Raw genomic sequence first — 451,269 nt, 5'->3', positions numbered from 1 at the left:
GTCGAAGCTCAGGTTCAGGAAGGTGAAGGGGTTGTACTGCAGGCTGAAGGTGCGGCTGTGGGCCAGGCTGTGCTGCTCGCGAATCGGGTTGGCGACCAGGTCCGGAAGCTCGGGATTGCCCTGGCCGGGCAGGACGGTCGGACGGTCCTGGCTCCCCGAGAAGTTGCGGCTGGCATTGCCGGACCAGGAGAGGCTCTGGGGCAGGTAGTTGAAGCGCAGGTCGCCCAGCAGCCCCACAAGCGGCAGGTCGTCGAGGAACCAGAACGGCCGCACCGTGCGCGGACGCCGGATGTTCAGCCGATAGCTCAGCGCGGTATTCCAGCGCCAGGAATTCTGAAAGCGCAGGGTGGGGCTCCGGGCCTGGGTTTCGGCAAAGGCATAGCTGAAGCTGAGCCCGTCCACCAGCGTGCGCATCAGCCAGGAGCGGGAGCCCTGCTTCTGGATGCGGAAGCTGTAGGAGCGCGTGAACGAATGCGTCTGCACACGCTCGATGACGTCCTGACGTTGCAGCTCCCGCTCGCGGCGAGAGAGCGTGGTATCCCGTTCGATCTGGTTGAGCACTTCCTCGACGCGCACGTCGCCGCGGGCCGGGTCGAAGCGGGGCGTGGAGGTACTGGACTGCAGTTGCAGCGAGAAGGGGATCGACCAGCCGTAGCGACGGGGGAGCAGACGGTCCAGGTTGAAGTCGGTGGCGATGCTCCAGCTCTGCTGGTTCGTCTGTTCGCGCTCGCCCAGCGTGCTCGAAAGCGAGCCGAAGCCGTCGGTCTGCATGCGGAAGTTGGCCCGGACGCGGCCCAGATCGGCCAGCTTCAGGTTCACGTTGGCCACAGCCGCGTAGCCGTTCTTCTCGTCGTAGCCCGAGACGCGCAGTTCGTTGAGCCAGACCACCACCTCTTCGAGCCGGTCGCGCGGGTCGGCACTACCCGGCGGTGCCGGATTGCGCACGCCGACGATGATCATCGTGATCCGCCCCAGCGAAGGGTTGCCCTTGACGGCCAGGCGCGTGCCCGGCGGCGCGAATTCATCCGCGTCGGGCACGCCCGGGGCCGTGGGGCGTCCGTCAATTTCGTTCCAGAAGACACTGTCGGCCGGGAAGCCTGCCGCATCGCGGGCGATTTTCAGCTCGTTGAGCGCGCCCAGCAGGATGTTGACCGAGTTCAGGTCGATGACCCGGTCGCCCCAGCGCTGGAAGGTCTGCCACAGCTCGTCGCTGTTGCCCGAGGTGACCGAACTGGGCATGAGCGGCTGTTCGTACTCGTAGTAGTCGCCGCTGGCGTTCGAGCCCAGCCGCACGAAGAGCCGCACCTTCTGACGGGCGGCTTCGGGGTCCTGCTGGGCCAGTGCTTCGAGCGGCGTGCCGTCGCCCAGGCGGCCGTGCAGGTGGACGAACATGCGCAGGTTCGAGTACTTGAGCAGATCCAGCCCCTGGGTGAAGGTCTTGTAGATGCCGCGCTGGTGGCCGGGGAAGAGGTTCTCGACGCGCAGCACCAGGGCCTGTTCGCGGGCATTGCGCACGACGCCGCTGGCCGTCCGCACCTGGCTGATGATGGCCCCGTTGGGCGTGCGGTAGATGTCGGGATTTTCTTCGTTGTTGACGCTGGAAATGCTGACGCGCGTGTTCGTGAAGAGCGTGTCCGAGGGCGTCTGCTCCTCGACGGCCACCTCTTCGGCCTTGCGCCACTGGCTACCCACCAGTTCGAACGTGGCGAAGCGCAGCGTGATGGGCACGCGGTGGCCCGTGGTCCATACCCGGATCGACTCGATCAGCGAGAAATCCTGAATATTTCCCACGCGGCGCGTGTAGTTGCGCACCGGGATGCGCACCTGATACCAGGTCTCACCCTTGCTGTTGGTGATAGCGCCGACGATGTAGTCGTCCTCGCGGTCCGGCCGGGCCAGCGAGTCGAGCACGGCTTTGCTGAGCGGTATTTCGTACTCGAAGTAGCTGTTGTCCGTATCTATCGAAGCGTTGAAGTTCAGGTCTTCGGTGTCGGGGATGCGGGAGTTGCCGCGCCGTACGGAGGCGTTCGTGGCGAGCTGATTCTGGGTTTCGTAGGCGTTCAGCTCCAGGCCGGGGAAGTAGTGGGCAAAGCGCTCCTGGAGCGGGACGCCGTTCGGGTAGAGTTCGGGCGGGAACAGCTCCGGGTCGCTAAAGAAGGCTTCGTTGTCGAAGCTCTGATAGTCGTCGCCGGAGGGGTCGCGTAGCGCGCGGGCACGTTCGGCCCGGTAACGGGGATCCGGGTTGTTGGGATCGAGGGCTTCGAGGAAGCGCCGGAAGTGGAAGGCCTCCGTGTAGATCTCCGGATAGGCCGAAGGATCATAGGAGGCGAGTCCGTCGAGGCCCAGGTCTTCGGTGCGGCGCAGGCTCAGGTCCAGGTCCACCGAGTTGTTCTGGATGCTGGTCGGATAGCGGCTCCACTGGTCGCCCCGGAAGCCGGAAGTCGGATCGGTCATCGACAGGCCGTCCTCCGCATTGAGCTTGCCGTTGGGAATCACATCCTCGGAGATGGAGCCCAGATCGATGTACAGTTTAGCATCGGGGCCGGCGTCGCGCTCGGGGTTTTCGGGGAAGGGGCGGAAGATGAATTCGATAAACTCGATGTTTTTGAGATTGAAATCCGTGTAGCCTTCGGGCAGGCGTTGCATCATGCCGCCCCAGACCTCCTCGGGATGGCTGAGGAAGTCTTCCAGCTCGGTCGTGTAGTTGTAGGGGCCGCGGCGGTAGGGGTTGAAGTACACGTCGAGCGTGGGCAGCGTCTGGTTCAGCTCGCCGCGGACGTCCCGGTTGGGGAAGACGTCGGTGATGAGCACGGGACGGACGGCCTCCGGGTCGTAGACCGGCGCGCGGCGGGCCAGGTCGGCCACCAGCACCTCGCTGAGCTGATACCAGGCGAAGACGCCGCGCCAGGTGGTGCGCAGCGAGTCGTACAGGCTTCCGACAAAGCCGGCCGGGTAGCGGGCGATCGAATCGGGGGGCGAGGCCAGTCGCCAGCTTCCGGGCTGCTTGAGCGAGAAGGTGGTTTCGAAGCCCTCGAAGTCGTCGATGTAGGAGATGCCCTTCAGCTCGTCGGCCGGGAAGTCGCGGTTGTTGTCGCGCAGCTCGCGGCGCGTGCGCTCGAAGGCCAGCGTCTCGCCGTGACCGGGCCGGAGCTGAGCGAACTCGCCGGAAAAAGACACCTCGCTGGGCTCTTTGGTCTGGATCAGGGGCAGCGCGTCGAGTGCATACGTGAGCCAGCGCGGCTGGGCCGTAAACGAGCCGTCGACACCCCAGATCATGTTACTGATGGGCTCTTCGCCCAGGCGGAACTTGTCGACGGGCGATTTCTGGCTCAGGCGCATCATGGTGGCGCCCAGCGCCAGGTTTTCGCCCAGCGTGTAGTCGGCCCGCAGGCCCAGCAGCGTCTTTTTCTGCAGATTGAACAGCGCGTTCTGTTCGTAGGAGATCTGAATTTCCCGGCCGGGTGTGAGGTAGGCCGGGTTGATGATACGCACCGTGCCGCTCTGGTAATCGACGACGAAGTCGACGCCTTCCTGCAGCGGGGTGCCGCCCGAGGTGACGCGCACGGAGCCTTCGACCAGTCCGGCGTAGGCCTGCAGGTCGTAGAAGTCCTGCACGGCGCTCTTGTAGGAGCCCTGGATGCGATAGACGTTGTGCTGCGTGTTGCGGCGGGCGTTTTCCTTTTTCTGGGTGTAGAGATCGCGGAAGACGTAGCGGTCTTCGAGGGCCGCTTTCTGATCGTCGGGCAGCTCGGTGGCTTCGATGAGCTGTTCGAGGCGCTTACCGAAGGGCTCCAGGAAGGGGAAGATGAGCAGGCCCTCGCCGGGGTCGATCGTGATGCTGGTCAGAAAGTCGAACCGGTTGTCGGGCACGGGCGCCTGATCCTGGTTGAGGCGGTCCAGGCCGAGCAGTTGCAGCAGCGTGCGCTGAGCGCCCAGCTCGGTCAGGAACTTCTGGGCGGTCTTGCCGGGCGGCTGGTAGTAGATCTCCAGTTCGAAATCCTCGGGGTTGATGCCGCGACCGGGCAGGCGGTAGAGGTTGCGCAGCTCCAGGTACCAGACGGCCGGGTTGTAGCCGGTGGTGGGCGAAGGCTGGCGAAGCTGGCTCGGCCGTAGCAGCTTGAGCACGAGGCGGTCTTCGTCCTGGCCGCCGCCGGCGCCGCCCGTCTCCGACGAGAAGTCGCCCACCTGATAGATGCGGCCGCCCGCCCGGTAGCGGAAGGCGACGGCCAGCGCCTCGTTTTCCTGCAGGCGTTGCGTGAGCGAGATGTAGCCGAGCACTTCGTCGTAGGTGTAGTCGCGGCCGGGCTCCAGGCGTTTGAAGCGGCCGATCTGGAAGTCGTCTTCGCTCAGGCCGCGCTGGTCCTTCAGGTAGGCCGCCGCGTTGGCCTGGCCGTTGCGCAGGTAGGTATCGACTTCGCCGCCGGGCGTGTCGTCGTAGCGGTCGTTGCGGTTGTCAGGCAGAGCGCCGGCATCGTCGCGCGTGTAGGCATCGGCCAGCGTCAGCAACTCCTCGGGCTCGCCCAGATCGACGATGGCCACCACCTGGCGCACGTTCTCGTCGTCGCGCACCGGATAGACCAGCTTCCAGACCTCGATCTCGGTGATGCGCTCGAAGCCGTTGGCCACGCGGATGTTTGGGGGATCGGAGAGTGCGTCCTCCCAGCGGTTGCGGAAGTAGTAGGCCAGGAAAAAGTGGCGGCCGTCGTCGTAGTCGGTGGGCTGCAGGTCGAACGTGGTGGTCTGCGCGCCGCCGCTGATCGTCAGCGAGTTGGACTGACCTTCCTGCTGGCTGGCCACGGTGGTCAGCTGCAGGCCGCCGAGCTGGAATTGTGCCTTGATGCCGAACAGGCTCTGGCCGCCCCGGATGAGCTGGGAGGGGGTCTGCAGCATGACGTTGCCGGCCTCGATGCGCTGGATGATCTCGTCTTCGTAGCCGGTGTACTCAAGGCGAAGCTGGTTCTGGTAGTCGAACTGGTTGTTCGTGTCCCAGTTGACGTTGACGCGGAGTTTGTCGCCGATGGTGCCGGTGATGCCCAGTCGCAGGTCCTGCTTGAAGTCCGGGTCGAGCTGGGCGGCGCGGCCAGAAAAGGCCACCTGCTGGTCGCTTTTGCGGTAGTTGAAGCCGGCATTGATGTTGGCCTGGCCGTTGACGCGCAGGTCCACCTCGGGGCGGCCGAAGATCGTGGTGAAGGCGCTCTGTCGGCCACCGGGCAGCGCGATGCTCACGCCCAGACCGCCCCGGCGCCGCTGGCTGGCCTGGCGTTGCCGCTGGGTCTGGACGGTGCCCCAGTTCTGGCGCAGCGCCTGGCGCAGCCGTAGTTGTCGATAGTGCTCGAAGTCGAGTGTGACGGGCACGCGCACGTCGGTCTGGCCGAGGCGCTCGTGGATGTGATAGACCAGACGGGTCGAGTCGAGCGTGACCTCACGCTTCCAGGTGCTCGGACGTAGTGCCGTCAGCGAAGCGGTGCGTGGCCAGAGTCGAGCGTAAGGGAGATCGCGTGTGCGGCGCGGCAGCAGGCGGTCGGCGCGCGGCGTGTGCAGCGTGTCGATGCGGGACGAGTCGGCCTGCAGGCTATCGGGCAGCGTCTGGGCATGCAGCGCCCAGGTGCCGGTCGGCGTGTGCAGTCCGGGCAGCAGCAACCCACCCACCAGCAACAGTACCAACCCGCTCCAGAATTTCCCGGCACGCAGCGCTTCGCTCATGACCAACCGGACTGGGTGCGTTCTTTCCGGACGTTCGCCCACCTTGCCTTCCCCGCGGGGAAGGGCACAGGCCGGTTATGGAAGGATGCTTCGATGTGGTAGCGCTCGCGCGATACGACTCCAGCGGGTTGGGCTTGCGTGCATGCTGGCAATCAAAAAGCAGACCACAGGTAAAGCTACGACGACGACGGGGTTTCGGGCAAGGGGGCGCCGGATTCCAGCAGCAAATCCAGCAGGTGAATCAGGTAGCGCCGGAGCTGGCGACGATCCACGATGTCGTCCAGAAAGCCGTGCTCCCGCAGAAACTCGGCGCTCTGGAAGCCGGGCGGCAGGTCCTGGCCCACCGCCTGACGGATGACGCGCGGGCCGGCAAAGCCGATCAGAGCGCCGGGCTCGGCCAGGTTGATGTCGCCCAGCATGGCGAACGAAGCCGTCACGCCGCCCGTGGTGGGGTTTGTCATCAGAGAGATATAAGGAAGCCGTGCTTCATCGAGCCGGGTGAGCAGCGCGGCCGTCTTGGCCATCTGCATCAGGCTGAGGATGCCTTCCATCATGCGGGCGCCGCCGCTCTGGGAGATGATCAGGAGCGGGATCCGTTCGGTGTAGGCCGTCTTGATGGCGCGGGCGACAACCTCGCCCACGACTGAACCCATCGAGCCCCCGATGAAGCGGAAGTCCAGCGCAGCCGCCGAGATGCGGTGGCCGCCCACCGTGCCGGTGGCCCGTTGCGCCGCCTCGTTGAGGCCGGTCTGGCGCCGGGCTTCTTCGAGGCGCACGGTGTACGGCTTGCGATCGACGAACTCCAGCGGGTCGGCCGAGGTCAGGTGCTGGTCGTGCAGCGTGAAGCGTCCTTCGTCGAAGATGAGCCGGAAGTAGTCCAGGCTCGTCATGGGAAAATGATGCCCGCACTTCGGGCACACGCGGGCATGCTCGGCCAACTCACGCCGGTGCAGGATGTGGGAGCACTCGGGACACTTTTCCCACTGGCCTTCCGGAACGTCGATCTGCTCGTCGCGGGAGGTCAGAATGCCCTGCGTCTTGCGCTTGAACCAGGCCATGTTGCTGCAAAACTCGTTGGGGAGGGTCTGTAGCATACAAAAATTCAGGAGGAAAGGGAAGCGGCCGGCGCGCGGCGGTGCGGCTTTGCCACAAAATCCTTCAGGTAGAAGGGCTCGAAGCTCGCCACATCCTCGAAGCGTCCGGACCGGTAGCGTTCCAGTCCGAGCCGCCCCACCCAGAAGGCCCGCAGGTTGTGCTGCAGGGGATCGAGCAGCCGGAGCGAAGCGGGCGGCTCGGTCAGGTGCGCTGCCACGCGTGCCGTGCCTTCGCCCACCAGCCAGAGGTGGCCGCCGTCGTCCGGCCGTGGCAGCCAGTCGGGCACCGAGGCCGCTTCCAGCGCAGCGGGTTCGGCCAGCAACTCCAGCGTGGCATCAGACGTGATCCGGTAGGCGGCCGTGTACACCTCGGTACGGCGCGAGTTCAGCAGCGGGACGACGACGTCGCCGGCCGCAGCGTAGGGCGTGACCGAGGCAGCCAGTGCCTCCAGCGTGGGTACCCCGATCAGCCGGGCACCGGTCGCTTCGGCCAGTCCTTTGGCCGTGCTGACGCCCACGCGGAGGCCCGTGTAGGAGCCCGGCCCCATGGAGACGGCCACGGCGTCCAGATCGGCAGCCTGCAGCGCGCACCGCTCCAGGGCATTGGCAATCAGCGGAGCCAACTGCTCGGAATGGACACGTCCGCGCTGCAGGATGGCCTCGAAGCAGAGCGCTTCGCCCGCAAACAGGGCCACCCCGCACACGTCCGTGGCCGTTTCCAGAGCAAGCAGTAGGGGTTTCATGCAGCGGTCGGCTTGACTATTTCGGATTCGCTTGTATCTTAAACAAAACCCGAAAGGGACAGTTCTTTTCCGAAAACAGCCGGGGTTTTGCGGGGCGTTCATGAAAGCGCTTCGGCCCGGTTCCAAACCAGCAGGAGGTGCCTATGAAGGTCTACGAAGCCACGCACATTCGTAACGTTGCGCTGGTCGGACACCAGGGGAGCGGTAAAACAATGCTGGCCGAGGCGATGCTCTACACGGCCGGCGTCATCTCGCGCATGGGGTCGATCGAAGAGGGCAACACGGTCAGCGACTACCACCCCAGCGAGAAGGAGCGCGGCATGTCGGTCTTCACGTCGCTGCTGCATGTGCCCTGGCAGGACCATAAAATCAATGTGCTCGACACGCCGGGCTACCCGGACTTCGTCGGAGAAGTACTGGCCGCGCTCCGGGTGGCGGATCTGGCCATCTACGTGATGAACGCTGTCGAAGGCGTCCAGGTGGGCACGGAGCTGGCCTGGGAGTACGGTCTCAAGCAGGAGATTCCGTCGATGTTCGTGGTCAACCACCTGGACCGGGCCGAGTCCGATTTCCGTACGCTGGTAGCGCAGATCAAGGAACGGTTCGGGCGCGGGGCCACGGTGGTGCAAATTCCGGCCGGGACGGGCACGCGCACGATCATCGACGTGCTGCACATGAAGCAGCTCACCTACCCGAAAGGCAGCCTCACGCCGGAGGAAAACGAGATCGATCCGGCCTTCCGCGAGGAGGCGGAAGAGCTCCATACGGCGCTCATCGAAGACATTGCGGAAAACGATGAGGGCCTGATGGAGCTCTACTTCGAGAAGGGCACGCTTACCGAAGACGAAATGCGCAAGGGGCTCCGGGCGGCCATGATCCGCCGACAGCTCTTCCCGATCTTCGTGGTGAGCGCCACCGAGGTGATCGGCATCTCGCGGCTGCTGAGTTTTCTGGTCAACGTGGCACCCTCGCCCGCCGACATGCCACCCGCGAAGCTGGTGGACGGCGGCACGCTGGCGCCCGATCCGTCGGGGCCGCCGGTGGCCTTCATCTTCCGCACGATGGCCGAGCAGCATGTGGGCGATTTCTCCTACTTCCGCGTCTACTCGGGCACGCTGGAGCAGGGGATGGACCTGGAAAACGCCCAGACCGGCACCATGGAGCGGCTGGGTACGCTCTATGCCATGAACGGGCGTGAGCGGGAGGCCGTCCCGCGCATGGTGGCCGGCGATCTGGGCGCCACGGTCAAGCTCCGCGACACGCACACGAACAACACGCTCCGGCCCAAAGGGACGTCCTACGTGCTGCCGCCCATCGAATTCCCCGAGCCGCGCTACGCGGTGGCCGTGCGCCCGCTCCGCGAGGGCGACGAAGACAAGATGATGCAGGGGCTGCACCAGCTCGTCGAGGAGGATCCCTCGCTGAAGATCATTCAGGATCCGCTGTTGCGCCAGATCGTGCTGGCCGGACAGGGCGAGATGCACCTGGAGATCGCCCGTTTCCGGCTCAAGAACCGCTTTGGCGTGGAGGTGGAGTTCGTCAAGCCGAAGGTAGCCTACCGGGAGACGATCCAGACGAGCGCCCGCACCTCCTACCGCCACAAGAAGCAGACGGGCGGTGCCGGACAGTTCGCCGACATTTCCATCCACATCGAGCCGTTGACCGAACCGTTCCAGCCGCCCTCGGACATCACCGTGCGCGGCGAGGTGACCGTCGAGACGAACTGGGGCGCGCGCGTGCACTTCGTCGATGCGATCGTGGGAGGCGTCATCGACATGAAGCGGTTCTTCGGCGCCATCCAGAAAGGCGTGCTGGAGGCCATGCAGAACGGTCCGATCGCGGGCTATCCGGTGGGCGACGTGCGCGTGATCATCTACCACGGCGGTATGCACCCGGTCGACTCCAACGAGGCGGCCTTCAAGACGGCCGCCCGCATGGCCTTCCGCGAGGCGTTCAAGAAAGCGCAACCCGTGCTGCTGGAGCCCATCGACGAGGTGGAGGTGATCGTGCCCGACGCCTTCACCGGTGACGTGATGGGCGATCTGAACACGCGCCGCGCCCGCATTCAGGGGATCGAGACGGAAGGCGTCTTCCAGAAGATCAAGGCCTACGTGCCCGAGGCCGAGCTGTACCGCTACGCCACGACGCTGCGCTCGCTCACGCAGGGACGCGGTATCCATCGGGCCCGCTTCAGCCACTACGAGCCCATGCCGCGCCACGTGCAGGAGAAAGTCGTGGCCGAGGCCGAGGCCATGCAGGAGGCCTGAGTCTTGCGATCCATAAACGAAAAGCGCCCCGATTCGCCGTCGGGGCGCTTTTTTCGTGGTGGCGCGGGAGGGATTCGAACCCTCGACCTCCGGGTTATGAATCCGACGCTCTAACCGACTGAGCTACCGCGCCAGACGCCTTTACTTGAAATTACGGCGGGCACCAACGTTCCCGCAAGCGTCCTTGCCAATGAGCAAGGCGGGCACTTTGTTTCGGCCCGTCCCGTTAATAGCGTGCAAAACGACAGGCCCATGACCTGGGATCGCATCATCGGACAGGAACGCGTCGTCGAGGCGTTGCGGCGGGCGCTGGCGCAGCAGCGCGTGGCCCACGCCTATCTGTTCTACGGCCCCGACGGGACGGGCAAGCGGGCGGCTGCATTGACCTTCGCGCAGGCGCTGCAGTGCGAGCAGGGTGGGAGCGATCCGTGCGGCCAGTGCGTGCCCTGTACCAAGGTGCAGCGCCTGATTCACCCGGACGTTCAGGTGATGCTGCCGCATCCCAGCGACGCCGACCCGGACGACCTCTACGAACGTCTGCAACGACTGGCCGCCGAGCCCTACGCCACCGTGGATTACATTCGCCGGCCCGTGCTGGACGACCCGACGCGGGCGTCCAACAAGCAGGCGTTCTATTCCGTGGCCCGTATCAACGAATCGCTCCGGCGCAGCGTCAGCTTCAAACCATTGGAAGGCCGCTACAAAGTCGCCATCCTGATCGATGCCGACCGGATGCGGGTCGAGGCGGCCAACGCTTTCCTGAAGCTGCTGGAAGAACCGGGCCCGCAGACGGTGTTCATCCTGACCACGTCTCGTCCCGATCATCTGCTGCCCACCGTTCGCTCGCGCTGCCAGCACCTCCGGTTCGATCCACTGCCGGCCGAGGCGATCGCACAGGCCCTTGTGGAGCGAGAGGGGGTGGACGAAGCGCGGGCCATGGTGCTGGCGCGCATGGCCGACGGCTCCTACAGCCGGGCGCTCGACCTGCTCGAAAACGAGGTGCTGCAGGCCGACCGTGAGCAGGCGCTGGCCTTCCTGCGCCAGGCCTACCGCTTCCACAGCGAGGCGCTGGTCGATCTGGTGGAACAGTTGAGCGCGCTGGGACGCGAGCGCCTCAAGGGATTGCTACAGCTCATGCTGGGCTGGGTGCGCGACCTGGTGTTGTTTCGGACGCTCGGCGACGGAGCCGAGCTGGTCAACCTGGACCAGCAGGAGGCCATCCGGCGCTTCTGCCAGAACCTGCCCGAAGCCGACCTGGAGGGTATGGCACGACTGCTCGAAGAAGCGCTCGAGTTGATCGAGCGGAACGTGCAGCCGTTTCTGGTGCTGAGCGTGCTGGCCGCGGCGTTGCGCGACGCCATGCACGGCCGGGCACCGGAGCGCCTCGTGCCGGCGCTGGACGACCCGCTGGCGCTCGGACTGGCCTGAGCCGCGGAACCTTGAGGTCCGCGCGGGTCTATCAGAGACACGCTGGCTTCGAAAAATCTGCCTGATCATAGACCATGGCCTGTGGTAGTGCGTGCGTGCAGGGAGGGGGATGCGGCGGCGGGTGCGCCTCCGGCAACGGCTGCCCCTCGCTGCACGTGTTCGACTGGCTGAGTCACCTCAGCGGCCCCTATCCGACCTACGACATCGTGGAGGTCCGCTTCAAAGGCCGCCGCAAAGGACTTTACCGCAACGTGGATCGACTGGACCTTCAGGCAGGGGACTACGTGATCGTGGAAGCGGATCGGGGCGTGCACTTCGGGATCGTCCACCTGACCGGCGAGCTCGTCCGCCTGCGCGTGCGTGCCAAGGGGCTCGACGACGATGCCGAGTTCCCGCGCATCGTGCGTCTGGCCACGCTCGACGACATCGACCGCTGGGAAGCCAACAAACAGCAGGAGATCGAGGCGTTCTACATCGCCCGCGAGGCCATCGAACGGCTGGGGCTTCCCATGAAGCTGGTCGATGCCGAATGGCAATTCGATCACAAGAAGATCACCTTCTACTTCACGGCCGATCATCGCGTGGACTTCCGACAACTGGTGCGCGAGCTGGCCCGTACGTTTCGCACGCGCGTCGAGCTGCGTCAGATCGGCGCTCGCGACGAGGCGGCCCGCATCGGGGGCATCGGCTCCTGTGGTCGTGAACTCTGCTGTTCCACCTGGCTGCAGGAGTTCAAGCCGGTGGCCACCCAGACGGCCAAGATTCAGAACCTGCCGCTGAACCCGGCCCGCCTGAGCGGCCAGTGCGGCCGGCTGAAGTGCTGCCTGAACTACGAACTGGAACAGTACATGGCCGCGCTGAAAGACTTTCCACCGGTGGACACGCCGGTCGAGACCGAGCGCGGTCGGGGGACGGTCCAGAAGCTGGACATCTTCAAACGGCGCGTCTGGATTCAGTACGAAGACGGAAGCTGGGAAGATATGGCCCTTGAGGACGTGCAGCCGTATCTTCGGCCCAGAACCACCACGGGCAAATCCTGAAGGAACGGTGCGTTCGGGCAAAACCCGACTGCTGATCGTTGCGCTCTGGCTGCTTGGCGCGAAGGTAGGGTGGGCCCAGGACGGCCTGTGGCTGGCCCACGTGGACAGTCTGTGGCAACAGGGGGCTTTCGAGGAGGCGCTGGCGCTGCTGGACGACAGTCTGCAACGCAACCCGAACGCCGCCGAACTGCTCTGGCGTCGGTCGCGCGTGCGCGTCGAACTCGGCCTGCGCGCTCGCGATAAAGAGCGCCGGCGCGAATTGTACCGGCTGGGGCTGAAGGATGCCCGCGCCGCCATTGCCGCCGACTCGCTCAACAGCCGCGCCTACGTGGCGGCCGCCATCGCCGCCGGACGGCTGGCGCTGGTCTCCGGTCCGCGGGACAAGGTGGAGCGTGCCCGCCAGATCCGCGCCTATATCGACCGCGCACTCGCGCTCGATCCGAACGACGACATCGCCTACCACCTGCGCGGTCGCTGGCACTACGAAGTCGCCACGCTCAACTTTTTCGAGCGCACGCTGGTCCGCCTGATCTACGGTGGGCTTCCGGATGCCTCGCTGGAGGAAGCGGCCGAGGACTTCCGGCGGGCGCTGGCCCTCCGCGAGCGCGTGGTACACCACCTGGAGCTGGGCCGTACGCTGCTGCGACTGGGCGATCGCGAAGGGGCCGTTCATGAACTGGAAAGGGCCCTGGCCCTACCGCCCACCGAACCCGACGACACGACCTACCAGGAGGAAGCCCGTCGTCTGCTGGCACGCATCCGCTGAACGTTTGCCAGAGCGTATATCGTTCGTAGTTCGGCACGGAGCGAAGCGAAGTGCCGTTTCAAAAAAGCGTCATTCCGGCTGACGCTTCTCCGGCTCGCTACAAACGCACGTTCGTGGTCAAATACGACCGGGGAGGAGCGTTTGGGATAGGGGCGCCCTCCGGCGTCCGATGAGCCGGGCGGACGCAAAGGTCCGTCCCTGTCGGAGATGTTGGTGGTAAGGTGCGCCTGTGTGTCCGCCCGTCATTTCCTTCGGCAAACAGCGGGACAACCTTTCCCGCCTTCGTGTGTTCTTTATCCGGTGTGTGTCTTCTGAAAACCAGCCATAGACGAGCATAGATGGCGTACTCTGCGGAAATCAGCCGGACCTCGCCGACGGCCATTCTGTTTTTGCTGGATCAGTCGGCTTCGATGCAGGAGCCGTTCGGCGGGGCCGAGCAGCGGGGCGATGCCGCGCCGAGCAAGGCGCGGGTGCTGGCCGACGTGGTCAACCGTCTGCTGCAGAATCTGATTCTGCGCTGCGCCAAGGAAGACGGCGTGCGCGACTACTTCTACGTGGGGGTGATCGGCTACGGCGAACGTGTGCAGCCGTTGATTCGTCCCGCCGAGGAGTACCGGGTGGCGGGCGACCTGGTGCCGATCAGCCACCTGGCCGAGCGGCCACTTCGCCTGGAAGAGCGCCTGAAGAAAGTGCCGGACGGTAAAGGCGGCTTCGTGGAGCAACGCGTCAAATTTCCGGTCTGGTTCGATCCCCATGCGAAAAACGGCACGCCCATGTGCCAGGCGCTCGACCTGGCCGCCTCGATGGTGCGGACCTGGATCGACCTGCACCCGCATTCCTTCCCGCCCATCGTGATCAACATCACCGATGGGGAGGCCACCGACGGCGATCCGCTGCGCTACGCGCAACAGCTCCGGAGCTTTGCCACCGACGACGGCGAGACGCTGCTTTTCAACGTGCATCTCTCGTCGTCCGAGGAGCCGGCCGTCGAGCTGCCTTCCAGCGTCGATGAGTTGCCGCGCGACGAGTACGCGGTGCTGCTGTTCCAGATGTCGAGCCTGCTGCCCTTTACGATGCGGGCGGCGGCCGAACAGGAGGGCTACCGCGTGACGATGGACACACGCGGCTTCGTGTTCAATGCCGATCCGGTGGCGCTGGTGCGCTTTCTGGAGATCGGCACGCGTCCGAGCACGCTGCGCTGAGCCGGCCATGCGCGCGCCGCTGGTGCGTACGTTCTGGCTGCCGCGGGACGGCGCCGCACCCACCGCGTGCGAAGATGCCTTCGCCGTGCGGCCCGGCTGGCCGTTTGCGGCGGCCGTGGCGGATGGGGCTACCGAGTCGGCCTTTTCGGGCGCCTGGGCGCGCCACCTGGTGCAGTGCTTCTGCCGCGATCTGCCCGCCACATCCGAGGCGCTGCAGCACCGGCTTGCGGACTGGCGCGCCGCCTGGCAACCCGAGGTGCCTGAGACGCTCCCCTGGTACGTGGCGGCCAAGCTGGAAGAAGGCGCCCACGCCGCGCTGCTGGGACTCGTGGTGCAACCGGACGGCACCTGGCGGGCCGTGGCCGTTGGCGATGCCGTGCTGCTTCACCTGCGCGGAACCCGGCTGCTTGCGGCCTGGCCGATCGACGACCCGAGCCGGTTTCACCACCGCCCGGTGCTACTCGGTAGCCGGGATGATGGCATGCCACCTCCTGTTGAAGTCACTGAAGCGCAATGGCTTCCGGGCGATGCGTTCGTGCTGGCCACCGATGCGCTGGGTGCCTGGCTGCTGGGCGACGATCCGACGCTGCCGCTGCGTCTGACGACCGGCGAACTGGCCCGACACGTTACGGCGGCCCGCCGCCGTCGCGCCCTGCGCAACGACGACGTGGCCGCCGTGGTGGTGCACTGTCCCCGGTAGGCGGACGCTCAGTGGAACTGCTGCGCCTCGGTGGAACCGGCCAGGGCCACCGTGCTGGCCTGCTCCCCGGTGATCACCGTCCGCACGGCGTCGAAGTAGCCGGTGCCCACCTCACGCTGATGCCGCACGGCCGTGAAGCCCTTCTCCATGGCGGCAAACTCCTTCTCCTGCAGGCGCACGTAGGCCGGCATGCCCTCGCGTGCGTAGTCGTAGGCCAGCTCGAACATGGCATAGTTGAGCGTGTGGAAGCCGGCCAGCGTGATGAACTGGAACTTGTAGCCCATTGCGGCCAGCTCCCGCTGGAAGCGGGCGATGGTGGCCTCGTCGAGGTGCTTTTTCCAGTTGAACGACGGCGAGCAGTTGTAGGCCAGCAGTTTACCGGGGTATTCGCGGTGAATGGCCTCGGCGAAGCGCCGGGCTTCGTCCAGGTCGGGCGTGGAGGTCTCGCACCAGATCATGTCGGCGTAGGGCGCATAGGCCAGGGCACGGGCGATGGCCTGGTCGAGACCGGCACGGACGCGGAAGAAGCCTTCGGGCGTGCGTTCGCCGGTGAGGAAGGGGCGATCCCGCTCGTCGATGTCGCTGGTGAGCAGCGTGGCGGCGTTGGCGTCGGTGCGGGCGATGATGATGGTGGGCACGCCCATGACGTCGGCGGCCAGGCGGGCGGCAATCAGCGTCTGGATGAACTGGCCGGTGGGGACGAGCACCTTGCCGCCCAGGTGGCCGCATTTCTTTTCGGAGGCGAGCTGGTCTTCGAAGTGGACCCCGGCGGCGCCGGCTTCGATGAGCGCCTTGGTCAGCTCGAAGGCATGGAGCGGACCGCCGAAGCCGGCCTCGGCGTCGGCCACGATGGGCACAAGCCAGTCGATCGAATCGTCGCCTTCGGCATGGTGAATCTGGTCGGCGCGCAGCAGCGTGTTGTTGATGCGGCGCACGAGGGCCGGGACGCTGTTGGAAGGATAGAGGCTCTGGTCGGGGTACATCTGACCGGCCAGATTGGCGTCGGCGGCCACCTGCCAGCCGCTGACATAGATGGCCTTGAGGCCGGCTTTGACCTGTTGCATGGCCTGGTTGCCGGTCAGGGCGCCGAGCGCGGCCACGTAGGGTTCGGTGTGGAACAGTTCCCAGAGGCGACGGGCGCCGCGGTCGGCCAGCGTATAGGCGATTTCGACCGAACCGCGGAGGCGAAGCACATCTTCGGCGGAGTAGGGGCGGTGGATGCCCTGCCAGCGGGGATTAGACCGCCATTCGGCTTCGAGACGGGCAGCTCTGGCTGCAGTGATGGAGGCACGCATGGCGACTGCGAGGTTGGTTGATAATTGGAAGCGTCTGGTGATACCATACGTTCAGCGAACTGACATGTCAATAGCGAAATTTCGCTAACACAGAAATTTCACAAAAGGGACTTTCGCCCGACTTGTTCGTTAACTGGGCGGTCCTGACACTGCACGCGAGCTGTCTCATGGAACTCAACGCCGACCTGGTACGCTTCGTCCTTGGCCTGAAACTCAAAGCGCTCCGCCAGCAACGCGGCCTGACGCTCCAGGATGTGGCCTCGCGGGCCGGACTCTCCGTCTCCTACCTGAGCGAGATCGAAAAGGGCAAAAAATTTCCGAAACCTGACAAACTCATCGACCTGGCTTCGGTCTTTTCCGTCTCCTACGAGGAACTGATCTCACCCCGCCTCGACGAGCGGCTCGATCCGCTGGCCGTGGTCTTTTCGTCTGCTTTCGTGCAGGAGTTTCCCTTCGAGCTGTTTGGCCTGACGCCTGAAGATCTCTTCCAGCTCTTTACGGACCAGCCCACGAAGGCCGGGGCGCTCGTGCGCACCTTCCTGGAGATCGGGAAGATGTACGACGTGCAGGTAGAGCACTTCCTGTTTGCCGCGCTGCGCTCCTACCAGCAACTGCACAACAACTACTTCCCGGAGCTGGAAGAGGCCGCGCGCGCGTTTCGGACAGAGTATGACCTGCCCGCCGGCGAGCCGATTCCGCCCGAACGCCTGCGTCGGATCCTGGAAGAAGACTACGGCTACCGGATCGACACGGAGACGCTTCCGCGTCATCCCGTGCTGCACGGTTTTCGCTCCGTCTTTGCCGAAGGGCCGCAGCCGGTACTGTTCGTCAACGGCCGGTTGCTGCCGGCGCAGCAGGCCTTCATCCTGGCCCGTGAGCTGGGCTATCGGTTTCTGGACCTGAAGGAGCGGGCGATCACCTCGTCCTGGCTGCGCGTCGAGTCGTTCGACCAGGTGCTCAACAACTTCCGGGCTTCCTACTTCGCCGGTGCGCTGCTGCTCGACGAAGCCACGCTCTGCGCCGATCTGCGCACCTTCCTGAGCTACCCGCACTGGGACGGGGCCGTGCTCCGGGCCTTTCTGAAACGCTACGGCGCCACGCCCGAAATGCTCTGCTACCGGCTGACCGAACTGCTCCCGCAGCACTTCGGCCTGCGGGAGCTCTTTTTCCTGCGGCTGTTCCATCGGCCGGGCACCGACCGCTTCCAGCTCACGAAGGTCTTCAACCTGTCGCGGGTGCCGGTGCCGCACGGGATCGGACTGGGCGAGCACTACTGCCGCCGCTGGGTGGCCATTCAACTGCTGCGTCGGCTGGCCGCGCAGACGCCCCCGCCGGACCCGGGAGGCGATCCGCTGGTGGCAGCGGCCCGCATGCATTTCATCAACGAAGACGCCACGTTCTTTACCGTTGCGCTGGCGCGTCCGCTGGTGCTCACGCCCGAGCAGAATGCCTGTGTGGCGATCGGCTTTCTGCTGGACGCGCATTGCCGCGAGCAGGTACATTTTGCGCAGGACCCGGCGCTGCCGGATCTGGAGGTCAACCTGACCTGCGAGCGTTGCCCGCTGGCCGACTGTGCCGAGCGGGCGGCCGAGCCCGAGGTGTACCGGGCCCAGGAAGCGCAGCGGGAACGAGAAGCCGCGCTGGAAGCATTACTTGAAGCGGTACGCAACGGACGGTTGCCCTGACGCCATGCCGGCATTCCCCACACCCGGTCAGTACCGCGAGGCGGTGCAGTTTCCGGAGACGGCCTTCACCGATCCGGAGCTGCAACAGGCCACGCCCGAGGTGGACGCGCTGGGACTGCCCCGGGCGATCAGCGGGGCCTTTGCGACCGTGTTCGTGCTGCAGGGGCGTGCGCGACGGTGGGCCGTGCGCTGCTTCCACGCTCCGGTGCCGGACCTGGCCGAGCGTTACCGGGCGCTGGCCCGACATCTGGAGCGCCACCCGTCGCTTCCTTTCGTGGACTTTGCGTTTCAGGAAGCCGGCATTCGGGTGGACGAGCAGACCTGGCCGCTCTTGAAAATGGACTGGGCCGAGGGTGTGCCGCTCAACCGCTTCGTGGCCGAACACCTGGACGCGCCGGAGGTGCTCGCGCGCCTGGTCGAGGCCTGGGTGGCGCTTGTGGCCCGGCTGGAGGCGGCCGAGATGGCCCACGGCGACCTGCAGCACGGCAACGTGCTCGTCGCGCAGGAATCGGACGAATTGAAGCTCACGCTGGTCGATTACGACGCGGTGTACGTGCCGGCGCTGCGCGGTCGCAAAAGCCCCGAACTCGGCCATCGCAACTACCAGCACCCGGATCGAAGCGAGGCGGACTTCGGGCCCTGGATCGATCGCTTTCCGGCGCTGGTCATCTACACGGCGCTGCAGGCATTGCAGCACCGACCGGAACTGGGACGTCGCTACCCGCTCGACGAAGCGCTGCTGTTCCGGGCGGGCGACTTTTACGCACCGGACCGCTCGCCGCTGTTTCAGGAGCTGGCCGGGCTGGAGCCGATCCGGCCGCTGGTGACGCTGCTTCGACAGGCCTGTCACCTGGAGCCCGAGCAGGTGCCCTCGCTGGCCGAGGTGCACGAGGGCGCGGTAAAGACCGGGTCCGTCCGTCCTCGGCGGCGCAGGCCGCGTCGGCGGCCATCCGAGGCACGCAGTCGTTTCGAACGGGCCTGGCTTCCGGGCGTGCTGGGCACGGGGGCGCTCGGAGCGGGCCTGACGCTTGCGGTCGGGCTCACCGCGGGCACCATCGTGTGGGGGATCGGGGGACTGGCGGCGCTGGGGCTGGCGCTGATGCATTACCGACGGCTTCCGATCGTGCGACGTCGGCGGCGGCTCCGGCGCGAACTGGCCTTCTTCGACCGCCTGCTGGAGCGGCTGCACCGGCAGCTCGACCGGATCGACGTGGAGCGCCGTACGTTTCTCACGCAACAGCAGACGCTCCGGATGCGGCGGCTGGAGGAATTGCGCGAGGAGGCGCTGTATGATCGGCTGAAGTATCATTTCATCGACGAGGCCGCGCAGTTCGAAGGGCTGTCGCACAAGGTGGTGATCCGGCTCAAGGCGGCCGGCATTCGCAACGCCTATCAGGCCACGCCCGAGCGGGTGGCCCGTGCCCGTCAGCTCAGCGACGAGACGCGCGCCCGTGTCAACCTCTGGCGGGCCGGACTGGTCGCTCGCTACCGGGACGAACTGCCCGATCGGCTTTCGCCCGCCGAAGAACTGCGTCTGGAGCGCTACGTGCGCCAGCGGCTGGCCCGCTTCGAGGAAGAGCGGCAGCGGCTGCTCGAGCGCATGCAGGTGCAGCAGACAGAACGGGAGCAGGTGTCCCAACGGCTGGCCGCCCTTCCTCCGCTGACGTTCGCCCATTATCTGGCCTACCTGCTGCGGTTGCGCCCTTTGCCCTCACCCGAGTCGGCACCGACGCCCCCGGTGCCACCGCCGCCTTCCGTCGTCCATACCCCGCCGCCCGCTGCTTCCGTAGCGCTCGACGAAGATCGGCCCTGGTGGGAGCAGATGGGATAGCGATACCAGGGAGCAAAGGCGTCTGCGCACCAGGCTGTGAGGGAAAGCGGGTTATCTGAACGACACCCTGACCGCGAACGGGTGGCGGCTTTGCCGACTAAACGACCATTTCGGAGAAATGGCTATGAATTGAGCAAATCGTCCAGGTCTTCCAGGTCGTCCAGGTTCTCCAGAATGTCTTCGGTGTGCGGGCGCACCAGGGCCAGAATGGCGCTGTGGGGGACGATCACGTAGTTGCGGTTTTCGTAGGTCAGTTCGATGGCATCCTTTTTCAGAAAGAAAGCGTAATCGCCGGGCTGGGCCTGCAGCGGCAGGTAGCGGACGGCCTCCTTGTGCGAGGCCCAGGGTTCGCTTTCGGAGTATTCCGGGTTGGGCATCAAATAGCCCGGCCCCACCTTGACGACGCGGCCTGTGCCCACGCGCTCGCGTTCCACCACGGTGGCCGGCAGGTACAGGCCGGTCTGCGTCTGGCGTTCCCCTTCGTCCGGCTCGATCAGCACGCGATCGCCGACGATGATCAGTTCCCCCCGAAACTTGTGCATGGTGCCTGCTGTGACGGCTGCTTCGTAAACGCCCCTCTGATACTCAATCGGCCGGCGGGACGTTTCGCGAAGCCGGGGTAGGGTGGGGCAACTGATGGCGCAGATGGCGCCAGAGAAACGCGCCGGCACCGACGGCCACGGCCAGCAGCAACAGGCCCAGCCCGGCCGAACCCACCAGGAGCTGGCCGATGCCGAACAGCGTGCTGTAGACGAGCACGACGCCGGCCAGCCAGTCGAGGGCCAGCGTGCCCAGCGAAGTATCGGGGTAGATGTCGGGATGGCGGGCGGCGATGGGACGCCAGCCGGGTCCGGCGGGACGCACCCGGCGATAGAAGGCGTCGAGCGTGGCCGTGTCGGTCGGTGGTGTGAAGAGCGTGACGGTCACCCAGGCCAGCGTCGTGTAGGCGACAACGGCGAACAGGTTGGTGGGGAAGGGATCCAGCAGCCCCGGCACGGGCACCCCCAGCAGGGCCAGCCCGGCCAGAAATAGCGGTACGAGCGTGGCCGTCAGTTCGCTCCAGGCGTTGACGCGCCACCAGTACCAGCGCAGGATCAGCACAAGGCCCAGCCCACCCGAGGCGGTCAGAATCAGGCTCCAGGCGCCGCTGATGGATTCGAGCTGGGTGGTGACCAGCACGCTGACGACGGCCAACAGGAAGGTCAGCACGCGCCCGACGCGCACGTAGTGCTTTTCGTCGGCGTCGGGGCGCACAAAGCGGCGCCAGCCGTCGTTGACCAGGTACGAGACGCCCCAGTTGAGCTGGGTCGAGACCGTGCTCATGAAGGCGGCCAGAAAGGCGGCAAACAGCAGGCCCAGCAGGCCCGGGGGCAGCGTGTCGCGCATGACGAGCACGTAGGCGGCGCGGGGGTTTTCGTCCGGAAAGAGCAGCAGCGCCACCAGAGCGGTCAGGATCCAGGGCCAGGGCCGCAGGCAGTAGTGGGCGATGTTGAACCAGAGCACGGAGAACACGGCGTGTCGCTCGTCCTTCGCTCCCAGCATGCGCTGGGCGATGTAACCGCCGCCGCCCGGCTCGGCGCCCGGATACCAGCTCGCCCACCACTGCACGCCCACGTAGGCCGCAAAGGCGGCAGCCGAGAGCGCCAGCACGCCCGCGCCCTGCGCCGCCTCGCCGATGGTGGGCAGCATGCGGAAGGTGGTCTCCGGAAGGCGGGCTTTCAGTCCGGCCAGACCGCCCACTTCGGGCAAGTCCAGCGCAAAGAAGGCCAGCAGCGTGGTGCCCACCATGGCCAGCACGAACTGAAACAGGTCGGTGACGGCCACCCCCCACAGCCCGGAAATCAGCGAGTAGACGCCCACCAGCAGGACCAGCAGTCCGACGAGCACCAGCGAGGCGCTCATTTTGATGCCCAGCAATGTGAACGACGCGCGGCCGAAGAGCGTCAGCCCCGGAAACAGCACGTCGATCACCGTTTCCATGGCGAGCGACACCCAGCCGATGATGATCACGTTCATCAGCAGGCCGAAGTAGACGGCCTTGATGCCGCGCAGCCAGGCAGCGGCCGGTCCGCTGTAGCGCAGTTCGACGAACTCGACGTCGGTCAGCACGCCGCTGCGCCGCCAGAGCCGGGCGAAGAAAAACACGGTGAGCACGCCACCCAACGCGAAATTCCACCAGAGCCAGTTGCCCGCGATGCCGTTGTAGGCTACCAGCTCCGAGACGGCCAGCGGCGTGTCGGCCGCGAACGTGGTGGCCACCATGCTGGTGCCCGCCAGCCACCAGGGCATGCTGCGGCCGGAGAGGAAAAACTCCGACGTGTCTTTTCCGGCGCGGCGATAGTAATACAGCGCGATTCCCAGCGAAAAGACGAAATAGGCGGCGATCAGCACGCCGTCGAGCCACGTCAGGTGCATGGGCGAGCCGGATTGGTTTACGGCTGAAGGTCTTGCCCGGAAATCTACGGCCCGAGGCGCTGAATGAGAAGACCGGCGGGCATTTTGGAAACGGTTCCTCCTATGTCGTGGAGGATTTGCCGGGACTGGAAGAAGTAACCAGGTGCAGGCGCTTGCGGTAGGCGGGCTTTTCGGCCTGCAGCCGGCGCTGGCGCAGCTTGCGCAGCGTCTCGCGCACGCGGTAGAGCAGGTAGTCGTCTTCAAAAGGCACCACGATGATGCCCTGCACGTCCAGTTCGGCCGCTTCCAGCACGAGTTCGTCGGTGGGCATGTCCAGAAAGATCAGCGCGGCCGTATCTTCATGGCCTTCCATCTGGCGCACGCGGCGCAGCAATTCCAGACCGGAAGGGTCCTTCACGGTGGGACCGATGAGCAGCAGATCGAAAACCTGTTTCTGCAGCAGCCGGAGCGCTTCGGTGCTGCTCGTCGCTTCGGTGACATCTTCGATGCCGCCCAGCCGCAGCAGGTTGCTGATGCGGCAACGAAGCTGGGAGGGTTCGATCAGCAGCAGTTTCATAGGGCGCGTCGGTTATGCTGGAGCGGGTTGGGGAGGCTCAGATGTTGCACGTGCTGGTCCAGGAATTCCTGCTGCTCCTGCAGGTGGGCCAACAGGCTTTGGGGAGTCCAGTCACTCAGTTTGTAACGCTTTAGCAGCAGTTGCCAGGCCGGATGCTCCAGGCACTGCTCCGGACTCAGCGGGTGCGTGAAGGCGTAGCCCATGGTGCGGGCGACCAGGTCGGCCACGGCCACGGCCGGCGTGATCATGTAGGCCTCGCTGGTAGCGGGCGTCTGGTGGGGCGCGTGGTGGTAGCGGATCACATCGACGAGCACATCGGGAAAGTTCAGCTTGCGCGCCACGTATTCGCCGGCCTCGGTGTGGTCGCAACCGAACAGAAGCTGCTCCAGGTGGCGCTCGTCGCTGGCCTGCACTTCGTTTTGCAGGCGTTGCTGCTCGTAGAAGCCGACGGCTTCATGGGGAAAGTTATAGATCAGAATGATTTTGCCGAAATCATGCAGCAGGCCGGCCGTGAAGCCCACGCCCGTCTGGCCGCTCAGGCGGGGCAACACCGTCTCGAGCAGGTGGCGGGCCAGAAAGGCGGTGGCCTGGCAGTGCTGGGCCAGTCGGTTGAAGCAGGCCATGGCCGAACCGGGCAGCGTGGTGCGCAGCCGCAGCATGTGCATGCCCACGATGATGCCGGCCACACTGACCGGCCCCAGCAGCACCACGGCGCGTTCGACGCTGCTGACCGTGCGGCGCAGCCCGTAGTAGGCCGAGTTGACGATCTGCAGCAGGCGGGCCACTACGACGGGGTCACGCTCCACCAGCCGGGTGATCGGCTTCACTTCGAGCTGATCGGGCCGGTTGAGCAATTTCATGGCTTCCACCAGTGTCTGGGGAAGCGGTGGACAGCGCAGTTCCAGTCGGCTCAGGGTCGGACGCGCCGCGTGCATCGGTTCGGTGGGTTATGGTTCGACATCCAGCGAGAGCGCGCCCAGGCGGGCCAGTCGGCGCGCCTCTTCGACGGCACCGGTCTGCAGGCAGAGCGCTACCAGGCGTCGGCGAAAGCGTTCGCTCTCCGGGTAGCGCTGGTAGGCCTGGCGGTAGAGCATGCAGGCTTCCTGTTTCCAGCCCTGCTGGACGAACGTCTGCAGCAGCGTATCGACGGCCTGCTCGTCGGGTTGCTGTTCGAGCAGGTGGCGGGCCATGGCCAGTGCCTCGGCGGGACGCTCCCGGTAGAAAGCCAGGCGCAGCAGGTCGGCCTGCAGCGCTGGCGGCATCTCGGTAACCTTCGGGAAAGCGGCACGCACGTGCGTGCTGACGACTTTCCACCGGCGCAGCCGCCAGGCCAGCGCTGCCATGCCCAGATGCCATTCCGTGTCGGAAAGCGGCTCGTCCCAGGAAGCCATGGCCGGCCGTCCCCGCAGGTGCTCCAGCAGATCGTAGGCCATTTCGTAGCGTCGCTGCACTTCGCAGACGTGCACGAGCAGGCGCGTGGCCATCCACTGGGTGGGCAGGGCGGCCAGCGAGAGCCGCAGCATGCGCTCGGCCGCTTCGTAGTGGCGAAGCTGCATGCGCGCGGCCCCCAGCGCATTGAGGAGTGCCGCACGCGCTTCGGGAGCCGCCATCTCGGGCAGGGCCAGCAGGGGAGCGGCCTGGGTCAGCACGCGTCGGGATTCCCGGCGGCGGACGGCTTCCCAGAGCGCACGTAGCCGCTCACCGAGCTGCTCCGTCCGCTCAAATGCGGGCAGCGGCAGGCGAAAGTTTTCCAGAAACGATCCGTGCATCATGGCGCCAGATAGTTCAGCAGGCTGGTTTGCAGCAGGCGGGAGGTTACCTGGAGGGTGGCTTCGAGACTGAGCTGATTGCGCTGCAGTTTGACGGCGATTTCGGCAAAGTCGGCGTCTTCCAGATCGCTTCGCTGCGATTCGAGGCGCAGGCGGGCGTCCTGCAGTTCCGTCTCGGCCATCGACAGACGGCGGGAGGTTTCGCCCACCTGCGCGATACGATCGAGCAGGTGATCGCGCGCGGCTTCCACCCGGGCCATGGCGTTCTGAATCTGCGTCGTGTCGTCGGCCCGGAGTGCATCGATCAGGTCCTGCCAGGCCTCGGTGATGGTGAAGTCCGTGACGCTGTCGCCGTTTTCGTCCACTTCCCAGACATCGTTGCCCGTCAGATTGATGGCGATCTGGAGACCGGGTGCAATTTCCAGCAGGCGCGTCTGGTCGTTGCCGTTATAGACGACGGTGCCGCCGCTGAGCTGGAAGGGTTGCGTGGTGGTGCGGGTGCCGGCGAACAGGTATTCGCCGTTGTGGCGGGCGTTGAGCTGGTCGAGCACGGCCTGCAGGCGCTGTTCGAGCACGTCGGCCGTGGTGGCGCGGTCGGCCGTCGAGGCCGTATCGGTGGCCATGCGCACGCCTTCTTCGTAGGCGCTGTTGAAGAGATCGACGAGCGTCGAGAGAGCGTCTTCGGTGGCGGTCAGCCAGGCCCGTCCGATGGTCAGCGTGCGCTCGTGCTGGTCGTAGCGCTGGGCCAGCCGGCGCAGCGCCTGACTCCGGGTGTAGGCGCCCGGGTCGTCGGAGGGACGGTTGACGCGGCGGCCGGTCGCCATCTGCTCCTGCAGCCGGGCCAGCTCCAGCCGGCGCTCCTGAATCTGGCGCTCGGCCAGGGCCTGATAGAGGCTCTGCTGGCGGGTAAAGGCAACGTTGAGCGGATCCATGGCCGACTACTTCAGAGGTTCAGCAGCGTGTCCATCATGCTCCGGGCGGTGTCCAGCACGCGCGCGGTGGCCGCGTAAGCCTGCTGGAAACGGATCATGTTGGTCAGCTCTTCGTCGAGCGAGACGCCCATGACGCCCTGCTGGAGCGCGTCCAGGTGGTCGATGGTCGCCCGCGAGCGCTCCAGGCGGCCCGTAGCGTCTTTCGCGGCCGCGCCGATGCTTCCGGCCAGGTTGATCGCGTAGGTTTCGGCCGTTTCGGTGCCGCCGTTGAAGAGCAGGGCGTCGCGCAGTCCGGCAATCTGGAGGGCGATGCTGTTGTCGCCCGGGGCGGTGGGGTCGCCCGAGGCGGCGATGGCGCGGCTGTCGGCCAGTACGTCGGCCGACAGGGCGATCGTGGAAGCCGTGGTTCCGGCCGGATCGAAGAAGGCGCGGCCGGTCAGGCCGTCGAGGCCGTAGCCGCTTGCATGGCGGCTGTTGACCTCGTTGACCAGCGTGGCGGCCAGCGTGTCGAGCCGCTGACGCACGTCGGGGATCGTCTGCGTCAGCATACGCAACTGGGCACCGATGCGGCCGTCCTGCCCCTCGGGTGCCCGGAAGGCGATGCCCGTGTTGCCGAAGGTCAGCGAGGGCGTGCCGCCGCTCAGGTCCAGCGTCAGCGGCATGACCCGGTCGCCCTGCACGAGCGCCATGCCATTGACGGTGAGCTGATAGGAACCGTCTTCCAGGGCGTGGACCTGGACAGGGAGCAGCTCGGCCAGCTCATGGACGAGCTGGTCGCGGCGGTCTTCGGCCACCAGATCCGGATTGCCTTTCTGGCGGGCGGCCTGGATCGTGGCGTTGAGCGAGGCCAGCTCTTCGAGCAGGCTGTTGGCCTGATCGACGGCGTCGCGCAGCGTTTCGGTGGTCTGGGTGGTGAGCGTGTCCAGATCGCGGGCCAGCCGGTGGAATGTGTCGATGAGCGTCTGAGCCTGGCCGCGCAGCGCTTCGCGGACGCCCGTGTCGGTGGGGTTGTCGGCCAGGTCGCTCCAGCGGTTCCAGAAATCGTTCAGCAGAGCGGCCAGACCGGTGTCGTCGTCGGCGGCCAGCAGGCTTTCCAGTACCTGGTAGATGCGCGTTTCTTCGTCGGAGGCGCCCAGGCTGGCGCGGGCGTCCCAGGCGGCCACGTCGAGCAGGTGATCGCGCAGGCGTTCGTAGGTGGCCACCGAAACGCCCATCCCGGTGGCCGAGCGGGGCGGAAGGGCCGTGTAAAGGCCCGTATCCCGGATGTTGACGGCCTGTAATGTCACGCGCCGGCGCGCGTAGCCCTCGGTGTTGGCATTGGCTACGTTCTGCCCGACGGTGTTCATCGCCGCCTGGATCGTCTGGAACGAGCGGCGCGTCAGGCTGAACAGTTGATTCAGGCTCATTGCTTACCCCAGGCGATTGACGACGGATCGTTGCGGGCTGGCCTGCCGGGTCTGTCCGGTGGGGGTGTACACGCGGCTGGCGGGCTGGTCCAACGCCTGCAGCAATTCCAGCAGCTCCTGTCCTATTTGTATCGCGTATTTCAGCGAAAACTCAAGCGATTCGCAGCGCTGGCGTGTCTGCTGGAGCTGCCCCTGGAGCCGCTGCTGCAATCCGCGAAGCGTATGGGCGGCCGCCTGCGTTTCCGGGCGGGCTTCGAGGGCGGCCAGCAGCTGCTCGGTCGAGGCCGTCAGCTCCAGCTTCAACATGCGGCGCAGCAGGCGTCCCTTGCCGGCGCGCTTCTGCTGAAGGCGTTCGAGCCGGGTGACCAGCTCGCTGGTCTGCATGGCCGCCTGTTCCAGCGCTTCGTGGTCGTGGCGTCGCAGGGCTTCGAGCTGAGCTTCGAAGCTCTGTTCGAGTTGGCCCAGCAGGTGCAATTCTTCTTCGATCGCTTCGATAAACTGCTGCAGGATGTTGGACGGGACGCTCATGGGTTCGTCTCCGATTCGTTCGCGGAAAGGTGTCCGGCCTGCCGCCACTGGCGCAGGAGCAGTTCGGCGATGCCCAGTCGGCCCTGCTCGGCCAGGTGGCGGGCCAGTACGTCGGTCAGCACGTCGCGCTGCGTGTCGCGGTAGGAGCCCAGCCAGCCGGGTGCTTCGTCGCCGCTCAGCGACGCGCGGAAGAGGTCGCGCGTCATCGCCTGCACAAACTGGCGCAGCAGGATCTCTTCAAACTGGCGGGCGGCCTCTTCGGGCGTATGCGGCCGGCGCACGCCCAGCAGGGCGGCGCTGCCGGTGGGTCCCGGCGATGGTTGAATTTGCTCGATCATGGCTTACAGAATGACCAGTTCTCCCTGGAGGGCTCCGGCGCGTTCGATGGCCTGAAAGATGGCGATGATGTCGCGGGCGGTCAGCCCCAGCTCGTTGAGGGCGGCGGCCAGCTGGGCGACGTCGGCGTTGGGACCCAGCACCACCGAGCGGGCCACTTCTTCCTGCACGTCGATGGTGGCACGTGCGCCGGTGACCGTTTCGCCCTGGCTGAAGGGGGGCGGCTGGGCCACGAACGGCTCGGCCTGGGTGGAAATGACCAGGCTGCCGTAGGTGATCATCACTTCGCTGATGCGCACGTTGCCACCGGCCACGATGGTGCCCGTGCGTTCGTTGATGACGACCCGCGCCGGGATGTCCACGTCGATGGTCAACGGCTCCAGTTCGGCCAGCAGTTGCGCGGGGTTGTTGACGCCGTTGGGGAGGTTGACGCGCACCAGTCCGGCGTGCACCACCTCGGCCGTGTTCGGGTAGCGGCCGTTAATGGCTTCGGCAATGCGCGTGGCGTTTACGAAGTCGGGCCGTTTGAGCACCAGGCCCAGTTGCGGCCCGCCGAGCGTGACCGGCGGGGCGGCCGTCACCACGGCACCGCCCGGCACGCGGCCCGTGTTCGTGTGGTTGATCTGGACCGAAGAACCGAAACTGGAGGCGAGCACGGCGCCGGTCGATACGGGCCCCTGCGCGATGGCATACACCTGCCCGGTGGTGGGATCCTGCAGGGGGGTCTGGAGCAGGACGCCGCCGGAGAGCGAGCGGGCGTCGCCCAGCGCCGAGACGGTCACATCCAGGCGCGTGCCCGGCGCCGCAAACGGATCCAGCGTGGCCGTCACCATGACGGCGGCGGCATTCCGGGCCTGCAGCAGGTTGGGATCGACGGTGATCCCGAAGCGGCGCAGCATGTTGGCGATGCTCTGCACCGTGTAGGGCGAGCCGCGCTGGCCGCGGGCCCGGTCGCCCGTGCGGTCCAGTCCCACCACCAGCCCGTAGCCGATGAGCTGGATCGGCGCGGCGCCTTCCACCGTGATTAGATCCTTCAGGCGTGCCTGTCCGGCGTCCTGACCCCGGGCGGGCAGGAGCGGCAGCAGCAACAGCAACAGTCCGAGCAAAATCAGCCGACGCATGGCACTTTCCGCTCGTTTACTGAACCCCGAGGGCAATGGCGGCACCGATCAGCGCCAGGGCGCCCAGACGCGTCAGGAAGCCCGGACGGAAGAACTTGCGCGGCAGGCCGCTCTGTCGGTACTCGATATGCGCGTTGGCAATCTGGTAGGAAAACACCGTGTTGTCGTAGCGCACGTCGTAGGGCCGCACCGTGCCGGAAATGCGCATCAGGTGCGTGACGCCGTTGATGTTGAGTTTGCGTTCGCCCCGGATGAGCAGGTTGCCCGTGGTGGAGTCGATGCCCACGACAAGCGCCGTGACGGTGCCCTCGAGCAGGTCGCGCTGGAGCGTTTCGTTGTTGGCCTTGCTCTCGCGCGAAAACGTTGCGTCGGCGCTGAACTTGCCGCCCAGCGTGCCGCTGACGGCGCCGGCGCCGCCGATTTTGGCATTGGCCAGATGTTCGAAGTTGCTCTCGCGCTGGGCGGCGGTGCGCTCGGCCAGGATGATCGTGATGACGTCGCCCGGACGCACCGCGCGGAAGTCGGCATACAGGGACGACTGGGCCACGGCCGAGAGGCCGGGCAGCAGCAGACTCAATGCAAGCAAAAGGGCACGCATGGGTCAATGCGGTTCGTATGGTTGCAGGGTGGCGATCCATTCCACCAGTCCGGGAGCCACGATGCGGCCTCGATAGGTGGCCCGCGTCTGGGGCGCGTACAGTTCGATCACGTCGCCCACGAAGCCGGCCGCGCGGGCCTGGCAGCGCAGGCGCAACAGAATGCCGCCCCGGCGATAGTGCATCCAGACGGTTTCGCCGGTCTGGACGGCATAGGGCGGGCGCAGATCGTCGGCGCGCAGGACCTGTCCGGCCGCTACGGAGCGCACGGCCAGCAGCGGCCCCTGCCGCTGGAGCTGGCGAAGCCGGGTCGGGGTCAGCGGAGGTGTCCGGAGCCGGGTGGTTTCCTGCCAGATGATCTCCAGGGCGCCTGGATTGACCGGCTCGTCGCGGCGGAGCGCCTGGCGGGCGACGATGACCGAGTCGTACCGGGCCACGTAGAACAGGGCCCAGCCCGCCTTGCGCCATGCGCCGCGGGGGTCAGGCGTCCAGATCTCGACCTGCAGGGAGCCCGTGGGATCGTCGACGGCCGGCGGCAGACGCAACTGAATCCGATCGGATTCGGCGGCCTGATAGCGCACCAGGCGCGGCTCCAGATGGCCGACCAGCGCGGGAAACGCATCGGCCAGCAGCGAATCGATCGCGTGCCGGAGCCGCACGTCCACCGGCTCGGCGGCCGGACGCAGGCCGAGCACCTGCAACAGCCCGATGATCCACAGCAGCCGCATCATCAGCGCTTCATCTGGCTGGCCGTCTGGAGCATTTCTTCCGTGGTGGTAACCATCTTCGAGTTGATCTCGTAGGCCCGCTGGGCCGTGATCAGGTTGACCATCTCCTGCACGACGTCCACGTTGGCCGCTTCCAGAAAGCCCTGCTTGACCGTGCCGAAGCCCTCCTCACCGGGTGCCCCCAGGATCGGAAAGCCGCTGGCTTCGGTCTGCTCGTAGAGGTTGCCACCGATGGCCCGCAGGCCGGCCGGGTTCGGGAAGCGGGCCAGCTCGAGCCGGCCGATCTCCACGCTTTCCGTCTCGCCCTGCAGCCGGACCGACACGACGCCATCCTGGCTGATGTGAATCTCGATGGTATCGGGGGGCACGCTCAGCTCGGGCTCGAGCGGAAGGCCGGTCTGCGTGACGAATGTGCCGTCGGCGTTCAGCGTGAAGGTGCCGTCGCGCGTGTAAACGATGGTGCCGTCTGGCCGCCGAATCTGGAAGAAGCCGTCGCCGTTGATGGCCAGGTCCAGTGCGTTGCCGGTTTCCACCAGGCTGCCCTGCGTGAACTGGCGCACGGTGGCCACGACGGCCACACCGCTGCCCAGTTGCAGCGAGGCCGGTGGCGTGAGCCCCTCGGCTTCTTCCTGGCCGGGCGTCTGGACGGTCTGGTAGAGCAGGTCCTGAAAGACCACGCGGGCGTTTTTGAAGCCCGTCGTGTTGGCGTTGGCCAGGTTGTGGGCGATGTTATCGACGTTGGTCTGCTGGGCGTTCATGCCCAGCGCGGCGGTGCGGAGGGCCCGAAGCATAAGTGCACGACGGATGGTTTAGAACTTTCCGAGATCCCGGGTAATCTGTCCGAGCAGCTGATCGGTGGTCTGGATGACCTTCTGCTGCGTCTCGAAGCGGTGAAAGTGCTCGATCATCTCGGTCATGGCGAGCACCGGATTTACGTTGCTGCTTTCCAGGAAGCCAGGGCGCAGATGGGGTGTTTCGACCGGAAGGGGCTCCTGGTCGGTGGCGGCAAAGCGGGCGCCTTCGACGCGCTGCAGCGCTTCGGGGCGGGCGAAGCGCACGATGCGCAGGCGGGCGACCTCGCGTTCGTCGGCGCGCAGCACGCCGTCCTGACTGATCGAAAGCGTGCGGTTGCGCTCGTGGGGCAGGAGCTGGATCGGACCGTCTTCGCCTTCCACAAGCAGGCCGTCGATCGTGCGCAGGTAACCTTCCCCGTCCAGTCGAAACTGGCCGGCGCGCGTGTAGAAGGTGGCCCCGGTCGCCGCATCGGTGACCACGAAGAAACCGTCGCCTTCGATGGCCACGTCCAGCGGGCTGCCCGTGTGCTCGAGCGCCCCCTGGGTCAGGTCGTTCCACTGCGTGAGGCGCCGGTCGCTTCTCGGCGAGCGTTCGGCGTCGAGCCGTTCGTTGAGCGCCTCCACGAAGAAGCGCTCCTGTTTATAGCCGGCCGTGTTGACGTTGGCCAGGTTGTTGGCGAGACGTTCCTGCTGGCGGATCGCCTCGGTCATCGACGCCGCGGCATTCTGCAGGCGTAACAGCATGGGCAGGGCAGGATGGCTGAATGAACCCGAGGAGGCCTCCGGCAAAAGCATTGCCAGTGTTGCAGGTGCGGAAACGCGCGGATTTGCCGGGCGTGATTCGTCCGGAAAAGGCATAATTTTCCAGCGAGACGGGCAACTTTTCCTTGAGTTTGCTACCAGACGGGCGATACTATGCGGATTGTACGGCCGGTGACGGTCTGGTTTTACGGGATGCTGGCGCTGGTGCTGGGCGGTCTGGCCGCGCTGGTCGGATTGCGGGCCGGGGTCGGTGCCTGGCCGGGCGGGGTGGTGGCGCTGGGGGTGCTGGCCGTGGGGGCCCGAAAGCCGCTCCGGCGCTGGCGTCTGGCCCGTCGTCCTTTTCCCGAAGCCTGGCGCCGATGGCTCGAGGCGCACGTGCCCTTCTACCGGGCGCTGGATGTGGCGGGGCGCCGTCGTTTCGAGCGCGATGTGCAGTTCTTCCTCGCCGAGCAGCGGTTCGAGGGGGTGGGCGTCGAGGTGACCGACGAACTCCGGCTGGCCGTGGCGGCCGGAGCGGCGCTGTTGCTGCACGGACGGCCCGACTGGGAGTGGCCCGCGCGCCGCACCATTCTGTTCTATGCGGATCGGTTCGACGCGGACTATTTCGAAGACGAGGCGGGCGAATTCGACGGGATGGCACATGCCCAGGGGCCGATCATCCTGTCGGCGAAAGCCGTCGAGGAAGGCTGGGCCGTGCCCAACGATGGCAGCAACGTGGTGCTGCACGAGCTGGCGCACGTGTTCGATTTTGGCGACCTGGACGCCGACGGTATGCCGACGCTGCTGGATCCGGCCTCGGCCGAGGCCTGGCGGCGGCTGATCCGACAGGAAATGGTGAAGGTCCGGCAGGGACGCTCCCTGCTCCGGCGCTATGCCGCCACGAACGCGGCCGAATTTTTTGCCGTGGCGGTGGAAAACTTTTTCGAGCGCCCGGAGCTGCTGGCCCATCGCCATCCCGAGCTTTTTGCCGCATTACAGGCCTTTTTCAACCTGGACCCGCGTCATCCGGGCGCTTCCGACGCCGGGAAGAGCGGTGATGGCAATCCATTTGTTTCAGAGCAGTTGTGAACGCACGGTCCATCACCGCCAGAATCTGCGATGCGCGAAGACCTAAAGACCCGACTCCTGGAAGGAGAGGACCTGTTTCTGAAAGGGGCCTATCCCCAGGCCTTACAGACGTTCGAGGCCGTTCTGGAAGAGGATCCGAGCAACCCTTATGCGTTGAACGATGCCGGGTTGGCCTACGCCGAACTGGGGCAGCTGGACCGGGCCGTCGAATGCTTCGAGCGGGCGTTGCAGGCCGATCCCGGCCATGAAAACGCGTTTTTCAACCTGATCGATCAGCTGCTGCGCTACAACCAGTTCGATCTGGCGGTCGAGACGTTTCTGCGCTACCAGGAGGCCATTCCCGACAGCGAGCAGAAACGCAAATACGAAAAAGACCTGGCGCGGGCGGCCCGAAAGCAGTGGGAAGCCACGCTGAACGCCAATCCCGGCATCTATCTGGGCGAGCCGACCGAACCTGGCGAGCAAGTGCTCAAGGTGGCGTTCGTATGCGGGCCACATACGAAGTTCATCTTCGACATCGAAGAGCGACTGGCCCGCCGCCACCACGTGCGCGTGTATCATTTCACACAGCGACTGGATCTGTTGAAGATCCAGGAAGCGCTGGACTGGGCCGATGTGGTGTGGTTCGAATGGTGCGACCAGATCCTCGTAGAGGCCAGCCGGCACCTGGAAAAACGCGCGGCCGTCGTTTGCCGGCTGCACCGGTACGAAGTGTTTACGCCCTGGCCGGGCCAGGTAAACTGGGCGTTTGTGGATCGCCTGATCTTTGTGGCGCCACACATGCAACGCCTTTTCTGGCAATATTTCCCCGGGGCCGCCAGTCAGGTAGAAAGTACGGTTATTTTCAACGGGGTAGATCTGGACCGATTTACGTTCAGAGAACGTGGACCGGGATTCAATCTGGCCTATGTGGGCTACATCAATCCCCGTAAAAATCCTGTCCTGTTGCTTCAGTGCCTTCACCGGTTGGTTCAAAAAGACAAACGCTATCGTCTCTTTGTAGCCGGAGTGCATCAGGATCCGTGCTTTGAAGTCTACTGGAATCACATGATCCAGACGCTGGGCCTGCAGGATCATGTGATCATGGAGGGATGGGTGAACGACATCGATGCCTGGCTGGAGGATAAGAATTTTCTGATTTCCACCAGTGTACATGAAGGGTGCCCGTACAACGTGCTGGAAGCCGCCGCCTGTGGCATCAAGCCGGTGGTTCACCATTTTCATGGAGCAGAAAAACTATTTCCTGAAACGTGGCTGTTTCGCAATGTTGAGGAGTTTGTAAACATTGTACAATCCCCTGATTACGATAGCAGAGCATATCGAAACTGGATTATAGACCATTTCGATCAGACAGATCAGATAGATGCAATTGACCGTTTGATTGCATCCATTAAACCGGTATCGGTTAGCCTTAGTGGCCGGTCTTCAGACAGCGCAGCACTGCATGAACGCGATGGATGGATTGATCCTTCGACGTGGCAGGCTTATCTGAAAGGTGAAAAGTTTGATAACGGACTGCAACTTGTTATTGCACATCCCGATGCGCCGCTGGTGTACAGGCAGGAGCTGCTGAAGGATCTGGTGAAGGGACAGGCCATTCTGGACGTCGGCTGTGCCGACCATGCGCCTTTGATCGAACAGAAGCTGCAGCAGGGACGCTGGCTGCATGCCGAACTGGCCCGCGTGGCCCGTCGGTGTGTCGGACTGGACGTGGATGAAGAGGCCATTGCCGTGGCGCAACGGCTGGGGTATCCGATCTACCGGCACAATGTGCTGACCGACCCGGTACCGGATGAGGTAAAGGCCGAGCACTGGGACTACATGGTACTGGGTGAGGTGCTGGAGCATATCGATAATCCGGTCGCTTTCCTGCAACAGATCCATGAAAAATACCGGGGCCTGGTAGATCGCCTGATTCTTACCGTACCGAATGCACTGAAATTGCTGAACCAACAGGCCGCCCGGCAGCATCTGGAAATTATCAATTCCGACCACAGGTTCTGGTTTACGCCGTACACACTCAGCAAGGTGGTCAGTGAAGCCGGGTTTGAGGTGGAGCGGTTCTGCTTTGCCCAAGGACCCGGTCCGCTGGACGGTCGAACAAGAGAGCTGTTGCAGCGCTGCCCGGCCCTTCGCGATCACATCGTGCTGATTGCGGCTTTCTGACTTGACGAATTGCAGGCGGGTTCGGTTATTTGAAGCGGGTAGTGTATCCGAATCCGCTGAAAGCAGTTGTCTATGGCCGAACTCACCCCCCGCTGGTTGCTGGTGACGCTGGTGCTGCTGTTTGTGCTGATGGTGGCGTTCTTCGTGTTTCTGGCCTATGTGCTGGGGCCGGAGGCGCGACTGGACGCCGCCGGTAGCGCAGCCCTGCTGCTCGTACTACCGGGAACCGGACGCTCCGGCTTGCGTGCCGCCTGAGGGTTGGCTATACTCCCATGAGCCAATCCGGTAGCACGTAAGTCAGGGGCACGATGACTTCCGTTCAGGTCGGCATCTGGGGCGCTTCGCGGAGCGTGGGGCAGCGGTTGAGCCAGTTGCTCCGCGAAGCAGGGGAGGTTACGGTCGCGCTGCATCCCGGCACTTTTCCTTCGGCTCCTGAGACGCTTCCGCATCTGCTCATCCTGTTCGGCTATCCCGAGGTTCTCCGTGAGCAGGTCGAAGCCGTGCGCGCGACGGCCGGCGGTGAACAGGTGGTGCTGGTGGCCGCCCTGGCCGATCGCACTACGCCCGAATCGCTCGACGGCCTGCTTCGTGCGGGCGTGGACGATCTGCTGGACCTCGGCGCGCCTGCTCCGCTGCTCAAAGCCCGGCTGCGGCTGCTGGTGCGGCGGGCACGGGCCCGCCAGCGACGGTGGGACATCGAGCGCGAGCTGCAGGTGCGAGTCGGTCAGCAGGCTGTCGTGGCCGAACTGGGCCGCCGGGCACTGGCCAACATGCCGCTTCCGCTTCTTCTTGAATATGCCACCGAACGCGTGGCGGCGGCACTGGGCGTCGAACTGGCCAAGGTGCTGCGTCTGCTACCCGACGGCCGGGAATTTCTCCTGGTGGCCGGCTATGGCTGGCAGGATGGACTGGTGGGGACGTTTCGCGTGCCGGCCGGCACCGACTCGCAGGCCGGCTACACGCTTCGCGCCGGTGGCCCCGTCGTCGTAGAGGATTTTGCCCGGGAAAACCGCTTCGCCTGCCCGGAGTTGCTCCGACGCCACGGCGTGCAGGCCGGGCTGAGCGTGCCGATCTTTGTAGGGGGCCACTCGTGGGGCGTACTGGGAGCCCATACCTGTCGCCCGCGCACTTTTTCGCACGACGACGTGCACTTTCTGCAGGCGGTGGCGCACGTGCTGGCCACGGCCATCGAACGCCGGGAGCGTGAGGAGGCGCTGCGCGAAAGCGAGGCCCGCTACCGCGCCATCGTGGAAACGGCGGTCGATGCCATCATCACGATCGACGAAACCGGCCGTATTCTGCTGTTCAATCCGGCCGCCGAACGCCTCTTCGGCTACCGGGCCGAGGAGGTCATCGGCCGCAACATCTCGATCCTGATGCCTTCGCCCTACCGGGAGCAGCACGACCGCTACATCCGCAATTACCTGGAAACCGGCCGCCGCCGCATCATCGGCCGGGGACGCGAGGTGACGGGGCTCCGCAAAGACGGTACGACGTTTCCGATGTACCTGGCCGTCAGCGAGGTGCGTCTGCCCGATCGGCGGCTGTTCACCGGAATCGTGCGCGATCTGTCCGAGACGCGGCGCTTAGAGCAGGAAATCCTGCGCATCAGCGACGAGGAACGGCGCAGCATCGGCCAGGACCTGCACGACGGACTCGGCCAGATGCTGACCGGCATGGCGTTGATCAGTCAGAGCCTGGCCCGGCGTCTGGCCGCGCAGGGACGCCCCGAAGCCCGCGAGCTCGAAGAACTGACTGAGCTGATCCGCCAGGCCGACCGGCAGGCCCGTACGCTGGCGCGCGGCCTGATTCCCGTCGAGCTGGAAGCCAACGGTCTGCAGGCCGCCCTTTACCGGCTGACCCGTCAGACCGAGGAGCTTTTCGGCATACGCTGTCGCTTTGAGGCCGAAAAGGATGTGCCGGTGGCCGACAACATGGTGGCCACGCACCTGTATCGCATCGCGCAGGAGGCGCTCAACAACGCCGTGCGGCATGGCCGGGCGCAGACCATCACCGTCACGCTGGCGGCCGACGACGAAGCGCTCCACCTGTGGGTGCGCGACGACGGCGTGGGCATTCCGGAAAAACTGCCCGAAACGGCCGGCATGGGCCTGCGCATCATGCACTACCGAGCACGGCTGCTGGGCGGCCATTTGGAAGTGCGTCGGCGGGAGGAGGGAGGCACCGAAGTGCACGCGGCCGTCCCGCTGACCGGACGCGTGCTCCCGGCCGATGCGTCGCAGGTGCTTCCGGAAACCGAAGTGATCCCCTGAAGGCGTCATGAAAAAACGGATCCTGATCGTCGACGATCATCCGCTCGTGCGCAAAGGGCTGGCGCTGACGCTTGAGGCCGAACCCGATCTGGAGGTATGCGGACAGGCCGCTTCGGCCGAGGAGGCGCTCGGAATGCTGGATGAAGTCCGGCCCGATCTGGCCATCGTGGACATCTCGCTGCCGGGCATGAGCGGGCTGGAGCTGATCAAACACCTGCATGCCTGGAATCCGGATTTGCCCGTGCTGGTCATTTCGCGACATGACGAAGCACTCTATGCAGAGCGGGCCATTCGGGCCGGCGCGCGCGGCTACGTGATGAAGATCGAGGCGGTCGATGTGATCGTCAAAGCCGTGCGGCGCGTGCTGGCCGGAGGGCTCTACGTGAGCCAGGAGGTCAGCGAGCGGCTGCTGATGAGCATGACCGGCCACAGGCGCACGACCGGCCAGTCGCCCATGGAACTGCTCAGCGACCGGGAGCTGGAAGTGTTCGAGCTGACGGGACGCGGACTCAGCACGCGGGAGATCGCCGAGCGACTGCATCTTTCGGTCAAAACCGTCGAATCCTATCGGGCACGCATCAAGGCCAAGCTGGGGCTTCGGACGGCGGCCGAGCTCATGCGGCACGCGGTCCAGTGGGTCGAAAACGAGCGTTCGGGCTGAAGGGCCCCTTGAACCGAAAAGGTATGGTTGGTAACATATCGGTTCCTACCGGCACACAGAGGTGTATTTATGCCAGACGCTCCGGAAACGCAGTCCACCTACGATCTGGAGGCGCTGAAGCGTGGCGATCCGGCCGCTTTTGAGGCGCTCGTGCGTGCAGAAAGCCCGCGTCTGTTTCGCTTCCTGCTGCGTTTTCTGGAGAATGAAGAGGATGCCCACAACGTAATGCAGGAAGCGTTCCTACAGGCCTTTCGACGCATCGACACCTTCCGGGGGGACGCGCGGTTGACCACCTGGCTTTACGGCATTGCGCTGAACCAGGCCCGTGTGCTGCTACGCAAGAACCGGCGCTACGAGGCCATGGACGAGGCCGACCTGGACCGGTTGCAGCCAACCTTTTCGCGAGGGATGTACGCGCAGCGCCATCGGCCCTGGCCGCCGGACGTGCTGGCCGAACGAGAAGACCTGCGGCGACTGGTCCGGGAGGCCATCGACCAGTTGCCGGACAGCTACCGGGAAATCATCCTGTTGCGCGACATTGAGGAACTCTCTACTGAGGAAGTGGCCCGACTGTTGAACCTGAGCGAAGGGGCCGTGCGCGTGCGACTTCATCGAGCCCGACAGGCATTGCGGGCCCTGCTCAGTCCGCATATTGAGAAAGGTGACGTATGAAGCAGTGGCTGAAAAAATGGCTGGGCCGTAAGCGGCTCACCTGTGAAGAGGTGAACCGTTTCCTGGCGGCCTATCTGGACGGCGCACTGGATGCGCGGACGCGGGCGGCCTTCGAGGCGCACCTCCAGGCCTGCGCCGACTGTCAGGCCTACCTGGACCAGTATCGCAAGACGATCGAACTGACCCGCCGGGCCGCCGAGGTGCCTGAACCCCCGCAGGAACTCATCGAGCACACGCTGGCCTTTCTCCGCGAGCGCCTTTCGCAGAAATAAAAAACGCCTCCCGCTGCGGGGAGGCGTCGTAACCGCTCGGGCGCTTATCCTCGCTGGTCGATAGGGACGTACGGCCGGTGCGTGGGACCCTGGTAGATCTGGCGCGGCCGGTAAATGCGCGTGTGCGGGTCTTCGCGCATCTCCTTCCACTGGGCGATCCAGCCGGGCAGGCGGCCCATCGCGAACAGCACCGTGTACATGTTCGTCGGGATGCCCATGGCCCGGTACAGGATGCCGCTGTAGAAGTCGATGTTCGGGTACAGCTTGCGCTCGATGAAATATTCGTCTTTGAGCGCCGCCTCTTCCAGCTTCTGGGCGATCTCCAGCAGCGGGTCGTTGATGCCCATTTCGTTGAAGACCTGATCGACGAGCTTTTTGATCAGCCGCGCCCGCGGGTCGAAGTTCTTGTAAACGCGGTGACCGAAGCCCATCAGCCGGAAGGGATCGTTCGGATCCTTGGCCTTTTCGATGTACTTCTGGTAGTTGCCGCCGTCCTCGCGGATCGCCTCCAGCATCTGGATGACGGCCTGGTTGGCGCCGCCGTGCAGCGGACCGGACAGCGCGCTGATGCCCGCCGAGATGGAGGCGAACAGGTCGGCGCCACTGCTCCCCACCATGCGCACGGTCGAGGTGCTGCAGTTCTGCTCATGGTCGGCGTGCAGGATGAGCAGCACGTCCAGAACCTTCTCGAAGAGCGGCGGCACCTCGTAGGGCTCCGAGGGCACGGCGAACATCATGTGCAGGAAGTCCGCCGTGTAGCTCAGGTCGTTGCGCGGATAGATGTAGGGCTGGCCGATGGATTTCTTGTAGGAGAAGGCGGCAATCGTCTTCAGCTTGGCCAGCAGTCGGATCATGTTGAGTTCGGTGACCTCCGGATCCGTCGAATCTGGATAGTAGGTCGAAAGCGAGGCCACCATGGCCGAGAGCACGCTCATCGGGTGCGCGCTGGGCGGGTAGCCCTCGAAGAACTTCTTCATGTCCTCGTGGAGCAGGCTGTGGTGCGTCAACCGGTCCTGGAACTGCTCCAGTTGCGCGCGTGTGGGCAGCTCGCCGTAGATGAGCAGGTAGCTCACCTCGACGAACGACGAGTGCTCCACCAGATCTTCGATGGCATACCCCCGGTAGCGCAGCACCCCGGCCTCGCCGTCGATGAACGTGATGCTGCTCTGGCACGAACCCGTATTCGCCAGACCAGGATCGTAGGTGATGTAGCCCGTCTGAGCCCGGAGTTTACGGATATCGATAGCCCGCTCGCCCTCGGTGCCTACAATGACGGGCAGTTCGACGGTCGTATCGTCAAGGATAAGTTTGGCGGTCGGCATGGTCGGCTCCGATTTCCTGTGAAAAATTTTCAGGACAAAAAGGGCTTCTGCCTTAGCGAAGTTACGCTTTGAGCCTCGGATCTACCAGCCTTCTTCGTTAGAAGCGTACGAAAAAATCATAGAATGAGGCCGCTCGAAGCGCCTATTTTTGAAGAAAAGCTGAAGTCAAACGGCATATCGCATCATGTTCGACTGGGTGACCAGTCCCGAAGCCTGGGCGGCGCTGGCCACGCTGACCGCGCTGGAGATCGTGCTGGGCATCGACAACATCGTGTTCATCTCGATCCTGTCCGGCCGTCTTCCTCGGCATCAGCAGCGCAAGGCCCGGCTGCTCGGACTCGGGCTGGCCATGGCCGGGCGTATTGCATTGCTGCTCAGCATCGCCTGGATCATGCGACTGACTGCGCCGCTGTTTGCGCTGCTGGGGCGGACGTTTTCCGGGCGCGATCTGATCCTGCTGGCGGGTGGGCTGTTTCTGATCGGTAAAAGCACGCACGAAATCCATCACCGACTGGAAGGGGTTGACGAGGAAGCAGTCGATCGGGCGGCCGGAACGGCGTCTTTCGCGGGCGTCATCACGCAGATTCTGCTGCTGGACCTGGTCTTTTCGCTGGATTCGGTGATCACGGCCGTGGGCATGGCCCGGCACGTGCCGGTCATGGTGGTGGCCATCGTGCTGGCCGTGCTCGTCATGATGGTGCTGGCCGAAGGGATTGCCCGGTTCATCGAGCGGCATCCGACAATCAAGATGCTGGCGCTGAGCTTCCTGCTGCTGATCGGGGTGATGCTGGTGGCCGAAGGCTTCGGACAGCACATCCCGCGCGGGTACATCTACAGCGCTATGGCCTTTTCGCTGTTCGTGGAGTTGCTGAACATCAAGGCCGGAGCACGTCGGGCGCAGCCCGTTCGCCTGCACCAACCGGGTTTGCGAAAAGCGCTGGAGAAAAGCGACAGCAAAAAATAAGCGGGACGCCGTGCGCGACGTCCCGCTTTCTGGTGGAGCCAGCCGGATTCGAACCGGCGACCTCCACAATGCCATTGTGGCGCTCTACCAACTGAGCTATGGCCCCACGTTGCGATCGCTGGAACGCCATCTTACGAAAAAAGCTCCGGCCGCGTCAACGTCCGTCGCGCTCCTGCGCCGTTTTTTCACGGCTTCCGATGCAAAGCGCTTTCAGCGATTTAATGCGTCTTTAAAACGGAAAGCGCCGGGGCTCATTGTAAATTCCACGACTAAACTGTTCAGAATTTAACGGTACGACGATGACGGTAGCGCGTCCCGTTCGGGTGCATAAGTTCGGGGGTACATCGGTAGCCACGGCCGACCGCATCCGGCGCGTGGTACAGCTCGTGCAGGCCGAGCCGGAAACGGCTCGGCGCGTCGTGGTGGTCTCGGCGCTGGGTGGCGTGACCGACCAGCTGCTGGGCTGCATCGACGCGGCACTGGCCCGCACCGGCGCCCACCGCACGACGATCGAGGCGCTTCGCCAGCGGCATCAGGAGGTGCTGGAAGCGCTCGTACTCCCGGAAGAACGAACGGCGCTCGAAGCCCAGCTCAACGCGCACTGGCAGGCGCTGACCGAACTGCTCGACGGCCTGTACCTGCTGCGCGAGTGTACGCCCCGAACGCGGGACGCGATCATCAGCTTCGGCGAGCGGCTCTCGGCGCCGCTGGTGGCGGCCGCCTTCCGGGCAGCCGGCAGCGAGGCCATCGCGCTCGAAGCTACCGAGCTGATCCGCACGGACGACACCTTCGGCGAAGCCAACGTCGATTTTGTCACGACCAACCGACTGATCCGCGAGCGGTTTGCCGCCATCCCCGAAGATCAGATCGTGGTGGTCACCGGCTTTATCGGGTCCACACCGGAAGGCGTGACCACCACGCTGGGACGTTCGGGCAGCGACTACACGGCCACCATTCTGGGAGCGGCCCTGGACGCCGAACTGGTGGTGATCTGGACCGATGTCGATGGCGTAATGTCGGCCGATCCCCGCCTGGTACCCGAGGCGTTTGTGCTGCCGCACCTGAGCTACCGGGAAGCGGCCGAGATGGCCTATTTTGGCGCCAAGGTGCTGCACCCGCGCACCATGGAGCCGCTGCAGGCGAAAGGAATTCCGCTGCGCATTCGCAACACGCTGAATCCGGCGGCCCCTGGCACGCTGATCACGGCCGAGGCCCCGCCGCCGCCATGGTACGTCCGGGCTGTGACGGCCATTCGGGACGTGGCCGTGCTCATGCTCGAAGGGTCCGGTATGCTGGGTGCACCGGGACTTACGGGACGGGCATTCCAGGCGCTGGCCGAGCATAAAATCAACGTATTGCTGGTCTCGCAGGCTTCGAGCGAGCAGAGTCTCTGCCTGGGGGTGCGGGCCGCCGATGCCGAGACGGCGCTGGACGTGCTCCGGCGCACGTTCGCCTTCGAACTGGAGACCGGTCGCATCCGGCGCATCTACCTTGTGCCCGAATGCGCGACGGTTTCCGTGGTGGGCGATCGCATGCGCCACCAGCCGGGACTGGCCGGACGCATGTTCTCGGCGCTCGGGCAGGCCAACGTGAACGTGCTGGCGATCGCGCAGGGGGCCGCCGAGACGAACATCTCGGCCGTCATCGCCCAGCGGGATGCCCAGCGGGCCGTGCAGGCCCTGCACGAGACGTTCATCCTGCGCACGATGCGCGCCCATCTGTTTCTGATCGGGACCGGCGTGATCGGAGGGACGCTGCTGGACATGCTGGCCCGCCAGATTCCACAATTGAAAGAAGAAGAAGGGCTTGAACTCCGACTGGCCGGTCTGGCAACCGCCGAACGCATGCTCTGGCAGCCGGCCGGCATTCCCTGGAACGAAGCGCGCGAGCGGCTGCGTGCCGAAGGGGAGCCCATGGACCTGGACCGGCTGGTGCAACTCCTGACCACCGAGCGGCCGCGTCGCCTCGTGGTGGTCGATGCAACAGCTTCCGAAGCGGTGGCTCGCCGGTACCCGGACCTGCTCACGGCCGGTGTGGCGGTCGTCACGCCAAACAAACGGGCCAATACGCTGTCGTACGAATTCTACCGACGCCTGCGTGAGATTGCCCGCGAGCGCCGCGTGCCCTACCGCTACGAGACCACGGTCGGGGCCGGACTTCCGGTCATCGCCACGCTGCAGGATCTGCTGCTGGCCGGCGACAGCGTGCGACGGATCGAAGGGGTCTTTTCGGGCACACTGGCCTATCTGTTCAACCAGATGGCCGAAGGGGTGCCTTTCTCCGAAGCGGTGCGGGCAGCCCGCGCGGCCGGTTATACCGAGCCCGATCCGCGCGACGACCTCTCGGGCGAAGACGTGGCACGCAAGCTGCTCATTCTGGCACGAGAGGCGGGCCTGCCCGTCGAGCGCAGCGACGTGGAAGTGCAGCCGCTGGTGCCGGACGAGCTGCGCGAGGTGCCCCTGGAGGAATTTCTGGCGCGGCTGTGCGAACAGGATGCCTACTGGCGCGAGCGCGTCGAAGAAGCCCGGCGCGAAGGACGCCGCCTGCACTACATCGGGCGGATCGAAGACGGCCGCCTGGCCGTCGGCGTGCAGGCCGTCGGACCCGACTCGCCCTTCTACAACCTGCAGGGCACCGACAACCTGATCGCCTTCACGACGGCCTACTATTGCCGCACGCCACTGGTGGTGCGTGGGCCGGGTGCCGGCCCGGAGGTTACGGCGGCCGGGATCGTGTCGGACCTGCGGCGCGCGCTGGAGCAGATGCGCTAAGCGCCGGCCGGTGGCAGGCCAGCATGGCGGGCGGCAATTTCGGCCAGCGCGGCCCAGTCGGCTTCCTGCAGCCCGGTGGCGAGTGCTTCGACAAAGTGGTTTCCCACCAGAGAGGCCAGCGGCATAGGAACCTGCAGCGCATGGGCCGCCTGGCGGGCCAGACGCACGTCCTTCAGGCCCAGCGGCAGGGCAAAGCCCGGCGGCGTGTAGCGCTGTGAAGCGATCAGCTGGCCGTAGTTGTGGTAGATGGGGGAGCCGAACAGCGCGTCGATGATCTCGAAGAACTGCTGCGGCGCCAGTCCGGCCTTGCGCGTGAGCGCAAACGCTTCGCCCAGCGCTTCCAGCATAGAAGCCAGCAGAAAATTGCCAGCCAGCTTTACCAGATGGGCCTGCGCCGGCTCCGTTCCGACCACAAATAGCTGACTCCCCAGCACCTCGAGGATCGGGCGGCAGCGTTCGATTGCTTCGGTCGGACCGGCAGCCACGATCCGAAGCCGGGCAGCCGCAGCTGCATCGGGGCGTCCGAAGACGGGCGCACCGACAAAAAACTGGCCGCGTTCCTGGTGCCGACGGGTCAGCTGCGCTGAAAGTTCATGGCTGATGGTGCTCATGGCTACATGGATCCCGCCGGCCGGCAGATGCGCCAGCAGGCCGTCAGGCCCTTCCACGACAGCTTCCAGCGCCGCATCGTCGGCCACCATGGTCAGCACCAGACCGGTGGTTCGAGCGGCTTCGCCCGGTGTGGAGACGGACCGCGCGCCCTCGCTTACCAGCGCTTCGGCTTTTTCCGGCGTGCGGTTGTAAACGACGACCTCGTAGCCGGCTTTCAGCAAATTGCGGGCGATGGGCTGTCCCATACGCCCCAGTCCGATCACAGCGACGGTGGGCATAGTGCTCCTGGTGTTTTTTGACGGTTCAATCCGTACGAACGAGCACGACGAGTGCGCTCAGGAAGGCCGTGTACAGCGCGCCGCCCAGCCAGAGCGCCTCCAGCATGAAGGCGGTGCGGGTGCCGGCCGCAAGCGCCAGCAAGGCCACAAACAGGCCGTTGTGCACCAGTGCCAGCACCAGGCCGCCCAGAAAGGCCTGGCCGAGCGTCGGTCGGAAGGCCTCCGGCTCTTGCAGGGCGAACAGGCCGATCAGAAAGCCCATCAGGCTTTTGGCCAGGGCGTGCAGCCCCCAGCTGTCGAGCAGTGCGTCCAGCAAAAAGCCGCTGAGAAAGCCTCCGATCAGGCCCGCGCGACGCCCGTAGGTCAGTCCGAGGTAAGCCACAAACAGCAGGACCGCATCCGGGTAGGCGCCCCAGAGGCGCAGCCGGTTCAGCACCAGCCACTGCAGCACCACCACGAGTACGCCCAGCAGGGTCGTGCGCAGGATGCGGACGAGTTGTGTGGAAGAAAGCAAGAGCGTCGGCATGATTCAGGGAGCGGTGTGCAGCGTACGGACCATTTCGTCGAGCGTGCGCACGATCCGGGAAGGCGATGTGGTGAAGTTGTTCGCCATCAGGGCAAAAGCCAGCGTGCGGCCGTCGCGGGTGGTCAGGTACCCGCTCAGCGTGCGCACGTGCAGCAGCGAACCGGTTTTGGCCCGGACCGGAACGCCGTGCAGCCTGTCTTCCAGCGTCGACCTGCGCGTGCCGCCCTGCGGAAGCGAGGCCACGAAGGCGTCGCGGCTCGGATGGTGCTGCATGGCCACCAGCAACTGGCCCAGCACGGCCGGCGGGACCAGGTTCTTGCGGGAAAGCCCCGAGCCGTCCCGGATGGTCAGTCCGCGGGTATCGATGCCCTGACGCTGCAGGAAGGCGCGGATGCGTCGGGCGGCTCCTTCGGCCGAGCCGTCCGGACTGAGCGTCCGGAAGACCTGCTCCGCATAGAAATTGTGGCTCCGGTGGTTGATGACGCGCACGATCTCGGCCAGCGGGGGCGAAAAGTGTACGAGCAGGGCCTGGCGGCGGTCGTAGCGGGGCGGTGCCGGTAGTTCGTCCACATCGAACAACTCGGCCGCCACGGTGATACCCGCCTGCTCCAGGTAATGGCGGAAAGCCGCCAGCGCGTAGCGGGTCGGATTGGCGACGGGCAGTTCGATCGTACCCCGGTACGTGGCCGGGACCGAACCGGTCAGCCGCACCTGCTCGGAGGCGAACGCCCGCTCGATCCGGATGGCCTCGCCGTAACGTCGGGCGGCCGTATAGGCCCGGTTCTCGATGGTCAGATAGTCGAAGGGCTCCTGCGTGAACGCCAGCGGTGCGCCCGGCCGCGTGGCCTGCATGCGCAGCCGTACGATGTTGTCGTGGTACGACAGGCCGCCGACGGCAAAACCCAGCCCCAGGTTGATCTGCGTGGTCACGTAGTCGATGTCCCAGCCGTCCGCGTAGGGGCGGTCGTCGAAGCGGTTGTCGTCGCCGATGAGGCGGCCTTCGATGCGGCGAATGCCCATGCGGGCCAGCTCCTGCGCCCAGGTTCGGAGCGGGTCGGGGCCCGGCCAGGAGGGGCTACCGAAGGTGGGATCGCCCGAGCCGCGCAGGATCAGATCGCCGCGCAGCGTGGCGCCGTCCACCTGACCGACGAAGTACAGGACGGTCTGATAGCGGTAGTCCGGTCCCAGCAGATCCAGGGCGGCCGCCGTGGTGAGCAGTTTGTGCGTGGAGGCCGGAAGCAACCCCTGCTCGGCGTTCTGCGCCACCAGCACCTGGTCGCTTTTCACGTCGGCGACGTACAGGCCCCAGAAAGCCTGTTCGGTGGACAGGTGGGCGCGAACGTCTTCCAGGCGGGCTTCGAGGGAGGCCGGCGCGTGCAGGCCGGTCGTGCTCAGGGCCACCAGCAGGGCGACGTACAGCAGGTGAACAAAACGCATGACCGCCGGACGGTTGACAAATACATCGCAGGGTGGAACCTGAACGGACGCCTTCAGGTTCGCCGAGCAGCAAACCGGAAAAAAGCAGGATGGCTCGTCCACGCACCGCTACCCGAACCGGCACACGCCCGGCCGCTTCGAGCAGCCGGCCCATGGTTTTCGCGCGCCGGAACTATCACCTGCTGTTGATCGGCGTTGCGCTGGTCGTGGTGGGTTTTGCCATCATGGCCATCGAGCACGAGCTGGACGGCTTCTGGTCGCGCAACGTCGCGCCGATCATCATCGTGGCCGGCTATCTGGAAGTGATCTGGGCCATTCTCTGGCGGCCGCGCGCGTCGAAGCGCGATCAGTAAAGCAGATAGGGCCGGCGTCGTTGCCGGAACGCTTCTACTTCTTTTTCCCAGCTTGCCACGATCGCTTCAGGAGCGGCCCCGTTTCGGAGCCATTCATAAAGCTGATCGGTGCCGGCCAGTCGGGCCAGCCAGTCCGGTCGTTGAATGAACGGGTCGCGGAAGGCCGGCGGCGCCTGGTGATAGAACGCATGCAGCAGGTGGATCCCGGTGACGACCGGCCGGAACGTCCGGCGGTCGGTGATGTGCAGGCGCACGCCGTGCAGCGGCCGGCCTTCGTAGCGGGGATGCGGGGCGCCCGGGCGTGATTGCGGCGTGAACGTGACGGGCTCGAAGTGCACGCCGGGCAGCCCGCGGGCATTGAGCGTGTCGGCCAGCGCCTGCGCGTTGGCCCAGGGCGTCCCCACCTGCAGAAACGGCGCGTCGGTGCCGCGGCCCTCGCTGCCATCGACCGCCTCGAAGAAGACGGTACCCGGATAGGCCAGCGCTGCTTCGAACGTGGGCAGGTTGGGGCTGGGCGGCCGCCAGGGCAGACCGGTATCGGGCCACTGCATGGAGCGGCGCCATCCTTCCAGCGGCACGACGATCAGCTCCAGGTGCTCCAGGCCCGGTAGCAGGCGCTCACCCTGGATCATGCGGGCCAGTTCGCCGATCGTCATCCCGTAAACCAGCGGAATCGGGTAGAGTCCCACGAACGACGCCTGTTCCGGCTCCAGCACGAAGCCGGAGAGCAGCTCGCCTCCGAGCGGGTTGGGGCGGTCCAGCACGATGAAGGGGATACCGGCTTCGGCGGCGGCCTGCATGGCCAGCCCCAGCGTCGAGATGTACGTGTAGCAGCGGGCGCCCACGTCCTGCAGGTCGAACACGAGCACATCAAGCCCGGCCAGCATCTCCGGGGTCGGTTTGCGCGTGGCGCCGTAGAGGCTGTAGACCGGAAGCCCCGTGCGCACGTCGCGGCCGTCCCGAATCTCCTCGCCCGCGGCGGCCGTGCCCCGCAGGCCATGCTCCGGGGCAAACAGCGCCACCAGGTGCACCTCGGGCTCGGCCATCAGCCGGTCGATCAGGTGCATCGTGTCGAGGCGGGCCGTGTGGTTCACGATCAGCCCGACGCGCTTGCCCTGCAATAGATCGAAATGGCGGGCCGCCAGCACATCGGCGCCCGTCCGCACGCGCCCGGAAGGCACCGAAGTGAAGCAGCCCGCCAGCACCAGCAGACTCAGGAGCAGCCCGTTAGCCGCGATCCACCAGCTCGATCGACGGGAAGAAAAAGTTGATTTCGATGCGGGCATTTTCGACCGAGTCGGAGCCGTGCACGATGTTCTGGCCTTTGGATTCGGCAAATTCGCGCCGGATGGTGCCTTCGGCCGCCTCGGCCGGGTCGGTCGCGCCGATGAGCGCCCGGAAGTCCGCCACGGCGTTTTCTTTCTCCAGCACCATCGGCACGCAGGGACCGCTCGACATGAACGTCGTCAGTTCGTCGAAGAACGGCCGGCCCCGGTGCACCGCGTAGAAGCCTTCGGCTTCCTTTTTGGTCAGGTGCACCATTTTCATGGCACGAATGCGAAAGCCGGCCGCTTCGATCCGGCGAATCACCTCACCGATGAGGCCCCGTCGCACGCAGTCGGGCTTGAGAATCGCCAGTGTCTGTTCCATGGTCAGACATTCAGGTCTGGTTCTTGAGGAAAAGGTGCGCCCAAAGATACAGGGAAAGCGATGGTTTCAAAGGAAATTGCCGGTGAAAAAACGCGTTCAAGCCCGCGCCGTCGTTTTCTGTCGTTAATTTGAAAGATCACGAGACTGCAAAGCGCATGCTTCAACCAGGAAAACCCCGTCATCAGCAGCTCAGCGACTGGCTGCGGGAGCAGATCGAGCAGGGCGTTTACAAGCCCCAGGATCGGCTGCCGTCCGAGCACGAGTTGAGCCGCCGTTTCGGCGTGAGCCGGATCACGGTGCGTCGGGCGCTGCAGACGCTGGAGCACGAAGGGCTGATCTATCGCTGTCAGGGCGTCGGCTCTTTTGTGAAACAACCCTCGCACATTCAGCAGGGACTGGTACGTTTGACCGACTTTGCCGAAGATATGGCCCGGGCCGGGCTCCAGGCCCGCTCGCAGGTCGTGCATTTTGCGCCGGAGCCGGCCTCGGCCGAGGTGGCCAGCCGTCTGGGTGTGGCCGAAGGGGCCATGGTGGTGCGGCTGGACCGCCTGCGGCTGGGCAACGACGAACCCCTTGCGTTCGATCGTACCTGGCTGACGCCGTTCTACGCGCAGTTTCTGGAGGGCAGAGATCTGGAGCACGAAACGATCTACCGCATTCTGGAAGCGCTGGGCATCCCGATCGTGCGCGGCTACTATCGCATCGCAGCGGTCAACGCCGAGGCCGACGTGGCCCGGCTGCTCCAGGTGCCCGAGGGAACGGCACTGCTCCGCATCGACCGCACTTCGTGCACCAGCGGCAATAAGGTGGTGTACTTCCAGCAGCGCTTTTACCGGAGCGATCGGATCATTTACGAACTGGTGCTGGAGCGCGACAGCCGGCGCCGCATTCCGCCAGAAGAAGGGATGCCTTTGCGTGAATTTGAACCGGTCTTTTTAAAACCGCTCGGCTCCTGAGCTTGCTTTTGTCATCAATTTTTGAGTAATTGAAAGCAGGCCCGGGGCTTCATCAGCAGGCGGCGGTCATGGTCTATTCGCTTCCGATTCTACCCGCCGAGGCCGTGAACCAGGCGGAAGACCCCGCCCGGGTTCCGGAAGACTTCGGCCTCACGTACGATCCGGCGCGCTCGGAAGCGGACGTGCTCACCGATGGCTTTGGCCGGCGCCACACCTATCTGCGCATTTCGCTCATCGAACACTGCAACCTGCGCTGCCGCTACTGCATGCCCGAAGAGGGATTGGACTGGACGCCGCCCGAGCATCTGCTGACCGACGAGGAAATCATCCGGCTGGCCCGTCTGTTTGTGTCGCAGGGCGTGACGAAGATCCGGCTGACCGGGGGCGAGCCGCTGCTGCGCAAAGGGATCGAGCGTATCGTGGCCGAGCTGGCCCGCCTTCCGGGGCTCCGGGCGCTGGCCATGACCACGAACGGTCTGCTGCTCCCCAAAAAACTCGACCGCCTGCAGGCGGCCGGTCTGACCCAGCTCAACATCAGCCTCGACACGCTGCGGCCCGAGCGCTTCGAAATCCTCACGCGCCGCAAAGGCTTCGAGCAGGTGCTGCGCGCCATCGATCTGGCCATTGCGCGGGGCTACCGCCCGCTCAAGGTGAACTGCGTCGTGCTCCGGGGCTTCAACGACGACGAGCTGCTGGACTTTGCCGCCTGGACGAAAGACCGGCCCGTCGAGGTGCGCTTCATCGAGTTCATGCCCTTCGACGGCAACGGCTGGAACGACGCGCAGCTCGTACCGGCCGCCGAGATGCGCGCCCGCATCGAAGCCCGCTATCCACTCGAACCCATCGCATTCGATCCGCACGGAACGGCGAGGCTGTTCCGCATTCCCGGCCACCAGGGGCGCCTGGGCTTCATCGCGTCGATGACCGAGCCTTTCTGCGAGGGGTGCAACCGGCTGCGCATTACGGCCGACGGTAGCCTGAAGGTGTGCCTGTTCGGTCGGGCTGAGGTCAGCCTGCGCGATGCCATGCGCCGGGGCGCCAGCGACGAAGAGCTGCTGGCGCTGATCAGCGCGGCCGTCGGACGCAAGCACGCCCGCCATGCCGGCATGTACAACCTGGCGCGCATGCGCAATCGGCCGATGATCACCATCGGCGGCTGAAACTTTTCACGTGATTGCTGCTTCCTAACGGCTTAAGTTCGGCGCGATCCGGTCGATCCCCCCGATGAAGGCGAAGCTACGTAACGTTGCCAAGGGGGATGATGTCCGTTTCTGCTGCATCGCCGACACCGGAACGAGCCCGCTCGGGCACATCGCGGCCGTCTCATTCGGGCACGTGTTACTGGTACCATATCCGTTTCTCCGACGACGAGGTGCGTCGGCGTCGGGTCGAGGTCTTTCTGCATCGATTCGAGCGCTTCTATCACACGCTGGGACGGCCAGAAGGCATGGTGCTGTACCGGAGGCCCGGCACGCACGACTATTACTTCTCCTGTGGACCTTTCGAATATGCCGGACGCATCTACCGGGAATTCCCCGCCGAGCGGCTGGATCATCCGCCGGAGGGGGAACTGGAGCTGGTCTTCGGCCAGCAGCCCTGTTGAGCAAAGGCACCCGCGCATAGTTTGCGCCAGATCGCCATAGTATCTGCGAGGCCGGTTTCCTTTCTTTGCGGCAACGAAAACCTGGTCGCGTTGCCGCCATGCGAAAGTATCTGTTCTGTCTGGCGCTTTTCGCTCTGAGTAGCAGTCCGACGCTGCGCGCGCAGCCTTTCTTCGTGGAGCGCTCCGAGCCGGCTTCGGGAACGGCCAGGGTACCGCTGGAGGCGGAAGTCCGGTTCTATTTCAACGATGCGGTTTCGCAGCAGACCGACTTCAACACGGCCTTTCTGTTTGAGCCCCGGCGGGCCGTGCGCATTCGCCGGGTGGATCTGATACCGGAGACGCCCAACCGGACCGATTGCCCTTCGGTCGGTGCCGGCCAGACGTGCCCGAATCTGGTCGTCTATACCGTTACGCACGAGGCGGAGACAGACTACACCTGGCTGGTGTTTGCCGTGCAGAATGCGAAGGATCGCTCCATGACGGCGCCGTACGTGCTGCGCTACACGACGGCTGCCACGATCGGGTCGCTGCAGGTGGCGGGTACGATCGCAACGCCGGCGGCCAAGCGGGCGTGGCCGTCCACCGCGCAGGCGCGTACGCTGCGGACGTTGCTGGCGCAGGCCAAAGCCACGGGACTGGGCCGTCCGGTCTTTGAGGCCGAAACGCCCGCCGTGCAGGACGAGCGCGATTTCACGGTGGTCTTTCTGCTCCGGAGCTTCACGCAGACCGTGGCCGCCTGGGATGTGGCGGCGGCAACCGTCGTGGCCGGTAGCTCGGGCACCTATCAGGTCGAGTACGTCCGCCCCGGCACCTACTGGCCGGTCGCCGTGCGCTACCGAAATCTTGCGCAGCTTGAGATCGAAGCGCTGGGCTACTACGATGCCGATGGCGACGGCGCGCCCGATCCGGTCACGCTGAAAGACACCGACGCTACCGGTATTACGCTGGAAATGCACGCCTTTACGCTGGCTACGGCCCGCGAGCGGCTGGCGCTGGCCCGCGATTCGGCGCAGGCGCGGGCTGCCGATGCCTACCTGATCGGCCTGGTGGCCGCCAACAGTCCTCGCCGCTCCGGAAGAGCCTACACGTGGATCTACGAGTTCTACACGCCCGCGCAGTCGCGGCGCATCCAGGTGCGCGTCGATCCGCTGGGAGCCACGACGTCGGTGTTGAGCGGCGAAGGGCTGGGCACCATTCCGGCGGTGCCCGAGCCGTTCATCGACAGCGACCAGGCGGTGAGCACGCTGCTCGACCGTGGCGCGCAGGCGCTGGCCGATTCCATCCAGGCCGATCCCACGTTTGCCCTGATTTTCGACCCGAACACTCCCGTGCGCAGCCTGGTCGTGCAGCTCATGGGCGGTGGCTACTACACCGATCAGGAGCCGTCGCCGGACTCCAGCTACTGGTACGTCCGGCTGACGGCGATTACCTCGACGCAGACGCGCACCTACGAAGGGCTGGTCAACATGGTCAGCGGACACCCCCGCGTGCTGACCGAAACTGCGGGGTTATCAGAGGCCCCGGGGCCTACCGTACAGCTGCTGCCGCCTTATCCCAATCCCGCCCGCGCGTCGGTGACGATCCCGCTGCAGCTCGCCCGAACGGCCCGCGTGCGACTGAGCATCTACGACCTGCTGGGCCGTGAGGTGGCGCGGCTGGTCGAAGGACAACAGATCGCGGGCAGGTATTCGTTTGTCTGGGTGCCGCCTTCACACCTGGCCAGCGGTATGTACCTGGTTCGGATGGAAGTCTTCGCGAACGAAGGGCATCGACTGGTGCGTCATCGGTGGGTGATGTTGAACCGCTGAAACCAACTGGAAGAGATAGGTGCCTGATACTCTTTAATTTCCGGATATTCCAGTGCATGTACATGGAATCCCCTGATTCCGCCTCTTTCCCCATACTGAAAGCACGGGCGCACACTACGGTGCGCCCCTACCAGGCAAACGACAACGTTTCTACCATACCATGTAGGGGCGGACCGCTGTGTCCGCCCTGTCTGTTTGTTAGATCATGCTGGGCAAATGGGGCGCCATCATGCACCAGAGAATCAGCGATCCCCTATTAGAAAAGAGATGCAACGTCTCACTTTATGGCAACTGTTTGATAAATTGCTTCTGGATTTCGGAAAGCAAAGGAATGAACCTGATGAGACCGTACGTTTGCTTCCTGACCGCGGCACTGCTTCTGGCGCCGACGCTGCAGGCGCAGGAGATCGTCTATCCCGAAACGCCCCGCATGCCGGTAGTGGACGACTACCACGGCGTGCCGGTACCCGATCCATACCGCTGGCTGGAAGACCTGGATGGCGAGCAGAGCCGCCGCTGGATCGAAGCGCAGAATGCGCTGACATTTGCCTACCTCGACAGCATTCCGCAGCGTGACTGGATTCGTCAGCGGCTGACGGAACTCTGGAACTATCCCCGCTACGGGCTTCCGCAGACAGAAGGCAGCCGGTACTTCTTTTTCAAAAACGACGGTCTGCAGAACCAGTCGGTGCTTTACGTGCAGGAAGGACGCGAAGGGACGCCGCGTGTGCTGATCGATCCCAACACCTTTTCCGAAGACGGCACGGTAGCGCTGACGACGCTGGCCATCAGTCGCGACGGCCGTTACGTCGTCTACGGGCTCAGCGAGGCCGGCTCCGACTGGCGTACGTTTCGCATTCGGGACGTGGAAACAGGGGAGGACTTTCCCGAAACACTTCGCTGGATCAAGTTCAGCGGGGCCGCCTGGGCACCGGATCACAGCGGATTTTTCTACAGCCGCTATCCTGAGCCGACCGACGACACGCTGGCGGCGGCCAACCGCAACCAGCAACTGTACTTCCACCGGCTGGGAACGGATCAATCTGAGGACGTGCTGATCTACGAGCGGCCCGACGATCCGGAGCTGGGTTTCGGCGCCGAGGTGACGCACGACGGGCGTTACCTGATCATCAACGTCTGGAAGGGGACCGACACGCGCAATCGCGTCTATTACAAAGACCTTACGCAGCCGGACGGGCCGGTGGTGCGGCTGCTGGACGACTTCGACGCCAGCTACGAGTTCGTGGGCAACACGGGCACGACGTTTTACTTCCTGACCAACCTGGATGCCCCCAACGGTCGCCTGATCGCCATCGATATCACCCGCCCGGAACGGGCCAACTGGCGTACGCTCATCCCGGAAAGCGAAGCGGTCCTTCAGTCCGTGACGCTGGCCGGTGGGCGCCTTGTCGTGCAGGTTCTGGAAGACGTGAAAGCGCGGCTGACAGTGCATGCACTCGACGGCACGCCGCTGGATACGATCGCATTGCCTACGATTGGGAGCGTCTCGGGCGTGAGCGGCCGTCCGGACGACCCCGAGCTGTTTTTCAGCTTTACCAGCTTTATCTATCCGACCACAATCTTCCAGCACGATCTGGAAACCGGCACTACCGAAGTGTTCCATGCGCCGGAAATCGACTTCGACGCGAGCCGCTACGAGGTACGCCAGGTTTTCTATCGAAGCAAAGATGGCACGCGCGTGCCGATGTTTCTGGTGCACCGCAAAGGGCTGGTGCGCGACGGTTCGCATCCCGTCTATCTGTACGGCTACGGCGGGTTCAATATCAGCCTGACGCCTTCGTTCAATCCGAGCAATCTGGTCTGGCTGGAGCTGGGCGGCATCTACGCGGTGGCCAATCTGAGAGGTGGCGGCGAGTACGGTGAGGCCTGGCACCGGGCCGGTATGCTGGAAAACAAGCAGAACGTGTTTGACGATTTCATCGCGGCGGCCGAGTATCTGATCCGGGAAGGCTACACGTCGCCGAAGCGTCTGGCGATCGGCGGGGCCAGCAACGGGGGCCTGCTGACCGGCGCGGTGCTCACGCAGCGGCCGGAGCTGTTCGGTGCCGTGATTGTGCAGGTGGGGGTGCTGGACATGCTCCGCTATCACCGGTTCACGATCGGCTGGGCCTGGGTGCCGGAGTACGGCTCACCGGACAACCCGGAGCACTTCCGCTTTCTGTATGCCTACTCGCCGCTGCACAATGTGCGGTTGCATCGCTGCTATCCGCCCACACTCATTATGACCGCCGATCATGACGACCGCGTCGTGCCGGCCCATTCGTACAAGTTTGCCGCCACGCTGCAGCGGGCGCAGGGGTGCACCAACCCTATCCTGTTGCGGGTCGAGACGCGGGCCGGGCACGGCGGCGGCATCCCCACGCAGAAACGCATCGAAATGGAAGCAGACAAATGGGCCTTCCTGGTGCGGGCGCTGGACATTCCGTTTGAGGCCGAGCCGAAGACGGATGGCCGTTAGTCATGCGCCTCACGTTTCGGCCACGGTGCGGGCGGCGCGGGCCAGGGCGGGCAGCGCCCGGCCGAGCTCGGCATAGCGGGGGTCGCGGCTCAGGCCCCGGACGTAGCGGGCGTAGAGCTGGGCCACGATGACCGTGACGCGGTAGAGGCCGAGCACGTGGTAAAAGCGCACGTCGGGAAGCGGGCGGCCGGTTCGCGCCGCGTAACGGGCCACCAGTTCGTCCCGTGTGGGGAAGCGTTCGTCCAGCGGCATGGTGGTGAGCGCGCGAAAGACAGGCGGATCGTCCGGCCGCACCCAGTAGGCCAGCAGCGCACCCAGATCGCTCAGCGGATCGCCCAGCGTGCACATGTCCCAGTCGAAGACGGCCACCAGGCGGCCCGGATCGGACGGGTCGAACATCACGTTGTCGAGCTTGTAGTCGTTGTGCACCAGCGTTGCCTCGGACCGGGCGGGGCGGTTGGCCCGCAGCCACTCGTAGACGGCCGCCAGGTCGGGCAGATCCATCGTACAGGCGGCTTCCCAGCGCTTCCACCAGCCTTCGATCTGGCGCTCGATAAACCCCTCGGGGCGGCCCAGGTCGGCCAGTCCGATGGCCCGGAAGTCCACGGCATGCAGGTCGGCCAGCGCATCGACGAGCGCCAGAGCCATCCGGCGTGGTGCCTCGGGGTGCGTCCGAAAAGCCTCGGGCAGCTCAGTGCGCACGACGACCCCGTGCCGTCGCTCCATCACGAAAAACGGCGTGCCCACGATCTCGGGATCGTCGCAGAACAGAAAGGCACGGGGTGCCGGCGGATAGGCCCGCCAGAGGCGCGAGAGCACCGTGTATTCGCGCCGCATGTCGTGTCCACCGCGGGGCAGCGGACCGGGCGGCGAGCGTCGGAGCACATACTGATGGGTGCCGTAGTCAAGCAGGTAGGTCAGATTGGCCGCGCCGCCCGTGAACTGCCACACGCGCAGCGGCCGTTCGGTGCCGGGCAGCTTGCCGCGCAGAAAGGCGGCCAGCCGGGCTTCGTCGAAGCGGGCTTCAGGACGGACTTCGGCCAGTTCGGGCATGCCCTTCATGCGCACTGACAGTTTTTTGGGTGCCAAGCGGTATGTCGCCAGGTGTCACGTCAGTCTGCATTCGAGGTTTGCTGAGGGCGCGTTTGTAGAAGTCTTCCGAAAAATAGTGTCGAAGAAGTTCGCGATTTTGACCTGTAAACCTTTGTAGCATTTTGGTGAGGTTTATAGCCTGCTGTTTGAAGCACGACCAGCGCGCTTGTAGTCAGGCACGGAGCGAAGCGTAGTGCCGTCTCAGGTGACGCTACGTCGGCTGACGCCTTCGTGGCTTACTACGAACGCCTTTATGCTGGTAGTCGGGCACAGAACGAAAGCACCGTGCCGTCTGGGTGCGCCATTTGCGCGAGGTTGCTGTCCTAAAACAATGTCCCTACCGGGCGTCCAGGGACGGCTCGTCCAGCGCCAGCATTCGGTTGTCCGCGGGGAGTGTGCCCGTGGGGAGCAGGTTGACGCCGTGTCGGGCAAAACGGCGGGCCGCAGCGGCCGGGCGCTCGTCGCCGTGCGTCTGGCTCCAGGCGGCCTGGCGCACCAGCAGCGCCAGCGCCGTGCTCCGGCCGAGCGTGAGCGCAAAGCGGCGGGCATCGGCCTGAAGGCGCACAGGGTCGCTGGCGGTTTCGGCCAGCCAGGCGTCGGCCGCCTGCAGGGCGGCCCGGGCTTCGTGGGCCAGAGGCACCAGTGCGTCGGGCAGGTCCTGCAGCCAGACGTCGAAGGCGCGGTGCAGGGCCTGCAGGCCGCCGGTGTCTTCGAGCGCGCGCAGCACGTCGAGCGCCAGTACGTTCGTGGTGCCTTCCCAGATGGGCAGCACCTGGGCGTCGCGCAGCAGCACGGGCAGCCCCGTATCTTCGACGTAGCCGGCGCCGCCGAAGGCTTCGAGCACTTCGCTGAGGACGGCCACGGCCTGGCGCGCCGTGGTCAGCTTGGCCACCGGCGTCAGCAGTCGCAATAGTGCGCGCTCGTCGTCGGAAGCCTCGTCCGTTTCGACGCGGCCCATAAGTTCGGCCACGCAGAAAGCCAGGTGAAAGGCGGCGGCCGTTTCGGCCTGGAGTCCGGCCAGCGTGTCGAGGTGCAGCGGGTGCTCGGCCAGCGGCCGGCCAAAGGCGACGCGTCGCCGGGCATAGTCGCGGGCCAGCAGGAGGCCGCGCTGCATGAGGGCGGCGGCCGTGATGGCGTTCCAGGTGCGCGTGACGTTCAGCATGGGGGCGATGGTCCGCGTGCCGTGAGTCATTCCCGCCACCGGCTCGGCCGGCAGCCCTTCCAGCAACACTTCGGCGGTGGGAAGCTTGCGCGTGCCCAGCTTGTCCTTCAGGCGCAGGATCTGAAACCCCCGGGGACGGCCCCGTTCGTCCCGGAGTTCTGCATAAAACAGCGCCAGGCCCCGACCGCCGGGGGGATTGCCCTCGGGGCGGGCCAGGATGAGCGCCATCTGCGACGTGATGGCCGACACGAACCACTTGCGGCCGTAGAGGCGCCAGGTGCCGTCCGCTTCGCGGCGGGCCACGGTCTGGCTGCTGCCGACGTCCGAGCCGCCGGTCAGCTCGGTCATCCACTGGCCACTGGTCCAGAACGTGGCGGGGTCGCGGCTGGTCAGGTGGGGCAGCGCCCGCTCGATCAGGCGCCGGTTGCCGCTGTCGAGCAGCGTGCGGGCGGCGCCGTCGGTCATGGCGAGCGGGCAGGCGTAGATGTCGGTTGAGGGAGCGAACAGGTACACTTTGGCAAATTGATGGATGCGTGAAAACGCACCGTGCGCCTGCTCGTAGGCCGTGGCCACCAGGCCGAAGCGAACCGCCAGCGGTTCGGCTTCCTGCCAGACGCGCGTCAGCCGCACTTCGTCGATGCGCTCGCCCCAGGCGCTCCAGGGAATGTGGACGGGCTCGCTGGCGCGGTCTTCAAGCTGCAGGCGGTAGAGCGGACCGCCGGCCAGCGCGCCCAGTTCCTGCAGCTCCGGCTCGATCTCGCGCAGCACGTCGGCGGGGAGCGTGCGCGCCAGATAGCCGCGCAGCGGGCTGTCGGCCTCGTAGGTGTTGTCCAGCCGGGGCGGTTCCTGCACGAACATGGCGGGTAGTCGGTCAGCGTTCCACGTAGCGGCGCAGCTCCAGGCGGGCCACCAGGTCGCGGTGCACCTCGTCCGGGCCGTCGTAGATGCGGGCGGCCCGTTCGTGGCGGTACCAGAAGGCAAGGATCGTGTCGTCGGTCATGCCCAGCGCGCCGTGCACCTGCAGCGCCCGATCGAGCACCCGCTGCAGCACCCCCGCCACGTAGAACTTGAGCAGCGAGATGTCGGCGCGGGCCGCGTGGGATCCGGCCTGTTCGATCTTTTCGGCCGTGGCCAGCACCAGATGGCGGGCGGCTTCGATCTCGGCCCGGCTGTCGGCAATGGCGTGGCGAACCACCTGCTGGTCGGCCAGCACATGACCGGGCGCCAGTTCGCGACGCAGGGCATGACGGCACATCAGCTCCAGCGCCCGCTCGCAGATGCCGATCCAGCGCATGGCATGATGGATTCGTCCGGGACCCAGCCGCTCCTGAGCCAGCGCGAAGCCGGCTCCTTCGGGGCCCAGCCGGTAGTGCATCGGGACGCGGCACCGCTCGAAGCGTACTTCGGAATGGCTCATCCATCCTTCGCCGAGTTCGCCCATGACCGGCAGCCGGCGCACGTGCAGAAAGCCCGGCGTGTCGGTGGGGACGATCAGCAGGCTGGCCCGTTCGTGCGGCCGCTCGGCTTCGGGATTGGTCACGGCCATGACGATGGCAAAGGCGGCCCCGTCGGCGCCCGTGACGAACCACTTGTGGCCGTCGAGCACGTAGTGGTCTCCTTCGCGGCGGGCCGTCGTGCTGAGCCAGACCGGATTGGAGCCGGCGTGCTCCGGCTCGGTCATCGCAAAGCAGCTCCGGATTTTGCCCTGCACCAGCGGAAGCAGAAAGCGCTCCTGCTGCTCCGGCGTGCCGTGTGCCAGCAGCAGCTCCATGTTGCCGATGTCGGGCGCCTGGCAGTTGAACAGGTAATGGCCCAGCGGCGTGCGACCCAGACGCTCGCTCAGGTGGGCGAATTCGGTGAGCGACAGTCCCATGCCGCCCAACCGTCGGGGCAGCGGCGGACACCACCAGCCGCGCGCTTTCACCTCGGCCCGGAGGGCCTCCAGTTCGTCGGTGAGCGCGTGCAATCCTTCCCGCAGCAGCCGTCGTTCCAGCGGATAAACGCGGCTTTCGAGGAACGACTGCACCTCGACAAGCAGGGGACCGGGTAGCGCTTGCGTGCTCATGGCAGGGGCATGGGTGGGTAGCCGATCAGGAGACCGCCGTCGATCGGGAGCGCGGCACCCGTCATGTAGTCGGACGCGCTCGAAGCCAGAAACAGCGCCAGGCCGACGAGTTCTTCGGGCTCGGCCATGCGGCGCTGGGGAATCTGTTGGACGATGGCGTCGTGCAGGGCGGGCGTCTCCCAGAGCACCCGGCTGAAGCGCGTGCGGATGAAGCCGGGCACGATCGCATTGACCTGGATGTTGTCCGAGGCCAGCTCGGCCGCCAGCACTTCGGTCAGCATGAGCACGGCCGCCTTCGTGACGCAATAGACGCCCATGCCCGGCTGCGGCCGCACCCCGGCGATCGAGGCGACGTTGATGATCTTACCGCCGCCCCGCCGCTTCATGTGCGGATGGCAGGCGCGGGCCGTGTAGAAATAGCCCTTGACGTTCACCTCGAAGGTTTTGTCCCAGTGGGAGGGTTCGGCCGTCAGGATGGGGCCAAAGTGCGGGTTGGTGGCGGCGTTGTTGACCAGGATGTCGATGCCACCGAACGCTTCGACGGCGCGGGCCACCAGCACCTCCACCTCGTCCGGGTGGCCGGTATGCGTGGGGACGGCCAGGGCTTCGCCGCCCCGCTGTCGGATCGCTTCGGCCGCCGTCTCGAGGCCTTCCGGCTTGCGGGCGGCCAGCACCACGCGGGCACCGGCGGCCGCGTAGGCCTCGGCAATGGCCCGGCCGATGCCCCGGCTGGCGCCGGTGATGAGGGCCACCTTGCCGCGCAGGTCGGCGGTAAATGGCGGACGCGGTTCGCTCATGAGGATTTTCCGGGTTGTTGCGCGATCTCAGGCCAGCGGTCGGCCCAGGGACGGGCCGCTTCGTAGCAGGCCGCCGCACGCAGCACGGTGGTTTCGGCAAAGCGGCGACCGACGATCTGAAGTCCGACGGGCAGACCGTCGCGGGTGAAGCCGGCGGGCACACTGGCGGCCGGATGGCCGGTCAGGTTGAACGGAAACGTAAAGAACGGCTCCAGCGGGCTTTCCACCGGTTGTCCGGCGATTTCCGTGGGGCCGAACTCACCGGAACGATGCGGGGGTGCGGCCATGACGGGCAGCAGCCAGAGATCGTACCGCTGCAGGAAGGCTTCCACGCGGTCGTAGAGCTGCAGACGGGCGAATTCGGCGCGGGCCACGTCGCGGGCTGAAAGCTGGTCGGCGTAGGGTAGAAAGACGGCCAGCATGGGGTCGAGCTGCTCGACGAAGCCCGGCGGCAGGTCGCGTTCGAGCTGGGCCACCATGCGGGGCACAATGATGCCCAGAAACGCCTCGGCGGGGAAGTCCAGGCCGGCCGAGGCTTCTTCAACGTGGCAGCCCAGGTCTTCGAAGGTGCGCGCGGCCGCCTCGCAGAGCGCCTGCACTTCGGGATCGACGCGACCGTAGCCGGGCGTGGGACTCCAGGCCACGCGGAGGCCCCGGACGTCGCCCTCGCAGGCCGCCAGAAACGACGGCACCGGACCCGGCAGGCTGTAGGGGTCGCGCGGGTCCGGTCCGGCCATAAGGTCCAGCAGCGCCGCCGCGTCGCGCACGCTCCGGGCGATCGGCCCCTCGTGGTTCAGCGTGGCCCAGCTATCCTGACGCGGCCAGAAGGGGACGCGCCCGAACTGGGGCTTGAGACCGAACACCCCGCAGCAGGAGGCCGGTACGCGAATCGAGCCGCCGCCGTCGTTGCCGTGGGCGATCGGTCCGAGCCCGGCGGCCACCTGGGCGGCCGCTCCGCCCGAGGAGCCGCCCGGGCTGTGGTCGAGCTTCCAGGGGTTGCGCGTGGCGCCGAAGAGGCGGTTTTCGGTGTCGAACTTGCCGCCGAACTCCGGCGTGTTCGTTTTGCCGAGGATGGGCAGCCCGGCCCGCCGCAGGCGCTCGACGAGCACGGCATCGACGTCCGGCACGTGGTCGCGCAGCAGCGCCGAGCCGTAGGTGGTGCGCAGGCCCTTCGTTTCGGTCAGGTCCTTGATGGTAACGGGCACGCCCGCCAGCGGTCCGAGCGTCTCGCCGCGATCCAGTCGTTCGTCCACCGCGCGGGCGGCGGCCAGCGCCCCGTCGGCGTCGAGCGTTACGATGGCGTTAATCGTGGGGTTCAGCGCTTCGATGCGCTCCAGAAAGTGTGTGACCACCTCGACGGCCCGCACTTCCCGACGGGCGATCAGTCGGCCCAGTTCGAGCGCCGTCAGCTTCCAGAGTTCCATTGTCAGTTGCCGGTGAACACAGGGGGACGTTTTTCGAGGAAGGCCTGAATGCCCTCGCGGTGGTCGTGGCTCTGGATGCACTGCTGCTGGAGCAGCGCCTCGTAGGCGATCGCTTCGCGGAGCGTGGCCGTGAGTGCGTGGTGCAGCGCCGTCTTGGTCAGGCCCAGCGCCAGCGTGGGGCGGGCGGCCAGTTCGCGGGCCCAGCGCCGTGCTTCTTCTTGCAGGCGGTCGGCCGGCACGATGCGGTTGGCCAGCCCCCATGAGAGGCAGCGACCGGCCGGAATGCGCTGGCCTTCGGCAGCCATCTCGAAAGCCCGTGCGTAGCCCACCAGCCGTACCAGCAGGAACGTGGCACCCATGTCGGGTACCAGCCCGATGTTGCTGAAGGCCAGCATCAGGCTGGCGTCGTCGGCCATGATGCGCAGGTCGCAGGCCAGCGCCAGCGAGCAGCCGGCCCCGGCCGCCGTGCCGTTGATGGCCCCGATGATCGGCTTTTCGATGGAGGTCATCAGCTCGACGATGGGGCCATAGACCTGCAGCAGGTGGCGGCGGACGAAGGCCGGGGAGGGGATCTCCTGAAACGAACTCAGGTCGGCTCCTGAGCAGAAGTCCGGTCCGGCGCCGGTCAGCACCACGGCCCGGATGTCGGGATCGTCCCGCACGCGCAGCAACGCTTCGTGCAGCGCTTTTTCCAGCGTGCGGTTGAGCGCATTGCGCCGTTCGGGTCGGTTCAGCGTCAACACGGCCACCGGCCCGTCGTATTCAAAGAGCAGTTCTTCGTGGACGGCTTCCTGCATGATCGTTTCGGGGATTGCGAGAATGAACGCTCGTTCAATATACTATGGACAAGTTGTGAAATAAAGTCCAGGGGCATCATGGAGTTTGTAACCGGCGGGTCGCTGAAAGGGAAGGTGCTGTTCATCACCGGCGCCAGCCGCGGTATCGGTAAGGCGATTGCGCTACGGGCGGCGCGCGACGGCGCGCGTATCGTAATTGCGGCCAAGACCGTCGAACCGCATCCGAAGCTACCGGGCACGATCTACACGGCGGCCGAGGAGGTACGGGCGGCCGGAGGCGAGGCGTTGCCGATCCCGGTCGATGTGCGCTTCGAGGATCAGATTCAGCAGGCCGTGGAGCAGGCCGTGGCCCATTTCGGGGGGATCGACATGCTCGTCAACAATGCCAGCGCGATCTACCTGGCCGGTACGCTCGAAACGCCCATGAAGCGCTTTGACCTGATGCACCAGGTGAACGTGCGCGCCACGTTTGCCTGCTCGCAGGCCTGTCTGCCGCACCTGATGAAGGCCGAGAATCCGCACATTCTGGTGCTGTCGCCGCCGCTGAAGCTGGAGCCGCGCTGGTTTGCGCCGCACCTGGCCTACACGCTCTCGAAGTACGGCATGTCGATGTGCGTGCTGGGCATGGCCGAGGAATTCCGGGAGGCGGGCGTGGCCGTCAATGCGCTCTGGCCGCGCACGACGATCGCGACGGCGGCCGTGCGCAACCTGCTGGGCGGTGAGGAGATGGTGCGGCGCTCCCGCAAGCCCGAGATCGTGGCCGATGCGGCGCACGTGATCCTGACGCAGCCCAGTCGCCGGTGCACCGGAAATTTCTTTATCGACGAAGACGTACTGCGTCAGGTGGGTGTCACGGACTTCACCCCCTACGCGGTCGATCCGTCCGTGGGCGAATTGATGCCCGATCTTTTTGTCTGAACGGTCGCCGATCCCTTCCGAATGGGTTTGCACAAGCGTGAACATGCGTTTATTTTATAGTGAAGCTTTGCTAAAGGAATCGCTTTCAATCAGTGAAAAAATCCGCCATGCATATTTACCGCAGCCCGTTTCCCGATGTGGAGATTCCGGAAATCCCGCTTCCGGAGATGGTCTTTCAGCGGGTAGATGAGCACCCGGATAAGCCGGCGCTCATCGAGGGAATGACCGGGCACACGCTCACCTACGCGCAGCTCCGGGAGCAGGCGCGGGCTTTTGCCGCCGGACTGGCCGCCCGGGGCTTTCGCAAGGGCGACGTGCTGGCCCTCTACAGCCCCAATCTGCCGGAGTATGCCGTGGTCTTCTACGGGGTGGCGATGGCCGGTGGTATCACGACGACGGTCAATCCGCTCTACACGGTCGATGAACTGGCGCACCAGTTGGAAGACGCCGGGGCGCGATTTCTGGTGACGTTCCCGCTGTTTCTGGAAAATGCCCGGGCGGCAGCCGAACGCACCGGTGTGGAGGAGGTGATCGTCATCGGGGAGGCCGACGGGGCCACGCCGCTGGCCGAGCTGCTGCAGCACGGGACCGAACCGCCGGCCGTGGACATCAACCCGCGCGAAGATCTGGTGGTGCTGCCGTATTCGAGCGGCACCACGGGGCGTCCCAAAGGCGTCATGCTCACGCACTACAACATCGTGGCGAATATTGCCCAGACGATGGCCGTCGAGCAGTTCGAGGACGACGAGGTGCTCATCGGCATTCTGCCGTTTTACCACATCTACGGCATGACGGTCATCATGAGCATGGCGCTGCATGCCGGGGCCACGGTGGTGACCATGCCGCGCTTCGATCTGGAGCAGTTTCTGGAGTTGCTCCAGCGCTATCGAATCACCACAGCCTTTCTGGTGCCGCCGATCATCCTGGCGCTGGCCAAGCACCCGCTGGTGGATCAGTACGATCTCTCCAGTCTCCGCTATGTCAACTCCGGCGCGGCACCATTGCCCGAGCCGGTGGCCCGTCAGTGTGCCGAGCGCCTGAACGTGACGGTGCGCCAGGGCTACGGCATGACCGAGACAAGTCCGGTGACGCACTTCACGCCGCGCGGCTTTCCGATCAAGCTCTCGTCGGTGGGCGTGGCCGTACCGAACACGGAATTCCGGATCGTCGATGTGGCCACGCACGAAGACGTGCCGGAGGGCGAGACGGGCGAGCTGTGGATCCGCGGGCCTCAGGTCATGAAGGGCTACTGGAAGAACCCGCAGGCCACGCGCGACACGCTTGACGAGGAAGGCTGGCTGCATACGGGCGACGTGGCCCGTGTGGATCAGGACGGCTATCTGTACATCGTCGATCGCGTCAAAGAGCTGATCAAGTACAAGGGGTATCAGGTGGCTCCCGCCGAGCTGGAGGAGATTCTGCAGGGGCATCCGGCCGTGGCCGACGTGGCCGTCGTGCCGAGTCCTGACGAAGAGGCGGGCGAGGTGCCCAAGGCCTATGTGGTGCTCAAGCCCGGCATGCAGGCCACGGCGGAAGAACTGATGGCCTACGTGGCCGAGCGGGTGGCACCGTACAAGAAGATCCGGCGCGTGGAGTTCGTCGATCAGATTCCCAAGACACTTTCGGGTAAGATTCTGCGGCGGGAACTGGTCAAGCGCGAACGGGAGATCGCCGGATTGTCGTGAAAAATTTTTCCTGAAAAACCAGATCAGGACGATTCATAAACGCCGGAAGTGAACACCGTTAACCAACCTGTGAAAACGACCATGCCCCACATGCTCACGCGTCTCTGGTTGCTGGCCGCGCTGGTGCTCCTTCCCGGTCTGGCGGCCGCGCAATCGATGGCCACGCTGCAGGGCCGGGTGACCGACGCCGAAAGCGGTGATCCGTTGCCCGGCGCCAACGTGGTGCTTTATCGGCCCGGGGAGACGGCGGCTTTTCGGGGAGCTGCAACCGATCTGGAAGGCCGCTATCGGCTGGAAAACCTGCCGGCCGGTACCTACGAGGTGGTAGCCCGCTTCGTCGGCTACGCCGATGCCCGGCGTACGGTCACGCTGACGGCCGGTGCCACGGTAACGGTCGATCTGGCGCTGGCGCCGGTCGAACTCGGCCTGAACCCCGTGGTGGTGACGGCCTCGCGCCGTCAGGAAAAAGTGCTGGAGTCGCCCGCGTCGATCTCGGTGCTCGACGCGCGCGATCTGGAGCAGACGGCCACGCATGCGACGGCCGCCGCGCTGCGCTACACGCCGGGCGTGGACATTTCACAGTCCAGCCTGAATCGTTTCCAGGTATCGCTGCGTGGCTTCAACTCGGTATTCGTGGCCAAAACCTATGCGCTGGTCGATTACCGACAGGCCACCACGCCAAGCCTGGCCATCAATGAGTTTTCGTCGATGCCCATCGCGCCGATCGACCTGGCCCGGATCGAAGTCGTGCGGGGTCCCAACTCGGCACTCTACGGGGCCGGCGTGGAGCAGGGTGTGATTCACTTCATCACGAAAGATCCGCTGACCTATCCGGGCACGTCGGTGATGCTCGGCGGCGGCGAGCGCTCGATCATCCAGGGCGCGCTGCGCCATGCGGGCGTTATCAACGACCGACTGGGCTACAAGATCGTGGGCTACTACAGCCAGGGTGAGGACTGGAAACTGGACCCGAATGATCCACACGATCGTGAATTGCTCGAGGCCATTCACCCGCGCTGGGGGGGGCGCGATTACGATACCTGGCAGGGATACGTCTATGGCACGCTGCAGTACCGGCTGGGGCCGCAGACCACGCTGACGGCAAGCGGCGGCTATTCCTCGATCAAACAGATGGTTCTGGCCAATACCGGCGAGAACGCCACGGACAACTTTGCCAACTACTTCGGCCAGCTCCGGCTGCAGGCCGGCGGGTTCTTCGGACAGGTATTCTACACGCAGAATGACGACGGCAACACGCACTTTGTGCGGACGCCCGTCGAGGTCTATGAAAAGTCGTTTCTGATGGCCGCCCAGGCGCAGTACAGCTTCAGCGTGCTGGACGACCGCCAGAGCTTCATCGTAGGAGCCGATTACCGGCGAACGGTGCCCCGCACGGGCGGTACGATCCACGGTCGCTTCGAGGGACGCGACGAGACGAACGAGATCGGCGGCTACGTTCAGTCCGAGACGCGTCTGACCGAGCAGCTCGACGTGGTGCTGGCCGGGCGGCTGGACTACGACGATGTGATTCAGAAAACGCAGTTTTCGCCGCGCGTGGCACTTGTCTTCAAGCCTTCACCCACGCACAGCTTCCGCACCACCTACAACCGGGCCTTCACGACGCCGCCCGGGGTGAACCTCTTCCTGGATCTGTTCATCGAAGACCGCGGGCCGTTCGGCGTGCGCGGGGTAGGGGCCGTCGATGGCTGGACCTTCCCGAGCCAGGTGCAGACTTCCAGCTTCATTCCCGGCATTCGCGCCTGGCCCGGCGTGGGCATTCCGCTGGCCGTGGCTTACCAGGCGGTGACGGCCGGACTGGCCGCGCAGGGCGTGTTGCCCGGTCCGCTGGTGGCCTATCTCCAGAGCAAGGCCAAGGCCAGCCAGATTAAGGGCTTTTCGTCTGGATTGATGGTGAACACGTCAGGCGAGGTGCTTACGAGCCTGGAGAACGTCCCGGCCGCCCGCCAGACGATCACGAACTCCTACGAACTGGGCTACAAGGGGTTGTTCGCCAACCAGTTGCTGGTAACGATCGACCTGTACTACACGCGCAAGAAAAACTTCATCAGCGAGTTGCAGCCCTTTACGCCGCTGGTGGTGGCACCCGGCGTGGCAGGCGATCTGGCAACAGCCGTGGCAAATGCTTTTACGGATGAAGAGTTGCAACCTTACGGTCTGAATCGGCAGGCGCTGGCGAACATTTACCGTCAGGCGGCGGCAAGTCTGGCGGCTAACCCGATCGGTCTGATCGAACCGACGGAAAACTTCGATCCGAATCGCAAGCCCGAGTTGCTGCTCTCCTACGTGAACTTCGGGGATGTGGACTACTACGGAGCCGATGTGGCCGTGCAGTGGACGCCCAATGCGCGCTGGGCGCTGTTCGGGAATTTCTCGTGGGTGAGCGACAACTTCTTCGACGACGAGGAGCTGGGCGAGCCGGGCACCGGCCGGGAGATCTCGATGAATGCGCCGCGTTACAAGATGGCCGGCGGGGTCGAATACACGGATCCGTCCGGGCTGTCGGTCAACCTGGCCGGGCGCTATGTGGACAAGTTCGAGGTGCGTTCGGGAATTTTCAGGGGCACCGTCGATAGCTACTTCCTGCTCGATCTGGGGCTGGGCTACGATCTGCGTCGGCTCACGCCCGGCCTGCGCATCGACGTGCTGGCCCAGAACGTGCTGAACAACGAGCACCGCGAGTACATCGGCGCCCCCAAGATGGGGCGGCTGATCACCACCCGCCTGACCTACACGGTGGGCGGCCGCTGAACCACAACACCATCCGGCCGGGTTCGGGATTGCCCGAACCCGGCCGGCAACGGGGACAAACGGGAAGAGCAGCGATGGAACGAAGTCGGCGCGAAGCGGAACTCTACCGGGCGGCGGCCCGGGTATTCCGACGTAAGGGGCTGCAGCAGACGCGGTTGCAGGATGTGGCCGACGAGCTGGGCGTGCCCCGGGGCGCGCTGTACTACTACGTGGCCAGCAGAGACGACCTGGTGCGGGCGGTCGTCGAGACGCCGCTCCGACGTCTGCTGGAACAGGCCCGCGAGATTGCCGCGGGCAACGATTCGCCCGCGGCAAAGCTGACCCGCCTTATCGCGCAGCACCTGCAAAGCCTGGCCGCCGAGCAGGAGAGCTGGCTGCTGTTGCAGTGCGAAGGCCGGGAAGCGCTGCAGGAGGTGCTTGCGATCGACCTGCAGGAGCTGCTCCGGCAGTACGAAACCTGCTGGAACGAGGTGATTGTCGAGGGCATCGAGCAGGGCGTTTTTGTGGCGACTACCGAGCCGGACACGGCGGCGCGGGCGTGTCTCGGACTGGTGCAGGGCGTCTACTGCTGGCAGCGCCTGACCGGCGAGGAAGCCCCGGAGGCTGTGGCCGCCTGGCTGACGCCGCTGGTCCTGCAGAGCCTGCAGGGGGCCGGCCGCAGCGTGTCGGCCTCGCTCAACACGTGAGGGCTATGACCGGACCGCTGCGTTCGCTTCGTGTGCTGGACTTCACCACGCTACTGCCCGGGCCGTACGCGACGCTGCTGCTGGCCGACCTGGGCGCCGACGTGGTGCGCATCGAGTCGCCCGACCGGCCCGACCTGATGCGCCTGGCGCCCCCTTACGACGACTCCGGCACGTCGGCCGGCTACGCCTGGGTCCATCGTTCCAAGCGCTCGGTGACGCTCGACCTGAAGCACCCGCAGGCGGCCAACGTAGTGCGCCGGCTTGTCCGGCACTACGACATCGTGGTGGAAGGCTTCCGGCCGGGCGTCATGCAGCGGCTGGGGCTGGACTACGAAACGCTGGCGGCCGAAAATCCGGCACTGATTTACTGCGCCGTCACCGGCTACGGGCAGACGGGACCCTACCGCGAACGGGCCGGGCACGACCTGAACTATCAGGCGCTCTCCGGTCTGCTGAGCCACAGCGGCCGCCGCGAAGTGGGGCCGGCACCTTCCGGCGTGCCGCTGGCCGACGTGGCCGGGGGGCTTTTTGCCGCGCTGGCCATCCTGGCGGCCGTCGTGCACCGACAGCGCACCGGAGAGGGCCAGTACCTGGACCTGGCGCTGCTCGACACGACGATTGCTTTCAACGGACTGGCCGTCAGCGGCCTGCTGGGCGCCGGACATCGTCCCGGCTACGAGACCGAGCCGCTCAACGGCGGCAGCTTCTACGACTGCTACCGCACACGCGACGGCCGCTATCTGGCCGTGGCCGGTCTGGAGCCGAAATTCTGGGAAGGCTTCTGTGAGGCGATCGGCCGGCCGGACCTGGCACCCTACGGCTACAACGTGTGGGATGCGGCCGTCCAGCAGCGGCTCAAGAAAGAAATCCAGCAGGTGATCGCTTCGCGGACGCTGGCCGAATGGCAGGCGGTCTTTGCCGAACGCGACGTTTGCGTCGAGCCCGTGCTGACGCTCGACGAGATGGCACAGCACCCGCAGGTGCAGGCGCGTGGACTGATCGTCGAAGTGCCGCGGCCGGATGCGCCGCCGCAGCGACAGGTGGGCTTTCCCGTGCAGTTTTCGCGTACGCCGCCGGCCTACCGGCATACCGGCCCGCCGCTGGGCGCGCATACCCGCAAGGTGCTGCAGGAAGCAGGGTTTACCCCGGAAGAAATCGAGGCACTGGCCGCCGAAGGGGCGTTCGGCACCGATTTTTCCAGCCCTGATTGAAAAAAAATCTTTCACCAAACCCGAAAACAGCCATGCCGAAGTACACCAGCATTCCTGAAGTGCTCGAATCCTACAAGGAGCGGTTTCTCCCCGACCAGGCCGCAGGTGTCGAGGGTGTTGTGCAGCTCAACCTGACCGGCGAGGGCGGGGGCGAGTACTACATGGTGATCAAGGACGGCACGCTGGAAATCAAAGAAGGCAAACACGAAAATCCGACGGTCACCGTCACCACCTCCGCCGAGAACTGGCTCAAGATCAACAACGGCGAGGCCAACCCCATGTCGCTCATGATGATGGGCAAGCTCAAGGTGAGCGGCTCGCTCCCGATGGCCATGAAATTCCAGTCCCTTTTCCGGATGGGATAAGCTCCGGAAAGCAGCGCATGCCCCGAAGTTCGGGGCGAATGAGCAGGCCCGGTCTGCAGGGGCGCACCCTGTGTGCGCCCCGCCTTTTCCGGGAAACGCTTAACCGCTCGCCTTCCGCGGACAGGTGGAAAAGCCGAGCGCCGCGTACAGCGGACAGCTTCCGGCCAGGCCGGTTACCAGCAGAATAAGCGCCACAATGCCCAGAATGACGGCCAGCGCACCGCTGAGCTGTCCGGTGATCAGCAGCACCCCGATCACCAGCGCGATCACGACGCGGAGGACCCGGTCGATGGTGCCGACGTTGCGTTTCATGGCAGGTGGTGTCTGTTCTGTAATGACAACCTGTAACAAGGTACAGGAAGTGCCTGAAATGGTGCGTAATAAACTGGTAACGGATGGCAAAAATCGATCGGTCGGGCGTAATACGTTGCGTTAAAGCCAGAGGTTATTGAAAGGGAACGATGAGGCGCACGCGTGCAGGATCGGCGGATACCGTAGCCATTTCCAGGATTCGACTCCAGGCGACGGATGCGTTGAAGCAGCGGCTGGCGCAGGGGCCGGTAATCGTGCAGCGACAGGGAAAGGCCGTGGCCGTCCTGCTCGATCCGGCCAGGTGGCAGGAACTGGCCGACCGACTGGAGTCGGACGCCGCGCCCCGGACGAACAACCGGGCCCGAAAACGCTGAGCCGGCCGATTACACGTGCCGCTCGGCGTGATAGGAGGAGCGGACCAGGGGGCCGCTTTCGACGTGGCCGATCCCCTTGGCTTCGCCCATTTCTTTGTACCAGCGGAACACGTCCGGGTGCACGAACTCCTCGACGGGCAGGTGCATGCGCGTGGGTTGCAGGTACTGGCCGATCGTCATGATGTCGAGTCGAATCCGCGCGAAGTCGTCCATCACGGCCAGCACTTCTTCCTTTGTCTCGCCCAGCCCCACCATGATCCCGCTCTTGGTGCGGAGGCCGGCCTGCTTGGCCCGCCATAGCAGTTCCAGCGAGCGTTCGTAGCGGGCCTGAGGCCGCACGCGGCGATAGAGGCGCGGCACCGTCTCGACGTTGTGATTGAGGATGTCCGGGCGCTCGTCAAGCACCAGCTGCAGGGCGTCCCAGTTGCCCTGAAAGTCCGGAATCAGCACTTCGACGGTCACGCCCGGGTTGAGCGCCCGGATCTGGCGGATCGTTTCGGCGAACAGCGAGGCGCCGCCGTCTTCCAGATCGTCGCGGTCCACCGAGGTAACCACGGCGTGTCGGATGCCCATCAGACGCACCGCTTCGGCCACGCGACGCGGCTCATCCCAGTCCAGTGGATCCGGGCGGCCGGTCTTGACCGCGCAGAAGCCGCACGAGCGCGTGCAGACGTTCCCGAGGATCATGAACGTGGCGGTGCCGGCCGTCCAGCATTCGCCCATGTTCGGGCAGCGGGCGCTCTGGCAGACCGTGTGCAGCCGGTGCGTTTCGACAATGTCCAGCACGCGCCGGTAGGTGGGGCCGTAAGGCAGCTTGGCCCGGAGCCAGGCGGGACGCCGCCCCCGCTCGTTCGTCACCGGCGGCGGATCCACCACGGGCAGTTCGAAGAAACCGCCGTCCCCCTCAGGAAAGAGGGGCTCCTTGGGCACGCGCTTCAGTTCGATCTCGCCCGGAAGGTAGCGACGACGCGGCGACTCGGTGTGCTGCTGGGCCATGGTCTGTATTTCCGGAAAAGTGCAACCCATCCAAATCGGGGAAAGGCTACCCGACAGCCATCGAAATGATCCCGTGAGCGCGTGGCCCGGGCCCGATGCCGCTTTCGTTGATCTTTCAAGTTTTCCCGGCTTTACGCGCCCGTCTGGATGTTTCGGTTTTCGTATTTTGCAAAAAACAACGTCGTGGAAAACGGAAGGGAGTGCCTTATGGAGCATGTGACCATGCAGCAGATTACTCCGGAAATGGTGCGGCCCATCCTGGCCCGCCACCTGCTGACCGACGGGTTGCCGATCGTGCTCGACATGGAGCGGAGTCAGGGGGTGCATCTGTACGATCAGCTTACCGGCCGTGAGTTGATCGACTTTTTCGGCTTCTTCGCCTCGAGCGCGGTCGGGATGAACCATCCCAAAATGCTCGGCGACGAGGACTTCAAGAAGCGCCTGATGGAGGCCGCCCTGAACAAGGTGACGAACTCGGACATCTACACAGTGCACATGGCCCGATTCGTCCAGACCTTCGAGCGGGTGGGCATTCCGGATTACCTGCCTTATGCCTTTTTCATCGACGGCGGCGCGCTGGCCGTGGAGAATGCGCTCAAGGCGGCCTTCGACTGGAAAGTCCGCAAAAACTTCCGGAAGGGCTACCGCCGCGAAGTGGGCCACCGGGTGCTGCACTTCGACCAGGCGTTCCACGGGCGCACCGGCTATACGCTTTCGCTGACGAACACCTTCGATCCGCGCAAGACCCAGTATTTCCCGAAGTTCGACTGGCCGCGCGCCATCAATCCGAAGCTCACGTTCCCGCTCACCGAGGAAAACCTGGAGCGCACGATCAAGCTGGAGCAACTGGCCATCCGTCAGGCCAAGCAGTACTTTTACGAATACAAGGACGACATCGCCTGCATCATCATCGAGCCCATTCAGGCCGAAGGCGGCGACAACCACTTCCGGCCCGAGTTTCTGAAGGCGCTCCGGGAGCTGGCCGACGAAAACGACGCGCTGCTGATCTTCGACGAAGTGCAGACAGGCGTTGGCATCACAGGCGCCTTCTGGGCGCACCAGGCGCTCGGCGTGCAGCCCGACATCATTGCCTTTGGCAAAAAGACCCAGGTGTGCGGCATTCTGGCCGGGCGGCGGCTGGACGAAGTGGAAGACAACGTCTTCCATGTGTCGAGCCGGCTGAACTCCACCTGGGGCGGCAACCTGGCTGACATGGTCCGCTTCGATCGGATTCTGGAAATCATCGAAGAAGATCGGCTCGTGGAAAATGCCGCCCGCGTGGGCGCCTACCTGCTGCGTCGGCTGGAGGAGATGGCCGAGGCGCTGCCGTTCATGACCAACGTGCGCGGGCGTGGGCTCATGTGTGCCTTCGATCTGCCCACCCCGGCCTTCCGGGATGCCGTGCGCCAGCGGAGCCTGGAAGAGGGCGTTCTGGTGCTGGGCTGTGGCGAGCGCTCGATCCGCTTCCGTCCGCCGCTGATCATCACGGAAGCCGAGATCGACGAAGGGCTTCGTCGGTTGCGTCGGGCACTGGAGTACGTGGCCCGTCAGCAGCCGACTTCCTGAACGCATGCAATCCACACCACTGGAAAAGGCCGGTCCCGGACGGGGCCGGCCTTTTCCGGTGTTCCGCACCACCAGGAGTTCGTTACAATAGTCGTAGTAGGTCTTCTCGGGATAACTCGCAGTCGCGAAGGATTTTTGAGAGCAGACCTGGACCAATAATTTCCCCACGATGGACGGGGACGACCTTGCAGCGTCCGTCGGGGGTGTCGTAAAAAACGGTGACTCCCTTTGATGCGTACGACCTCGAACCCCGCCTTGCGCAGGGCCGCAATCAGTTCGTTACCCTTGAGGCGGGGCTGTCGCGTCATATCCGGATCTGCTGGACGCCGACAAATTCACCACCGGTCGGTTCCATTTCTTCCTCGACTTCCAGGCACAACTCGATGGCTTCTCGAATGCGCTTCATCAGGGTATCCAGCGATCTGGCCTGGGTGTGGCAGCCGCGCAGTTCGGGGACGCTGGCCACGTAATAGCCTGCGGCGTCGCGCTCGATGATTACGGTAAACGTGCGGCCCTGATGTTTCTGCTTGCGTTTTTTTTTTCGGAGCTCATTGGTAATATGTGATCGCTGATTTACTGGAACATGATAGCGCAACATCCCATGTGTCCGTGCTTTCAGCCCAGAATAAGCGGCGCCAACCGCCAACGCCAACGTCCTGAACGTCGGTGCCAGCAACCCGCAGGAGCAACCCTCCCCCTGGCCCCCTCCCTGGCAGGGCTTACCTTTACCCACAAATCAGGAGGGGTGAAAGGCAAGCCAGGCGGCGGCAATATCGCTGAGACGTTGCCAGCCACGCCAGAGCACCGTGACACCCGGAGGACCATCGTTTTTGCGAGCTAAAAAGCCGCCCAGCCGCGCAATCCATAAGACCACCTGACCCACCGTGGGCGGCCGGGCCGGCACCTGGTGGGTCTTGTGGTGGAAGGCATACAGGGCCTGCCACTCATGTGCGGCCAAAACCAGCGTGCAGGGCGCCTCCGGCGCATGACGCGCCAGCAGCGTCATCCAAAAAAGACGCCAGGCGATGATGCTCAAAAGGGCCAGATAGGGCAACAAACGCTCCACACTGGCCAACTGAGCTTTCTCCACACCGCATCCCGATTTGAGCACCTTGTGATAGACTTCAATCTGCCAGCGCAGGCCGTACCACCGGATCCGCTCCACGGCGTCGGCAAAACTATCTACGGGCACCGTGGTCAAAAGAAGCCAGCACAAAGGGGAGCTGACATCCCGGGGCGGAGCCTCCTCTTGCACCAGCACCGCATAGAGCGGCATGTCGCCCATCGTTTTGCGCAGGTGCTGGGGGGCTTTCAAGCTCACAGGCGCAAAGCGCACCGTGACCAGGGCCTGGCGTTTCGGCTTCCCTTTGCGGGCCGGGACAAGCACCTGCAGCTGACCGCACACCGCCTGCCGGCCCATCACCTCCCAGAGCCGCCCCACTTCAGGCTCACAGACCGAACGGTTCTGGGCGGCCCGCACCAGCAGCTCGGTCTCCAGGGTGCGGGCTTGGTCAAACAGCGCAAAAAGGTCCGACTCGCTGTCGCCGATGGTGATAAGCTGCGCCTCGGGGGGAACAACGGCCCGGCTCTGGCGCAGGGCCTTGAGCCACTTGGCGCTTTCTTTGGCTTCGAGCGGCAGCTTGCGTCGTGCTTCCGCGCTGCGCCGGGGGCGCTTAGGCGGACGCGCCCAGATCGCCTGGCTGGTCAATCCGAGCGGAAGACCCTGCTCGCTCATGAGCAGCGCGGTGTGCATGACCAGGCCCGAGAGCTTCTGCTGCGCGGTGCCGATGGGCCCCAGGCCTTTCGTCGCAGGGTGATGGGTATAGTTCAGGTACGTCGTATCCTGAAGGGCAAAGAGCAGTTGGTGCCCCCGGGCGCGTTCTCGCGTGCGGCGATAATGGGGCGCGCGGATCTTTTCGGCGGTCGTTTTGGCATTCGCAAAGAGCCGGTAGGCGGCCTTGGTGTCGGCCCAAGCGGCACAGGCCTGATTGATCGATCCCGAAGGCCTGGCCGCCAGTTGGGCGCCTGTTGTGAGCAGTCGCCGCTCCAGACGCTTATCGCCCAGCGCAACGTCGTGTAACTCATGCACAAGCCAGGCGGACAGCTCATCAAGCTCAGGGTTTTCCGTATCCATTTGGGGCTCCTCTTTGATTGCTTCGCTGGGGTAAAAGGTTATCTTAAGTATCCTCCTGCTAATCCCACGGCACTTGTGGGTAAAGATAAGCTTTCAGGGGGAGCTGTCGCGAAGCGACTGAGGGGGTCATGGGATGCCGCACACATGCACCATGATGCCCGGAAAATCATATAACTTCCAGGTTGAGCAGGCCGATGACCTGGTTCAAGCACGTCTTTTCTGGCTCAATGTACCATGGTTTGCAGGAGTTCCTGCTCTGGAGAAATGCCCGCCATGGTGCTGACCTGGGCGTGCTGATGCAACAGAAAACGGCGTCGCCCCGGAAGGCGACGCCGTCAGGATAAATCCGAATTGCCGTGCGCCGACAACCTCAGACGATGGCCGGTGCGGCGGCCGCTTCGTCTTCCTGGGCTTCGGTGACCAGGCGTGTCACGTCGGCAATGGCGTCGCCGGGCTTGAGCTGGATCAGCCGGACGCCCTGGGTGTGCCGGCCCATGCGGCTGATGTCGGCCACGTGGATGCGGATCATCAGGCCGTTCTGGGTGATGATCATCAGATCGTCGGTGTCCTGCACGGCCTTGATGGCGATGAGTCGGCCCGTGCGCGGCGTGATCTTCATGGTCCAGACGCCCTTGCCACCGCGCCGGTGGACGGGATACTCTTCCAGCGGGGTGCGCTTGCCGTAGCCGTTGGCGCTGATCGAAAGGATGCAGGGCGAGGCTTCAGGGGCGACGGCCACCATGCCCACGACCTGCTCGCCGGGCTCCAGCGCAATGCCCCGCACGCCGCGCGTGTTGCGGCCCATCGGCCGCACGTCCGCTTCGTCGAAGCGCACAACGCGCCCGCCCGAAGAGGCCAGCAGCACGTGCGCCCGGCCGTCGGTCAGCACCGCTTCGATCAGCTCGTCGCCTTCGGCAAAGGCGATGGCGATGATGCCGTCGGCCCGCGGACGGCTGAAGGCTTCCAGTTCCGTTTTCTTGACCAGGCCCTGGCGCGTGGCCATCAGCACGTAGTGCGTGCGCAGGAATTCCGGATTTTCGAAGTCTTCCTTGCGGATGTTCAGCACGGTGCGCACGCGATCGTCGGGCGCGATCTGGATCAGGTTGCGGATGGAGCGGCCGAGGCTGGTGCGGCTACCCTCCGGGATGTCGTAGACGCGCAGCCAGTAGCAACGGCCGTGGTCCGTGAAAAAGAGCAGATAGTCGTGGTTCTTGCAGGCGAACAGGTGCTCGATGTAGTCATCTTCCCGCATGCCGCTGGCCTTCATGCCCACGCCACCGCGGCCCTGCTGCCGGTAGATGTGCGCCGGCGTGCGTTTGATCAGGCCCTGGTGCGACAGCGTGACCACCACCTGCTCGTCTTCGATCAGGTCCTCGATGGCAAAGTCGCCGCCGCCCGCATAGTCGATCTCCGTACGCCGTGCGTCGGCGTACTTCTGCTTCAGCTCGAGCAGCTCTTCCCGGATGATCTGCCAGCGCAGCGGCTCGCTGGCCAGGATGCTGCGCAGGCGCTCGATTTCCTGCAGCAGCGCCCGGTATTCTTCTTCGAGTTTCTGGCGTTCGAGGCCAGTCAGGCGACTCAGCCGCAGGGCGAGGATCGCGTTGGCCTGCGCCTCGGTGAGCGTGAAATGCGAGGTCTGTTCGACGGGCAACCCCAGCCGCTCGCGCTGCTCCGGCGTGAGCCGTTCAGGCAGTACGCCTTCCATGAGGCGCTGGCGCGCTTCGTCCGGGTCGGCCGAATAGCGGATGATGTTGATGACGAGGTCGAGGTGATCGAGCGCGATCTTGAGCCCTTCCAGGATGTGGGCGCGCTCCTCGGCCTTGCGCAGCTCGAAGCGGGTGCGCCGCGTTACGACCTCGTGCCGGTGATCCAGGTAATGGCGCATCAGTTCTTTGAGCGTGAGCGTGCGCGGGCGGCCGTTCACCAGCGCCACCATGTTCACGCCGAAGGTCTGCTGGCAGGGCGTGTACTTGTAGAGCTGGTTCTGAATCACCAGCGGCACGGCATCTTTGCGCAGCTCCAGCACGACGCGCAGGCCTTCGCGGTCGCTTTCGTCCCGGATGTCCGTGATGCCGTCGATGCGGCGCTCCCGCACCAGATGCGCGATCTTCTCAATCAGGCTGCTTTTGTTGACCTGATAGGGGATTTCCGTGATGACGAGCGCCATGCGGCCGGGCCGGATCTCCTCTTCGTGGATGCGTGCGCGGATCAGGATGCGGCCGCGGCCGGTGGCGTAGGCTTCCCTGACGCCGCTGTAGCCGTAGATGATGCCGCCCGTGGGGAAGTCCGGTGCCGGAAGATGCTTCAGCAGCTCGTCCAGCGAGATGTCCGGGTTGTCGATCATGGCCACGAGCGCATCGACGGCCTCGCCCAGGTTGTGCGGTGGGATCTTGGTCGCCATGCCCACGGCGATGCCGTCGGCGCCGTTGACGATCAGGTTGGGCAGGGCGGCCGGCAGCACGACGGGCTCTTTCAGCGAGCCGTCGAAGTTATCCTGAAAATCGACGGTGTCCTTGTCGATGTCCCGCAGCATTTCCTCGGCCAGGCGCGTCAGCCGTGCTTCCGTGTAGCGCATGGCGGCGGGACTGTCGCCGTCGATCGAGCCGAAGTTGCCCTGGCCATCGACCAGCGGATAGCGCATGGCGAAGTCCTGCGCCATGCGCACCATCGTGTCGTAGACGGCCGCGTCGCCGTGCGGGTGGTACTTACCGAGCACCTCGCCGACGATACGGGCGCTTTTCTTGTAAGGGGCGCTGGAGGTCAGGCCGAGTTCGTACATGCCGTAGAGCACGCGGCGATGAACCGGCTTGAGCCCGTCGCGTACGTCCGGCAACGCCCGGCCCACAATCACCGACATGGAATAGTCGATGTAGGAGGATTTCATTTCCTCCTCAATATTGACAGGAATAATGCGAGGTTTTTCTGCTTCCATTTCTGCTGAATATGATTGATGCCGAACCGATTGAGAACGATGCGATCGCAGCGGACATTTTCCGCCGGGGAACATCCCAAAATAGGAAAAAAGACCCGGTGAAGCGAACGCGCAAGATGAAAAAAGTTCTCATTTTTTGAGACGGGAAAGTTCTGGCAAATTTGCATTTGCGTGAAATGGAGACAGGCTTCACAGAGACGCGGGTGCCGCCGGACATTCTGGGGCACCGAGGAGCCAGGGGATTGCGCCCGGAGAACACCTGGCCGGCTTTTGCCCGGGCCATTGAGCTGGGGGTGGATGCGCTGGAGATGGATGTGGTGATTGCGGGCGACGGCACGGTGGTCGTATCGCACGAGCCCTGGTTTTCCGCCACGCTGTGCCGGGAGCCGTCCGGCCGTCCCGTGCGACCGTTCCGGCGCTACAACCTGTACCGGATGACCTACGCGGAGATCGCCCGCTTTGACTGCGGCAGCCGTCGGCATCCGCGTTTTCCGCAGCAGGAGCCGGTGCCCGCTCCCAAACCCCGGCTGGAAGATGTGCTGCGGCGGGCCGAGGTGTACGCGGCCGAACTGGGCCGCCCACCGGTGCGCTACAGCATCGAGATCAAGTCGCGGCCGGAGTGGGAGGGGAAGTATCAGCCCGATCCGGAGACGTTCGTGCGGCGGGTGCAGGCCGTCGTGGCAGCCTGCGGCGTGACGGCGCGAACCACCCTGATGTCGTTCGACGTGCGCGTGCTGCAGGTGGCGCGGCGACTGTTTCCGGAGCTGGCGCTGTCGCTGCTGGTGGAGCACCACGATCGCCGGCCGCTGGCAGACCAGCTGGCGCGGCTGGGGTTCGTGCCGGAGGTGTACGGCCCCGACTATCGCCTGATCACGGCAAAGCTGGTGGCCGAGGTCCACGCCCGCGGCATGCGCCTGATTCCCTGGACCGTCAACCGCGTGCGCGACATGCAGCGCCTTTTGCGTCTGGGCGTGGACGGCCTGATCACGGACTATCCGGACCGCGCCCTCGCTTTGCTGCGCGAAGCATAACGTCGGCTGCGTCCTGATGGAAAGAAGCCGGGATCGGATGGCGTTCCCCTGCACGGGCCGAACCCGATCCGGTGCTGGGAGGCGTTCGGGCTTTCAGTCGGGGACGGGGCGCAGGGGATGCCGCGCGCCATGATGCCCGGGAACTCGCATCACTCCGCCTGGGCCAGCGAAAAGCCGCGCTGCCCGTCGAACGTGTACAGGTGCTCGGTCTTGATGAACTCCAGGCCGGCTTCGTGAATGCGGCGCAGCAGCTCCAGAATCTGTGCAGGCGTGACCGTGCCGCCTTCTTCGGCCGCCACGAAGCGGCAGCGCCAGTGATCCGTGCAGAACGTCTCGGGCAGGCCGCCGGGATAGACCTTCACGCCCCGGTTGGTGATCACGCGCAGGCGGAAGGCGTCGCCGGCCAGGGCTTCGAGCTTTCGCCCCAGCACGTTCGGATCACGTCCGGCCTCGTCCCAGTCGATGAACACATCCACGCCCACGAGCTGCTTGGGCTGACGTGGCGTAGGCCGAATCTCCACGGCAACGCCCGGCTTGCGGAAGTGCACCGGCTTCAGATGCTGCGGCTCCTGACCCAGCCGGGCGATGACAGCCTCGGCGAAGGCCTGGGTGCCGACTTTCTTTTTGCTTTTGCCCGGACGGTAGATGTCGGCCGTGTGGATGCCGTCCTCGATCGTGCGCAGCCAGGCGTTTTCGATCCGGGCGGCGATGTCGGCCAGCCCCAGATGCACGAGCATCATGACGGCGGCGTTGAGCAGGCCGGACGGGTTGGCGATGTCCTTGCCGGCAATGTCGGGCGCCGAGCCGTGGATGGCCTCAAACATGGCCGCGTGCGTACCCACGTTGGCCGAACCGCCCAGTCCCACTGATCCGGCTACCTGCGCGGCGATGTCCGACAGAATGTCGCCGTACAGGTTCAGCGTGACGATCACGTCGAGCGTTTCCGGTCGGGCGGCCACAAGCGCCGCGCCGATGTCGATGATGCGGTGCTCGGATTCAATGTCCGGATACTCGGCGGCAATCTCATCGAAGATTTTGTGGAACAGGCCGTCGGTCAGCTTCAGGATGTTGTCCTTCGACATGCAGGTGACCTTCCGACGGCCGTAGGCGCGAGCATATTCGAAGGCGTAGCGGATGATCCCCTCGCTGCCCGGGCGCGTGACCAGCTTGAGCGCCTGCACCACCTCGGTGGTCTGTCGGTGCTCGATGGCCGCGTACAGGTCCTCTTCGTTTTCGCGGACGATCACCAGGTCGATGTCGGGGTAGGGCGTCTCGACGTAAGGGTGCAGCGACTTGGTGGGACGGATGTTGGCAAAAAGCCCCAGCGCCTTGCGGATCGTCACGTTCAGGCTCTTGTAGCCGCCACCCTGCGGCGTGGTGATCGGCGCCTTCAGGAAGACCCGGTTGCGGCGCAACACCTCCCAGGCTTCGTCCGGGATGCCGGACGTAATGCCCTGGCGATAGACCTTTTCACCGATTTCAATGACGTCGTATTCCAGCGGAGCGCCGGCCGCTTCGAGCACGGCCAGCGTGGCCCGCATGATTTCCGGACCGATCCCGTCTCCGTAGGCAATCGTGACCCGGTATTTTTCCTGTGGCTGGCTCATGAGTGCTTAACCAGTTGTTTTCCTGTTGTGAAAAGGCTCCCGGAAACTACAACGCACGCTGGACGGCCACGTTTGCCTCGCGTGAATTCTGAAGCGAACGGCTGTTAAAAACGAACGGAGTCGGGCGAAGGAGCGGGATTCTCCTGGCGTTCCAGTTCCTGCAGGCGTTGCTGGACTTCGGGGCGGGCAAGCAACCGCGCCAGATAGTACGTACCGCCGAAGGCCAGTGCCAGCGAGGCCAGCAGCACCAGCACCACCAGCAGGCGCGAGGCTCGGGGGCTCAGCTTGCGTCCCTGACGGCGGCGTGCCAGCTCGTCGGGCAGGCGGTCGAGCAGCGCCCGGAGTCCGTCTTCATAGACGACCTGCCGGGCTTCGTCCAGCGGCATCCAGCGCCGGGTGCGCTCGTGCCGCTCGGGCCAGTCGTCCAGTTCTTCTTCGACCGTCATCAGATAGACTTCCACCCAGCGCTGATCGCCGGGGCGGCCGTGCAGGTAGCGGCCCAGCAGCTCCGGGTCGATGCGTCCGCGGATGCCGGCCTCCTCATAGGCTTCCTGGCGGGCCGCTTCGATGGGCGTCTGGTGTCGTTTGACGTTGCCCTTGGGCAGGATCCAGCGGCCCACCGTGCGCGAGGTGATCAGCAGCACTTCGATCCGACCGTTCTGCTGGCGCACGGGCAGGACGCCCGCCTGCACTTTTTGCTTCTTGCCCATGGCTCAGGGGGTGCTCAGGTTCAGCCCGAAGCGAACGCTGCGGCCGGCGGCGGGTTCGAAATAGCGGCCGCCACCCGCGTTGACCACGACGGAGCCCACGTAGCGCCGGTCCAGCACGTTCTGCACGGAGACGAACGGCTGCACGTCGAATCCGGGCAACAGCGAGCGGGCCAGTCCCAGCGTGACGTCCAGCGTGACGTAGCCATCCACACGCACGGTGTTGGCATCGTCGGCATAGCAGGGACCCACGGCCGTGCCGGTCGTCTCCAGCCAGAGCGGTCCTCTCCGGTATTGCAGCGTGAGCGCGAGGTGCTGTTCGGGCAGGCCGGGCAGGCGCTTGTCCCGGAGCTCGGTTTCCTCGAACCGATAGCGGGCGCCCGTGTAGGCCAGCCGTGCCTGCAGCGCCGGCGTCAGCTGCGCCTGCAGCCAGAGTTCGATCCCGTACTGGCGGGTGCGGCCGGCGTTGCGGTAGAAGGTGCGGCCATCGCCTTCGAGCTGGAAGGGGATGATGCGGCCGCGTACCCACTGGTAGAACAGGGTCAGATCGGCCTGGACGGCACTTCCCCGGCGACGTCCGCCCAGCTCGATGCCGTAGAGATATTGCGGCTCCAGCTCGGGATTGAAGCCGCCCCGGCCGTCCGGACGGTTGACCAGTTCGGTCGTGGTGGGCGACTCGAAGGCCGTGCCCAGCGTGGCAAAAAGCTGCGTGCCGGGCATTATCTGGTAGGTCAGTCCCAGCGTGGGCGTCCAGACGCTGAACGTGCGGCGGCCGGACTGGTCGCCGTTGGTGAGCAGGTAGTCGGTCAGGGCGAAGTGCAGGTAGCTCAGGCGCAGGCCGGCGAGCGCCTGCAGGCGCGGCGTGAAGGCATAGCGCGCCAGACCGAAGAGCGCCAGTTCACCGACGCGCTCGCGCTGGTCAAGCAGGCGCGGCGTGCCGGGGCGACCGTTGTTGTTGGGGAAGTTCTGGCGGTCGTCGTCCTGCAGCGTGACGTCGAGTCCAAGGCCGGTGCGCCAGCGGCCGCGCTCCTGCGTCCAGGTCGTGCGCATTCCGGCGGCCTGGCGTTGCAGGCGGATGTAGGCAAAGGGCAGGGGGTTGTCCAGATGGCGCACCAGCGCGAAGGTGGTGAACGTCAGCCAGCCTGCAGGCAACCGGTGGACGAAGGTCGCGCCGAGCTGGCCCTGCCGGCTTTCTTTGCCGGCATGGGTGGCCACGTAGCGGGCACTGGCCTGGCGTGGATCGCGGGCCAGTTCGTCGGCCGTCAGGGCGCCCGGATGCCGGGCATCCAGCCAGGCACCGGCCAGCGTGACCCGCAGACGCGAGCGGGCGTCCAGCCGAACACCGGCCTGCAGGCCGAAACGGCTCAGGCGGGTCTGGCTATGGGCCCGGTAGCCTTCCTGCTCCAGGTGCGAGGCGTGGAAGGCCAGCGCGTGCGGACCGGCGCGCAGCACGGCCTCGCCGCCCAGACGACGCAGGCCGTAGCTGCCTCCCAGCAGACGAACGCGCAGACCGGGCCGGATCGGCTCGGGCCAGGTCGAGAGCACCAGTGCCCCGGCGCTGCCGTTGCCCCAGAACAGCGCGGCCGGGCCGCGCAGCAGCTCGGCACGGCGGATGAAAGCCGGATCGACCGGGTCGAGCACCGCCTGCCCGTCGGGCATGGTCAGCGGAATGCCGTCGAGCACGACCTGCACGCCACGCACGCCGAAGGCGGCCTGCCAGCCGGCACTGCGCACGAGCAGCCGCTCGCCCAGCGCATAGTTCTGGCGATCGTTGAGCCAGAGGCCGGGCAGGTCGTGCAACGTTTCGGTCAGCGTCAGGGCCGGACGGAATTGCACCTCGGGCGGCCGGCGCTCCAGCGTGAGCAGGGGAAGCGCCTCGCCCCAGGGGGCCGTAAACCCGCGCGTGGCTTCGACCAGCACGGGCGGCAACTGAAAGACGGTGAGGCTGTCCTGCTGCGTGCGGAAGCGCGGCAGCGGACGCTCCTGCGCCAGGGTAGTCTGGAGCCAGAGATTCAGGCCCAGCGCGAGCCAGAACAGAACACGTCGCATACTACCAGCCGATCCGGTGACGGGTGGGACGTTCGACCGTCCGAGTGGGGGTAGCGCTCCAGCCGACCGCGACCACGGGGCGCGTTGCGCCTGAAGCGGCCGGAGTGGTCACCTCAGGTGAAGCGGCAGGCGTGCGGGCCGGTGGAGGCGAGAAGTCGTCGGGCGCCTCCGAAGACGAACCGGCGGCCAGCAGAGGCCCGGCTTCGTAAAGGTGCAGTTCGGTGCCCGGGTAATAAAAGGCCAGAATATCCCGGTACGAATAACCCTGACGGGACATTTCGAGCGCGCCGTACTGACTGAGCCCCACGCCGTGCCCGAAGCCTTTGCCTTCGAAATGATAGGTATCGCCCTGGCGTCGGGCTGTGAAGTAGGTGCTGCGCAGCGTATGGCGACCGAAGTGCGCGTTGACCAGCAACCGGAACTCGTTGGCGCGGATCGTCAGCGGATCGCCCCGCTCGCGGAGCAGTTCGATCGTGGCCACGCGGCCGTCCGGGCTGTGCGTGCCGATGCGAAAACCGGTGATGCGGGTACCATATTTCTGCGAAAGGATTTCCAGCAGGCGCTGTCGGGGGACGGAAGCCTCCCAGTGTTGAAAGGGGGCGTTGCGGTCATACGGATCCGGCCGCCCGCGCAGGTAGGGGAGCGGTACCCCGTCCCACACGTCTTCGTTGTTGGCGGTGTGGCCGCCGCTGGCGGCAAAATAGACCGCTTCGATCAATTCCCCCTGATAGGTCAGCACCTCACCGCGCGTCTGCTCGACGGCCTCGCGGATAAGGGGCGTGACCCGATCGATCCCCTCGTACATCTGGTGGGCGGCGTGATCCAGCAGCGTGTCGCTCGTCTGCAGGCGACGCAGCGTGTAGGTACGGATGGCCACGGACAGCGCCTTGGTGCTTTCCAGGTCGTCGAAGTGGTGCTCGCGGGCCAGCACGCCCGCCACGTAGTCTTCGAGGGCGACGTGATTGAGGACCTGCAGGCCGGAAGGATCGGGGGCAATCTGGATCCAGCCGGGGTAGGTGAACGGGCCGGACGTCTGGCCAGGGCGTCGGGCGGTCAGGCGCAGGTGCCCGCCTTCCTCCGGGTAGATGCGGATCCAGCGGGCAAAGATCGTCCCCTCAGACGTGCGCAGGCGTAGCTCGTTGCCCCGGCGATCCACCAGCAGCATGGCGCCGGCGGGCAGACGCAGCAGGGGGCGCGCGAAATCTTCCGCATAGATCCGGGCCGCGGTGGTGGACTCGACGGCCAGTACGTCGGGCTGAAACCCGGTGAACAGTTGCACACGAAGCGTATCGACCGGTTGGGCGGCCGGCGTCCGCACCACGCCGATCAGAAGCAGCAGGATGGGGAGGCGTCGTAGCATGGCTCAGAGTACAAGCCGTTCTTTGAGCAGTTTGGACCGTTCGCGGCTGGCGATCACCTCGTGGTCTCCGGTCAGTTTCAGTTTGTAGCGGCCGCTGAACCAGGGAATCAGCTCCCGGATGTGCCGGAGCTGGACGATCGCCGAGCGATGCACCCGCATGAAATCGTGCGGATTCAGGCGGGCTTCCAGTTGATCCAGCGTGTAGCTGACCACGTGCTGGCGCAACCGCGGCGGCGCTCCGGACTCTTCCTCCAGCACATACAGCCGCGTAATGCCGTCATGAATTTCGGCGGAGACCAGTCGGGTGACGGGAATGAGCAGGATGCGATCCCGGTAGCTAACCGACAGTTGTTCGAGATACGACGTTGCGGGTCCGGGGGCGGGCGCTGCCTGTTGCTGTTGCGATTCGAGCCAGTCCAGGAGTCTGGACAGACGTTCTTCCTGCTCCCGGAGCTGGGCGGTGGTCTGCAGTTGCTCGACGCGGGCGACGGCTTCCAGCAGGCGCTCCTGGTTGATCGGCTTGAGCAGGTAGTCGATGGCGTGCGCCTCGAACGCTTTCAGCGCGTAGTCGTCGTAGGCCGTCGTAAAGACGACGAACGGCCGCCGATTCGGATCGATGCGTTCGAGTACTTCGAAGCCGTCCAGCTCCGGCATGCGTACGTCGAGCAGCAACAGATCGAACGTCTGCTGCTGTAGTTTTTCGAGGGCCTCGACGCCGTCGTTCGCCTCCTCGATGACCGCCACGCGGCCGGAAGTCCGCAGCGGCTCGAGCAGTTTGCGCAATCGGCGTCGGGCCGGTGGTTCGTCGTCCACGATCAGGATGCGAAGCATGGCATTTGGGGGAATTTAATTCACGGGCGAAGTCGGTTCGGGCTGAGGAACCGGCGGGAGCAGCAGGCGCACGCGGGTGCCCTGTCCCGGTGCGCTTTCGAAACGAAGCAGATCGCGGCGCCCGTAGAGTTGTTCCAGCCGGGCCATGACGTTGCGCAGGCCCAGTCCGAAAAAGGGCAGGGGGCCTTCTCCGGGCTGTCCGTTCTGCTCCCAGAGCCACGGGATGCCTGCGCCGGTGTCGGCCACCAGGATTTCAACCAGCCCATCTTCGAGGCGCCGGGCCCGGATCTGAACGGCACCGCCGGTGCGTAGTTTCTCCAGGCCATGTTTGACGGCGTTTTCGGCCAGCGTCTGCACCGAAAACGCCGGAACGGGGAACGTGCTCAGTTCAGCAGGCCATTCGATGGCGACCGAAAGCTTCTCCCCGAAGCGTGCCCGTTCGATTTCCAGATAGTGCCTCACGAGCTGCAGCTCTTCGTCCAGCGAGACGAACGACCGGCCGCCCGTGTTCAGCGTGTGGCGAAAGATTGCGGCCAGGTGCTCGACCACGGCTTCGGCCTTTTCCGGGTGCTCGTTGATCAGCGCGGCGATGGTGTTGAGCGCATTGAACAGAAAATGGGGGTTGATCTGGGCGCGCAGCGCCACCAGTTGCGCTTCGGCATTCTGACGGATCAGGGCCCGCTCGCGCTCGACCAGATAGAGGCGTTCGATGGCCAGCGCCAGCTGGCCGCCGAGCATACGCAGCAGGTCCAGGTCTTCCAGGTTGTAAAATTCGTGGCGATTGCGTCGAGGGCCCAGGGCAAGCAGGCCCAGCGGGCGATGCTTGGCAAGGATAGGGACGAGCAGGGCCACATGCCGGCTTTCGAGAAGGGCCTGCAGTTCCTGCGGCAGATGGGCTTCGCTCAGTTCGGGATTACGGGCCCAGATGCGTCCTTCTTCCCGAAAATGCGGCCAGATCGCTTCCACGATGCGTTCGGTCAGATACGGAGGCTCCGGGTGGTAGGCGGCCGAAAACCAGGGCAACGATTCGTCCGGACGGAAAAAGATGCGCACGGAGCGCACCCGAAACGCCTCGGCCACGACCTCGACGGTCCGTCGCGCCAGCGCCTCGAAGCTGAAAAGCTGGGTCATCTGCTCCTGGAAATGGCTGAGCAGCTGGCGCGTGCGCTGGCGCTCCGTCGAAAAGAAAGCGGGCAGTTCGCGGCGGAGCCAGCGGGCCAGCCGCTCGAACAGCACGAGCAGGAGCACGACATACAGGCCGCCCACCACCTGCCAGGGGGTGTTCATCCGGGCCAGCAGGGGTTCCATCAGCGACATGCCGCCGACGAAGGCCAGAAAGATGGCGCCCAGCACGGTCCCGTACACGAGCGTGCGCTCCAGCACCAGATCCACCTTGCCCAGCTTGAGCGTGGCCAGCGAGACCAGCCCGATCGGGGCAAGTGCAAGGAGCTGGGCACCGACGATGACCCAGCCCACCATGCTGTCGGTGACCAGCCCAAAAAGCGGCACGACGTCCAGCACCGAAAGCCCCAGCAGCACCGAGAAGGCCAGCGTCAGCCAGCTGCCCGAACGATTCCAGCTTTCGGAAGTGGTGCTTCGGCCGGTGCCAAGCAGCAGGATCAGGCCGGCGGCCAGCCCCACGTAGCAGCAGACGTAGAACAGAATCGGCGCAATCAGGGCTTCCAGTGTGAACGGCAATGCACCGGGGTGGAAGGTCGTCAGCACCACGGCAGCGGCCAGGACCAGCGGTGGCACGTGCCCGATGCGATGGTAGAAGGCCGGGCGATGCAGGCGCAGGTCATGGACAATCTGCCGGAGCAGCAGCGCCGGAAAGCCGATCCAGCCGACCAGACCGGTAAACGTCATCAGTTGAAACACCCGGTCCTGCAGGCCGCCGGGATAAGGCGGCCCCAGAAAGGTCACCTGCAGCAGTCGGCCCAGGTTGCTGAAGAACCAGAGCGCCGAAACGCAGATGAGCAGCAGCGAAAAGCGGGCGCGGCGGCCGTGGCGGGCCAGCGGAAACAGCAGCAGCAGCGCCAGCACGTGCACAAAGGCACCCAGCGCAAACCCCCAGAGCGAAAACTGCCAGAGCGTGGGCGAGAGGGGATAGAGAAACGTGGGGTAGCGCGTAAAGCGCACGCGCACTTCCAGGTAGTTGCCGTCCCGAAACAGCGCGTAGGTGTGCACGCTGCCGGGCGGCTGGCCGTCGATGGCCTGTTTGAGATCTTCCAGGTTGAAAAATTGCTGGAAGTCCAGCAGGTAGAATACGTCGCCTTCCTGGATGCCGGCGCGGGCGGCCGGGCCACCGGGGAAGACGTAGCCGGCCACGATGCGCCCCTCTTCCGACACCCAGTGCACCCAGTCGAAACCACCGGGTGGCGCTTCGGGCATCTGACCCGTCAGCCGGACCACCTCCCAGCTGTCATGAAGGATCCGGCCGACCGGCCACAGCGCCACCAGTGTCACCAGTGGCAGCAGGCTCAGGCCCAGACGACGGCGGAAAGACGACACGTCGGTTCGGCGGGTGGGTGCCAGGAAGATCGATGCTACAAGTTACAAAGATTCGAGCGCAGGGCAACCCGTTCCGTCTCCGGCATTTGAAGCGCCTGTCAAAGGTGCGCCGAATTTCGATCCTGCGCCGGGTCTGTGCGTTCGCGCAAAACCTGCCATCAGCCGGACGCAGCGTTATGGTTGCCCTGATCGACACGCACGTTCATCTGTATCTGGAAGCGTTCGACGAAGATCGCGACGAGGTGGTGGCCAGCGCCCGGGAGGCCGGCGTGGTGGCCATGGTCCTGCCGGCCATCGACGTACCGTCGGTGCACCGGGCGCTGGCGCTCTGCGACCGCTATCCGGGCGTGTACGCCATGGCGGCGCTGCACCCCTCGGAAACGCGCACGGCCACCGAAGCCGACTTCAAGGAGATCGTGCGTCTCTGTGACGACCCGCGGGTGGTGGCCGTGGGTGAAAGTGGTCTGGACTATTACTGGGATCGCTCTTTCGATGAACGTCAGCAGTTTTTCTTCCGGAAGCACATCCGCCTGGCCATCGAAAAAGATCTGCCGCTGATTCTGCACAACCGGGAAGCTTCGGAAGATCTGGTGCGCATCCTCAGGGAGGAGCGGGCGGCCAGTGCCCATCCAGAGCGATTGCGCGGCATTTTTCACTGCTTTACCGGGCCGGCCTGGGTGGCCGAGGCGGCCGCCGAGCTGGGTTTTCTGCTGGGCATCGGCGGGATTCTGACCTTCAAAAAAAGCGGGCTGGCCGAGCTGGTGCGCACGCTACCGCTGGAGCAGATGGTGCTCGAAACGGATGCCCCGTTTCTGGCACCGGTGCCGCATCGCGGCAGGCGCAACGAGCCGGCCTATGTGCGCCACGTGGCCGAGAAGCTGGCCGAAGTCAAGGGCGTGCCGCTGGAAGAAGTGACGCGGGTTACCACGGAAAATGCCCGGCGGCTTTTCCGGCTGCCGGCGGACTGAGGCGGCACACCAGAAAAAAAGCCCCGGTGGCCTGCACCACCGGGGCCTGCACACTCCATCTATGTCAAAGTAAGTGCGCAGCGGCCGGACCGCACGAACGCGCGCTTACTGCTTGTCCTTGTCGTCCTCGTCGATCACCTCATAGTCGGCCTCGCGGACGCCACCGGAGCCGGCCTGCGCCGAGGCACCGTCGGACGTCTGCGCACCGGCCGCCTGCTGGGCCCGGTAGAGGTCCTGGCTGGCCTCGTTCCAGGCCTGGTTGAGCTGGGCGATCGCCGAGTCGAGCTCGTCGAAGTTGCGCGCCTTGTGCACCTCCTTCAGGCGCTCGAGCGCCGACTCGATCTTCGCCCGCTTGTCGGCCGGCAGCTTGTCGCCGTACTCGCGCAGGTTCTTTTCGGTCATGTAAATGAGCGAGTCGGCCTGGTTGAGCTTTTCGACCTGTTCGCGCCGCTTCCGGTCCTCGGCCGCATGCCGGCGCGCCTCCTCGCGCATCCGCTCGATTTCCTCCGGCGTCAGACCGCTGGAGGCTTCGATGCGGATCGACTGCTCCTTGCCGGTGGCCTTGTCGCGCGCCGACACATGCAGGATGCCGTTGGCGTCGATGTCGAAGGTCACCTCGATCTGCGGCACACCACGCGGAGCGGGTGGGATGCCATCGAGGATGAACCGCCCGAGGCTCCGGTTGTCGGCCGCCATCTCGCGGTTGCCCTGCAGGACGTGGATCTCGACCGAGGTCTGGTTGTCCGACGCGGTCGTGAAGATCTCGCTCTTGCGCGTCGGAATCGTCGTGTTGGCCGGAATCAGCACGGTCATCACGCCGCCGAGCGTCTCGATACCCAGGTTCAGCGGCGTCACGTCCAGCAGGAGCACATCCTGCACTTCGCCCGAGAGGACGCCGGCCTGGATGGCCGCACCGATGGCCACCACCTCGTCGGGGTTGACCGACTTGTTGGCCTTCTTGCCGAAGAACTCCTCGACGGTCCGCTGCACCAGCGGAATCCGCGTCGAACCACCGACGAGGATGACCTCGTCAATGTCCTCCTTGCGAAGCTTGGCGTCTTTGAGGGCCTGCTCCATGGGCGGGATCGTACGCGCCACCAAGTCTTCGATCAGCTGCTCGAACTTGGCGCGCGTGATCTCCATGACCAGGTGCTTGGGCCCTTCGGCCGTCGCCGTGATGAACGGCAGGTTGATCGTGGTCTTCATGGCGCTGGACAGCTCGATCTTGGCCTTTTCGGCCGCTTCTTTGAGCCGCTGCAGCGCCATGGGATCTTTCCGCAGGTCGATGCCTTCCTGCTTCTGGAATTCGTCGGCGATGTAGTCAATGAGCCGCTGGTCGAAGTTGTCTCCGCCCAGGTGCGTGTCGCCGTTCGTGGCCTTCACCTCAAAGACGCCATCGCCCAGCTCCAGAATCGAGATATCGTAGGTCCCGCCACCGAGGTCGTAGACGGCGATCTTGAGCTCTTTGTCCTTTTTGTCCAGCCCGTAGGCCAGGGCCGCAGCGGTCGGCTCGTTGAGAATCCGACGCACCTTCAGGCCGGCGATCTCACCGGCTTCCTTCGTGGCCTTCCGCTGCGCGTCGTTGAAGTAAGCCGGCACCGTAATGACCGCCTCGGTCACCGGCTCGCCCAGGTATTCCTCGGCCGTCTGCTTCAGCTTCTGCAGAATCATGGCCGAGATCTCCTGCGGCGTGTAGAGGCGCTTTTCGCCGCCGACCTCGACCTCGACGCGGACCGTGTTGTTCTCGCCCCGAACGACCTTGTAGGGCACCATCGAGATTTCCTCGGTCACCTCGTCGTAGAAGCGCCCCATGAAGCGCTTGATCGAGAAAATCGTGTTCTTCGGGTTCGTAATGGCCTGTCGCTTGGCCGGGGCGCCGACGAGACGCTCACCATCCGGTGTAAAGGCCACCACCGATGGCGTCACCCGCGAGCCCTCCGGGTTGATGATCACCTTGGGCTCGCCGCCTTCCATGACGGCCACCACCGAGTTCGTCGTGCCCAGGTCGATGCCGATAATCTTGCCCATCGTTCACTACTATGGTTTTAAAGGTCCGACAAATTGCACCACTCAGATGCCGTGCCGGCCTTTGCTCAAGAACAGTGCCGGGCCAACGGGTGCGTCAGAATGTCATCCGGGCACGTGTCTTCGGTAAAGCTGCATGAACCTGAGGCCGGGGTGAACGTTCGTGCACGAACCGATTTTCGCGTCGGGTTTGTATCTTAAGGCGAGCAGAGATCGGGATTCGCTGTCATTATGCGCCATCTGCCAAATGCCCTGACCATTGCCCGTATTGCGCTGACGCCGGTCCTGCTGGTGCTGCTGCTCGGTGGGACCTTCACCGGTCAGCTGGTCGCGCTGGGGCTTTTTGTGGCTGCTGCCATTTCGGACTACCTGGACGGCAAGCTGGCCCGTAGTTTTCGGGCTCGCTCGCGGCTGGGCCAGTTCCTGGATCCTTTTGCCGACAAGGTGCTCGTGCTGGGCACGTTTGTTTGTCTGGCCATTCTGCTGCCCGAACAGGTGCCCTGGTGGGCCGTCGGGATTATCGCCGCCCGCGATCTGCTGGTAACCGGGTTGCGCACCTGGGCCGAAGCACGTGGCCGGAGCCTGCGCACGCTCCCGCTGGCGAAAACCAAGACCACCGTGCAGCTGGTCTTTCTGATCGGGATGCTGCTGTTGCTGGTGCTGCGCCGGCTTCCGGGCTCAGTAGGCCATTATGCGGAGCAGATCCTGGAGGGACCTCTGCCGTTATGGCTGCTTGTAGGCCTGGTGGCGCTGACGGTGCTGACCGGACTCTGGTACGTGCAGGGGATGTGGAAACAGACCATCGTGTATCGCCATGACACCTGAAGAGGCCCTTTCCCGACAGGTAGCGGCGGCGCTGCTGACGATCGGCGCCGTGTCGTTTTCGCCGGATCGGCCCTTCACCTGGGCTTCCGGCCTGAAAGCACCCATGTATTGCGACAACCGCCTGCTCATCAGCTATCCGCATCTTCGGCGCACCATTACCGAAGGGTTTCGCCAGATCATCGAGTTCTGGGAGCTGGAGCCCGACGTGATTGCCGGCACGGCCACGGCCGGCATCCCGCATGCCGCCTGGCTGGCCGACCGGCTGGAGCTGCCCATGGTGTACGTGCGCGCCCGGCCGAAAGCGCACGGACAGGGCCGTCAGATCGAGGGGCGTCTGGAGCCGGGGCAACAGGTGGTGTTGATCGAAGACCTGATCTCCACGGGCGGCTCGTCGATCGCGGCCGCCGAAGCGCTCATGGCGGCCGATGCCCATGTGCTTGCCGTGCTTGCCATCTTCACCTACGGCTTCCCCGAGGCCGAAATGCGCTTCGCTCAGGCCGAAATCCCCCTGCATACGCTGACGAACCTGTCCGTTTTGCTGGAAGTAGCCCGGGAGCACGGGCTGCTCGACGAACATGCGGTGACTGTCCTGGAGGACTGGCGGGCCGATCCGTACGGTTGGTCGGAAGCGCACGCTGAATAGATCGATGAAAGCCATCTTGCTGACCATCGGGGATGAGTTGCTTGCGGGCACCACGGTCAACACGAACGCGGCCTGGCTGGGTGCCGAATTGACAGCGCAAGGCGTTGCCGTGGTGCGTATCGAGGCGGTCGGCGACGATCCGGAGGCCATCTGCCGGGCCCTCCGTCTGGCACGTGCCGAGGCTGAGGTGGTGATCGTATGCGGGGGGCTGGGCCCCACGCACGACGACCGAACACGCGAGGCGTTGGCCGATTGCCTGGGGCGCCCCCTGCAGTTACGTCCGGAGCTGCTGGCACAGATCGAAGCCCACTTCAAGCGCCGGGGACGTGCCATGCCCGAGCGCAACCGGATGCAGGCGCTCGTGCCCGAGGGTTTCGAGCCGATTCCCAATCCGGTGGGTACGGCTCCGGGCCTGTGGTTGGAGGACGAAGCGGGCATCGTGGCGGTGCTGCCCGGCGTGCCGCACGAGCTGCAACGAATGATGCGCGAGGTGGTGCTGCCGCGTCTGATGCAGCGGCCCGGGCGCCCGGTGGTGCTGCACCGCACGCTGATCACGACCGGCATCGGCGAGTCGGACCTGCAGCAGCGCCTGGCCGGAGTGGAATCGCTGCTCGATGAACATACACGGCTGGCCTACCTGCCCGGACCCTACGGCGTGCGCCTGCGCCTGACCGTGGAAGCTCCGACGGCCGAAGCAGCCCGGGAGCGGCTGGCGGCGCTGGAATCGTTTATCTTGGAGCGGATCGGGGAGCGCTTCGTGGGCTTCGACGAAGAGACGCTGGAGGTCGTGGTGGGGCGATTGCTTCGGGAGCTGGGAGCTACCGTGGCCGTGGCCGAGAGCTGCACGGGCGGCCATCTGGCCGACTGCATTACCAGCGTCAGCGGCGCCTCCACGTACTTCCGGGGCGGGGTGGTGGCCTACGACAACGCGGTAAAAGTGGAAGTGCTGGGCGTTGACCCCGAGGTGCTGGCCCGCGAGGGAGCCGTCAGCGAAATCGTGGCCATTCAGATGGCGCAGGGCGTGCGCGAGCGGCTCGGTGCCCAGGTGGCACTCTCGACCACGGGAATTGCCGGACCCACCGGCGGGACCCCGGACAAACCGGTCGGTACCGTATGGATCGGCCTGGCTGATACGCACACGGCGTTTGCGCGATGCTACTACCTGCCGGACGAACGGCGACGCTTCAAGCAACGGGCAACGGCCGCCGCCCTGGATCTTTTACGCCTTCATTTGCTTCAACAAAAGGTCACGAAGACCGCTTCGCAGTACGGGTGACAGACCGGTGTCGCTCCGGTTGCAGATCTTGGCAAGTGGTCGAAATTTTTCTACTTTAACAACAACCATCTGAACAAGCGCAACAATCATGGCGACGCAGGATTCGGCAAAGGCGAAGGCACTGGAGCTGGCGGTCAAGCACATTGAAAAACAGTACGGCAAGGGCGCCATCATGCGCCTGGGCGATGCGCCGGCCATTTCGGTGGACGTGATCCCCACCGGGTCGCTGGCGCTGGACGCGGCGCTCGGTGTGGGCGGGGTGCCCCGGGGACGGATCATCGAGATCTACGGGCCGGAGTCGTCCGGTAAGACGACGCTGGCGCTGCACATCATGGCCGAGGCGCAGAAGCTGGGCGGTGCCTGCGCGTTTATCGACGCCGAGCACGCCTTCGATGCCCGCTATGCGGCCAATCTGGGCGTTGACCTGGACAACCTGCTGGTGGCGCAGCCGGACACGGGCGAGCAGGCGCTGAACATCTGCGATACGCTCGTGCGTAGCGGGGCGCTCGACGTGATCGTGGTCGACTCGGTGGCGGCGCTCGTGCCGCAGGCCGAGATTCAGGGCGACATGGGCGACAGCCACGTCGGGCTGCAGGCCCGTCTGATGAGCCAGGCGCTGCGTAAGCTCACCGGCACGATCAACCGCACGCGCACCGTACTCATCTTCATCAACCAGTTGCGCCAGAAGATCGGGGTGATGTATGGCAACCCCGAGACGACCACGGGCGGACTGGCCCTGAAGTTCTACGCCTCGGTGCGCATGGACATCCGCCGCATCGGCGCGATCAAAGAGGGCTCCGAGGTGGTGGGTAACCGTACGAAGGTGAAAATCGTCAAGAACAAGGTCGCCCCGCCGTTCCGTGAGGCCGAGTTCGACATCATCTACGGCGAGGGCATTTCGGTGCTGGGCGAGCTGGTCGATCTGGCCGTCGAATACAACATCATCCAGAAGAGCGGCTCCTGGTACGCGTACGGCGAGGAGCGTATCGGCCAGGGGCGCGAGGCGGCCAAGGCCTGGCTGAAGGAACGTCCGGAACTCCAGGAGGAGATCCGTCGCCAGGTCAAAGAGGCAATGGGTGTGCAGCCGCCGCGCAGCCGGGCCGAGATGGACGAGGTCTATCTGGAAGAATGAAGCGGCGTGGCCTGTGGTCGGGCCTGATGCTGGCCGTCCTGATCACGGCCGGCGTCCGGGCGCAGACGGCCTGCGATCGTCCGGCGCTGGAGCTGCGGTTGCTCTGCGCCGCGTACCGCTGGGATGGGCCCGTCGCTTCGGCTTACTTCGAGACGGTCGATGCCACGGCCTACCCGATGTTTGCCGGGCTGACGGCGATGGCGTGGGGCGGGGTGCTGGCGGGTCAGGTGGAGCGGCCGGCCGCCGAGCGTGTGACGCTGGCCACGGCGGCCACGACCGTGCTGGTTTTCGGGCTGAAGGCGCTGATCCGTCGCGACCGTCCGTTTGACGCCTGGGACGACATTGCGCCCCGTGGCGATCCGCCTTCGTCCCATGCGTTTCCGTCGGGGCATGCGGCGCTGGCCTTTACGCTGGCGACGGCCTGGAGCCTGGAAGTGCCCCGGGTCTATGTGGTCGTGCCGGCTTACGTCTGGGCGACCAGCGTGGCGGTCGGGCGCGTCTGGAAGGGGGTGCACTATCCCACCGATGTGCTGGCCGGAGCGGTGCTGGGGGCTGGCGTGGCCTGGACCGTACATCGAATCTGGCGCTGAAATACCGGAAAGGCCGCCCGCGAAGTCGGACGGCCTTTCCGGTAACCTCCCCCCGTGTCGTTACAGCCCGTCTCCGGTCGTTGCGGCTACGGCCTGCTTCGAGGCTGCGGCGCTTTCCTGCCGGATGCGGAAGCGTTCGATGAGCTGGCGCATCTGCTGCACGTGCTGGTTCAGCACGTTGGCCGTGGCGGCCAGCTCCGAGGTGGCCCGCGAGACTTCGTTGGCCACCGACGAAATCTCTTCGACGCTCTGCGAAATCTGACTGCTCGTAGCCGACTGCTGCTCGCTGGCCGAGGCGATCTGGTTGATCATCAGCACCATCTGATCGATGGCCTGAAGGATTTCGCCGAAGGCGTGCGAGGCCTCGTCGGCCAGTTTCAGACCGGCTTCGACTTCGGCGTTGCCTTTCGTCATCGAATCGACGACCTCATCCGTATTCTGCTGAATCCGGATGATCATCTGTTCGATTTCCTTGGTGGCGCTGGTGGTGCGCTCGGCCAGCTTGCGCACTTCGTCGGCCACCACGGCAAAGCCGCGGCCCTGCTCGCCGGCGCGGGCTGCTTCGATGGCGGCGTTCAGCGCCAGCAGGTTCGTCTGGTCCGCGATGCTGCTGATGACCTGAATGATTTCGCCGATCTGCGCACTGGACTCGCCGAGGGCTGTGACCTTCTGCGTGGAATCTTTGACGATGGAAGCAATGCGATGCATGCCCTCGGTGGTTTTGCGGAAGATCTCTTCGCCGCTGGCGGCCAGGTCCGAGGCCCGCTGCGCCATACGGTTGGCCTCGTGCGCGCTTTTCGAGGAGGAGGCGATCGTCTGCGTCATCTCCTCGATGGCCGTGGCCACTTCCATGGTCTGCTGGGCCTGGCTGCTGGCGCCGGCCGACATTTCCTCGGCCGAGGTCGAAACGTTGTGGGCGACTTCGGCCAGCGCGTTGCCGGTGGTGTAGATCTCGCGCACGAGCGCCGTCAGGTCTTCGATCATCTGGTTGATCTGGCGCATGAGGGCGCCCACCTCGTCATTGTCGGGCACCTCCAGCCGGTGGGTGAGGTCGCCCCGCGTGACGGCGGCAATGACCTGCGAGATCTGCCGGAAGCGTTCCTGCAGGCGCTGGCTGGTTTCTTCGGCCTGGCGGCGCAGCGCTTCGGCTTGACTACGGGCGGCTTCGGCGGCTTCCTGCTGCTCGCGCAGCGCCTCCATGTTGCGCTGGCTGGCCTCGACCATGGCGTTGAAGGAGGCCGCCAGCTGGCCGATTTCGTCCTGCTGTTCGATGTGGACGCGTGCGCTCAGATCGCCCCGTTCGACGGCCTGCGCGGCCTGACGCAGCTGATCGACCGGACGCACGACGGTGCGCTGGACGACCACCAGGATGATCCAGGCTACCAGCGTGATGAAAGCCGCGATCAGCATCGACAGCCAGAAGCCGGTGCGCTGCTGCGCCTGTACGGCCTCGGCGGGCACGGCCACCAGCACACGTCCGAGGTGCTGGCCGTCGCCCAGCGTGACGGGCGCCTGAGCCACCAGGATCGGAACGCCCGCCCGCGTTTCGCTCCAGCGCAGACGTGCTTCGGCCGTCGTATCGGAGGGCGGCACCGTGTCTTCCGGACGCAACGTCTCCAGATTCTGCGCGGCTACGGCACTGTCTTCCTGATTGAAGAAGGCGCCCGCGATGGCGTAGCCCGAGGCCGTCGTCTGCTCCAGCGCCTGATGGAGGCCTTCTTCATCCTGCATGAGCAGGGCCAGGCTGTTCTGGCTGGCCAGCGTCTGGGCCAGGAGATGCCCGCGCTGGGCGAACTCCTTTTTGGTTACATGAAGGCTGTACTGACCGTATATAAAGAAGGCCACAAAGGTCAGCGCTGCCAGCCCGCCCAGCAGCAATAAAAACCGCTGGCGCAGACGCATTCGGGTCAGCAGCGCCCGGAGTGAATGGGTCCGCAGCTGTTCCATGACCGATTGTCGCTTCTGGTGGAACTTGTCAGTTCATGGCCAGGAAGGCCGTGCGATCCTGGTACTTGGCCGGGATCGTGATGCCCATCGCCTCGGCCACCGCCTTGTTCACCACCAGCCGGATCCCTTCGGCATCTTTGCGCCAGGTAACGCAGGCGCCTTCTTTCAGCCAGGTCTCCGAAGGCGCAAAGACCGGCATGCCCGCCTGCGTGGCGTTTTTGATCAGGAAGCTTCGGGCCGCCGCCTGACCGAGCAGTCCCGTTTCTTCCAGCACCCAGAGCGCTTCGACCTGATGATCCCGAAGCAACGTCCGAAATTGCGGCGCTACCTCTTGCAGGCTGGCCACCTCACCCACGACCACTTTGATACCGGTGGCTGCCGAGGCGCGCTGCAATTGCGGCAACACCTCGTCGCGGTTGGCCGCGTTTTTGTCCCAGATCACGCCGATGCGGGCAATACCGGGCTTCAGTTCCTTGATCAGAAAGAGCTGCTGAATGGGCGTGACTTCCGTTTCCGTTTCAGGAAACAGGGTGAAGGCGGAGGTCAACAGCAGCGAAAGCACCGTAAACAGTCGCAGGGTATGCATGGCACTTAAACGGTTGGTTAGGGCACACGGGGGTTTCCGTCTCCCGTAGAATCGGCCGTTGCGCGGAAGACTTAAGTCAGGACCGGCGAAAAACGAACGGCGAAAAAGCAAAAAAAGCGCCCGGTCGTAAATGACCGGGCGCCTTCGTGGTAGCGGGGGCGGGATTCGAACCCGCGACCTTCGGGTTATGAGCCCGACGAGCTACCAGCTGCTCCACCCCGCGGTGTTGAGCCGAGGCCTTTAACGTGGGCAGCGCCGACGAGGTTTCCCTAAATCTCTGGGGCGAGGCCGCACGATTCGCACGACTTTCAAAGAGCGTGTTTCTAATTTCTGCCTGTACGTAGACAAGGAAAACAAAAACTGTAAAACCCATGTCGCTGCTGTATCCCTTTCGCGCGGTGCGGCCAGTGCCGGAGAAGGCCGCCGAGGTGGCCTCGCCGCCTTATGACGTGATCAGCACGGAAGAGGCCCGGCAACTGGCCGCCGGCAAGCCCTGGAGCTTTCTGCATGTGATCCGACCCGAAATCGATCTGCCGGAGGGTACCGATGAGCACGACGACGCCGTCTACGCCAAGGGTGCCGAAAACCTGCGGCGGTTTCGGGAAAGCCCTGTATTCGTGCAGGACCCGGAGCCGGCACTCTACGTCTACCGGCAGCAGATGGGCAACCACGTGCAGACCGGCGTCTTTGGCTGCGTGCCGGTAGCGGCCTACGAAGACGGACGGATCGTGCGTCACGAAAAGACCCGCCCCGACAAGGAGGCCGACCGTACCCGGCACATCCTGGAGCAGCGGGCGCACGCCGAGCCCGTCATGCTGACCTATCCGGACCAGCCGGCCATCGATGAACTGGTGGCGCTTATCACAGAGGAGGCTCCGCTCTATGATTTTGTGGCGGACGACGGCGTGCGCCATACGGTCTGGAAGGCCGAGGATCCGTCCGAGCTGCTGGAGGCGTTCCGTGCGGTGGAGCGCCTCTACGTGGCCGACGGCCATCACCGGTGTGCGGCGGCGGCCCGGGCGGCCGCCGTGCTGCGCGAGCAGGAGCCGCCACGAGAGGGGCTGGCCGAGTACGAAATCTTCCCGGCCGTGCTCTTTCCCATGAGCCAGCTTCAGATTCTGCCGTACCACCGGGTGGTGCGGCGGCTGCCCATGTCGCCGGAGGAGTTTCTGCAGGCACTGGAGGCGCGCATGAAGGTGGAACGGAACGTAGCGGATTCCACGCCACCGGCTAAAGGCACCGTCACGCTGTACCTGGACGGTAGCTGGCACCAGGTGGAGCTGCCGCCCACGCAACGTGGCACCGTGGCCGATCAGTTAGATGTGGCCCGACTCAACGAGCATATTCTGGAGCCTGTTCTGGGCATTACCGATCCGCGTACCGATCCCAATCTGGACTTTGTGGGAGGGATTCGAGGGTTGCACGCGTTGAAGGAAATGGTCGACCGCGGCGAGGCGGCGCTGGCGATTGCCATGTACCCGACCAGCATCGAAGAGCTGATAGCCGTCTCCGATGCCGGGCTGCTGATGCCGCCCAAGTCGACCTGGTTCGAGCCCAAGTTGCGCAGCGGGTTGCTCATCCACGTATTTGACTGAAAACGGAGGAAACAGCCATGCAGGTACTTCTGGCCGACAAACTGGAAAATCGCTGTCTGGAAGCGCTTCGGGAGTTGGGGCTTACCGTGCACAACCGCCCCGAGTTGAAAGAAGCGGCTTTATCGGAAGCGCTTTCTGCTTTAAATCCGGAGATTCTGGTCGTGCGCTCCACGCGCGTGACGGCCGAGATGATGGCGGCCGCGCCGGCGCTGGAACTGATCATCCGGGCCGGTGCCGGCTACGATACGATCGACGTGGGCGCGGCCTCCGATCGCGGGATCTTCGTAGCCAACTGCCCCGGCAAGAACGCGGTGGCCGTGGCCGAACTCACCTTCGGACTGATCCTGGCCCTGGATCGCTTCATTCCGGAAAACGTGCTGGACGCCCGCGAGTGCCGCTGGAACAAGGCCGCCTACAGCAAAGGACGAGGGCTCAAGGGCCGGACGCTGGGCGTGATCGGGCTGGGGCATATCGGCCGTGAGGTCGTTCGCCGCGCCCATGCCTTCGAAATGCCCGTGGTGGCCTGGAGCCGCTCGCTGACCGACGAGCTGGCCCGTGAGCTGGGCGTCGTCCGCAAAAACAGCCCGCTGGAGGTGGCGGCCGAGGCCGACATCGTGACGATGCACCTGGCCGCCGCGCCGGAGACGCGGCATCTGGCCAACCGGGCCTTCTTCGAGGCCATGAAGCCGGGCGCCTACTTCATCAACACCAGTCGGAGTTCGCTGGTCGACGAAGAAGCCCTGGCGTGGGCCCTGGAGCATCGTGGCATCCGGGCCGCGCTCGACGTGATGGAAGGCGAGCCCGCCGCCAAGTCGGGTTCGTTTGCGCATCCGCTGGCCGGTCATCCGCAGGTGTACTTCACACATCACATCGGCGCTTCGACGCAGCAGGCGCAGGAAGCGATCGCCGACGAGGTCGTTCGTATCATCAAGACCTATCTGGAAACGGGCCACGCACCCAACTGCGTCAATCTCGAAGTGCATTCGCCGGCCACGCACCTGCTGACCGTGCGTCACCTGGACAAGGTCGGCGTGCTGGCTTCGGTGCTCGACGAGGTGCGCCGCGCCAACTGGAACGTGCAGGAAATGGAAAATCTGATCTTTGCCGGTGCGCGGGCGGCCTGCGCGCGCATCCGGTTCGACGGACGTCCCGACGAGGCCGTCGTGCAGCGCATTGCGGCACTCCCGGACGTCCTGGCCGTTTCACTGATCCCCCTGGAAACCACAAAACCGGAGTGACAACCATGACGCAGCCTGAAGCCCTTCAGACCCCGGTCTATCGCACGGCAAGCGGTCGGGTCTACAACTTCTCGGCCGGCCCGGCCGTGCTGCCCGAGCCCGTTCTGCTGGAAGTCAAAGAGGAACTGCCCATTTACCGTAATCTGGGCACCTCCATTCTGGAGATCAGCCATCGCTCGCCCGAGTACGCGGAGATCGACGCCTCGGCCAAGGCATTGCTGCGCAAGCTACTGGGGCTGGGCGAGGAGTGGCACGTGCTCTTTCTGCAGGGCGGCGCTTCGCTGCAGTTTCACCAGGTGCCGCTGAACTTCCTGCCAAAAGACGGGTCGGCCGACTACCTGATTACCGGCTCCTGGGCCAAAAAAGCCTACAAAGAGGCCAAATTCCTGGGCAATGCCCGGGTGGCCGCCAGCAGCGAAGACCGCAACTTCAGCTACATTCCGGATCCGTCCACCTGGGATCTGGATCCGAAGGCGGCCTACCTGCACTTCACCTCAAACAATACGATCTATGGCACGCAGTTTCAGACGGAACCTGAAGCCGAAGTGCCGCTGGTGTGCGACGCTTCGAGCGACTTTCTGAGCCGGCGCATCACGCCGGAGCGCTACGGGTTGATCTACGCCGGTGCGCAGAAAAACGTGGGACCGGCGGGCGTGACCGTGGTGCTTATTCGCGACGATTTCCTGCAGCGACGTAACCAGCCACTGCCCACCATGCTCGACTACGGCACGCACGCCGGCAAAATCTTTAACACGCCGCCGGTCTTTGCCGTCTATATCGTCGAGAAAGTGCTGCGCTGGCTGGAAGGGCTGGGCGGGCTGCCGGCCATCGAGGCCATCAACGACCGCAAGGCGGCCTTGCTCTACGAACGCATCGATCGGACCGACTTCTATCGTGGGACGGCCGAACCGGGCGCGCGCTCGAAGATGAACGTGACGTTCCGGCTGCCCACTGAAGAACTGGAACAGCGTTTTGTAGCAGAAGCCAAACAGGCCGGTCTCATCGGACTGAAGGGCCATCGCTCGGTGGGTGGATTGCGGGCCTCGATTTACAACGCCTGTCCGATCGAGGCCGTCGAAGCACTCGTATCGTTCATGGACTATTTTGAGCAAAGATACGGTTGATTTTGTGTGATACATTCATCAACCGTCGAAAAGGCATTGCCGCACGCCTTTTTTCGGTGTTTATTACAACGATCCGAAAAAGGCGTGCGGCCTTCTGTTTTCGGTCATAAATTTTTAACCAACCAGCCGTCCGACATCTTATGGCTTTGCAGATTGGCGTTCCGGCCGAAACGGCCACCGGTGAACGGCGGGTCGCGCTGGTGCCCGATGTCGTAAAGCGCCTCACGCAGCAGGGAATGAGCGTGCGGGTGGAGAAAGGAGCGGGGACCGGCGCGTTCATTACCGACGCGGAATTCGAAGCAGCCGGAGCCCAGATCGTGACCCGGGAGGAAGCCTGGGCGTCCGATCTGGTGGTGCACGTGCAGCCGCCCTCGGAAGCGGAGATCGCGCTGTTGCGTTCGGGCAGCGTGTACATCGGGTTTCTGAGCCCGCTCGATCACCCGGAGATCGTTGAAAAACTGGCCCGGCAGGGGGTAACGGCGCTGGCCATGGAACTGGTGCCGCGCATTTCGCGGGCGCAGAAGATGGACGCGCTCTCGGCGATGGCAGCCGTGGCCGGCTACAAAGCGGTGCTCATTGCGGCCAACCTGCTGCCCAAGTTCTTCCCGCTGCTGACCACGGCGGCCGGAACGGTGCGGCCGGCCAGTGTGCTCGTGCTGGGGGCCGGGGTGGCCGGCCTGCAGGCCATCGCCACGGCGCGGCGGCTGGGCGCGCGTGTGTCGGCCTACGACATCCGCGACGCCGTCAAGGAGGAAGTGCAGAGCCTGGGCGCCACATTTCTGGAGTTGCCCTTCGAAGTGCCTGATGCCCAGGACGTGTCAGGTTATGCGAAGGCGCTGGCCGAGGAAAAGCAGCGGCAGCAGGCGCAGTTGCTGGTGCCGCACATCGGGCGCTCGGACGTGGTGATTTCCACGGCGCAGGTGCCGGGCCGCCGGGCGCCGGTACTGATCACCGAGGAGGCGGTGGCGGCCATGCAGCCCGGTACGGTCATCATCGACCTGGCGGCGCCCAGCGGAGGCAACTGTGTGCTGACAAAGCCCGGAGAAACCGTCGTGCACAACGGCGTGCAGATCGTCGGTCCGCTGAACCTGCCCGCCGAAATGCCGGTACATGCCAGCCAGATGTACGCGCGGACGTTGCTGGCCATGATCCAGAAATTTACCACACCCGAAGGCTTCAAGCCCGACTTTGAAGACGAGATTTTCAAAGGAGCCTGCGTAACCTACAACGGCGAGGTGGTCAACGAGCGCGTGCGGGCGCTGCTGGCCGCCTGAAGCGGGGTTTTACAACGGAGTCAAAACACGACAACAGCCATGCTGGACAATCTGATCATTTTCGTACTGGCCGCCTTTGTGGGGTTCGAAGTCATCAGCAAGGTGCCGCAGACGCTGCACACGCCGCTCATGTCTGGCTCGAACGCCATCAGCGGCATCACGATCGTCGGGGCGCTGGTGGTGGCCGGTATGGTGGGCGGCACCTGGTCGAAATGGCTGGGCTTTGTTGCGCTGATCGCCGCGACGATCAACGTGGTGGGCGGCTTTCTGGTGACCGACCGGATGTTGCAGATGTTCAAGGCGCGCGAGCAGCGAGCGCCCGCTCAGGCGGAGAAGGCCGAAGCGGCCACGGTTTCCTGAACGGATCCTGAAGACTGCGATCGACCGGAGCACCCATGAAGACCACACTGATCGACCTGACGTATCTGATCGCGGCGGCCCTGTTCATCTTCGGGCTCAAGCGGCTGCAGTCGCCCCAAACGGCCCGCACTGGCAATCAGCTGGCCGCTTTTGGCATGTTGCTGGCCGTCGTGGCGACGTTGTTTCTGCACAAAATTGTAACACCCGTCGAGATGATCGCCGGGCTGGTCATTGGCGGTGCGATCGGAGCCGTGCTGGCCCGGCGCGTCGAGATGACGGCCATGCCCGAGCTGGTGGCCGCCTTCAACGGGTTCGGCGGACTGGCCTCGGCGCTGGTGGCCACGGCCGAAGTGGCCCGCTACCTGATCCCCGAAAATTCTGGCATGGCGCTGGCCGCGCTGCTACCGGCCGTGGAGCAGGTGCCTTTCGACGTGGTGCAGGCCATTACGATCGTGCTCAGCGTGCTGATCGGTCTGGTTACCTTCTCCGGGAGCTTCGTGGCCTTCGGCAAGCTGGGCGGCTACATCACGGGCAATCCGGTCATCTTTCCGGGCATGCGACTGCTGACGCTACTGGTGGCGCTGGGCAGCCTGGTGTCGATGGGCTTTGTGGTGGCGGGGGCCGACGCCTTCCCGACGGTCGCCGATCCGGTCGTGTGGGGCGTCGTGGCGCTCTCCGGGCTGGCTCTTGTGCTGGGCGTGCTGCTGGTGATCCCGATCGGCGGTGCCGACATGCCCGTCGTCGTCTCGCTGCTCAACTCCTACTCGGGGCTGGCCGCGGCGGCCACCGGCTTCGTGCTGGACAACACGGCGCTGATCGTCAGCGGGGCGCTGGTGGGCGCTTCCGGGTTGATCCTGACCCGGATCATGTGCGAGGCCATGAACCGTTCGCTGCTGAATGTGCTGCTGGGCGGCTTCGGCGGCGAGGCGGGGGACGGTGCCGCAGTGGCATCGGCCGAAGGCAAGACCGTCCACGAAGCAACCCTCGAAGACGCCGCCATCCTGCTGGCCTATGCCAACAAGGTGATCATCGTACCCGGCTACGGGATGGCCGTGGCCCAGGCGCAGCACCAGGTGCGCGAGCTGGCCGACCTGCTGCAGGAACGGGGCGTGGAGGTCAAGTATGCCATTCACCCCGTCGCCGGTCGCATGCCCGGACACATGAACGTGCTGCTGGCCGAGGCCAACGTGCCCTACGACCAGCTCTACGAAATGGACGAGATCAACGACGAGTTCGCCACGGCCGACGTGGCGCTGGTCATCGGTGCCAACGACGTGGTGAACCCGGCCGCCCGCTACGACAGAAACAGCCCGATCTACGGCATGCCGATCCTGAACGTCGATCAGGCCAAGACCGTGCTCGTGCTCAAGCGCAGCCTGCGGCCGGGCTACTCGGGCATCGAGAACGAACTGTTCTACCTGCCCAACACGCGCATGCTCTTTGGCGATGCCAAGGAGTCGCTGATTAAGTTGATCAACGAAATCAAAAACCTGTAGGCAGATTCTCGACTGGAGATAAAACAAAAAGGCCGGGCCTGCAAGCCCGGCCTTTTTGTGTTCACGGCAGACCTCTGTCACAGCCCAGCTTCAGCCGCCGGGGCATCAATCAATTCGGTTATCCACCAGGTGGGCAGCGCGAAGGCAGCCCGGTGCACGTCGGGATTGTAGTAGCGACCCGTTAGCAGGCGCTGGGGCTCGCGCACGGAATGGCCATCCTTGGTGCAGGCTACGAAGGCCATTTGCGCCCCCACGTAGGTGAAGATCGTGGCCTGATAGACTTCGACGCGGGGGAACACCTGCCGCAGGCGGGCTACGCCATCCCGCACGACCGGGCCGTCAAACAACGGCATGCACAGGTGACGGGCAAACACGCCGCCCGGCTTCAGACAGGCCCAGGCGTTGCGGATGAATTCCGGCGTGAAGAGCACCTCGCCCGGGCCGACCGGATCGGTGGAGTCCACCAGAATGGCATCGAACGGCCGCTGGCGTGCGGCTTCCTCGGCCACGTACTGCGCCGCGTCGCCGATGATCAGCGTAACCCGCGGATCGTCGTAGTTGCCGTTGAAGCCCAGGTATTCCTTGCAACGCTCGATGACCACCTGGTCGATTTCTACCATGACGACGCGCCGGATCCAGTCGTGACGCAGCACCTCGCGCAGTGTGCCGCCGTCGCCTCCGCCGATGATCAACACCGAAGCGTCGTTCATGCTGGCCGGCAACGCACCCAGCAGCGGGACGTGCGTGAGCATTTCATGATAGATGAACTCATCGCCCTGCGTGGTCTGCAGATTGCCGTCCAGCACCAGCACGCGCCCGAAGAAGGGGTGCTCATAGATTTCCAGTAGCTGATAGGGCGTCTGCTCTCGATGGAGCAGCCGCATGCGAAGGCCCAGCGTTATATCGTCCGTACCTGTTTCGTACCACCAGATTGGCTCGTTCTCCGAAGCAACTCCAAATTCTGCCATCCCTGTTACATGTTGCGTCACATAAGCAGAAACCGCATAGCCTACCGCTGCATAAGCCTTCGGGTTTCTGCCAGTGGAACCTTTTCCGCGGGATTGAACATTCGAGCCACCAAAAACGAAGAGCTATGGCCGAGCAGCAGGTTCTGGACGTGCCTGCCATCCGGGAGCGACTGGCCTGGATTCAGGAGCGGATCGAACGCGCCTGCCGGCGGGCCGGACGCAGCCCCGACGAGGTGACGCTCATCGGCGTGACCAAGACGTTTCCCGTTTCGGTCGTACAGGCTGCCTACGAAGCTGGATTGCGTCACTTCGGCGAAAACCGGGTGCAGGAGCTGGTGGCCAAGGCGGCCGTGCTGCCCGGACGCATCGAAGGAGGCGACGTTACCTGGCACATGATCGGCCACCTGCAGCGCAACAAGGCAAAAGACGTGGTGGCCCATGCCGACTGGCTGCACAGCCTGGACAATCTGCGGCTGGCCGAAACGCTGGAACGCCGGGCGGCCATGGCCGATCGCGTGCTGCCGTGCTTCGTGGAGGTGAACGTCTCGGGCGAACCGACCAAATTCGGACTCGAACCCGACGCCGTCCATGACTTTCTGGACGCGCTGGCGCCTTTCGAGCATCTGGAAATCGTGGGACTCATGACGCTGGCGGCTCCCGCCGAAGATCCGGAAACGGTGCGCCCCCAGTTTCGATTGCTGCGCCGGCTGGCCGAAACCTACAACCGCCACAACAACCCGCGCGTGCAGCTGCGCTACCTGTCGATGGGCATGAGCGGCGACTTCGAGGTGGCCATTGAAGAAGGAGCCACCCATGTGCGGATCGGAAGTGCGCTGTTCGGACCACGCCTGGAGCCATGAGGTGCGAAATGGTGCTTTTTTTCCTATCTTTGACTGAACGCTGACGCATCCGGTATGCCCTCATGAAACTCACGCCGCTGGACATCCGCAAGCAGGAATTTACGCGCGCTTTTCGTGGCTACGAAGTAGAAGAAGTACAGGCGTTTCTGCAGACCGTCTCGGAGCAGTGGCAGCAGCTGCTGGATGAACAGCGCCGGCAGGCCGAACGCATCCGCGAGCTGGAAGAAAAGCTGGAACACTACCGGCGGATCGAAGAAGCGCTGCAGCAGGCGCTGGAGACGGCCCGCGAGAACGCCCGCCAGACGATAGAGCAGGCCGAGCGAAAAGCACGGCTTATTCTGGAAGAAGCCCGGACCCGGGCCGAAGAGATCCGCTGGCAGGCCGAGCAGGAGCGCCGCCAGTTGCAGCAGCGCATCGCCGAGCTGGTGGAGCGGCGCGACGAACTGATAGCCCGGCTGCGCGCCTTCCTGCGGGCGGAAATGGAGGTGCTGACCAAATTCGAAGAACGGGCACAGGCCGCGGAGTCGGAAGCACCGGCCGTTTCCGAGTCCGTTTCGGTGTCGGCGCCCGCCGAGGTGCAACCCGAAGCTCCCGTCGAGCCGGAGCCTTCAGCCGCTCCGGAGATGTCTGCAGTGGCGCCTGAAGAGGGCACACCGCAGGAAGCAGTGCAGGACATGGAAAGCGAGCCGGAGCCTGAAGCGCCGCCCATGGTGCCGCGCTTCACCACGTTTCAGTCGGAACCCGAAGCGATGGAAACGGAGCCGACCGCGTCTGAAACTGCTGTTCCTCCGGAACCACCGGAGCCGTCCACGCCGTCGGAGCCCCCCATTGAGCGTAAGGGGTGGACGGTGCGGAGCATTGTGGGCACGCCGCCGGCTTCACAGACGCCGGTCGAACCACAGGAGAGTCCACCAAAGGCTGAGCAGACGAACGAGGAATTTGAAAAAATCCGTCGTATCCTGAGAGACCTGGACTGAAAGAAAAGCCATGCAGGAGTCGCTGTTCGACATCGAAACGTACCGCCGTCAGGTCGAAGAGGCGGCCGTCTACATCCGTGAGCGCACGCAACTGCGGCCGCGGCTGGGTATCATCCTGGGAACCGGGCTGGGTGAGCTGGCCCGCGAGATCGAAGCCGAAACCACGCTTTCCTACGACAACATCCCGCACTTTCCGCTCTCGACGGTCGAGTCGCACCACGGTCGGCTGATCGTCGGCCACCTGAGCGGCGTTCCGGTCTATGCCCTGCAGGGACGCTTTCACCTGTACGAAGGGTACACGCCCCGTCAGGTCACCTTTCCGGTGCGCGTGCTGGCCACGCTGGGCATCGATACACTCTTCATTTCGAATGCGGCCGGCGGCATGAACCCGCTGTTTCGTCGGGGCGACCTGATGCTGATCACCGACCACATCAACTTGCAGGGCCAGAATCCGCTGGTCGGCCCCAACGTCGACGAATGGGGCCCGCGCTTCCCCGACATGAGCGAGCCCTACGATCCGGAATTGCGCCGGCTGGCCGAAGAAAAGGCGCTGGAACTGGGCATCAAGCTGCAGCAGGGCGTGTACGTGGCCGTGCTGGGGCCGAACCTGGAGACGAAGGCGGAATACCGGTTCCTGCGGCTCATCGGCGCCGACGCCGTGGGCATGAGCACGGTGCCCGAGGTGATCGTGGCCCGGCACATGAATCTGCGCGTGATGGCCATCTCGGTCATCACGGACGAATGCTTCCCGGACGCGCTCGAGCCCCTGTCGCTCGAAGCGGTGCTGGCCGCCGCCGCCGAGGCCGAACCCCGTCTGACCCGGCTGATGAAAGCCGTGGTGGAAGCCGTAGGCCAGCAGGCGGCCGCCCCTTCAACCTGAAGTATCGCCGTGTCCGATGCTGCCGTGGGAGGGTGAAATCTGGGACGAGGAGCGCTGGGAAGCCTACCTGAAGGCGCGGCGACGTCAGATCGACCGCCTGCTGGAAGATTATTTCATGTTTACCCGCTACGATCCCTACCCCGAAGGTGCGTCTTCCGATCAGGTGCGTGCCTGGAAGACGCGCCTTCGGGCTTTTCTGGAAGAACGTGGCTGGAGCGCCGAGGCCATCGACGGGCTGCTGCGGGCCCGCGAAGAACGCTTCTTTTTCGAAGGAGAAGCCTTCTCCGGGGAAGAGGAGGAGACGTTGCTGCCCGAAGCAGAAGCCTGCCGGACGTTGATGGCCCGGGCGCGTCAGCTGGCCGAAGCCGTGCAGGAATGGGCCAACCGGCTGCCCGGCACGCACAAAACCAGTGCACTGGTACACTTCTGCGCCAGCCTGGCCCAGATTCCGCTGGAACTGGCCGAAGGACACCTGCTGGGCTACGAACGCGAAACGCTCGGCGGCAACATCGTGTGCGCACGCCACGCGCTGAATACGGCCAACCGGGCGCTGGAGGCGCTCGCTGAACTGCGCACGGCGCCTTACATGACGACCGAGCGATACCACAGGCTCTACGAAGACGTCTACGAACTGCGTAACGCGCTGGCCCTGCACGTGCAACGCCTGCGCGCCCGCTTTCAGGTGGGGCTGGACTGATCCACCGGGAGCGGCGCCGTCTCCGGCTGCCAGCCCAGCCGCAGCGACAGATCCCGGGTGGTCTCCAGCACGACCGGAGCCAGTTCGGCCAGGCGACGCTCCGGAAGCCGCACGGCCGGCGCCGACAGGCTGAGCGCGGCCACCACACGACCCGTCGCGTCGCGCACCGGTGCGGCCAGACAGCGCACGCCGATCTCTCGCTCTTCCCGGTCAACCGCGTAACCCAGCCGGCGCACCCGCTCCAGTTCCTGCAGCACGGCATCCACCCGGGTCAGCGTGTGTGGCGTAAAGGCCGCCAGCGGTTCGGGTCCCAGCAACTGCCGCACCTCTTCTTCCGAACGCCAGGCCAGCAACACCTTCCCGACGCCCGTGCAGTGCAACGGCACGCGGGCACCCAACTGCGTGAACATGCGCAGCATCTGACGGCTTTCGACCTGCTGAATGTAAACGGCCTCGGCCCCGTCGAGCACCGCCAGGTTGACCGTCTCGTTGACGCGGGCCACCAGCCGCTGCATGGCCTCCAGCGCCAGCGACGAAAGGCTGTTCGGATGACAGAAAGCCTGGCCGATCTGGTAGGCCCGTAGTCCGATGCGCCAGAGGCCGGAGAGCTCGTCCCAGTCGACAAAGTGCCGCCGCCGCAACGTCTCCAGTAGCCGATAGGTGGTGCTCGGCGTCAGTTCGGTGCGTCGCGCCAGTTCGGACAGCGAGAGCGCTTCGCCGCTGCCCAGCTCTTCGAGCAGGCGCAGCCCGCGTTCCAGCGCCCGCACCCCGGTCGGCTCACCGGTGCGGGCACGTCCGGGTTTTCGCGTGGCCATGATCGATCCGGGTTTGTTTTTCGTTCAATGGAAATTAATTTCGTATATTGACAAAGTCAAGAGGAAGTTGTAAGTTTGGTGCAGCGCAACCGGCAACCATTTCTGGAGGGACCCATGCAAGGCATCGAGATTCGAGGCGCGCGGCTGCCCGAAGCCGAACAGGTGCTGACTCCTGAAGCGCTGGACTTCGTGGCCGGGCTGCACCGCGAGTTCAATGCGGTGCGCAAGGGATTGCTGGCCCGCCGCGCGGAGATCTGGGCACGGCTGCTCGAAGGAGAACGCCCCGATTTTCTGCCGCACACGCGGCACATCCGCGAGGGCGACTGGAAGGTGGCGCCCTGTCCGGACGATCTGCAGGATCGGCGTGTGGAGATCACCGGGCCGGTAGATCGCAAGATGATGATCAACGCGCTGAACTCCGGGGCACGGGTCTTCATGGCCGACTTCGAGGACGCGCTCTCGCCCACCTGGGAAAACGTGGTGCGCGGTCAGAAGAACCTGATCGATGCCGTACGCCGCACGCTGGAGTATACCTCGCCGGAAGGGAAGGAATACCGGCTGGGGGAGAAGCTGGCCACGCTGCTGGTGCGGCCGCGTGGGTGGCATCTGGAAGAGCGGCACGTATGGATCGACGGCGAGCCCGTCAGCGCCTCACTGTTCGACTTTGGCCTGTACTTCTTCCACAATGCCCGAGAACTCCTGGAGCGGGGAAGTGGACCGTATTTCTATCTGCCGAAGCTGGAAAGCCATCTGGAAGCGCGGCTCTGGAACGAGGTGTTCAATTTTGCGCAGGATTACCTGGGCATCCCGCGCGGGACAATCCGGGCCACCGTGCTGATCGAGACGATCCTGGCCGCGCTGGAAATGGAGGAAATTCTCTACGAGCTGCGGGATCATGCCGCCGGACTGAACGCCGGGCGCTGGGATTACATCTTCAGTTGTATCAAAAAATTCCATGCGACGGCGCCCATCTTCCCGGATCGGGCGCAGGTGACGATGACCGTACCGTTCATGTATGCCTACACGGAACTGCTGGTGAAAACCTGCCACCGGCGCGGGGCCCATGCCATCGGCGGCATGGCCGCCTTCATTCCCTCGCGGCGGGACCCTGCGGTCAACGAGCGCGCGCTGGCCGAAGTGCGCAAAGACAAGGAGCGGGAGGCCGGACAGGGCTTCGACGGCACCTGGGTGGCCCATCCCGATCTGGTGCCAGTGGCCGAGGAGGTGTTCAACCGCTACCTGGGCGATCGGCCGCACCAGAAAGACCGGTTGCGTGAAGATGTGCAGGTGACGGCCGACGATCTGCTGGACTTCCGGGTGCCGGGCGGGCGCATTACCGAAGGCGGCCTGCGCAACAACGTAAGCGTGGCGTTGCAGTATCTGAACCAGTGGTTCTCGGGCAACGGGGCGGCCGCGATCTTCAATCTGATGGAAGACGCGGCCACGGCCGAGATCGCCCGCGCGCAGCTCTGGCAGTGGGTCCACCGCGAGGCGCGTCTGGACGACGGCCGGCCCATCACGCCCGAACTGTACGCGCAGGTGCGTGAGGAAGAGCTGGCGAAACTGGGCGGGCGCGACACGGCCCATTACCGCGAGGCGGCCGAGGTGCTCGACTACCTGGTGCTGTCCGATTCCTTCATCGAATTCCTGACGTTTCCTGCCTACGAACGTCTGCTGCAACTGGAAATGGTGCCGGGCTGATCGCGGCCGTGGTGCTTGCGCCCCTTGACGGAATGGGCTTGATGTAATGAAAAAAACCCCGTGCGTTCCTGCGCACGGGGTTGCTTTTTTCGGTGAGCGGACTGGCCTACACCTCGGCGCCGATCTCGGCAAGGCGGACGCCCTCCAGGCCCATCGCCTCGTAGGTGGCGCCGGCAAAGGCCGGGATCGTCTCGGCGATCTCCTGCATGATGTACTTCGGGCCCTTGTAGCGGAGCGGATGGCCCAGCCGTTCGGCTACCTCGGGCAGGATTTCCCAGCTGGGCTTGCAGTCCACCTGGTGCTTTTCGTTGTACCAGCGGTCGTAGGGCGTACCGTGCTGGTCCAGGCGGCTTTTGCCGATTTCCTGCATCAACACGCGGTTGACCGTGCGGATGGCTTTGGCCGGGCGCACGCGCTGGGCATGCCCATCGCAGTTGACGTAGGTCCCGACAGTCTCGACCACCGTGGCGGCCGGGAGCGCCACGTCGGCCACGGCCAGCGTCTGGTTGGTCGTGTTGTAGTAGTGCAGGATGACGGGAATGTCGGCCAGCGCCTCGGCCGTGAAGAGCCCGGAGCCGACCGGATCGTCTTCGAGCACGTACACCGCCTGGATGTCGCCGCTTTCGAGGCGGTTCCGCACAAGGGCTTCGTCGACGGGCAGGATACCCAGTCGCTGGCAACCCTGGGCGTTGGGCGTGCGGTCGTCGGTGCGGAGCCAGCCGTCGCCATGGCCGGGCTCGATGTGGGGAATGTAAACGGGCGTGTCGGCGCCCAGTGCCTCGGCCAGCCGCTTGAGCAGGTAGTTGTCCTCGACGGTCGCGTAGGCCGAGCCCAGGAACAGGATGCGGCGGCCGTCGATGCCCGCAAGCAGCTCGGCCGCTCGGTCGTAGGCTTCTTCCCAGCGCACGCGCACGAGCCGACCGTCGCGACGCACCTCGGGGCCGTCCGGGCGGTTTTCGTTGAAGCGATGGTAGTCGAGCCGGTCTTCGTCGGGGAGCCAGTAGCCGTTGACGGCCGCGTTGGCGCGCGCCGTGATCTCGACGATCAGGTTGTCGCGCACCCAGTAGTAGCAGTTGGAGCCTTTTGCGTTCGTGATCGTGATCGAGGGCGTGGCGCTCATCTCCCAGGGACGCGCCTTGAAGCGGGCGTCGATGGACGTCAGCGCGCCCACCGGGCACAGGTCGATCACGTTCATGGAGTAGGGATCATCGAACTCCACGCCGGGCGGTGTGATCGGGTAGTTCCTGACCCCGCGCTCGATGATGGTGAGCTGGTGGCTTTTGGAGATTTCGTCGGTGAAACGCACGCAGCGCGTGCAGTTGATGCACCGCTCGGCGTCGAGCATGACGCGGGGGCCCAGCTTCACCCGCTTGGGCTTGTGCACCTTGAGAAACTCGAAGCGGGAGCCTTCGGGCCCGTACTTGTAGGCCTGAATCTGGAGCGGACATTTGCCGGCCTGATCGCAGATCGGGCAGTCGAGCGGGTGGTTGATCAATAGAAACTCCAGGTTGTCGCGCTGGGCGCGCGCCACCTTCTCGCTGGTGCGATGCGTTTTGACGACCATCCCGTCGGCCATGTCGAGCGAGCAGCTCGTCTGGAGCTTGGGCATGAACTGGATGACGGGCTGGCCGTTTTCGTCGAGCTTCGGTTTGCCGGTCTCCCGGTCGATGACCGGCATGCCCACTTCCACCAGGCACTGGCGACAGTTGGCCGGAATCGACAGCGCCGGGTGGTAGCAGAAATGGGGCAGCTCGATGCCGTGGTCCAGGCAGAACTGCAGCAGCTTGGGCCGCCCTTCGAATTCGTAAACCGTACCGTCTATGGTAATCCGGGGCATGGTCGTTCAGGTTTGTTCGATCAGATGATGGAGCGCCGGACGGTAGTCTTTATAAACGATCAGGTCATAGACAAAGTGGTTGAGCATTCGGTAGGCGTACAGGAAGTAGCCCAGTCGGGCATAGCGGAAGCCCCAGTACGGGGCGGAAAGCGACAGAAACGAGGTCGGAAACAGCACATAGTCGGGGAGCGCAAGGCGAAAGATCGCCGCCACCAGCAACAGCACGATGGCCAGAAAGCCGAAAATCATGCCCGCCATGGCCCAGGCCCGGTAGCGGTGCAGTTGATTCATGCGCCGCTCGACGAAGTCCGGATCCAGAAACTTGGGCAACTCATCCATCGGCATGCGCAGCCCCACTTCCCCGAGGTCGGGCAGCAGAGCCCGCACCGTTTCCTCGAAGAGCAGGTCGTCCAGCGACGGTGGGTAGGAGGAATGCCGCATGGGTTTACCGGGTTGGTGCCAGGTCGATGCCCGTCGGGACCAGGCTCGGCTTGCACTTGGCCTCGAACTCTTCGCGGAAGCGAAGGATGGTGTAGCGTACAGGCCAGGCGGCGGCGTCGGCCAGGGCGCAGACCGTGCGGCCTTCCATCTGGTCGCACAGGTCCAGCAGCAGGTCCAGGTCGCGCAGGCGGCCTTCGCCCTCGTCGATGCGCGTGAGGATGTTTTCGAGCCAGCCGGTGCCTTCACGGCAGGGGGTGCACTGGCCGCAGCTTTCATGCGCGTAGAAGTGCGCCACGCGCCGCAGCCACGAAACCATATCGGTGTCTTCGTCGAGCACGAGCAGGCCGGCCGTGCCCATCATCGAACCGGCCTCGCGCAGCGACTCGGCGTCCATCGTCACGCCGTCGATCATGTCGGCGCGCAGGGGCGGCGTGGAGCTTCCGCCCGGGATGACGGCCTTGAGCTTTTTGCCTCCGCGGATGCCACCGGCTACCTCGTAGATCAGATCGGTGATCAACATACCAGTGGGATATTCGTAGACGCCGGGGCGGTTGACGTGGCCCGAGATACCATAGAGCACCGGGCCGGGGTGGTTGGGCGCGCCGATAGAGGCAAACCATTCACCACCGTTGCGCAGAATGAGCGGGACGTTCGCCAGCGTTTCCACGTTGTTGATCGTGGTGGGGTAGCCCCACAGGCCCCGCTGGGCCGGAAACGGCGGCTTGATGCGCGGGTAGGCCCGCTTGCCTTCGACCGACTCCATCAGGCTGGACTCCTCGCCGCAGATGTAGGCACCGGCTCCCTTGTGGATCACAATGTCGGCCGAGAAGTCCGTGCCCATAATGTTCTTCCCCACGTAGCCTTTGGCGTAGAGCTTTTCCAGCTCCCGCTCCATGTGCTCGATCCACCGGGCATATTCGCCGCGCACATACAGGTAGCACGTGCGCACCGACATGGCGTAGCAGGCAATCAGAATCCCCTCGAAAATCTGGTGGGGATTGAACTCCATGAGCTGGCGGTCCTTGAACGTGCCCGGCTCGCTTTCGTCGCCGTTGCAGCACAGGAAGCGGGGCCGATCGTCCACCGGGGGCATGAAGCTCCACTTCAGCCCGGTGGGGAAGCTGGCGCCGCCCCGTCCGCGCAGCTTGCTTTTTTTGACTTCTTCGATGACCGACTTGGGATCCCAGCGGTCGGAGGTCAGCACTTCGCGCAGGGTCTGGTACCCTCCGTGCTCCTCGTAGACTTCCAGCCGGTGCAGATCCCGAATGGGTGGGAGCAGCACCCGCTTGTGATTCCGCCAGTCTCCGGCTTTACTCTGGGCTCCGTTCGTAGCCATATGCACAGCAGGTTAAGCGCGAGATTCAGGAAACAACCGGGCAACTTCAAGGGAAGCCCCGGGCCGCGCCAGGGGCACAATCTGTTCGTGCGGTGCCAGCACCATGCGCTGCTGGTAGGCGTCGCCTTCAGGTCGGCGATGGACTTCAAGCACACCGTCGAGGAGGTTGACGATCCAGTATTCGGGAATGCCGGCACGGGCGTAGAGCGCGGCCTTGCGCGTGCGGTCGAACTGCAGCGAGGCATCGGCCACCTCCACCACCAGCACCGCCGTCGAAGGATGCGCCTCGACGTAGTCGTCGATGGTACCTTCGACGACGGCTACGTCGGGCTCAGGCTCACTGTAGGGACCAAGCGCCAGCGGACCCTGAACCCGCACAACGTAACCGGGACCAAAAATCGTGCGCAGTGCTTCTTCCGTTTTAAGCACCGCGGTAAAATGACGGGCGCTTTGCGGGCTCATTTTCTGGAGGATTTCGCCGTCGATGAGTTCGAGGCGGGCGTCGGGATCGATGAGCCCGACTTCGGCCAGTTTTTCGAAGGCCTCACGCGTCCAGCGATATGTCTGCACCGCCTCCATCATCGTCAGGGCAACAGTTCGGCCACCGCGATTTCTACCTCCGGTCGGGCCAGCGGCCGCACATGGTCCTGGGTGCGTAGCACGTGGCGCTGCTGGTAGGCGTCGCCTTCGGGTCGGCGATAGACCTCGAGCACGCCGTCGAGCAGATTGACGATCCAGTATTCGGGAATGCCGGCGCGGGCGTAGAGCGCGGCCTTGCGCGTGCGGTCGAACTGCAGTGAGGCATCGGCCACCTCCACCACCAGCACCGCCGACGAGGGGTGTTCGTCGCGATACCGACGCGGCGCACCCTCGACGACGGCCACGTCGGGTTCGGGCTCGCTGTAGGGACCCAGCGCCAGCGGCAACTGCACGCGGATCGTGTAGACTGGTGGGGTAAAGATCGAGCGCAATGCCTCGGCGACCAGCAGGACGGCCGTGGCATGCTGGCTGGATTGCGGGCTCATTTTCTGGAGGATTTCGCCGTCGATGAGTTCGAGGCGGGCGTCGGGTTCAATGAGCCCGACTTCGGCCAGTTTTTCGAAGGCCTCGCGCGTCCAGCGATATGTCTGCACCACCTCCATCATCGTCAGGGCAACAGTTCGGCCACCGCGATTTCTACCTCCGGTCGGGCCAGCGGCCGCACACGGTCCTGGGCGCGTAGCACCATGCGCTGCTGGTAGGCGTCGCCTTCGGGTCGGCGATAGACCTCGAGCACGCCGTCGAGCAGGTTGACGATCCAGTATTCGGGAATGCCGGCGCGGGCGTAGAGCGCGGCCTTGCGCGTGCGGTCGAACTGCAGTGAGGCATCGGCCACCTCCACCACCAGCACCGCCGAAGAAGGATGCGCCTCGACGTAGTCGTCGAGGGTGCCTTCGACGACGGCTACGTCGGGCTCAGGCTCACTGTAGGGATCCAGCGCCAGCGGCAACTGTACACGCACGTCGTATCGATCCAGCGGAAAAACGCTCCGAAGCGCTTCTTCAATCCGGCGGATGGCCGCAGCGTGGCGACTCGATTGCGGGCTCATTTTCTGGAGGATTTCGCCGTCGATGAGTTCGAGGCGGGCGTCGGGATCGATGAGCCCGACTTCGGCCAGTTTTTCGAAGGCCTCGCGCGTCCAGCGATATGTCTGCACCACCTCCATACGGCTCAGCGCGTGTGGTGGGCGACCGGCGGGGTCCGGTACGACTCGACGGCTTCGGCGTCCGAGCGCCGGTTGCCGCCCAGCTCCGCCTCGTCCTGGGGCAGCGTGAGCGAAACGAAGGGCGGCAGTTTGCCCTGTTTCAGATCCTCCAGCAGTTGATCGACCTTTTCCGGCGTCAGGTTGTGCACGTACGGCCCGTTGGATACCTGCAAGACCGGTGCCGAGCCGCAAGCCCCCAGGCATTCCACCTCCTGCAGCGTGAACAGGCCGTCCGGCGTGGTTTCGCCTTTGTGGATGCCCAGCTTTTCTTCGAGGTAGTGCAGGATGTCGTAGCCGCCGCACACCTGGCAGGTAAAGCAGGTGCAGACGTCCAGCACGTACTTGCCTTTCCTTTCCTTGTAGTACTGGGTGTAGAAGGTAGCCACGCCGTAAACCTGGGCATAGGGAATGCCCAGTTCGTCGGCTACCAGCTGGAGCACCTCCGGCGGCAGAAAGCCGAATTTTTCCTGGGCCAGCCAGAGCGTTTTCATCACGGCCCCGGCCGGCTCCAGATACTGCTCCTTGAAGCGGACAATCTGGGCCTTTTCCTCTTCCGTGAAGAAAAGCTGGTCGGCCGGAATTTGGGGTTCGGGATGCAACTCCGGCAGTGGTACGACTGGTTTTTTGATAAAGTCAGCCATCGGGCTTCCCGGTTGGTCGTTACTTGTCGGCTTCGCCCATGACCGGGTCGACGGTCCCGATCAGGATCACCATGTCGCCGATCATGGCGCCTTCCATCATGTATTCGAGGCCCTGCAGGTTCGAAAAGCTGGGTGCTTTGATGCGCACGCGCCACGGCTTGCCCGTGCCATCCGAGATGATATAGAAGCCCAGCTCGCCTTTGGGGGCCTCGATTGCGTGGTAGCTGTGGGCGCCCTTGGGCGGGCAGACGCCCACGTCGGTATAGAGGAAGTCGTGAATCATGCCCTCCATGGAGTAGTAAACCTCCTCCTTGGAGGGGTAGGCCAGCTTGGCGTTGTCGTTGCGGATGGGCCCTTCGGGCAGCCGCTCCAGGCACTGGCGGATGATCCGCACGCTCTCCTTCATTTCTTCCATCCGCACGAAGTACCGGGCCAGGCTGTCGCCTTCGGTGCGAATGGGGATGTTGAAGTCCACCTCGTCGTACTTCAGATAGGGCTCGAAGCGACGAATGTCGTAATCGACGCCGCTTCCGCGCAGGTTGGGGCCCGTAACGCCCAGTTCGATGGCTTCTTCGGCGGTCAGGACGCCAATGCCTTCGTTACGGTCGATCCAGATCTTGTTGCGGTTGATGATCTTTTCCCAGCCGGCCAGTTCTTCGGGAAATTCTTCCACAAAGCGGCGGATCATGGCGATGGCCGTCGGCGACAGGTCCGAGGCCACGCCGCCGATGCGGCTGTGCGAGACGGTGAAGCGGGCCCCGCACACTTCGTCGAAGATGCTGTAGATCTCCTCACGGTATTTGAAGGCCCAGAGGAAGACCGACACGGCGCCGGCATCCATCAGACCCACGCCCAGCCAGAGCAGGTGGCTGGAGATGCGGGCCAGCTCGCACATGATCATGCGGATCCACTGGGCCCGCTCGGGCACCTCGATGCCGGCCACTTTCTCGACGGCAAGGCACCAGGCCACGTTGTTGGAGTAGGGCGACAGGTAGTCCATGCGGTCGGTGTAGGGCATGAACTCCTGGTAGGTCTTGTGCTCGGCCACCTTTTCCAGGCCCCGGTGCAGGTAGCCCAGGTCGAGCACGCACTTTTCCATGACCTCGCCGTCGAGCTTGACGATGCACCGGAGCACGCCGTGCGTGGCCGGATGCTGGGGCCCGATGTTGAGGATCATCTCATGCTCGAGCGGGTCGGGCTCCCCGTCGCCGCCCGGCGGGCGATGCCGTTCTTCCAGCCAGGCGTGCTTGGTTTCCAGCCGGCGATAGATGGCCTCGTTGTGGCGGGGCCAGAAGTTGAACAGGCCGTGACGGTCGGGTCCTACAAGGCTTGGCGCCGTGCTCATGGTCGTCGCTTACTCAATGCTCGGAGACTTCCTCGTCTTCGGCCGGAGGCTCCTCGAAGCCCGGCGGCGGTACGTAGCCGTGCGCCCGTGGGAATGGGTCGCGCGTCAGCGGACCCCCCGGCGTCTGGGGCGGCAGGGGCAGAGAGCCCGGGATGCCCAGCAGCGGAAATTCTTTGCGGAGCGGATGGTACTCGAAGTCCTCCGGCATGTACATCCGCCGCAGGTCCGGGTGCCCTTCGAAGCGAATGCCGAACATGTCGTAGCATTCGCGCTCGTTCCAGTTGGCCGCCCGGTAGACGGACGTCACCGAAGGCACCACCGGGTTGTCTTCCTCGACGCGCACCTTCAGACGGATGCGCTTGCGCCGCTCGATAGAAACCAGGTTGTAGAACACCTCGAAGCGCCCCTCGTCGGTGAAGCGGTCGATGCCGCCCAGGTCGGCCAGGTAGTTGAAGCCCTGTTCCTCCTTCAGGAAACGGCACACCTCGACGATCTTGTCGGCGCGGACGCGCACTGTATGCTCGCCCGCGTACAGCTCCACTTCTTCGATCACGTCGCCAAAGCGCTCCTTCAGGGCTTCCACCACCTCGGGCACGTAGGTGCTCGCCTTGGCGTGGGGGTTCAGTTCATCCCCACGGGGCGGATCGACGGGCGTGAAGTAGAACTTCAGCGCCTCGGGCGTTTTCGGACGTTCGTTTCCGGTCTGTTCGGCCATGGCAGTTTCAGGTCGACTTCAGCGGCCGGTGCAATACTTCGCGTGCCACCGGCTCGTCTCCTTCCGGCGACAGGACGTGCGGCCGCGCCGGTGGGGCGGGCGGACGCGGCTCGCCTTTCGCGTAATCCAGCGCCACCGAATACTCATTACGAATCTTCTCCTGAATATCCATCAGCGCGTGCAGGACGGCCTCCGGACGGGGCGGGCAGCCCGGAATGTAGACGTCGACCGGCAGGAAGTTGTCGACGCCCTGCACCACGCCGTAGCAGCGGTGCATGCCGCCCGTCGACGCACAGGCACCCATGGCAATGCACCACTTCGGATCGGGCATCTGGTCCCAGATCCGGCGAATGGCGTGGGCCATCTTGTAGGTGCACCAGCCCGCCACGATCATCAGGTCGGCCTGACGGGGCGAAAAGCGCATGGCCTCGCTCCCGAAGCGGGCCACGTCGTACTTGGGCCCCGCAAAGGCCATCATCTCGATGGCGCAGCAGGCCAGGCCCATCGGCATGGGCATGAGCGAATTGGAGCGCGCCCAGTTCAGCAGCACGTCCAGCCGCGTTGTCAGAAACCCTTCACGAAGATCCAGCATGGGACAACTTGGTCGGTTTCAAGGCCTGGTCCGGACGGGTTTAATGAGCCAGGGCACGGGCTGTTTCGGAGGTCCCTTTCAGTCGAACTCCAGCCCGCCCTTTTTGATGTCGTAGAGCAGGCCGACGGCCAGAATGATCAGGAAAAACACAACGACCGCCAGCACGCCCAGACCCGCACCGGCCTCCAGAAAATCCCGGTAACTGACGGCCCACGGGTACAGGAAAACGATCTCCACGTCGAACACGATGAAGATCATGGCCACCAGATAGAACTTCACCGTGTAGCGCTCGCGGGCCGTCCCCACCGGGTCCATGCCGCTTTCGTAGGGCATGCGCTTGATGGGGTTGGGACGGTGCGGCCCCAGGATTTCGGCCAGCTTGAGTAGTGAAAAGGCCAGCCCGGCGGCCAGCACGATCATGATAAACAGCGGAAGAAAATCGGTCAGCATGGCGGTCTCTGCATGTCCGAGTGCACCCTTAAACATTCCAAAGTACCGAAGCACAAGGGAATCCGTCAACGTTTGTCGGATTCTTTAAAAATTGCACTTATTCCAGCCCGACGCGCCGGAAGATTTCATCCACGTGGCGCAGGTGGTATTCCGGGTTGAAGGCCTCGTCGATTTCTTCCGGCGAGAGGTACTTCGTAATGGCCGGGTGCTGACGCACGATCTCGTAGAACGGCCGCTCTTCGTCCCAGGCCTGCATGGCGGCCGGTTGCACCAGGTCGTAGGCCGCCTCACGGCTCAGGCCTTTGTCGATCAGCATCAGCAGCAGGCGCTGGCTGTTGTAGAGCCCGAAGGTCAGCTCCATGTTGCGCCGCATGCGTTGCGGATAGACCTTCAGGGTGTCGATCACACCGGCGTAGCGGTGCAGCGCGTAGTGCACGAGCGTGGTGGCGTCGGGCAGGATGACACGCTCGACGGACGAATGCGAGATGTCGCGCTCGTGCCAGAGCGCCACGTTTTCGTAGGCCGAGATCATGTAGCCGCGCAGCAGCCGGGCCACACCCGTGATGTTTTCGGAGGCGATCGGGTTGCGCTTGTGCGGCATGGCCGACGACCCCTTCTGGCCTTTGCCGAAGGCTTCTTCCACCTCGCGCACCTCGCTACGCTGCAGGTGCCGGATCTCGACGGCCAGCTGCTCCAGTGTGGCGCCGATCAGCGCAAGCACCGACAGATAGTGGGCATGGCGGTCGCGGGCCAGCACCTGCGTGGAGATGGGCGCCGGCTTCAGGCCCAGCTTTTCGCAGGTGATGCGTTCGACTTCGGGCGGGATGTGGGCGAACGTCCCCACGGCGCCCGAGAGCTTGCCGACGCGCATCTCCTCGGCGGCCGCCACGAAACGCGCCCGGTTGCGCTGCATCATGTCGTAAAAAAGCGCCAGCTTGAGCCCGAACGTGGTCGGCTCGGCGTGCACGCCGTGCGTGCGGCCGATCATCAGCGTGTACTTGTGCTCGCGGGCCCGCCGCGCCAGAACCTCCAGAAAGTGATCCAGCGCCTCCAGAATCAGTTCGTTGGCCTTTTTTAGGCGGTAGGACCAGGCCGTATCGACCACGTCGGACGAGGTGAGGCCGTAGTGAATCCAGCGGCGCTCTTCGCCCAGCGACTCGCTCACGGCCCGCGTGAAGGCCACCACGTCGTGCCGCGTGATCTTTTCCAGTTCGTGAATACGCCGGATGTCGAAACGGGCGTTCCGGCGCAGCTTTTCCACATCTTCTTTCGGAATGACGCCGATCTCGGCCCAGGCCTCGCAGGCGGCCAGTTCCACTTCGAGCCACGACTGGTACTGGGCCTCCTCGCTCCAGAGCTGCGCCATTTCGGGGCGCGTATAGCGGGCAATCATGGTCGGCAGGTTTCCTTGCGTGCAACTTTCGCGACGCCGAAAGTTAGGGACAAACGGAGCGGTGCAGGACGAAAAAAGCTCAAAGGCTGCTTCGCTTGCTGCGCAGATATTTGTAGAGCAGACGACGGGCCCGGAAGATGTGTGCTTTGACGGTACCGAGCGGCAGGTTCAGTTCCTCGGCGATCTCCTCGTAGGATTTTTCCTGCTGGTGGCGCATCACGATGACGCGCCGGTACTTTTCGGGCAGGGCGTTGATGGCTTCCTGCAGCAGCATGCGCCGCTGATCTTCCACGATGTGCCGGTCGGGGAAGTAGGTGGTGTCGGCCAGTTCACGTTCGAGCGTGCCTTCTTTTGTCTGGATGGGTTCGTCCAGCGAGAGCGTGCGGAGCTTTTTGCGGCGGAGGTAGTCGATGGCGTGGTTGGTGGCGATTTTGTAGAGCCAGGTCGAGAAGGCGTACTCGGTGGAGTAGGTGGACAGGGCCGTGAAGGCTTTGATGAAGGTCTCCTGCACGAGGTCGTCCAGGTCGCGCGGGTCGCGGACGATCCGGGCAATGTGGCGGTGCAGCGCCGGACGGTACTTGTCCATCAGGGCCTGATAGGCTGCCTCGTTGCCCTGCAGCGCCTCGGCCACAAAGGCCCGGTCCTGTTCGCTCGAAGCCGAAGGCGGCGAAGACATGCGCACGTCTGCTGTCCTGGTTCTTTGCGCTGCAAGATAGGAACAATCCGCGTCGAAAAAAACAGGCCCGCGCCGGATCGACGCGGGCCTGCCGAACCGCAACGGCCGCGAAATCACTTTACGAAGAGAATTTCACGGTAGGTGGGCATGGGCCAGTACTCGTGCGGCACGACGCGCTCGAGCCGGTCGGCCACCTCGCGCACGGCCTGCATGGCCGGCAGCACGTTGTAGCACTTGTGGCGCGCGTTCTCCTCGAGCGTTTCGCCGCGCTTCTGGTTTTCGGCGATCAGCACATCGAGGCGCTGGCGCAGCTCGTTGATGAGCGTGGCCACTTCTTCAGCCGTTTCGCGCACACCGGCCACGTTCAGGCCCAGATCCTTGGCCTCGTCGAGCGTCTCGGCCAGCTCGCGCAGGTAGCGGAGCGCGGCCGGCAGGATCATCGTGCGCGCGATGTATTCGGCCGTCTCGGCTTCGATGTTGATCGTCTTGGCGTACTGGTCGAGCAGGATCTCGTAGCGGCTTTCGAGCTCGCGGCGGCTGAGTACGCCGTGGCGCTCGAAGAGCTGGACGTTCTTCTCGTCGAGCAGGTGCGCGAGCGCCTCCACCGTGTTGGGCAGGTTGAGCAGGCCGCGCCGCTCGGCCTCGGCGTGCCACTCGGGCGAGTAGTTGTCGCCGTTGAAGATGATCGGCTTCGATTCGCGGATGACCTCACGGAGCACCTCGGCGACAGCCTCCTCGAAGGCCTGTTTCGTGCGCTTGCCCCGGGCCTTGAGTTTTTCTTCGAGCATCGTGGCCATCTCATCGAGCGTGTCGGCCACGATGGTGTTGAGCACCGTGTTCGGGAAGGAGATCGACTGGGAGGCGCCGACGGCCCGGAACTCGAACTTGTTGCCGGTGAAGGCGAACGGCGAGGTACGGTTGCGGTCGCCGGCGTGGCGCGGCAGCGGCGGCAGCACCGGTACGCCCAGACCCAGCAGGCCGCCCTGCTTGCTCCCGCGGACGCCGCCGTTTTCGAGCTGGTTGAAGATGTCCTCGAGTTGCTCGCCGAGGAAGACGCTCATGATGGCCGGCGGCGCTTCGTTGGCGCCCAGCCGGTGGTCGTTGCCGGCCGTGGCCACCGAAATGCGGAGCAGGTCCTGATATTTGTGGACGGCCCGCACGACGGCCGCGCAGAAGAACAGGAACTGCATGTTGTCGTGCGGATTGTCGCCCGGGTCGAGCAGGTTCATGCCCGTGTCGGTGGCCATGGACCAGTTGTTGTGTTTGCCCGAGCCGTTGACGCCGGCGAACGGCTTTTCGTGCAGCAGGCAGACCAGCCCGTAGCGACGCGCCACGTTCTTGAGCGTCTGCATGACGAGTTGCTGGTGGTCGGCCGCCAGGTTGGCATTCTCGAACAGCGGCGCGATCTCGTACTGGCTCGGAGCCACCTCGTTGTGGCGCGTCTTGACCGGCACGCCCAGCTTGTAGAGTTCCTTCTCCACCTCCAGCATGAAAGCCAGCACGCGTTCGGGGATGGAGCCGAAGTAGTGGTCCTCCATCTCCTGGCCGCGCGGCGGCTTGGCACCGAAGAGCGTGCGGCCGCAGGTGGTCAGGTCCGGCCGACGGTAGTAGAATTCCTCGTCGATCAGGAAGTACTCCTGTTCGCTGCCGACGGTGGGGTAGACCTTGTGGACGTTCTTGACGCCGAAGAGCTGGAGCACACGCCGGGCCTGCTTGTCGAGCGCGTGCATCGAGCGCAGTAGCGGGATCTTGTGGTCGAGCGCCTCACCGGTCCACGAGGCGAAGGCCGTCGGGATGGCCAGGTAGGCCCCGTTGGGATTCTCCATGATGAAGGCCGGCGAGGTGGGATCCCAGGCCGTGTAGCCGCGGGCCTCGAACGTGGCGCGCAGGCCACCGCTGGGAAAGCTGGAGGCGTCCGGCTCGCCCTGGATCAGATCCCGCCCCGAAAACACGGCAATGGCACCGCCCCCTTTGTTCGGCGTGATGAAGCTTTCGTGCTTCTCGGCGGTCATGCCGGTCAGGGGCTGGAACCAGTGTGTGAAATGCGTGGCACCCTTTTCGATGGCCCATTCCTTCATGGCCAGCGCCACGGTGTCGGCGATCTCCGGCGAGAGCGGCTCCCCTTTTTCAATGGTGGCCACCAGGCTCTCGTAGACCTTCTTGGGGAGCCGGTTTTTCATCTCCTCCAGCGAGAAGACGTTCTCGCCGAAGATGCGCTCGATGTCCATGGGCTGGGGCTTCTGCTCGCGCGTGCCGTTGAGCGTCAGGCGCGTCTTGGTCGCCGCAAGGACGTTGTAATCCAGCAACAGCTTGTTCATGGGCGGCTGGTTGGTTTTAGGTGGGGTTCAGGAGGTTTCAAATTCTTCCACAGGAACCAGTTCGGTGGGCGTCACCGGCAGCCGGCGTGTTTCCTTGAAGGTGCTCAGCACGATGCTGGTAACCGTGCCGTGCACCCCGGGCCACGACTGAATGCGGGAGAGGAGGCGTTCGAGCGTGGTCGTGTTGCGCGTGCGGACTTTCAGGATGTGCGAGCCTTCGCCCGTGATGGAATGGACCTCCAGCACTTCGTCCAGCGCACAGGCGCGGCGGATGAACTCCGGATAGTACTCGGAGCCGTCCACGATTACCCGGATGAAGGCCGTGATGTCGAAGTGCAGGCGTTTGTGGTCCAGCACGGCATGGTAGCCGGTGATGACCCCGCGTTCTTCAAGCTTGCGCATGCGCTCGCTGACCGAGGGAACCGACAGGCCCACCTCTTCGGCGATGCGGTTGCGCTTCATGCGTCCATGCTCTTGGAGCAGTTCCAGAATCCGGACGTCGATCTCATCGATGCGTTCTACCGCGCTCATGGTTCAATCTGTCAGGTTGATGGTTAATTTAGTGAAATAAGTTTGGTAAGTGGGCTGCTTGTCTTAAAAAATTATGTTGAATGAAAGGGGTTCCAGGGAAATCCGGAGAAAAGATAAGATCTTTGAAGAAGCTCGAGATGCGGTGCTTAAAAAATTAGAAGGGGTGGTTCTTGGGATCCTGAAGGCGGGCAATGCGGTTGCTTTGCGCTGAAAGTCGGGCCCGTAGCTCAGCGGTTAGAGCAGCGGACTCATAATCCGACGGTCGCAGGTTCGAATCCTGCCGGGCCCACCAGAACAGAAAAAGGCCCTCGGCAGGGCCTTTTTCTGTTAAGCTGACTGTTGTTTCAGGATTTGGCCGTTTCCTGGAGTTTCTTGAGCGTTTCGTACACCTCGCGATCGTGGCGGGCCGGATCGACCTTCTCGAAAATGTGGGCAATGCGGCCTTCCGGATCGATCAGAAACGTGACGCGCTTCGCGTACAGCCCGCCCATGCCCAGCACGCCATAGGCCTTCGCGATCTTCTTGTCGTGGTCGCTGATCAGGTCGAAGGGTAGCTTGTACTCGGCCTTGAAGCGCTCCTGGGTTTCCAGATCGTCGAGGCTCACGCCCAGAATGACGACACCCAGCGACTGGATCTTGTCGTAGGCGTCGCGCAACGTGCAGGCCTCCGTCGTGCAGCCCGGCGTGAACGACTTGGGATAGAAGTAAAGCACCACCCAGTGGCCGCGCAGGTCGCTCAGGCGAATCGTCTTGCCACCGGTGGCCTGGGCCTCGAAGTCGGGAGCCGGATCGCCCACCCTGGGCATGTCGTCTTTGCCGAAACCGAAAAGCAGCAGCATGCTCAGCAGTACCGGAATCATGGTGGTAGGGAATGGTGGTTGCCGGGGAACGCTTTTCAGAAAAGCGCTTGTGCAGCGAGAGTTTCCGTTGTGCAAGCAAAAAAAACAGGGGCACGGCGATGCCATACCCCTGCAGGAACGATTGTTTACGGGATTCAGAACCGATTGACATGGGCTTGCTGGTCCTGCAATACGCGAATCAGTTCGACACGGGCCAGCTGCTCCTGCCGTCGCGTACCGTTGTCATGCAGGTAGGCGATGGCCGTGGGCGTCCCGATGCTGATCAGAGCCGCACAGGCCAGCGTCCGGTTAACTTCGCTGGGGGCCTGGTCATAGGCAGTCATGACCGCCGGCAGCAGGTAGTCCATAGGTAGGTGTTCTCGATAGAAAACCATAAGGTAAATCAGGTTCTCGAGGCCCATGCGTTGAACTTCCATGTCGGCGCTGCCGACGTTGCCACAGCCTGAATGGCCACGCGGTGCCACCAGTCCGGGTCGTTGTCCGCAAAGCGGTCCTGGGCCACGGTTGTTGCAGTTAGCGTGAAGGTGCCGATCAGGAAGATCAGCGCGGGTCCAGATAAGCGTTTCCACATAATACGTCTCCGTTTAGTGAGAAAAATACCGGAGACCCACCGCACAAGCTGGATCTTTCAAGGTCTGCAGGTGGCTACACAAAAGGTTGTACTTTTTGTAGACAGAATTTTTCATTGCCCGTTGAGTTCTTTCAACCAGCGGTCACGGGCCTCCTGCTGTTCCGACTTGGTGGCATGGCCGTGTACGTAGGCGCGGGCTTCGTCGGCGTCGAAGCTGAGCAGCGCGGCCAGGGCCAGAACGCGGCGGTCACCTACCGATTGCTCGTAGAGGCGAACCACGGCGTTGAAGAGCCGGGTCGTCGGCGCCGTATCGTGGCGCCATCGGGCCAGATCGAGGGCCTGTTCAAGTCCCCATCGTTGCAGATGGGCATCCGGTGCGTTGAGGGCCATCAGGACCATGTAGGTCTGGCAGGGCGTCTCTGTGGTGTCGTTGGGCGTCGGGGCCGGATCGGCACGCGCGGTGGTCGGGAGGCCGACCAGCAGCCAGGCGGCCAGTAGTAGATAAAGTTTGCTCATGGGGTGTCTCTTTTTGGTCATATTGGTCAATGGATAAGCAAAGCCTACGGGAGCCTGCTACGTAAGTTGCCGGAAGTGTGTGAATACGCCACGTGGTCAAGCGGAAAGGCGCTACAAGCGTTAAATTAAGCGGTGTAAAAGCAAGACGGGATCGTGGCCGATCTGAATATCCTGTCCACCGAGGTGCGCTACCTGGCCGGCGTGGGACCCCGTCGGGCCGAAGCGCTGGCCCGTGTGGGCGTGCGCACCGTCCGGGATCTACTGCATTACTTCCCGCGGCGCTATCTGGACCGCACGACAATCGTGCCGCTTCGGCGGCTGGACGAGCGCATGGGGTCCGTGACGGTGGTCGGAACCGTGCGCGTGGCGGGTGTGGTGGAGGGCAAAGGCCGCAAACGGTTCGAGCTGATCCTGGAGGACGAGAGCGGCGGCCGCCTGAAGTGCGTCTGGTTCAACCGCCTGAACTGGGTGGCGAAGGCCTTCAAGCCGGGCGATCGGGTGGCCTTTCATGGTAAGGTGCAGCGCTTCGGCTACACGTTCTCGATGACGCATCCGGACTTCGATCGGCTCGACGGCGAGGGGGCCGCGCTGGCCACCGGCCGCATCATCGCTCTGTATCCAGGCGGTGCCGCGCTGGAAAAAGTCGGGCTCACCAGCCGCACGTTCCGACGCATCCTGTACACGTTCTTCAAGCAGCACGGGCTGAAGCTTCCGGAGATCCTTCCCGAATGGATCCGCACGCGCTACGGGCTGATGGACGGTCGCGTGGCGCTTCGGGCCGTGCACTTCCCGCGGAGCCAGGCGGAGCTGGCCCAGGCCCGTGAGCGGCTCAAGTTCGAGGAGCTGTTCTTCATCCAGCTCATGCTGGCACGCACGAAGCAGATCCGCCAGGCCGTGGCCGGACCCCGCTTCGGACCGCCCGGCGAGCGGTTTCATTGCTTCCTGAATGAAATCCTTCCCTTCGAGCTGACAAACGCCCAGAAGCGGGCTCTGGAGGACATCATCCGCGACACCACCTCGGGCCTGCAGATGAACCGGCTCATCCAGGGCGACGTGGGGAGCGGCAAGACCGTGGTCGCCATGGCGGCCATCCTGCACGCGGTGGACAACGGCTACCAGAGCGCCTTCATGGTGCCCACCGAAATCCTGGCCGAGCAGCACTACGCGAACATGCGCCGCTACCTGGAGCCGCTGGGCGTCGAGGTGCGGCTGCTGCTGGGCGGGCAACGCAAGTCGCTTCGTGAAGAAATTCTGGCCGATCTGGCCGAAGGTCGGGCGCACGTGGCCGTGGGCACGCACGCGGTGATTCAGGAGACCGTGCAGTTCCATCGGCTGGGACTGGCCATCGTGGACGAGCAGCACCGCTTCGGCGTGGTGCAGCGGGCCGAGCTGTTCAACAAGGGCGAGAACCCGCACATGCTGCTCATGACGGCCACGCCGATCCCGCGTTCGCTGGCCATGACGCTCTACGGCGACCTGGACGTGTCGATCATCGACGAGCGGCCGGCCGGACGCAAACCCGTCATCACATGGATCCGCTCCGAAAAACGCCGGGGCGAGGTGTACGCCTTTCTCCGCGAACAACTCCGCCAGGGACGTCAGGCCTATGTGGTCTATCCGCTCGTCGAGGAGAGCGAAAAAATGGACCTCCAGGACGCCGAGAACGGCTACCGACGGCTCAAGGAGCTGTTTCGGCCCTACCGCGTGGACCTGATCCATGGCCGCATGCTGCCCTACGAGAAGGAGGAGGCCATGGAGCGGTTCAAAAACGGTGAGACCGACATCCTGGTGGCCACAACGGTGATCGAGGTGGGGGTCGATGTGCCAAACGCAACGGTGATGATCATCGAGCACGCCGAGCGGTTCGGGCTGAGCCAGCTGCACCAGCTCCGGGGACGGGTCGGGCGCGGGGCCGAGCAGAGCTACTGCATCCTGATGGTGGACCACCGGCGCACGGCCGAAGCCGAAGAACGTCTCCGGGTGATGGCCGAGACGGACGACGGCTTCAAGATCAGCGAGATGGATCTGAAGCTACGCGGGGCGGGCGACTTTTTCGGCACGCGCCAGAGCGGACTGCCGGATCTGAAGATCGCCGACATCACCCAGGACCAGCCGATCCTGATCAAAGCGCGTGAGGCCGCCTTCGAGCTGATCCGTCGCGACCCCAGCCTTGAGGCGCCCGAGCACGCCATGCTCCGCGCCTACTACGACCGCTTCTACGCCACGCGCTCGCTGGGTTTTGCGCGGGTGGGTTGAAGCTACGGCGTTGGTGTGACCTGCAGGGTAACCTGTTGGGGATGGGTGACCCGTCGGGAAGCGTTCAGCAGCTCCAGGGCCACCAGATTGCCGGCTGCATCAAAGTCCAGGATGACGCCCGGTGCGGCTTCGTCGCTTTCGGCCACGGTCGCTTCGGTGAAAACGATCGTCAGCGTGTCGGTCTGGCGGTCGTAGATGATGTTCATGGTATCATTTCCAGTATTTTTTTTTCACCTTACTGGTCCAGTACGCTGTCACAACAACTGGCGGTTTTTGATCCACATCAACAAAAACTCTGAGCAAACAAATAGGTCCGTGGAGGCTCCCCACGAACAAACCTTGTCTGATAGACCATACGAAACGGGCGTACCGGGATCACCTGTTCAGGGGCGGTAAGCACTCGGGCAATCTCTGTCTTAGAGATGCCGCGCCGCTCCATTTCAAGGCGAGCATGCTCCGACAGTTGAAACTCGGTGATTGGTCCAGGGAAGGAGAATTCCATTTCCGAAAAGATTTGCTCAATCCGACCGGATGCGCATGAGGCCTTCCTGGACGACGGCGGCCACGAGCGTGCCGTCGCGTCGGAAGAACAGGCCGCGGTTCAGTCCCCGGGCGTGGGCCGCCACCGGGCTTTCCATGGCGAACAGCAGCCATTCGTCGGCGCGGAACGGCCGGTAGAACCACATGGCATGATCCAGGCTGGCGGCCTGCACGTGCGGTTGCAGGAACGACAGGCCGTGCGGCAGCATGGCCGTGCCCATGAGCCCGAAATCCGACGCGTAGGCGAGCACGCTCTGATGCAGTGCAAGGTCTTTGTCGGGAAGCCGGCCGGCCGCGCGGATCCAGGCATGGCGCCGCGGTGGACGCTTTTCGGGAAACAGCAGGTTGACGGGCTCGACCGGACGGATCTCGATGGGGCGTTCGTGCAGCAGAAACGGCCGGAGCACTTCGGGCACCTGCTCGGCGAGCCGGCGCCGCAGCTCGGCTTCGGAGATCAACTCTTCCGGCGGGGGCACCTCGGGCATGGGATCCTGGTGTTCCACGCCGGGCTCTTCGATCTGAAACGAAGCGGACAGGTTGAAAATCGGGCGGCCGTGCTGAATGGCCGTCACGCGGCGCGTGGTGAAGCTCCGTCCGTCGCGCAGCCGCTCGACCAGATAGACGATGGGGGCGTTCGGGTCGCCGGGCAGGATGAAATAGGCGTGGAGCGAATGCGCCCGGCGTTCGGGCGGTACCGTGTAGGCGGCCGCCCGCAGGGCCTGGCCGAGCACCTGACCCCCGAACACGGTGGGGCTCCCGATGTCGCGGCTCGGTCCGCGGAAGATGTTCTCTTCGATGCGTTCCAGATTCAGCAGGTGCAGCAGGTGATCGACCGGTTCGCTCATGGCAGGCAAAGCACTTCAGTGGACGTAACTGCCGGCGTTCACGTCGATCGTGCAGCCGGTGGCGTGGTCGGCCAGTCCGCTGGCCAGTAGCACCACGATGGGCGCCAGATCTTCGGGCTCGGTCAGCCGCTCCAGCGCAATGTCGCCCAGGGCAATTTCGGGGCCGTAGCGGTCGATGAAGTCCTGCGCCATGTCGGTGCGCGTGAAGCCAGGGGCCACCACGAAGGCGCGGATGCCGGCGCGGCCCAGCTTCGGGCTTCGGGCGATCGAGCGCGTCAGCGCCACCAGACCGCCTTTGGAGGCGGCGTAGGCCATGTATTCGGGCGTGTCGCCCCGGAAGGCTGCCCGCGAGGCGATGTTGATAATGCGGCCGCCGCCCTGCTTCAGAAACTGCTGAATGGCCAGGCGGCAGAGCAGCTCCGGCGCTCGGAGGTTGACGGCCATCGTGCGCTCCCAGGCGTCCTGCCAGGTCTCGACGGACGCGTCCAGTTCAGCCCCGATCGCCACGCCGGCATTGTTGACGAGCACGTCCAGGCGGCCGTAGGCGGCCAGCACGTCGTCGAACAGGCGATGGCAGGCGGCCACGTCGGCCAGATCGGCCCCGAAGGCACGGGCGCCGTGGCCCAGGCGGGCGGCCAGCGCTTCGGCCGCCTCGCGGTTTCGGTGGTAGTGCACGGCCACCGTCGCGCCGGCCTGCGCCAGCCCCTCGGCCAGTGCCCGGCCGATACCCCGGCTGGCGCCCGTCACGAGCGCCACGCGCCCGCTCAGATCGATCTCCAGCGCCATGATCGGTCACGTTTCGGGTTGCGTGTCGGCGCAATCTACAAGCGCGCGGGCTTTTTCTCCAGCCGTCGGTGTCGTACTTTTCTGAAAAGTGAAGGCAACCATGGCCCGGCGATTCCTGCTGGTCGGACTGCTGCTGATCGGGCTCGGCGGGTGCAATCCGTTCGCGCCCGCGCTGGAGGAGGGCGATCCGTTCGCCGTGCTCATGGGCGATCCACGCACGATCGAAGGCTTTTTCCAGAATTTCAAAGCCGCCTACGAGTTGCGTGACATCAGCCTGTACGAGCCGTTGATCGACTCGGCCTTCGTGTTCGTCTTCTACGACTACGATGCGCAGGTCGAGCGCCAGTGGGGGTTTTCGCAGGAGCTGGAGGCCACGCGGCGACTGTTTCTGGCCACCAGTGCCATTCAACTGCAGTGGAATCAGGTGCTGCTGCAGGAAGTCTTCGACAACGGCCGGCAGGCCCGCGTAGTGCGCTCGTTCAATCTGCTGGTCACGCTGGAACAGGGGAGCCTGTTTCGGAGCAGCGGCAACGTCAACTTTCTGCTGGTGCGCCCCGATACGCTCTCGCCCTGGCGACTGCGCCGCTGGCGCGACGAAAGCGAACTGTAGCTACCGGTAACCGAAACGGGCTTTTCCGTCTGATACAATTTCCGGCTATCGGGGACAGCTCCTTCCTCAGGCCGAAAACACTGCGGTATGCCCTTATCAGGCAAATGACAGCATTTTCGCCAGACCGCTGTGTCTTCCCCTACGCGGCCCATGGGATATTGTGCCATCATGCAATGCATGCCCATGGTCAAAGACGGGCAAAAGGGGACCGACAAAATGAGGGTCGGCACTGCGCCGGAAGCGCACAAAACAAAAGGCCCCGCCACTTTTCCGGCGGGGCCCTTCGTGAATGCGTTTGGTGCCGGGTTCGATCAGAACGCCAGCGTCAGATCGAGGAAAAGCACGCGGCCGGGCTCCGGAATGCGCTGGCCGGTGAAGGGATTTTTCGCGTTCAGATGGTCGGCGTAGGCCACGTCGGTCAGGTTCTGCACGCCGAACTGAAGCCGTCCCTGCCGGAGCACCCGGAGGCCTGCCTTCAGGTCCAGCGTGGTGTAGCCGTCGGTGGGTACTTCGCCGCGGCTGGTGGCCACGCGATCCTGGCGGGCTACCCGGTGCAGGGTGGCCTCGGCGAAGAAGCGGGCGGACGGCTCGTAGCGCAGGCCGATGTCCACGCGAGGGGGTGCCACGCCAAAGGCGGGCTCGTCGCGCGTCTCGTCCTGCCCCCACAGGTAGCTGCCCGTGGTGGTGAGCGTCAGCGCGTAGGGTAGCCGCACGGCCAGCGTGGCCTCGCCGCCGTAGAAGGTAGCCGTGCCGTTCACGTAGCGAAAGACGGTGGGCGGGCTCAGCGGCAACCGTTTGGGCAGGTCGGTAGGCTCGATGGTGATGTAGTGGTCGAGACGGCGGGCAAACAGATTCAGCGACAGGCTCCAGCCCGGATGGGCGGTTTCCAGCCAGAGGTCGGCCTGCGTACTGCGCTCGGGCCGGAGCGCCGGGTTGCCGACGAATTCGGCGCTCATCTGGGCCTTGCTCGACGGCAGCCGGTCCGAGTAGCGCTCGGTGGCGTCGGCCGTGCGTACGGCCGAGCCCACGCCGACGGCCACGCTCCAGCGCGGATGGGGCAGCCAGTTCACCGTCAGCGCCCCGCTCAGGTTGGCCTCGCGGGCCGTCAGGTCGGTGGAGACGTTTTCGAGGAAGAAAGCACTGGCCGTGTCGGCGCGCGCATCCACCAGGTCGAGCCGGGCCGTGGCAGCCACCTGCCAGCGGGCGGCCGGGCTGTGGGCCAGGCGGGCGAACAGACCGACGTCCGTGATGCGTGCTTTCGGCCAGACCAGGTCCTCGAAAAGCAGCATGCCCGTGTCGCGCCGGCGAATCCATCGCATGGCGTTTCGATAGGTGTGGTAGCCATCGGCGCCGATTTCCAGTTCGTCGGCAAAGCCGGGCGCCAGGCTGAGCGCCAGCCGCCCGCCGACGACGTCGATCCCCGAATTGATCTGCACGTCGAGGGCGAAGGGCGGCATGCGATCGGGGTTGGGTTCGGCCGTCGGCTTGCCGTCGTTGTCCATGCCGTGATCGACGGCGTTGTAATAAGCCTGTACGTCCAACCCGCGCACGGGGCCCTCGGAGAACGTGCGCTGAAAGCTGGCCGAGAGCGTGTAGGCGTCGAAGTAGTCGGCGTTCAGGATAAGGCCGGGGTAGTCCAGATCGCGCTGGGCCTGGTAGCCGGCGGCTACGACGAACCGGACGTCGGGCCGTGGCAGGTAGCCGAGCTTCACCCGCACCTCGCGCGAGCGGAAGTCGGCCGGAACCGTCGAGCCGTCGCCGGCCCGGTAGTCGGCGCCCTGCCGCCAGGCCGTTTGCGCCAGCAGGCCGAAGGCGCCCTGTCGGTAGCCGAGCTGCAGCCCGTTTTCGAAGGCGTTCAGGTTCGTGTCGTAACCGGCGTGCAGGCGCCCCTGCATGCGTCCGGGCGCGAGCGTGCGGAGGCCGCGCGTCTCGACGCGGATGGCGCTCAGGTTACCGGCACCCCAGGTCAGCGCATAGGGCCCTTTGACCACCTCCATCGACTGGATGACCGTGGGGTCGAAGTGGCTCATGGGCGAGTCCATGCGGGCCGGGCCGGCCGGGAAGAGCCGCGAGCCGTCCAGATAGACGCCCACCTCGGTCTCCCTAAGGCCACGGACGACCGGGTCGAGCCCGAGCGGCCCGCGTCGCACGGCCGCCAGACCCGGAAGCGCCCGGAGCAGCTCGCCGGCATCCCGCGGATTAGCCTCGCGCACGGCAGCCTCCTGAAGCTGCGCCGTGGGCGAGAGGTCCGGCCGCAGGGCCGTCACCTGAATGCCTTCCAGCTCGAAACTGACGGGCCGAAGCAGGATCGGCACAAACACGGTATCGCCCGCCACCAGCTCGACCGGTCGCCGCGTCGTCTCGTATCCGACAAACCGCACCGAGACCGTGTAGCGGCCGGGCGACAGGTGCAGCGTGAACAGACCTGCCGCGTTGGTAACGGTGGCGTGGGCGGTGCTGTCGATCAGCACGTGCGCGCCGGGAAGCGGCGTGCGCGTCTCGGCGTCGAGCACCTGGCCGGTCAACACCGCCTGCGCCCGCGCCGACAGCGAAAGTCCGAAAATCAGAAGCAGCGTAAAGCGAACGTTGCGCATGGTTCATCCTCCAGCGGTTGGTGAAACGGAAGCCTGAAAGAGGGCGTCCCGAGGCCTGCTTCGGCAGCGGCCTCAGGCAAGGGGCTTCCGCCGCGGAGGATGGAAAATGTCGGTGACGGGTCGAAGTGGAGGCGGCGCGGTATCCGACAGCGCCGTCGGCGTCGCAAAGGCCGGTGGGATCATCACCGGCGCCGAGGGCAACGGACCGTACGGCATAGCCGATGGGCTGCTCGGCGTCGCGCTGTCATCGTGGCAGCGTTGCCAGAGGGGCGTGCCCTCGTGTCCATGACAGGTGCAGCGTTGACCCTGGTGCGGACAGGCCATGTGGTGGCAGACCGGGCCGTGCTCGTGGGCGTGCGGCGCCCGTAATGCCGCCCAGGGAAAGACCGGCATCAGGAGCGCCACGCTCAACAGGAGCGCCGGCAGACGGGATGTGGACGACCGCGCCCTCATGGCCGAACAAATTGATACAAAAAGGAGCAAAAAATCTGTTTTGAAGGCAAGCCCACTCCGCTAACTCCCGGTGAAAAGCCCGTGCAACTTCGGTCAACGGCACTTCCGAAGGAGTTGTCTCGTATCACATCCGCGATCATCGAACCTGACCATCGAGACCATGACCGAGCAGGCATTGTCCTACGTCGATACGCATTTTTCGCGCTTTGTCGAAGAATTGAAAGACCTGCTGCGCATTCCGTCGATCAGTACCGATCCGGACTACGCGCCCGAGGTGCGACGGGCGGCCGACTGGCTGGCCGAGCATTTCCAGAAGCTGGGCTTCCCGAAAGTAGAAGTCTTTGAGACCGAGGGCCATCCCATCGTCTATGCCGAGTACACGGTGGACGCGACGCGGCCGACCGTGCTCGTCTACGGTCACTACGACGTGCAGCCGCCCGATCCGCTGGAACTGTGGACCTCGCCGCCCTTCGAGCCGGAGATCCGGGACGGCAACCTCTACGCGCGGGGCGCCTGCGACGACAAAGGCCAGCTTTTCATGCATGTGAAGGCGGCCGAGGCCTACCTGAAGACGGCCGGCACGCTCCCCGTGAACCTGAAATTCCTGCTGGAAGGGGAGGAGGAGTCAGGTTCGGTGCACCTGGCACCTTTCATCGAAGCGCATCGCGAGCTGCTGGCGGCCGACGTCGTGGTCATTTCCGACACGGCCATGTTCGCGCCGGGGGTGCCCTCAATCACCTACGGGCTACGCGGGCTGGCCTACGTGGAGGTGGAACTGACCGGTCCGGCCCGCGACCTGCACTCGGGCGTCTATGGCGGGGCCGTCGAAAATCCGATCAACGTGCTGGCGCGGCTGATCGCCGGGCTCCACGACGAAGACCACCGGATCACGATCCCGGGCTTTTACGACGACGTGCGGCCCCTGACCGAGGAGGAACGGCGTACGTTTCGGGAGCTGCCCTTCGACGAAAAGGCCTGGATGGAGGAAATCGGCGTGTCGGCCGTCCGCACCGAGAAGGGGTACACGATCCTGGAGGCGATCACGGCACGGCCGACGCTGGACGTGAACGGCATCTGGGGCGGCTACCAGGGTAAGGGTGCCAAAACCGTGCTGCCTGCAAAGGCCGGGGCCAAGATCTCCATGCGGCTGGTACCCGATCAGGACCCGGACGACATCGTCGAGAAAACCCGCCGCTACTTCGAACAGAAGACGCCGCCCACCTGCAAGCTACGCTTTACGTCGCTGCACGGCGGCCATCCCGTGCTGGTCGATACGCGCCATCCGGCCATGCAGGCGGCCGCCGAGGCCATGGCCCGCGTGTTCGGACGCCGGCCCTACTTCACCCGCGAGGGCGGCTCCATCCCCGTCGTGGCCGACTTCAAACGGCTGCTGGGGCTCGACAGCGTGCTCATGGGCTTCGGGTTGAATTCGGACGCGATCCATTCGCCCGACGAGCACTTCGGGCTGGACCGCTTCCGACAGGGCATCGAAAGCATCGTGCATTTTCTGGAACGGTACGGTCAGCGGCCAACGTGAAGCGCGTTCGAACAGGGAAACAAAAAATTTCGAGCGCCGGTTTGGACGTTCAGCCTGAAACGATTTGAACGGGAGCTGCTTCGTTGCATGCGATTAATGGTAAGGCACGAGCTCAGATGATTTTCGTCGCGCTGGGTGATACCGAGGCGATCGGGGCCAACTGCTATTTTGTGAAGCTGGACGGGACGGGACTTGTGCTCGACGTGGGGGTCGATCCGAACGAGGAAGGACCCGAGAGCCTGCCGCGCTTCGAGCTGATCCACCGCAACCCGGACTGGTACATCGATCACGCCATCGTCACGCACGCGCATCACGACCACATCGGGGCGTTGCCGGTCCTGCTGCGTGAGTTTCCGCACGTGCTGGTGCACATGACGCGCGTCACGCGCCAGCTTGCCGATCTGCTGCTGCCCGCCTCGGCCCGCCTGCAACGTCGCCGCCTGCAGGAAGGCCGCTCGAGCTACGGTCCGCTTTTCGACGAAAAGCAACTGGAGGGCTACAGCTACCTCTACCTGACGCACGAGCCGGGACAGGACTTCAGTGTGACGGGCCTGCGAGGGCGCTCGCCCGTGCGCGCTCGCTTCTACCATGCCGGCCATGTGCTGGGCGCGGCCGGCGTGTTGCTGACGCACGAAGAAGACGGCCGCCGCCAGCGCATCTTCTACACGAGCGACACGAACATGCGGGCACAGGCCATCATCCCGGGGGGCGACTACCCGGAGGAGCCGGTCGATGTGCTCATTCTGGAATCGACGGCCGGAGCCGATCCCGAGGCCGAACGCACCACGCGCCGCCTGGAGGAAGAACGCTTCGGCGAGGCGGTGCGGCGTGTGCTGGATCGGGGCGGCAGCGTACTGGTGCCGGCCTTTGCGCTCGGGCGTGCCCAGGAAGTGCTGGCCGTGATCGACCGACTCAAGCGGGAAAAGGTATTGCCCGCCGACGTGCCCGTCTATACGGCCGGGACCATGCGGGCCATTGCCGACCTGTATGATCGGACGCGCTTCGTCACACCCCGGCTCGATCCGTCGTTCGAGGTGTTCCGCGTCGAGCAGCGGCGGCTGCCCCGGCGCCTGGAGGCCGTGCGGCAGGCGCTGGCCGAGCCGGCCATCTACGTGCTCAGCAGCGGGATGATGTTCGAACGGTCGCTCTCGAACCGAATGGCGCAACTGCTGGTGGAAGACGAGCGGCACGCGATCTTTCTGGTAGGATTCGCCCGGGAAGACTCGCCGGCCGGGCGACTGCTGGCCGCCGCCGAAGCCGGCGCCGAAGAGATCGTGCTCGACGAGCAACGCGGTCCGCAACCGCTTCGCTGCGAGGTGGCACGCTTCCGCTTCAGCGGCCACAGCCATCGCCGCGACCTGCTGCGGCTGGTCGAGCGCCTGCAGCCCCGCCATGTGATCCTGGTGCACGGCGACGAAGACGCGCGTGAATGGATGGCCGACAACATTCAGTTTTTCTACCCGGACGTAAACGTATGGCTGCCCCGTTCCGGCGAACCGCTGGAGCTATGAGGTAGCCGGTTCGTTGCACTCAGGAAGTTCCGCCTATGGAAACGCTGGTTCGCCCCACCCGCCCCATCCTCTCGACCGAACGCCTGGAAGAATTTGCCGCCCGGCTGCGTCCACGTCTTCGCGGATCGCTCTGCATGGATCCGATGACGCGGGCGCTTTACGCGACCGACGCCAGCATCTATCGGATGGAGCCGGTCGGTGTGCTGCTGCCCGCGCATGCCGACGACGTGCAGGCCGCGCTGGAGCTGGCGCAGGAATTCGGCATTCCGGTGCTGCCGCGCGGCGGCGGTTCGTCGCTGGCCGGCCAGGCCGTCAACGAAGCGCTGGTGATCGACTTCACGCCACGCCTGCACCGCATTCTGGAAATCAATGCGGAAGAACGGTGGGTTCGGGTGGAGCCGGGGTGCCCGCTGGAGCAGCTCAACAAGGCGCTGCAGCCCTATGGCCTGATGGTGGGGCCTGATCCTGCCAGCGGGGGGCGTGCCACCCTGGGCGGCATGCTCGCCAACAATTCGACCGGTGCCCACTCCATTCTGTACGGCAACATGATCCGGCACGTGCACGCGGTCGAGGCACTGCTGGCCGACGGGACGCCCGTGCACTTCGAGCCACTTTCGGCCGACGCCTGGGCCGAGCGCACGCGCCGCGACGGACCCGAAGGCCGGCTCTATCGCGAGCTGGACGCCCTGCTTCGCGAAAAAGGCGACGTCATCGCCCGCGACACGCCGCGCCACTGGCGCCGCAACAGCGGCTACCGACTCGAATACCTGCTGGACCCGGCCGAGCGTAACCTGGCGCAACTGCTCTGCGGAAGCGAGGGCACGCTGGCCGTCGTGACCGAACTGACCGTGAAACTGGTGCCGCGTCCGAAGCGGACGGCGCTGGGCGTGGTCCACTTCCACACGCGCGACGAGGCGCTGCGTGCCGTAACGACCATCCTGGAGACCGAGCCGTCGGCCGTCGAGCTGTTCGACGGCGTGGCCATCGAAGCCACGCGCCACGCGCCGGGCTATGCGCCGCTGCTGGCCACGTTCATTCAGGGAGATCCGGGCGCCGTGCTCATCACCGAATACTTCGGCGAGAGCGAGGCGGAGCTGGTGCATCGCCTGGACGTGCTGGAAGCGACGCTCCGGCGGGCCGGCCAGGGCTATGCCGTGGTGCGGGCCCTTCAGCCCGAGCACATCCGGAACGTCTGGAATGTCCGCAGCGAAGGGGTGGGGCTGGTGATGGGGGTCAAAGGCGACCACAAGCCGATCCCGATCATCGAAGACGCCGCCGTGCCCGTCGAACACCTGGCTGACTACGTGGCCGACCTGGAACGGCTGCTTCAGGAGACGAACACCCGCGCTGTCTTCTACGCGCACGCTTCGGCGGGCTGCCTGCACATCCGCCCCTTCATCAACACGAAGGACGCCCGCGAGGTGGAAAAAATGCGCGACATCGCCGTCGGCTCCATGGAGCTGGTCAAAAAGTACGGCGGTGTGCTTTCGTCCGAGCACGGCGACGGCATCGCGCGGGGCGCGCTCAACGAGGCGTTTCTGGGACCGGAACTCTGCGACGTCTATCGACGGCTCAAGCAGATCTTCGACCCGGACGGTCTGCTCAATCCGGGCCGGGTGATCGACACGCCCCCGCTGACGGAAAACCTGCGCATGGGGCCCACCTATCACACCATCGAACTGATCGAGGAACTGGACTGGTCGGAAGAAGGGGGCTTTGCGCGGGCCGTCGAGCAGTGCAACGGCAACGGCGCCTGCCGTAAGCTGGAAAGCGGCGTCATGTGCCCGAGCTACATGGTCACGCGCGACGAGCGGCACACGACGCGCGGACGGGCCAATGCGCTGCGTTCGGTGATGTCCGGGGCGCTTCCCGTCGAAGAACTGACGGGCGAGGCGCTCTACGAAGTGATGGACCTGTGCGTGCAGTGCAAGGGCTGCAAGACCGAGTGCCCGTCGAACGTGGATATGGCCCGGATCAAGGCGGAGTGGCTGGCCAAGTACTGGGAGGCGAACGGCGTGCCGCTGCGCGTGCGGCTGTTCGCCCACCAGCCCCGGCTGGCCCGGTGGATCGGAGGCGGCTGGAAGGCCCAGCTGGCCAACTTCGGCCTGCGCAACCCGCTCGTGCGCTGGGTGATGGACCGAGCGCTGGGCATCAGCGCCCGGCGGCGTCTGCCGGCTTTTGCCGTCGAGCCGTTCACGCACTGGTTCCGCAGGCAACAGCGCACGCTCGAGGGGCCGACCGTCGTGCTCTTTGCCGACACGTTCAACAACTACCATCATCCCGAAGTCGCCCGGGCGGCCACCGAGTTCTTCTGGAAGCTGGGCCTTCAGGTGGTGGTGCCCGATGAACGGGCCTGCTGCGGCCGGCCGCTCATCTCCAAGGGATTGCTCAGCGAGGCGCAGCAGCAGGTGCTCGACGCCGTCGAACGCCTGCATCCCTACGTCGAGCAGGGCTGGCCGATTGTCGGGCTCGAGCCGAGCTGCATTCTGACGTTTCGTGACGAGCTGCTCGCCCTGCTGCCGGGCGATCCGCGGGCCCGCGCGCTGGCGCGCAGCGTGTTCACCTTCGAGGAGTACGTGGCCCGGCTGGCCGACGAAGGTCGGCTCGACGGGGTGCGCTGGACCGAGACGCCGCGGCGGGTACTGCTGCATGGCCACTGCCACCAGAAGGCGCTGGTCGGGACCCAGGCGGCCGCGCGGGTGCTGTCGCTGCCGGGCTACACGGTCGAAGTGCTCGATACGAGCTGCTGCGGCATGGCCGGCGCTTTCGGGTACGAAAAGGAACACGTGGACATTTCGCTGAAGATGGCCGAGCGGCGGCTGGCGCCAGCCGTGCGGGCGGCCGACGACGGCACGCTCATTGCAGCACCGGGCACTTCGTGCCGCGCGCAGATTCAGGATACGACGGGGCGGCGGGCGCTGCACCCGGCGGAAATCCTGCTCGAGGCGCTGGCCTGAACGCACCGCGTTCGACCCGGAGAAATTTTTCGGCAAGATTTTCTTCGGAAGCGCTTTCGAATTCAACAACTTCCTCCTATATTTTCACTGCACCTACCAAACGAGCCAGAGACAGCCATGCAACTGACCGAAGCACCTGTAGAAGAACGGACCTATTCCTTCTGGGAACAGGTCAACCGCATGTTCGATCGGGCAGCCGCCTACACGAAGCATCCCAAAGGGCTGCTCGATCAGATCAAGGCCTGCAACAGCGTCTACCGGATGGAATTCCCCGTCAAGCGGGACGACGGCTCGATCGAAGTGATTCGCGCCTATCGGGCCGAGCACAGCCACCACAAGCTACCCACGAAAGGAGGCATCCGGTACGCGCCGAACGTCACTGAAGACGAGGTGATGGCGCTGGCCGCCCTGATGACCTACAAGTGTGCCATCGTGGACGTGCCGTTTGGCGGGGCCAAAGGCGGCGTCAAAATCGACCGGCGCCAGTATAGCGAGGCCGAACTGGAGCGGATCACCCGCCGCTACACCTACGAACTGCTCAAAAAGAACTTCATCGGTCCCGGCGTGGATGTGCCCGCGCCGGACTACGGGACCGGCCCCCGCGAGATGGCCTGGATTCTGGATACGTACAATTCGTTCTCTTCCAATCCGCTCGAAGCGCTGGCCTGTGTGACCGGCAAGCCGGTCGGTCAGGGCGGTGTGCGCGGTCGCAAGGAGGCCACCGGTCGCGGCGTGTTCTTCGGCGTGCGGGAGGCCTGCAGCGTGGAAGAGGACATGAAAGCGCTGGGGCTCCAGACGGGCCTGGGCGGCAAAACGGTGGTCGTGCAGGGACTGGGTAACGTGGGCTACCACGCGGCCAAATTCCTGCAGGAAGGCGGGGCCGTGCTGGTGGGCCTGGCCGAAATCGAAGGGGCCATCTACAACCCGGACGGCCTCGACCTGGAAGCCGTCATGGAGCACCGGCGGCGCACCGGCTCGATTCTGAACTTCCCGGGCGCGAAAAACCTGGAGCGTTCTCAGGATGCGCTGGAGCTTCCCTGCGACATCCTTGTGCCGGCCGCGCTGGAAAATCAGATTACGGTGGAAAACGCTCCGCACATCCAGGCCAGGATCATCGCCGAGGCGGCCAACGGACCGGTAACCATCGAGGCCGAGGAGATTCTGCTGAAAAAAGGCGTGCTGATCATTCCGGACGTGTACCTCAATGCCGGGGGCGTGACGGTTTCTTACTTCGAATGGCTACGCAACCTGTACCACGTGCGGTTTGGCCGTCTCAGCAAGCGCTTCGAGGAACGCACCTTCAGTCGCATCCTGGAGGTCATCGAAGACCTGACCGGTAAGAAAGTGCCGGTTGAGCTCGTGCAGGAGGTGGCGCACGGAGCCGACGAGGAAGATCTGGTCAACTCCGGTCTGGAGGAGACCATGATCAATGCCTACCAGGAGATTCTGGCTATCCGGCGCGAGCACGGCGTAGACCTTCGCACGGCTGCCTTCATCGACGCGATCAACAAGGTGGCCCAGTCGTATCTGGAGCTGGGCATTTTCCCGTGATAGGCGATCGGCGAAAAGAAAGCGGGGCGACCGGACAGCCGGTCGCCCCGCTTTTTGTTGCGAAGCAGGTTAGCGAACCGACACCTCGGGCCACATGCGGGCCAGCGGCGTACCGTGCAGCAGCCGGAGCCGGTCCAGCGTGGGCCGGTAGGCCTCCAGCATCCGGGCGGCCGGCGAAGCGGTCAGATTACGCCAGGTCTGCACGGCTTTTGCCTCCAGCTGCTCGGCCAGCCGCTCGGCAAACGTCCGGGGACGCGGCAGCACGCGAATCCGATAGGTGCCCGGCGCCAGGCCGGCTTTTTCGGCGGCAATGGCAATGGCCCGGTCCAGGCCGCCCAGCACGTCCACCAGACCGATCCGGTGGGCCGCCTCGCCGCTCCAGACACGTCCCCCGCCGATGGCATCGACCGAATCGACTGGAAGCCCGCGGGCCTGCGATACCTTTTGCAGAAACGTGCGATAGGTCGCCAGGATGGTCTGCTGCAGGCGTTCCACCTCGTAGGGCTCCGGGGGCACCAGTCCCGAGAACATGTCGGCGTACGGGCTGGTGCGCAGCAGGTCGTAGGTGATCCCGATCTTGTTTTCGAACAGGCCGCCCGCATTGAACAGAATGCCGATCACCCCGATCGAACCCGTGATGGTCAGCGGATCGGCCACGATCGTATCGGCGGCCGTGCTGATCCAGTAGCCGCCGGAGGCGGCCACATCGCCCATCGAGACGATGACGGGCTTTTCTTCGGCCGTGCGCCGGATGGCCTGCCACATGGCTTCCGAGGCGGCCGCCGAGCCGCCCGGCGAGTTGATGCGCAGCACTACGGCCTTCACGCGTTCATTCTGGCGCGCCTCCTCCATTGCGGCGATCAGCGTTTCGCTCCCGAGCATGCGGCCGCCCAGGAAGGGGACCGGCACCGGCTCCTGCTGACTTTTGCCGGGCACGATCGTCCCCACGGCATAGACCACGGCGATTTCGCCTTCGTTACCGGTGGGCAGGCCGGCCTCGCGGTCAGGCACGCGCGCGTACTGGCGAAGCGAGACGCGGCGTAGCTTTTCGTCCGGCCCATAGCCCAGGTGCGTCTTCAGCATGCGCTCGATCTGGCCGGCGTCGCGGAGCCCGTCGAGCAACCCGGCCTGCACGGCCTCCTCGGCGGAAAGCAGCAGCTGCTCGGTCGCCAGCCGGTTCACGTCCTCCACCGAAAGCCCGCGGGCCTCGGCCACCGTCTCCAGGAAGCGCCGGTTGTAGGCGTCGAGCAGCGCCTGCAATTGCAGGCGGTTTTCTTCGGAGAGATGTTCACGCACGAACGGTTCCCCGGCACTCTTGAAGGCACCGGCCCGCACCACCCGGGCTTCGACCTCCAGCTTGTCGAGCAGGCGCTTGTAGAATTCGGCCGTCAGATAGAAGCCGTTGAATTCGAAGAACGACTCCGGTCCGGCAAACACGCTGTCGGCCGCGCTGGCCAGGAAATAGGTGGCCTCATCCATGCCGAAGTCCTCGCACGAGGCGATAAGCAGCTTGCCGCTGGACCTGAACTCGACGAGCGCCGCGCGGACTTCTTCCAGCGAGGCCCAGGAGAGTTGCGGGTTCTGCAGACGAAGCCAGACGGCTTCGATGCGCCGGTCGGCCGCTGCTTTCTTCAGGGCGTGTGTCAGGTCGTGCAGGCCGTAGGGGGGCTCCTCCAGTAGCAGGCGGCTGAGCGGATCGGGCGAGACGACTTCCGGAATGGGACCGCTCAGGCGCACGACCAGCACCGAGCCCGAGCGAATGGACGGCGGCTGTTCGACGGCCGTCGCCAGCCCCATCAGAAACAGAAACAGAAAGAGAAAAATCAGCCCGATGGCGATCAGCGTGCCGAGAATGCTGGCCAGCAGCGAGGAAAGAAACCGCATGGCAGACTTCAAGCCGTTGGTAGAAAAATATTGTCTGAAAGATACGATGCCGGTTGCTACGAAAGGGCGGCGGGTAAAGTTACGGGATTGGTGGAAGTGTCTGAAGCCGAAAACCACATGGGAAACCGCCTTTGTGGCAAGGCGGTTGGAATTACGGCCATTTACGTCGGATAGCGGTCAACTTCCGTGGAAAACAACATGCGAGGATCGGTGCGGCTTGGACAGGTGCGGCGGCGGAAGCCACCTTATCGGGTGGTGCGGAAGGATAATCCGGCCGCGCCGCTGAACGAGCGGGAGCGGCAGATTCTCCGGCTGGTGGTCGAGAGCTTTATCGACACGGCCGGTCCGGTGGGCTCGCACTTTCTGGCCCGGCGGTATCCGATCGGCCTGAGCCCGGCCTCCATTCGCAACACGATGAGCGATCTGGAGGAGATGGGCTACCTGGACCATCCCTACACGTCGGCCGGTCGGGTGCCCACGGACCTGGGCTACCGGACCTTCGTCGATGCGTTGATGGACGTACCCGAGCTGGCTCCGGACGAACGCCGGTTGCTTCAGCAGAAGGTGCGGGAGATCGGCAACGATCCGGAGGAGCTGTGGCGGGAGAGCACGCGCCTGCTCGGCCAGCTTTCCCGGCTGCTGGGCGTGGTGCTGACGCCCCGGCTCTCGACCGGCGTGCTGGAGCGGCTCGAAGTGGTGCCGCTTTCGTCCACCCGGGCCATGTTTGTGCTCAGCGTGCGGGGCGGCCTGGTGCGTACGATCCTCGTGGAACTGACTTCGGAGCTGAGCCGGCGTGATCTGGAGCTGGTGGTGGCCCTCCTGAATGAACGCCTGGCCGGCCTCACGCTGGCCGCGATCCGACAGAGTTGCCATCAGCGTCTGCGTGATCTGGAAGATCGGACCGGGCTGGTACAGCTGGTACTGGACGAAGCGCCTACGCTTTTCAGCGAACCCAGTGAAGGACGCGTACGCTTCGGCGGCACCCAGTACATTATGGGCCAGCCGGAATTTCAGCGGCCGGAAGAGCTCCGCAACCTCTTTCTGCTGCTGGAAGACGAGGAGGAACTGGTACGGCTGCTGGAGGGAACCGACACTTCCGATGACGTTGAAGTAGGCCGCGCCCAGGTGTCGATCGGACGTGAAAATCAGGACGAAAAGGTGGAAAGATTCTCGATCGTCACGGCACGCTATCGCCTGGGCGATGCTGTGGGAACCATCGGAGTGATCGGGCCTACCCGTATGGACTACCGGCGCGTGCTGGCGCTGGTGCAGGAGATGGCCCGGCTCCTCAGCCGTCCGATCGATGAAACCGTGAACTGAATCCGTGGGGAGCGAAACGAAGCGACGACGACCATGGCGGAGGAAATGAAAACCACACCGAACGCGGAACAGGTAAACGAAACGGAAAACGTGCCGACGCCCGAAGCGGAAGCTACCGCTTCGGAGACGCCGGCCGAGGAGGAAAACGATCTGGTAGCCCGTATTGAACAACTGGAGGCCGAACTGGCGCAGGTGCAGGACAAGTTCCTGCGCACGGCGGCCGAATTGCAGAACTATCGCCGGCGCGTCGAGCAGGAAAAGCGGCAACTGCTGGAAATGGGCAAAGCGCTGGCGATTCGCCCGCTGCTGGAGGTACTGGACGATCTGGAGCGCTCGCTGGAGGCGGCGCGCCAGGCCGAGGCGCAGGATCCGGGCGCTGCCTATCACAAGCTGCGTGAAGGCGTCGAACTGGTCCATCAGAAATTTCTCACCGAGCTGGCCCGCCTGGGGGTGGAGCCCATCGAAGCGGTGGGTCAGCCCTTCGATCCTGCGCTGCACGAAGCCATGATGCAGCAGCCGGCACCGGAGGGCGTGACGCCCGGTACGGTCTTGCAGGAAGTGCAGAAAGGCTACCGGATGGGCGAACGCGTGCTCCGGCACAGCCGGGTTGTTGTGGCGGCTCCGCCCGACGGAAACAGCCAGGCCTGAACGGAAGGCCCTGATCTATGCGTGACTACTACGAGGTGCTCGGGGTGGACCGCAACGCCACCCAGGAAGAAATCAAGCGAGCTTATCGCAAACTGGCGCTCCAGTACCACCCCGACCGCAATCCCGGCGACAAAGAGGCGGAGGCGCGCTTTAAAGAGATCGCCGAAGCCTACGAGGTCCTTTCGGATCCCGAGAAACGGCGGCGCTACGACCGCTACGGCCATGCCGGTGTGCGAGGCAACGGCATGCCGGAAGGTGGACCTTTTGAGGACCTGAACGACATCTTCAGCGCCTTCCACGACATTTTCGGCGCCTCGGGCTCCGTTTTCGAGGAGGTGTTCGGCGGGGGGCGTCGCCGCACCCGCCGGGAAGCGCACGGCCGCGCCGGCGGCGACGTCCACGTCAAGGTGCAGCTAACGCTGGAGGAGATCGCCGAGGGCACGGAAAAAGAAGTTACCGTCCGCAAATACGTGCCCTGCGCCACCTGCGACGGCACCGGTGCCGAAGGCGGGACGGCCGGCTATACGACCTGCCCCACCTGTCGAGGAGCAGGCGAGCTGCGGCAGGTGTCGCGCTCCATTTTCGGCCAGTTCATCAACATCCAGACGTGCCCGCACTGCGGCGGGGCCGGACGCATTCTGCGCAACCGGTGTCCGGACTGCGGCGGGAGCGGCCGCCGCATGAGCGAGGAGACGATCCGGGTGACGATCCCGCCCGGCGCGCTCGAAGGCCACTACCTGACCATCCGGGGAGCCGGTCATGCAGGCGTCAAAGGCGGACCGCCCGGTGACCTGATTGTCGAGATCGAAGAGCTCCCGCATGAACACTTCGTGCGGGAAGGGCTGGACATCTACTACGACCTGGTCATCTCCTTCCCGGACGCCGCGCTGGGCACGGAGGTCGAAGTGCCCACCCTGCGGGGCCGGGCCCGGCTGCAGATCGATCCGGGCATTCAGTCCGGAAAAATTCTGCGCATGCGCGGCCGCGGCCTTCCGGAGTTGAACGGGCCGGGGCGGGGCGACCAGTTCGTCCGCGTTCATGTGTGGACGCCCACGGAGCTGACCGACGAAGAACGGCAGATTCTGGAACGCCTCCGGCACTCGCCATCCTTCCGGCCTCGCCTTGAAGAAGGGCGCCGCTCCTTCTTCAGTCGCTTCAAGGATGCCTTCCGTTGATGCCTCACGTGACCGCACCAGCTCTCGGAGAAGCCCTGCGACAGGTGATGCGGCGGGTGCCGTCGCCCGTGACCGTGGTCACGGCGGCCGCTCGCGGTGAAATGCGGGGCATTACGATCGGCTCGTTTACCAGCGTTTCGCTGAATCCGCCACTCATTTCGTTCAATGTGGCGCGGCAGGCACGTATGCACCCCCTGTTGCTTGAAGCCCGTCATTTTGCCGTGCACATTCTGGGGACCGAGCAGGTGGCGCTCGGCCAGCGCTTTGCCGAGCCCGGTCTGAGCGGTGCGGAGCAGTTCGAAGGGCTGGCTTACCGGTTGCACCCCGAGGGCACTCCGGTGCTGGAAGGCGTGCTGGCCGTGCTGCATTGCCGCCCGTACCGTACGCTGGAGGCCGGCGACCACACGATTTTTGTCGGTGAGGTTATCGAAATTGAGACGCTTACCGATGGCCCCCCGCTGCTTTACTACAACCGGGCCTACCGGGCCGTCGGCAAGGAGCTGGCCTCTGGGGAAGCACTCAACAGCGCCGCGCCGAACAGCGCGAAGTCGTAGCGCACCGGATCGTCCGGACAGAAGCGGCGACAGACGGCCGTCAGCTCCTGCACCGCTTTCCAGTCGTTGGTTTTACGCCGGAGCAGTCCCCAGGCCCGCGCCTGGCGTCCGACGTGCACGTCCAACGGCAGCACCAGTTGTGCCGGACGTACCGCGCGCCACAGCCCCAGATCGACCGGCCCGGGCCGCACCATCCAGCGAAAGTAAAGCGCCAGCCGTTTGCAGGCGCTACCCGTGGAAGGGCAGGGCAGGTGCTTGCGCAGGCGGGGGGGAGTGCCCGGCAGCCCGCAGAGCGCCCGGCTCAACGCCTCGATGGCCGGACCGATGTCGGGTGCGTCGGCCGGCAGGTGCGCGGCCACGAAGTGTTCGATCGTGTCGTAGCGGGTCAGCAGGGCCTGCAGGTTGCGCGTCAGCCACAGGGCATCTTCCGGCTGAAAGGTGCGATGTCGAAACGTGCGCAGCCGCTCCGCATCGCGCTCGGGGTCGAAAAAACGCACGAAGCGGTAGGGCCGGTAGTCCATGCGCGCGCACAGTTCTTCCAGCTTTTGCAGGATGATCGACCGACGCCCCCAGGCCAGCAACGCGGCGTACAGCCCGATCACCTCCTGATCGCGCGCGTCGTCAAAGGCGTGCGGAATGGCGATCGGATCGGTGGCGATGAAGTCCGGCTGCTCGTAGTGCGCAACCAATGCGTCCAGCATCTGGCGATCGACGGTCATACGCTGGGGGGCAATTCGGGCAACTGGTGCAGTTCGGCAAAGAGCGTGGCGGCGCGGCGCAGATCGACGTTGCCGCCGCTGAGGATCAGTCCGACCCGCCGACCCGCGACGGCCACCCGGTTTTCGAGCAGGGCGGCCAGCGGCAGCGCTCCGGTGGGCTCGACCACCAGCTTGAGCCGCTCCCAGAGCACGTACATGGCCTGCAGGATGGCCGTTTCCGAGACGGTCACCATGTCGTCCACATATTGCCGCACCAGCGGGAAGGTGACCTCACCCAGCGAGGGTGTGCGGGCGCCGTCGGCGATGGTGTCCGGGTTGTGCACGCGGTGCAGGCGGCCGGTGCGGAACGAGCGCGTGGCATCGTCGGCCCGCTCGGGCTCGACGCCGATCACGCGGCACCGGGGCGCCAGCGCCCGAACGCTGAGCGCCGAGCCCGAAAGCAGACCGCCGCCCCCACAGGGCACCAGCAGCACGTCGAGCGACTTTACTTCTTCCAGCAGCTCCCGGGCCGCCGTGCCCTGTCCGGCCACGATCTGCGGATGGTCGTAGGGCGGAATGATCGTCAGCCCGCGTTCGGCAGCCAGTCGCCGCCCCAGTTCTTCACGCGTGATCTGCTCCGGATCGTACAGCACAATCTCGGCGCCGTAGCCGGCCGTGGCCGCCCGCTTGACTTCCGGGGCATTCTGCGGCATGACCACCGTCACCCGCACACCGAGCAGGCGTCCGGCCAGCGCCAGCGCCTGGGCGTGGTTGCCCGAGGAGTAGGTGAGCACACCCCGACGGCGTTCGGCCTCCGGAAGCGTGGCCAATGCATTGTAGGCACCGCGGAATTTGAAAGAGCCGGCGCGCTGAAAATGCTCGCACTTGAAAAACAGCGTGGCTCCTGTCAGGCGATCGAGCGTGCGGCTGCGCATGACCGGCGTGCGGTGGGCGACACCTTCCAGGCGCCGGGCCGCCGCCTCGACATCGGCATAGGTGGGTAGCAGGGTTATCATAAAGATTTATGTTAGAAAGCGCTTTTGTCTAAAAAAGTATGTTGATAACAAGTTTTTAATTTAATAAAATTGGAATCGTGATTGCAGCGGCTAATTAAAACAGAAAACGCCATGAAGCATCTCCGCCACAGCCTGTTGCTTGGAACCCTTTTGCTGGCCACCATGGTCCGGGCCCAGGAGGTTCAACTGGGCGCCGACGTGGTCAGCCGGTACATCTGGCGCGGCACGGACTTCGGTGAGTCGATGAGCGTGCAGCCGGGACTGAGCCTTTCGGTGGGCGCGCTGACGGTGGGTACGTGGGCCTCCTACGCGATCTCGGCCCCGGGCGCCGGTGCCAACGAGCACGACCTTTACCTGAGCCTGAGCTTCGGGGCCGTTTCGATCGGCGTAACGGACTATTACTTCCCGGCGCCGGGAGGACCCAAGTTCTTTGATTTCGATGACAACGGGGAAGGCGCGCATTACCTGGAGCCGTTTCTCCAGATCAGTGGGCCGGAAACTGCGCCGTTTACGCTGTTTGCTGGCTTTTTTGCCTATAACGATCCGGACAACTCGATCTACCTGGAAGGGCAGTTTCCGTTTGTGGTCAACGGGGTGGAGATGGGGCTGACCGTAGGTGTGGTGGCCGGCGAGAGCGGATTCTACAACACGGGCGGCGTGTCGCTGGTCAATCTGGGCCTCTCGGCCTCGCGTACCATCCAGATCACCGAGTCGTTCGGATTGCCGGTTTTCGTGCGGTACATCCTGAATCCGAATCCACGCGTGGAGCGCTCCTATCTGGTGTTCGGCTTCAGCCTCTGAGCGGCGCTGCGGGGGAGAAAAAAGGCGCCCCGGTTACCGGCTGGCCGGGGCGCCTTTTGCCTTTCAGTTGCCGGGCGATTGCGCCGTGTTTTCCCCGGAAGTTTGCTCGGCGGGAGGCAGCTCCTGCGGCGGTGGGGGACGCCGCTCGATGATCACGTCCACGTCGCTGACCAGGGCGGCAATGGCGCCGACCGCGGCCAGCGTCGGCGCAAACAAGACGGCGGCCGCCGCACCGCCGACTCCCACCGAGAGCGGAAATTCCAGCAGGACGCGATCGTCCTTTTTCAGAATGACGCGCCGGGCATTTCCTTCCTCGATGATTTCGCGGATGCGATCCAGCAACTGTCCGCCCTTGACCTTGAACGTCTCAAAATGCTGTCTGGGCTCGGCCATGGCTCCTCCCTGAGATCGACGAAATGGGTTGCGTTCGTCGATCCTTACGACAGGGGGCGCCTCCGGTTGCAGCGTAGACGGGAAAGATTTGCAACGCCTCAGTTTGTCGTAGCGTAGCTTCGAAACTCGAACCAGAGCAGCATGGCCGCATCCGTCTCTCCGAAAGGACAGCCCGCCTTCCGGTAGGCCGTCCAGACCCGGTGGTACAGCGCCAGCACATAGCGCTGAAGCACCGGCGGCAGTTCGGCAACGGCTTCGTGGTCGAAGGTAAACGACATGGGACGACCGGGCACCTGTTTCATAGCAAGGCATGGTTGCGGGTTCGTCTAACAGGGGGATCGACCGAAACCGCGCCGAGTTAAGCCCGGCGAAGGGATTGCGCCTTTTCTACCTATATGAATGCGCCGGAAGTTACTCCGAGAAGGGGGTTTTTCTTTAAGCCGCCCGGAGCGTTTCGGAAGTAACACGGACGGAAGCACTGCGGTATGTTACGTACAGTCAGGTTTCCAAATCAACGGAGGAAGTATGCAGCCGGCCTTTCTGGAAGTTCGTCCAATTCCTTCGGTACGGGCGGAGCCCGTCTCCCTTGTGGTGGACCGTGAGGGAATCATTCGCTCGGTGAGCCCCGGCCACAGCAGCTGGCTGGGGCCGGGACGGCATCGACTGCTGGGGCATCCCTGGTGGGGACTGGTGCATCGTCATGATCTGGAGCTGGCGCTGCATTATGTGCAGTGCGTGCAGGATGGGGTAGCGGGACCGCGTGTCTGGCGGGTGCGTGTGCGCACCGGGACGGGCACGTGGCGCTGGGCGCAGATGATGGCCATGCGGCAGCATGACGGGTTCATCCGCCTGTGGCTGAATCCGTTAGAAGCGGCCGGCTGAGCTATGACCGTCAGGTGTCGTTGCATCGGGCTGCTGGCGTGCGGTCTGCTGGTGGCGACCGGCGCCCATGCGCAGCCGACCTGTGCCTTTCGGACCGGCCGCAACGCCACGCTCCTGCTGCCGGCCGATGCGTTGCAGGGACTTGATCTCCGGCCGGGCGATCTGTTGCTGGCCTTCACACCCGAGGGGCGATGTGCCGGACAGATCCGCTGGGAGGGGCACAGCACGGCGCTGACGCTCTGGGCCGACGATCCCATGACGCCGGAAAAAGACGGTTATGCCGTGGGCGACAGCCTGCGGCTCATGCGCTGGCGCCCCGGCACGCCGTTGTTGCCGCTGCAACTCATCCTGGCAACCGATCGCGCCTACTGGATCTCCATCAACCGTTACGTGCCGGACGGCCTCTATCGGGCACGCCACCTCGCGCCGGGTTCGTAAAGCGGAAACCTCCTTCTTCTCTGGCGAATACCAGCAGCACTGCTGCAGGAACCCGGCCTTTGTCCCATGGAATCGCTGGATCCGGCCATTCGTACCGTCTGGCGCATCAAGCTGCTGCTCTGGACGCTGCTGGTGCTGATTCCCGTCGTTTTCTATGAAGTAACCCATCTGTTTGCGCCGGATCGGTGGTTGCCCCCGGGTTCTCTGCTGGGGCTGGTGCTGGTCGGGGGCGGTGTGATGAGCTGGTGGTTGCCCCGGCTGCGCTATCGCTACTGGCGCTACGCGCTGGGTCCCGAAGAACTGGTGCTGGAGCGGGGGGTGCTGGTGCGCGTGCGCACGATCGTGCCGCTGCGGCGCGTGCAGCATCTGGACATTGCCCAGGACCTGATCGAGCGCGAATTCGGGCTGGCCCGCATCGTGCTGCACACGGCCGGTACCCGGCACAGCGCCGTCGTGCTACCCGGCCTGCGCCAGGAACAGGCCGAGGCGCTGCGGGATGCGATCAAGCGGTACCCGCTGGAGGAAACGCTCTGATGGAACGTTCGCCTGCGTCCGAACCATCCTCCAAAGCCCCGCAATTCCGCCGGCTGCACCCGTTGACGTTGCTGGTGCGCCTGCTGATGAGTCTGCCGGCCCTCCTCATTCTGCTGCTGCCGGCGCTTCGGGGCCAGACGATCGATCAGGGGACGCTGATCACCCTGATGCTGTACGGCCTGCTCGCCTTTCCGTTGATTCTGGCACATTACCTGCGCTTTCGCTATGCGCTGACGCCGCGCGAACTGCTCATCGAAAGCGGCGTGCTGACGCACCGGCGACGCAGCATTCCGATCGATCGCATTCAGAACATTCAGATCGAGCGGACGCTGCTGGCGCGGTTGCTGGGGCTGGCCCGCGTGCGCATCGAGACGGCCGGGAGCGCCGAAACCGAAGGGGAGATCGCTTTCGTCAGCCTGGCCGAAGCGCAGCGGCTGAAAGAACAGGTGCGGGCGTTTCGGAGCGGTCCGGTGACGGAGCAACCGGTGCAACCGGCACGCACGCTGCTGTTTGCCATGACGCCCGCGCAGCTACTGCGCTCCGGGGCATTTCACTTTTCGCTGGTGTACCTGGCCGGTATGTTTTCCGGCATGGAGTACCTGGACCTGACGCCCGAGGACCTGATCGACTGGGTGGTGCGCGGGCGGCTGCACTGGGTGCAGGAGGCCTTCGAGCAGGCGCCGCTGCTGGCCACCATGGCCACGCTTCTGCTGGCGGCGCTGCTGGGCTGGGTGGCCGGGATCGTGGTGCATGTGGTGCGCTTCTACGGCTTTCAGCTCTGGCAGGAAGGGGAACGCTTCTACCGGCGCAGCGGTCTGTTTACCGTGGCGGAAAGCGCGCTGCCCCGGCGACGGATTCAGGCCCTGGTCATCCGGACCAATCCGCTCATGCAGCACTTCGGATGGTATGCGCTGGAGGCGCAGCTGATCGGGCTGGACCGCGAAACGCAGGGCGTACAGACGCTGGTGCCTTTCGGGCGGCTGTCCGAGATCCAGCAAATTGCCGCCCATGTGTGGCCGATCGCGCTTCCTGCGAGCTGGCAGCGCGTCTCGCCGCGCATGATCCGCCGCGCCACCGTGCGTTACCTGCTGATCGGGGCAGGAGTGCTTCTGGGACTGGGGTGGATCTGGCCCGAAGTGCGCTGGCTGCTGCTGGGGCTACCCACAGGGGCGCCGTTGCTGGCCTGGCTGCAGTATCGCCGTCATGGCTACGCGGTGGAAGCGTCCTACCTGTTCGTGCGGCAGGGTGTTTTCCGGCACCGCATCTGGTGCCTGCCCTATCAGAAAATGCAGGTCTTTTCGCTGTCGCGCTCGCTGTTTCAGCGCCGGCTGGGACTGGCCAGTCTGCAGGTGGATATGGCCGGCGCGCCGGCTATCGGAGGCCCGCAAATCCGAGACCTTCCCGAGAAAGAAGCTGAAAAGCTTCTGCAGTTTGTCTACGAGCAGTTTCAGACGCATTGCCGGATGCAATCGCCGGCATCGTAACCGCAGGGGCTATTCGGGGGCAAAACGGCAGGTGCCGCGTACAAGCCCGGAAAGCAACGAGTTGACGTATGCATCCACTGCTGCTGCCGGGCACGGTCTGGCTCGACACCGCCCGACCGGACGAAGAAAACCGCCGGAGTCTGCTGTTCATGCGGCCGGTCCGGGTACTGCAGGCCGACACCCCGGAGCAGGTGCCGGCGCTGCTGCGGGCACTCGACGGGGCCGTTGCGGCCGGTTACTACGTGGCCGGCTACATGGCCTACGAGGCCGGCTATGCGCTGGCGCCCATGCCGCTCCAGGTGCCGGACGAAACCGGGCCGCTTGCCTGGTTTGGCGTCTATGAAATGCCGCACGTGCTGGCACCGGCGGCTACGGCCGCGCTGGCAGGGGAGACCGGCGATTATGCGGTGCGGGATCTGCACCTGGCGCTTTCGCGCGAGGCCTATCGCGAGCGCGTGCAGCACATCCGCGCACTGATCCGGGAAGGCGAGGTCTATCAGATCAACTTCACGCTGCCGCTGCGTTTCCGCTTCGAGGGCGATCCGATCGCGTTTTACCTGGCCCTGCGGCGCCAGCAACCGGTCCCCTACGCCGCCTTTGTCAACACGGGCGAGCGGTTGGTGCTGAGCCTGTCGCCGGAGCTTTTCTTCCGGCGCAACGGCGAACAGATCTATACGCGCCCGATGAAAGGCACGGCGCGGCGTTCGTCGCTCCCGGAGGAAGATGCCCGGCTGGCCGAGGCGTTGCGCACCGACGAAAAGAACCGGGCGGAAAACCTGATGATCGTCGATCTGCTGCGCAACGACCTGTCGGTCTGCTGCGAGCCGGGATCGGTGGCGGTCTCCGAGCTTTTCCGCGTCGAAGCCTATCCGACGGTCTGGCAGATGACCTCGACGGTGACGGGACGGCTTCGGCCCGGGGTGGGCTATGCCGAGCTGTTCCGGGCGCTGTTTCCGTCGGGGTCCGTGACCGGCGCGCCCAAGCTCCGGGCCATGCAGCACATCGCGCGTCTGGAGCCGACGCCGCGCGGCGTCTACTGCGGGGCGATCGGCTACGCGGCGCCGGATGGCGAGGCGGTGTTCAACGTGGCCATTCGCACGCTGGAGCTGGCCGGAGCAGAGGGGCGAATGGGCGTGGGCAGCGGGATCGTCTGGGACTCCGATCCGGATGCGGAATACGAGGAGTGCTGGTTGAAGGGGCAGTTTCTGCGGGCGGCCGCCGAGCCGTTTGCGCTGATCGAGTCGATGCGCTGCGAACAGGGACGCATTCCGCTGCTGGAACTGCACCTGGAACGTCTGCGCCGGTCCGCCGCGCATTTCGGGTTTTCGCTGGACGAAGGGCGGGTGCGGGCTCAGCTGGAGCAGGTGCAACAGGCGCTGGACCCTGCGAAGGTGTGGCGGCTGCGTCTGACGCTGGAGGTGTCGGGGCAGACGCAGCTGACCACCGCCGAGCTGGAACCGGAGCCGGATCGGCCCTGGCGGCTCTGCGTGGCGCGGGAGCGGCTGGACCCTTCCGATCCGCTGCGCTATCACAAGACGACGCGCCGCGCCCATTATGAAGCGGCCTATCTGCAGGCGAAGGCGGCCGGTTTCGACGAAGTGTTGTTTTTGAACACGCGGGATGAAGTCTGCGAGGGCTCACGCACCAATCTGTTCGTGCAGCTCGACGGGCGGCTCTACACGCCGCCGGTTTCGTGCGGGCTGCTGCCCGGCGTCTATCGGCAGCACGTGCTGCGCACGCGTCCAGACGTCGAAGAACGGGTGCTAACGCTGGCCGATCTGCGCCGGGCCGAGGCGCTCTACGTATGCAACGCCGTGCGTGGCTGGCGACCGGCCGTGCTGGCGGTGCCCGAACCAGTGCTCACGACCCTCTGAAATCTATGGAAGGCGAAACCGTCAGCCTGGATCACCTGGAAGAACTGCTCGACGACAGCCCGCCGTTCAACGTGCTCTCGGGCGCCGAGCGACGTCAGCTTTTCGACGAAGCGCTGCTGGCCTTCTACGAGCCCGGCACGGAAATCCTGGCGCAGGGTGTGGTGCCCGCGCATCCCCGCTATCTGTATCTGGTGGTTTCCGGAGCGGTGCAGCTGACGGACACCGAAAGCGGGCGGCTGATCGACCGCTGCGACGAGGGGGCCGTGTTCGGGCACTACGCATTGCTGCGCGAAGGACCGCTGCCCTACGAGGCGCGGGCCATCGAGCCCACCCAGTGCGTGCTGATTCCGGAGGCGGCCTTTTTCCGGGTGTATCGTTCCAATCGTGCCTTTGCCGCTTTTTTTGACAATGATCTGGCCGCGTTTTCCGCACGGCTACGTCGCGAGCAGGCCGATGCGGTGGGGGCGTCGCTGCTCCTGAACACGCCGTTGCGAACGCTGGTCCGGCGTCCACCTGTCGGATGTGCGCCCGAAACACCGGTGCAGGAAGCCGCCCGGATCATGCGGGCCGAGCGGATCGGTTCCATTCTGGTGATGGATGCCGATCGGCGTCCTGTGGGTATTCTGACCAACAGCGACCTGCGCGACAAGGTGGTAGCCGAAGGGCGCCTGCCCGACATGCCCGTCGAGGCGCTGATGAGTGCGCCGCCGGTAACGATTGCCGCCGACGCCCCCATTCTGGAGGGGCTGGTGCTGATGGCGCGGCACGGGTTTCATCACCTGGTGCTCACTGAAGACGGCACGGCCGCCAGCCCGGTGGTGGGCGTCATCTCCGGGCAGGACATTGCGCACGCCCGCGGGCACGACCCGGTGGCTACCATCAAGCGCATCGAGCAGGCCGACTCGCTGACCGTGCTGGCAGCGCTGCGTGAGGAGACGTTCGTGCTGTTGCGCCAGCTCCGGCACCAGGGCGTTCCGGCCGTCGATCTGCTGCGCATCAGCACGGAGCTGAGCGACCGGGTGGCGGTGCGCGTGCTGGAGCTTGTCGAAGCGCAACTGCGGGAAGAACGGCCCGACCAGACGCCGGAGCTGCCGTGGGTCTGGATGGCGCTGGGCAGCGAAGGGCGCCGGGAAATGAGTTTCAAGGCGGATCAGGACAACGCGCTCATCTATGCGGATCCGCACGACGAAACGCGGGCACGTCGGGCCGAGGAGTGGTTCGGCGAGCTGGCGCGCCGGGCCAACGACGCGCTGGAGCAGGTGGGCTTCCCGCGCTGTCCGGCCGACATGATGGCCTCCAATCCCCGATGGCGGCAGGCGCTCAGGGGATGGAAGCGCACGTTCCGGCGCTGGATCTTTGAACCTGACGAAAAGGCGCTGTTGCACGCTTCGATCTTTTTCGACCTGCGGGCCCTCTACGGCGCCGGTGAGCTGGTCGAGCAGCTCAAGGACGATCTGCAACAGGCGCTGCAGGAAGAACGTGGCTTTCTGCCGTTCATGATGCGCAATGCGCTGCGCAACCGGCCGCCGCTTTCGTTTTTCCGACGTTTTGTGCTGGATCGTTCCGGCGAGCAGCGCCCCGGCTTCGACATCAAGCTGCGCGGGCTGATGCCCATCGTCGATCTGGCCCGAATTCTGGCGCTGGAAGCCGGTTACCTGCGCACGACCGGAACGCTCGACCGACTCCAGGCGGCCGCCGAGCGGATCCCCGAGGTTCGCCAGACCTGCCAGAATCTGCAGGAAGCCTATCGCCTGCTGACCGAGGTGCGGCTGGATCATCAGCTGCGCCAGATCGAAGGGGGGCAGCCGCCCGATAACCACATCGTGCCCGAGCAGCTCAGCGGCGTGCAGCGCAAAATGCTCAAAATCGTCTTTTCGATGATTCAGGAGGCGCAGGAAGCGCTTGCCATGCGCTACGGGGCCCACATGATTCGCATGTGAGCCTTGATTTTTTGCCGTTAAAACCGGTTATTGGCGCCGTTCCGTGTTCATTCTGTAACGCAACGGACAGAACGCACGCCTATGGCCACACCGGGTGCAGAGCGGGGCCAGTGGGGCTCCCGCGTGGGCTTCATTCTGGCGGCCGCCGGCTCGGCCGTCGGGCTCGGCAACATCTGGCGCTTCCCCTATGTCACCGGTCAGAGCGGCGGGGCCGCATTTGTTGTGATTTATCTGGCCTGCGTGGCGCTGGTCTGCCTGCCCTATCTGTTTGCCGAGCTGGTGCTGGGACGACACACGCAGAAAAATCCGCTGGGCGCCATCCGGACCATCCGCCCCGGCTCGCCCTGGGTGCTCGTGGGCGGCCTGTGCGTGCTGACCGGCGTCTTCATCCTGAGCTACTATGCGGTCATTGCGGGCTGGACGTTCGGCTACATCTTCAAAAACCTGCTGTTTGCACACCTGGACTTCGGGCACTTCATCGCCAGCCCGTGGATCGTCATTCCACTGTTTGCGCTATTTCTGGGGCTGACGATGCTGGTGGTTTTCGGCGGGGTGGAGGAAGGGATCGAGCGCTGGTCGAAGGTGCTCATGCCGCTGCTGATTGGATTGATGATCGTCCTGATCGTGCGCTCGGTGACGTTGCCCGGCGCCGAAAAGGGCCTGGCATTCTACCTGAAGCCGGATTTTTCCAAGGTGACGGGCGAGGTGGTCGTGGCGGCGCTCGGGCAGGCGTTTTTCTCGCTGAGCCTGGGCATGGGCGCCATGATCACCTATGGTTCTTACCTGTCGCGGCATGAAGACGTGGTAGTGGCCGGCTCCTACGTGGCGCTTTTCGACACACTCATCGCACTGATGGCCGGTTTTATGATCTTTCCGGCCGTTTTTGCCACGGGACACGATCCGGCCAGTGGCCCGGCGCTGGTCTTCATCGTGCTGCCCGAGATCTTCCAGGCGCTGCCGCTGGGGAATCTGATCGGGGCCCTGTTTTTCCTGCTGCTGTCGATTGCCGCGCTGACGTCCACCGTTTCGCTGCTGGAAGTGGTGGTCGCCTACTTTGTGGACGAGCGGCGCTGGAGCCGGAAGAAGTCGGTCTGGACGGTAGGCGCGCTCACGTTCCTGATCGGATTGCCCTCGGCGCTGTCCCAGGGCACCGTGGCGGGACTGAGCAACATGGACTGGTTGTTCGGGGCGGACGGCCTGCTCGGACAGCACGACTTCCTGAGCATCATGGACGCCATCTGGGGCAACCTGGCACTGGCGCTGGGGGCGTTGCTGATCAGTATCTTCGTGGGGTGGGTCTGGGGCGCCGATCGGGCGGCCGAAGAGTTGCGGCAGGGCAGTCGGGTAGGACCCGGACTGGTGCGCGTGTGGCAGTTTTTCATCCGATACGTCTGCCCGGTGGTGATCTTCATCATTCTGCTGAACGTCTTCCGGGGCTATCTGGGTTGAGGCGGCACGGTGCTTGTTGCCACGTTGCGGACAGGTCGGGTGGAACCCGGAGGCGGGTTCGTCGTCAATCCCTTGCCTTCGATCATTTTTGTGCTAAATTGTAAAGAAACCTGAGCGTTGAACCAACCGGGGCCTGACGCCCCTACGGCCTTGGAAGCAGACGCACCGCCATCTCGTGCTGTTTTTTACCTGCTGACGTTTCCTTTTGAGCTGACCTCAGAGCCGGCAGCGCTCGTCACGGCAGGCGTTTTCTTTGTGTTGTTCTTGTTGATTTCGGCGCTGCTGTCCGGTTCGGAAGCGGCGCTGCTGTCGCTGCGGACGGTCGGGTTTACGTCCGGTGAGGCGACCGATCCGGCCGTTCGCCGGTTGCAGGAGCTGCTGGCCCGTCCCCGTCATCTGATCGTGACGCTCCAGCTGCTCAACACGCTGGCGAACGTGGGCGCGGCCCTGATGGCCGTGGTGCTGGCAGCGCGGCTGGCGTGGCAGGTCCACTGGCCGCCGGCGCTCGTGCTCCTGACGGAGTTGCTGGTTGTGGCGCTCGTGCTGCTGGTGGTGGGGGAGATCACACCGCGCCTGCTGGCCGGACGCTACGCCGAGCCGTTCGCCCGACGCATGGCCGCCGTGGTCTGGCTGCTGCAACGCGCGCTCTATCCGGTGGCCGATGCGCTGGTGCGGCTGAGCGCGCACGTGCAGCGACGGCTCCGCGCTCTGGAGCGTCCGCTTTCGCCGGATGAGCTGAAAGCGCTGGAGGTGGCGCAGGACGGCATGCTCGGCGAGGACGAACGCGAGCTGCTGGCCGCCATCCTGGAGTTCGGTGAAACCACGGTGCGGGAGATCATGGTGAGCCGGCTCGACATTGTCGCCATTCCCGAGACGGCCACCTTTGGCGAGGTGCTCGAGTGCATCCGCACCAGCGGCCACTCGCGCCTTCCGCTCTACGCCGAACACCTCGACAACATTCTGGGCATCGTCTATGCCAAGGACCTGCTTCCGTATCTGGGACGGGCTGAGCTGGACCGGCCGCTGAACTGGCGGGAGATCGCCCGGCCGGCCATGTTCGTGCCGCTCAGCAAGCGGCTGGACGATCTGCTGCGCGACTTCCAGCGGCGCAAAACGCACATGGCCATCGTGGTGGACGAGTACGGCGGGACGGCCGGCCTGGTGACGCTGGAAGACGTGCTGGAAGAGATCGTGGGCGACATCCGTGACGAGCACGACGAAAGCGAGCCGGTCCTTTACGAGCAGCTCGACGAATACACCTACCGGGTTGATGCCCGGATGAACCTGGACGATCTGGCTGAGCTGCTGGGCATCGAGCTGGACACGGAGTCGTTCGATTTCGAAACGCTCGGTGGTCTGATCTTCCACCTGCTCGGCGTGATTCCGGAGCCGGGCGACGAAGTGCAGTATGGCCCGCTGCACCTGCGCGTGGAGACGGTCGACAACCACCGGATCGGCCAGGTGCTGGTGCGGGTTGAACCGACGCCGGTAGCCGTCCGCAAGAACGGAGCCGAGTCATGACGTGGCTGCTGGTAGCCATCAGTCTGGGTTGCTGCCTGCAGGCGTCCGAGACGTCGGTGAATGCCGAACGAGACCTGCTTCCGGGGCCTGTTCCTGAGGACAGGGAAACGGCGAAAGTCGATCCGTGGCTGGGCTACGACAAGGTGCAGCATGTAACGTTTTCTTTTCTCTGGACGCTCAGCAGTCAGTATGCCCTGGAGCAGAAGGCAGGCTGGCGTCCGGGTCGGGCCTGGCCGCTGGCGGCCGGTACGTCGGCCGCGGTGGGGCTGGCCAAGGAACTGTACGACTGGAAAGTGGGTCCAAGTCGGCGCTTCAGCTATCGTGATCTGGTGGCGGACGGTCTGGGCATTGCCCTGGCCGTCGGTTTTATTTTCCTGTAAACCCTCCCCGCGGTAAACCAGGCGATCGGGCCTCCGAGGTCATGCGTGAAATCAAAGAGTACTGCGGTATTTTTGGCGTTTACAATGCCCCCAACGCGGCGCGTCTGATCTACTACGGCCTGCATGCGCTCCAGCACCGGGGACAGGAATCGGCCGGCATTGTGACGTCCACCTACGACGAGGTGCGCCAGCGTCCCGTCATGCCGGTACACAAGGGCTTCGGGCTGGTGCTCGACGTGTTCGACGATCCGTCCATTTTCGAGACCAAGCTGCTGGGGCGGGCGGGGATCGGGCACAACCGGTATTCGACGAGCGGCTCGGCCACCAATCCGGCCAACATCCAGCCGTTCGTCGTGCACTACCGCGACGGCAACATTGCGCTGGCACATAACGGCAACCTCTCGAACGCGCGCGAGCTGCGCCAGGCCTTCAGCGAACGGGGCACCCTTTTTCTCACCACCAGCGATAGCGAGCTCATCCTGCACCTGATCGCCCAGAGCCGTCGCCAGCGCCAGATCGATCAGATCATCGACGCGCTCACGCAACTCGAAGGGGCTTTTTCGCTGCTGATCCTGACCGACTCCAGCCTGATTGCCGTGCGCGATCCGAACGGTTTCCGGCCGCTGGCGCTGGGACGGTTGCGCAACGAGGACGGCTCCTGGGCCTACTGCGTGGCCAGCGAAACCTGCGCGTTTGACCTGATCGGTGCCGAGTATGTGCGCGACATCGAGCCCGGCGAGATCCTGGTCATCGATCAGAAGGGCTGCGAGACGGGTCAGTTCGAGCGTTACTTCCTGCCGCGCCGCTATCGCATCAGCCAGTGCATTTTCGAGTATGTTTACTTTGCCCGGCCCGACTCGAAAGTCTTTGGCGAGATGGTCGACAAGGTGCGACGCAAGCTGGGCAAGCAGCTTGCGCACGAGGCACCGGTGCCGGAGGTCGGTCCGGACGAAAAGCCGCCGATCGTGATCTCGGTCCCGGACTCCTCCAATACGATCGCGCTGGGCTACACCACCGAATGCCAGAAGCTGGGCTACCGTTGCCGCTACGAGATCGGTCTGATCCGCAACCACTACGTCGGACGCACCTTTATCGCGCCGGGCCAGGACCGACGCGAAATGCGCGTCCGGTGCAAGTTCAACACGGTCGAAGGCGTACTGCGCGATCGTATCGTAGTGGTGGTGGACGATTCCATCGTGCGCGGCACGACCTCGCGTTTTCTGGTCAACATGATCCGACAGGCGGGGGCGCGCGAAGTGCATCTCCGGATCGCCTCGCCACCGGTGATCAGCCCGTGCTTCTACGGGATGGACTTCCCGAGCGCCGAGGAGCTGCTGGCCAACAAGTTTGCCAGCATCGAGGAGATGCGCCAGTGGCTGGGGGTGGATTCGCTGGCCTACCTGTCGGTCGAGGGACTGATGAAAGCCGTTCGCTCGGCCCATCCCAACGGACTGGACTACTGCAACGCCTGCTTCACGGCCGACTACCCGGTGCCCGTCGAGATGGGCGTGACGAAGGAGGAGAACGAGTGGTAGTTCAATAGCCGGCCGCGCCGCCTTCACCACGCGGATCGACGCCCGCCAGGTAGACCCGGGTCACGCCGGGCACGGGCGCCAGCTCATCCGGTCCATAGACTACCTGGATGGCGTGTGCCCGACCGCTGGTGCCGTCGCGCTCGACGACCTTCCAGCCCCGTCGCTTCAGGTTTTCGACCACATCGCGCGGCAGGCCCCGGCGTTCGTAGTAGAGCACATCGGGTAGCCACTGGTGATGAATACGCGGGGCCAGCACGGCCTGCTGGATGTTCATCCCGTGGTCGATCACGTTCAGCACGAGCTGGAAGACCGTCGTGATGATGGTCGATCCGCCCGGCGTTCCCAGCACCAGAAAGAGCCGGCCTTCCGGATCTTCGACGATGGTGGGGGTCATGGACGAGAGCATACGCTTGCCCGGTGCGATGGCGTTGGCCTCGGAGCCCACCAGCCCGAACATGTTGGGCACGCCGGGCGCCGCGCTGAAGTCGTCCATTTCGTTGTTCAGGAAAAACCCGGCGCCATCGACCACCACGAGCGAGCCGTAGGCGCCGTTGATCGTGGTGGTCACGCTGACCGCGTTGCCCTCGTCGTCGACCACCGAATAGTGCGTGGTTTCCTGCGACTCGAAGGCCCACGGATCGCCGTGCGTGACGCGCTGGCTGGTATCGGCCCGGTAGGGGTTGAAGTCGGCCATGCGCTGGCGCATGTACTCCTTGCGGAGCAGTCCCTGCACGGGGATCTTCACAAAATCGGGATCGCCCAGCCACTGCGCGCGGTCGGCGTAGACGCGACGCATGGCCTCGGCCATCAGGTGGATGGTGGCGCTGCTGCCGAAGCCCATCTCCGCAATGTCGTAGGGCTCGACGGCGTTGAGAAGTTGAATCAGGCCGATTCCGCCGGAGGAGGGCGGTCCCATCGAAATGATCCGATACCCCCGGTAGGTGCCGACGACCGGGGGACGTTCGATGGCCCGGTAGGAGGCCAGGTCTTCGTGCGTGATCAGGCCGCCACCCCGCTGCATTTCGGCCACGATCAGGTCGGCCGTTTCGCCCCGGTAGAAATCGTCGGCCCCGTACTGCTGAATGCGTCGGAGCGTGCGGGCCAGGTCCTTCTGCACGAACAACTCGCCCTCCCGGAAGGGTGTGTCTTTTACGAAATATTTCCGGGTAGAGGGATAGCGTGAAAAGGCTTCGCGGAAGGCGTTGAAGCGGGCGGCCTGTTCGCGGGTGAGGCGGAAGCCTTCTTCGGCCAGGCGGATGGCCGGTTCCAGCACCTCAGTGCGGGAAAGGCGGCCGTATTTCTCATGGGCCATGAGCAATCCGGCCACCGAGCCGGGCACGCCGGAGGCCAGGTAGCCCTGCTGGCTGCGTTCGGGCACGAACTGCCCGTTTTCGTCCAGAAACATGTCGCGGGTGGCCGCCCGGGGAGCCGTCTCGCGGAAATCGATCGTGGTGGTGCGGCCGTCGGCAAAGCGGATCACCATGAAGCCGCCACCTCCGATGTTGCCGGCCACCGGATGCACCACGGCCAATGCAAAGCCGGTGGCAACCGCTGCGTCGATCGCATTGCCGCCGCGTCGGAGCATCTCCAGTCCGGCCTCGGAAGCCTCCGGACGCGCCGAAACCACCAGCCCGTGATAGGCCCGGTAGGGGCGGGGGATGTCGCCTACCTGTGCCCGGGCTACCTGGACCAGCAGGATCAGCGCAAGCGGCCAGCACCAGTGATTTTTCTTTGCACGAAAATAACAGAAGTCGCGGGTAATTTGGGATCTAACGTTACCTCTGGATGAGTCAAAACGTAACCACTGCGCCAGAAGCGCAAGATAAAAGCGCTTTTGTTTCCTTTTGAACCGGTGAAATTTCATGGCGAACCCCGGTATATTCCTTGCCCCGCCTTGCTCTGCCATGTGTGATTAAAAAACAGGAAGTTATGCGGTACCGTATCGACCAGGCCATCCGGTTTCTGACGATCAGTGCCGGGCTCGTGGGCCTGCTGGTGTATGCGGTCTTCCACCTGCTGTGAGTGCAGGCGAGGTCGCTGGCTTTTCTGGAACGCCCGTCAGTGGGTAGCCGGGTGCAGCTCGAGACCCGGCTGCCGATGGAGGAATTCTTGATAGAGCCTGAGCTGGCGGTTGTCCATCGGAATCAGATATCCGTCGATAAACACGTACCGCACCTGCGTTTTTGGTTCAAACGGATCGCCGTCGGATACAAACAGGTTGGCTTTTTTGCCCACTTCCAGCGAGCCGATCAAATCGTCCACCCCGAAGATTTCGGCCGGGTTGATGGTGACGGCGCGGAGCGCGGCCTCGCGTCCCAGTCCATAGGCGGCCGCAAAGCCGGCATGATAGGGCAGATTGCGCACGTTCTCGGCTTCGCCCGTGCGGATGGCGATCTTGACCCCGGCTGCGTGTAGCAGCCCCGCGTTGGCGTAGGCTTTGTCGTAGCGGTCGGATTCACGGGTGGGCAGTGAGAGTACGGGACCGACCAGACAGGGAATGCCGGCCTCGGCGATCTTGTCGGCCACGCGCCAGCCCTCGGCCACGCCGCTGAAGACCACGCGCTTCAGGCCCCGTTTTTTGACCCACTGGATGGCTTCCAGAATATCGGGTGCCAGATCCACTTTGATCATGAGCGGCATTTCGCCCCGGATGACCGGCAGCAGCGGCTGCATTTCCGGCACGTAAAGCGGCTTCGGGTTCTTCTCCGGGTTGGCACGGTAGGCCGAGTCGATCCGGGCGTAGCGTTCGGCGCGGTCCCAGACCTCGTTCAGCTTGTCCATCGCCTCGCGGAAGGCTTTTTCGATGTCTTCCGGCTTGCGCCGATCCCAGGGGCCGCGCCGGCCTTTGGACGGGAAGTCGAGCACCATCAGGCGCACGCCGCCCACGTGCATCTGCTCGGGCGTATAGCCGAACAGGTTGATCAGAGCAGCCTTGCCCGGAAGCAGTCCGCCCTCGGGCTCGGTGATGACCGTGGTGACGCCGTTGACGCGGTTGACGGGAATGAGCACCGAATTCGGGTTGACGGCCGTCAACGCATCCACCTGAGGCGTCAGATCACCCAGCTCGCGGTAATCGCGCGTTTCCGGCAGCGAGCCGATTTCGATCAGCCCCAGATGGGTGCCGCTGTCGATAAAGCCGGGATAGATCTCCAGCCCGGTGCAGTCGATGACTTCCGCTTCGGGCGGGATTTCCACGTCCGTGCCGATGGCTACGATGCGGTCCTCGCGGATGATCAGCGTGCCGCGCTCGATGACGCCCTGGGTGACAGTGACGATGCGGGCGTTTGTCAGGGCGAAGACGCCCCGGCGAGCTTTCGGTACGTCGGTAGCCTGTGCGGCCGGCAGGCTCAGCAGCCAGCCGATGATCCAGAGCAAAAGCAAGCGTTTCATTGCCACTCGGACTGTAGCGTTTCGGTGAGAAACTCGATCAGATCGATGCCTTCCAGACAGCGATGGCCATGCTGGTGGTCGCCCCAGCGGATGGCCAGCTCCACGGGACGCTCGGGATCCACGCGGAGGCGCATATCGTCGGGATCGCGGTCGGCATCGAAGCGGACGATTCCGTCCACGATGGTTTTCTTGCAGACCGCGTAGATCGAAAGCGGGTGGGCGCTGAAGATGGCCAGATCGGCGTCCTTGCCCACCTCGATGGAGCCGACGCGATCTTCGATACCAAGCTGGCGGGCCGGATTGATCGTGATGAGGGCCAGCGCCTCATCCTCGGTCAGTCCGCCGTACTTCATGGTCTTGGCCGCCTCGTGGTACAGGTGTCGGTTCAGTTCCGGTGAGTCCGAATTGATCGAGGTGATCACGCCGTTACGGGTCAGGATGGCCGCGTTGTAGGCCGTGGAGTAGTACACCTCGAACTTGTAGGCCCACCAGTCCGAAAAGACCGAAGCCATGGCGCCGAAGGCGGCCAGTTCGGGCGCCACCTTGAAGGCCTCGTTGGCGTGTTGAAAGACCACGCGCTGGATGCCGAAGTCCTTCAGCACGCGCATCAGCATGAGGATTTCGTCGGCGCGGTAGGAATGGCAGTGAATGAGGATGTTACCGCGGAGAATGTCGGCCAGCACCTCCAGGCGTTCGTTGTAGGGAGGGGGCACAGCGCGCGGGTTGCGTTTGCGTTCCTGCTCGTAGCGGTCCCAGGCCTCCATGTAGCGCCGGGCCTTATGAAAGGCGTCCCGGATGATGAACTCCACGCCCATGCGGGACAGGGGTGGAACGTTGTGGCCGCGTCCGTGCACGCGCGTGGGGTTTTCGCCCAGGGCGAATTTGATGGTCCGGGGAGCGCCTTCCATGCGGAGGGCGTCCGGGTCGGTCTCGCCGTAGCGATGCTTGATCGTTTCGTTCTGGCCGCCGATGACGTTGGCCGAGCCGTGCATGACGTGCGAGATGGTCACGCCGCCGGCCAGCGCCCGGTAGAGGCGGATGTCGTAGGGATCCAGCACATCGCCTACGCTGACTTCGGCCGTTACCGGGTTGGTGGCCTCGTTCACGTTGGAGATGGCGATGTGCGAGTGGGCGTCGATGATGCCCGGCATGACGTACATACCGGTCGCATCGATCACCTCGACACCATCGGGCACTTTCAGATTTTGTCCGATGGCCGCAATCTTGCCGTTGCGAATCAGGATGTCCGTGTTTTCCAGGGTGCCGTTGGTGACGGTCAGTACCGTCCCGTTGCGGATGAACAGGTCGCCTTTCCGCTGGGCATGGGCCGTTGTGATCAGGCCCAGCAGCAGACAGCAGGCAAGCAGATACACGCGAAACATAGCCACAGGCAGGGGTTAGCGTTCAGGTCCGGAAGTACGGGTGCAGCGCATGGGCAGGGCGCCGACGCCGGGCACGTCGATGGTGCCCTCGGCCGCATTGCCGCTGAGCGTCAGCCGCGCATTGACGCGCCCGTAGGCGTTGGTTGTGACACTGAAGGAAAGCTGCGAACCCTCCAGCGTCAGGTTTTCCAGCGGGAGTTCCTGAGGGATGGCGCTACTGGAAAGCGTGCCGGATTGTCCCTCGATGCGCAGCGTCGTGTCGACGGAGCCTTCCGGCGAATCCACCGTGCAGGACCAGGTGCCGTCGGCGCGGGCCGGTGTGGCACCTTCCTCGCGCGCACGCGGACGCCGGGCCGGTTCCTTGATCTCGAACAGCTCGCCGGCCACGAACACGTAGCGGATGCGCGTCTTTTCGTCGAAAAGCGGTCCGGTCGTTACGACCAGGTTGGCCAGCTTGCCGGCCTCGACTGTGCCGGTGGCGCGATCGATCCCGAGCAGGCGGGCCGCGTCGATGGTCAATGCCGCCAGCGCCGCCTCCTCGGGCAACCCGTATTTGATCATGGTGCGCAGGTTGCGCAGGATTTTGTCAGGATCAGCATCGCGCGTACTGAAGCCAAAGCGCAGGCCGGCTTCGTGCAGAAGCGCGGCTGTTTTGTAATATTTGATGCGCTCTTTTGCCTGACGCGCCTTCAGATTTTCGATTTCCGCCGGCACATCACGATAGCTGGATACGTGCAAATACGTATGATACCGAGCAGCCAGCGAATCGTCCGATAGCTTGCCGAGTTTGCTGGTGTCATTCGGGGCTTCAGGCAGGTCCAGCGTTAGAAATAGCGGAATATTTGCCTGTTTGAGTTTTTCCAGCACGTCGAAGCTCTGGGCAAGTCCGGCCAGTCGGAGCGGAAAGTCGAGCTGTTGTTGCAGGGCCAGCACCCGGTGAATGTCCAGGGCATCTTCGGTGTAGAAGAAAACCGGCTGTCGTTTTTCCAGCACCGGGAAGAAGGCGGCGTGGACCGGATCGTAGGGAGGAGGCTCCAGGCCGCGCGGATCGCTGGCGTAGAGCGTGGTGTGTTGCCGGCGGCGGGCTGCTTCGCGGTAGAGCTGACGGAAGCGGGCCAGTACGGCCATGTCGGTGGCCGGATAGACGCCCTGGGCCGGTTCGAGCTGGGCAAACAGCGACACCTCGCCCCGGTAGACCATTTCGGCCGGAGTCTGGCCGCGCAGAAAGATCAGGGCGCCCTGTCCCGGCAGCATGCGGCCGCGGGGCACGACGTGGGCCATGGTGAAGCCCACGCGGCGCAGCTTTTCCACGGAGGCGTCATCGGGCTTCAGCAACGTGCGCACATCGCGCTCCGGCGTCAGTCCGGCCAGTTCGGGAGGCGGATCGCCCGGATTCTGCACGCGACGGCGCTCTTCCTGCTGGTTTTCGTCGCGGCGTGGTGCCGGCACGCCTGCGTGGGAGAGGCCGTCAATGAAACCGGCGTAGACCACCAGCGAATCACCTTCCAGCACCCAGGCGTCGGTGGGCACCGGCACGTCCGGGCCGACCGCCTCGATCACCCCGTTGCGGAGCACGACCGTGCCCCGGGGAATTTCCCGTCCCGGCGCGACTACAATGCGGGCGTTGGTGATGGCGTAGGTCCGGGTGATGGTCGGGATGTCATTTCGGGTGGAGGCCTGTTGCCCGGGGGGCTGTTGTGCGCTTAGTTCAAGCGGAAGCGCTACCAGAAGAAAACCGGTCAGAACAAAACAGCGGAGTCGCATGGGCCGTGCTTCAATACGTGGACAACAACTGACGGAATATAACATGCGCCTGCAGTTCTGTCCAGCGGCGGCGCGTGTCGGCTATGAAAAACCTGAGCTGTTCATGCATGTGGATGTGCTATTGGTAACTTTTGTATAGCGCGCTGCAACAGAGAGGTCTCTGCAGGATACATTATTAAACTGCGATACATAATTCAGAAAGAAACTCTATCAAGATGTGTATCGTTAACCTTGTTGCTTAACTTCATGCTATAACCCACCACTTAACAGGAGATACGTCATGTATAGCACGAAAGGAATTGAAGCCGTTGCGACCATTACGGAACTTCGGTCGAAGACGTCGGAGCTGGTTGAGCATGCCAAAAATATTGAGCGGGGTATTCTGATTCAGAAGAACAACGAACCCTACGCGGTGCTCATCAGCTACGATCTGTACCTGAAGCTGCTGGGTGAGCAGGCGGAGCCCGTGCAGACGACGCGCCGTCGCCGCAGTCGGAAGAAGGAGAGCACGAACGGCAGCGAAGGGCAGCAGCAATAATCAGCGCATTTGCAGCAGCTGCTTGAGCGTCTCCACGCGCGCAACCATGGCTTCCCGGTCCATGTTGCGCAAGGATTCGGGAAGCAGGGTGCGGCTGGTGCATTCCAGTGCGGCAACCAGCGTCTGAAGTTCGATCTCCAGGGGGTAGGTGGGCGGCAGAAAGTCGTCCACCACCTCCTGGAGCAATTCCGGTGTTACTCGGTCCAGTCCCTGAGCGGCCGCCCGGAATTTTGCACGGGTCAGCAGGGCTTCCAGCTCGGCGCCGCTGAACGATCGCTCGCCGTTTCGCAGCACGTCCGGCACTTCGTCCAGCGATAGCTCGATGCCCGTACGTCGAAGCATCACCTGAAGCAGCTCATCGCGTTCTTCCTGCGTGTCGGGATAGAACAGCGCGATGTGCTCTTCGGCGCGGCCCTGGCGTTTCAAATCGACCGGCATCAGATCGGGGCGGGCCGTCAGCAGAAAGAACAGGATACGTCCCCGGTGGGCCGGGTTGCTCATGAACGAGGCAATCTGGGCAAATACGCGTTTCGAGACGCCCGAGTCGCCCTCGGCCTCCCGGTGACCCAGCGCCGCGTCGGCCTCGTCGATCATGACGGCCACCGGCGTCATGGCTTCCAGCAGGTTCAGGATTTTTTCCAGGTTGCCTTCAGTCACGCCCTGCCACTGAGAACGAAAGTTCTTGAGGCGGACCATGGGGATGCCGATCTCTCCGGCAAAGCAGGTGATCAGGAACGTCTTGCCGGTGCCGACCGGACCGGTCACCAGGTAACCCATGGGCAGTACGTCGTAGCGCCCCTGGCGCAGCGCTTCGGCGGCGGCCCGCAGCAGCGCTTTGGCCTGCCGGTGCCCCGCCACCATGTCCAGGTTGTAGTTGGTCTCGATGAATTCCAGCAGGCCGTAGGCCTCGGCTTCGATAAAGGCCTTTTTGGTGGCCGACAGACGCTCGAAGGTCAGCCGCGTGTGGTTTTCCAGTACGTCGGCGAGGATGGTCCGCAGCTGCACCAGGTTCAGCCCGGCCGTATGATGGGCCAGCACGGCCGGCGACATCTCGGAGCGCGCGCGGAACGCCTCGGCCTGATCACCCAGATACGCTTCGATGAACCGGCGCCGCTCGGCTTCGTCGGGCAGCGGAATCCGAATGGCTGCCGTATAGGGATTCTGCACGAGCTGGCGGTGCAGATCGGTCAGATTCTCCGTGATCAGGCAGACCGTGAAGTCGCTTTTCAGAAACAGCGGATCGTGGGACCACTTGAGCAGGAACACCAGCGCATCGCGATCTTCGCTGCTGGAGAAAGCGCCTTCGGCCATGGGGACGATCGTCTCGGCGTAGTCGATCACGCAGGCGATGCGTCGGCCTTCGGCCAGGCGCAGGCGGAAATAGCGTTCCAGCAGCGAAAAGACGCGCACCGGATCGCGTGGAATCTGGCGCGTGTAGTTCGTGCCGTGCAGGTGGTCGAAGCCTTCCAGCGCCCGGAGAAAATCCTGACGCATGTCCGGACGGGCGAACTGCAGCCCGGCCGAGCGGTCGTAGAAGAGCACCAGATCGCGCGGCGCGAACAGATCGTCCCGCAGAAAATCCCGCAGGGGCACGTAGCGTACCTGACCGGCCTCGACCAGCGGGACCAGATCCCGCACGTTGCCATGCAGAATGAACTGATTGAAGGTCTTCGTGAAATAGCGGCGGGCCAGCTCGCGCACCCAGTCGGGGTAAGCGACCGATGCGTCGGCGGATGTTGTGCTCGGCAGGGCCATCGATAACAGGGCTTGCGCGTTTTGAAAACTGGTACGCCGATTTCTTTTCAGAGATGCAAAAAATAAAAGCCCGGACGAAGCTTCGTCCGGGCCCCTTGCGTGCGGTGGAGGCTGCTCAGGCGATGGTGACTTCCGGATTCAGGTACACATCCTGGATGGCGTGCAGCAGCTCGACGCCTTCCTTCATGGGACGCTGGAACGCCTTGCGGCCGGAGATCAGGCCCATCCCGCCGGCCCGCTTGTTGATGACGGCCGTACGCACGGCATCCCGCAGGTCGTCTTTGCCCTTCGAGGCACCGCCCGAGTTGATCAGACCGCAGCGCCCCATGTAGCAGTTGGCCACCTGATAGCGCGTCAGGTCGATCGGATGGTCGGTGCTCAGCTCCGTGTAAATGCGCTCGTCCAGCTTGCCGTAGCTGCTGCTGCCCGTGTTGAGCGCCTTGTAGCCGCCGTTATGGGTGGGCAGCTTCTGCTTGATGATGTCGGCCTCAATCGTCACACCCAGGTGGTTGGCCTGGCCGGTCAGATCGGCCGCCGTCTCATGGTTGACACCGTTGACTTTGAAGGCATTATTGCGAAGATAGCACCACAGGATCGTCACCATGCCCAGCTCGTGGGCGTAGGAGAACGCTTCACTGATCTCCTGCAACTGCCGCCGCGACTCCGGCGAGCCCCAGTAGATGGTGGCACCGACGCCCACGCAGCCCATGTTCCAGGCGTCCTTGACGCGGGCAAACAGGACCTGATCGTACGTGTTCGGGTAGGAGAGCAGCTCGTTGTGATTGAGCTTGAGAATGAACGGAATCTTGTGGGCATACTTGCGGGCGACGGCGCCCAGCACGCCGAACGTTGTGGCCACCGCGTTGCAGCCGCCCTCGATGGCCAGCTTGACGATGTTTTCGGGATCGAAATAGATCGGATTCGGCGCGAAGCTGGCACCGGCGCTGTGCTCAATGCCCTGGTCGACCGGCAGGATGGACAGATAGCCCGTTCCGGCCAGACGCCCCGTGTTGAACAGTTCCTGCATGGCGCGCAGCACCCGCGGATTGCGATCTGAGTCCTTCCAGACGCGATCAACAAAATCCGGACCCGGCAGGTGCAGCAACTCTTTGGGAATCGTGGTACACTTGTGTTCGAGCAGGTACTCGGCTTCGTCGCCCAGGAGTTCGGCGATGCGCGAAATGGTAACCTCGGCCATGATCTTTTTCCGGTTTGGTTTAAGATCTTGAAGATTAGCTCAAACATAATACGCCCGGAGAGATAAAAACGATTCTGTGGAAGCGCTTTTTTACAAATCCATTATGAAGGAAGGCGCTTCCAGAGGAAGCTCAATCCAGACGTACCGCCTCGGGCAGACGCTCCGGGCATTCGAGCGCTTCTGGCAACCAGGAAGCCAGCAGCGGGGCATAGAGCAGTCCCCGCGAACCCAGCGCCGCAAACAGCCACAGGTGCCGTCGGCCGGGCAGGGGACTGAGCACGGGCAACGGACGATACGGACGAATCACGCGCACGCCCGTCAGGGCCGCAATGACAGTGCTTCCGGAGATTTCCGGCACCCAGCGGGCGGCTTCTTCCAGCAGCCAGCGCGTCTGCGCCTCGGAAGGCGCCAGGTCCGTGAACGTCGGCTCGTAGGTACTTCCCACGAAAATCTGATCGCCGTAAGGCGCCAGGTGCACGTTGGCCAGCACCAGCGGTAGGGTGTCGAGTGAAGGAGGTCGCTGCAGGCAGATCACCTGGCCCTTGACGGCCTGAAATGGCAGCCGGGCCAGCTCGGGATGCGCCTGGTAGCCGTAGCCGGGCGCCAGGATCGCATAGTCGAACCGGTGCACTGCGCCCCGATCGGTATGCAGACGCACGCCGTCGGGCTCCTCTTTCCAGTCCACGACGCGGACCGGTCGATGTACCGGCACGCCGCTTCGTTCCAGCAGCACTTCGATGAGCCGTGCAGCCGAAACGGCCCCGCCCTGCGGAATCCAGAGCGCACCATAAGGGGCCTGCACCTGGGGGAAGCGTTCCTTCGCCTCCTCGGGTGCCAGCCACTGCACAAAGCGCGGATAGGTGCGGGCGGCCTCCCGGAAGTCCTGCGCCTGCTTTTCGGAAAAGGCCACGCGCAGCAGCCCGCGTCGGACGGGCACCCGGTCGCCCACGGCGGCCAGCAGCCGCTCCAGCGCTTCCAGCGCCGCGTCATGCTGCCAGTTGGGGCGCGCCCGACGCGTCATCAGCGGATGAAACAAGCCCCCGGCCGCCCGAAAGGCCTGGTCGGCCGCCTCGGTGGCCTCGAACACCTCTACGTGAGCGTGTCGGTGCAACGCGAACGCCGCGCAGGCACCGGCCAGACCGGCCCCGACGATGGCAATCCTGGATGAAGGTTGCATGATTTTCCTGTAGCGATCGAACCCTTCCCGAAGGGGACGTTTTAGCTTTAAAGCGTCCTCAGTCCGCAAAAACACACCTTAACGCCATGAACACACGGCCGGTTTGCATTGTCGGCGGCGGCGTGATCGGGCTGGCGCTGGGCTGGGAGCTGGCCCGTGCCGGCAAGCGGGTGCTACTGCTCGAGCGGGATCGGGTCGGACGCGCCGCTTCGTGGGTGTCGGCCGGCATGCTGGCGCCCGATGCCGAAATTCAGTTCGAAGAACCCGAGCTCTACCAGTTCAGCAAAGAAAGCCTGCGACGCTGGCCGGACTATGCGCAGGCGCTGGAAGCCGCCAGCGGCGTTTCGGTGGACCTGCGTACCGAAGGGGCACTCATGGTCGCGCCCGATCGCGACAGCGCCGAAGCCTATCGCCGCATCTATCGTTTCGCAAAAGAACAGGGGCTGAACGTCGAGTGGCTCACGGGCGACGAGGCACTGGAGCTGGAACCGTTCCTGGCGCCGCGGCTGGTCGGTGCCATTCACGCGCCGGAGACCTATCAGGTGGACAACCGGCGGCTGATCGAGGCGCTGCGTGTGGCACTGGAGAAGGCCGGTGGCGAGATTCGTGAGCAGGTGGCCGTCGTGGCCGTCGAGCCCGACGAGACGCGGCCGGCCGTGCGCACGGCCGAGGGTGAGCGCATCGAAGCCGAAACGGTGGTCATTGCGGCGGGTGCCTGGTCCGGACAGATCGAGGGGCTGGGCTGGAAGCCGCCCATGCGTCCCATCAAGGGCCAGGTGATTCTGCTCACGATGGAGCCGCCGTTTGGCCTGCGCTACGTGGTGCGCGGCCCTGATGCCTACCTGGTGCCCAAAAGCGACGGTCGCCTGATCGTGGGGGCCACCATGGAAGAGATGGGCTTCGACACGCGCGTGACGGCCGGCGGACTCTACAAGCTGCTCGAAGGGGCCTGGGAACTGGTGCCCGGCATTTACGATCTGCCCGTGCAGGAGATCGGGGCCGGGTTGCGTCCGGGCACGCGCGACAATCGGCCCATTCTGGGCTACGGGGCTCCCGGCATCGTGCTGGCTACCGGGCACTACCGCCATGGCATTCTGCTGACGCCCATCACGGCGCAGGAGGTGGCCCGCCTGATCCTTACCGGAGAAACTTCCCCGTGGCTGGCTCCGTTTTCACCCGAGCGATTCCTGACGGCTTCGACCCCTTCGTAAAACGATGGCCGAAACTACCCGGACCCTGGCAATTGTGCTGAACGGCGAGCCCTACGAGGTGCCCGCCGGCACCACGGTGGCCGAGCTGTTGCGCCGCCTGGAGATCGATCCGGAAACGGCGCGCGGCATTGCCGTGGCGGTGAACGAGGAGGTCGTGCGCCGTTCGCAATGGGCCGAACTCCGGCTCCAGGCAGGCGATCGCGTGGAAGTGGTAACGGCCCGTCAGGGCGGATAAAAACGCACACGAGAGGCTATGAGCACGCAGGTGGTTGACGGCAAGGGCTGGCAGGTGCAGGTGGACGACGAGCCGCTGCGCATCGGGCCGCTGGAGCTGCACACGCGGCTGCTGATGGGCTCGAGCGGCTATCCGAACGTGCAGACCATGCTCGATGCGCTGGAAGCGGCCGGGGCCGAGCTGGTGACGGTGGCCATCCGGCGTATCAACCTGAAGGATCGCTCCGAGGAGAGTCTGCTGGCGCTGCTCGAACGGCACGGCTACCGGGTGCTGCCTAACACGGCCGGCTGCTACACGGCCCGCGAAGCCGTGCTCGTGGCGCAACTGGCCCGCGAGGCGCTCGAAACGAACCTGATCAAGCTGGAGGTCATCGGCGACGACGAAACGCTGCTGCCCGACGTGGAGCAGCTCCTGAAAGCTGCCCGGGAGTTGATCAACGATGGCTTCGTAGTGCTGGCCTACACGAACGACGATCCGATCACCTGCCGCAAGCTGGCCGATCTGGGTTGTGCGGCCGTGATGCCGCTGGCCTCGCCGATCGGTAGCGGCATGGGGCTGGTCAATCCCTACAACCTGCACCTGATCCGGGAAATGATCGACGACGTGCCGCTCATCGTGGATGCCGGGATCGGGACGGCCAGCGACGCGGCAATGGCCATGGAGCTGGGCTACGACGGGGTGCTGGTCAACTCGGCCATCTCGCAGGCGGAGCATCCGGTGCTAATGGCCCGTGCCGTCCGCCACGCGGTCGAGGCCGGCCGACTGGCCTTCAGGGCCGGACGCATGCCGCGGCGCTTCTACGCACGGCCGTCCTCGCCGATGGAAGGGCGCGTCGGACACTGAGGCATGCTGCCCCGTCTGCTGCTGATCGCCGATCGCTTTACCGATCCGCATCGGACCAGGGTAGTGCACCGGGCAGTAACCGCCGGCGTGCCCTGGGTGCAGCTCCGTGACCACCGGGTCGATCCCGACACGTTCGCCCGTGCGGCCGAAGCGCTCGTGCCGGTCCTGCAGGCCGAAAATCCAGACCTGCTGCTCTCGGTCAACACGCACCTGGAAGTGGCGCAGCGTCTGGGGCTGGGACTGCACGTCGGACGGCGCGGTCCCTCGGTGGCCGAAGCCCGGCGGCGACTCGGGTCCGGGACGTTGCTGGGCTACTCGGCGCATGATCTGGACGCGGCCCGCCGGGCTGCCGATGAAGGGGCCGATTATCTGCTCTTCAGCCCGGTTTTTCCCACGGCCAGCAAGCCCGGCGTACCGGCAGTCGGTCTGGAGGCGCTGGCGGCGGTCTGTCGAGCGGTTCCCATTCCCATACTGGCGCTGGGCGGCATCACGCCCGAGCACGTCTCGGCCTGCCTGCAGCAGGGTGCCCACGGCGTGGCCGTCGTCTCGGCCATTCTGGACGCTTCGGATCCTGAAGGGGCCGTTCGGCAGTTTTTAGCACGTACCGAAAACGCATTGTACCATCGATAAACGGCCATGAACCGACAAATTCCACCGGTGGCGCTGACGATCGCCGGAAGCGACTCGGGCGGGGGCGCCGGCATCCAGGCCGACATCAAGGCGATGCAGGCCAACGGCGTTTTTGCCGCCTCGGTCATCACGGCCGTGACGGCGCAGAACACGCGGGTCGTGACGGCCGCCTTCGAGCTACCGCTGGAGTTGATCGAAGCGCAGATCGACGCGGTCTTTGAAGACCTGCCGGTTGCGGCCGTCAAGACGGGCATGCTTTCGTCGGCGGCCATCATCGAACTGGTGGCGCGTAAGGCCGAACAATGGCAGATGCGACCGCTCGTGGTCGATCCGGTGATGATTTCCAAAAGTGGCTATCCGCTGCTGAAGCCCGACGCCGTTGCCACGTTGCGCGAGGCGCTGTTGCCGCTCGCCACGCTGGTGACGCCCAATGCGCACGAGGCCGCTCATCTGACCGGCCTGAAGATCGAAACGGTCGAAGATCTCTACGAGGCGGCCCGGCGCATCAAAGCCATGGGGCCGCAGGCCGTGCTGGTGAAGGGCGGGCACCTGAGCCGTGAGGCCGTGGCGGTCGATGTGCTTTTCGACGGCGAGCGCTTCGAGGAATTCCGCGCGCCCCGGATCGACACGCCGCACACGCACGGTACCGGCTGCACCTACGCTTCGGCCATCGCCGCCAACCTGGCGCGGGGATTTTCGCTGGTCGAGGCCGTGCGTCGCGCCAAGCAGTACGTGACCGAGACGATCCGCCATGCATTGCCCATCGGCGGCGGCCACGGCCCCACGCACCACTTCTATTTTCTGGAATCCTTCAAAGGATTTCCCATCGGCGCCGAAGAACCCGAAAAAACGGCCGGCGTATAAGCGGATGCTTTCCAAGGTTGGCGCTTGCGTCCGAAACGACGCATCCTTATCTTAGCCAGCCGCAGTAAGCGTGCCCGTAGCTCAGCTGGATAGAGCGTCTGACTACGGATCAGAAGGTCGGGGGTTCGAATCCTCCCGGGCACGCCACCTGGCCCGCACCTTCCACGGTGCGGGCTTTTCTGTTAGAAACCAGTGAGCCTGCGTGGAGAGCCTTTCACTCCGAGCGCTGTGGGGGCGCGTACGGGAGTTGCTGGCCCGTCTGGAGCAGCAACCCGGTTTTGAACCGCGGCCCGGCCAGCGCCAGATGGCCGAGACGGTCGTCCGGGCGATCGCCGAGGGGCTGCCCGCCGTAATCGAGGCCGGAACCGGCACGGGGAAGACGTTCGGCTACCTGATTCCGGCGCTCTGCGCGGAGGCGCGGGTGCTCGTTTCCACCAGCACGAAGGCCCTTCAGGAACAGCTCGTCCACAAAGATCTGCCGCTGCTGGGTGGGCTGCTGGATCGGCCGGTCTCCTGGGCCCTGCTCAAGGGACGACAGAACTATCTGTGCCGGCTGAAAATGGAGGCCGGCACCCAGGAGGAGCGACCGGTTTTCGAGACGCGCGACGAAGCCGAGGCGTTTCGGCGTCTGCTGGAATGGGCGCGCCGCTCGGATACCGATGGCGATCTGGAGCAATTTCCGGGGCGTGTGACGCCCGCGTTGCGGGAGCTGGTCACCATGGACGCGGACGGCTGCGGCGGCCGACAGTGTCCGTTCTACGATGCCTGTTTTCTGATGGAAGCCCGACGCCGGGCCGAGCGGGCCGACGTGGTGGTGGTCAACCATGCGCTATTGTTGCAGGACCTGATGCTGCGGGCGCGAAGCGGCGGGGCGCTCTACCTGCTACCTGAGGCGGAAGTGCTGGTGATCGACGAGGCGCATCGGCTCGAGGAAATGGCGCTGGGGGCGTTGAGCGTTTACATCTCGCCCTATCGGGTGGAGCGCCTGCGGCGGCAGGCGCTTCGGCTGCCCGGGATCGATCACCGCACGCGGGCCGAACTGGAAGCGCTGGGTCTGGTGGCCGACGAGCTGAAGCGCCAGGCCGACGCGGCGCTGACGGGACGTCCGGCCGCGCCGCTGACCGAAGCGCTGAGTGTGGTGCTGCTGAACCTGCGTGACCGGGCCGGCGTGCTGGAGGACCTCGTTGGACAGATGATGCGCCTGCAGCTCCAGCGCTTCGGCGGAAGCACGCAGCAGGAGTTGCAAGCTCGGTACGAGGCGGTGCTGCGCGGGTTGCAGCGGCTGGCGGCCGATGCCGGTGTGATCACCGAACGCTGGCGTGCGCAGGCGGCCGAGCACGTGCTCTACGTGCAGCGCGAGCGCCGCCAGCCGGTCGTGATCTGCCAGCCGCTGGATGCCGGCGGCACGCTTCAGCAGGTGCTGTTCGAGGCGTTTCCCACGGTCGTCTGTACGAGTGCCACGCTGACCACGCTGGCGCGGCCGCTCCGTCGACGCGCGGCGGCGGGCGAGGCGTCCGACGGACCGTTCGCCTACTTCCGACGCCGCACCGGCTTTCCGGAAGAAGGTCTGGAGCTGATCGTGCCGGCGCCGTTCGACTACCGACGGCAGGCGTTGCTGTACCTGCCACCCGATCCGATCCGGCTGGATCCCACGCGGATTCGAGACGCCCGAACGCAGCAGGCTTACGAAGAGGCGCTCATCGGCGAAGTGCAGGCGCTGGTGGCTGCCTCGCGGGGACGGGCGCTGGTGCTGACCACCAGCCTTCGCATGATGGAGCGCCTGGCCGAAGCGCTGCAGGACTGCGGCTATCCGGTACTGGTGCAGGGGAGTGCGCCGCGTGCCCGACTGGTGCGCCAGCTCAAAGCGCAGGCCTCGGTGCTGGTGGCCACGCGCGCCTTCTGGGAGGGGGTCGATGTGCCCGGCGAAGCGCTCTCGCTGGTGGTCATCGATCGGTTGCCGTTTCCGGGGCGAGAAGATCCCTACTGGCAGGCCCGCTACGAACAGGCGGGCGACGACTGGTTCGAGCTGGAGGCACTTCCCCAGGCGCTGCTGACGCTCAAGCAGGGCTTCGGGCGACTGATCCGCACACGCACCGATCGGGGCGTGGTGGCGCTGCTGGACGGCCGGCTTCAGACCAAGTACTATGGCCGCTGGATCCTTGACGCATTGCCGCCGGCCCGCCGCGTGCAGACCCTCGACGAAGTGGTGCGCTTTCTGGCTTGACGCTTCAGTTAAGCGGCGACAGCCCCCCAGATCACCTGTGCATCAGGCGAAGGGATCTCGGCGGAGAAAGCCGACATCCGGGACGGAGCGATGGACAGGGCTCGTAAAAAAATAACCACAAGCCCCTCAAATTAAAGGCTTGCGGCTAATCTCTGGTGGAGACAAGGGGATTCGAACCCCTGACCTCTGCGGTGCGATCGCAGCGCTCTACCAACTGAGCTATGTCCCCACGTTGCCTGCGTGCGCAAGCGGTCCAATCAACGAGCGTTTCTGTCTTGCTGTTCCATAAGCTGGCAAACTACCGTCCGGATTTGCCGGCTTTAATGCGTTCGTTTACAGGTTTTTCACGGCCTTGCCCGGTGACGTTTCGGCTTTCTGAAAACAAAAAGCTGGCCTCCACCGTACATTTTCTCCCTTCAGACCGGCGTGGGTGGGGTGGTGGCGAAGGCCGGTCATAACTGTAACAGGCAACGGAATCAATTGGCGAGGGTCACATGAGTCAGGCTTCGGAAAAACCCCGCGATCTGCTCGGCACGCGCGACACGTTCGACACCGGACACGGCACTGCCTACATCTACCGGCTCGATCGGCTGGAAAAACTGGGCTTTTCGGGACTGGATCGCCTGCCGTTCTCGATCAAGGTCCTGCTGGAAGGACTGCTGCGCACCTGCGACGGCTATCTGGTGACGCAGGAGGACGTGGAGCGGCTGGCTCGCTACAATCCGAAGGCGCCGGCCGCCGAAGAGATCCCGTTCATGCCGGCGCGGGTGCTGTTGCAGGACTTCACGGGCGTGCCGGCCGTGGTGGACCTGGCCGCCATGCGCTCGGCCATGGCCCGGCTGGGCGGCGACCCGGAAGTGATCAACCCGCGGGTGCCGGTGCATCTGGTGATCGACCACTCCGTGCAGGTCGATTATTTCGGCACGCCGGAAGCGCTCCGGCTCAATGCCGAACTGGAGTTCAAGCGCAATCGGGAGCGTTACGAATTTCTGCGCTGGGGCCAGCAGGCTTTTGAGAACTTTTCGGTCATCCCGCCGGCCAGTGGCATCTGCCACCAGGTCAACCTGGAGTACATCTCGCGGGTGGTCTGGAGCCGGCCGGAGGACGACGGCGTGCCGGTCGCCTATCCCGACAGCCTGGTCGGCACCGACAGCCACACGACCATGGTCAACGGCCTGGGCGTGCTGGGCTGGGGCGTCGGGGGCATCGAGGCCGAGGCGGTCATGCTGGGCCAGCCCATCTACATGCTCATGCCGGAGGTGATCGGCTTCCGGCTTACCGGCGAGCTCCCCGAAGGCGCCACGGCCACCGACCTGGTGCTGACCGTCACGCAGATTTTGCGTCAGTACGGCGTCGTGGGCCGCTTCGTGGAATTCTTCGGACCGGGTCTGAGTAAGCTTTCGGTGCCCGACCGCGCCACGATCGCCAATATGGCGCCTGAGTACGGTGCCACAATGGGCTTCTTCCCGGTCGACCAGGAAACGCTCGATTACCTGCGGCGCACCGGCCGCCCGCAGGAGCTGATCGACCTGGTCGAGCGCTATACAAAAGAGCAGGGGCTGTTCCGTACGGACGAAACGCCCGATCCGGAATTCCTGGACGTCATCGAGCTGGATCTGGGCACCGTGGTGCCCAGTGTGGCCGGCCCGAAGCGGCCGCAGGACCGCATCGACGTGCCCGCACTCAAGCAGGCCTTCCGGACGGCCTTCACGGCGCCGGTCGGACCCAAGGGCTTCGGCCGCAAGCCGGAAGAATTCGAGCAGACGGCCACCTACCGGGACGAGCAGGGGAACGAAGTGCAGCTCCGCCATGGTGACGTGGTGATCGCGGCCATTACGAGCTGCACGAACACGAGCAACCCCTCGGTGATGCTGGGGGCCGGTCTGCTGGCGAAAAAAGCCGTCGAAAAAGGATTGAAGGTGCCGCCTTACGTCAAGACCAGCCTGGCACCCGGCTCCAAGGTGGTGACCGACTACCTGATCGAGTCGGGGCTGTTGCCCTACCTCGAAAAGCTGGGCTTTGACGTGGTCGGATACGGCTGCACGACCTGCATCGGCAACTCGGGACCGCTTCCCGAGCCGGTGGCCCGGGCGATCAAAGAGGGCAATCTGGTGGTGGCCGGCGTGCTTTCGGGCAACCGGAACTTTGAAGGGCGCATTCACCCGCTCGTGCAGGCGAACTTCCTGGCCTCGCCGCCGCTGGTGATCGCCTATGCGCTGGCTGGCACCGTGAACATCGACTTGATGAACGAGCCGCTGGGCAAAGATGCCGACGGCAACGATGTGTACCTGAAAGACATCTGGCCCAGCAGCCGGGAGATCCTGGATCTGATCAACGAGGCCATCAAGCCCGAGATGTTCCGGAAGGAATACGAGGGCATCGAAACCTCGAACGAGATGTGGAATCAGATCCGGGTCTCAGGCGGCGCGCTCTACGAGTGGGATCCGAACTCGACCTACATCCAGGAGCCGCCGTTCTTCGAGAACCTGACGCCCGACGTGCCGGAAATCCAGCCGATTCTGGGGGCGCGTGTGCTGGTGCGGGCCGGCGACTCGACCACGACCGACCACATCTCGCCGGCCGGTTCCATTCCGCCCGACAGCCCGGCCGGCCGCTATCTGATCGAACGAGGCGTCAAGCCCATCGACTTCAACTCGTACGGTTCGCGGCGCGGCAACCACGAGGTGATGATGCGCGGCACGTTCGCGAACATCCGCTTCAAGAACCTGCTCGTGCCGGGCACCGAGGGCGGCATCACGCGCTACTTCCCGACCGGCGAGATCATGCCGATCTACGATGCCGCCATGCGCTACAAGGAGCAGGGTATCCCGCTGATCGTCATCGGCGGCAAGGATTACGGCATGGGCTCCAGCCGCGACTGGGCCGCCAAGGGAACGGCGCTGCTCGGCGTGCGGGCCGTACTGGCCGAGAGCTTCGAGCGCATCCACCGCTCGAACCTGATCGGCATGGGTGTGCTTCCGCTCCAGTTCAGGGAAGGCGAAAACGCCGAGTCGCTGGGGCTGGACGGCTCGGAGGTTTACGACATTCCGGTGACCAACGACGTCAAACCGCGCCAGACGCTGACCGTCACGGCCACGAAGGCCGACGGCTCGAAGGTGACCTTCGAGGTGCTGGTGCGGCTCGACACGCCCGTTGAGGTCGAGTACTACCGCAACGGTGGCATTCTGCACTACGTGCTGCGCGACTTCCTGCGCAGCCAGCCCGAGCGCGTCGAGGCGTAGTCCGCCGCGCGAATTATCCGGATTAGAAAAGCAGGTCCCCGGGCGGGGGCCTGCTTTTTTTTGAACGGCTGTCAGGGTAGGCGCAGGTTCATCTGTATTCCATATAGAATTGTTGAAAGCTTGGATTTTTATGCAACAGCCTGACTGGACACTGCTGGCCCGTTACCTGGAGGGAACGACTACGCCAGAAGAGCGCGCGCGTGTGGAGGCCTGGTGTGCGGCCGACCCTGCGCATCGTGCCCTGCTGAAGCGTCTGGAGGTGATCTGGCGGACGCCGCCTGCTCGGCCAGGGGCCTGGGATGCCGAAGCTGCCTGGCTGCAAGTCGCACGTCAGGTGCGTGCAGCAGGGACGGGGCGGCCACCACGCAGGTCGCGGCGTCGCAAGCTTCCTTATGGAGTGCGTGTTGCGCTGGTCCTGGTGCTGTTGCTGATTCCGCTGGGGGTGTTGCTCTGGCGGATGACCTCGCCCGCGCCGTCCCGGGTCGCCGAAGTGGTTACCTGGGATTCGTGGCGGACGACCACCGGCGAGCAGAAGATTCTGCGGCTGGCGGACGGCACGCGGATCTGGATGGCGCCCGAAAGTCAGGTAGATGTGCAACAACCGTATATGCAGCATCGCACGTTGAGGGTGCGGGGGGAAGTTTACGTGGAAGTGGCCGAGGCGTCCGGCGTGTGTCTGCTGGCCGGGCCGGTAACCATTCGGGATATTGGCACCCGATTTCTGGTCCGCGCCGATCATCCGGAGGCGTTGGTGCAGGTAGTGGTCGAGGAAGGATTGGTAGCGATGCAGGCGGCTGCAAGGGCCGACTCACTGGTGGTTGCGGCGGGTATGCTTGGGCGATACGATGCGCAGCAATCGCGGCTGCGGGTTCTTCGTCTGTCCGACCAGGATTTGCGCGCGTATTTCTCCTGGATGCAGGGGACGCTGGTGTTTCAGACGGCCTCGCTCGAGGAGGTGCAGCGCCAGCTATTACGCTGGTTCGGCGTACACTTCGTTTTTCCGCCCACGCATCGACAGGCCCATCTAACCGCGAGTTTTCAGCTCAGGCAACCCATTGCGGAAATAGCCGAGGCAATAGGGCTGGCGCTTCACCTGCGGCCACTTGCCCGGGGAGATTCGATCATCTTTCAACCGACCCAACCAGAGTAAACCATGAAGGAGATGCTACGAGGTCTGTTTTTGATCGGCGTGCTGGCCGTTCAGACTACGGTAGCGGCCGAGCGTCCGCAGCCGGTGAGGCATTTCGCGCCGCTGCACTGGTACGCGTACAGTGACAGCGTCGAGAAAATCAACGAGCGGCTGGTTTCGCTCGAGGCACAGAGTCTGTCGCTGCGGCAGGCGCTGGCGCGTCTGGTGGCGCAGGTGGGCGGGCGTCTGACTTACGATTCGGCACAGGTGCCGGATCGTCAGGTCCGGGTTTCGCTGCAGGCGGTACCGCTGGAGGTGGCGCTGGACAGCCTGCTGGTCGGGACGAACCTGACGGTGTGGGCTTCGCCCAGCGGACAACTGGTGCTGGTTCCGACGCCCCGGGCTCCGGAAAAGGCGCCGGCTCCTCAGCACACCGTGCAGGGGCAGGTGCTCGATGCGGAAACGGACGACCCGCTTCCCGGCGTCAACGTGGTGGTCAAGGGAACCATGATCGGGACGACGACCGATCTGGACGGCTACTATGCACTGGAAGCGCCTTCGCCTGAAGACACGCTGGTCTTTTCGTTCGTGGGTTACCGGAGCGCGGAAGTACCCATCGACGGACGGACGCGTATCGATGTGCGGCTTCTTCCGGCGGTGGAGGAACTGGAAGAAATTGTCGTGATCGGCTATGGCACCCAGCAACGTGTGCGTGTGACCGGTTCGGTTACTTCGCTCCAGATGGAGGAGGTGGCCGAGCTCCCGACGTTCAGCTTTGAGAATGCGATTCTGGGACGCCTGCCGGGGGTGCAGATTCAGGAAACCAGTGGAGAGCCCGGCGCCGCTCCGACCGTTCGCATCCGTGGGACGCGATCCATTACGGCCGGCAACGATCCGCTTTACGTGATCGATGGTTTTCCGGTCTCGAGCAATCCCGCCCTGCAGGGATCGATCGCGCTGCGCGACGAACTCTATCAGCCACCCCCCATCAATCCACTGGCTGGCCTGAATCCGGACGACATTGCTTCGGTCGAAGTGCTCAAGGATGCGTCAGCGGCGGCGATTTACGGTTCGCGGGGAGCCAATGGCGTCATTCTGATCACAACGCGGAAGGGTCAGCGTGATGGAAGCATTCAGGTGCGCTACAATGGCTACGTCGGGCTCCAGGAGGTCGCGCGCAAACCCGATCTGATGAATGCACGCGAACTGATCGAATACACGATCGATGCGCGCAATAACAATTATCGCGAAAAATACGGTCAGGACCCGCCCAATCCGCGGACCAATGAAGGCCGACCCAACGACGACTTCGTGTTGATTCCGGAAAAGTACGTGAACTGGGACGGCACGGATACAGACTGGCTGGATCTGATCTTTCGCACGGCCCCGACCGTCAGCCAGCATCTTTCGGTCTCGGGTGGGGTGGATAAGCTGGGCTATTATGTGGCGGGTAGCTATCTGATGCAGGAAGGCCTGATCGACGGCACCAACGACCTGACCCGCTACAGCCTGCGCGTCAACCTCGACGCCGATCCGCACGAGCGCTTGCATCTCAATCTGAATCTCAATACCGCCTTCACGCGCACCAATCGCCTGCCGGCCAATGCGCCGTACTTTGCCCGGCCCCCCGGCATTATCTATTCCGCCATGGTGCATTCGCCCGTCATCAAGCCATACAACGAGGATGGCTCCATCAATCAGCTGGACAATCAGTCGTATCTGGGTGGAGGCACGACATCTGCCAGCAATCCGCTGGCCATCATTGCGGCGGTAACGGACGTGCTGGACAACCATCGGACTTTCGGGACGCTGAGCGCTGACTACACGCTGCGTCCGGGACTGGTCTATCGCGTGAATCTCGGGGTTGATCTGAACAATTATCAACGAACGTTTTACCGGGCCAACTCGCTGCTCTACCGCACGGCGCGCACGGGCGAACCCTTTGGTCAGGCCAACGCTTCACAGAGCTTGAACTGGCTCATCGAGCACACGCTTTCGTACGAGGTGAGCCTGAACGACGCGCACTATCTGTCGGCAGTGGCCGGCTACACGGCCCAGAAGGAGACGATCGACCTGTCGCAGGTGGAAGCCCGTAACTTCCCGGACGACAAGGTGAAAACCATCAGCGGCGGGCAGGTCACGGGAGGAAGCGGCGTACAGGAGGCCTGGTCGCTGGTGTCGATGCTGGCGCGCCTCAGCTACAGCTATCGCGACCGCTATCTGCTGACGGCTTCGATTCGCTCGGATCGGTCTTCCCGCTTCGGCCGGAATCGCCAGACCGGTGTGTTTCCGTCCGTGTCGGTAGGCTGGCGCATCCAGGAAGAGCCTTTCATGCAGCCGGTGCGCGGATTTTTGAGCGAACTGAAGTTGCGGACCAGCTACGGGGTGACGGGCAACTTCCAGATTCCCAACTATGCGTCGATCAGCCTGCTGGACCAGGCCAACTACGTGGTAGGCAATCAGGTGGTGCTGGGGGCGGCCCCGGCCACGCTGGGTGACGAAAACCTGACCTGGGAAACTACCCGCCAGTTCAACCTCGGCCTGGATGTAGGGCTGCTGGCCGATCGGATCTACTTCACGGCGGAGTTCTACAACAGCATCACCGAAGACCTGCTGCTCTACGTCAACGTGCCGACGGCGCTGGGGTACGAGTCGGCCCTGACGAATATCGGCAAGGTTCGGAATCGGGGCTTCGAATTTTCCCTCACGTCCCGGAATCTGGTGGGGGCGTTCACCTGGGAGACCGACTTCAATCTCAGCGTGAACCGTAACAAAGTGCTGGCGCTGGGGCCAGATGATGCGCCTATCTATACGCTCAACATTGCCGGATTGCGCTACGTCACCCAGGTAGGGGCGCCGATCGGTAGCTATTATGGTTTCGTGGTGGAGGGCATCTATCAGTCAGAAGAGGAAATTGCGCAGGCCCCGGTCGATAGGCTGGCACCCAACCCGGGCCCCGGTGACTTTCGCTTCAAGGACATCGATGGGGATGGCGACGTGGACAACGACGATCGCACCGTCATCGGAAGCTACTTCCCCGACTATACCTTTGGCATCACCAACCGGTTCGGGTACAAAAACTTCGACCTGGCCATTTTTATCCAGGGCGTGCAGGGCAACGAGATTCTCAACCTGACCAGCCGCCACCTGAAAAATGGCGAGGCCAATTTCAACAGCTATGCCATCTTTAACGAGCGGTGGCGTTCGCCAGAAAATCCCGGCAATGGCAAAGTGCCGCGTGCCGATCGGCAGAGCGATTTGCATGGCAACAACAACCGCCCCTCCACTTTCCAGGTCGAGGACGGCTCGTACGTGCGGCTGCGTAGCGTGACGCTGGGCTACACGCTGCCGGAGCGGTTGCTGGGACGTCACCTTTCACAGGCCCGCATTTATCTGAGCGCCACCAACCTGTTCACCTGGACCAACTATCTGGGCTTCAACCCGGAGGTGAGCATGCGGGCCGAGAGTGCGTTGACGCCTGGTCTGGACTACGGTACCTATCCGCTGGCCCGAACCTACACGCTGGGAGTCAGCCTGACTTTCTAATGCTGCTTGCCATTAAACCTGTAGGAATCATGCGACCGATTCATTTTGTTGCGCTGTTACTGCTGGTCGGCGGCCTGAGCGCCTGCGGCGAGGATTTCACGATGCTGGCGCCTCCCTCGCAGAAGAATGCGGCCGACTTTTACCAGACGCCCGAGGATTTCCAGCAGGCGATCTTCGGGGTCTACGATGCGCTGCAGCAGCGCGGAACGTTCAATATGGGCTACTGGATCGCCGGCGAGATGCGCTCCGACAACACGGATGCGGGCGACGACGTGACCGGGTTGGCCGCACAGCTGGCCGCGCTCGACACGTTCGATGAGTTGCCCACGAACGACTATGCGCTGGCGATCTGGGCCGATTCGTACCGGGGAGTGGCCCGCGCCAACGTGATCCTGGCGCGTCTGCCAGCGGCCGATCTGCCCGCCGATCTGAAGGCCCTGTATGAAGGGGAGGCCCTCTTCCTGCGCTCGCTCTTTTATTACTATCTGGCGCAGATCTTCTGCAACATTCCCCTGATCCTCGACGAAACGACCTCGCCCGACCAGCCGGTGAATCAGGTGCCGGCCAGCGAGGTCTATGCGCAGCTCATGCAAGACCTGACACGCGCCGAAGAACTGTTGCCGGTGCGCTATCCGCAGGGACAGGAAGGGCGTGCTACGAAAGGAGCAGCCGCCACGCTGCTGGCCAAGGTCTATCTGATCGTGGGCGACCGGGGGCGTGCCGCTACCGTGCTGCGCCGCATCATCGACAACTATGGCTACCAGCTGGTGCCTGATTATGCGGATCTCTGGGGACCTGAAAACGAAAACAATCCCGAGTCCATTTTCGAGGTGCAGTACAAAGCGGGTGGATTCGGAGAAGGCAGCCCGTTCGTGGATCAGTTCGTTCCCTGGAGTACGGCAACCAGTGGACAGACAGGCAACCGCCCGACGCTCGACATGCAGCAGGCGTATGAGGAAGGAGATCTGCGTTTCATGATTTCCATGGATACCAGCTATGTGGATGCCGACGGCGAAACACAACAGGCGCGGTACATCAAAAAGTACATCAGCCAGCCCTTTGCACTCTTCGACGCCGAAAACAACTTCATCGTCTTTCGCTATGCGGATGTGCTGTTGATGCTTGCCGAAGCGCTGGGTGAAAGCCCGGAGGCCTACGCCCTGATCAACCAGGTACGGCAGCGGGCCGGACTTCCGCCTATCGGACCGGATACGCCCGGAACCTTCGAAGAGAAGCTGCTGCACGAACGTCGCGTCGAGCTGGCTTTCGAAAACCACCGCTGGTTCGATCTGCTCCGCTTCGGGCGGGCCATGGACGTCATGCAGGCGAAAGGATTCCGGCCCAAACAGTGCTTCCCCATCCCGCAGCGTGAAATTGACGTCTCGCACGGCGTGCTTCAGCAGAATCCCGAACACGAATAACCCGGAGGAGGATCGTCGACATGGTACGCTATGCTCGTTGGGGCCTGGTGGCCCTGCTGTTTGGTGCCCAGGTGGCCTGGAGTCAGCCCGAAGTGCCCGTAGAACAGTGGCAGGGAAAAACCATCCTGCTCATCGGAGCCCACCCCGATGACGACTCCTATGCGCACGGGACGCTGGCCCGGCTGGCCGCGCAGGGTAACGAAGTGTATGTGCTGTTGCTGACGATGGGTAACGTGGGCACCAAGGATACCACGCTTTCCCGCACGCAACTGGCCCGGATTCGCAAGCAGGAGGAGATCAATGCGCTGGCTGTGCTCGGGATTCCGGCCGATCACTACATTAACCTGGGCTATGACGATGGACGGCTCGAATATTATGCGACCAACCATCGGGAAGAACTCATTCGACGGGTCGTGTACTACATCCGTAAACTGAAGCCCGATGTGCTGTTCGCATTCGATCCGGGCAAGGGCGAGCAGCGCTGGCACAAGTCGGACCACCGAGCGGCGTCGCTTCTGGCCGTCGATGCGGCACGTGCCGCCGAGTGGCCTCTCCTGTTCGAAAGCCATCTCATCTACGACGGCCTGGAGGCCCACTGGATTCAGGAATACCTCTTTTTCGACAACGAGCCCGAGGACCAGAACGTGTGCGTGGACATCCACGATTACGTCGAACGGAAGGTGCGGGCGGGCACGCAGTATATCAGCCAGTTCAGCTCGGCCTGGTACAAGTACACCGAGACCCTTTCGCCGGAAGCCTTTCAGGAAATGGAGCAGCGCATCCGGCGACGCATCCGCTATCAGGACGGGCGCGCCGTAGAGTGCTTCCGCTACTACCGGGGCATTCCAGATGGAATCGGACGATGACAGGAGCTTGCTGATATGCCTCGCTTTTTCGGTTCTGTAACAGGCTGGTTGTTCTGGTTTGTGCTATTCGCATGGGCCGGAGAACTGGCCCAGGCACAATCCGCAGCGCATCTGACGCTCCACCTGGAGGAGCCGCGGCCTGGCGCACCCGTGCTGGTGGGGTTGCCTTTTCCACGGGGTGCGCTCTACAGCCCGGACCATGTCCGCCTGGAAGATATGGCCGGACGCGAAGTCCCCTCGCAGGTGACCGAGGTCACCACCTGGGAGCCGGCCGACAGCAGCCTCAAGTGGATCTGGGTCTTTTTCTTTGCGGGAAGCGAGGCGCAGTACCGGCTGGTGTACGGGCCGGAAGTCCGACGCACGCTGCTTTTTACGCCGCGTGTGACCGTGGTCAACAATCAGCGGGAAGGAGGCGGGGCCGAAGTGACGACCGGTCCGCTGCGCTTCGTGGTGGCGAAAGGTTCGGGCGGTTTTCTGAAAGAAGTCTGGCTCGACGCCGAGGGCGACGGCTTCGAAGAAGACGATCGGATCGCCACGGGCCCCGAAGGGCGCGGCTCGTTTCTGGATCTGCTCGACGATCTGGGGCCGGACAGCTCCGAGGCGGTCATCCTTCGCATCACGAAGGCACGGGGGACCGGCCCGCTCCATGCCGTGCTGAAGATCGAAGGCGAATACCGCTACCACCGGCCGGACAACAACCCGTCGCCGTTCGTTACCTACCTGCACGCCTATGCCGGGCAGTCCTACGTGCGCCTGCTGCACACGATCACCTATACGGGCAATCCGGACAAACACCGGCGTCTTCCCGGCCAGTATGCGCTGATTGCCACGTCGGCCGACAGCATCCTGGACGAGCAGCAGCTCCGGGGCGATCCGGGCTGGACGCAGCCGGACGACCGGATTGCCGGGGCCGGGCTGGCGCTTGTGCCGCACGTGGGCGAGCCACTGCGCTGCGTGACCGGCTACTTCGAAGGACCCTGGTGGCAACGCGGCCCGGAGCAACTGCAGGAGAGCACGCCCGCCCCGGTGTGCCGTGTGCTGCAGAACGGACCGGACCCTACGCGCATGCCGCCGCTTCCCAACAGCACACCGGACCTGCGCCTGGAAGGATTTACGGCACAGCTCAGCGGTCTGGACCGTTCGGTGGCGCGTGCGGCGGGGTGGCTGGACCTGCGCGGCCCGCGTGGCGGCATCGCCTGGGGCATCCGCTTTTTCTTCGAGGAGTACCCGAAGGCGCTCGAAGGCTCGACAGCGCGCCTGACCGCTTATCTGTGGCCGCCGACGGTCGAACCCATGCAGTTTGCCCGCTGGTCGGCCGAAGAGTTCGATGGGGAGATGCTGGGCAACTTCGCCCAGGGGCTGACCAAGACGACCGAGCTGGTGCTGTTTTTCCATGGCCTCACGGTACCTGCCGATTCCGTGCGGCAGGTGCTTGGCTACGTGCTCGATCCACCCGTGGCGCATGCCGATCCTTCCTGGTATGCCGGAAGTCTGGTGTACGGCCGCTTTGCGCCGGCGTCTGAACGCTTTCCGGAATTCGAACGCGGTCTGACCTATAAGTTCGCCTGGTGGCGCTTCAACCAGCACTGGGAGCCCTGGTACGGCATGTTCGACTTCGGCGACGGCCTGACCTATTACTTCCGGGACGACTGGTTCATGTGGAACAACAACGAGCCGGCCGTGGACTTCATGTGGTGGCTGCATTTTATGCGGACGGGTTCCCGCGCGGCCTATCTGACGGCCGAGGCGGCCAGCCGCCATACGATGGACGTGGACAACGTCCACTGGCCGGCCGATCCGGTCTATCACGGCGAGACGAACAGCGCTCTGGACTACTGGCGCTATCGAAAGCAGCCGAAGGGCACGCCGTACCTGGGCATTGGACGACGTCATGCCCGCCAGCACTGGACGGCGCTGCTCAGCGCGCATGTGTGGCTCCCCGGATGGCTGGCGGCCTATTACCTGGCCGGTTACCATCGAGGGCTGGACGTGGCGCGGCTGACCGGCGAGACCTACCTGAAGCGCATCTGGGGCGAGCACGACCTGCGGGGGCGGCGGCTGTATCTGTCGGTCTGGAACCTGGCCGAACTCTGGGACGCCACCAAAGACCCCCGGTACGAGGCCGAGCTGCGCGATCGCGTGCGGCTCATGCTGCAGCTGCAGGAGGAGCAGGGAGGCAATCTGGTGGTGGATCGCTACGGCTACGCTCAGGTGTACGCCTCGCACGGGCTCTACCGCTACTGGCAGCTGACGGGCGATTCCCGGGTGCGACAGGCGCTCATCCGGCACGCTCGCTACGTGCGCGACGTGCCGCCGCTCAACCACGAGATGGAGTCGTACCTTTCGAGCATTCACAGCCTGCTGGTGGGCTACGAGTTTACCGGCGAGAAAAGCTTTCTGGAGGAAGCCCTGCGGCGGGCCGAGGTGCTCAAGACCGATGCGTTGCCGGAGGATGCGTTTGCGCGCATGACCCAGCGGCAACTGGCCGAGGCGCTCGAAGCGGTCAGCCACCTGCCCGAGAGCACAACCGGGCGGCCGGCCATCTGGAAGATCACCAACGGCCTGCGTGTCTTTGGCTGGACGCATGCCTATAATGTGCCCTGGTTGTTATACTGGCTGGAGCATACCCCGACACAACCATGACACGCAGGCAGCGTCTGGGACTGGTGCTGGGACCGCTGGTTTTTCTGAGTTTCTGGCTGGGGCCGAAACCGGCGGCGCTTTCCCCGGAGGCCTGGCATGCCGGAGCCGTCAGTCTCTGGATGGCCGTCTGGTGGATTACGGAGGCCCTTCCGATTCCGGCCACGGCGCTTTTGCCGATCGTGCTGTTTCCGGTGCTGGGCGTGCGTTCGATTGGCGAAGCGACGGCCCCCTATGCCCATCCCATCATCTTTCTGTTTATGGGAGGATTCCTCCTGGCACAGGCCATGCAGCGCTGGCGGTTGCACCGACGGCTGGCGCTGCACATCATCCGGCGCATTGGAACGCGGCCGGTCCGGCTGGTGCTGGGCTTTCTGCTGGCCGGGGCGTTTCTGAGCCTGTGGGTCAGCAACACGGCCACGGCGCTGATGATGTTGCCGATTGCGCTCTCGGTGCTGGAACTGCTGGAGGAGCGGGTGGCCGGGCAGCCGGCGCTTCGGGCCTTTGAGGCGGCGCTGGTGCTTGGCATTGCCTACGGCTGCAACATCGGCGGCATGGGCACGCTCATCGGGACGCCGCCCAATGCGCTGCTGGCGGGCTTCCTGAGCGAGACCTACGGTTATGAGCTGAGCTTTGCGGCCTGGCTGCCGCTGGGACTGCCGATCGTGGCGATAGGTCTGTTGCTGACCTACCTGTTGCTGATCTTTGTTCTGTTCCCGGAAGGACGGCGGCTTCGGGTCGAAGCCATAGGGCTGATTCAGGCGGAACTGTCGGCACTGGGACCTGTGCAGCCGGCCGAGCGCCGCGTGGCCTGGGTCTTTGCCGTGACGGCGCTGCTGTGGATCGTGCGTCCGCTGCTGAGCCGATGGGTGCCGGGGCTTTCGGATGCGGGCATCGCCATAGGGGCGGCGCTGATGCTGTTTCTGCTACCAGCCGGGCAGGGGCGGCGGTTGCTCGACTGGGAGTCGGCCCGACATCTGCCCTGGGGCATCCTGCTGCTCTTTGGCGGTGGCCTCAGCATGGCCGACGCGATCACCGATACGGGGCTGGCGCGCTGGATCGGCCAGCAGGTGGGTGGGCTGGCCGGATGGCCGCCGCTTTTGATCGTGCTGCTGGCGACCGGCACCATCGTCTTTCTGACCGAAATCACCAGCAATACGGCGGTAGCCGCCGCTTTTCTACCGGTGCTGGCCTCGGCAGCCGTGGGACTGGGGCAAAATCCCCTGCTGCTGGCGATTCCGGCTACGCTGGGCGCCAGCTGTGCGTTCATGTTGCCCGTGGCTACCCCGCCCAACGCCGTGGTGTACAGCACCGGGCGAATTACCATGGCAGAGATGGCGCGTGCAGGCTTCTGGTTGAATCTGTTGTTTATTCTGCTCCTGACTGCTCTGGCTTTCCTCCTGCTCCCGTTCACGCTGGGAGTAGAGGTGGGGCGCCTCCCGACATGGGCTCAACCCTGAATGTTATAACGCAACAACACAGAGAGAATGCTGGTTGAGATTTTTACGGACTACGAGGCATTGAGCGAACGCGCCTACGAGCTCGTCGCCACGCTCATCCGCCGCAAACCCAACTGCGTACTGGGCTTCGCCACCGGCAGCACACCGCTGGGCCTCTACCGCCGCCTCGTCGAAGGCTACCGCCGCGGCCAGCTCGACTTCTCCAAGGTCGTCACCTTCAACCTCGACGAATACGTGGGCCTGCCGCCCTCCCACCCCCAGAGCTATCACTACTTCATGTGGGAAAACCTCTTCAAACACATCAACATCAACCCCTCGAACGTGCACCTTCCCAACGGGATGGTCGACGACGTCGAGGCGCACTGCGACTGGTACGAGGAGCAGATCCGGCGCGCGGGCGGCATCGACCTGCAGATTCTGGGTATCGGTCCCAACGGCCACCTGGCCTTCAACGAGCCGGGCTCGTCGCTGGGCTCACGCACACGCATCAAGACGCTCTCGCGGGCCACGCTTAAGGCCAACGCGCGCTTTTTCGGGAGTGAAGAGGCGGTGCCCCGCCATGCGATCACGATAGGCATCGGAACGATCATGGAGGCACGGCGGCTGTTGCTGCTGGCCAGCGGACGGGCCAAAGCGCGCGCGGTGCGGGCGATGCTCGAAGGGCCGATTTCGGCGATGGTGCCGGCCACGATCGTGCAACTGCACCGCTACGCGCACGTGCTGCTCGACGAAGAGGCGGCCTCGGAGCTGGAGTACAACCACCACGACGGCATCTCGGAACCCTTCGACGTGCACTGAGCCATGCGACAGCGCAGCTACGCCCTGGTGGGCCTGATTCTCTTTACGTTTTTCGTCATTTCGTTTCTGACGAACATCATCGGACCGCTCATTCCCGAGATCATCGACGACTTCGGGCTGAGCCTGACGCTGGCGGCGCTGTTGCCGTTTGCGTTTTTCATCGCCTACGGCGTGTTTTCCATTCCGGCGGGGTTTCTGATCGAGCGCGTGGGTGAAAAGCCTGTGCTGGTGGGGGCTTTCGGCGTGGCCTACCTGGGTGCGCAATTGCTGGCGCTGTTTCCGAACTATCTGGTGGCCGTCGGCTCGCTGTTTCTGATTGGCTCGGGCATGGCCTTTCTGCAGGTGGCGATCAACCCGCTGCTGCGCGTGGCCGGCGGCGAGGAGCACTTTGCCTTCAACTCGACGCTGGGGCAGCTCTGCTTCGGCCTGGCCTCGTTTCTGAGCCCGCTGGTCTATTCGTATCTGGTGCTGAACCTGAGCCGTCCGGAGCCGCCCGAAGCGTTCTGGCTGGCGCTGCTGGATCGGCTGGTGCCGCCCGAGCTGCCCTGGATTTCGCTGTACTGGCTTTTTGCGGTCGTCTCGCTGGGGATGGTAGGTGTGATGGCGCTGGTGCGACTTCCGCGCGTGGAGCGCACGGCCGAAGAACAGGCCGGCACGCTGGCGATCTACCGGGAGCTTTTGCGCAAACCGATCGTCTGGCTGTTTTTCCTGGGCATTTTTGCCTACGTGGGCTCGGAGCAGGGCGTGGCCAACTGGATTTCGGAGTTTCTGGCGCGCTACCACGGCTACGATCCGCAGACAGTCGGCGCACGAGCGGTCTCCTCGTTCTGGGGTTTGATGACGGTCGGGACGCTGTTGGGGCTGGTGCTGCTGAAGTTGCTCGACAGCCGGATCGTGTTGCGGCTTTTCACGCTGGCGGCGCTGGTTTGCCTGACGGCCGCGCTCTTTGGTCCGGGTCCGGTGGCCCGCTGGGCGTTTCCGCTGATCGGATTGTTCGCGTCGGTGATGTGGCCGGTGGTGTTTTCGCTGGCGCTGAACTCGGTGGAGGCGCACCACGGGGCGTTTTCGGGCATTCTGGTGACGGGCATTGCCGGAGGCGCCATCGTGCCTCTGATCATCGGGACGCTGGGCGACCTGCTAGGCTTGCGGGGTGGGCTGTGCTTCCTGTACCTGACGTTCGGCTACATCCTGAGCGTGAGCTTCTGGGCACGCCCGCTCATCCCCAACAAGACGATCTGGCAAAAAGACGAGACGATCCTGTGAAGGCTATCCGGCAAACACATAACCATGTAGCAATGCTTTCCGGAGGTCGGGGAAAGGTGCCTGGACCTTGTTGTAACGAAACGGGTTGAGCGCGACGTGTATGCCGCTGGAGCCTGCACATAGCCGCTATCGGTTCTTTCGCCAGTTTTTCTTGCAGTACTATGCCGAACTGTGTGATTTTGCGCAACGATTTCTGCAGGATCCGGATGAGGTGGAAGATCTGGTACAGGGCGCTTTTGTGCGGGCCTGGGAACGAGAGATCGACTGGGACGACACCGAGCGGGCGCGCCTGTATCTTTATCGATCCGTTCGCAATGCGGCCTTGAATTACCTGGCCCATCAGAAAATGAAACGCCGCCGGTTGGAACAATTCCATGAGCAGGCTGCACGTTGGAGTCCTTCGCCGGAACAGGCCGTTCAGGCCGCAGAACTGACAGCGGCCATTGAACGGGCCCTGGCGCAGCTACCGGAGACACGACGCACCATTTTTCTACTGAGTCGCTATCACGGGCTGTCGTACCGGGAGATCGCAGAGGTGATGGGGATCTCGGTAAAAACCGTTGAGACGCAGATGGGACGTGCGCTCCGGTTTCTCTCGCAGTATCTGCAGCCATTGACCTGAAGCCAGGTCAGGCTGCCCGACCTGATAGCACGGAGGCGCAGACGGTGGGGCTTTGGAGATACGCGCTGAAGATTTCCAGCAGCCGATCAGCTTCGGCGGGGGTGTAGGCGGGGGAGCGGGCAATGTAGAGCAGGTCGAAGGGGCCCTCGGTGTTGCGATAGGTCGGGCCGGGCACTTCGCGGTAGGGTACCGACGGCTCCCAGGCCAGCGGTTCGTCTGGCCAGCGCTGCTGCAACGCTTCGGGGGGACGCGGGCCATACCAGGGAAGCTGAACGCTGCCCTCGCCGCGGGCGTCCAGCTGCACGATGCGTTCGGGAAGGTCCGGGTAGCGCCCCGGATGATAGACGTAGGTCAGACGGCTGATCCAGCGGCAGGCGATGGCAAAGAGCAAATAGTTGCCGGGGCCCAGCCCTTCGCGGCCGCCCACGCGCGGAAAGGCACGTTTGGCCGGCGGCAGACTCAACAGTTCGGTCACCACATAGGGCACGCTTGCATCCCCGAAGCCCAGGTCGGCGTGCGCGTCGATGTGCACCACCTCGAAAGGCGGTTGCAGCAACCCCTCCTGAATGCGCCGCCGCCAGTCGAAAAAGATCTCGTGGTGCTCGTCCACGATCAATCCCGGCAGCGGCCGGTCGCGCCGCAGACCGCAGCGGTTTTCCAGAAAGTTGCGCACCGCTTCGGGCGACCAGGGCCGCAGTTCAGGATCGACCGGTCGCCCGAAACCGGGCCAGAATTGCACCTTGTTGAGAAAGAAGTCCAGGTCGATGTCCAGAATCCGTACCGCCATGGGAATGACTCCGGATGCATCGGCCCTGCAAGCTGCTTAATTTTACGAAAGATACCGACGGGTTTCCAACCATGTTGCAGGGCTTTCGGAATCTCCGGCGCAGGATTTTGCGTTTCGTTACACCGAACCTGAAAATAAAGGGCCGAGCATAAGCCATGCGCTACGATCTGATCGGCAAACGCGTGCGGGTGCATCTGTACACGCGCGAAGGCTGGCTGCTGGGGAGCATCGAAGGCCGCGTGGCCGACGTGGCGGCCGACGTGCCGGTCGGGAAGGACGCCTACGGCAACGAGATCAAGAAGGACCTGGCCTACGTGGTGGACATCACCACGGGCGACCCGAACGTGCCCTATCGGAACAGCGCCGGGGAGGAAAACGAAGGCTGGTTTGCCATTCAGGACCTGGAGGTGATCGAGGAGGACAAACCCAAACTGTTTGTGAACTGAAACCAGCGTAATTCAGGACACAACCGGGCGCCTGAGCGGATGCCCGTTTTTTTGTTTCAAGCAGGCTCGGCCGCAAGGAATCCGCTTCGCTGCAGACCGGCCCATACCTCTTCGGGCGAGGCGGGGATCTTGTGGCAGGCGTTCAGCACATCCTCGGCCCGTGCCGCGTAGAACCCGTCCCGTTCCGCGCAGAGGCCGGCCACGTCGAACGGCTCCAGTGCCGCCCGCACGTCGGCATCGTCGGGCTCCTGCCCCCGCTCGATGGCCGTCAGCAGCCGATCCTGCACCCGGCAGAAGCCGGCGTGGTCGGTGAGAAGAAACCCCGGAATGCCGGTTTCTTTTTCGAGCCGGATGCGCGTTTCGCGGAAGCTGGCCGCCGCGAAATACAGCTTGGAGAGCAGCGTGAATCGGTCCGGGCGGTCCAGCACGCGCCATAGCGCGCCCAGCAGACGGGCCGTCTGGTCGAGTTCGTGCAGCGTCTGCCGCCGATAGTCCTGCAGGGCGTCGGCGGGTGGCATGGCCCGGTATCGGGTGAGCAGTTCGGCCAGGCGCCACACGCCCAGCAATGTCAGCGGATTGCCGGTGGAAAGCAGCGGATCGAGGATGCCCGCACCACTCGGAAGCATGGCCCAGCCCGGCCCGGCCAGCTCTCGAAAAAACAGCGGCCGTTCGGGCACCATGCGCAGTGGATAGAGCGGGGTGGCACGGGCGAACAGGGCCCGGAGCGAAGGGTAGCGGGCGAGCACGTGCCGCCAGCAGGTGTCGGGATCATGGGCGGGCAGGCGATCGGCCTGGAGCGAAAGGCCGGCGCTGGTGATCCCATGGTCGAAGTGCAGCACCCAGGCCCAGCCTTCTTCGAACAGGTGGTGGACGGCCGCATCGTCGGGCCGATAGGGCCAGCGATCCCGCCGGTCGTCGAGCCAGACGTCGGCGCGGGCCATGTTGCGGAAATGGGCGAAAATGGCCACGCGCTCCGGAAGGTAGGGATGAGGCTCAGGGCGATGGCCCAGGCGCCGGGCCAGCCAGGCGGCCGGACCGGTGGCGTCCACCACGAAGCGGGCGTCCAGCGTGTACGGGCCGCCGGGTGTTTCGAGGCGGAGACGCACGCCGGAAGCCTCCACTTCGGCCGCCACGGGTACGGCGGGCTCCAGGTAATGGACGCCGGCGCGGAGCGCCAGCGCCGTCAGGTGGGCGTCGAAGGCGGGCCGGTACCAGTGCGTGTCGGCGATGGCGTCGTGTGGTGAGGCGGCCACCAGCAGGTAGGCAGGGTGGTCGCCCAGCTGCGGCGTCCAGGTGCGTCCGGGCCGGTGCCAGAAGAACGTGAAGCCACGCTTTTTGCCCACCGGCAATTCGGGATGCTTGGCTTTCCAGCGGCCGTATTTGGTAAGCGGTAGCAGTTCGGGCAGATCGAATGCCTGCGCGATCTGCTCCAGGTACAGGTTCGCCAGCGGCGTCGAGGATTCACCGATGGCAAAGCGCGGGCGACCTTTTTCAATTAGCGCTACCGAAAGGCCACGGCGGCGCAGGAGCAGCGCCAGCAGCGCGCCACCGAAGCCGGCGCCCAGGATGGCCACATCGCAGCGGTCGTTCATGGCGCGGTGCAGTTCGGACAGCGGACGGCAGCTTCCCAGGTCTGCGTCCGATTCATGCGTTCGAAGCGTTCCTGCTGGAGCCGGGCGCAGTCCGGGCACGGATAAAAGCGCGCCAGGTCCCAGGTATCCAGCAGCCGCACCGGAGCCGGTTGCGCAAACAGAAAGGCGGCGGCCGCTTCGATGTCCTCGGGCGAGGGGGGCGTAAAGCGTCCGGCCTCCTGGAGCCGCTCCATGATGCCGTTGCCCGTGCGGGTCGGGATGAGCACGATGGTCTGGATGTCCCGGTCCACGGCCCATTGCACGGTGCGGCAGGTCCAGTCGAGGGCGGCTGCGTCCGGTAGAAACGGCGGCCGGAGCAGGATGAACGCCCGGATGAGCAGCGCGTGCTCGTGCAGCCAGGCCACGGCGCGCTCCAGGTCGGCCACGGTCAGGCGTTTGTTGAGCGCATCGAGCACGCCCGGATGAACGCACTCGACACCGATGGCCACCTCGAGCCGGCCGTCGAGCAGGTCCCGGAACTGGAGCGTCCGACGGCCCAGCAGGGCCGGATGCGACTCGACGATCACGCGCCGATAGCCGCGCAGCCGTTCGGCAATGCCCCGGTAGGCCGCCGGCGGAATCGCCAGTCGATCGAAGAAGCTTCCGCTGTTGTAGAGCTTGACGGCGTCGGCTTCGGGCAGACGCTCCAGGGCGTGGTCGAGCTGGCGCAGGATCTGGTCGGCCGTGACCGGCGCCGTGGTGGTGTGGCGCCACAGGTCGCACATGGTGCACGTCCACGGGCATTCCCGGTTGGTCAGAAAAACCACGTTGACGCGCTCCAGGCGGCCGTCGGGCGCCCGCTCCTGTTCGTGGTGGAAGCCGTAGGGACGCTCCGGATCGACCGGGGCTCGGGGCGGCCGTAGCCGTCGGATCAACCGCGTGCGGGCCAGCGGCGAGAGCGTTTCCCAGCGCGTCAGTTCGTTCATGATACGAACAGGTCCTCCACCATGCGCCGGAGCTGGCGCTCGGGCGGAATCAGTTCGCGCAGGCGCGCTTCGGGCAGGGCACCATGTTGGAAGCGGCGCTTCTCGAACACGGGCATCTCGAAGCCGGTGACGGCTCGGACGCCGTGATAGACCACCTCGCCTTTGAGCCGATAGAGCCTTTCCTTGTCGTAGCCGGTCAGCTCGGCAAAGGGAATCTTTTCGGCCACTTCGATCACGTTCGGGCGCGTGTAGGGGCTGAAGCCCTCAAAGCCGAAGTGCCGGTTGATGGCGAAGGTGCGCGTGTAGGCGCGGCTGAGGCCGCCCGTGTAGGTGATCGAGTGCTTGAATTTGTCCACGCCCCAGCCCTCGTGGTAGAGCAGATGATTGTTGATGATGCTGTAGACGGTCAGCTCCGGATTGTGCTCGATGGGATAATCGCGGAGGTTTTCGTCGCCGCCCTCGCCGTCGAGCAGGTACTTCCAGTTCGGGTAGCGCCGGCGCAGGGCGCGGGCCAGCGCATAGTGCATGGCGGCCGACTCGATGTCGAGCGGCTTGTAGTCTTCGACGATGCGCACCACCTCCCGGATGTCAATCAGCTCCGGACCCGCCTCTACCGGCTCCCAGAACAGCTCCAGTCCGAGTTGTTGCAGAAACGCAAAGGCCTGATTGCGGTCGGGGCCGTCACCCAGGTCCAGCGTGAAGGCCTTGAGTCGGCCGGGATTCATGCCCAGCTCCAGCAGCGTATGGTAGGTGACCAGGAAGACCGAACCGCTATCGATACCGCCCGAAAACGTCACGCCGATGGGCTCGTCTTCGGGAATGCTCAGCAACCAGCGCCGGATTTCCTCCTGGAGCGCGCCGATGTAGTAGCGTCCGATGGTGGGAATGTCGGGGGGCAGCGTTTCGGTGGGGATTTCGAAGAAGCGCGTGTAGGCAGGCGCCGGATCCGGGCAGCCGATCAGTTCCAGCGTGACCACGTAGTGGGCGGGCACCATGCGCGTGTAGCTCGGATGAAACTGATCGGCAAAACCGACCGATTGCAGCCAGCGGTGAATTTCCTCAATGCGATGGGCCACGACCAGCGCGGGGCCGTCCTCACGCTTGGCCAGAAAGTAGCGCATGGGACGGTCCATCGAGCGGGCCAGGCGTACCGTCTTGCCGTCGCGGGCCACCAGTGCGAACGAGCCTTCGATGGCCCGCACCGCCTTCGGGTCGCCCGAGCGCACACGTGCGCGGGCCTCCTCGACACTCATGTTCAGAATGTGATTCAGCGCCGGATCGGTCAGATCGATCACGTCTTCGATGTACCGGGGACGAATCATCGTCGGAGAGGGTTGTTGGTCGGTGGAAAAAGGAGCAACTTCGTCGAAATGGTACAACCTTCCCGCCCGAAACGCAAGCCCAGGCCATGACTCCGGTGCCACTCGTGCCTTTATTGTGCCGTCCATGAAAAGGGATGTTTTTCGGGCTTGCGGGTTAACCGGTGTCTTTGTAGGCTATGCTCGTCAAACCATTTGATCAAACGCTGACCGGTCATGAAGCATCTTGTTACGACGCTGCTCTTCGGGCTGGTTTTTGCCGCGGCCGTGCGGGCGCAATCGTCCCGCGTGGATTCGTTGCTGGCGGCCATGACGCTGGCCGAAAAAATCTCGTTGCTGCACGGGGCGATCGACCCGACCGGCGAGGCGGGCGCCGGGTATGTGCCCGGTGTGCCTCGCCTGGGCATTCCTGCGATGCGGCTGACCGACGGCCCGGCCGGCATTCGCACACGCCATCCGGCCACGGCGCTTCCGGCCCCGGTCGCGCTGGCTGCTTCGTTCGATCCCGAGCTGGCCTATCGCTACGGCCACGTGATGGGCATCGAAGGCCGGGCACGCCGGCATGAGGTGCTGCTTTCCCCCATGGTCAACATCGTGCGCGTGCCCGAGGCGGGCCGCAATTTCGAGACGTTCAGCGAAGACCCGCTGCTTTCGGCCGAGATGGTGGCCGCCGAGGTGCGGGGGATCCAGGACGCCGGCATGATGGCCACGGTCAAGCACTACGTGGCCAACAACTTTGAAAACGATCGAATGCGGGTGAACGTGGTGGTGGACGAGCGCACGCTCAGGGAAATCTACCTGCCGGGCTTCGAGGCGGCCATCAAAGCAGGCGCGGCGGCCGTCATGTGCGCCTACAACCGGGTGAACGGCCCCTACGTCTGCGACAATGAAATGCTGCTCACGGACATCCTGCGCGACGAGTGGGGCTTCGAGGGCTGGGTAATGACGGACTGGTTCGCCGGGCACAGCCTGGAATCGCTCGTGCGCGGGCTGGATCAGGAAATGCCGGGCTACACGATTCCGTTCAGCTTGCTCGACATGCCGCTGGCACCGGCCGTCTTCGCCGATTCACTCCTGGCAGCCGTCGAGTCCGGGCGGATCGACGAGGCCTATGTGGACCGGGCGGTGCGGCGCATTCTGGTGCAGATGGAGCAGTTCGGGTTGCTGGATGGCGAATCGACTCCGCCGGAGATCGACATCGAAGCGCATGCGGCCGTCGCGCGCGAGGTGGCCGAAGCCGGAGCCGTGCTGCTCCGCAACGAAAACCAGACGCTGCCGCTGAGCGAACGTGATCTGCAGCACCTGGTCGTGATCGGCCCCACGGCTACGCGGCCGCTTATCGGCGGTGGAGGGAGCTCCCGCGTGCGGCCTTTCCGCACCACGTCCACGCTGGCGGCGCTGCAGGAACTGGCCGGACCACAGGCCCAAATTCGCTACGTGCCGGGCATCGACCTCGACGGTGTGCCGGTGCCCACCTCGGCCCTCCGGACGCCCGACGGACAGCCGGGACTCCTCCGCCAGGGCGCCGACGGCGCAACGCAGGTCGATTCCCTGATCGACTTTACCGGCGAGCGGGCGCTGCCGGCCGGATCGCAGTGGACCTGGACCGGCACGCTGACGGCACCGACCGCCGGTGTCTATGAACTCAAACTGCAGACGGCCGGGGGCGTCGGCACGCTGTCGATCGACGGCCAGCCGGTGTTGCGTACGGGCATGTTCTTCAGCGATGCCAGCCTGATCCCGACGGCCGACAGCCTGGAAAACGCCACCTATCGGATCGAACTGCAGGCCGGGCAGCAGCTCTCGCTGACGGTGCAGATCTCGGGCCAGGTGCCGTCGCTGCCGTTCCTGCCGGCCGGACAGAATCCGGTGCAGGTGCGGCTGGCCTGGGTGACGCCAGAGCGGCGGGCGGCTTTTCTGGAGGAAGCGGCAGAGGCCGCCCGCGCGGCGCACGCGGCGATCGTGTTCGTCTATGAGGAAGGGACCGAAGGGCGTGACCGGGAGACGCTGGCGCTGCACCCGGACCAGGACGCGCTGGTCGAGGCCGTGGCAGCGGCCAATCCGCGAACGACGGTGGTGATGAACGTAGGGGCGCCCACGCTGATGCCCTGGGCCGAGCGCGTTGGTGCGATCCTGCTGATGTGGTATCCGGGCCAGGAAGGCGGATGGGCCACGGCCGACGTGCTGCTCGGCCGCGCCAATCCGGCAGGACGGTTGCCCGTCACGTTCCCGCGTCGCGCCGAAGATGCGCCGACGGCTTCGCCGGAGCGCTACCCGGGCGTGGATCTGACGGCGCGCTACGATGAGGGCATCTTCGTAGGGTACCGCTGGTACGACGCGCAGCAGATCGAACCGCTATTCCCCTTCGGCCACGGACTTTCCTACACGACCTTCGCCTACGAGAACCTGCGCGTCGAGCCCGACGGCGACGGCTTCGTCGTGCGCTTCGTGGTGCGCAACACGGGTGATCGGGCCGGTAGCGACGTGCCGCAGGTTTATCTGGGGCCGCCGGAAAATCCCCCCGTGCCCATGGCCGTGCGCCAGTTGGTGGGCTTCCGGCGCGTGACGCTCGCGCCCGGCGAGGCGCAGGAAGTGGCCGTGCGCATCGACGGCCGCGCGCTTTCGTACTGGTCGGTCGAAGACCATGCCTGGGTGAAGGCCATCGGGCGCCGGCCGCTTTACGTGGGCGCTTCCTCCCGCGACCTGCGGTTGCAGACGGAAATCGACGTGCAGTAGGACGAAATCCGAAAAAGAAAAAGGCGACGCGTCGAAATTGCGCGTCGCCTTTTTCTTTTCAGGCTGCCCGGGGAGGACTCGAACCTCCAACCCCCTGATCCAGAGTCAGGTGCTCTGCCAGTTAAGCTACCGGGCAGTAGCAAAGCACTGCCATACAATGCAATGGCGGGGGATCAGGTTCCGACGCGATGGGCCACCTTCATACAGTTTTGGCCGAGTCTGTCTCGTAACGAATCGGTTGCCGGAAAGGAGGAACCTTGAACCCGGGGTGTCGTGTGCAGCGCCGCGCGGGATAAACCGAGCGGGCCATGGATGCCACGCTGTGGACGTTGCTTACGTTGCTGGCGCTGGCCACGGTGCTGGCGCTGGTCCGGACTCGGCGGCGCGATCGCTGCCTGCGCGACTTCGACGGCTTTACCGTGACGCTGGCCGAGCAGGGCGGCGATCTGGTGTGGGGACGGGTCTGCGTCTATCCCACCGGCATCGAGATCGAATACGAGACGCCCGTCGTAGCACCGGCCGGCCATCTGGAACGCTCCTTCATCTTCTACCGGGATCAATTTGAGGCGATGGAGGCGCTCTACCGGTATGCCGAAGGGCTGACGCCCGAGGCGCAGCGGCGCCGGGAGGCCATCATCGCCCGAACCGTCAATCCCGGCCTCTGGCGGCGCATCGGACGCCAGCTGCGCAACTGGATGGGCATGGTGCGCGATGCGTTGCTGGAAGGAATTGGCCTGATCATCGGCGCGGTCAGGGCGCGGCGTCCCGGCGCGGCCGTCCTGAGCGGCTCGCCGGAGGCGCAGGTGCGGGCACTCTCCAGCGAGGTGATCGGACAGGTGGGCAATGCGTTCGATCCGCTGCTGGAAGCCCACCTGTTCCGCCAGGTGGTGGTCGAAGTCAACCGACAGGGACGCACGGTCAGCTACTGTGGCTGGTTGAAGGACTACACCAGCCAGTTTCTGGAGATCGTCGATGCCTACGCGCAGCCTTACGATGCCGCCCCGCTGCCGCTGGCGCCCTACCGACCGGGCGAGGCGCGCCTCGACGGTCTGCAGATCCGGCTCGAAGGTCGTCGGCTGAGCGTGCACCACGAAGGCCGCCAGATGCTTTTTGTGCAGAAGATCGAGGCGGGCGACTGGCAGCAGCCGATGGGCTGTGTGATTCCGCCGGGCTTCACGGCCGATCTGCTCCTGCCCCCCGAAATCGATCCGACGCAGGTGCGCGTGTGGCTCTGCAGCGTCGAGCGCGTGGACATGGTGATTCCGCGCAGCCATGCCATCGTGCGCCATGCTGCCGACGGCTCCGACGCCTACCTGCCGGCATTGGCTCGCAGCGTAATGGCCCGGTTGCAGGCCGATCGCAAACCGGAATCGTCCGAAATCACCACCGCACCGACGTCGTGACGCAGATCCTCAAAGTGTTCTACGAGGAGCCGGCCGCGCTGGAACCGGACGCGTTCGTCTGGCCGGCGCCGCCCGACACCCCCCGCTACTATCGCCTTTATCTGGCCGGAACGGATCTGGATACGCTGCGCATCGGGCTGACGGCCCTGCGCCCGGAAGCCTTTCTCCCGGCGCTCCTTTCGCTATTGCAGCGCTGGCCGCATTGGTGGCAGGTGACCCCGTCGGGATCGGTACGGCCGCTTGCGGCCGAGACGCTGTCGACGGTGCTCGAGGCGCCCGCCGAAACGGCGGCGCTGGTAGGCGTTACCTCGGAGCTGTTGCCGGTCGATCCGGCGCCGCTGGCCACGGCGGACGATCAGGGCCGGCTTCCACTCCTGCGCCGCCTGCTGGAGGCCGGCTGTCTGGTGGCACTGCGCGAGCCGGCCCATCACGGGTACGACTGGCACCTGTTTGCCCCGGAGCCGCTGCTGGAGCGACTGGAGGCGGCATTGCGGGCGCATCCTGTGCCGGGCGTGCGGCGTTTCCTGGTGCCGTATCAGAAGGCGCGCACCGAAGAACGTTTCTATTTCGAACAATGGATGCTGGATGGGCCCTCGCGGCCGGACTACATCCGGGAGATCTGACGGCACACACCGAGGCCGAGCGCTTCATGGTGCGCTGCCTGGAGCTGGCCTTTCGTGGCGCCGGCCGCGTCAGCCCGAATCCCATGGTGGGGGCCGTGCTGGTGGATCCCGACGGGCAGGTGCTGGCCGAAGGCTGGCATGACCGTTACGGGGGACCGCATGCCGAGCGGGTGGCCATCGAGGAAGCGTTGCGGTGCCACGGTCCCGAAGCACTGCGCCGGGCCACGCTGTACGTGAATCTGGAGCCCTGCGCCCATTACGGCAAAACGCCACCCTGCGCCGATTTTATCATCACGCACGGGATTCCCCGCGTGGTCGTGGGCATGGTCGATCCGTTTCCGCAGGTGGCCGGACAGGGCATTGCCCGGCTGCGGGCGCACGGGGTACAGGTGGAAGTGGGTGTGCTGGAGGCGGCCTGCCGTCGGTTCAACGAGGCGTTCGTGCACCATGTGGAGACCGGGCGGCCGCTGGTCACGCTCAAGATGGCACAGACGCTCGACGGCTTTGTCGCCACACGTACGGGTCAGTCGCGCTGGATCTCGGGGGAACGGGCACGGAAGCTGGTGCATCGCTGGCGGGCCGTGCTCGACGGCGTGCTGGTGGGCAGTGGTACGGCGGCCGCCGACGATCCGGCGCTGACCGTGCGGCACGTCGAAGGACGCCAGCCGGTGCGGATCGTGCTGGACCGGACCGGCGGTCTGCCGCCGACGCTTCGGCTCTTTACCGACGAACAGGCGGCCCGCACGCTGGCCATCGTCGGACCCGGCGCGCGACCGGCCTATGCCGCTTCGCTGCTGCAAGCAGGCGGCCGCGTCTGGACGCTCCCGCTTCGGGATGGGCACCTCGATCTGGAGGCCCTGCTGGAGCGACTGGGGCGCGAAGGCGGACCCGACGGCCGCCCCCTGCAATCCCTGCTTGTCGAGGCCGGTCCCCGTCTGGCCACGGCGCTGTTCCGGCAGGGGCTGGTCGATCGCTTTTTCCTGTTCATCGCGCCGCGTCTTTTTGGAGAGGGCGTGCCGCTGTTGAACGATCTGGGCGTGCGCGCGGTGGACGAAGGACCGCGCTTCGAGACGCACCGATGGGTGGAGGTCGGCGAAGACCTGCTGTTTCTGGGCTATAGCCGCGCGGGCTGATGCTCAGGAGGCCGTGGTGGTCTGGTGATTGAAGGCCTGCACCAGCCGCCGACGCAGCGCGGCAAGGTCCACGTGCGGCGTATGCGGTGGAAACAGCTCGGTCAGTACCGGAATGCCGTGCTGCTCGTAGGCGAAGCGTCGCGTGGCCGGAATCGACGTGTCGGCGATCAGTCCCAGCAGACGGGGGGAGGAAGCCGGAGAGGACTCGGCATCGCCAATCACGACGGCTTCGTAACCCATCGCCCAGAGCACCACGCGCAGCAGGTCAACCATCTGCGGATCGCGCAGATGCAGGTGGACCGTTCCGCGCGAGCGGGCCGGAAGCGTGGGGAGTGCCTCCCGATGGGAAGGTCCTTCCAGAATGGCTTCGGTTTGTTCCAGCTCGGAAATGAGCTGTCGGACAAGCTCCTGCAGGCGATCGAACGTGAGGCGGCGATGTGGCGGGAGGGGACCGGTTCGAAGGGTGGTAAAGGCATTGCCGCTGTCGCCCAGTCCCAGCCGTTTGATCAGTTCGTTGGCGTCGTAGACGAGTTCGGCAATGGTGCCGCTGGCGGGCGGCTCGTCGGCATGGTGTTCGGCAACGGCCTGCGCCAGCGCTTCGGGCAGGTTCCAGTGCTGGCACAGCGCATAGCCGGCGGCGGCGTGGTCCACTTCAAACAGTTCGCGTTCCAGCAGGTAGAGCGGATCGGAACTCTGGCGGGCGGCCAGCAGCGTCTGTGCGTACACGACCCCGTGGTGGGAAAGCAGCACCAGTTTGCCGATGTCGTGCAACAGACCCGCCACGAAGGCGCCTTCGGTGTCGGCCAGCTTGAGCTGGCGGGCCAGCTCGCGGGCCATCAAGGCTACGCTCAGGCTGTGCCGCCAGAAGGCGGCCGGATCACCGGGCCACTGCTTGAGCAGGTTGCGCTTCAGGTTGAGCACCGAAACGCCCAGCGCCAGGTTGATTACCACTTCGTGGCCCAGTAGCACGACGGCCTGCCGCACCGTCTGCACGCGCCGCGAAACGCCATAGAAGGCCGAGTTGGCCGCCCGAAGAATGCGAGCGGTCAGCGCCGGATCCGACTCGATGACCTGCGATACTTTCCGAAAATCTACCTCCGGCTCCCGCGACATGGCCAGCAGGCGTTCGACGGCGGCCGGTAGCGGTGGCAACGAACGGACACTTTCGTAGATGTATTCAGGAATCGCGTTCGACATCGTGCACGATAAACTGATCTATCCGGCAGGTAAACACGCACCCGAAACTTCCCCGACCGCTTACGGTACCCCAACGCTACACCTGACAGACAAACAATAAATATGCCCGGATCGCGATGTTTACCGGCATCATCGAAGAAGTGGGACAGATTGCCCGGATTGATCCGCTGGGCGGCGGACGTCGGCTGACGATCCGGGCAAATTTTGCCGGCGCGTTACGTCCTGACCAGAGCGTGGCCGTCAACGGGGTCTGCCTGACCGTGGTAGCGGCCGATGCGCAGACGTTCACCGTCGAAGTAGTGGAAGAGACGCTGCGCAAGACGACGCTGGGACGCCTGACCGAAGGCATGCCCGTCAACCTGGAACGGGCCCTGCCCGCCGACGGCCGGTTGGACGGTCACTTCGTGCAAGGCCATGTCGATACCACCGGCGAGGTGGTATCCGTCGAGGTGGAGGAAACCGACCGCCTTTACCGCATCCGCTTTCCCCGGGCGTTTCGCCCGTACCTGATTCCCACCGGCTCCATTGCGATCGACGGCATCAGCCTGACCGTGGCCCGGCTCGAAGAGGAGACGCTCACGGTGGCCATCATTCCCCACACGTTTCAGAAGACGAACGTTTCGACCTGGCAGCCGGGCACGCCGGTCAATCTCGAATTCGATATGATCGGCAAGTACGTGATCGGATGGCTGATGCACGGCCGGGACCCGAAGGCCGTCGCCCTGCGTTCATCTTCCCCGCTGGAAAGCGCTTAATACGCGGTGGGTTATGAACCTGATTCAGGACCTGGAAATTCTCGACGATCTGGACGCGCCCAGGCTGACGGCCGAGGAGGCGGAGGGAGCGCGCAAGGTGTACATCGAGACCTACGGCTGCCAGATGAACGTCTCCGACTCGGAGATCGTGGCGGCCATTCTGCGCGCGCACGGCTACGGGCTGACGCGCGACCCGGAGCAGGCCGACGTCGTGCTGCTCAACACGTGCGCCATCCGGGAAAACGCCGAGCAGAAGGTGCGGCATCGGCTCGACATCTTCCGGGCGCATAAGCGGAAGCAGCGGCCCGGCCTGCGCATCGGCGTGCTGGGCTGCATGGCCGAGCGCCTGCGGCACAAGCTGTTGGAAGAGGAGCAGCTCGTCGATCTGGTCGTCGGACCCGACGCCTACCGCGACCTGCCGCGTCTGCTGGAAGAGGCCGAAACGACCGGCCAGGCGGCCGTCAACGTACAGCTCTCGCGCGAAGAGACCTACGCCGACATCGCCCCGGTGCGCTACGACTCGAACGGGGTGACGGCCTACGTGTCGATCATGCGCGGCTGCGATAACATGTGCGCCTTCTGCGTGGTGCCCTTCACGCGCGGACGTGAGCGCAGCCGCCCCGTGCAGAGCATTCTGGACGAATGTGCCCGCCTGGTGGAGGAAGGCTACCGGGAGGTGACCGTCCTGGGCCAGAACGTCAACTCGTACCGCTACACGGAAAACGGCACCGTCGTCACCTTCCCGGAACTGCTCTACCGCGTCAGTCTGATCTCGCCGGAGCTGCGCGTGCGCTACTCGACCAGCCATCCCAAGGACTGCTCCGACGAGCTGCTGCACGTGCACCGCGAGCGGCACAACGTGTGCAACTACATCCACCTGCCCGTGCAGCACGGCAACACCGACGTGCTCCGTCGCATGCGCCGCACCTACACGCGCGAGCAGTACCTGGCGCTGGTGGAGCGGGCACGCCGCATCGTGCCGGGCATCTCGCTCTCGACCGACATCATCGCAGGCTTCTGCGGGGAGACCGAAGAAGAACACCGGGATACGCTCTCGCTCCTGGAAGAAGTCCGCTTCGACCACGCCTACATGTTCATGTACTCGGAGCGGCCCGGCACCTATGCCGCCCGCAAGTACAAAGACGACGTGCCGCTGGAGGTGAAAAAGCGGCGGCTGCAGGAGATTATCGAACTGCAGACGCGCATCTCGCTGGAGAACAACCGCAAGGAGATCGGCCGCGTGCACACGGTGCTGGTGGAAGGCCCCAGCAAGCGAAGCCCGGAGCAGCTCTGCGGGCGTACCGATACGAACAAAATGGTGGTCTTCGACCGCCATGACTTCCGTCCCGGCGACTATGTGCGCGTACGCATCACCGACTGCACGTCGGCCACGCTCTTCGGCGAGCCGCTGGGACGCACGACGCTGGCCGAATCGGCCCACACAGAACCGGCCCTGGTCTGAGCAGCATGTCGGTCTTTTACCGGGCTGTAACCATTTCCGGCGACGCCGTTTTGTATTATCCGGACACGGGAACGGTTGGCCCGGCTGGCCGGTCTGGAGATGAAAGCCGGCGCTTTTCCGGAAACGCAATCGAACAAGCCTGCAGCGTGCCCTCTTAAGCCATGGACCGAGAAGCCATTCAGCAGCGCTTCGGGATCGTCGGGCAATCGGCGGCCATCCGGAACGTGATCGACCGGGCCCGCATGGTGGCCCGCACGGACATCACCGTGCTGCTGCAGGGCGAAAGCGGCGTGGGGAAGGAGCTGATCGCGCACGCCATTCACGGGATGAGTCCGCGCCGTCATGGGCCGTTCGTGATCGTTAACTGCGGGGCGATTCCGGAGGGCCTGATCGAATCCGAGCTGTTCGGTGCCGAAAAAGGCGCCTACACCGGCGCCGTCGAGCGCCGCAAAGGGTACTTCGAAGAGGCCGACGGCGGCACCATCTTTCTGGACGAAATCGGCGAGATGCCGCTGGCCGCCCAGGTGCGGCTGCTGCGCGTGCTGGAGACCGGCGAGTTCACGCGGGTGGGCTCCAGCCGTCCCATCAAAACCGATGTGCGCATCATTGCGGCGACGAACAAGGATCTGGCGAAGGCCGTCCGCGCCGGGCAGTTCCGCGAGGACCTGTACTACCGTATCAGTACAGTCATCATCGAGATTCCGCCGCTGCGCGAGCGCCGCGAAGACATCATCCCGCTGTTCGAATATTTCCTGCACCGGGCGGCTCAGCGCTACGGCACGCCGCTGCGTCGGCTGGACGAAAGCGCCCGCCAGTTGCTGCTCCGCTATCACTGGCCGGGCAACGTGCGCGAGCTGCGCAACGTGGCCGAGCAGGTGGCCGTGCTGCTGACCAAAACTACCATTACGGCCGAGGACCTGCGGCCACTGCTGCGTGGCGTGAGCGCCGGCCGTAGCCTGATGCCGGTCAGTCGCCCATCGGAGCACGGCGGCGACCCGCGCGAGCGTGAGCTGATCTACCGGTTGCTGCTGGAGCTGCGGCTCGATATGCACGAGATCAAGGCGCTGCTGCATCGGCTGGTCTCCGGCCAGGTGCGGCGACCCGAGCAGCTCCCGGCTCCGTCCGAGGAACCGGCCTTCCGCCCCTCGCCTTCCTGGACGGAGGCCGAGGATGCGGACTTCGTGGAAGACGTTCCCTTCGAAGAGGAACTGGACTTCGAGCCGGTTGAAACGCACGATCACTGGGAGTCGGAGCAGGAGACGCTGCGAGAAGCGGCAACCGATCAACACGAGCAAAAGACGGCTGAGCAATCGCCGGCTTCCGGCCTGTTGAACGGCGAGCGGTTGCCCACGCTGGCCGAGGCCGAGCGCATGCTGATCGTCGAAGCGCTCAAGCGCTACGGCGGCAACCGGCGGCAGGCCGCCCGGGCGCTGGGCATCAGCGAGCGCACCCTCTACCGCAAGCTGAAGGAGATCGATGAGGCGCTGTAGGCGGTGGGTGTGGCTCTGGTGGATCGGATGGCTCGCGCTCGGCGGGTGCGCCTACTACAGCTTCACCGGCGCCGCCATCCCGTCGCATCTGCAGACGATCGCCATCCCGCTGGTCGAAGACCGGAGCAACAGCCCGTTTACCAACCTGGATCAACAACTCACCGAGCTGCTTATCGAGCGCTTCGTGAACCAGACGCGGCTGACGCTCGAACCGGATCCGGAGGCGGCCGACGCCCTGCTGGAAGTGCGCATCGATCGGTACACGAACGAGCCCACGGCCGTCGGCGGGGCCGAACGCGCCGAGCGTAACCGGGTGACCATCACCGTCACGGTGCGCTACGTGGATCAGGTCAACGATCAGGTGCTGCTGGAGCGGAGTTTTTCGGCCTTCGAGGAGTACGATCCCGTAGCCCAGGGACTGGCCGGCGAAGAAGAAACGGCCCGGCTGGTGCTTCGCAATCTGGCCGACGACATCTTCACGGCGGCCACTTCTAACTGGTAACCGGTGAAAAATCGTTGTATCTTTCAGCGTTGCACTCCGGTACCGAAGCGATTTGCGTCCGCCATCCGACCACCGAAACCATGCCGCTTCCTGAGCTGAGGGAAATTGCCCGACGAATCGAGACGGAAGAGGCCCGCGAGGTGCTTCCCACGCTTTACCAGCTGGCCGAGCAGTTTCCGGCGTGGGGCGCCGTGCAGGTGCTGCTGGCCCGTGCACTGCAGGCCGTGGATCGCTGGGACGAGGCGCTGACCGTGTGGCAACGCGTGGCCTTCTGGCTTCCCGACAGTCCCGTGGTGCAGGAAGGCATCCGGACGGCACTTCGTCGGGTGGTGCAGCCTGTCACGACAGAAGAAACGGCCGACCCCTCGGTCGCGTTGCCGGATCCGCTGCAGGAACTGGCCCGCGCGGCCGGGCGCGCATCGCAGCCGGACGATGGCCCTGCCGCTGTGTCTTCGGCCGAACCAGACCGGCCCGCTCTGGACGATCTGGACCTGGATCGGCTGATCGCCGAACTGGAATCAGCCCGCATCGAACCACGTCCCGACCTGGACGACATTCCGCCGCCGGAGCTGGAAAACGACGTGGACGACCTGGTTTCGGAGACGCTGGCACGCATCTACGAGGCGCAACAGCAGTACGAAGAGGCGGCCCGCGTCTACGAAAAGCTGGCGCTGCAGCACCCCGAAAAAGCGGCCCACTACCGCGAGCAGGCCGCAAAAATGCGCGCAAAAGCAGCAGGTCAGGCCAGTCCATGAGTATCCCGGAACGCTGGCAGCGGCTCTGGTGGAGCACCGGCCGCCATGTCGTGGGTTTGATGAGCGGCACTTCGCTGGACGGCATCGACGCAGCCCTGGTGTATCTGGAAGGAAGCGGCCGCAACCTGCACCTTTCGCTGGAAGCCTTCATCCACCGCCCGTTTCCCGAAGCGCTTCGTACGTTGCTCTTGCGCAACAGCACGCCCGAAACGTCCTCGGTGCGGGAGCTGGCGTTGCTCAACGCCCGACTGGCACAGCTCTACGCCGAGGCCGTCGAAGCCGTACTGGAACAGGCCGGACGCCCCCGGGAAGCGCTCGACCTCGTCGGCGTGCACGGCCAGACCATTCATCACATCCCGGAACCCACCGAGTGTGCCGGCGCGGCCGTGACGACCACGTTGCAGATTGGCGATCCCTCGGTGCTGGCCAACCTGCTGGGCGTGCCCGTGGTGGGCGACTTCCGCCAGGCCGACATGGCGCTGGGCGGGCAGGGCGCGCCGCTTGTGCCCTATTTTGACTACGTGTACTTCACGCATCCGGCGGAAACGCGCGGCCTGCTCAACATCGGCGGTATCGCCAACCTGACCGTCCTGCCGGCCGACGCCCGCCCGGAAGACGTGCGTGCCTTCGATACCGGTCCGGGCAACATGCTCATCGATGCGCTTGCGCAGCGGCGCTTCGGCGCGCCCTACGACCCGGACGGCCGCTACGCCGCTCAGGGACGCCCCGACGAAAGCCTGCTCGCCGAACTGCTCTACGACCCTTACTTTCTCAAGCCGCCGCCGAAATCCACCGGCCGCGAATACTTCGGCGAGGTATTTCTCGCGGCTTTTTTAGAGAAGGCCGAGGCGCTGGGCGTGACCGACCCGCACGATCAGATCGCCACGCTGACGGCACTGACGGCCGCCTCGGTCTATCAGGCCTATGCCCGCTATGTGCGGGAAACCCACCCCTTCGACGTGCTGATCGTATCGGGCGGGGGCGTGCACAATCGCACGCTGATGGCGCTGCTCGAACGGTACTTTTCGCCGATCCCGGTACGCTCGGTGTCCGACTACGGCCTGGATCCCGACGCCAAGGAAGCGTGTTGTTTTGCCGTTCTGGCGCATGAGCTGCTGAACGGCGTGCCCACGAACCTTCCGAGCGTGACCGGAGCACGCCGACCGACCCTGCTCGGCAAGCTCTGCCTTCCCGCCTGACCCGAAACGACCATGAGCGAAACCTTTACTCCTATCAACGAAGTCGGCGAATTCGGTCTGATCGACCGGCTGCAGACGATCGTCGCGGATCTGTCGGATCCCGATCTGATCATGGGCATCGGCGACGATGCGGCCGTCTATCGCCTGCCCGACGAGGAGACCGTGCACGTCATCACGACCGACGCGCTGCTCGAAGGCGTGCACTTCGACCGCCTGATGACACCCATGGAGCATCTGGGCTACAAGGCCATCGCGGTCAACGTGAGCGACGTGGTGGCGATGAACGCCGAGCCCCGGTATGCGACGATCGCGGTGGGCATTCCCGCGAAAATCTCCGTCGAGATGATGGAGGCATTCTACCGGGGGGTCCGCCGTGCCTGTGAAAAGTACGGGCTGGTGCTGGTGGGCGGCGACACGACGGCCGCCCACACGCTGTGTATTTCGGTGACCGTGGTGGGCGAGGCCCGGATGGAAGACGTCATCTTCCGACGCGGGGCCCGTCCCGGCGATCTGCTGTGCGTCTCGGGCGATCTGGGCGCCGCGTACGCCGGACTGAAGATTCTACTGGAGCAGCGCCGCGCTCTGAAGGAAAAAGGCCCGGACTACCAGCCCGATCTGGAGCCATACCGCTACGTGATTCAGCGCCAGCTGCTACCCGAAGCGCGGCTCGACGTGATCCGCGACTGGCGTGATCGCGGGGTGCGCCCCCGGGCGCTGATCGACGTGTCGGACGGCCTGGCTTCCGAAGTGCACCATCTGTGCCGCCACAGTAACTGTGGCGCCATCGTCTATGCCTCGGCCATCCCGGTAGCGCTCGAAACGCGCGAGGTGGCCGACCATTTTGCCGAAGACGTGGATACCTACGCGCTGTTTGGCGGCGAAGACTACGAGCTCCTGTTTGCGCTTCCGCCCGAACAGCTCGAACTGCTCGACCCGACTTCGTTCAACGTGATCGGCGAGTTTCTACCGGCCGACCAGGGCGTTCAGGTCCAGACGCCTGAAGGGGCTATCATCCCGCTGGAGCCCGCCGGCTACCAGCATTTCCGCGAAGAAAATAACGGATCGTCTGAAGACGATCCGTTATCGGAGGGAGGATTATGAATTTCTGAATGCCGCCAGTTTTTGCTGGATGATTTCGCGCGCCTCTCCCGTTTTCTCCTGAATATAGCCGACCAGCTGATCCCATTTTCCTTCGAAGCGATCGAGCTCGTCGTCGCTAAGGACGCCCCATATCTCCTTCAGGCGTCCTTTGAGCTGTTGCCAGCTTCCTTTGAATTGCTGCATTTCCGGCGTGTCCATGTGACAAAATGGGCTCTGGTTAATATGGTTGCTTGTTTCGGCAACGGGAAAGGCTCAAAGGTCGTTCCTGCAAAAAACCTTTTATAATTGAAACGTTACTTTAAGATCTGGCCCAGGGCTTCCTGATCGTGCGCGTCCAGGTGGTTCAGGATCAGGTGGCCCATGCGGTCGCGCTTGGTGAGCAGGTAGCGGCGGTTGACCTCGTTAGGCGGGATTTCGATGGGCACGCGCTCGACGATCTCCAGACCGTAGCCGGCCAGCCCGACACGCTTGCGCGGGTTGTTCGTCATCAGCCGGAGCTTGCGAATGCCGAGGTCGCGCAGGATCTGGCATCCGATCCCGTAGTCGCGGTGGTCCATCTGGAAGCCCAGCGCCAGGTTGGCCTCGACCGTATCGAGGCCCTGCTCATCCTGAAGCTTGTAAGCCCGCAGCTTGTTGACGAGCCCGATACCACGTCCTTCCTGCTTCATGTAGAGCACGACGCCCCGGCCTTCTTCCTCGACGCGCCGCATGGCCGCCGCGAGCTGCTCGCCGCAGTCGCAGCGCAGCGAGCCGAAGATGTCGCCCGTGACGCATTGCGAGTGGACGCGCACGAGCACCGGCTCGTCTTCGGTCCAGGTGCCCTTGACGAGCGCCAGGTGCACATCGCCCGTGTAGCGTTCCTCGTAGGCGATCAGGCGGAAATGGCCGTATTTAGTGGGGAGATCGACCTCCACGAGCCGGTTGATCAGGCGTTCGGTGCGCATCCGGTAGGCGATCAGGTCCTTGATCGTGATGATGCGCAGTCCGAAGCGCCGGGCGATCTCCATGAGTTCGGGCACGCGGGCCATCGTGCCGTCGTCGTTGAGGATCTCGACGAGCACGCCCGCCGGGTACAGTCCGGCCAGCCGCGCCAGATCGACGGCGGCCTCCGTGTGGCCGGCCCGGCGCAGCACACCGCCCGGACGTGCCCGCAGCGGGAAGACGTGTCCCGGCCGCGCGAAGTCCTCCGGTCGGGCCGATGGGTCGGCCAGCGCTCGGATCGTGGCGGCCCGGTCGGCGGCCGAGATGCCCGTCGTGGTGCCGTGCCGGTAATCGACCGACACGGTGAAGGCCGTTTCGTGCAGCGCCGTGTTGGTGGGCGTCATCAGGTCGAGATCCAGCTCGACCGTCCGCTCGGGCGTGAGCGCCACGCAGATGAGTCCGCGCCCGTACTTGGTCATGAAGTTGACCAGCTCGGGCGTGATCTTTTCGGCCGCGCCGATGAAATCCCCTTCGTTTTCCCGGTCCTCGTCGTCCACGACGATGACCAGCTTGCCCGCCCGGATGTCGGCAATGGCGTCTTCGATCGTGTCGAAACGAAACGATTCGGACGACGCCTCCGGCGCTTCCGACGTCGCACCGTTGCAGCAGGGGCAGGCGGCCTGCTCGGAATGCGGGTTCATCGGCTTTTCAGCCATGGCAAACGCCTGAAAATTGGTCGGCTGGTGCGGTTTGAACCGACCGAGGCGTTTCGGGTTCTCGCCTCAGTCTTTGGAGAGCACGGTAGCCACGGCCGATTTCTCGACGCGCAGCTTCGTGTTGCTATCGACCTGCAGCAGAATGCTGGTATCGTCCACCTGGGTAACCGTCCCGTGAATGCCGCCGATGGTCACCACCTTGTCGCCCTTCTTGAGCGCCGCGATCATCTTCTGCCGCTGCTCCTCTTTCTTCTTCTGAGGACGAATCAGGAAGAAATAGAACACCACGAAGATCAGAATCAGCGGCAGGAAGGTGACCAGCGGGTTGGGAGCACCTTCGGCGGGCTGGCCGGCCAGCAAGATGTTGTACCACATAGAGGTTGGCATGCTTGGTGGGTGAAGAACAACCGTCGGTAAAATACAACAGGGCTAATTGAAGTAGATAATAAAAACGTGCATTTGGGGTAGCCTGTGCCCGGCAAGGTCGTAATCCCTCAACTATGCCGTCAGATACCATTTCGGCTGGTGCCTTCGTGGCTTACTACGAACGCGTTTGTGCTCGTAGTCAGGCACGGAGCGAAAGCGAAGCGCCGGCTTACCAGATCACTCCTTAATTTTCCGGATAAGTTCTAGAACGTATCTCATAAAAGCTCGGGAGTGATGTATACGATGCTCACCACGATGAACGAGGTGAGGCGCAATGGACTTGACCAACTAACAGTGGGCCGTACTGGAGCCCCTTCTTGCCTGAGGAAGAGCGCAAGCTGACCCGCAAGCGGGGGCGTCCGTGGCGGGATCCCCGGGAAGTGCTCAACGGCATTTTGTGGGTGGTGCGGGCCGGTGCACCGTGGAAAGACTTGCCCGAGCGATATCCCCCTACCAGACCTGCCATCGCCGTTTCCGGCGGTGGGTAAAGATGGGGGTGATGGCGGCGATGCTGCGTGCCCTGGCTGAAGACCTGAAGGCACGCGGCAAGCTGGATCTGGAGGAGTGCTTCATCGACGGCACTTTCGTGGTGGCCAAAAAAGGGGCAATGAGGTGGGAAAGACCAAGCGGGGCAAAGCTGCGATGGTCATGGCAGTGGCAGAGGCGCTGGTATTCCTATCGCCGTATGCGTCACAAGTGCTCGCCCGCACGAAGTGAGGCTGGCCAGGGCCGACGCTGGCGGCCTGCTTTGCGTCGGGACTGCCCAGGCGGCTGATCGGCGACCGGGCCTATGACAGTGACCCGCTGGATGCCCGCCTGGCGACCTGTGGGATCGAAATGATGGCGCCCCACCGGAGGAACCGGCGTAAGCCACGTACCCAGGATGGTCGGAAGTTGCGCCGGTACAAGCGACGCTGGAAGATCGAGCGCCTGTTTGCCTGGCTGGGCAACTTTCGACGGCTGGTGGTTCGTTACGAACGCCATCTGGAGAACTACCTGGGCTTCGTACAGCTTGCCTGCATCATCTTGCTGAGACACTATTTGTGAGATAGGTTCTAGAAACAAAGCAGAAATTGAGAGCGTGATCCGTTCTTGGGAACGGGCCATTCAGCGTGGTGATATGGATGGCATCCTTGCTAACCATTCAGCGTCCGTGCTTATGTTCGACGTCTCCAAGCCCCTTCAATCCGAAAGGATCGACGAGTATCGGAAGAGTTGGGAGCTATTCTTTCTGATGTTGGGCTTAACGAAGCGCAACGGTGCCTGGCAGATTGTGCACGAGCACCATTCAGCTCTCCATAAACTCAATCAATGAGGATTAGCTATGAAAACTATTACTGTGTGCCTGGGATTCAACAATAACCTCGAGGAAGCTGTCGCCACATACGTCGAACTCTTCAACAATGTGTTCGGGAACTCGAAGATTTTGAGGAGAAGTTTCTTCGGCGAACAGGAGATTGCAGTGCTTCGGCAGGTGCCAGAGATGTCCGAAGATATCATGCCCGGCGTGGCCGGTGACGTGAAAACCATTCGCTTCACGCTCAATGGGGAGGAAGTGGTGGCCTTCCGGGGTGGGGCTTACTTCGGAAAGTTCCACGAGAGCATGTCCCTCTATGTCTCATGCGAGACCCAGGAGCAGATTGACAGGCTCTGGGAGGTTCTTTCCGAAGATGGCGAGGAACAGCATTGCGGGTGGGTTAAGGACCGCTTCGGTGTGTCCTGGCAAATCGTGCCTTCTTTCGTCTGGGAAGTCGACCAGGGCCCGGACCGGCAGAAAGCGGAGCGCATGAACATTGCTCTGTTTGGGATGAAAAAAATCGACATTGCTGTGTTGAGGGCGGCGATGGAAGAGCGGTGAATTGGAACTGTCGGCTAGCACCAGATTGCAGCCGATGTTGCTCCGCTGCGCTCCGCAACGCGGCTAAACCCGACCGTTGGGCTGCATTGGGGTGACAACCCATGTCAGAACGCATGACGAAGCAGGAAAAAACGTCTCGCCCCTCGCGCGCGTCCGAGTGGCTGACCGCATCTCGCCGACGCTTCTTCGTTGGTCGCCGCGCTGAATTGGAATTGTTCCGTCAGGCGCTGTCAGCCAAAGAACCGCTTTTTGCCGTGCTCCATCTGTTTGGCCCCGGAGGCGTCGGCAAGACCACCTTGCTGTGCGAATATGCCCGTCTGGCAGCTGAACATGGCCGCGCGGTCTACCGTCTGGACGGACGGGATATTGAGCCTTCCCCACAGGGTTTTCTCCTTGCCCTCTCTCATACCATTGACCCGGAAGCGCCTCTCTTATCCCTGAACGCCTTGGCCGATCTGCCTCCCGCCGTGCTCATCCTCGACACCTATGAGCGCTTGACGGCTCTGGATGACTGGCTGCGAGAGACGTTCTTGCCGGCGTTGCCCGCGCATCTGCTGGTGGTCATCGCTGGTCGCCAGCCGCCTGCGGAGCCTTGGCGCTCGGATCCGGCCTGGCGCGAGCTGGCGCGCGTTGTCTCCCTGCGCAACCTGCGCCCGGAAGAAAGCCGGCAATTGCTCACCACACTGAATGTGCCCGCAATGCTTCAGGAGGCGGTACTTGAGGTCGCCTACGGGCATCCCCTGGCCCTGGTCCTGCTGGCCGACTGGCTGACGCTGGGCGCGACCAAGCCGGAAGCCATCAGCCTCGAACACGCTCCAGACGTGGTCCACCTGCTGATGCAACGTTTCCTGCAAGACGTGCCCACTCCCCAGCATCGTCAGGCCCTCGAAGTCTGCGCCCTGGCCCGCGTGACGACCGAAGCCTTGCTGGTCGATGTGATGGGAGAGGAAGCTGCGCTGCCCCTCTTCGCCTGGCTGCGCGGACTCTCTTTCATCGAGACCGGCCCGCAGGGCATCTTCCCTCACGATCTGGTGCGTGACGTACTGGAGGCCGACCTGCGCTGGCGCAACCCGGAGACCAGGAAGCAGCTCTACCGCCAGGTGCGCCGCCACATAGTCCGCAGCTTCTGGGCGAGCAGCGGCCTGGCCCGCCAACAAGCTTTCTCCGACCTACTCTTCCTGCAACGCCACCACCCTTTGATGAAACCCTACTATGACTGGAAAGTGATGGGCGGTGCCTATAACGAGCCAGCCGCACCGCAAGATCATCCTCACATTCTGGCCATGGTGGAGCAGCACGAAGGAGCGGACTCGGCCCGCATTGCCGCCTACTGGCTACAGCGACAGCCCCAGGCATTCGTGGTGTACCGGGGACCGGGGCCTCAGCTTCTGGGCTTTGCCGCCAATCTCTTGCTGGAAACAGTCACCCCGGAGGACGAGCTGGCCGATCCGGCCGTGCGCGCCATCTGGGCCTTTGTGCGCCGCTACGGCCTCCTGCGCCCCGGCGAACGCATTCAGATTGCCCGCTTCTGGATGGGCCGCCAGGCCTACCAGACGCCCCTGACCCACAACATGATCACCCTGAACACCGTGATCACCTGGCTGACCACGCCCAACCTGGCCTGGACCTTCTGCTGCATGGCCGACCCGGCCGCCTGGGAGGGCGTGTTTACCTACATCAATTTCTGTCGCGTTGCCGAAGCAGACTTCGACGTGGGTGGCCGGCGCTACGGTGGCTTTGCCCACGATTGGCGCGCCGAACCGCTGTCGGTCTGGAACCAGATATTGGCGGAGCGACAGCTCGACCTGGAATTCCAGCCGGAACCGGTCCACCAGTCCTCGCCTCCGCCCCTGATGGTCCTTTCCCAGCCGGAATTTGCCGATGCGGTGCGCCGGGCGCTACGCGATTTCGCCCGCCCGGATCGGCTCAGCACCAACCCCCTGATGCGTTCCCGGCTGATCAGGGATCGTTATGGGCTGCAAGCGGATACCGAAGACCTGCAAGAACTGATCGAAGAAGCCGCCAAAATGATGCAGGGCCATCCAAAAGACGATAAACTCTACCAGGCCCTGCGCCGCACATACCTGCGGCCGGCGCCATCGCAGGAGAAAGCCGCCGAGCAGCTCGGCCTGCCCTTCAGCACCTACCGTTATCACCTGAGCAAGGGCATCGAACGCGTCACCGAGTGGCTGTGGCAGCAGGAGGTGTATGGGGGGCCTGTATCCCGTTCCGGCGAAGAAAAAAATCGGTGTTGAGTGATGATGTAAACGCCGCCTTCCGCGCGCAATCACCTTGCTTAGCGCCGAACAATTATCTGGGCAAAGTTATTTGTGATAAAACACAGATAAACAGAACACAGATGATACGATCACACGGATAAGAACGGATCAGTCCTTAAGCTGTCCCCAAAGGGCGAGCTTTCGTTATGATCGGGATTGCGGGCCTCTCCTATCATTTTGAATTTATGAAATTCTTGCCTGCGGCGAAATGACTCGTTTCGAACCTCCGGACGACTTTAAATCTCCGAATTTTATCCAAGATCGACATCCGTTCGAATCAGTTCGATCTCTGAATCCGTGTTCTATCGATCTGCAGCTTGGCCGCGCCAGGAATTCGGGCATTCTGTGCTGCCTTGTCTCTTCACTTCTCGAAAAATCCCCCGTGTCTCCCATCCGAAAGAAGTCCATCCCCTGAGCTTTAGCAAAAATTCGGCAGATTTTCGTCTGGCAGTTTGGCAAAATCCGGCGTTTTCGTAGACCGTGCCGGGGAGAAATCCCTGAAAAGGAAGACCCTTCCGACACGGAAAAGTGAAGTGGGAGATCGAAGATGAAAAGGACGGAAACCCCTGTAGCCGGTTACGTACTGGGCCATTCGCAGCCCGAGCTGGAGCGGCTGGTCCAGCAGGGGCGCTTCTTCGGCGAACTGACCGAAATCATGCTGCTCAAGGCCGGCCTGGCTCCCGGCATGCGAGTGCTGGACGCGGGCTGTGGCGCGGGCGACGTGTCGTTCCTGGCGGCCAAGCTGGTCGGGCCGGAGGGCCTGGTCATCGGCGTGGACCAATCAGCGGAGGCCATCGCCTTGGCCCAACAGCGGGCGCAAAGCGCCGGGCTGAGCAACGTGCAGTTCATCGCCGCTGACCTGGCCGACTTTCAATTCGACGGCGAGCCGGTGGACGCCCTGATCGGCCGCTTTGTGCTGATGTACTTCCCCGACCCGGCGGCCGTGATGCGCCGGCTGCTGGCGTTCGTGAAGCCGGGCGGCATCGTCGCCTTCCAGGAGTTGGACCTGGCGCCGGCGCCCCCGGTGGAGATCATGTGCCAGCCCATCTGCGAGACCTACGTCGCCGCCGCAACGCGCATCACTCAGACCTTTGCCCGCGCCGGCATCGACGGCCGCACGGCCATCAAGTTGGGGCAGATTTTCCAGCGGGCAGGGCTGCCGGCGCCCCAGATGCTGGCGATGCTGCGGGTCGAACGCGGGGCGGATTCGCCCATCTATGAGTGGGTGGCACAGATTACTCGTACTTTGCTTCCCCTCATCCAGCAGACCGGCGTGGCCACGGCTGAAGCGGTGCAGGTGGACACTCTGGCCGAGCGCATGCGACGCGAAGCGGTGGAGAAGGACTGCACCCTGATCACCCCGCCGCTGATCGCCGCCTGGGCGTGTAAACAATAAGTCAGGGAGGCAACCATGATCGGCGCCTGGCTTGTCCAACGAAAAACCCCGGCCATCTACCAGGCCTTCAACCGCCACGATCTGAAGGCGGTGCTGTCGAACTTTGCCGATGACGTCACCTTCGTCTTCCCCGGCGACGTGCGCGCCAGCGGCGTCCATTCCGGCAAGGAGGCGGTGACCCGCTGGTTCGAGCAGTTCTTTGCGCAGTTTCCCACCCTGCGCTTCACCGTGCACCGGGTCGCGGTGGCCAACCTGTTCGACATGGTGGGCAACAACGTGGTGGTCACCCACTGGGACGTGGAAGTGGTCAACCGGCAGGGCCGGCGGGGGCAGAACAGCGGCGTGACGGTGACCACCCTGCGGCGGGGCAAGGCGGTACACATCCAGGATTTGATTTCATTTTCGACACAGGGCCGAACTTCCGGGCCGCCTGGGGGGAAGGAGGGTAAGTATGCAGGCTACTACGATGAGTCAAGGTACAGTATGCAAAGGCGCGGTCACCTATCAGGGCATCCGCTCCCCTTATCTGGAGAGCGGCGACCGGCGCAGTGAAGAGGCAGTGGTCTTCGTCCACGGCAACCCCGGCTCGTCGGAGGACTGGCGCGACCTGCTGGGCCGGGTGGGCCAGCTCGCCCGGGCCGTGGCCCCGGACATGCCCGGCTTCGGCCAGGCGGACAAGCCCAAGGACTTCGATTACACCGTGGAAGGCTACGCCCGGCACCTGGACGGCATCCTCAACCACCTAAGGGTGCGGCGGGCGCACCTGGTGCTGCACGACTTCGGCGGCCCGTGGGGCCTGACCTGGGCCGCCCAACACCCGGAGCGGCTCTGCAGCGTGACCCTGATCAACATCGGCATCATGCCCGGCTACCGCTGGCACTCCCTGGCCCGCATCTGGCGCACGCCGCTCCTGGGGGAGCTCTTCCAGGCCACAACGACCCGCTTCGGGTTTGGTTTTTTGATCCAGCGCACCAACCCCCGCGGCCTGCCCAAAGCCATGGTGGACCGCATGTACCGAGACATGGACTGGGGCACAAAACGGGCGGTGCTGCGCCTCTACCGGGCCACGGACAACCCCGGCCAGATGGCCGAGGCCCTGGGAGCGCTCTTCCGGCAACTGGACGTGCCGGCCCTGGTCATCTGGGGCGCAGCCGACCCGTACGTGCCGGTGCGTTTCGCCGAGCGGCAGCGGGAGTTCTTCCCCCGCGCCCGGATCGTGATTCTGGAGCAGAGCGGTCACTGGCCCTTCGCCGACGACCCTGAAGCCGTGGCCGGTGCGCTCATTCCGTTCTTGCAAAAGCAACTGGAAGCGTAAAGGAGAAAATCATGGCAGGTCAAAACCATACCATCGTCATCGGAGCCAGCATGGGTGGACTGCTGGCCGCCCGAGCGCTGGCCGACTTTTACCAAGAGGTGACCCTCATCGAGCGGGACGCCTTCCCGCCCATCGGCGAGAACCGCAAAGGGGTACCCCAGGGCCGGCATACCCACGCGCTTCTGCTGCGGGGCGGCGAGATTCTGGAGGGGTTCTTCCCCGGCCTGACGGCCGACCTGATGGCACAGGGCGCGCCCTTCCTCGACCGGCCCGAAAACGAGCTGATCTGGTTCGACGGCGGCGGCTATCACGCCCGTTTCACCAATGAGGACGGGCGAAACGGTGCGCTGATGGTCAGCCGGCCGCTGCTGGAAGGCTACGTGCGGCAGCGGCTGCTGGCACTGCTCAACGTTTGCGCCATCCAACAGTGTGACGCCTTGGGCCTGGTGCCATCGGAACGGGCCGGCCGGGTGAGCGGGGTGCGCCTCCTGCGCCGGGCGGAAGGCAGCGCCGAAGAGGTGCTGGAAGCCGACCTGGTGGTGGACGCCAGCGGCCGCGGCTCCCGGGCGCCGAAATGGCTGGAAGAGATGGGCTATACGCCGCCGGAGGAGGAACGGGTGACGGTCAACCTGGCCGGTGTAACCCGGCTTTATCGCCGGCGCCCGGAGCACCTGAACGGTGCGAAGGCGGTCATCGTCACCCTTTCCCCCGAACGCAAACGAGGCGCCGTCATGCTGGCTCAAGAAGGGGAGCGCTGGACGCTCACGCTGATCGGATTTGCCGGCGACGCGCCGCCGCAGGAGGAAGAAGGCTTTCTGGCTTTTGCAAGGAGCCTTGCCGCGCCGGAGGTCTATGAGGTGATCAAAGACGCCAAGCCGCTCTCCAATTTTCTCCCCTATCGGGTCAGAGCCAACGAGCGCCGGCGGTACGAACGCCTGACCCGATTCCCGGAGGGCTTCCTGGTTTTTGGCGATGCCCTTTGCAGTTTCAACCCGATTTACGGCCAGGGGATGTCGGTGGCGGCCATGGAGGCGCTGGACCTGCAGGATGAGCTGCGGCGGGGAAGCGAAGGGTTGTGGCGGCGCTTCTTCCGGCGGGCAGCCCGGAGCATCGACATCCCCTGGCAGATCGTGGTCAGCGGCGACCTGCGCTTCCCGGAAGCCGAGGGGAAACGTACGCCGGCTATCCACTTCATCAACGCCTACATGGCGCGGCTGCACCGGGCGGCTCACCGCGATCCGGTGGTGGCCCGAGCCTTCAACGATGTGGCCAGCCTGCTGGCCCCGCCGCAAAGCCTGATGCGGCCGGGCATCCTGTGGAGGGTGTTGCGGGGGTAATTGCCAATGGCCGCCCAGTTTTATGAAGGATAATAAACTCGCGGATGAAAAATGAGGTGATTAGTGAATATGGCGGCAAGCCTGTTAGGCTTGCTGGCTTTTGGATCACTGAATTGCCATGGCTCTGACCCTTGGTGGTTTAGTCAGAAGTGCCCTTCTGAGTAGAGCCACTTCGGCTGACGCCTTTGCGGCTTACTACAAATGCGTTCGTGCGCGTAGTCAGGCACGAAGCGCATCAGCGTGCCGTCAGGAAAAAGCGCCACCTCGGCTAACGCCTCCGTGGCTTACTACGAACGCGTGAAAAAAAAGGAAGGGCAAGCACCCCGTATCGCGCCGCTACAACCTCCTACCGTTGCTGCCTTCCGGCCCTGGCGGGGTTCAGAGGGAGCTGGCCGTACGGGACTTGCCCTTCCAGGCGCTTCTCAACGAAGCGAGGCGGGGGTGGGTTCCACGTCAACTCAGCCCGGCCGGGTCGATGTCGAGTGTGAGGCGGTAGGCGCGGGGCAGGGGTGGGAAGGTCTCCAGCGTCTGGCGCAGCAGCGACTGCAGTTGGGGCGCCTCGGCGCGGCGGGGCGTCCGGACGAGCACGTGGTAGCGGTAGCGTCCTTTGAGGCGTTCGTGCAGCGCCGGCGTGGGGCCCAGCACGTCGATCAGGTGGCCGCCGGGGTGCTGCTGGCGTACCTGCCGAAAATGTTCGGTCCAGCTCCGGGCCAGTTCGGCCACGCGCGCTTCGTCGGGGCCGCTGCACTCGACCACGGCCAGCCGGGCGTAGGGCGGATAGCCGAGCTGTCGCCGTTCGGCCAGCAGCTCGCGCGCCAGCCCGACGTAGTCGTGCCGGAGCAGGTAGCGGAAGACGCGGTGATCGGGGTTGCGCGTCTGGAGCAGCACTTCGCCGGGACGATCGGCGCGGCCGGCGCGTCCGGCCACCTGCATCAGGAGCTGAAAGGTGTGTTCGTCGGCGCGAAAGTCCGGCAGCAGCAGGCCCGTGTCGGCGTTGACCACGCCCACGAGCGTCACGCGCGGGAAGTCGAGCCCCTTGGCGACCATCTGGGTGCCGAGCAGGATGTCGGCTTCGCCCCGGGCGAAGCGGTCGAGCAGCCGGTGGTGGGCGCGGCGGCCGCGCGTGGTGTCGAGGTCCATGCGGAGCACGCGGGCCTCCGGAAACAACGTCTGCAGCGCTTCTTCGACGCGTTGCGTGCCGATGCCCAGCGGTTCGAGCGCCGCCGCGCCGCATTGCCGACAGGTGCCGGGGTGTCGTGTAGCGTAGCCGCAGTAGTGGCAGCGTAGCTGGTGCTGCACCTTGTGGTAGGTGAGCGTGACGGAGCAGTGCGGGCAGTGGGGCGACCAGCCGCACTCGGCGCATTCCAGCACGGGCGCAAAGCCCCGGCGGTTCTGTAGCAGGATGACCTGTTCGCCACGTTCTAAGCGTTGCGCAATGGCCCGCGCCAGCGGCGGCGCCAGTGGGTTGCCGTTGACCAGGCGCGTGTGGCGCAGATCGACGAGGCGGACGCTCGGCAGTCGGGCCGGCGTGTGCCCGACGGCCGGTGCCCGCCGGCGCATTTCCAGCAGCGTGTACTTGCCGCTTCGGGCGTTCAGGTAGCTTTCGAGGCTGGGCGTGGCCGAGCCAAGCACGCAGACGGCCCCGTTCAGGTAGGCGCGGTAGACGGCCACGTCGCGGGCATGGTAGCGCGGGGCCGGATCGAACTGCTTGTAGGAGCGCTCATGCTCTTCGTCGACCACGATCAGCCCCAAGTTTTCCAGCGGAGCCAGCACGGCCGAGCGCGGACCGATCACGATGGGGTAGCGGCCGGCACGGAGCTGACGCCAGGTGTCGTAGCGCTCGCCGTCGCTCATGCGCGAGTGCAGCACGGCCACCTCGTCGCCGAAATGGGCGCGGAAGCGCCGCACTGTCTGGGGCGTCAGGGCAATCTCGGGCACCAGGATGATGCCCGTCCGTCCCTGAGCGCGCACGCGCTTCAGTGCGGCGATGTACACTTCGGTCTTGCCGCTCCCGGTAACTCCGTGCAGCAGGAACGTCTCGAAACGCCGCGCCTCGATCGCCTCGGTAATGCGGTCCAGCGCCGCCTGCTGCTCCGGGTGGAACGTGACCGGGGCGGCCTCGGGTACCGGTTCGGCCTCCAGCGGCGAGCGGATCACTTCTTTTTCGACCAGTTCCAGCACGCCCAGCTCGACCAGCCGACGCAACGTGGCCGGCGAAGCGTCGGCGCGGGCAAGCAGTTCGGCTCGGGTGGGCTCAGCAACGCCCTCCAGCCGCAGCGCCTGCAGGGCCGTGACAAGTGCCCGCTGACGGGCGCCCCGCAGCTTCTCCAGCACCGCTTCCTGGGCGGCGGGTGTCCGGTAGGCCGGCGCAAAGCGTACGTGCTGCTCCTTCTTGATCTGGACGCGCGGGGCTTCGAGCGATTCTTCGAGCTGGAGCCAGCCTCTGGCGACCAGCCGGTGCAGCAGCGCGTAGGACGCGAAGCGCAGCTCCTGGCGCAGGCGGCGGATGGTGGTGCCCGGATGCTCAGCCACGAAGCGAAGCACGGCCGCCGTGCGTTCGCCGGGCGGCTCCGTCGGCGGTTGGCCAGGATACAGGCGGCGGCGGCTTTCGATCTCGAGACCGGGAGGCAGCGCGGCGCGGATGACCTCGCCCCAGCCGCATACGTAATAGTCGGCCATCCAGCGCGTCAGGCGGAGCAGCTCGTCGGTCAGCGCCGGGGTGTCGTCGAGGACGTCCAGGACGGATTTGAGCGGCGAAGGGAGCGGATCGGGCGGCGGTTCGGGCACCACCACGCCGGTCAGGTGTCGCCGCCCGAAAGGCACCAGCACCCGGCAGCCCGGCTGCACGGCTTCCCGCCACTCCGGGGGGACCCGGTACGAGAAGACCTGCATCAGCGGCAGGGGGAGGGCAACCTGCACGATGTCGGGTGAAGCCGTCATGGCCGTCGGCGTGGGCCTCAGGCCTCCAGCAGCAACGCCTGGCGGAAGGCCGCCACGTTCTGGGCGATGGATGCGTGGCGGTTGAAGATGGCGCTTCCGGCCACGATCACCGTGGCGCCGGCCCGCACCACCTCGGCCACGTTGTGCGGATAGATGCCGCCGTCCACTTCGATGTAGGCGTGCGAACCGATAGCGTTCAGCATACGGCGCAGGCGCTGCACCTTCGTCGTGCTGGAGGGGATGTATTCCTGACCGCCGAAGCCGGGATCGACGGTCATCACCAGAATCAGATCGGCCAGCGGCAGCACCTCCTCCAGGGCCGAAAGGGGCGTGGCCGGGTTGAGCGCCACGCCGACCTTTTTGCCGAGGCAGCGAATCTGATCCAGCGCCCGGTGCAGATGCGGCGTGGCCTCCACGTGGACGGTCAGGTTGTCGGCCCCGGCGTGGGCAAAGTCTTCCAGGAAGCGTTCGGGCCGCTCCACCATCAGGTGCACGTCGAGCACGGCGCCCAGCTCATCGGCCAGCGGGCGAAGCGCCTCGACCACCAGCGGCCCCATCGTGATGTTCGGCACGAAGTGGCCGTCCATCACGTCGATATGGATCCAGTCGGCGCCGGCCTCCAGCGCTTCCCGGCATTGCTCGCCCAGCCGGGCAAAGTCGGCCGACAGGATGGAGGGCGCCAGGATCACCATGGATCACGAAAACAGGGCCACGCCGAGGGCAATCAGGATCACGTTCGCCAGCCCGATGGGCAGCAGGTATTTCCAGCCCAGCGTCATGAGCTGGTTGTATTTGAAGCGCGGGAAGGTCCAGCGCACCCAGATGTACAGGAAGGCGAAGAAGCTCGTCTTGGCCAGCAGCGACAGGAACTGCAGCAGGCCCAGCAGCACGCTCCCTTCCAGCGCGGGGAAGGCTTTGAGCAACAGCGGCTCGAACGGCACCAGATACCCGCCGAAAAAGAGCGTCGCAATCACGAACGAGGCGACGAACAGGTTCACGTACTCGGCCAGGAAAAACATGCCGAACTTCATCCCGCTGTACTCGGTGTGGTAACCACCGACCAGCTCCTGCTCGGCCTCGGGCAGGTCGAACGGCAGCCGGTTCGTCTCGGCGAAGGCCGTGACGATGAAGATCAGCGCGCCGATCGGGTTCGTGAACACGTGCCAGCCAAGGATGGCCCACCCGTCGCGCTGGGCTTCGACGATGGCGCTCACGTTCAACGAGCCGGCCTGCAGGATCACCGAGAGCACGGCCGTGCCCATGGCCAGCTCGTAAGAGATCATCTGGGCCGAAGAGCGCAGTCCGCCCAGCAGCGAGTACTTGCTGTTCGAGCTCCAGCCCGCCAGCGTGATGCCGTAAACGCTGATCGAGGTGAGCGCCAGAATGGCCAGCACCCCCACGTCGATGTCGGCGATCACCACGCCCCGCGCAAACGGGATGAGCGCTGGCACCGTCATCGCGATCGTCACCATGATGGTGGGCGCCAGCGCATGGATGAAGCGGTTGGCCTGGGCCGGGATGATGTCTTCCTTGAAGAGCAGCTTGACCACGTCGGCGAACGGCTGCAGAAACCCGGCGGGACCGACGCGGTTGGGACCCGGCCGGTGCTGGATGAAGCCGGAAATTTTGCGTTCGGCGTACACCAGCACCGACGCCGTCAGCAGCATGGCGTTGATGATCAGGAAAGCGATTAGCGCGGTCCAGTACAGCGGCAGGTCCATTGTATGGCGGCGGGTTGTTTGCCTGTTGCTTTCCGGTCGGGAAAACCGTAACGTCAGAAAGTACACCGCCGAAGCCCAGTTGTGCAACTGCTGGCGCAATTCGTGAGGCTTCGGCGGAGGTTTTGAGCGAGAATTCAACGGTGTAACCCGGCCGACTCGCTTCCGTAGACACTTGCGACCTGTTTCACCAGACCCGATAGGCTCATGTCTCGCTGGTTGTTTTTGATCTGCATGCTGGGGCTCGCCGCGACGCTGCAGGCGCAGGTGCCCCCACGACCGTATCTGGACCAGTTGCCGCCGCTGCTGGACCGCGAACTGTTCTTCGGCGATCCGGAAATCTCCGGGGCGCAGCTCTCACCGGACGGCCGCTGGCTGACCTTCCTCAAGCCTTACAACGGCGTCCGCAACATCTGGATCAAAGGCATCGACGAGCCCTTCGAGGCCGCCCGACCGCTGACGGCCGACGAGCGGCCCGTGCCCGGCTACTTCTGGAGCGAAGACAGCCGCTACGTGCTGTACGTGCAGGACAAGGGCGGCAACGAAGACTTTCACGTTTATGCCGTCGATCCCACGCTTCCGCCCGATCCTGAAACGGGCGTGCCGCCGGCGCGTGACCTGACGCCCTACGAGAACACGCGGGCCGTCATCTACGCGGTGCCCGAGGCCACGCCCGGGCAGATTCTGGTGGGGCTGAACGACCGAGACCCGCGCTGGCACGACGTGTACCGGATCGATCTGGCCACCGGCGAACGTACGCTCGTGCTCAAGAACGAGCAGGAGCTGGCCGGCTTCACGTTCGACCTGGAAGGCCGTCTTCGGCTGGCCACGCGCATTGCCGAAGACGGCAGCACGGAAATCCTCCGGGTGGACGGCGACTCGCTGACGCCGGTCTATACCTGCTCGGTGGAGGAGTCCTGCAGTCCACTTCGCTTCCATAAAGACGGCCGCCACGTCTATCTGATTACAAACCGGGGCGATCGGGACCTGACTGAACTGGTGCGCTTCGATCCGGAAACCGGCGAAGAAACGTTCGTGGAACGCGATCCGGAAGGTGAGGTGGACTTCGGCGGGGCGGCGTTTTCGGATCGGACGGAAGAACTGATCGCCACCTACTACGTGGGCGACCGGCTCCGGATCTATCCGAAGACCGAGGAACTGGCGCAGGATCTGGAATTTCTCAGGTCGCAGCTTCCGGAAGGGGAGCTGTATCCGGGCTCGACCACCGAAGACGAACGGCTGATGCTGGTGACGGTGCAGCGCGACGTGGATCCGGGTGCCGTGTACCTGTACGACCGGCAGCAGCGTCGGGTGGAGCTGCTCTACCGGAGCCGGCCGGAGCTTCCGAGCGAGCACCTGGCGCCCATGAAAGCCATTCGCTACCGGGCACGTGATGGCGTCGAGATTCCGGCTTACCTGACCCTCCCGAAGGGCGTCGAGCCGCGGGGTCTGTCGGCCGTGGTGCTGGTGCACGGTGGTCCGTGGTCGCGCGACATGTGGGGCTACGATGCCTTCGCGCAGTTCCTGGCCAACCGGGGCTACGCCGTGCTGCAGCCCAACTTCCGGGGATCGTCCGGCTACGGGAAGGCCTTTCTCAATGCGGGTAACAAGCAGTGGGGTACGGGCGTGATGCAGCACGATGTCACGGACGGCGTGCGTTACCTGATCGAAAGCGGCATTGCCGATCCGAACTACATCGCCATCATGGGCGGCTCCTATGGCGGGTACGCCACGCTGGCCGGACTGACCTTCACGCCCGAGCTGTATGCGGCCGGCGTGTCGATCGTGGGCCCCTCGAACCTGCTCACGCTGCTCAAGACGATTCCGCCCTACTGGGCGGCTGCACGGCGGATTTTCGACACGCGCGTGGGCAATCCGGACGATCCGGCCGACCGGGAGCGGCTGAAAGCCCAGTCGCCGTTCTACCACGCCGACCGCATTCGGGCGCCGCTGCTGGTCATCCAGGGCGCCAACGATCCGCGCGTCAAGAAGACCGAAAGCGACCAGATCGTGGTGGCCGCCCGCGACAACGGCGTAGAAGTGGCCTACATGGTGGCGCCCGACGAAGGGCACGGCTTTCGGGGCGAAATGAACCGACTGGCCATGATCGCCGAGATCGAGCGTTTCCTGGCGCGGCATCTGGGCGGGCGCTATCAGGAGGAGATGAGTCCGGAGCTGGCGGCACACCTGGCCTCGCTCATGGTGGACCCGGCCACGGTGACGCTTCCCGACACGCTGGCGCTGGCCCGGGCGCAGCGCGGGGCCCTTCCGGAAGCAGACGGCGACCGGATCCGCCCCCTCAAACTACGCTACGAGACCACCATTCAGGTGCAGGGTCAGACCTTCACGCTCGGCTCGGAGCGTACGGTGCAGGCGGTGGAGCTGGAAGGCCGCCCGGCGTGGATGATCGTCGATCACGTGCGCATGCCCATGGGCGAGACCGCCGACACGTCGTGGGTGGATCGGCGTACGCTCCGGCCCATCCGACGTGCGGCGCGGGGTATGGGCACGCTGGTGTTGACCTATGCGGACGAGCGGATCACCGGCCGGATGCAGTCGCCGATGGGAGCGATGGCGATCGATAAGGAACTGGACGCACCGGTTGTAGGAGACGGCGGGGCGTTCGATCTGTACGTGGCCGGGCTTCCGCTGACGGAAGGCTACGAGGCGACGCTTCGCATATTCAATCCGCAGCAGCAGGAGGTGCGGCCCGTGAAGCTGCAGGTGACCGGCACGCAGACGGTCGAGACCCCGGCCGGTACGTTCGAAGTGTACGTGGTGCGTCTGGAGATGCTCGACGGTGGGCCGGGCAGCGGTACGATGCACGTACTCCGCGAGGCGCCGCACTTCAGCGTACTGACCGAGCAGCAGCTTCCGGCCCAGATGGGCGGCGGCACGGCCGTCACCCGGCTGGTTGTGCTGGAACAGTAGCGCCATGTCAATCCCGACAAAAAAGGGCGACCGGTGGTCGCCCTTTTTTGTCGGGGAGGTCCCTGTCAAACAGCGTGAGTGGCCGCGCAGGGTTGTGTTTCTCCTGCATTCTTAACGGGCCGGGGGCACGCGCGGCGACGGAATTGCGTATTTTTGAGGGATTCCTGAACGCGCAGACCAAGCAGTCAACGTCGGTACCGATAGGCATGAAGCGCTTTAAGCAGGTTGAGCAGTTTCGGCATCCGGAGATCGAGCACGAAGTCCTGCGCTGGTGGAAAGAGCGCCAGATCTTTCCGCGGAGCATTGCGCAGCGGGAAAACGGACCTACCTTCTCTTTCTACGAAGGGCCGCCCACGGCCAACGGCAAGCCCGGCATCCATCACGTCCTGGCCCGGACGATCAAGGATATCTTCTGTCGCTACAAGACCATGAAGGGCTTCCGCGTGGAGCGGAAGGCGGGCTGGGACACGCACGGGCTGCCCGTGGAGATCGAGGTTGAAAAGGAGCTGGGCCTGGAAGGACGGGCGCAGGTGGAGGCATTCGGTATCGAAAAGTACAATGCGGCCTGCCGCCGGAGCGTGCTGCGCTACAAGGAACTCTGGGACCAGCTCACGGAGCGGATCGGCTACTGGGTGGATCTCGAACACCCGTACATCACGTTCGAAAACACCTATATCGAAACCGTCTGGTGGCTGATCAAGCAGATCTACGAGAAAGGGCTGCTCTACAAGGGCTACAAGATCCAGTGGTACAGCCCGGGCTCCGGCACGGTGCTCTCCTCGCACGAGGTGAGCCTTGGCTACAGGGAAGTGGACGACCCCAGCGCGTACGTGCGCTTCCCGGTACTGGGGGCCGAACGCACCTACCTGCTGGCCTGGACGACGACGCCCTGGACGCTCATCTCGAACGTGGCACTGGCCGTCGGGGCCGACATCACCTACGTCAAGGTGCGCCGTGAAGACCCGGAACGGGGCACCGAGTACCTGATCCTGGCGCAGGATCGACTGGACGTGCTGCGGGACGAGTCGGTCGAGGTGGTCGAGACCTTCCCGGGCCGGGCGCTGGTCGGCACGCGCTACGAGCCGCTGTTTCCGTACTTCAAGGATCGCTTCAAGGAAGGGGAAGCCTGGCGGGTCATCGCGGCCGACTTCGTCTCGACCGAGGAAGGGACGGGCATCGTGCACATGGCGCCGGCCTTCGGTGCCGAGGACTACGAGGCCGCCCAGAAGGAAGGGTTGCCCATGATCAATCCGATCACACCCGAGGGCACCTTCACCGACGAGGCGCCGTTGGTGGCCGGCCTGTGGTTCAAGGACGCCGACAAGGTCATTCTGCGTGATCTGCGACAGCGCGGGCTGCTCTTTCGCCAGGAAACCTACCGGCACAACTACCCGCACGACTGGCGCAAGGGCACGCCGCTCATGAATTATCCGGTCGAGAGCTGGTTCATCCGGACCACGGCCGTCAAAGACCGGATGATCGAACTGAACCAGACGATTCACTGGCACCCGCCGTCGATCGGAGAGGGACGCTTCGGCGAGTGGCTGCGCAACAACGTGGACTGGGCGCTGAGCCGCCAGCGTTACTGGGGCACACCGCTCCCCATCTGGCAGAGCGACCGCAATCCGGACTACATCGAGGTCATCGGTTCGATTGAAGAGCTCCGGCAGAAGCTGGGCGGCACGTTTCCGCCCGAGGCCTACAACCCGGAGACCGGCGAGCTGGACCTGCACCGGCCTTTTGTGGACCGGCTCACCTGGCCGGCGCCCGACGGTGGCACAATGCGCCGCGTGCCCGACCTGATCGACGTCTGGTTCGACTCGGGCGCGATGCCCTTCGCCCAGTGGCACTACCCGTTCGAGAACCAGGAAGCCTTCCGGCGCACCTTCCCGGCCGACTTCATTGCAGAAGGCGTCGATCAGACGCGCGGCTGGTTCTACACGCTGCACGCCATCGCCACGATGGTGATGGACAGCGTGGCCTTCCGGCACGTGGTGGTCAACGGCCTGGTGCTCGACGAGAAAGGTGAGAAGATGTCCAAGTCGAAGGGCAACGTGGTCGATCCCTTCGACGTGGTCGAGCGCTACGGGGCCGATCCGGTGCGCTGGTACATGATCAGTAACGCGCCGCCGTGGGAGAACATCCGCTTTTCGGAGCGCGAGCTGGAGGCCACGCGGCGTCGCTTCTTCAACACGCTGGAGAACGTCTACGCCTTTTTCGCCACGTATGCGAACGTGGACGGCTTCGTCTATCCCGCCGAGCGCATGCCCGTCGGCGAACGCACCGAGCTGGACCGCTGGATCATCAGCCGGCTCAACAGCACGCTGGCCGAGGTGGAGGCGGCCTACGAGGACTATCACCCGACACGGGCGGCGCGGGCCATCGAACGCTTTGTGGACGAGCTGTCGAACTGGTACATCCGGCGTTCGCGGCGGCGCTTCTGGAGCGCCCGTACGGGCGAGCAGGAGAACGAGCGCGACAAGCAGGCCGCCTACCAGACCGTCTACGAATGCCTGGAGACCACGGCGCTGATGATGGCGCCCATCGCGCCGTTCTTCAGCGAGTGGCTCTACCGGGCGCTTCAGGAAGGCAGCGAGGTGAAGGGGCCTGAGTCGGTGCACCTGGCCGACTTCCCGAAGGTGGACCAGTCGGTGATCGATTCGGTGCTGGAACAGCGCATGGCGCTGGCGCGGACGATCGTCTCGATCGTGCTTGCGTTGCGCAACCAGGCCCGGATCAACGTCCGGCAGCCGCTCCCCCGCATTCTGGTGGTGACGGGCACCGGCGTCGATCGCGAGGTGGTCGAGTCGGTGCGGCCGCTCATCCTCGAAGAGGTCAACGTCAAGGACATCGAGTACGTCGAGGGCACCAGTCGTGTGGTGCGCCGCACGGCCAAGCCGAACTATCCCCGGCTGGGGAAGCAGCTGGGCAAGCTCATGAAAGGCGTGGCCGCCCGCGTGGCCCAGCTCACGGAGGAGGAGATCGATCGGTACCTTCGGGAAGGGAAGCTGGTGCTGGAGGTGGACGGCCAGCAGGTGGAACTGGGTCCCGAAGATCTGGAGATCAAGAGCGAAGGGATCGAAGGCTGGCTCGTGGGTCAGGAAGACGGCGTGACCGTGGCGCTCGACACGAACCGGACCGAGGAACTGCTTCTGGAAGGGCTGGCCCGCGAGGCCATCAACCGCATCCAGAATCTGCGCAAAAAGGCCGGATTCGAGGTGACCGACCGCATCGTGGTCAGCTACCGGGCCGAAGGACAACTGGCGCGTGCGCTGGAGCGGCACGCCGACTGGGTCCGGAACGAGACGCTGGCCGTAGCGTTGCAACCGTCCGAGCAGCCTACGGGCACCCACGTAGAGACGTTCGACATCGATGGGGAGACCTTCACGGTAGGCGTACAACGCGTGCCGGTAGCGACCACCACAGGACAGCAGGCCTGATTTCCTGCCTGCTGCCTTTGTTTTTTAGAGCTTTTGGGAGGCGGTAACATCAAGTTCGGCAGGTACTATGGCGGAAAAGTACGAGCAGGAGCACAACGCCACGCCGAATCCGGAGGCGTCGGCGCAGGAAGCCGCGGAGCCTGTGCGTCGGACTCCGTTCACGGACGAAGAGCTGGAATACTTCCGGCAGTTGATTCTGGAGAAGCGCCGGCAGGCGGTGGAGGACATCGAGCGCATGAAGGCGCAACTGGAAGATGCGCGCGAGCAGGGCGGCACCGACACCGCCTACAGCTTCCACATGGCCGACGCCGGCACCGATGCCATGGAGCGCGAAAAACTCTTCCTGATGATCGCCCGCCAGCAGAAGTACATCAGCCATCTGGACCGGGCGCTCGAGCGCATCAAGAACAAGACCTATGGCATCTGCAAGGTGACCGGCAAGCCCATTCCCCGTGAGCGCCTGGAGGCGGTGCCGCACACGGAGGTCTCGATCGAGGCCAAGCTGAAAAAGAAATAAACCGCTTCCGGTGCGCCGGGTCGATCTCATGCGCATGCTCTGGGTCACGCTGCTGGTGGTACTGGTGGACCAGCTCACGAAAGTGCTGGTGGTCCAGACCATGTACCCCGGCCAGTCCATTCCTGTGATCGACGACTGGCTCAAGCTCACCTACACGGAGAATCCCGGCATGGCTTTCGGACTGTCGTTCGGACCGCCGGGAACCGTGGCGGTGCTGGCCATCGTGGCCACGGTGCTGATCGCCTGGTACCTTTACCGCATTCGAGACGGCTACGCCCCGTACCGGGCCAGTCTGGCCGTGATCCTGGGCGGGGCGCTGGGCAACATCATCGATCGCCTCTTTTATGGCTTGCTGTACGGCTACGCCGGGTTTTTCCACGGGCGCGTGGTCGATTTCATCCACGTGGATCTCTGGCGTGGCTACCTGCCTGAGTTCATCCCTTTCATCGGCGGGGCCTACGTGGCCCTTTTCCCCATCTGGAACGTGGCCGACATGGCCATCGTGATCGGCGTGGTGGGCCTGCTGCTCTTCCAGAAAGAGTTCCATCGCCGCCAGCAGGCGGCCGTTATGGCGGCAACCGCCTCGGAACAGCCCGTCGAGGAATCCTGAGCGGGCGGAACCCGGAGATTCCGGGCGGTATATCAGCGCTGCATTCCGAAAGCTCTGTGTGGTGACGTGCAGGCTATGGCTTCGTATCGCGACCGGATTCGAAATTTCTGTATCATTGCCCATATCGACCACGGCAAGAGCACGCTGGCCGATCGGCTCCTTGAATTGACCGGCACGCTCTCGGAGCGGGAGCTGAAGGACCAGGTGCTCGACAGCATGGATCTGGAGCGCGAGCGCGGGATCACGATCAAAAGCCATGCGATCCGCATGAAGTACCGCGCGCGCGACGGGGAGGAGTACATCCTGAATCTGATCGATACGCCCGGACACGTCGATTTTACCTACGAGGTGTCGCGGGCGCTCAAGGCCTGTGAAGGGGCCATCCTGGTGGTCGATGCCTCCCAGGGTATCGAAGCCCAGACCATCTCGAACCTGTACCTGGCGCTCGGGCACGACCTGGAGATCATTCCGGTGCTGAACAAGGTCGATCTACCCAACGCCCGACCCGACGAGGTGGCGCAGTCGATCGAAGAGCTGATCGGCGAGCCGGCCGAGGACATTCTGCGCATCAGCGCGAAGACGGGCGAGGGCGTGCCCGAGCTGCTGGAGCGCATCGTGCAGCGCATTCCGCCGCCCAAGGGCGACCCGGAGGCGCCGCTGCGGGCGCTCGTGTTCGACTCGGTCTTCGACACCTACCGCGGGGCCGTCGTCTACGTGCGCGTCTTCGAAGGCACGCTGAAGACCGGCGAGCGCATCCGCTTCATGTCGAACGGCCGCGAGTACGTGGCCGAAGAGATCGGCATTCTGCGGCTGGAGCGGCAACCGGTGGAAATGCTCCGGGCCGGCGAGGTGGGCTACGTGATCGGCTCGATCAAAGACATCCGTTCGGCCCGCGTGGGCGATACGATCACGCACGCGCACCGTCCGGCCAGCGAGCCGATTCCGGGCTTCCGACAGGTCAAGCCCATGGTCTTCAGCGGCGTCTTTCCAACCAATCCGGAGCAGTACGAGGAGCTGCGGGCATCGCTGGAAAAACTTCAGCTGAACGACGCCTCGCTGACCTTTACGCCCGAGACGTCGGCTGCGCTGGGCTTCGGCTTCCGCATCGGCTTTCTGGGGCTGCTGCACATGGAGATCGTCCAGGAGCGCCTTGAGCGCGAGTTCGGCCTGGACATCATCACCACCGTGCCGAACGTCGAATATCAAGTGGTGCTGCGCTCCGGCGAGGTGATCACGGTGGACAACCCCAGCGAGATGCCCGACGCCGGCAAAATCGCCGAGATCCGGGAGCCTTACGTGCGGGCCGACATCATCACACCCACCGAGTACATCGGCCCGCTGATGCAGCTCTGTCAGGATCGGCGCGGCGTCTATCGCAACCAGGTGTATCTGGATCGCACGCGCGTCAACCTGCAGTACGAGCTACCGCTGGCCGAGATCATCTTCGACTTTTACGACAAGCTCAAAAGCGTCAGCCGCGGCTACGCGTCGTTCGACTACGAGATCCTGGACTACCGGCCCAGCGATCTGGTGCGGCTGGACATTCTGATCAACGGCGAGCCGGTCGATGCGCTTTCGACGATCGTGCACCGGAGCAAGGCCTACGAGGTGGGGCGGAAGCTGACGCAGAAGCTGCGCGAGCTGATTCCGCGGCAGCTTTTCGACGTGGCGATCCAGGCGGCCATCGGTTCCCGCGTGATCGCCCGTGAGACGATCAAGGCGCTCCGCAAGGACGTGACGGCCAAATGCTACGGCGGCGACGTCACCCGGAAGCGCAAGCTGCTGGAGCGCCAGAAGGAAGGCAAGAAGCGCATGAAGCAGGTGGGGCGCGTCGAGGTGCCCCAGGAGGCCTTTCTGGCCGTACTTTCGGTGGGAGACTGACGCGATGACCCGAAGCCCGACAGGCTACGGCAGGTGGTGGGGGTGGCTGCTCGGCCTGCTGCTGGTCGGACCGGCCGTGGCTCAGGACGGCGTCATCGAACACCTGCTGCACCGCATTCAGGCGCAGCGGGCGCTGGTGTGGAGCTACCGCACCGCCTGGCTGCAGCAGCAGGCCGTCGAATGGGCCACCATGCTGCCGCCGCGTCCTCCCGAGCCGCTTCCGCTGGCGCTCTATGAGCGGTATCCGGCCCTGGGCCGTCTGGTGGCCCAGGCAATGCCTCGGGAAGAACCGGCCCCGGCTTTTGTACTGGAAAGCTGGCGCGTGGTGCGGCGCTTCGAGCAGCGCTGGTTCCAGCGGCGCTTCGGGCAGGACGGCTGGGCCTATCTGGGCAGCAACAGCTGGACGCCGCTGGATACGCTGCGCACACCGGAGCTACGCGCCCGCCTGCAGGCGCACTTCGGCGATCCGACCCGCACCCTGGCTGAAGTGGACCTTGAGCAACGACGACCGCGCGACGAGTACATCCAGTTCGAGTACTGGCTGGTGCTCAACGATTCGATTCCGTTCCGGATCATGGATGTGAACGGTCCTTTCGAGCGCGGGATTGTCGTGGCCAGTGCCCCGCGCTACCGGAACCAGCTCTGGGCGATCCGGCAGGCCCTGCTGGGACGCCTGATTGCCGAGCCCCGTCGCGCACCGTTTGTGGACTACTACTACCAGCGCGAGACCGATACCTGGTACCTGACCGGCTTCGACGGCCGAACGTTTTTCCTGGAGCCCATTCGACGGCCCCTGATGATTCCAGGGCGGCCGCGCCTGTCGGATACCGATTGAACCGGAGACGGTTTGTAGCGTTTTCCCGACGTTGTTCTGACCAGACCCTCCCGAGCCTTGGCAGCCACGCATCCCGAATCGACCACGCAGCGCACCCGGAAGCGTCGGGGCCGCGTCGATACGCCGAGCGCGCCTTCGGCCGATGGGCAGGCCCGCCCTCCCAAAAGCAAGCTCCGCGAGTGGGTCGAGGCGCTGGTCTTTGCCCTGGTGGTCATGCTGGTGGTGCGCACGTTTCTGTTCGATCTCTTCCGCATTCCCACGCCTTCCATGGAGAAAACCCTCCTGGTGGGCGACTACCTGTTCGTCTCCAAGCTGCACTACGGCGTGCGCACGCCCATCTCGCTGGGCATCCCGTTCACCAAAATCTACGTGCCGGGCCTCACGCTGCCGCACACGCGGCTTCCAGGTTTTACCGAGATCGAGCGGGGCGATGTGATCGTGTTCAACTATCCACCGGAGGACCTGCCGATCGATCGCAAGACGCACTACATCAAGCGCGTGGTGGGATTGCCAGGCGATACGCTCTGGATTCAGAACAAGGTGGTCTACGTCAACGGCGAGCCGCAGTCGCTGCGGCCCACCATGCAGCAGTACTGGCGGGTCATCAAAAGCGATCCGCGCATCATGCTTCCAGAGGTGCGCCTGGCCGAGCTGGGCATCGAGGAGGTGCAGCCCACGCCGGACCCCCGGCAGGTGCTCATCATGGCCACGCCCGGAGCGGCCGAGGCCATCGCCCAGTGGCCCTACGTGGAGCGCGTGGAGCCGCTGGTGATTCCGCGCGGCGGCACCTACAGCGACCTGATGTATCCACCGGGGATGGGCTACTCGCCGGATAACTACGGGCCGGTGGTCATTCCGGCGCAGGGATTGAACGTCACGCTGACGGAGGAGAACTGGCCCTATCTGGAGCCCGTGATCCGGCGCTACGAGGGGCACACGACCGGTCGCCAACAGGACGGCACGTTCCTGATCGACGGCCGCCCGGCCACCACCTACACGTTCCGACAGGATTACTACTTTGTCATGGGCGACAACCGGGACAATTCCGAAGACAGCCGCTTCTGGGGATTCGTCCCGATGGACCACGTGGTAGGAAAAGCGCTGTTCATTTACTTCTCCTGGGACGGTCGGCATCATCTACCGCGTCTGAACCGGCTCTTCAAACCGATCCGCTGACGTGTCGTGATGGTGGGGCGGGAACGTAAGGAGCTGGCGGAACAGGCCGGAGACGTGCCTGTGCAGTCGGGCCGGTGGCGGCAGCGCATGCGCGACTGGCTGACGGCCCTGGGGCTGGCCGTAGCGCTGGCGTTGCTCATCCGGATTTTTGCGCTGGAAGCCTATCGCATCCCGTCCCCTTCGATGGAGCAGACGCTGCTGGTGGGCGACTTCGTGCTGGTTTCCAAGCTGCACTACGGACCCCGGATGCCCATGTCGCTGGGGTTGCCGTTCACGGCGTGGTACGTGCCGGGCGTAGAGCTGCCCTACCTGCGGCTGCCGGGCTTTACCGAGATCCGGCGGGGCGATGTGATCGTGTTCAACTATCCCGTCGAGACCGGTCCGATCGATCGCAAGACGCATTACATCAAGCGCGTGGTGGGATTGCCGGGCGATACGCTCTGGATCCGGGACAAAGTGGTTTACGTCAACGGCCGGCCGCTTCCCGATCCCGACCTGGTGCAGCAGCGCTGGATGCTCCAGCTGCGTCCGGGTGCACTGCTTTCTCCGGATTCACTGCGGGCTCTCGGCGCCCGTAACGTTTCGCGCTCGGCCTACCGCGCCGGTCTGTTGTTTTTCGATGCCACGGTGGCGGTAGCCCGCCACATTGCCCACCTGAGCGCGGTCGATACGTTGCGGCCGTACTCGGCCGCAGCCCTGCTCCAGGGAGCGGCCGCCCGTAAAGCCCGCCGGGAAGAAGACCGAGGACCGATCTACATTCCCGGACGTGGTGATACGCTCTACCTGACGCCCCGCACCTGGCCGTTCTATCGAGAGTTGCTCATTCGCTTCGAAGGGCACCAGATCTATCCCCGGCCCGATGGCACGTTCCTGATCGACGGACGTCCCGGCCGTTTCTGCGTGATCCGCCAGGACTACTACTTCGTCATGGGCGACAACCGGGACAACTCGCTCGACAGCCGGGCCTGGGGCCTCGTGCCGGCCGACCACGTCGTGGGCAAAGCCCTGCTGGTCTACCTGTCCTGGGATCCTGAACAACACCGCATTCGCTGGGATCGGCTGTTTCGTCCTGTGCGCTGACGTGGGCAAAAGGTGCACAAGCTGAAGACGCCGGCGCGCCCGGATCAGGGCATCAGGGCGCGCCGGGGCATCGGGAACGGTTTTCGCTGTCCGGATCTGTAGCATCTTTCAACCGGACAGACCGATGCGGGCGTTACATTTGCACTGGTGGCCGTCGGCACGGATACGATGGGGGCGGTTACGTTTTTACCTGCTCCTGGCCGGCTGGTATCTGCTGCTGATCGGGGTGATCTGGGCCGTCGGCCATTACTTCTGACGCGTCAGCGCGAGGTGCCGGCCCCCTCCCGCGCCTTCCTCAATTTGTCGAAGTACTCCTGCTGCGGCGTGCCCGGCGGCACGTCGTAAGGATGATTGGGCAACTCCACCCGCTTCAGCACCGGGTACTGCTTCTTGAAAATGAACGGGCGGGGCCGTCCCACCGGATCTTCGCCGATCACCAGCACGGTCGTGCCCTGCTTGATGATCTTCCCCCTGCGCGATGCGATGCCGGTGCCGCCCGCCGTCGTCTGCCAGGGATCGGCCCAGTGAAAGACCCACTTCGCATCGGCGTCGATCAGGCGCACGCAGCCATGACTGTCGGGTCCACCGGTCGGCATCGGGTATTGATGCACGTGAATGCCCCGTGCATCGTGGAAGTTGAAGACCCAGTACATCTCCCAGGGTTCACCGGGCGGACTGAGTGAAGAGACACGGTATTCTTCCTTCCAGTTGAAGTTGAAGCGGCCGTTGGGCGTCGGGTTGTCGGGTGCGCCCGTATTGATCACGCCCCAGCGCACCAGCTTGCCGTATTCGTAGGCCCCGAAGGCCTGGATGGATTTGTCCATGATGAAGAGCTTGTCGAAGTCCCGGCCGCCCGGATAGTAACGGGGAAACGGCGAGTAGGCGCGAAAGTCCAGATCGAACCGATTGGGGATGACCAGCGTGTCGCCGATTTCCAGGTTGCGGATGAGCACGCGGTTGAGCAATTCCACCAGCCGGGCCCGCTTTTTCCCCAGCTCCAGATCACCATCGCCCAGCTCCTTGTAGAGCGTGTTGCGGGCCAGCACATTGTTGCCCGAGCTGTGGTGGAGGATGTAGTAGTGGTACTGGACTTCGGGAATGGCGTCGAGGTCCTCGTACTGATGCTCCAGGATGTCTTCCAGCGCCGTCTGGTTGATATAGTCCTGGGCCTGCAATGCCGAGGGCAGCAGGCAAAGCAGGAACAATGCGAAGACACCGCGACGCATAGCGATTCCCGGGATGAATGCATGGGTTCAGGTTTTCTGACAAAGCCGATGGCTCGGTCGCTGTTCCCGGTTCAAGGGGCCCGGCACCCTTCCGACATGATAAAAAGGAGCAACAGCGAGCCCAGCAGGATCTCGCGCCGTTCGGCTTCGGCGTGGACGAACCAGTGCAGAAGTCGATCGAAAAACCCGTTGAGCAGCGCCATGGCGGTCAGGTCTGCGGCGCCAGGGCAAAGACGCGGGCGTGCCAGCTCCGGCCGGCCGGTTTTTCGAAGGCGCCGCGGCGCAGCACGTCGACGGTGGTCAGCGACAGATCGAAGACGGGCGTTTCGGCGGTGACCTTGCCCTCGGCGATCAGGCGACGAAACTGACCACGGGTGGCGTGCTGCACGGTGCCTTCAGCGTCCCGGTAGAAAATCACCAGCGGCGAAACCCAGGCGATGCCCAGCTTCCGGGCGGCTGCTTCCACGGCCCGCGTGGCGGCATCGATGCTGCAACCGGAGATCTCGCCGCCCGGCACGTATCCGGCCAGCAGCAGGAAGCGGTGATGCAGCACGGCAGCCTGTCCCCGGACCGGCAGGCCGTGCGCCGTCCATTCCTTCAGGAAAGGCGTAAGAGTCTCCAGCAGCGTCTGGCTTTCGGCGTCAGAAAGGGGCCGATCGGCCGCGAAGATCCACAGCCGGGCCTCGTCGGGAAGTTCTGTGAACAACGTCATGATCGGTCTGGACTGGTGTAACGCCGGGCTTTAAACGCCCGGCAGGGCCAGGGGATCAATCCGGGCTTTCCGGATGGTCCTCACCGTCCAGCGAGAGTTGCTGAATGCGCAGTTCGGCCGTGCGGAGCTGCTCCAGACAGTACCGGGCCAGTTTGAGCCCTTCCTCGTAGGCCAGAATGGAAGCCTCCAGATCCAGCCGGTCATCTTCCAGATGTTGCACGATCTCCTGCAGACGCGTCAGCGCCGCTTCGAACGAGAGGTGATCGTCGGAAGGGATCGGGGTGTGATCCATAATGCCCGGCGTTTCTCGTTTACTTGCGCATCGCAGAAAATATGCAGTAGCTTCCGCAGGAAAGCAAGTCGATGAGACAATGGATCTGGGTTTACACGGAAAAGTAGCGATTGTGACGGGTGCCAGCCGGGGAATCGGCCAGGGGATCGCCCGGAGTCTGGCCGCCGAAGGATGCCGGCTGGTCATCTGTGCGCGGGGTGCCGAAGCGCTGGAGGCCACCGCCGACATGCTCCGGGAGCAGGGGGCCGAAGTCGTGGCGATCACGCTGGACGTGACGCAGCCGGAAGCCGGCACGCAACTGGTACAGACCGCTCTTGAGCACTTCGGTCGGGTGGACATCCTGGTGGGCAATGCCGGAGGCAACCGCCGGGGCTATTTCGAGGAGACCTCCGAGGACGACTGGTCGGCGTTGATCGAGCTCAACCTGCGGGCGCATCTGCGCTGCGCCCGGGCCGTGATTCCGGTCATGAAGCAGCAGGGCGGCGGGGCCATCGTGTTCATTGCTTCGATCTTCGGGCGTGAGGCAGGCGGACCGGGGCTTTCCATTTACAACAGCACCAAGTCGGCGCTTATCAGCGCGGCCAAGATCCTGGCGCTGGAGCTGGCACCCCACAACATTCGCGTCAACACGGTGGCGCCGGGCTCGATCCGCTTTCCGGGCGGGAGCTGGGACCGGCGGATGCGCGAGGACCCGGAGGGCACCCGCCAGTTCATTGCGCAGAACATTCCGATGGGGCGCTTCGGCACGGTGGAGGAGGTGGCCGACGTGGTGACGTTTCTGGTGTCGGAGCGGGCCCGCTGGGTCACCGGAGCCTGCATCAATGTGGACGGCGGCCAGTCACGTTCGTTAATCTGAAGCCGCCCAGACGGTCAGGGCCTCGGCCAGGAGCTGGCGATCCGGGTCGCGTGTGAAGCGGTGGCGCAGCCGATTGGGTTCCAGCGGCCAGCTTTCTACGACGACCGCGTCGTCCAGGCGTGCTTCGCTGCGAAAAGTGATGACCAGCGTCTGCAGCGGACGGGCGCGCTGCGTATCGGGCAGGGCGTCGAGCAGCCAGGCCAGATAGCGGGTGTTGTTGGCGTGGCCGTTGCGATCCAGGTCGCTGAAGCGAACGCGTACGGTGTCGCTCCAGCGTGGCGGTATCTCGGGCACGGCAGGCAGGGCGGTTTCTGGAGGGACCGGCGAAGTGGCCTCACCGCGCAGGCGCAACACTTCGGGCGGGAGTCGGACCGGCCGTCGGCGCACCGGATCGACAAGCAGCCAGGCCGAAAGCCCTTCGGCCAGCAGGCAACCGTTTTCGTCACGCACGGCGTAGGCACGGAGGGCCCGCAGGCCCCGGTGACCGCACGGCCAGGTATCGACATGGACGGTCTCGGCCCACGCTGGCCGCCTGTGGAGTTGCAGCCGGAGCTGGTGCAGGACCCAGAAGACCGGGTGGCCTTCCACCTGGAGAAAGGCCACCTCCAGCGCCGCCGCGTGGCGACTGGCCGCTTCCTGCAGATAGCCGGCCAGGGCCGGCAGCGAAAGCAGCCCGTCCGAAGCCACGTCGAACGAGCGCACGCGCAGCGTTTCGGTCCAGCGAAGCGAAGTCGTCATGAAATCGGCACCCTGCTTTGCAAGAAAGGTAGGACTTCGGGATCGTCTGCAACGCAAAAAACCGGTGAACCCATGGCTGTTCAGGAAAAAGTCGCGCTGGTAACCGGCGGAGCGCAGGGCATCGGACGCGCGATCGTCGCGCGGCTGTTGCGTGAGGGCTGGCGGGTGACCTGTCTGGACATCGACGCGGAGGCCGGCGCCGAACTGCTGGAAGACTTTCGCGTCGAGGCCGACGTGCTCCGCTTCGTGGCGGGCGATGTAAGCCGGGAGGACGACGTGCAGCGGGCGGTGGCGGAGACGATCCGGGCCTGGGGGCGGCTCGACGGGCTGGTCAACAATGCCGGCATCGCGCAGCCCTACCACGAGCCAGTGGAGCGCCTGTCGCTCGAAGTCTGGAACCGGGTGCTGAGCGTCAACCTGACGGGGTGTTTTCTGTGCGCGCGTGCCGCGGTGCCCTATCTGCGGCAGCAGCGAGGCGCCATCGTCAATATCGCTTCCACGCGGGCCTTTCAATCGGAGCCCAACACCGAGGCCTATGCCGCTTCCAAAGGCGGCGTGGTGGCGTTGACGCACGCACTGGCCATCAGCCTAGGACCGGCCGTACGCGTCAACGCGGTAGCCCCGGGATGGATCGAGGTGAGCGACTGGCAGAAGCGAAGCCGACGGCGAGCGCCCGAGCTGCGGCCTGTCGATCACGCGCAGCACCCGGTGGGACGCGTAGGCCGTCCCGAAGACGTGGCCGCCCTGGTGGCCTTTTTGCTGTCCGAGGAAGCCGGCTTCATCACGGGGCAGACGTTCATCGTGGACGGCGGCATGACGCGCAAAATGATCTACGTCGAATAAACGTCGCTTTAGAAAAAGCGCGATCGGCCGATTCTCTGAACAGGATCGATCCGTATGAACTCGTATCCGGGAAAAACATGTCCGAGAATCGGCCCCATTCCGAACCGTTGCCTTTCGTGGAGCCGTCAGCCGCGGGCGATGACGTCAACGAAGCAGAATTTTCGCTGACCGATCTGAGCGATCCGGTCATTATCATGCTCCTGTTTCAGGAGCTGGTCCGTGAAGAACAGGTGCGGAAGGCCTGGGAAAAGTGGCGTCAGCTCGACAGAGACCGGCGTCGGCCGCTCTGGCGCGTCCTTACCGAGATCGACGGCATCAATCCCGAGGTCGTCTATGCGACGGCGGCCGAGGTGTACGGCTTCAAGACGGCCCGTATCGATCGGGCTCAGGTGTTGCGTTTCCTCCGGGATCAGCGCCAGCGCTTCACGCAGGAGCAATGGAACTGGATGCAGCGGGAGCGGGTGTTGCCGATCGGGCAAGAGGTAGATGCCGAGCGCGGCGTGATGCGCTGGCTGCTGGCCACGCACGATCCGACCCGTCCCAACCTGCACCGCCAGATCGCCTGGCTCGGGATCGATCGCTTCGAGCTGCGCTATGCGCCGGCTTCGTCCATTGAACAGATTTTTCAGGAGGCCTTTCCCAGACGCAACGAGTATCTGGAGCGCGTGCAGCAGGAAGGCAGCGCGGTCGATCTCGGAATGAGCTATGAGGAAAATACCGAGCTGATCGACGAGGAGTCGCTGGAGGCTGAAATTAACCGCTCCAAGCTGATCAACCTTTTCGAAGCGACGCTCGTCGAAGCCGTCCGCCAGGGCGCCTCCGACATCCACATCTTCCCGAACCACGATCGGAAGGTCGAAATTCACTTCCGCATCGACGGCGAGCTGCACCGCTGGCACCTGGAGGACAAGGTGCATCCCGAGGCGTTTCTGGCCGTGGTGAAAGACCAGGCGGGTGGGGTGGACCGCTTCGAGCGGGAAAAAGCGCAGGATGGTTTCATCCAGCGCTGGATCGACGACCACCTCATCCGCTTCCGCGTCTCCGTGCTCCCGATCGCCACGGCCAGCTTCGATGTGCGCGCCGAGTCGATCGTCATCCGCGTGCTCGACGACCGCAAGGTCATCAAAGACCTGCGGCTGCTCGGGCTTTCCGAGCGGGCGCTGGAGCGCTTCGAGTGGGCGATCCGCCAGCCCTACGGCATGGTGATCGTCACCGGTCCCACCGGCAGCGGTAAAAGCACCACGCTCTACGCCGCCCTCCACCAGGTCGTCAGTCCGCGCAAAAACGTGCTGACCGTCGAAGACCCGGTCGAGTATATCATCCCCGGCGTGCGCCAGATCAAGCTGAGCCACAAGCTGGGACTGGAAGACGCGCTGCGGGCCATCCTGCGGCACGACCCCGACATCGTGATGGTCGGTGAGATGCGCGACCGCCAGACGGCCGAGCTGGCCATCAAGCTGGCCAACACGGGGCACCTGACGTTTTCGACGCTGCACACGAACGACGCCCCCAGTGCGGTGAGCCGGCTCTACAAGATGGGGATCGAGCCGTTTCTGATTGCCTACGCGATCAACCTGGTCGTAGCCCAGCGCCTGATCCGGAAGCTCTGTCCGAAGTGCCGGGTGCCGGACCCGGATCCCGATCCGGTGCTGCTGATGCGGCTCGGCTTTACAGAAGAACAGATCGCCCGCACCACGTTTTACAGAGCCGGCCAGAATCCGCGCTGTCCGGTCTGCAAAGGCGTCGGCTACAAGGGGCGGCGGGCGATCACCGAGACGCTCTGGTTCTCCCGCGCCATTCGCCACATGATCGTGGCCGCCCGCGACGCGATCGACGAAGACGCGCTGCGCGAGCAGGCGATCAAAGAGGGGATGCAGACGCTGCAGGAGGCCGCCCGCGAGGTCGTGCTGGCCGGCGAAACCACCGTCGAGGAAATGCTGGCCACCGTGGCCTTCGAAGGCTGAGGGTCAACGCCCGACCACGATGCCCAGCATCCATCGGAAGCGCAGCGCGTCGCGCTCGCCGAGCAGGTCCGGATCGCTGACCCACAGCGGCACCCGCAGGCGCAGCCGCAGGTCCTGCAGCAGTTCCGACAGGGCCGTCCAGCGCCGCAGGCCGGGCAGATCGCTTACGTTATAGCCGAGGCCAACGCCCGCGTCGGCCAGAAAACGATCCCAGCCGAACGTGTAGCGGCTGGCCAGCGTGGGCTCGGTGAACCAGGTCTGGCCGATTCCCAAAAAGCCTTCCAGCTGGAGCGGGCGCAGCGGACGCGGATGGAAAGGTGTCCAGCGCAGTTGCAGACTGGCGGCCATCAGCACGTTGCCCTGCACGCGCAGCGGGTCGCGCACTTCGGGACTCCAGTAAGCCACGGGACCGGGCGCTTCGAGCGGAATCAGATGAAGCGAGCGGCGGGCGTCGGCAAACAGCGCGGCCACGCTCCGGAAGCCTGCATGGCGCCAGGCCGTCTCGACCGGCGCGCTTCCCAGTCGGAAGACGCGGCTGAAGGGAAGCTGGCCATCGCCCCAGCCTGCCTGTCCATGCAGCGTCGCCCGCAAAGTGGGGCGGCGCACGAAATGCCAGTGCAGATCGAGCACTCCCCGGGTTGCTCCTTTGCCGTTTTCGCCTTCACCGGTTTCCAGTAGCGCCTCCAGTTGCCCGAAGGGACGTTCGATGCGATAGCGCAGTCCGGTCCACACCAGATGCATACCGGGCGTCCACACCGGGACGTTTTCGAAAGCGAAAGTGCGAAAGCCCGGCGTGTACTGGTGGGTCAGCTCCAGCGTGAACGTCCCATAGTCGTGGCCCAGGGCCGCCCAGCGACCCAGTGTGTGCGTGAGGCCGATGCGGTTTTCCAGCACGCCCAGGTGCTTTTCGAGCTGCAGGTGCCAGCGGGTGCGGGGGGCCAGCCGATCGCTGTAGCGCAGCGTGTAGTCGATACCCGCCCACCAGGCGTTGCGGTCGCGCACCCAGGGACGCTCCGGTCTTCGGCCGTTGCTGAGCAGCACTTCAGGCCAGAGCTTCAGCGTAAGTAGCGCTTCATGACGATCGAAGAAGTAACGGCCGCGCAGCTGCATCCCGATGCCGGGACCGAAGTCGTAGGCATAGGCGGCCAGCGGACGCCACGTGGCCAGATAGACGGCCGGATCGAACGAAAGTGGCTGCAGAAAGGAAACCCGCAGCGGAAACGGCCAGGTGTTGTTCAGCCGGTCGTGATCGGGTGTGCGCTGGAGCGGGTCCAGCTCGGCCCGTACGACCCGGGCCGGCAGTGTGAGCGTCAGTGTGTAGCGGGGGAACGTCCACAACCACGGCTCGGCCACGATCCAGTCGGAGGGCACCGGCTTATGGCCCTGAGCCAGGCCGAGCGGCACGTGCACCCACTGCATGCGGCCGTCGGCAAGCGTCAGCCGAATATCGACCGGCAGAAACATGGATCCCCGGCGATGGAGCCGGAGCGTCACGCGCCAGCCCTCCGGCGTGCGCTGCTGCGTGGTGACCTCCAGCGCGTCGTCGTAGGTGTACGTGCTGTTGGTCAGCTGCTCGAAAAACCAGTCCAGCCGCAGGCCGCTGACCTGCTCGGCGACTTTTTCGACGTCGTAGGGATTGGGATGGCGCAGGCCGTAGGTGTGGAAATAGGCCCGCAGGAAGGCGTCGCGCAGCGAATCGGAGAGCACATAGCCCAGCAGGTCGAGTAGCATCTCACCGCCGGGGTAGGCGGCCACGCTGTAGGCAGCGTTGGAAGCGAACCAGTCGGCGGGCGTGTTCAGGCGCTCGAAGAGGCCCATTTGCTGCAGGCGCACGACGCTCAGCATGGCATCCCGGTGATCGGGCGCCTGGCCCAACAGGTGTGCGACGGCTTCGGTGGTGGCCCAGCTTGTGAAGCCTTCATCCATCCAGGCATAGGCGTTCTCGTTAGAGGCCAGTACGCCGTAGAACCACTCGTGCGCCGCTTCGTGGGCCGTCACACCCAGCAGCGAAAACGGGCTGCGGTGTCCCGTGATGAAGTTGATCATCGGGTATTCCATGCCGCCGTCGCCCGCCTGCACGACGGTGAACTGCGGGTAGGGGTAGCGTCCGATGCGCCGGCTGTAGTAGCGAATGAGCCAGGGCACCCACTGGCGCATGGGTTGCCAGCGCTCGGCCACGTCAGGCTGAAAGAGCAGGTGGTAGGTGACGCCCAGGCTGTCGTCGTGCCAGGCTTCGTGGATGTAGTCCGGGTCGGCCGCCCAGGCGAAGTCGTGCACATTCTCGGCGTGGAAGTGCCAGGTGAGCGAGTCGCCCGGTGTGCACTGCAGACCGGCCTCGCGCGGGTCGAAGCGGGTCCAGCTCCGGCTGTTGATGCGGTCATAACCGTGGCCGACTTCGTCGGCATTGAGCAATATGCCCGTGGCGCCGATCGTGTAGCAGGCGGGCAGCGTGATGCGCACGTCGAACGTGCCGAAGACCCCATAGAACTCCCGGCCGATGTACGGATCGGGATGCCAGCCGCGCCCGTCGTAGGCGGCGATCTTCGGATACCACTGGCTCATCGAAAAGTCGATCCCTTCGGCATTGTCGCGGCCGCTCCGACGCGTCTGCAGCGGGACCTGGGAGTGGAAGCGGATCTCGAAGACGGTCGAGTCGCCCGGTGCCAGCGGTCGGTCCAGCTCGGCCTTCAGCACCGTGTCGGTGATGCGAAACGTGAGCGGCCTGTCCTCCTGGGCCAGGTAGGTGATGCGATGAAAGCCCTGTTCGTCGGGACCGAGCCGCCAGATTTTCGGGACTACCCGCCGATCGGGATCGGGCAGGTGCCGGTTGCGCTCGGCCATCATGGACTGCGGGTGAAAGGCGTTGAAGTACAGGTGAAAAAAGACGTGACGGAGCGTGTCGGGCGAATGGTTGTAGTAGACGATCCGCGATCGGCCGCGCATGCGATGCTGCGCGGCGTCGAGGCGGATGTCCATTTCGTAGCGCACGCGCTGTTGCCAGGCGGGCGACGTCTGCGCAGCGGCAAGAGACGTAGAGAGCAACAGCCAGAGCAGGAGCACCGATGCGATCCGTACGATTGAGGGCATGGTTTTGCGGATCAGGTTTGCCGGATCGGTGGGAAAAGATACGGTGCCGCTGGTATTTTTGCCCGAACCCTGCGGGCGGGGTAGCGTTCAGAAAGGCGTGGACCGTCGTTTTCAGGAAAAGTGAACGGAATTGATGTCTGAGGCAACGCCTGTCTGTCCGGCCTGTGGCGCCCGGTTGAAGCCGGAGGCGGTGGTGTGTGATCTGTGCGGCATGCCGGTGCGGAAAAGTCCCCGGGTGCTGGTATGTGATGCGTGCGGCCACGCGAATCCGGCGGGGGCCCGTTATTGCAATCAATGTGGTGCGGCATTACCGGGCGTGCGGCCGCTGGCACCCCACGAGCAGCCTTCCGTTGCCGCCGAGACGCCGAAAGCGAAGGCAACCGGCGCAACTTCGGCGCTGCGCCCGGTGCATGTGGCCTTCATCGTGATCGGAGGGCTGTTGCTGGTGGGGGCGCTCTACCTGATCACGCTGATCAGCGGTGGACGGGGTGGATTGCCGCCGGCCGGTGCCGCTTCGCAAGCGGTGGAATTGCCGCTCCCGGAGCCCGGACCGATCCCGCCGGCAATGGCCGATCAGGTGGCTGCGCTGGAGGCCGAGATCGCCCGGCTGGACGGATCGGCCCGGCTGGAAAAACAGCAGGCGCTGGTGAACCTGCTGATCGGCATCGGACGGCCCGACCGGGCCGCGCTCGTGCAGGAGGAGATCGCCCGCCAGCTCGACACCCCGGAGGCCTGGCGACGGGCCGGTAATCTGTTTTACGACTGGATGGAAATGGTCGACGGTCCGGCCAAAACGGCCCTGGCCCGTCGGGTCATCGCGGCCTATCGGCGCGTGCTCGAAAAGGAGCCGGACAACCTGGACGTGCGGGCCGACATGGCCATTGCCTATCTGTACGATCCGGACAATCCCATGGAGGCCGTGCGCCAGACGCGGCTCGTGCTGGAAAAAGACTCCACGCATATTCAGGCCAACTTCAACCTGGGCATCATGCTGTTGCAGATCAACCGGCTCGACGAAGCCCGCGCTCAGTTCGAGAAGGTACAGCGGCTCGTCGGGCCGCGCTCACCGCTGTATGCCCAGGCCGACACGATCCTGCAGTTGATTCGTCGTCTGCAGACCAACGGTTCGACACAATGAGTCTGCTGTTTACTGAAGAAGAACTGACGCGCGTACGTGAAGCGGTTGCCGCCGCCGAGCAGCAGACCGCAGGGGAGATCGTCCCGGTCATTGTCCCGCGGAGCGGCACTTACCCCGAGACCGTGTGGAAGGGGGCGGTGCTGCTGATGCTCCCGGTGCTCGTCGTGGCGCTGACGTTCGATTACATCTACGACGGATGGGGACTGACGCTGCTGCACACCGGCTGGGGTGTGGCGCTGCTGACGGCACTGGCCGGCGTGGTGGGCGGCCTGCTGGGGGCTTATGTGGCGCCGGTGCAGCGCTGGCTGGTGGGCGAAGCCCGCATGGCCGAGCAGGTGCATCTGCGCGCGCTGCAGGCGTTCGTCGAGGAGGAGGTGTTCAACACGCGAGATCGCACCGGCATTCTGATCTTTGTGTCGCTTTTCGAGCACTGGGTGGAGGTGATCGGCGACGCGGGCATCAATCAGCGGGTGGGGCCCGACGCCTGGGCCGAGGTTGTGGATCGAATCCGGAAAGGGATCCGCGAGGGACGTCCGGTGGATGGGCTGGTGGCAGCTATCGAGCAGTGCGGACAGCTGCTGGCCGCACACGGGGTCGAGCTGCGCCCGGAAGACACGAACGAGCTGGCCGACACGCTACGCGTGCGCGGCGCGCCCTTGAAAAAACGACGGGGACGTCGGCGGAAGCGCTGAGTTTTAGCGGAGCGGCTCGATCTCCAGCACCAGACCGTCGGCGTCGCGCACGAACAGGCGCTGGTGCACCTCCTGGTAGGGATAGCCGGCCGCATCGAGACGGGCCCGCAGCGCGTGCCAGTCGGTCGCGGGCACCCGGAATCCCAGATGATGAAGGCCGCCCCGGCCGGGAATGGTCGGATGGCTCAGCTCGGGCATTTCGATGAGTTCCAGCACGTCGCGGCCGTTGGCGTCGGTCAACAGGGCCCGACGTCGACCTTTCCGGATGGGATCTTCTTCGATGATGCGCAGGTGCAGGCCGATGAGGCGCGTGTAGAAATCCACGGCGGCGTCCAGTTGCGTGGTCATGATCGCCGCATGGTCGAGCTGGACGGCCAGCGCCTCGTCGGCGACCGGTTGCATGTCGGGGCTACGGGTCGGTTGCATGGCGTTTCGGTTGGGTGATCTATGAGGTTGCGGTCGGGTTCACATCGGTACGGCGACGCTGGAAGCGGGCCGGATCGATACCCAGCCGCTTCATCTTCTTGTAGAGACCTTGGCGGGTCAGGCCCAGCGCCCGCGCCGCAGCGCTGATGCGGCCGCGGTTTTCGGCGAGCACCTGCTCGATCACCGCCTTTTCGGTGTCGGCCAGCACGGCGTCCAGCGGCTGGGTGCTGTCGAGGACGGCCCGGGCCGGGCGCGAAGGCTCGCCGCTCAGCGCGCGCTGTACGGCGGGCGAGAGATCCTTCAGGTCAATGGTGGGGACCGGCTCGCTTGCCACGAACACCAGTGCCCGCTCGATCTCGTTGCGAAGCTGGCGCACGTTGCCGGGCCAGTCGTAGCGCATGAGCGCCTCCATGGCGCGGCTCGTGATGGAGACAGCCGGAGCGCCCGGCGGCCGCAGCGTGTTCAGAAAGTGCCGCACGAGCACCGGGATGTCTTCGCGGCGCTCTCGCAAGGGCGGCACGTGCAGCGGGATGACGTTGAGCCGATAGTAGAGGTCTTCGCGGAACTTCCCCTCGCGTACGAGCGCCTCCAGGTCGCGGTGCGTGGCGGCGACGACCCGGACGTTGACGCGCACGGGACGGCGGGCTCCCAGCGGAAAGATTTCACCTTCCTGCAGAAAGCGCAGCAGCTTGGGTTGCACTTCGAGCGGCAGATCGCCGATCTCGTCCAGGAAGAGCGTGCCGCCGTCGGCCGCCCGGATGACGCCGGGGTTGGCCTGCGTGGCGCCCGTGAAGGCACCTTTTTCGTGCCCGAACAGATGGCTGTCGATCAACTCGGGCGGCACGTTGGCGCAGTTGAAGGCCACGAACGGTGCGTCTCGGCGGTCGCTGGTCGCGTGCACGGCCCGGGCGATCAGCTCCTTGCCCGTGCCGCTTTCGCCGGTAATGAGCACCGGGCTGTGGCTGCTCCGCACCCGGTAGATCTGGTGCACCAGCGCCCGCATGGCGGGGCTGGCATAGACGAAGTCTTCCAGTGGGGAGGGCAGGGGCTCGTCCGGCGTGTGCCCGTTGGCCAGCTCGCCGAACTGGCGGGCTCGCAGCAGCGCGTGGTCCAGCGCCAGCGCCACCACCGGCAGCCACGGGCGCAGCCGCGCCACGACGGCCTCCCAGTCGGAGCGTTCGGGCTCGGATACTCGGGCCGCCATGAAGAAGGCCGGGCCGGGCATCGGGCGCAGCCGCAGCCAGGCGACGCCATTCAGGAAGGTTTCGCTCTGCTCAGGCGATGGGAAGACAAGCGGTTCTGGAGCTGTGCCGTGGCTGCGGACGGTCCGCCAGTCGCCTTCCGGCATGTGCTGGAAGACGGCCAGCCAGCGGTCGGGCCAGAGCTGGCGGAGCACCTGCAACCAGGCTTCAGCCACCAGCTCCACTGACAGGGCCGCCCGGGCCAGTGCATGACCCAGTTGCGTCTCCGGAGCCGATTCGACGGGCACCACCCGGTGGGGCAGTTGCTGGAGCAGACGACAGGCTTCCTGGCGCTGTGTGGCGACGCCCAGTGCGTCGAACGTCTGCGCGGCTGCTTCCAGCAGTGCCCGCGCCTGGGAAGGATCGTTCGTGCGGACCAGCCGCGCCACGGCCAGTTGTAGCCGGGCCGTGTGGTAACGGTCGCCCAGCAGCGAGTAGGCCGAAAGGGCCTGCACGTAGTGCGCCCGCGCTTCGTCGGGCTGGCCTTCGGCCTCCAGACGCTCGCCGAGCAGCCAGAAGCGCCGGGCCGCCCAGGGGAGCAGACTGAAGTAGTTGCCGAAAGCTTCGGCCTGTTGCAGGAAGGAGCGTGCCTGTGGCAATGCCTTCTCGGCCAGCGCAATTCGGGTCTGCACAAGGAGGGCTTCGAGCACCAGCGGTTCCAGTCCGAGCTCCTGCGCGGTGCGATAGGCCCGTTCGGCCCACTCACGGGCGCGGACAGGCAGGTTCCGCGCCAGAAAATGCCGGGCCTGCAGCAGGGCCGCCCGGGTTGCCAGCAGGCGGGGCTGAACAGGAGCGGGCGAGGTCAGCGCCTGTTCGAGCAGCTGCGCGCAGGTGTCGAAATCTTCCCGGAGCAGCGCCAGTTCGGCCGCTTCGAGCAACACCGGATGCGGCGTTTCGCGCGATGTACCCGATTGCCAGCGCTGCAGCAGGCGGTCGATTTCACCCCAGGTGCCCTGACGCCGCAGCGCGGCCAGACGCGCCGCGCGCACCCATGCCAGCAGATAAGGCGGCGACATTAGCCCCGACAGCAATGCCTCGGCCGTATCGGCGGCCTCCAGGATGGCAGAAGGCGCGCCGCCCCGCGCCTGTTCGAGCAACGCCCGGTAGGTGGCGGTACGGCCCTGCAGCAGCGTGTCGGCGGCCTGTGCGGCCAGCGTCTGCAGGCGTTCCAGTTCGTGCTCGGCCCGGCGGTAGCGGCCGGTCAGCAGGGCGATCCAGACGCGCAGGTCCTGAATCCAGGCGTCGGCCTGCACGTCCGGTAACCGTTCCTTCAGCGAAGCCGCCTCGTCGAGCGCCTGCAGCGCCAGCGCGTATTCGTCGATGGTCAGATAGGCCAGGGCACGCCCGATGCGGACCCAGCAACGCCCGGCCGTGTTCAGCTCCTGCTGGAAGAAGCGTTCGGCTTCGGCCAGCAGGTTGAAGGCACGGGCGCGGTCGGCTTCACGGTTTTCGGGCCAGGCATGAAGCCAGCCCAGCCAGAGCGCCACCTCGGCCCGGACGGCAGGTGCCAGGCGCTCGCGCAGGGCTGGCGCGTCGAGCGGCTGCAGCAGTCGGTGCGTGCCGGACACGTCGTCCTGGCGCAGCAGCCGCACGCGGGCCAGCAATGCCCGCAGCAGGTGCTGCGAGGCGTCGGCCGAGGCCGGATCGGGCGGCAACGGCTCGATCAGCGGCTCGAGCATACGGGCCACCTCGCCGCTGCGCCCTTCGGCCAGCAGGCTACGCGCCAGTGCTATGGTCTGCGAGTGTCGCACGGAGTATTCCGTTGCGTTCGGTTACATCCAGCCGAGCGCCAGCCGGGCCTCGTCCGACATGCGCTCGATCGTATAGGGCGGGTCGAAGGTCAGCTCGACCCGCGCGTCTTTGACGCCGGGCACCTCCTGCAGGCGCATTTCCACCTGGCCCGGTAGCGTGCCGGCCACCGGGCAGCCCGGCGCCGTCAGCGTCATCTTGACGTAGACCGTCCGGTCCTCGAAGATTCGGATTTCGTAGATCAGGCCCAGATCGTAAATGTTGACCGGAATCTCCGGGTCATAGACGCTCTTGAGCGCTTCGATGATGGCCTGCTCCAGCTCTTTGTCGCCGAGCTGGTTGTCGATGGCAACGTAGGCGGACATAGCCAGCGGTCGGTTTAGTTGCGGGATGCCTGCAGGTAGGCCTGTGCGTAGCGGCGTATCTGTTCGATCATGGCCGCCAGGCCGTTTTTGCGCGTGGGCGACAGGTGGGCCTTCAGACCGATCTCGTCCAGAAAGTCCAGCCGCGCGTTGACAATGGCTTCCGGTGGCTGGCCCGAAAGCACGCGGATCAGCAGGGCCACCAGCCCTTTCGTGATCAGCGCGTCGCTGTCGCCTTTGAAATAGACGCGCCCGTCCCGAAACTCGGGCCGGATCCACACCTGCGACTGGCAGCCGTGAATCCGGAACGCTTCGGTTTTGTACTCCGGCTCGAGCGGCGGGAGCGACTTTCCCAGTTCGATCAGGTACTCGTACTTATCCATCCAGTCGTCAAAGAGCGCAAACTCTTCGACGAGCTGGCGCGCCCGTGCTTCGATCGTGTCGTTGTGCAGTTCCGCCATCGCTCAACGTAGCATGCGAACAACGCGGTGCAGGGCCTCGACGAGCGCGTCGATTTCTTCGCGCGTGTTGTAGAGCGCCAGCGAGGCGCGGATCGTGCCGGGCAAACCCAGTCGATCCATGAGCGGCTGGGCGCAGTGGTGGCCCGTGCGTACGGCAATGCCCATCTGGTCGAGCAGCGTGCCGGCGTCGTAGGGGTGTACCCCGTCGATGACGAACGAAAGCACGCTGACTTTATGGGGAGCCGTCCCGATCAGCCGGAGACCCGGCACCTCCTGCAGGCGCTCGGTGGCGTAACGAAGCAGTTCGTCCTCGTAGTGGGCCACGGCCGCACGTCCCAGTCCGTTCAGGTAGGCGACGGCCGCGCCCAGCCCGATGGCTCCCGCGATATGCGGGGTGCCCGCCTCGAACTTGTAGGGCAGACGGTTGAACGTGGTGCGCTCGAAGGTGACGCGCTCGATCATGTCGCCGCCGCCCTGATAGGGGGGCATGGCTTCGAGCAGCTCGGCCTTCCCGTAGAGGATGCCGATGCCCGTGGGACCGTACATCTTGTGGCCGGAGAAGCAGTAGAAGTCGCAGTCCAGCTCGGCCACGTTCACTTCCAGGTGCTGGATGGCCTGCGCTCCGTCGACAAGCACCGGAATCCCACGGGCATGCGCCATCCGGATGATTTCCCGGACCGGATTGACCGTGCCCAGTGCGTTCGACACATGGGCAATGGCCACCAGGCGCGTGCGCTCGGTCAGCGACCGTTCCAGCGCCTCCAGATCGAGCACGCCCCGCTCATCCACCGGCACCACCCGCAGCCGGGCGCCTTTCTCCTCGCAGAGCAGTTGCCAGGGGACGATGTTCGAGTGGTGCTCCATGGCCGAGAGCACGATCTCGTCCCCTTTGCCGACATGCTGGCGGCCGTAGGTGGCGGCCACCAGGTTGATGCTCTCGGTGGTGCCGCGTGTGAAGATCACCTGCGAGGGATCCGGCGCGCCGATGAAGTCGGCCACCAGGCGCCGCGCCTCGTCGTAGGCGTCGGAGGCAAGCTGACTCAGGTAGTGCACGCCGCGGTGGATGTTGGCATTCTCGCGCATGTAGAAGTCGCGGATGCGGTCGATCACCACCTGCGGCTTCTGCGTGGTGGCCGCGTTGTCGAGATACACGAGCGGCCGCCCGTCGTAGATGCGCTGATGCAGGGCCGGAAAGTCGGCCCGCACGCGCGCCACGTCGAACGTGGTCTGAAGTCCGGTGCTGTCGACGGAGGCAGGCATGATGCAGGCAGGATTGTGAGCGTTGGATTCAGGCGCCGAAGCGTCCGGCCACCAGTTCGTCGAGGTAGGCGCGGACTGGCGCGACAGCGATCTGGTCGAGCACGTCACGGGCGAAGGCCAGCAACATCATGGCCCGGGCTTTCTGGAGCGTCAGGCCACGGGCCCGCAGGTAGAAGATGCCGTCTTCGTCGAGCTGGCCGATGGCGGCGCCGTGCGTGCAGCGCACGTCGTCGGCGTAGATCTCCAGCTCGGGCTTCGAGTACATGCGCGCCTCGCGCGTCAGCACGATACTCTTGTTCGACTGATAGGCGTTCGTCTTCTGGGCGTGCGGTCGCACGAGCACCTTCCCGTTGAAGACGCCCGTCGCCTCGTCGTCCAGAATGCCCTTGTAGAGCTCGTTGCTGACGCAGTGGGGGACGGCGTGGTCGATCATCGTGTGGTTGTCGATGTGCATCGACCCGCGTCCTAGGAAGAGGCCGTACAGGTGCGCCTCCCCTTCCTGGTCGTCGAAGCGCACATAAACGTTGTTGCGAACCAGCGCGCCGCCCAGCGTGAGCGTGCCATTCGTGTAGCGGGCCCCACCTTCCAGGTAGGCCTGCGTGCTGAAGATGCCCGAGGCGGCTTCGCCCTCAAGACGCAGGTCGTACTGATGCACTTCGGCGCCCTGACCGACGAACACCTCGGTGACGCCGTTGGTGAACGTGCGCTGCGCGGTCCGGCTGTGACCGCTGGTCACCAGCTTGAGCGAGGCGCCCGGTGCGGCCACCACGACGTTGCGGGGTTGCAGAAACAGCTCCTCGTCCGTGTCGATCAGGTTGAGCACATGCACCGGACGCTCGAGCGCGGTCCCCTCGGGCACGTACAGGAAGAAGCCGTCCCGGGCAAAAGCGGTGTTGAGCGCCAGGAACGGTTCGTTTTCGAAGTCGAGGTAGTGCGCGAAGTACTTTTCGAACAGGTCGGCATGCCGACGGGCGGCCTCTTCCAGGCCGGTCAGCACGACACCCTCGGGCAGGTCCGAAGTTGTCGAAAGCTCCGGCACGAAGCGGCCGTTGACGAGCACGACGCGGTAGGCGTCCAGCTCCGGGATCGCATAATCGGCCAGCGCCTGTTCGTTCAGCGCCGGCACCGCTGGCACGGGATCGATCCGGTACGGATGCTGGAGCGCCTTCGCAATGGGGGTGTATTTCCAGGCCTCCGACTTGCGGCCCGGAAAGCCCAGTACGCCGAAGCGTTCGATGGCTTTGCGGCGCAGGGCGGCCAGGTGCTCGCTCGTGCCGTTGAGCACTTCGCCTGCGTAGGCCTCAAACGCGTGCAGGAAGCGGTCTTCCGGGCGCGTCGTTGTGGCGGTCAGTGTAGTGGTCATCGTCTATCGCTAAGGGTTTGACTCTGTGGGTTGGTCCGGCGACAAAAAGCGACTCAGGCGACCAGTCCGACTTCCTCCTTGATCCAGTCGTAGCCCTTCTCCTCGAGCTCCAGGGCCAGGTTCTTGTCGCCCGAGCGGACGATCCGACCGTCGACCATCACGTGCACGTAGTCCGGCACGATGTAGTTGAGCAGGCGCTGGTAGTGCGTGATGATGACGAAGGCCCGGTTGGGGGCGCGCAGCTTGTTGACACCGTCGGCCACCGCGCGCAGCGCGTCGATGTCGAGCCCCGAGTCCGTCTCGTCCAGGATGGCCAGGCGGGGTTCCAGCATGGCAAGCTGGAAAATCTCGCTGCGCTTCTTTTCACCGCCCGAGAAGCCTTCGTTGACCGAGCGCTGCTTCAGGCTGGGATCAAGTCCTACCAGCTCGGCCTTTTCCTTCAGCAGCTTCATGAACTCGGCCGGGCTGAGCGGGGGCAGGCCCCGGTGCTCCCGGACGGCCTTGAGCGCCTCGCGCAGGAAGGTGGCCATATTGACGCCCGGCAGCTCGACCGGGTACTGGAAGGCCAGAAACACGCCTTCCCGGGCCCGCTCGTCGGGCTCCATCTCCAGTAGGTTCTTGCCGTCGTAGAGCACCTCGCCCTCGGTGACCTCATAGTCCTCACGGCCGGCCAGAACCGAGGCCAGTGTGCTCTTGCCCGACCCGTTCGGGCCCATGATGGCGTGCACTTCACCGGCGTTGACCGTCAGGTTGACGCCCTTGAGAATTTCCTTTTCCTCGACGCGTGCGTGCAGGTTACGGATTTCCAGCAGTGCCATAGGTTTATCTCAGGTTTGGGGTTTACGGGGAAAAACAATGGATTTCAACCGACGCTACCTTCCAGTTCGATGGCCAGCAGCTTCTGGGCCTCCATGGCGAACTCCATCGGAAGCTGCGCCAGCACTTCTTTGCAGAAGCCGTTGACGATCAGCTTGATGGCCGTCTCCTCGCTCAGGCCCCGCTGCTGGCAGTAGAAAATCTGGTCTTCACCGATCTTGGAGGTGGTGGCTTCGTGCTCGACCCGGGCCGTCGGGTTTTCGATCTCGATGTAGGGGAAGGTGTGCGCGCCGCACTTGTCGCCCAGCAACATCGAGTCGCACTGGGAGAAGTTGCGGGCGTTTTCGGCCGTGCGGGCCACCTTGACCAGACCGCGGTAGCTGTTGTTGGAGTACCCGGCCGCAATGCCCTTCGAGATGATCGTGCTGCGCGTGTTGCGGCCCAGGTGGATCATCTTCGTGCCCGTGTCGGCCTGCTGGTAGCCCTTGGTGAAGGCCACCGAGTAGAATTCGCCGACCGAGTTGTCGCCCTTCAGGATGACGCTCGGGTACTTCCAGGTGATGGCCGAGCCCGTCTCGAGCTGCGTCCAGGAGATCTTCGAGTTTTCGCCCAGGCAGATGCCGCGCTTGGTGACGAAGTTGTAGACGCCACCCTTCCCCTCGGCATCGCCCGGATACCAGTTCTGGACGGTCGAGTACTTGATCTCGGCGTCCTTCAGGGCGATCAGCTCGACGACGGCCGCATGGAGCTGGTGCTCGTCGCGCATGGGGGCCGTGCAGCCCTCCAGGTAGCTCACATAGGAACCCTCGTCGGCAATGATCAGCGTGCGCTCGAACTGACCCGTTCCGGCCGTGTTGATCCGGAAGTAGGTGCTCAGCTCCATGGGGCAGCGCACGCCCTTGGGCACATAGACGAACGAGCCGTCGGAGAAGACGGCCGAGTTGAGCGCGGCGAAGAAGTTGTCGGTGTAGGGGACGACCGAGCCCAGGTACTTCTTGACCAGCTCGGGGTAGTTTTCGATGGCCTCACCCATCGAGCAGAAGATGATACCGTGCTTGGCCAGCTCTTCCTTGAAGGTGGTGGCCACCGACACGCTGTCCATCACGGCGTCGACGGCCACGCCAGCCAGCCGCATCTGCTCGTCGAGCGGAATGCCGAGCTTGCGGAACGTTTCCAGGATCTTGGGATCGACTTCGTCCAGGCTCTTGTAGCGCGGCTTGCGCTGCGGCGCCGCGTAGTAGCTGATCGCCTGGAAGTCGATGTCCGGGTACTTCAGGTGCGCCCAGCGCGGGTAGGTCTCCTCGTAGCGCTCCAGCAGGCTCATGAAGTAGCGGAACGCCCGCAGGCGCCACTCCCGCATCCAGTCCGGCTCACCACGCCGGTCCGAGATGTAGTGGATGACCTCCTCACTCAGGCCGGGAGGCGCCTTCTCGACCTCAATGTCGGTCTCGAACCCGTACTTGTACTCGCTCTGGGCGATTTGATGCAGGTAGGCGGTGTCGCTCATAAGGCGTAACGGGTTTTGGAGGGTTCAGGGTTGTTGTCGCGCTATGGTTATTTTTACAAGGCCGGTGCCGGGATAAAATCGGCCGAAAAATGGCCTCAGAATGACCTTTTGTGAACTAAAGTTTACAGCTTGTTTTGTTAACGCTTGATTACGAACCATCTGGTTGACAGAACGTTCCAACATCCGGAACCTGTCGGGGCAGGCGCCGGTTGTGCTGGCGTGTCGTAAACGACGGGTTTGAAAGCAGCTATTACTTTTTTGAAAACGCCATGGAATTGCAGATAACCGAACGGGCCCTGGCGCGCATTCGGGAAATTGCCGCCAGCGAAGGGGTGGACCTCGGCCAGACCATGTTGCGCATTGCCGTGGTGCCCGGCGGGTGCTCGGGACTGACCTACGAGCTGGGCTGGGACACCACGCTGCAGGCGCAGGACCTGACGGCGCAGTTCGACGGCGTGCAGGTGGTCATCGACCGGCGGAGCTATCTGTACCTGAAGGGCACGACGCTGGACTTCACCGACGGCCTCGAAGGCCGGGGCTTTCACTTTGTCAACCCACAGGCCGCGCGCACCTGCGCCTGCGGCGAGTCGTTCGGGCTCTGAAGCGGCGCTTCATTCGAAGCGATACAGTCGCACTTCGATTTCCCGCACATCCCGGGATGGACGTTCCCACTGGATCAGAATGGGGCTCTGGTAGCGGCCCTGGCGGATCGTCGGCCGGCCCATGGCGTCCGGCGCCACGAGCAGGTGCAGACCGCGTTTCATGCGCAGAAAGCGGGCGGCCGGCAGGGCCAGAAACTTGTTCAGCACGCGCTCGACGAGCGACTCGTGCAGCCGGAGCCGGTCGATGAACTCGTTGACCAGGCGCACCAGGTCGTACTTGGCATAGTTAAGCGCTTTGCCCGGCACGGCCCGCGGGTTCTGCAGCGCGTGGCGGCCGGTTTCGGCCATGAAGCGGAACGGATTGCGCAGCACTTCGGCCAGATCATGCCGCATGAGCAGCGTCTCGTATTCGTTGACGGTCAGCGCAGCGTGTTGCTCTTCGGCCGGAAGCAGCAGATCGAGCCGTCCGTGCCGCAGATCGAATCCGGTCAACCATGCCTGTAGCTGTTCAAAGAAGCCCAGCGCGTGGTCGCGCAGGTTGACGGAGGCGATGCGGTGGGCGGGCATCGGGATGGCAAAGCGGCGAATGGCCAGGCGCTCCGTGCGCTCGAAGCCCACAACGGTGGTCTGACGGGTGCGCACGTGTCCGTCGTAGACGCCGTCGAGGTCCACGAAGTAGACAGGACGGTCGGGTAGGTGGCGGTAGCAGGCGGCCGGAAGCAGCCCGGCCCCGATGTAGGTCAGGTGGGCGTCGGCGTTGCGGGGCTCGCGCCGACGCTCATCTTCGCTCAATTCCGTGCGCAGCTCCAGTCGATCGTGGCGGTACCCGGCCTCCGGCGGAAACAGTCGCTGGAAGCTACGGAAGAAGGCTTCCAGGGCGTCGCGCCGGTATCCGAGGCGCTCACAGAGGCGCTGCTCCGGGTAACCGGCCGTAGTGTGGTAGGAATAATAGAGCGCCTGGCGATGGCGACGGAGAAAGTCGGGCTCGATTTCCCGGATATGGGCTGTGACGTCGATCAGGTCCAGCCGCGCCTGCGGCCGGAGCGCCAGCGTCAACTCGGTAGGCATGACGTCGGTCGAAGAAAACGGGACAACAGATTGTAACAAAAAAGGTGAAGGCGCTATTCGGTGCGGGAAGTTGTTTGGATTCGGTGAATTTGTGTCGTAATATAAAGGCAACGTGAAATAATTGCCAGTGGCTATGACGGTGCGCGATGTGCTGCGCGGCAAGCCCGCGCGTGTGATCACGGTGGAAGCAGACACGCCGGTTCTGGAGGCGGTGAAGCGGCTCCGGGAACATCAGATCGGCGCCATGCCGGTCGTGGACGACCGGGCCCGGATGATCGGTCTGTTCACGGAACGGGACGTGGTGTGGCGGCTGGCCGAAAAGGGGGCGGCCATTCTGGAGGAGCCGGTGCGCTACTGCATGACCAGTCCCGTGCATTTCTGCAAACCGGACGATTCGATCCGCGACGTGATGTGGCAGATGACCTATCGCCGCATTCGCCATCTTCCCGTGGTCGAAGACGGACGGCTTATCGGTATGATCAGTATCGGCGACGTGGTCAAGTCGCGCCTCGAAGAACTCGAAGAAGAGGCGCGCGTGTTGCGTGACATCGTAGTGGCCGGCCGGTAGGTCAGCGCAATTGAACGGGTTCAGGCGGCGGGCCCGCCCGGAGTACCTCGAAGCGGGTGAGCGCACCGCCGAGCGCCTGGGCCAGGCTGTCGGCCGCCAGGGTGTCGGCAACCGCCACGATCCCATAACCCATCGGGGTGATCAGCCGGTCACTGCGCACGAAGAACGCCTGCGAGGCTTGCAGCCACCGCTCCTGCAGGTAGTCGTGGACCCAGATGCGGGCATCGGCGGCTTCGGGGTGTTCGTGCAGGTAGTGCAGCAGGCAGCCGATGTCGTCGAAGCGCCGCTCCTGACCGTCCGCCGTGCGCAGCGCGGCCGCATAGCGTGGCTCGCCGATGAGCATGCGGCAGTAGTCACAGGCGTCGTGCCCGAAGCGAATGTCCGGCGGCCGGTCCGGCTCCGGTGCCGACCGACAGGCTCCCAGCAGAAGCAGCAGGCTCAGGAGATAGAACCACGACGGTCTGAAGCTGTATAAAATCGTAGCCATTTTGTCTGAAAGTTTGAAGCCAGTTATGCGCAAATCGCTGCAGGACATTCTTGCCCTGCTGGCCTGTCATCGCGAAGCGCTGCAGCAACAGTTTGGTGTTCGGCACCTGGGTCTGTTTGGTTCGCGTGTGCGGGATGATTTTCGAGACGATAGTGATATTGATATTCTGGTTGTTTTCGAACGATCGCCGGGCTGGGAGATTGTTGATCTGAAAACCTACCTGGAGGATCTACTGAGGGAGCCGGTTGATCTCGTAACGGAAAATGCCGTTCGGCGACGACCACTGCTCTGGGATTCGATTCAGCAGGAACTCGTTTATGTCTAAGCGCTCGGCATGGCTGCTTGTTCAGGATATGCTGGATTCGATTCATAAGATTCGTCGTTACACGTAGGGCCTTTCTCAGGAAACTTTTCAGGAAAACGACCTGGTCGTTGACGCAGCTTCCCGTGTTGGAACAGCATCTCCTGCGTATGCTGGCAGAGCTCAACTCGACTTCATAGCGCACCGCGGCGGCGGAAAAACAGGTAGGCGGGAAGCAGGGGAAGGAAGGACCAGAGCAGGAGCACACCCACCGAAAGCGGCAGCAGGCGCATGCCGTAGGTGTGCATCGCATACTGGCCGGCCGGTCCCAGCACCTGCAGGTCGCTGCGCAGCAGCAGGATGGCGGCGATCTTGAATACCTGCAGCGGATTGAGCAGCGAGAGCGTGAAGAGCTGCTCGACCGGGATGCGCAGCACGAGCGCCGAACCCAGCAGCCCCAGATCGCCCAGAAACACCAGCAGCAGCCAGGCAAACAGGGCGCTTCCCAGCGCGGTGGCCGTCCGGGGCAACGCGCTGGAAAAAAGCAGGCCCAGACTCAGGCTCAGCAGCGCCAGCAGGATGGTCAGGCCGAAAAGGCCCAGGTAGGCGCCCAGCCCCATGGTGCTTCCCCGCCAGGCCAGGAGCAGGCTGCTCAGGCCGAAGCCGATGCTCAGAGCGGCCGTCAGCGCCGTGGCCAGTCCGAGCAGTTTGCCCAGCAGCACTTCGGCCGGCACGACCGGCTGCGCCAGCACGTAGAGGAGCGTACCCTGCTCGCGCTCCAGAGCCAGGCTGAGCGCGCCGAGCGTGAGGCCCATCAGGGGGACGATCAGCATGATCAGGTTGATCAGGCTGGCCGTGGTGCGGCCGAAACCGGCCAGTCCGTAGAGCTGGCCCCCCGCCAGACCGATCCACGACAGCGCCAGCGACAGCACGGCAAAAATCACCGTGTAGAGCACGAACCAGCGATTGCGCAGCGCGTCGTGCAGTTCTTTGCGGGCCAGCAGGCCGATGGTCGCGTGGGCGGTGGTGGTCGTCATGGCTCAGGCATGCAGTTCAAAGTCGGTCACCTCGAAGCCGGCGCGGCTCAGCAGCAGCAGCGGTGTGGCTTTTTCGTCGGCGGGCACGCGCACTTCCAGACCATGGCCGTTCATCCATACCTCGAAGCCGTGCGCCCGGAGTGCCTGTAGCGCTTCGGGACGCTGGGCTTCGGGCAGGTGCAGGCGCAGGCGGTAGTGGGTGGTTTCGGGAAACAGCCGGCGGGCCAGTTCGCCCGGTGTGGTGTCGGCTTCCAGGCGGCCGTTTTCGAGCAGGAGCACGCGGCGGGCCAGATGTTCCACCTCCTCGAAGCGGTGCGTCGAGAACAGCAGCGTCTTGCCTTGCTCCAGCAGCGTCTGCAGGTGGGTCATGAACTCGGCGCGGCTGCGGACATCCAGACTGGCCGTCGGTTCGTCCAGCAGCAGCAACGGAGGATCGCCCAGCAGGGCCAGGGCCAGGGCCAGCCGCTGGCGCTGACCGCCCGAGAGCGTGCGCACAGGTTGATCCAGACGATCCTCGAGAACAACCTGTGCCAGTCGCCGCCATGCTTCTTCCGGCTCGAGGCCGCGCAGCCGCGCAAAGAAGGCGGCCGTCTCGCCCACGGTCAGCGTGGGATAGAAGGTTACCTCCTGGGGCACGAAGCCCACCAGCCGCCGGGCCTCTTTGCCCTGGCGGCGCACGTCAAGGCCGTCGATCCGGATCGTGCCTTCAAACGGCAGCACGCCCAGCACGCAGCGGAGCAGCGTGGTCTTGCCGGCCCCGTTCGGCCCCCACAGGGCCACGCTTTCGCCCGGGGCCACCGTGCAGGAAATATCCTGTAGCACGGTGACCGTGCTGAAGCGTTTCGTCAGGTGTTCGATCGTCAGCAGCGCCATGGTTCGATCCAGCTCATCCGTGCAGGCGACGCAGGTGGGCGCGTCCCATCGTCCAAAGGCCCATCAACAACAGCGTCAGTCCGGCCAGCGCCAGCGTCGGACGCACCGGCTGGTGCACGGCAGGAAGCCCTTCGGGCAGGCGGGGACGCATGCGCGGCGCCGGATCTGTCAGCTTGGGCTCCGGACGGATCACCGGAAACGCACGGGCCGCCAGTTCCAGCGCCTGCACGGCCGGACTGAACGCAAACAGCCGGAAGGCGGGCGTCCGGTCGGTCAGCGCGTCAAAGAGCGCCACCGCCCGGTAGGGAACGTCGCCGTAGCCGTCGCGATCCGCGTCGTACCCCCGGTAGTCGCTCCAGTAGTTACGTCGCCAGAACGTGCCGTTGGCCTCCGAAAAGCGCCCGCCGCCGACCAGGTCTATCTGCTCGTAATTTTCCAGAAAACTATTGTCCTCGAACGTGCTGCGCGGGGCCTCTTGGAGCGCCTGCACGCCGATGTCGTTGTAAGCCACTACGTTCCTCCGATAGTGAATCTGCGCCTCGATGGCCCGCGGACTGTTGTCGATGAAAATGCCGATCTGGTTGTCCACCAGTACGTTTTCTTCGACGGTCACCTCGTCCATGTCCTTGAGCCCGACACCGATGGCCGAGGCGTGCCGGTTGTAGGCCAGCAGGTTGTGGCGAAACGTCAGCCGCGTGCTGTACATCAGGTAGGCGCCCACCGAGTTGCGCAACATGCGGTTGCGTTCGACGAGCGCGCTGTCGCTGTACATGAAGTGCAATCCGTAGCGCCCGAACTGCATGGTGTTGTCGCGGAGCACGACGCTTCGGGCAAACCAGATCACCACGTCGCGGCCGTGGCGTGTCGTGTTGCCTTCGATCAACACGTCGTTGCTGTACCAGAGGCGGATCAGGTCGCCCCGGCGGGGTGTGTCGAGCGACGGGTCGCCTTCGATCATGTTGTGCAGGATGCGGCAGGAGTCGGCCTGACGCAGGTAAATGCCGAACAGGACGTTTTCCAGGCGATTGTCGGCGATCGTCACCCGGTCGGCATAGACGGCGATGCCGGCATCCTCGCGGTCGAGCGAGCGGCCCGAGTTGCGGATCACGAAGCCCCGGAGTACCACGTCGGGGGCCTCGATGGTGACGACGGTACCCCGGCCCTGGCCGTCGATCATCGGGGCGTCGACACCCAGCAGCACTACCGGCTTCGTGATCCGCAGCGGACCGGTGTGGACGCCGCCCACCACGCGCAGCGTATCGCCGGGCGCGGCGGCGGCCAGCCGCTCCTGCAGAGAGAGGGCCGGCTGGGCCTGCGCGGTCAGGCTCACCATGAGCAGCAGCACCGGCGCGATGCTATGCCAGCTCCCCGCGGACATAGGCTTCGTAGAACGGCTTGTATGCCTTGCGGTGGTAGTAGAGGCCGACAATGATCAGGATAGAGGCCAGGATGGCCAGCCAGAGTCCGATGTCCCAGATGGCCACTACGCGAAACTGGCCCACGCGCCCTTCGCCGAGCAGCGGCGGTACGAACGGCTTGACCGAGCTGCTCAGCGGGGCCCGGGGGTCGAGGTGGGTGCCGAAATTCCAGAGCCAGTAGTACAGGTCGGCCAGAAAGATCAGAGGATAGAGCAGCGCCGGCAGGCTCAGCACGGCCGCCCAGGGCGAGTGTACGTAGATGGCTCCGGCCGCCAGCAACGCCATGGCGACGATCAGGATGATGCTCAGCGAGCGCTCGAGCTGGGCGGCTTCCTCGAGGGGACGCATGCCGATGTAGTGGTTCAGGCCATCGATTTCACGGACGTCCCCTTCCACCCGGTTCACGTAGACCTTGGCCACCAGGCCGCCCGGATACTGCGGCGCGTAGAGCCGAATGCGCCAGTAGGGGAAGAAGATCGAAATCAGCAGGAGCAGCGCCGCCGTGCCCAGCAGCAGGGTCGGGCGGCGAAAGCGGCGCCGTTCGCGATGCAGGACCGAATCCGGAATGCGCGGTCCGATGATTTTGTCCAGCCACGTCATGACCCACCTCCTGATTTTAGACACAAAAGACGGGTCAGGGCGACCCGAAGGCCGCCCTGACCCGCCGTTGCCGTTACGGACGCACCAGGAAGTAACCGGCCATCTCCAGGTGGAGGGCCGAGCAGAACTCGGTGCAGTAGAAGGCGAAGACGCCGTCGCGATCGGCCACGAACTCGATGGTGGCCGTCTCGCCCGGCTCGATGCTCAGGTTGAAGTTGTAGCCGGGCAGCGCGAAGCCGTGCGTGGCGTCCCGTGCCCGTTCGATGTTCGTGATGTGCCAGATCACGCGGTCGCCCTTCCGGACCTCCACATGCTCCGGCGTGAAGTGGCTCCGTGTGGCCGTCATCCAGATCTCCACCGTGTTGCCCCGGCGCTCGATGCGCTCCTCACCGGGACGGGTGGCCGCCGGATGCCGCGACTGGGTGGTCGGATCCCAGCCCACCTCCGGATAGACCTCCCACGGCTGGAGCTTGTCCGCCTTAATGATCTGGGCATAGTGCGGCTCACCCAGCGCAATGGGCATGTCGTAGAGGAGCTGCATCGGGCCGTTCGGGTTACCGATGTCGACAAGCTGGAAGTTCTGCGGCAGCAGCGGCCCCACGTTTGCGAAGCGGTCCACGGACCACTTGTTCATGGCCACCAGGTAGCGGCCGTCGGGGTTCACGTTGTCGCCTTCGGCCACGGCCAGGTGCCCGATGTTGTAGTGGACCGACACCTTGTCGACCACGGTCCACGGATCCCGGCCGTGCTTTTCGGCCCAGGGACCGCCCAGCGTCCAGCGCACCACGGCGCTTTCCAGGAAGAGGCTCGTGTAGGCGTAGCCGTTCGGGTCGAACTGCGTGTGCAGCGGCCCGAGCCCCAGTTCAATCTGGGTTTCGACCACCGCGTCGAAGTCCAGGATCGGCACGCCGTAGTCGTCACGCCCGGAGAAGCGCTCGTTGGCGATGGCGTCCTGGATCTTCTGGAAGTTGTAGATGGTGGCGTGCGGATCGAGCTTGCCGGAGACGACCAGGTAGTTGCCGTCCGGCGAAACGTCGACGCCATGCGGGCTCTTGGGTTCGGGCACGAAGTAGAGCACACCCTCGGCGGCCGCCACATCCAGCGGCAGGACCTTGAAGCCCTTGATCGTGCGCGTGCGGCCGGCCTCGACCAGCTCAGCCGCCTTGCGCAGGTTGATCACGTGCAGGTAGTCCATGTCGCGCTGCGAGGCGCCGGCCTCGAAGGGCGGGTTGCCTTTCTCCACGCCACCGGTGGCCATCTCCGTGTTGAACGAGTTGCAGAAGACCCACCCTTCGCTCACCTGCTTGCCGGCGTCGCACACGTCCTGCCAGTAGGGCGGCAGCTCCAGCGCGAAGGACTGCTCGGGAAGGATCCGCCCCCGCTCGCGGTCGAACTTCCAGAAGGTGACCAGCCCGCGATACTTTTCTCTGTACTGATCCAGCGAGGCGTAGCCCTCGAACGGGGCGGCATACTGGCCGCCTTCGATCACCCACTCCGTGTTGGGCGTGACGAACGTGCCGCCGTGGTCGCTCAGCGAGAGCGGGTTCTTGACGATCTGCTTCGTCTCGAAGTCCCGCAGGTCGATGACGGCCACGCGCGCGTTGGCCTTTTCGTTGACGAACAGGAATTGCCCGTCGTAGTCGCCGTTCGTCTCGGAGAGGGCCGGGTGGTGCACGTCGCCCCAGGTCAGCTCCTTGCCATCATAGTTGCCCTGGGCGAGCACTTCTTGGGTTTCCTTCGAGAAGCCCCAGCCCTGCCAGGGCTCCGGCGTGAAGACGCCGATTACCTTCAGCAGGCGCATCGAGGGAATGCCGATGACGAGTACCTGTCCGGAGTGTCCGCCCGAGGCGAACATGATGTACTCGTCGTAGGTGCCGGTGGGCTGGTAGGTTTTCACCGCGGCCACCACATCGGCCGGGCTCAGCCCACGCGCCCGTGCGATCTCCATGGGGTCTTCGCTGACCACGGCGCCTGTCTGTCCGCCGCCCCGACAGCCGATTAAACCGATCAGCAGCAGGGCGACCAGCGCCAGACCGGTCAGCCCGCGTAACGTGTGGCGTTTCATGGCGGTACCTCCTGGGTTTGTTGGTCTATGGCGGAAGTCACTGGTTTTCAGCCACCTGTCGCAGATACTCAAGAATGGCCCGGGCCTGCTCCTCGCTCAGGGCCATGTCGGTCATCATCGTGCCGTATTCCTGCACGAGCTGCTTCATGACGGGATGGCGCTGAATCATCCCGTTCGGATTGAGCATCACGTTCATGATGTAGACCGGACCCCGCCGCTTGGTCACGTCGCGCAGCGCCGGTCCGATGAAGCGCTCGTCGAGGCGGTGGCAGGCGGTGCAATAGGTGTTGAAGAGCTGTTCGCCCTGTTGGGCCAGGGCGGCGTCGATCTGTTCGCCCAGCGACACCTGCTTGACGGGGCCGATTTCGGCGGCCAGCGCTTCCGGATCCTGAGCACCGGTACCGCTTTCCGTCTGCGCCGCCGATCCGGACGGCTGTGGGGTCGAACTGGAGCCTCCGCCGCCGCAGGCGGCCAGCGTCAGGCTCAGGAGGAGCACGGCGCTCCATGCAGTCAGACGATTCATGCGCATGGCACTTCGGGTTGGTTGGAGTTATTGGACGGATGGATCAGGTCGGCCAAGGTGGTTTCCGCCAGCATTCGCCGAAGCTGCTGGCGACAGGGAAACCAGATCGCGTGCAGGGGACAGGGCCTTGCTTCGTTGCAGACGCCCAGCCCCAGAATGCACCGGTTGAGCACCTCCGGCCCGTCGATCTCCTGCAGAATCTCGAACAGCGTGATTTCGTGGGCCGGACGGGCCAGGCGTACGCCGCCGCCGGGACCGCGCAGCGCGTCGGTCAGCCCGGCCGCCGTCAGCCGGAGCATGATGCGGGCCAGCGTATGGGGCGAGGCCCCGATCATCCGGCTGAGCCGACGCACCGGCACGAAGCGCCCGTGATTCTGCTGCGCCAGCACCTGCATGGCTGCCAGCGCCTGCCGACCGCTCAGGCTGATCATTGTTGTTTGTGGATTCATTTGTCCTTTTTCTGGCCGGTAAAGTACGCCCTGTATGGTCGGCAGGCTGTCGGGCCAATCCGGCAACAGGGTGCCGCAAATCCTGTTTTCTCCTGTAGGGGAAAACCCTACAAGGAGACAATGCGAACGTAAAAGAATATAGTAGAATTTTGTCTTTAAAGATGTGCTTGAACAAACTTTTGCATGGATTTAGCGAGATGTGCACAGAGGTAGTGTTCAGGCAGTCAGGCGAAGGCGGGCTTCCTGCATGCGGCGAGCCATGTCGGCCAGCGTGGTGGAGGCGAAGAGGTTGCGAATCGGGTTGCGTACTTCTTTCCAGTGGTCGTGCAGGGGGCAGGGGGTGGCTTCGCCGCAGCCCGGCAGGCCCAGCACGCATTCGGTAAACAGATCAGGACCGTCGATGGCCACGATCACGTCGAAGAGCGTAATTTCTTCCGGAGAGCGGGCGAACATGACCCCGCCGCTGGGACCGCGCAGCGACTGCATCAGCCCGGCCTGCGTCAGCTTCTGAAAGATCTTGGTCAGAAAGGGTACGGAAATGTTCAGTCGCTCGCCAATTTCCCGGATCGATACGTAGCCGTCGTGGTTCAGCGACGCCAGGTACAGCACGGCACGCAGACCGTATTCGCAGGCACGGGAAAACATGGGCTGGTCGGGTTTTTTAGGCTTAGGGATACATTTGTCCTAAAAACGGAACGCGCACAAAATCAACGAGCGCGTCTTCAGGTTCCCGTCGGAATCGATTTCGACGCTTTGGCCATATAAAAAGTGTTCCCCTGTCCAACCAGACCACAGAGCGCCATGCAGGAGATTGCCGTTCGCAAATCGTTTCCCGTGATCAACCCGGCTACCGGCGCACAGCTTCGCGTCTACGAAGGCATGACCTGGGAGGAGGTGACGCAGGCCATCGAGCAGGCGCACGAGGCGTTTCTGGCCTGGCGACGCGTGCCGTTTGCCGAGCGGGCCGCCCGGATGCGGCGGGCCGCCGAGCTCTTGCGGGAACGGGCCGATCGCTATGCCCGGCTGATGGCCGAGGAGATGGGCAAACCCATCCGGGACGGTCGGGCCGAAGCGCAGAAGTGCGCCTGGGTGTGCGAGTACTACGCCGAACATGCCGAGCGCTTTCTGGCCCCGGAGCCGGTCGAGACCGACGCCCGCAAAAGCTACGTGGCCTTCGAGCCGCTGGGCGTGATTCTGGCCATCATGCCCTGGAATTTCCCGTTCTGGCAGGTCTTTCGCTTTGCGGCGCCGACGCTGATGGCCGGCAACGCGGCCGTGCTCAAGCACGCCTCGAACGTGCCCGGCTGCGCGCTGGCCATCGAGGAATTGCTGCGGGAGGCCGGCTTTCCGGAGCACCTGTTCCGCACGCTGCTGATCGGCAGCGACCAGGTGGATCCGGTGATCGAGCATCCGCTCATCCGGGCGGTGACGCTGACGGGCAGCACGCCGGCCGGTCGCGCCGTGGCCGCCAAAGCTGGCTCCGTGCTCAAAAAGACGGTGCTGGAGCTGGGCGGAAGCGACCCGTACGTGATTCTGGAGGACGCCGACATCGAGGAGGCCGCGGCCATCTGTGCAAAAAGCCGGCTGATCAACTCGGGTCAGAGCTGCATTGCAGCCAAGCGATTCGTGGTGGTGGAGGCCGTGCGTGAGCCGTTCGAGCAGGTGCTGGTCCAGCGCATGCAGGCGGCCCGCGTGGGCGATCCGCTGGACGAGGCGACCGAGGTGGGACCGCTGGCCCGTCACGACCTGCGCGACGAGCTGCACCGCCAGGTGCAGGAAAGCCTGCGCAAAGGAGCGCGGCTGCTGCTGGGCGGCGAGATCCCGGAGGGACCGGGGGCCTACTACCCGCCCACGGTGTTGACCGACGTACCGAAAGGCTCGCCGGCCTACGAGGAGGAGTTGTTCGGACCGGTGGCGGCCATCATCCCCGTGCGCGACGAGGCCGAGGCCATCCGGGTGGCGAACGACACGGTGTTTGGCCTGGGCGCGGCCGTGTTCACGCGCGACGAAGCCCGCGGCGAGCGCATCGCCCGTGAGGAGCTGGAGGCCGGCTGCTGCTTCGTGAACGACTTCGTGCGCAGCGACCCGCGCCTGCCCTTCGGCGGCGTCAAAGAAAGTGGCTACGGCCGGGAGCTGTCGATCTTCGGCATCCGGGAGTTTGTCAACATCAAGACCGTCTTCATCGGAGGGGCTCGCTGAGCTGGCGCTCCGAGGCAGGCGTGCGGGTGCGCAGCCGGAAGCGCCAGATCATCAGCAGCAGGCTGCCCACCAGCGTCACGCCGACCGCGTTGGCCAGGATGATGATCGGATCCCGGCGCAGGACGCCGTAGAGCAGCCAGAGCACAATTCCGGTAAACAACAGCAGAAAGGTGCCGGCCGACAGGTCGTCGGCCGAGCGGCGGCGCCAGGTGCGTACGACCTGCGGCAGGAAAGCCAGCGTGGTCAGCGTGGCCGCAATCAGGCCAATGCCAAACGCAAGGTCCATCGTGGAGTTCTAATGTTCAAAACGGTGGATTAATTTATGACGCCGGGATCATAACCGGTAGCCCTGAAAGGGCGATCGCTGTGAAAAGTTCGCGCTTAAGAAGTCGGGACGCGGACCGATACTTCGGGTGCGCCTGCCCATCGTTGTCTGCGTATCGGGTTTTTGCAACAAGGGTGACGCGCATCGCAGTACCGTGCTCGCAGGATGGGTGGGAAAAGCCCGGGGCCGCATAGGGTCCCGGGCTTTTTGCGTTGAAACTTCCCGGTGAGGATGGTTTCTTTCAGAGAAAAGTTTGCGTTTATGTCGCGGGTACCCGGCCGTCTGCCTGCGTCGGTTTTTCTGGCGCTGGGCTCGAATCTGGGCGATCGCGTGGCGTATTTGCGGGAGGCGGTGGCGACGCTTCGGCGGCATCCGGCCATGCAGGTAGTGGCCGTCTCGCCGGTCTACGAAAGCGCGGCGCACGTGTTGCCGGGCCAGACGCAACCGGATTATCTGAACGCCGTGGTGTGGCTGCGCACGACGCTGGCGCCCGAGGCGCTGCTGGACTTCTGTCTGCAGCTGGAGGCAGCGGCCGGACGGGTGCGCACCGCGCGCTGGGCGCCCCGGACGCTGGACCTGGACCTGCTGGCCTGGGACGATCTGGTGCGCTGCGATGAGCGGCTGACGCTCCCGCATCCGCGGCTGGCCGAACGCCGCTTCGTGCTCTGCCCCTGGGCCGACCTGGCCCCCGACTTCTACGTGCCGGCGCCGTTCTGTGCGACGGTGGCCGAGTTGCTGCAACGGTGTCCGGACCGGGCACCCCTGCGCCGTACAGGCGTATCGCTGGAAACCTGCTGACAGACCGTCCGACGCATGGCGGCCACGACTCCGATCCAGCCTCCCGACGACCTGCGCTACCTGGTGATCGAGGGCGTCATCGGCGTGGGCAAGACCACGCTGGCCCGCTTGATCGCCGAGCGCTTTGGCGGGCGGCTGATCCTGGAGGAATTCGAGGAGAACCCTTTCCTGCCCCGCTTCTACGAGGACCCCGAGCGCTGGGCCTTCCACACGCAGCTCAGCTTCCTGGCCAGCCGCTTTCGCCAGCAGAAGCAGCTCCTGCTTCGTGATCTGTTTCACCCGTTCGTGGTGAGCGACTACGCCTTCGACAAGGATCGCATTTTCGCCCGCATCAATCTGAAAGGGGACGAACTCCAGCTCTACGAGACGCTCTACACGCTCATGGAGCCCAACGTCCCCACGCCGGACCTGATCGTTTATTTGCAGTCCACGCCGGACCGGCTGCTGGAAAACATCCGCAAGCGGGGGCGTCCCTACGAGCAGCGCATCGAGCGGAGCTATCTGGAGGCGCTCTGCGAGGCGTACGATCACTACTTTTTCCATTACACGAAAGGCCCACTACTGATCGTAAACGCCGTCCAGATCGATTTTGTCAAGAATCCGGAGGATCTGGAGGAGTTGATCCGACAGATTCTGGAGCGACGCCGCTACGGCGGCATTACATACTTCAATCCGCGACCGGCCCGAACGGTGAAGTAGACGATGTTGAAGCTCATTCTGTGGATTGTGCTGCTCTACCTGATCTGGCGTAGTGGTCGCAATCTGGTGCGGGCCATGCTGGAGGATCCGGGCAGGCCCTATGAACTGGAGCGTCGGCAGATCCGTCGTCGTCCCTGGGAAGAGATCGAAGACGCCCGCTGGGTCGATCTGGAGTAGCCTACTGGCCGAAGCTGAAGGTGATGCGCGTGAAGCTGGCAACGGGCCGGTCGTTCACACGGGCCGGGCGAAATCGCCAGCGCCGGGCGGCCGCCAGCGCCGCTTCTTCCAGGCCGTAGCCCAGCGTGTCGACGCGCTGGCGGTGCGGCGTCAGCAGGTAGCGCTCTACGACCGTTGCCGAAAGTACCTGGCCGGTCGGGCTCACCTGCACTTCGACGACGATCTCGGCCCGGATGCGGGCACGTCGCGCATCGCGTGTGTATTCGGGCTCCACGAAGCGGACGGGCTTGGGGCCCACCTCGAACGCGGGCGCGGCCGCCAGCGTGCCTTCCAGGGCCCCTTCGGCCGCGAAGGGATCGGTGCCGGGTTCGTCAAGGAGCAGGCGGTTTTCGTCCAGGTTGATCTCCACCTCTTCCAGCGGCACCTCGTCGGGCACCACGACCGGAAGGGGCGGAATGGGGGGGGGCGGGGCCGGGCGTGCCTGGCGGGTCGGCATGACTTCCTCCAGGGCGATCACCTCGGGGGCCAGGCTTCGATAGACCACGGCCTGCGAGGCCGTGCGGTCCGGCGCCGGCCACAGGCGCACCACCAGCACGAGCAGCCCCAGCGTGAAGGCCAGGCTGGCCATCATACGCAGCGGGTAGGCTGCACGCTCACGCTGTCGGTGCAGGGGGCGCATAGGGCAGGGGAAAGATCTCCCTCTTTTGAACCGCCGTCGCATCGATCCGTTCGGGATTGGGCTTTAGGCTCGGAAGCGCTACTATGAAAAAAGCCCATAGATCCTGTAGATCGCCTGGCTTACGCGGTGCAAATGCCTTATCTTTCGGAAACCTTCCGCAGAGGGTGTACGTTGAGACGCCGAAACCGGCAGCCGATAGTGATAGGTTCTGGACCTGGACAGTTGCACCTTCGACGATTCCGTGGTGGCTGAAGCCTTCCCACAAGCGGGGAAGGCTTTTTTGTACCCGATCGAATCCATTAACCAAACCCATAACAGGCCGTCATGATACCCCTGCTGCACCCGACACCGGATCCCTGTAAGCTGGCACTGGCCGATGGAACCGTCGTAACCGGTATCGCCATCGGGCACCGAGGCGAGACGGGCGGGGAGCTGTGCTTCAACACCAGCATGACGGGCTACCAGGAAATCATGACTGACCCGTCCTACTACGGGCAGATCATGATGATGACCTACCCCCACATCGGCAACTACGGGGTGATGGACATCGACATGGAAGCTGCCCGTCCGATGGTGGCCGGCCTGGTGGTGCGCGCCTTCTCGCATCGCTACTCGAACCGCCTGGCCGACGGCTCGCTGGAAGACTGGATGCGACGCTACGAACTGGTAGGCATCTCCGGTGTCGATACACGACGATTGGTGCGGCACATTCGTACGAAAGGGGTCATGAACGCAGTCATCTCGTCGATCGATCTCGACGACGAGAGCCTGGTCGAAAAGGCCCGGCGCTTGCCCTCAATGGACGGGCTGGAGCTGGCCTCCTACGTAATGACGGAGCGGCCCTACGACTTCTGCACCGGACCCGGGCCGCGCATCGCCGTCTTCGACTACGGCTGCAAGCTGAACATCCTGCGCATGTTCCAGGCGCGGGACTGCACGGTGCGCGTTTTTCCGGGCTATACGCCGCTCAATGAAGTGCTGGCCTGGGAGCCCGACGGGCTGTTCTTCTCGAACGGGCCGGGCGACCCACGGGCCATGCCCCAGGCCATCGAGCAGGTGCGGGCGGCCATCCGTACCGGGCTGCCCATCTTCGGCATCTGCCTGGGACACCAGCTCATGGCGCTGGCGCTGGGCTTCAAGGTGTACAAGATGTACGTCGGACATCGCGGCGCCAACCACCCGGTCAAGAACCTGCGCACCGGCCGCGTGGAAGTGACCACGCAGAACCACGGCTTTGCCGTCGAGGCCGAGTCGGTCGATCCGCGCGAGGCCGAGGTGTCGCACGTCAACCTGAACGACCGGACCGTCGAGGGACTGCGCTTCAAGTCGTTCGCCGGGCTTTCGGTGCAGTACCATCCGGAAGCATCGCCCGGACCCCACGACAGCCGCTACCTCTTCGACGAGTTCCTTGAGCTGGTGGCGGCGCACCGTCCGGTCGCGACGCCGCAGCTGGCCCGCGTGTAAACGCCCGTTTTGCAACCCGTAACCGAACCCAACACCCTGGAGCATACCATGCCGAAGCGGACCGACATCAAGCGGATCCTGCTGATCGGATCGGGCCCGATCGTGATCGGGCAGGCCTGCGAGTTCGACTACTCCGGTAGCCAGGCCGCCCGGGCCCTGCGCAAAGAAGGCTACGAGGTCATTCTGGTCAACTCGAACCCGGCCACAATCATGACCGACCCGATCACGGCCGATCGGGTTTACCTGCAGGAGCTGACGCCGGAATCCATTCGCCGCATCGTCGAGAAAGAGCGTCCCGACGCCGTGCTGCCCACGATGGGCGGGCAGACGGCGCTGAACCTGGCCGCCCAGCTTCACGAAGAGGGCTTCTGGGAGGCGATGGGCGTGGAGATCATCGGCGTGGACATCGAGGCGATCCAGGTTACGGAAGACCGCCAGCGTTTCCGTGACCTGATGGAGCAGATCGGCATCGATCAGGCCCGGAGCCGCACGGCCCGTAGCCTGCTGGAGGCCAAAGAGATCCTGCAGGAGCTGGGCGGGCTGCCCGTGGTGATCCGCCCGTCATTCACGCTGGGCGGCACCGGCGGCGGTATCGTCTGGACAATGGAGGAGTTCGACCGCAAGGTGACGCGCGGGCTGGAGCTTTCGCCCGTCCACCAGGTGCTCATCGAGGAAAGCGTCTACGGCTGGAAAGAATATGAGCTGGAGCTGTTGCGCGACGCCAACGACAACGTGATCATCGTCTGTCCCATCGAAAACCTCGACCCGATGGGTGTGCACACGGGCGACTCGATCACGGTGGCGCCCGCGCAGACGCTCACCGACAAGCAGTACCAGCGCATGCGCGACGCGGCGATCAAGATGATGCGCTCGATCGGCAAGTTTGCCGGCGGCTGCAACGTGCAGTTTGCCGTCGAGCCGCACACCGGGCGCATGATCGCCGTCGAAATCAACCCGCGCATGTCGCGCTCGTCGGCGCTGGCCTCGAAGGCCACGGGCTACCCGATCGCCAAGGTGGCCGCCCGCCTGGCCGTGGGTTACACGCTCGACGAATTGCCCAACGACGTGACGGGCACCACGAGCGCCTGTTTCGAGCCGTCGATCGACTACGTGGTCGTCAAGATCCCGCGCTGGAATTTCGAAAAGTTCGAGGGCGTCGACGAGGAGCTGACCACGCAGATGAAGGCGGTAGGCGAGGTGATGGCCATCGGCCGCACCTTCCCCGAAGCGCTCCAGAAGGCCTGGCAGAGCCTGGAAAACGGCTACGCCGGCCTCGGCGCCGACCGGGAAGACCCGCCGCGCGAAGAGGTGCGTGCCCGGCTCAAGAAGCCCTACTGGGACCGCACGCTCCAGATTCGTAACGCCTTCCGGCTGGGTGCCTCGGTCGAGGAAATCCACGATGTCACCTACATCGACCCGTGGTTTCTCTACCAGATTGAGGACATCGTCAAGATCGAACGGGAGCTGGAGCGGCGTACGCTCGACCAGCTCGATGCCGACTTCCTGCGGCTGGTCAAGCAGTATGGCTTCTCGGACGTGCAGATCGCCTACCTGCTGCAGGGGAACGTGACCGAGGAGGATGTGCGGGCGCGGCGTAAGGCGCTGGGCATCACACCCACGTTCCGGCTCGTCGACACCTGCGCTGCCGAATTTCCGGCTCAGACGCCCTACTACTACAGTACCTACGAGACCGAGAACGAAAGCGAGGTCACCGACCGCGAAAAGGTCATCATTCTGGGCGCCGGACCCAACCGCATCGGCCAGGGTATCGAGTTCGACTACTGCTGCGTGCACGGCGTGCTGGCCGCCAAGGAGATGGGCTACGAGGCCATCATGATCAACTGCAATCCGGAGACGGTATCGACCGACTTCGACGTGGCCGACAAGCTCTACTTCGAGCCCGTCTTCTGGGAGCGGGTGCTCGACATCATCGAGCACGAAAACCAGCACGGCAAGCTCAAAGGGGTGATCGTGCAGCTCGGCGGCCAGACGGCGCTCAAGCTGGCTAAAAAGCTCCACGAGCACGGCATCCCGATCCTGGGCACGTCCTTCCCGATGATGGACCTGGCCGAGGAGCGGAGCAAGTTCTCGGCGCTGCTGCGCGAGCTGGAGATCCCGTATCCGCCTTACGGGGCGGCGCGGACGGTGGCCGAGGCCGTCGAGGTGGCCGAGCGCATCGGCTACCCGATCCTGATCCGGCCCAGCTACGTGCTCGGCGGCCAGGGCATGCGCATCGCCATCAACAAGGAGGAAGTCGAACGCTACGTCCGCAACATCCTCAAACTCCTGCCCGACAACGAGATCCTGCTGGACCTCTTCCTGGAGAACGGGATCGAGGTGGACGTCGATGCGGCCTGCGACGGCGAGGAGGTCTGGATTGCCGGCATCATGCAGCATATCGAACCGGCCGGCGTCCACTCGGGCGACTCGACGGCCGTGCTGCCGCCCTTCTCGCTGTCGGAGGAGGTGCTGAACACGATCCGCCGCTACACCGAGGACATCGCCCGGCGCCTGCAGGTGGTGGGCCTGATCAACGTGCAGATGGTGATCAAAGACAACGTGGTCTACGTGATCGAGGCCAACCCGCGGGCGTCGCGGACCATGCCCTTCGTGGCCAAAGCGACAGGCGTACCGGTGGCCAAGATCGGCACGCAGCTCATGCTGGGCCGCAAGCTCCGGGAGTTCCGCGAGGCCGGTTTGCTCGAATCGAAGCTCAAGGGCTACGCGATCAAAGAGCCGGTCTTCTCCTGGGACAAATTCCCGGAGGTGCCCAAGGAGCTGGGGCCGGAGATGAAGTCTACCGGCGAGGCCATCGCCTTCGTCGAAACGCTCACCGACGAACACTTCCGCCGGCCCTACGCCATCCGAAACCTCTACCTGAGCCGATAGACGCACCCTCCCGATCGCACCACCGGCCCGCACGGCAACGCGCCGTGCGGGCCGGTTCTGTTTTTAAAGATCCGTTCGCTGTTTGCAACAAGGGTTTTATCCAGGAGCGGACCGCTGTGTCCACCCTGTCGTACCTCGAACCAGCACCCCGTTTTCACGCCGCGCCTGGCCATGCATGCGCCTGTTGTGAGCCATTGCGGCGATCGCATTTTGCCCGGCCGCCGTCCTTCGAGAAAGGGGTTTCGTAAAGGATTTTTTGCAGGAAGTGCTCGACGGAAGCGCGAACGCCGCCTCCCGGATGTCGTTTTCCAAACTGATTGTTGTTGTAACGACTTTGAGGATTGACCATGGAGATGGAAGTAATTGAAATCAAAACGGCCGGGGTGGAGCCGGACGTGCACGAGCTGATCCGCAGACGCTGGAGTCCGCGCGCGTTTGCCGACCGGCCGGTAGCGCCTGACGTGCTCCGCCGCGTGCTGGCGGCCGCCCGCTGGGCACCCTCGGCCTACAACGAACAACCGTGGCGTTTCATCGTGGCGCGGCGTGAAGATCCGGAGGCGTTCGATCGGCTGCTGGCCTGCCTGAACGAAGGCAACCGACGCTGGGCGCAGCGGGCGCCCGTGCTGATGCTGGTACTGGCGCGGCGCACCTTCTCGCATAGCGGCGCGCCGAATTCGCACGCCTGGTACGATACCGGTCAGGCCGTGGCCTACCTGACGTTGCAGGCCACCGCGCTCGGACTCTACGTGCACCAGATGGCGGGCATTCTACCGGACGAAGCGCGCCGCCGCTGCGCCATTCCGGAGGAGTACGACGTGGTGGTCGCGCTGGCGCTGGGCTACCTGGGCGATCCGGCGCAGCTTCCCGAAGACCTGCAGGCGCGCGAGCGGAGCCCGCGCACGCGCCGGCCGCTGACCGAGCTGGTTTTCGAAGGCCGCTGGGGCACTCCGGCCCGCTTTCTGATGCAGGAAGACGGCCACGCCTCCTGAATCCATCGGATGATGGCACCTTTCGGGCTCCGGCCGCGTACTCCTGGCCGGAGCCTTATTTTTTTGACGCATGGATCCGCTCCTGTCCGATCGCGAAGCGCTCATGGCGCGGCTCCGGCCGGTGCTGGAGGCGCGGCCGGAGGTGGTATTTGCGCTGCTATTCGGTTCGGTCGCGCGGGGACAGGCCACCTCGCTCAGTGATGTGGACGTGGGCATTTACACCGAACAACCGCTGGACTTGCCGGAGCTGGGTGGGCTGGTGAACGAACTGGAGCAGGTCGCAGGGCGGCCGGTGGACGTGGTGGAGCTTCGCGAAGCCCTGAAACGGCAGCCGCTGTTGGCTTACGAAGCGGTGGCGCACGGAAAGTTGATCTACTGCCGGGATGAAGACCGCTGGGTGGATTTCAAATGCAGAACATTCCTGACCTACTTCGACACGGAACCCCTTCGTCGCATGATTCGCGATGCTTTTCTGGAGCGCCTGAAAAAAGGTCAACTTGCAGAAAGACGATATGCAGGAATACCTCCATCGTCTTGAAGACGCGCTGGCCGAGTTGAAGCGTTTGCGAGATCAATATACGCTGGGGGACCTGAAACGAGATCGCCTCCTGGAGTGGGCGCTTCGCTATGGACTGCTCGAAAGCATCCAGATCATCATCGACATCAGCTGCCACCTGGTCAGCCGTAATAATCTGGGTACGCCTTCCTCTTATGGCGAGTGTATTACTTTGCTGGCACGCGGAGGCTACTTGTCTGAAGAACTGGCACGCAAGCTCCAGTTAATGGTAGGATTGCGCAATCTGCTGGTGCATGAGTATGCCACTATCGACGTGGAGCGGCTGTACCGGCATCTCGATCAGCTTCCTGATTTTGTCCAGTTCATCGAATCGGTACAGCCCTACCTTTAGCAGGAAAGGGGAATAAACGCCGGGTCTTCGGCCACGAGCGTGCCGTCCGGTGCGAAGTCGCCCAGGCGTACCGGTTCGATCTGGCCCACGCGCTCGGGATCGAAGGGTCGCTGCACGCGGATGTAGTTGTCGGTATAGCCGTACATGAGCCCGTGCTTTTCGGTGCTTTCCCAGAGAACGGGGCGCACCTGACCCTGGTGCGCCCGGTAGAATGCGTGACGTTTCTTGTGGGAGAGCACTTGCAGCATGCGGTTGCGGCGGGAGCGCTCAGGTTTGGGGACGGGCTGGCCGCCCATGCGCTCGAGCTGCTCGACGGCCGCCGTGCCGGGCCGCTCGGAGTAGGTGAACACGTGCAGGTAGGAGACCGGCAACTCGTTCAGAAAGCGGTAGGTGTTCTCGAAGCGCTCGGGCGTCTCGGCCGGGAATCCCACGATGACGTCGACCCCGATGGCGGCATCGGGCAACAGCTCCCGGATGCGGGCCACGCGCTCGGCGTACAGCTCACGGCGATAGCGCCGCCGCATCTTGCCCAGCACGAAGTTGTCGCCGCTCTGCAGCGGCATGTGGAAGTGCGGCATGAAGGCGCGTGACTCGGCCACGAACGCGATGATTTCGTCGGTGAGCAGGTTGGGCTCGATCGACGAGATGCGGTAGCGCTCGATGCCCTCCACCCGGTCCAGCTCCCGGAGCAGGTCGAGCAGCGTCGCACCGAACTCCTGGCCGTAGAGACCGATGTTGACGCCCGTCAGCACGATCTCCTTGAAGCCCATCTCGGCCAGTTGCCGCGCCTGAGCCACCGTGGCCTCGATGGGCTGGGAGCGGCTGCGACCGCGGGCCTTCGGAATCGTGCAGAACGAGCAGACGTAGTCGCACCCGTCCTGAATCTTCAGAAAAGCACGCGTGCGCTCGGTAGAGGAGAATGCGGGGCCGAACTCCTGCAGCTCGTCGATGCAGGAGACCGCCACCTGGGTCTGCTCCTTTTTCTGGAAGCTTTCGATCAGCTCAAAGAGGTGGAATTTTTCACGGGCGCCCAGCACGACGTCGACGCCTTCGATGCGGGCGATCTCCTCGGGGCGAAGCTGGGCGTAGCAACCCGTGACGATGATGAAAGCGTTCGGGTTCTGGCGGATCGCCCGGCGGATGATCTGGCGACACTGGCGTTCGGCCTCGGCCGTGACCGTGCAGGTGTTGATGACGGTCACGTCGGCCGGCTCGCCGAAAGGCACTACTTCGTAGTGGCGCGCGAGGAAGTCGCGCTCCAGCGTGCTGGTTTCCGCAAAATTCAGTTTGCAGCCGAGCGTGTAGAACGAAACGCGTGGCATCGACGTTTAGGCAACCCTGATCCCCGGTGGCGACGGAGCGAACGCGGGCCGGGGCGGGGAGTTTCGGAATCAAAGTAGACGAGCATGCTGGCACCCGAGGGCTATCCGATCATCGGCGGGACGGTACTGGCGGCCGTATTGCTGGCCGCCGGCGCCTACTACTGGTTGCCGGGGGCCTGGCGCGTCGTGGGCCTGCTGCTGGCGGTGCTACTGCTGGGCTTCGTGCTGTATTTCTTCCGCGATCCGGAAAGGCATCCGCCGGAAGGGGCCGGGGCATTGCTGCTGGCACCGGCCGACGGGAAGGTGGTAGAGATCGTCGACGTGGATTACGAGCCGGTGTATCTGAAGGGGCCGGCGCGGCGATTGTCGATCTTTCTCTCGCCACTGGACGTGCACGTCAATCGGGTGCCGGCCGACGGCGTGATCGAGCTGGTCCGCTACATTCCGGGCGACTATCTGGTGGCCTGGCACCCGAAGGCCAGCGAGAAAAACGAGCGTTCCGAGATCGGATTGCGCCATCCGAGCGGCAATCGGGTCCTCTTCAAGCAGATTGCCGGGGTGCTGGCCCGGCGCATCGTGTTTCATCTGAAAGAAGGCGATACGGTACGAGCCGGTCAGCGCTTCGGGATTGTCAAATTCGGCTCCCGTATGGACGTAATCGTGCCGCCGCATATCCGGTTCGAGGTAAACGTAGGGGATCGGGTACGGGCCGGCGAGACGGTACTGGGCCGACTGGTGGCAAAGCCGGAGGCCGAAGCTCTCGGAATAGATCGGCTGCACAACAATTGAATGGAGCAAGCAGGGCATGTTGCGGGCACGCCGGGGATACGATCGATATGGTCAGAAACAGCGCCATTTCCGGGCGCGACTGCGTGCCTACCGTGCGCAACGCCGGCTGCGCCGGCCCATTCCACGGGCGGCCGTCCCGTCGTTTTTTACGCTGATGAACCTGTTCAGCGGCTTTCTGGCCATCACCCAGATCCACGAAGGCCGCTTCGACTATGCCTGCTGGCTGATCGTGCTGGCGGGCTTTTTCGACATGCTCGACGGCATGCTGGCCCGGCTGACGAACGGCACCAGTCTGTTCGGGGTCGAGCTCGACTCGCTCAGCGACGTGGTGTCGTTCGGGGTAGCGCCGGCCTATCTGGTGTACGCCTTCAACCTGCACGCCTACGGCACGCTCGGACTGATCATCGCGTCGCTGCCGGCCGTCTGCGGGGCCGTCCGGCTGGCCCGTTTCAACGTCCAGTTCGACGGCGAAAAGCGGGAGTACTTCCTCGGGTTGCCCATCCCGGCACAGGCGGCGGCGCTGGTGGCGCTGGTCCTGAATGCCGAGGGGGTCGATCTGCTGGAGCGGCTGACGCCCGGCGACTTCCCGGTGCTGATCCCCGTCGTGTTCGTGCTCTCGGCCCTCATGGTCACGAACATCCCCTTCGACGCCATCCCGCGCCCCAGCCTGGCCTACCTGCGGCGTCATCCCTGGAAGTCGAGTGCCTACGGGCTGGCGCTGCTGTTGATCATCTTTTTGCAGCAGATTGGCTTGCTTCTGGTGCTGGCCGCGTATATCCTGCACGGCATCGGCCGCGCCATTTACAACCTGGTGCAGGCCATCCTGAACACTCCGCTGGAACCTGCTTCGGAATCGTCCAACCCACCCCTGGAAAATCGCGATGTTTAAGGCAATCGTAACCGTTCGCCTGCGGCCTTCCATCCTGGATCCTCAGGGGAAGGCCGTGCACCACGCGTTGCAGAACCTGGGCTACGACGCGGTGACCCAGGTACGCATCGGCAAGGTGATCGATCTGTGGATCAGGGCCGACTCGGCCGACGAGGCCGAGCGCATCGCCCGCGAGGCGGCCGAGAAACTTCTGGCCAATCCGGTCATGGAAGATTTCGACGTGACGGTCACGCCTGTGGAAACGCCCGCTGCTACCGGGTAAAACCTGTCACGACGAGCCATGGGACAGCCGAACTTGCTGGCCGAGACGAAGCCGGTCGGTCCGGCACCTGAGGTGGACGTCGAAGATGCCGAGGAGACGCGACTGGACGCTCCCTGGCGCGTGATTCTCTACAACGACGACATTCACACGTTCGACGAGGTCATCTTTCAGCTCATGAAGGCCACGGGCTGCTCGCTTCCTGAGGCCGAGGCGCTGACCTGGAAGGTGCACACCGAGGGCAAGGCGGCCGTCTACGAGGGCTCGTTCGAGGAGTGCTTCCGCGTGCAGGGCGTGCTCCGCGAGATTCAGCTCATCACGGAGATTCAGGGTTGATCAGGAGAAGATCAGGTAGGTCAGCTTGACCGTGAACGCATTGTTGGGGAACAGCCGGAACGTGTCGCGTAGCTGTTCCGGGAAGGTCAGTCCCTGATACCACGAATCCGGCTGGAACGGATCGGCGCGGTCGTAGGCGTCCCGGTCGTGGGTCCAGACCAGGTAGAGCACCGATCCGGGGCGATACTCCCAGCGGAGCACCACATTGACGCGGAAGCTGTTGAGCACGAACTCGTGCCGTTTGGGGTAGTCGGGGAAGGGAAGCAGCGTGTCTTTGTCGAGTCGGAGCGACGGATCGGTGTAGCGGCCACGTGCCAGCAGGAGCTGGGTAAAACTCTGCACTGAGAGCATCGGGGAGAAGGTCAGCGTGCTGCGGAGGGAAAGCTCCAGCGAGCGCGTGTCGCGGCGGCCGAAGACGGCCACGTAGTAGCGATCGGAAAAGCCCTCGTACGGATCGTAGCGGGCGGCCAGTTCGTCCAGGGGGCCTGGCGACGGGAGCCGCGTGAAGTCAGCTTCGGCCAGTTCGTCAGGCGCAGCACTTTCAGTCCCGATGGCCCATCCATCCGGCAATCGGGCAAAGCTTTCGTTGGAGGCCCAGCGCAGCAGGTTGTGTTGCTGCTCGAGGGACAGCTCGGTGCGCAGATCCAGCCAGTCAAGCGCGCTCCATTCCAGTTGAAGGCCGGTGTTGAGTCGGCGGCCGCCTTCTTCGTCGAGCTCCAGTTCAAAGGAAGGTTGCAGGCGCAGGCTCCGGCGCGTATCGCTCCCGTACTCACCTTCGATGGAAAACTGTCGGGGCTGATAGATGGGACCCATGCCGCGGGCTTCATACAGATCGTAGCCGCCCCAGAGGTAGTCGCCACGGATACGCAACGCCAGTTCGGCAAAGCCGCGGGTCAGTGCCCCTGCCCGCATGAAAAAGCCGCTGCCCATGTACAGGCCCTCGCGGTAGGAGCGCTGGTGCCAGGAGAAGATGAAGGCATCGGCCCGCTGGAAAGGCCCGAAGGGCCGGTTGTTGTTGAACTGGTGTTCCAGGCGCATCCAGAAGCGGACCAGATTGTTGCGCCGAAGCAGGCCGGCCTCGTTGACGTTGAAATGGTTGTCAAAACCGTCCAGGCCGGCGCCATAGGTCCAGACGCCCTGCACGCGTTCCAGGCGCAGGGCGGTGGCCAGTCCGGTCGGGGCGTCCTGACCGTTCACCTGGCGGTGCGAAAAGCTCAGGTGGCCGCCGAAGCGGAACGTGTTGCCGCCGAAGCGCAGGTCCCAGTCCGCGCCGCCGGCCAGGCTGTAGCGCAGCTCATCGTCGCCCGACCGCTGGCGAAACAGCCCGGTCACCATGCCGCCGACGGTTGAGTAGGTGCCCAGTTCCTGTCGGAGGCGGCCAACCAGGTAATGGTGTTCAGGTTGAAAGTCGTTGCCGGTGGTGGCGCCCAGCAATCCCAGCGAAAGCCCGCCTTCGGTGCGGCCCGAAAGTTTGGCTGCGCCGATGATGGGCTCGGCGGCGCCGATGCGTCGGCTGTAGAAAAGGCGGCCTTCGCGGCCGTAGGAAAAGTCGAAAATCTGGGCGCCTTCGGTGAAAAACGGCCGCCGTTCTTCAAAGACTGTCTCGAAGGCGGTCAGGTTGAGCACGGCCGGATCCACTTCGACCTGCCCGAAGTCCGGGTTGAGCGTTAGGTCAAGGATCAGGCTGGACGTCAGTCCCAGCTTCAGATCAAGCCCCGCATCGGCGTCCAGCTCGGAGGAGATCTGTCCGTCGTCCTGTCGAAGCCGGGTACCGTTGGAAACCACGTAAGGCGTGATCTGAAGGTTGCGGCCGGGGTGAAGCCCGCGCAGGTTTTCGAGCCGGGCGAAGTAGGCGACTACGCCTGAGGAACGGATGTTGCGCGGAATGAAAGGCCATTCATCCACCTCACTCAGGCGGGCAATATCTCGGCGAAACGAAATGCCCCAGGTCAGCACCTCGGCCTGCGGGAAACGCAGCATAGCATAGGGAATACGCATCTCGACCGACCAGCCCGAGTCGACCACGGCGACGGCCGCTTCCCAGACCGCATCCCAGGACAGATCCGGTTCGCCATTCCCGGGGCGCGGCCCTCCGCCACTGGTGAGCAGCCCGTCAGCCAGCACGCCGGCGGCGTTGACGGCAAAGACGTAGGCCGTTTTCCGGTCGAAGTACGAGTCGATCGCGACGCCGAACCAGTCGGCCTGGTTAAACTGATCCCGACGCCCGAGCAGTCGGCGGATGCGATGGGGTTCGGGGTCGTAGAGCATGGCCCCGATGTAGAGCGCGTCCGGGCCGTAGAGCACGCGTACGGCGGTGGGAAACGTTGGCGCGGCACCTTCGATGGGTTCGAGTTGTCGGAAGTCGGTGGCGACCGGTGCCTGCTGCCAGTCCGGTTCGGTCAGCCGACCGTCAAGATGCAATGTCTGCTGTAGCGGAGTAGCCTGGAGGGTTGGTGTTCGAAGCGTGTCGGATGATGCGAAAGCTACGACTTGAAAGAACAGCAAGCTGAACAATAACCAGCACATCCGAGGTAAGTCCTTGGTAACCGTTTACATTGAAGGAAGGCAAACGCCGGCGCACGACAATCTGTTGCTTACCGGCACACAGGAGGGTCACCGTGGATGTAGCAAACAGTCCGCGGATTCCTGATAGATCCGGTCGCCGAACTCCGAAGCATCGTCGTTAGCAGCGTTGGCGACGGCATGCAGCACGACGCGGCCGATCGTGTCCGGCGGCACCCAGCGAAGCCTCCAGACGGCTTTGCCGGGCGCCGTAAGTTCGGTTCCAGCCGGACTGTGGAAGGCATACCAGACGCCCTGCAGCGTGTCGCGCCACACGCGGTCGTCCAGGGGTTGCAGGCGGCCCGCCTGGCGGCCGCTGTCGGCAAAGCGCACGGCCAGCTCAAAGCCTGCCCGTAGCATTTCCGGGTGCTGCAACATGAGTTGCAGCGTGTAGCTCGTGTCCGACCGGCACGTGTCGGGCAGGCCCTGGATCGTCAGCCGGCCGCCGGGTTCGTTCAGGGGATACTCGAAATGGCATCGCTGGCAGGTCGGTTCGCCAAAACCGCCCGTGTGGGCCAGCGGGGGGTGATCGACGTAGCGACCCAACCACCCCGCTGTGGCGGCCAGCACCAGCGTCAGTGCAGCGACGGGGCGCATCACTCCGGCAGCCGGGCGCGGGCGATCGTGTTGGCGTCGGTGCCGAACCAGAGCGTGCGCGTGGGCGCATGGAAGAACATGTGCCGCACGGCCCCACCGCCGCTCGGAATTTCCGTAATGCTGAAGAATTCGGCCGTCTTCGGGTCGAAGCCCACCAGACGATTGGGGTCAGGTCCCGTTTCGACAAACCAGAGGCGGTCCCGGTCGTCGACGGCCATGCCGTAGGGACGGGCGCCTTCACCGCCGGGCACCGGCCATTCCTGCACGTTACCGCTGGCCGGATCGTAGCGGCCCAGATAGCCCCCGGCGTAGTCCACGTACCAGATGGCTCCGTCCGAGGTGCGGGCCAGCCGACGCGGCCGGGCCTCGGCGCGGGGCAGCGTGATCTCTTCCAGCTTCATCGTGGCCGGATCGACCGTCAGCAACTTATTTGTGCCAAAGGCTGCCACCCATGGGCGTCCCGAAGGATCAACCACGATGCCGTAGGGCCGCGCCCGGGGCGTGGGCACCTGGAACAGCCGAATGGAACCGTCGGCCGGATTGAAATGGCCCACGAAATTGCCGCCCTGCACCGTGAACCAGATGGTGCCGTCCGGTGCAAAAACCAGCGTATGCGGATCGCGGGCAGCCGGATCGGGCATCGGGTAGCGCTTCACTTCGCCCGTGCGGGGATCCAGCCGGCCGATGTAGGCAGCCCGGTTGCCGGCAATCCAGACGAACCCGCTCTCGTCCACGATCAGGTTGTGGGGACCGGTGCCTTCCGGCAGGTCAAAGCGAGTGAACTTGCCGGTCGCCGGATCCAGGTAGGCCGCATAGTCGCCGCGCTGGCCGACGAACCAGACGCGCCCATCGCGATCCACATACGGATCGCGCGGCCGCGTATCCGGCCAGGGCACTTCCCACTCGGTGATTTCCACGGGCGGCCACAACGCCGCGGCCATCACCAGCAATCCGCCGAAGAGGTAGGAGGCAACACGCATGGCTTTTCGAGCCTGTTCTGGAGGTATAGCTTTCAGAAACTAAATCATTCACCGCAGGGTAGGGAGGACGCTGTTACGAACTGCACGCGTTTGTTATGAACGGTAGCTCCGGCGATACCTATCGGGTGGTGGCCGGCACGGCGCGGGCCGAGTTGCGCGAAAAGGGCTCTCGCTTTATCGCCGAAGTCTTTCCGGTGGAGACCGAGGAGGAAGCCGCGGCGGCCATCGAAGCGGTGCGCCGTCGCGAACACGCGGCCACGCACCACTGCACGGCCTACCGGCTGGGACCGGAAGGCGAGCTGTTCCGGGCCAGCGACGACGGCGAGCCATCGGGCACGGCCGGCTTGCCCATTCTTCGCCAGATCGAAGCCCGCGGGCTGACCAACACGCTGGTGGTGGTGACGCGCTACTTCGGCGGGACCAAACTGGGACGCGGCGGGCTGATCCGGGCTTATGGCGAGGCGGCCGCACGGGCACTGGATCTGGCGCCGGTGGCCGAACGCGTCATCACGGTGCCTTTCCGGTTGCGCTTTGCCTACGACGACACGGCGCCCGTCATGCGCCTGATCGAACGCATGGGCGCCCGTATTCGCGAGACCTGCTACGACGCCGAGACCGAACTGCTTGTCGAGGTACCCCGCTCGAAAGCCATCGCCTTTGCCGAGGCTTTCGTCGAAACTCTGGCCGGTCGCGGTCAGTGCGAGGCGCTGAAGCCACTCCCGCGCACAACCTGATCGATCAGCCGCTGCATCCGGGCATGGTGCGACCCTTCCCAGTAAACACGGCCGCAGGCGGGGCAGCGGTAGAACTCGGTGTAATGGGCACGGATACCCGGCGGTAGTTGGGCGGCCACGGCTTCGGCTTCTACGGGCTCCAGGGGCACGTTGCAGCACATGCAGCGACTGAAGGGATCGACGAATTCGTGCAGCTCGAAGCGGTCCAGCACTTCGGCCAGTTGTTCCCGAGGGGAGGTGGCGCGCACGAAGTAGCCGTACCGCACGGCCTTACGGGCCAGCAATCGTCGATCGCGCGTCAGCAGCACGCGTCCGTCGTCGCCCGCCCGACGGGCCAGCGCCGCATCGCCGGGATCGGGATCCGACAGGTGCTCGGCATCGAAGCCCAGCATGCGCAGGTAGCGCGCCAGCCGTCCCAGGTGCGTGTCGAGCAGAAAGCGCGGCGGGCGCTCCGGCGGCAGCGTATGCAGCGGCGCAGCCGGCAGCAGCCGGTAGAAGATCGGGTAGAAGCTCAGTCGCTCGCCTTCTTCAGGCCGGTAGTCGAAATCGACCGGACATCCGTCGGCCAGAATCAGCGCGACTTCAGGAGGCGGCACGTTGAGCTGCACGAGGATTTCCCGGACCGTGGGCCGCCCCAGAAAGCCCAGCTTGAAGGTGCGCTGTTTCCAGCGGGAGGGTAGAAAATCGTTCAGGACGGCATAAAACCGGAGCCAGAGCGTACGCATCAGCTAATCGTTCACCGCCGAAACCGACGAGTCCGGGGTTTCGGTCTGTCCACGGCGCATGGCTTCGACGGCCAGCCGGTCCACCCGGTTGTTCAGGGCGTCGTCGGCGTGGCCTTTGACTTTCAGAAAACGCACGTCGTGTCGGCGGGTGAGTTCCAGCAGCGCCCGCCACAGGTCCTGGTTTTCGACGGGCTTCTTGCTGGCCGTGCGCCAGCCGTTACGTTGCCAGCGTTCTACCCATCCTTCCTGAAAGGCGCGTACGATGTAGTTACTGTCGGTATAGACGTCCACGCGGCAGGGCTCCTTCAGCGCCTGGAGCGCTTTGATCACCGCTGTTAATTCCATTCTGTTGTTCGTCGTGTGCGCTTCGGCACCCTGCAGCACCTTTTCGTGCTGATTGTAGCGCAGAATGGCCGCCCAGCCGCCGGGGCCCGGGTTGCCGCTGCAGGCCCCGTCGGTGTAGATCACGACGTGTTTTCGCGGAGTGCCCATACCTGTCGTCCAACGAAACCGGAGCGGCACGGTTCGGCAAAACTTCGGCGGAGGCCGGGCGTTCAGAAAAACCCAAACCGATGAGGGGAAGGCAATGAAGTTTGTCGATTACGTAACGATCACGGTGCGCAGTGGAAAGGGCGGGGCCGGAGCCGTCGCGTTCCGGCGGGAGAAGTACGTCCCGAAAGGGGGACCGGCCGGCGGCGACGGCGGCGACGGCGGTTCGGTCTATCTGGAAGGCGATCCGAACCTGTACACGCTGCTGGACCTGCGCTACAACCGGCACCACTTTGCCGAAGACGGGCAGCCGGGCTCCGGCAAGAACAAGAAAGGTCGCGACGGCCGCGACGTGATCATCCGGGTGCCGCTCGGCACGGTGGCAAAGATCACGGAGACCGGCGAGGTGATCGGTGAGGTGCTCCGGCCCGGTCAGCGGCTGCTCCTGGCAAAAGGGGGCCGGGGCGGCCGGGGCAACGCTTTCTTCAAATCTCCCACGAATCAGGCGCCGCGCTACGCGCAGCCCGGCGAACCCGGCGAGGAGAAAAACATCACGCTGGAGCTGAAGCTGCTGGCCGACGTGGGGCTGGTAGGCTTCCCGAACGCCGGCAAGAGTACGCTGATCGCTTCGATTTCGGCGGCGCGTCCGAAGATCGCCGACTATCCGTTCACGACGCTGGAGCCCGCGCTGGGCATGGTGTACGTGGGTGAATTTCGCTCGTTCGTGATGGCCGATCTCCCCGGTATTATCGAAGGCGCACACGAAGGGCGCGGGCTGGGCATCCGCTTTCTGAAGCACATCGAGCGCAATGCCATCCTGCTGTTCGTCATCCCGATCGTCGAGGAGGAGCCCGGGCGAGTCTACCGGACGCTGCTGGGTGAACTGGAGGCGTTCAATCCGACCCTGCTCGAAAAGCCCCGCGCCGTTGCGCTGAGCAAGCTGGACCTGGTGCCGGAGGATGAACGCGAGGCCCGCGTAGCGGCCGTGAGGGCCGAACTCCCCGACGACATGCCGATCTATCCGATCAGCGCCGTGGCCCGGATCGGGCTGGAGGCGCTGAAGGAAGGACTCTGGCGCCAGCTGCAGGAATTGCGGGCGGCAGCCGAGGCCGCCACGTAACAGATCGCGCCACGCGGGGTCTTTATGCAAAAAGCCCATCGTGACGGCCGAGCCCTTTCTCTTCGATGAAGACGAAGGCGGGGCGTTCGGGGCCGCGCCCGACGATCCCGTCGAAGAACTCCGGGCGCTGGTGGCGCTGACGCTGGTGCCGGGCGTAGGACCCGGACGCATTCGGGCGCTGCTGGCCCGCTTCGGTTCGGCGCAGGCGGCCCTGCACGCGCCGGTTGCCGCGCTTGTGCAGGTGCCGGGTATCGGCATGCAGACGGCCCGCCGCATCGCGGCCTTCGACGACTGGGATGCCGTGGACGCGCAGTTCGAGCGGGCCGAGCGGGTCGGCGCCACGCTGATTCCGGCCTGGGACGAGCGTTTCCCGCCGCTGCTTCGCCAGATCTACGATCCCCCGGCGCTGCTCTGGGTGCGTGGAGAGTTGACGCCCGCCGACGACAACGCCGTGGCCATCGTGGGCACGCGGCGTCCGACGGACTACGGGTTGCGCACGGCCCGCCAGTTCGCCGCCGCATTGGCGCGGGAGGGGGTGACCGTGGTTAGCGGCCTGGCCTACGGCATCGACGCGGCCGCGCATCGGGGCGCGCTGGAGGGCGGCGGGCGTACGCTGGCCGTGCTGGGCTCCGGCGTCGACCGCATCTATCCGTCGCGGCACGAGCGACTGGCCCGGGCCATCATGACGCAGGGCGCATTGCTGTCCGAGTTTCCGCTGGGAGCGGCGCCCGACGCGCCCAACTTTCCCCGCCGCAATCGGCTGATCAGCGGACTGGCCCGGGCCGTGCTCATCGTCGAAGCCTACGAGACCGGGGGCGCGCTCATCACCGCCCGCCTGGCGCTCGAGCAGAACCGCGAGGTGCTGGCCATACCGGGTGCGCTTCACAATCCGGCCAGTGCCGGACCCAACCGGCTTGTCCGCGACAGCCTGGCCCGGCTCGTCTGCTCGCCCGACGACGTGCTGGAGGCCCTGGGCCTGGGTAGTGCGCCGTCGGCGCCAGAGCCGCCGCCACCGCCGCTGAGCGGGCTGGAGCGCCAGCTCTACGACGCCCTGGAGCCCGAGCCCATCCATATCGACGTGCTGTGCGAGCGCACCGGACTGGACCCTTCGACGGCGCTGGTCTATCTTCTACAGCTCGAGTTCAAAGGCCTGGTGCGCCAGCTGGCCGGCAAACAGTTTTATCGGTTGCAATAAACCATGGGCGATGGGCTGGTACTTGGATTGAGCCTGATCGTGGGCGTCGTCACACTGCTTCCCTTCTGGAAAAGTACGATCTGGTGGGTGCGTGTGACTGAATTTCCCCGCATTCAGTGGGCGGTGCTGGCGCTCGTGCTGGGGTGTAGCTGGCCCTGGACCGGTTGGCCGCTTGCAGTGAAGGCCGTCGCCGGACTGGGCATGCTGGCCTGTCTGATTTATCAGGGGTGGCGCATTTTCCCGTTCACCCCGCTGGCTCGCAAGCAGGTGCTTTCGACGAAGCATCCCCGGCCCTCAGACGAACTGACGTTGTTCGTCGCCAATGTGCTCATGACGAACCGCGCGGTCGATCGCCTGCTTGCACTGATTCGAAGATACGATCCGGATCTGATTCTGCTGGTCGAAACCGACGCCTGGTGGACGAACCAGGTGCAGCAGGCGCTTGCGAAAGCCTATTCGTTTTCCGTGCTGCAACCGCAGCGTAACACGTATGGCATGGCACTTTTCAGCAAGCTTACGCTGCTCGGTCCGGAAGTTCGATTTCTGATCGAGGAAGACGTGCCGTCTATCCGTACGCGTGTGCTGCTGCGCAATGGCGTACCGGTGTGGTTTTACGGCGTGCATCCGAGGCCGCCGGTGCCCACGGAAGACCTTACTTCAACGGCCCGAGACGCCGAACTGCTTGTCGTGGGGCGCGAAGTGAAGGCAATCCGCGAGCCGGTCATTGTAGCCGGTGATCTGAACGACGTGGCCTGGTCGTCCACGACGCGGTTGTTTCAGCACATCAGCGGTCTGCTCGATCCACGCCGTGGACGCGGCTTTTTCAATACCTATCATGCACGCTGGCCATTTCTGCGCTGGCCGCTGGATCACGTCTTTCACAGCAAGCATTTCTGGCTTCGGCGACTCCGTCGGCTTCCTTACTGGGGTTCGGACCATTTCCCGGTGCTGATCACCCTGCAGTTTGCGCCGGAAGCGGGGCAGGTGCAGGAAGAACCAGAGGCCAGCCGGGAGGAACAGCGGGAAGCATCTGAAAAGATCGCCACGGCGCGAAGCGATTCGGCGCCACAGGCCGCCGTTTCCTTCAGTGCCGGTTCTGCTGGCGTTGCAGGCGCTCGAGCAGTTCGAAGTAGCGCTTGATGAGCGCTTCGTAGTCGGGCGCGTAGCCGCTTTCGAGGGCATCGATCAGGGCACGGCGCAGGCGGTCCAGCTCCTGCTGCGGGGTCAGCTCGGGCGGGCTTTCGCGCACGACGTCTTCGCCCGGACGGCTCTGGCGGCGACGTTCCTGCTCCTGCTCGCGGATGGAGTGTTGGGCTTCGAGCAGGCGGATGAGGATCTGGCGCTGGCGCTCGATCGTCTCCCGGTTGATCTGGCCGCGCCGGAGTTCCTGGACGGTCTCTTCCATCTGGCGGGCGAGGGCGTCGAGGTCGCCCAGCAGGCGGCGCCGCGCTTCCCGGTCGCGGGCGAGCTGCTGGAGCTGGCGGCGGATGGCTTCCTGCTGGCGGGCGAGCTGGCGCATGCGTTCGAGCTGATCGGTGGTCAGCCGCGTGCCCTGGATGTCGTTGAGCAGCTGCTGGATCTGGTCGTTGAGCTGCTGCTGCTGGCCGGCCATGCGCTGCAGTTGCTCGATCATCTGCTCCAGCGACAGGCCGCCCATGGCCTGCTGGTTCTGAAGTTGATCGAGCAGGTCGGCCAGCATGCGGGCCAGCTCGTTCAGGTGCATCATGGCGGCCGTCTGGTAGCTGCCCGCCATGCGGGCGCTGCCCTCGGTCAGTGCGCCGATCGCCTGGTCCATGGCCTGGAGCGCCTCGCCGGCCGTCTGCTGCACGGCCCGGTCCATCTGGGGAATGCGACGGGCGAGCTGGCGCAGGGAGTCGGTAACGACACGGGTGCCCTGCACCAGCTGCTCCTGGCGACGGGCCATCGGCGCCGCGGCCTGCTCCGTGCGCAGCGCCTGAATGTCGTTGCGGAGCGTCTCTTGAGATTCCGAGAGCAACAAGATGTGCCGGAGGGCCTGACGTAGACCGGCCGCGTTGATCTGTCGCTGGGTGCCTTCCATCTGCTGCTCGAGCTGCTGCAGCCGGGCGGCCAGTTGCTCCAGTTGCTGTTCCATCTGCTGCTGCTCCCGGCGTGCGCCCGAGAAGTTGCCCTGGCGGAGCTGCTGCGCATTCTGCTGCATGCGTTCGGGAAGCTGCTGGCGGCGGAGCGCCTGCCGGAGCGAGTCCATACTCTGGCGCGGCATGCCGCGCAGCTCCTCCATCTGGCGGCGCGTCTCTTCCAGCAGTTCTTCGAGGCGGCGAGCTTCCTGGCTGGCCTGTTCCTGCTGGCGGGCCAGCGCTTCGGGATCTACGTGGCCGGTGGAGTCAGACGCGGACGATTCGCCCGTTTCGCCGTGCTGCCGGCGTTCGAGTGCGGCGGTGCGCTCGGCCAGGCGTTCCTGCAGGCGGGCCAGTTCCTCGGCGCGGCGGGCCGCTTCTTCCAGTTGTTGCTGCGTACGCAGGCGCTGGAACAGCTCCAGCGCGCGCTCGATGCGCTCGCGGAACTGGGCTTCGTTGAATTCCACCTCCTCCATGTTTTCCAGCAGCCGGGGCAGATCGAGCGCGCGTAGCGCTTCCTGGAGTTTTTCCAGCGCTTCGCGCAGCTCCGGCGACCGGATTTCCTCGACCACCCGTTGCAGCTCCCGGTACAGCTCGAGCGTCTCGTCGCTTACGAGCCGGTTGGTGGCCATTTCCCGGGTGATCTGTTCGAGCTGGCGGGTGAGCGATTCGACCTGCTCTTCGAGCGCTTCCTGCTGGCGGCGGAGTTGTTCGGCCTGCTGCTGCTCCTCCCAGCCGGCCTGACGGGTGCGCTGGATCGTCTCGCGTAGCTCCTGGAAGGTGGTGCGGAGCTGCTCGGCCTGCTCACGCACCGACTCCAGCCCTTCGGCCACGTCGTCCTGAGCGGCGTCGAGCATCTCGTAGCGCTCGGCCAGCGAAGGGAGCCGGAGGTACTGCACCGGCGTGCGGGCCGACTTGGGGCCGGAGACGCGGTCGTTGTCCCACACCTGCAGGTAGTATTCGATCACGTCGCCGGGCACGAGGTCCAGCCCGTCGGCACGCAGATCCCATTGCTGCTGGATTTCCTGATCGAGCGGGCGCGGCGTGGTCAGCGGCAGGGGGCGGCTCGAAAAGTCGGTCTCCGGGGTGCGGAAGGTGCTTTCGGCCAGGCGCCAGTAGAGCCGCAGCGCCGTAAAGCCGAAGTCGTCGTGCACGCGCACCTGCAGCGGTGCCCGGAGGGCGTCGTCGAGTGTGTAGGTGGCTTCGGGTTGCAGCAGCGTGATGGTGGGCGGGTCGTCGGGCACCAGCTCCAGCGTGTAGCGCACCGGTTCGGGATTGGTCAGGCCACCCGGTGCATGCAGTTCGATCCAGTAATGGCCGGCGCGGTGCAGCGTGAAGGTGCCCTGCGCCAGGCTGTCGCGGACCGTCAGCGCCAGGGCGGAGCCGTCGTCGAAGCGCACCAGGGCGGAGTCGACGGGCGCGGCGCCGGTCAGCACCCGCAGTTCAATCCGGGTACCGGGCAGGGCGGAGACGTTGCCGACGTCGGGTGGTAGCGTCTGCGCAGGGAGTCCGGCGTAGGACGGATAGTGCAGCGTCAGTTGCAGGCGCCGCACGAGCGGCCGTTCACGTAGCGTGACCGTGTACCAGGGCGTTGCCGCGGGAGCAGCCTCCACCTGATAGGTCAGCGGGCGCTGCAGGTCGGGCAGCGCGAAGTAGGCGCGGCCGGTCGTATCGGGCTTCAGGAAGAACGTTTCGGGACGCATCTCGCCGGCATAGCGGAGCCGGAGCGTGAGCTGCTCGGGCCATGCTGTGCCGCGGAGCGATACCGTGAGGTGCAGCGTATCGCCACGGGCCAGTTCGGTGTCGCCCGGGGTGACGTTCAGCGTGAAAGGCAACGGCCGCTCGAACGTGCGGCCCGGCGCCAGCAGGCGGGCGAAAGCGCCGCGGAAGGCACCGGGCGCCAGCAGCCAGAGCGTGCCCACCAGCAGCAGCGGGACCAGCGTCAGTGAGAGCAGCCGGGGCGAAGGACGCAGCGAGACCATCTGCTCGAAGGGGACCGGCGCGATCTGCCGGGCCAGTTGCTCGCGGGCGCGGGCCAGCAGCGTCTCCGGGGCCGGGCTCCGTCGGCCCGTTTCGAGCTGCAGCAGGTCGATCAGACGATCGGCGATCTCCGGGAAATAGCGGCCGATCTGGCGGGCCAGGTGCTCGTCGCTCAGGCGACGCAACGCCAGCAGCGGACGGCCGACGGTCCAGCCCAGCAGGCCCAGCGAGCCGGCTACCAGCGCCCAGAACAGTCCGGTGCGCCATCCGGTGGGGAGCCAAAGCAGCGCTTCCAGCAGGGCGGCAATCCCCCAGAGTAGCGACAGCAGGCCGAGGGCCTGTAGACCACCCTGGAGCAGACGGGCCGCCACCAGGCGCCGCCGCGTGCGGGCCAGTCGCTGCCGGAGCGAAGCCGTGTGCGTTCGTTCGTCCATGCGCATTGCGTGCCGGATCCCTGGCATGTACCCGAGGGCGCATGGCCGGTTTCAGCGCCGTAACAAAGTTTTTGTATTCGGGGCTTCGAGAACGTGCCCGTGCGATTTATCTTTACCCTGTGACAATACAATCCGGTTGGTATGTACGTACTGCATGTAGCGTTCGAGTGCGCACCGATTGCCAAGGTAGGCGGTCTGGGCGACGTGCTGGGGGCGTTGCCCAAGTTTCTGCGCCGGGCCGGCATTGAAGCAGCGGTGCTCATGCCCCGCTTTGGCGATGCGCAGCTGCAGGAAGACGCGCTGCGCCTGATTCACGAAGGGGCGTTCACCTATCGGGACCGCACCCTGTCCTACCGGCTCTGGCGGCAGGATGCCGAAGTGCTCGGATTTCCCGTGTATCTGCTGGAGGAGCCGGTCCACTTCGGGCGACCCGGCGTGTACCAGGATCCGGCCACCGGGCTGGATTTTCCCGATCAGGCCGATCGCTTTTTCGTGTTTCAGCGGGGCGTGCTGGCAGTTTTGAAGGAGGGCGTGCTCCGTCCCGATCTACTCCATCTGCACGATCATCATACGGCGCTGCTGCCGGTCTGGCTGCGCGAAGATCCGGCCTATCGCGAGCTGGCCGAGCTTCCGATCGTGTTCACCGTGCACAATGCCGAGCATCAGGGGCGTTACGACTGGCAGGTGTGGGAGGAGATTGGCGTGCCGGTGGCGCGGCCCGAGGACCTGCAGCACCGGGGCCAGCTCAACGCCATGAAGGCCGGACTGCTCTGGGCCGATGCCGTGACCACGGTGAGTCCGGGTTACGCGCGCGAACTGCAGGAGCGTGAAGATATCGCCGCCGGGCTGCAGGAAGTCTTTCAGCGCGTGGCGCACAAAATGCGGGGCATTCTCAACGGCATCGATCCCGACGTCTGGAATCCGGCCACCGATCCGCTCATTTTTGCGAACTACTCGGTGGAGGATCTTTCCGGTAAGGAAAAGAACAAAAAAGCGCTGTGCGAATCGCTGGGACTCCGGCCCGATCGGCCCCTGCTGGTGTTCATCGGTCGGCTCATGCAGGAGAAGGGGGTCGATCTGCTGGCGGCCGGACTGGAACAGCTGCTGACGCACCAGATCGATGTATCGGTGGTGGTGCTGGGCACCGGCATGCCCGCCTACCAGGCGGCACTGGAAGACCTGCGCTGTCGGATCGTGCGGCCCGGAGGTTTTCCCCGACTGGTGCTGCGGTTTGAGTTCAACAACACGCTGGCACACCAGCTCTATGCAGCGGGTGACATACTGCTAATGCCCTCGCGGGTGGAACCCTGTGGGCTCAATCAGATGTACGCCATGACGTACGGCACTGTCCCGATCGTGCACGCCGTAGGCGGCCTGCGGGATACGGTCGAGCCCTGGGATCCGCACACGCAGCAGGGCACGGGCTTTCGCTTCGAGACGTTCACGCCCCGCGCCTTTCATCAGGCCATCCGCCGGGCGCTTACCGTCTATTACCGCCCCGACCAGTGGCGCGTGCTGCAGCGCAACGGCATGCAGCGCGACTGGTCCTGGGATCGTTCGGCGCAGGAATATCTGGAACTGTACCGGACGCTGGTGCCGGTAACTTCGTAACCTACCCTCCCCAAACCACAGCCCAGGCGTTATGGAACAGGTTCAACTGGCAACGGAACTGGATCTGGAAGCGCTCCGCATCAACGACCGCACCATTGCAGTCATTCTCGGCGGCGGGGCCGGTACGCGGCTGTTTCCGCTGACGCTCAAGCGTTCGAAGCCGGCTGTTCCGCTGGCCGGCAAATATCGGTTGATCGACATTCCGATTTCCAACTGTATCAACTCGGGCATCAACCGGATCTTCGTGCTGACGCAGTTCAACTCGGCCAGCCTCAACCGGCACATTGCCCAGACCTACCGCTTCGATCGGTTCCGCACCGGGTTCGTGTCCATCCTGGCGGCCGAGCAGACCCCTTCGTCGCGCGAGTGGTTTCAGGGGACGGCCGACGCCGTGCGGCGCAGCATGGCGCACATCGGCGTCTTCCGCCACGACTACGTGCTGATTCTCTCGGGCGATCAGCTCTATCTGATGGATTACCGGATTCTACTGGCGCATCATCGGGCCAAACGGGCGGACATCACCATTGCAACGATTCCGGTGCGTGCCGAGGAGGCCCCGGCCTTTGGCATTCTGAAGACCGACGAAGAAGGTGTCATCACCGAGTTCTACGAGAAACCCCCGCTGCACGAACTGGCCGGTAAGGAAAGTCCGGTTTCGCCCGAGATGGAAGCCCAGGGGCGCATTTATCTGGCCTCGATGGGCATCTACGTGTTCAACAGAGACGTGCTGCGCCGGCTGCTGGAGGAAAATCCAATGGATCACGACTTCGGCAAGCAGATCATTCCCAAAGCGATTCGCCAGTGCCGGGTGGTCAGCTATCCCTTCACAGGCTACTGGAGCGATATCGGAACGATTCGTTCGTTCTACGAAGCGAATCTGATGCTGGCGCAGCGACATCCACCGTTCGACATGTACAATCCGCAGATGCCCATTTACACGAACGCCCGGATGCTCCCGCCGGCCAAGGTGCAGAGTTCGTTCGTGCAGGACTCGATCATCGCGGAGGGCAGCGTGATCATCAACAGCCAGATCGTCAACTCCGTGATCGGCATCCGATCGGTCATCCGCGAAAACGCCACGGTCAAAAACGTGGTGATGATGGGCGCCGACTACTATCCATGGCACGATCCGAGCCTGCGCGACCCGGTCGAGGGGCCGGACAATCCGGGCATCGGCGAGGAATCGTACGTCGAGGGGGCCATTATCGACAAGAACGTCAGTATCGGGCGGCGCTGTGTGATTAAAAACCGGGATCAGGTGCAGGAAGGCGAGGGGCCGAACTTTTACATCCGGGACGGCATCGTCGTGCTGCCCAAAAATGCCCGGATCGAAGACGGAACGATCATCTAATCGGAGAACGTCATGCTGCTGGTACGGGCCGGTGCTTACACGATCAACGTCGAGCGGGTGCTCTTTTTCCGCGAAGATAAAGGTGGGCTGGAAATAACCTTTGCGATCCCGGGCAGGGAAAACGCGGAGCTTTACACGCTCCGGCTCAAGGGAAAAGATGCCGAACAGCTTCGCCAGTGGCTGGCGCGTAATGCCGAGGGGACCGAGCGGCCCGAGGCAGGCTTTGCACTGGGCAGCTGAACGAGGCGTGCGAAAAGTTCGGCAAAACGGCGGCCGCGTTTTTCTTTTAACCTGTCTTTTTGGGAAATTTCCAGCCTGAGAAGACGGCGTTGTACCAAAATCGTTTGCTGGCGATGAAACGATACCCCGGACTTATCGGACTGCTTGTGGTGCTGGTGAGCGTGGCCGGGTGCCGGTTTTACGGCTATCCGGGCGGTGTGGCGCTCACGCTGATGCAGATCGAGGCGGCCAGTGAGCAGGTCGCGCAGGACCTTGAGCAGGCGCTGGCCGAGCTGGAGGCGTTGCGGTTGCTGGCCCGCCGCGACGAAACGCTGGCACCCTATGTGGCGCAGTACGAGGCCATTCTGGAGGCGCACCAGCGGGCTGTGCTGGAGTTCGAGCACTGGAAAGAGCAGGTGGCGGCCCATCCCGGCGATTATCGTCGGGCCAACCGCACGCTGGGCGCCATTACGGCGCGTCATGAAGCACTGCTGCAGCAGTATGCGGACGTGGCCTGGGCGGTCGCGCAGCGGGTGAATCCGGCGTTGCTGGCGCGGGCTTACACGTCGAGTGGGCCCCGGTTCTTCTTCTATGTGGTGCCGCCGCAGTATGCCCGTCAGGTGAACGAGCAGGCCGTCCCACCGCTGCAGGTGGTGCGGTATCTGGCCACGCAACTTTCCTGAAGTCGAACAACCGGCGCCCTGAAGGGCGCGGGTTATGCGGCACTGGAAGCGGTTCTGGGCACTCTGGCTGCTGGTCGGCCCGGCCGGTGCGCAGCCGGTCACCGACACGATCCGGACCTACACGTTGGATCCGGTCGTGATCACGCTGGAGCAGGAGCAGGAAGCATCGTTCTCGTCGGTGTGGCGCGTGTCGCTGGCCGAACTGGCCGTAGAAGACGCCGTAAGCCTTTCGGAGACGGCCGCGCTGCTGCCCGGTGTGTCGGTGCAGACGAACTCGCGGGGCGAGACGCTCTTCTATCCGCGGGGTAGCGGCGAGCGACAGGTGGCCGTCTTTCTGGATGGTGCTTTGCTGACCGTTCCCTGGGACTACCGGTACGATCTGGATCTGGTCCCCGTCGCGGCGCTGGGCGGCGTGACGCTCATTCCCGGCAATGCCTCGGTACTCTATGGCACGAATGCGGCCGCCGGGGTGCTCAGCCTGCGCTCGCGTCTGCTGGCGCATCCGGGACGGCTGACCGAGCTGAGCATGTGGGGCGGCGCGCCCGCTTCGGTGCAGGCCAGCGCCGTGCATCTGGCCCACACGGGACGTCTGGCCTACACGGTGGGCCTTGGCTACGCCTATCGCAGGGGCCTGCCGCTTCCCGACGCAGACCTGCCCTACAGTCAACCGGATCCGGACCTGCGCACGAATACGGATCGCAGGCTTTTCCATCTGCTCTCGCGCGTTCAGACGGGGCAGGCCGGTCGTCGAATCGGCGTGACGCTTTTCCACCTGCAGGGAGCGCAGGGCGTGGCACCGGAAAGCCACCTGAACCCGCTGGTCTCGTCGGTGCGATACTGGCGTTATCCGCTGCAGCAACATACGCTGGCCATCCTGAGCGGTGAGCGGACCACGCGGTTCGGAGTGTTGGAGGGGGCCTTCTGGGTCGGACTGTTCCGGCAGCATATCGACCAGTACCGGGACGTCCGCTACGAAACGCGCGAGGCCCGGGAAGAAGACGAAGACTGGACGGTAGGGGGACGGCTGGTGGGTCGACGCTCCGTGGGCGACGGAGAGGTGCGTCTGGCGCTCAACTGGGTGGGCAGCCGTCACGGCCAGCGAGATTTTGAATATGACGAGGCCGGGCGCCCCGACGCCGTGCATCCGCCCACGCTGTATTACCAGCAGCACCTGCTGAGTGTGGGGGGCGAGCTGGTGCAGCCCCTCGGCGTCGGGCTTGAGGGATCGGCAGGTTTCAGCTACGACGCCATGCTGACACCGGAAACCGGCGACAAGCCACCGCGGGATCCCATGAGCGCCTGGAGTCTGGGCGTGGGGCTGCGGCGTAGCTGGCCGAAAGGTGTGGAAGGCTTTCTGGCGGCTTCGCGCAAAGTGCGCTTTCCCACCATGCGAGAGCTATTCGGCGAAGCTCTGGGACGATTTCTGGTGAATCCTGGCCTTCGTCCCGAGACGATCTGGATGGCCGAGGCTGGATTGCGCTTCTCTACAGGCCAGGGCTATGCCGAGGTGGTAGGCTATGTAAATCGCACGTTCGATACGATCGATCAGCGCACCGTGATCGTCGACGGCGAGCGCAAGCGGCAACGGATCAATCTGGAAGGCAGCCGGGTCTACGGTATGGAGGTCCGAGGAGGATGGGCTTTTCTCCGGAGCTGGACGCTGGAAGGACACGTGGCCGGACTCCGCAGCCGGGCGTTTCTGCCGGGACCCGACCGGCCCCTGGTCGAAAAGCCGGAATGGCTGGCGACGCTCACGCTTCGCCGCCTGCCGGGGCTCGGACTGGCCCCGCTTGTGCAGCTGCACTATCGCGGACGGGCCTGGGCGCTGGACGAAGCGAATCGGCTGCAGGAGCTACCCGATGCGCTGCTGCTCCACGTGCGGCTGGCCTACCGGTTACCGCTTGCCTCAGGACAGGTGGAAGGCTTCGTACGGATCAATAACGTGACGGACACGGCCGTCTGGCCGCAACTTGGACTGCCCGGACCCGGTCGAGAGCTGCGGCTGGGCGTGCAGCTATGGGTTTAGGCTTCGTCGTTTCCGTGCCCGTTTCCTTTCAGCAGCATGTGCAGGTAGCGCTCCACTTCATCGCGCTCGGACAGAAGCCGCTCGACGATCTGCACTTCCGTGAGCGTGTAGCCCAGTAGCAGGCGGGCCTGTTCGGGAAGCAGTACCGTGTCTTTGTGCGCCAGGTGGAGTTGCTCGGCCACAGCACTTCCGGTAGCCACCAGGGCCGCCTGGGTTTTCAGCTCGGGCGTCGGTAGCTCTTTCGGTGTCTCCAGTTTCCCCAGCACCACTCCCAGTTCCTCGGGCAAATTCCACTCCTTCGCCGCCTGCTCGTTCAACTCCAGATAGCTGACCCCGAAGATCGTGCGTTCGGCGTCGGCCGATGGCAGGGCTCCTTCTTCGTTCGTGTACCAGAGCGCTTCGTAGTCGTCGGGCCGGTTATAGAGCAGAATCAGGCGACCGCTGGTATGCAGCAGACCGGTAGTAAAAACGCGACGCGCAAAGGGGAGGCCCAGCCACTGCGCCAGGCGCTGCGCATAAACGGCGCCACCGACACTCAGCCGCATCAGATCCTCGAAAATATGCTCCTGCTCGGGGTTGGAGACGGCCTCGCGCAGTTGCAACATGGCGGCCGTCAGCACGATGTTGCTGACCTCCAGAAAGCCCAGCAGGGCGATGGCCTTCTGGATTTCGGTGATGCGTCGCCGCAGGCCGTAGTACGCCGAGTTGATGCGTCGGAGCACCAGCTGCGTGACGATGGGGTCGGCGTGGACGATCTCGATCAGCTTTTCCAGGTTGGGCTCGGCTGTGTCGTCGCTGAGCAGGCGGGCCACTTCGGTGGCTGTGCGGGGAAGCGGTGGGAAGCGAACGTTCAGGTTCGCCTGAAAACGAGTGGCGGGCACCGGCCACCCCGACGGTGTCCTGGGATTTTCCATAGTCAACGACGGCCCGGAGGAACGCATAGCTTCTTGATGCAACAAATTAACGGCCCACAATGCTCCCCTCAATAATCGACTGAAAATGTGACTTCTAAAATCCTACGGATTGTCTGCATCAAAATCAATCAGATAGCGTCCGATCGCACACTGCAGACAGCGCAATGGCTGGCAATATTTTCGGTAGAGCTGGTGAAGGGCCTGCGAAAAAAACGCATCGGGCGGAAGGTAACCCGACCGGGCAAAGCGACGGGTGATCCGATCCCGCTCGGGAGGCAGGGCTTGCAGCAGCGAGATGAGCCGGGGCGCAAGCGAGGCGTTGCGTGCCAGCAGAAAGGGCACGATCGCGTTCAGCAAGAGAATGTCAAGGCGCTGTCGGCCTGGAGCAACGCGTGTGCCGGATGGACGGAGCAGCCGACGCAGGGCGGTTAGCGGTTGCGGTTGCTGAAGCGCCGCTTCGAGCGGGGCGATCGGATCCTGACGCAACCATCCGCCGGGTGCCAGCCAGGCGGCCGCCTGCAACAGACGGCGCTCGGGACGATTGGCCGGGCGCAATCCGCCGCGCTGCCAGAGCAGCGTAGGCATAGGCGCGACGTTCAGTTCCGGTTGCAGCCGGGCGAAACGGGCACGCAGCATCTCGCACCGCTCGCTCGTAAGCAGCCGATCGGGATGAAGGTCTTCCAGCAAGCCGGCCGCGCCCAGCAGGGCCGCCTCGACGTCCTCGGCGGTGGGCAGCGTACGCAGCACGGCCAGCGGTAGCCGCTCGGCCAGCATCCGCATGGGCTCGGCATTGGGGACATACCCCAGTGCGGTCAGGAGCAGCTCGTAGAGCACCTGATCGGGCGGGACTTCCTGCCATCGCTGGCGAATGTTGTGGGCGCGCTCCCGAAATCGTTGCCAGCCCAGCGCTTCGAGCCAGGATGTGCGCACGGCTTCCGGCACGGCGTTCCACTGCGGGGCGCAGGGCAGCGGCAGACGCGGACGCCGGTAAAAGGCGTAAAGCAATTCCCGGAGCGGTCGGGAAAGGTAAGGCGCCAGCACCAGTTCGGGCAGCGGCGTGCCGTCGGCGCGGCGGAGGCGGCCGGTGGTGGCGTCCGCTTCGAGCACCACGTGCAGGATCACGCTGTTGTAGCGCGGGTCGCGGTGATGGCCGTGGGCCGTCCATTCGGCGGAGCGGATGTGCAGCTCGACAGCTCCGTACCAGCGCGTGCCGTCGATCAGCAGACAGGCGTCGAGAAAGTCCGGACCGGCCTCGGGGTTGGCCTCGCCGGTATGGAGAATCTGCACCGATTCGCCCGCCGTCGTCCGGAGCGGCCGGGCGGCCAGCAGCCCGTGGGCCCACAGGTCGTGCAGCAGCGCTTCGGGAGGGCGCCCGTGCATGTGCGGCGTTTTTGTAGAAAGACACGGGACGCCGCTCGTTGCAACGTCAACTCGGACAGGCTTCCAGCAACTGGTCGCGAAGCGCTTCGGCCTCGCGGGCGGCTGCTTCGGCAAAATCGCTGCGGTCCGAGGCGTAGAGGATCTGCCGGCTGCTGTTGACCAGCACCGGACTGCGCCGCGCCACCTGCAGGATGGGTTCGATGGCGCCGCCCTGCGCACCGACGCCGGGAATCAACAGCGGTAGTCCCGCACAGGCCAGATGGACGGCGGCCAGGGCATAGGGATCGGTCGCGCCTACCACCAGACCGGCCGTGCCCGGCAGCTCCTGATTCCAGCGGGCGACGGCACGGGCGACTGTCAGGTAGAGCGGCTCGCCGTCGCAGCGGCGCTCCTGAAAGTCGCGTGCGCCCGGGTTGGATGTGCGCGTCAGCACGAAAGCCGCGCGTCCCTCGTACTCCAGAAACGGCGCCACCGCGTCGCGCCCCATGTAGGGCGAGACCGTGCAGGCGTCGAACGGCAGCAGCTCGAACACGGCGCGCGCGTAGAACCGAGCCGACGAGCCGATGTCGCCTCGCTTGCCGTCGGCGATCGTCACGACGTCGTCGGGCATGTGCTGCAGCGTCGCTTCCAGCACCGGCCAGCCGTCGCGTCCGAGCGCTTCAAAGAAGGCCAGGTTCAGCTTGTAGGCGCAGGCCACGTGGCGGGTGGCGTCGATGATCTGCTGCAGGAACGTACGCACGGCCGTGGCCGGATTCGACTCGCCGCGAAGCGGCCGGGGAAGACGGGCCGGATCCGGATCGAGTCCCACACACAGAACGGTCTGTTTGCGACGCTGCAGCGTGCGCAGGCGGTCGGTAAACGTCATGGCGACAGAACTTCTGAAACTCACCTCAAAGATACGACGACGGGCAATGGTCCGTGCGAATTGCCGGAAAAGATCCGGATTTTTAATTTTAATGGAGAAGGCCGGAACCCTGCTTTTTGCTGGAAGGTTGGCTTTAAGCGTCCGTAACAGGCGCCTTTTTTGCTTGTTAACGCCGGAAGCGCTTTCTACTGGAAAATCAAACCTGCAGCAGCCATGTCGTTACTGAGTCGTCTGAAAGGCATCTCGGCGCAGGACCGCCGGATGATCGAAGAAATCGAGGCCATGCTGGGCCCGGAGCCCGAAGAAATGGGCTTCATGAAAAACCTGTTCTGGGGACGTTTTCGGGAAGATCTGGTCTTCCCGTATCCCGAGGAGTCGAAAGAGGAGCGGGAAAAATGTGACGCCCTGCTGGCCGAGCTGGAAGCCTACCTCAAAAACGAACATCCCTCCATTCTGATCGATCAGGAGCAGTACATCCCGGACTGGGTGCTGGAGCGCCTCTTCGAAATGGGTGTGATGGGCCTGACCATCCCCGAGGAGTACGGCGGTCTGGGGCTGGGCGTGACCAGCTACAACCGCGTGCTGGAGCTGATCGGTCGCTACTGCGCCTCGACGGCCGTGGTCGTCTCGGCCCACCAGTCGATCGGGTGTAAGGCCATCATGCTGTTCGGGACCGAGGAGCAGAAGCGGAAATATCTGCCGATCGTCGCCCGGGAGAAACTGGCCGCCTTCTGCCTTTCGGAACCGAACGTGGGCTCGGACGCGGCCGGCCAGCAGACCCGCTGCGAGCTGAGCGAGGACGGCCAGTATTACATCCTGAACGGTGAGAAGAAGTGGTCCACCTCGGGCGCGCTCGCCGGAGTGCTGACCGTGATGGCCAAGCAGCGCCTGAAGAACCCGAAGACCGGCAAGGAAGAAGACCGGGTGACGGCACTGATCGTCACGCCCGACATGGAGGGCGTGGACGTGTTCGAGAAGAACCGCAGCAAGGCCGGCATCCGGGGTACCTGGCAGGCGCGCATCCGCTTCACGAACGTGAAGGTCCCGCGCGAGAACCTGCTCTACAAAGAGGGCAAAGGCCTGAACGTGGCGTTGAGCTGTCTCAACTACGGGCGTTGTACGCTCTCGGCCGGTGTGCTGGGCGGGGCCACCTGGGCCATGGAACAGAGCACGAAGTGGGCGCAGACCCGCTACCAGTTCGGCCGTCCGCTTGCCGACTTCGAGGCCATTCAGCAGAAGATCGCCAAGATGGCGGCCCTGACCTACGGCATGCGGGCCATGCTCTACATGGTCACGGGCATGCTCGACCGTCAGGATAAAGACATTATGATCGAGACGGCCGCTGCCAAGGTCTTCTGCTCGCAGATGGGCTGGGAGGTGATCGACGAGGCGATGCAGATCATGGGCGGCGAGGGCTACATGACCGAAAACGAACTGGAGCGGGTCTGGCGCGACCACCGCATTCATCGCATTGTGGAGGGGGCGAACGAGGTGATGCAGTCCTACATCTTCGCCTATGGCGGTAAGCAGCTTGCCGAGCAGATGCTGGCCATCAAGCAGGCGCTGGGCTGGGATCGCGACCAGTCGCCTGTGGAGAACCTGCAGCGCATTGTCAGTAATGCGTTCAACCCGCGTCTGCTGAAGCGGGCACTGCCGCTGGCGGCCGAGCTGTTTCTCGGCATCCGGCCCGAAGCGCCCCGCATCCGCCGCGTGCACCCGAGCCTTCGCCCCTGGGCCGACCGTCTGGCCCGCCTGGTGCAGCAGCACTCGCACTACTTTAAGCTGTTGAGCAAGTGGGAGGGCGATGCCATCGTGACCCGGCAGGCGCAGCAGGCACGCCTGGCCGACAACGCCATGTACCTGTTCGCGCTGAGCGCGGCGCTGTCGGACATGGACCGCCAGCTCCGCAAAGGCGCCTCCGGTGTGGCCTTCGAAAAGGACCGGGCCGCCTTCGAGCACCTGTTCGACCTGCTGGAAATCCGCATCCAGCAGAACCTGGGTCTGCTGCGGCGCAACGCCGACGAGAGCATGCGTCGGGCCGCACAGGCTACGTTGCGGTACGTCGACACGCTGCCTAACCGCGATTACTATATCCACGAGGCTTCGCCCGTCGCGAAGGGGACGGGCAAGCCCGTGCAGAAAGAGCACATCAAGCAATTCCCTGGCGATCGCTACGTGACGGCGGGCGGCGATGGGGCCCCCGCTGAATCGTCAGCCGCCCGCTCCGAAGCGTAGCGGTTTTTCGGGGGATGCCTCCATGCGGGGCCGTCGGCACAGGTCGGCGGCCCCGTGTGTTTTACGTACAGAGGCGGGGCCTCCGCCTGTCAGGTCGTAAAGCTGCCCGTTGCGTAGAGCACCGTCGTCTGCTGAGAAGGAGGTATGCACGCATCGGTTAAGACGCCTCCGAGGGCACCAGCGCCAGAATACGCAGCGGACCACCGCTGCCGCGGCGGATTTTCATCGGAAGGGCGATCAGCAGGGCCCCGCGCGGCGGCAGGCGGTCCAGGTGCGCCACGTTCTCGAAGGCCGGGACGTTCTCGGCAAAGAGTATCTGGTGTGTCTCAAAGCGCGTGGACTGGCCGTAATCGATGCTGGGCGTGTCGATGCCTACGGCTTTAGGCCGGCGGTTTTCGAGCAGCCAGCGGGCGGCGTCGGGGTGCAGGCCGGGGAAGTGCAGCTGCGCGACGGCCTCCGGTCCACGCGCATCGGTGCCCATGTAGCGCGCGCGATCGGGCCAGAACCGGCCGTAGCCGGTGCGGAGCAGCACGATGGCGCCTTCGGGAATCGGTCCGTGCACGGCCTCCCAGGCCTCGAAGTCGGCCACCTGAATCTGGTAGTCCCGATCGGCCAGCGCTTTTTCCGACACGTCGATCACCACGGCTGGCCCCATGAGCTGCGTGAGTGGGATCTCGTCCACACTCCACTTGCCCTCGGCAAAGTGCACGGGCGCGTCGATGTGCGTGCCACCGTGCTCGGCCGTGCAGAAGGTGTTCGCTTCGTAGTAGTAGCCGGCTTCCGTGTAGCCCCGGTGGTCGATGCGGAGCTGAAAGCCTTCGGCCGTGGGCCAGTAGATCGTCGAGTCGTCGTAGGCGTAGCTCAGGTCGAGCACCTCATAGCCCGGCGGGGGCAACGTGGTCAGCATGGCCGGCGACGGCGCTTCCGGTTGCGGCCGGCAACCCGCTCCGAGCAGCAGAAGCAGCAGCGCAAGGCGACGCATGGCGTGATCGGGCTGGTTAATGGGTTCGCTTCATCAAAAATATACAAAGAAAAAGCCCCGGCATCTGAGCGCCGGGGCTCTGCATGCTTGCGATGGATCGCTTCAGATGTTAATCGGCTCGCCGATGGCGGCGCGGGCAGCCTCCATGATCGCTTCCGAGAGCGTCGGGTGCGGATGGATGGATTCGATGATTTCGTGGTAGGTGGTCTCCAGCGTCCGCGCCGTGACGGCCTCGGCGATCAGTTCGGTGGCGTCGTGGCCGATGATGTGGCAGCCGAGGAACTCGCCGTACTTCGCGTCGAAGATCACCTTCACGAAGCCTTCCGTGTGGCCCAGGGCCGTGGCCTTGCCGGAGGCCGTGAAGGGGAATTTACCCACCTTGATGTCGTAGCCGGCCTCGCGGGCCTTCTCCTCGGTATAGCCCACCGAGGCGATCTGCGGCTGGCAGTAGGTGCAGCCCGGGATGTTGTTGTAGTTGAGCGGCTGCACTTCTTTGCCCGCGATCTTCTCCACGCACAGAATGCCTTCGTGGCTGGCCTTGTGGGCAAGCCAGGGCGGTCCGGCCACGTCGCCGATCGCGTAGATGCCCTCGACGTTCGTCCGATAGAACTGGTCCACGACGATCTGGCCGGGCTTCGTCTCGACGCCCAGGTCCTCCAGGCCCAGGTCTTCGATGTTGCCCACCACGCCGACGGCCGAGAGCACCTGATCGGCCTTGATGATTTCCTCGCCGTTTTTCGTTTTGACCTTGACTTTCAGCTCCTTGCCCTTCGTGTCGACCGACTCCACCTGGGCCCCGGTCATCACCTTGATGCCCATCTTCCGGTAGGCCCGTTCCAGCTCCTTCGAGATCTCGGCGTCCTCGACGGGCACGATGCGGTCCATCAGTTCGATGAGCGTGACCTCGGTGCCCATATGGTGGTAGAAGTACGCGAACTCGACCCCGATGGCGCCGGCCCCGACGATCACCAGCCGTTTGGGCTGCTCCTTCTGGAGCATGGCTTCCTTGTAGGTGATGATCTTTTTGCCGTCGACGGGCAGCGCCGGAATCTGACGGGCGCGGGCTCCGGTGGCCAGGATGATGTGCGTGGCCTCGACCGTACGCGGCTCGCCGATCTTTTCGCCGTCCATGTTGACCGACGGCTGCACGTCGATCTTACCCTTGCCCACCAGGCGGGCCTGGCCCCAGATGACGTCGATCTTGTTTTTCTTCATCAGGAAGGCCACGCCCTTGCTCATTTTGTCGGCGACGGCGCGGCTGCGCTCGATCACCTTGGCGAAGTCGGGCTCCACCTCGCCCTTGAGCTTCAGGCCGTAGGCTTCCAGGTTGCGCGCTTCGGCCACCATTTCGGCGCTTTTCAGCAGCGCCTTGGTGGGAATGCAGCCGATGTTGAGGCAGACGCCGCCGAGCTTGTTCTTTTCGATGATAGCGGTCTTGAAGCCGAGCTGGGAGGCCCGGATGGCGGTCTCGTAGCCGCCGGGACCGGACCCGATCACCACGACGTCGTAACGGGCGTTATTAGCCATAGCTGACCTGCAGCGGGTTTTTGCGTGAATGCCGGAAACCTCTCAAAAATAACCGCTGGCGTGCGTAATTGCCCGGATGCTCCGGCAAGCTTATGTGAAATCGCCGGAACGCCTCAGCGGGGGCGAAGCCAGGGCATAGGATTGAGCACCTGGCCACCCCGGAAAAGCGAGAAGAACACGCCGGCGCGTTTGGGTTCGGCGTCGGTGCCGGCCCGGCCGATAACCTGTCCGGCCCGCACTTCCTGGCCGACCGACACGTACACGAGCGACAGGTTGCTGTAGAACGTCTGGTATTCGCCGTGCTGGATGAGGATGTAGGTGCCGTACTCCGGCATGGCGTCGATGGCGATCACGCGGCCGTCGAAGATGGCCCGCACCTCGGCCTGGGGGGCGGTGGCGATCAGGATGCCGGGATTGGGCGTGCGCGTGCCATAAACGGGGTTGACCACTTCGCCGAAGGGTTCGACGACGGCGCCTTCGGCCGGCCAGGGCAGCCGGCCGCGGTTCTGCTCGAACGAACCGGTCAGCTCGGCAAAAGCCACGGCGGCCGACGGATCGGCCGCCTCGCGGGCGCGTTGCCGCTCCCGTTCGGCTGCGAGCAACGCCTGGATGCGCGACTCCAGCTCGCGGGCGGCCTGTCGTTTCTGGGCCAGCGACTGCTCCAGCGAGACGCGCTGGGCACGGAGCGCTTCGATCACGCGGCGGCGCTCACGCTCCAGACGCGCCAGGCGTTGCCGCTCGGCCTCGGCCTCCTGCAGCAATTGCTCGGTTTCCTGGCGGGCGGCCAGCAGCTCCTGGCGACGGGCTTCCAGGGCGGCCGTCGCCTGCTGGATGGCGTCGAGCTTGGCCTGTCGTTGCCGCGCAAAGCGGCTCAGGTAGCGGGCTCGAATGAGCATCTGGTTGATGGACTGCGCCGAGAGCAGCAGGGCCAGTTCGTGCATGCGACCGTACTTGTAGGCGTGCAGCGCCCGGCGGCGATACTGCGCTTTCAGCGCTTCGATCTCCTGGCTGAGCGCCCGGGCGGCCTGCTGCAGCGAGTCGATCGTGCGGGCCAGCTCTTCCAGACGTTCCCGGTAGCTCCGGATCAGTTCGCGACGGATGGCGATCTGGCGTTCGATGCTTTCGAGCGTCTGCAGCGTGGCCTGCTCGGCCTCGGCCGTTTCGGCCAGACGCGCTTCTTCCTGACGGATCTGCTCGCGGAGCGCCTGCAGGCGGCGTTCGATCTCGGTACGGTCCTGCTGGGCCAGGGCCGTCCCTGCGCTCGTCGTCAACAGCAGGCAGAGCAGCAGACGCCTCATGGTCGCTCCATCATGGCTTGAAACGGAATGCGGCGCGTGCGCGCATCCGGATTCCAGGCAAACTGCAGGGCGGGCGGGTTGAGCGCCAGCTCCCGATAGTACAGGCGCACTGTCACGCCGACGGCGGGGCGTTCGAGCAGCAGTCTTCGGGGAAGAAACACCTGGCCGAACCGGTCGAACGCCTCGAACCGGTACGACTCAACAAGCGTGCCGCTCGGATCGTAGCGTTCGTAGCGCATCACCCGCCATCGTGCTGGATCCACTACATAACGAAAAAGCCCGTCGGGATCGTGCAGGTAGTAATGGCCGGAGTCGGCGGTGACGAGCCAGCGTCCGGGCGGTGGATACAGCGCGCCCAGCAGGCTCAGGAACGGATCGCTCTCGGTGAGCAGCGGAAGCTGACGCACGGCCAGCTCGGTACGGGCACCGAAGTAGAGTCGGTGATGAATGCGGTCGTGCAGGAGTACACTGTCGGGTGTGATCAGCAGCCGGGCCGCTTCGATGCCCCAGCCGGGGCTCAGGCGGATGAGCAGCGTGTCGTCCCGGCGGGCTGCGATGGTGGCCGAAAGGTTGTCGGTGCCTTCGGGTGTGTGCACCTGCAGGCTGGCCCGGCCGGTGAACGCGCGAAGCGTGTCGAGCGGGAGGCGGAGCCGGTAGCGGATCTGTTCGGCCGAGTGGTAGGGAAAGCGTTCGGGTAGTTCGGGACGCTCGGCGAGGCGCGGCCCACGGGCACATCCGCCCAGCAGAAACAGAAGGCCAATCAGCAATGTCAGGAGAGCAGCCGGGCGCATGGTGCGCTCAGTGGGTGGTCAGCAGGTGATGAAGGTAGGCGTTGTCCGGGTCTTTCCGGAGGGCTTCCTGCCAGATGCGCCGGGCTTCGTCCAGATGGCCCAGCCGGGCCAGGGCCTCGCCCAGATAGGCGTAGGTAAGCGGACCGGCGTGGCCGGTTTGCAGGGCCTGTTGCAGCACCGCACGGGCCAGCTCGGGCCGTCCGGCCTGCAGATACAGCCAGCCGAGCGTTTCCGGCATCCAGGGTTCGGGGGGATCGGGCAGAGTGGCCTGTGCTTCCTGCAGCGTGGCCTCCTGCGGTCCCCCCGCCAGCCAGTCCACCACGGCGCAATGGAGGCGTACGGCCGCGGAGCGATCGTCCAGGCGTCGCGCCTGTCGGCAGGCTTCGCGGGCAGCCTCGGAGCGCTCCAGGCGGGCCAGTAGATGCCCCTGCAATGCGTGAAGCTCGGCCGCTTCTTCCGGGGTATGCTCGGGCCACTCGGGCAGCAGCGTCAGGAGCGTTTCCACGTAGGGGAGCGCGGCATCCGGTCTGCCGAGCGACAGGTACGCGTAAGCGGCCAGACGCAACAGCGGCGGCTGATCCGGAAAGAGAAACAGGGCTTCTTCGGCCACCTGTGCGCTGCGTCGGGGCATACCGGCCGCCAGCCAGGTGTGGGCAGCATCGATCCAGACCGAAAGGTCGCGCGGATCGTATTGCAGGCTCCGGGTGAGCAGCTCGGCAGACCAGTCCGGGCGTTCGTCGCGGTAGAGCCGAGCCAGCAGGCGCAACGCCTCGACGTGCGTCGAGTCCCGACGCAACAGGTCCTGCAGCAGGGCGCGTGCCTCCTGGCGGGCCTGCGGGTCTTCCGGCCGCTGTTCGATCAGGTGACGGGCGCGGGCCAGCAGGGCTGCCGGTGTGGTGGGGTGCGGCTTCAGTCGGGCCAGCAGGCGGGCGGCGGCCGTGTCTTCCGGCGCCAGGCGGAGCGCGCGTTCCAGTGCCCAGCGGGCCTTTTCCAGTGAACCCTGACGGAAATACAGAAAACCTGCCGTGCGCCACAGCTCGGGGTTGTCTGCGTCGAAGGGGAGCAGGGCTTCCAGCGTCTGCAGCGCGGCCAGCGTGTCGCCGGTGGCCAGTTGCAGCGGCCAGAGCGTCCGGTGCAGGCTGGTGTCGGCGCCGTAGCGGTCGCGCAACTGCTCGTAGAGCTGACGTGCGGTTACAAGATCGCCGTGCTGGTGGGCCCACCGGGCCTGCCAGCGAAGCACGACCGGATCATCAGGGTGGTGCTGTCGAATGAAGCGAACGGCTTCCTGCAGCGCCGAGCTTTCGCCGGAGGCTTCCAGCACGTCGAGCCATTCGTGGCAGTAGCTGACCTCCTGCGGGGCCTGTCGGCAGGCTTTTTCGGCGTAGAAGCGGGCCGCGTTCAGGTCGTGCTGCTGGCGATGGGCCTGCGCCAGCGCGCTCAGCAGCGCCGGCTCTTCAGGGACAAGCGACAGAGCTTCCTCCAGCAGCGGAATGGCCTCGTCCGGCTGGCCGACTTCCAGATAGGTCAGGCTCCGCACCAGCAGCTGCTGCGCCCGGATCGTATCGGGCAGCATGTACTGGCCATGGGCTGTACCGACGACGATCAGCAGCCCGATCCATGCCATCAATCTGGATTGCCAGCTCATAGAATAGCGAGAAAGGCCGGTCTTTCGCCGGAGCAGCAACGAAGGGCCGCCGGTTAGGTTTCGAACGCTTCCGGCTCAGCCGATCCGGTCGAAGCCGGTATAGGGTCGGAGCACTTCGGGAATCACGATGGAGCCGTCCGCCTGCTGGTAGTGCTCCAGCAGCGCGGCCACCACGCGGGGCAGGGCCAGGCCGCTTCCGTTGAGCGTGTGCACGAAGCGGGGTTTTCCCCCGTCGGCCGGACGGAAGCGGATGCGCGCCCGCCGCGCCTGAAAGTCCTCGAAGTTGGAGATAGACGATACCTCCAGCCAGCGCTGCTGGCCCGGGCTCCAGACCTCCAGGTCGTACTTTTTCGCCTGCGTGAAACCCGTCTCGGCCGTGCACATCAGCACGCGGCGGTAGGGCAGCCCCAGCAGTCGAAGCGGACGCTCGGCGTCTTCGCGGAGCTGCTCCAGCGCGTCGTAGCTGGTGTCGGGATGGACGAATTGCACCAGCTCCACTTTGTCGAACTGATGCAGGCGGTTCAGTCCGCGTACGTCCTTGCCGTAGGAACCGGCCTCGCGTCGGAAGCAGGGCGAGTAGGCGCAGAACTTGATCGGGAGCCGGCTTTCCTCCAGAATTTCGTCGCGGTAGTAGTTCGTGACGGGCACTTCGGCCGTGGGAATCGGGTAGAGGCCGTCCCGCTCGATCACATACATCAGATCTTCCTTGTCCGGAAGCTGGCCGGTGCCGCGGGCGCTGTCGGCGTTGACGAACAGCGGCGGCTGGATTTCCACATAGCCCCCTTCGTTGACGGCCAGGTCCAGGAAGAACTGAACGAGTGCGCGTTGCAGCCGGGCCCCTTTGCCCACGTAGAACGGAAAGCCGCTTCCGGTCACCTTGGCGCCGCGCTCGAAGTCGATCAGCCCGTGGCGCGTGGCCAGCTCCCAGTGAGGGAGCGGCTCGAAGTCGAACGCGGGCGGGCAGCCCTCCTCGTGCAGCACCACGTTGTCCTCGGGGCCGCGTCCGATGGGCACCGAGGGATGCGGGATGTTGGGAATTTCCAGCAACAACGCTTCGAGCGCTTCGCCGAGCTCGCGCTCGCGGGCTTCCAGCGTCTTGATGTGCTCCTTGAGCCGGGTATTTTCTTCGATAATGGCCTGTGCTTCGTCGCGACGCCCTTCCCGCATGAGCTGGCCGATCTGGCGGGCAAGCGTGTTCTGTCGGTGCCGCGCCTCCTGCAGCTCGGTCAGCGTCCGGCGATGCTCGGCGTCGAGGGCGAGCACGCGATCGACCAGTTCCGGATCGCCGATGCCTTTCGTGCGAATGGCTTCACGGACACGATCGGGCTCCTGGCGAATGCGTTGCAGATCCAGCATGGTTGGTTTCGGGTACGACAGACGACTTCAGGGGAGCGAGACCGGCAGGCCGAGGCGCTGGCCCAGATGGCGAAGCGCCTCGGGAATGGAGCGCGGGCGGTAGCCCAGTTCGGTTTCGGCCTTCAGGATGATGAAGCCGGTGCGTGGCGGCCGCGGGGCCACCTGGTTGAGCGTGGCGCTGTCGACCGGTTCGATGAGCGAGCGGTCCAGATCGAACACGTCCGCGATCAGGCAGGCAAAGTCGTAGACCGAGAGAAATTCCCGGCCCGAAATGTGGTAGATGCCGTGCTTGTTGTAGCGGACGATCCGCTCGATGCCGGCGGCCAGGTCGGCCACGTAGGTGGGCGTGCGCCACTGGTCGGTGACGACGCGGATGCGGCGTCCCTGCGAGAGCTGTTCGATCACCCAGAGCGCGATGTTCGAGCGGCTGAGCTGTTCGCCCGTGCCGTAGACGAGCACGGTGCGGGCGATGGCCCAGCGGTCGATCCCGGCCTCGCGCACCACGTTTTCGCTGGCCAGCTTCGAGCGGCCGTAGAAGTTGATCGGGTTGGGGCGGTCGGTTTCCCGATAGGGACCGGCCGTGCCGTCGAAAACGAAATCGGTCGACACCTGAATCAATCGCGCGCCGAACTGACGGCACAGGCGGGCCAGCGTCTCGACGGCCTCGACGTTGACGCGCCAGCAGGCCTCTTTTTCGATCTCGCAGCGGTCCACCTGCGTCATGGCCGCGCAGTTGATCACCACCGTCGGCGTGAAGTCCTGGAAGATCCGGCGCACGGCCCGGGCGTCGGTGACGTCGAGCGGTACGTACCCGCACGAGCCGCCGCGAAAGCGGGGCTCCGGGTCGCGGGCCGTGGCCAGCACGTCGTACTCGGCGTGCCGGCTGAGCTGGGCGACCAGCTCCTGGCCCAGCAGGCCGTTGGCACCGGTGATCAGGATGCGCTGGTAAAGCATGACGGTGGTGTGCGTCGGGTCTCAGAAATACCCGCGGCGCGTGCTTTCGTTCTAACGTCCGCCAAAATAGTAACGCAGGCCGATACCGCCACCCAGATCGCCTTCCGTTCCGGGCAGCAGGTGCAGGCGGGGCGTCAGTTGCAGAAATACCTCAAAGCGTTCCGCGAAGAAATTGATCCCGATGTTGGCGCTCAGCCCCAGCACCATCTCGTTGTCGTCGCGCGGGCGCTCGCGCACGCCCAGCAGCACGCCGGGGCCCAGGAAGTAGTTCAGCGGCGAGTCGGGCAGCGGCCGCTCGTAAAGGCCGTGCAGGTTGAAAAAGAAGAAACGGTCCAGGTCGTAGGCCAGCAGAAAGTCGTAGGCGGTGAAGGAGGACCGGTCGGTGCCGTAGACCTTCAGCGTCAGGCCGCTGGGGTTGCCGATGACGCCGCCGAGGCCGGTCTGGCTCGGGGGCGTATGCGAATAGGACTGAGCCTGTGCCAGCAGCGGCAGCGTACCGATCAGCAGGGTAATTAAAAGACGCATAGCGCGTTCAGGAGTTGGTTTCCGGGGATTCGGACGCGGAGGCGGCCAGTTCGGCGAGCGAGGCCTGTAGCCGCCGGGCTTTTTCGGCGGGCAGGCGGCCGGAGAGCAACAGGCGCAGCTCCCGCCGCCGGGCCGCCTGCTCGTAGCGCTCCTGCTCCTCGGGCGTTTCGGGCTTGACCGGCGGCACGGGGACCGGTCGTCCTTCTTCATCGACGGCGACAAACGTGTAGAAAGCCCGGTTGCAGAAGCGCCGCGACTGCGTGCGCGGATCTTCGGCCCAGACGTTCACCTCGATTTCCATGGACGTCCGGAAGGCCCGGTTGACCTGGCTTTCGAGCACGACGATCTCGCCCTGACGGATCGGCGAGCGAAACTCCACAAAGTCGACGGCGGCCGTCACGCACACGCGGTTCGTGTGGCGCTGGGCCGAGATCGCCGCGCACAGGTCCATCCAGTGCAGCAGGCGTCCGCCGAGCAGGTTGCCCAGGCCGTTCAGGTCGTTCGGGATGACGATCTCCGTCATCACACAGCGCGAAAGGCGCACGGGCCGCGCTTCCATGGTCGTTGCTCCGCGTTCGTGGTCGGGACGCGCAAAGTTCTGCATTCCTGCGCCTGTTACACAAGGGGGCACGTTTGAAAGGCGCGGAAAAATCAGGTCTTTCGTTTCTGCTTGCGGGCGGCCGGAAACAGGATGTTGTTCAGAATGAGCCGGTAGCCGGGGGAATTTTTGTGCAGGCTCAGGTCGGTAGGCGGATCGCCCACGAAGTGCTGGTAGTCTTCCGGATCGTGGCCCGCGTAGAAGGTGAAAAAGCCCTGTCCGAAGGGACCGTACAGGTACTTGACCTCGTCACGACCGGGCGCCTCGGCCAGGATGACCACTTCAGGCTTGATGAGCGACTTCCGGAACGCGGTGGTCTGACCGATGAAGCCTTTGATCGTGGCCACGTGGTTCTGAGTGAGCATGGTGGGGACGGGGTCCCACTTGGCGCTGAACTCGTGCAGCGTGAAGTAGTCGAGCGCCGGGTCGCGCAGCTGAGGCGGAGGCGGGCCCACGTCGATGTCGGAGTGTTCGTACTCGTAGGGGTTGAACACGGGCGTGAAGTTCGTGAAAGCAAGTGTCTGGCTGTAGTCGAGCTTCTGCAGCGCGTCGGGGTCGACAGGATCGCCGTCGTACTCGGCCGGCACGATGTCGGTGTTGTGGGCGGCCAGCGCGATGTCGAACGTGTCGGTGCCCGAGCACATGGCAAACAGAAAGCCGCCGCGCCGCACGTACTCGCGGATGGCCTGGGCCACGGCCAGTTTGAGCTGGCTGACCTTGCGGAAGCCGTGTTTGCGGGCGGTGGCCTCGTCCTGGCGCTGCTGCTCGACGTACCAGGGCATGTGCCGGTACTGAATGAACTTGCCGAACTGGCCGGTGAAGTCCTCGTGGTGCAGGTGGAGCCAGTCGTATTTTTCCAGCTCGCCGCTCAGCACTTCGTCGTCGTAGATGCGATCGTAGGGCACCTCGGCGTAATTGAGGGCCAGCATGACGGCATCGTCCCAGGGCTGGGCATAGGGGGGCGCATAAACGGCGATGCGCGGGGCTTTTTCGAGGCGGACGACGGCCGTGTTGCGGTCTTCGGCCTCGACTTCGGCCAGGATGCGGGCGGCTGTGGCGTCGTCGATCGCCTCGAAGGCCACGCCGCGGATGCGCAGTTCGGCCTGCAGGCCGGGAAAATCCTGCAGTAGAAAGGCACCGCCCCGGTAGTTAAGCAGCCAGTCCACGTCAACACCCTGGCTCAGCGCCCAGTAGGCCACGCCGTAGGCCTTCAGGTGGTCGGTCTGGTAGGCGTCCATGGGAATGAGAATCTGCTGGGCCGCAGCAGGGGCGGCCAGCCACCAGACCAGCAGCAGCATCCAGCGTCGCATGGCGTTCAGGCGTCTTCTCCACGAAGGTTGCGAATGCGCGTACGTACTTCGGGAATCAGGGGCGATCCAGGAAATTCCGTCAGCAGGCGCGTATAGGTGTCGATAGCGGCCGCATGGTCGCGCAGGTCCTCTTCCTGGATGCGGGCCGCCTCGTAGAGGCTCTGATCGCGCAGCGGGCTTCGAGGGTAACGCAGGGGGAACTCGAGCAGGAGTGCGAGGGCTTCGGTCGGGCGGCCCAGCCGGCGGAGCAGGCGGGCCCGCAGCAGCGTCACGTCGTCGGCGATCGGGTGCATGCCCACGTCCTGTTGCAGCACGTTCAGCGAATCGAGCGCTGCTTCGGGTCGGTTCTGGGCCATCAGGAGTCGGGCCTGTGCGTAGCGCCGGAGCGGGGTGTCGAGCGAGTCCGGGCCGCGGTTTTCCTGGATGAGCAGCCGGAGCGCCAGCGCATCGTTGGCCACGTCGGAGGCGGCATCTTCGACGAGGATGTCGAGCTGCGCAAGGGCCGCTTCGAAGGCGCCGTCGTAGAAGTCGAGCAGTGCGAGCTGGTAGCGGGCGGCTTCGGCCAGCGGGCCGGTGCGGCGCTCGTCGAGCAGCCGCAGGAAGGCCAGGCGCGCGGCGCTCAGGTCGCCGGTCTGCAGCGCCAGCCGACCCTGATCGAAGCGGGCCTGCCAGGCCACTTCGTGGTCGGCGTAGCGGTCCAGCAGCACCGCCAGGAGCGAGTCGGCGGCCTGCGGATGATGCAGCACGTCCAGCTCCAGTCGCGCCAGCCGGTAGAGGGCGTCCGGAACGAGCGGATGGCCGGGGAAGGCGGCCAGGAAATCCCGGTACATGCGCCGGGCCAGGCGGGCGGCCGTCGTGTCGCCATCGTGCGCCTGCTGCTCGTAGAGGCGGCCCAGCTCGTAGTGCGCCTCCGGAAGTATGGAAGTACTGGATTGTTGCAGGATGTCCTCCAGCGCGGTGCGGGCTGCGTCGAGGGCGCCTGCGTCACGGGCCTGCAGGGCGAATTGCAGCAGAAGCTGGCCCTGCGCCTGTTGCAGCCGATCCAGCGCCCGGTACACGTCCAGCGCCCGGTCGTAGTCGCCGTTGCGCAGGTAGAGCCAGGCCAGCATCTGGCGAAAGGCCGGGTTTAGCGGCTCGCGGCGGACGGCCCGCTCGAAGACGGCAATGCCGGCCTCGCGGGCGGCCGCTTCGTCCATGAACGGCTCCAGGCGCGTCTGCACGAAGCCCAGCCGGCGGGCGTCCTGCTGCAGAAATTCCCGGTAAGACTCCATGGCCTCCTCGTAGCGGCCATCGAGACTGTAGAGGTAGGCCAGGTCCAGCAGGAATACCGAGGGGTTGGAAAGCGTGCGCCGGGCGCGTTCCAGTACGCGAATGGCCTCGTCGAAGCGTCGCAGCTCGAGCAGCGTCTGGTAGACCACGCGGTAGGTGCCGCTCTGCTGCGGGGCCGCCTGGATGGCCGCTTCCCAGGCTGCTTCTGCACCTGCTTCGTCGCCTTTCAGGTAGAGCAGCCGGCCCTTTTCGGCCAGCAGCGCCGGATTGGGCGCGCGCGCATCCAGCCGCGATTCGATCAGGCGCAACGCATCGTCGTAGCGCTTGAGATTTTCGTAGACCTGCTTGAGCCGGTCGTAGAAAACGTAAACATCGGAGCGCTCCCGGTAGAGCGACTCCAGCAAAGGGAGGGCCTGCTGGTACTGGCCGCTGCGGAGCAGTTGTTCGGCAGTGCGGTAGCGTGCCATGAGCAGGCTGTCGGGCGCCTGCGCACGGGACGGAGTGCTCAGCGCCAGCAGCAACGCGGCCAGACAAAACGTGCGCGCAGGACGTCGGCGCATACAGGCGGAAAGTTTTTAGGCCGGAAGCAAAACGCAACCCTTCGTCGTACAGAGAGCGCCCGGATTCGTTTCCAACAACCATGCAGCCCGTGCAGGAAACCTCCGAGACGGCGTCGTCGCCTGTTGCTGCGCCCCGTCGGCTGGCCGTGCTGGGCGCGACGGGTTCAATCGGCACGCAGACGCTCGACATCGTGCGGCTTTTCCCGGATCGGCTCTCGGTGCAGGTCCTGACGGCCCGTCGCAACGCGGCACGTCTGCTTCAGCAGGCCCAGGAATTTCGTCCGGCCTGTGTGGTGATCGACGATCCGGAGGGCTACCGGCAGCTCCGGGAGGCACTGGCCGGCACAGGGATCGAAGTATTGCAGGGGGAGGAGGGACTCTGCGCCTGCGTGCAGCGGCCGGACGTGGACGTGGTGGTGGCGGCGCTTGTCGGTTTTGCCGGGCTGCGTCCGGTGCTGGCGGCGCTGGAAGCCGGTAAGCAGGTGGCGCTGGCCAACAAGGAGACGCTGGTGGCCGGTGGGGCGCTGGTGCGCGAAGCCTTGCGTCGGCACGGGGGCACGCTGATTCCGATCGACAGCGAGCATTCGGCCATTTTTCAGTGTCTGGTCGGGGAGGAACCGGCTTCGGTCGAAGCATTGATCCTGACGGCCTCAGGCGGGCCGTTTCGGACGCGGCCGCTGGAGACGTTCGACCGGATCACACCGGACGAGGCGCTCTGCCACCCGAACTGGTCGATGGGCGCCAAGGTGACGGTCGATTCGGCCACCATGATGAACAAAGGGCTGGAGGTCATCGAGGCGCACTGGCTCTTCGAGCTACCGGCCGAGCGCATCCAGGTGCTCGTGCATCCTCAGTCGATCATTCATTCGATGGTCACCTTTGTCGACGGCTCGACGAAGGCGCAGCTCGGCGTGCCCGACATGCGGCTGCCCATCCAGTACGCGCTGAGCTATCCCGAACGCTGGGAGGCCCCGCACGAGCGCATCGACTGGGTGCAGCTGGGCCGGCTCGACTTCGAGGCGCCCGACCCGGAACGCTTTCCCTGCCTGCCGCTGGCCTACGAGGCGCTGCGTCGGGGCGGTACGGCGCCGGCCGTGCTCAACGCGGCCAACGAGCAGGCCGTCCAGCTCTTTCTACAGGAACAGATCCGCTTTACCGACATAGCGCGACTGGTTGAGGCGGCCCTGGAACACCTGAGCGAACCCGAACCGGTGCCCTCCTACGAACACCTGCAGGAAGCCGACCGCAGGGCGCGGCGGTACGTGCAGGAACTCGCCGGTGTGGCCGCCCATTGAAGGCGGGCAATCCCGAAATTGGAGGCGCTTGCAGCAAATCCATGGAGAGCGTGCTGAACCTGCTGACCTACGTCTTCTGGGTGGTCCTGGCCATCATGATTCTCGTGTTTACGCACGAGATGGGCCACTTCCTCTTTGCCCGGCTCTTCGGCATGCGGGTCGAGAAGTTTTCCATTGGCTTCCCCCCGAAGATCTTCAGCTGGCGTCGGGGCGAGACGGAATACGTGATCGGGGCCACACCGCTGGGCGGCTACGTGAAGATTGCCGGGCTGATCGACGAGAATCTGGATACCGAGTTCGTCAACCGGCCGCCCGAGCCCTGGGAGTTTCGCGCCAAGCCCCTCTGGCAGCGGATGCTGGTCATTTCGGGCGGCGTGCTTTTCAACATTTTGCTGGCCGCGCTCATTTTTGCCGGGCTGAAGCTGGCCTACGGTGAGCTGTACATCCCCGCCGAGAACGTGCAGGCCGTTTATGTGGCCGAAGGGTCGCTGGCCTACGAGATGGGGCTGCGCACGGGCGACCATATCGTAGCGGTGAACGGACGGCCACTCAAGCGCTACGGCGACCTGCGCAACCTGGAGGCGCTGCTGGCCGATCCGTTCACGATCACCGTCGTGCGGAATGGCGATACGCTGACGTTTACTGGACCGCCGGACCTGATGACGCAGCTCAGTCGCCGGGGCGGTATGCTGGGCATCTCGGTCGATCCGCCGCTGGTGGGCGGGGTGCTGGAAGGTTCGCCGGCTGCAAAGGCAGGGCTACGGCCGGGCGACCGCATCCTGGCGATCGACTCGGTCGCCATCGGTTTCTGGAACGAACTGGTCGAGGTGGTGCAGCAGCGGGGCGACCGGCCCATGCGTGTGCGCTGGCTGCGGCCCGACACCAGCGCCGCCGTGCCTGAAGACGCCGTTCTGGTAGCGCGTCGTCCCGACGGGGTCGTTTATGAAGCGACAATTCAGCCATACTACGATCCCGAGGCCAACCGTTACTTTCTGGGCATTGCCGCGCCCACGCCGCAGTTGCTCATGGAGTACTTCGGCGTGCAGCGCGTGCGGTACGGGATCGGGTCGGCGCTGCTGGCCGGAGTGGAGGAGACCTGGACGCACACGCGGGTGATCCTGACCAGCCTCCGCCGCATGGTGACCGGGCAGGAGAGTTTCCGGGAGAACGTGGGCGGACCGATCATGATTGCGAAGGTCACCAAGGAGGCGGCTGAGGCAGGCGCGCGTGCCTTCTGGAATATCGTGGCGGTGCTGTCGATCACGCTTGCCATCGTGAACATCCTGCCGGTGCCGGCGCTGGATGGCGGGCATCTGCTGTTCCTGCTCTACGAGGCAGTTGCGCGTCGGGAGCCCTCGGTGCGGGTGCGGCTGGCCCTGCAGCAGGTGGGCATGATCCTGCTGATCGCCTTCATGGCATTTGTGATCCTGAATGATCTATTGCGACTGTAAGGGGTTTAACCCGGAGAAACCGGACCAGAAAGACGTGCGCAGTACGACGAACACGGCCGACCCGGTGACCATCACGGGGAAGGTGCAGACCGAGGAAGACCGGGCGCTGCAGGAGGAGCTCCGGCAACGAGGACCCCTGCCCGTCCATATCGCCATCATCATGGACGGGAACGGTCGCTGGGCCCAGCAGCAGGGCAAGCGGCGCGTGGTCGGCCACTATGAAGGCGTCGAGTCGGTGCGCGACATCACGGAGGCCTGTGCCCAGCTCGGGATTCCGTATCTGACGCTCTACACCTTCAGCACGGAAAACTGGCAACGGCCGGCCTCCGAGGTCAACGCGCTCATGCAACTCCTGGTGAAAACGATTCGCCGGGAGAAAAAGGCGCTGCTGGAAAACGGCGTGCAGTTGCGCGTGGTGGGTGATGTGGCGCAGCTTCCGCCGGTGTGCCAGGTCGAGCTGGAACAGGCCATGCAGGAGACGGCCCGCAACGACCGGCTGGTGCTGACGCTGGCGCTTTCCTACAGCGGCCGCTGGGAAATCCTGCAGGCCGTCCGCACCCTTGCCCGCCGCGTGCAGGAAGGCACGCTCCGCCCTGAGGACATCGACGAGGCGACGTTCGCCGCCGCATTGCCCAGTGCCGGACTGCCCGATCCCGACCTGCTGATCCGGACAGGCGGCGAATTTCGCGTATCCAACTTCCTGCTCTGGCAGATCGCCTACACCGAACTCTACATCACGGACATCTACTGGCCCGCTTTCCGGCGGCGCCAGCTCTACGAGGCCATCCGCAGCTTTCAAAATCGCGAGCGACGGTTTGGCCGCATCTATACCTCGGATACGAATGGTACTGAATAAAACGTTAAACAGGAGACAGGCACTTTTCGCAGACGCCGTCATGCCGCAGGTGAAACGGATCATTGCGCTGCTGTGTAGCGGATTGCTGCTGACGCTGGGCGTCGCACGTGCGCAGACGTCCTCGCCCAACGGCGTCAGCCGCGTTGTGCTGCAGGGACTGGAAGTCGAGGGCGTCAGTCGCGAAAGCACTGAAGACATCGTGCGGCAGGCTGCCGGCCTGCGCATCGGCCAGGAACTCACGCTGCCGGGCGATCCGGCGCTGGCCGAGGCGATCCGGGGCGTCTACCGACTGGGTCTGTTCTCGCAGGTACAGATCGTGGAGCAGCGGCGGGAAGGCAATGCCGTCTACCTGACCATCCGCGTGCAGGAAGAGCCCCGGCTGGCCGACTACACCTTCTCCGGCCTGAAAAAGGGCGACCAGAAAGAGCTGCGCAAGCGGCTGCCGCTGTTTCGCGGGGCCCGGGTGCGTCCGACCGACATCGAACGCTCTGAGCAGATCATCCGGGACTACCTGAAGGAAAAAGGCTACCTGCTGGCGAAGGTCACCACGCGTCGCGAGGAGAACGAAAACGGCGAGGTCATCCTGCATTTCGACGTAGACCGGGGCGAGCAAGTCAAAATCGGCAAGATCATTTTCGAGGGCAACGAGCAGATCTCCGACGGCAAGCTCCGGGGCAAAATGAAGCACACCAAGCAGAAAAGCTGGTGGCGCTTCTGGCGCAAGGCCCGCTTCGACCCGGAGAAGTTCGAAGAAGACCTGCAGGCCATCATCGACTACTACAACGAAAAAGGCTTCTACGATGCCCGGATCGTACACGACACGGTCTATCTGGCCGAGAACACAGAGGATCCGGAGTTGATCGTCAAGATCACCGTGCACGAAGGCCCGCGCTACTATATCCGGAGCATCGAGTGGGAGGGCAATACGGTGTTTTCGGACGAGGCGCTGACCGAGGCGCTGGGCTTCAAGAAAGGGGATCCGTTCAACCGGAAGAAACTGGAAGAGAACCTCTACGGCAACAAGCGTAGCACGGACGTCTCCAGCCTCTATATGAACCGGGGTTACATGCTCTTCCGGGCGGAGCCGACCATCCGCGTGGTGGGGGGTGATTCGCTGGACCTGCACTTCGACGTGTACGAAGGCGACGTTTTTGAATTCGGCACGATCAACATCGTCGGTAACACGAAAACCAAAGAACACGTCATCCGACGTGAGCTCTACACGATTCCCGGGCAGACGTTCAGCCGCGATGCCATTCAGGAGTCGATCCGACGCCTGGCGCAGCTCAACTACTTCAACCAGGAAGCGCTGGCGAGCGGCCCCGAGGTGCAGATCAATCCGGAGAAAAAGACGGTCGATCTGACCTACAAAGTGGAAGAGGTCGGAAGCGACCAGCTGGAGCTCTCGGGCACGTGGGGACAGCTCGGCCTGATCCTCATGCTGCGCTTTACGCTCAACAATTTCTCGGCGCAGAACCTGTTCAACGGAAAGGCCTGGCGACCGTTGCCCTCGGGCGACGGGCAGCAGCTCTCGCTGAGCGTGCAGACAAACGGCACCTACTACCAGAGCTACGGCATCTCGTTTACCGAGCCATGGTTCCGGGGACGCCCTAACCCGGTCGGCTTTTCGCTGGACTACACGCGCTTCAGCGACTATCCGTACTTCACCAACATCGGCAACCTGACCACCTTTACCAGTCGTGTCTTCTACGAACGGCGGCTGAAATGGCCCGACGACTACTTCACGGGCTCGCTGGGACTGGGTTTTCAGTACTTTAACAACGACAACTTCACCTCGACGCTGCCCCGCGGGGTGAGCCGGGAGGTGACCGTGCGGGCGGGACTGACGCGCAATTCGCTGGACAACCCGCTGTTTCCGACGGCCGGCTCGCTGGTGCGCCTGTCGGTCGATGTGGCGCTGCCCTTCGGCAACTTCGTACAGTACCACAAGTGGCGCCTGAAAACGAGCTGGAACGTGCCGCTGTTCAAGAAGGTATCGCTGGGCTTCGGCACCGAGTTTGGCTACATCGGCTCGATCACCGGCGATCCGGTGGCTTTCCAGCGCTTCATTGTGGGCGGCTCGCCCTTCGACACGCAGGGTGCCTTCGGCTACTACGGGAAGGACATTGTCTACATGCGGGGCTATCCGCTGGGTGTACTCGGTCCGCGCCTGAACAACGAGCCGGTCGGCGGGCGCATCCTGAACAAGTACACTTCGGAGCTACGCTGGCTGGCCGTGCAGACGCCCCAGCTGCAGGCGGCACCGTACCTGTTCATGGACGCGGCCAACACGTGGGATCGCTTTGCCACCTACAACCCGGCGCAGCTTTTCCGCTCGGCTGGCTTTGGCGTGCGGCTCTTCCTGCCCATCCTGGGCATGGTCGAGCTGGTCTACGGCTACAACTTCGACGAATTCCAGCCCATCTCCACGCAGAGCCACGACGGATCGCGGCGCTGGTACTTCCAGTTTTCGCTGGGCCAGGGCTTCAACAACTAACCGGAGCGTTTACGTATGCCGCGCAAAGTTGGCATTTTTCTGCTGGGGACACTGTACCTGACCGGCGTGGGTTTGGCGCAGCACCGCATCGGGTACGTGGATACCGAGTACATCCTGAGCAAGTTGCCTGAGTACCAGGCGGTTCAGCAGAAGCTGGACCAGATGGTGCGTGACTGGCAGGCCGAGCTGGACCGGCGCCGCCAGGAGATCGACCGTATGTTCGAGGAGTACCGGGCACGCGAGCTGCTCTACACGCCAGAGGAGCGGCAGCGCCGCCGTGAGGAAATTGCCCGTGCTGAGGAGGAGTTGGACCGCCTGCGGCAACAATACTTCGGACCGGAAGGGGAGCTGTTTCGCCAGCAGGAGGCGCTGTTGCGTCCCATCCAGGAGCGGGTGCTGGAGGCGATCGAGACCGTAGCCCGTGACGAAGGGTACGACTACGTCTTCGACAAAGCCGCAGCCCCTGTGCTGCTGTATGCCCCGCCGGAACATGACCTGAGCGATCGGGTTCTCGCCGAGCTCAACGTAAATCTTGAGTCGCAGAACTGAAGACCAACCAACAGGGAATGCTCCCATGCGCAATCGTCGTGTTGCTATCAAAGCACTGATCGGTGCCCTTTTCATGCTGGGCCTGCTGAAGGCCGAAGTCAGTCCGGCACAACCGCTGCGCATCGGGTACACCGACCCCGATGTGATCATCGTCAACATGAAGGAATATCGGGACATTCAGCAGCAGCTCCAGAAGGAGGCGCAGGAAAGCCAGCAGGCGCTGCAGGAGATGTTCAACGAGTATCAGCAGAAACTGGAGCGCTACCAGCGGCAGCAGGCGCTGCTTTCCGAACAGCGGCGTCAGGAGCGGGAGCAGGAGCTGCTGCAGCTCCAGCAGGAGATCCAGGAGGCTTCGGCGCGTCGTCAGCAGCAACTGGCGCAGCGTGAAGCCGAGCTGATGCAACCGCTGCTGGAACGCGTGCAGCAGGTGATCGATCAGGTGGCGCAGGAGCAGAACCTGGACGTCGTGCTGCGGGCGCAGGCACTGCTGTACGTCAAGGAAGGACGTGTGGTGGACATTACGCGCGAGGTGGCCCGGCGGCTGGGGATTCAGGTGCCGGAAGATACCACGGCTACGCAGCAGCAGAACTGAACGCCAGGCATCGGGTTGTTTAGAGGGCGGGCGTCGGAGCCAGGCGCCCGCTTTTTCGTTGGATTAGCACGCGCGCACTCCGCCCACCAGACCCGACCATGGCATGAGCACGCAGACCGTTTCGCCTCTGGTGGTCAACGCCCGACGTGTGACCACGCAGACGCTTCAGGAGATGAAAGCCGCCCGCATACCCATTGCGGCGCTGACCGCCTACGACTACACGCTGGCCCGCATCCTGGACGCGGCGGGCATCGATGTGATTCTGGTGGGCGACTCGGCCTCGAACGTGATGGCCGGCCACGAAACGACGCTGCCCATCACACTGGATCAGATGATCTACCATGCGCAGTGTGTGGTGCGGGCCGTGCGTCGGGCGCTGGTGGTGGTGGATCTGCCCTTTGGTTCCTACCAGGGCAATCCCAACGAAGCGCTGGCCTCGGCCATCCGCGTCATGAAAGAAGCCGGCGCGCATGCCGTCAAGCTGGAGGGTGGCAAGCCTATTCTGGAGGCGGTAGAGCGCATCGTGACGGCCGGCATTCCGGTCATGGGACATCTGGGGCTGACGCCGCAGAGCATCTACCGCTTCGGCACCTACAAAGTGCGTGCGCAGGAGCCGGAGGAGGCCGAGCAATTGCGCCGTGATGCGAAGCTGCTGGAAGAAGCCGGCTGCTTCGCCATCGTGCTGGAAAAGATTCCGGCCGAGCTGGCCCGTGAGGTGACCGCCTCGCTCCGCATTCCGACGATCGGCATCGGGGCCGGCGTGCACTGCGACGGACAGATCCTCGTGCTGCATGACATGCTCGGTCTGACCACCGACTTCAATCCGCGCTTCGTGCGTCGCTACGCCCGCCTGGCCGAAACCATCACCGAGGCCGTGCAGCACTACGTGCAGGATGTACGCCAGCGGGCATTTCCTTCGCCGGAAGAGAGCTACTGACCATGAGCAAGCAGGAATCCGGTCGACGACCGCTGATTCTGGTCTGCAACGACGACGGCATCAACGCGCCGGGTATCGCCGCGCTGGCGGCGGCCATGGACGCGCTGGGTGAGGTGTACGTGGTGGCGCCGGCTACCGAACAGAGCGCCGTCGGGCACGCCATCACCGTGCGCGATCCGGTGCGGGCCTATCCGTGGCCGTTTGCGGTACCCTCGGGCGAAGTGCCGGCCTACGCGGTCTCGGGCACGCCGGCCGACTGTGTCAAGCTGGCCGTCAACCAGCTCCTCCCGCGGCGCCCCGATCTGGTGGTCAGCGGCATCAATCGGGGACCGAACACGGCCGTCAACGTGATCTACTCGGGCACGGTCAGTGCGGCGACCGAAGCCGCGATCCTGGGCATTGACGCCATCGCCTTCTCGCTCTGCAACTGGGAGGCGCGCGACTACAGCGCCGCCGCCCATTACGCCCGACGGATCGCCCGTACCGTGCTGGCCCACGGCCTGCCGCCCGGCATCCTGCTCAACGTGAACATTCCGGATCTACCGCTTGAAGAAATCAAAGGCATCGCCATCACACGTCAGGCCCGCTCGCGCTGGGAGGAGAGCTTCGCCGAACGACGCGATCCCTACAACCAGCCCTACTACTGGCTCACCGGACGCTTCGTGAACCTGGACGACGGCGACGATACGGACCTGGAGGCCGTCGCGCAGGGTTACGTCTCCATCACGCCGCTCCAGCACGACCTGACGGCCCACGCCTACCGGGCCATGCTGAGTCAGTGGAACTGGCACGATGCACCGGCTTCCAACGGCCATGAACGTCCATCAGGAGACGCTCCGGCGCAGCACGCGCGGACACGGGAAGCCGGGGAATCGCACGGGTGAAGTGATTGTCCACCGTTCAATCAGGCGGCATTAGCGTGGGCACCATCTGCCGCCGGTGAATTCGATAGACCGTGAAGTCGTCGCGATCGGTGGTTACCACAATGCGACCTTTCTCCGCTTCAGCAAGCGCCAGGAGCGACGCATCCGCCACACTGATTCGGTTGGCGTAGCGACGCAGTATCGCCTCAAGACGTGGACTCCAGGCGGGCATTACGTTTACGTCGAGCACATGCAGCAACTCCAGAAGGCGCAGTGGATTACCACCTCCGCGCCGGACCAGGAACCAGGCCTCCGACACTACGGACTCGCATGTGAGCAAAGGTGCTTCCAGGGCATCGATCGTTCGAACCGCCCAGTGATGATACCGATCGCGCCGGTTCAGCAAGGCCACCAGCGGTCCCGTATCCAGCAGATAAGCGGAAACGCTCATGACCGGCCGTATCCTTCCAGGTAGTCCGGATTGGTGGACAGGTCTTCCGGCCCTTCAAAGCAGCCAACAAGATGAACGGCGTCTTTCAGACGACCTTGTGGGGCCGGCGGCTGCATTTCCTTTTCAAGTTCTTCCAGGCGCCGTTGTACGGCTTCAAGTACTGCCTCTTTCATGGTGGTCGCACGTAGCCTGGCCAGTCGCTCTATCTGGCGGCGCTCATGGGGTGTCAGTCTCATCCCGAAATGTTTCTCGACCGACATGGCGGTAACCCAATCGGATCTTGCGTTATAACCAGGGCGCCTTACGTCCTGATTCCCTCGAAAGATTCGTGGCCGGTAAGGGCAACGGCCGGGCGATTCGGAGGTAAAACGACGACACAGAAATTGAAAGAACGTCACCAGACAACGTGACCCTATGAACGTACATCAGGAGACGCTCCGGCGCAGCACGCGCGGACACGGGGATCTGCAGGATCTGACAGATGACGTGGCGGCCGTCGTGGCCCGTTCGGGCGTGCAGAAAGGACTGGTCCACGTACATGTGATCGGAAGCACGGCGGCCATTGGCACGATCGAGTTCGAGCCGGGGCTGCAGCGCGACCTGCCCACGTTGATGGACCGGCTCATCCCGCCCCATGAGCATTACCTGCACGAACACACCTGGCACGATGGCAATGCGCATTCGCACCTGCAGGCCACGCTGGTGGGCGCTTCGGTGACCGTTCCCGTGCGCGACGGGTTGCCTGCGCTGGGCGCCTGGCAGCAGATCGTGCTGCTGGAGTGCGACATTCGCCCCCGCCAGCGCGAGATCGTGGTGACCGTGCAGGGGATGTGACAGGTTTAGTGATGAAACGGGCTAAATTTCTCCAATCCAGCGGGCCCGGGAAAAGCCCTGTTGCCGGAGCGTTTCCACCAGGCGCCGATCTGCACTCCAGAAAACCGCCCCGCGCTGGTCAGCCAGTGCCACGTAGAACGCATCGTAGGCTCGCTTCTGTTGCAACCGTCCGGCCCAGCTCAGGGCCTGCCCAGCGATCTCGCGATCCGAAGTGAGCGTCAGCGGTAATTCCAGCAGATCCCGCAACGCCGCCTCGGCTTCCTCTTCCGTCAATACCCGTTCCCAGACCGCCCGACGCAGCCCTGAAGTTACCTCGGCCACCCACAGGTGAGGTGCAAGCAGCGGCTGCTGCTGCCAGTGTTGCCAGAAACGCCGACCATGCGCCTGATAGGGATGAGGCAGAATCGTGACCAGCGCCACGCCGGCATCAACGACCAGGGAAGAGGTCTGCAAAACGCTCATCGTCGTGCTCGTCGCGATCGCTGTTCAGCCAGTTCTCCGGCAAAAGCTTCGCGTGGCGCTTCCTGACGGCGTCCCCCAGCGTAAAAAGCCGCGCAAGGGCTGCCCGGGCCCGTTCTTCAGGACTTTCCGCCTTTTCCAGGGCCTGATCAAGCAATTCACGAATTACCTGGCTGACACTGACGCGGCGTCCCTCTTCCAGAGAGCGCCGCGCGGCAATCCGGCGCAAGCGTTGATACTGCGCGGGCTCCAGAAGCACCTGTGCGCGATGCAGGCGTCCCATGCGGTATCCTCAGGTTTACACACGATCATACACAACATGGCTTCTGGTCGGTTCCTCGTTGGAAAGAGGAGCCATCGACGTTGTGTTGCCAGCGTGCGACGTGCACCCCGTCCGCGCGAGATCGCAGGGAGAACGCCGACGGGTACGTGTTTTGAACCGCGCAGGGCGTCTTTCATTTTCTGCTCACCAAACCGTATCCAGGCCATGCGCAAACCTGTACGATTCCGCTTTTTCTGGCCGCTGCTTGCGGCTTTTCTGGTGCTGAGCGGCTGCTATCATGCCCGAATTATCACCGGCCAGCCTGAATCCGATGTCGTGTATCGGAAAAAGTGGGTGTCCGGCTTTGTAAACGGTCTGGTGATCCCTGATTCGATTGACGTGTCGAGCGTCTGTCCGCATGGAGTGGCACGCGTGGAAACGCGTCTGTCTTTCATGAATCAACTGGTCACCATTCTGACGTGGGGCATCTACTCGCCGATGGAAGTGCGGGTTGTCTGTGCCGCCCCGACGAGCCAGGCGCAGGTGTTGCAGGGGCATGACGGCGCCCGGCTGGTGGAACAGGCGGTGCAGCAGGCCGCCGAGACCGGCGCACCGGTCTACATCCAGCAGCTTCCCTGACGGCCTCAGGCGATCGGCTCGAAGCGGGCCGTGAAGTGCCGGAGCCGGGGCGGTTCCCAGACAATCCGGTAGCCGGGCAGCCGGTCCTTCTCCTGGAGCAGCAGTTCGAAGCACTCGATCACGTAGTCGAAGTGGCTCTGGGTGTAGACCCGGCGGGGGATAGCCAGCCGTACCAGCTCCAGCGGGGCCGGCTGCTCGCTACCGTCCGCCCGGCGACCGAACATGACCGAGCCAATCTCGCAACTCCGAATGCCGCCGATCTCGTAAAGCGCCACGGCCAGCGCCTGTCCGGGGTACTGCAGCGGAGGAATGTGCGGAAGTAGCTTGCCGGCGTTCACATAGACGGCGTGTCCGCCGACCGGCTGCATGAGCGGCACGCCCATCCGCTCCAGCGCCCGCCCCAGGTACTGCACCGAAGCGAATCGGTACTGCAGGTAGTCTTCGTGGATTACCTCTTCCAGGCCGACCGCGATGGCTTCCAGGTCGCGTCCGGCCAGCCCCCCGTAGGTGGGAAAGCCCTCGGTCAGGATCAGCAGGTTGCGGGCTTCCTGGGCCCAGGCGTCGTCGTTGAGCGCCAGCCAGCCGCCGATGTTGGCGAAGGCGTCTTTCTTGGCGCTCATGGTCATGCCGTCGGCGTAGGAGAACATCTCGCGCACGATGTCGCGGACGCTCCGATCGGCGTAGCCCGGCTCGCGCAGCTTGATGAAGTAGGCGTTTTCGGCAAAGCGACAGGCATCGAAAAACAGCGGCACGCCGTACTTCCGGCAGAGTTCGTGGGTGGCCCGGATGTTTTCCATCGAGACGGGCTGGCCGCCGCCCGCATTGTTCGTGATCGTCAGCATGACGAGCGGCACCCGGTCGCGCTTCGTGCGCAGCAGCGCCTCGAGTCGATCCAGATCGATGTTGCCTTTGAAGGGGTGACGGCTTTCGGGATCGCGGCCTTCCGGAATGACCAGATCGACCGCCTCGGCACCGGTGGCTTCGATGTTGGCGCGCGTCGTGTCGAAGTGCGTATTGCTCGGAATGATACGGCCCGGACCGCCGACGATGCTGAACAGGATCTTTTCGGCCGCGCGTCCCTGATGGGTGGGGATGATGTGGCGGAAAGGCATCAGCGCACGCACGGCCGCCTCGAAGCGGTAGTAAGAAGGCGACCCCGCGTAGCTCTCATCGCCGCGCATGATGGCCGACCACTGGGCGCTGCTCATGGCCGAGGTGCCCGAGTCGGTCAGCAGGTCGATGAGCACGTCGTCGGCGTGCAGGTTGAACAGGTTGTAGTGGGCTTCGTGGATCAGCCGCCGGCGCTCTTCGCGGGTGGTCATGCGCAGGGGCTCGACCACCTTGATGCGAAACGGCTCGATGATCGTACGCATGGCTTCAGGCGACTTTGTGTAGCAGACGAAGTTCGTAGATCAGATCCCGCACGTCGGCGGGCTCATGGGGCGAGGGGCCGATTGGATCTTCGATTTCGGCCATCGGATCGAGCAGGCGGGCGACGGTGGCGTCCACGCTGGCGGCCAGCGCTTCGGCATCGTAGCCGCCTTCGAGCGCGGCGATCAGCCGGTTGTCGCAGCAGGCATCGGCCCATTCCATCAGCTCGTAAACCAGTTGCGCAAAGCCCGACACGGTCAGCTGCATGGCGCTGAGCGGGTCCCGCCAGTGCGCATCGTAGCCGGCCGAGACGAAGAGCACCTCGGGACGGAATCGGCGCACGATCGGTCCCAGCAACCGGCGGAAGACTTCCAGGTAGCCGGCATCGCCGGTGAAAGGCGGCAGCGGCACGTTCACCGTGGTACCCCGGCCGCGCCCCTCACCGATCTCTTCCATGCGGCCGGTGCCGGGGTAGTGCGGAAACTGGTGCACGCTGATAAACAGCACGTTCGGGTCCTGATAGAAGACCTCCTGGGTGCCGTTGCCGTGGTGCACGTCGAAGTCCACGATCGCCACGCGCTCGACGCCGAAGGTCTGCTGGGCCCAGCGGACGGCAATGGCCACGTTCGACAGCAGGCAGAAGCCCATGGCGCGCTCGGGCGTGGCATGGTGGCCCGGCGGGCGAATTGCCGCAAAGCCGTTGTCGGCGTGGCCGTCGAGCACCGCCCGGGTGACGGCCAGCAGGGTGCCGACGGCTTCCAGCGCGACCGTCAGGCTCTCAGGCTGAACGTAGGTGTCCGGATCGAGGCGGGTCGGGGCCCGGTGCAGCGCCTGTTGCAGCCGCTCCAGGTAGGTTCGGCGATGCACCAGGCGGGCCACGTCCAGATCGACCGCCAGCGGTTCGACGTGCTGTAAGCGGTTCCAGTTTGGCGAAGACGAAAGCCGCTCCCGAATCGCTTCGAGCCGCTCCGGCCGCTCGACATGCCCGGGCTCATAATGCCGGGCGTGCGAAGGATTGAAGCCAAACGCCGTGGTCATAGGCTGTTACAAACACGAAATTCCTGGGGTCAGCACAGGAACGCCCGCCATAAAAAACGTTATCGAAGCGAGCTTTGCAACCGCCATGCTGATAGAACGATCCGATGCGGGGGCAGATTAAAAATATCGAACTGGCGCGGCCGTCCTATCGCTACCTGGCCTTTGTGGAGGTCGAGACCGACGACGGCAATCGCTGGCGGCTGCCCATGACGGGCACGGTGGCGCAGTGGTTGCGCGTGGGCCAGCGCGTGCAGCTCACCGCCGAAAAACCGCAGCCCGGCTTCGACGACTATGCGCTGCGGACGGCCCGCGTGGCCGTCTGGCCGCTTTTCGAACGCGTCTACACGCTGGAGCGCCGCTCGCTTTTTTCCGATCGGGTGCTTTACCGCTACCGGCTGCGCGCCCGCGAGGCACGCTACGAGCGCGACTACGCGGCCATCGTGGAGCTGGAGCAGTATCACTACGCCTCGCGCGAGCGCGTGCTGGCCCTCTGGTATTGTGAGCGGTGCGGCACCTATCGGGCCGCCAACGCCCGGCCGGACTGCCCGGCCGGACACGGGCCCATGCGGTTCCATGACCTGAAAGACGCCACGCGCGCTTCGCGCTTTCTGGTGCTGGAACTGCTCGACCGCCAGCCCTACGAACCCGAAGTGGTCGGCTACGTGCGCATCGATCCGCCGCTGCCGCTTCTGCACCGCCGTCGTCCCGACGGGACGCTCGACCGCGACATCCGCCGCCGCATCTTTCCGCCGGACTGGTTCGACCATCCGTTCCATCCGGATCAGGACGTACCACCGGAGGCCTGGTGGGACGAGCAGGGGAAGGTGCTGGCCCGCGCCCGCTCGCCTGTGGCCCGGCTGGCCCGCGTGGTGGTCCACCCGGACTATCGCGCCGACGGACTGGGCGTGCAGGCGCTCCGCTGCATGATGGACTGGGTGCGCGAACGCTGGATTCCCGACATGCGCCAGCCCAAACGGGCCGTCGAGACCGTGGCGCAGATGGCCCGCTTCCATCCCTTCATGGAAAAGGCCGGATTCGTCTTCCTGTTCGAGACGGGCTCGGGCCGTCCGGTGCTCTACCTGCCGCTGGACGAGACGGCCCGCGAGGCCATCGAGCGTTTTCTGCAGGAAGACGAACTGGCCCGTGCGCACGGCGGACGGCTCTACCGGTCGCACTTTACGCCGGTCGAGCCGCTGAACGGTCCGGTGGTGCTGAAGCGGGTGACCAAGCGCTATCACAACCGGCTGAACCTCGAGGGACTGTCTGAGCCGGTGCGGGACGCGCTCGAAGCGTTCGGCGTCGAAGAACGCGACATCGAAACCTATGTCTTCCGGCGGGCCGACTTCCGACTGGAACCGGGCACGGTTAACGCCGTGGTGGGCGCTTCGGGAAGCGGCAAGACCACGTTGCTCCGGCTGCTGATCGGGGCGGCCACCGGCCGTGACGATCCCCTGTATCGCGCGGACGAAGGGGAGATCCGGATGCCCGACAACGTGCGGCTGCAGGCGCTGATCCCCGGCGAGGCCGAGCCGGAGCTGGGCACGCAACCCGTGCTGGAGGCGCTTTACCGGATCACGGGCGATGCCGCCATGGCCATCGAGGTGCTGAACGCGGCCGGTCTGGCCGACGCCGTGCTCTTCCGGGCGCCCTATGCCGAACTGTCCACCGGCCAGAAGGCGCGCGTGCAACTGGCCTGGGCGCTGGCGCATCGACCCAACCTGCTGCTCATCGACGAATTCGCCGCACACCTCGATCCGCGCACGGCCGCCCGCGTGGGACGCAAACTCGCCGAACTGGCCCGTCGCTACGGAATCACGCTGGTGCTGGTGACGCACCGGCCCGAGCTGCTCCGCGTACTGGAGCCCGACACCATCTACATGGTCGGTTATGGCACGCTCTTTCGGGCCGACGAACTGCCCGAACTGGGCCTGTTCATTCGTGAGCCGTACGCCAGCTTCGTTGTGGAGGGCAAAAAGACCTGGGAGATCCGGAAGCACCCCACGCGCGTGCGTGGCCGCATCGGCATCATCAGCGGGGGCAAGCTGATCGGCACGGCCGAGATCCGGGAAACGCGCGGGCCGTTTTCCGTGGAAGAACTCCGGGCGCACGCCGACAAGCACCTGGCCGACGCTGAAACGCTCGAAGCCTACGCACAGGGGCGTCCGCTCTACGCCTGGGTGATGGAGCGCGCCCGTCGTCTGGATCGACCCGTGCCGATCCGCCGGCGTCCCGGCCACCAGCTCTGGGTGCGGTTGCGCGCCGAAAAGCAGCAGGACGCGTCCGATCAGGACGAAAGCGCCGGAGCTTCGACCGACACCTCCTTGGGCAAACAGAGGTAGGGTTTGACCACGTAGCGGGCCAGCGCGTCGATGGCGGTGGCTTCGGTCGTGCGTGAGAGTTCGCGGATCTGGTCGTCGCGGTCGATGACGGGAATCGGGTCGGCGTCGGTCTCGTAGGCCGTGTGCTCCGAGGCATCGGCCGTCAGGTAGTAGGAAGCGGCTTCGTCGGCCAGTGTGGCCGGAACGATCCCTTCCTGCACCAGCCACCGGGCCACCCGCTCGTGCCAGGCTGCCAGTTGCGCTTCGGAGGGTGGCGCGGCCAGAAACGTGGTCCGGAAAAAGCGGCGGTGAATGAAGCGGCGGCTCAGGTCGGCCAGCACCGGATCGCGCGCCTGGCTCCACTGCTTCAGGCTGAACAGCACGTCCACGTCGTCGAGTTGGCAGAACGTCTCGATTACGTCGTCCCGATCCAGCGCTTCCGGGGCGTGGAGCGGATGCTCCAGGAAGAAACGAAGCGCCGGAGAGCAACGGGCGGCCGCGTCCTCGTCGCCGCGCTGCAGGAGCGTGCGGGCGCGTCGGATGATGGCCCGCAGCAGCGCATCGGCCGCCAGCACTGTCTTGTGCAGATAGACCTGCCAGTACATGAGCCGCCGCGCGATCAGGAAGTTTTCCACCGCATAGATGCCCTTCGACTCGATCACGATGCGGCTGTCGGGGCCGCCTTCCGTCGGATGCACCCGGAGCGTTTTGATGATGCGCTGCACGCCGACCTTGCCTTCGACCACGCCCGTGTAGAACGAATCGCGGCGCAGGTAGTCGAGGCGGTCCATGTCGAGCTGGCTGGAGACGAGCTGGTGAAAGAAGGGGCGTTCGTACGCATCGTCGAAGATCTTGATGGTCAGCTCCAGCGCGCCGCCAAAGCGTTCGTTCAGGCGCAGCAGGAGCCGGCGGCTCATGGCTTCGTGCCGGAAACCCTCGATGAGCTGGTGTTCGAGCGTGTGGGAGAACGGCCCATGGCCGATGTCGTGCAGCAGCGCGGCGGCGCAGGCGGCCAGGTGCTCTTCTTCGGAGATGGGCGTGCCTTTTTCTGAAAGGTTGGCCAGCGCCTCCTGCATGAGCGCCATGGCACCCAGCGCGTGGTTGAAGCGTGTGTGCTCGGCGCCCGGAAATACCAGGTGGCCCAGCCCGAGCTGCCGGATGCGTCGCAGGCGCTGCACCTCGGGCGTCTCGATCAGCTCCAGCAGCAGGTTCTTGGGCACGGAGATGAATCCGTGCACCGGATCCGAAAAGATCTTGAAGCGACTCTGCTTCACGGCCCCGGCCGTCGAGCGATGGATGCCTGGGCTTCAAAATACGGCGGAATGCCTGGAAAATCAGACGATTGCCGAAAAATCACGAACGCGTTCAGGCGTTGGGAAAAGCAGGTTCAAAGAGACATTCTTTGCAGGAAGCTGGAAGAACCTGGGGTGGGGGTTGTTCGTTTACGGGCGCCGGAGGGGTGCCGGAGCGGTCGAACGGGGCGGTCTCGAAAACCGTTGTGCCCATTGCGGGCACCGAGGGTTCGAATCCCTCCCCCTCCGCAAGGATTTCTCTATAAGCCGTTGATTTTTTAGAGAGCGTAAAGGCTTCTTACGAGCGTTCCGCTGGAAAAGCCGGTAGGTCAGTGTATCTACCGGCTTTTCGAATTTTTGGCGAGGGTCCTCTGGATTTTGGACATCGCACGTCGCGGCCGCCGCGCCGGACTACGGGGAGCGGTGGTCGCAAGCACGCCCCTTCGGCCGTCTGCTCGCGGTGCATAGCGGAGTGGCATCAGTTGCGACGCCGTCAGGCTCCGGCTCGATCGCCGAAGCGATCTGCGCGTAGAAGAAGCGCGAGCTATTGAAGAAACCCTCCGCCAGGTCGGGCTGTGCGTGTGCCGGCCCTCGCCACCCGCCGCCGCACACGGCGGCGATACAGCGGCGATCGAAAGCCGGGAGCCATGAGCGGCGTTTACTTCGAAGTACTTCGCGATACGCTGGAGCGTGCCCGCCGGGGCGGCTATCTCACCACCGAGGCCCATCTGATCTTCTGGGGCCGCATCTCTGAAGCCTACGGCCGGGGCGATCTCACGCTCGAGGAGCTCGAGCGGCTCGAAGCACTCCTGGAAATCGACCGCCGACGCTACCTGCGCGACCTGGACGTCGCCCTGATCGGCGAACCGGAGGACGGGGCATGAGCGCTTCGTTTTACCCGGAGTACGAAGAGGTCATCGAGCGCGCCCGGCAAAAGGGCGTGTTGACGGAAGCCGCCCGGCTCATTCTCTGGGGCCGCATCACCGAAGCTTTCGCGCTGGGCAAGCTCACCTACAGCGAACTCAAGGCGCTCGAAGCACAGCTGGGGATCGACCGTGAGCGCTATCGGCACGACATGGACATCGCTCTGAGCGGGGAGCCGGAGGAAGACGGCTGATTAGTCGAGTACGAGGATCTGAAAAGGACGGCCGCATGGTGTGGGACGTGCTGGGCAAGGAGGCGGCCTTGAAGCTGATCCGTGCGGCTTTCCATATCGGCTCGAGGCGCTTGCACGTTAACGCCTGGCCCGGAGCTGGAAGTCCGGGGACTCGTCATGGACGGAGCAGGGCATGGCCGGCTACCATCGGTCCGGATCGAACCACCAGTAGCCGCGCTCGGCCAGCTCCCTGTGCTCCAGAAAGGCGCGAACGTCCGGATCCCTCAGGTGCGGATTTTCCCGAAGCGCCCGGCGCAGTTCCGCCCAGAGCTCAGGCGCTTCATCCTGAGGAACGTCCATCAGCCGGAAGAAGGCCATCATGAGCCCTCCCGGATACCGCTCGGGCTCGAACTCTCGCGCTTCTGCAATGGCTTGTGCTAAAGCCCGGTTTTCTGTCGCCATGTCTCGTTGCGAAACTGGCTGCTGTCGCGTATGGAAACACAACCGCAACACCCACCCGGCCACTTCTGGCTGTTGCCGGCCCACTGAAAACGTACCCGCTTATCCCGTTCAAATGCTGTGGTCAACCTGGCTGTCGATCTGGTGAGCGATTGCAAGATAGCAGCCCCGGACCTGCGTCCAGGATTGCCGTCGTTCGCAGGGACCTATCGGCCGGCTATGGCTTGCAGGCACCGCTGGAGCGACCAGGACCTGATTGACCCGGGAGGCCACCGACCACGTGCTCTTTCAGGAGATAAGGGTACGGTAGCGCCGCCGTTTCCTGGAGGCTGAACGCGATAACAGCCGCCTGCGTCCGAAACCAGCCATTTCACATCAATTACATCGAATGATTTGTTCGGTTTCTGTGAACAATGTTGAAGCGTTTTAATATTATTGTTTGCGATTCTATCGTATGATAGCTTTTCTAAAAATATCCGGTGAGGCAACGCCTGGCTGTTATGCGCATCTCCAGTTCTCGCTATCGGGTGTTTTTAGGAGGCGGGCTGCTCCTGCTGCTGACGGTCCTGCCGTTGCAGGCACAACCTGTGCAGGATCTGCTGCGCGCGCGGATTCTGCTCAATGAAGACTGGCGCTTTTTCAGGTATCCCTCCCGGGCGGAGGCCGACGGGCTGGTCTACGACGTATGGCCGACCTACCGGGTGGACGCAGACACGACCGGAGCGCCGCAGGAGGTGATCGTGCTCAAACCCTGGGTGCTGCCCACCGGCAATCCCTTCATCAGGGATCCGTCCCGACGTTACAGAAGGCCGCCGGGCCATCCCGGAAGCGACTTCTCGTTCGTGCAGCCGGACTTCGACGATAGCGGCTGGGAACGGGTAGACCTGCCCCACGACTGGGCCATTCGCGGCCCCTTCGTGGAGCAACCACACCCCGAGGTGGACGGCGGCATGGGCTGGCTGCCCAGCCCGGGCGTGGCCTGGTACCGGAAGAAAATCTTCATCCCGGCCGCCGATTCGGGGCGGGCGATCTACCTGGACGTCGAGGGCGCGATGGCTCACGCTGTCGTCTGGCTGAACGGCTACCTGGTGGGTGGCTGGCCCTACGGCTATGCTTCCTGGCGCGTGGATCTGACGCCATACGTCCGCTGGGGCGCGGAAAACCAGCTTGCCATCCGACTTGAGGTGCTTCCACGCTCGTCGCGCTGGTATCCCGGCGGTGGATTGTACCGCAACGTCTGGCTGGTCAAGACGCATCCGGTGCACGTGGCGCAATGGGGCACGTTCGTGCGCACACCCTACGTCTCGACCGACTCGGCCACCGTTGTGCTGGATGTGACCATCGAAAACCGATGGGCCCGGGCCGTCTCGGTGCGTGTTACGACAGAGATTTTCGAGCTGGGCGAAGAGGACCGGCCGCGGGGCGATGCCGTCGCTGCATTGCCGCCCCGACAGGTGCGGGTACCGGCGCAGGGACAGGCCGCGGTGTCCGGCATGGCGACGGTACGCAACCCGAAGCTGTGGGGACCTCCGCCCACGCAGACGCCTCACCGCTACGTGGCCGTCACCACGCTGTGGCTCGACGGCCGCCCGGTCGATCGCTACGAAACCCGCTTCGGCATCCGCTCGCTGCAGTTCGATCCGGAGCGCGGGCTGCTGGTCAACGGCGAGCGCATCGAAATCAAAGGCGTTAACCAGCATCACGACCTGGGGCCGCTGGGCGCGGCCTTCAACCGAAGGGCGGCCGAGCGCCAGCTCGAACTGCTGCGTGAGATGGGCGCCAATGCCATTCGTACCGCCCATAACCCGCCAGCTCCCGAGCTGCTGGAGCTTACCGACCGCATGGGCTTCCTCGTGCTCGACGAGATCTTCGACGTCTGGGAGATGCGAAAAACCCCGCTCGACTTCCACCTGATCTTTCCGGACTGGCACGAGCAGGACCTGCGCGCCTTTATCCGCCGCGACCGCAACCACCCGTCGGTCATTCTCTGGAGCTTCGGCAACGAAGTGGGCGAGCAGGGAAGCGGCCGCGAAGGCGCCGAGCTGGCCCGGCGACTGGCCCGCATCATCAAAGAGGAGGATCCCTCGCGGCCGGTGACGGCGTCTATGAATTTCGCCCGGCCGGGGACGCCGATGGCCGAGGTGGTGGACGTCATCTGCCTGAACTATCAGGGCGAAGGGATCCGGGACATGCCGGCCTATACTGGTTTGCAGGGGATCACCACACCACCCCTTTACAGCGCATTTCGCATACATTTCCCTACAAAAATGATTATCAGTTGTGAAAATGCGGCCGCTGTAAGTTCGCGGGGCGCCTATCTCTTTCCAGTTACGGATGCCCTGAGTGCACCTGTTCGTGAAGGCCAGGGGGGTGATCCGGTTACCAGGCAGGTAAGCGGCTATGAGCTATATACGGCGGATTTTGGCTCTTCGGTGGACAAGGTGTTTTTCGTGCAGGAACTCCATCCTTTTGTGGCCGGCGGTTTCGTCTGGAGCGGCTGGGACTATCTGGGCGAGCCCACGCCCTACTACAGTTCGCGCAGCTCTTATTTCGGGATCATCGATCTGGCCGGTTTCAAAAAGGATCGGTTTTACCTGTATCAGGCCCGCTGGCGTCCCGAGCTACCGATGGTGCATATCCTGCCCCACTGGAACTGGCCGGATCGCGTGGGGGAGATCACGCCCGTGCATGTGTTCACCTCGGGCGACGAGGTGGAACTGTTCCTCAATGGCCGATCGCTCGGCCGCAAGAAAAAAGGGCCCTACCAGTACCGCCTGCGCTGGGACGACGTGCGCTACGAGCCCGGCGCACTACGCGCCGTGGCCTATAAAAACGGCCGGAAGTGGGCCGAAGCCGTCGTGCAGACCACCGGCCAGCCGACCGCGCTGGCCGCCGAGGCGGACCGTGTCCGGATCCAGGCCGACGGCTACGACCTGGCATTCATCACGGTGCGGGTGGTCGATGCAGAAGGGCGAACCGTGCCCACGGCGGACAATCCGGTGCGTTTCACCGTCGAAGGACCCGGCGAGCTGGTGGCCACGGCCAACGGCGACCCGACCAGCTTCATTCCGTTTTCTTCGGCGGAGCGGCCGGCCTTCAACGGGCTGGTGCTGGCCATCGTGCGCGCCCGGCGTGGCATGCCCGGCACCATTACCGTCACGGCCAGCGCCCCCGGTCTCCAACCGGCTCGCGTGACGATCGAAGCGCAGTAACTCGTCCCGTTTTCAGAGAGAAGCTGCTGTGGGTGTCAAGTGTGAGGCAACCCGGCGGCCAGCGGGGGCGTTTGGGGCAAAACATCTGGTGCAACGATGAAAATACCTAAAAAGGAACGGCTGACCCGTCGATGGTACGGCATGCGCTGGATGGTGCTGGGCGTGCTTTTCCTGATGCCGGTACCGGCGACGCTACTCAGCACGCAGTTCAACTGGAGCGCGGGTGATTTTGTCGTCTGGGGTGCCATGTTGCTGGGCATCGGGCTGGCCTATGCATTTCTGGCCGGCAGGGCGGATCATGCGGCCTATCGGTGGGGCGCCGGAATGGCGCTGGCGGCGGCGTTTCTGCTGATCTGGGTGAGTCTGGCCGTGGGGCTGATCGGCAGCGAGGACAATCCGGCCAATCTGATGTACGCGGGCGTGCCGGGTCTCGGGTTGCTGGGTGCGTTTGTCGTCCGCTTTCGCCCGCAGGGTATGGCGTGGGTTATGCTCATCGTGGCGCTGGCGCAGATGGTGGCCGGCGGGCTGGCGCTGGCGGCCGGCTGGGGCACAGAAGGGGCAAGCTGGTCGCGCGAAGTGGTGGTCGGGACCGTCTTTTTTACGGCGCTCTGGCTCGGGGCTGCGGTTCAATTTCGTCGTGCGGCGCAGGAGTAATTGGATTTTGTTCCGTTATTGCACGGATGTTTTTCGCGCGTCGGCGGGAGGGCGGGAGTCATGGAGGCTGCGCACATGTACCATGACGTCTGATAAATTGTTTTACGCGATTTCTGGAACATCATGGTGCATGTGGGGGAGCACGGGCGCGCACGGTGGTGCGCGCCTACCAGAGAAACGACAACGTTTCCACCATGTAGGGGCGGACACAGCGGTCCGCCCCTCATGCCCGCGACTCATGTCCGGCACATGGGGTGTGCCGCCATCATGCATCGGTGAATCGCCGGTTCTGTATTACACATCAGTTTAAATCCTGTAGAAACTACCTGTTGTGGCGGTGGTAGCTTTTCGTGAAGTTAGACCAGAGGCCGTGAGGTATGACGACGCCGAAAGATCCGCGGGAGGAAAGACGGCCGGGCTTCTGGCAGCGTACGTATCGTACGTTGCAACGGGGCGCGCAGGCCTCGGCCCGGCAGGTGCGGGCGCTGCTGAGCCGGATGCGCCTGGTACCCAAAGGAAAGGGCAGCGCCCGACGCTGGTAGGCACTGGCGCCGGGTGTTGCGGATCCCCGAGCAAAAAAGCGGCCCCCCGCGTGGAAGGCCGCTTTTTTGTGATCGGTGCCGGGATGATCGTTCAGAAGGCCAGGCGGTAGCCGATCTGCAGGCGGTTGAACGAGAAGAAGTTCATGCTCACGTACTCGACGAACAGGACGCCCGGTCCGTAGGTGCGCTCGGCCCCCAGGATCAGGTTCCAGACCGTCTGAATGCCGGACACACCGCGGGGTGGATTGCTGAAGGCCAGCAGCCCCAGTCCGAAGCCGACGTAGGGCTCGGCCTCAAGGTCGAGTCGGCCCAGAAGCGGTGGTGCCGGCAGGGCCGGAAGCGGAGTGGTGGCATTCAGATTCAGGTTGTAGCCGCTGGTGCCCCCGGCGAAGCTCAGCACGGCCTCGGGCCACAGGTGCAGGCGACCGCCCAGCCAGGTGCCGTAGTCGCCGCGCACGCCGATCAGAAGCTGGCGTGGCGCGCCGAGTGCGTTCACGCCCCCGAAGACGGCCACTCCCCGGAAGCCCTGCAGGAAGCTCTCTTCCGACGGGGTTGCTTCAGGACGCACGGTCACGGTGGTATCGGCCGCCTGAATGCGCACGGTCGTTTCACCCCGGCCGATCTGCTGGAGCAGGGCCTCCAGGCGGGCCAGGCGGCTTTCGAGCCGGACCAGCTCCTGGCGGTCGCGTTCGATGGCTTCGAGCCGTGCCAGCAGGCGTTGCTCCAGCGCCTGAAGCTCCGGTGAGGTGGGCGTTGTGGTCGGCGTAGGGGCGGCCGCGGCCGGCGTTGCCGGCTGCTGGGCGGCGACGAGCGGCGAACTGCCCGGCCCGTAGCGCACGTAGAGTTCTCCCTGCTCTGGAGCCGGAAGTGTGATCATCTGGCGGGTCGTAGTACGCGCAGCAGGCACCGAGACGGCCGTCAGCATTTCTGTCCGAAGCCGTTCCCGTTCGGCGCGCAGCCGGGCGGCCAGCAGCGAGTCGCCCGCTGCTTCGGCCCGGGCGATTTCGGCCGTCAGGGCTGCTTCCCGGAGCGCCAGCAGTCGCTGGCGGGCTTCCAGCTCGGGCGAGGCGGTCGGCTCGGCCGTCGGCGCTTCGCCTTCGGTGATCAGTGGAGCGGATGGCTCGGCAGCCCGACGCGGGCGGGGCTGCAGAAAGCTGAGCCGACCGGGTCGGAAGCTGAACCCTACCGTGTAAAGCGTGCTCCCGTAGACCTGCGCCGGGGCCGTCCGGTTGTCGATGCCGTCCCGCGTCATGAAGATGCCCTGTACGCCGGCCTGAAGCTGCAGGGCCTCCAGCAGCAGTACGCTCACGCCCACGCCGGCCGAGGCGAACACCTGATCGTCGGGCGTGCTACCGCCACGGCCCCGGTAGCCGCTCAGCACGTTCAGGTAGCCGCCGCCCAGCGACAGGTAGGGCGTGACCGGCGCGTCGGCAAACGACAGGTACAGATCGGCACCGTAGGCTTCCATCGGCTCGGTACCCGTTAGCCGGCCCGAGTCGAGCGCCCGCCAGTAGAAGCCGCGCAGGTTGAGCGTGGGGCCGAGCGCCAGCCCCAGATAGAAGCCGCCCATGCGTTGCGAGGAAGGAAAGTCCAGCGCCCGGTTGAAGCGGAGTTGTCCGACGAACGGATCGATAACCGGTCGCCAGTTGGCGGGATGTTGCGAAAACAGCCCTTCCTCCACTTCGGACGTGGTGCCGCCCAGGTAGAGGCGCATGCCGGCGCGTCCCATCCAGTTCGTGACGAGCACCTGGCGGAAGTTGGCTGGCTGCAGGTTGGCGCGGTTCAGGTCCTCGCCGCGCAGAAACGCCGCGCCCGGATTGTACCGGTAGGCGAGGTTTTCCACCTGGGCGAAAATGGCGTAGCGCGAGGCTACCGTGAACATCAGCCCGCCGCCGCCCATCAAATAGACGCTTTCGCTGGCGCGCAGGTCATCTTCGGGACGGAGGCGCAGTAGACCCGTGCCGGCCGTCAGGTACGGCACGATCGGTCCCGGCAGCAGGTTGACCTGCAGGGCCAGTCCCCAGCGCTCGGTACGCACCGAACGGGTGGGAAGCTGACGCAGTCGGGGCGCCAGCGTCGAGTCGGCCCCGCCGAGCCGGCCCAGACGCGTGTCGTACCGTCCGATCAGACCCAGCACTTTGAGTTCGACGTAGCGGCCCAGGCCCAGCCCCATGGTGCCGCCAAAGGCGTAGTTGTCCTTCAGCCCCGCGTTTTTCTCGAAACGGCTGTATTCGACCGAGGGAGAGAAGGTGTAGCTGACCCCTCCCACCTGGGCCCGCGCCGAAGGAGCGAGCAGGGCCAGCAGGATTGCCCGTAGTATCCAGCGATTCATGGCTTGCATTCCGGCTTGGTGGACGGGGCGGTCAGGAAGCAGGGGTGTTCAGGCGCAGCACCAGCCGCAGCCGCAGGGTGCCTTCAATCGGTGGCACGCCCCGATACCGATTCGAAAAGGCGGCCAGGTCCACGGTTTTGCGGATGCTGGCCTCCAGCACGCCGTCGACGTCCGTGCGGTTGAGCACCAGGGGTGAGTCGAGCAGCAGCGAGGTGAGCTGTGCCTCGGCCCCCGGATAGGCGCGCAGGGTGATGCGTCGCTCATCCACTTCGAACGTGCCGGCAATCAGCGACTCGGGGCCGTTGATGAACTGGTAGCTGAGCACGAACTGGCCGCTGGCCGTCAGCCGCAGGTTCGTGTTTGCGGCCACCAGCGTGTCGAGCACGTTGGCCGGTGCGATGGCCGTCGCATCCGGAATGAAGATGAAGTGGGTGAAGTCGTAGGTGCCCGCCACATCTTCGGGCAGCACCTGCACCGGGTTTTCTTTCTGGCATCCGCTCGATAGCAGCGCAAGGCTCAGCATCAGCAACAGAGCGGATACACCGAAGGCATGGCTACGCGGTTCCATGGCGGTTTGCATCAGGGTTTGGGGTGGAACGGGACAGAAGAAATCAGGGACGCAGGCGGAGGAGGCGCCTGTCAGAGCAGAAACGAGTGGGAGAAGGTGTCGCAAGGGAGGTTGCATCAGGTCAGTAGCCGCGAAGTTTAGTGACGGCTTTGTTCTGTGGGATGAAGTCTTTGTGAGCGTTGGTTGAAATCAATCCGAGGCCCGAAGGCTTCGGCGGCGCACTTCTTCGAGCACGCGGCGGGCGATCGCACGGGCCAGATCGGGCGCGTTGCCCCAGGCCCGGTTGTTGGCGATCACGTTCACGACCGCGCCTTCCATAGCCGCGCGAAACACGAGCGCGGTAACATCGAGCACCATATCGCGGGCCTGGCGGGTGCCGGCCAGTTCGGGCACGGGTCGGTCGAAGGGATAGGCGCGAGCGTACGCCTCGGCGTAGGTCATCTCCAGCGGGGTGAGCAGGCGGACGACGACGTTGCGGTCGGCCGCCGTGAAGCGTTCGCCGCAGAGGCGCCACTGGCGGCGAATCGGTGGCAGCCAGGTCCAGTGGCTAAAGACGAACCCCAGGCCGCGTGCGGCCAGCCAGTCGAAGTAGGCCGGCGTGAGCAGATGGGCCGAGCGCAGCTCCAGATGGGCCTGCACACCGCCGTCCAGCGCGTCGAAGAAAGCGTCCAGCGCAGCAATGTTGGCCTCCGGATCGGGGCTTTCGCCGACGCGTCGGTACTCCTGTTCGAAGATCACGCCCAGCAGGCGCTCGCCCAGCACCTCGCGGGCCGGCTCGAGAAACTGACGGCGGCAGGCCTCGGCGTCGAGGTAATGCGGGTTCTCCTCGTAGATGACGCGACCGCCCTGCGTGCGGCGCAGCGTGGCCGCAAAGAACTGCTGGGGGGCCTTGAGCAGAAAGCGGGTCTCGGGTGGGGCGTGCGTGGCGTACTGCTGCAGCGTGAAAAGCGAAGCGGTGGGGCGACCGTCCGCCTCACGCAGTGGGCGGTAGAAGGTGAAGTCCAGCTCCAGCACGTCGAAGTGCTCGAAGTAGTCGCGCACCGAGGCCACGGGCAGCACGCGCTCTTCGAAGGTGCGGCCTTCGAGGCGGCGCGGCCGCGTTTTGATCTCGCGGCGGTAGTGCTCGGGATAGATCTGGCCGATCCAGCCCGCGTAGCGGTCGCTGGCCGTGCCCAGCCGCAGGTTCGGGTGCACCCCCCGCAGGTCGTACGCCTCGATGCGGGCAAGGCGTGCTTCGAGCTCGGCGGGCGTCATGACTCTTCGGCGGGTTCCGGTGCCGGACGCAACTGGCGACGCCGACGCAGGCTCCGCTGCATGTGCTGGCCTGTCAGGAACAGTCCGATCGCGATGAACACGTAGTAGCTGAGCAGGCGCCAGAGCAGCAGCGTGGGCGCCACGAAGTGACGGGGCATGAGCGGGCCGATGAACAGCACGTAGAGCCCTTCGACGCCACCGGAGCCGCCCGGCGTGGGCATCACGACCGACCCCAGCGTCATGGCCAGCGTGCGCATGAAGACAAGCACGGCGTCGGCCTCGGGATAGACGCTCCACACCAGAAAAACGAGCAGCAGATGACGGCTGATCCAGGCCGCCGTGGTCAGCAGGAAGCCCTTTAGGAAGAAATCGGGCGGCTGGGAGCGGATGAGCTGCGTGCGTTCCTGCAGGCTGAGCAGCTCCTGGATGACGCGCTCACGGAACCGACGCAGCCGTCGGAAGCGAAGGATACGTCGGGCCAGGCGTTCGATCAGCTCCGGCCGGAAAAATGTGGTGTAGGCGAAAAAGGCCACCCAGCCCAGCCCGAGGCCCAGGTAGAGCACGAACGTGCCGCCGCCCACCGTGCCCATGGCCGAGGGCAGGACGGGCATGAAAGGCAGGGCCACGAGGATCAGCACGATGGTGAAGGCAAAGAAAAGCTGATCGAGCAGGATGGCGAACAGCAGAATGGCAGTGGCTTCGCCGAGGGGCAGGCGCTGATCCCGGGCGATGAACAGCGCGGCGAACGGGCCGCCGCCGATGGCCGAAGGCGTCACGTTCGACGAAAAGTCCCACACGAGCTGGCAGCGGGCGGCCGCCCGGAGCGTCAGGTGCCGGTGTGAGACGTAGTGCAGCCGCCAGGCGCCAAAGAGCACGCGCAGACCCAGCGTCCCGATGCCCAGCGTCAGCAGCAGCGGATTGACCTCGTTGAGCGCCTCGACAAAGGCCTTCCAGTCAAACGTAAAATAGGTGACGACGCCCAGCACCACCAGGCTCAATGCCACCGAACCCAGCAGACGGGCCCGCCAGGGCGAGGGCGCCCGGCCGTTCGGGGAGGGAGCCTGTGGGGGGAGCGACATGCGGGTCAGGAGGTGGTGGCAGGGGCCTCGTGGTCAGACTCCAGCGCTTCGATGGCCGCCCGGAGCTTGCGGTAGGTGTCGCGGAGCGCCTCGGGAATCACCTTCGTTTCGGCCAGTGTGGGCATGAAATTCGTATCGCCTTCCCAGCGGGGCACCACGTGCAGGTGCACGTGGTCCGGGATGCCGGCGCCGGCCACTTTTCCGATGTTCATGCCCACGTTGAAGCCGTCGGGCTTCAACGCATACTTGAGCCAGCGAATGCAGCGGGCGACGGTCTGGGCCATTTCACACTGCTCCTCAGGCGTCAGCGCTTCGTAGTCGGCCACCTGACGGTAGGGCACGATCATCAGGTGGCCGTTATTGTAAGGATACAGATTCATGATAACAAAAACATACTGGCCGCGCCAGAGGATCAGGTTTTCCTCATCGCGGTTCTCGGCGGCCAGGCGCACGAACAGCGAGGGCTCGCCCGGCCGGCTGAGCGGCTGCTCGACCACACGTTCGATGTGCTGCGAACGCCAGGGACTCCACAGCTGCTTCATAGCGTTTTCGGGTTGGTTCGTCGTTCCTACGCCTGCCCGCCGGGAAAAATCCAGCCCGGCTTAAAACTAAAGGGGAATTTGCACGTTGCAAAGGGGCACCTGACGGAGAAACGGTATGTTCGATCTGCGCCGCGCAGATCTGCACCTGCACACGAGCTGTTCTGATGGCCGGCTTTCGCCGGCCGAGCTGGTACGACGGGCCCGGGAGGCCGGACTCTACTGTGTGGCGATCACCGATCACGACACGATCGACGGCCTGGAGGAGGCCCGGCAGGCGGCTGCTCGATGGGCCATGGTGGTGATACCCGGCGTGGAGCTGAGCGTGCAGGTCGAAGAAGAGGAGGTGCACCTGCTGGGATACTTTTTCGATCCGGATCATCCGGCGCTGCGCGAAGCACTGGCCGCCTACCGAAAGGCGCGAGAGGAACGGCTGGCCGCCATGCTCGCGCGGTTGCAGGAAGTCGGCGTGCGACTTTCGGAGGAGCAGGTGCAGACGGCCATCGGCCACGGCGTACCGGGGCGGCCGCATGTGGCGCGGGCGCTCGTGGCGGCCGGTTATGCCGAAAGTTACAGGGAGGCGTTTCAGCGCTATCTGCTGCCTGGCGGCCCCGGCTACGTGCCCAAGCCGGCCTGGACGGCCGAAGAAGCCGTGGCCGTCCTGCACGAGGCGGGCGGCATTGCCGTGCTGGCCCACCCGGGCGAGCACCTGCGCGATCGGGTCTTCCGAGCACTGCTCCAGGCCGGCATCGACGGCATCGAGGTGATCCATCCTGCGCACAGTTATTACCTGGTACAGCACTACCGGCAGGTGGCCCGGGATTTTGGCCTGTTGGAGACGGGGGGCTCCGACTATCACGGGCACCGGCCCGAAGACGACGCCCTGCTCGGCACCTGCACGATCCCGTATCCGCGGGTGGAGCGGTTGCGTGCGACGCTCCAGGCAACGCGTGCGTAGCGCAACATCGGGTTTTCGCGGATGACACCCGCCACCACGGCTCATTACAAACCTGTGCGTAGTCAGGCACGAAGCGAAGCGGAGTGCCGTTTCAAAATTGCGCCACTTCGGCTGACGCCTTCGTGGCTTACTACAAACGCGTTTATGCTTGTAACAGGGTGCAAAGCGAAGCGGCGGGTTGTCTGAAAAATTATGTCGGCTGATGCCTACGTGTGTTATGGTGGATGCCTGGCGCCGTGAAGGCGACGAGCAGCGTCGGGCCATGGCCGAAGTGGTACGGATGTGCTATTTTTCAGCCCGGGATAGCAATCGTTCAGCGAAGTCGTTCTGAAAGACCATGCCCGTTTTTATCGAAGGCCACTACCGTCCGGAGCGTGCCCGGCTGGCCATTGTGGTCAGCCGCTTCAATCATTTCATCACGGAGCGCCTGCTCGAAGGGGCACTGGACGTGCTCACGCGCCAGGGGGTCGATATGGATCAGGTGACGGTCGTGCGCTGTCCCGGCGCGTTCGAGATGCCGCTGGTTGCCCGCAAGCTGGCCCGTTCGGGCCGCTACGACGCGATCATCTGTCTGGGTGCCGTCATCCGGGGTGCCACCAGCCACTTCGAGTACGTGGCCGGTGGGGCCGCGCAGGGACTGGCCCGCACGATGCTCGACACCGAGGTGCCCGTTATTTTCGGAGTGCTGACGACCGACACGATCGAGCAGGCTATCGAACGGGCCGGTACGAAGGCGGGCAACAAAGGAGCCGAGGCGGCCCTGACGGCGCTGGAGATGATCGATCTAATGCGCAAGCTGGATTGAACGATGCGTGGGTTGTGGCTGCTGGTGCTGGTGGGGTTGGTCGGAAGCGCTCAGGCGCAACCGGCCGGTCGCTGGCAGGCCCACACTTCGATGCGACAGGTGACCGATCTGGCGCTGGCCCCTTCGGGCGTCTGGGTGGCGACCGGCGGTGGGGTGTTTCGCTACAGCCCGGAAGACGGTGGCCTGCAGCGCTTTACGGCCGTCGAGGGCCTGCATCAGGTGGGCGTCCGGGCGCTGGCCTGGGATGCCCGGCGACAGGTGCTCTGGATCGGCTACGGTGACGGCGTGATCGACCGGCTCGATCCGGCCAGCGGCACCGTCCGGGCCTTTTTCGACATCGCGCGGGCCGAGCGCTTCCCGGATCGGCAGATCTTCCGGCTGCGCATGCGGGGCGACACGCTGCTGGTGGCCACGGCTTTCGGCGTGGTCGTGTTCGATCCGGTAAACGGGGTCGTGCGCGACACCTACACGCAATTCGGCGCGTTTTCGGACATTGCCGTTTATGATCTGACCATCGGACCCGGTCCCGACGGGCAGCCGACGCTCTGGCTGGCTACGGCCCGGGGGGTGGCCCACGCGCCGCTCGCGCATCCGAACCTGAAGGATCCGGGCGCCTGGGTGCTGGAGTCCGAGGGACTGGACGGACGGCTGCCGGTGCGTTCGCTCGCGCTGCACGGCCAGACACTGTACGTCGGGCTGGAGCGTGGGCTGGCGGTGCGACAGCCTGATGGGCGCTACGAGTTGCGCTGGAGTGGCGAGGCCGTTACCGACCTGCAACCGCTGGGTGATCTGTTGCTGGGCACGGCCGGCACCCGGGTGCTGCGCATTGACGCGACGACATCGGTACAGACACTTGGGAGCGACAGCCTGGGCCGCCCGCTGCGGCTGGCCTTCGACGGCGAAGCGCTCTGGATCGGTGATGGCGAAAACGGTCTGTTGCGGGCGGCCGTGCCCGATGCCGGGGCGACGGGTCTCGAAGTCCTGGAGACGATCCTGCCCGACGGGCCATACGTGAACGTCTTCGCCGATCTCGCCATCGATCCTTCCGGCAACCTGTGGGCCACCGATGCAGCGAGCGGTGGCACGGCCGGATTCCATCGGATGGATCCTGCCGGAAGATGGACGGCCTACCTGCCTGCCATGCTGGGCGGTCGCTCGTCGTTTCGGCCGGTGCATGCCGACGCGGCCGGAAACGTCTGGGTAGGTTCTGATGGGAACGGGCTGGCGCAGGTCTCGCCGGACGGTACCCTGCAGTTCTACGATGCCTCCAACTCGACGCTGGAGCCGGCCGCCGGCACGAGCAACTTCATCATCGTGCGGGGACTGGGATCCGACCCGGAAGGGCGGCTCTGGGTGGCCAATCTGACCGCACCCCATCCGCTTCACGTGCGGCTGCCCGACGGCACCTGGCAGCGCGCGCCGATCCCGTCCTGCATCAACTCGCTCAGTACGACGCTGGGGCGGCTGCTGGTGGACGAATACGGCCAGCTCTGGATCGTGGCGGTCAGCCGTGGTAACCTGCGGATCAACACGGGGCTGATTCTTTACGATCCGGGCGACGATCCGGCGCGGGCCGACGACGACGCCTGCCGCTACCTGAGCGAGCGGGGTAGCGGCGGACAGGGGCTGCCGGGCGTATCCGTGCAGGCGCTGGCCGAAGACCGCGACGGCCGCATCTGGATCGGTACCACCGAAGGTCTCGCTTACGTGCTCAACAACCCGTTTGCGGCCGCCGATCCCAACACGGTGCCCGTCTGGCCGCTGGCGGCCGAGCGGCAGCCCGGCGAAAACCCCTTCCTGCTCAGCGGTCTTTCGGTGAACGACCTGGCCGTCGATCCGGCCAACCGGCTCTGGGTGGCCACCGACGACGGCGTCTATGTGGTCGAGCAGGCCGGCGTCGATTTTCGGATTGCCGAACATTTCACACAGGAAAACAGCCCGCTGCTGTCCGACGTGGTGCAGGCCGTGGCCGTCGATGCGCGGAGCGGACGCGTCTTTCTGGCGACAGCCGCCGGGCTTGTCAGCTACCAGGGCGACGCCATCGCGCCGGCGGAACAGGTACGGACGCTGTTTGTTTACCCGAACCCGGTGCGCGTCGGGCCGGAGGAAGACGCGACGGTGTTCATTGAAGGCCTGGTCGAAGCGACCGAGCTACGGATCGTAACGGTAGACGGCCGCCTGGTGACCAGCTTCGAAACGCGGGGAGGCCGCGTGCGCTGGGACGGACGCGATCGCTACGGGCGTCCGGTGCCTTCGGGCGTCTATCTGATCGTGGCCGTCGGGCAGAACGGCGAGGGCACCGCCTATGGCAAGGTGGCGATTCTTCGATGAAGACTCACGGTCCGTCCACCAAAAGTTTATGCCGGAGCGGGTCCGGATCCTTGAGAAAAAAGCGCCGTTCTGCTAAATTGCAGTCTCTCACCACGACGTGGTGACCGTAGCTCAGCTGGTTAGAGCGCCAGGTTGTGGCCCTGGAGGTCGGGGGTTCAAATCCCCTCGGTCACCCCTTTTTTTGTGTACCTGCCGCGTTCGTCTAGGGGTCTAGGACGCCGGTCTTTCAAGCCGGTAACACGGGTTCAAATCCCGTACGCGGCACAAAGCGCCCGCCTTCTGAAGGCGGGCGCTTTTTTGTTGGGTGCCCGTTCTGAGGCAGGCCACGGGCGCATCTGGAGCGGCGTCGTTCGGCATGATATGAATGTGCACGCTGATGCGCCGGGGCGGGATGGTGCCATCCCGGTGGTTCGCCTTACGCGATGGGGACGGGTCGTCGTATGCCCCTCTTCGCCTGCATAAAAAAAGAAGGCCGCCCTCCAGAGCGGCCCTTCTTCTTTGCCGAAAGGTTGCGACTCAGTTCTGTTCGTTCTGCTGGTTGCCCGAGGGGGCAGGCGGTGTGGCCTGCTGCTCGGCCGGCGGTACGGTGGGCTGCACCTGCTCCTGCTGGGCCCGCTGCTGGATGATGCTCTCGCGACGCTCGGTCGTGTCGATCGTGAAGTTCGTCAGGATGCACAGCACGATGAAGATGACGGCCAGCGTCCACGTGGTCTTTTCCAGGATATCGGGTGCCTGACGGGCGCCCAGCACCTGCTGAGCACCGCCCGCGGCAATGCCGGCCAGGCCGCCGCCGCGTCCGCTCTGCAGCAGCACCACCAGCACCAGCAGGATCGCAATCAGTGTAATCAGAATAATCAGAAACGTAAACATGAGCGTCCGCGCATGTTGAGGTCGTGGCAATCGGTCCTGCAAAGATACGGCAAGGGTTGTCTTTTATCCAACAGCCTTGTCGTTTTTTTGAAGAAAGGCCTCAGCCAGCAACAGGGCGGCCGTCGATTTCATGTCGGCGATTTCACCGCGCCGGGCTTTGGCGAAGGCTTCTTCCAGCGGCATGCGCACCACCTCAAGCCATTCCCCTTCGGCCAGTTGCTGGCGGCCCGGCTCCAGATCGCGGGCCAGGTAGAAATGGATGATCTCGTTGCTGTAGCCGATGCAGGGATAGAGCGAGGCCAGGTGAACCAGCGTGCGCGCGCGCCAGCCGGTTTCCTCTTCCAGCTCGCGTCGGGCCACAGCTTCGGGGTCTTCGCCGGGGCGATCCAGCTTGCCGGCCGGCACCTCCAGAAAGAAGCGGCGGGGCGGATAGCGAAACTGCCGCACCAGTACGGTGGTGCCGTCCGGAAACAGCGGCACCACGGCCGAGGCGCCCGGATGATCGATCCACTCGCGCACCGAAAGGCGGCCGTCCGGCAATGCCACCTCGTCTCGATATACCTTGAGCAGGCGTCCATTGAAAACCTGCTCGGATTTCAGCGTCCGTTCTTCGGCCATGCGTGGCGTCCGGTCTGTCAACGACTCGGCCCAAACTACGACGACCGGACCTCCGCCGTGCCGGTTCAGACGATTTTCTTTCAAAAATCGAAGCGCCTACGCCACGGTGACGGCTGTGCCGCTTACGCTGACCATGAGCATGTTGCCGCCCCCACCGATCTGGATCGTCTCGTAGTCGATGTCGATCCCCACGATCGCGTTGGCGCCGAGCTGACGGGCTTCTTCTTCCATTTCGGCGAAAGCCAGTTCGCGCGCTTTACGCAGCTCTTTCTCGTAGGCGGCCGAGCGCCCGCCGATGATGTCGCGGATGCCGGCGAACAGATCCCGGAAAACGTTGGCGCCCAGAATGGCTTCGCCGGTTACGATTCCGTGATACTTCGTGATGCGGCGTCCTTCGATGGAGGAAGTCGTACTTTTGAGCATGGTTTTGCCCGGTCTGGTTTTATCAATGGTCCTGACAGATCAGAAATGCACTGGCGGCCACCAGCGCGGCGGTTTCGGCGCGGAGGCGCCGCGCGCCCAGCGACACCGTCTGGAAGCCGGCCGCTTCGGCCTGAAGGACTTCGTCGTTGGTGAAGCCACCTTCAGGACCGACGAGCACGAGCGCATCGCCGATCGGCTGGCGAAGCAGTTCGTGCAGGGGACGACGGGGGCGGTCGGGCTGCTCGTGACAGAGCAGGCGAAGCGCGGCCGGATCGTGCAGCACCTCCGCGAACGGTCGGGGTGCATGCAGCAGGGGCAGGCGGCTACGTCCACACTGTTTCATTGCGGCGATGAGCAGGCGGCGGGCCCGCTCCAGACGAAAGTGCGTGCGCTCGGTGCGGGCCGTCAGCAGCGGCACGATGGCCGAAACGCCCAGCTCGACGGCTTTTTCCAGGAAGGTTTCGAAGCGGGCGGTCTGCTTGAGCAGCGCCAGCCCGACGGTCAGGTGGTAGGGCGGCTCGCCGACGTCGCGGCGCGTTTCCAGCACACGGCCCCACACGCCGTGGCGGTCCACCTGCTCCAGGCACAGACGGTACCAGCCGCCCGCGCCGTCCACGACGATCACTTCATCGCCCGGACGGTGGCGCAACACACGCACGGCGTGGTGGGCCTCGTCTTCGGGCAACCGGACCCACTCGTCGCGGAAGGCCTCCGGAGGCGCGTAGAAGGTGGTGATCATGGAATTACAGGGCAAACACCAGTTGCAGATGAAGCCGGCCGTCCAGCAGCGGCTCGTCCGGGTTCAGCGCGTAGCTCAGGTTGAGCAGCCCCGCGCCGGTCTGAAGCTGAAGGCCCAGTCCGTAGCCCGGATGCCAGTCCGCGCGGGAAGGCGTACCGGGCAGGGGCGGGGTGGCTACGTAGCCCAGATCCAGAAACCCAAAAATAAAAGTCGGCGGTGTTAACAGGTAGCGGATTTCGGCCAGCAGGCGGACGGTCCGGTGACCCACAAACTGCTCCTCATTGTAGCCGCGCAGCGAGCGGGCGCCGCCCAGGCGATAGAGATCCGCCACGTCGTACCGATCGGCGCGGAGCAGGGCCAGCTCGCCGCCGCCGACGAGCACGAGTCGGTCGGCCAGGGGGCTGTAGAGGCGCAGCGTGGCTTCAAGACGATCCTGGCGAATGCGCTCACGAGCCCGGCTTGTGTCACCGTCGGCTACCTGAAGGGAGCTTCGGATTTTGCGGCCGCGCTCGGCCCGGACCGTCAGCGTCAGCCCCTGGCGCGGTGCGAGCGGGTGATCCAGTTGCTCCCAGCGCAGCCCAACGCCAAACAGCGTGGCCATCCCCCGGGTGATGCGCTGCTGTCCACCTTCCAGGCGCAGGCCGGCGGGACCGGGGCGGGTGGTCTCGCGCCGCAAGGATCCTGTTAGCTGCAGGCCGGACGGAAAGCGGTAGCCCAGCACCAGCCGGAAATCCTGACGGTTGTAGGTGGAATCCTGCTGGCGTCCGGCAAAACCCAGCCGGAGCGAAAAGGCAGTGCCCAGCAGGAACGGATCGGCGACCTCCAGCCGAAAGCGACTGACGCGGCCGGGCAGCCGCTCCAACTGCACGTCCAGTTCGCGGCCTTCGCCGAAAAGATGGCGAAGCTGCAGGTGGCCGCTGCCCACCAAGCCCCCGGCACCTGCGCCGGGTGGCTGGTAGCCCAGCACCAGGTCGAACGACCCGGGCGAGGCTTCTTCCAGTGGAAAGACCAGCGCGGCCGTGGTGTCGCCGCTCAGGTACAGCTCCGGCGGATCGACGCGGCGAAACAGGCCCGTGGCGGCCAGTCGCTCTGCCATGAGCTCCGGATTGAAAGTGCGTAGCCTGCGGCCGATCTGCAGGTTCAGCATCCGGGCGACAAAGTCCGGACGAGTGCGTCGGGTGCCCCGCAGCACAATGCGGTCCAGGTACAGGCGGGGTCCGGGTTCCACGACAAGGGCCAGCAGCAACCGATCAGGATGGGCGGGATCCTGGTCGAGCTGGCGAATGATGACACGGGCCAGCGGATAGCCCGCCTCCGCATAGCGACGGGCGATGGCTTCCAGTCCGGCCTGCAGTCGCTCGGCGGTCAGCCGATCCCCTGGCCGGAACGGCAGCGTGGCCTGCACTACGTTAGCCGAGAGCGGTCCGCTGTCGAGGATACGGATGGTACCCAGCCTGAACGAAGCAGCGGCCTGGGACACACTGTCGGAAAGTGGGAGGGACTGAGCGTAAAGCAGTCGGCTCGTGCCGAACCCGACCAGCAGGCCGACGTACACCAGGCACCTGCCTGCAAACCGCCGGAAGTTGTCCATGAGCCGCCGCGCTTCGTCCAGGTCGTATCTGGGCCGTCTGACGCCCGCCCTTCGCGAGACGTTTCACGGGCTGATTGACTGGTATCGCCGGCACGCGCGCGATCTGCCCTGGCGGCGCACGCGGGACCCCTACCGCATCTGGGTGGCAGAGGTGATGCTGCAGCAGACGCGCGTCGACCAGGCCGGCCCGTACTACGAGCGCTTCCTCAGCGCCTTTCCCACCGTCGAAGCGCTGGCGGCCGCTTCGCTCGACGACGTGCTGCGCTGCTGGGAGGGGCTGGGCTATTACGCGCGGGCCCGCAACCTGCACCGGGCAGCACGCCAGCTCGTCGCGGAGCATGGCGGCCGGTTGCCGACCACCTACGAGGCGCTGCGTCGGTTGCCGGGCGTCGGACCCTATACGGCGGCCGCCGTGGCTTCCATCGCCTTCGGGGAGCCTCGCGCCGTGCTCGACGGCAACGTGATCCGGGTGCTGACGCGCGTGCTGGCCGTGGCGGACGACGCCAGGGCCTCGGCCACGCGTCGGGCGCTGCAGGAGGTGGCCGACGCGCTGATCTCGGCCGAGGAGCCCGGGACGTTCAACCAGGCGCTGATGGAACTGGGGGCCACCGTCTGTACGCCCGTGCAGCCGCGTTGCAGCGAGTGTCCGCTCCGTGAGGTGTGCCGGGCGTGGGCAATGGGCGATCCGATGGCCTTTCCGGTGCAGACGCCGCGCGCTCCGGTGCCGCATTACGAAGTGGCCCTGGGGCTACTGTTCAACGAAGAAGGTGCCGTGCTCATCCAGCGCCGGCCGGAAGACGGGCTGCTGGGCGGGCTGTGGGAGTTTCCGGGGGGCAAGCGCGAGCCGGGCGAGTCGCTCGAAGCCGCCTGCGCCCGCGAGTTGCATGAAGAACTGGGCGTGCGCGTGGCGGTGGGGCCCTGTCTGGCCACGGTGCGCCATGCCTATACCCACTTCCGAGTGACGCTGTATGCATTCCCCTGCACGCTTCTGGAAGGCATGCCGCGCTCCCGGGCCGGATTGCCGCTACGCTGGGTGCCGCTGAACGAACTGGACCACTACGCATTTCCCCGCGCCAACCGCCGCCTGATCGAACTGCTCAAGCAGCGCCGCCTCCAGCCCGATCTTTTCGGACAGCATCCTGTGCGGTAAAATGGGATCGTCGATTCGCAGGTGCAGGGTATATGGATGGCCGATCGGGACACCTGTAGCCATGCGGTTCGCCTTTTTCCGGTAAGAGCATGCAACCATTGGCGAACGGTTTAGTATGCTTTTGCTGTAGCGCAGCCCGAGCGGAGTGATGAACCTGCTGGAAATCCTTCTGTTGATTTTTATCACGTACGGCCTGCTGGCCGCAGGGCGCAAGAAGACAAAAAAGCGGCCGGTACAGACGGCCCCGCCACGCGATCCGGCCCTGGAGGAGGCGTTGCGTGAGATTCGCGAAGCCCTGCGCTGGCCGGAGCCCGAGACGAAGCGGGAAGCGCGGGCGTCCGCGGACGAGGAGTTTCACAGCCTGGAGCAGACGCGCACGCTGGAAAGTCGGAAGCCCGAATTTCGCAGCCTGGAGGCGCCTCCGCTGGAGACTTCGTTCAGCAGCGTGCCGGAACCCGACGAAAGTCCCCTGTCGGACGCCGAGCCCGCCCGGGGTCAGGAACGGGCGCGTTTCTGGCTCGGACGCCTGCGGCAGCGCGAGGGCGTCCGCGAGGCCATCGTGCTGGCCGAACTGCTGGGACCGCCCCGGGCGCGGCGTCCCTGGCGGCCCCGGATCGGCTCAGATCACCTCGGATGAAGCCGACGCGTCTTCTTCGCTCGGGCCTTTCTTGAACGTGGCGGCCCCGATGACGCCGCCGATCAGTCCGATCAGGCCGCCGATTACCGCGCCGATCAGCAGACCGAGCGGGCCGGTTAACATGCGGACGACACGCACGGTCATTTCCGCCTGTTCGGGCGGCATCTGGCTCAACTGGCCGCTGGCCTCCATGGCGGCGATCGGGTCGGGCAGCACGCCGATGCGGATCAGCAGAATGCTCAGCACGCCACTGGTCAGGGCGGCCACAATGCCAGCCAGGAGGCCCATCACGGCACCCTGGCCACCGGGAAGCGTCACCCGGTAGGTGTTCGTGTAATGCCAGACGGCCAGCATCCCGGCTCCGATGTACAGCAGGCAGGCCAGGCAGCCGCCAACGACCGGAATCTGGGCAATCAGCACGTTGGCGATGCCTACGACCGCACCGCCCAGCAGGATGGAAGGGAGCTTCTCTTGCATAAGCCGTTATCTGTTTGGTTGATGAACAGTTGCACAAAAGATCAGGCCGGACAGGGTTGGGTTTTCCGGGGCGCATAGCGCAGCGTTGCTGCGAGGAGCAGTCCGGCTCCCAGCCCGAACCAGAGGCCGGTGAGCGTGCGACTGAGTGGCGTGTTGTGCCAGAGGTGCACCAGCTGCAGGCTCCAGTCCAGCGCCGGAGGCAAGAGCGCCCCGCTCAGTATCAGGGGCGCCCGCCGGTAAATCCACCATGCTCCGGCGCCAAGCAGTGGAAGTAGCAGCGATCCCAGAAAAAGGCCGGTATAGATCCCGTAGCAGCGCTGGCAGACGGCCAGCTGAACCCCGTCGATCCAGAACGAACGGTCGGGCAGTTGGTGACACACCGGCGCAAAGGCCGCCATGAGCAACGTCCGCACTGAGGGCGGCACGAACGGCGGCAGCGAGACCAGCAGCAGAAGCAGACCGGTGACGCCGGCCGCCAGCAGGGGAACGCGGGACGATTGTAACGCCATGGTTATAAAATTGAAGGATAAACCCTGTGTCCTTTAAAGCTACACATTCTGGCCGTTCTATGCCAGTTTGTTTTGAGATTTCTTCACGGACGGCAGGAACTCGCCCGAAAAACGATCGGTTGAAGGCTTAGCACTCTCGAAATGAGAGTGCTAACAAATCTTGATCAATCCTTAAAAAATCTGATCGGGGTTGCTTCATCCACCAACCGTAAAAAACCATGGAGGTGCGCGATATGGCGAAGGTTAAAATTAAGCCGCTGAGCGATCGGGTGGTGATCAAGCCGGAGCCGCCGGAGGAGAAGACCGAAAGCGGTCTGTACATTCCGGACACGGCCAAGGAGAAACCGCAGCGGGGTACGGTGATCGCCGTCGGTCCCGGGCGTGTGGAGAACGGGACCAAGATCGAGATGAGCGTGAAGGAGGGCGACAAGGTGCTTTACGGCAAGTATGCCGGCACCGAGATCACGATCGACGGCGAGGAGTACCTCATCATGCGGGAGACCGACATCCTGGGCATCATCGAAGAGGAGAAGTAAGCGCTGCGAGTCGTTCGTGGCGCTTTTTTCGTGACCCGTGGTCCGGAAACCGGTGAGCTGAAAACAAACCTGGAGGGAAAACTATGGCTGCGAAGCAGATTACGTTCAATTCGGATGCGCGCATGGCGCTGAAGCGGGGCGTCGACAAGCTGGCCGATGCTGTAAAGGTGACGCTGGGGCCGAAGGGCCGCAACGTGATCATCGAGAAGAAGTTTGGCGCCCCGACCGTCACGAAGGACGGCGTGACGGTGGCCAAGGAAATCGAGCTGGAGGACAAGCTGGAGAACGTCGGTGCCCAGATGGTCAAGGAGGTCGCCTCGAAGACGAGCGATGTGGCGGGTGACGGTACGACGACGGCGACCGTCCTGGCTCAGGCCATCCTGACGGCCGGTCTGAAGAGCGTCACGGCCGGTGCGAACCCGATGGACCTGAAGCGGGGCATCGACAAGGCCGTGGAGGTGGTCGTGGCCGAGCTGCGCAAGATGAGCCAGGAGGTGCAGGACAAGAACCGCATTGCGCAGGTGGCCACGATCTCGGCCAACGGCGACAAGGCCATCGGGCAGCTCATCGCCGACGCGTTCGAGAAGGTCGGCAAGGACGGCGTCATCACGGTCGAGGAGGCCAAGGGCACCGAGACGACGCTCGAGGTCGTCGAGGGTATGCAGTTCGACCGGGGGTACCTCTCGCCCTACTTCGTGACGAACCCCGACACGATGGAGGCCGTCCTGGAGGACGCCTACATCCTGATTCATGACAAGAAGATCTCGGCGATGAAGGACCTGCTGCCGATTCTGGAGAAGGTGGTCCAGACCGGCCGGCCGCTCCTGATCATCGCCGAGGATGTGGAGGGCGAGGCGCTGGCGACCCTGGTCGTCAACAAGCTGCGCGGCGTGCTGAAGGTGGCGGCCGTCAAGGCGCCGGGCTTCGGCGATCGCCGCAAGGCCATGCTGGAAGACATCGCCATCCTGACCGGCGGTACGGTTATCTCTGAGGAGAAGGGTTACCGGCTGGAGAACGCCACGCTGGACTACCTGGGCCAGGCCGAGCGGATCATCGTCGACAAGGACAACACGACGATCGTCGGCGGCAAGGGCGATCCGGCTCAGATCAAGGCCCGCGCCAACCAGATCCGGCAGCAGATCGAGGAGACCACCAGCGACTACGACCGCGAGAAGCTGCAGGAGCGGTTGGCGAAGCTGGCCGGTGGCGTGGCGGTGCTGAAGATCGGTGCGGCCACCGAGCCCGAAATGAAGGAGAAGAAGGCCCGCGTCGAGGACGCGCTGCACGCGACGCGTGCCGCCGTCGAAGAGGGCATCGTGCCGGGTGGTGGTGTGGCCTACATCCGGGCCATTGCGGCGCTCGACAAGGTCGAGGTGGAAAACGAGGACCAGAAGATCGGCGTGCAGATCGTCCAGCGGGCGCTGGAAGAGCCGCTCCGGCAGATTGCTGCGAACGCGGGCTGGGAAGGCTCGATCGTCGTCCAGCGCGTCAAGGAAGGTCAGGGCGACTTCGGCTTCAACGCCCAGACCGAAGAGTTCGGTAACCTGCTGGAGCAGGGCGTGATCGACCCGACGAAGGTCGCGCGCACGGCGCTGGAGAACGCCGCCTCGGTGGCCGGCCTGCTGCTGACCACGGAGGCCGTCGTGGCCGAAAAGCCGGAGAAGGAAAAGGCTGCGGCGCCGAGCCCCGGCGACATGGACTTCTAAGCGCGCCCTGACACACCCCCGCAACCCCGAAGCGGGGCTGCCACACCGGCAGCCCCGCTTTTTTGTTGCCGATGATGTCCCACAAAATACTGGAGCGAACCAACTACGCGCGCCTGTGGTCAGGCACGAAGCGAAGGGCTTTTCTGCGTAGCGCCACTCTGGATGGCGCCGCCGTGCACAGAAGTTATCCAAAAAAAATAGTTTCAAAGAAGTTCGCGATTTCGACCTGTAACCCTTTATAGCGTTTCGGTGAGGTTTATAGTTTGAAGCACGACCAACGCGCTCGTAGTCAGGCACGGAGCGAAGCGAAGTGCCGTTTCAGGTAACGCCACTTCGGCTGGCGCCTTCGTGGCTTACTACAAACGCGTGCATCTGACATGCAACGCAAAGCACTGGCTTAGCAGATCTCCCCCTCGTTTTTCGGATAAGTTCTAGTCAGGCACGGAGCGCAGCGAAGTGCCGTCGCGTGCTACCGGCGCTTGTGTGTGCAGTGCGTTCACGAGCGCACCGGAGCCGACAGGCGGCGGCTTTCCAGGCGAATCGCCTCGGCACCGAAGAGGCGCAGCGTCTGCTGCATCAGCGTATCGTTGAGCTCGACCAGGCAGCGCCGGCTCAGCAGCCGCTGGCGGCCGCCCGGCAGCTCGGGGCTGAGCAGGTCGAAGTACAGTTTGCAGCGACCCGTGTGCTCGCGGCAGAGCGCGTGGAAGCGGTCGAGTTGTTCGGGCCGCACCTGTTCCAGATCGAGCTGCACCACCAGCGCCTCGACCAGTTCGTCGCGCACCTTCCACATGGGCCACAGTTCGTCCACCAGGATCTTGACGCTTCCGCCACGCACTTCCACCTGGCCTTCGACCAGCACGACGGCGTCCACTTCCAGGTAGGGCATGACGCGCTCCAGCACCGAGGAGAAGATGACCAGCTCGCCCTGACCGGTGAAGTCTTCGATCGAGGCAAAGGCGAGCGGCCGGCCGTTGCGCCCGATCCGCCGCTGCACCTCGGTGATGATGCCGCAGATGCGGTGGCGCGGGCGTGCGGGACGGTACGCATGGCCGTTCGCCGTTCCGTTTGCGTGTCCGTTGGCCGAGCCGTTGCGGGGCACGTCCGCCTCCTCCAGCGTGCGCGACAGCTCGGCCAGCGTGGTGGTGGCAAAGGCATTGACCTCGGCGCGATAGGCTTCGAGCGGGTGCCCCGTCACGTAAAAGCCGATCAGCTCGCGTTCTTCCTTCAGGCAGCGGGCGCGCGACCAGGGCGGCACCACCGGCAGGTTGGGCGGCGGCAGGGCCGTGCGCGTGCCGCTTTCGCCAAAGAGCGAGGCCTGTCCGGCCATCCGGTCGGCCTGTACTTTCTGGGCATACTGCACGGCCAGGTCGATCGCCTCGACGAGCTGGGCCCGGTGCCCTTCCAGTTCGTCGAGCGCACCGGCGCGCGCCAGCGACTCGAGCACCTTTTTGTTGACGACGCGCAGGTCCAGGTGGCGCACCAGATCGAAGATGGTCTGAAACGGGCCGTGCTTTTCGCGGACTTTGAGAATGGCCTCGATGGCGCCCAGCCCCACGCCCTTGATGGCACCCAGACCGAAGCGAATGCGACCGTCTTCGACGGTGAAGTGCGCCTGGCTCCGGTTGATCGAGGGCGGCAACAGCTCCAGCCCCATGCGGCGGGCTTCGTCGAGCACCACGGCCAGCTTTTTCGTGTCGCCCATTTCGCTGGTCATCGCCGCCGCCATGAACTCGGCCGGGTAGTTGGCCTTCAGATAGGCCGTCTGATAGGCCACGATGGAGTAGGCCGCCGAGTGCGACTTGTTGAACCCGTACCCGGCAAACTTCTCCATCATGTCGAAAATTTCGTCGGCTTTTTCGGTAGAAATGCCGTGCAGACGCGCCGCCCCTTCGCGGAAGATTTCACGCTGGCGTTTCATTTCTTCAGCCCGCTTCTTTCCCATAGCCCGGCGTAGCAGGTCGGCCTGGCCGAGGGTGTAGCCGGCGATGACGCGGGCCATTTCCATAACCTGTTCCTGGTAGACCGGAATGCCGTAGGTGTTTTTCAGGACGGGTTCGAGCAGGGGATGGGGGTACTCGACGGGTTCGAGGCCGTGCTTGCGGGCGATGTAGTTGGGGATCAGATCCATGGGGCCCGGCCGGTAGAGCGCGTTCATCGCGATCAGGTCGTCGATCGACGTGGGCTTGAGCTTGCGCATCCATTCGCGCATGCCCTCGGATTCAAACTGGAAGATGGCGACCGTCTCGCCGCGCTGGAACAGCTCGAACGTCTTCGGATCGTCGAGCGGGATCTGATCCAGGTCGATCTCAACGCCGTGGTTTTCTTTGATGAGCTGGAGCGCGTCGTTCAGGATGGTGAGCGTCTTCAGCCCGAGGAAATCCATTTTGAGGAGCCCGAACTCCTCGATCCACTTGCCGTCGTACTGGGTGGTGACCGTGTCGTTGTCTTTGCCTTTGGCGACGGCCACGGGCACGTAGTCGCTCACGCGGCCGGGCGCGATGATGACGCCGGCCGCATGCACGCCGGTGTGGCGCACCGAGCCTTCGAGCACCTCGGCATAGTGGAGCAGTTTGCGGATCTGGGGATCGTTGCTTTCCTTGAGGGCGCGGAGTTCGGGCACCTCTTCGTAGGCCTGGGCCAGCGTGACCTTGGGCCCGTCGGGGATGAGCTTGGCGATGCGGTCGGCTTCGGCCAGCGGGATCCCCAGCACGCGGGCCACGTCGCGAATGGCCATCTTGGCGCCCATCGTGCCGAAGGTGATGATCTGGCAGACGTTCTCCCGGCCGTACTTCTGCACGACGTAGTCGATGACCTTGCCGCGGCCGCGGTCGTCGAAGTCGATGTCGATGTCGGGCATCGAGACGCGCTCGGGGTTCAGGAAGCGCTCGAAGAGCAGGTCGTACTTGAGCGGGTCGATGTTCGTGATGCCCAGGCAGTAGGCCACGGCGCTACCGGCCGCCGAACCGCGTCCGGGACCGACGCGCACGCCGAGCCGACGGGCGGCCGTGGTGAAGTCCTGCACGATCAGGAAGTAGCCGGCAAAGCCCATCTTCTTGATAATGGCCAATTCGTGCTCCAGCCGCTCGACCACGTCGTGCGGGAGCGGATCGCCGTAGCGACGGCGGGCCCCCTCGAAGACCAGATCCCGCAGGTAGGCATCCATGTCGCCGTTGTACTCGGGCGGGATCGGGTAATGCGGCATGAGCAGCTTGCCGGTGGGAAGCTGGAAGCGGCATTTGTCGGCCACCTCGCCGGTGTTGGCCATCATCTCGTCGACCAGGCGCGGCTCGATGTCGGACAGCAGCGCCTGGCGCATCTCGGCCGGACTTTTCAGGTAGAACTGGTCGTTGTCGAAGCGCAGCCGGCTCGGATCCGACATGTCCTTGCCCGTCTGCAGGCAGAGCAGCACGTCGTGCGGTTCGAAGTCGGTGCGATCGACGTAGTGCACGTCGTTCGTCGCGATCACCTTGACGCCGTATTCCTGCGCCCACCGGAGCAGAATGGCATTGACTTTCTTCTGCTCGGGCAGCCCGTGATCCTGAATCTCGATGTAATAGTCCTCGCCGAACAGCTCCAGATACCACTCGAAAAGTTTGCGGGCGGCCTCTTCGCCTTTGTGCAGGATCGTCTGCGGAATCTCGCCCTGCAGGCAGCAGGTGGTGGCGATCAGCCCTTCGTGGTATTGCGTCAGCAGCTCGTGGTCGATACGGGGCTTGTAATAGTAACCCTCCAGGTAGGAGAGCGAGGAGAGCTTGATCAGGTTGCGGTAGCCGGTTTCGTTTTTGGCGAGCAGCACCTGATGGTAGCGGGTGCGCTCGTTGCGGTCGTGGCGACTGGCGGGCGTCAGGTAAAACTCACAGCCGATGATCGGCTGGATGCCGATCTTTTCGGCGGTGCGATAGAACTCCGGCACGCCGAACAGATTGCCGTGGTCGGTGATGGCGACGGCTTCGATCTCGTATTCGGCAGCCCGTTCCAGCAGTGTCTGAATGCGGGCGGCGCCGTCAAGGAGCGAATACTGGGTGTGGCAGTGCAGATGGCTGAAGCGATGCATAGGGGCTTGCGTGAACGGGTTGGCGGACCACCGGCTGCTGTAAGGAACGAAGTGGCTCGCTCGGATTCAAGAGCCGGAAGGCGAATCTTTGAGGCAAATGGAGACGTTGAGGAGGAAGCCGAATCAGGTAATGATCATGCGCATCGGTATTCTGTACCTGGACGATCGTCATCTGGAAGATCTACTGCTGGTGCAGCGGCTGGCGCGGGTGCTGAAGCAGCTTCCCGCACCGATGGTGCTGGTGCACGGCAGCGGCGGACGGGCCGAGCAGCTGCTGGAGGCCGAGGGCTACATGCCTGAACGCCGGGAGGGGGTGCTGGTGGTCCGGAGTGCGCACGAACGCGGGCTGGTCGAACGCGGCATCCGGGAAACGAATCAGCGGCTGGTGGCCGGCCTGAACGAACTCTTGATTCCGGCCGTGGGCATTCAGGGAAGCGATCGCGGCCTGCTCCGGCGCACGGCCTCCGGCGCGTTGCAGGTGGGACGTACGGCGTGGCTGGCGCAGCTGCTCCGGCAGGGCGTCTGGCCCGTCGTGTCCACGCTGGTGGCCACGGAAACCGAGCAGATCGTCGAGGCAGCGGCGGCCGAGGTGCTGGGCGCGCTGGCCGGAGGCTGCATGTCGGAGGTCGTAATCGCACTGCTGCGCAATGAACTCGAAGAACCTATAGGTAAAGTGCTTAAAAATAAGCGCATTGATTTCTGGATCGGACAACTGGAGGAACTTCCGGAAGCGGTGAAACGGGGAGTTTTTCAGGGAAACAACGCGCTTTCTTCTTGACACAGTACGAGCCGTGTGTTAAGTTGGGACACAAATAACACCGCACTCATGCACGCATGGGTGCTCGTTCCCTGAAACCAAAACCGAAGGAGGTCCCCTATGAGCCGCTTCGATCAACTCCGCGATCTTGTCCTGGGCCTGGAGCAGGATTTCAAAAAGTTCTACGAAAAGGGCAACAAGGCCGCCGGCACGCGCATCCGTAAGGCGATGCAGGAACTGAAAAAGCTGGCGCAGGAGATCCGCGTAGAAGTTCAGGAGAAAAAGAAGGCCATGTAACGGATGCGCCTTTCCTTTTGTACTGTTGCTTCGTAAAAAGGCTATGCTTCGAGCATAGCCTTTTTTGTTGGATACAGGTGCAGGAGGTGTTCAGATATGTTTCTTAAAAACAGGTGGATAATTTTTCTTGTCGTCGGGCTGATCTCAGGGAATGCACTGGCTCAGGAGGCCGATACGGCGCAGGTTGTCTGGAAGAAAAGCCTGAGCACGCGCCTTTCGGCCACGCAGGCGGCTTTCAGCAACTGGGCCGAGGGTGGTCTGAACGCGCTGGCGCTCTCGGGCGCCGTCAACGGTACGTTCGAGCGGATTTCGCCGTCGTGGCGGCAGCTCTACGACGTGCGGTTGACGCTGGGCGTGGTCAAACAGGACACGCTGGAGCTGCGCAAGGCCGAAGACCTGATCCGGCTGGCCGCCTCGCTCCAGTACCGGGGCGACGGCTTTTTCAGCCTGTTCAACCCAACGATGTCGGCCGATCTGCGCACGCAGTTCGCTCCGGGCTACAATTACACCAAGAATCCGTTCGGCGACGGGCGGAAGCCTCCGGTCAAGGTGTCGGATCTGCTCTCGCCGGCCATTCTCAACCAGGCGCTGGGTCTCACCTATCAGCCGGACGGCTGGTTTCGGCAGCGGCTGGGCGTGGGCGCCAAGGAAACGATCGTGCTGATCGAGCGCCTGCGCACGCTCTATGGCCTGGAGCCGGACCAGGCCGTGCGCTTCGAGGTGGGCGTCGAGTCGCGCACGGAGCTGGACCGGGAGCTGTTCGAAAACGTGCGGCTGAAGTCGCGCCTGGGGCTTTTTGCGGCCTTCAACAAGCCGGACCTGCCCGACATGCTCTGGGAAAATCTGCTGGAGATGCAGGTCAATAGCTGGCTGGGCACCAGCCTGGAAGTGGTGGCGCTCTACGATCGCGACGTGAGCAGCGAAGTCCAGCTCAAGGAGGTGTTCTCGCTGGGAATCACGATCAAGTTGCTCTGAGCGGACATCCATGTAAATGCCGCGCGGGCAAGCGCAGGGGATTGCAGGCTGCGGCCTGGTCTATGCCGGGTTGGGCGTAGCGCTCTGGCCACTGCCTGTGCTGGGGCTGCTGCACGTGGAGTCGGCCGCGCTGGTGGCGCTGGTGGCCTTTTTCGTGGCGGGCTGGTGGGCATGGGGGCATTTCAGGCGGGGTGGTCGTCTGGCGGACGTGTTGCACCGGCAGCTCCTTTTGCTCCTGATTCCCTGGGTCCTGCTTTCGCTGACGGTGCTCTGGCGGCCCAACTGCGATTACCTTCGCGGCCTGGTGTTTTTCCTGCTGTTTCCGCCCGCAAGTGTCGTGCTGGCCGTGGCGCTGGCCGAGGCGCTGCACGGTGCGGGCGTGCAGCACGGCCGCCGCTGGCTGGTCGGGATCGGGCTGGGTCTGTGCACGTTGCCGGTCGCCTACGATCTGCTACTTCATCCGCAGCTCTACACGTACAACCACGTCTTCGGGGGCGTGCTCGGGCCGCTCTACGACGAAGATCCGGCGCTGCGTCCGGGGCTGTTGAGTTTCCGGGCGCTGACGTTGCTCTGGGCCCTGTGGCTGGCGCTGGTGGCCCGTTTTCACCGGACGCCCCGGTTGCTCCGGCCCGGATGGTGGCCGGCGCTGGGGGGCGTCACGTCGTTGCTGGGCGCCTTTTACCTGCTGGCCGTGCCGCTGGGGTTCAACACGTCCACGGCCGCGTTGAAGCGCGCGCTGCCCGGTCGCGCCGTGCAGGGGGCGGTAACGCTGCACTACGATCCTCGGTGGCTGACGCCGGAGGAAGCGGAGCTGCGGGCGCTTCGGGCCGCCTACGACTACGAGCGGCTGGCCCGGCGTCTGGGCATTGCGGCGCCCGAGCCCGTACAGGTGTTCGTCTTTGGCGATCCGGAGCAGCGCGCTCGATTGACCGGGGCGCGTTACACGAGCGTGGCGTTGGTCTGGCTGGAAAGGCCGCAGGTGCATCTGCTGCTGGATCGCTTCGATCGGAGCATTACGCACGAGCTGGCGCATGTGCTCGTGCGCGGCTGGGGGATTCCCCGGCTGGGCATTTCGCCACGGATCGGCCTGGTCGAGGGGCTGGCGGTGGCCGTAGAGCCGCCGGACGGACGGCCGACGCCGCACGAGCAGGCGGCCGTGGCCGCCACGCTGGCCCGGGATCGCAACGCATCGCTTACCGAGCAGGTGGCGGCACTGCTCAGCCCCTGGAGGTTCTGGACGAGCCGCAGTGCCGTGGCCTACACGCTGACCGGCTCGTTCGTGCGCTATCTGCTCGATCGCTACGGGCCGGAACCGCTGCGTCAGGTGTACGGAGGGTGGTCGTTTCGGGCGGCTTACGGCCGCACGCGCGACAGCCTGCTGGCCGACTGGGAACGGTTCCTTTTCCGCATACCCTATGTGGACCGCAGCGCCTACGCGTTCATGAAGCGGCGCTTTGGTGTGCTGTCGCTGTTCGAGCGACGCTGCCCGCACTACGTGCCGGCGCACGCGCGCCTGTACGAGGCGGCCCGTTGGGCGCTCGTGCGGGGCGACACGCTCCGGGCCGAGGCGTTGCTGACACAGGCGCTTCGCCAGAAGCCCGACTTTCTTCCGGCGCTGGAGCGCTGGGCGCATCTGCAGTTGCTCCGGGGCCGTGCCGATACGGTCCGGGTGCGGCTGGCCGGAGCCGACACGACGCAGGCGCTGCGCCTTCGGCTGCACCGGGCCGACGCGCTGGCGCTTACCGGGGCGGTCGATTCGGCGCGGGCGTCGTATCGAACGCTCTACCGCGCCTGGCCGTCGTACGATCTGAGCGGACGCGGTGCCCTTGCGCTGCGCTACGCGGTGACGGCCCGGCCGGATTCGCTCCGGCACCTGCTGCGCCGGCTCGAAAATCCCCGGGAGCGCTGCAACATCGGCCTGCTGAACGTATCTTGGGCGCAGGCGCTACCGCCGGGCTGGGACGCGACGCTCCGCCGGGCGGTGCAGTGGTGGCGGCTGGGGTGCGTGGATGATTCTCTGAACGCGATCGCAGACGGTCGGGCGCTGGTCGCTTCTTTACGGCAGGCCGGCGCTTTCAATGCGGCCGCCTGCGTGCAGGAGACGATCGCATGGCTTACATGGCTGCGCAACGCATATCCGGAGCACCGCTCGGTCTGCTGTGCCTACTGTGCCTGGTGATGGCCTGCGCGGGCGCTCGCGAAAGTGGCCGGCAACCATCGCGTGCCGCACAACGTCCGGCGCCGATGGTCTCGACGGTGGGGCCTGAGCTGCAATCCGACGCCGAGGCGGTGGGGCAGGTCCAGCTCTACCGGGGCGACGACGAGCGGCAATGGCCGATCCTGCTGCTGGGCGGTCGCGACGTGCTGACGCTCCGGTTCGATCTGCTGAGCGAACGAGGACGGCCGCTTTCGATCTACTTCTACCATGCCGATCACGCGTGGCGGCGCGACCTGATGCCCATCGAGTATCTCGACGCATTTGCGCGGGACGACCTGACCGACTATGCGCCGTCGGAGCACACGGCCATTCCCTACCAGCATTACGTCTATCGCTTCCCCAACCAGAACATCCGCTTTCGTCTGAGCGGCAACTACATCCTGCGCGTCACCGAGCAGGGACAGGAAGAGGCCGTGCTGTTCGAACGTCCCTTTTTTGTGGTGGAGGGACGCACGCGGGTGGAGGTCAGTCCGGCAAATTTCCCGGGCACGCAGGCTTTCCCGTCGGTGCAGTTGCTGGCCCGCTTCCGACCGCCGGACGAGCTGGCCGGGGCCGTGTTCGACTACGTGGTCTGCTTTGCCCGCAACGGCGCTTTCGAAGCGATGCGCTGCAGTCGCCGGGCGTTGCTGGACGAGCAGCCAGTGCTGAGCTTTCTGCTGGAGGAGCCGTTTCCGCCGGAGCCGGCCGACTACCTGCTGGACCTGAGCGCGCTTCGGTCGGGCGGGCAGATCGAACGGGTGGATCGTGCGGCCGTGCCGCCGGAGGTCTGGCTGGCGCCCGACTACGTGCGCTTTGGCGGGAGCGACACCGATCCGCTGCTGGCGGGCCAGTCGGTGATCGACGCGGTCGTGCGCGATGCACCGGGCGATCCGCACCGGACGGCCGAGTACGTGCGCGTGCATTTCCGGCTGGAGCCGGAGCGCCCCTGGCGGCAGCCGCTGTGGCTGGTGGGGAGCTTTTCCGGATGGCTCCGGCGCCCTTCCTACCGGATGCGCTGGAATCCGGAGCAGCGGCGCTACGAAGGAGAAGCGCTCGTCAAGCAGGGCTGGCACGCCTATCGATACGTGCTGGACGGCGTGCAGCCGGTGCGGGCCAATGCCGGGGCCCTTCCGCGGTCCGAGAACATCTATACGGCGTTCGTCTACTACCGCGATGCGAGTCGGGGAAGTGATCGGCTGCTGGGCATCGGGAATCAAACCGGACAATGAGGCGTTCACCGGTCCGTTTTTACCGATCCGCCCACCCGTTGCTGCCTGCCTGAAATGCCGCCGGTATTGCTGGGGATCGGCCTGTACGTGCTGGCGCAGCTGCTGATCGGCGCCTGGGTTTCCCGTCGCGTGCGTACGGAGGCCGACTATCTGGTGGCCGGTCGTAGCCTGGGCTACGGCCTGACCACGTTCACCGTGTTTGCCACCTGGTTCGGGGCCGAGACCTGCATCGGTTCGGCCGGATCGATCTATGCCGAAGGGTTGGCCGGTGGCACAGCCGATCCATTCGGCTACGGCCTGTGTCTGCTGCTGATGGGGTTGTTGTTCGCCGTGCCGCTCTGGCGACGGGGGTTGACCACGCTGGCCGATCTGTTCCGGCAGCGCTACAGCCCGACGGTCGAGCGCATGGCCGTGCTGCTGATGGTCCCTTCCGGGCTGCTCTGGGCGGCCGCGCAGATCCGGGCCTTCGGGCAGGTGCTGGCAGCTTCGTCGGGCTGGGAAGTGGACCTGACGATCACGCTGGCGGCCGCCGTCGTGGTGGTCTATACGATCTCGGGCGGTCTGCTGGCCGATGCCTGGACCGATCTGATCCAGGGCATTGCGCTGATCATCGGGCTGATTGTGGTCGGGATAGCCGTCTGGCAGCAAGAAGGGGTGACGCTGGCGGCCGTACCCGTGGAGCGTATCAATCCCTTTCACGGCTACGCCTCCTGGCTGGATGCCGTGGAGGCCTGGGCCATTCCGGTAGTGGGCTCGGTGCTTTCGGCCGAGCTGGTGGCCCGTATCCTGGGGGCGCGTTCGGCCGAGGTGGCCCGCCGTTCGTCGCTGGTGGCTTCCGGACTCTATCTGCTCGTCGGCCTGATTCCGGTCACGCTGGGGCTGCTGGGGCCGCAGCTCATGCCGGGCCTGGAGCATCCGGAGCAACTCCTGCCGCTGCTGGCCGCCCGCTATCTGCACGGCGTGCTGTTCGTGGCGTTTGCCGGCGCGCTGGTTTCGGCCATTCTCTCGACGGTCGACAGCGCGTTGCTGGTGGCCTCGTCGCTGGTCTCGCACAACCTGATCGTGCCGCTGTTTCCCGGATTGACGGAGCGCCAGAAGGTCTGGATCGCCCGGGGCGGCGTGGCCTTTTTCGGGATCGTGGCCTACGTGGGAGCGCTGTATGCCGAGGGTGTCTATGCGCTGGTGGAGGAGGCGTCGGCTTTCGGGAGTGCCGGGCTGTTCGTGGTGATCCTGTTCGGGCTGTTTTCGCAGCGGGGCGGGCCGCGCACGGCGCTGGCCACGCTGGGCATGGGTATGCTTTCCTGGGTGCTGGGCGCCTATCTGCTGGACTGGCCGCACCCGTACCTGAACTCGCTGGCCGCTGCGCTGGGGACGTACCTGATCGGTATGTTGCTGGAGCGCACGCCGGCACCGCCCCGGCCGGTGGCGGCTACCTGATCAGAGGTCGTAGCGGCCCAGCTCTTCGCCCAGTTCGGTGGCGGCGAAGTGCCGGCGGGCCGGCTCGAGATCCGCGTCGGTGATCCCGGGCGGCAGGTGGACCAGCAGCAGGCGTCGGGCTCCGGCCCGGGCCGCCTGACGGGCGGCGTCTTCGGGAGAAGTGTGGCCCGGACCTTCGCCGGTGGCTTCGTGGACCAGGATGTCGGCGTTGCGGCCCAGTTCGACGACGGCGTCGGTCGGCTCCGTGTCGCAGGAGTAGGCGATCACGCGGCCCGTGGGCAAATGCTCGAAGCGCAACCCCACCGTGGGAACCGGATGCACGACCGGCCAGGCGCGCACGCGCCAGCGATCGTTTTCGAGCACAAGCGCGCCGGGTTCGTAGGGCACCTCATGCCAGTCGCGTTCGGGCAGGCCCTGCCAGATCGAGGTGTTGTACGTGGCGAAGCAGCGTCGGGCCTGGTCGATGGCCGGATGGATGCCGTAGATCGGGATGGGCTCGCGGCGGCCCAGCAGCCAGATGCGTTCCATGAAGAGCGGAAAGCCGCTGGTATGGTCCGGATGCTCGTGGGTCAGAATCAACGCGGTCAGTTTTACCGGATCCAGTCCGGCGGCCAGCAGGCGCTGGACGATGTCGCCGCCGCAGTCGATCACGATCAGCGAGGCTTCGTCGGCTACGGCCAGCATGGTCGTGGTGCGGTGCGGATCGCTCACGGCCGCGCCGGTTCCCAGCAGGTAGAGCGAAGGCATGGCGTCTCCGACGGATGGGTTGGTTGCAGCAGACCGGTCGGTCTCAATTTAGGGCAACGTGGCCTTTTTTGCCCGGACCGCCACGAACTTTTCAAGCACGTTACCGATTGCGCGTGACGGTATAGTCCACCAGGTCGAGGAGTGCGTCGCGGGCGTCGCCGGGCGGGTAGCGCTCGAGAATGGCCCGTGCTTCGCCGGCCAGCGCCTCCATGCGCTCGCGGGCGTAGGCCATGCCCCCATACGCCTCGGCAAAGTCGGCCACCGTCTGAATGTCGTCGCGTGTTTTTTTCTTCTTGCGCACGATCCGGAGGATGCGGCGGCGCTCGGAAGACGGAGCCATCCGGAGCGCGTAGATGAGCGGCAGCGTCAGCTTTTTCTCTTTCAGGTCGTTCCCGATGGGCTTGCCCGCCTCTTCGCCGTAGTCGAACAGGTCGTCGCGGATCTGGAAAGCCAGCCCCAGCTTTTCGCCCATAAGGTACATCTCGTCGATTACCCGGGGATCGTCGGTTGCGCTGAGGGCTCCGGATTTGGTGCAGGCGGCAATCAGCGAGGCGGTTTTGTCGGAAATGATGCGGAAGTAGGTGGCTTCGTCGATGTCCAGGTGGCGCGACTTTTCGATCTGCAGCAGCTCGCCTTCGCTCATGCGGCGCACGGCGTCCGACAGCGCGTGCAGCGTGTCGTAGTCCCGGTGGTCCAGCGCCAGCAGCAGGCCCCGGCTGAGCAGGAAGTCGCCGAAGAGCACGGCCACCTTGTTTTTCCAGATGGCGTTGATGGAAAACATGCCGCGGCGCTGTTCGGCGCCGTCCACCACGTCGTCGTGCACCAGCGTGGCCGAGTGCAGCAGTTCCACCAGGGCCGCGGCCCGGTAGGTGGCTTCTGTGATGCCGCCGCACAGTTTGGCCGTCAGCAGGACCAGCAGCGGGCGGATGCGCTTCCCCTTCTGGCGGAGCAGATAGCGGGCGACGTGATCGAGCAGCGGCACCGAGGTGCGCATGGCATCGCGGAAGTAGCGCTGGAAGTGCTTCAGTTCTTCCGCAACGGGGCGCTGGATGTCTTTCAGGGAGATGACACGCGGTTGATCCGGGGGGGTAGCACGCACGGCCATGCCGGTGGTGGTTACGGGTGACACATCTTGTCGCTGAAACGATCACGGCCGGTAGAAGTTTGGCCGCAGCCCCGCAGAAAGTGCGGCCGACGCTCGCACCTTGTGCTGAAAGCTCGTATTTTTGTGCGCGAACGTTGACGGAAGTTTCGTTCGGCCATGCAGGAATCGCGACAGCATTTCTCTTCGCGGCTGGGATTGCTGCTGAGCGTGCTGGGGATTGCGGTGGGGACGGGCAACATCTGGCGTTTTCCCCGCATTGCCGCGCAGAACGGGGGCGATCTGGGCGCCGGCGCTTTTCTGCTGGTGTGGGTGGTGTTTCTGTTCCTCTGGAGCGTGCCGCTGATCGTGGCCGAGTATGCGCTGGGGCAGAAAGGCCGGATGGGGGTGATCGGGACGTTCGCACGTGTGGGCGGACGCTCGATGGCCTGGCTGGGTGCGTTCGTGGCGCTGGTCTCGACGGCCATCATGTGCTACTATGCGGTCGTGACGGGCTGGTGTCTTTACTATGCGGGAGGCCTGCTGTTGCGTCCGCTGCCGAGCTCTACGGAAGCGGCGCAGCAGTTCTGGGACGGGTTTCAGGGGAGTCTCTGGCCGGTGGTGTTTCAGGCGCTGGCGCTCGGGCTGGCCGTGGCGGTGATCTGGACGGGCGTGCGGGCCATCGAGCGGGCCAATCGGTTTCTGATCCCGTCGCTGCTGGTGATTCTGCTGGTTGCGCTGGTGCGGGCGCTGACGCTGGAAGGGGCCTTCGAGGGGGTGCGCTATCTGTTTACGCCGCAGTGGAGCGATCTGGCGCGGCCGCGGCTGTGGCTGGAGGCGCTCACGCAGAACGCCTGGGACACGGGCGCGGGCTGGGGATTGATTCTGACCTATGCGGCCTACATGCGGCGCGAGCACGGCGTGGTGCAGAACGCTTTCTTGACGGGCGTGGGCAACAATACGGTGTCGCTGCTGGCGGCGCTGACGATCTTCGGGACGGTGTTCGCGGTGCTGGGGGCGGAGCTGTCGCGGGCCGAGGTGCTGGAGGTGATGCGCACGAGTGGGCCGGCTTCGACGGGGCTGACCTTTATCTGGCTGCCGCAGCTTTTTGCGAAGATGCCGATGGGCCGGGTGCTGGCCGTGCTGTTTTTCGTGGGGCTGACGTTTGCGGCGTTCAGTTCGCTGATTGCGATGGTGGAGCTGTCCACGCGCGTGTTGATGGATCTGGGTGTTCGGCGGTCGCGGGCGCTGGTGGGGGTGGGCGTGGTGGCGTGGCTGCTGGGGTTGCCCTCGGCACTGAACCTGACGGTGTTCGGCAATCAGGATTTCGTCTGGGGCGTGGCGTTGATGCTTTCGGGCGCGTTTGTGGCGCTGGCGGTGATGCGCTACGGTCCGGCGCGTCTGCGGGCGGAGACGATCGCGGTAAATGCGTGGGACTGGCAGCTGGGGCGGGGCTGGGATGTGCTGATGCGGTGGGTGGTGCCGCTGGAGGCGGTGGTGCTGCTGGGCTGGTGGCTGTATCAGGCGGGGGTGGTATATGCGCCGGAGCGGTGGTACGATCCGTTTGTGCCCTACTCGGTGATGACGTGTCTGGTGCAGTGGGGTGTGGCGCTGGTGGCCTGCTATCTGCTGAACGACTGGCTGGTGCGTCGGATGCAGCTTCCGATCCCGGTGCAAACAGAAGAATGAACATGCGTGGCGGTTGCTTTTTGCTGATGCTGTTGCTGGCCCGGATGGCTTTCGGGCAGGGTGTGGATCTGGCCTTTCTGCAGACGCGGGCCGAGGCCACGGGCTTTGCCGAGACGACGCGCTACGACGAGGTCATGGCGTTTCTGGACGTGCTGGAGGCCAGTTCGCACCGGATTCAGGTGACGCGCTTCGGGTACACGACAGAAGGCCGCGCGCTACCGCTGGTGATCTACGGGAACGTGGTGAATGCAACGGGCGACGGCGTGCGGGCTGCGTCGGCGCCGCTGCGCGTGTTGATTCTGGCCAATATCCACGGTGGCGAGGTGGCCGGCAAGGAAGCGGCCCTGATGCTGCTGCGGGCGCTGGCCGCCGGGATGTATGCCGAGTGGGCCGACTCGCTCGTGCTACTGGTGGCCCCCATCTACAATGCCGATGGCAACGAGCGCATCAACCTCTACAACCGTCCATTGCAGAACGGACCCGTCGGGGGCATGGGCCAGCGGGCCAATGCGCAGGGGTACGATCTGAACCGGGATTTTATGAAAGCCGATGCGCCCGAGACGCGCTCGCTGCTCCGGTTGCTGCGTGCGTACGATCCGCACGTTTTCATCGATCTGCACACGACGGACGGCACCTACCACGCCTATCCGCTCACCTACGCGCCGCCGTTGCACCCGTCCACACCGAAACCGCTGGTGGACTACCTGCGCCGGGTCTGGCTGCCGGCCGTCAACGATACGATCTGGACGAAGCATCGGTGGAAGTTCTTCTACTACGGCAACCTGCCCTGGCCGGGGAGCGACCGGCCGCCCGGCTGGTACACCTTCGACCATCGACCCCGCTTCGGTACGAACTACGTCGGACTTCGGGGCATGCTGGGGCTGCTCAGCGAGGCCTACGCGTACGCGACGTTCGAGGAGCGCATCGAGGCGACGTATGCCTTTCTCGAAGCGGTGCTTTCGTTTGCGGCTGCCCGGGCTTCCGAGATCCGCGCGCTGATTGAGCAGGCGCGACAGGCTTCGCCGGTGGGCGAGCCGATCGCACTGCGGGCCCGCCTCGACCGGGCGCCGGAGCCAGCGCTCATTCTGCTGGGGACGGTCGATTCGCTGCGCCATCCCTACACCGGACAGCTCATGCTGCAGCGCCGTCCGGAGGTGCTTCCGGAGATGCTGCCGCTCTACGATCGCTTTGCACCGACCGAGACGATTTCCATCCCCCGGGGCTATCTGGTACCGCCCGGACTCGACCGCGTGCGGGATCTGCTCGAGGTACACGGCATCCCCTGCGTTCCGCTAGAAGCCGGACTCACGCTGGAAGTCGAGCGATTCCGGATCGACTCGGTGGCTGTGTCCGACCGGCCCTATCAGGGACACCGGGGACAGGAGGTGTGGGGGACCTACGAGCGACAGACGCTGACCGCACCGGCCGGGAGTTGTCTGGTCACCGTCGATGGACGCACGGGGCGACTGGCCGCATTACTGCTGGAGCCCCGCTCCGACGACGGGCTGGTGGCCTGGGGGTTGCTGGAAGATCGGCTGGCACCGGGACGTTACTATCCTGTTGCGCGCGTACCGGTTCGCTGAGAAACCCGTGCAGACGGCCGCCGTACCAGCGATCCAGAACCCGGACAAACACGGAGCAATGGGCAGACAATTGCTGAGCGGGCTGTTCGGCGCGCTGCTGCTGGTCGGATCGGGTTGGGCCCAGACGGTGCGGCCCGCCACGGCCACCGAAATCCTGGAGGTCGTTCGGGAAAGTCCGGCGACCGTAAAAGTGGTCAATATGTGGGCCACCTGGTGCGCCCCCTGCGTGGAGGAGTTTCCCGCATTTGTGCGGTTGCAGCAACAGTACGATTCGTCGCTGGTGCGCGTCTTTTTCGTATCGGCCGACTTCGAAGATGAATTGCCGGCGGTGCGCCGGTTTCTGCAATCGCAGGGCGTACGCTTCTCTTTTCTGAAGCAGGGAGCCGATGATGCGTTTGTAAGAGCCTTCAGTCCGGAGTGGACCGGAGCCCTGCCGGCCACCTTCCTGTACGATATGGCCGGAAATTTGCGGGGCTTCTGGGAAGGTAAAACAACCTATGACCAACTGGTCGAGCAGGTGCAAAAACTGCTCAACCGGTAAGCCTATGAGACACTCCTGGTTACTTCTGGGATTGCTGGTCGCCTGGCCGGCACAGGCGCAGCTACCGCTGGCCGATCGGCTGATGCCTTCGACCGACGGGCAGCAGGTAACGCTCGCGCAGCTCCGTGGCGCGCGGGGGCTGGTGATCGTGTTCTGGAGCAACCGCTGCCCCTGGGTCGATCGCTACGAAGCCCGGCTGAAGGAGCTGGCCGAGGCTTACGAAGCGCAGGGCATTGCCTTTGTGCTGGTGAACGCCAACGATCCGGAGGCCTTCCCGCAGGAGTCGCTGGAGGCCAGCCGACAGCAGGCGCAGCGAAAAGGCTACCCGATGTCCTACCTGAAGGACGAAGGGGCGGCGCTGGCCCGGGCGCTGGGGGCTTCGCGCACGCCGGAGGTGTTCGTCTTCGATGCCCGCAACCGGCTCGTCTATCGGGGGGCGATCGACGACAGCCCGGGCGACGCCTCCAATGTCCAGCAGGCCTATCTGAAAGCGGCGCTGGAAGCACTGCTTCAGGGCAGGGCGCCGGAGACGACCGAAACGGGCGCTTTTGGATGCCTGATCCGTCTTCCGCAGGACGGTCGCTAATGGAGACGCCCGCCGGGCGCATGCAGCGACTGCTCGAAGTGACCCGACGGTGGCGCGAGCCGTCGTGGCCGGAGCGCCAGGAAGCCGTCACACGGGCGCTGGCCGCTTCGGACTTTCTGACCGAGGAGGCCGCGGCGTTTGCGCTGAACCAGCAGATGCACGCGCTCACGGAGGCGGCGCTGCGTCGTTTTGTGGAAAGCCTGCCCCCACCTTCCGGACGCACCGTGCTGCTCTGGCAGACCGACCGTGCGCCGCTGGCCGGCTGGCAGGAGGCCCTCTTGCTCTGGCTGAGCGGGCACCGGGGGACGCTGGTGCTCTCCGAACCGGCCGCCACGCTGGTCGGTGCCCTGCTGGAGGCGCTGGCGGTCGATACGATCCGGCTCGATACCGAGCCGCAGCTGGAAACCCGTCTGGAAGAAGCGGACGTGCTGGTGGTGGTCGGGGACGAGGCGGTGCACCAGGCGGTGCAGGAGGCGCTGCTGCGAGTCCGACGCCCACCTGAACGGGTGCGGCTGCTTCCGATGCGTTACGGCGCGGCCGTGCTGGACGGTCGGGAGACGCCGGACGAACTGGAGGGGCTGGCCGAAGATGCGCTGCTTTTCGAAGGGTTCGGTGTCCGGAGCGTGCGGCTGCTCTGGGCGCCCGAGTCGCTGAAGCCGGACGCGTTGCTCGAAGCGCTGTCGCATTTTCGCGGGGTGTTTCCGGCACATCCGGCCACGCCCGGCCGCCTGAAGATGCCGCAGGCGTGGCTGAAGGCGGCCGGCATTCCCCACGCCTACGGCGAAGGGCTGGAATTTCTCGTCAGCAGGGGCGCGCCCGAAGTGCAGACGCCGGGCCACCTGCGCTGGGTGCCCTATCGCGACCCTGCGGAGGTGGCAGAATGGCTGCAGGCGCATGTGGCCGAAGTGTCGGTCGTTGTCGCCCGGCCTGCGCTGCTGCGGCAGCTACCGCAATTGCCCGGACGGACGGCGCCCGGCCACGCACACCGGCCGCCGTTTCCCGATCCGTTCGGGACGGCCGTCGAGGCCCTGCGTGAACTGCTGGCGTAGCCCGCTCAGCTTCCGGAGCGTTCGGCCAGGTACGCGCGCAGCACTTCCAGCACCGACGCTTCGACGGCGTCCCAGGGAACGTCCGGTCGCTTGGTCACGGTCACGAACTCCGGCAGGATCAGCACGTCGCAGACGCCCTCGATGGCAAACAGCGCGGCCGCCAGTGGATGCGCGGCAGCCGCTTCGGCCGAACGAAAACTCAACAGGCCCTTCTCGATAAAAGTCTGTCCGGGCGCCGTAAATTTGAGGCTGTTGGGATTGGGGGTGGGCTGCGATTGCAGGCCCGACACGGAAGATTTTTTCCAGAAACGCATTACCGGGTGGTTTTTTTCTGAAAAACGCTACACGAAAAGCCCGGCGCCGGTCCGGGTTCCAACTGAACAGCGATGGTTATGAATACACCGCCGAAAACCGAAATGCCTTCGCAGCACCTGCAGCGGCTGCGTCGGCAGATGCAGGAGCTGGTAGAAGACCTGCGTGCCTGGGTGGAGCTTCGGCTGACGCTCACCCAGCTGGAAATCGAAGAGCGGATTGAAGCCCGGATCAGACAGCTGCTGCTGCGCCTGCTGGTGGGCGTGCTGGCCGGACTGGCCGTCGTGTTTGCGCTGGTGGCCGCTGCGCTGGGGCTGGGAAGCTGGCTCGGACATCCGGGCTGGGGCTTTCTAGTCGTGGCGCTGGGACTGGCCGCCGTGGCGGCCGTGATTCACTTCGCCCGGAAGCGGCCCGCCGGTCGGACTGCATCAACGAATGCGGCATCGGATAAAGCGGCTGCTTAATCTCAACACCACGGGGTCGATTATTAGAAAGGATGGCGTGGATCGACCCCGGACTTCGCAGAGGTGCCGCATGACGACCTATGAGCTGACGCAGCATCTGCACAGGCTGCTTCGCGCGACGGACAAGGACCGGCATTTCGTGCGCTACATCTTCGTGCTGGCGCGCGCCTATGACCGGCTCGGGATCGAGTTGATGGAAGGGCTGACGAGCCGAAACCGAACCCTGTTTTCCCGGAAGCATCACGCCGTTCGCGACGCCTTCTACGAAGTGCGTCGCCAGAGCGAGACGTTCCCGGTCGGTCAGATCTTCCATGAGCTGATCCAACTCCGGGAGGAAGTACGCCAGCTGACATCCTATTTCGAAGGGACCGGGAACGAGCAGGAGGCGCTGCAGGGATTCGCGACCGATCTGTATGGCTTTTACGAGGCTTTCGAACAGTTTGTGCGTTCGGCCAGCGACGAGGCGTTCGGTGCGTTGATGCGGGCGGCACATCACCTGCATCTCCGGCTGCAGATGTTACGCCAGGTGCTCCGGTTGATCTGTGCGGCGCTGGACAGTTCAAGGGCTCCCCGCGAAGGTTGCCAGGCGCTGACGTTGCTGTTCGAGGCCGGGGACGACTATGCGCGGGTGCTGGCGCGCCTGCAGGCCCTGGAAACGGCCTATCGTGAGTTGGTGGAACTGACAGGCATCACGGAACCCGCACTGGCCGTACAGCGGCTGGAGGCCGATCGGCGCATGCGGCTCAGTGTGGAGGGTGAAGCGCGATTGATCGAAGTGCTGACCGGTCTGCTCGAACGCTACGTGCTGTTTCGGACGCATCTGGATGGCTCGGCCGATGATCAGGTGGGCTACCGCGTGGGAGCCACCCAGTCGCTGATCAACCTGGTCGATGCGTTGAAACAGGCCGGATTGACCGACATGCTGGACGACGAGCCGCGCCTGAAAAGCTGTGCGCTGGAACTGTACCGCGCGCTGGAGGCGCTGGTGAGCGACGGCGCGCTGCTCCAGATCAACGAGCGGCACCTGGCCGGCTCGGCGGCGTATGCCTCGGGCGATCAGACGACCCGGGCACTGGTGGCCTGAAGGAACTCCCATGCCGGCACCGTCCCCGCTGCGACGCATTCGACTGGAGCAGGCGCGCGTTCGTATCGAATGCCGTGCGGCGCTGGCGACGCTGATCGAGCGGCTGTTTCTGCGTCGATCGTTTCTGCATCTGACGCCGGCCGATCAGCAGTGGCAACGGCCGGAACTGGTCCAGTTGCTGCGCCGGCACAGCCGGCTTTATCAGACGATCAGTACGCCTTTTGACGGTCCGTTGCCCTTTGCGCTGGGCTATTTCCGGGTGAGCGAAGACGAGCTGGAGCCGATTGCCGAGGCCATTCCGATGGAGGACCCCGAGCAGCTTGCCTGGTTACTCAGCGAATTTCTGGAGCCCGGCGCCCGTCTGTGGGTCGAGATGGACGAAGGATGGCAGGGGTGGCAGATCGTCGGAGAAGGTCAGCTCCGGTCGCTTTCGGAGGTGCCCGAGAGATAAGCGTGCAGCACCTGTAGCGCGGTTTCCGGGGGCATTTCGGAAGAAGGCTTCCGATCGGGCAGGAAAAGGAGGGCCGTCTGTCGGCGCCCGGTCGGGGTCAGATGGTCGAGCAATCGCAGGGCCGGTGCCTTTCCCCGATAGAACAGCTGGGCGGTGGCCTGATGGGGCCGACGGGGGTAGGGATCGTCCAGAGGGATCAGCGCGCGCAGGCGTTCAAGGGCCCGGTGTAGCGTCTGTGGCAGCGGGTCCGTCAGCGTAATGAACAGATCCACCGTGTAGTCGCGTCCGAAGTCGATCTCGACGCGGCTGTAGTGCGGCGCATCGGGTTGCCAGTTCAACCGGAGACGACCGCAGCCCTGCGTGAGTCGGGCAACGGCCTCGGCCAGCGAGCCGAAACGCGTCTCCAGTTCGTCCTGCAGGCGCTGGTAGGCGGCGCTCAGCGCGTAGGGATCGGATTGCCAGGAAGCTTCCATGGCCGTCCGGAAAGCCGCTTCCTGCAGCCACTGCTGCAGCTCCGGATCGGCGTTGATCAGTTCTTCTACCTGACGTAGCGGTTGCTGGAACGTGGGCGCAAGCAGCGCCAGCCACTCGTCCACGGCGCGGTGCTTCATGGCTCAGGAAGCCGATTCGTCGAGCAGGGCTTCCAGCCGGGGACGCATTTCCTTCGTCGGGAAGATGCCGATGATCTCGTAGCGGATGCGACCGGCTCGATCGATGACCACCGTGGTGGGCAGGGCCCAGACGCCCCCGTAGGCTTCGGAGACCGAGCCGTCGTCCAGCACGACAGGGTAGTTGATCTTGAAGTTCTCTGCGAAGGGCGCCACCACTTCGGCGCCTTCTTCGTCGGTCGAGACGCCCACCACCAGCAGTCCCCGGTCGCCCAGTTCGCGCTGCAGGGCAACGAGGTCGGGAATCTCCGTGCGACAGGGCGCACACCAGGTGGCCCAGAAGTTCAGCAGGATCACTGAGCCCCGGTGGGCGCTCAGGCGGAACGTCGCGCCGTCCAGACCCGGCGCTTCGAAGTCCGGTGCGGGCCGGGGCGGCTTGATTTCATCTACTCCGGATAGCGGCACCTGCTCCGAGGCGGTTGCCTGTTCGGGGGCTTTCGGCCGACATCCGATCAGCAGCAGGCTACTCAGCAGAAGAACCGGCGCAGTCCAGTTGATCCAGCGTCTTGTTGAGCGCATCGGGCGTAATGGCATAATGGGAGGCATGGAAAAACACCTGGCCCTGGTAAATTACGAAAGCCTGAGGAGTCTCGTGGCGAATGCCCAGGCGGCGGGCGATGGCGTCGGAGACCGGTCGGGCCGTCTGGACCACCACCTCGTAGAGTGGCACCGATCGCGCAGCAGCCACCCGCAGCACATCTTCGCGCACGCGATGGCTGATGCCACACCAGCGGCTGTGCTTGAACAGCAGGATCGGCTCACGGTAGGAGTGGGCCAGGGCTGCATCCAGCCCTGCTTCATCCGTCAACGGAGTAAGCGAAAGGTCCGGCACTTCCGGTCGCATCGGGCAAAAAGTTGCAGGCTTTAATGGCAAAAAAAGGATGAGGGATATTTGCACCCCTCGGATCTTGACCTTGCAACCCTTCGTTGCGGTGTGGCGTGAGACGTTTCCTGAGCGCATTCGTTTCGTGCAACAGGGGATTTCAAAAAAGACAAGTCGTATGCAGACCGGAGCTGAAAACGTTCGCTGGGATCTGACCGATCTGTACCCGAATGAGGCTGCGTTGAAGCAGGATCTGGAGCAGGCGCTGGCCGAAGCCGAGGCATTTGCCCGAACCTATCACGGCCGGATTGGCTCGCTGGAGGCCGAGGAACTGGCCGAAGCATTGCGCCGCTACGAGGTGATTCTGGACCGGCTGGGCCGCGCCTACACCTACGCCTACCTGCACTGGAGCACCAATACGGAGGATCCGGCCCGTGGTGCGCTCTTGCAGCATGTGCGGGAGCGCTATACGCAGGCTTCTCAGCAGCTGCTGTTTCTGGAGCTGGAATGGGCGGCCGTCGAGCCGGAACGTGCCCGTCGGCTCATGGAGACCGAGGCGCTGCGACCCTATCGGCACTACCTGGAGCTGCAGCAGCGGTTGCGTCCGCACCTGCTCAGCGAACCGGAAGAAAAGATTCTCGCCGAAAAGCGCGTTACCGGTCGGGACGCCTGGACCCGGTTCTTCGATGAGCTGCTCGGCAGCCTGCGCTTTGAACTGAACGGCCAGCTGCTGACCGAGCAGGAGGTGCTGGCCAAACTGTACGACCCGGACCGGGAGGTGCGGCGGCAGGCGGCGCTGGCCTTTACGGAAGGGCTCAAGCCACGCATTCGCGAGCTGACCTACATCTTCAACACGGTGCTGGCCGATAAGGCCTCGGACGACCGCCTGCGTGGCTACCGGACCTGGATCGAGAGCCGCAACCTGGCCAACGAGGTCAGCGACGAAATGGTCGAGGCGCTGATCCGGGCGGTGACCGAGCGCTATGACCTGGTGGCCCGTTTCTACGAGCTCAAGCGACGGTTGCTGGGGCTGGATGAACTGTACGACTACGACCGTTACGCGCCGCTGAAGGAGGCCGGCACGCGCTATCGCTGGGAGGAGGCCCGCCAGCTGGTCGAAGAAGCCTACCGGGCCTTTCATCCGCGCATGGGAGAAATTGCGGCGCAGTTCTTCGAGCGTCGCTGGATCGACGCGGCCATGACCCCGGGCAAGCGCAGCGGCGCGTTCAGCCACGGGGCCGTCCCGAGCGCCCATCCGTATATCCTGCTCAACTATACCGGCACGATCCGCGACGTGCAAACGCTGGCGCACGAACTCGGCCACGGCGTGCACCAGTACCTGTCGCGCAAGCAGGGCCTGCTGCAGGCCGACACGCCGCTCACCACGGCCGAGACGGCCTCTGTCTTCGGCGAGATGCTGGTCTTCGAGCGGTTGCTGGCGGTCGAGGCCGACCCGTCCAACCGACTGGCCATGCTGATGGGCAAAATCGACGATACGATGGCCACGGTTTTCCGCCAGGTGGCCATGAATCGTTTCGAAGACCGCATGCACAACGCCCGGCGCCAGCAGGGCGAGCTTCCCACGGAAGCGTTCTGCGATTTCTGGATCGAGACGCAGCAGGACATGTTTCGCGGGAGCGTGGTGCTCGGCGATCACTATCGCTACTGGTGGAGCTACATCCCGCATTTCATCCACACGCCGGGCTACGTGTACGCCTATGCATTCGGCGAGCTGCTGGTGCTGGCGCTTTTTGCGCGTTACCGGCAGGAAGGCCCCGACTTTGCCGAGCGCTATCTGCAACTGCTCGAAGCCGGCGGCTCGGACTGGCCGCACGTGCTGGTAGGTCGGCTGGGCGTCGATCTGACCGACCCGCAGTTCTGGCATGAAGGCCTGCAGGCGATCGAGGAACTGATTGCGCAGGCCGAGGCGCTCGCGGCTCAGGCCATGCAGGATTCGCAGCCGATGCCCGCCCGCTCCGAGTAGGGTATGACGCTTTTTCTATCATCAACCACAGGGAGGGAATCATGAACGCTCGCTACAACGGGCGGGTGGGGCTGGTCCTGCTTTGCCTCGTGCTGGCCGCCAGAAGTGCCCGTGCTCAGCTTACCGGGTTCGAGGTGGTCGCTTCGACTCCGGCGTCGGGCGCTACCGGAGTCGCTTCAGAAACCACCGTGTCCTTTACGTTTTCTGCACCCCTGCCAGATTCGCTACTGGAAGCCGGTCTGGATTCGCTGCTGGATCTTGGCATCGGCATACATCCCTGCGATCAGATTCTGGTGGGCGGCAGCTCGCCCTGCGAGCAGGTCGCCGGGGGAACGCTCAGCGAAGACGGCCGCACCCTGTCGTTCCAGGTCACGCATCTGGCACAGACCACCTACACCTGGACCATTCCGGAACTGGTTGTTTCGGAGTCCGAGGTGGCCCTTCGGGCCTTTGTCCTGCAGTATGCTACGGGCGAGGCGCTCGGCGGCGTCACGGTAGATGGCATGGTGATGCTGGAGTCGGCGGGCGGCGAGGAGGCATTCCGGGTCGCGCCGGGAGAGACGGCGCTGAACGGCCGGATGGAGCTGCTCCGCACGCTGACGCGCCCCCGCGTAGCCGGTCGGGAACAGCCTGTGCCATCGTTGCTGGATCCTGTTGTCCAGGCCGTGCATCGGCCAGCCCTGCATAAACGCGGCGCCGCGACGATGCAGCAGATGGATCCCGCGGGAATGATCGTCACGCTTGCGGACCGCTACGGAAATCCGGCCGGTGTAGGCGTGGTGACGGCCGAAGGGACGTTCCGCATTACCAATGTGATAGACGGCTGGTACGTGGTCGAGGGTTTTCTGGTGCATTATGACCGGACACTTGGGCGGTTGCGCATCGGCTTTGCCATGCTGGACGAAGACATGGACGGCGAGGCCGACTCGATCCAGGTAAGCGGCGAAGACGTGTCCGGGCTCATGTTGATGGGCCAGGGGTTCCAGCTGGATCGGATCACCGCGGCGCAGCAGGTAGCAGCCGCTGGCGAGATGGCCGCGTTGATGGCAGGCGGCTCGGCCAGCCTTTCAGGTATTGCCTCAGCCTCGCTTCCCTTGCTCGAGTTGGCCGAAGGAGTACCTGACGGCAAAGCCCTGCTCTGGGTGTATCTGTTTGTCGGAAGTGGCGAGGACCCGCAGATTGTGCTGATGGTACAGGGATCGTCGGGGACGTTGCTTCCGCTTCCGCTCGGGACGGCCTCGGAATTGGAGCTGACCGGGCCGTTTCCGATGTTGCCGACATCCTTTGCGGATTCTGACGAGGCGGTAGCGGCGGCCGAGGCCGGCGGTGGGGCCGATTTTAGAGCAGCCGCCAATAACGAGGTACTGGTGACCATGCTGGCCGGGCTGTTTGCGCCGCTGAGTGAAGTGGCCGAGTTCGTGTACGAGGATCCCTCTACGCCGGTATGGGTGATTGCTTACCTGCATCTGGGGGATCTGGGAGCAGCCGTGCCGGCCAAGCAAGAGATGGAGGTCGGCCACGTGTTCTATGTCGATATGCAGGATGGGTCGCTGCTGGGCGACCGGTCCATGGTGCGCGCGACGGCCGTCGAGCCGATCGCGGGAGAGACACCCCGGCTGTTTGCGCTGGAGCCCAACTATCCCAACCCGTTCCGCCGGGAAACCATGGTGCCGTTTTCGCTGGCCTGGAGCGGCCCGGTCGTCGTGGAGGTCTTCAACCTGCTGGGCCAGCGGGTGGCCACGCTCGTCGACGAAGTGCTGCCGGCCGGACGCTACGTGGTGCGCTGGGTGGCCGACGGGCATCCTTCCGGGCTGTACGTCGTGCGCCTGCAGGCAAGCGGCCATCAGTTCAGCCGGGTTGTTTTGTATCAACGATAGGAAAACAATTGTACGGTCAGACGTAGGATGAACAGGCGACTCGGTTACGGGTCGCCTGTTTTATCTTCAACCAACAGGGAGCCCTCAATGGATACCCGCCTGGAAGTTGTCTATCGCCTGGAGGTACCTTCCGAGGAACAGGGGACCTTTGCCCGGGCGCTGCTGCTGGAGCAGACCGTCGAAACGCCCGAAGAGGTGGCGCTGCGCGTGCCGGTGGTACGCGAGCGCCTGATGGGTGAGATCGTGGAACTGGAGCCGCTGGAAGCGGGCGGGGCCCGGCTGGTGCTGCAGTTGCCTGTCGAAACAGCCGGCGTGGACCCGGCCCAGTTCGTCAACGTGCTGTTCGGCAACGCCTCGCTGCACGAACAGGTCGTGCTGGAAGACTTCGAGCTGCCGCCTGCGCTGTTCGATCGCTTCCCCGGCCCCCGATTCGGGATCGAAGGGGTGCGGGCATTGCTGGGCGTGCACGATCGGCCGCTGACGGCCTCGGCGCTGAAGCCGGTGGGTCTTTCGGTGGACGAGCTGGCGGTACTGTGCCGGAGTCTGGCCGAGGGCGGTATCGACGTGATCAAGGACGATCACTACTGGGCCGATCATCCGTTTGCCCCGTTCGAGGAGCGCGTGCGGCGCTGCCAGGAAGTGGTGCAGGAGGTGTCGGCGCGCACCGGCAGGCGCGTCGTGTACGCACCCAGCCTGTCGGGAACGCCTGCGCAGGTGCTGCGCCAGGCGGAAATCGCCCAGCAGTGCGGCGTGGGTGCCGTGCTGCTGGCGCCCATGTTGCTGGGATTGCCGTTCTTCTACGAGCTGGTCACGCGGCATCTGGAGGTGCCCGTGCTGGCCCATCCCAGCTTTGCCGGCGCGCAGCGTATCCTGCCTGAAACGTTGCTCGGGAAGCTGTTCCGTCTGTACGGGGCCGACATGATCATCTTCCCGAGCTTTGGCGGACGGTTCAGCTACAGTCGGGCGACGTGCCGGGCGCTGGCCGAGCGGGCGCGCCAGCCCTGGGGACCGTACCGGCCGGCGCTGCCGGTGCCGGCCGGCGGGATGCAGGTGGAGCGGGCGCGCGAACTGGTTGAGTTCTTCGGGCGCGACGTCATGCTGCTCATCGGCGGTAGCCTGCTCCGGGCTCATCCGGGACCGGAACTGACGGCCCGGGCACGTGCCCTGGTCGAGAGTGTGGCCGAGGCTGCCGCCGCACTTTCCGACCCGGACGCTGCTTAATCCAGGCGGCGCAGCGTGCGCGGGTAGTCGCTGAGCGTTTCGGCGCCCGTCTCGGTGACGAGCACGTCGTCTTCGACGCGGGCGCCGCCGCGTCCCGTCAGGTAGATGCCGGGCTCGATGGTAAAGAGCATGCCCGGCGCCAGCAGCTCGGAGTTGTCGCCCCGGATGTACGGAGGCTCGTGGATCTCCAGTCCCAGTCCGTGGCCGGTGCGGTGGATGAAGTAGGGACCGTAGCCCGCCTGTTCGATCACCTGGCGGGCGGCGCGGTCCACCTCGCCGGCCGGTACGCCCGGCGCGACGCGGGCCCGGGCCGCTTCGTTGGCTTCGAGTACGATCCGGACGATGCGGTCCAGTTCGTCGTCGATCGGACCGAAGGCGAACATGCGCGTCAGGTCGGCGCAGTAGCCCTCGACGCGTGCGCCCCAGTCGATCAGGACGAGCGTGGGCGGCGTCAGTGACCGGTCGCCGGGCACGGCGTGCGGGTTGGCGCTTTCCGGTCCGAAAGCCACGATAGGGGAAAAGGGCAGCTCGGGGTCGCTACCGGCCCGCAGGAGCTGCAGCGTCAGTTCGGCCGCCACGTCCCGTTCGGTGACGCCCGGCCGGATTACCGGCAGCGTCGCTTCGAGCGCGCGCCAGGCCACGTCCAGTGCCCGGCGCGTGGCGGCCACCTCGGCCGCGTCTTTCTGGCTGCGCAGGCGCATGATCAGTGGCTCGGCCGAGGTGACGCGCACCTCCGGCGCGGCTTTTTCCAGCAACCGAAGCTCCAGAAACCGAAACCACTGCGGCTCAACGCCGAGCTGCGCCCGCGTCAGGCCACAGAAGCGCAGCGCCTGTGTGAACGCGTCAGGCCAGGCGTCCGGGTTTTCGCCATAGGGGAAGGCTTCGAGCGCCACCGGAAGCGACGCCAGCTTGCCGGTCTCCAGTTCGGGAAGCACCAGGGCCGGCTTGCCCGAAGCGGGAAAGATGCCCACCACCGGCCGCTCCGACAGGTGCACTTCGAGGCCCGTCAGGTAGGTCAACGTAGGACTGGCGTTCAGGGCTATGGCATCTATGTCGGCCTCCTGCAGGAGCTGCTGCAGGCGCGCCAGTCGTTTCGCATGGGGTGTCTGCGACATGGATCCGGTGCGTTTTGAAACTTTCAGTCCTGGAAAAGATAACGCGGGGCCGAGAAAAAAGGGTGGCCCGAAGCTTGCCAGCCCGGACGGGATGCAACCTTTTACAGGGATTCACGAACCCCGACGGCCTTTGTCCGTAAATTCAGGACTCAAAAAGGAGAAATTGGCGCAGGGTAACATGCAGGGGTTCCACGCGCTGGGTCTGAACCACGAGACGGCCTCGGTAGGAGTGCGCGAGGCGTTTGCGCTGGATCGGGAAGCCAAGCGCAGGTTGTACGCCGTCTGGATGGAAGCGCACGAAGGGGAGCTGTTGCTGGTTTCGACCTGTAACCGGACGGAGGCCTATCTCTACGGTACGGACGAAGACGTGGCGGCGGTGCGGACCCTGCTCAGCCAGCATGCCGGGCGTTCCTGGCCGGAGGCCGAGAGCTTCCACTTTCAGGACGAGGCGGCCCTGCGCCACGTGCTGGAGGTGACCTGCGGGTTGCGCTCGCAGGTGCTGGGCGACGCGCAGATCTTCTCGCAGATCAAAGAAGATTACCGGCTGGCGGTCGAGGCGGGCAGCGTGGGCACCGTCATGCATCGGCTGTTGCACAGCGCCTTCCGGGCCGCTAAGCGGGTGGCCTCCGAGACGAGCCTGCATCAGGGCACTACGTCGGTGGCGGGTGTGGCCGTGCAGGCTGCCCGGCGTTATTTTGCCCGTCGGGGTCAGCCAGACCTGGAAGGGGTGCGCGTGCTGGTGATGGGCGCCGGTGAGATGGCCCGGCTGGCGCTGGAGGCGCTGCGCGCGCTGGCGCCTTCCGTGCTGATGCTGACCAACCGCACCCATCGGCGTGCGGAGGAACTGGCGCAGCCCGGCGAGCAGCTCATTCCCTGGGAACGGCGGGCCGAAGTACTGACGCAGTGCGACCTGGTGATCGTGGCCACCGGTGCGCCGGAGCCGGTCCTGACGGCCGACATGGTGCCGCCGCGCTGCCGGGAGCATGCGCTGCTGCTCATCGACCTTTCCGTACCGCGCAACATCGATCCGGCCATCGATCGGCTGCCCGGCTACCGGGTGCTGGATCTGGACGCCGTCAAGGCACGCCAGGCTGCCGTGGAAGCCCGGCGCCGCGAGGCCGCCCGACAGGCCCGGCAGATCTGCGACGAACTGTTGCACGAGTTCGTTACCTGGTACTTCCACCAGCAGGCGCTGCAGCCGGTCATCCAGACCATTCGTGACACGTTCGAGACGATCCGGCGCCAGGAGATCGAACGCCACCACCGACGCTTTTCGGAGATCGACCGGGAAGAGCTGGACCGGCTGACGCGCTCCATCATGCAGAAGCTGCTGGCCATTCCCATCGTGCGGCTCAAGAGCATCGATCCGGACAGCATCGACTTTGTGCGGGGCGTTCAACTGCTGGCGCAACTCTTCAGCCGTCCGAGCTGCGAGGAGGCGCAGGCGGTTCGTTTGCCCGAGCCGTCGGTGCTGCTGGAGCGCGCCCGTGCGCAGGGACCCTGTCCGTTCGTCGAGCGACCGGCCGTGCGTCCGGAACGTTCCGCTGCGGACCATGCCTGATCCGACGCTGATCCTCGGAACGCGGGGGAGTGCGCTGGCGCTGCGGCAGGCCACGCTGATCCGATCCTTTCTGGAAGCCCGTGGCGTATCGGTGCAGGTGGAAATCATTCGCACTACGGGCGATCATATTCAGGACGTGCCGCTGGCGAAGATCGGCGCCAAGGGGCTCTTCACGAAGGAACTGGACCAGGCGCTGCTGGAGGGACGTATCGACCTGGCCGTCCATTCCCTGAAAGATCTGCCCACCGAGATGCCCGAAGGGCTGGTGGTGGCGGCCGTGCCGGAGCGGGCTTCGCCCTGGGATGTCTTTGTGGCGCATCCGGACTACGCGGGACGCCTCGAGGATCTGCCGACGGGTGCCGTGGTGGCTACTTCGTCGCTGCGGCGCCAGGCGCAATTGCGGGCCTGGCGGTCGGATCTGCAGGTGGTGCCGGTGCGCGGCAACGTCGATACGCGCCTGCGCAAACTGGAAGCCGAAGGGTGGCACGGGCTGATTCTGGCCGAGGCCGGACTGCAACGCCTGGGGTTGCAGGAGCGCGTCCGCCAGCGCATCGCCCCGGAGATTCTGCTGCCGGCGGTAGGCCAGGGGGCGCTCGGGGTGGTCTGCGCCGAGGCCAACCGGCGCGTACGTGCGCTGCTGCAGGCGTTGCATCACGCACCCACCGCCGCGACCGTGCGGGCCGAGCGGGCGCTGCTGCATGCGCTCCAGGGCGGCTGTCAGGTACCTGTGGCCGCGCTGGCCACGGTGGAAGCCGATGGTACGCTGGTCCTGCGCGGGCGCGTGGTTTCGCTCGACGGCCGCCAGCTGGTGGAAGGCGTGCAACGCGGCGCCATCGAAGAGCCCGAGACGGTCGGGGAAGCACTGGCCGAAAAGCTCCTGAAACAGGGCGCCCGCGCGATTCTGGAAGAAATACGCGGGCGGCACACCTGAACGCCATGACGGGCGAGGTGGTCTATCTGCTCCGGGTGGAAACGACCGACTCGGATCCCTTTGCCCAAGCGCTGCGGGCGGCGGGCTACCGGCCGTTCGTGTTGCCGGTGCTGAGGGTGGTCTGGCTTAACACCGAGCAACTCCGGGCGGTGCTGGCCCGGCCGGAGGCGTACGGCGGGTTGATTTTCACCAGCCCACGCGCCGTGGAGGCGGTCCGGCGACTGGGGTCGCTCCTGGAGGCCTGGCGTCGACGGCCCGTGTACGTGGTGGGGCCGCGCACAGCTGCCGCCGCGCAGGAACTTGGCCTGCAGCCGCGGGGCGAAACGGCCGGCTCCGGGCGTGAGCTGGCCCGGCTGATCCTGCAGGCACTGCGTCCGGAGCGTCCCCTGCTGTTTCTGTGCGGGGCGCGTCGGCGCGACGAACTGCCGACGCTGCTCCGCGAGGAAGGTTTGCCGCTGGAAGAGCTGGTCGTGTACGACACGCGTCCGTCCGTGCCCGAACTGCCTGCGGAAGCGCCCGACTGGGTCGTATTTTTCAGTCCGTCCGGCCTGGAGGCAGCCCGACGGCTTCCGATCGCCCGAGAGCAGGTGCGTGTGGCTGCCATCGGACCCACGACGGCCGCAGCCCTGCAGCAGGAAGGGTGGGAGGTGGCCGCCGTCGCCCGAACGCCCACGCCGGAAGGCTTGCTGGCTGCACTGCAGGAAGCAACCAACCCGTCGTAACCATGTGGGTGCAGCGTACGATCACCCTGCGGCCGCGCGAGCGCGGCTTTCATCTGATCACCGACGAAGTGCTGGCGCAACTTCCGGAGTTGCGCTCAGTACGGGTCGGATTGCTGCACGTGTTCATCCAGCACACGTCGGCCAGTCTGACGCTCAACGAAAACACCAGTCCGGAAGTGCGGGCCGACTTTGAGCGCTACTTCAGCCGGGCGGTGCCCGACGGCGCGCCCTATTTTGCACACACGCTGGAAGGTCCCGACGACATGCCCGCGCACATCAAGGCCTCGCTGCTGGGGAGCAGTCTGCTGCTGCCGGTGCGCGACGGACGGCTGGCGCTGGGCACCTGGCAGGGCATCTACCTGTGCGAGCATCGCAACCACGGCGGCCCCCGCCGCTTAGTGCTGACGCTCTGGGGAGAAGGTGGGTAGAAACGGTCCAATTACAGCGGACGCTGACGCACGCGTTCGCGCTCGATCACGGTAAACTTTCCCTCCAGAACTTATCCGGAAAACAAGGGGAAATCTGACATGCCAGCGCTTTCTCGCGTTGTGTGTCAGAGGCACGGGTTTGTAGTACGCCACGAAGGCGTCAGCCGGAGTGGCGTCACCCGAGACGGCACTCCGCTTCGCTCTGTGCCTGACTACGAGCGCGCTGGTCGTGCTTCAAACGGCAGGCTATAAACCTCATCGAAATATAAACTTTCGACTTTTCGGATGACTTCTAAGAATCGCATGGGGACGTGCTGGCTGGAAGAACGTATAGTGCCTCTTCACGCAGGCATTCCGCAGCAAAAGCAAAGACGGCCTGAAGCGCTTCGCGCGTCAGGGTCGGATAATTCTCAAGCACCTGCTCCGTCGTCCAGCCCGCGGCAAAAAGTCCGAGAATAAAGGCAACCGAGAGTCGGGTTCCTCTGACAACAGGCTTTCCCTGAAGGATTTCCGGGTCAGCGTGAATGTACGGACGCCAGTCCATAACGGCACAGGATTCTGGTAGCCAGTCCTCGTTATCTACGACTGTGCCGTGTTTAAAGTTTTTTCAGGACGGCTACCCGTGTTCCGGCTCCAGGATGAGGGCGGCCAGCGGGGGAAGCGTCAGCTCCAGGTGGAAGGGGCGGCCGTGCCAGGACTCGGGCACCGCCTCGACGCGGCCGAAGTTGCCCATGCCGCTTCCGCCGTAGGCCACCGCGTCGCTGTTGAGCACCTCGCGCCAGGGGCCGCCGATCGGCACGCCCACGCGGTAGTGCTCGCGTGGCACGGGCGTAAAGTTCAGCACGAACAGCAGCATGCGGCCGGCATTCTTGCGCAGGTAACAGATCACGCTCTGGTCGCGGTCACTGAAGTCGATCCACTCGAACCCTTCCGGTCCGTCGTGCCAGAGGGCCGGATTCGTACGGTAGAGATGGTTCAGATCGCGTACCCACAGCTGAATGCCTCGATGGTAGGGCTGGTCCAGCAGGTGCCATTCGAGCTGCGTGTCGTGGTTCCATTCGCGGTGCTGGCCGAATTCGCCGCCCATGAAGAGCAGTTTTTTGCCCGGATGGCCCCACATGTGGCCAAAGAGCAGGCGCAGGTTGGCCGCTTTCTGCCAGTCGTCGCCGGGCATTTTACCCCAGAGCGAGCCCTTGCCGTGCACCACCTCGTCGTGCGAGAGCGGCAGGACGTAGTGCTCCGAAAAGGCGTACCAGAGCGAGAAGGTCAGCTCGTCGTGGTGATACTTGCGATAGATGGGATCGCGCCGGATGTAGTCCAGCGTGTCGTGCATCCAGCCCATGTTCCACTTGTAGAGGAAGCCCAGACCGTTGTTGTAGGTGGGGGCCGACACGCCGGGCCAGGCCGTCGACTCCTCGGCGATCGTCATGGCCTCGGGGAAGTGCAGGTAGACCGTCTCGTTGAATCGCTTGAGGAAATCGATGGCCTCCAGGTTTTCGCGACCGCCAAAGATGTTGGGCGTCCACTCCTTGCGTGAGTAGTCCCGGTAGAGCATGGAGGCCACGGCATCGACGCGCAGCCCGTCGACGTGGTACTTTTCGAGCCAGAAAAGCGCATTAGAAATCAGAAAGTTGCGTACGCCCGGCTTGTTGTAATCAAACACGTACGTGCCCCAGTCGGGGTGGTAACGCATTTTGGGGTCGTCGTATTCGAAGAGCGTGGTCCCGTCAAAGAAAACCAGTCCCTGGGGATCGGCCGCAAAGTGGCTCGGGACCCAGTCGAGGATGACGCCGATGCCGCGCTGGTGCAGGTAGTCGATCAGGTACATCAGGTCCTGGGGCGATCCGTAGCGAAACGTCGGGGCGTAGTAGCCCACCACCTGATAGCCCCAGGAGCCGTAGTAGGGATGTTCCATGACGGGCAGCAGCTCCACGTGCGTGAAGCCCATCTCCTGCACGTAGTCGGCCAGCGGCTCGGCAATCTCCCGGTAAGAGAAGGACTCGCCGGGCCGTTTGTGACGCCAGGAGCCCAGATGTACCTCGTAGATGGAAACCGGCTCGTAAAGGCTGGCCGGACCCTTCCGGCGCCGCATCCATTCGTCGTCGTGCCAGGTGTAGTCGAGCCGCGTGATGATGGAGGCCAGCCCTTCGATGGGACTGCCGGTAGGCGGCTCCATGGCGAAGGCGTAGGGATCCGTCTTGTCGGCCTGGTAGAAGCCGTGCCGGATGCGATACTTGTAGGTGTGGCCCGGGCGCGCTCCCGGTACGTAACCGGCCCACAGACCGCCGCCGTAGCGCTCCAGCGGGTTGGCGTCCGGATTCCAGTCGTTGAACGCCCCGAGCACCGAGACGCCATCGGCATGCGGCGCCCAGACGCAGAACCAGGTGCCTTCGTCGTCGGGATGGGCTCCCAGCTTTCGGTAACTGTCGTAGAACGTACCGCTTTCCCAGCGCCGGATGTCTTCTTCCGTGAGCCAGCTCATCAGGAAAACTTCGCCGGATTGTGCTTTGGTTTGTGCGAAATGCGCCGTATTTTAGGGCGCCTGCTGAAAATCGGCCCCAAGATACAACGGAGCGGGCGGAAAAGGATACCTGTTTCTTCAGAGTTTGGGCAAAAAGTTACAGGGCGGCTGCGCTTGAAGTACGGGCATTCCCGACCCACAGGCGTCAGCATGAAGAGGCGGATGGCGGGCAGGCGGCGACAGGCAGTTACGTACGTTGTCGTAAAAATGAGGCCGCGTAGGCAACACGCCTGCTTCGGTGTGTCTTTTGTTGTAAGCCGGGATGTTCAGGGCGTATTGTAGTTATGTCGCATAAAGAACAACCGGTCAGCTCGGTACCGGCCGTCTGGCCCGGCCGACCCTATCCGCTGGGTGCCACCTGGGACGGGCTGGGCGTCAACTTCGCCCTCTACAGCCAGCACGCCGAGGCGGTCGAGCTGGTGCTGTTCGATCACCCGGACGATCCTGCGCCTTCGCGCACGATCGAAGTGACCGAACGGACGGGCCCGATCTGGCATGTTTACCTGCCCGGTCTGCGTCCCGGCCAGCTCTACGGCTATCGCGTCTACGGACCCTACCGGCCGGAGGAAGGCCACCGCTTCAATCCGAACAAGGTGCTGCTCGACCCCTACGCAAAGGCCATCGGGCGACCGCTCCGCTGGCACGACAGCCTTTTCGGTTACAAAATCGGCGATCCGGCCGGGGATCTGTCATTTTCGGAAGAAGACAGCGCACCGTACGCGCCGCTGGGAGCCGTCGTGGAAGGCTGCTTCGAGTGGGGCGACGACCGTCCGCCACGTATCCCCTGGGAAGACACGATCATCTACGAAACGCACGTCAAAGGGATCACGAAGCTGCACCCGGAGGTGCCGGAGCCGCTGCGCGGGACGTATCTGGGGCTGACCTGCGAGCCGGTGCTGGAGCACCTGAAGCGGCTGGGCGTCACCACGATCCAGCTCCTTCCGGTGCACGCGAAAGTGCACGATCGGCACCTGGTCGAGCGCGGCCTGCGCAACTACTGGGGCTACAATCCGCTCTGCTACTTTGCGCCGGAGCCCGAGTACGCCACGAACGGACCGCTCTCGGCCGTGCGCGAGTTCAAGATGATGGTGCGGGCGCTGCACGCCGCCGGCTTCGAGGTGATCATCGATGTGGTCTACAACCACACAGGCGAAGGCGGCGTGCTGGGGCCCACGCTCTCGTTCCGGGGCATCGACAACCGCGCCTACTACAAGGCCGATCCGAACAACCCGCGCTTTCTGGTCGACTACACAGGCACCGGCAACACGCTGGACGTGGGCAACCCCTACGTCATCCAGCTCATTATGGACAGCCTCCGCTACTGGGTTACCGAAATGCACGTCGACGGTTTTCGGTTCGATCTGGCGGCCGCGCTGGCCCGTGAGCTGTACGACGTGGATATGCTCTCGACCTTCTTTCAGGTCATCCAGCAGGATCCGGTGCTCAGCCAGGTGAAGCTCATCGCCGAACCCTGGGACGTCGGGCCGGGGGGTTATCAGGTGGGACATTTTCCCTGGCAGTGGACCGAGTGGAACGGCCGCTATCGCGATGCCGTGCGCCGCTTCTGGCGGGGCGATAGGGGCCTCAACGGCGAGTTTGCCACGCGCTTTGCCGGCTCCAGCGATCTGTACGAACGCAGCGGCCGTCGTCCGTTCGCTTCGATCAACTTCGTCACGGCCCACGACGGCTTCACGCTGGAAGACCTGGTCAGCTATACGAAAAAGCACAACGAAGCGAACCTGGAAGGCAACCGGGACGGCATGGACGAAAACTACAGCACGAATTGCGGGGTGGAGGGACCCACGCAGGATCCGTCCGTGCTGGCCTGCCGGGAAGCGCTCAAGCGCAGCCTGATCAGCACGCTCTTTCTCTCGCAGGGCGTGCCCATGCTGCTGGGCGGCGATGAGCTGTCGCGCACGCAGCACGGCAACAACAACGCCTACTGCCAGGACAACGAAATCAGCTGGTACAACTGGCAACTCGACACGCGCAAGCAGCAGTTTCTGGAGTTCGTGCGCCAGGTGATCTGGTTCCGCAAGCAGCATCGGAGCTTCCGGCGCCGCCATTTTCTGACCGGATTGCCCAACGGCGGCGAGGCCCCCGACGCGGTCTGGTGGCACCCGGAAGGCCGGCCCATGCGCCACGAGGACTGGACCAACCCGGAGCTGACGGCCTTCGGACTGCTGCTGCATGGCGACGCCATTCAGGGCACCGACGAGCACGGGCGGCCCTTCCGAGACGACACGTTTCTGATTCTGTTCAACAACGGAAAGGAAGCCGTGCCGGTCGTGGTGCCGGAGGTGTGCTCCTGTGGCAAACCGCACCACTGGGAGGTGGTCCCGGTGTTTCAACGCAATGTGGAACCCACCACGTGCGCGCCCGGCGAGACGCTGTCGCTGCCGCCCGGCGTGCTGACGGTGCTGGTGGCCGTGCCGCCGTTCTCGGATGGAAACACGGAGCCGGCCTGACGCTTTCAGAAGGCGTCGTCCTCAGGAATGCAACCGCTGACCTGTGGTGAACCGCCTTGTCTTTTTCGGGCTGGTGCTTCTGCTGGCGGGATGTGCCGCCACGCGCGGCGCGCAGGAACAGCAGGGGCCGGCGCCGGAAGAAGCCCCGATCGACTGGTCCGCTTACGAAGACTTCGATCCGGCCCGCTATCCGGATCCACCGCCGCCACCGCTCGAAGTGCAGCACGACGTGCCGGAGGCGCTGATGGAAGGACGGGCCGGTGCCTCGGCCACGCGCACCGTAGAGGGCTACCGCGTGCAGATTTTTCTCACCGAAAACAAGGCCACGGCCGACAGCATCTACGCGGCGGCGGTCGCCTGGTGGCGACGGATGGCCGCACAGGGATTGCTGGAAGGGATTCCCGGTGCTCATGCCGACCCGCCGCCGGTCTATATCGTCTTCCGTGCTCCGTACTATCGCATCCGTCTGGGCAACTTTCGGACGCGTGAGGAGGCCGAGCGCTTGCGGGCGCTGGCCGCCCGCCGCTTCGAGGGCGCGTTTGTGACCTCGGATCGGGTGAACGTGGGGCAATAAACCTATCCTGCGGCTGCAGGGGCGGCCCCTGTATCCGACGGTGGACTTGGAGGAAGCGCACAGAGGCGCGCCCCTACCGCAAGCCCTGTTGCCCACGTCTCATTCCCATAGGGGTGGACCCGTGGGTCCGCTCCGGGTCTGGCGATGGGCAGCGGACGTCTATTGCCTTACAGCCGCACGTGAGGGCCGATGACCGGGTGGCGACGGAGTTGCTCGGCTTCTTCAGGGGTGGGACGCGTCGGGCGGTCGCGGTCCACCGCCACCATGCACAGAAAGCCCAGGGCTTCGTCCTCGGCAGCTTGAAACTGGTGCCAGGTCCAGGCCGGCACGTGAATCAGATCGAACGGCTGCACTTCGAAGAGCTGCTCGCCCACGATGGCACGACCCCGTCCGCGCAGGATCAGCACGGCGTGCACGTGCTCGTGCCGCTCGAAGGTGGAGTAGCCGCCCGGCTCCACTTCGAAGTAGCGCAGCTCGGCGGGCAGGCCACTTTCCGGTCCGAACAGCACCTGGCGCGTGATGTCCCGGAAGTGCGTGCCTTCCGGCTTGTAGTGCTTCAGCGGCACCGTCTCCCAGCGAAACCCTTCGTCGGTCGCCTGAAAGCGCCGCAACGTGGCAGGAAGCGTGTGAATTTCGGCCATGGTCGTTTTCGGATTGAAGAAAGTCGCGCGGCGGACGATACAGTCGGGGAGCCTGAGTAGTTCCAGGGCTGCTGTTCTGCAGGATGAAGTCGTCTGTTTCGAGACCGTTCGTTCCTGTCGACTGGGAGTTTCCGGAAGAAGCGGCCGTGCTGTGCCTGTCGTTTGCAGCACCCACCGGACAGGTATCCGAGCACGCCAGCTGGATGGCAAAGCTGGCGCCGGAGGTGTCGGCCTCCCGGCGCAGGGCGGCGCTGGAGGCCGCGCAGCGACTCTTCGAGAAAGGCTACGGGGCGGCGCTTACCACATGGGTGCTGGAGGATCGGGCGCCGCGCTGGTCGTGGCGGCGTCGCCAGCACGTGCTGCAGGTGCTGACCGACTGGGCCGTCGCCTGTGGCGCACCTCCGGAGCAGCTCCGCGTGTTGTTTCACCTGGAGCAGCTCGGTCAGCGTCGCCGGCGCGAGGCCGGTCGCTATGGCGATCGGCCGCCGCGTTGAGGAGCGGTTCAGGCAGCCCGCCGCTCAAGCCAGACGCCGAGGCCCAGATAGAGCGGCACGCTGAGCAGGGCCAGACCAAGATGAAAGGGAGGGGACAGGTGCGAAGCGCTCAGGTGGAGCAGCCCCAGCAGCGGAAGGCTGTAGAGGCCGTAGCGTAGCAGCGGAATCAGCGCCTCGCGGGTCGAGACGCCGGCCAGCCGAAGCAGGACCCCGAGCTGGACGGTGCGCCCCAGCACGCCGGTCAGTCCGAGCAGGAGCAGGGCCGTCTCCGGTCGCCCCTGTAGTCCGCCGACGACGAGCGCGCCCGTCTGCAGCAGAAAGAGCAAGACGCTGATGGCGAAGTCGGCCCGCTGGCGCTCCAGCACGTCGAACAGCCGGCTCAGCGGTGAGGCCACTCCCGCCAGCAGCAGCCAGGGGGCGATCCAGACGGCGTATTGGCCGGCCGTGTGCCACGGCTGGCCGAAGACGAAGGCGAACAGGTCGGGGCCCAGCAGCATCAAGAGCAGCACCGGATAGAGGCCCACCTGCAGCAGACGCCGGTAGACGCGCAGGGTCAGCGCGGCCAGCCCGTTGCCGTGGCGGGCTTCGGCGGCACGGACGAAGAAAACCTGACCGGTCGCGCCGCCCACCAGTCCCAGCGGAACGCTCAGTACCATGAAGGCGCGGCCGAAAAAGCCCAGCACCCGGGTGTCGAAGAAGGCCAGCAGCAGCAGAAAAGGCAGACGCATGCTCAGTGCGTTGAGCAGGGCAGCCGGAAGGGTAAACAGCGGAAAACGCCGGTAGCGGCGGGCCAGTGCGGTCAGCGAAGGAGGAGGATCCGACGCTTCCGATGGCATGCGGCGCAGACGCCAGCCATAGAGCAGCAGTGCGCTCAGGTGGCCGCCCAGAAAGCCGCCGATGAGTCCAGCTGCACCCGCCTGCAGAGGAGGCAGGCCGGCCGCCAGCCGCAGCGTCGTCGTGGCGGCGGCACGCAGGGCGGTGCCGGCCGAAAGCGTCCGGAACGCCTCACGGCGCATCAGCCACAGCTCGGCCAGGCGTCCCCCGCCCATGAGCAGCAGGGCAGGGCCGAGCCAGGGGAGCCAGTCGGCCAGCGCCGCCTCGCCCGCGCGTGCAAGCAACAGACGTCCGGGCAGGCTCAGCACCAGGCAGAGCAGGCCGAGGCCGAGCAGGATGTAAACGGAAAGCCGGAGCAGGCCGCGCGCTTCGGCTTCGTCGTGGGGTAGCAGCAGCGCGTCCTCGTACCGGAGTGTTCCCAGCACAAACAGCAGGCTCGCCAGCGCCACGAAGGCGTCCAGCACGCCGAACGCTTCCGGCGTGTAGAGGCGGGTCAGCAGCGGCTGGGCCAGATAGGACAGGGCCAGGGCGATCGACGAGCCGGACAGCAGCGTGAGTACCGGCCCCCGGAGCGGGCGCTCGGATGGCGATGTGGATGTGGGCGCGGGCTCCATGGCTCAGCGAAGGCCGGGCATGTGGCGCAATAGCGTCTGCAGCGGCGAGCGGTCGCAGGTCAGTCGAAAGTAAAGCCGCAGCGTCGGGTTAAAGCGACGCTTGAACTCGGCAATAGAGGGGGTGTTGGCTCCGACAAAATCGAACCAGTGAAAGCCTTCTTCCCGGAGCCGGCTCCAGAGGTATCCCAGCAGCACGGTCATGGCAGGGCCGGGCATGCTTCCGGCCAGCCAGTACCAGGCGCGCGGCGGTGCCACCATGAGCGCCACGGCCGCTTCCGTCTCCCCTGACGCATGCTGCACGCCGAAAATGCGGACCGGTCCGGCCCTCGCAAGTGCTTCGAGCAGGGCGGCCAGGCGCTCGGCCGACGCCGGGGGCGGGCGGCGGTGGCGCCGGTAGCCGGCCGCCACCAGACGGGCCACTACGGGGGCCAGCCGGGCGTCTTCGATCAGCCGATAGCTTGCCGCCGCTTTGCGGAAAAGGCGGCGGGGATTTTCGGACCAGTGCGCGGGTGAGGTCTGCTCCAGGTCGATTTCGTAGGTGTAAAGCGGATGGGCCCGCCAGCCACGCCACAGGGCCGGCCGCACGTCCGTCCACCCCGGAGGCAGGTGCAAATCGACGCGCGCATAGCGGCGAGATAGTGCCTCCAGCAGCCGCTCCGGGAGCGCCGGCACGGACGCATCCGGAACGACCAACGGCGACTCGGGCAGCAGGGGCGGATGCGAGGCCCACCGCCAGGGTCCCATGCGGCGTACCAGCAGCGCTATGGCGGCCGGACCGCCTCTGGCGTCCACCTCCACGATTTCGACGCGGCGGCCGAAGAGCCGCGCCAGCCCGAGCAGCACCTCCGGATGCGCAAACGGCGACGTCCGGGCAGCCTGCAGGGCTTCCCAGCGTCGCCGTCCTTCCGGATCTTCCAGCCGATAGCAGATCACGGGCGCGTCGAACGCCGGCCGTCTGTGTTCAGAGGATGTACTGGCTCAGATCCCGGTTCTGTACGATACCGCTGAGTCGCTGCTCCACCAGGTCGGCATCCACCACGATCTTGCGATCCTCGGGCACGTTGTCGGGCACCTCGAAGAGGATGTCTTCCAGCAGCGTGGTCAGCACCGTGTGGAGGCGGCGGGCGCCGATGTTTTCGACCTCTTCGTTCACGCGCGCGGCGATCTCGGCAATCTTGCGCACGGCCGCGTCGGTGAACTCGATCTCGACGCCCTCAGCCTTCAGCAGGGCCTGGTACTGCTTGAGCAGCGCGTTTTTGGGTTGCGTCAGGATCTTGTAAAAGTCCTCCTCGGTCAGGCTCTTCAGTTCGACGCGGATCGGGAAGCGGCCCTGTAGTTCCGGGATCAGGTCGCTGGGTTTGGCCACGTGGAAGGCCCCGCTGGCGATGAACAGGATGTGGTCGGTGCGGACCATGCCGTATTTGGTCATCACGCTGCAGCCTTCCACCAGCGGCAGCAGGTCGCGCTGCACGCCCTCGCGCGACACGTCCGGGCCGCCCCGGGCGCCGTCGCGGGCGGCCACCTTGTCGATCTCGTCGATGAAGACGATGCCCGACTGCTCCACGCGCTCCAGCGCCTCGCGCGTGACCTTGTCCATGTCGATGAGCTTCTGCGCTTCCTCCTGCGTGAGGATCTCGCGCGCTTCGGCCACGGTGACGCGGCGCTTCTTGCGGCGGCGGCCCGTCAGGTTACCGAACAGCTCCTGCAGGTTGACGCCCATTTCCTCGATGCCCAGCGGCCCGAAGACCTGCACCATGGGCATCGTGTCGGCGGCCACCTCAATTTCGATCTCCCGGTCGTCCAGCTCGCCCGCCTTGAGCTTTTCACGGAAACGCTGACGGGTGCGCTCCCGGGCTTCGGCCTCGGCGTCGTCGGCGGCCGTGGTGGCCGTGCTCTGCAGGAAGAAGCCCGGACCCTGCACCATTTCCGGGCGGGGAGTCGGGCGGGCCGGCGGCACCAGGATGTCGAGGATGCGCTCCTCGGCCAGCTCACGGGCCCGGTCGCGCACGCGCTGCTCGTGCTCCTCGCGCACCATGTTGACCGCGATGTCCACCAGATCGCGGATCATGCTGTCCACATCGCGGCCCACATAACCGACCTCGGTGAACTTGGTGGCTTCGACCTTGATGAACGGCGCACCGGCCAGCTTCGCCAGGCGACGGGCAATCTCGGTCTTGCCCACGCCGGTAGGGCCGATCATCAGGATGTTGTTCGGCATGATCTCTTCCCGCATCTCCGGCGGGGCGTTCAGCCGGCGCCAGCGGTTGCGCAGCGCAATGGCCACGCACTTTTTGGCTTCCTCCTGACCGACGATGTATTTATCCAGCTCCGCGACGATCTCGCGCGGGGTCAGCTCGCGCTTCATTCCGGCCTCCTGAGAAGTAAGGGGTTCCTGCTCCATGGCAGACAGGTTGACGAATTAGAACGCCGACGGTTCTTCCCCGGAAGTGTCTTCAACGTGATCTTCGTCGGATAGATCTCCGCCGACCTTGGGTTCCGGCTCAGGCTGTGAGGCCATTGCTTCCCGGAGGCGACGCACGTCGGGGTGGTCTTCGTGCAGGATGAGCACGGTGTAATCGTAGGGGAAGCCGCGCCGACGTTCCAGCCGGACGGCGCCCGCTGCTTCGAGGCGGTTGATCAGCTCTTTGGGCTCGACCCGGGTTTCGTCGAAGGTTTCCGACATCTTCCGGAGCAAAGGCGTAAGGTAGACCTCCTCGTACTGGCCGAAGTGTTCGAGGATCAGTTCGAGCGCCTTCAGGGCATCCGGATCGTCGGCCAGCGAAGCGAAGGCCGGCGGCGGGGCAGGCGGCGTATTTTCTACGGGACCCGACAGGTGTGCCAGCAGCTGACGCAATCCGGCGTGCTCCAGAATCGGACGGGGATCCAGCAGCAGGCGGTCGCCCAGGCGCTCATAGACCAGGTCGGAAGGCGAGGTCAGCTGCAGGAGGGCGATCTGGCGACCGTGGCCGCGCAGGTGCTCCAGCAGCGGCAGGTACGAACGGTTGCCGCTGACCACCACGAACGCCTGCACTTCGGGATGGCTTTGCAGCGTCTGCAGTGCGTCGATGGTGAGCTGGAGCGATCGGGATGGCGCCTCGTAGCTCGAAGGCACCATGCGCGGCACAATGCCCTGTTCGGCCAGTACGCGCTGGATGGCCAGCCCGTCGTCGTATTGCTCGAAGTCGGCATAGGCACGTCCCAGCACCACGCGGAAGCGACGACGCGCCAGCAGATAGCGACGGAGGCTGTAGAGCAGATCGGCCAGCTGTCCGTTGAGGTCGCTGGTATCTTTCAGGTAGCGGGCAGCCTGCTGATACAGGTTTTCGTAATCCACAAAGAGGGCCGTGGTTCGGATCGGTTTTCTGGAATGTGAACGATCCATTATTCCTCGCATTATTTTTTATTAATCAGTTTCCTGAGTTTTATTTCGAATCAATCTCCAGAATCGTGAACTCGTGGTTGGTGTAGATGCAGATGTCGGCCGCAATGGAGAGGGCCTCTTCGACGATGGCACGGGCCGACAGGTCGGGGCGGTGTTTGCGGAGGGCGCGGGCAGCGGCCAGTGCGAAGGGTCCGCCGGAGCCGATGGCCACGATGTCGTCGTCGGGTTCGATCAGGTCGCCATTGCCGCTGATGAGCAGCAGGCGGTCGGGTGAGGCGACGGCCAGCAGGGCGTCCAGGCGGCGCAGGTAGCGGTCGGTGCGCCAGTCTTTGGCCAGTTCGACGGCCGCGCGGAGCACGTTGCCGCCGTGTTGCTGCAATTTGCCCTCGAAGCGCTCGAAAAGCGTCAGGGCGTCGGCGGTGGCGCCGGCAAAGCCGGCCAGGATCTTGCCGTTGTAGAGCGCCCGGACCTTCTGGGCGCGGCGCTTCATGACCGTGTTGCCCAGCGTGGCCTGTCCGTCGGCGCCCAGGGCCACGCGGCCGTTATGGCGTACGCCCAGTACCGTGGTGCCGTGAATCTGCTGGTGGGGCATCGGTTATCTGGCTGCAGGTTGTGTACAAAATGCCGTCCATGAACGGCCAGAGCGGAGGGGTTGATCCCGTCAGTTGCGGTAGCGGGCCAGGTGCTCGACGAAGGCGTCGATGGTGCGGCGGACCTGACGGGTGGGGACGGTGTAGTGATTACAGAAGATGGCAAAGGCGAGCAGGCGGCCGTCGGCGGTGCGCACATATCCCGCCAGGGCGCTCGTGTTCGAGATCGTGCCGGTCTTGGCGCGGACGTTGCCGCGGGCGCGTCCGGCACGAAAGCGATCCTGCAGTGTGGTCTCTTCCTCGCCGCCGGCAGGCAGCGACGTGTAGAACGCCCGCCAGACCGCGCGATCGGGATGGGTGGCCATGTAGGCCAGCAGGCGTACGGTAGCCTCGGGCGTAACCAGGTTCTGTGCCGAAAGACCGGAACCGTCCACCAACTGGATGCGGCTGGTGTCGATGCCGGCGCGGAGCCAGGTGCGGGCGGCGGCTGCCAGCCCCATCTCGGCCGATCCGGGCACAAGCGTGCTGTCGGGCACCGGCCGCTCGGCCCCCAGCGTGCGCAACAGCATTTCGGCGTACAGGTTCTGGCTCCGCCGGTTGATGATCCGGACGATCTCTGAAAGTGGCGGCGAGGTATAGGTGGCTACCGTCCACAGGTTCGGAGCGGTGTATTCGGGTTTGATCGAGAGGTCATCGACATCCACCGGCTCTCCTTCGACGGCGATGCCTTCGGCCAGCAGCACCTCGCGCAGTACGTGCACAAAGAAACGCGTCGGGTTGTGCACTGTGAGCGACTCGGTGTCGCGGCGACCTTCGGGCACGCGACTGAAGAGTACGATCGTGTTGGTACCGGGCAGGCGGCGATAGCCTTCTTTCAGCTGCTGTCCGGCGGGAATCGTGTAGGTCTGGTTGATCAGGGAGACGTAGGTAGTGGGAGGCTCCCACGTCAGAAGGCCCGGTTCGCCCGGGCGGCGCGCTTCGATCGTGACGTCCACGCAGTTGTCGTTGAACGACAGTGCGCTGATCTCGGCGGCATACCAGTAGGTCAGGTCGTCCCAGCTCCAGCCCGTGCCCAGTGGCGTGTCGTCGAAGTAGTCGTCGTCGCCGATGAGGTCGCCGGCGATCCGGTGGATGCCCCGGCGGCGCAGCGAGTCGGCCCAGGCGCGAAACGTGGCCGTGCGGTCGCCGTCGGTGAAGCGGCCGCCGATGGCGGGGTCGCCCGCGCCACGGACGATCAGGTTGCCCTGGAGCACGCCGTCTATGACGGATCCGTCGGCCAGCAGACGGGTCACGTAGCGGAAGTCGGGACCAAGCTGTTCCAGCGCCGCCGCTGTGATGAACAGCTTGGTGACGGAGGCCGGGGTGAAGTTCTGGCGGGCGTGGCGGGCGTAGAGCACGGTGCTGTCGCGCAGGTCCAGGACGAGCGCGCCCCAGAAGGCCGACTCGTAGTCGGGGGTTTCAAGCAACCGGTCCAGCGTCGCCTGGAGCGGCCGGGGCGACTGGGCATGGACCGGCGCCGGCACGCTCCACAGCAACAGCAGGATCGGCCAGATGCGCAGGCGCATGGCTCAGGGTGTGTCGGTGCTGTTCAACAGCTGGCGTTCCGGGTCGGGCGGCCGCAGGATGACGAACACGTAGGAAGCCTGATCCAGGGGCGAGGCCGGCTCCAGGTAGATGCGCAGCGTGTTGAGGCCGGGCTGGCGGGTGACTTCGGCAACGCGGCCCACCGGAAAGCCCGGTGGAAAGATGCCGCTGTAGGTGGTGGTGACCACCGGCATGCCGGGCTGTACGGGTTCGGTGCGGCTGACGAATTCCATGAGCAGGCGGTCGGGCTGTTCGCCGTCCCAGCGCACGATGCCGGCAGCGCCGATGGGCTGGATGCGAGCCGCCACGCGGAAATCGGTGTTCAGGTAGGGAAGGACGCGGGCATAGTGGGGCGTGGCCAGCAGGACCGTGCCGATGATACCCCGGTCGTCTACGACGGCCATGCCGGGCAGCACGCCATCGTTGCGGCCGGCGTCGATCGTCAGGTAGTTGCGCTGGCGCGTGATGTCGCGTGCCACGATGCGGGCGGCACGGAACGGCAGCGGCGAGAGGCTGTCGCGCAGCGCCAGCAGGCGGGTCAGGCGTTCGTTGGCACTCAGGGCTTCACGGGCGCGGGCCAGCTCGCCCGCCAGGTGGATGTTTTCGGCCCGCAGTCGTTCGTTTTCCTCGAGCGCCCGGAAGTAGTGGCCCGCCCAGGCCAGGCGCGCCTCGGCCCGGGCCGACAGCTCCAGCGTCAGCGCGCGCAGACCCCTGAGCACCGGCTCGTTGTGCAGCAAAAGCAGGGTCAGCGACAGACCCAGCACCACTACCAGCAGCAAGGCGTCAACGAGCCAGTTTGTGCGCGTCATGGCTTAGAGCAGCACCCGCTCGTAGCGATCGAGGTCTTCCAGCACCTTGCCGGTTCCGCGGGCCACGGCCGTCAGTGGATCCTCGGCCACGTAGACCGGCAGCTCTACGCGGTTGCGGATCAGCACATCCAGCCCTTTGAGCAGGGCACCACCGCCCGTGAGCATGATGCCGCGTTCCAGGATGTCGGCGCCCAGCTCCGGCGGCGTGCGCTCCAGGCAGCGCAGCACGGCCGCCGCGATCTGGCTGACCGGCTCGCGCAGCGCCTCGCGCACGTCCTCCGACGAGATGGTGCGCACCTTCGGAATGCCGCTGACCAGATCGCGTCCCTTGACCGACAGTTCCAGCTCCGGGTCCAGCTCGACGGCGCTTCCAATCTCGCACTTGATGCGCTCGGCCGTGCGCTGACCGATGAGCAGGTTGTGATTACGCTTGAAATACTGGATGATCGCGTTGTCCAGTTCGTCGCCGCCGATGCGGATCGACTCGTTCACGACGATCCCGGCCAGTGCGATCACGGCGATCTCGGTAGTGCCGCCGCCGATGTCCACTACCATGTTGCCCACCGGCTCCTCCACGTTCAGGCCGATGCCGATGGCGGCGGCCATGGGTTCGCTGATCAGATAGACGCGCTTGGCGCCGGCGTGCTCGGCCGAGTCGCGCACGGCACGCTTTTCCACCTCGGTGATGCCGCTGGGGATGCAGACCACCATGCGGCGGATCGAGGTGTACCAGCTACGCTGCACCTTCTGGATAAAACCCCGGATCATCTGCTCGGCCACCTCGAAGTCGGCGATGACGCCGTCTTTGAGCGGCCGGATCGTTTCGATCTCGGGGTGCGTGCGTTCGTGCATCTGCAGGGCTTCGCGGCCGATGGCAATGACCTTGCGCGTGCTCCGGTGCACGGCCACGATGCTGGGTTCGTTCAGCACGATGCCGCGGCCCTTGATGTACACCAGGGTGTTGGCCGTCCCCAGGTCAATGGCAACGTCGGTGGCGAAGTTGAACAGCCCCATGGATCTACTGAAGGTTTGGGTCCGGGCCCGCCGGCGCATGGTGCAGGCAGGCCAGGAACGTTAGGACTCCACGCTGGCCTTTCGGCCGGATGCGCCCTTAAAATAGTAAACCGGCGGGCAAATAGATCCGCCCGCCGGCAGAAAAGTGCGAAAATCGTTCCTTTCAGTGGCGGAAGTGCCGGGTACCGGTGAAGACCATGGCGACGTCGTGCGCGTCGGCCGCCTGGATCACCTCTTCGTCCCGGATGGAGCCGCCCGGCTGGATTACGGCGCGCGCACCGCTTTCGACGGCGGCCAGCAGGCCGTCGGCAAAGGGGAAGAAGGCGTCGGAGGCCACCACGCTTCCGGTAAAATCGTGCCCTTCGCGTTTTCCTTTCAGCACGGCGATCTCGGAGGCGTCCACCCGGCTCATCTGGCCGGCCCCGATGCCCAGCGTGGCCCGGTCGCGCGCGTACACGATGGCATTGCTCTTGACGTGTTTGACCACGCGCCAGGCGAAGTCCAGGTCGCGCCACTCGGCTTCGGTGGGAGCGCGGCGGGTCACCACGCGCCAGGACGAACGCAGCGCCTCCAGCGGCGGCAGGGGACCGTCGGCCTCCTGCACCAGCAGGCCACCCACGGCCGAGCGCACGTCCAGCTCTTCCTGCACCGGACGGAGCTGCTGGATGATGCGTCGGTTGGCCTTCTTTTTCAGAAAGTCCAGCACGCCCTCCTCGAAGTCCGGCGCGATGATCACTTCGGTGAAAATCTGGTCGATGGCCTCGGCCGTCTCGCGGTCGAGCGGACGGTTGACCACCACGATCCCGCCGAAGGGCGAGCGCCGGTCGGTGGCGAAGGCGCGCGCGTAGGCTTCGGCGAGCGTGTCGGCCGTGGCCACGCCACACGGGTTCGTGTGCTTCAGGATGGCGCAGGTGGGATCGGCCTCCCGGAACTCGTCGATTAGCCGCAGGGCCGCGCTCAGATCCAGCAGGTTGTTGAAGGAGAGCGCCTTGCCGTGGAGCTGGCGGAAGAACCGATCCGGGTTGCCGTAGAGAGCCGCCCGCTGGTGGGGATTTTCGCCGTAGCGCAGAATCTGAACGCGCGGCAGGTCGATCTGCAGCCGGGGCGGCAGCGGCTCCGGTGCTTCGGGCTGCAGGCGGCGCTCCAGATAGGCGGCAATGGCCCGGTCGTAGGCGGCCGTCCGGGCAAAAGCCTTCTGGGCCAGGCGGCGGCGCGTGGCCAGCGTCAGCGCACCCGCGTGCTGCTCCAGCTCGCCGGCGACGGCGTCGTAATCGGACGGATCGACCACCACGGCCGTGAAGAAAAAGTTCTTGGCGGCGGCGCGAATGAGCGTGGGGCCGCCAATGTCGATGTTTTCGACGGCCAGCGCTTCGTCGTCGGGTGCCTGCTCGACGGCCTGCTCGAAGGGATACAGGTTGACCACCACCAGATCGATGGGCGCGATGCCGTGCCGTTCGAGCTGGGCCAGGTCTTCGGGCACGTTGCGGCGGGCCAGCAGGCCGCCGTGAACAGCCGGATGCAGCGTCTTGACGCGGCCGTCGAGGATTTCCGGAAAGCCGGTCAGCTCCGAGACGTCGCGCACGGCCAGACCGGCCCCGCGCAGCGTGCGGGCCGTGCCGCCCGTGGAGATCAGCTCGATGCCCCGCTCCGCCAGGCGACGGGCGAAGTCTACCAGACCGGTTTTGTCGAACACCGACAGCAGCGCCCGTCGGACGGGCTGCAGGTCCGGAGGGGGCTCGTGGGTGCGCGGTTGATGCAGCATGGCTACGGGTTGTGGGTTTCGGGGGCTTCGGGCAGGATGCGGACGCGGCGACCGTCGACCACCACACGCCCTTCGGCGAACAGCCGCAGCGCCTCGGGATAGAGCCGGTGCTCCACTTCCAGTACACGCGCGGCCAGCGTCTCGGGCGTGTCGTCGGGCAGGACCGGCACGGGCTCCTGCAGCACGATCGGCCCGTGGTCATACTCCTCGTCCACCAGATGAACGGTGGCGCCGGTCCAGCGCACGCCGTAATGCAGCACGGCCTCGTGCACGCGGCGGCCGTACATGCCCGGTCCACCGAAGGCGGGCAGCAGGGAAGGATGGATGTTCAGAATCCGGTTGCGGTAGGCGGCCACCACGTTGTCGGGAATTTTCTTCAGGTAGCCGGCCAGGGCCACCAGCTCGACGTCATGGGCGCGGAGCACCTCGAGCAATGCCTCGCCGAAGGCCTCCGGCGAGGGGTAGTCCTTCGGAGCGAGCACGGCGGTGGGGATGCCGTGCCGCCGGGCCCGCTCCAGAGCACCGGCCGTGGGGCGATCGCTCACGCACAGCACCACGCGGGCCGGCAGGCGACCGGCTTCGATGGCGTCGAGGATGGCCTGAAAGTTCGTGCCGCCCCCCGAGGCGAAGACGGCCAGACGCAGGGGCGGTCGCGTTGCGGGTTGCGACATCGGATCGTGTGGCGACGGTTGCCGCCCCAAGTATAGCGTTCAGAGGGCGAGCTTACTGAAAAATTTTTACGGAAAAGCCCCTGCAGCAGACCGGCCTATCGCACGACGGGTTCCAGCAGCGATAGCCGTATGCCTGAAGCGTCGGCCACCAGTCGGGCCCGCACGCCCACGGGGAGCGTGTTTTTGGCGGCGACGTGCCCGTAGGGAAAATCGGTCACGACCGGGTAGGGCGCCGCGCCGAAGTAGTCGGCAAGCACTTCGTCGAGCGAAAGCGACGGGCTCGAGGCGGCCGGCGCGCAGTCCGTGAAATGCCCCAGCACGAGCCCCGCCAGTCGGTCGAGCACGCCGGCCAGGCGCAGTTGCGCCAGCATGCCGTCGATGCGATAGGGAGCCTCGCCGATGTCTTCCAGAAACAGGATGGCACCGGTCAGATCGGGCAGGTAGGGAGTGCCCACGAGCCGCACCAGCACCGAGAGCGTGCCGCCCACCAGCGGCCCTTCGGCCACGCCGGGTCGCAACACGCGGGGCGAGGCCGATCCGACAGGCGGCAGCGGATCGGGCGTGGCGCCTCCGGCCAGCTCCCAGAAGCGCTGTTCCGTCTCGTCGTCCAGCAGCGGCCAGTCGATGGCCACCATGGGACCCGAGAGGCCCGGCAGGCGGGCATGGCGCAGCAGGGCCAGATGCAGGGCCGTGACGTCGCTGTAGCCGACGAGCAGCTTCGGCGCGTGGGCCGCCGCTTCGTAGTCCAGCAGCGATAGCAGGCGCAGGCAGCCGTAGCCCCCGCGGGCGCAGAAAATGGCCCGGATGTCGGTGCGTTGCAGGTAGTGGTTGAGTTCGTCGGCCCGCAACCGGTCGTCGCCGGCCAGATAGCCCCGGTGGGCCGAGAGCGTGCGGCCGCGCTCCACGATCAGTCCCGCCGCTTCCAGGCGCCGGATGCCGGCTTCCAGTTTTTCGGGATCGGGCGGGCTGGCCGGGGCCACGACGGCCACGCGATCGCCGGGCCGAAGCGGAGCCGGATGTCGCAGCGTCAGATCCATCCCCGTCGCCGGAAGGCGTAAAGCATGCCCAGCGCCAGCACCAGCATCAGCAGCATGACGGCCGGGTAGCCGTAGCGCCAGTGCAGCTCGGGCATGTAGTCGAAGTTCATCCCGTAGATTCCGACGATGAAAGTGAGCGGGATGAAGATCGTGCCCACGAGCGTGAGCACCTTCATGATCTCGTTCATGCGATGGTTCAGCTGCGACAGGTACACGTCGGTCAATCCGGCCAGCAGCTCGCGCAGCGACTCGACGATTTCGATCACCTGCACGATGTGGTCGTAGGTGTCGCGCAGGAAGGGACGGGTTTCCGGTGCGATGAGCGGGTTTTCGAGGCGTTGCAGCTCGGCGAACACTTCCCGGAGCGGCCACACGGCGCGGCGCATGCCGATCAGTTCGCGTCGCAACGAGGCCAGTTCGTGCTGCACCTGCTGATCGGCGCGTTCCAGCACCTTGGCTTCGAGTTGCTCGGCGCGTTCGCTGATTGCTTCCAGCACCACGAAGTAATGATCGACGATCACGTCGAGCAGGGCATAGGCCAGGTAGCTGGCGTCGCGCTGGCGGATGCGGCCGATCTGCTGGCGCAGGCGCTCGCGCACCGGCTCGAACACGTCGCCGGGCCGCTCCTGAAACGTCAGCACGAAGCCCTGGCCCAGAATCAGGCTGACCTGCTCGGCCTCCACCGTGTAATCTTGCTCGTCGAAGGTGAGCATGTGGCAGACGATGTACAGATAGGCCTCGCCTTCTTCGAGCTTGGGACGCTGACCCGTGCTGACGATGTCTTCGAGCGTGAGCGGATGAATCGAAAGCAGCTTGCCGAGCTGCTGAATGAGCCGGATGTCGTGCAGACCGGTGACGTCGATCCAGGTGACCGTCGGCCGGTCCTTGTAGTTGAGGATCGTTTCGATCTCTTCGAGCGCGATTTCTCGCTCTTCGAGGTGCTCTGCGTCGTAGTCGATCAGGTGGACGGTGACGGGCTCGGTCGGCGGTCGCTCCGGAGGGAGCAGCGTGCCCGGCGGCAGGCCGATCTTGCGGCGCCGCCGGGCAAGGATTTCGCGGAATCGGGAGATTCTGTGCGTCATCCGTACGGGTTTTCGGTCATCGATCCCAGCCCGGAAGAAGAGGAAGTTTCGCTACCGGCGCTGCTCAGTTGTTTGCGCAGCTGGCGAAGCTCGCGGGCGCGTTTGATACGGCCCGGAATAGTGGCCAGGATGCCCACCAGTACGCCCAGCGCGAAGCTGACCAGCACCACCAGCGCCGTGGACTGCTCGGTCTGGTAGGGACCGAAACGCAGCGTCACGTACCCCGGATTGGACAGGGCAAAAATGACGGCCAGGATGGCGATGATCAGCGACAGAATGAGAAACGAGGTTCGCATGGCCTGTAACGTCCGGATGTAATGTGTATCGATACCAAAGATAAGGTCCGGGGTGGGTTTTCGGAGAAGTGGTGTTCGTTTTTAACCGGATGGTTGCCCGACGGGCCGATCTTTCCAGCGGACGCGTCCGCGCCAGTGGCTCCAGGCCGAGTCGAGCTGCAGCGCCCAGGCCAGCAGGTGCGAAAGCGGCGCCAGCAGGCTCAGCCAGAGCGGATGGACGAGCAGCCGATCGACCACCAGCTTGAGGCCGAGTATGGAAACGAGCAGCGGTCCCCAGACGAGCGGCGCCAGCACGAACGCCAGGCCGTAGCCGAGCCAGAGGAGCAGGAAGGGAAGTGGACGGCCGCCCATGAGCAGGTAGGCGTTTTTGCGGAAGCCCCGCCAGGCCGCCTGCAGGTCCGGGTACATGTGCACGGCCAGTTCGCGGCGAAGGTCCAGCATTTCGGGCACCAGGCCGTGCTTTTTCAGGTAACGGCCGATCTGTACGTCTTCGAGCACTTCGTTTTTGTGACGACGATGCGGTTCCAGTCGGTGGTAGTGGGTGGCGTCGATGAGCCAGCACTGGCCGTTGAGGGCGCCCAGCAGGGGATGAGGCAGGCGACGCACCAGGGGCCAGGGCAGTCCGGCCAGGATCATGAGCGGCACGAGGCTGACGAGCAGCTGGCCGCCGCCCCGCAGCGACGGCAGCGCCGTGGCCACCGAGCCCGGCGGCAGCGCCCGGTAGCGGGCCACCAGATGGCGGAACGCGTCCGGCCGCAGCAGCTCGGTGTCGGCATCCAGAAACAGATAGAGCGTGCCGCGGGCGTGCCGGGTGGCCTGGTAGAGCGCATGGACCTTGCCCACCCAGCCGGGCGGCGGCCCTTCGCCCCGGAGCACGCGCAGACGCCGGTCGAAGCGGTAGCGCTCGAGCACGAAAGGGGTGGCGTCTTCCGAGCCGTCGTCGTAGACGATCACCTCGAAGTGCGGATAGTCCTGGCGCAGCAGCGTGGGCAGCAGGCGGCGCAGGTTGGCGGCTTCGTTGCGGGCCGGAATCAGCACCGAGAGCGACGGCCATACGTCGGCCCTCGGGTCCGGTCGGGGCTGTCGCCGCAGATAGTGCAGCGAGGCCAGCAGCGTCCCCCAGAGCAGCAGGTGCAGCGTGCAGAGCAGGAGCGTCAGAACGATCACGTGCGACAGGGCTTCGAGAAACAATGGCGCGTGGCCTTTAAATTACGGCCGGAGTGTTTTGTTTGACGCAGACCCAACCGCGCATGCTGGCCGTCGTTCCGCCGGAGTATTTCCCGCGTCTGGAGCGCGTGGCGCTGGCGCTCCGGGCCGGTCGGCTGGTGCTGGCCGACACGTTCCAGTACAGCCGGCAGTCCTACCACAACCGCGCGCGGCTCCGCAACCCGCAGGGCTGGCAGTGGATCTCCGTGCCGCTTCGGGCACATCAGCACGGCGTGCCGATCGACCGGGCCGCCATCGGACAGCTCCGCGGCTGGCAGCGCCGCCACTGGCGGGCTTTCTGCTACAACTACCGGACGACGCCGTACTTTGAGTTTTACGAGCCGCGGCTGGAGGAACTCTTCCAGCAGGAATGGCGGACGCTGGGCGAGCTGACCTGCGCGACGGTGCTGCTGACCTTACAGTTTTTCGAGATCGACGTGCCGGTCGTCCGCGCCTCGGAGCTGGTGGGGCGTCCGGCTTCGATGGCGGAGATCGCCCGCGTGCTGGCCGCCAATACGCTCCTGCTGCCCGAAGCGACGGCGCCGATCGACCGGGCGGCGGCTCCGCGCGTCTATGCGCTTCGGTTCGAGGAGCCCGTGTACCGCCAGCACTTCGAGGGGTTCGTGCCGGGCATGACGGCGCTGGATCTGCTGTTCAACCTGGGCCCCGTCGAGGCGCGGGCGCTGCTGGAAGCGCACAGCCAGGTGGTGCCGCTATGAGCAACCCGAAAGACATGGAAGCTGATCGCAAGTTGCAGGCGTTGCGTCGGCGTTTTCCACACACGCGCACGCAGATCTACCTGAACCATGCCGCCACGGGGCCGCTCAGCCGTCCGGTGGTGCAGGCCGTTCGGCGCTACCTGCAGCAGCGGTACCTGGGTCCGATCGACAATTACGAGGAGCTGGCGCCGATCATCGACGAGACGCGCCGGCTCGTGGCCACGGTGCTGGGCACGACGCCCGATCGCATCGCCTTTGCGCCGAACACCTCCTCGGCGCTGGGATTGCTGGCACAGGGACTCGACTGGCGACCGGGTGACCGGATTGCCATTCCGGCCTGCGAGTTTCCGGCCAACGTCTATCCGTTCATGAACCTGCAGCACCGGGGCGTGCAGATCGACTGGATTCCGCATCGGGAAGGGACGTTCACCGTCGAGGACGTAGCCCGGGCGCTTACGCCGCGTACCCGGCTGGTGACGCTGAGCTGGGTGCAGTTCCTGTCGGGATTTCGGGCCGATCTGGCACAGATCGTCGCCTGCTGTCACGAACGCGGCGTCTGGGTCAGCGTCGATGCCATTCAGGGGCTGGGGGCTCTGCCGATCGATGTGGAGGCGACCGGGATCGACTTGCTGGCGGCGGGCACGCACAAGTGGCTGATGGGATTGCAGGGGCTGGCCGTCTGCTACGTCCGGCCCGAACTGCAGGAGGTGCTTCGTCCGCCGGCCGGCTGGCTGCACGGTCCGGTGGACTGGAATCGATTCTGCGACTATCGCCTCGAATTTTATCCGGACGCCCGGCGTTACGAGACGGGCACGCCCAACCAGGCGGCCATCGTGGCGCTGCATGCTGCGTTGAAGCAGTATCTGGCGCTCGGGATGGACTGGTGCGCGCGTCGGGTGCTGGCATTGCGACGGCAACTGGCCGACAGGCTCCGGCGGCTGGGACTGGCGCGCTACGGCACCGACGATCCGGCGCATGCTTCCGGGATCGTGACCGTGCGACACCCGCAGGCCGAGGCACTGGCGGCCTTTCTCAGCGAACGGCAGATCATCGCTTCGGTGCGCAACGGCATGTTGCGTTTTTCGCCCACCTACTACAATACGGCCGAAGAAATAGACCGCACGCTGGAGACGGTGGCCGAAGGGCTGCGGCGGATATAAGTCGCGCTACGTAACAACACGCATTTCATGGCTCGGCTTAAGACGCATCGATCCCGTTCCGATACCCTTGAAGGGTAATCGTATCCCCTCTGTTTGCGAAGTTGAACCAGACGGTTTACGGATCGATGCGACGTGCGCTGGCCGGGTGCCTGGGCCTGCTGCTGTGTCTGAGTCTCAGCCGCTGCGAGATGCCCACCGGAGCCCCTGACTTTTCTTTCGAATCGTCCCTGCAGGCTCCGCTGCTTCTGGAAAAGACGTTCGTGTTACTGGGACCGCAGGAAGGGACCGACGCGCTGATCGACACGACCCGTCACGGGGTCGATACGCTTTTCCGGGTAGAGTCGGACAACGTGCTGGCACTGGTGGCCGAGGAGGAGCTGGAGGATTTCGTCCAGCTGGACGAATTGAGTCGCACGCTGGCCGAACGGGCCATGCCGGCGCCCGTGTCGGTGGTGGCCGGGGTGGACGACGTGCTGGAGCAGGACCTGAGCGCTGCGTACAGCTTCGACCTGCAGGTGCTGCGCATCGAACCGCTGGCGCTGGTCGATACGACGATGCCGGTACCCGTGTTGCCTCTGGAAGCGTCGCTTCCCTCACCGCCGGCCCGTCTGGATCTGGGCACGGAGTTTATCGATCTACAGGAGGGGACCGAGGTCGTGCTCGGCAACGCCACCGGCGGCGTCAACGAGTTACACGTGTCGCTCTACAACGGGCTGGACGTGCCGCTGACCGACAGTCGGGCCGCCAGCCCACCGCGCCTGCGCATTCGCTACGCCGATACCGGAGAGCTGCTGCAGGAAGTCGTGCTCGAACGGGTGCCGCAGCCTGGCGAGACGGCTGCGGGCATGGCCAGCCTGGCCGGGAAGCGGCTGGTTCCCGAACTGATCTACGAGCTGGATCTGGGGACGTATGGCGGGGCCGCACAGCCCTCGGGGACCATCCAGCTTCAGGTGTGGACGACCACGCTGGAGGCCGACCGCGCCCGTGCGGCCGTTCCCGGCCAGACAGTCCAGGTGGAGCGGCAACGAATCGCCGTCGCGGGAGAGAGCCAGCTGGTCGGTGCCGTGCTGGCTTCGAGTCAGCTGGCGTTGACGCTCCACAACCAGTTGCCCATCGCGTTGCAGATCGAGTCGCTCCAGATCCGGACGCGCGAACCGGTGGGCGGCTATCCGGCCGGATACACGGCGCTGCAACTGGGGCCGGTCACCGTGGGGCCCGGTGAGACCGTGACGGTGCCGGTGCAGCTCGGCGTGGTCTCCCGGGAAGTGGATGCGGTGGCGATGGTCTCGACACCGGGGAGTGCCATGCCCGTAGACGTTGCTGCGGCCGATCGGTTGGAGATGGAGCTGCAGGGGTTGGCCCGTCTCAATACACTGTACTTCTACCCGCAGGGCGAGACGTTCCGGACCGACGGGTCCATTTCGATTCAGAGCGATGAGGTCGTTTTCGGCCCCGGCGACTACGTGACGCTGGCTGACGGACAGCTCGTGCTGGAAGATCTGCTGAGTACGCTGGACGTGAACCTGGACACGCTCCGGCTGAGCTTTCCGGACATCCGCCGACCGCCCTACGGGCCGGGGGACACGCTGGTCATCCGTTTCGTGCGTGGAGCCGTCGACGATCCGGGCCGCTATCTGTTTTCCGGGATTTCCTCCGGCGCCGCCATAACCAGAACGTTGCCGCTGCGTGATCTACGCCTGTATCCCGCCCAGAATACGCTGCGCTACCACATCTACGGACGGCTGGAGACGGCCTCGCAGGCGCGCGCGCTGGAAGCGACGGATTCCGTGCGGGCCACGGTGCGCCTGGAGAATCTGGACCTGAAGGACGCTCGCGTGCAGGTGAGCAACCTGACGGCCGACCTGAACGAAGACGTGAACGGCGACGGGCTGCTGGACGTAGCGCTGGATGCGGAGGCCAGGATTTCCAGCGTGGACGGCCTCGACGAACTCAGCAAACGCGTCAGCGGCCTGCAGGTGCAGGGAACCGACCTGACGCTCAGCCTGACCACGAACATCGGCGGGGAGGCCACGCTCTACCTGGCCATCTTGGGACGGGCCGCCGACGGAACGACACGCTTTTTGCGCGGCAGAGGCGCTTATGCCGTGACGCCGGACGATCCGGTAATCGCCCCGCTGCGCTACAACGGGTCGCCGCTTGGTGCCGATCAGCTCATCCGGTTGCCATTCGTGGGCACCGATGATCCCGACCGGCCGGTTACGCGCACTTACGTGCTGGATGCGACGAATTCCAACATCGACGAATTCCTCAGCCTGCTGCCGCAGGAACTGCGCGTGGTAGGTCGGGTGGTGGCCGAGGGGGCCGTGCAACTGCGCCAACCACTGACGGTGACGGCCCGGGCCGGCCTGCGCATTCCGCTGCACATTGCCACGGACGTCATCGAAGTGCAGGACACGGTGGAAGTCGATCTGAGCTCGCTGGATCTGCCCACCGATCCCCAGGACGACGTGCAGGTCGAAGAAGCCCGGCTGACGCTGCGCTACGCGAACGGCATTCCGCTGGCCGTCGCCACCGAGATCGAACTGCTCGATGCTTTCGAGCAGCCCATCGGCGTGCGTATTCCGGCGGAAAATACGCTGCAGGTCGCCGCGGCACCCGTGGACGGACAGGGCTTCGCCACGACCTATCGGGAAGGGGAGGTCTCGGTCACGTTGACCCGTGATCAACTGGCGCTGCTGAAACAGGGACGTCGGGCGCGGCTGGTGTTGCAGGTGCAGACGCCCGCCGAGCAGGTGTCGGCCGTACGCATCCGGGCCTCCGATGCGCTGCGCCTGCAGCTTCAGGGGGCTTTCCGCTATCGCACGCGTGTTCACTGAATGAGAAAAAAGGCCATGGTACGCATCCTGCGACGGATTGGAATATTCGCGCTGCTGGTGCTGCTTGCAGGGACGGCGAAGGCCCAGTATACCCGACTGAGCGCCTGGGCCATCCAGACCGGCTTCAACCCGGCCGCCGTCTCGGGCGCGGATGCGCTGTTTCTGAATCCCGCCGCGTTGATGAACGCGGGCGTGACAGGGCCCCGACTGCGTCTGATGGAGCTGGGCGGACTGGGGGGCGGCAGCCTGGTGCGCTTCGACCTCTACAACCGGTATCTAGCGGCCGGTCGGCATCTAACGCCGGATGAAGTAGATCGCATGCTCGACGCCTGGTTCGGCAGCGCCGACGCCTGGCGTACCGCCGGCGAGGCGGTGGAGGTGACGCCGCTGGCGCTGACGCATACCGGCTGGTGGTCGTCCTGGGGTGTGGCCTGGCGCGTGCGTCAGCAGCAGCGGCTGTGGATGAACCGGGGACTGCCGGACGTGCTCCTGAAAGGCGCCGAAGAACCGCGCACCGTGCCCGTCAACGGTGAGTTTCAGGCAATGACCTATCACGAACTGGTGGTGGGGTATGCCCGCAAGCTGAATCCGGACCTGATCGTCGGAGTGGCCCCGCGCCTGCTGCTGGGCAGCCACTACGTGCGGGGCAGGATGCACTCAACGGTCACCGTCGGGACGGCGGAGGTCGTGCACCGCTATGCCTATACGCTGGATCTGACCGGGGCCACGAGCGAATTGCTGGAAGGATTCGATCTGTTCGACAATCGCCGGATGAATGAAGAAGCCGGGGATGGCATTGCGCGTCAGATGGCAGGACTGCGGCGGCAGGGATGGGGGCTCGGTCTCTCGCTGGGCGCGCAGTACCGGCTGCTGCCTGGATTGCTGCTCGGCGCCAGTCTGACCGACCTGGGCTTTCTGCGCTGGAAAAACGTGAAGCGCCATACGCCCGGCGATTCGGTCTTTGCGTTCGCAGGCGTGCAGCTCGACATGGACCGGCTGCGCACGGAGTTCGATAACGACCTGGGCGCCTACATCGAACATCAGCTCGACAGCCTGGCACGCGCTGCCTACGAAGACGTGCGCGTGCAGGAAACCGGTGTGACCACCATGCTGCCGGCCGCGCTGCATCTGGGCGCGACCTACTGGCTGGGCGGCACCACGCGTCTGCATGCGACGCTGTCGCTGGGACTGAACCGCACCGGAACGAACGGCGCGCGCGTGCCGCAGCTTGTGCTCGGCGCCGAAACCCGATGGAGCTTCCTCCCGCTGTTCGGCGGTGTGCTGACCGGCGGCGACGGAGCCCTCATGCTCTATGGCGGAACGGGATTGCAGCTGCGCGCCTGGGGGCTGCGGCTTGCGGCAGCCGGGAGCCCGCGCAGCCACCTGATGGGGAGCGGCTCGCGCTTCATGCTCCTGCTCTCGCTGACGCACGTCGGCTTTTGAGCGGCCCTCCCCGAACGGGCGCACCACGGGACGCCGCTACCGAATCGAACGACGCAGGGGATCCCGGTATCCGAATTCCGAGGCACGCAGGGTGCCCGTTCAAGAAAAAGCCCGCGTTCGTCGGTGAACGCGGGCTTCTCTGAAGCACATCCGGGCATTTACTGCTGGATGAAGACCCCTTCGACGTCTTCCGGCCGGCCGTTCTCCCCATTTTCGTCCCAGCGGCGATTCCGGCGCTGGTTCTGATGGCCAAAGTTGTAGGTGAAAGTCAGGAAGACCTGCTGGGCATTCCAGCTCCGGTTGAACCGCTGGTAGAACAGCGCATCTTCACGTTCGACCCGGAAGCGCATCGTGTTGAACAGGTCGCTGATGCGCACGCTCAGGCTGGCCCGGTTGTTCAGGAACTGCTGGCGCAGCGCCAGGTCGGCCATCGAGCGCCCGGAGATGCGGCCATTCTCGACATCCAGCGGAGAGCTGTAGAAGTAGGAAAACTGCAGCATCAGACCGGGCATGACGCTCAGCGTCGTATTCAAACGAGTGCTCCAGCCGATCGCATCACTGCCGTAGTCGGTATCGATGTTGCTGCCGTCCGTCGTAACGCGAAAGACGTTCACGCTGGCGAAGGCATTGAGCCGGTTGCCCAGCCGGAAGGTGCCGACGGTCTCGAAGCCCCAGTCGTCGCGCGAGGCCAGATTCCGGAAGGTGACGGTGGTAATACCGGTGGCAGGATCGAGCGATTCGTACCAGCGGATGACGTCCACCGTATAGCGGTAATACGGCGTCAGCGTGAGCGTAACGGCCGGTGAGATCCAGGAGTAGCTGAACTCGAAGGCGTGCGTATACTCCGGATCGAGGTAGGGGTTGCCCTGGCGGCGGAAGAGCGGATCGTCCAGGTCGCTGAGCGGATTTAGCTGCCAGGTGTTGGGGCGGTTGATCCGCTTGCTGTAGCTCAGGCGGAACTGATGGGTCTGCACCGGGCGAAAGCTCAGAAAGACGCTCGGAAACAGGCTGAAGTAGTCTTTTCGATAGGTTTCGCCCAGCGTTTGCTGCTCGAACTCGGTATGGGCCTGTTCGGCGCGCAGCCCGACCTGCACGCCGAAGACGCCCAGGTCGTAGTTGAGGATGCCATAGGCGGCATGGCGCTGCAGCGTGTAGCGAAAGTCGTTGAGGAAGGGCGCATCGCCCTGCACCTCATAGCGCTGGGCGTAGTCGTTCACGTTGAGATCGCCCTTGTAGCCGGCCTCCAGGCGGAGCCGGTCGCCGAGCGGCCGCATATAGTCTATCTGGAAAGAAAGGGTAGACCCTCGCTCGTCCTGCTCGTTGCGTTCGCGTTGCGCTTCGCCCGTGGGATCCCCGCTCAGCGTCAGCGTTTGCTGTAGATAATGCTCGAGGTCGTCTTCCTTTTCTCGCTCGTAGCGCAGCTCGGCGTTGAGTTCGTGTTGGGAAGGATCGACGATGCGGCGGAAGAAGAGGCGATAATCCATGTTGAAGTCGTTGCGGTCGCCTTCGACGCGGCGTTCGTACTGAGAAGTCAGCGTTTGCGAGGCGTCGAGATTCTGGTAAAGCGCCCGCGTGTTTTCGCCGCCGCCCCGGAAGCTGAGCAGGGCCGAAGCGCCCAGCGTGTTCAGGCGGCCGAGCCGGTATTCCAGCGTGGTGTTCAGGTTGTGCGCGTAGCGCTCGAACGTCCCCCGGTCGAGCTGTTCCAAGTAGGTGAGCGGGTCTTCGTAACGGTTTTCGCGGAAGCGGGTGCCCTCGACCGGCCGCTCGCCGGTGCGGAAGCCATAGGTGGAAGTCAGATTCCAGGGGCCTCGCTGGAAGGTGAGTGTGCCGGAGGCGTTATAGCTGTTCTGCGTGCCGGCACCCAGCGAAAGGCTACCGCCCAGGCCAAGGTCCTGGTTCTGTCGGAGCACGATGTTGATCATGCCGGCCATGCCGTCGGGTTCGTACTTGGCCGACGGGTTGGGAATGATCTCGACACGCTCGATGGCATCGGAAGGAAGCCCCTCCAGAAAGCGCGTGAGCGCTTCGCCCTGCAGGGCGGAGGGGCGGCCGTTGATCAGGATGGCAACGTTCTGATTGCCGCGCAGGCTGATGTTGCCCTCGACGTCGATTTCGACCGACGGAATGTTGCGCAGTACATCGACGGCCGCACCGCCCGCGCTGACGAGCTGATCGCGTGTGTTATAGACAATCCGGTCGATGCCGATTTCCACGGCCTCCCGTTCGGCCGTCACCTGCACCTCCTGCAGCTGGGCCGTGTCGGGTTCCAGCCGAATGGTGCCCAGATCGACCTGCAGGGCGGTGGGCGGGCGCAGCGTGACGTCCGAAATCACCTGGCGCCGGTAGCCGACGAAGCTGACCGTCACGTAGTAGCGGCCGGGGCGAAGTCCTTCGATGGTAAAGCGTCCCTCCGCGTCGGTTACCGTACCGGTAACCAGCGTCGAGTCGGCCGTGCGCCAGACGGCAATGGTGGCCGTCTCGATAGGCTGATTGGTGGAAGCGTCCAGCACCTGGCCGCTGATCCGGGCGGCGGCCAATCCCACCGGGCGGTCCTGCGCCTGCGTCCAGCCGCTCACCAGCACGCTCAAAAGCAGTCCCAGAAAAATCGTGCGCATGTCTCGTACCTGTTGTTTTCGTTTGCCTGCATCTCCTTATACAACAGGCCAAACGGCGGGATACAGCCGCTGGTACGAGCTGCACCGAACTGTTACGAACGGCACGCAGGCGCTATGGATGCGCGATTCAGCGAAGCACGACGAGCGGAAAGGTCCGGGTGTGGGAAGACGTTCGCAGACGCAGTAGATAGAGTCCGGGCGCCAGCCGATGCCCCTGCGCATCGCGAACCTCCCAGCGGTACCGGAACGATCCACCGGGGAGCTGGCCCTGCTCGACGGCCAGCCGGCGTCCCAGCAGGTCGAAGACCTCCAGTATGAAGGGGCTCGGGGCCGGGAGTTCGCCGGCGATCACCAGCGCGCTGTGCTGGCCGACGAAGAACGGTTGCGGATAGGGCGGAAAGAAAACGGGTGCTTCGGAAACGGACACGACCCCGGTGCCTTCGGCCGGCTGAACGGCCGTGGGCAGATAGCGGCCGGTCTCGTCGACGGCCACCCAGCGCACGGGGCGCAGCGTATCGGCCCGCTCCGTCTCCAGGACACCCAGCCGGTAACGTCCCGGCGCAAAGGAAGCCCCGTCGAGGCGATAGAGCAGGAGCGTGAGACGGTCCGGCGTGGTTTCGGCCAGCAGGCGGGCCTCGGGCGGTACGGTGACGCTACCTGTATCGCAGACGATGGGCGGCAACGCGAGCTGCAGCGCGCCGAAGGGTTGCGGGGCGTCGATCTCCAGATGCAGGCGTCCGTCGGCCTCGACGACCGGACGGAAGACGATGGGCGCCTCCTGCTTGCCGGCCGCTGACGGTGTGGGGGGAGGCACCGGAAGCGGGTGACCGTCGGGCCAGGCGTTACGCGCGATGGCCTGTACCAGTACGCTCAGATCGTCGAGCTGCAACCGACCGTCCCCGTACGGAAACGGCGCCACGTCGAGCACCAGCCGATCCTGTGCTTCCGGCGCTTCCTGCGCAAGCACGAACCGGATGCCCCGCTGCAGATCGGCCACGTCCACGGCACCTTCTTCGGTGGCGTCGCCAAGTCCGCCGACGCCGGTTGCTTCGACCACAAGCAGCGTGTCCGTGCCCAGTCCGTCGTGCCGGACGTGCACGGTCGCCACGCGATAGCCGAATTCACGGAGGGTGGGCCGAAAGGTGATCGTCAGCCGGGCCGTATCGTCCGGCGCGACGGCCAGCGAGTCGGGCGCGACGGTCAGCGTGGGATCCGAGGGAGGAAGGACACGGGCGTGGAGCGTGCGCTCGCCGCCGGGATTGCTCAGGTAGGCGGTGGCCGTCCGGCGGCTTCCGACCACGGTGATCGGTAACCGCAGCGTATCCGGAAAAAGGACGGCCTGCGCCGTACGCGGACGCACCGTGAGATGCAGGCGCCGCGGGTGGAGCGCCAGCACCATGGGAGCAGCCTCTGGAGTGGCCGTGGTGGCCTGCAAAGTGTTCAGTGTCAGGATCAGACGGGTCGTGTCCGGCACGTCGCCGGGCACCATTTGGAGCCGCAGCAATTCCGGATAACTTCCAGCAGGTAGCGCATGGATGCCCTCACCTAGCAGCAAAACCTGTAGCGTGTCGCCACGCTGGACAGTCTGCAGCGTCCACTGCGTCGGATTTGGTAGCGAGGCGCCGGGTAGCGTCTCCAGATAGGTCAGCCTGTGCGCTGGCAACAGGGCGGTCACCAGCAGCCCCTGCAGGGCGGTCGCCTCTCCCGAAAGCTGAAGCTGCAATCCCAGTTGCACGGTATCCTGCGCGCGGGCTGCAATGGTTGGCGTATGCCAGCCCAGCGCATGGAGCGGAGGCGTCGAGGTAACATGCAGGGACACCGAGAACGTGTCGCCTTCCAGCGGTATCCCCCAGGTGACTGCAAACGTATCGGCCAGGGCGGGAGCCACGAAAAGGGTCAACGTGTCGGTCTGGTGGGGCAGCAGGACCACGGCGCTTCGTGACAGCCACCAGGGCGATGGCGGCGCCGGCAGCGTGACGATCAGCGTACTGTCGGTCTGGTTACGTACCTGAAGCGGCAGCGACACGGTATCGCCCACCGCCACAAAGCCCGCATCGATGTGCGCAGGCCATGCGGCCAGCGGCCACCGGCGCAGTTGCCCCGTGCCCTGTAAGGTAATGTCGTCCAGTTGTACGCGGGCGCTGGAGCTGGTGCCTCCGAAGGCATCGAAGCAGAGTTGCAGGGCCGGCGTGCCCGACAGTTCAGGCGATAGGGGAAAGCGCAGCGCCGTCCAGCTGCCATCGGCCTCCGGTAGGGCCTCGCCGGCCGCCGCGACGACGTAAGGAAACGTGTGGCCGCCGTCCACGGATGCCCGCACAACCAGATGCAACGCCGGATACGAGCCCGTCCGGCGCGCCAGATAGGACAGCGTGTCCGGGGTGGCCGCCCGCGCATCGAACACCGGCGTGCAGAGCCGATCCGCCTGGCGCCCCTGCAATGCGAAGCTGAATCCGCCGGAGCCCGGCGACGGCGTCTGGTCGGTCGTTGTCCAGCGGCGCGCCAGCCAGCCGACTGGAAGCGCTCCGGTCGTGTCGACCGACTCCTGAAAGAGGACCGTCTGGGCATAGACGGGTAAGGCGCACAGAACGACCAGAAACCCGAGGAGTTGCCGTTTCATGGCCCGATGTGAATGGCTTTCGCAATCGATGTCGGCAAAAGCGGGCGCGAGAACGGCCAGCAGCCCGCACTGCTGACGAGAAAGACAACAGCACGGCAAAGTCGTAACCGATTGTTTGTGAAAATATGGTAAAGTTGTGCCATAAAGCAGGGTGGTGCCATTCATAAACCCATCGGTGCAGCTCATGCAACAGAGGCGACCTTTTGAAAATCCGGGCGTTTCAGTTCTGGTCATTCACAGCGAAACGGAAATACATGGCCGCCTTGCACGAAGCAAAAAGCGCCGGGACAGGATTCCTGCGGCGACGCTGGGTAGAGGTGCTGGTGATCTGGCTGTTCTGGACGTTTCTGGCCGTGCTGGTAGCGACGGGTAGACTGCTGGATCCCCGCTGGGCCGGACAGGAAGCGTCGCTGGTGCGCCGGCAGGTCCTGCACATCTTTTCGGAGTTTTACACCTGGGCGCTGCTGACGCCGGGTATCTTCTGGCTGAGTCGGCGAATGGCTTTCGATCGTCCCCGGTGGGTCGGTCGCTTGCTGCTCCTGCTGGGCATCGGGCTGGCCGTGGCGTTGCTGATGGAAGTCTGGGTGGACTTCCTTTACCTTTACGTCTATCAATTACCCTGGCGACGTGGCCGTGCTGACCTGCTGGAGGGCATTCGCCACTTCTGGTTCATCAACGACCTGGTGACCTTCTTTGCCGTGCTGGCGGCCGGCTTTGCCCGGGACTACTTCGTCCGCTACCAGCAGCGCCAGCAGGAAGCCGCCCAGCTCCGAGCGCAGGCGGCCGACCTGCAGGCGCGCCTGACCGAAGCCCGGCTGCAGGCGCTGCGCATGCAGCTCAACCCGCACTTTCTCTTCAACACGCTGCACGCCATCTCGGCGCTGGTCGAGCGCGACCCGAAAGGCGTGCGGCACATGATCGCACGACTGAGCGAGCTCTTGCGCTACACGCTCGACGAAAGCGGGGCACAGGAGGTGCCGCTCTCTCAGGAGCTGCGCTTTCTGCAGGGTTACCTCGACATTCAACAGATTCGCTTTCAGGGGCGGCTGGAGGTGAAGCAGGAAATCGACCCGGACGTGCTGGATGCGCTGGTGCCGAATCTAATCCTGCAGCCCATCGTGGAAAACGCCATCAAGCATGGGATAAGCCGTCTCGAAACGACCGGGCGCATCACGCTGCGCGCCTGGCGCGAAGGCGATCAGCTCTGGCTGTACGTGCGCGACAACGGTCCGGGCCTCTCCGGCAACGGACAGTGGCAGGAAGGGTTGGGACTGCGCAACACCCGGGCCCGTCTGGAGGGACTCTACGGCGACGCCTACCGGATGGAGCTGCGTCAGCCCCCGGAGGGCGGCGTGGAAGTCTGCATTAGTTTGCCGTATCATACAGCAGCTGACCTGCACGTGAGCGCCCATGCCGACACCTGACCGTCCGCTACGTGTCCTGATCGTCGACGACGAGCCGCTGGCTCGTCAGCGTCTGCTGGACCTGCTCGAAGGCCGCGAGGACATCGAAGTGGTCGGACAGGCCACGAGCGGCCGAGAAGCTGTCGAAGCCATTCGCACGCTGCAACCCGACCTGGTCTTCCTCGACGTGCAGATGCCAGGTATGACCGGTCTCGACGTGGTGCGCGAGATCGGTCCCGAGCGGATGCCCGTCACCATCTTCGTGACGGCCTACGACCAGTACGCGCTCAAAGCCTTCGAGGTGGCGGCCATCGACTACCTGCTCAAACCCTTCGACGACGAGCGTTTCGAACAGGCGCTGGAGCGCGCCCGCCGCCTGCTGAAACTTCGGGAAGTGGAGGCGCTGCGCGAGCGTCTGCTGCAACTCCTGCAGGACGACCGGCCTGCGGCGCCGCCGAAGCCTTCGAAATACCTGGAACGCATTGCCGTCGAAATGCGCGGCCAGGTGCGCGTCATTCCGGTCCGACAGATCGACTACATCACGGCCAGTGGGCCCTATGCCGAGCTGCACGTGGGTGACCAGGTGTACGTGATCCGTGAGCAGATGCAGACGCTCGAGGAGCGGCTCGATCCGGACCTGTTCATCCGGATCCATCGGTCCGCCATCGTGCGGATTGACCTGATTGACGTGCTCCTCCGTGGCGCCGGCGGTCGCTATGCCGTGCGTCTGAAAAACGGCGTGCGCCTGAAGGTCAGCCGCAGCCGCCGCGAAGCGCTGGAACGCCGACTGGGCCTGCATGCCGGGTGATCGTCGGATGCCGGAGAAACGGCCTGGCGGTTAGATGAAAATCCCGGGACCCTTCGGACCGGCCGGGTATCCCGGTGCCTGTGCGCGGCATCCTCGAAAGCACACGGCGCGACGCCCCTACCGGGCAAGCGATACCGTTTTCACCATGTAGGGGCGGACCTTTGTGTCCGCCGATGTATGCACGTTCGCAGTGTCGACCTGCCACACGGACATGCTGAAGGCACACCTCGACGGGATTTTCATGAAAAGCGCGCGCATCGCAGCAAAATGGCATCTTCAGGCTTTACTTCCGCGTTAATCCGCCGAACTGTCTGACAGAGGCACGCAAAAAGTGCAGGGGCACATTCGCCACAGGCGCATGCGTGGAGGCACCGCGTGGCTTTTCTTACAGCGCTGGAGTGACCCGGGGTAAAACATAAGAGGTAACATGAAGCTGGCCATTGTTGGTACGGGGTACGTCGGTCTGGTGACCGGCACCTGTTTTGCCGAAATGGGCAACGAGGTGGTCTGCGTGGACATCGATGCCCGTAAGATCGAAAAATTGAACCGGGGCGAGTTGCCCATCTTTGAGCCCGGTCTGGAAATCTACTACGAGCGTAACCGGCGGGAAGGCCGGCTGCACTTCACCACGTCGCTGGAAGACGCCCTGCCCGAAAGCGAGGTGATCTTTCTGGCGCTGCCCACACCCCCGGGCGAAGACGGCTCGGCCGATCTCTCCTATGTGCTGGGCGTCGCCGATCAGATCGCCCGGTGGATGGCCGCCCATCCGGAGACCGGCTACAAGATCATCGTCAACAAGAGCACGGTGCCCGTGGGAACGGCCGACCGCGTGCGGGAGATTTTCGAGTCCTACGGACTGAAGGCCGGCGAGCAGTTCGATGTGGTCTCCAATCCAGAATTTCTCCGGGAGGGCGTGGCCGTCGACGACTTCATGAAGCCTGAGCGCGTGATCATCGGCACGCGCAGCCCGCGAGCGGCGGAGATCATGACGCAGCTCTACGAGCCGTTCGTGCGCCAGGGCAACCCGATCCTGGTCATGGACGAGCGCAGCTCGGAGATGACCAAGTACGCGGCCAATGCCTTCCTGGCGACGAAGATTACGTTCATGAACGAGATCGCCAACGTGTGCGAACGGGTCGGGGCCAACGTCGACGAAGTGCGGCGCGGGATCGGCCTCGACAGCCGCATCGGCAAGCAGTTCCTTTACGCCGGAATTGGCTTTGGCGGCAGTTGCTTCCCGAAAGACGTCAAGGCGCTGGCGCGCACGGCCGAGGAGTACGGCTACGCGTTTCAGATTCTGAAGGCTGTGCTCGACGTCAACGAGCGGCAGCGGCGGTTGCTGGCCGAGCGCGTCTACGACTACTTCAACGGGCAGCTCGAAGGGCGTCGGCTGGCCGTCTGGGGCCTGGCCTTCAAGGCGAACACCGACGATGTGCGCGAGGCCCCCTCGCATGTGATCATTCGCAAGCTGCTGGAGCACGGCGCCGATATCGTGGTGTTCGATCCGGAAGCGATGGAAAACACGCGGGCCGTCTTTGGCGATGCACTCACGTATGCACCGGGCATGTACGAGGCGCTCGACGGTGCCGAGGCGCTGATCATCTGCACGGAGTGGAACGAGTTCCGGCGACCGGACTTTCAGCGCATGCGGGATCGGCTGGCGCGGCCGCTGATCTTTGACGGCCGTAACCTGTACCATCCGAAGCGGATGGCCGAGATGGGCTTTGAGTACTACTCGATCGGCCGGCCGCACTATCCACCGCATGCCAACCCGGATCCGGCGCTGCTGGCCAGTTCAAGCACAACCGACGGAAAAACAGGCGCATGAGTCGTCCACCGCGTACGCTGATCACGGGGGGCGCCGGCTTCATCGGCTCGCACCTGTGCGAGCGGTTTCTGGCCGAGGGCCATGAAGTGATCTGCATGGATAACTTCATCACGGGCTCCCCGGACAATATCGCGCATCTGATCGGCCACGAGCGGTTCCACTTCATCCACCACGATGTGACGAATTTCATCTATGTGGAGGGGCCGCTCGACTACGTGCTGCACTTTGCCAGCCCGGCCTCTCCCGCCGACTATCTGAAGTATCCGATTCAGACGCTCAAGGTGGGGGCGCTGGGCACGCACAAGGCGCTGGGACTGGCCAAGGCCAAAGGTGCGCGCTTTCTGCTGGCCTCGACCAGCGAGGTCTACGGCGATCCGCTGGTGCACCCGCAGCCCGAAGACTACTGGGGCAACGTCAACCCGGTGGGGCTGCGGGGCGTCTACGACGAGGCCAAGCGCTTTGCCGAGGCCATGACGATGGCCTACCACCGCTACCACGGCGTCGACGTGCGCATCGTGCGCATCTTTAACAGCATCATGGCCGACGAGACTGTGGTGCTTTTCAACGATGAGACGATGCACGTCGAGGCGGTGGAAGACTATGCGCGGTCGGTCGAACAGGAGCGTCTGGTTGTGCCCCGTCGCATTTATGTCCCTGCTTTCAATCCCCGCACCTACCGCATGGAGCTTCGGCTGGCCCGGGCTTTCATCAAGCACCCGTCGTGGAACAAGGATGCCTACCTTATCCGAACCCGCTACGGACGGTCCATTCGCGTAACGGGCGACCACAGCGTATTCCGGCGGGGCGCCGATGGCCTGCCCGAAGCCGTGCCTGTGCGTGAGCTAAAAGTCGGAGATTACATCGCCATTCCGGCCAGACTGCCCGTCGTGGAACAGGACCGGACGGCGATCAATCTGGCCGAACATCTGATCCGTACGCGAGAAGCACCGGAACTCTGGCGCTATGCCCTTCAGGCGCCTTCGCTACGGACGGTGATTGCCCGCGAACGCGCGTTTATTCTGGACGTGCTGCTACGCAGCGGCCGTTTTCAGGGTAGCCGCTCCGCCCGGAATACAGCCAGCTGTGCTTATCGTAAGTACCTGAAAGGTGCCTATCTGCCGCTCTATGTGGCGGCTGCGCTCTGGCATGCCGGAAAACTGACGTGGCCGAAGGATGCCAGGATCCGGCTGTACACAGCAGGGCGTAGTATCGCGCTACCCAACCACATTCCGATTACGGACGATTTGCTCTGGCTACTGGGGCTGTTTGTAGCGGAAGGGCATGCGTTTGCCCGAAAGGGCACCTATCGGATCATGATCAGTTCGGAGGAGCGGCTACTGGATCGGGCGGCGCATATTCTGGAGACGCATCTGGGCATTCGTCCGCGTCGGATTGCGGCGCAATCGGAACGGTCGCCTGCCCTGTACGTCGATGGACGGATGCTCTATGAACTGTTTCACGAAGTTTTTCAGGTAGCGGCTCCTTCCAGAAGCCTGCGGCTGCCCGCCTGGATTCTTCAGCTTCCACTGAAGCGGGTCAAGCATTTTCTGGAGGGCTATCGGGAAGGCGACGGAACCCACAGCCGCTATCCTGAAGTGCGGGAGCTGGCCTTCAATACGGCCAGTGAAGGGCTTGCAACCGATCTGACTTACCTGCTGCTACGTTTTGGCATTGTGGCCTCGGTCGGGCGGTACGAAAGCACAATCAAGAAACGACCGGGGCGACGGTATCCATTTTGGCGTGTTACGGTCTGTGAACTTTCCAACTTCAACATTCTGGAGTGGGATCAGGGGGTTACGCAGCGCCTGAACGCGACGCGTCTGGGCGATCTGGTCTGGGCCAAGGTGCTTTCTATTGAACCGATCAAAGCAACGCCGTATGTATACGATTTCAGCGTAGAGGGTTATGAAAACTTTGTAGCCGGCAACGGCGTCTGTGCACATAACACCTACGGCCCCCGGATGCGGCTCGACGACGGGCGGGCGCTGCCGACGTTTATGACACAGGCGCTCAAGGGGGAGCCCATCACGGTTTACGGTGACGGAAGCCAGACCCGCTCGTTCCAGTACATCGACGACCTGGTCGAGGGCATCTACCGCCTGCTCATGAGCGACTACGTGGGGCCGGTCAACATCGGTAATCCCGAGGAGATTTCCATTCTGGAGTTTGCAAAAGAAATCATCGAACTGACCGGCAGCAAGAGTGAAATCGTCTTCAAGCCGCTGCCGGCCGACGATCCGAAGGTGCGTCAGCCCGATATCTCGCTGGCCCGGCGCGTGCTGGGCTGGGAACCAAAAGTGAGCCGGCGCGAAGGATTGCGACGCACACTGGAATACTTCAAGCAGCGGCTGGGACTGACCGGCAGCTAACCATGGGATGTTGTAAAAGGATCGGGTCATGGAGGCGCTGGGATGGCAGGCCTGGATCACGCTGGCAGCCATCGCCGCGATGGTCGTGGCGCTGGTGCGGGAAGTGGCGCGCCCGGACCTGATCTTTCTGGGGACGCTGGGGCTGCTGCTGCTCACCGGGGTGCTCACGCCGCAGGAAGCGTTCGCGGGCTTTTCGAACCCGGCCGTACTGACCATTGCGGCGCTGTTTGTGGTGGCGGCCGGTCTGCAGCGCACCGAAGCGCTGGCTTTCGTGGATCGCATCCTGTTTCCCCGCAGGCCGTCCACGGGTCGTGCCGTTCTACGCCTGATGGCGCCCGTTTCGGCCCTTTCGGCCTTTCTGAACAACACGCCCATCGTGGCGATGCTCATGCCGCGCGTGCAGCAGTGGGCCGAGCGGCACGATATGGCGCCGTCTAAACTGCTCATTCCACTTTCGTATGCGGCCATTGTGGGCGGCATGATCACGCTGATCGGGACCTCTACGAACCTGGTCATCTCCGGGCTGATGATCCAGGCCGGGCTGCCGGGCCTGCGCATGTTCGACCTGACCTGGGTGGGGTTGCCCGTGGCCGTAGCCGTGATCCTGTTCTTTGCGCTGATCGGACACCGGCTGCTTCCGGACCGACGGCGCGATCGGGGTGGCTTCGAGGAAGGGCTGAAGGAATGCCTGTTCGAACTGCGGGTCACGCCGGGCGGCCACCTGGAGGGCAAGACGGTGGAGGAAGCCGGTCTGCGTGCGCTGGGCGAGGCCTACCTGGTGCACATCCGGCGTAGCGGGCGTGTGATCCCGGCCGCGCCGGAACAGGTGCTGCAGGGTGGCGACATCCTGACGTTCGTGGGCTCGGCCCGGATGATCGAGCGGCTGCTGGAACGCGACGGGCTGGAGCGGGCGCTGCCGTCGGTGGAGGAAAACGCCACGCAGACGCTCCCGCTTTTCGAGGCCGTCGTGGCGCCTACGTCGAACCTGGTGGGCAAAACGCTTCGCGAGGTGCAGTTCCGGGAGCAATACGGAGGCGTCGTGCTGGGCATCCAGCGGCAGGGTCAGCGCATCGTAGGATCGCTGGGACGCATCCCGATCGAGGCGGGCGACCTGCTGCTGATCGAAGCCCGCAACGGATTCGACCGGCGCTGGAACGCCCGGCGCGACGAGTTCTATCTGGTGGCGCCCCGGAGCCCCGAGCGTCCCCGGCCGCGTCCGCGCCACGCGCCCATCGCGCTGGCCATCTTTGCCGGCATGGTGCTGCTGGCCGGTCTGGGCTGGGTCCCGCTGGTGACGGCAGCCTTTGCCGCGGCGCTCGGCATGGTGGTAACGCGTTGCCTTTCGGGCAACGAAGCCCGGCAGGCGCTCGATCTGCAGGTGCTCGTGGTGATCGCGGCGGCACTGGGTATCGGTCAGGCCGTCGACCGCTCCGGACTGGCCGCCGCGCTCGGCCACGCTCTGGTGACGCTGACGGGCGACCTGGGCCCTGTGGCCGCGCTGGCCGTGCTGTACCTGGTCACCATGGTGCTGACCGAACTGTTCACGAACAACGCGGCCGCCGCGCTCATGCTGCCCGTGGCGCTGGCCGTGGCCGGCGAACTCGGCCTGGAACCCCGGGCTTTTGCCATCACGATCGCCGTGGCCGCCTCGGCCAGCTTCCTGACGCCCATCGGCTATCAGACCAACCTGATGGTCATGTCGGCCGGCGGCTACCGCTTCAGCGATTACCTGAAGGCCGGGGCTCCGGTGGCCGCGCTGGTTTTCGTCGTTGGGCTGACCATGATTTCGTTGATCTGGCTGTAAATCGTTCGCCGTATTGTTTAACCAAACCCGAGGTAGACGTACCGATGCCTACCACCACGCTCATCGAACCACATGGAGGAACACTCTGCGAACTGATCGTCTCGGAAGCCGAACGGGAAGCACTCAAAGAAAAGGCGCTGACGCTGCCTTCCATTACGCTCACGCCCCGGCAGCTCTGCGACATCGAACTGCTGCTTAACGGAGGCTTCTCCCCGCTGCGGGGCTTCCTGAACCGGGCCGACTACGATCGGGTCGTCGAGGAGATGCGCCTGCAGAACGGCATCCTCTGGCCCATGCCGATCACGCTGGACGTCTCGGAAGAAGTGGCCCGTACGCTGAACCCCGGCGACGAGGTGGCGCTGCGCGACCCGACCGGGCTGCTGCTGGCCGTCATGCACGTCGAGGATGTGTGGAAGCCCGACAAGGAGCGGGAAGCCCGACTGGTCTTCGGCACGACGAGCACCGAGCATCCGGCCGTAGCCTACCTGATGCACGAAGCCGGCGACTACTACGTGGGCGGCACGCTCAAGGGCGTGCAGCTTCCGGTGCACTACGACTTCAAGGAGCTGCGCCACACGCCGGCACAGCTCCGGGCCGAGTTCGAGCGGCGGGGATGGGAGCGCATTGTGGCCTTCCAGACACGGAATCCCATGCACCGGGCCCACAAGGAACTGACCGACCGCGCCGCCGAAGAGGTGGGCGGCCACCTGCTCATCCATCCGGTGGTGGGCATGACGAAGCCCGGTGACATCGACTATTACACGCGCGTGCGCTGCTACCGCAAGCTGCTCAAGTACTACCCTGATGGGCGGGCCATGCTGAGCCTGCTGCCGCTGGCCATGCGCATGGGCGGGCCCCGCGAGGCCGTCTGGCACGTGATCATCCGCAAGAACTACGGCTGCACGCACCTGATCATCGGACGCGACCACGCCGGTCCGGGCAAGGATTCCAGCGGCAAGCCGTTCTATGGCCCCTACGACGCTCAGGAACTGGTGCAGAAATACCAGGACGAGCTGGGCATCGGGGTGGTGCCCTTCAAGCTGATGGTGTACGTGCCGGATCAGGACACCTACAAGCCGATCGACGAAGTCAAGGAAGGGGAGCGGACGCTGAGCATCTCGGGCACCGAACTGCGGCGGCGGCTGGCCGAGGGCGAGGAGATCCCCGAATGGTTCTCTTACCCCGAGGTCGTGGCCGAACTGCGCCGCACGCATCCGCCCCGTCACCAGCAGGGCTTCACGGTCTTCTTCACGGGGCTTTCGGGCTCGGGCAAGTCGACGATCGCCAACGCGCTCATGACGCGCCTGCTGGAGCTGACCGGGCGGCCCGTGACGCTGCTCGACGGCGACGTGGTGCGCACGCACCTGAGCAAAGGCCTGGGCTTCTCGAAAGAAGACCGCTCGATCAACGTGCGCCGCATCGGCTACGTGGCCAGCGAGATCACCAAACACCGCGGCATTGCGATCTGTGCGCCGATCGCGCCCTACGAAGCCGACCGCCAGTACAACCGCCAGCTCATCAGCAGCTTCGGCGGCTACATCGAGGTCTTCGTCGATACGCCGCTGGAGGTGTGCGAGCAGCGCGATGTGAAGGGACTCTACGCGAAGGCGCGCGCCGGCCTCATCAAGGGCTTTACGGGCATCGACGATCCCTACGAGCCCCCGTCGAATCCGGAGATCGTCTGCCGCACCACCGAGGAGACGGTCGAGCAGTGCGTCGAGAAAATCCTCGACTATCTCTACCAGGAAGGCTATCTGAGAAAAGAAGAAAACGACGCCTGAAGGCGTCATGACTGTATTCCGAGGCCCCCGGTCTTTCGAAGGCCGGGGCCTCGGCGTTTTTCGCGAACCGTATCGCCGGAAGCGGACCGAGACCGCTTCGCTTAACGCTGCTTTCCGGCGAACTCCTCGAAGCTCTGGGTGCGGTAGGCTTCGGAGCCGATGAAGCGCAGGATCTGCAGGAACGTCTCGGTGGGCACGAAGCCGGGCACGCGCGTGATGTAGGTGCCGTCGGGTTCGAGAAAGACGGTGGTCGGATAGCCCGTGAGGCCCAGCGCCTGGGCCAGCTCGGCCTCGCTCAGGTCGTAGCCGCGGAACGTGAGCTTCCGGGCGGTGTCTTCTCCGTTGAGCCGGGCATACTCGAAGTGCGCCTTCAGGTAGGCCACCACGGCCGAGTCGGAATAGACTTCCTTCTGCATACGGCGGCACCAGGGGCACCAGGGTGCCGAGATGTCGATGAGCACCTTCTTGCCGCTTTTTTCGGCGGCGGCCATGGCCTCCTCGACGCGCTTCCAGCCGATGGGGGCCATGATGGCGGGGTCGAAGAGCGAAGACTGAGCCTGCACGCCGAGCGGAAGCAGGGCGGCCAGCATCAGCCCGCAGCAGACGATCAGGCGTCGCATAGCAGGTTTCGGTAGGCTTCCTGAAAAAGAGGCGCCCGGTGCGCCCAGCTATGGGCCACAAAAGCCGCGTCGGTGTTGGCCGCCAGGTGGCGTCGCAGGGCGGCATCCTCGACGAGGCGACGCATGGCGGCCGCAAGCGCTCCCGGGTTGGCAGGGTCAACGACGCAGCCCACCCCGTAGGTTTCCACCACCCGGCGGAGTTCGGGCAGATCGCTGGCCAGCACGGGCACACCGGCCGCCAGGTATTCGAAAAGCTTGTTGGGTAGCGCCAGCCGGTGATTCAGACAGGTGTCTTCGAGCAGCACAAGTCCGACGTCGGCCGAGGTCGTCACGGCCAGCAGTTCGTCGGGCAACACGGGCGGTAGCAGGTGCACGCGCTCGGCCACGCCCAGCGCGGCCGAGCGCTCCCGGAGGATCGGTGCCAGCGGCCCCTCGCCCAGGTAGACCAGCACGGCGTCGGGCACGTCGGGCAATGCTTCGAGCAGCAGCAGGCAACCCCGGCCGGGCCGCAGATGCCCCTGGTAGAGAAAAACGACAACGTGGTCGGGGAGCGCCAGCCGTCGCCGCAGCGAAACGGACGGGTCGGCCGCGGCCGGCGCCTCGGGCGCGTTGTAGAGCACGAGCGGCGGCGCGATCCCGTAGTCGCGCACCAGATGCTCGGCAATGCCGTCGCTGACGGTCAGCACCAGATCGGCCCGGCGGATGTAGCGACGCTCCACCAGCTTCCAGAAATGCTGCCGGAGCGGCCGGCCGGCCGTTCCGGCCACGTAGGGATAGCGCTCCCGGGCGTCGAAGACCAGCCGCCCACCATGGCGACGGGCGGCTGCCGCCAGCGCCGGGAGTACGTACAGGTCGCTCGCGTGATAGACGCGCGCTCGGCAGGTACGTGCAGCAGCGTTGAGGCGCCGATGCACCTGCCAGAAGAAGCGCGGTCCCTGACGTTCAGGGAGCGGCAGGGCATGGTAGCGTACGGCGTCCTGCAGATTGGTGGGCAGGGCAGCCGGAGGACCGAAGCCGAACGCTTCGATGCACAACCCGAGCCGGACCAGCGCCCGGAGCTGCCTGAGCGCCCGGCTGTTGTGGGGGACCGATCCGACCAGCGCAAAACAGACGTCCACCATGCCGACAGGGCACCACTTCTTTCCCCGCAAGATACCCCGCCCCGCCACCCCCGCGCAATAAAAAACCCCGGCCTCCGCAGAGGCGGGGTTTGAGTTACAAAAGCTGGCTTTCAGTTGTTGTGATCAGCTCCGATCGTGGTCGATCCACCTCCGTTATTCCCTCCACTATAGTTATTATGATCAGCACCGATGGTAGTTGACCCACCACCATTGTTACCACCGCTTTCCATCACAACCGGTCCCGTCAGGGCATCCGAGCTGCAGCCCGTGAGCGTCAGCGAACCGCCCGCCAGCATCGCCGGCACCGACAGCATCGCCATCAGTTTGATGAACTTCTTCATGGTTCCTTATGGGTTGGGGTGAGTGAATGAGGCCTCATCCCAAAACACCCCGATCCGTCGATGAACAAGGCGAGCGATCTGGCGTAGCGGGGAGGGACATTCTCGCTGAGAAGTGACGTTTTTGATGAAAAAAAGACCGAGACTAAAAAAGGCGGTCTGGATTAATCCCGTGCTGAAAGCGAATCGTTCAGGTTCAGCGTCGGGTAAAAGGGCCGGCTGGCCCTTGAGTTCACGACCGGATTTCCCGATACTGTAACAGGGGCAACGCACCGCTGGCATGGCGCGCGCACATCGAGCACAACCGATCCCTCGGACGATCCGGCATCTGCTGCTCCGGATGGTGGTTCCGGGGCTTCTGCTCGGCCTCCGGCCGTCCGCCCAGGCCCAGGAGGTCCCCTATCGGCTGGAGACCGGCGCGCCGCTGCACCTGCAGCACTACGCGCCCCAGGACTACGGGCAGTTCCCGCAGAACTGGGCCATCGTGCAGGACCGACGCGGGGTGATCTATGTGGGGAATGTGCGGGGACTGCTGGAGTTTGACGGCGTACACTGGCGTTTTCATCAGGTGGCCAATAAAACGGTGGTCCGCTCGCTGGATGTGGACAGCACGGGCCGGCTCTACGTGGGTGCGCAGGGCGACTTCGGCTACTTCTGGGCCGACTCCCTGGGCGTGCTGCGCTACCGGTCGCTGGTGCCGGAGGTCGCCAACGAGGCGGACCGGAACTTCTGGGACGTGTGGGCTACGCGCGTAACGCCCGAGGGCGTCTACTTCCAGACCCACGCGCGGCTTTTCCGCTGGGACGGCGACACGATCCGTGTGTGGCGGCCCCGCACCTACTTTCACACGGCCTTTGCCGTGCGTGGCCGTTTCTACGTGCGCCAGGACAGTGTCGGGCTGCAGACCGTCGTGGGCGATTCGCTGCGGCTGGTGCCCGGCGGTGAGCGCTTTGACCACCTGCGCATCTACGCGATGATGCCCTACGACGGGGACCGGATCCTGATCGCCACGCGCGAGGCGGGACTCTGGCTCTACGACGGCCGCACGTTCCAACACCTGGATAGCGAAGTCGAGCCGCTGCTCCGAACCTATCCACTCTATCATGGCACGGCCATGCCCGGTGGGTTCTTTGCGCTGGCCACGCTGGGCGGCGGCGTGTTCATCATCGACCAAGAGGGGCGGATCGTGCAGGTCATCGACGAAGCGGTGGGCCTGCCCGATAGCTGGGTGAACTACGTGTACGTCGATCGCCAGGGCAGCCTCTGGATGGCACTCAACAGCCGGGGGCTGGCCCGCGCCGACGCCGTGCCTTTTCTTACGGTCTGGGATAAGCGGCTGGGGCTGGATGGGTTTGTCAACTGGGTAAACCGCGATCATGGACAGCTCTACGTGGCTACCAGTACAGGATTATTTCACTTGTTAAAGCCACCTCATGGGCGGGCAGTTTTTGTCAGAGACACGCAAATAGTAGATCCGGCCTTTCAGCTTTTGCAGCGAAAAGACGGGCTGTGGGTTGCTACAGCCCGAGGTGTCTTTATCAAAGCGGGAGAAAGCAAACAGAAACTACTCATACAGATTCCCGGTCGTTCGGTTTTTTCACTGGCAGAGCTTTCAGACGAACTGGTAGCGGTAGGAGCCAAGAACGGGCTATATCTGCTACAGAAAATCGATGGGAGATGGGAGACGCGAGCAGTTTCCGGGCTTACGGGGGAAATTTTACGTGTTGTTCGTGTCAATCATACACTCTGGCTTAGCTTGCGGGGAGGACAGGTGGTTCGCATGCAGTTCCCGAATGGCTGGCTGCAGGATCCGGAGGTGACAATCTATGGAACGGAAGATGGTCTGCCAGGTGGCGTAACGCAGATGGTTGAAACAGATAGCACGTTGTTCTTTTATGCGCGCGAGGGCATCTATCGCTTCGTTTCGGAGGCGCGGCCGGCATTTCAGCGGGATACGACGCTGCTGGCACCGGGGCATGAAGGGCACGACGAGCTCCTGGCGCTGGTGGTGGACCGCTTCGGGCGGGTCTGGACCGTCTTCCCCACGCACATCGACATTGCTCATCCGCTCCCGAACGGGGGTTATCGGTTCGAGACGCCCTTGCTGTTTCGTTACCCGAACTGGGGGGCGCCTGTGCAGGTGTACGTGGACGATGCGGGCATCGTCTGGCTGGGTAACCGGGATCGGCTCATCCGCTACGATCCCAACCTGACGTTCCCCGAGCATCTGTTCTCGCCCGAGCCGCCGTCCGTGCTGATCCGCCAGGTGGCCTCTGGCGATCATATCCTGTTCGGCGGAGCGTTCATCGGGCCCGATGGTCTGCTGCGGGCGCTGCAACCGGAGGATCAGGTGCTGGAGCTGCCCTATGCGTTCAACGACCTGCAGTTCGAGTTTGCGCTGCCCAGCTTCATCCGCGCCGAAGACAACCGCTATCAGTACCGGCTGGTGGGCAAAGAGGAGTGGTCCGACTGGACGACCGTCACGCAACGGCTGTATCCGAACCTGTGGGAGGGCGTCTATCGCTTTCAGGTGCGGGCGCGCAACGCCTGGGGGATGACCACGCCGGTCACGACGCTGGTGGTGCGTATTCTACCGCCCTGGTATCGCACCTGGTGGGCCTATACGCTGTACCTGATCACGCTGGTCACCATCGTGGTGCTCACGTGGCGGCACTATGTAGCCCAGCAGCGGGCCGTCCAGATGTACATCGCAACAATGCTGGGCGATCGCATCGAAGCCATGCGCTCGCGCATCAACATGCTCACCCGCCTGTTGCGTGAAGCCAACGCCGCCAAAGAAACGATCCTTTCCACCACGACGCACGAGCTGCGCACGCCGCTTTCGGCCATTCTCGGCTTTGCTTCGGTGATCAAGGAGGAGACCGACAATCCGCTGCACAAAGAGTTTCTGGAGCACATCGAGGAAAGCGGACATCGACTGCTGGCCACGATCAACGACATCCTGGATCTGGCCCGGTTGCGCTCCGGTTCGATGGTGGTGCGGCGCGTACCTGTCGAGGT

395 protein-coding genes, 10 tRNA genes, 1 other RNA gene and 2 pseudogenes (2 of these 408 running past the window's edge) are annotated in these 451,269 nt (G+C 64.7%); 210 read left to right on the top strand and 198 right to left on the bottom strand.

Annotation, left to right across the window (positions count from 1 at the left end):
• The 3 genes from sprA to tsaB all read right to left on the bottom strand — a co-directional run.
• Positions 1 to 5,703, bottom strand: the 5' portion of a protein-coding gene (sprA, locus tag GYH26_RS12180; protein ID WP_161541884.1) for a cell surface protein SprA. It extends 1,926 nt beyond the left edge of the window; only the first 5,703 of its 7,629 coding nucleotides appear in the window; it begins with the start codon at positions 5,701 to 5,703; the stop codon falls past the left edge of the window.
• Positions 5,704 to 5,879: 176 nt separating this feature from the next.
• Complete coding sequence (gene accD / locus GYH26_RS12175; RefSeq protein ID WP_161541883.1) at positions 5,880 to 6,761, bottom strand: acetyl-CoA carboxylase, carboxyltransferase subunit beta; 882 nt, start codon at positions 6,759 to 6,761, stop codon at positions 5,880 to 5,882.
• A gap of 44 nt (positions 6,762 to 6,805) precedes the next feature.
• Complete coding sequence (gene tsaB / locus GYH26_RS12170; RefSeq protein ID WP_161541882.1) at positions 6,806 to 7,540, bottom strand: tRNA (adenosine(37)-N6)-threonylcarbamoyltransferase complex dimerization subunit type 1 TsaB; 735 nt, start codon at positions 7,538 to 7,540, stop codon at positions 6,806 to 6,808.
• Between the two features lie 143 nt (positions 7,541 to 7,683).
• On the opposite strand from tsaB, the gene fusA reads away from it, so the two are divergent.
• Positions 7,684 to 9,807, top strand: a complete 2,124-nt coding sequence (gene fusA, locus GYH26_RS12165) for an elongation factor G (RefSeq protein WP_161541881.1) — start codon at positions 7,684 to 7,686, stop codon at positions 9,805 to 9,807.
• A gap of 56 nt (positions 9,808 to 9,863) precedes the next feature.
• On the opposite strand, the gene GYH26_RS12160 is transcribed toward fusA, so the two are convergent.
• Positions 9,864 to 9,940 (bottom strand) — tRNA-Met (locus tag GYH26_RS12160).
• A 119-nt stretch (positions 9,941 to 10,059) separates the two neighbouring features.
• On the opposite strand from GYH26_RS12160, the gene holB reads away from it, so the two are divergent.
• The 5 genes from holB (at position 10,060) to GYH26_RS12135 (ending at position 14,943) form a co-directional block, all read left to right on the top strand.
• Positions 10,060 to 11,235 (top strand): DNA polymerase III subunit delta', encoded by a 1,176-nt coding sequence (gene holB, locus GYH26_RS12155; protein ID WP_161541880.1) that lies wholly within the window; start codon positions 10,060 to 10,062, stop codon positions 11,233 to 11,235.
• Positions 11,236 to 11,309: 74 nt separating this feature from the next.
• Positions 11,310 to 12,275 carry a PSP1 domain-containing protein gene (locus GYH26_RS12150; RefSeq protein WP_161541879.1) on the top strand — a complete coding sequence of 322 codons (966 nt, stop codon included), beginning with the start codon at positions 11,310 to 11,312 and terminating at the stop codon, positions 12,273 to 12,275.
• 7 nt (positions 12,276 to 12,282) lie between these two features.
• The gene (locus GYH26_RS12145) at positions 12,283 to 13,041 is read left to right on the top strand and encodes a tetratricopeptide repeat protein (protein ID WP_161541878.1); all 759 of its coding nucleotides are present in this window, start codon (positions 12,283 to 12,285) and stop codon (positions 13,039 to 13,041) included.
• Positions 13,042 to 13,379: 338 nt separating this feature from the next.
• Positions 13,380 to 14,243 (top strand): vWA domain-containing protein, encoded by an 864-nt coding sequence (locus tag GYH26_RS12140; RefSeq protein WP_012844740.1) that lies wholly within the window; start codon positions 13,380 to 13,382, stop codon positions 14,241 to 14,243.
• Positions 14,244 to 14,250: 7 nt separating this feature from the next.
• Complete coding sequence (locus tag GYH26_RS12135) at positions 14,251 to 14,943, top strand: protein phosphatase 2C domain-containing protein (RefSeq protein ID WP_161541877.1); 693 nt, start codon at positions 14,251 to 14,253, stop codon at positions 14,941 to 14,943.
• 8 nt (positions 14,944 to 14,951) lie between these two features.
• Here the strand turns inward: GYH26_RS12135 and aceA are convergent, their stop codons facing one another.
• Positions 14,952 to 16,238, bottom strand: coding sequence for an isocitrate lyase (aceA, locus tag GYH26_RS12130; protein WP_161541876.1), 1,287 nt, complete (start codon positions 16,236 to 16,238; stop codon positions 14,952 to 14,954).
• A gap of 167 nt (positions 16,239 to 16,405) precedes the next feature.
• Here aceA and GYH26_RS12125 point away from each other — a divergent pair, with 167 nt between their 5' ends.
• Together GYH26_RS12125 and GYH26_RS12120 are read left to right on the top strand one after the other, a co-directional pair.
• A complete protein-coding gene (locus GYH26_RS12125) occupies positions 16,406 to 17,923 on the top strand; it encodes a helix-turn-helix domain-containing protein (protein ID WP_161541875.1) in 1,518 nt (505 codons plus the stop codon).
• A gap of 4 nt (positions 17,924 to 17,927) precedes the next feature.
• Positions 17,928 to 19,754, top strand: coding sequence for a hypothetical protein (locus GYH26_RS12120; protein ID WP_161541874.1), 1,827 nt, complete (start codon positions 17,928 to 17,930; stop codon positions 19,752 to 19,754).
• A 122-nt stretch (positions 19,755 to 19,876) separates the two neighbouring features.
• On the opposite strand, the gene GYH26_RS12115 is transcribed toward GYH26_RS12120, so the two are convergent.
• The 14 genes from GYH26_RS12115 to flgF form a co-directional block, all read right to left on the bottom strand.
• Positions 19,877 to 20,296, bottom strand: a complete 420-nt coding sequence (locus GYH26_RS12115) for a co-chaperone GroES (protein ID WP_161541873.1) — start codon at positions 20,294 to 20,296, stop codon at positions 19,877 to 19,879.
• A gap of 43 nt (positions 20,297 to 20,339) precedes the next feature.
• Positions 20,340 to 22,169, bottom strand: a complete 1,830-nt coding sequence (locus GYH26_RS12110) for a sodium:solute symporter family protein (protein ID WP_161541872.1) — start codon at positions 22,167 to 22,169, stop codon at positions 20,340 to 20,342.
• Between the two features lie 100 nt (positions 22,170 to 22,269).
• Complete coding sequence (locus GYH26_RS12105; RefSeq protein ID WP_161541871.1) at positions 22,270 to 22,725, bottom strand: response regulator; 456 nt, start codon at positions 22,723 to 22,725, stop codon at positions 22,270 to 22,272.
• Positions 22,722 to 23,660, bottom strand: a complete 939-nt coding sequence (locus GYH26_RS12100; protein ID WP_161541870.1) for an HDOD domain-containing protein — start codon at positions 23,658 to 23,660, stop codon at positions 22,722 to 22,724. The genes GYH26_RS12105 and GYH26_RS12100 overlap by 4 nt, the downstream gene beginning before the upstream one ends.
• Before the next feature lie 12 nt (positions 23,661 to 23,672).
• On the bottom strand, positions 23,673 to 24,497 hold the full coding sequence (locus GYH26_RS12095; protein WP_161541869.1) for a hypothetical protein: 825 nt from the start codon (positions 24,495 to 24,497) through the stop codon (positions 23,673 to 23,675).
• Positions 24,494 to 25,426 carry a flagellar hook-associated protein FlgL gene (gene flgL, locus GYH26_RS12090; RefSeq protein WP_161541868.1) on the bottom strand — a complete coding sequence of 311 codons (933 nt, stop codon included), beginning with the start codon at positions 25,424 to 25,426 and terminating at the stop codon, positions 24,494 to 24,496. Before flgL ends, GYH26_RS12095 begins: the two co-directional genes overlap by 4 nt.
• Positions 25,427 to 25,437: 11 nt before the next feature.
• Positions 25,438 to 26,832 carry a flagellar hook-associated protein FlgK gene (flgK, locus tag GYH26_RS12085; RefSeq protein WP_161541867.1) on the bottom strand — a complete coding sequence of 465 codons (1,395 nt, stop codon included), beginning with the start codon at positions 26,830 to 26,832 and terminating at the stop codon, positions 25,438 to 25,440.
• A gap of 3 nt (positions 26,833 to 26,835) precedes the next feature.
• Positions 26,836 to 27,360 (bottom strand): flagellar export chaperone FlgN, encoded by a 525-nt coding sequence (gene flgN / locus GYH26_RS12080; protein ID WP_161541866.1) that lies wholly within the window; start codon positions 27,358 to 27,360, stop codon positions 26,836 to 26,838.
• A complete protein-coding gene (locus GYH26_RS12075; protein WP_161541865.1) occupies positions 27,357 to 27,698 on the bottom strand; it encodes a rod-binding protein in 342 nt (113 codons plus the stop codon). The genes flgN and GYH26_RS12075 overlap by 4 nt, the downstream gene beginning before the upstream one ends.
• 3 nt (positions 27,699 to 27,701) lie before the next feature.
• A complete protein-coding gene (locus GYH26_RS12070) occupies positions 27,702 to 28,817 on the bottom strand; it encodes a flagellar basal body P-ring protein FlgI (RefSeq protein ID WP_161541864.1) in 1,116 nt (371 codons plus the stop codon).
• A 16-nt stretch (positions 28,818 to 28,833) separates the two neighbouring features.
• A complete protein-coding gene (locus tag GYH26_RS12065) occupies positions 28,834 to 29,415 on the bottom strand; it encodes a flagellar basal body L-ring protein FlgH (RefSeq protein WP_161541863.1) in 582 nt (193 codons plus the stop codon).
• Positions 29,416 to 29,418: 3 nt separating this feature from the next.
• Entirely contained in the window at positions 29,419 to 30,144 is a 726-nt protein-coding gene (gene flgA, locus GYH26_RS12060; protein WP_161541862.1) for a flagellar basal body P-ring formation chaperone FlgA, read from the bottom strand.
• Complete coding sequence (gene flgG / locus GYH26_RS12055) at positions 30,144 to 30,932, bottom strand: flagellar basal-body rod protein FlgG (protein ID WP_012844722.1); 789 nt, start codon at positions 30,930 to 30,932, stop codon at positions 30,144 to 30,146. Before flgG ends, flgA begins: the two co-directional genes overlap by 1 nt.
• Before the next feature lie 18 nt (positions 30,933 to 30,950).
• Positions 30,951 to 31,679, bottom strand: a complete 729-nt coding sequence (gene flgF / locus GYH26_RS12050; RefSeq protein ID WP_012844721.1) for a flagellar basal-body rod protein FlgF — start codon at positions 31,677 to 31,679, stop codon at positions 30,951 to 30,953.
• A gap of 171 nt (positions 31,680 to 31,850) precedes the next feature.
• Between flgF and GYH26_RS12045 the strand changes: the two genes are divergently transcribed.
• The 7 genes from GYH26_RS12045 (at position 31,851) to GYH26_RS12015 (ending at position 38,809) form a co-directional block, all read left to right on the top strand.
• Complete coding sequence (locus tag GYH26_RS12045) at positions 31,851 to 32,765, top strand: M90 family metallopeptidase (RefSeq protein ID WP_161541861.1); 915 nt, start codon at positions 31,851 to 31,853, stop codon at positions 32,763 to 32,765.
• A 30-nt stretch (positions 32,766 to 32,795) separates the two neighbouring features.
• Positions 32,796 to 34,931 (top strand): glycosyltransferase, encoded by a 2,136-nt coding sequence (locus GYH26_RS12040; RefSeq protein WP_161541860.1) that lies wholly within the window; start codon positions 32,796 to 32,798, stop codon positions 34,929 to 34,931.
• A gap of 72 nt (positions 34,932 to 35,003) precedes the next feature.
• Positions 35,004 to 35,186: a hypothetical protein gene (locus GYH26_RS12035; protein ID WP_161541859.1), complete on the top strand. Its 183-nt coding sequence runs from the start codon at positions 35,004 to 35,006 to the stop codon at positions 35,184 to 35,186.
• 53 nt (positions 35,187 to 35,239) lie between these two features.
• Entirely contained in the window at positions 35,240 to 37,204 is a 1,965-nt protein-coding gene (locus GYH26_RS12030; RefSeq protein WP_161541858.1) for a PAS domain S-box protein, read from the top strand.
• 7 nt (positions 37,205 to 37,211) lie between these two features.
• Positions 37,212 to 37,865 carry a response regulator transcription factor gene (locus tag GYH26_RS12025; RefSeq protein WP_161541857.1) on the top strand — a complete coding sequence of 218 codons (654 nt, stop codon included), beginning with the start codon at positions 37,212 to 37,214 and terminating at the stop codon, positions 37,863 to 37,865.
• Between the two features lie 69 nt (positions 37,866 to 37,934).
• Positions 37,935 to 38,537 (top strand): sigma-70 family RNA polymerase sigma factor, encoded by a 603-nt coding sequence (locus GYH26_RS12020; RefSeq protein WP_161541856.1) that lies wholly within the window; start codon positions 37,935 to 37,937, stop codon positions 38,535 to 38,537.
• Entirely contained in the window at positions 38,534 to 38,809 is a 276-nt protein-coding gene (locus tag GYH26_RS12015; protein ID WP_161541855.1) for an anti-sigma factor family protein, read from the top strand. The genes GYH26_RS12020 and GYH26_RS12015 overlap by 4 nt, the downstream gene beginning before the upstream one ends.
• A gap of 44 nt (positions 38,810 to 38,853) precedes the next feature.
• Here the strand turns inward: GYH26_RS12015 and GYH26_RS12010 are convergent, their stop codons facing one another.
• Positions 38,854 to 40,131, bottom strand: coding sequence for a citrate synthase (locus GYH26_RS12010; protein ID WP_161541854.1), 1,278 nt, complete (start codon positions 40,129 to 40,131; stop codon positions 38,854 to 38,856).
• Positions 40,132 to 40,315: 184 nt separating this feature from the next.
• Between GYH26_RS12010 and GYH26_RS12005 the strand changes: the two genes are divergently transcribed.
• On the top strand, positions 40,316 to 41,095 hold the full coding sequence (locus GYH26_RS12005) for a TerC family protein (protein WP_161541853.1): 780 nt from the start codon (positions 40,316 to 40,318) through the stop codon (positions 41,093 to 41,095).
• A 30-nt stretch (positions 41,096 to 41,125) separates the two neighbouring features.
• On the opposite strand, the gene GYH26_RS12000 is transcribed toward GYH26_RS12005, so the two are convergent.
• Positions 41,126 to 41,201 (bottom strand) — tRNA-Ala (locus GYH26_RS12000).
• A 193-nt stretch (positions 41,202 to 41,394) separates the two neighbouring features.
• On the opposite strand from GYH26_RS12000, the gene thrA reads away from it, so the two are divergent.
• Positions 41,395 to 43,866, top strand: a complete 2,472-nt coding sequence (gene thrA, locus GYH26_RS11995; protein WP_161541852.1) for a bifunctional aspartate kinase/homoserine dehydrogenase I — start codon at positions 41,395 to 41,397, stop codon at positions 43,864 to 43,866.
• Here the strand turns inward: thrA and GYH26_RS11990 are convergent.
• From GYH26_RS11990 to dacB (GYH26_RS11980), 3 genes are read right to left on the bottom strand one after another with little or no spacing between them, the layout of a single operon-like run.
• Positions 43,863 to 44,756: an NAD(P)-dependent oxidoreductase gene (locus GYH26_RS11990; protein ID WP_014066318.1), complete on the bottom strand. Its 894-nt coding sequence runs from the start codon at positions 44,754 to 44,756 to the stop codon at positions 43,863 to 43,865. The two genes, thrA and GYH26_RS11990, sit on opposite strands and share 4 nt — an antisense overlap.
• A 25-nt stretch (positions 44,757 to 44,781) precedes the next feature.
• Positions 44,782 to 45,282, bottom strand: a complete 501-nt coding sequence (gene mreD, locus GYH26_RS11985; RefSeq protein ID WP_014066319.1) for a rod shape-determining protein MreD — start codon at positions 45,280 to 45,282, stop codon at positions 44,782 to 44,784.
• A 3-nt stretch (positions 45,283 to 45,285) separates the two neighbouring features.
• Positions 45,286 to 46,719: a D-alanyl-D-alanine carboxypeptidase/D-alanyl-D-alanine endopeptidase gene (gene dacB / locus GYH26_RS11980; RefSeq protein WP_161541851.1), complete on the bottom strand. Its 1,434-nt coding sequence runs from the start codon at positions 46,717 to 46,719 to the stop codon at positions 45,286 to 45,288.
• A gap of 89 nt (positions 46,720 to 46,808) precedes the next feature.
• On the opposite strand from dacB (GYH26_RS11980), the gene GYH26_RS11975 reads away from it, so the two are divergent.
• Positions 46,809 to 47,072 carry a DUF3098 domain-containing protein gene (locus GYH26_RS11975; protein WP_231296247.1) on the top strand — a complete coding sequence of 88 codons (264 nt, stop codon included), beginning with the start codon at positions 46,809 to 46,811 and terminating at the stop codon, positions 47,070 to 47,072.
• Here the strand turns inward: GYH26_RS11975 and GYH26_RS11970 are convergent.
• Positions 47,066 to 48,358, bottom strand: a complete 1,293-nt coding sequence (locus GYH26_RS11970) for an exo-beta-N-acetylmuramidase NamZ family protein (RefSeq protein ID WP_161541850.1) — start codon at positions 48,356 to 48,358, stop codon at positions 47,066 to 47,068. The two genes, GYH26_RS11975 and GYH26_RS11970, sit on opposite strands and share 7 nt — an antisense overlap.
• Complete coding sequence (ndk, locus tag GYH26_RS11965; RefSeq protein WP_161541849.1) at positions 48,300 to 48,722, bottom strand: nucleoside-diphosphate kinase; 423 nt, start codon at positions 48,720 to 48,722, stop codon at positions 48,300 to 48,302. Before ndk ends, GYH26_RS11970 begins: the two co-directional genes overlap by 59 nt.
• Before the next feature lie 155 nt (positions 48,723 to 48,877).
• On the opposite strand from ndk, the gene GYH26_RS11960 reads away from it, so the two are divergent.
• The 5 genes from GYH26_RS11960 (at position 48,878) to GYH26_RS11940 (ending at position 55,568) form a co-directional block, all read left to right on the top strand.
• On the top strand, positions 48,878 to 49,678 hold the full coding sequence (locus tag GYH26_RS11960) for a GntR family transcriptional regulator (protein ID WP_161541848.1): 801 nt from the start codon (positions 48,878 to 48,880) through the stop codon (positions 49,676 to 49,678).
• 68 nt (positions 49,679 to 49,746) lie between these two features.
• Positions 49,747 to 50,838 carry a GTP 3',8-cyclase MoaA gene (moaA, locus tag GYH26_RS11955; protein WP_161541847.1) on the top strand — a complete coding sequence of 364 codons (1,092 nt, stop codon included), beginning with the start codon at positions 49,747 to 49,749 and terminating at the stop codon, positions 50,836 to 50,838.
• Between the two features lie 212 nt (positions 50,839 to 51,050).
• Positions 51,051 to 51,281: a hypothetical protein gene (locus GYH26_RS11950; protein ID WP_242006412.1), complete on the top strand. Its 231-nt coding sequence runs from the start codon at positions 51,051 to 51,053 to the stop codon at positions 51,279 to 51,281.
• A gap of 98 nt (positions 51,282 to 51,379) precedes the next feature.
• Positions 51,380 to 53,089: a T9SS type A sorting domain-containing protein gene (locus GYH26_RS11945; RefSeq protein WP_161541845.1), complete on the top strand. Its 1,710-nt coding sequence runs from the start codon at positions 51,380 to 51,382 to the stop codon at positions 53,087 to 53,089.
• A 340-nt stretch (positions 53,090 to 53,429) separates the two neighbouring features.
• Positions 53,430 to 55,568 carry a prolyl oligopeptidase family serine peptidase gene (locus GYH26_RS11940; protein WP_161541844.1) on the top strand — a complete coding sequence of 713 codons (2,139 nt, stop codon included), beginning with the start codon at positions 53,430 to 53,432 and terminating at the stop codon, positions 55,566 to 55,568.
• 9 nt (positions 55,569 to 55,577) lie between these two features.
• Here the strand turns inward: GYH26_RS11940 and GYH26_RS11935 are convergent, their stop codons facing one another.
• The 6 genes from GYH26_RS11935 to GYH26_RS11910 all read right to left on the bottom strand — a co-directional run bounded on the left by GYH26_RS11935 (position 55,578) and on the right by GYH26_RS11910 (position 62,905).
• Complete coding sequence (locus GYH26_RS11935) at positions 55,578 to 56,630, bottom strand: phosphotransferase family protein (protein WP_161541843.1); 1,053 nt, start codon at positions 56,628 to 56,630, stop codon at positions 55,578 to 55,580.
• A gap of 367 nt (positions 56,631 to 56,997) precedes the next feature.
• Complete coding sequence (locus GYH26_RS11930) at positions 56,998 to 58,680, bottom strand: acyl-CoA dehydrogenase family protein (protein ID WP_161541842.1); 1,683 nt, start codon at positions 58,678 to 58,680, stop codon at positions 56,998 to 57,000.
• A 13-nt stretch (positions 58,681 to 58,693) separates the two neighbouring features.
• Positions 58,694 to 59,887 carry an acyl-CoA dehydrogenase family protein gene (locus GYH26_RS11925; RefSeq protein ID WP_014066330.1) on the bottom strand — a complete coding sequence of 398 codons (1,194 nt, stop codon included), beginning with the start codon at positions 59,885 to 59,887 and terminating at the stop codon, positions 58,694 to 58,696.
• On the bottom strand, positions 59,884 to 60,684 hold the full coding sequence (locus GYH26_RS11920) for an SDR family NAD(P)-dependent oxidoreductase (RefSeq protein WP_161541841.1): 801 nt from the start codon (positions 60,682 to 60,684) through the stop codon (positions 59,884 to 59,886). The genes GYH26_RS11925 and GYH26_RS11920 overlap by 4 nt, the downstream gene beginning before the upstream one ends.
• Positions 60,681 to 62,108, bottom strand: a complete 1,428-nt coding sequence (locus GYH26_RS11915) for an amidase (protein ID WP_161541840.1) — start codon at positions 62,106 to 62,108, stop codon at positions 60,681 to 60,683. The genes GYH26_RS11920 and GYH26_RS11915 overlap by 4 nt, the downstream gene beginning before the upstream one ends.
• Positions 62,109 to 62,110: 2 nt before the next feature.
• Positions 62,111 to 62,905: an enoyl-CoA hydratase/isomerase family protein gene (locus GYH26_RS11910; protein WP_161541839.1), complete on the bottom strand. Its 795-nt coding sequence runs from the start codon at positions 62,903 to 62,905 to the stop codon at positions 62,111 to 62,113.
• A 78-nt stretch (positions 62,906 to 62,983) separates the two neighbouring features.
• On the opposite strand from GYH26_RS11910, the gene GYH26_RS11905 reads away from it, so the two are divergent.
• From GYH26_RS11905 to GYH26_RS11880, 6 genes are all read left to right on the top strand, one after another.
• Complete coding sequence (locus GYH26_RS11905) at positions 62,984 to 63,823, top strand: SDR family oxidoreductase (RefSeq protein WP_161541838.1); 840 nt, start codon at positions 62,984 to 62,986, stop codon at positions 63,821 to 63,823.
• Between the two features lie 107 nt (positions 63,824 to 63,930).
• Positions 63,931 to 65,508, top strand: a complete 1,578-nt coding sequence (locus GYH26_RS11900) for a 4-coumarate--CoA ligase family protein (protein ID WP_161541837.1) — start codon at positions 63,931 to 63,933, stop codon at positions 65,506 to 65,508.
• Between the two features lie 81 nt (positions 65,509 to 65,589).
• Positions 65,590 to 68,277, top strand: coding sequence for a TonB-dependent receptor (locus tag GYH26_RS11895; RefSeq protein ID WP_161541836.1), 2,688 nt, complete (start codon positions 65,590 to 65,592; stop codon positions 68,275 to 68,277).
• A 74-nt stretch (positions 68,278 to 68,351) separates the two neighbouring features.
• Complete coding sequence (locus tag GYH26_RS11890) at positions 68,352 to 68,963, top strand: TetR/AcrR family transcriptional regulator (protein WP_161541835.1); 612 nt, start codon at positions 68,352 to 68,354, stop codon at positions 68,961 to 68,963.
• Between the two features lie 5 nt (positions 68,964 to 68,968).
• Entirely contained in the window at positions 68,969 to 70,174 is a 1,206-nt protein-coding gene (locus tag GYH26_RS11885; protein WP_161541834.1) for a CaiB/BaiF CoA transferase family protein, read from the top strand.
• Between the two features lie 32 nt (positions 70,175 to 70,206).
• Positions 70,207 to 70,539, top strand: coding sequence for an SCP2 sterol-binding domain-containing protein (locus tag GYH26_RS11880; protein WP_012844687.1), 333 nt, complete (start codon positions 70,207 to 70,209; stop codon positions 70,537 to 70,539).
• A gap of 99 nt (positions 70,540 to 70,638) precedes the next feature.
• Here the strand turns inward: GYH26_RS11880 and GYH26_RS11875 are convergent, their stop codons facing one another.
• A complete protein-coding gene (locus tag GYH26_RS11875; RefSeq protein ID WP_012844686.1) occupies positions 70,639 to 70,851 on the bottom strand; it encodes a YgaP family membrane protein in 213 nt (70 codons plus the stop codon).
• A gap of 149 nt (positions 70,852 to 71,000) precedes the next feature.
• On the opposite strand from GYH26_RS11875, the gene GYH26_RS11870 reads away from it, so the two are divergent.
• A complete protein-coding gene (locus GYH26_RS11870) occupies positions 71,001 to 71,225 on the top strand; it encodes a hypothetical protein (RefSeq protein WP_161541833.1) in 225 nt (74 codons plus the stop codon).
• 9 nt (positions 71,226 to 71,234) lie between these two features.
• On the opposite strand, the gene lipA is transcribed toward GYH26_RS11870, so the two are convergent.
• Positions 71,235 to 72,221, bottom strand: a complete 987-nt coding sequence (gene lipA, locus GYH26_RS11865; RefSeq protein WP_161541832.1) for a lipoyl synthase — start codon at positions 72,219 to 72,221, stop codon at positions 71,235 to 71,237.
• A 207-nt stretch (positions 72,222 to 72,428) separates the two neighbouring features.
• On the opposite strand from lipA, the gene lat reads away from it, so the two are divergent.
• Positions 72,429 to 73,787, top strand: coding sequence for an L-lysine 6-transaminase (lat, locus tag GYH26_RS11860; protein WP_161541831.1), 1,359 nt, complete (start codon positions 72,429 to 72,431; stop codon positions 73,785 to 73,787).
• Here the strand turns inward: lat and GYH26_RS15685 are convergent.
• The 4 genes from GYH26_RS15685 to gyrA all read right to left on the bottom strand — a co-directional run bounded on the left by GYH26_RS15685 (position 73,769) and on the right by gyrA (position 78,853).
• Entirely contained in the window at positions 73,769 to 74,095 is a 327-nt protein-coding gene (locus GYH26_RS15685; protein ID WP_197738530.1) for a type II toxin-antitoxin system HicA family toxin, read from the bottom strand. The two genes, lat and GYH26_RS15685, sit on opposite strands and share 19 nt — an antisense overlap.
• Entirely contained in the window at positions 74,092 to 74,385 is a 294-nt protein-coding gene (locus tag GYH26_RS11850; protein ID WP_161541830.1) for a type II toxin-antitoxin system HicB family antitoxin, read from the bottom strand. The genes GYH26_RS15685 and GYH26_RS11850 overlap by 4 nt, the downstream gene beginning before the upstream one ends.
• Before the next feature lie 138 nt (positions 74,386 to 74,523).
• Entirely contained in the window at positions 74,524 to 75,921 is a 1,398-nt protein-coding gene (locus tag GYH26_RS11845) for an IS4 family transposase (protein WP_161541829.1), read from the bottom strand.
• A 370-nt stretch (positions 75,922 to 76,291) separates the two neighbouring features.
• On the bottom strand, positions 76,292 to 78,853 hold the full coding sequence (gene gyrA, locus GYH26_RS11840; RefSeq protein WP_161541828.1) for a DNA gyrase subunit A: 2,562 nt from the start codon (positions 78,851 to 78,853) through the stop codon (positions 76,292 to 76,294).
• Between the two features lie 176 nt (positions 78,854 to 79,029).
• On the opposite strand from gyrA, the gene GYH26_RS11835 reads away from it, so the two are divergent.
• A complete protein-coding gene (locus GYH26_RS11835) occupies positions 79,030 to 79,884 on the top strand; it encodes a glycerophosphodiester phosphodiesterase family protein (RefSeq protein ID WP_161541827.1) in 855 nt (284 codons plus the stop codon).
• Positions 79,885 to 80,033: 149 nt separating this feature from the next.
• On the opposite strand, the gene GYH26_RS11830 is transcribed toward GYH26_RS11835, so the two are convergent.
• The 6 genes from GYH26_RS11830 to GYH26_RS11805 form a co-directional block, all read right to left on the bottom strand.
• Complete coding sequence (locus tag GYH26_RS11830; RefSeq protein ID WP_161541826.1) at positions 80,034 to 81,491, bottom strand: NADP-dependent isocitrate dehydrogenase; 1,458 nt, start codon at positions 81,489 to 81,491, stop codon at positions 80,034 to 80,036.
• Positions 81,492 to 81,595: 104 nt separating this feature from the next.
• Positions 81,596 to 82,201: an NUDIX hydrolase gene (locus GYH26_RS11825; protein ID WP_161541825.1), complete on the bottom strand. Its 606-nt coding sequence runs from the start codon at positions 82,199 to 82,201 to the stop codon at positions 81,596 to 81,598.
• Positions 82,202 to 82,204: 3 nt separating this feature from the next.
• Positions 82,205 to 84,247, bottom strand: a complete 2,043-nt coding sequence (locus GYH26_RS11820; RefSeq protein WP_161541824.1) for a TonB-dependent receptor family protein — start codon at positions 84,245 to 84,247, stop codon at positions 82,205 to 82,207.
• Position 84,248: 1 nt separating this feature from the next.
• Positions 84,249 to 85,607: a SpoIID/LytB domain-containing protein gene (locus tag GYH26_RS11815; protein WP_161541823.1), complete on the bottom strand. Its 1,359-nt coding sequence runs from the start codon at positions 85,605 to 85,607 to the stop codon at positions 84,249 to 84,251.
• Between the two features lie 3 nt (positions 85,608 to 85,610).
• A complete protein-coding gene (locus GYH26_RS11810; RefSeq protein ID WP_161541822.1) occupies positions 85,611 to 86,438 on the bottom strand; it encodes a LytR/AlgR family response regulator transcription factor in 828 nt (275 codons plus the stop codon).
• A 15-nt stretch (positions 86,439 to 86,453) separates the two neighbouring features.
• On the bottom strand, positions 86,454 to 88,949 hold the full coding sequence (locus tag GYH26_RS11805; protein WP_161541821.1) for a histidine kinase: 2,496 nt from the start codon (positions 88,947 to 88,949) through the stop codon (positions 86,454 to 86,456).
• A 176-nt stretch (positions 88,950 to 89,125) separates the two neighbouring features.
• Between GYH26_RS11805 and GYH26_RS11800 the strand changes: the two genes are divergently transcribed.
• Positions 89,126 to 89,917 carry a TatD family hydrolase gene (locus GYH26_RS11800; protein WP_161541820.1) on the top strand — a complete coding sequence of 264 codons (792 nt, stop codon included), beginning with the start codon at positions 89,126 to 89,128 and terminating at the stop codon, positions 89,915 to 89,917.
• Between the two features lie 105 nt (positions 89,918 to 90,022).
• Here the strand turns inward: GYH26_RS11800 and dnaK are convergent, their stop codons facing one another.
• On the bottom strand, positions 90,023 to 91,945 hold the full coding sequence (gene dnaK, locus GYH26_RS11795; RefSeq protein WP_161541819.1) for a molecular chaperone DnaK: 1,923 nt from the start codon (positions 91,943 to 91,945) through the stop codon (positions 90,023 to 90,025).
• A gap of 228 nt (positions 91,946 to 92,173) precedes the next feature.
• On the opposite strand from dnaK, the gene pgsA reads away from it, so the two are divergent.
• The 5 genes from pgsA to GYH26_RS11770 all read left to right on the top strand — a co-directional run bounded on the left by pgsA (position 92,174) and on the right by GYH26_RS11770 (position 96,408).
• Positions 92,174 to 92,767: a CDP-diacylglycerol--glycerol-3-phosphate 3-phosphatidyltransferase gene (pgsA, locus tag GYH26_RS11790; RefSeq protein WP_161541818.1), complete on the top strand. Its 594-nt coding sequence runs from the start codon at positions 92,174 to 92,176 to the stop codon at positions 92,765 to 92,767.
• Positions 92,757 to 93,410 (top strand): orotate phosphoribosyltransferase, encoded by a 654-nt coding sequence (gene pyrE, locus GYH26_RS11785; protein WP_161541817.1) that lies wholly within the window; start codon positions 92,757 to 92,759, stop codon positions 93,408 to 93,410. The genes pgsA and pyrE overlap by 11 nt, the downstream gene beginning before the upstream one ends.
• A 4-nt stretch (positions 93,411 to 93,414) precedes the next feature.
• Positions 93,415 to 94,686, top strand: coding sequence for a competence/damage-inducible protein A (locus tag GYH26_RS11780; protein WP_161541816.1), 1,272 nt, complete (start codon positions 93,415 to 93,417; stop codon positions 94,684 to 94,686).
• A gap of 88 nt (positions 94,687 to 94,774) precedes the next feature.
• On the top strand, positions 94,775 to 95,818 hold the full coding sequence (gene recA, locus GYH26_RS11775; protein WP_161541815.1) for a recombinase RecA: 1,044 nt from the start codon (positions 94,775 to 94,777) through the stop codon (positions 95,816 to 95,818).
• Complete coding sequence (locus tag GYH26_RS11770) at positions 95,815 to 96,408, top strand: phosphatase PAP2 family protein (RefSeq protein WP_161541814.1); 594 nt, start codon at positions 95,815 to 95,817, stop codon at positions 96,406 to 96,408. Before recA ends, GYH26_RS11770 begins: the two co-directional genes overlap by 4 nt.
• Positions 96,409 to 96,468: 60 nt before the next feature.
• Here the strand turns inward: GYH26_RS11770 and GYH26_RS11765 are convergent, their stop codons facing one another.
• The 3 genes from GYH26_RS11765 to GYH26_RS11755 form a co-directional block, all read right to left on the bottom strand.
• A complete protein-coding gene (locus GYH26_RS11765; RefSeq protein WP_161541813.1) occupies positions 96,469 to 98,355 on the bottom strand; it encodes a methyl-accepting chemotaxis protein in 1,887 nt (628 codons plus the stop codon).
• Between the two features lie 28 nt (positions 98,356 to 98,383).
• Positions 98,384 to 98,941 carry an ABC transporter substrate binding protein gene (locus GYH26_RS11760; RefSeq protein WP_161541812.1) on the bottom strand — a complete coding sequence of 186 codons (558 nt, stop codon included), beginning with the start codon at positions 98,939 to 98,941 and terminating at the stop codon, positions 98,384 to 98,386.
• A 147-nt stretch (positions 98,942 to 99,088) separates the two neighbouring features.
• Positions 99,089 to 99,164, bottom strand: a tRNA-Met gene (locus GYH26_RS11755).
• A 148-nt stretch (positions 99,165 to 99,312) separates the two neighbouring features.
• Here GYH26_RS11755 and GYH26_RS11750 point away from each other — a divergent pair.
• The 6 genes from GYH26_RS11750 to GYH26_RS11725 all read left to right on the top strand — a co-directional run bounded on the left by GYH26_RS11750 (position 99,313) and on the right by GYH26_RS11725 (position 106,028).
• On the top strand, positions 99,313 to 100,536 hold the full coding sequence (locus GYH26_RS11750) for a DUF1015 domain-containing protein (RefSeq protein WP_161541811.1): 1,224 nt from the start codon (positions 99,313 to 99,315) through the stop codon (positions 100,534 to 100,536).
• A 17-nt stretch (positions 100,537 to 100,553) separates the two neighbouring features.
• Positions 100,554 to 101,774, top strand: a complete 1,221-nt coding sequence (locus GYH26_RS11745; protein WP_161541810.1) for a 3-phosphoglycerate dehydrogenase family protein — start codon at positions 100,554 to 100,556, stop codon at positions 101,772 to 101,774.
• 5 nt (positions 101,775 to 101,779) lie between these two features.
• A complete protein-coding gene (serC, locus tag GYH26_RS11740) occupies positions 101,780 to 102,898 on the top strand; it encodes a 3-phosphoserine/phosphohydroxythreonine transaminase (protein ID WP_161541809.1) in 1,119 nt (372 codons plus the stop codon).
• A gap of 140 nt (positions 102,899 to 103,038) precedes the next feature.
• A complete protein-coding gene (locus GYH26_RS11735) occupies positions 103,039 to 104,172 on the top strand; it encodes a Re/Si-specific NAD(P)(+) transhydrogenase subunit alpha (RefSeq protein ID WP_161541808.1) in 1,134 nt (377 codons plus the stop codon).
• Positions 104,173 to 104,211: 39 nt separating this feature from the next.
• The gene (locus GYH26_RS11730; protein ID WP_014066361.1) at positions 104,212 to 104,532 is read left to right on the top strand and encodes an NAD(P) transhydrogenase subunit alpha; all 321 of its coding nucleotides are present in this window, start codon (positions 104,212 to 104,214) and stop codon (positions 104,530 to 104,532) included.
• A 35-nt stretch (positions 104,533 to 104,567) separates the two neighbouring features.
• Positions 104,568 to 106,028, top strand: coding sequence for an NAD(P)(+) transhydrogenase (Re/Si-specific) subunit beta (locus tag GYH26_RS11725; protein ID WP_161541807.1), 1,461 nt, complete (start codon positions 104,568 to 104,570; stop codon positions 106,026 to 106,028).
• Positions 106,029 to 106,105: 77 nt separating this feature from the next.
• Here the strand turns inward: GYH26_RS11725 and speE are convergent, their stop codons facing one another.
• Complete coding sequence (gene speE / locus GYH26_RS11720) at positions 106,106 to 106,996, bottom strand: polyamine aminopropyltransferase (protein ID WP_161541806.1); 891 nt, start codon at positions 106,994 to 106,996, stop codon at positions 106,106 to 106,108.
• Positions 106,997 to 107,121: 125 nt separating this feature from the next.
• Between speE and GYH26_RS11715 the strand changes: the two genes are divergently transcribed.
• The 4 genes from GYH26_RS11715 to GYH26_RS11700 all read left to right on the top strand — a co-directional run bounded on the left by GYH26_RS11715 (position 107,122) and on the right by GYH26_RS11700 (position 110,410).
• Positions 107,122 to 107,856 carry a YggS family pyridoxal phosphate-dependent enzyme gene (locus GYH26_RS11715; RefSeq protein ID WP_161541805.1) on the top strand — a complete coding sequence of 245 codons (735 nt, stop codon included), beginning with the start codon at positions 107,122 to 107,124 and terminating at the stop codon, positions 107,854 to 107,856.
• A gap of 62 nt (positions 107,857 to 107,918) precedes the next feature.
• Entirely contained in the window at positions 107,919 to 108,833 is a 915-nt protein-coding gene (locus GYH26_RS11710) for a DivIVA domain-containing protein (protein ID WP_161541804.1), read from the top strand.
• 10 nt (positions 108,834 to 108,843) lie between these two features.
• Positions 108,844 to 109,713 (top strand): purine-nucleoside phosphorylase, encoded by an 870-nt coding sequence (locus tag GYH26_RS11705; RefSeq protein ID WP_161541803.1) that lies wholly within the window; start codon positions 108,844 to 108,846, stop codon positions 109,711 to 109,713.
• Positions 109,714 to 109,729: 16 nt separating this feature from the next.
• Entirely contained in the window at positions 109,730 to 110,410 is a 681-nt protein-coding gene (locus GYH26_RS11700; RefSeq protein WP_161541802.1) for a hypothetical protein, read from the top strand.
• Here the strand turns inward: GYH26_RS11700 and GYH26_RS11695 are convergent.
• Positions 110,392 to 111,225 (bottom strand): IclR family transcriptional regulator, encoded by an 834-nt coding sequence (locus GYH26_RS11695; RefSeq protein ID WP_161541801.1) that lies wholly within the window; start codon positions 111,223 to 111,225, stop codon positions 110,392 to 110,394. The two genes, GYH26_RS11700 and GYH26_RS11695, sit on opposite strands and share 19 nt — an antisense overlap.
• A gap of 114 nt (positions 111,226 to 111,339) precedes the next feature.
• Between GYH26_RS11695 and aceB the strand changes: the two genes are divergently transcribed.
• Positions 111,340 to 112,926 carry a malate synthase A gene (aceB, locus tag GYH26_RS11690; protein ID WP_161541800.1) on the top strand — a complete coding sequence of 529 codons (1,587 nt, stop codon included), beginning with the start codon at positions 111,340 to 111,342 and terminating at the stop codon, positions 112,924 to 112,926.
• Between the two features lie 106 nt (positions 112,927 to 113,032).
• Here aceB and GYH26_RS11685 read toward each other — a convergent pair whose 3' ends face one another.
• From GYH26_RS11685 to GYH26_RS11615, 15 genes are all read right to left on the bottom strand, one after another.
• Positions 113,033 to 114,763 carry a molybdopterin-dependent oxidoreductase gene (locus GYH26_RS11685; protein WP_161541799.1) on the bottom strand — a complete coding sequence of 577 codons (1,731 nt, stop codon included), beginning with the start codon at positions 114,761 to 114,763 and terminating at the stop codon, positions 113,033 to 113,035.
• Positions 114,764 to 114,769: 6 nt separating this feature from the next.
• Complete coding sequence (locus GYH26_RS11680; protein WP_161541798.1) at positions 114,770 to 115,204, bottom strand: hypothetical protein; 435 nt, start codon at positions 115,202 to 115,204, stop codon at positions 114,770 to 114,772.
• 4 nt (positions 115,205 to 115,208) lie between these two features.
• Complete coding sequence (gene nuoF, locus GYH26_RS11675) at positions 115,209 to 116,540, bottom strand: NADH-quinone oxidoreductase subunit NuoF (RefSeq protein ID WP_161541797.1); 1,332 nt, start codon at positions 116,538 to 116,540, stop codon at positions 115,209 to 115,211.
• Positions 116,541 to 116,552: 12 nt separating this feature from the next.
• Entirely contained in the window at positions 116,553 to 117,119 is a 567-nt protein-coding gene (locus tag GYH26_RS11670) for a Uma2 family endonuclease (protein WP_161542414.1), read from the bottom strand.
• Positions 117,120 to 117,124: 5 nt separating this feature from the next.
• Entirely contained in the window at positions 117,125 to 117,682 is a 558-nt protein-coding gene (locus GYH26_RS11665) for a Uma2 family endonuclease (protein WP_161542413.1), read from the bottom strand.
• 5 nt (positions 117,683 to 117,687) lie between these two features.
• Positions 117,688 to 118,245 carry a Uma2 family endonuclease gene (locus tag GYH26_RS11660; protein WP_161541796.1) on the bottom strand — a complete coding sequence of 186 codons (558 nt, stop codon included), beginning with the start codon at positions 118,243 to 118,245 and terminating at the stop codon, positions 117,688 to 117,690.
• 5 nt (positions 118,246 to 118,250) lie between these two features.
• Positions 118,251 to 118,925: a complex I 24 kDa subunit family protein gene (nuoE, locus tag GYH26_RS11655; protein WP_161541795.1), complete on the bottom strand. Its 675-nt coding sequence runs from the start codon at positions 118,923 to 118,925 to the stop codon at positions 118,251 to 118,253.
• A gap of 19 nt (positions 118,926 to 118,944) precedes the next feature.
• The gene (gene nuoD, locus GYH26_RS11650; protein WP_161541794.1) at positions 118,945 to 120,270 is read right to left on the bottom strand and encodes an NADH dehydrogenase (quinone) subunit D; all 1,326 of its coding nucleotides are present in this window, start codon (positions 120,268 to 120,270) and stop codon (positions 118,945 to 118,947) included.
• A gap of 13 nt (positions 120,271 to 120,283) precedes the next feature.
• Entirely contained in the window at positions 120,284 to 120,985 is a 702-nt protein-coding gene (locus GYH26_RS11645; RefSeq protein WP_161541793.1) for an NADH-quinone oxidoreductase subunit C, read from the bottom strand.
• A gap of 7 nt (positions 120,986 to 120,992) precedes the next feature.
• Positions 120,993 to 121,577 (bottom strand): NADH-quinone oxidoreductase subunit B, encoded by a 585-nt coding sequence (locus GYH26_RS11640; protein ID WP_161541792.1) that lies wholly within the window; start codon positions 121,575 to 121,577, stop codon positions 120,993 to 120,995.
• Between the two features lie 78 nt (positions 121,578 to 121,655).
• Positions 121,656 to 122,027 (bottom strand): NADH-quinone oxidoreductase subunit A, encoded by a 372-nt coding sequence (locus GYH26_RS11635; protein ID WP_014066378.1) that lies wholly within the window; start codon positions 122,025 to 122,027, stop codon positions 121,656 to 121,658.
• Positions 122,028 to 122,124: 97 nt separating this feature from the next.
• On the bottom strand, positions 122,125 to 123,420 hold the full coding sequence (gene purB / locus GYH26_RS11630; protein ID WP_054682666.1) for an adenylosuccinate lyase: 1,296 nt from the start codon (positions 123,418 to 123,420) through the stop codon (positions 122,125 to 122,127).
• 79 nt (positions 123,421 to 123,499) lie between these two features.
• Positions 123,500 to 124,096 carry an RNA polymerase sigma factor gene (locus tag GYH26_RS11625; RefSeq protein WP_054682668.1) on the bottom strand — a complete coding sequence of 199 codons (597 nt, stop codon included), beginning with the start codon at positions 124,094 to 124,096 and terminating at the stop codon, positions 123,500 to 123,502.
• A gap of 113 nt (positions 124,097 to 124,209) precedes the next feature.
• Positions 124,210 to 126,414, bottom strand: a complete 2,205-nt coding sequence (locus tag GYH26_RS11620) for a glutamine synthetase III (protein ID WP_161541791.1) — start codon at positions 126,412 to 126,414, stop codon at positions 124,210 to 124,212.
• 27 nt (positions 126,415 to 126,441) lie between these two features.
• On the bottom strand, positions 126,442 to 126,945 hold the full coding sequence (locus tag GYH26_RS11615) for an Lrp/AsnC family transcriptional regulator (RefSeq protein ID WP_054682669.1): 504 nt from the start codon (positions 126,943 to 126,945) through the stop codon (positions 126,442 to 126,444).
• Between the two features lie 216 nt (positions 126,946 to 127,161).
• Here GYH26_RS11615 and GYH26_RS11610 point away from each other — a divergent pair.
• A tRNA-Ile gene (locus tag GYH26_RS11610) sits at positions 127,162 to 127,237 on the top strand.
• Between the two features lie 52 nt (positions 127,238 to 127,289).
• Here the strand turns inward: GYH26_RS11610 and GYH26_RS11605 are convergent.
• From GYH26_RS11605 to GYH26_RS11595, 4 genes are all read right to left on the bottom strand, one after another.
• The gene (locus tag GYH26_RS11605) at positions 127,290 to 127,805 is read right to left on the bottom strand and encodes a peroxiredoxin (RefSeq protein ID WP_161541790.1); all 516 of its coding nucleotides are present in this window, start codon (positions 127,803 to 127,805) and stop codon (positions 127,290 to 127,292) included.
• Positions 127,806 to 127,939: 134 nt separating this feature from the next.
• The gene (locus tag GYH26_RS15260) at positions 127,940 to 128,128 is read right to left on the bottom strand and encodes a hypothetical protein (protein ID WP_242006404.1); all 189 of its coding nucleotides are present in this window, start codon (positions 128,126 to 128,128) and stop codon (positions 127,940 to 127,942) included.
• Between the two features lie 59 nt (positions 128,129 to 128,187).
• Entirely contained in the window at positions 128,188 to 128,376 is a 189-nt protein-coding gene (locus GYH26_RS15255) for a hypothetical protein (protein WP_242006403.1), read from the bottom strand.
• A 111-nt stretch (positions 128,377 to 128,487) separates the two neighbouring features.
• Complete coding sequence (locus GYH26_RS11595) at positions 128,488 to 128,892, bottom strand: hypothetical protein (protein WP_161541789.1); 405 nt, start codon at positions 128,890 to 128,892, stop codon at positions 128,488 to 128,490.
• Positions 128,893 to 129,045: 153 nt separating this feature from the next.
• Between GYH26_RS11595 and recG the strand changes: the two genes are divergently transcribed.
• Positions 129,046 to 131,148 (top strand): ATP-dependent DNA helicase RecG, encoded by a 2,103-nt coding sequence (gene recG, locus GYH26_RS11590; RefSeq protein WP_161541788.1) that lies wholly within the window; start codon positions 129,046 to 129,048, stop codon positions 131,146 to 131,148.
• A gap of 2 nt (positions 131,149 to 131,150) precedes the next feature.
• Here the strand turns inward: recG and GYH26_RS11585 are convergent, their stop codons facing one another.
• The 4 genes from GYH26_RS11585 to GYH26_RS11570 all read right to left on the bottom strand — a co-directional run bounded on the left by GYH26_RS11585 (position 131,151) and on the right by GYH26_RS11570 (position 133,319).
• Positions 131,151 to 131,354: a DUF2283 domain-containing protein gene (locus tag GYH26_RS11585; RefSeq protein ID WP_161541787.1), complete on the bottom strand. Its 204-nt coding sequence runs from the start codon at positions 131,352 to 131,354 to the stop codon at positions 131,151 to 131,153.
• A gap of 77 nt (positions 131,355 to 131,431) precedes the next feature.
• Positions 131,432 to 131,587, bottom strand: coding sequence for a hypothetical protein (locus GYH26_RS15740; protein WP_081472065.1), 156 nt, complete (start codon positions 131,585 to 131,587; stop codon positions 131,432 to 131,434).
• Positions 131,588 to 131,666: 79 nt separating this feature from the next.
• A complete protein-coding gene (tesB, locus tag GYH26_RS11575; RefSeq protein WP_161541785.1) occupies positions 131,667 to 132,533 on the bottom strand; it encodes an acyl-CoA thioesterase II in 867 nt (288 codons plus the stop codon).
• A 15-nt stretch (positions 132,534 to 132,548) separates the two neighbouring features.
• On the bottom strand, positions 132,549 to 133,319 hold the full coding sequence (locus GYH26_RS11570; protein WP_161541784.1) for an SDR family NAD(P)-dependent oxidoreductase: 771 nt from the start codon (positions 133,317 to 133,319) through the stop codon (positions 132,549 to 132,551).
• A 100-nt stretch (positions 133,320 to 133,419) separates the two neighbouring features.
• Here GYH26_RS11570 and GYH26_RS11565 point away from each other — a divergent pair, with 100 nt between their 5' ends.
• Positions 133,420 to 133,929 (top strand): hypothetical protein, encoded by a 510-nt coding sequence (locus GYH26_RS11565; RefSeq protein ID WP_012844625.1) that lies wholly within the window; start codon positions 133,420 to 133,422, stop codon positions 133,927 to 133,929.
• A gap of 311 nt (positions 133,930 to 134,240) precedes the next feature.
• Here the strand turns inward: GYH26_RS11565 and GYH26_RS11560 are convergent, their stop codons facing one another.
• Positions 134,241 to 136,523 carry a TonB-dependent receptor gene (locus GYH26_RS11560; RefSeq protein ID WP_161541783.1) on the bottom strand — a complete coding sequence of 761 codons (2,283 nt, stop codon included), beginning with the start codon at positions 136,521 to 136,523 and terminating at the stop codon, positions 134,241 to 134,243.
• A gap of 613 nt (positions 136,524 to 137,136) precedes the next feature.
• Between GYH26_RS11560 and GYH26_RS11555 the strand changes: the two genes are divergently transcribed.
• The 4 genes from GYH26_RS11555 to GYH26_RS11540 all read left to right on the top strand — a co-directional run bounded on the left by GYH26_RS11555 (position 137,137) and on the right by GYH26_RS11540 (position 144,532).
• The gene (locus tag GYH26_RS11555) at positions 137,137 to 138,513 is read left to right on the top strand and encodes a dipeptidase (protein WP_161541782.1); all 1,377 of its coding nucleotides are present in this window, start codon (positions 137,137 to 137,139) and stop codon (positions 138,511 to 138,513) included.
• 116 nt (positions 138,514 to 138,629) lie between these two features.
• The gene (locus GYH26_RS11550) at positions 138,630 to 140,024 is read left to right on the top strand and encodes an MBL fold metallo-hydrolase (protein ID WP_161541781.1); all 1,395 of its coding nucleotides are present in this window, start codon (positions 138,630 to 138,632) and stop codon (positions 140,022 to 140,024) included.
• Between the two features lie 35 nt (positions 140,025 to 140,059).
• Complete coding sequence (locus GYH26_RS11545) at positions 140,060 to 142,981, top strand: FAD-binding and (Fe-S)-binding domain-containing protein (protein ID WP_161541780.1); 2,922 nt, start codon at positions 140,060 to 140,062, stop codon at positions 142,979 to 142,981.
• Between the two features lie 117 nt (positions 142,982 to 143,098).
• Positions 143,099 to 144,532 carry a Glu/Leu/Phe/Val family dehydrogenase gene (locus tag GYH26_RS11540; protein ID WP_161541779.1) on the top strand — a complete coding sequence of 478 codons (1,434 nt, stop codon included), beginning with the start codon at positions 143,099 to 143,101 and terminating at the stop codon, positions 144,530 to 144,532.
• A gap of 69 nt (positions 144,533 to 144,601) precedes the next feature.
• Here GYH26_RS11540 and sppA read toward each other — a convergent pair whose 3' ends face one another.
• On the bottom strand, positions 144,602 to 146,416 hold the full coding sequence (sppA, locus tag GYH26_RS11535) for a signal peptide peptidase SppA (RefSeq protein ID WP_161541778.1): 1,815 nt from the start codon (positions 146,414 to 146,416) through the stop codon (positions 144,602 to 144,604).
• 210 nt (positions 146,417 to 146,626) lie between these two features.
• Between sppA and hrcA the strand changes: the two genes are divergently transcribed.
• Genes hrcA through GYH26_RS11515 form a run of 4 tightly spaced genes read left to right on the top strand, consistent with a single transcriptional unit; the run spans position 146,627 to position 150,113 of the window.
• Complete coding sequence (gene hrcA / locus GYH26_RS11530; RefSeq protein ID WP_242006401.1) at positions 146,627 to 147,736, top strand: heat-inducible transcriptional repressor HrcA; 1,110 nt, start codon at positions 146,627 to 146,629, stop codon at positions 147,734 to 147,736.
• A 33-nt stretch (positions 147,737 to 147,769) separates the two neighbouring features.
• A complete protein-coding gene (locus GYH26_RS11525; RefSeq protein ID WP_161541776.1) occupies positions 147,770 to 148,384 on the top strand; it encodes a nucleotide exchange factor GrpE in 615 nt (204 codons plus the stop codon).
• A 17-nt stretch (positions 148,385 to 148,401) separates the two neighbouring features.
• A complete protein-coding gene (gene dnaJ / locus GYH26_RS11520; RefSeq protein WP_161541775.1) occupies positions 148,402 to 149,559 on the top strand; it encodes a molecular chaperone DnaJ in 1,158 nt (385 codons plus the stop codon).
• Positions 149,559 to 150,113: a flavin reductase family protein gene (locus GYH26_RS11515; RefSeq protein ID WP_161541774.1), complete on the top strand. Its 555-nt coding sequence runs from the start codon at positions 149,559 to 149,561 to the stop codon at positions 150,111 to 150,113. Before dnaJ ends, GYH26_RS11515 begins: the two co-directional genes overlap by 1 nt.
• Here GYH26_RS11515 and GYH26_RS11510 read toward each other — a convergent pair.
• Both GYH26_RS11510 and GYH26_RS11505 read right to left on the bottom strand, forming a co-directional pair.
• Positions 150,038 to 150,832: a TIGR02757 family protein gene (locus GYH26_RS11510; protein WP_161541773.1), complete on the bottom strand. Its 795-nt coding sequence runs from the start codon at positions 150,830 to 150,832 to the stop codon at positions 150,038 to 150,040. The genes GYH26_RS11515 and GYH26_RS11510 overlap by 76 nt on opposite strands.
• Positions 150,829 to 151,827, bottom strand: coding sequence for a threo-3-hydroxy-L-aspartate ammonia-lyase (locus GYH26_RS11505; RefSeq protein WP_161541772.1), 999 nt, complete (start codon positions 151,825 to 151,827; stop codon positions 150,829 to 150,831). Before GYH26_RS11505 ends, GYH26_RS11510 begins: the two co-directional genes overlap by 4 nt.
• A gap of 111 nt (positions 151,828 to 151,938) precedes the next feature.
• On the opposite strand from GYH26_RS11505, the gene GYH26_RS11500 reads away from it, so the two are divergent.
• Complete coding sequence (locus tag GYH26_RS11500) at positions 151,939 to 152,628, top strand: TorF family putative porin (protein WP_161541771.1); 690 nt, start codon at positions 151,939 to 151,941, stop codon at positions 152,626 to 152,628.
• A 63-nt stretch (positions 152,629 to 152,691) separates the two neighbouring features.
• Here GYH26_RS11500 and GYH26_RS11495 read toward each other — a convergent pair whose 3' ends face one another.
• Both GYH26_RS11495 and GYH26_RS11490 read right to left on the bottom strand, forming a co-directional pair.
• Positions 152,692 to 153,021, bottom strand: coding sequence for a DUF4342 domain-containing protein (locus tag GYH26_RS11495; protein ID WP_161541770.1), 330 nt, complete (start codon positions 153,019 to 153,021; stop codon positions 152,692 to 152,694).
• 98 nt (positions 153,022 to 153,119) lie between these two features.
• Positions 153,120 to 153,323 carry a hypothetical protein gene (locus GYH26_RS11490; RefSeq protein WP_012844609.1) on the bottom strand — a complete coding sequence of 68 codons (204 nt, stop codon included), beginning with the start codon at positions 153,321 to 153,323 and terminating at the stop codon, positions 153,120 to 153,122.
• 223 nt (positions 153,324 to 153,546) lie between these two features.
• Between GYH26_RS11490 and GYH26_RS11485 the strand changes: the two genes are divergently transcribed.
• The 10 genes from GYH26_RS11485 to purF all read left to right on the top strand — a co-directional run bounded on the left by GYH26_RS11485 (position 153,547) and on the right by purF (position 165,058).
• Positions 153,547 to 153,903, top strand: a complete 357-nt coding sequence (locus tag GYH26_RS11485; RefSeq protein ID WP_161541769.1) for a PAS domain S-box protein — start codon at positions 153,547 to 153,549, stop codon at positions 153,901 to 153,903.
• Between the two features lie 3 nt (positions 153,904 to 153,906).
• A complete protein-coding gene (locus GYH26_RS11480; protein ID WP_012844608.1) occupies positions 153,907 to 154,341 on the top strand; it encodes a hypothetical protein in 435 nt (144 codons plus the stop codon).
• Between the two features lie 66 nt (positions 154,342 to 154,407).
• Positions 154,408 to 154,875, top strand: a complete 468-nt coding sequence (locus GYH26_RS11475; RefSeq protein WP_161541768.1) for a PH domain-containing protein — start codon at positions 154,408 to 154,410, stop codon at positions 154,873 to 154,875.
• Positions 154,875 to 156,359, top strand: a complete 1,485-nt coding sequence (locus tag GYH26_RS11470) for a PH domain-containing protein (protein WP_161541767.1) — start codon at positions 154,875 to 154,877, stop codon at positions 156,357 to 156,359. The genes GYH26_RS11475 and GYH26_RS11470 overlap by 1 nt, the downstream gene beginning before the upstream one ends.
• Positions 156,360 to 156,427: 68 nt before the next feature.
• Positions 156,428 to 158,233 carry an aminodeoxychorismate synthase component I gene (locus tag GYH26_RS11465; RefSeq protein ID WP_161541766.1) on the top strand — a complete coding sequence of 602 codons (1,806 nt, stop codon included), beginning with the start codon at positions 156,428 to 156,430 and terminating at the stop codon, positions 158,231 to 158,233.
• 5 nt (positions 158,234 to 158,238) lie between these two features.
• Entirely contained in the window at positions 158,239 to 160,173 is a 1,935-nt protein-coding gene (locus GYH26_RS11460; protein ID WP_161541765.1) for a putative nucleotidyltransferase substrate binding domain-containing protein, read from the top strand.
• Between the two features lie 81 nt (positions 160,174 to 160,254).
• On the top strand, positions 160,255 to 161,622 hold the full coding sequence (locus GYH26_RS11455) for a sodium-dependent transporter (RefSeq protein ID WP_161541764.1): 1,368 nt from the start codon (positions 160,255 to 160,257) through the stop codon (positions 161,620 to 161,622).
• Between the two features lie 255 nt (positions 161,623 to 161,877).
• Positions 161,878 to 163,143, top strand: coding sequence for a hemolysin family protein (locus GYH26_RS11450; protein WP_161541763.1), 1,266 nt, complete (start codon positions 161,878 to 161,880; stop codon positions 163,141 to 163,143).
• Entirely contained in the window at positions 163,140 to 163,523 is a 384-nt protein-coding gene (locus GYH26_RS11445) for a hypothetical protein (RefSeq protein WP_161541762.1), read from the top strand. The genes GYH26_RS11450 and GYH26_RS11445 overlap by 4 nt, the downstream gene beginning before the upstream one ends.
• Positions 163,524 to 163,564: 41 nt before the next feature.
• On the top strand, positions 163,565 to 165,058 hold the full coding sequence (gene purF, locus GYH26_RS11440; protein ID WP_161541761.1) for an amidophosphoribosyltransferase: 1,494 nt from the start codon (positions 163,565 to 163,567) through the stop codon (positions 165,056 to 165,058).
• Position 165,059: 1 nt separating this feature from the next.
• Here purF and ggt read toward each other — a convergent pair whose 3' ends face one another.
• The 4 genes from ggt to GYH26_RS11420 all read right to left on the bottom strand — a co-directional run bounded on the left by ggt (position 165,060) and on the right by GYH26_RS11420 (position 171,594).
• Positions 165,060 to 166,685, bottom strand: a complete 1,626-nt coding sequence (gene ggt, locus GYH26_RS11435) for a gamma-glutamyltransferase (protein ID WP_242006399.1) — start codon at positions 166,683 to 166,685, stop codon at positions 165,060 to 165,062.
• A 431-nt stretch (positions 166,686 to 167,116) separates the two neighbouring features.
• Positions 167,117 to 168,448: an amidohydrolase family protein gene (locus GYH26_RS11430; protein WP_161541759.1), complete on the bottom strand. Its 1,332-nt coding sequence runs from the start codon at positions 168,446 to 168,448 to the stop codon at positions 167,117 to 167,119.
• Entirely contained in the window at positions 168,445 to 169,830 is a 1,386-nt protein-coding gene (locus tag GYH26_RS11425; RefSeq protein WP_161541758.1) for an amidohydrolase, read from the bottom strand. The genes GYH26_RS11430 and GYH26_RS11425 overlap by 4 nt, the downstream gene beginning before the upstream one ends.
• A 15-nt stretch (positions 169,831 to 169,845) precedes the next feature.
• Positions 169,846 to 171,594, bottom strand: coding sequence for an amidohydrolase family protein (locus tag GYH26_RS11420; RefSeq protein WP_161541757.1), 1,749 nt, complete (start codon positions 171,592 to 171,594; stop codon positions 169,846 to 169,848).
• A 280-nt stretch (positions 171,595 to 171,874) separates the two neighbouring features.
• On the opposite strand from GYH26_RS11420, the gene GYH26_RS11415 reads away from it, so the two are divergent.
• The gene (locus tag GYH26_RS11415; RefSeq protein WP_161541756.1) at positions 171,875 to 172,132 is read left to right on the top strand and encodes a type II toxin-antitoxin system Phd/YefM family antitoxin; all 258 of its coding nucleotides are present in this window, start codon (positions 171,875 to 171,877) and stop codon (positions 172,130 to 172,132) included.
• Here the strand turns inward: GYH26_RS11415 and GYH26_RS11410 are convergent, their stop codons facing one another.
• The 3 genes from GYH26_RS11410 to GYH26_RS11400 all read right to left on the bottom strand — a co-directional run bounded on the left by GYH26_RS11410 (position 172,133) and on the right by GYH26_RS11400 (position 176,262).
• Positions 172,133 to 173,887: an ATP-binding protein gene (locus GYH26_RS11410; protein WP_161541755.1), complete on the bottom strand. Its 1,755-nt coding sequence runs from the start codon at positions 173,885 to 173,887 to the stop codon at positions 172,133 to 172,135.
• 115 nt (positions 173,888 to 174,002) lie between these two features.
• A complete protein-coding gene (locus GYH26_RS11405) occupies positions 174,003 to 175,085 on the bottom strand; it encodes a class I fructose-bisphosphate aldolase (protein ID WP_012844592.1) in 1,083 nt (360 codons plus the stop codon).
• Between the two features lie 130 nt (positions 175,086 to 175,215).
• Positions 175,216 to 176,262: an NAD(P)/FAD-dependent oxidoreductase gene (locus GYH26_RS11400; RefSeq protein WP_161541754.1), complete on the bottom strand. Its 1,047-nt coding sequence runs from the start codon at positions 176,260 to 176,262 to the stop codon at positions 175,216 to 175,218.
• 86 nt (positions 176,263 to 176,348) lie between these two features.
• Between GYH26_RS11400 and thiO the strand changes: the two genes are divergently transcribed.
• The 7 genes from thiO (at position 176,349) to GYH26_RS11365 (ending at position 182,269) form a co-directional block, all read left to right on the top strand.
• A complete protein-coding gene (gene thiO / locus GYH26_RS11395) occupies positions 176,349 to 177,473 on the top strand; it encodes a glycine oxidase ThiO (protein ID WP_161541753.1) in 1,125 nt (374 codons plus the stop codon).
• Positions 177,474 to 177,477: 4 nt separating this feature from the next.
• Entirely contained in the window at positions 177,478 to 177,708 is a 231-nt protein-coding gene (gene thiS / locus GYH26_RS15090; protein ID WP_161541752.1) for a sulfur carrier protein ThiS, read from the top strand.
• Between the two features lie 18 nt (positions 177,709 to 177,726).
• Positions 177,727 to 178,551, top strand: coding sequence for a thiazole synthase (locus GYH26_RS11385; RefSeq protein WP_014066427.1), 825 nt, complete (start codon positions 177,727 to 177,729; stop codon positions 178,549 to 178,551).
• A gap of 3 nt (positions 178,552 to 178,554) precedes the next feature.
• Complete coding sequence (locus GYH26_RS11380) at positions 178,555 to 179,181, top strand: thiamine phosphate synthase (protein ID WP_161541751.1); 627 nt, start codon at positions 178,555 to 178,557, stop codon at positions 179,179 to 179,181.
• A gap of 6 nt (positions 179,182 to 179,187) precedes the next feature.
• Positions 179,188 to 180,045, top strand: coding sequence for a bifunctional hydroxymethylpyrimidine kinase/phosphomethylpyrimidine kinase (thiD, locus tag GYH26_RS11375; RefSeq protein ID WP_161541750.1), 858 nt, complete (start codon positions 179,188 to 179,190; stop codon positions 180,043 to 180,045).
• A gap of 70 nt (positions 180,046 to 180,115) precedes the next feature.
• Positions 180,116 to 180,192, top strand: a tRNA-Arg gene (locus tag GYH26_RS11370).
• A 55-nt stretch (positions 180,193 to 180,247) separates the two neighbouring features.
• A complete protein-coding gene (locus GYH26_RS11365) occupies positions 180,248 to 182,269 on the top strand; it encodes an ATP-dependent DNA helicase (RefSeq protein WP_161541749.1) in 2,022 nt (673 codons plus the stop codon).
• A gap of 153 nt (positions 182,270 to 182,422) precedes the next feature.
• On the opposite strand, the gene GYH26_RS11360 is transcribed toward GYH26_RS11365, so the two are convergent.
• Positions 182,423 to 182,498: transfer RNA gene (locus GYH26_RS11360), tRNA-Ala, on the bottom strand.
• Between the two features lie 265 nt (positions 182,499 to 182,763).
• Between GYH26_RS11360 and acnA the strand changes: the two genes are divergently transcribed.
• The 10 genes from acnA to GYH26_RS11310 all read left to right on the top strand — a co-directional run bounded on the left by acnA (position 182,764) and on the right by GYH26_RS11310 (position 199,256).
• On the top strand, positions 182,764 to 185,511 hold the full coding sequence (gene acnA, locus GYH26_RS11355; protein WP_161541748.1) for an aconitate hydratase AcnA: 2,748 nt from the start codon (positions 182,764 to 182,766) through the stop codon (positions 185,509 to 185,511).
• Between the two features lie 130 nt (positions 185,512 to 185,641).
• A complete protein-coding gene (locus tag GYH26_RS11350; protein WP_161541747.1) occupies positions 185,642 to 186,661 on the top strand; it encodes a FecR family protein in 1,020 nt (339 codons plus the stop codon).
• A 3-nt stretch (positions 186,662 to 186,664) separates the two neighbouring features.
• The gene (locus GYH26_RS11345) at positions 186,665 to 190,186 is read left to right on the top strand and encodes a SusC/RagA family TonB-linked outer membrane protein (protein ID WP_161541746.1); all 3,522 of its coding nucleotides are present in this window, start codon (positions 186,665 to 186,667) and stop codon (positions 190,184 to 190,186) included.
• Between the two features lie 29 nt (positions 190,187 to 190,215).
• Positions 190,216 to 191,607, top strand: a complete 1,392-nt coding sequence (locus GYH26_RS11340) for a RagB/SusD family nutrient uptake outer membrane protein (RefSeq protein ID WP_161541745.1) — start codon at positions 190,216 to 190,218, stop codon at positions 191,605 to 191,607.
• 20 nt (positions 191,608 to 191,627) lie between these two features.
• On the top strand, positions 191,628 to 192,473 hold the full coding sequence (locus GYH26_RS11335; protein WP_161541744.1) for a PIG-L deacetylase family protein: 846 nt from the start codon (positions 191,628 to 191,630) through the stop codon (positions 192,471 to 192,473).
• Positions 192,474 to 192,533: 60 nt separating this feature from the next.
• Positions 192,534 to 195,116, top strand: a complete 2,583-nt coding sequence (locus GYH26_RS11330; protein WP_242006398.1) for a hypothetical protein — start codon at positions 192,534 to 192,536, stop codon at positions 195,114 to 195,116.
• Entirely contained in the window at positions 195,113 to 196,573 is a 1,461-nt protein-coding gene (locus GYH26_RS11325) for an SLC13 family permease (RefSeq protein ID WP_161541742.1), read from the top strand. Before GYH26_RS11330 ends, GYH26_RS11325 begins: the two co-directional genes overlap by 4 nt.
• A 27-nt stretch (positions 196,574 to 196,600) precedes the next feature.
• Positions 196,601 to 197,371 carry a glucosamine-6-phosphate deaminase gene (nagB, locus tag GYH26_RS11320; protein ID WP_161541741.1) on the top strand — a complete coding sequence of 257 codons (771 nt, stop codon included), beginning with the start codon at positions 196,601 to 196,603 and terminating at the stop codon, positions 197,369 to 197,371.
• A gap of 3 nt (positions 197,372 to 197,374) precedes the next feature.
• Positions 197,375 to 198,634, top strand: a complete 1,260-nt coding sequence (locus GYH26_RS11315) for an MFS transporter (RefSeq protein ID WP_161541740.1) — start codon at positions 197,375 to 197,377, stop codon at positions 198,632 to 198,634.
• Positions 198,635 to 198,734: 100 nt separating this feature from the next.
• Complete coding sequence (locus GYH26_RS11310) at positions 198,735 to 199,256, top strand: RNA polymerase sigma-70 factor (RefSeq protein WP_161541739.1); 522 nt, start codon at positions 198,735 to 198,737, stop codon at positions 199,254 to 199,256.
• Positions 199,257 to 199,263: 7 nt separating this feature from the next.
• Here the strand turns inward: GYH26_RS11310 and GYH26_RS11305 are convergent, their stop codons facing one another.
• Positions 199,264 to 200,043 carry a UPF0489 family protein gene (locus GYH26_RS11305; protein WP_161541738.1) on the bottom strand — a complete coding sequence of 260 codons (780 nt, stop codon included), beginning with the start codon at positions 200,041 to 200,043 and terminating at the stop codon, positions 199,264 to 199,266.
• Positions 200,044 to 200,198: 155 nt separating this feature from the next.
• On the opposite strand from GYH26_RS11305, the gene GYH26_RS11300 reads away from it, so the two are divergent.
• Positions 200,199 to 200,489 carry a hypothetical protein gene (locus GYH26_RS11300; RefSeq protein WP_161541737.1) on the top strand — a complete coding sequence of 97 codons (291 nt, stop codon included), beginning with the start codon at positions 200,199 to 200,201 and terminating at the stop codon, positions 200,487 to 200,489.
• Positions 200,490 to 200,545: 56 nt separating this feature from the next.
• Here the strand turns inward: GYH26_RS11300 and GYH26_RS11295 are convergent, their stop codons facing one another.
• Genes GYH26_RS11295 through GYH26_RS11285 form a run of 3 tightly spaced genes read right to left on the bottom strand, consistent with a single transcriptional unit; the run spans position 200,546 to position 204,368 of the window.
• On the bottom strand, positions 200,546 to 202,081 hold the full coding sequence (locus tag GYH26_RS11295; protein WP_161541736.1) for an NAD(P)/FAD-dependent oxidoreductase: 1,536 nt from the start codon (positions 202,079 to 202,081) through the stop codon (positions 200,546 to 200,548).
• Positions 202,078 to 203,046, bottom strand: coding sequence for a radical SAM protein (locus GYH26_RS11290; RefSeq protein ID WP_161541735.1), 969 nt, complete (start codon positions 203,044 to 203,046; stop codon positions 202,078 to 202,080). Before GYH26_RS11290 ends, GYH26_RS11295 begins: the two co-directional genes overlap by 4 nt.
• Positions 203,043 to 204,368: an asparagine synthase-related protein gene (locus tag GYH26_RS11285; protein ID WP_161541734.1), complete on the bottom strand. Its 1,326-nt coding sequence runs from the start codon at positions 204,366 to 204,368 to the stop codon at positions 203,043 to 203,045. The genes GYH26_RS11290 and GYH26_RS11285 overlap by 4 nt, the downstream gene beginning before the upstream one ends.
• Positions 204,369 to 204,581: 213 nt before the next feature.
• On the opposite strand from GYH26_RS11285, the gene GYH26_RS11280 reads away from it, so the two are divergent.
• The gene (locus GYH26_RS11280; RefSeq protein ID WP_161541733.1) at positions 204,582 to 207,101 is read left to right on the top strand and encodes a glycoside hydrolase family 3 protein; all 2,520 of its coding nucleotides are present in this window, start codon (positions 204,582 to 204,584) and stop codon (positions 207,099 to 207,101) included.
• Positions 207,102 to 207,164: 63 nt separating this feature from the next.
• On the opposite strand, the gene GYH26_RS11275 is transcribed toward GYH26_RS11280, so the two are convergent.
• A tRNA-Gln gene (locus GYH26_RS11275) sits at positions 207,165 to 207,237 on the bottom strand.
• 172 nt (positions 207,238 to 207,409) lie between these two features.
• Between GYH26_RS11275 and GYH26_RS11270 the strand changes: the two genes are divergently transcribed.
• Genes GYH26_RS11270 through ribD form a run of 3 tightly spaced genes read left to right on the top strand, consistent with a single transcriptional unit; the run spans position 207,410 to position 210,260 of the window.
• Positions 207,410 to 208,504, top strand: a complete 1,095-nt coding sequence (locus tag GYH26_RS11270; RefSeq protein WP_161541732.1) for a hypothetical protein — start codon at positions 207,410 to 207,412, stop codon at positions 208,502 to 208,504.
• Complete coding sequence (locus GYH26_RS11265; protein ID WP_161541731.1) at positions 208,501 to 209,127, top strand: hypothetical protein; 627 nt, start codon at positions 208,501 to 208,503, stop codon at positions 209,125 to 209,127. Before GYH26_RS11270 ends, GYH26_RS11265 begins: the two co-directional genes overlap by 4 nt.
• Positions 209,079 to 210,260 carry a bifunctional diaminohydroxyphosphoribosylaminopyrimidine deaminase/5-amino-6-(5-phosphoribosylamino)uracil reductase RibD gene (ribD, locus tag GYH26_RS11260; RefSeq protein ID WP_242006396.1) on the top strand — a complete coding sequence of 394 codons (1,182 nt, stop codon included), beginning with the start codon at positions 209,079 to 209,081 and terminating at the stop codon, positions 210,258 to 210,260. Before GYH26_RS11265 ends, ribD begins: the two co-directional genes overlap by 49 nt.
• A gap of 3 nt (positions 210,261 to 210,263) precedes the next feature.
• On the opposite strand, the gene GYH26_RS11255 is transcribed toward ribD, so the two are convergent.
• On the bottom strand, positions 210,264 to 211,457 hold the full coding sequence (locus GYH26_RS11255) for an HDOD domain-containing protein (RefSeq protein WP_161541730.1): 1,194 nt from the start codon (positions 211,455 to 211,457) through the stop codon (positions 210,264 to 210,266).
• Positions 211,458 to 211,573: 116 nt separating this feature from the next.
• Here GYH26_RS11255 and GYH26_RS11250 point away from each other — a divergent pair, with 116 nt between their 5' ends.
• From GYH26_RS11250 to thiL, 7 genes are all read left to right on the top strand, one after another.
• Positions 211,574 to 212,212 carry a riboflavin synthase gene (locus GYH26_RS11250; RefSeq protein WP_161541729.1) on the top strand — a complete coding sequence of 213 codons (639 nt, stop codon included), beginning with the start codon at positions 211,574 to 211,576 and terminating at the stop codon, positions 212,210 to 212,212.
• 13 nt (positions 212,213 to 212,225) lie between these two features.
• Complete coding sequence (gene miaB, locus GYH26_RS11245) at positions 212,226 to 213,674, top strand: tRNA (N6-isopentenyl adenosine(37)-C2)-methylthiotransferase MiaB (protein ID WP_161541728.1); 1,449 nt, start codon at positions 212,226 to 212,228, stop codon at positions 213,672 to 213,674.
• A 161-nt stretch (positions 213,675 to 213,835) separates the two neighbouring features.
• The gene (locus tag GYH26_RS11240) at positions 213,836 to 215,164 is read left to right on the top strand and encodes a sigma-54 interaction domain-containing protein (protein WP_161541727.1); all 1,329 of its coding nucleotides are present in this window, start codon (positions 213,836 to 213,838) and stop codon (positions 215,162 to 215,164) included.
• Complete coding sequence (gene lptE, locus GYH26_RS11235; RefSeq protein ID WP_161541726.1) at positions 215,151 to 215,666, top strand: LptE family protein; 516 nt, start codon at positions 215,151 to 215,153, stop codon at positions 215,664 to 215,666. Before GYH26_RS11240 ends, lptE begins: the two co-directional genes overlap by 14 nt.
• An 80-nt stretch (positions 215,667 to 215,746) precedes the next feature.
• The gene (locus tag GYH26_RS11230; protein ID WP_161541725.1) at positions 215,747 to 216,421 is read left to right on the top strand and encodes a tetratricopeptide repeat protein; all 675 of its coding nucleotides are present in this window, start codon (positions 215,747 to 215,749) and stop codon (positions 216,419 to 216,421) included.
• Positions 216,418 to 217,620, top strand: coding sequence for an anhydro-N-acetylmuramic acid kinase (locus tag GYH26_RS11225; protein WP_161541724.1), 1,203 nt, complete (start codon positions 216,418 to 216,420; stop codon positions 217,618 to 217,620). Before GYH26_RS11230 ends, GYH26_RS11225 begins: the two co-directional genes overlap by 4 nt.
• Positions 217,621 to 217,632: 12 nt before the next feature.
• On the top strand, positions 217,633 to 218,721 hold the full coding sequence (gene thiL / locus GYH26_RS11220) for a thiamine-phosphate kinase (RefSeq protein ID WP_161541723.1): 1,089 nt from the start codon (positions 217,633 to 217,635) through the stop codon (positions 218,719 to 218,721).
• Here the strand turns inward: thiL and GYH26_RS11215 are convergent.
• The 3 genes from GYH26_RS11215 to yajC all read right to left on the bottom strand — a co-directional run bounded on the left by GYH26_RS11215 (position 218,716) and on the right by yajC (position 220,733).
• A complete protein-coding gene (locus tag GYH26_RS11215; RefSeq protein WP_014066461.1) occupies positions 218,716 to 218,919 on the bottom strand; it encodes a CsbD family protein in 204 nt (67 codons plus the stop codon). The two genes, thiL and GYH26_RS11215, sit on opposite strands and share 6 nt — an antisense overlap.
• A 95-nt stretch (positions 218,920 to 219,014) precedes the next feature.
• A complete protein-coding gene (locus GYH26_RS11210) occupies positions 219,015 to 220,358 on the bottom strand; it encodes a bifunctional 3,4-dihydroxy-2-butanone-4-phosphate synthase/GTP cyclohydrolase II (RefSeq protein WP_161541722.1) in 1,344 nt (447 codons plus the stop codon).
• Positions 220,359 to 220,424: 66 nt separating this feature from the next.
• On the bottom strand, positions 220,425 to 220,733 hold the full coding sequence (gene yajC, locus GYH26_RS11205; RefSeq protein ID WP_012844547.1) for a preprotein translocase subunit YajC: 309 nt from the start codon (positions 220,731 to 220,733) through the stop codon (positions 220,425 to 220,427).
• A gap of 355 nt (positions 220,734 to 221,088) precedes the next feature.
• Between yajC and GYH26_RS11200 the strand changes: the two are divergent.
• The 7 genes and pseudogenes from GYH26_RS11200 (at position 221,089) to GYH26_RS11170 (ending at position 228,969) form a co-directional block, all read left to right on the top strand.
• Positions 221,089 to 221,831: pseudogene (locus GYH26_RS11200) on the top strand (IS5 family transposase).
• Between the two features lie 277 nt (positions 221,832 to 222,108).
• The gene (locus tag GYH26_RS11195) at positions 222,109 to 222,642 is read left to right on the top strand and encodes a VOC family protein (protein WP_161541721.1); all 534 of its coding nucleotides are present in this window, start codon (positions 222,109 to 222,111) and stop codon (positions 222,640 to 222,642) included.
• A gap of 113 nt (positions 222,643 to 222,755) precedes the next feature.
• Positions 222,756 to 224,897 (top strand): ATP-binding protein, encoded by a 2,142-nt coding sequence (locus GYH26_RS11190; RefSeq protein ID WP_161541720.1) that lies wholly within the window; start codon positions 222,756 to 222,758, stop codon positions 224,895 to 224,897.
• 571 nt (positions 224,898 to 225,468) lie between these two features.
• Entirely contained in the window at positions 225,469 to 226,317 is an 849-nt protein-coding gene (locus GYH26_RS11185) for a class I SAM-dependent methyltransferase (RefSeq protein ID WP_161541719.1), read from the top strand.
• A gap of 15 nt (positions 226,318 to 226,332) precedes the next feature.
• Positions 226,333 to 226,869, top strand: a complete 537-nt coding sequence (locus GYH26_RS11180; RefSeq protein WP_161541718.1) for a nuclear transport factor 2 family protein — start codon at positions 226,333 to 226,335, stop codon at positions 226,867 to 226,869.
• Positions 226,784 to 227,632, top strand: coding sequence for an alpha/beta fold hydrolase (locus GYH26_RS11175; RefSeq protein WP_161541717.1), 849 nt, complete (start codon positions 226,784 to 226,786; stop codon positions 227,630 to 227,632). Before GYH26_RS11180 ends, GYH26_RS11175 begins: the two co-directional genes overlap by 86 nt.
• Before the next feature lie 11 nt (positions 227,633 to 227,643).
• The gene (locus tag GYH26_RS11170) at positions 227,644 to 228,969 is read left to right on the top strand and encodes an FAD-dependent oxidoreductase (RefSeq protein WP_161541716.1); all 1,326 of its coding nucleotides are present in this window, start codon (positions 227,644 to 227,646) and stop codon (positions 228,967 to 228,969) included.
• 309 nt (positions 228,970 to 229,278) lie between these two features.
• On the opposite strand, the gene ffs is transcribed toward GYH26_RS11170, so the two are convergent.
• The 4 genes from ffs to nuoH all read right to left on the bottom strand — a co-directional run bounded on the left by ffs (position 229,279) and on the right by nuoH (position 233,630).
• Positions 229,279 to 229,378: signal recognition particle sRNA small type (ffs, locus tag GYH26_RS11165), an RNA gene on the bottom strand.
• A 44-nt stretch (positions 229,379 to 229,422) separates the two neighbouring features.
• Positions 229,423 to 231,909 carry a primosomal protein N' gene (priA, locus tag GYH26_RS11160; RefSeq protein WP_161541715.1) on the bottom strand — a complete coding sequence of 829 codons (2,487 nt, stop codon included), beginning with the start codon at positions 231,907 to 231,909 and terminating at the stop codon, positions 229,423 to 229,425.
• Positions 231,910 to 231,926: 17 nt separating this feature from the next.
• The gene (rpe, locus tag GYH26_RS11155) at positions 231,927 to 232,601 is read right to left on the bottom strand and encodes a ribulose-phosphate 3-epimerase (RefSeq protein WP_161541714.1); all 675 of its coding nucleotides are present in this window, start codon (positions 232,599 to 232,601) and stop codon (positions 231,927 to 231,929) included.
• 3 nt (positions 232,602 to 232,604) lie between these two features.
• Positions 232,605 to 233,630, bottom strand: coding sequence for an NADH-quinone oxidoreductase subunit NuoH (gene nuoH, locus GYH26_RS11150; protein ID WP_161541713.1), 1,026 nt, complete (start codon positions 233,628 to 233,630; stop codon positions 232,605 to 232,607).
• A gap of 204 nt (positions 233,631 to 233,834) precedes the next feature.
• On the opposite strand from nuoH, the gene GYH26_RS11145 reads away from it, so the two are divergent.
• From GYH26_RS11145 to GYH26_RS15365, 9 genes are all read left to right on the top strand, one after another.
• Entirely contained in the window at positions 233,835 to 236,558 is a 2,724-nt protein-coding gene (locus GYH26_RS11145; protein WP_161541712.1) for an alpha/beta fold hydrolase, read from the top strand.
• Positions 236,559 to 236,764: 206 nt separating this feature from the next.
• Entirely contained in the window at positions 236,765 to 239,998 is a 3,234-nt protein-coding gene (gene ileS / locus GYH26_RS11140) for an isoleucine--tRNA ligase (RefSeq protein ID WP_161541711.1), read from the top strand.
• Between the two features lie 67 nt (positions 239,999 to 240,065).
• Positions 240,066 to 240,515 carry a TraR/DksA C4-type zinc finger protein gene (locus GYH26_RS11135; protein ID WP_161541710.1) on the top strand — a complete coding sequence of 150 codons (450 nt, stop codon included), beginning with the start codon at positions 240,066 to 240,068 and terminating at the stop codon, positions 240,513 to 240,515.
• 28 nt (positions 240,516 to 240,543) lie between these two features.
• Positions 240,544 to 241,125, top strand: a complete 582-nt coding sequence (gene lspA, locus GYH26_RS11130; protein WP_161541709.1) for a signal peptidase II — start codon at positions 240,544 to 240,546, stop codon at positions 241,123 to 241,125.
• A gap of 75 nt (positions 241,126 to 241,200) precedes the next feature.
• Complete coding sequence (gene lepA / locus GYH26_RS11125) at positions 241,201 to 243,006, top strand: translation elongation factor 4 (RefSeq protein WP_012844537.1); 1,806 nt, start codon at positions 241,201 to 241,203, stop codon at positions 243,004 to 243,006.
• A gap of 4 nt (positions 243,007 to 243,010) precedes the next feature.
• Positions 243,011 to 243,841, top strand: a complete 831-nt coding sequence (locus GYH26_RS11120) for a hypothetical protein (RefSeq protein ID WP_161541708.1) — start codon at positions 243,011 to 243,013, stop codon at positions 243,839 to 243,841.
• A 57-nt stretch (positions 243,842 to 243,898) separates the two neighbouring features.
• Entirely contained in the window at positions 243,899 to 245,017 is a 1,119-nt protein-coding gene (gene lepB / locus GYH26_RS11115) for a signal peptidase I (protein WP_161541707.1), read from the top strand.
• A gap of 9 nt (positions 245,018 to 245,026) precedes the next feature.
• Positions 245,027 to 246,097, top strand: a complete 1,071-nt coding sequence (gene lepB, locus GYH26_RS11110; RefSeq protein WP_161541706.1) for a signal peptidase I — start codon at positions 245,027 to 245,029, stop codon at positions 246,095 to 246,097.
• 124 nt (positions 246,098 to 246,221) lie between these two features.
• Positions 246,222 to 246,353 carry a hypothetical protein gene (locus GYH26_RS15365; protein ID WP_012844533.1) on the top strand — a complete coding sequence of 44 codons (132 nt, stop codon included), beginning with the start codon at positions 246,222 to 246,224 and terminating at the stop codon, positions 246,351 to 246,353.
• A 4-nt stretch (positions 246,354 to 246,357) separates the two neighbouring features.
• Here GYH26_RS15365 and GYH26_RS11105 read toward each other — a convergent pair whose 3' ends face one another.
• From GYH26_RS11105 to xseB, 4 genes are all read right to left on the bottom strand, one after another.
• Complete coding sequence (locus tag GYH26_RS11105) at positions 246,358 to 247,323, bottom strand: L,D-transpeptidase (protein ID WP_012844532.1); 966 nt, start codon at positions 247,321 to 247,323, stop codon at positions 246,358 to 246,360.
• Positions 247,324 to 247,394: 71 nt separating this feature from the next.
• Positions 247,395 to 247,526: a hypothetical protein gene (locus tag GYH26_RS15360; protein ID WP_262886180.1), complete on the bottom strand. Its 132-nt coding sequence runs from the start codon at positions 247,524 to 247,526 to the stop codon at positions 247,395 to 247,397.
• 5 nt (positions 247,527 to 247,531) lie between these two features.
• Positions 247,532 to 248,035: a hypothetical protein gene (locus tag GYH26_RS11095; protein WP_161541705.1), complete on the bottom strand. Its 504-nt coding sequence runs from the start codon at positions 248,033 to 248,035 to the stop codon at positions 247,532 to 247,534.
• Between the two features lie 55 nt (positions 248,036 to 248,090).
• Positions 248,091 to 248,327 carry an exodeoxyribonuclease VII small subunit gene (gene xseB, locus GYH26_RS11090; RefSeq protein ID WP_161541704.1) on the bottom strand — a complete coding sequence of 79 codons (237 nt, stop codon included), beginning with the start codon at positions 248,325 to 248,327 and terminating at the stop codon, positions 248,091 to 248,093.
• Between the two features lie 79 nt (positions 248,328 to 248,406).
• On the opposite strand from xseB, the gene GYH26_RS11085 reads away from it, so the two are divergent.
• A complete protein-coding gene (locus GYH26_RS11085; RefSeq protein WP_054683241.1) occupies positions 248,407 to 249,183 on the top strand; it encodes an SDR family NAD(P)-dependent oxidoreductase in 777 nt (258 codons plus the stop codon).
• Here the strand turns inward: GYH26_RS11085 and GYH26_RS11080 are convergent.
• The gene (locus GYH26_RS11080) at positions 249,175 to 249,921 is read right to left on the bottom strand and encodes an acyl-[acyl-carrier-protein] thioesterase (RefSeq protein ID WP_161541703.1); all 747 of its coding nucleotides are present in this window, start codon (positions 249,919 to 249,921) and stop codon (positions 249,175 to 249,177) included. The genes GYH26_RS11085 and GYH26_RS11080 overlap by 9 nt on opposite strands.
• A gap of 72 nt (positions 249,922 to 249,993) precedes the next feature.
• Between GYH26_RS11080 and GYH26_RS11075 the strand changes: the two genes are divergently transcribed.
• Together GYH26_RS11075 and GYH26_RS11070 are read left to right on the top strand one after the other, a co-directional pair.
• Positions 249,994 to 250,764 carry a glucose 1-dehydrogenase gene (locus tag GYH26_RS11075; protein ID WP_161541702.1) on the top strand — a complete coding sequence of 257 codons (771 nt, stop codon included), beginning with the start codon at positions 249,994 to 249,996 and terminating at the stop codon, positions 250,762 to 250,764.
• Positions 250,765 to 250,841: 77 nt separating this feature from the next.
• Positions 250,842 to 252,728, top strand: a complete 1,887-nt coding sequence (locus GYH26_RS11070) for a GspE/PulE family protein (protein ID WP_161541701.1) — start codon at positions 250,842 to 250,844, stop codon at positions 252,726 to 252,728.
• A 3-nt stretch (positions 252,729 to 252,731) separates the two neighbouring features.
• On the opposite strand, the gene GYH26_RS11065 is transcribed toward GYH26_RS11070, so the two are convergent.
• A complete protein-coding gene (locus tag GYH26_RS11065; protein ID WP_161541700.1) occupies positions 252,732 to 255,815 on the bottom strand; it encodes a M1 family metallopeptidase in 3,084 nt (1,027 codons plus the stop codon).
• A 133-nt stretch (positions 255,816 to 255,948) separates the two neighbouring features.
• Here GYH26_RS11065 and GYH26_RS11060 point away from each other — a divergent pair, with 133 nt between their 5' ends.
• Positions 255,949 to 256,953, top strand: coding sequence for a zinc ribbon domain-containing protein (locus GYH26_RS11060; RefSeq protein ID WP_161541699.1), 1,005 nt, complete (start codon positions 255,949 to 255,951; stop codon positions 256,951 to 256,953).
• Complete coding sequence (locus tag GYH26_RS11055; RefSeq protein WP_161541698.1) at positions 256,950 to 257,645, top strand: TPM domain-containing protein; 696 nt, start codon at positions 256,950 to 256,952, stop codon at positions 257,643 to 257,645. The genes GYH26_RS11060 and GYH26_RS11055 overlap by 4 nt, the downstream gene beginning before the upstream one ends.
• 3 nt (positions 257,646 to 257,648) lie before the next feature.
• Here the strand turns inward: GYH26_RS11055 and GYH26_RS11050 are convergent, their stop codons facing one another.
• From GYH26_RS11050 to sufB, 8 genes are read right to left on the bottom strand one after another with little or no spacing between them, the layout of a single operon-like run.
• On the bottom strand, positions 257,649 to 258,071 hold the full coding sequence (locus GYH26_RS11050) for a VOC family protein (protein ID WP_054684349.1): 423 nt from the start codon (positions 258,069 to 258,071) through the stop codon (positions 257,649 to 257,651).
• 19 nt (positions 258,072 to 258,090) lie between these two features.
• A complete protein-coding gene (locus tag GYH26_RS11045; RefSeq protein WP_161541697.1) occupies positions 258,091 to 261,063 on the bottom strand; it encodes a sigma-54-dependent transcriptional regulator in 2,973 nt (990 codons plus the stop codon).
• Positions 261,064 to 261,084: 21 nt separating this feature from the next.
• Entirely contained in the window at positions 261,085 to 261,426 is a 342-nt protein-coding gene (locus GYH26_RS11040; protein WP_012844519.1) for an SUF system Fe-S cluster assembly protein, read from the bottom strand.
• 14 nt (positions 261,427 to 261,440) lie between these two features.
• Positions 261,441 to 261,884, bottom strand: coding sequence for a SufE family protein (locus GYH26_RS11035; RefSeq protein WP_161541696.1), 444 nt, complete (start codon positions 261,882 to 261,884; stop codon positions 261,441 to 261,443).
• Between the two features lie 3 nt (positions 261,885 to 261,887).
• Positions 261,888 to 263,144: a cysteine desulfurase gene (locus tag GYH26_RS11030; protein WP_161541695.1), complete on the bottom strand. Its 1,257-nt coding sequence runs from the start codon at positions 263,142 to 263,144 to the stop codon at positions 261,888 to 261,890.
• Between the two features lie 28 nt (positions 263,145 to 263,172).
• A complete protein-coding gene (gene sufD / locus GYH26_RS11025; RefSeq protein ID WP_161541694.1) occupies positions 263,173 to 264,507 on the bottom strand; it encodes a Fe-S cluster assembly protein SufD in 1,335 nt (444 codons plus the stop codon).
• Between the two features lie 53 nt (positions 264,508 to 264,560).
• Complete coding sequence (sufC, locus tag GYH26_RS11020; RefSeq protein WP_161541693.1) at positions 264,561 to 265,325, bottom strand: Fe-S cluster assembly ATPase SufC; 765 nt, start codon at positions 265,323 to 265,325, stop codon at positions 264,561 to 264,563.
• Between the two features lie 44 nt (positions 265,326 to 265,369).
• Positions 265,370 to 266,830, bottom strand: coding sequence for a Fe-S cluster assembly protein SufB (gene sufB, locus GYH26_RS11015; RefSeq protein ID WP_012844514.1), 1,461 nt, complete (start codon positions 266,828 to 266,830; stop codon positions 265,370 to 265,372).
• A gap of 269 nt (positions 266,831 to 267,099) precedes the next feature.
• Between sufB and GYH26_RS11010 the strand changes: the two genes are divergently transcribed.
• Positions 267,100 to 267,432 carry a HesB/IscA family protein gene (locus tag GYH26_RS11010; protein ID WP_161541692.1) on the top strand — a complete coding sequence of 111 codons (333 nt, stop codon included), beginning with the start codon at positions 267,100 to 267,102 and terminating at the stop codon, positions 267,430 to 267,432.
• A gap of 9 nt (positions 267,433 to 267,441) precedes the next feature.
• Here the strand turns inward: GYH26_RS11010 and GYH26_RS11005 are convergent, their stop codons facing one another.
• Positions 267,442 to 268,500, bottom strand: coding sequence for a hypothetical protein (locus GYH26_RS11005; protein WP_161541691.1), 1,059 nt, complete (start codon positions 268,498 to 268,500; stop codon positions 267,442 to 267,444).
• A 133-nt stretch (positions 268,501 to 268,633) separates the two neighbouring features.
• Between GYH26_RS11005 and GYH26_RS11000 the strand changes: the two genes are divergently transcribed.
• A complete protein-coding gene (locus GYH26_RS11000; protein ID WP_054683330.1) occupies positions 268,634 to 269,068 on the top strand; it encodes a CBS domain-containing protein in 435 nt (144 codons plus the stop codon).
• A 1-nt stretch (position 269,069) separates the two neighbouring features.
• Here the strand turns inward: GYH26_RS11000 and GYH26_RS10995 are convergent, their stop codons facing one another.
• Entirely contained in the window at positions 269,070 to 269,555 is a 486-nt protein-coding gene (locus GYH26_RS10995) for a nitrous oxide reductase accessory protein NosL (protein ID WP_161541690.1), read from the bottom strand.
• Between the two features lie 25 nt (positions 269,556 to 269,580).
• Between GYH26_RS10995 and GYH26_RS10990 the strand changes: the two genes are divergently transcribed.
• Positions 269,581 to 269,880 (top strand): nucleotidyltransferase family protein, encoded by a 300-nt coding sequence (locus tag GYH26_RS10990; RefSeq protein ID WP_161541689.1) that lies wholly within the window; start codon positions 269,581 to 269,583, stop codon positions 269,878 to 269,880.
• A 170-nt stretch (positions 269,881 to 270,050) separates the two neighbouring features.
• Here the strand turns inward: GYH26_RS10990 and GYH26_RS10985 are convergent, their stop codons facing one another.
• From GYH26_RS10985 to GYH26_RS10950, 8 genes are all read right to left on the bottom strand, one after another.
• Positions 270,051 to 270,893: an ABC transporter permease gene (locus GYH26_RS10985; protein ID WP_161541688.1), complete on the bottom strand. Its 843-nt coding sequence runs from the start codon at positions 270,891 to 270,893 to the stop codon at positions 270,051 to 270,053.
• Positions 270,894 to 270,896: 3 nt separating this feature from the next.
• Positions 270,897 to 271,766 (bottom strand): ABC transporter ATP-binding protein, encoded by an 870-nt coding sequence (locus GYH26_RS10980; protein ID WP_161541687.1) that lies wholly within the window; start codon positions 271,764 to 271,766, stop codon positions 270,897 to 270,899.
• Positions 271,767 to 271,779: 13 nt separating this feature from the next.
• The gene (locus GYH26_RS10975; protein ID WP_161541686.1) at positions 271,780 to 273,144 is read right to left on the bottom strand and encodes a nitrous oxide reductase family maturation protein NosD; all 1,365 of its coding nucleotides are present in this window, start codon (positions 273,142 to 273,144) and stop codon (positions 271,780 to 271,782) included.
• Positions 273,122 to 273,784: a cytochrome C gene (locus GYH26_RS10970; RefSeq protein ID WP_161541685.1), complete on the bottom strand. Its 663-nt coding sequence runs from the start codon at positions 273,782 to 273,784 to the stop codon at positions 273,122 to 273,124. The genes GYH26_RS10975 and GYH26_RS10970 overlap by 23 nt, the downstream gene beginning before the upstream one ends.
• Positions 273,785 to 273,857: 73 nt before the next feature.
• Positions 273,858 to 275,849, bottom strand: a complete 1,992-nt coding sequence (gene nosZ, locus GYH26_RS10965) for a Sec-dependent nitrous-oxide reductase (protein ID WP_161541684.1) — start codon at positions 275,847 to 275,849, stop codon at positions 273,858 to 273,860.
• A gap of 37 nt (positions 275,850 to 275,886) precedes the next feature.
• Positions 275,887 to 276,378, bottom strand: a complete 492-nt coding sequence (locus GYH26_RS10960) for a c-type cytochrome (RefSeq protein ID WP_161541683.1) — start codon at positions 276,376 to 276,378, stop codon at positions 275,887 to 275,889.
• The gene (locus tag GYH26_RS10955) at positions 276,369 to 276,803 is read right to left on the bottom strand and encodes an RrF2 family transcriptional regulator (RefSeq protein WP_161541682.1); all 435 of its coding nucleotides are present in this window, start codon (positions 276,801 to 276,803) and stop codon (positions 276,369 to 276,371) included. Before GYH26_RS10955 ends, GYH26_RS10960 begins: the two co-directional genes overlap by 10 nt.
• Before the next feature lie 234 nt (positions 276,804 to 277,037).
• A complete protein-coding gene (locus GYH26_RS10950) occupies positions 277,038 to 277,466 on the bottom strand; it encodes an RrF2 family transcriptional regulator (protein ID WP_012844501.1) in 429 nt (142 codons plus the stop codon).
• Between the two features lie 156 nt (positions 277,467 to 277,622).
• Here GYH26_RS10950 and GYH26_RS10945 point away from each other — a divergent pair, with 156 nt between their 5' ends.
• Positions 277,623 to 279,020, top strand: a complete 1,398-nt coding sequence (locus GYH26_RS10945) for an NAD-dependent succinate-semialdehyde dehydrogenase (RefSeq protein WP_161541681.1) — start codon at positions 277,623 to 277,625, stop codon at positions 279,018 to 279,020.
• Here the strand turns inward: GYH26_RS10945 and GYH26_RS10940 are convergent.
• Positions 279,001 to 279,306, bottom strand: a complete 306-nt coding sequence (locus tag GYH26_RS10940; protein ID WP_054685415.1) for a SemiSWEET family sugar transporter — start codon at positions 279,304 to 279,306, stop codon at positions 279,001 to 279,003. The genes GYH26_RS10945 and GYH26_RS10940 overlap by 20 nt on opposite strands.
• Positions 279,307 to 279,606: 300 nt before the next feature.
• Here GYH26_RS10940 and folK point away from each other — a divergent pair, with 300 nt between their 5' ends.
• The 3 genes from folK to GYH26_RS15055 are packed head-to-tail and all read left to right on the top strand — an operon-like array spanning position 279,607 to position 281,019.
• Positions 279,607 to 280,143 (top strand): 2-amino-4-hydroxy-6-hydroxymethyldihydropteridine diphosphokinase, encoded by a 537-nt coding sequence (folK, locus tag GYH26_RS10935; protein ID WP_161541680.1) that lies wholly within the window; start codon positions 279,607 to 279,609, stop codon positions 280,141 to 280,143.
• 15 nt (positions 280,144 to 280,158) lie between these two features.
• Positions 280,159 to 280,842 carry a deoxynucleoside kinase gene (locus GYH26_RS10930; RefSeq protein ID WP_012844497.1) on the top strand — a complete coding sequence of 228 codons (684 nt, stop codon included), beginning with the start codon at positions 280,159 to 280,161 and terminating at the stop codon, positions 280,840 to 280,842.
• A 3-nt stretch (positions 280,843 to 280,845) separates the two neighbouring features.
• Positions 280,846 to 281,019: a hypothetical protein gene (locus GYH26_RS15055; protein ID WP_174238084.1), complete on the top strand. Its 174-nt coding sequence runs from the start codon at positions 280,846 to 280,848 to the stop codon at positions 281,017 to 281,019.
• Between the two features lies 1 nt (position 281,020).
• On the opposite strand, the gene GYH26_RS10925 is transcribed toward GYH26_RS15055, so the two are convergent.
• Positions 281,021 to 281,698, bottom strand: coding sequence for an energy transducer TonB (locus GYH26_RS10925; protein WP_161541679.1), 678 nt, complete (start codon positions 281,696 to 281,698; stop codon positions 281,021 to 281,023).
• Positions 281,699 to 282,022: 324 nt separating this feature from the next.
• Here GYH26_RS10925 and carA point away from each other — a divergent pair, with 324 nt between their 5' ends.
• Complete coding sequence (gene carA, locus GYH26_RS10920) at positions 282,023 to 283,162, top strand: glutamine-hydrolyzing carbamoyl-phosphate synthase small subunit (RefSeq protein WP_161541678.1); 1,140 nt, start codon at positions 282,023 to 282,025, stop codon at positions 283,160 to 283,162.
• A 48-nt stretch (positions 283,163 to 283,210) separates the two neighbouring features.
• A complete protein-coding gene (gene carB / locus GYH26_RS10915; RefSeq protein ID WP_161541677.1) occupies positions 283,211 to 286,051 on the top strand; it encodes a carbamoyl-phosphate synthase large subunit in 2,841 nt (946 codons plus the stop codon).
• A 154-nt stretch (positions 286,052 to 286,205) separates the two neighbouring features.
• Here the strand turns inward: carB and GYH26_RS15120 are convergent, their stop codons facing one another.
• Positions 286,206 to 286,400 (bottom strand): hypothetical protein, encoded by a 195-nt coding sequence (locus GYH26_RS15120; protein WP_206751730.1) that lies wholly within the window; start codon positions 286,398 to 286,400, stop codon positions 286,206 to 286,208.
• On the opposite strand from GYH26_RS15120, the gene GYH26_RS10910 reads away from it, so the two are divergent.
• The 3 genes from GYH26_RS10910 to hepT all read left to right on the top strand — a co-directional run bounded on the left by GYH26_RS10910 (position 286,399) and on the right by hepT (position 287,948).
• The gene (locus GYH26_RS10910; RefSeq protein WP_161541676.1) at positions 286,399 to 287,040 is read left to right on the top strand and encodes a nitroreductase family protein; all 642 of its coding nucleotides are present in this window, start codon (positions 286,399 to 286,401) and stop codon (positions 287,038 to 287,040) included. The genes GYH26_RS15120 and GYH26_RS10910 overlap by 2 nt on opposite strands.
• 70 nt (positions 287,041 to 287,110) lie before the next feature.
• Complete coding sequence (gene mntA, locus GYH26_RS10905; RefSeq protein WP_161541675.1) at positions 287,111 to 287,578, top strand: type VII toxin-antitoxin system MntA family adenylyltransferase antitoxin; 468 nt, start codon at positions 287,111 to 287,113, stop codon at positions 287,576 to 287,578.
• On the top strand, positions 287,553 to 287,948 hold the full coding sequence (gene hepT, locus GYH26_RS10900) for a type VII toxin-antitoxin system HepT family RNase toxin (protein WP_161541674.1): 396 nt from the start codon (positions 287,553 to 287,555) through the stop codon (positions 287,946 to 287,948). Before mntA ends, hepT begins: the two co-directional genes overlap by 26 nt.
• Here the strand turns inward: hepT and mtaB are convergent.
• Complete coding sequence (mtaB, locus tag GYH26_RS10895; RefSeq protein WP_161541673.1) at positions 287,945 to 289,270, bottom strand: tRNA (N(6)-L-threonylcarbamoyladenosine(37)-C(2))-methylthiotransferase MtaB; 1,326 nt, start codon at positions 289,268 to 289,270, stop codon at positions 287,945 to 287,947. The two genes, hepT and mtaB, sit on opposite strands and share 4 nt — an antisense overlap.
• A gap of 84 nt (positions 289,271 to 289,354) precedes the next feature.
• Here mtaB and GYH26_RS10890 point away from each other — a divergent pair, with 84 nt between their 5' ends.
• The 4 genes from GYH26_RS10890 to GYH26_RS10875 are packed head-to-tail and all read left to right on the top strand — an operon-like array spanning position 289,355 to position 291,543.
• Entirely contained in the window at positions 289,355 to 290,059 is a 705-nt protein-coding gene (locus tag GYH26_RS10890) for a phosphatidylserine decarboxylase family protein (RefSeq protein ID WP_161541672.1), read from the top strand.
• Between the two features lie 16 nt (positions 290,060 to 290,075).
• The gene (gene pssA / locus GYH26_RS10885; RefSeq protein WP_161541671.1) at positions 290,076 to 290,948 is read left to right on the top strand and encodes a CDP-diacylglycerol--serine O-phosphatidyltransferase; all 873 of its coding nucleotides are present in this window, start codon (positions 290,076 to 290,078) and stop codon (positions 290,946 to 290,948) included.
• Complete coding sequence (purS, locus tag GYH26_RS10880; protein WP_054683375.1) at positions 290,941 to 291,210, top strand: phosphoribosylformylglycinamidine synthase subunit PurS; 270 nt, start codon at positions 290,941 to 290,943, stop codon at positions 291,208 to 291,210. The genes pssA and purS overlap by 8 nt, the downstream gene beginning before the upstream one ends.
• Positions 291,211 to 291,228: 18 nt before the next feature.
• A complete protein-coding gene (locus GYH26_RS10875; RefSeq protein ID WP_014066520.1) occupies positions 291,229 to 291,543 on the top strand; it encodes an ATP-dependent Clp protease adaptor ClpS in 315 nt (104 codons plus the stop codon).
• Here the strand turns inward: GYH26_RS10875 and GYH26_RS10870 are convergent, their stop codons facing one another.
• The 3 genes from GYH26_RS10870 to GYH26_RS10860 form a co-directional block, all read right to left on the bottom strand.
• Positions 291,544 to 294,069: a DUF5916 domain-containing protein gene (locus GYH26_RS10870; RefSeq protein ID WP_206751729.1), complete on the bottom strand. Its 2,526-nt coding sequence runs from the start codon at positions 294,067 to 294,069 to the stop codon at positions 291,544 to 291,546.
• Positions 294,070 to 294,156: 87 nt separating this feature from the next.
• The gene (locus tag GYH26_RS10865; RefSeq protein ID WP_161541669.1) at positions 294,157 to 294,702 is read right to left on the bottom strand and encodes a choice-of-anchor V domain-containing protein; all 546 of its coding nucleotides are present in this window, start codon (positions 294,700 to 294,702) and stop codon (positions 294,157 to 294,159) included.
• A complete protein-coding gene (locus tag GYH26_RS10860; protein WP_161541668.1) occupies positions 294,702 to 295,682 on the bottom strand; it encodes a Vgb family protein in 981 nt (326 codons plus the stop codon). The genes GYH26_RS10865 and GYH26_RS10860 overlap by 1 nt, the downstream gene beginning before the upstream one ends.
• 95 nt (positions 295,683 to 295,777) lie before the next feature.
• On the opposite strand from GYH26_RS10860, the gene GYH26_RS10855 reads away from it, so the two are divergent.
• A complete protein-coding gene (locus tag GYH26_RS10855; RefSeq protein ID WP_161541667.1) occupies positions 295,778 to 296,416 on the top strand; it encodes an IMPACT family protein in 639 nt (212 codons plus the stop codon).
• On the opposite strand, the gene GYH26_RS10850 is transcribed toward GYH26_RS10855, so the two are convergent.
• Both GYH26_RS10850 and rnhA read right to left on the bottom strand, forming a co-directional pair.
• Entirely contained in the window at positions 296,377 to 297,141 is a 765-nt protein-coding gene (locus GYH26_RS10850; protein ID WP_161541666.1) for a Mut7-C RNAse domain-containing protein, read from the bottom strand. The genes GYH26_RS10855 and GYH26_RS10850 overlap by 40 nt on opposite strands.
• A gap of 3 nt (positions 297,142 to 297,144) precedes the next feature.
• On the bottom strand, positions 297,145 to 297,633 hold the full coding sequence (rnhA, locus tag GYH26_RS10845; protein ID WP_161541665.1) for a ribonuclease HI: 489 nt from the start codon (positions 297,631 to 297,633) through the stop codon (positions 297,145 to 297,147).
• A 94-nt stretch (positions 297,634 to 297,727) separates the two neighbouring features.
• Between rnhA and obgE the strand changes: the two genes are divergently transcribed.
• From obgE to GYH26_RS10830, 3 genes are read left to right on the top strand one after another with little or no spacing between them, the layout of a single operon-like run.
• The gene (gene obgE / locus GYH26_RS10840; protein WP_161541664.1) at positions 297,728 to 298,750 is read left to right on the top strand and encodes a GTPase ObgE; all 1,023 of its coding nucleotides are present in this window, start codon (positions 297,728 to 297,730) and stop codon (positions 298,748 to 298,750) included.
• Positions 298,751 to 298,790: 40 nt separating this feature from the next.
• Entirely contained in the window at positions 298,791 to 299,945 is a 1,155-nt protein-coding gene (dprA, locus tag GYH26_RS10835; protein ID WP_161541663.1) for a DNA-processing protein DprA, read from the top strand.
• A 3-nt stretch (positions 299,946 to 299,948) separates the two neighbouring features.
• Complete coding sequence (locus GYH26_RS10830; protein ID WP_161541662.1) at positions 299,949 to 301,085, top strand: endonuclease/exonuclease/phosphatase family protein; 1,137 nt, start codon at positions 299,949 to 299,951, stop codon at positions 301,083 to 301,085.
• Here GYH26_RS10830 and GYH26_RS10825 read toward each other — a convergent pair.
• Positions 301,030 to 304,455: a DUF4175 family protein gene (locus GYH26_RS10825; RefSeq protein ID WP_242006395.1), complete on the bottom strand. Its 3,426-nt coding sequence runs from the start codon at positions 304,453 to 304,455 to the stop codon at positions 301,030 to 301,032. The genes GYH26_RS10830 and GYH26_RS10825 overlap by 56 nt on opposite strands.
• Before the next feature lie 141 nt (positions 304,456 to 304,596).
• On the opposite strand from GYH26_RS10825, the gene GYH26_RS10820 reads away from it, so the two are divergent.
• The 5 genes from GYH26_RS10820 (at position 304,597) to GYH26_RS10800 (ending at position 310,345) form a co-directional block, all read left to right on the top strand.
• Positions 304,597 to 306,066 carry a glycogen synthase gene (locus GYH26_RS10820; protein WP_161541660.1) on the top strand — a complete coding sequence of 490 codons (1,470 nt, stop codon included), beginning with the start codon at positions 304,597 to 304,599 and terminating at the stop codon, positions 306,064 to 306,066.
• 31 nt (positions 306,067 to 306,097) lie between these two features.
• Positions 306,098 to 307,417 (top strand): glucose-1-phosphate adenylyltransferase, encoded by a 1,320-nt coding sequence (locus GYH26_RS10815; protein ID WP_161541659.1) that lies wholly within the window; start codon positions 306,098 to 306,100, stop codon positions 307,415 to 307,417.
• 12 nt (positions 307,418 to 307,429) lie between these two features.
• Positions 307,430 to 307,657 carry a hypothetical protein gene (locus tag GYH26_RS10810; RefSeq protein ID WP_161541658.1) on the top strand — a complete coding sequence of 76 codons (228 nt, stop codon included), beginning with the start codon at positions 307,430 to 307,432 and terminating at the stop codon, positions 307,655 to 307,657.
• Positions 307,658 to 307,770: 113 nt separating this feature from the next.
• Positions 307,771 to 308,319, top strand: a complete 549-nt coding sequence (locus GYH26_RS10805) for a hypothetical protein (RefSeq protein WP_161541657.1) — start codon at positions 307,771 to 307,773, stop codon at positions 308,317 to 308,319.
• Positions 308,320 to 308,353: 34 nt separating this feature from the next.
• A complete protein-coding gene (locus GYH26_RS10800; RefSeq protein WP_161541656.1) occupies positions 308,354 to 310,345 on the top strand; it encodes a TonB-dependent receptor in 1,992 nt (663 codons plus the stop codon).
• Here the strand turns inward: GYH26_RS10800 and GYH26_RS10795 are convergent.
• The 3 genes from GYH26_RS10795 to pyrF form a co-directional block, all read right to left on the bottom strand.
• Positions 310,342 to 311,226, bottom strand: a complete 885-nt coding sequence (locus GYH26_RS10795) for an HDOD domain-containing protein (protein WP_242006393.1) — start codon at positions 311,224 to 311,226, stop codon at positions 310,342 to 310,344. The two genes, GYH26_RS10800 and GYH26_RS10795, sit on opposite strands and share 4 nt — an antisense overlap.
• Positions 311,227 to 311,361: 135 nt before the next feature.
• The gene (locus tag GYH26_RS10790; protein ID WP_161541654.1) at positions 311,362 to 312,639 is read right to left on the bottom strand and encodes a DUF2851 family protein; all 1,278 of its coding nucleotides are present in this window, start codon (positions 312,637 to 312,639) and stop codon (positions 311,362 to 311,364) included.
• Between the two features lie 46 nt (positions 312,640 to 312,685).
• The gene (gene pyrF / locus GYH26_RS10785; protein ID WP_161541653.1) at positions 312,686 to 313,504 is read right to left on the bottom strand and encodes an orotidine-5'-phosphate decarboxylase; all 819 of its coding nucleotides are present in this window, start codon (positions 313,502 to 313,504) and stop codon (positions 312,686 to 312,688) included.
• 213 nt (positions 313,505 to 313,717) lie between these two features.
• Here pyrF and GYH26_RS10780 point away from each other — a divergent pair, with 213 nt between their 5' ends.
• Positions 313,718 to 315,739, top strand: coding sequence for an acyl-CoA dehydrogenase family protein (locus GYH26_RS10780; protein WP_161541652.1), 2,022 nt, complete (start codon positions 313,718 to 313,720; stop codon positions 315,737 to 315,739).
• A 157-nt stretch (positions 315,740 to 315,896) separates the two neighbouring features.
• Here GYH26_RS10780 and GYH26_RS10775 read toward each other — a convergent pair whose 3' ends face one another.
• The 11 genes from GYH26_RS10775 to GYH26_RS10725 all read right to left on the bottom strand — a co-directional run bounded on the left by GYH26_RS10775 (position 315,897) and on the right by GYH26_RS10725 (position 328,554).
• Positions 315,897 to 316,721, bottom strand: coding sequence for a cyclase family protein (locus GYH26_RS10775; RefSeq protein WP_161541651.1), 825 nt, complete (start codon positions 316,719 to 316,721; stop codon positions 315,897 to 315,899).
• Between the two features lie 102 nt (positions 316,722 to 316,823).
• Positions 316,824 to 318,248 (bottom strand): dihydrolipoyl dehydrogenase, encoded by a 1,425-nt coding sequence (lpdA, locus tag GYH26_RS10770; RefSeq protein ID WP_161541650.1) that lies wholly within the window; start codon positions 318,246 to 318,248, stop codon positions 316,824 to 316,826.
• Between the two features lie 113 nt (positions 318,249 to 318,361).
• Complete coding sequence (locus tag GYH26_RS10765; protein WP_161541649.1) at positions 318,362 to 319,546, bottom strand: murein hydrolase activator EnvC family protein; 1,185 nt, start codon at positions 319,544 to 319,546, stop codon at positions 318,362 to 318,364.
• Complete coding sequence (locus GYH26_RS10760) at positions 319,543 to 320,337, bottom strand: DUF4292 domain-containing protein (protein WP_161541648.1); 795 nt, start codon at positions 320,335 to 320,337, stop codon at positions 319,543 to 319,545. The genes GYH26_RS10765 and GYH26_RS10760 overlap by 4 nt, the downstream gene beginning before the upstream one ends.
• 7 nt (positions 320,338 to 320,344) lie before the next feature.
• Positions 320,345 to 321,982 (bottom strand): tetratricopeptide repeat protein, encoded by a 1,638-nt coding sequence (locus GYH26_RS10755; RefSeq protein WP_242006392.1) that lies wholly within the window; start codon positions 321,980 to 321,982, stop codon positions 320,345 to 320,347.
• A 75-nt stretch (positions 321,983 to 322,057) separates the two neighbouring features.
• Entirely contained in the window at positions 322,058 to 323,338 is a 1,281-nt protein-coding gene (gene serS, locus GYH26_RS10750) for a serine--tRNA ligase (RefSeq protein WP_161541646.1), read from the bottom strand.
• Between the two features lie 27 nt (positions 323,339 to 323,365).
• Positions 323,366 to 324,292: a dTDP-4-dehydrorhamnose reductase gene (rfbD, locus tag GYH26_RS10745; RefSeq protein WP_161541645.1), complete on the bottom strand. Its 927-nt coding sequence runs from the start codon at positions 324,290 to 324,292 to the stop codon at positions 323,366 to 323,368.
• A gap of 51 nt (positions 324,293 to 324,343) precedes the next feature.
• Entirely contained in the window at positions 324,344 to 324,817 is a 474-nt protein-coding gene (locus GYH26_RS10740; protein WP_012844460.1) for a hypothetical protein, read from the bottom strand.
• Positions 324,818 to 324,824: 7 nt separating this feature from the next.
• Positions 324,825 to 325,376 (bottom strand): acyl-CoA thioesterase, encoded by a 552-nt coding sequence (locus tag GYH26_RS10735; RefSeq protein ID WP_041806668.1) that lies wholly within the window; start codon positions 325,374 to 325,376, stop codon positions 324,825 to 324,827.
• A 92-nt stretch (positions 325,377 to 325,468) separates the two neighbouring features.
• On the bottom strand, positions 325,469 to 326,725 hold the full coding sequence (locus GYH26_RS10730) for a hypothetical protein (protein ID WP_012844458.1): 1,257 nt from the start codon (positions 326,723 to 326,725) through the stop codon (positions 325,469 to 325,471).
• Between the two features lie 5 nt (positions 326,726 to 326,730).
• Entirely contained in the window at positions 326,731 to 328,554 is a 1,824-nt protein-coding gene (locus tag GYH26_RS10725; RefSeq protein WP_161541644.1) for a tetratricopeptide repeat protein, read from the bottom strand.
• A gap of 80 nt (positions 328,555 to 328,634) precedes the next feature.
• On the opposite strand from GYH26_RS10725, the gene GYH26_RS10720 reads away from it, so the two are divergent.
• From GYH26_RS10720 to surE, 8 genes are all read left to right on the top strand, one after another.
• Positions 328,635 to 329,849, top strand: a complete 1,215-nt coding sequence (locus tag GYH26_RS10720) for a 1-deoxy-D-xylulose-5-phosphate reductoisomerase (protein WP_161541643.1) — start codon at positions 328,635 to 328,637, stop codon at positions 329,847 to 329,849.
• Between the two features lie 41 nt (positions 329,850 to 329,890).
• On the top strand, positions 329,891 to 331,300 hold the full coding sequence (rseP, locus tag GYH26_RS10715; protein ID WP_161541642.1) for an RIP metalloprotease RseP: 1,410 nt from the start codon (positions 329,891 to 329,893) through the stop codon (positions 331,298 to 331,300).
• Positions 331,301 to 331,334: 34 nt separating this feature from the next.
• Positions 331,335 to 332,156: an isoprenyl transferase gene (locus GYH26_RS10710; protein ID WP_161541641.1), complete on the top strand. Its 822-nt coding sequence runs from the start codon at positions 331,335 to 331,337 to the stop codon at positions 332,154 to 332,156.
• A 40-nt stretch (positions 332,157 to 332,196) separates the two neighbouring features.
• Positions 332,197 to 334,653, top strand: a complete 2,457-nt coding sequence (bamA, locus tag GYH26_RS10705) for an outer membrane protein assembly factor BamA (RefSeq protein WP_242006390.1) — start codon at positions 332,197 to 332,199, stop codon at positions 334,651 to 334,653.
• 15 nt (positions 334,654 to 334,668) lie between these two features.
• Positions 334,669 to 335,202 (top strand): OmpH family outer membrane protein, encoded by a 534-nt coding sequence (locus GYH26_RS10700; protein ID WP_161541639.1) that lies wholly within the window; start codon positions 334,669 to 334,671, stop codon positions 335,200 to 335,202.
• 25 nt (positions 335,203 to 335,227) lie between these two features.
• A complete protein-coding gene (locus GYH26_RS10695) occupies positions 335,228 to 335,794 on the top strand; it encodes an OmpH family outer membrane protein (RefSeq protein ID WP_161541638.1) in 567 nt (188 codons plus the stop codon).
• Positions 335,795 to 335,897: 103 nt separating this feature from the next.
• Positions 335,898 to 336,731, top strand: a complete 834-nt coding sequence (gene panB / locus GYH26_RS10690; protein WP_161541637.1) for a 3-methyl-2-oxobutanoate hydroxymethyltransferase — start codon at positions 335,898 to 335,900, stop codon at positions 336,729 to 336,731.
• Between the two features lie 2 nt (positions 336,732 to 336,733).
• A complete protein-coding gene (gene surE / locus GYH26_RS10685; protein ID WP_161541636.1) occupies positions 336,734 to 337,615 on the top strand; it encodes a 5'/3'-nucleotidase SurE in 882 nt (293 codons plus the stop codon).
• A 16-nt stretch (positions 337,616 to 337,631) separates the two neighbouring features.
• On the opposite strand, the gene GYH26_RS10680 is transcribed toward surE, so the two are convergent.
• Complete coding sequence (locus GYH26_RS10680) at positions 337,632 to 338,045, bottom strand: type II toxin-antitoxin system VapC family toxin (protein WP_161541635.1); 414 nt, start codon at positions 338,043 to 338,045, stop codon at positions 337,632 to 337,634.
• The gene (locus tag GYH26_RS10675; protein WP_012844447.1) at positions 338,042 to 338,305 is read right to left on the bottom strand and encodes a hypothetical protein; all 264 of its coding nucleotides are present in this window, start codon (positions 338,303 to 338,305) and stop codon (positions 338,042 to 338,044) included. The genes GYH26_RS10680 and GYH26_RS10675 overlap by 4 nt, the downstream gene beginning before the upstream one ends.
• A gap of 154 nt (positions 338,306 to 338,459) precedes the next feature.
• Here GYH26_RS10675 and GYH26_RS10670 point away from each other — a divergent pair, with 154 nt between their 5' ends.
• The gene (locus tag GYH26_RS10670; RefSeq protein ID WP_161541634.1) at positions 338,460 to 338,879 is read left to right on the top strand and encodes a secondary thiamine-phosphate synthase enzyme YjbQ; all 420 of its coding nucleotides are present in this window, start codon (positions 338,460 to 338,462) and stop codon (positions 338,877 to 338,879) included.
• Positions 338,880 to 338,900: 21 nt separating this feature from the next.
• Here the strand turns inward: GYH26_RS10670 and GYH26_RS10665 are convergent, their stop codons facing one another.
• Complete coding sequence (locus GYH26_RS10665; RefSeq protein WP_161541633.1) at positions 338,901 to 339,341, bottom strand: type II toxin-antitoxin system VapC family toxin; 441 nt, start codon at positions 339,339 to 339,341, stop codon at positions 338,901 to 338,903.
• Positions 339,307 to 339,621: a hypothetical protein gene (locus tag GYH26_RS10660; RefSeq protein WP_161541632.1), complete on the bottom strand. Its 315-nt coding sequence runs from the start codon at positions 339,619 to 339,621 to the stop codon at positions 339,307 to 339,309. The genes GYH26_RS10665 and GYH26_RS10660 overlap by 35 nt, the downstream gene beginning before the upstream one ends.
• A gap of 204 nt (positions 339,622 to 339,825) precedes the next feature.
• Here GYH26_RS10660 and GYH26_RS10655 point away from each other — a divergent pair, with 204 nt between their 5' ends.
• Positions 339,826 to 340,239, top strand: coding sequence for a Bor/Iss family lipoprotein (locus GYH26_RS10655; protein WP_161541631.1), 414 nt, complete (start codon positions 339,826 to 339,828; stop codon positions 340,237 to 340,239).
• A 5-nt stretch (positions 340,240 to 340,244) separates the two neighbouring features.
• Here GYH26_RS10655 and GYH26_RS10650 read toward each other — a convergent pair whose 3' ends face one another.
• Complete coding sequence (locus GYH26_RS10650) at positions 340,245 to 341,612, bottom strand: tryptophanase (RefSeq protein ID WP_161541630.1); 1,368 nt, start codon at positions 341,610 to 341,612, stop codon at positions 340,245 to 340,247.
• A 4-nt stretch (positions 341,613 to 341,616) separates the two neighbouring features.
• On the bottom strand, positions 341,617 to 342,648 hold the full coding sequence (locus tag GYH26_RS10645) for a histone deacetylase family protein (protein WP_161541629.1): 1,032 nt from the start codon (positions 342,646 to 342,648) through the stop codon (positions 341,617 to 341,619).
• Positions 342,649 to 342,752: 104 nt separating this feature from the next.
• Here GYH26_RS10645 and GYH26_RS15585 point away from each other — a divergent pair, with 104 nt between their 5' ends.
• A complete protein-coding gene (locus GYH26_RS15585; RefSeq protein WP_161541628.1) occupies positions 342,753 to 344,987 on the top strand; it encodes an ATP-binding cassette domain-containing protein in 2,235 nt (744 codons plus the stop codon).
• Here the strand turns inward: GYH26_RS15585 and GYH26_RS10635 are convergent.
• Positions 344,933 to 346,240, bottom strand: coding sequence for an HD domain-containing protein (locus GYH26_RS10635; RefSeq protein ID WP_161541627.1), 1,308 nt, complete (start codon positions 346,238 to 346,240; stop codon positions 344,933 to 344,935). The two genes, GYH26_RS15585 and GYH26_RS10635, sit on opposite strands and share 55 nt — an antisense overlap.
• 179 nt (positions 346,241 to 346,419) lie before the next feature.
• Here GYH26_RS10635 and GYH26_RS10630 point away from each other — a divergent pair.
• The 3 genes from GYH26_RS10630 to GYH26_RS10620 all read left to right on the top strand — a co-directional run bounded on the left by GYH26_RS10630 (position 346,420) and on the right by GYH26_RS10620 (position 347,375).
• Positions 346,420 to 346,507: transfer RNA gene (locus GYH26_RS10630), tRNA-Ser, on the top strand.
• A gap of 398 nt (positions 346,508 to 346,905) precedes the next feature.
• A complete protein-coding gene (locus GYH26_RS10625) occupies positions 346,906 to 347,142 on the top strand; it encodes a hypothetical protein (RefSeq protein WP_161541626.1) in 237 nt (78 codons plus the stop codon).
• On the top strand, positions 347,139 to 347,375 hold the full coding sequence (locus GYH26_RS10620; protein WP_161541625.1) for a hypothetical protein: 237 nt from the start codon (positions 347,139 to 347,141) through the stop codon (positions 347,373 to 347,375). The genes GYH26_RS10625 and GYH26_RS10620 overlap by 4 nt, the downstream gene beginning before the upstream one ends.
• Before the next feature lie 180 nt (positions 347,376 to 347,555).
• Here the strand turns inward: GYH26_RS10620 and GYH26_RS10615 are convergent, their stop codons facing one another.
• Positions 347,556 to 347,816: a hypothetical protein gene (locus tag GYH26_RS10615; protein ID WP_014066572.1), complete on the bottom strand. Its 261-nt coding sequence runs from the start codon at positions 347,814 to 347,816 to the stop codon at positions 347,556 to 347,558.
• 497 nt (positions 347,817 to 348,313) lie between these two features.
• Here GYH26_RS10615 and galB point away from each other — a divergent pair, with 497 nt between their 5' ends.
• The 3 genes from galB to GYH26_RS15050 all read left to right on the top strand — a co-directional run bounded on the left by galB (position 348,314) and on the right by GYH26_RS15050 (position 352,221).
• Positions 348,314 to 351,025 carry a beta-galactosidase GalB gene (gene galB, locus GYH26_RS10610; protein ID WP_161541624.1) on the top strand — a complete coding sequence of 904 codons (2,712 nt, stop codon included), beginning with the start codon at positions 348,314 to 348,316 and terminating at the stop codon, positions 351,023 to 351,025.
• Between the two features lie 96 nt (positions 351,026 to 351,121).
• Positions 351,122 to 351,679, top strand: a complete 558-nt coding sequence (locus GYH26_RS10605; RefSeq protein ID WP_161541623.1) for a hypothetical protein — start codon at positions 351,122 to 351,124, stop codon at positions 351,677 to 351,679.
• Between the two features lie 377 nt (positions 351,680 to 352,056).
• Positions 352,057 to 352,221 carry a hypothetical protein gene (locus tag GYH26_RS15050; protein ID WP_174238083.1) on the top strand — a complete coding sequence of 55 codons (165 nt, stop codon included), beginning with the start codon at positions 352,057 to 352,059 and terminating at the stop codon, positions 352,219 to 352,221.
• Between the two features lie 91 nt (positions 352,222 to 352,312).
• Here the strand turns inward: GYH26_RS15050 and GYH26_RS10600 are convergent, their stop codons facing one another.
• The 5 genes from GYH26_RS10600 to GYH26_RS10580 form a co-directional block, all read right to left on the bottom strand.
• Entirely contained in the window at positions 352,313 to 354,553 is a 2,241-nt protein-coding gene (locus tag GYH26_RS10600; protein ID WP_161541622.1) for a hypothetical protein, read from the bottom strand.
• Between the two features lie 31 nt (positions 354,554 to 354,584).
• The gene (locus GYH26_RS10595; RefSeq protein ID WP_242006389.1) at positions 354,585 to 355,121 is read right to left on the bottom strand and encodes a hypothetical protein; all 537 of its coding nucleotides are present in this window, start codon (positions 355,119 to 355,121) and stop codon (positions 354,585 to 354,587) included.
• Between the two features lie 189 nt (positions 355,122 to 355,310).
• A complete protein-coding gene (locus GYH26_RS10590) occupies positions 355,311 to 356,375 on the bottom strand; it encodes a DUF72 domain-containing protein (RefSeq protein WP_161541620.1) in 1,065 nt (354 codons plus the stop codon).
• Entirely contained in the window at positions 356,372 to 357,454 is a 1,083-nt protein-coding gene (locus GYH26_RS10585) for a lysylphosphatidylglycerol synthase transmembrane domain-containing protein (RefSeq protein ID WP_161541619.1), read from the bottom strand. Before GYH26_RS10585 ends, GYH26_RS10590 begins: the two co-directional genes overlap by 4 nt.
• A 5-nt stretch (positions 357,455 to 357,459) precedes the next feature.
• Positions 357,460 to 357,996, bottom strand: a complete 537-nt coding sequence (locus tag GYH26_RS10580; RefSeq protein WP_161541618.1) for an HIT family protein — start codon at positions 357,994 to 357,996, stop codon at positions 357,460 to 357,462.
• A gap of 115 nt (positions 357,997 to 358,111) precedes the next feature.
• Between GYH26_RS10580 and GYH26_RS10575 the strand changes: the two genes are divergently transcribed.
• The 5 genes from GYH26_RS10575 (at position 358,112) to GYH26_RS10555 (ending at position 362,351) form a co-directional block, all read left to right on the top strand.
• The gene (locus GYH26_RS10575; RefSeq protein WP_161541617.1) at positions 358,112 to 358,951 is read left to right on the top strand and encodes a PHP domain-containing protein; all 840 of its coding nucleotides are present in this window, start codon (positions 358,112 to 358,114) and stop codon (positions 358,949 to 358,951) included.
• A gap of 337 nt (positions 358,952 to 359,288) precedes the next feature.
• The gene (gene ribH / locus GYH26_RS10570; RefSeq protein ID WP_161541616.1) at positions 359,289 to 359,756 is read left to right on the top strand and encodes a 6,7-dimethyl-8-ribityllumazine synthase; all 468 of its coding nucleotides are present in this window, start codon (positions 359,289 to 359,291) and stop codon (positions 359,754 to 359,756) included.
• 3 nt (positions 359,757 to 359,759) lie between these two features.
• Positions 359,760 to 362,087, top strand: coding sequence for a ligand-binding sensor domain-containing protein (locus GYH26_RS10565; RefSeq protein WP_161541615.1), 2,328 nt, complete (start codon positions 359,760 to 359,762; stop codon positions 362,085 to 362,087).
• 100 nt (positions 362,088 to 362,187) lie between these two features.
• Positions 362,188 to 362,261 (top strand) — tRNA-His (locus GYH26_RS10560).
• A 17-nt stretch (positions 362,262 to 362,278) separates the two neighbouring features.
• Positions 362,279 to 362,351 (top strand) — tRNA-Glu (locus GYH26_RS10555).
• A 252-nt stretch (positions 362,352 to 362,603) separates the two neighbouring features.
• On the opposite strand, the gene secG is transcribed toward GYH26_RS10555, so the two are convergent.
• From secG to GYH26_RS10530, 5 genes are all read right to left on the bottom strand, one after another.
• The gene (gene secG / locus GYH26_RS10550; RefSeq protein ID WP_054685390.1) at positions 362,604 to 362,957 is read right to left on the bottom strand and encodes a preprotein translocase subunit SecG; all 354 of its coding nucleotides are present in this window, start codon (positions 362,955 to 362,957) and stop codon (positions 362,604 to 362,606) included.
• 63 nt (positions 362,958 to 363,020) lie between these two features.
• Positions 363,021 to 363,575, bottom strand: coding sequence for an NUDIX domain-containing protein (locus GYH26_RS10545; RefSeq protein WP_161541614.1), 555 nt, complete (start codon positions 363,573 to 363,575; stop codon positions 363,021 to 363,023).
• A 96-nt stretch (positions 363,576 to 363,671) separates the two neighbouring features.
• On the bottom strand, positions 363,672 to 363,998 hold the full coding sequence (locus GYH26_RS10540) for a heavy metal-binding domain-containing protein (RefSeq protein ID WP_012844420.1): 327 nt from the start codon (positions 363,996 to 363,998) through the stop codon (positions 363,672 to 363,674).
• Positions 363,999 to 364,020: 22 nt separating this feature from the next.
• A complete protein-coding gene (locus GYH26_RS10535) occupies positions 364,021 to 364,737 on the bottom strand; it encodes an RsmE family RNA methyltransferase (RefSeq protein ID WP_161541613.1) in 717 nt (238 codons plus the stop codon).
• A gap of 4 nt (positions 364,738 to 364,741) precedes the next feature.
• A complete protein-coding gene (locus GYH26_RS10530) occupies positions 364,742 to 366,328 on the bottom strand; it encodes a BamA/OMP85 family outer membrane protein (RefSeq protein ID WP_242006388.1) in 1,587 nt (528 codons plus the stop codon).
• On the opposite strand from GYH26_RS10530, the gene mutY reads away from it, so the two are divergent.
• Together mutY and GYH26_RS10520 are read left to right on the top strand one after the other, a co-directional pair.
• Positions 366,327 to 367,478 (top strand): A/G-specific adenine glycosylase, encoded by a 1,152-nt coding sequence (gene mutY / locus GYH26_RS10525; RefSeq protein ID WP_174238082.1) that lies wholly within the window; start codon positions 366,327 to 366,329, stop codon positions 367,476 to 367,478. The two genes, GYH26_RS10530 and mutY, sit on opposite strands and share 2 nt — an antisense overlap.
• Before the next feature lie 148 nt (positions 367,479 to 367,626).
• Positions 367,627 to 368,115 carry a hypothetical protein gene (locus GYH26_RS10520; protein WP_014066588.1) on the top strand — a complete coding sequence of 163 codons (489 nt, stop codon included), beginning with the start codon at positions 367,627 to 367,629 and terminating at the stop codon, positions 368,113 to 368,115.
• Here GYH26_RS10520 and GYH26_RS10515 read toward each other — a convergent pair.
• Both GYH26_RS10515 and GYH26_RS10510 read right to left on the bottom strand, forming a co-directional pair.
• Positions 368,098 to 368,592: a hypothetical protein gene (locus tag GYH26_RS10515; RefSeq protein ID WP_014066589.1), complete on the bottom strand. Its 495-nt coding sequence runs from the start codon at positions 368,590 to 368,592 to the stop codon at positions 368,098 to 368,100. The genes GYH26_RS10520 and GYH26_RS10515 overlap by 18 nt on opposite strands.
• Before the next feature lie 41 nt (positions 368,593 to 368,633).
• Positions 368,634 to 369,101 (bottom strand): DUF2085 domain-containing protein, encoded by a 468-nt coding sequence (locus GYH26_RS10510; protein ID WP_014066590.1) that lies wholly within the window; start codon positions 369,099 to 369,101, stop codon positions 368,634 to 368,636.
• A gap of 218 nt (positions 369,102 to 369,319) precedes the next feature.
• Here GYH26_RS10510 and groES point away from each other — a divergent pair, with 218 nt between their 5' ends.
• Both groES and groL read left to right on the top strand, forming a co-directional pair.
• Positions 369,320 to 369,637, top strand: a complete 318-nt coding sequence (gene groES / locus GYH26_RS10505; RefSeq protein ID WP_272481382.1) for a co-chaperone GroES — start codon at positions 369,320 to 369,322, stop codon at positions 369,635 to 369,637.
• Between the two features lie 83 nt (positions 369,638 to 369,720).
• The gene (gene groL / locus GYH26_RS10500) at positions 369,721 to 371,343 is read left to right on the top strand and encodes a chaperonin GroEL (protein ID WP_161541612.1); all 1,623 of its coding nucleotides are present in this window, start codon (positions 369,721 to 369,723) and stop codon (positions 371,341 to 371,343) included.
• Positions 371,344 to 371,839: 496 nt separating this feature from the next.
• Here groL and dnaE read toward each other — a convergent pair whose 3' ends face one another.
• Positions 371,840 to 375,397: a DNA polymerase III subunit alpha gene (gene dnaE, locus GYH26_RS10495; RefSeq protein WP_161541611.1), complete on the bottom strand. Its 3,558-nt coding sequence runs from the start codon at positions 375,395 to 375,397 to the stop codon at positions 371,840 to 371,842.
• Positions 375,398 to 375,533: 136 nt separating this feature from the next.
• Here dnaE and GYH26_RS10490 point away from each other — a divergent pair, with 136 nt between their 5' ends.
• The 6 genes from GYH26_RS10490 to GYH26_RS10465 all read left to right on the top strand — a co-directional run bounded on the left by GYH26_RS10490 (position 375,534) and on the right by GYH26_RS10465 (position 382,289).
• On the top strand, positions 375,534 to 376,175 hold the full coding sequence (locus GYH26_RS10490) for a hypothetical protein (RefSeq protein ID WP_161541610.1): 642 nt from the start codon (positions 375,534 to 375,536) through the stop codon (positions 376,173 to 376,175).
• A 99-nt stretch (positions 376,176 to 376,274) separates the two neighbouring features.
• Positions 376,275 to 376,451 carry a histone H1 gene (locus GYH26_RS10485; RefSeq protein ID WP_012844409.1) on the top strand — a complete coding sequence of 59 codons (177 nt, stop codon included), beginning with the start codon at positions 376,275 to 376,277 and terminating at the stop codon, positions 376,449 to 376,451.
• 96 nt (positions 376,452 to 376,547) lie between these two features.
• Positions 376,548 to 377,426 carry a DUF3078 domain-containing protein gene (locus GYH26_RS10480; protein WP_014066596.1) on the top strand — a complete coding sequence of 293 codons (879 nt, stop codon included), beginning with the start codon at positions 376,548 to 376,550 and terminating at the stop codon, positions 377,424 to 377,426.
• A 16-nt stretch (positions 377,427 to 377,442) separates the two neighbouring features.
• Entirely contained in the window at positions 377,443 to 379,605 is a 2,163-nt protein-coding gene (locus GYH26_RS10475) for a tetratricopeptide repeat protein (protein ID WP_161541609.1), read from the top strand.
• A 65-nt stretch (positions 379,606 to 379,670) separates the two neighbouring features.
• A complete protein-coding gene (locus GYH26_RS10470) occupies positions 379,671 to 380,852 on the top strand; it encodes a type IX secretion system plug protein domain-containing protein (RefSeq protein WP_161541608.1) in 1,182 nt (393 codons plus the stop codon).
• Between the two features lie 54 nt (positions 380,853 to 380,906).
• Positions 380,907 to 382,289, top strand: a complete 1,383-nt coding sequence (locus GYH26_RS10465) for a sodium:solute symporter family protein (protein WP_161541607.1) — start codon at positions 380,907 to 380,909, stop codon at positions 382,287 to 382,289.
• Here GYH26_RS10465 and GYH26_RS10460 read toward each other — a convergent pair whose 3' ends face one another.
• On the bottom strand, positions 382,290 to 383,036 hold the full coding sequence (locus GYH26_RS10460; protein ID WP_161541606.1) for an MBL fold metallo-hydrolase: 747 nt from the start codon (positions 383,034 to 383,036) through the stop codon (positions 382,290 to 382,292).
• A gap of 100 nt (positions 383,037 to 383,136) precedes the next feature.
• On the bottom strand, positions 383,137 to 384,141 hold the full coding sequence (locus GYH26_RS10455; protein WP_161541605.1) for a polyprenyl synthetase family protein: 1,005 nt from the start codon (positions 384,139 to 384,141) through the stop codon (positions 383,137 to 383,139).
• 156 nt (positions 384,142 to 384,297) lie between these two features.
• Between GYH26_RS10455 and GYH26_RS10450 the strand changes: the two genes are divergently transcribed.
• The 5 genes from GYH26_RS10450 to GYH26_RS10430 are packed head-to-tail and all read left to right on the top strand — an operon-like array spanning position 384,298 to position 389,565.
• Positions 384,298 to 385,806, top strand: a complete 1,509-nt coding sequence (locus GYH26_RS10450) for a sodium-dependent transporter (RefSeq protein ID WP_161541604.1) — start codon at positions 384,298 to 384,300, stop codon at positions 385,804 to 385,806.
• A gap of 2 nt (positions 385,807 to 385,808) precedes the next feature.
• Positions 385,809 to 387,389, top strand: coding sequence for a M14 family metallopeptidase (locus GYH26_RS10445; protein WP_161541603.1), 1,581 nt, complete (start codon positions 385,809 to 385,811; stop codon positions 387,387 to 387,389).
• Positions 387,390 to 387,447: 58 nt separating this feature from the next.
• Positions 387,448 to 387,930, top strand: coding sequence for a TlpA family protein disulfide reductase (locus GYH26_RS10440; RefSeq protein ID WP_014066604.1), 483 nt, complete (start codon positions 387,448 to 387,450; stop codon positions 387,928 to 387,930).
• Between the two features lie 4 nt (positions 387,931 to 387,934).
• Positions 387,935 to 388,516: a thioredoxin family protein gene (locus GYH26_RS10435; RefSeq protein ID WP_161541602.1), complete on the top strand. Its 582-nt coding sequence runs from the start codon at positions 387,935 to 387,937 to the stop codon at positions 388,514 to 388,516.
• On the top strand, positions 388,516 to 389,565 hold the full coding sequence (locus GYH26_RS10430; protein ID WP_161541601.1) for a hypothetical protein: 1,050 nt from the start codon (positions 388,516 to 388,518) through the stop codon (positions 389,563 to 389,565). Before GYH26_RS10435 ends, GYH26_RS10430 begins: the two co-directional genes overlap by 1 nt.
• A 5-nt stretch (positions 389,566 to 389,570) precedes the next feature.
• Here GYH26_RS10430 and GYH26_RS10425 read toward each other — a convergent pair whose 3' ends face one another.
• On the bottom strand, positions 389,571 to 389,855 hold the full coding sequence (locus GYH26_RS10425; protein ID WP_242006387.1) for a NifU N-terminal domain-containing protein: 285 nt from the start codon (positions 389,853 to 389,855) through the stop codon (positions 389,571 to 389,573).
• A 102-nt stretch (positions 389,856 to 389,957) separates the two neighbouring features.
• Here GYH26_RS10425 and GYH26_RS10420 point away from each other — a divergent pair, with 102 nt between their 5' ends.
• From GYH26_RS10420 to GYH26_RS10410, 3 genes are all read left to right on the top strand, one after another.
• Positions 389,958 to 390,341 carry a phage holin family protein gene (locus GYH26_RS10420; RefSeq protein ID WP_242006386.1) on the top strand — a complete coding sequence of 128 codons (384 nt, stop codon included), beginning with the start codon at positions 389,958 to 389,960 and terminating at the stop codon, positions 390,339 to 390,341.
• A gap of 70 nt (positions 390,342 to 390,411) precedes the next feature.
• A complete protein-coding gene (locus GYH26_RS10415) occupies positions 390,412 to 391,425 on the top strand; it encodes a hypothetical protein (RefSeq protein WP_161541599.1) in 1,014 nt (337 codons plus the stop codon).
• A 10-nt stretch (positions 391,426 to 391,435) separates the two neighbouring features.
• Positions 391,436 to 391,876, top strand: a complete 441-nt coding sequence (locus GYH26_RS10410) for a hypothetical protein (protein WP_161541598.1) — start codon at positions 391,436 to 391,438, stop codon at positions 391,874 to 391,876.
• Here GYH26_RS10410 and GYH26_RS10405 read toward each other — a convergent pair.
• The 3 genes from GYH26_RS10405 to ytxJ are packed head-to-tail and all read right to left on the bottom strand — an operon-like array spanning position 391,840 to position 393,388.
• The gene (locus tag GYH26_RS10405) at positions 391,840 to 392,487 is read right to left on the bottom strand and encodes a hypothetical protein (protein ID WP_161541597.1); all 648 of its coding nucleotides are present in this window, start codon (positions 392,485 to 392,487) and stop codon (positions 391,840 to 391,842) included. The two genes, GYH26_RS10410 and GYH26_RS10405, sit on opposite strands and share 37 nt — an antisense overlap.
• Positions 392,488 to 392,490: 3 nt before the next feature.
• The gene (locus tag GYH26_RS10400) at positions 392,491 to 393,063 is read right to left on the bottom strand and encodes a peroxiredoxin family protein (RefSeq protein WP_161541596.1); all 573 of its coding nucleotides are present in this window, start codon (positions 393,061 to 393,063) and stop codon (positions 392,491 to 392,493) included.
• A complete protein-coding gene (gene ytxJ / locus GYH26_RS10395; RefSeq protein WP_161541595.1) occupies positions 393,008 to 393,388 on the bottom strand; it encodes a bacillithiol system redox-active protein YtxJ in 381 nt (126 codons plus the stop codon). Before ytxJ ends, GYH26_RS10400 begins: the two co-directional genes overlap by 56 nt.
• A gap of 157 nt (positions 393,389 to 393,545) precedes the next feature.
• On the opposite strand from ytxJ, the gene GYH26_RS10390 reads away from it, so the two are divergent.
• From GYH26_RS10390 to GYH26_RS10380, 3 genes are all read left to right on the top strand, one after another.
• Positions 393,546 to 395,351: a M3 family oligoendopeptidase gene (locus GYH26_RS10390; protein ID WP_161541594.1), complete on the top strand. Its 1,806-nt coding sequence runs from the start codon at positions 393,546 to 393,548 to the stop codon at positions 395,349 to 395,351.
• 41 nt (positions 395,352 to 395,392) lie between these two features.
• Positions 395,393 to 397,228: an Ig-like domain-containing protein gene (locus GYH26_RS10385; protein WP_161541593.1), complete on the top strand. Its 1,836-nt coding sequence runs from the start codon at positions 395,393 to 395,395 to the stop codon at positions 397,226 to 397,228.
• 87 nt (positions 397,229 to 397,315) lie between these two features.
• Complete coding sequence (locus GYH26_RS10380; RefSeq protein WP_161541592.1) at positions 397,316 to 398,449, top strand: RuBisCO large subunit C-terminal-like domain-containing protein; 1,134 nt, start codon at positions 397,316 to 397,318, stop codon at positions 398,447 to 398,449.
• On the opposite strand, the gene GYH26_RS10375 is transcribed toward GYH26_RS10380, so the two are convergent.
• Positions 398,446 to 399,564 carry a M24 family metallopeptidase gene (locus tag GYH26_RS10375; RefSeq protein WP_161541591.1) on the bottom strand — a complete coding sequence of 373 codons (1,119 nt, stop codon included), beginning with the start codon at positions 399,562 to 399,564 and terminating at the stop codon, positions 398,446 to 398,448. The two genes, GYH26_RS10380 and GYH26_RS10375, sit on opposite strands and share 4 nt — an antisense overlap.
• A gap of 178 nt (positions 399,565 to 399,742) precedes the next feature.
• On the opposite strand from GYH26_RS10375, the gene hemA reads away from it, so the two are divergent.
• Genes hemA through GYH26_RS10355 form a run of 4 tightly spaced genes read left to right on the top strand, consistent with a single transcriptional unit; the run spans position 399,743 to position 403,206 of the window.
• Complete coding sequence (gene hemA / locus GYH26_RS10370) at positions 399,743 to 401,125, top strand: glutamyl-tRNA reductase (protein WP_161541590.1); 1,383 nt, start codon at positions 399,743 to 399,745, stop codon at positions 401,123 to 401,125.
• Positions 401,118 to 402,056, top strand: coding sequence for a hydroxymethylbilane synthase (gene hemC / locus GYH26_RS10365; RefSeq protein WP_161541589.1), 939 nt, complete (start codon positions 401,118 to 401,120; stop codon positions 402,054 to 402,056). Before hemA ends, hemC begins: the two co-directional genes overlap by 8 nt.
• A gap of 5 nt (positions 402,057 to 402,061) precedes the next feature.
• On the top strand, positions 402,062 to 402,778 hold the full coding sequence (locus GYH26_RS10360) for a uroporphyrinogen-III synthase (protein WP_161541588.1): 717 nt from the start codon (positions 402,062 to 402,064) through the stop codon (positions 402,776 to 402,778).
• 2 nt (positions 402,779 to 402,780) lie between these two features.
• Positions 402,781 to 403,206, top strand: coding sequence for a secondary thiamine-phosphate synthase enzyme YjbQ (locus GYH26_RS10355; protein WP_161541587.1), 426 nt, complete (start codon positions 402,781 to 402,783; stop codon positions 403,204 to 403,206).
• Positions 403,207 to 403,498: 292 nt separating this feature from the next.
• Here GYH26_RS10355 and GYH26_RS10350 read toward each other — a convergent pair whose 3' ends face one another.
• Both GYH26_RS10350 and glgB read right to left on the bottom strand, forming a co-directional pair.
• Positions 403,499 to 403,750 (bottom strand): DUF433 domain-containing protein, encoded by a 252-nt coding sequence (locus GYH26_RS10350; RefSeq protein ID WP_161541586.1) that lies wholly within the window; start codon positions 403,748 to 403,750, stop codon positions 403,499 to 403,501.
• Between the two features lie 72 nt (positions 403,751 to 403,822).
• Positions 403,823 to 405,688: a 1,4-alpha-glucan branching protein GlgB gene (gene glgB / locus GYH26_RS10345; RefSeq protein WP_161541585.1), complete on the bottom strand. Its 1,866-nt coding sequence runs from the start codon at positions 405,686 to 405,688 to the stop codon at positions 403,823 to 403,825.
• Between the two features lie 323 nt (positions 405,689 to 406,011).
• On the opposite strand from glgB, the gene glgX reads away from it, so the two are divergent.
• Both glgX and GYH26_RS10335 read left to right on the top strand, forming a co-directional pair.
• A complete protein-coding gene (gene glgX, locus GYH26_RS10340) occupies positions 406,012 to 408,195 on the top strand; it encodes a glycogen debranching protein GlgX (protein ID WP_161541584.1) in 2,184 nt (727 codons plus the stop codon).
• Positions 408,196 to 408,241: 46 nt separating this feature from the next.
• A complete protein-coding gene (locus GYH26_RS10335; RefSeq protein ID WP_242006385.1) occupies positions 408,242 to 408,769 on the top strand; it encodes an SPOR domain-containing protein in 528 nt (175 codons plus the stop codon).
• A 167-nt stretch (positions 408,770 to 408,936) separates the two neighbouring features.
• Here GYH26_RS10335 and GYH26_RS10330 read toward each other — a convergent pair whose 3' ends face one another.
• Positions 408,937 to 409,410 carry a cupin domain-containing protein gene (locus GYH26_RS10330; protein WP_161541582.1) on the bottom strand — a complete coding sequence of 158 codons (474 nt, stop codon included), beginning with the start codon at positions 409,408 to 409,410 and terminating at the stop codon, positions 408,937 to 408,939.
• A gap of 83 nt (positions 409,411 to 409,493) precedes the next feature.
• On the opposite strand from GYH26_RS10330, the gene GYH26_RS10325 reads away from it, so the two are divergent.
• Positions 409,494 to 409,904 carry a hypothetical protein gene (locus GYH26_RS10325; RefSeq protein ID WP_161541581.1) on the top strand — a complete coding sequence of 137 codons (411 nt, stop codon included), beginning with the start codon at positions 409,494 to 409,496 and terminating at the stop codon, positions 409,902 to 409,904.
• Between the two features lie 8 nt (positions 409,905 to 409,912).
• Here GYH26_RS10325 and GYH26_RS10320 read toward each other — a convergent pair whose 3' ends face one another.
• The 14 genes from GYH26_RS10320 to GYH26_RS10255 form a co-directional block, all read right to left on the bottom strand.
• Positions 409,913 to 411,352, bottom strand: coding sequence for a lipopolysaccharide biosynthesis protein (locus GYH26_RS10320; protein ID WP_161541580.1), 1,440 nt, complete (start codon positions 411,350 to 411,352; stop codon positions 409,913 to 409,915).
• A 3-nt stretch (positions 411,353 to 411,355) separates the two neighbouring features.
• Positions 411,356 to 412,285, bottom strand: a complete 930-nt coding sequence (locus GYH26_RS10315; RefSeq protein WP_161541579.1) for a GNAT family N-acetyltransferase — start codon at positions 412,283 to 412,285, stop codon at positions 411,356 to 411,358.
• A gap of 28 nt (positions 412,286 to 412,313) precedes the next feature.
• Positions 412,314 to 413,753, bottom strand: a complete 1,440-nt coding sequence (gene hslU / locus GYH26_RS10310) for an ATP-dependent protease ATPase subunit HslU (protein WP_144295449.1) — start codon at positions 413,751 to 413,753, stop codon at positions 412,314 to 412,316.
• 18 nt (positions 413,754 to 413,771) lie between these two features.
• Complete coding sequence (locus GYH26_RS10305; protein WP_242006384.1) at positions 413,772 to 414,734, bottom strand: NYN domain-containing protein; 963 nt, start codon at positions 414,732 to 414,734, stop codon at positions 413,772 to 413,774.
• 40 nt (positions 414,735 to 414,774) lie between these two features.
• Positions 414,775 to 415,326, bottom strand: a complete 552-nt coding sequence (gene hslV, locus GYH26_RS10300) for an ATP-dependent protease subunit HslV (protein ID WP_161541577.1) — start codon at positions 415,324 to 415,326, stop codon at positions 414,775 to 414,777.
• A 69-nt stretch (positions 415,327 to 415,395) separates the two neighbouring features.
• A complete protein-coding gene (gene dacB, locus GYH26_RS10295) occupies positions 415,396 to 416,889 on the bottom strand; it encodes a D-alanyl-D-alanine carboxypeptidase/D-alanyl-D-alanine endopeptidase (protein WP_161541576.1) in 1,494 nt (497 codons plus the stop codon).
• Positions 416,890 to 416,892: 3 nt separating this feature from the next.
• Positions 416,893 to 417,717, bottom strand: a complete 825-nt coding sequence (gene mreC / locus GYH26_RS10290; RefSeq protein ID WP_161541575.1) for a rod shape-determining protein MreC — start codon at positions 417,715 to 417,717, stop codon at positions 416,893 to 416,895.
• Positions 417,718 to 417,720: 3 nt separating this feature from the next.
• Positions 417,721 to 418,731 carry a rod shape-determining protein gene (locus GYH26_RS10285; protein WP_161541574.1) on the bottom strand — a complete coding sequence of 337 codons (1,011 nt, stop codon included), beginning with the start codon at positions 418,729 to 418,731 and terminating at the stop codon, positions 417,721 to 417,723.
• Positions 418,732 to 418,894: 163 nt separating this feature from the next.
• Complete coding sequence (gene purH / locus GYH26_RS10280) at positions 418,895 to 420,493, bottom strand: bifunctional phosphoribosylaminoimidazolecarboxamide formyltransferase/IMP cyclohydrolase (RefSeq protein ID WP_161541573.1); 1,599 nt, start codon at positions 420,491 to 420,493, stop codon at positions 418,895 to 418,897.
• Positions 420,494 to 420,495: 2 nt separating this feature from the next.
• Entirely contained in the window at positions 420,496 to 421,164 is a 669-nt protein-coding gene (purN, locus tag GYH26_RS10275) for a phosphoribosylglycinamide formyltransferase (RefSeq protein WP_161541572.1), read from the bottom strand.
• Positions 421,165 to 421,259: 95 nt separating this feature from the next.
• Entirely contained in the window at positions 421,260 to 422,201 is a 942-nt protein-coding gene (locus tag GYH26_RS10270; RefSeq protein ID WP_161541571.1) for a S66 peptidase family protein, read from the bottom strand.
• Entirely contained in the window at positions 422,192 to 423,283 is a 1,092-nt protein-coding gene (gene corA / locus GYH26_RS10265) for a magnesium/cobalt transporter CorA (RefSeq protein ID WP_161541570.1), read from the bottom strand. Before corA ends, GYH26_RS10270 begins: the two co-directional genes overlap by 10 nt.
• Complete coding sequence (locus tag GYH26_RS10260; RefSeq protein ID WP_161541569.1) at positions 423,280 to 423,579, bottom strand: LapA family protein; 300 nt, start codon at positions 423,577 to 423,579, stop codon at positions 423,280 to 423,282. Before GYH26_RS10260 ends, corA begins: the two co-directional genes overlap by 4 nt.
• A gap of 81 nt (positions 423,580 to 423,660) precedes the next feature.
• Positions 423,661 to 424,746 (bottom strand): glycosyltransferase, encoded by a 1,086-nt coding sequence (locus tag GYH26_RS10255; protein ID WP_242006383.1) that lies wholly within the window; start codon positions 424,744 to 424,746, stop codon positions 423,661 to 423,663.
• Between the two features lie 83 nt (positions 424,747 to 424,829).
• On the opposite strand from GYH26_RS10255, the gene GYH26_RS10250 reads away from it, so the two are divergent.
• The 4 genes from GYH26_RS10250 (at position 424,830) to GYH26_RS10235 (ending at position 430,944) form a co-directional block, all read left to right on the top strand.
• Entirely contained in the window at positions 424,830 to 425,504 is a 675-nt protein-coding gene (locus GYH26_RS10250) for a WbqC family protein (protein ID WP_161541567.1), read from the top strand.
• Positions 425,501 to 426,664 (top strand): aminotransferase class V-fold PLP-dependent enzyme, encoded by a 1,164-nt coding sequence (locus GYH26_RS10245; RefSeq protein WP_161541566.1) that lies wholly within the window; start codon positions 425,501 to 425,503, stop codon positions 426,662 to 426,664. The genes GYH26_RS10250 and GYH26_RS10245 overlap by 4 nt, the downstream gene beginning before the upstream one ends.
• A gap of 125 nt (positions 426,665 to 426,789) precedes the next feature.
• Positions 426,790 to 429,501: a hypothetical protein gene (locus GYH26_RS10240; protein WP_161541565.1), complete on the top strand. Its 2,712-nt coding sequence runs from the start codon at positions 426,790 to 426,792 to the stop codon at positions 429,499 to 429,501.
• 15 nt (positions 429,502 to 429,516) lie between these two features.
• Positions 429,517 to 430,944 (top strand): DUF5723 family protein, encoded by a 1,428-nt coding sequence (locus GYH26_RS10235; protein WP_161541564.1) that lies wholly within the window; start codon positions 429,517 to 429,519, stop codon positions 430,942 to 430,944.
• A gap of 158 nt (positions 430,945 to 431,102) precedes the next feature.
• Here GYH26_RS10235 and GYH26_RS10230 read toward each other — a convergent pair whose 3' ends face one another.
• Entirely contained in the window at positions 431,103 to 433,559 is a 2,457-nt protein-coding gene (locus tag GYH26_RS10230; RefSeq protein ID WP_161541563.1) for a TonB-dependent receptor domain-containing protein, read from the bottom strand.
• 127 nt (positions 433,560 to 433,686) lie between these two features.
• A complete protein-coding gene (locus GYH26_RS10225; protein ID WP_161541562.1) occupies positions 433,687 to 436,176 on the bottom strand; it encodes a hypothetical protein in 2,490 nt (829 codons plus the stop codon).
• 254 nt (positions 436,177 to 436,430) lie between these two features.
• Here GYH26_RS10225 and GYH26_RS10220 point away from each other — a divergent pair, with 254 nt between their 5' ends.
• The 7 genes and pseudogenes from GYH26_RS10220 to GYH26_RS10190 all read left to right on the top strand — a co-directional run bounded on the left by GYH26_RS10220 (position 436,431) and on the right by GYH26_RS10190 (position 446,169).
• A complete protein-coding gene (locus GYH26_RS10220; RefSeq protein WP_161541561.1) occupies positions 436,431 to 437,600 on the top strand; it encodes a sensor histidine kinase in 1,170 nt (389 codons plus the stop codon).
• Complete coding sequence (locus GYH26_RS10215) at positions 437,587 to 438,387, top strand: LytR/AlgR family response regulator transcription factor (RefSeq protein ID WP_161541560.1); 801 nt, start codon at positions 437,587 to 437,589, stop codon at positions 438,385 to 438,387. Before GYH26_RS10220 ends, GYH26_RS10215 begins: the two co-directional genes overlap by 14 nt.
• Positions 438,388 to 438,814: 427 nt before the next feature.
• Positions 438,815 to 440,215 carry a UDP-glucose dehydrogenase family protein gene (locus GYH26_RS10210; protein WP_161541559.1) on the top strand — a complete coding sequence of 467 codons (1,401 nt, stop codon included), beginning with the start codon at positions 438,815 to 438,817 and terminating at the stop codon, positions 440,213 to 440,215.
• Positions 440,212 to 440,748, top strand: a pseudogene (locus tag GYH26_RS15680) (NAD-dependent epimerase/dehydratase family protein); the annotation flags it as partial. The gene GYH26_RS10210 and the pseudogene GYH26_RS15680, both read left to right, overlap by 4 nt.
• Before the next feature lie 3 nt (positions 440,749 to 440,751).
• On the top strand, positions 440,752 to 442,584 hold the full coding sequence (locus tag GYH26_RS15675; RefSeq protein ID WP_431768145.1) for an LAGLIDADG family homing endonuclease: 1,833 nt from the start codon (positions 440,752 to 440,754) through the stop codon (positions 442,582 to 442,584).
• Between the two features lie 28 nt (positions 442,585 to 442,612).
• Positions 442,613 to 444,388: an SLC13 family permease gene (locus GYH26_RS10195; protein ID WP_161541558.1), complete on the top strand. Its 1,776-nt coding sequence runs from the start codon at positions 442,613 to 442,615 to the stop codon at positions 444,386 to 444,388.
• Between the two features lie 44 nt (positions 444,389 to 444,432).
• On the top strand, positions 444,433 to 446,169 hold the full coding sequence (locus GYH26_RS10190; RefSeq protein WP_161541557.1) for a bifunctional sulfate adenylyltransferase/adenylylsulfate kinase: 1,737 nt from the start codon (positions 444,433 to 444,435) through the stop codon (positions 446,167 to 446,169).
• A 101-nt stretch (positions 446,170 to 446,270) separates the two neighbouring features.
• Here the strand turns inward: GYH26_RS10190 and GYH26_RS10185 are convergent, their stop codons facing one another.
• The 3 genes from GYH26_RS10185 to GYH26_RS10175 form a co-directional block, all read right to left on the bottom strand.
• A complete protein-coding gene (locus GYH26_RS10185) occupies positions 446,271 to 446,789 on the bottom strand; it encodes a thioredoxin family protein (RefSeq protein WP_014067370.1) in 519 nt (172 codons plus the stop codon).
• On the bottom strand, positions 446,777 to 447,910 hold the full coding sequence (locus GYH26_RS10180; protein ID WP_161541556.1) for a glycosyltransferase family 4 protein: 1,134 nt from the start codon (positions 447,908 to 447,910) through the stop codon (positions 446,777 to 446,779). The genes GYH26_RS10185 and GYH26_RS10180 overlap by 13 nt, the downstream gene beginning before the upstream one ends.
• Positions 447,911 to 448,020: 110 nt before the next feature.
• Entirely contained in the window at positions 448,021 to 448,251 is a 231-nt protein-coding gene (locus GYH26_RS10175; protein WP_014067368.1) for a hypothetical protein, read from the bottom strand.
• A gap of 277 nt (positions 448,252 to 448,528) precedes the next feature.
• Between GYH26_RS10175 and GYH26_RS10170 the strand changes: the two genes are divergently transcribed.
• Positions 448,529 to 451,269, top strand: the 5' portion of a protein-coding gene (locus tag GYH26_RS10170) for a sensor histidine kinase (protein ID WP_161541555.1). 493 nt of this gene lie beyond the right edge of the window; the window shows 2,741 of its 3,234 coding nt (coding positions 1-2,741); its start codon is at positions 448,529 to 448,531; the stop codon falls past the right edge of the window.

Source organism: Rhodothermus marinus, from assembly GCF_009936275.1.
Classification (GTDB): domain Bacteria; phylum Bacteroidota; class Rhodothermia; order Rhodothermales; family Rhodothermaceae; genus Rhodothermus; species Rhodothermus marinus_A.
The sequence above is the reverse complement of the archived record's forward strand: the minus strand, read 5'-3'. Positions and strand labels throughout refer to the sequence as shown.

What these genes read in the sequence shown, in the direction of transcription:
- accD (WP_161541883.1), bottom strand. Translation starts at nt 6,761, where the DNA reads ATGGCCTGGTTCAAGCGCAAGACGCAGGGCATTCTGACCTCCCGCGAC.
- tsaB (WP_161541882.1), bottom strand. Translation starts at nt 7,540, where the DNA reads ATGAAACCCCTACTGCTTGCTCTGGAAACGGCCACGGACGTGTGCGGG.
- fusA (WP_161541881.1), top strand. Translation starts at nt 7,684, where the DNA reads ATGAAGGTCTACGAAGCCACGCACATTCGTAACGTTGCGCTGGTCGGA.
- holB (WP_161541880.1), top strand. Translation starts at nt 10,060, where the DNA reads ATGACCTGGGATCGCATCATCGGACAGGAACGCGTCGTCGAGGCGTTG.
- GYH26_RS12150 (WP_161541879.1), top strand. Translation starts at nt 11,310, where the DNA reads ATGGCCTGTGGTAGTGCGTGCGTGCAGGGAGGGGGATGCGGCGGCGGG.
- GYH26_RS12140 (WP_012844740.1), top strand. Translation starts at nt 13,380, where the DNA reads ATGGCGTACTCTGCGGAAATCAGCCGGACCTCGCCGACGGCCATTCTG.
- GYH26_RS12135 (WP_161541877.1), top strand. Translation starts at nt 14,251, where the DNA reads ATGCGCGCGCCGCTGGTGCGTACGTTCTGGCTGCCGCGGGACGGCGCC.
- aceA (WP_161541876.1), bottom strand. Translation starts at nt 16,238, where the DNA reads ATGCGTGCCTCCATCACTGCAGCCAGAGCTGCCCGTCTCGAAGCCGAA.
- GYH26_RS12125 (WP_161541875.1), top strand. Translation starts at nt 16,406, where the DNA reads ATGGAACTCAACGCCGACCTGGTACGCTTCGTCCTTGGCCTGAAACTC.
- GYH26_RS12120 (WP_161541874.1), top strand. Translation starts at nt 17,928, where the DNA reads ATGCCGGCATTCCCCACACCCGGTCAGTACCGCGAGGCGGTGCAGTTT.
- GYH26_RS12115 (WP_161541873.1), bottom strand. Translation starts at nt 20,296, where the DNA reads ATGCACAAGTTTCGGGGGGAACTGATCATCGTCGGCGATCGCGTGCTG.
- GYH26_RS12110 (WP_161541872.1), bottom strand. Translation starts at nt 22,169, where the DNA reads ATGCACCTGACGTGGCTCGACGGCGTGCTGATCGCCGCCTATTTCGTC.
- GYH26_RS12105 (WP_161541871.1), bottom strand. Translation starts at nt 22,725, where the DNA reads ATGAAACTGCTGCTGATCGAACCCTCCCAGCTTCGTTGCCGCATCAGC.
- GYH26_RS12100 (WP_161541870.1), bottom strand. Translation starts at nt 23,660, where the DNA reads ATGCACGCGGCGCGTCCGACCCTGAGCCGACTGGAACTGCGCTGTCCA.
- GYH26_RS12095 (WP_161541869.1), bottom strand. Translation starts at nt 24,497, where the DNA reads ATGATGCACGGATCGTTTCTGGAAAACTTTCGCCTGCCGCTGCCCGCA.
- flgL (WP_161541868.1), bottom strand. Translation starts at nt 25,426, where the DNA reads ATGGATCCGCTCAACGTTGCCTTTACCCGCCAGCAGAGCCTCTATCAG.
- flgK (WP_161541867.1), bottom strand. Translation starts at nt 26,832, where the DNA reads ATGAGCCTGAATCAACTGTTCAGCCTGACGCGCCGCTCGTTCCAGACG.
- flgN (WP_161541866.1), bottom strand. Translation starts at nt 27,360, where the DNA reads ATGAGCGTCCCGTCCAACATCCTGCAGCAGTTTATCGAAGCGATCGAA.
- GYH26_RS12075 (WP_161541865.1), bottom strand. Translation starts at nt 27,698, where the DNA reads ATGATCGAGCAAATTCAACCATCGCCGGGACCCACCGGCAGCGCCGCC.
- GYH26_RS12070 (WP_161541864.1), bottom strand. Translation starts at nt 28,817, where the DNA reads ATGCGTCGGCTGATTTTGCTCGGACTGTTGCTGTTGCTGCTGCCGCTC.
- GYH26_RS12065 (WP_161541863.1), bottom strand. Translation starts at nt 29,415, where the DNA reads ATGCGTGCCCTTTTGCTTGCATTGAGTCTGCTGCTGCCCGGCCTCTCG.
- flgA (WP_161541862.1), bottom strand. Translation starts at nt 30,144, where the DNA reads ATGATGCGGCTGCTGTGGATCATCGGGCTGTTGCAGGTGCTCGGCCTG.
- flgG (WP_012844722.1), bottom strand. Translation starts at nt 30,932, where the DNA reads ATGCTTCGGGCCCTCCGCACCGCCGCGCTGGGCATGAACGCCCAGCAG.
- flgF (WP_012844721.1), bottom strand. Translation starts at nt 31,679, where the DNA reads ATGCTGTTACGCCTGCAGAATGCCGCGGCGTCGATGACCGAGGCGATC.
- GYH26_RS12045 (WP_161541861.1), top strand. Translation starts at nt 31,851, where the DNA reads ATGCGGATTGTACGGCCGGTGACGGTCTGGTTTTACGGGATGCTGGCG.
- GYH26_RS12040 (WP_161541860.1), top strand. Translation starts at nt 32,796, where the DNA reads ATGCGCGAAGACCTAAAGACCCGACTCCTGGAAGGAGAGGACCTGTTT.
- GYH26_RS12035 (WP_161541859.1), top strand. Translation starts at nt 35,004, where the DNA reads ATGGCCGAACTCACCCCCCGCTGGTTGCTGGTGACGCTGGTGCTGCTG.
- GYH26_RS12030 (WP_161541858.1), top strand. Translation starts at nt 35,240, where the DNA reads ATGACTTCCGTTCAGGTCGGCATCTGGGGCGCTTCGCGGAGCGTGGGG.
- GYH26_RS12025 (WP_161541857.1), top strand. Translation starts at nt 37,212, where the DNA reads ATGAAAAAACGGATCCTGATCGTCGACGATCATCCGCTCGTGCGCAAA.
- GYH26_RS12020 (WP_161541856.1), top strand. Translation starts at nt 37,935, where the DNA reads ATGCCAGACGCTCCGGAAACGCAGTCCACCTACGATCTGGAGGCGCTG.
- GYH26_RS12015 (WP_161541855.1), top strand. Translation starts at nt 38,534, where the DNA reads ATGAAGCAGTGGCTGAAAAAATGGCTGGGCCGTAAGCGGCTCACCTGT.
- GYH26_RS12010 (WP_161541854.1), bottom strand. Translation starts at nt 40,131, where the DNA reads ATGCCGACCGCCAAACTTATCCTTGACGATACGACCGTCGAACTGCCC.
- GYH26_RS12005 (WP_161541853.1), top strand. Translation starts at nt 40,316, where the DNA reads ATGTTCGACTGGGTGACCAGTCCCGAAGCCTGGGCGGCGCTGGCCACG.
- thrA (WP_161541852.1), top strand. Translation starts at nt 41,395, where the DNA reads ATGACGGTAGCGCGTCCCGTTCGGGTGCATAAGTTCGGGGGTACATCG.
- GYH26_RS11990 (WP_014066318.1), bottom strand. Translation starts at nt 44,756, where the DNA reads ATGCCCACCGTCGCTGTGATCGGACTGGGGCGTATGGGACAGCCCATC.
- mreD (WP_014066319.1), bottom strand. Translation starts at nt 45,282, where the DNA reads ATGCCGACGCTCTTGCTTTCTTCCACACAACTCGTCCGCATCCTGCGC.
- dacB (WP_161541851.1), bottom strand. Translation starts at nt 46,719, where the DNA reads ATGCGTTTTGTTCACCTGCTGTACGTCGCCCTGCTGGTGGCCCTGAGC.
- GYH26_RS11975 (WP_231296247.1), top strand. Translation starts at nt 46,809, where the DNA reads ATGGCTCGTCCACGCACCGCTACCCGAACCGGCACACGCCCGGCCGCT.
- GYH26_RS11970 (WP_161541850.1), bottom strand. Translation starts at nt 48,358, where the DNA reads ATGCCCGCATCGAAATCAACTTTTTCTTCCCGTCGATCGAGCTGGTGG.
- ndk (WP_161541849.1), bottom strand. Translation starts at nt 48,722, where the DNA reads ATGGAACAGACACTGGCGATTCTCAAGCCCGACTGCGTGCGACGGGGC.
- GYH26_RS11960 (WP_161541848.1), top strand. Translation starts at nt 48,878, where the DNA reads ATGCTTCAACCAGGAAAACCCCGTCATCAGCAGCTCAGCGACTGGCTG.
- moaA (WP_161541847.1), top strand. Translation starts at nt 49,747, where the DNA reads ATGGTCTATTCGCTTCCGATTCTACCCGCCGAGGCCGTGAACCAGGCG.
- GYH26_RS11945 (WP_161541845.1), top strand. Translation starts at nt 51,380, where the DNA reads ATGCGAAAGTATCTGTTCTGTCTGGCGCTTTTCGCTCTGAGTAGCAGT.
- GYH26_RS11940 (WP_161541844.1), top strand. Translation starts at nt 53,430, where the DNA reads ATGAGACCGTACGTTTGCTTCCTGACCGCGGCACTGCTTCTGGCGCCG.
- GYH26_RS11935 (WP_161541843.1), bottom strand. Translation starts at nt 56,630, where the DNA reads ATGAAGGGCATGCCCGAACTGGCCGAAGTCCGTCCTGAAGCCCGCTTC.
- GYH26_RS11930 (WP_161541842.1), bottom strand. Translation starts at nt 58,680, where the DNA reads ATGTTCGTGCAGGAACCGCCCCGGCTGGACAACACCTACGAGGCCGAC.
- GYH26_RS11925 (WP_014066330.1), bottom strand. Translation starts at nt 59,887, where the DNA reads ATGAGCACGCAAGCGCTACCCGGTCCCCTGCTTGTCGAGGTGCAGTCG.
- GYH26_RS11920 (WP_161541841.1), bottom strand. Translation starts at nt 60,684, where the DNA reads ATGAGCGAACCGCGTCCGCCATTTACCGCCGACCTGCGCGGCAAGGTG.
- GYH26_RS11915 (WP_161541840.1), bottom strand. Translation starts at nt 62,108, where the DNA reads ATGGAACTCTGGAAGCTGACGGCGCTCGAACTGGGCCGACTGATCGCC.
- GYH26_RS11910 (WP_161541839.1), bottom strand. Translation starts at nt 62,905, where the DNA reads ATGCAGGAAGCCGTCCACGAAGAACTGCTCTTTGAATACGACGGGCCG.
- GYH26_RS11905 (WP_161541838.1), top strand. Translation starts at nt 62,984, where the DNA reads ATGGAGTTTGTAACCGGCGGGTCGCTGAAAGGGAAGGTGCTGTTCATC.
- GYH26_RS11900 (WP_161541837.1), top strand. Translation starts at nt 63,931, where the DNA reads ATGCATATTTACCGCAGCCCGTTTCCCGATGTGGAGATTCCGGAAATC.
- GYH26_RS11895 (WP_161541836.1), top strand. Translation starts at nt 65,590, where the DNA reads ATGCCCCACATGCTCACGCGTCTCTGGTTGCTGGCCGCGCTGGTGCTC.
- GYH26_RS11890 (WP_161541835.1), top strand. Translation starts at nt 68,352, where the DNA reads ATGGAACGAAGTCGGCGCGAAGCGGAACTCTACCGGGCGGCGGCCCGG.
- GYH26_RS11885 (WP_161541834.1), top strand. Translation starts at nt 68,969, where the DNA reads ATGACCGGACCGCTGCGTTCGCTTCGTGTGCTGGACTTCACCACGCTA.
- GYH26_RS11880 (WP_012844687.1), top strand. Translation starts at nt 70,207, where the DNA reads ATGCCGAAGTACACCAGCATTCCTGAAGTGCTCGAATCCTACAAGGAG.
- GYH26_RS11875 (WP_012844686.1), bottom strand. Translation starts at nt 70,851, where the DNA reads ATGAAACGCAACGTCGGCACCATCGACCGGGTCCTCCGCGTCGTGATC.
- GYH26_RS11870 (WP_161541833.1), top strand. Translation starts at nt 71,001, where the DNA reads ATGAGGCGCACGCGTGCAGGATCGGCGGATACCGTAGCCATTTCCAGG.
- lipA (WP_161541832.1), bottom strand. Translation starts at nt 72,221, where the DNA reads ATGGCCCAGCAGCACACCGAGTCGCCGCGTCGTCGCTACCTTCCGGGC.
- lat (WP_161541831.1), top strand. Translation starts at nt 72,429, where the DNA reads ATGGAGCATGTGACCATGCAGCAGATTACTCCGGAAATGGTGCGGCCC.
- GYH26_RS15685 (WP_197738530.1), bottom strand. Translation starts at nt 74,095, where the DNA reads ATGACGCGACAGCCCCGCCTCAAGGGTAACGAACTGATTGCGGCCCTG.
- GYH26_RS11850 (WP_161541830.1), bottom strand. Translation starts at nt 74,385, where the DNA reads ATGTTGCGCTATCATGTTCCAGTAAATCAGCGATCACATATTACCAAT.
- GYH26_RS11845 (WP_161541829.1), bottom strand. Translation starts at nt 75,921, where the DNA reads ATGGATACGGAAAACCCTGAGCTTGATGAGCTGTCCGCCTGGCTTGTG.
- gyrA (WP_161541828.1), bottom strand. Translation starts at nt 78,853, where the DNA reads ATGGAAGCAGAAAAACCTCGCATTATTCCTGTCAATATTGAGGAGGAA.
- GYH26_RS11835 (WP_161541827.1), top strand. Translation starts at nt 79,030, where the DNA reads ATGGAGACAGGCTTCACAGAGACGCGGGTGCCGCCGGACATTCTGGGG.
- GYH26_RS11830 (WP_161541826.1), bottom strand. Translation starts at nt 81,491, where the DNA reads ATGAGCCAGCCACAGGAAAAATACCGGGTCACGATTGCCTACGGAGAC.
- GYH26_RS11825 (WP_161541825.1), bottom strand. Translation starts at nt 82,201, where the DNA reads ATGGGCAAGAAGCAAAAAGTGCAGGCGGGCGTCCTGCCCGTGCGCCAG.
- GYH26_RS11820 (WP_161541824.1), bottom strand. Translation starts at nt 84,247, where the DNA reads ATGCGACGTGTTCTGTTCTGGCTCGCGCTGGGCCTGAATCTCTGGCTC.
- GYH26_RS11815 (WP_161541823.1), bottom strand. Translation starts at nt 85,607, where the DNA reads ATGCTACGACGCCTCCCCATCCTGCTGCTTCTGATCGGCGTGGTGCGG.
- GYH26_RS11810 (WP_161541822.1), bottom strand. Translation starts at nt 86,438, where the DNA reads ATGCTTCGCATCCTGATCGTGGACGACGAACCACCGGCCCGACGCCGA.
- GYH26_RS11800 (WP_161541820.1), top strand. Translation starts at nt 89,126, where the DNA reads ATGGTTGCCCTGATCGACACGCACGTTCATCTGTATCTGGAAGCGTTC.
- dnaK (WP_161541819.1), bottom strand. Translation starts at nt 91,945, where the DNA reads ATGGGCAAGATTATCGGCATCGACCTGGGCACGACGAACTCGGTGGTG.
- pgsA (WP_161541818.1), top strand. Translation starts at nt 92,174, where the DNA reads ATGCGCCATCTGCCAAATGCCCTGACCATTGCCCGTATTGCGCTGACG.
- pyrE (WP_161541817.1), top strand. Translation starts at nt 92,757, where the DNA reads ATGACACCTGAAGAGGCCCTTTCCCGACAGGTAGCGGCGGCGCTGCTG.
- GYH26_RS11780 (WP_161541816.1), top strand. Translation starts at nt 93,415, where the DNA reads ATGAAAGCCATCTTGCTGACCATCGGGGATGAGTTGCTTGCGGGCACC.
- recA (WP_161541815.1), top strand. Translation starts at nt 94,775, where the DNA reads ATGGCGACGCAGGATTCGGCAAAGGCGAAGGCACTGGAGCTGGCGGTC.
- GYH26_RS11770 (WP_161541814.1), top strand. Translation starts at nt 95,815, where the DNA reads ATGAAGCGGCGTGGCCTGTGGTCGGGCCTGATGCTGGCCGTCCTGATC.
- GYH26_RS11765 (WP_161541813.1), bottom strand. Translation starts at nt 98,355, where the DNA reads ATGGAACAGCTGCGGACCCATTCACTCCGGGCGCTGCTGACCCGAATG.
- GYH26_RS11760 (WP_161541812.1), bottom strand. Translation starts at nt 98,941, where the DNA reads ATGCATACCCTGCGACTGTTTACGGTGCTTTCGCTGCTGTTGACCTCC.
- GYH26_RS11750 (WP_161541811.1), top strand. Translation starts at nt 99,313, where the DNA reads ATGTCGCTGCTGTATCCCTTTCGCGCGGTGCGGCCAGTGCCGGAGAAG.
- GYH26_RS11745 (WP_161541810.1), top strand. Translation starts at nt 100,554, where the DNA reads ATGCAGGTACTTCTGGCCGACAAACTGGAAAATCGCTGTCTGGAAGCG.
- serC (WP_161541809.1), top strand. Translation starts at nt 101,780, where the DNA reads ATGACGCAGCCTGAAGCCCTTCAGACCCCGGTCTATCGCACGGCAAGC.
- GYH26_RS11735 (WP_161541808.1), top strand. Translation starts at nt 103,039, where the DNA reads ATGGCTTTGCAGATTGGCGTTCCGGCCGAAACGGCCACCGGTGAACGG.
- GYH26_RS11730 (WP_014066361.1), top strand. Translation starts at nt 104,212, where the DNA reads ATGCTGGACAATCTGATCATTTTCGTACTGGCCGCCTTTGTGGGGTTC.
- GYH26_RS11725 (WP_161541807.1), top strand. Translation starts at nt 104,568, where the DNA reads ATGAAGACCACACTGATCGACCTGACGTATCTGATCGCGGCGGCCCTG.
- speE (WP_161541806.1), bottom strand. Translation starts at nt 106,996, where the DNA reads ATGGCAGAATTTGGAGTTGCTTCGGAGAACGAGCCAATCTGGTGGTAC.
- GYH26_RS11715 (WP_161541805.1), top strand. Translation starts at nt 107,122, where the DNA reads ATGGCCGAGCAGCAGGTTCTGGACGTGCCTGCCATCCGGGAGCGACTG.
- GYH26_RS11710 (WP_161541804.1), top strand. Translation starts at nt 107,919, where the DNA reads ATGAAACTCACGCCGCTGGACATCCGCAAGCAGGAATTTACGCGCGCT.
- GYH26_RS11705 (WP_161541803.1), top strand. Translation starts at nt 108,844, where the DNA reads ATGCAGGAGTCGCTGTTCGACATCGAAACGTACCGCCGTCAGGTCGAA.
- GYH26_RS11700 (WP_161541802.1), top strand. Translation starts at nt 109,730, where the DNA reads ATGCTGCCGTGGGAGGGTGAAATCTGGGACGAGGAGCGCTGGGAAGCC.
- GYH26_RS11695 (WP_161541801.1), bottom strand. Translation starts at nt 111,225, where the DNA reads ATGGCCACGCGAAAACCCGGACGTGCCCGCACCGGTGAGCCGACCGGG.
- aceB (WP_161541800.1), top strand. Translation starts at nt 111,340, where the DNA reads ATGCAAGGCATCGAGATTCGAGGCGCGCGGCTGCCCGAAGCCGAACAG.
- GYH26_RS11685 (WP_161541799.1), bottom strand. Translation starts at nt 114,763, where the DNA reads ATGCCCCGGATTACCATAGACGGTACGGTTTACGAATTCGAAGGGCGG.
- GYH26_RS11680 (WP_161541798.1), bottom strand. Translation starts at nt 115,204, where the DNA reads ATGCGGCATTCCTCCTACCCACCGTCGCTGGACGACCTGCTCTTCGAG.
- nuoF (WP_161541797.1), bottom strand. Translation starts at nt 116,540, where the DNA reads ATGGCTACGAACGGAGCCCAGAGTAAAGCCGGAGACTGGCGGAATCAC.
- GYH26_RS11670 (WP_161542414.1), bottom strand. Translation starts at nt 117,119, where the DNA reads ATGGAGGCGGTGCAGACATATCGCTGGACGCGTGAGGCCTTCGAAAAA.
- GYH26_RS11665 (WP_161542413.1), bottom strand. Translation starts at nt 117,682, where the DNA reads ATGGAGGTGGTGCAGACATATCGCTGGACGCGCGAGGCCTTCGAAAAA.
- GYH26_RS11660 (WP_161541796.1), bottom strand. Translation starts at nt 118,245, where the DNA reads ATGGAGGTGGTGCAGACATATCGCTGGACGCGCGAGGCCTTCGAAAAA.
- nuoE (WP_161541795.1), bottom strand. Translation starts at nt 118,925, where the DNA reads ATGGCTGACTTTATCAAAAAACCAGTCGTACCACTGCCGGAGTTGCAT.
- nuoD (WP_161541794.1), bottom strand. Translation starts at nt 120,270, where the DNA reads ATGAGCACGGCGCCAAGCCTTGTAGGACCCGACCGTCACGGCCTGTTC.
- GYH26_RS11645 (WP_161541793.1), bottom strand. Translation starts at nt 120,985, where the DNA reads ATGGCCGAACAGACCGGAAACGAACGTCCGAAAACGCCCGAGGCGCTG.
- GYH26_RS11640 (WP_161541792.1), bottom strand. Translation starts at nt 121,577, where the DNA reads ATGCTGGATCTTCGTGAAGGGTTTCTGACAACGCGGCTGGACGTGCTG.
- GYH26_RS11635 (WP_014066378.1), bottom strand. Translation starts at nt 122,027, where the DNA reads ATGCTGACCGATTTTCTTCCGCTGTTTATCATGATCGTGCTGGCCGCC.
- purB (WP_054682666.1), bottom strand. Translation starts at nt 123,420, where the DNA reads ATGATTGCCCGCTATACGCGCCCCGAAATGGCGCAGCTCTGGAGCGAG.
- GYH26_RS11625 (WP_054682668.1), bottom strand. Translation starts at nt 124,096, where the DNA reads ATGTCTTCGCCGCCTTCGGCTTCGAGCGAACAGGACCGGGCCTTTGTG.
- GYH26_RS11620 (WP_161541791.1), bottom strand. Translation starts at nt 126,414, where the DNA reads ATGAACAAGCTGTTGCTGGATTACAACGTCCTTGCGGCGACCAAGACG.
- GYH26_RS11615 (WP_054682669.1), bottom strand. Translation starts at nt 126,945, where the DNA reads ATGAGCGCGGTAGAACGCATCGATGAGATCGACGTCCGGATTCTGGAA.
- GYH26_RS11605 (WP_161541790.1), bottom strand. Translation starts at nt 127,805, where the DNA reads ATGATTCCGGTACTGCTGAGCATGCTGCTGCTTTTCGGTTTCGGCAAA.
- GYH26_RS15260 (WP_242006404.1), bottom strand. Translation starts at nt 128,128, where the DNA reads ATGACTGCCTATGACCAGGCCCCCAGCGAAGTTAACCGGACGCTGGCC.
- GYH26_RS15255 (WP_242006403.1), bottom strand. Translation starts at nt 128,376, where the DNA reads ATGTGGAAACGCTTATCTGGACCCGCGCTGATCTTCCTGATCGGCACC.
- GYH26_RS11595 (WP_161541789.1), bottom strand. Translation starts at nt 128,892, where the DNA reads ATGAGCAAACTTTATCTACTACTGGCCGCCTGGCTGCTGGTCGGCCTC.
- GYH26_RS11585 (WP_161541787.1), bottom strand. Translation starts at nt 131,354, where the DNA reads ATGAACATCATCTACGACCGCCAGACCGACACGCTGACGATCGTTTTC.
- GYH26_RS15740 (WP_081472065.1), bottom strand. Translation starts at nt 131,587, where the DNA reads ATGGAGCGGCGCGGCATCTCTAAGACAGAGATTGCCCGAGTGCTTACC.
- tesB (WP_161541785.1), bottom strand. Translation starts at nt 132,533, where the DNA reads ATGAGCGAACCGGTCGATCACCTGCTGCACCTGCTGAATCTGGAACGC.
- GYH26_RS11570 (WP_161541784.1), bottom strand. Translation starts at nt 133,319, where the DNA reads ATGGCGCTGGAGATCGATCTGAGCGGGCGCGTGGCGCTCGTGACGGGC.
- GYH26_RS11565 (WP_012844625.1), top strand. Translation starts at nt 133,420, where the DNA reads ATGGCCCGGCGATTCCTGCTGGTCGGACTGCTGCTGATCGGGCTCGGC.
- GYH26_RS11560 (WP_161541783.1), bottom strand. Translation starts at nt 136,523, where the DNA reads ATGCGCAACGTTCGCTTTACGCTGCTTCTGATTTTCGGACTTTCGCTG.
- GYH26_RS11555 (WP_161541782.1), top strand. Translation starts at nt 137,137, where the DNA reads ATGACCGAGCAGGCATTGTCCTACGTCGATACGCATTTTTCGCGCTTT.
- GYH26_RS11550 (WP_161541781.1), top strand. Translation starts at nt 138,630, where the DNA reads ATGATTTTCGTCGCGCTGGGTGATACCGAGGCGATCGGGGCCAACTGC.
- GYH26_RS11545 (WP_161541780.1), top strand. Translation starts at nt 140,060, where the DNA reads ATGGAAACGCTGGTTCGCCCCACCCGCCCCATCCTCTCGACCGAACGC.
- GYH26_RS11540 (WP_161541779.1), top strand. Translation starts at nt 143,099, where the DNA reads ATGCAACTGACCGAAGCACCTGTAGAAGAACGGACCTATTCCTTCTGG.
- sppA (WP_161541778.1), bottom strand. Translation starts at nt 146,416, where the DNA reads ATGCGGTTTCTTTCCTCGCTGCTGGCCAGCATTCTCGGCACGCTGATC.
- GYH26_RS11525 (WP_161541776.1), top strand. Translation starts at nt 147,770, where the DNA reads ATGGCGGAGGAAATGAAAACCACACCGAACGCGGAACAGGTAAACGAA.
- dnaJ (WP_161541775.1), top strand. Translation starts at nt 148,402, where the DNA reads ATGCGTGACTACTACGAGGTGCTCGGGGTGGACCGCAACGCCACCCAG.
- GYH26_RS11515 (WP_161541774.1), top strand. Translation starts at nt 149,559, where the DNA reads ATGCCTCACGTGACCGCACCAGCTCTCGGAGAAGCCCTGCGACAGGTG.
- GYH26_RS11510 (WP_161541773.1), bottom strand. Translation starts at nt 150,832, where the DNA reads ATGACCGTCGATCGCCAGATGCTGGACGCATTGGTTGCGCACTACGAG.
- GYH26_RS11505 (WP_161541772.1), bottom strand. Translation starts at nt 151,827, where the DNA reads ATGATAACCCTGCTACCCACCTATGCCGATGTCGAGGCGGCGGCCCGG.
- GYH26_RS11500 (WP_161541771.1), top strand. Translation starts at nt 151,939, where the DNA reads ATGAAGCATCTCCGCCACAGCCTGTTGCTTGGAACCCTTTTGCTGGCC.
- GYH26_RS11495 (WP_161541770.1), bottom strand. Translation starts at nt 153,021, where the DNA reads ATGGCCGAGCCCAGACAGCATTTTGAGACGTTCAAGGTCAAGGGCGGA.
- GYH26_RS11490 (WP_012844609.1), bottom strand. Translation starts at nt 153,323, where the DNA reads ATGAAACAGGTGCCCGGTCGTCCCATGTCGTTTACCTTCGACCACGAA.
- GYH26_RS11485 (WP_161541769.1), top strand. Translation starts at nt 153,547, where the DNA reads ATGCAGCCGGCCTTTCTGGAAGTTCGTCCAATTCCTTCGGTACGGGCG.
- GYH26_RS11480 (WP_012844608.1), top strand. Translation starts at nt 153,907, where the DNA reads ATGACCGTCAGGTGTCGTTGCATCGGGCTGCTGGCGTGCGGTCTGCTG.
- GYH26_RS11475 (WP_161541768.1), top strand. Translation starts at nt 154,408, where the DNA reads ATGGAATCGCTGGATCCGGCCATTCGTACCGTCTGGCGCATCAAGCTG.
- GYH26_RS11470 (WP_161541767.1), top strand. Translation starts at nt 154,875, where the DNA reads ATGGAACGTTCGCCTGCGTCCGAACCATCCTCCAAAGCCCCGCAATTC.
- GYH26_RS11465 (WP_161541766.1), top strand. Translation starts at nt 156,428, where the DNA reads ATGCATCCACTGCTGCTGCCGGGCACGGTCTGGCTCGACACCGCCCGA.
- GYH26_RS11460 (WP_161541765.1), top strand. Translation starts at nt 158,239, where the DNA reads ATGGAAGGCGAAACCGTCAGCCTGGATCACCTGGAAGAACTGCTCGAC.
- GYH26_RS11455 (WP_161541764.1), top strand. Translation starts at nt 160,255, where the DNA reads ATGGCCACACCGGGTGCAGAGCGGGGCCAGTGGGGCTCCCGCGTGGGC.
- GYH26_RS11445 (WP_161541762.1), top strand. Translation starts at nt 163,140, where the DNA reads ATGACGTGGCTGCTGGTAGCCATCAGTCTGGGTTGCTGCCTGCAGGCG.
- purF (WP_161541761.1), top strand. Translation starts at nt 163,565, where the DNA reads ATGCGTGAAATCAAAGAGTACTGCGGTATTTTTGGCGTTTACAATGCC.
- GYH26_RS11430 (WP_161541759.1), bottom strand. Translation starts at nt 168,448, where the DNA reads ATGAAACGCTTGCTTTTGCTCTGGATCATCGGCTGGCTGCTGAGCCTG.
- GYH26_RS11425 (WP_161541758.1), bottom strand. Translation starts at nt 169,830, where the DNA reads ATGTTTCGCGTGTATCTGCTTGCCTGCTGTCTGCTGCTGGGCCTGATC.
- GYH26_RS11420 (WP_161541757.1), bottom strand. Translation starts at nt 171,594, where the DNA reads ATGCGACTCCGCTGTTTTGTTCTGACCGGTTTTCTTCTGGTAGCGCTT.
- GYH26_RS11415 (WP_161541756.1), top strand. Translation starts at nt 171,875, where the DNA reads ATGTATAGCACGAAAGGAATTGAAGCCGTTGCGACCATTACGGAACTT.
- GYH26_RS11410 (WP_161541755.1), bottom strand. Translation starts at nt 173,887, where the DNA reads ATGGCCCTGCCGAGCACAACATCCGCCGACGCATCGGTCGCTTACCCC.
- GYH26_RS11405 (WP_012844592.1), bottom strand. Translation starts at nt 175,085, where the DNA reads ATGGCCGAGGTTACCATTTCGCGCATCGCCGAACTCCTGGGCGACGAA.
- GYH26_RS11400 (WP_161541754.1), bottom strand. Translation starts at nt 176,262, where the DNA reads ATGCAACCTTCATCCAGGATTGCCATCGTCGGGGCCGGTCTGGCCGGT.
- thiO (WP_161541753.1), top strand. Translation starts at nt 176,349, where the DNA reads ATGAACACACGGCCGGTTTGCATTGTCGGCGGCGGCGTGATCGGGCTG.
- thiS (WP_161541752.1), top strand. Translation starts at nt 177,478, where the DNA reads ATGGCCGAAACTACCCGGACCCTGGCAATTGTGCTGAACGGCGAGCCC.
- GYH26_RS11385 (WP_014066427.1), top strand. Translation starts at nt 177,727, where the DNA reads ATGAGCACGCAGGTGGTTGACGGCAAGGGCTGGCAGGTGCAGGTGGAC.
- GYH26_RS11380 (WP_161541751.1), top strand. Translation starts at nt 178,555, where the DNA reads ATGCTGCCCCGTCTGCTGCTGATCGCCGATCGCTTTACCGATCCGCAT.
- thiD (WP_161541750.1), top strand. Translation starts at nt 179,188, where the DNA reads ATGAACCGACAAATTCCACCGGTGGCGCTGACGATCGCCGGAAGCGAC.
- acnA (WP_161541748.1), top strand. Translation starts at nt 182,764, where the DNA reads ATGAGTCAGGCTTCGGAAAAACCCCGCGATCTGCTCGGCACGCGCGAC.
- GYH26_RS11350 (WP_161541747.1), top strand. Translation starts at nt 185,642, where the DNA reads ATGCAACAGCCTGACTGGACACTGCTGGCCCGTTACCTGGAGGGAACG.
- GYH26_RS11345 (WP_161541746.1), top strand. Translation starts at nt 186,665, where the DNA reads ATGAAGGAGATGCTACGAGGTCTGTTTTTGATCGGCGTGCTGGCCGTT.
- GYH26_RS11340 (WP_161541745.1), top strand. Translation starts at nt 190,216, where the DNA reads ATGCGACCGATTCATTTTGTTGCGCTGTTACTGCTGGTCGGCGGCCTG.
- GYH26_RS11335 (WP_161541744.1), top strand. Translation starts at nt 191,628, where the DNA reads ATGGTACGCTATGCTCGTTGGGGCCTGGTGGCCCTGCTGTTTGGTGCC.
- GYH26_RS11325 (WP_161541742.1), top strand. Translation starts at nt 195,113, where the DNA reads ATGACACGCAGGCAGCGTCTGGGACTGGTGCTGGGACCGCTGGTTTTT.
- nagB (WP_161541741.1), top strand. Translation starts at nt 196,601, where the DNA reads ATGCTGGTTGAGATTTTTACGGACTACGAGGCATTGAGCGAACGCGCC.
- GYH26_RS11315 (WP_161541740.1), top strand. Translation starts at nt 197,375, where the DNA reads ATGCGACAGCGCAGCTACGCCCTGGTGGGCCTGATTCTCTTTACGTTT.
- GYH26_RS11310 (WP_161541739.1), top strand. Translation starts at nt 198,735, where the DNA reads ATGCCGCTGGAGCCTGCACATAGCCGCTATCGGTTCTTTCGCCAGTTT.
- GYH26_RS11305 (WP_161541738.1), bottom strand. Translation starts at nt 200,043, where the DNA reads ATGGCGGTACGGATTCTGGACATCGACCTGGACTTCTTTCTCAACAAG.
- GYH26_RS11300 (WP_161541737.1), top strand. Translation starts at nt 200,199, where the DNA reads ATGCGCTACGATCTGATCGGCAAACGCGTGCGGGTGCATCTGTACACG.
- GYH26_RS11295 (WP_161541736.1), bottom strand. Translation starts at nt 202,081, where the DNA reads ATGAACGACCGCTGCGATGTGGCCATCCTGGGCGCCGGCTTCGGTGGC.
- GYH26_RS11290 (WP_161541735.1), bottom strand. Translation starts at nt 203,046, where the DNA reads ATGAACGAACTGACGCGCTGGGAAACGCTCTCGCCGCTGGCCCGCACG.
- GYH26_RS11285 (WP_161541734.1), bottom strand. Translation starts at nt 204,368, where the DNA reads ATGATTCGTCCCCGGTACATCGAAGACGTGATCGATCTGACCGATCCG.
- GYH26_RS11280 (WP_161541733.1), top strand. Translation starts at nt 204,582, where the DNA reads ATGAAGCATCTTGTTACGACGCTGCTCTTCGGGCTGGTTTTTGCCGCG.
- GYH26_RS11270 (WP_161541732.1), top strand. Translation starts at nt 207,410, where the DNA reads ATGGATGCCACGCTGTGGACGTTGCTTACGTTGCTGGCGCTGGCCACG.
- ribD (WP_242006396.1), top strand. Translation starts at nt 209,079, where the DNA reads ATGGATGCTGGATGGGCCCTCGCGGCCGGACTACATCCGGGAGATCTG.
- GYH26_RS11255 (WP_161541730.1), bottom strand. Translation starts at nt 211,457, where the DNA reads ATGTCGAACGCGATTCCTGAATACATCTACGAAAGTGTCCGTTCGTTG.
- GYH26_RS11250 (WP_161541729.1), top strand. Translation starts at nt 211,574, where the DNA reads ATGTTTACCGGCATCATCGAAGAAGTGGGACAGATTGCCCGGATTGAT.
- miaB (WP_161541728.1), top strand. Translation starts at nt 212,226, where the DNA reads ATGAACCTGATTCAGGACCTGGAAATTCTCGACGATCTGGACGCGCCC.
- GYH26_RS11240 (WP_161541727.1), top strand. Translation starts at nt 213,836, where the DNA reads ATGGACCGAGAAGCCATTCAGCAGCGCTTCGGGATCGTCGGGCAATCG.
- lptE (WP_161541726.1), top strand. Translation starts at nt 215,151, where the DNA reads ATGAGGCGCTGTAGGCGGTGGGTGTGGCTCTGGTGGATCGGATGGCTC.
- GYH26_RS11230 (WP_161541725.1), top strand. Translation starts at nt 215,747, where the DNA reads ATGCCGCTTCCTGAGCTGAGGGAAATTGCCCGACGAATCGAGACGGAA.
- GYH26_RS11225 (WP_161541724.1), top strand. Translation starts at nt 216,418, where the DNA reads ATGAGTATCCCGGAACGCTGGCAGCGGCTCTGGTGGAGCACCGGCCGC.
- thiL (WP_161541723.1), top strand. Translation starts at nt 217,633, where the DNA reads ATGAGCGAAACCTTTACTCCTATCAACGAAGTCGGCGAATTCGGTCTG.
- GYH26_RS11215 (WP_014066461.1), bottom strand. Translation starts at nt 218,919, where the DNA reads ATGGACACGCCGGAAATGCAGCAATTCAAAGGAAGCTGGCAACAGCTC.
- GYH26_RS11210 (WP_161541722.1), bottom strand. Translation starts at nt 220,358, where the DNA reads ATGGCTGAAAAGCCGATGAACCCGCATTCCGAGCAGGCCGCCTGCCCC.
- yajC (WP_012844547.1), bottom strand. Translation starts at nt 220,733, where the DNA reads ATGTGGTACAACATCTTGCTGGCCGGCCAGCCCGCCGAAGGTGCTCCC.
- GYH26_RS11195 (WP_161541721.1), top strand. Translation starts at nt 222,109, where the DNA reads ATGAAAACTATTACTGTGTGCCTGGGATTCAACAATAACCTCGAGGAA.
- GYH26_RS11190 (WP_161541720.1), top strand. Translation starts at nt 222,756, where the DNA reads ATGACGAAGCAGGAAAAAACGTCTCGCCCCTCGCGCGCGTCCGAGTGG.
- GYH26_RS11185 (WP_161541719.1), top strand. Translation starts at nt 225,469, where the DNA reads ATGAAAAGGACGGAAACCCCTGTAGCCGGTTACGTACTGGGCCATTCG.
- GYH26_RS11180 (WP_161541718.1), top strand. Translation starts at nt 226,333, where the DNA reads ATGATCGGCGCCTGGCTTGTCCAACGAAAAACCCCGGCCATCTACCAG.
- GYH26_RS11175 (WP_161541717.1), top strand. Translation starts at nt 226,784, where the DNA reads ATGAGTCAAGGTACAGTATGCAAAGGCGCGGTCACCTATCAGGGCATC.
- GYH26_RS11170 (WP_161541716.1), top strand. Translation starts at nt 227,644, where the DNA reads ATGGCAGGTCAAAACCATACCATCGTCATCGGAGCCAGCATGGGTGGA.
- priA (WP_161541715.1), bottom strand. Translation starts at nt 231,909, where the DNA reads ATGACGGCTTCACCCGACATCGTGCAGGTTGCCCTCCCCCTGCCGCTG.
- rpe (WP_161541714.1), bottom strand. Translation starts at nt 232,601, where the DNA reads ATGGTGATCCTGGCGCCCTCCATCCTGTCGGCCGACTTTGCCCGGCTG.
- nuoH (WP_161541713.1), bottom strand. Translation starts at nt 233,630, where the DNA reads ATGGACCTGCCGCTGTACTGGACCGCGCTAATCGCTTTCCTGATCATC.
- GYH26_RS11145 (WP_161541712.1), top strand. Translation starts at nt 233,835, where the DNA reads ATGTCTCGCTGGTTGTTTTTGATCTGCATGCTGGGGCTCGCCGCGACG.
- ileS (WP_161541711.1), top strand. Translation starts at nt 236,765, where the DNA reads ATGAAGCGCTTTAAGCAGGTTGAGCAGTTTCGGCATCCGGAGATCGAG.
- GYH26_RS11135 (WP_161541710.1), top strand. Translation starts at nt 240,066, where the DNA reads ATGGCGGAAAAGTACGAGCAGGAGCACAACGCCACGCCGAATCCGGAG.
- lspA (WP_161541709.1), top strand. Translation starts at nt 240,544, where the DNA reads ATGCGCATGCTCTGGGTCACGCTGCTGGTGGTACTGGTGGACCAGCTC.
- lepA (WP_012844537.1), top strand. Translation starts at nt 241,201, where the DNA reads ATGGCTTCGTATCGCGACCGGATTCGAAATTTCTGTATCATTGCCCAT.
- GYH26_RS11120 (WP_161541708.1), top strand. Translation starts at nt 243,011, where the DNA reads ATGACCCGAAGCCCGACAGGCTACGGCAGGTGGTGGGGGTGGCTGCTC.
- lepB (WP_161541706.1), top strand. Translation starts at nt 245,027, where the DNA reads ATGGTGGGGCGGGAACGTAAGGAGCTGGCGGAACAGGCCGGAGACGTG.
- GYH26_RS15365 (WP_012844533.1), top strand. Translation starts at nt 246,222, where the DNA reads ATGCGGGCGTTACATTTGCACTGGTGGCCGTCGGCACGGATACGATGG.
- GYH26_RS11105 (WP_012844532.1), bottom strand. Translation starts at nt 247,323, where the DNA reads ATGCGTCGCGGTGTCTTCGCATTGTTCCTGCTTTGCCTGCTGCCCTCG.
- GYH26_RS15360 (WP_262886180.1), bottom strand. Translation starts at nt 247,526, where the DNA reads ATGGCGCTGCTCAACGGGTTTTTCGATCGACTTCTGCACTGGTTCGTC.
- GYH26_RS11095 (WP_161541705.1), bottom strand. Translation starts at nt 248,035, where the DNA reads ATGACGTTGTTCACAGAACTTCCCGACGAGGCCCGGCTGTGGATCTTC.
- xseB (WP_161541704.1), bottom strand. Translation starts at nt 248,327, where the DNA reads ATGGATCACACCCCGATCCCTTCCGACGATCACCTCTCGTTCGAAGCG.
- GYH26_RS11085 (WP_054683241.1), top strand. Translation starts at nt 248,407, where the DNA reads ATGGATCTGGGTTTACACGGAAAAGTAGCGATTGTGACGGGTGCCAGC.
- GYH26_RS11080 (WP_161541703.1), bottom strand. Translation starts at nt 249,921, where the DNA reads ATGACGACTTCGCTTCGCTGGACCGAAACGCTGCGCGTGCGCTCGTTC.
- GYH26_RS11075 (WP_161541702.1), top strand. Translation starts at nt 249,994, where the DNA reads ATGGCTGTTCAGGAAAAAGTCGCGCTGGTAACCGGCGGAGCGCAGGGC.
- GYH26_RS11070 (WP_161541701.1), top strand. Translation starts at nt 250,842, where the DNA reads ATGTCCGAGAATCGGCCCCATTCCGAACCGTTGCCTTTCGTGGAGCCG.
- GYH26_RS11065 (WP_161541700.1), bottom strand. Translation starts at nt 255,815, where the DNA reads ATGCCCTCAATCGTACGGATCGCATCGGTGCTCCTGCTCTGGCTGTTG.
- GYH26_RS11060 (WP_161541699.1), top strand. Translation starts at nt 255,949, where the DNA reads ATGTCTGAGGCAACGCCTGTCTGTCCGGCCTGTGGCGCCCGGTTGAAG.
- GYH26_RS11055 (WP_161541698.1), top strand. Translation starts at nt 256,950, where the DNA reads ATGAGTCTGCTGTTTACTGAAGAAGAACTGACGCGCGTACGTGAAGCG.
- GYH26_RS11050 (WP_054684349.1), bottom strand. Translation starts at nt 258,071, where the DNA reads ATGCAACCGACCCGTAGCCCCGACATGCAACCGGTCGCCGACGAGGCG.
- GYH26_RS11040 (WP_012844519.1), bottom strand. Translation starts at nt 261,426, where the DNA reads ATGTCCGCCTACGTTGCCATCGACAACCAGCTCGGCGACAAAGAGCTG.
- GYH26_RS11035 (WP_161541696.1), bottom strand. Translation starts at nt 261,884, where the DNA reads ATGGCGGAACTGCACAACGACACGATCGAAGCACGGGCGCGCCAGCTC.
- GYH26_RS11030 (WP_161541695.1), bottom strand. Translation starts at nt 263,144, where the DNA reads ATGCCTGCCTCCGTCGACAGCACCGGACTTCAGACCACGTTCGACGTG.
- sufD (WP_161541694.1), bottom strand. Translation starts at nt 264,507, where the DNA reads ATGACCACTACACTGACCGCCACAACGACGCGCCCGGAAGACCGCTTC.
- sufC (WP_161541693.1), bottom strand. Translation starts at nt 265,325, where the DNA reads ATGGCACTGCTGGAAATCCGTAACCTGCACGCACGCGTCGAGGAAAAG.
- sufB (WP_012844514.1), bottom strand. Translation starts at nt 266,830, where the DNA reads ATGAGCGACACCGCCTACCTGCATCAAATCGCCCAGAGCGAGTACAAG.
- GYH26_RS11010 (WP_161541692.1), top strand. Translation starts at nt 267,100, where the DNA reads ATGGAATTGCAGATAACCGAACGGGCCCTGGCGCGCATTCGGGAAATT.
- GYH26_RS11005 (WP_161541691.1), bottom strand. Translation starts at nt 268,500, where the DNA reads ATGCCTACCGAGTTGACGCTGGCGCTCCGGCCGCAGGCGCGGCTGGAC.
- GYH26_RS11000 (WP_054683330.1), top strand. Translation starts at nt 268,634, where the DNA reads ATGACGGTGCGCGATGTGCTGCGCGGCAAGCCCGCGCGTGTGATCACG.
- GYH26_RS10995 (WP_161541690.1), bottom strand. Translation starts at nt 269,555, where the DNA reads ATGGCTACGATTTTATACAGCTTCAGACCGTCGTGGTTCTATCTCCTG.
- GYH26_RS10990 (WP_161541689.1), top strand. Translation starts at nt 269,581, where the DNA reads ATGCGCAAATCGCTGCAGGACATTCTTGCCCTGCTGGCCTGTCATCGC.
- GYH26_RS10985 (WP_161541688.1), bottom strand. Translation starts at nt 270,893, where the DNA reads ATGACGACCACCACCGCCCACGCGACCATCGGCCTGCTGGCCCGCAAA.
- GYH26_RS10980 (WP_161541687.1), bottom strand. Translation starts at nt 271,766, where the DNA reads ATGGCGCTGCTGACGATCGAACACCTGACGAAACGCTTCAGCACGGTC.
- GYH26_RS10975 (WP_161541686.1), bottom strand. Translation starts at nt 273,144, where the DNA reads ATGTCCGCGGGGAGCTGGCATAGCATCGCGCCGGTGCTGCTGCTCATG.
- GYH26_RS10970 (WP_161541685.1), bottom strand. Translation starts at nt 273,784, where the DNA reads ATGACGTGGCTGGACAAAATCATCGGACCGCGCATTCCGGATTCGGTC.
- nosZ (WP_161541684.1), bottom strand. Translation starts at nt 275,849, where the DNA reads ATGAAACGCCACACGTTACGCGGGCTGACCGGTCTGGCGCTGGTCGCC.
- GYH26_RS10960 (WP_161541683.1), bottom strand. Translation starts at nt 276,378, where the DNA reads ATGCGCATGAATCGTCTGACTGCATGGAGCGCCGTGCTCCTCCTGAGC.
- GYH26_RS10955 (WP_161541682.1), bottom strand. Translation starts at nt 276,803, where the DNA reads ATGATCAGCCTGAGCGGTCGGCAGGCGCTGGCAGCCATGCAGGTGCTG.
- GYH26_RS10950 (WP_012844501.1), bottom strand. Translation starts at nt 277,466, where the DNA reads ATGTTTTCCCGTGCCTGCGAATACGGTCTGCGTGCCGTGCTGTACCTG.
- GYH26_RS10945 (WP_161541681.1), top strand. Translation starts at nt 277,623, where the DNA reads ATGCAGGAGATTGCCGTTCGCAAATCGTTTCCCGTGATCAACCCGGCT.
- GYH26_RS10940 (WP_054685415.1), bottom strand. Translation starts at nt 279,306, where the DNA reads ATGGACCTTGCGTTTGGCATTGGCCTGATTGCGGCCACGCTGACCACG.
- folK (WP_161541680.1), top strand. Translation starts at nt 279,607, where the DNA reads ATGTCGCGGGTACCCGGCCGTCTGCCTGCGTCGGTTTTTCTGGCGCTG.
- GYH26_RS10930 (WP_012844497.1), top strand. Translation starts at nt 280,159, where the DNA reads ATGGCGGCCACGACTCCGATCCAGCCTCCCGACGACCTGCGCTACCTG.
- GYH26_RS15055 (WP_174238084.1), top strand. Translation starts at nt 280,846, where the DNA reads ATGTTGAAGCTCATTCTGTGGATTGTGCTGCTCTACCTGATCTGGCGT.
- GYH26_RS10925 (WP_161541679.1), bottom strand. Translation starts at nt 281,698, where the DNA reads ATGCGCCCCCTGCACCGACAGCGTGAGCGTGCAGCCTACCCGCTGCGT.
- carA (WP_161541678.1), top strand. Translation starts at nt 282,023, where the DNA reads ATGATACCCCTGCTGCACCCGACACCGGATCCCTGTAAGCTGGCACTG.
- carB (WP_161541677.1), top strand. Translation starts at nt 283,211, where the DNA reads ATGCCGAAGCGGACCGACATCAAGCGGATCCTGCTGATCGGATCGGGC.
- GYH26_RS10910 (WP_161541676.1), top strand. Translation starts at nt 286,399, where the DNA reads ATGGAGATGGAAGTAATTGAAATCAAAACGGCCGGGGTGGAGCCGGAC.
- GYH26_RS15120 (WP_206751730.1), bottom strand. Translation starts at nt 286,400, where the DNA reads ATGGTCAATCCTCAAAGTCGTTACAACAACAATCAGTTTGGAAAACGA.
- mntA (WP_161541675.1), top strand. Translation starts at nt 287,111, where the DNA reads ATGGATCCGCTCCTGTCCGATCGCGAAGCGCTCATGGCGCGGCTCCGG.
- hepT (WP_161541674.1), top strand. Translation starts at nt 287,553, where the DNA reads ATGCAGGAATACCTCCATCGTCTTGAAGACGCGCTGGCCGAGTTGAAG.
- mtaB (WP_161541673.1), bottom strand. Translation starts at nt 289,270, where the DNA reads ATGCCACGCGTTTCGTTCTACACGCTCGGCTGCAAACTGAATTTTGCG.
- GYH26_RS10890 (WP_161541672.1), top strand. Translation starts at nt 289,355, where the DNA reads ATGCTGGCACCCGAGGGCTATCCGATCATCGGCGGGACGGTACTGGCG.
- pssA (WP_161541671.1), top strand. Translation starts at nt 290,076, where the DNA reads ATGTTGCGGGCACGCCGGGGATACGATCGATATGGTCAGAAACAGCGC.
- purS (WP_054683375.1), top strand. Translation starts at nt 290,941, where the DNA reads ATGTTTAAGGCAATCGTAACCGTTCGCCTGCGGCCTTCCATCCTGGAT.
- GYH26_RS10875 (WP_014066520.1), top strand. Translation starts at nt 291,229, where the DNA reads ATGGGACAGCCGAACTTGCTGGCCGAGACGAAGCCGGTCGGTCCGGCA.
- GYH26_RS10870 (WP_206751729.1), bottom strand. Translation starts at nt 294,069, where the DNA reads ATGTGCTGGTTATTGTTCAGCTTGCTGTTCTTTCAAGTCGTAGCTTTC.
- GYH26_RS10865 (WP_161541669.1), bottom strand. Translation starts at nt 294,702, where the DNA reads ATGCGCCCCGTCGCTGCACTGACGCTGGTGCTGGCCGCCACAGCGGGG.
- GYH26_RS10860 (WP_161541668.1), bottom strand. Translation starts at nt 295,682, where the DNA reads ATGCGTGTTGCCTCCTACCTCTTCGGCGGATTGCTGGTGATGGCCGCG.
- GYH26_RS10855 (WP_161541667.1), top strand. Translation starts at nt 295,778, where the DNA reads ATGAACGGTAGCTCCGGCGATACCTATCGGGTGGTGGCCGGCACGGCG.
- GYH26_RS10850 (WP_161541666.1), bottom strand. Translation starts at nt 297,141, where the DNA reads ATGCGTACGCTCTGGCTCCGGTTTTATGCCGTCCTGAACGATTTTCTA.
- rnhA (WP_161541665.1), bottom strand. Translation starts at nt 297,633, where the DNA reads ATGGGCACTCCGCGAAAACACGTCGTGATCTACACCGACGGGGCCTGC.
- obgE (WP_161541664.1), top strand. Translation starts at nt 297,728, where the DNA reads ATGAAGTTTGTCGATTACGTAACGATCACGGTGCGCAGTGGAAAGGGC.
- GYH26_RS10830 (WP_161541662.1), top strand. Translation starts at nt 299,949, where the DNA reads ATGGGCGATGGGCTGGTACTTGGATTGAGCCTGATCGTGGGCGTCGTC.
- GYH26_RS10825 (WP_242006395.1), bottom strand. Translation starts at nt 304,455, where the DNA reads ATGGACGAACGAACGCACACGGCTTCGCTCCGGCAGCGACTGGCCCGC.
- GYH26_RS10820 (WP_161541660.1), top strand. Translation starts at nt 304,597, where the DNA reads ATGTACGTACTGCATGTAGCGTTCGAGTGCGCACCGATTGCCAAGGTA.
- GYH26_RS10815 (WP_161541659.1), top strand. Translation starts at nt 306,098, where the DNA reads ATGGAACAGGTTCAACTGGCAACGGAACTGGATCTGGAAGCGCTCCGC.
- GYH26_RS10810 (WP_161541658.1), top strand. Translation starts at nt 307,430, where the DNA reads ATGCTGCTGGTACGGGCCGGTGCTTACACGATCAACGTCGAGCGGGTG.
- GYH26_RS10805 (WP_161541657.1), top strand. Translation starts at nt 307,771, where the DNA reads ATGAAACGATACCCCGGACTTATCGGACTGCTTGTGGTGCTGGTGAGC.
- GYH26_RS10800 (WP_161541656.1), top strand. Translation starts at nt 308,354, where the DNA reads ATGCGGCACTGGAAGCGGTTCTGGGCACTCTGGCTGCTGGTCGGCCCG.
- GYH26_RS10790 (WP_161541654.1), bottom strand. Translation starts at nt 312,639, where the DNA reads ATGCACGGGCGCCCTCCCGAAGCGCTGCTGCACGACCTGTGGGCCCAC.
- pyrF (WP_161541653.1), bottom strand. Translation starts at nt 313,504, where the DNA reads ATGACGTTTACCGACCGCCTGCGCACGCTGCAGCGTCGCAAACAGACC.
- GYH26_RS10780 (WP_161541652.1), top strand. Translation starts at nt 313,718, where the DNA reads ATGTCGTTACTGAGTCGTCTGAAAGGCATCTCGGCGCAGGACCGCCGG.
- GYH26_RS10775 (WP_161541651.1), bottom strand. Translation starts at nt 316,721, where the DNA reads ATGCGTCGCCTTGCGCTGCTGCTTCTGCTGCTCGGAGCGGGTTGCCGG.
- lpdA (WP_161541650.1), bottom strand. Translation starts at nt 318,248, where the DNA reads ATGGCTAATAACGCCCGTTACGACGTCGTGGTGATCGGGTCCGGTCCC.
- GYH26_RS10765 (WP_161541649.1), bottom strand. Translation starts at nt 319,546, where the DNA reads ATGAGGCGTCTGCTGCTCTGCCTGCTGTTGACGACGAGCGCAGGGACG.
- GYH26_RS10760 (WP_161541648.1), bottom strand. Translation starts at nt 320,337, where the DNA reads ATGCGCCCGGCTGCTCTCCTGACATTGCTGATTGGCCTTCTGTTTCTG.
- GYH26_RS10755 (WP_242006392.1), bottom strand. Translation starts at nt 321,982, where the DNA reads ATGAGCTGGCAATCCAGATTGATGGCATGGATCGGGCTGCTGATCGTC.
- serS (WP_161541646.1), bottom strand. Translation starts at nt 323,338, where the DNA reads ATGCTGGATCTGCAACGCATTCGCCAGGAGCCCGATCGTGTCCGTGAA.
- rfbD (WP_161541645.1), bottom strand. Translation starts at nt 324,292, where the DNA reads ATGCTTTACCAGCGCATCCTGATCACCGGTGCCAACGGCCTGCTGGGC.
- GYH26_RS10740 (WP_012844460.1), bottom strand. Translation starts at nt 324,817, where the DNA reads ATGCGTCTTTTAATTACCCTGCTGATCGGTACGCTGCCGCTGCTGGCA.
- GYH26_RS10735 (WP_041806668.1), bottom strand. Translation starts at nt 325,376, where the DNA reads ATGGAAGCGCGGCCCGTGCGCCTTTCGCGCTGTGTGATGACGGAGATC.
- GYH26_RS10730 (WP_012844458.1), bottom strand. Translation starts at nt 326,725, where the DNA reads ATGCGACGCTGGATGCTGCTGCTGGTCTGGTGGCTGGCCGCCCCTGCT.
- GYH26_RS10725 (WP_161541644.1), bottom strand. Translation starts at nt 328,554, where the DNA reads ATGCGCCGACGTCCTGCGCGCACGTTTTGTCTGGCCGCGTTGCTGCTG.
- GYH26_RS10720 (WP_161541643.1), top strand. Translation starts at nt 328,635, where the DNA reads ATGCAGCCCGTGCAGGAAACCTCCGAGACGGCGTCGTCGCCTGTTGCT.
- rseP (WP_161541642.1), top strand. Translation starts at nt 329,891, where the DNA reads ATGGAGAGCGTGCTGAACCTGCTGACCTACGTCTTCTGGGTGGTCCTG.
- bamA (WP_242006390.1), top strand. Translation starts at nt 332,197, where the DNA reads ATGCCGCAGGTGAAACGGATCATTGCGCTGCTGTGTAGCGGATTGCTG.
- GYH26_RS10700 (WP_161541639.1), top strand. Translation starts at nt 334,669, where the DNA reads ATGCCGCGCAAAGTTGGCATTTTTCTGCTGGGGACACTGTACCTGACC.
- GYH26_RS10695 (WP_161541638.1), top strand. Translation starts at nt 335,228, where the DNA reads ATGCGCAATCGTCGTGTTGCTATCAAAGCACTGATCGGTGCCCTTTTC.
- panB (WP_161541637.1), top strand. Translation starts at nt 335,898, where the DNA reads ATGAGCACGCAGACCGTTTCGCCTCTGGTGGTCAACGCCCGACGTGTG.
- surE (WP_161541636.1), top strand. Translation starts at nt 336,734, where the DNA reads ATGAGCAAGCAGGAATCCGGTCGACGACCGCTGATTCTGGTCTGCAAC.
- GYH26_RS10680 (WP_161541635.1), bottom strand. Translation starts at nt 338,045, where the DNA reads ATGAGCGTTTCCGCTTATCTGCTGGATACGGGACCGCTGGTGGCCTTG.
- GYH26_RS10675 (WP_012844447.1), bottom strand. Translation starts at nt 338,305, where the DNA reads ATGTCGGTCGAGAAACATTTCGGGATGAGACTGACACCCCATGAGCGC.
- GYH26_RS10670 (WP_161541634.1), top strand. Translation starts at nt 338,460, where the DNA reads ATGAACGTACATCAGGAGACGCTCCGGCGCAGCACGCGCGGACACGGG.
- GYH26_RS10665 (WP_161541633.1), bottom strand. Translation starts at nt 339,341, where the DNA reads ATGAGCGTTTTGCAGACCTCTTCCCTGGTCGTTGATGCCGGCGTGGCG.
- GYH26_RS10660 (WP_161541632.1), bottom strand. Translation starts at nt 339,621, where the DNA reads ATGGGACGCCTGCATCGCGCACAGGTGCTTCTGGAGCCCGCGCAGTAT.
- GYH26_RS10655 (WP_161541631.1), top strand. Translation starts at nt 339,826, where the DNA reads ATGCGCAAACCTGTACGATTCCGCTTTTTCTGGCCGCTGCTTGCGGCT.
- GYH26_RS10650 (WP_161541630.1), bottom strand. Translation starts at nt 341,612, where the DNA reads ATGCGTACGATCATCGAGCCGTTTCGCATCAAGGTGGTCGAGCCCCTG.
- GYH26_RS10645 (WP_161541629.1), bottom strand. Translation starts at nt 342,648, where the DNA reads ATGACCACGGCGTTTGGCTTCAATCCTTCGCACGCCCGGCATTATGAG.
- GYH26_RS15585 (WP_161541628.1), top strand. Translation starts at nt 342,753, where the DNA reads ATGCGGGGGCAGATTAAAAATATCGAACTGGCGCGGCCGTCCTATCGC.
- GYH26_RS10625 (WP_161541626.1), top strand. Translation starts at nt 346,906, where the DNA reads ATGAGCGGCGTTTACTTCGAAGTACTTCGCGATACGCTGGAGCGTGCC.
- GYH26_RS10620 (WP_161541625.1), top strand. Translation starts at nt 347,139, where the DNA reads ATGAGCGCTTCGTTTTACCCGGAGTACGAAGAGGTCATCGAGCGCGCC.
- GYH26_RS10615 (WP_014066572.1), bottom strand. Translation starts at nt 347,816, where the DNA reads ATGGCGACAGAAAACCGGGCTTTAGCACAAGCCATTGCAGAAGCGCGA.
- galB (WP_161541624.1), top strand. Translation starts at nt 348,314, where the DNA reads ATGCGCATCTCCAGTTCTCGCTATCGGGTGTTTTTAGGAGGCGGGCTG.
- GYH26_RS10605 (WP_161541623.1), top strand. Translation starts at nt 351,122, where the DNA reads ATGAAAATACCTAAAAAGGAACGGCTGACCCGTCGATGGTACGGCATG.
- GYH26_RS15050 (WP_174238083.1), top strand. Translation starts at nt 352,057, where the DNA reads ATGACGACGCCGAAAGATCCGCGGGAGGAAAGACGGCCGGGCTTCTGG.
- GYH26_RS10600 (WP_161541622.1), bottom strand. Translation starts at nt 354,553, where the DNA reads ATGAATCGCTGGATACTACGGGCAATCCTGCTGGCCCTGCTCGCTCCT.
- GYH26_RS10595 (WP_242006389.1), bottom strand. Translation starts at nt 355,121, where the DNA reads ATGGAACCGCGTAGCCATGCCTTCGGTGTATCCGCTCTGTTGCTGATG.
- GYH26_RS10590 (WP_161541620.1), bottom strand. Translation starts at nt 356,375, where the DNA reads ATGACGCCCGCCGAGCTCGAAGCACGCCTTGCCCGCATCGAGGCGTAC.
- GYH26_RS10585 (WP_161541619.1), bottom strand. Translation starts at nt 357,454, where the DNA reads ATGTCGCTCCCCCCACAGGCTCCCTCCCCGAACGGCCGGGCGCCCTCG.
- GYH26_RS10580 (WP_161541618.1), bottom strand. Translation starts at nt 357,996, where the DNA reads ATGAAGCAGCTGTGGAGTCCCTGGCGTTCGCAGCACATCGAACGTGTG.
- GYH26_RS10575 (WP_161541617.1), top strand. Translation starts at nt 358,112, where the DNA reads ATGTTCGATCTGCGCCGCGCAGATCTGCACCTGCACACGAGCTGTTCT.
- ribH (WP_161541616.1), top strand. Translation starts at nt 359,289, where the DNA reads ATGCCCGTTTTTATCGAAGGCCACTACCGTCCGGAGCGTGCCCGGCTG.
- GYH26_RS10565 (WP_161541615.1), top strand. Translation starts at nt 359,760, where the DNA reads ATGCGTGGGTTGTGGCTGCTGGTGCTGGTGGGGTTGGTCGGAAGCGCT.
- secG (WP_054685390.1), bottom strand. Translation starts at nt 362,957, where the DNA reads ATGTTTACGTTTCTGATTATTCTGATTACACTGATTGCGATCCTGCTG.
- GYH26_RS10545 (WP_161541614.1), bottom strand. Translation starts at nt 363,575, where the DNA reads ATGGCCGAAGAACGGACGCTGAAATCCGAGCAGGTTTTCAATGGACGC.
- GYH26_RS10540 (WP_012844420.1), bottom strand. Translation starts at nt 363,998, where the DNA reads ATGCTCAAAAGTACGACTTCCTCCATCGAAGGACGCCGCATCACGAAG.
- GYH26_RS10535 (WP_161541613.1), bottom strand. Translation starts at nt 364,737, where the DNA reads ATGATCACCACCTTCTACGCGCCTCCGGAGGCCTTCCGCGACGAGTGG.
- mutY (WP_174238082.1), top strand. Translation starts at nt 366,327, where the DNA reads ATGAGCCGCCGCGCTTCGTCCAGGTCGTATCTGGGCCGTCTGACGCCC.
- GYH26_RS10530 (WP_242006388.1), bottom strand. Translation starts at nt 366,328, where the DNA reads ATGGACAACTTCCGGCGGTTTGCAGGCAGGTGCCTGGTGTACGTCGGC.
- GYH26_RS10520 (WP_014066588.1), top strand. Translation starts at nt 367,627, where the DNA reads ATGAACCTGCTGGAAATCCTTCTGTTGATTTTTATCACGTACGGCCTG.
- GYH26_RS10515 (WP_014066589.1), bottom strand. Translation starts at nt 368,592, where the DNA reads ATGCAAGAGAAGCTCCCTTCCATCCTGCTGGGCGGTGCGGTCGTAGGC.
- GYH26_RS10510 (WP_014066590.1), bottom strand. Translation starts at nt 369,101, where the DNA reads ATGGCGTTACAATCGTCCCGCGTTCCCCTGCTGGCGGCCGGCGTCACC.
- groES (WP_272481382.1), top strand. Translation starts at nt 369,320, where the DNA reads ATGGAGGTGCGCGATATGGCGAAGGTTAAAATTAAGCCGCTGAGCGAT.
- groL (WP_161541612.1), top strand. Translation starts at nt 369,721, where the DNA reads ATGGCTGCGAAGCAGATTACGTTCAATTCGGATGCGCGCATGGCGCTG.
- dnaE (WP_161541611.1), bottom strand. Translation starts at nt 375,397, where the DNA reads ATGCATCGCTTCAGCCATCTGCACTGCCACACCCAGTATTCGCTCCTT.
- GYH26_RS10490 (WP_161541610.1), top strand. Translation starts at nt 375,534, where the DNA reads ATGCGCATCGGTATTCTGTACCTGGACGATCGTCATCTGGAAGATCTA.
- GYH26_RS10485 (WP_012844409.1), top strand. Translation starts at nt 376,275, where the DNA reads ATGAGCCGCTTCGATCAACTCCGCGATCTTGTCCTGGGCCTGGAGCAG.
- GYH26_RS10480 (WP_014066596.1), top strand. Translation starts at nt 376,548, where the DNA reads ATGTTTCTTAAAAACAGGTGGATAATTTTTCTTGTCGTCGGGCTGATC.
- GYH26_RS10475 (WP_161541609.1), top strand. Translation starts at nt 377,443, where the DNA reads ATGCCGCGCGGGCAAGCGCAGGGGATTGCAGGCTGCGGCCTGGTCTAT.
- GYH26_RS10470 (WP_161541608.1), top strand. Translation starts at nt 379,671, where the DNA reads ATGGTCTCGACGGTGGGGCCTGAGCTGCAATCCGACGCCGAGGCGGTG.
- GYH26_RS10465 (WP_161541607.1), top strand. Translation starts at nt 380,907, where the DNA reads ATGCCGCCGGTATTGCTGGGGATCGGCCTGTACGTGCTGGCGCAGCTG.
- GYH26_RS10460 (WP_161541606.1), bottom strand. Translation starts at nt 383,036, where the DNA reads ATGCCTTCGCTCTACCTGCTGGGAACCGGCGCGGCCGTGAGCGATCCG.
- GYH26_RS10455 (WP_161541605.1), bottom strand. Translation starts at nt 384,141, where the DNA reads ATGGCCGTGCGTGCTACCCCCCCGGATCAACCGCGTGTCATCTCCCTG.
- GYH26_RS10450 (WP_161541604.1), top strand. Translation starts at nt 384,298, where the DNA reads ATGCAGGAATCGCGACAGCATTTCTCTTCGCGGCTGGGATTGCTGCTG.
- GYH26_RS10445 (WP_161541603.1), top strand. Translation starts at nt 385,809, where the DNA reads ATGCGTGGCGGTTGCTTTTTGCTGATGCTGTTGCTGGCCCGGATGGCT.
- GYH26_RS10440 (WP_014066604.1), top strand. Translation starts at nt 387,448, where the DNA reads ATGGGCAGACAATTGCTGAGCGGGCTGTTCGGCGCGCTGCTGCTGGTC.
- GYH26_RS10435 (WP_161541602.1), top strand. Translation starts at nt 387,935, where the DNA reads ATGAGACACTCCTGGTTACTTCTGGGATTGCTGGTCGCCTGGCCGGCA.
- GYH26_RS10430 (WP_161541601.1), top strand. Translation starts at nt 388,516, where the DNA reads ATGGAGACGCCCGCCGGGCGCATGCAGCGACTGCTCGAAGTGACCCGA.
- GYH26_RS10420 (WP_242006386.1), top strand. Translation starts at nt 389,958, where the DNA reads ATGAATACACCGCCGAAAACCGAAATGCCTTCGCAGCACCTGCAGCGG.
- GYH26_RS10415 (WP_161541599.1), top strand. Translation starts at nt 390,412, where the DNA reads ATGACGACCTATGAGCTGACGCAGCATCTGCACAGGCTGCTTCGCGCG.
- GYH26_RS10410 (WP_161541598.1), top strand. Translation starts at nt 391,436, where the DNA reads ATGCCGGCACCGTCCCCGCTGCGACGCATTCGACTGGAGCAGGCGCGC.
- GYH26_RS10405 (WP_161541597.1), bottom strand. Translation starts at nt 392,487, where the DNA reads ATGAAGCACCGCGCCGTGGACGAGTGGCTGGCGCTGCTTGCGCCCACG.
- GYH26_RS10400 (WP_161541596.1), bottom strand. Translation starts at nt 393,063, where the DNA reads ATGCGCTCAACAAGACGCTGGATCAACTGGACTGCGCCGGTTCTTCTG.
- ytxJ (WP_161541595.1), bottom strand. Translation starts at nt 393,388, where the DNA reads ATGCGACCGGAAGTGCCGGACCTTTCGCTTACTCCGTTGACGGATGAA.
- GYH26_RS10390 (WP_161541594.1), top strand. Translation starts at nt 393,546, where the DNA reads ATGCAGACCGGAGCTGAAAACGTTCGCTGGGATCTGACCGATCTGTAC.
- GYH26_RS10385 (WP_161541593.1), top strand. Translation starts at nt 395,393, where the DNA reads ATGAACGCTCGCTACAACGGGCGGGTGGGGCTGGTCCTGCTTTGCCTC.
- GYH26_RS10380 (WP_161541592.1), top strand. Translation starts at nt 397,316, where the DNA reads ATGGATACCCGCCTGGAAGTTGTCTATCGCCTGGAGGTACCTTCCGAG.
- GYH26_RS10375 (WP_161541591.1), bottom strand. Translation starts at nt 399,564, where the DNA reads ATGTCGCAGACACCCCATGCGAAACGACTGGCGCGCCTGCAGCAGCTC.
- hemA (WP_161541590.1), top strand. Translation starts at nt 399,743, where the DNA reads ATGCAGGGGTTCCACGCGCTGGGTCTGAACCACGAGACGGCCTCGGTA.
- hemC (WP_161541589.1), top strand. Translation starts at nt 401,118, where the DNA reads ATGCCTGATCCGACGCTGATCCTCGGAACGCGGGGGAGTGCGCTGGCG.
- GYH26_RS10360 (WP_161541588.1), top strand. Translation starts at nt 402,062, where the DNA reads ATGACGGGCGAGGTGGTCTATCTGCTCCGGGTGGAAACGACCGACTCG.
- GYH26_RS10355 (WP_161541587.1), top strand. Translation starts at nt 402,781, where the DNA reads ATGTGGGTGCAGCGTACGATCACCCTGCGGCCGCGCGAGCGCGGCTTT.
- GYH26_RS10350 (WP_161541586.1), bottom strand. Translation starts at nt 403,750, where the DNA reads ATGGACTGGCGTCCGTACATTCACGCTGACCCGGAAATCCTTCAGGGA.
- glgB (WP_161541585.1), bottom strand. Translation starts at nt 405,688, where the DNA reads ATGAGCTGGCTCACGGAAGAAGACATCCGGCGCTGGGAAAGCGGTACG.
- glgX (WP_161541584.1), top strand. Translation starts at nt 406,012, where the DNA reads ATGTCGCATAAAGAACAACCGGTCAGCTCGGTACCGGCCGTCTGGCCC.
- GYH26_RS10330 (WP_161541582.1), bottom strand. Translation starts at nt 409,410, where the DNA reads ATGGCCGAAATTCACACGCTTCCTGCCACGTTGCGGCGCTTTCAGGCG.
- GYH26_RS10325 (WP_161541581.1), top strand. Translation starts at nt 409,494, where the DNA reads ATGAAGTCGTCTGTTTCGAGACCGTTCGTTCCTGTCGACTGGGAGTTT.
- GYH26_RS10320 (WP_161541580.1), bottom strand. Translation starts at nt 411,352, where the DNA reads ATGGAGCCCGCGCCCACATCCACATCGCCATCCGAGCGCCCGCTCCGG.
- hslU (WP_144295449.1), bottom strand. Translation starts at nt 413,753, where the DNA reads ATGGAGCAGGAACCCCTTACTTCTCAGGAGGCCGGAATGAAGCGCGAG.
- GYH26_RS10305 (WP_242006384.1), bottom strand. Translation starts at nt 414,734, where the DNA reads ATGGATCGTTCACATTCCAGAAAACCGATCCGAACCACGGCCCTCTTT.
- hslV (WP_161541577.1), bottom strand. Translation starts at nt 415,326, where the DNA reads ATGCCCCACCAGCAGATTCACGGCACCACGGTACTGGGCGTACGCCAT.
- dacB (WP_161541576.1), bottom strand. Translation starts at nt 416,889, where the DNA reads ATGCGCCTGCGCATCTGGCCGATCCTGCTGTTGCTGTGGAGCGTGCCG.
- mreC (WP_161541575.1), bottom strand. Translation starts at nt 417,717, where the DNA reads ATGACGCGCACAAACTGGCTCGTTGACGCCTTGCTGCTGGTAGTGGTG.
- GYH26_RS10285 (WP_161541574.1), bottom strand. Translation starts at nt 418,731, where the DNA reads ATGGGGCTGTTCAACTTCGCCACCGACGTTGCCATTGACCTGGGGACG.
- purH (WP_161541573.1), bottom strand. Translation starts at nt 420,493, where the DNA reads ATGCTGCATCAACCGCGCACCCACGAGCCCCCTCCGGACCTGCAGCCC.
- purN (WP_161541572.1), bottom strand. Translation starts at nt 421,164, where the DNA reads ATGTCGCAACCCGCAACGCGACCGCCCCTGCGTCTGGCCGTCTTCGCC.
- GYH26_RS10270 (WP_161541571.1), bottom strand. Translation starts at nt 422,201, where the DNA reads ATGGATCTGACGCTGCGACATCCGGCTCCGCTTCGGCCCGGCGATCGC.
- corA (WP_161541570.1), bottom strand. Translation starts at nt 423,283, where the DNA reads ATGACGCACAGAATCTCCCGATTCCGCGAAATCCTTGCCCGGCGGCGC.
- GYH26_RS10260 (WP_161541569.1), bottom strand. Translation starts at nt 423,579, where the DNA reads ATGCGAACCTCGTTTCTCATTCTGTCGCTGATCATCGCCATCCTGGCC.
- GYH26_RS10250 (WP_161541567.1), top strand. Translation starts at nt 424,830, where the DNA reads ATGCTGGCCGTCGTTCCGCCGGAGTATTTCCCGCGTCTGGAGCGCGTG.
- GYH26_RS10245 (WP_161541566.1), top strand. Translation starts at nt 425,501, where the DNA reads ATGAGCAACCCGAAAGACATGGAAGCTGATCGCAAGTTGCAGGCGTTG.
- GYH26_RS10240 (WP_161541565.1), top strand. Translation starts at nt 426,790, where the DNA reads ATGCGACGTGCGCTGGCCGGGTGCCTGGGCCTGCTGCTGTGTCTGAGT.
- GYH26_RS10235 (WP_161541564.1), top strand. Translation starts at nt 429,517, where the DNA reads ATGGTACGCATCCTGCGACGGATTGGAATATTCGCGCTGCTGGTGCTG.
- GYH26_RS10230 (WP_161541563.1), bottom strand. Translation starts at nt 433,559, where the DNA reads ATGCGCACGATTTTTCTGGGACTGCTTTTGAGCGTGCTGGTGAGCGGC.
- GYH26_RS10225 (WP_161541562.1), bottom strand. Translation starts at nt 436,176, where the DNA reads ATGAAACGGCAACTCCTCGGGTTTCTGGTCGTTCTGTGCGCCTTACCC.
- GYH26_RS10220 (WP_161541561.1), top strand. Translation starts at nt 436,431, where the DNA reads ATGGCCGCCTTGCACGAAGCAAAAAGCGCCGGGACAGGATTCCTGCGG.
- GYH26_RS10215 (WP_161541560.1), top strand. Translation starts at nt 437,587, where the DNA reads ATGCCGACACCTGACCGTCCGCTACGTGTCCTGATCGTCGACGACGAG.
- GYH26_RS10210 (WP_161541559.1), top strand. Translation starts at nt 438,815, where the DNA reads ATGAAGCTGGCCATTGTTGGTACGGGGTACGTCGGTCTGGTGACCGGC.
- GYH26_RS15675 (WP_431768145.1), top strand. Translation starts at nt 440,752, where the DNA reads ATGGCCGACGAGACTGTGGTGCTTTTCAACGATGAGACGATGCACGTC.
- GYH26_RS10195 (WP_161541558.1), top strand. Translation starts at nt 442,613, where the DNA reads ATGGAGGCGCTGGGATGGCAGGCCTGGATCACGCTGGCAGCCATCGCC.
- GYH26_RS10190 (WP_161541557.1), top strand. Translation starts at nt 444,433, where the DNA reads ATGCCTACCACCACGCTCATCGAACCACATGGAGGAACACTCTGCGAA.
- GYH26_RS10185 (WP_014067370.1), bottom strand. Translation starts at nt 446,789, where the DNA reads ATGCGACGCCTGATCGTCTGCTGCGGGCTGATGCTGGCCGCCCTGCTT.
- GYH26_RS10180 (WP_161541556.1), bottom strand. Translation starts at nt 447,910, where the DNA reads ATGGTGGACGTCTGTTTTGCGCTGGTCGGATCGGTCCCCCACAACAGC.
- GYH26_RS10175 (WP_014067368.1), bottom strand. Translation starts at nt 448,251, where the DNA reads ATGAAGAAGTTCATCAAACTGATGGCGATGCTGTCGGTGCCGGCGATG.